Source organism: Bacillus cereus (assembly GCF_015071065.1).
Taxonomy (GTDB): Bacteria; Bacillota; Bacilli; order Bacillales; family Bacillaceae_G; genus Bacillus_A; species Bacillus_A cereus_BA.
In genome coordinates this window covers 1-395,306 of sequence record NZ_VOVA01000004.1, presented here as the reverse complement: position 1 = coordinate 395,306, position 395,306 = coordinate 1, and the positions used below count along the sequence as shown (strand labels likewise).

Genomic DNA, 395,306 nt, shown 5'->3' with positions numbered 1-395,306 from the left:
GTTTTTCGATGTCAACCAAGTTTTTCAATTTCTTTTTTGTCGTTTTCTGCGTTTCCGCATCAGCGACGGTTATTAATATATCATGTGAAAAAATGAAATGCAACACCTTTTGAAAACTTTTTTTAAACCAACTACATTTCTTTTTTTATATCATATACTTAAACGCAATACCTCTTTCATTTCTAAGTAAATCCTACATATATTCTATATAAAGTCACTCTGCCAAAAAGCGTTTCTTTCTATATAAACGTTTTATTCATATACCATATCATACAAGGAGGAATATACATGGACTACACCGACTTATTAATAAAATTAGGTCTCTCGGCTATTTTAGGATTCGCTATTGGTTTAGAGCGCGAATTAAAACGTAAACCACTCGGTTTAAAAACTTGTTTAGTTATTTCTATTATTAGTTGCCTCCTGACTATTGTTTCTATTAAAGCAGCTTATAACCTACCACATACCGATCATACGAATATGGATCCACTTCGACTTGCCGCTCAAATCGTATCAGGAATCGGCTTTTTAGGTGCCGGCGTAATTTTACGAAGAGGAAACGATAGTATTGCGGGACTAACGACTGCCGCTATGATTTGGGGTGCTTCTGGTATTGGCATTGCCGTTGGAGCCGGCTTCTATATCGAAGCGATTTTCGGGATGTGTTTCCTTATGATTAGTGTAGAACTTATCCCATTAACTATGAAATTCATCGGTCCTAGATCATTTCGTCAACGTGATATCGCAGTTAAACTCGTTGTACGAAATATGGACAATATCCCCATTGTAATTGAAGAAATAAAAGAAATGGATATAAAGGTTAAAAATATGAAGCTCAAAACATTAGAAAGCGGTGCTCACTACTTACATCTTAAATTGTCTATCGATCAAAAAAGACATACTGCCGATGTTTATTATGCACTTCAGCACCTTGAAAGTGTTCAACAAACTGAAGTGGAGAGTATGTAACATAAAGAAAAACGTAACTACTCAGCCATACATTTCATTTAGCATTTTGGTAAGGAGTATTATTCCAGCGAAAATACGTACCTTATTGCCTATATAATCTTTTCATTTTTCAGCACATAGATTACTGCCATGGAGATAAAAATGGACCTACACCTCGCTACCTTTCTTTGTTTTAAAACTTTGCGCGTGGCAGGAAAAGGCACTGACCGCTCCTATACATAGCCAGTCCCTCCCGACCATTTAAAAAAATGCTTTTCTGGCGTTTTTTCATAGGGGGGACTGAGTAGTTACAGAAAAACTCTCTTTTTAATTAGAGAGTTTTTCTTTTTTCTATAATGGTAACAATGAATGTAGTCCTGAAAAGTAAGGAGGAATAGGAAATTGAAATCACGTCCGAACTTAGTAGATACATTTCGTGATTCCATTATTTTTCGTTTAATTTGTTTTATTATTGTACTTACTGCCTTCTCCGGCTTTCTTATACATATATTAGAGCCAGCTCACTTCACCACATGGTTCGACGGGGTTTGGTGGTCAATCGTTACCATTTTCACCGTTGGATACGGCGATTTTGCTCCCCATACAACGATAGGAAAAATTATTGGTATAGGCATTATTTTATTAGGAACTGGATTTTGTTCTTATTATATGGTTCTATTCGCTACCGACATGATTAATAAACAATATATGAAAATTAAAGGAGAAGCAGCTGCTACCTCTAATGGTCATATGATTATCGTTGGCTGGAATGAACGTGCAAAACATGTTGTAAAACAAATGCACATATTACAACCGAACCTTGATATCGTTTTAATTGATGAAACACTTTCTTTACTTCCAAAGCCATTTCATCATTTAGAATTTATAAAAGGTTGTCCGCATCACGATCAAACTTTATTAAAAGCTAACATTACAACAGCTCACACTATATTAATAACAGCGGATAAAGAGAGGAACGAAAGCTTAGCAGATACACAGTCCATTTTAAATATTTTAACTGCAAAAGGACTTAATCCAAACATTCACTGCATCGCTGAACTTCTTACTTCTGAACAAATCCAAAATGCAACGAGAGCTGGCGTATCAGAAATTATAGAAGGAAATAAATTAACGAGCTATGTATTTACCGCTTCTCTTTTATTCCCTTCCATTTCAGGTGTACTATTCTCACTTTACGATGAAATCTCTGATAACAAATTACAACTGATGGAGATTTCCACGTCCTGCACTGGACAATCCTTTGCAAATTGTAGCTATACTCTTTTAAAACAAAACATTCTCTTACTAGGCGTAAAGCGTGACGATCAATACATGATTAATCCAGTTCATTCCTTCATTCTTATCGAAAGCGACATACTCATTGTTATTCACCATTAAAAAAATGACGCTCTAGTTCTTGCACTAGTACTTTACCAATATTGATATACTTATTTTTTACATCTCCATCTGCATCTTTCGGCTCAGCAAATTGATCAAATCCGCTCGTTCCAGCTGTTAACGCATTCACATTATCATCTAGTTCGTCTTGATATACATGCGAAAGAATATACGGCGTTTCAAGACGGACTATTACACCAGGCACATCTAATTCCCCATCCACTGCTGTAAATGGTACTCGTAAAAATTGATACCCATCTTCTTCGTCGATTTTATAGTCAAAGCACCCTTTATCGTAATCCCAATTGCCACCAACGCTATACCCAAGTGGTTTCATAACTTCTTCTAACTTATATAACGCATATGTATGTCCTTCTAACTTTGATTGGATCAGAATCAAGTCCATCCCTCCTAGACTTTTCCTTTAGCATGCCCAGTCCATTCTGAATATATATGAGCTTCAACATGAAATGCCGACTAGTCGGCAAAAAAACAATAAAAAAACTGTTGGGGCTCGTCCCCAACAGTTTTTTTATTTTAAGCGCTCTTCTAATTCTGCTTTTAATTCTTCAAATCCTGGTTTACCAAGTAAAGCAAACATGTTTTTCTTGTACGCTTCTACTCCTGGTTGGTCAAATGGATTTACGCCTAGTAGATAGCCGCTCATCGCACATGCTTTTTCGAAGAAGTATACAAGGTAACCGAATGTGTACTCATTTAATTCAGGGATGTTTACGATTAAGTTTGGTACTCCGCCATCGCTATGTGCAAGTAATGTACCTTCGTATGCTTTTGTGTTTACGAAGTCTACAGTTTCACCAGCAAGGTAGTTTAATCCATCTAAATCGTTGTCATCTAATTCGATTTTTAGTTCATGAGTAGATTTACCTACTTTAAGAACTGTTTCGAATAAGTCACGACGACCTTCTTGAATGTATTGACCTAATGAGTGTAAATCAGTTGAGAAGTTTGCTGAAGATGGGAAAATACCTTTTTGATCTTTTCCTTCACTTTCACCAAATAACTGTTTCCACCACTCTAAGAAGTATTGAAGTGCTGGCTCATAGTTAACAAGCATTTCAATTGTTTTCCCTTTATTGTATAGGGCATTACGAACTACTGCGTATTGGTAAGCTGGGTTTTCTTCAAGTTCTGATTTCGCGAAGTCATTATGACCAGCAGCTGCACCTTTCATCATCTCTTCAATGTTTAGGCCACTTACCGCAATTGGTAATAGACCAACTGGTGTTAATACAGAGAAACGACCGCCAACATCATCTGGAATTACGAATGTTTCGTAACCTTCGTTATCAGCTAATGTTTTTAATGCACCACGTGCTTTATCTGTAGTCGCATAAATACGTTTGCGTGCTTCTTCTTTTCCATACTTTTCTTCTAATAATTTACGGAAAATACGGAATGCGATTGCAGGCTCTGTTGTTGTACCTGATTTGGAAATAACGTTAATAGAAAAGTCTTTACCTTCTAGTACGTCCATTAAATCTTTCATGTAAGTGGAGCTAATGTTTTGTCCAACAAATAGCACTTGTGGAGTTTTACGTTGTTCTTTAGAAAGCGTGTTATAGAAAGAATGGTTTAACATTTCGATTGCTGCACGTGCTCCTAGGTAAGAACCACCAATACCTACAACAAGTAAAATGTCAGAGTCGTTTTTAATTTTTTCTGCGCATTTTTGAATGCGAGTGAATTCTTCTTTGTCATATTGAAGCGGAAGCTCTACCCATCCAAGGAAATCGTTCCCAGCTCCAGTTTTTTCGTGGATTGCATGATGTGTTACTTTCACTGCATCACGTAAATAAGTTAGTTCATTTTCACCGATGAAGGATAACGCTTTAGAATAGTCGAACGTTACATGTGTACTCATCTTTTTCCCTCCAATTATGTATATGTATTTCTGTATTCACTTTAGCGAAACTAAAGTTGTAAATCAAGCGATTCAACAATTGTAAACGTAACCATTATTTATTTTTTAGAAAAAGTTCATTTTTTGCATAAAAATTCGCATTTTTCGGTATAGATGTATATACATCGTTTTTTCGTACATTTTTCATGTATAAAAACAACAAAACTATACCATTCTATAAAGGAGTTAAATTTTCTTATTAACTCCTTGCTTGCTCACGCTTCACATTAAGGGGGACTTTTCATGAGTACTCTGCAACGTATCGCATTAGTCTTCACTGTAATCGGCGCTGTTAACTGGGGACTGATCGGGTTCTTCCAGTTTGACTTAGTAGCAGCTATTTTCGGTGGGCAAAACTCCGCTCTTGCACGTATTATTTACGGCATCGTTGGTATTTCTGGGCTTATCAATCTCGGCTTACTATTTAAACCATCCGAGAATCTTGGTACTCACCCAGAAACACATGAAATTCAATAGTCAGTATGTCTTTTTCGCCTCCGACATACGAATATGATTGCATGCAATCATATTTGCAAATATATATATCATAAGTCAAAGTAAAAGAGGAACGCTCATATGCGTTCCTCTTTTACTTTATTACCTCTGATTCTTCAATCCATTCTGCTAGCTTTTCTCGCAGCGTATTGAACCCTTTATCAGATGGATTCGGTATAAGAACCCTTCCTTGTTTTCTTTTCGCAGCTTTTAACGATAAACTCATTTTCCTGTGCTCTTCATCAATTGAAAGTACCTTTACTTCTACTGTATCTCCGACCTTTAAAAAGTCATGAATGTCTTTTACATACCCATTTGTGATTTCAGATATATGCACAAGTCCTTGTGTTTCTGCATCCAAAGCTACAAATGCACCGTAATCTTGAATTCCAGTTACTTTCCCTGTTACAACCACTCCCGTTGTATATTGTTCTGACATGTGAAACACTCCCATACGTTTACCATTTTCTCTACAATTGTAAATAGTAAAGCAGATGTATTTATTGTTAAATATCCGGTTAGTGAGTCAGTATCCTAAAACCCCGAGGATACTCCCACCTTATATTAGTAAATTATACCACTATGATAGGGCTCATTCAAAATTCGCGAAAAAATTTCCTGTAATACGTATAATTCTCCAATATTAGGATAGAATACTAACACATGGCTTTCTAGTATTCCCCCCCTTTTATGGACAAAACGTATTATGTTTTGTCCTTTTTTTATTCTCTATGAACCGTTCCATTCTCTTCATTGCTTCCATAAGTTGCTCAAGCGATGTTGCATATGAACAACGAATAAATCCCTCACCACTCCCGCCTGGCACATGACATGTTAAGCCCATTTCATTGAAAGATGTCGTCATAAAGTTACGCCGTTTTTTATAGCTATCTCTCATTCAAATTACTTCATCATTTCCCCCGCGTAATGCTTCAAGTACTGCAAATTGTTTTTTTAGATACTTTGCTATTTCTTGACGAAGCTCCAATAATCCTGCATTTGCTGTATAAGCTGTATATCCTTGCTCAAAAAAACGGATACATGCTTGCCGTACATTCCAAGGTGTAACAAAGTCCGGTTCCCCCACTCCAAGTGAAATAACACCTTTCATACTTGCCGCTAAATCAAAAAACTTTCGTATACCGGACGGTTATAAAGATTCTGCTACTCTAGATAGGTCAAATTAATACTCTTTCCAGTTTGAAAAGAAGATTTTTTTTGAGAATTATGTCAAAATAAAGTGAAACTTTAATCAGTGGAAAGATTCACCTCCACTGATTATTAGCCTTCACCAATCGGGCTTTTACGGGCAGTTAATCTCCCACCTAACCTCTTTGTTTCAGCCGTTTTTTGAGGTGGGCGTCTTACTGCCCGTTAATAGCGGGGTAAAGTGAAACTTTAATCAGCGGTAAGGTTCATACCCACTGATTATTAGCACACACCAATCCGGGTAAAGAGGAAAGGGGATGGAACCGTGAAACCAAAAGTATATATTGCAGAACCAGTTCCAACATTTGTAGAAAACTATTTATCAGAACACTGTGATTTTGAAAAATGGGATCAAAACGAGAAAGTACCTCGTGATGTTCTATTGGAAAAAATAAAAGATAAAGATGGGTTATTAAATTTCGGATCTACTATAAATGAAGAGTTATTGCAGGCTGCTCCTAATTTAAAAGTAGTAAGTAATATTTCTGTTGGCCATGATAACTTTGATTTAAAAGCGATGGAAAAACAAAATGTTATCGGAACAAATACTCCGTATGTGTTAGATGATACAGTAGCCGATCTCGTTTTCGCTCTTATGTTATCTGCTGGTCGCCGTGTTTGCGAACTCAATTCCTATGTAAAAAATGGCGAATGGACCGCTGAAATCGGAAAAGAACACTTCGGACTAGATGTACATCATAGTACGATCGGTATTATCGGAATGGGACGAATTGGAGAAGTTGTCGCAAAACGAGCGAAATTCGGCTTTGATATGAATGTCCTTTACTATAACCGTCGCCGTAAAGAAGAAGCTGAACAAAAATTTGATGCTACATATTGTGATTTACAAACTCTAATCAAACAATCTGATTTTATTATTCTTCTTACTCCATTAACAGATGAAACGTATCATCTTATCGGTGAAAAGGAATTTTCACTAATGAAAGAAACAGCAATTTTCATTAATGCTTCTCGCGGGAAAACAGTAGATGAAACTGCATTAATTCATGCGTTAACAGAAAAGAAAATATTTGCAGCCGGCATCGACACATTTACACAAGAGCCGATTCAAAAAGAGAATCCACTCTTATCATTACAAAACGTTGTAACTTTACCGCACATCGGATCTGCAACATTAAAAACTCGGCAGCAAATGGCAATGACAGCTGCTGAAAATTTAGTGGCAGGATTACAAGGAAAAACACCACCTAATATTGTGCGTGGGTAATTATAAAGTGAAAGGCAAGATGACATCGTCATCTTGCCTTTTTTTGTTAACATATTTTTTTTTTGCCTTGGAGATGCTATGAACAAAAATCAATGGAGTGACAAAAAATGAACCATGAATGCAAATGCCCTTACTTCACTTTTTCCACTCGCGGCACTACTATTCATTACGAATTGTATGAACATAATACTAAAAAAGAGCGACCTACTTTCGTACTCGTTCACGGCTTCCTCTCTTCCTCATTTAGCTATCGACGACTCATTCCTTTACTAACAAAGGAAGGTACAGTAATTGCCCTTGATTTACCACCATTCGGAAAAAGTGATAAATCTCATCTCTTTAAATATTCTTATCATAATTTAGCAGCTATTATTATCGATTTAATCGAACATTTATCTCTCTCGAATATTGTATTAGTTGGTCATTCTATGGGCGGACAAATTTCACTCTTTGTAAACCGTTTACGCCCTGAATTAATTTCAAAGACAATTTTACTATGTAGCTCTAGTTATTTAGCTCGCGCAAACTTACCTTTACTGTACTCCTCTTATTTACCATTCTTCCACTTATACGTGAAGAACTGGATTATTCGAAGAGGCATCGTTCATAACTTAATGAATGTCGTTCATGACCATTCATTAATTGACAATGAAATGATGGAAGGCTATGCTGCTCCTTTTTATGATGATCGTATATTCCCTGCTTTAACTCGAATGATAAGAGACCGTGAAGGTGACTTATCTTCAACTGAATTACAAAAAATCGAAACCCCAGTATTACTCATTTGGGGTGAAAAAGATCGCGTCGTTCCTGTACATGTAGGACACCGTCTCCATAAAGACCTACCTAATTCAACTTTCATTTCTTACGAAAATACAGGACACTTACTACCTGAAGAAAAGCCCGATCATGTTTATGAAGAAATTATTGCGTTTGCGACGCAATAAAGTGAAGCATTAATCAATCCGAACGAAAATAAACAAAAAGGCTGTCGTAAATTCCGACAGCCTATAATGAACAACTTCCGCCTTCTTTTAGTACGAGTAACTCTACTGCTAATTTTTCGCATTTTTCAAGTGCAGGTACTTCTTCAAAAGACATAAAGTATATATGTTGAATCTTCTTTGCGATGTATTTCGGATCATCAAACACACTTACGACGTTTACAACATCGCTCGCTTCTGTTTCATAAAACTCCGGTCCCATTTGAAACGGATCCCAATTTTTCACAACCTCAATCATTTTGTCATATGCACCCATCTGCTTCCCGCCTTTTCACTTTTTAATGCTTTTCTTTATCGTATCACATCAGCTATTCTATAAGAAGAGTGAGAATTTTCATAACTTAACAGTTTAACAGAAGAAAGGAGCAAACATATGCAACTATTTCATAAAACGGTAAATCGTCGCGGAACACATAGTACAAAATGGGATACATATAAAAATGAAGAACTCATCCACGCTTGGATTGCCGATATGGATTTTGAAGTACCAAAACCAATTCAAACTGCATTACAAAAACGCACAGAACATCCTATTTTCGGCTATACACTTCCTCCTGAAAATATTGGGGATATCATTTGTAATTGGACGAAAAGCCAATACAATTGGGAAATACAAAAAGAATGGATTGTATTTAGCTCAGGTATCGTTCCAGCTCTTAGTACGAGCATACAAGCTATAACGAAAGAAGGAGAAGCCGTACTCGTACAACCTCCTATTTATTCACCATTTTTTGAAATGGTCAAAACAAATAATAGACAATTATGTGAGAGCCCCTTGTTTAAACAAAATGGCATATATAAGATAGACTTCGAGCATCTAGAAACTCAATTTAAACAAGGTGTAAAACTAATGCTTCTTTGCAGCCCTCACAATCCTATCGGACGCGTTTGGACGAAAGAGGAGCTAACAAAACTCGGCACGTTATGTACGCAATATAATGTAACCGTTGTCGCGGATGAAATTCACGCCGATATTATTTATAGAGGCCATACTCATACACCGTTTGCTTCTTTATCTGAAGAATTAGCAGCACGCACTATTACTTGTATGGCTCCAAGCAAAACATTTAATATCGCTGGATTACAAGCATCGATCATTATTATTCCGAATGAAAATCTCCGTAATGTCTTTATGTCTATCCAATATAGACAAGGATTCCACGGATTAAATACATTTGCTTATACAGCAATGCAAAGTGCCTATACAGAATGTAATGATTGGCTAAATGAAATTCGATTGTACGTTGAAGATAACGCTCAATTTGCTTGTAAGTATATTCAAAATCACATACCAGCTCTTTCTGTAATTAAACCAGAAGGTAGTTTTTTACTGTGGATTGATTGTTCCCACTTGGACCTTTCTCAAGATGAACGAACAGCATTGCTTGAAGAGAAAGGTAAAATCATCGTTGAGCCTGGTGAGAAATACGGAACAGGTGGAGAAGCCCATATCCGAATTAACATTGGCTGTCCTAGATCTGTTTTAGAAGAAATTTTAAACAGACTACACTATACATTCTCATAACAAAAAAGGAGGCTGTCCCAAAATGATTTTGGGACAACCTCCTTTTTTTCGATAAATCGATATAATTCCACTTACTCCCATGCGGTTTTACAACAAAATCTACTATTCACGGTAGCTTCTATTTTTTCTTCATATCCGATGCTTTTTTTACGATAACACCGCAAGCAATTCGGCCACCAGATTTACCCGTTGGTTGTGTCATACCATCATCAGCGTTTTCTGTAATAATAATAGACGCTCCATCTTTTCTATGAATCGTCGTTTTTCCTTCTTCAAGCGTTATATGCGGAGCATCGATTTCTGCATTAATCTTTCCAGAAGCGTCTGCCACTACATTCGGTAAATCACCATTTTCCGCACCTTTCGGATTCAAGAGCCCATGTTCTTTATTATCTGGATTAAAATGATTCCCAGATGATTCGAAACGAGGCGCTTTACATTCTCCGATTTCATGCACATGTATCCCGTGCGTTCCTGGTGTAAAGCCTTCCGCTTTAATCTTAATTTTCACTCCACTTGTTTGCTGAACTACTTTTGCAGTCCCAACTTCATCACCTGAAGCATTATGTAATTTCACATCAATTTCTTTCGGCTTTCCTTGGTCACAACCCGCCATTAGAAATAATAAACAACAACTGAAAAAAAGCCGTCTTTTCATTCAATTCCCTCCAAAATACTTACTGCCCTTAGATTGTCCGAGCATAGAAGGAAACATGCAAAAATGAACTACTGTTTCTTTTCAGCTAAAAGCTTTTCTTCTACTTTCTGTAACCGCTCTGCTTCTCGTTTTGATACACGAATAAACATACGCCACGTAGCAACTGCACCGATGATAAATAGAACGCAAACAATACCTGGAATAATATATTCTGTTTTATCTTCCGGAAAATATAAAGGCATCATATAGAACACTCCTTATCAGGGAATTTATGAAAAGAATTAACATCAGAATTTTCTGTTATATCATTTTAAATTATAGTTGAAGCCTGTCATATTCTCAAGGACATTCAAAAATCAACTGATTTCTTTGACTCCTTTCCTCACTTTCCTTACTATTAACTTGAGGTGAAAAATATGAGAGAAACATTTGAAATTGGTGAAATCGTTACTGGTATTTATAAAACTGGAAAATACATCGGTGAAATTACAAATAGCCGTCCTGGCAGTTACGTCGTAAAAGTACTAGCTGTTTTAAAACATCCAGTGCAAGGTGATTTACATAATGTAAAACAAGCTGACGTACCATTCTTCCATGAAAGACGCGCTTTAGCTTTTCGTGAACAGACGAACATTCCAGAGCAAATGGTGAAGAAATATGAAGGAGAAATTCCGGATTATACAGAATCACTAAAATTAGCATTAGAAACTCAAATGAATTCATTTTCTGAAGATGATTCACCTTTTGCGGGGCGTAGTCTAGAAACACTTCAGCAATTGAAGCAAGATTACAAACTTTAAAAAACAAAACGACCAAATTACATGTTTTGCAATTTGGTCGTTACTGTGTACTCACGTTCTTTAACACTTTCGAAAAATCAACAAGTTCCCCTAATGTCGGAGGTGCTGGTTTAACTAAATACTCTTTATCTTTTTCTACTAACTTAAAAATATTATATGTCGTCATCGCATCATCAAGCGCACAATGATGCTTTCCTGTTCCTGCTTTTCCATACGCCTCAATCGCTTTCCATAGCCCTGTTTGATTTCTTTCTCCAAAAAACTTCTTATACTCAAGCGATAAATCACGACACTGTCCAAAGAATGGAAATTCTACTCCCGCCATTTCGCAGTTATGCTTTAAGACTTTCATATCCATATTTCCCCACGTTACAATTGTTGGTTTACATCTCTTTTCATATTCTGCAAGCTTCTCAACAAGTTCATGAAAAGAAACTCCTTTGTCCACTACTTCCTGTTTAATTCCTAAAAATTTTTTACATCGATCAGTTAAAGATGGAAATGTTTTCGGCCTGACATGTGATGAATACGTATCCTCTACCTTACAACCGACAACTGAAACGAGTCCGACTTCAATAATTTCTGGAAAAAAACCTTTTGGCTTTTTTCTATGTTGTGGCATCGTAAACTCAAAGTCTAAAAACAAAAATCGTTGTTCATCCATACGATCCCTTCCTTATCATTTTTGTCATTCCCTTCTATTTGACACTCCTACACGAACAAGCTCGAATGCTAATTTCATTTTAAATATTCAGATTGGATGTATCTTATATATATGTCAGATGCCCACAAATATTTTTAAAAATAAGAAAAAATGACTTATGCAGAAAATATGACAAAATACCCCCTTTCATTTACATCCGCTCTTTTTCTAATTTATAATGACGTTATGTGTGTTTCTTCTAGAACATTTTTGACACACTAAGAAAAGTGAACGAAAGGAGATGGGAGTTTTGCACGAAACAACGCAAGAGCTCGCAAATTGGCAGTATTATTTTGCTATCGCAGTCTTTTTAATTACATATGCCATTATTATTTCTGAAAAAATTAACCGCGCTGTCATCGCACTTCTTGGTGCTGCACTCATGGTAATTGTAGGGGTCGTTGACTTACACAACGCCTTTACGAAACATATTGAATGGGGAACGATTACGTTACTCATCGGTATGATGATCCTAGTAAACATTACAAGTAAGTCAGGGGTATTCCAATACGTTGCCATTAAGGCAGCTAAACAAGCACAAGGAAATCCAATTAAAATTTTAATTTCACTTTCCTTACTTACCGCACTTGGCTCCGCATTTTTAGATAACGTTACAACAGTACTTCTAGTTGTTCCAGTTACTTTATCTATTACGCGCATCTTGCAAGTAAATCCTGTTCCATATTTACTTTCTGAGATTATTTTTTCAAACATTGGAGGGACAGCAACATTAATTGGTGATCCGCCAAATATTATGATCGGTTCTGCAAATAAGCATTTAGATTTCAATGCTTTCTTATTCAACTTAGCACCTATCGTAATTATTATTATTGCTGTTACAGCAGTAATACTTTACTTCATGTACCGTAAACAATTAATTGCTGATCCTGTACAAATTAAAAAGTTAATGAGCTTGGATGAAAAACAATACATTAAAGACCCAGTATTAATGAAGAAATCTTTAACCGTACTTGGACTTACTATTTTAGGTTTCATGACTCATTCTATTTTCCATATTGATGCAGCTATCATTGCCTTAACTGGGGCTACTGTTCTTATGTTAATCGGTGTGAAAGAACATGAAATTGAAGAGGTATTCGCAAGTGTAGAGTGGGTAACAATCTTCTTCTTCGCGGGACTATTCGTACTCGTTGGAGGACTTATTGATATCGGTCTTATCAAAATGCTAGCTCAAAAAGTAATTGGAATAACAGGCGGAGATATTTCTCACGCATCTATCCTTATTCTATGGGTATCTGGTATCGCATCTGCAACAATTGATAACATTCCATTCGTTGCAACAATGATCCCACTTATTAACGATATGGCAGTCGGGCTAGGTTTATCACCTTCTGACGCACAAATCGACGTACTATGGTGGGCATTAGCATTAGGTGCTTGCTTAGGTGGAAACGGAACATTAATCGGGGCTTCTGCTAACGTAATCGTAGCTGGAATCGCAAGTCGTGAAGGACATAAATTCAGCTACATGGAATTCCTTAAAGTCGGCTTCCCAATTATGATCGTTTCATTAATCATTTCTCACATTTACATTTACTTACGTTACCTTATGTAATAGAAAAAAGGGCTGTCCCATGTGGCAGCCCTTTTTCTTTTTTCCTTGATAAATGAAATTATATTAACGATTTTTCAAATATATCTATCACAAATCACAATATATCAACGATTCTACACGAAATATCGATTTACCGACAAAGAGCAACAATAGTTGTAAAGAGCTGTTCCAAGACATCTTTGGAACAGCTCCCCACATATATCTACTCGTTATACCTCATCGGCTCATTCCGAATAATGAACAAATGAATCGGCAAGAAAACCGAAAACGTGATTGTATGAATAATCGTAAATAGTATTGCATTTGTTCCGTATCTATCCAAAATAGCGTAGATAAGATAAATAGACAGCACAATCGATACAGCCGCTGCTAGCAAACTTATAATTGGTACGTAATTAAAAATAAAGCATGCGACATATATTCCTAACACTTTCCACCCTGCTTCTTCTTTCAAGAAATCCGGTAATTTGTCTTTCGCTAAGTCACCCCATATCTTACTATTTATAAAAGGAATAAACGCAAGAAACCCATCCGTTGCACCATCATTTTTCGCCATCGTATAAAGTGCAAAAGCCGTTAACAAATACGAAATAATTGCCCAAATTATTATAACAAGAATAAACGCAAAACTAAGAGCAAAGAAACCTGCTAGTACGCCTTGATCTTCCATCTTATCCTCTCCTCTCTCTTCTCAACATATTTCATTACATTACAAGTTATGTTTTAAAATTCAACCAAACTCTTTGTATAATAAGAGAAGAAAGATAATAAGAGAGGAGCGCATACCTATGCATCCATTTGTAAAGGCACTACAAGAGCATTTTATAGCTCATCAAAATCCCGAAAAAGCAGAACCGATGGCACGTTATATGAAAAATCACTTCCCGTTTCTCGGTATTCAAACTCCCGAGAGAAGACAATTATTGAAAGACGTCATTCAAATACATACTCTCCCAGATAAAAAAGACTTCCAAATTATCATGCGTGAGCTTTGGGACTTACCAGAACGTGAATTTCAAGCTGCTGCACTCGATATCATGCAAAAATATAAAAAACACATAAACGAAACTCATATCCCATTTCTAGAAGAACTTATTGTCACAAAATCTTGGTGGGACTCTGTTGATAGCATCGTCCCTACATTTTTAGGTGACATCTTTTTAAAACATCCGGAATTAATTTCTGCATATCTTCCAAAATGGATTGCATCAGAAAACATATGGCTACAACGTGCCGCTATTTTATTCCAGCTGAAATATAAACAAAAAATGGATGAAGAACTCCTTTTCTGGATTATCGGACAACTACATTCCTCAAAAGAATTTTTCATTCAAAAAGCAATCGGCTGGGTCCTTCGCGAATATGCAAAAACAAAACCAGATGTAGTATGGGAATACGTTCAAAACAACGAACTCGCTCCATTAAGTAAACGCGAAGCAATTAAGCACATTAAACAAAATTACGGAATAAATAACGAAAAAATAGGCGAGACTCTATCATAGATAGGCACGTTCCTCTATTGTGATTTAAAAAAGAACGTGATAGAATATGTTCATTATTATTAATATAAGTAGCGATGACGGACTTATAAGTACTTGCACAAAAAGCGATTCAGGGATAGTGAAAGCCTGAAGCCGCAAGGAAACGGCAGTCTCGAGCAATACGTGATGAAAGTGGATGTGCGAAATGCGCATCAACTAGGGTGGAACCGCGGGTATATACAAGCTCGTCCCTAGGCATGATTGCCTAGAGACGAGCTTTTTTGTGCTTAAAAGCGGATGCGGCTCGCTCAGAATCGCAGGGCATTGGAGCTCTCGACCTTGAAGCGCTTTTTGCTTCGAGCGAGAGAGCGAAATGACCGGAGATTCTAGCCGCTGGAGCTGGATAATTTAAAAGCGGATGCGGCTCGCTCAGAATGTGAGGGGGATGGAGCTTCTGACATAGAGGCGCTTTTTGCCTCACAGGAAGGCGCGAAATGACCGACTGTTCTAGTCACCGGATCTGGACCGCTCGTTTCACAAGTACCCATCACGTCATCGCAAATACGTTAATTTTCAAAAGGAGGATTTTATTATGTATTCAATGGAACAAGTTGTAAACTTAGCAAAACATCGCGGTTTCGTTTTCCCTGGTTCTGAAATTTACGGTGGTCTTGCAAACACTTGGGATTACGGTCCACTTGGAATCGAATTAAAAAATAACGTTAAAAAAGCTTGGTGGAAAAAATTCATTCAAGAATCTCCATACAATGTTGGTTTAGATGCTGCTATCTTAATGAACCCAAAAACTTGGATCGCTTCTGGTCACGTTGGTAACTTTAATGACCCAATGATCGACTGTAAAAAATGTAAAGCTCGTCACCGTGCTGACAAATTAATTGAAGATGCATTAGATGCAAAAGGCATCGAAATGGTTGTTGACGGTCTTACTTTCGACCAAATGGCTGATTTAATGAAAGAACATGAAGTAAAATGCCCAGATTGCGGTAGCGAAGAATTTACGGAAATCCGTCAGTTCAACTTAATGTTCAAAACATTCCAAGGTGTTACAGAATCTAGCACAAACGAAATCTTCCTTCGTCCTGAAACAGCACAAGGTATTTTCGTAAACTTTAAAAACGTACAACGCTCTATGCGTAAAAAACTTCCATTTGGTATCGGCCAAGTTGGTAAAAGTTTCCGTAACGAAATCACACCTGGTAACTTCACATTCCGTACGCGTGAATTCGAACAAATGGAACTTGAATTCTTCTGTAAACCTGGTGAAGATTTAGAATGGTTCGCATTCTGGCGTGAAACTTGTAAGAACTGGTTACTTTCACTTGGTATGCACGAGGAAAGCATGCGTCTTCGTGACCACGGTGAAGATGAATTATCTCACTATAGTAATGCAACAACTGACATTGAGTTCAAATTCCCATTCGGTTGGGGCGAGCTTTGGGGCGTAGCATCTCGTACAGACTTCGATTTAAAACGTCACATGGAACATTCTAACGAAGACTTTAACTATATCGATCCACAAACGAATGAGCGTTACGTGCCATACTGCATCGAGCCATCTTTAGGTGCAGACCGTGTAACATTAGCATTCTTATGTGATGCATATGAAGAAGAGCAATTAGAAAACGATTCTCGTACAGTTCTTCGTTTCCACCCTGCTTTAGCACCATATAAAGCAGCTATCTTACCATTATCTAAAAAGCTATCTGAAGGTGCTACTGAAGTATTCGCAGAACTAGCTAAAGACTTCGTGGTAGACTTTGATGAAACTGGTTCTATCGGTAAACGTTACCGTCGTCAAGACGAAATCGGTACACCATTCTGTATCACATACGACTTCGACTCAGTTGAAGACAAAGCTGTTACAGTACGTGACCGTGACACAATGGAACAAGTTCGTATGCCAATTAGCGAGCTAAAAGGTTTCTTAGAGAAGAAAATCCAGTTCTAATTATAAGAAAAGAGGCTGCTCATCAGAGCTGCCTCTTTTTATTTTTCACGTTTTTCTTTAATTGCTACTGTACATCTTGATATGCATAGTAAATCATCATTTTCATCAATGATGCGAATATCCCAAACCATTGTCGATTGTCCTCTATGTATAGGTGTTCCGATTGCTGTTACAATTCCATCTTGCTTTGATCGAATATGATTTGCATTAATTTCTAATCCGAAACAAATACATTTCTCTTGATCAATTAAATTGTATGAACCAACACTTGCCACAGTTTCTGCTAATGCAACAGATGCACCGCCATGTAAAAATCCAAACGGCTGATGCGTACGTTCATCAACAGGCATTGTAGCAACTACTTTATCTTCTGTCATTTCTAACAACTCAATTCCAAGCGAATCCATTAAAGTTTTTGACATATCGTTTCCGCCCTCTCTCACTTTTAATTAAATGTATAATTTTACCTACTTATTTTCAAACTACCTATAACACTTATATAAGGAGGTTTCACCTAAATGAAACAGAAATTTTGTATACTACTGCTTATGTTCTCCTTGCTAACTATTGTACCAAATTGTGCAATAGCAGCCAAAGCATCTAACCTGACAATCGATGTTAAGACTGTAACGCAAAAAGGTAAGAAACCTTATATAGAATATCAAATTAATAGGCCTTCCTTTCACAACTTTTCTGATTCAAAATTTCAAAATAAGCTGAATTCCTATTACAAAAACTCTACTGCTAAATTTAAAAGTACATTAGAAAAAGAAGCGAAGAAATATTATAAAGAAACAGAAGGATCTAGCACACCTTTTCATCCATACGTTGCAAATGTTGACTATAAAGTACCTTTAAACAAACCACCTTTCCTAAGTCTATATGTGAATTACTATCAATATACAGGCGGAGCGCACGGACTTTATACGTGGAAGGCAAATACATTTGATTTAAACGAAAAAAAACTATTACACTTGGACGATTTATTTCAACAAGAGGATAAATATAAAGAAATAATTCGCACAGAGATTGTAAGACAAATTAAACAAAATGAAAGCATTTATTTTCCTGATGCAGTCGAAAAAGTAACGAGCACAAAAAAATTTTACTACTTTTTAGAACCGGATAATCTTGTAATTTATTTCCCTTTATATGAAATTGCCCCTTATTCAAGCGGAATCCCGCAATTTCGTATTCCATACACATTGCTTAGAGACTATTTAAAGCCTTCTTATCAAAATATTTTGATTGACAACAAGTAAATATTTTCGCTACGATATTGTTAACCAAAGTACAACAGGAGGTTAACAATATGAAAAAATTTCATGTTTTAGATTTAGCATTAGCTGCCATGTTCGTCGCTCTTATGGCTATTGGTGCAAATATTGTATCTTGGGCACCCTTCCTACAAATAGCGGGAGTTCCATTATCTATGCAACCATTTTTCGCAATTTTGGCAGGGCTTCTTCTTGGAAGTAGACTTGGGGCATTATCAATGACTGTTTACATGCTTGTTGGAGTAGCAGGTGCGCCAATCTTCGCTAACTTCAAGGCTGGGTTTGGAGCACTTTTAGATCCTACTGGTGGTTTTATTATCGCATTTATTATCGTTGCTTACGTATCAGGAAAACTAGTGGAACAAAAAGAACGACCAACATTCAGCACCTTTGCAATCGCTTCTTTCGCAGGAATCATTTTAACTTATATTATCGGTACTACTTATATGTACGGGGCAGTCAATATTTTCATGGGTGGTAATATGAGTTATAAAGCTGCCTGGATGATTATGATGTGGTTCGCAGTAAAAGATATTGCGTTTACAATTATCGGCGCTATTATCGCACCTCGCATATACTATGCTGTACGTCGTTCGGCTTATCAACATTCTCATTCGACGATTTCATAAGAAAAAAGAGTTATTTCAGTATACTGGAATAACTCTTTTTTTTATATTAAGACTCTTGATTCGTTTGTTCATCTAAAATTCTCTTCATCATTGTAACCATATCATCACGTAATTCTGGGTGTTGCAATGCCATTTCAATTGTTGTTTGAACAAATCCTAACTTTTCACCAACGTCATAACGCTTTCCTTCGAAATCATATGCAAATACACGTTGAATTTCATTTAAGTTTTGAATTGCATCCGTTAACTGAATTTCGCCACCCGCTCCAACTTGTTGCTGTTCTAAGAACATAAAGATTTCAGGCGTTAAAATGTAACGTCCCATAATCGCTAAGTTTGAAGGTGCTGTACCTTGCGCTGGTTTCTCAACGAAATTACGAACTTGATAACGACGTCCCTCTTGCTCTAACGGATCAATAATTCCGTAGCGGTGTGTTTCTGCTTCAGGAACAGTTTGTACACCAATAACAGAAGAAAGTGTTTTATCATATTCATCCATTAATTGACGTAAACATGGTTTTTCAGCTTGAACGATATCATCGCCTAATAATACTGCAAACGGCTCATCACCAATGAATTTACGCGCGCACCAAACAGCATGTCCTAATCCTTTTGGTTCTTTTTGACGAATGTAATGGATATCTACCATTTTAGAAGAAGCTTGTACTTTTTCAAGTAACTCATACTTTTTCTTCTCTAATAAGTTTTGCTCTAATTCAAATGCGTTATCAAAATGATCTTCGATAGAGCGCTTTCCTTTACCAGTAACAATAATAATATCTTCGATGCCTGATTTCACTGCTTCTTCTACGATGTATTGAATTGTTGGTTTATCTACAATTGGAAGCATTTCTTTTGGCATTGCTTTCGTTGCTGGTAAAAAACGCGTTCCTAATCCAGCTGCTGGAATTATCGCTTTTCTTACTTTTTTCATCACAAAATACCCTCTCTTCTATCAGAATCGATAACTACGATTTCCTTACATATAACAAAAGGGGAGGTTTCGCTCCCCTTTTGTTTCATACTACATGAAATTACTTTATATTATAAACGATTCATAATATCTTCTTTAATAGTAAGTAACTTTTGTTCACTATTTTGTAAAGAATTATCTTTTACACCAAAGTAGAATTTAATTTTCGGCTCTGTTCCAGATGGACGTAAGCAGAACCAAGAACCTTCTTCTAATTGATATTTTAACACATTTGATTTTGGTAAGTGAATCTCTTCTTTATGTCCATCTTGTAAAGATGTAACGATGCTTGCTTTATAATCTTCAACCGCAACTACCGTTAAGCCCGCTACTTCCTTCGGAGGATTTTCACGGAATGTTGCCATCATCTCTTGAATCTTTTCAGCACCATCTTTTCCTTTTAACGTTAACGATACAAGGTCTTCACGGAAGAAACCATGCTTCGCGAATACTTCTAATAAACCATCGTATAACGTTTTGCCTTGTGATTTGTAGTACGCAGCTACTTCACATGCAAATAGGACAGATTGTACCGCATCTTTATCACGGCAGAATGGACGGATTAAATAACCATAGCTTTCCTCATAACCGAATTGGAATTCATATTGTCCACTTTCTTCATACTGTTTAATTTTTTCACCGATAAATTTAAATCCAGTTAACGTATCAACTGTATCTAAACCGTATGCTTTTGCGATTGTACGGCCAATTTCAGACGTTACGATTGTTTTTAAAACAACACCGTTTTCTGGGAGAGTTCCGTTTTCCTTCTTTTGTGATAATAAGTAATCAAGCATTAACGCACCTGTTTGGTTACCAGTTAACACTTGGAACTCACCAGCTTGATTGCGAACTGCTACACCTAGACGGTCTGCATCAGGATCTGTTGCGATTAACACGTCTGCGCCTACTTTTTCACCGTCGCGAATTGCATACTCAAACGCTGCATGCTCTTCTGGATTTGGTGATTTTACTGTAGAGAAGTTTGGATCTGGTAACTCTTGCTCTTTTACAACTGTTACATCTGTAAATCCAACTTCTTCTAAACCACGGCGTACAGAAATATTTGATGTTCCGTGTAATGGTGTAAAGACGATTTTTAAATCTTTTCCTACTTCTTTCACCATCTCTTTATTAATAATGACATTGTTCAATTCTGCTGCATATGCATCATCTACTTCTTGTCCAATTATATGTAATAAACCGTCAGCTTTTAATTGCTCCACATCAGCAACTTCAACTGTTAATTCATCTTCTACTGCATTTACGTAGCTAATTAACTCATCAGCTTCTTTTGGAGGCAACTGGCCACCATCTTCACCATATACTTTATAACCGTTATATTCGGGCGGGTTATGGCTTGCCGTAAGAACGATTCCACTTGCTGTATGTAAATGACGAACTGCGAAAGAAAGCACTGGTGTTGGACGTAAGCTTTCAAATACATATGTTGTAATACCTTGTGCACCAAGAGTAGCAGCTACTTCCATTGCGAATTCAGGTGATTTATGACGAGAATCATACGCGACAACAACACCACGTTTTTTCGCTTCTTCACCCAATTTTTCAATAAACCTAGCTAATCCTTTTGTTGCTTTACGAACTGTATATACATTTAAACGGTTCGTACCAGCACCAAGTTCACCACGCATACCACCTGTGCCGAACTCTAGATTTTTATAAAAGCTATCCTCGATTTTCTTCTCATCTTGCTTCATGTTTTCTAGCTGTTCTTTTAATTCTGCGTCTAATTCTGCATATGAAAGCCAGCGACTAAATTCTTGTTTCCAATTCATACTTCCATCTCCTCTCGCCTGTCGTACCTTCATTATATGAAAAAAACAACCTGCATCTCAATATTTTTTAAAATCTAGCAGGATTTTACTATAAATATTTGTATACACTATGGTTAAATACTCCACCAAAGGGAATGAGGATTATGCAAGAATGGGGCTTGTCAGAAGAGCTCAAAATAAAAACAAAGCAGATGATTGAAATTGCTGAAAAAGAATTATCAAACATGAAGCATGCAATCGATAAAGAAGATGAGTGCATTTTATGCAAAATGGAAGATATTCATCATATGTTAACGAATGTACAGACGTTAGCAGCTACATATTATATTCAGGCATATTTATCACCTTATACGGAAAGTTCACATTTCATCACTACAGCTGTCCAGCATTTAAGCTCTCGAAAACACGGTGCTCTTATTATTGTGGAACGAAGTGACGCTCTCGATTCTTTCATTCAAACTGGAACGACATTAAACGCACACTTAACCGCGCCACTACTTGAATCGATTTTTTATCCAGGTAATCCTCTTCATGACGGAGCCGTTCTCATTAAAAATAATCATATTGTCTCAGCAGCTAATATTCTTCCATTAACAAAAAGTATAGAAATCAATCCTGAGCTAGGAACACGTCACAAGGCTGCAATTGGCTTATCAGAGAAAAGCGATTCACTTATATTAGTTGTCTCTGAGGAAACAGGGCGTACTTCATTCGCTTTAGGCGGGACGTTATATACGATTTCTTTATAGAAAATGAAGAGCACTATATGTACCTATAAAATAAAAAAACTGTTCCGCAAAGATCGATTATGTAATGACCTTTGCGGACAGCTTTTTTACATTCTTTATTCTTCTCCGAAACGCTCAACAAGTGTTGCAAGTGTACGCACCATTGCACCTGTTGCTCCAGATGGCCCTAAATCATGTGCACCTGTTGTTTCAGATGTTCCAGCGATGTCTAAGTGTACCCATGGTGTTTCTTCTGCAAATTCACCTATGAATGTCCCAGCCATAACCGCATGTCCTTCACGGCCTGGTGAGTTATTTAAATCAGCAAATTTACTGTTTTTGACACGTTCTTTATCACGTTCAAAAATCGGCAATTGCCAAATTGGCTCATCCGTTTCCATAGAAGCCTCTAACACTTGTTCAAACAATTCTTCATTATTTGTCATTGCACCTGTTGTATGATTTCCAAGTGCAACAATTACACCGCCTGTTAATGTTGCAACATCAACTAAGTAATTTGCACCAAGTTTCTTCGCATACGTAATACCGTCAGCTAACGCTAGGCGACCTTCTGCATCTGTATTTAATACTTCAATTGTTTTTCCGCTCATAGATGTAATAACATCATCTGGCTTAAATGCTGTACCACTTACAACGTTGTCAGTTGATGGAATAACAGCAATTACATTTTGCTCAGGGCGAAGTTCGCCGATGATCTCCATCGCGCCAAGAACAGCTGCAGCGCCGCCCATATCACCTTTCATACCAACCATGCCTTCACGTGGTTTTAAAGAATAGCCGCCTGTATCATATGTAATCCCTTTTCCAACAAATCCAATTACATCTTTCCACTCTTCTTTTCCTTTATAAATAAGAGCGATCATTTTTGGCGGTTCAGTAGAACCTTGGTTTACTGCAAGTAATGCACCCATACCAAGCTCTTCCATCTCTTCTTTCTCAAGAACTTTATAGTCCATATCATATTTTTCAGCTAATTCAACTGCGTACTCAGCAAGCTTTGTCGCTGTTAATACGTTTGGCGGCATATTTACAAGCGTACGAGCTGAATTCGTTGCACGTCCATGTACGTATCCTACCGTTAATGCTGCTACAATTTCTTGTGCATCTTCTGCTGTAATAGCAATCAGTTTTTCTAACTCTACTCTTTCTTTTTCATCCGTTTTATATGTTTGTAATCCGTATGTACCAAGGCAATATACTTCAGATGCAATATGAGCTACATCAATCGCGTCTAATTTCTCCGTTACGAAAGAATCAAGTAAGATCGCTGCATCTTGTATTTTTGCTGATTGTAACGTTTTAAATGCCTTACCAAGAGCCGCACGTAACGTTTCTGTTGTATATGACTCTTTCTTACCTAAACCAACGAAATAATACCGTTTAACATTTGTTTTTCCTAAGCTATGTACTTTTGAAATGGCTTTCTTCTTAGTAGAAAGTTCTTTTTCTTCTAATAAAACTTGTAACTGTCCTTCAAACGCTTTGTCCAATTCTTGTACAAAGCTACTCGTTTTATCTTCTTCAAATAAGGCAACAATTACCGCTTCATGACTTGCTAATTCTTTTTGTACTTGAAACATGTTCAGACCCCCTAAATTTCTCTATGTCCATTATAACTTTATTTTCGATAAAATGCGACAATTCTAAATTCTATTATTTCATATAAAGATACTATCTCCAATATCTTCTATGGTGAAATAAGACAAGAAAAAAGTCTAGCGTTATTGCCACTAGACTATCTTTGTTTTAAATATTGACCACGAAACACCTGCATCGTTTCATCTTGATTCAACATTGTTAACTCTTCTTCCGAAAACTTACCATTTCCTATTTTCACTACATACACATTTACTTTTTTCTTACCCCATTGGCTATAAACATCTTTCACCGTATCATAATATAAATCGAGACGATTTCCTTTTATGGCACCGCCCTTATCAGCTACAACACCATATCCGTAACCTGGCACGAATAGAATTGTCCCAAGCGGGAATACGCGCAAGTCAGCAGCGATTGTGGAATATAAATCCCTTTTTGCTTTAACACCTGAATATGTAATGCCATACTCTGGATGCCCCGGCCTCTTTCCAGTTGACTCTATACCTGATGTATAACCAGTTGCAGTCATTTCTATAACACGATATTTAGACCAGTCATTTGCCTGTTCTAAAGCATTTATCACTTCTTTACTCGGAGCAATTTTTTTCTCAATTTCTGCTGCATGTACTTCTTTTGCACTTGTTTCTTCGTATGATTTTATAATCTCTACTAAAGAAACTCCTGTGAAAGCCTTCCATGTTACGCATAATGCGAATGCAAGTAAACAAGTCATCATAATGCGAATACAATATCGTTTTAACATTTTTATATTCCACACTCCTTCATCGTTAATCATTCCCTATACGATGAAGGAATATGCAAAAAAATAATCTCCAAATTGATTGGAGATTAAAACATTTGATATCCACTTTTCCGAAGTTTCTTAATTATGATTCCTGCTAAAGCAGCACCTACTAATCCAGTAGATAGAATAAACACATCTGCTTGTCCTAAATGCGATACACTTGTCCCAAATGAAGAAAATGTTTCTTTTGGTTTTGAAAAATAGTCCCATACACTCGCTTTATTAATAATAAGCATACAAATAATCGGATACACAATAACCATTACCCACGTAGCTCGCAAAATCATGTTTAGTAAAAATCCAATTCCAAAAAATAAAATAAAGAACAACATCATTGAAATAAGTAGTACCGGTATACTCACTCTTTCTCCCTCTCCTTCGTATGCGCTGTAAATACATGATAGGCTGTATAACCAAATTGCTCTCCTGGATTTAATGTTTTGTCCATTTCAAGATGCAGTTCTGATCTTCCTTCTAACAAATATTTAATAAGCACAGACGTATTTGGATCGTCCGCAATCGTCTCTGGATGTAAGAACGCTACTTCAGACAATTCCTTCTCCTGTACAATAATGTCTTCCCCTTCAGGCTCCAAAAGGAAAATAATCATATTATCACTAATCTCATTACGAATAACGCCCGATCGAATACCAATAATCCCCTTCACATGAGCGACAATACCTGTCTCTTCTAACACTTCACGTTTCACAGCTTCATCAACCGTCTCACCTTCATTTACAAAACCCGCCGGTAAAGACCATTTCCCTTTTAATCCACTGTATTTTTTCTTAACAAATAGCCACCTGCCATCTTTTGTAGCCACTAAACCACTAACAGCTAACCATACTTTCCCTCGCTTTCCCATGATGCATCCTCCTCTACCTAAACGAACAGAATATTCTTTCTTTTTTATATATTATACTATATTTTCAATACGAAAAAAGCAGAAACAGCTCTTAGCCGTTTCTGCTTTTTCTACTATATATTAAAAGAACTTCAATTTACCTTTTTTAAGAACTAGTAAAGGTCCGCCTAGTAAGAATAAGTAACGGTTGTCGATTACTTTCTTCATGAAGGAAGCTTTCCAACCTGTTAACTTTTTACCCATAACAACGCCCATTGCATCGTCATGACCTAATGAACATACAGATCCTTTATTATCGAATGCGAATTTTTTCATTTCGCCTTTGCCACGAACTAATACAGTTAAGTTGTGTGCAATGTTGTAACCTTCTTGAATTGCAATCTGTGCTGTCGGTGGGTATGGACGATTAATTTCTTCATTGATGATTAACGCTGCGTCACCAACCATGAATACATCTTCATGACCTGGAGCGTGCATGTACTCATCCACTTTAATACGTCCGCGCATTGCTTCAAATCCAGACTCTTCCACAATACCGTTACCACGAACACCTGCAGCCCAAACTACAGTTTCAGATTTAAGAAGTTCTGCATCATCACCGTTTGCAACGATAATACCTTCTTCAGTTGCTTCCTTAATTGCTGTACCGATGCGGAATTCTACACCTTTTTTCTCAAGTTGTTTTACAGCGTACTCTACTAATGCTGGATCGAAACCAGGAAGTGCTGTTGGAGCAGCTTCTACACAGATAATACGTGCTTTTTCACGTGGAACATCGTACTCTTTGCAAAGTTCAGGAATACGATTTGCAAGCTCACCTACGTACTCGATACCAGTAAATCCAGCGCCACCAACAACGATTGTTACTAATTCATCACGTTTTTCAGTCGCATATTGAGCGAATTTTTCTTCCATATGCTCACGGATTTGACGAGTTGCATTAATGTTAGTGATTGAGAATGCATGCTCTTTTAATCCTTTAATTCCGAACGTTTCTGATTCGAAACCAAGGCCGATTACTAAGTAATCATACTCTAACTCACCATTTTTTAAGATAATACGTTTTTCAGCAGCTTTAATCTCTACTACTGTATCTTGTACAAAGTTCACTTTATTTGTATCGATAACGTCTTGAATATCTAGACAGATTTTATCATCTTGTAATGTACCAGCTGCACTCTCATGTAACCAAGTTGCTTGGTAGTGATAGCTGTTGTTGTTTACTAACGTAATTTCAGCTTCACTTACAGATAATGTTTTTTGCAGACGAACAGTCGTAATCATCCCGCCATAACCTGCACCTAAAACTACGATTTTTGGAGTCTTCACCAAATCACAACCCTTTTCTTTATATAATAGTAATAAAAAATAATACCAAGTACTAAAAACTCTATTTGTCAAGAATGTGGAATTTATCACATTCTATATCATAACAAAACGCAGTCAAAAAATCGTACGAAATTTGTCATAGAAATTTAACATAATACTTCCCTATCTTAGTCGGTTTTATTCCATAATTCAAGCACCTAGAGAATTATCGATATTTTAAAATAACATAGCGTTTTCAAGGGTTTTTTAGCCTTTTTTTCATGTATTTTCCTTCCGCTATATTTTATACGATTCTAAAACATCTATGCACAAACTTACTTATTATTCAGTCGTTTTCAGAAGTATTATTAATTGAAATATGCTATCATTTATTTGAAAGTGTCATCATTTGCAGGATTTTCGTGTACATATGAACAATATATGAAATCAATATTAAAATTCCATCTATAGGGGGAATGAAAGTGACAGAAAATCAAAAAGTTTACGACATAACAATTATTGGTGGTGGCCCAACAGGACTATTCACTGCATTTTATGGCGGAATGAGACAAGCAAGTGTAAAAATTATTGAAAGCTTACCTCAACTTGGAGGGCAATTATCCGCACTATATCCCGAAAAATATATTTATGATGTAGCTGGATTCCCAAAAGTGCGCGCACAAGAGTTAGTTGATAACTTAAAAGAACAAATGAAAAAGTTCGATCCAACCGTTTGCTTAGAAGAAGCTGTTGATACGCTTGAAAAACAAGCTGACGGTATATTTAAACTTGTTACAAATAAACAAACCCACTACTCTAAATCTGTCATTATTACTGCTGGTAATGGTGCTTTCCAACCACGCCGCTTAGAATTAGAAGGCGGGGTAAAATATGAAAAGAAAAACTTACATTATTTCGTTGATGATATGAATAAATTTGCTGGAAAACGCGTCGTTGTATTCGGCGGCGGTGACTCAGCAGTAGACTGGACAATGATGTTAGAACCGATTGCGGACAAAGTTACAATTGTTCATCGCCGTGATAAATTCCGTGCACATGAACATAGCGTAGAAAGCTTAATGAATTCCCGTGCAGAAGTAAGCACACCTTACGTTCCAGTTGAACTCATCGGTGATGACACTATTGAACAAGTTGTTCTTCAGCACGTAAAAACAGAAGAAAAAGTTATCATCGATGTTGATGACGTAATCGTAAACTACGGCTTCGTTTCTTCGCTTGGTCCAATTAAAAATTGGGGCTTAGATATTCAAAAGAACAGCATCCTCGTGAACTCAAAAATGGAAACAAATATTCCTGGCATTTACGCTGCTGGTGACATTTGTACATATGAAGGAAAAGTAAAACTCATTGCTTGCGGCTTTGGTGAAGCACCGACAGCAGTAAACAATGCAAAAGCTTACTTCGATCCAAGCGCAAAACTTCAACCAATGCATAGCTCAAGTATGTTTTAATATAGAAATGAAAAGAACTCCTTTTACATGAAAGGAGTTCTTTTCACACTCTCTCCTTTTCCTAACTAAAATAAATTGCAATTTGATAAAAAACACTACTTCCTCCTAAAATATGTTACAATAAAACAGAACGTACGTTTCATTTAATAAAGGGAGGTTTTATTAATGAAAGAACCTATTATCGTAAAAAAAGAAGCTTTCCAAGCAATCGGTGTCTCTATTACGACGACAAACGAAAAAGAAGCATCGACTGAAGGAAAGATCCCACAGCTTTGGAATCGCTACTTCCAAGAACAAATCATGCATCAAATTCCAAATCAACAAACAAAAGAAACATTCGCCTTCTATTCAAACTACGAATCAGATGAAACTGGTACATATCAATTTACGATCGGCATGTCCGTTTCTTCATTAGACGATGTTCCTGAAAATATGACAGCCTTAACAATACCTGCCGCAACGTATGCAGTATTTACAACGAGAAAAGGTCCTGTGTCTGAAGTCGTTTGTGAAACTTGGGAATATATTTGGCAATGGTCGAAAGAAAACAAACGTGCTTTTACAACAGATTTCGAACTGTATGATGAAAAAGCAACAGATCCAAATAACGTACAATTGAATATTTATATTGCATTAGCCTAAAATAAAAAAAGAAGATGCCCTTGGTATCTTCTTTTTTTGTCGTTAAATAGCCACTGTGCAAATTCATTATTATTGTCTACAATGAGAAAGTGCAGTATAGAAATATTAGAAACTGTATAAAGTGAAACTATAATCAGTGGGGGCTTTGTTCATCCCCCACTGATTATTAGCCTTCACCAATCGGGCGTTTACGGGCAGCCTGACTCCCACAAATAGCGGGATAAAACGATTGTTAATAGGTTTTTTAGTCTAAAAATGGTACATAGAAAGGAAGCAATATGGAGGAACTACAACAAAATAAATCTGCTTTAGAAGAAAACGCGAAACCGTTATTAAAAAATACGAATTTCCTTTTTCTTTGGGCAGCTACTCTCTTTTCAAGTTTTGCTTTAGCCTTTTTTACTTTTTCACAAACGTGGTACATAGCAAAAACATTAAACCTTGAGGCTTCACTCGGTATTGTTTTCGTGGCTCTTAGTGTTCCAAGGCTCATCTTTATGATTATCGGCGGAGCATTAGCTGATAAATTCCCGAAAAAAAATATTATGTTTTACTCTAATATTATTCGAGCTATTCTTGTCGCAACCATTCTCACCTGGTTCATCGTCGGTGATGTAACACTATATACATTTGCTTTGTTCGCTTTGTTCTTCGGACTTGCTGACGCTTTTTTCTGGTCAGCAGATGGATCTATTCTGCCTGAACTTGTAGAAAAAAGCCGTTTAACACAAGCAAATTCACTTACTCAAATGACAAACCAAGCATCTGTCATTTTAGGACCTGTACTTGGCGGTATTCTCATTAAATTTACGAACTATGAAACAATTTTTTCAATTACAATCCTGCTACTCATTATCGCTGCGATACTCGTTCAAAAAATACAATTTACAGTACCCGAAAAAAATGAAACAGATAAAGGCATGTTTACTTCTATTAAAGAGGGAATCTTATATGTAAAGGAATCACCATTCCTTTCAACTTTCCTTATTTGTAGCGCCTTTCTAAACTTATTTTTAATCGGTCCGATGCAAGTTGGTTTCCCGCTATTTGTCAAAAATGTTCTGCACGGTGATTCACTTCAATTTAGTTACTTAGAAGCATCTGTAGGCGGTGGGATGGCGATAGGCGCTATCATTGTCGGGCTAAAAAACATTAACCGCAGACGTGGTCTATTTTGTATTATCATGATGCTACTGTCTGGTGTATTCTTCCTAGCCATCAACTTTAGCACCGTACTTTGGCAAGCGTTATTAGCTGGAATGTTTTACGGTATTACAATTGCGATGGCTATCGTTCCACTTATGGCAATGATCCAATCAACGGTAAAAGAAGAGATGATGGGACGCGTTATGAGTTTACTCATGCTTTCATCGATGGGATTCATTCCGCTCTCTTACGCATTTACATCGCTTGCACTTGGGATCGGCATTCCAATTGTAACGGTTATGAAAAGCGGTGCAATCGCTGTTATCGTCTTTGTACTATTTGTAGCAATTCGTGTTCCAGTTGTAAGAAAGTTCGATTAGCTACTTAGAGTCATGTATTATACGCATGACTCTTTTTTAAATGGATCGAATAACGGTATTCCCTTACTTCTCCTTAGTGCCGCTCCCCACTCTAATCCAATTTCTAAAAATAAATCTCGCATCGTACTATACAACAGTGCTCCGACATCTTTACGAATTTCTCCGTACTTATACGCTCTCACAACACTTTTCACCCTCCAAATTAAATTTCCACGCACTTCTTCATCAGCTAATATTCCCTCTAATAAAGCACCTTGTTCTAGTAATCCGCTCTTTTTATAAGCAAGTTCCACCTTACTCCAAAATATATTAATCTTCTTCGGATTACTCGTCATCGGCACCAGTGCATATATAAAAGGCTTCGGTATATCGTGACGACAATACGTTTCATCAAGCTCGTACGTTACTTTTCTTTTCTCTTTTATTTGTGGAATGTTTTTAGAAAGAATTGTTTCCCCCTCATTTTTTTGCTCATTTCCACTACAGCCAGTTGCATGCCCCCCACTTTCACATGCGGACATTTTCATACGGTCATCCATGCGGTCAATCGCAGATGTAAGAAATACATATAAGTTTGCACTATACCCGCCGCGCTTATATCTTTCTTTTGTCGCAACACGCTTTATAATTCCAAGCTCCTCTAGCTTCGCAATCGAGCGACGTACCGTACGAATACTCTTTCCAATATTCGTCGCAATTGTCTCCATTAACGGACAAGCAACACCAACTGTTTCGTTCTTCTCATTAACCGCATACTTTCCTAAAAAATGAATGACGGCAGAATCCGTCTTATTTAGTTGAAACTGATAACATTTAAAAACTTGATTTTGATATGTATTAAACTCTTCTTTACTTCGAAATTCACTATATGGTTTCATTAAGTTATATAAGCTTCCCATTTTTATCACCTCATCTATAGGTAAGAAACAGGAAGAGAAATTGGCGTGATATTTAATATTTTTTTATTGGAGATGAAAATATGATTGTAATTAGCGCTTGTTTAGGTGGCATTGCTTGTCGTTATGACGGCAACGATAATCTCGTTTCAAAAATTGAAGAGTTAGTACAAAGGGAAGACACCATCCTCGTTTGTCCTGAAGTATTGGGCGGTTTACCTACACCTCGTCCTTCGGCTGAAATTATTGGTGGTAATGGTGATGACGTTTTAGATGGAAAAGCAAAAGTGATGACGAAAGAAGGCCAAGATGTCACGGAGGCTTTCGTGCGTGGTGCTTATAAAGCGTTAGAACAAATAAAAGATTTAAACCCAGAATATATTATTTTAAAAGAACGCAGTCCATCTTGTGGTAGTTCCACTATTTACACAGGGGAATTTAACGGCAATAAACAAACTGGTTACGGGGTAACAACAGCTTTATTCAAAAGACATGGATTTAAAGTCATTTCAGAAGAGGATTTTGAGAACGAAAAAAGGAATTGACCACGCTCGTCAATTCCTTTTCTATATGTCTTATTTCACACCTAATTTTTCTTTCACTTTCTCAGGAAGCTCGTCCTTTTTCACTTCTTCCCAAGCAGATACACCTTTTTTATCTGAGTGATACACACGTAGGAATGCTTCTTTTCGAAGATTTTTTTGCGCTGTGAATTCTAACTCTTTCTCTTTACCGTCTTTATCAAAACCAGTTAGTTTATATTGGTAATCTTTATATGGCTCACCATTATCAGATTTACCATTATACTCTTTTCCATCTACTGTAATTTGAACATAATACTCATCTTTACCCATACGGTTTAAATCACAACCAACTAATAGACTTGCAAATACGACTAAAATACTAAAAAGTGCAATGTATCTTTTCATTTCCTTCACCTCATATGTTTTTCTTATATTCTTATCTTAAAGCCCAGGTCTGAAAGAAGAAATTCAAAAACATGACATGAACATTACACTTTTGTAAGATAATAAACTAAAACTTTAATCAGTGTGTTTTTCATTAAAAACGTTATTAGCACTCATCTAGCCTAGTCATGACAATCTATTAACGCCAATATCGTCTTCCGCGCCAGTTTTTCCACTTGTCACGAATCTTATCACGTAATTTCCTTATACCGCCTATTATACCCTCTATTACGCACTCTATTATGATATCTATTACAAGGTAACTTACAAATCTAATTATAGGTTTAATCACATATCTCCCTACGAATTCAAAAATACCTTCAATCATGCGTCCCTCCTTCTTATACAAAGAAATTGCTACTTCCCATCCTTTTTACGCAATCTACGTTCTGTTACAACCGCTGCACCTACTGCAGTAGCTATCAACAAAAATAGTACGGCGATAGCGTCCACAATGAGGCTATTGAATTTGGACGAAACCCCAACAAATACTAACGCTATTGTTAATACTGCTAGCATAATTATCGTTATCTTATCTTCGTTCATCATTGTCCTCTCCGATTACTCACGGTTCTCTCTCCCAGACTTTATAAAGCCACCGACAACTTTACTGCAATTACTATCGTTGTAATCCATCTTCTACTACCTGCGTAACAGTCCCATTCGGTTCGAATATTACACGCAATGACCCTTCACCACCGTAACCTGTATAGATGTATACTGAATACGATTTATATTTCTCAATTATATAAGGTTGTCCAATCGTAGCCTTTACTTGATTCGCAGGTATACCTTTTTTGATTTTCAAATACTCATTGTAGCCTACTGTCGCCGCATCGTTATTTACATCTTTATACCACGGTGTGCGGTCGTTCTTTTCTTCATATTCCTTCGCAGGCTCTTCACTGCGTTTCGTAGATAACTGATTCTCTTTATCCGCATCCCTTATAGCAGTACGTTCAATATTCACAACATAGCCATACGTATTTAATTCAACCATAATTTCATATGTACCATCCGTATCCTTTTCAGTATAAAATACGCGTTTTTCATTGTTATTATAATGTTTTAGGTTCTCACCACCGTAGTCAATCTCGTTAATAATATCCGTATATGTCATGCCTTCCTCAATCTTTTTAGATTCGTCACTAGAAATATAACGCTTCTGTGACGATGTGGCGTTCTCATATTTAATGCTGTCACGCTTGCTCGTAGTCATAGGCGTTTCCTTCTGTCCTTTTAGTACTTCCGCTTCCGACTTCACTTGTTGCTTTGCTAACACGTCTGTATCGTTAGAACAAGCTCCAAATATTGATGCTGTAACCAACGTCATCCCTAATAACAGTACTTTCTTAAATGACTTCATTGTAATTCCTCCGGTAGTTTTTAATTTCTGGTTTAACGGCAAAGAAAAGACCTTCCTAACGATTTGATTTCATCGCTAAGAAGATCTTTATATGCAACCTACCCATTCAATTTCCGCTTAGAATAACGGAATGAAAAAACTTAGCAATCTTCCGGCTTACCAGCATTCGACGCTGTACGGAAAGATGATCCACATCCGCATGATGCAATCGCATTTGGATTGTCGATTGTGAATCCGCCGCCAAGCATAGATTGCTTATAGTCAACTTTCACTCCCTTTACAATCGGAGCACTTTCTTTATCGATAACAAATTCAACACCGAAAAACTCAAGAACTGTGTCATCTTCCTTTGGTTCTACTTCAAATCCTAAGCCGTAAGAAAGACCACTACATCCGCCGCCATGTACAGCAAGGCGCACGTACTTCTCTCCATCTTCAGCATCTTTTAACATATCTTTAATTTGAAAAGCTGCTTGTTCTGTTACTTCAATCATGAAATACACCATCCTTTCTGTTCTCATTTTATTATACATCTTTACGCTTCTATCTTGTACTCATACACTCCGCGGCAAATTATTTCCGCAGGTCCTTTCATTAATACATTTCCTTCTTCTGTCCATGCGATCATTAAGTCGCCGCCTGCTAAGTGAACTGTAATTTCTTTACCGTGTTCCATTTTCCCATTTAAAATTGCCGCAACGACAGCTGCGCATGCTCCTGTCCCGCAAGCTTGTGTTACACCAGATCCACGTTCCCAAACGCGGAAATTCATCTCTTCATCATTCAAAATCTCGATGAACTCAACATTCACTCGCTCTGGGAACATTTCATGCGTCTCAAGAACTGGTCCTAACGTTGTAAGAGGCGCTTTTTCTACATCATCAACAAAAATAACCGCATGTGGATTCCCCATTGAAACAGCTGTAAATGCATAACGGTGATTATTGTATAAGAAGTTTTCACGAATAAATGGTGTTTCTCCTTCACCAAGCATCGGTATCTCTTCACGTGTTAAACGAGGTGCTCCCATGTCGATTTTCGCTAATGTAACTTTGTCATCTTCTACCGTTACTTCTGCCGTAACAATACCAGCTAACGTTTCAATTGTGAAAACTTTACCTTCTACTAGTTTATGCTCATACGCATATTTCGCTACGCAGCGTAAACCATTTCCACAGCTCTTTCCTTCTGAACCATCGTTATTAAACATGCGCATTTTTACTGGTGCCACGTCAGAAGGACAAATTAAAATCATTCCATCTGCACCAATACCAGTATTAATATTTGAAACCTTTTCCGCTACAAGTGCTAAATCTTCTTCTCTAATTTGTTCCTCAAACATATTTACATATATATAACTATTGCCAAGACCATGCATTTTTGTAAAAGAAAATTGGCTCATTTTTATTCACTCCAAAATTAATTTATTATTTCAAGTATAAAATGCATGCTTTTAGAACACAATATGAATGTCCCCCGTTTCTCATATTTGACAACGTTTTGGCGATAAGTCATTCTTACACAAATCGTGTAAGAAAAAAGCCCTTCTAAAAGGGCCTTTTTTTTTCGAAGTAAACACTCCTAATAAAGTGAAACTTTAATCAGTGGGAGCTTTGTTCATCCCCCACTGATTATTAGCTCTCACCAATCGGGCTTTTACGGGCAATAAGGCTTCCACCTAACTTCTTTGCTTCAGCTGAATTTTGAGATGGGAGTCTTACTGCCCACAAATAGCGGAATAAATGAAAAAAGAAAAACGTTGCCTGTTTGCAACGCTTTAAAACATTGGATTTTCATCCATATAATCATATACATTATTTACAAGTTCTTCTACTGTTGCACCTTGTACAACTTCACCATTTACAAGTGCAAATGGACCTTCAAAACAGATACCACAATATCCTAAACAACCATATTCCATTACGTCTAAATTAGGATCTTTTTCTAATTTTTCTAAAGCCGCTTGCGAACCGCTTGCAAGGTTACCTACACAAAATTCGATTAATGGTTTAATCAAAACTCTCCCCCCTGTATCTCTAAACAATTTCATTTACTTTAGCAGGTATGAAGTGCATACCTAATTTGCGAAACGGATAAGTAACCCTCTCTACTTGTTACCATTCCACTTTATTTATAAGAAGAAAACTAAGCTGTTTCTTGTTGTTTTCGTTATATATTCTAAACCATTTAGTTACTTCACTATTTCACTTCACTATAGATAGTCTTCTTTATATAACATACTACTCATAATGAAATAGTAAATAGTAACTAGAAAATGAAAACAGTTTACTTTACTTTTCTTCTTATTGTACAACAGAGTATTCATTCATGCATTGTTATTTGTTCACAAATTCGATATAATTTGATTGAATAAAGTCGAAATATTTTATTAATATAAAATTGTATGATTAGGGGATATTTCAACAGAAAAGGGGTAATCCATCATGAAACACCTCGTAATACTGGGTGGCGGCTACGGTGGAATGAGAATTCTGCAGAGGCTACTTCCAAGCAACCAACTTCCAGATGATGTACAAGTGACATTAATCGACAAAGTACCATATCATTGCTTCAAAACTGAATATTATGCATTAGTGGCGGGTACAATTTCAGAAACACATATTCGCATACCGTTTCCTGAGCACCCACGTCTTAATATTCAATACGGCACAATCACAAATATTGATCTTGAAACGAAAGCCGTTCATCTCGATGGAGGTGAAACAATCCAATATGATGATTTAATTATCGGACTTGGCTGTGAAGATAAATATCATAACGTTCCTGGGGCGAAGGACTATACACATAGCCTACAATCGATTGAACAAACACGTAAGACATATGAACAATTAAATAGCCTAGAACCAAATGCAACAGTAGCTGTCGTTGGAGCTGGCTTAAGTGGCGTTGAAGTAGCAAGTGAACTTCGTGAGAGCCGTTCTGATTTAAAAATCTATTTATTTGATAGAAAAGATAGAATTTTATTCCCATATCCAGAGAAATTAAGTAGATATGTAGAAGAATGGTTTATAAAACATAACGTTACCATTATACGAAACTCTAACATTACCAAAGTGGAACCAAATATTGTGTACAACCATGATGAACCTCTTGAATGTGATGCAATCGTATGGACAGCTGGTATTCAAGCAAATGAAGTTGTGCGAAACCTTCCAGTTGAACAAGATGGTAGCGGACGGGTTGTTTTAACAAAATATCACAATATTCCAAATAACGAGCACGTTTATGTCGTAGGAGATTGTGCAGCACTTCCACACGCACCATCTGCTCAACTTGCTGAAGGCCAAGGAGAGCAAATTGTCCAAATATTATTAAAACGTTGGAATAATGAACCACTTCCCGATGAACTGCCTGTTATTAAATTAAAAGGGGTTCTCGGTTCTCTCGGCAAAAAACACGGATTTGGTTTACTAGCAAACCAACCATTAATGGGGCGTGTACCGAGATTATTAAAATCCGGTCTTCTTTGGATGTACAAATATCATAACGGTTAATACTTTAAAGGCTGCCTACATAGTAGACAGCCTTTTTCTATTCATTTTTTTAAAAAATAACTTTCTCAATATAGATTCACAAAATTTTTCCATTTTAATATTAAAAACTATCGATGAAAAGTGTATGCTATTTGTAAGTTGTTTTATTATTTCCTTTAGGACCGAATGCATTCGGTCTTATTTTTTATGTGATAAATACTTTTATAGGAGGCATTACATTTCACTTATGAACTTAATGAAACTAAAAGATCTAATAGAAGCAAAGAAGAAAGAATTGATCTATCTCGTTGAAAAGTATGGATTCACTCATGATAAAGTGATTTCTTTCAGTCAAGAATTAGATCGTTTACTTAATTTGTTAATAGAGCTCAAAACTAAGAAAAAACGTTGCTCATTATAACCTTATTTTTCTATTTTCCTCTCTTTTTTGATACGATATAACTAGAATCAGAAAGGAGCAATTTATGTTTATATTAAAAGACATCATATATAAAGATATTCTACACATTCCTTATTTACAGATTCAAAAAGAAAAAACAACTTGTATTATTGGTGAAAGTGGTAGCGGAAAAAGCACATTACTTCGTATGCTAAACGATTTACAATCGCCAACATCTGGCACAATTGAATATAACGGAAAATCTATTTTAGATTATCCTCCCATTCAATTACGCCGTGAAGTTGTCATGCTCGGACAAACTCCGCCTATTTTTGATGGAACAATTAAAGATAATTTATTAATGGGGCTTCGATTTTCTGAAAAGCCATTTCCAAATGACGATGTCCTGCGGGGCGCATTAACGACTGTTAGTCTAGATAAAAAATTAGAAGATAACGCCTCGTCATTATCAGGTGGCGAAAAACAAAGACTTGCTTTCGCTCGTATTATACTAATGGATCCGCCCGTCTATTTATTAGATGAACCAACTTCGGCACTAGATAGTGATACAGAACGCCGCGTTATGAAACAATTTACTCTACTAGCAAGAGAAAAGAAAAAAACAGTTATCTTTATCACACACTCACAACAACTTCCAGAAGAAATTGCAGATGATATTATTGAAATTAGTAAAACAAACGGTGCAACTAGAAAGGAAGTGCTATCAATTGAAGGGCGTTATTGAACTACAAATTTGGCAACTTGCAGCTGCATATATTTTCATCCTTATTTTAATCGGGCTTGTGAAATTAAAAGGAATACCGCGTGAGAAACAAATTACAATTGCTACATTACGTATGACGATTCAACTTGTACTAGTCGCATATGTTCTTACATACATATTTGAAAATAGTAATCCGTTTTATACAATAGCTCTCATTATTTCTATTACTACATTTGCGATTTTCAATATTTATAAACGAGTTAATATTCCGATGTCAAAAGAATTAAAACGAGTAGCCGCCCTCTCCATGATTGCTGGATCAATTGGCCCTCTTCTACTATTTATCTTTGTCATTATCGGACACGATCCTTGGTATGCTCCGCAGTATATCGTTCCTATTGCCGGCATGCTAATCGGTAACGCTATGACAGGTATTTGCCTCGGAGCAAATACCTTTTTAAACAGTATGAAATCACAAAGAGACCAGATTGAAGGTGCACTTATGCTCGGCGCAACGCCGAAACAAGCAACTGCACCGCTCATACGGGACGCTTTCGATTCTGCTATTTTACCAACAATTAATTCTATGGTCGGAATGGGAATTATCAGCCTCCCAGGCATGATGACTGGTCAAATTTTATCCGGTGTATCACCATTTACAGCCATCCAATATCAAATTGCGATTATACTTGGCATTTCTGGAAGTACAGCTTTCTCTGTTATTATCTTCTTACAGCTTGGGTATAAAACGTTCTTTAATAAGCGGTGTCAATTGGGAGAGGTTGAAAGACAATCATAAAAAAACTAGTCTAAAATAAGGTAACTGTATGTAGGAGGGACAAAATGAAAAATAGCGAAAATTTATACCATGAAGGAAACTATCGCTTTTGGCTTAACACAAAAACAGGTAGCTTACGAATGAAATTAAATGGTGATAAAGAATTATATACTATACCTAAAAACTCAAAATTGTACGATCGACTTATGAATGATTTTTTTAGTAATTCCGTAAAAATAGAAGAAAGCAAAGCTGACTGATCATAGCTAGCTTTGCTTTCTTCTATCTCCTCATAGTTCCTAGACATTCTACCAAAGACCAATTACACAGTTTACTATTATCCGTAAATTGCTTCAAGTTAACCTTCACAAAAATAAAAAAACATTCCATAAGTAACAAATCTACTTAAAGGAATGTCTTTTCTTTTACTAACCTTACGCCTTCTTAACGAACTGTGATTTTAACTTCATAGCTCCGAAACCGTCGATTTTGCAATCAATATCGTGATCTCCTTCAACTAGACGAATACTCTTTACTTTCGTACCAATCTTTACAACTGAAGAAGTTCCTTTTACTTTTAAATCTTTAATTACAGTAACAGCATCGCCATCTTGAAGAACGTTTCCGTTCGCATCTTTTACAACTTTTGCACCGTCATTACTTTCAGCTTCCGCTTCTTGGCCCCACTCATGGGCACATTCTGGACATACGAAAAGAGCGCCATCCTCATACGTATATTCTGAATTACATTTTGGACAATTTGGTAAAGTAGCCATAAATTCATTTCCTCCGTTCATTATTTATACGTAAAAATCAAATCTGATGTTTACATGTCGATAAATAAAATTTGTATAGCATTTCTTTATACTGCCATAGTCTCACGTTATTGACAAGCCTACCTCAAATTCTCATTTTTTATTGTATTTTACAAAATTTCAATTAGTATGCCGTTTATTTATGTTTTTCCCCATAAATAAAAGAGGAACCTTTACAAGATTCTTCTTTTCTAAATAAACGAGTTTCTCTCTAGAAATCCCAACTATTTTCTTCAATGTAAATTTGATACTCTTCTAACTCTTCTTCACTTAATTTCTTATTATTTTCATATATTTCTTGCCATTCAAAATAATCTTCACTGAAATAAACAGCAAATTTAATTTTCACGTTTTTCTTCTCTGTATAGTCATAACCAGTAAACTCTACTACGTCATAATCTTTTTCTTTCTTCACAAACTTCCAAGTTGGATTATCAGTCATAACCTCTAAAGTAAATCCTTCATCACTTGAACGAACAACATTTTTTATATTTGGTTCAGTTGGTAAAAGGGAGAGTCCAAACATAGCCCCGCCAAACACTATCCCAACTATAACTTGTAAACCAATCATACCAACAAAACTGGCGCCACCCTTTGATTGTAAGTAATACGCCTTCTCATGATCAGGCATATCTTCTGCCTTATGTAAAACACGAACAGCGTGTTTATAATATAAACGATTTCCTTGCCATCCAGTAAATATCATCATTCCTAATTGAAGAACTAAACTAATCGATAAATAAATCCCATCTGGAATGTCTATAAAAGGAGTTACAACTATACTAGGTACCGCCAATAATGTAAGTATAATAAATAACTTATACATTTTACGATGAGCTAACCAAAAAGATGGGAAGAAAAAAGCTACCCAATTCCACGTATTCCCTTGCGCTGGATTTTCTACTTTCCCCCACTTAAAGTCATAATAAGCTGTATTCTTTTGAACAACTTTATGTAATTCTTGCGGAGAAATTGTTTCTTGTAAAACCGTGTCCTTCACGTACATCATCCTTCTCTTATTTCGATATAACTTTATTGTATATATACAAAACGAAGGAATCTAACAAAAAATACACATATTTCATAAAAATGAACAAAAATCGAATATATTCCGACAATTACCCGCTTCTTATTTCATTTTACTTTTAAATATATTAAAATACTTATGAATGATACGTTTAATACACTAAGTTAATCATTTTACATATTCATCAAAAAAGGATGTCCCAAAATCATTTTGAAACACCCTACTAATTTTTTGCTATTTCAAATTATCTTTAACTTTTTCAATAACATCTTCTATACGTTCCGCTATACATTCCGCCTCCCAATCTCCCTCACCGTGCATAGCGGTATAAACTGGACAATTCTCATCATTACTATCTACAAAGATTGGGTCCCCAAGATACGAATCTATCCCAATTACAATCCATCCTTCTTGCCAATCTCCTTCTTCATTCCCAACTAAGCTTTGCCCTTCATTGTCAAAACTATAACCAAGTTGTCCTTCCTCTATCTCTTCACTATTAAATAATTCTATTGTCATTGGTTCAAATTCATACTCTAACTCAATTTCATTATCCTCAGCACAATCTACATATGCTAAAAGTTGTTTAATTTTATTATGGTTAATCATGATATCTTCCCTCTCTATTGCGCAACATTTTAATTAACTATAATATACAAAAAGCCAGTTTGGAGACGATTTCTATATAAACATAGGTGCTCATCCTATCGGTCTCCCACAGCTTATAACGAGCCATTTACAAATAAAGTGAAACTTTAATCAGTGGAGGGGTTGTTCATCCCCCACTGATTATTAGTTGAACCAATCGGGCGTTTACGGGCAGTTGATCTCCCACCTAGCTTCTTTGCTCCAGCTAAATTTTGAGGTGGGAGTTTTACTGCCGGTTAATGCGGGATAAGAGAAAACATTTCAATATTCGATTGCATTCTACAAACAAGAATAGAGCCTATATATATCAAACAGAACCAGTTATTGCATAATGTTTCACATGAAACTATCCATATTCCGTATTATCTTTCGACTTCTCATTCCTTGTAAAGTATTTTTTCATTATCTAAAAATAGTAAAAGCACCCTTCATACCAAGGATGCTTTTACTATTCACCTACCACTTTCGCCTACACTCCTCAATCACACTAAGCAAATACCTCTTCGTCATATCAGCCCTTCTCCAAATAGAGAGCTTTCGTTTTTCTTTTGGATTATGTCGTATTCGCTCTACTTCTTTTAATAAAGGCTCCCACCTATGAGGATAAAGTTCTAACATATATTGCAATCCTCTATCTTTTGAAACGATTGTTTTATGATCTAGCGTATATAAAATACGTCCCATTGTAACGACAGCTGATTCTACCCATTCTTCTATGAAAAATAAATAGGGACGCTTCGCTTTTTCAAGCCAGTAATGTTCTACATTATATTTCATTGTATTTACTACATCGTCCCATTTTATTTGAAAGGGAAGGGCTTCTGCTTCTTTCCCGGTAACTGTAATGCCTTGATTTTTCAATGTCCACCATGTGACCGCGTTAATATCCCAATGACCAATATCCGCCTTACCATCTGCACAATATACGTACTCGTTCATTTCATGATTATATTTCCCTAAGTCAGCGAGCGGAATATACATACCGTCCATTCTTTTACCTAACGTATTTTTACTAAGTTTTTTATGCAGTTCTATAATTTGTTGTTTTTCAGCTTCATTCACAGAATCACTTATTACCGCAACAAAATCAACATCGCTCGTTTCTATATGAAATGCTCCTAAAGCAATGGATCCATAAACGTATACGCCGACTAACTTTTCATCCGAAAAGATTTCTCTTAATTCTACTATGTACTGCTTCATTAACTGTTTTACTTCTTCCGGTAAAGCATGTTTTATTCCATTCTCCACATCTATCCCTCCATTAAAAAAAGCCTTCGCAAATTCGCAAAGGCTTCCTGTTTTATAAATATTTCTCGATTTCTTCGTAAACATCCTTCAAACGAGGATTTCCTTCTCCAACAATTTCTCCATTTACAAGAACGACTGGATAAAATAAATCTTCCTCCACTACTCGCTCTGCGAATGCTTTTTTATCCTCATCTTCTTGTTCTTGTTGAAAATCAATATACTCGAAATTAAATTTATTTTCTTGTCCTTCATATTTACGACCAATCGCCGCTTGTAACCACTCAAACGTTTCTGTTGAAGATGGCATTCCGACGCAACTCGCACAAATCACTTTCGTCCCATACACTTGCACATTAACCATTTCTTCTCCCCCACTTCTTGCTCTAACAGTATATTCAGATACCTTAGTACATAAGCACATCATTTTACAAACTTATTCCATACCCCTATACTGAAAAAACACGTTGTACACATGATAAAATATTTCGACAATAAAACAAGAACAGAAAAAATAGATTTTCCCCTCTATCTTGATTATAATAAAACTGATGAAAGGAGTCGATAAAAATGGAAAACCCAAATATGCAAGAACAAGTATTAGAAGTATTAGATAAATTACGTCCGTTCTTACTTCGTGATGGCGGTGACGTTGAATTAGTAGATATTGAAGAAGGTATCGTAAAACTACGCCTTATGGGTGCATGCGGAAGCTGCCCAAGTTCTACAATCACACTAAAAGCTGGTATCGAACGCGCACTACTTGAAGAAGTACCAGGCGTTATTGAAGTAGAACAAGTATTTTAATTAAAAGCGGAAGCGGCTCGTTCAGAATCGCTTGCTAAAAAGAGACCAAAATCGGTCTCTTTTTTTTATTCAAATAACACTTATCCTTTAACATCATAAAACAAAATTGGAAATCCTTCTCAAAAAATGAGATAATTGATACTATATAGTGAATCGTTCACACATATAAAGTGAAACTATAATCAGTGGGGATTTTGTTCATCCCCCACTGATTATTAGCCCACACCAATCGGGCGTTTACGGGCAGTCTTACTGCCCAAGTAAAAAACATAGGGGGACGACACATGCCAAAAATGGGGAACGCTTTTTCAACAATTCAAGAACTAGAAAAGAAAAAAGAGTATTTATTAGACCTTTCATCCGTTATACCAACATGGAATACAAGCTATCAATTTTTATTTAAAGAAATACAACAAGAATTATTAAAAAAGGTAAATGAAAAAATTGAAAGACACCACATTATTTTAACTATATGTACAGATCAAAAAGTAGGAGCATAGCTTCTTATTATATAAAGATAGACACGGGTATCTGTTGTGGTATAAAAAAGAGACCTCAATTGGCCTCCTTTTTATACTTTTAAGATAGCCAATCTAATTTCCTAATGCCTAACTTATCAACAGGTAAACGAAATGACTCGTAAAAATGATTCATAAATTGCTCAGTGCGCTTCACATCATGTAAAATGATTTCTAAACGCGCTCTATATATGCCTTTTTGTTCTTCGTTTCCTGTTTGATAATATCGTTCAACCGTTTCAAAGTAGTGAAGCGGGAACAGAAGCCTTGCGAATAATAAGCGCCAACCAAATGAAGAGAGCGAATAATTACGTTCATAATCTGTAATGAATTGAACTACCGTTTGCTCCCAATCTTTCTTTTTTGCTATCATCATATAGCGAATACATTCTGCTATATCTCTACTTGGGTGATCATATACCCAATCAAAAGGAAGTTTTAAACGCTTCGTTTGATGCCATAATAAAGGTGTAAATCGTTCTTGGCAAATTGTTGCTGCGTCAGTTATTTGCGGTGTATCATCCATTTCCGTATCGACAACATATTGAATTGCATTTTCTGCAACTCCTAAGTAATACGGGAAGGATTCAATAAACAATTGATCGAATACGTCTGAAGGATGGTTCATCACTTGTGATTGCCAAAATTTCTCTAATTGGTCGAGCCTTTTTTCCCATAATGCTTTCCATTCACCAATGCGGCTTAATTGCTCAACTTCTTCCGGAAAGAATGCACCACGTTTATGAAATATAGAAAGCTCACTTCCTAATGATGTAGCATGTCGCTCTAACATACGCATACCTTTTAATAAGCAATAATTTTTTTCGTCTATCTCACTTACATAGTAGCCGTGTATAGTCGGAACGAAAGTCGAAACAGTTATATCCCCTTGCTGGTTCATATAATCACTGAGCTTTTTCATCTCTACAAGTACTTCTTCCTCCATTTCTCCAATTGGAACAAGTACATAAATTTTATTGCGAATCCAAAAGCTTTTATAGGGGCCAAGGGGGATTAATTCTTTAACATGCATGTGATAATGCTCATAAATATGCTGAATCATCGCAGTCGCCACCTATGGTTTTTCTTTATATATATGAGCTTGTGCTCGCCTTTCATTCCTATGCACATGATAAAGCAACGAAACGTATACAAATACTAAAAAGAAAAAAAGGTGATAAATATGAAAGAATCAGATCAACTACAAGAAAGAGCATTACAACTATTACAAGAACGCGGTGTAACAATTGACGACATTGCTGAACTTGTTCATTTTCTTCAAAAGAAATACCATTCAAATTTAGAGATGTCAGAATGTCGCTATAACGTTGAGCGTGTACTATCAAAACGAGAAGTACAAAACGCACTTATTACAGGCATTGAACTTGATGTCCTTGCTGAAAAAGGAATGCTAAGTGAGCCGTTACAAGATATCGTAAAACGTGATGAAGGCTTATACGGAATTGATGAAGTTATCGCACTTTCTATCGTTAACGTGTACGGGTCAATTGGCTTCACGAACTTTGGATATATCGATAAATTAAAACCAGGTATTTTAGAATACTTAAATGATAAATCAACTGGAAAGGTGCACACATTCCTTGATGATATCGTTGGCGGAATCGCTGCCGCTGCTTCAAGTCGTTTAGCGCACCGAGCTGAGCATTCGGAATAAAGTATCTAGGCCGTCAGTTTCATACTGACGGCCTTTCATATTCCATCAGCATAAACTCTCTTCCGCGGCTCAAAAAAAGAGGTCCTACTTGAAATCCAATGTTTTTATATAGTGCAATAGCGCGTTCATTAAATGTTGCTACACTTAGTCGAAACATTTTCAAATTCAACTCCTCAGCAGCAAACTCTACCCCTGCTTGAAAAAACAATTTCCCCATCCCTTTCCCTGTTAAATCCGGCTTCATTCCAAGTCCGATATCTACTACATCTTCTCCCCTATATAAATTGGCATCTCTTCCGCCCGGAACTTGTGCATTTTCTCCAAAACAAAAATAGCCAATGAATTCTCCATTCTCGTCGGAGCAACCGTAATACGTTCCATCTAGCAACTCTTCTATTACTTCAGCATCTCCTGAAAAGCTATATAACATATACGGTTCTTCATACTTCCACGTATTTATTTCTTTCGCTTCTTCCTCTGTTAACTTATGTATATTCATTCATCTCGCTCCTTATCAAATACTCTAATAATCTATATGTATTTACTCATTCATTTCCCATGATTGATTCTCCTCTAATCGTAATATGCATAATTACATACACACACCCATTTAAAAAATGCTAAAATTTATTTGAATCGCTGTTGTTACACTTCTTGATTAAGAAAGACCGTTAACCGGAAAATTAACGTCTTATCAAACTCAAGCAATTGGTACATTTTTTCATCATGAAAGACACTCGAAAGAGTGTCTTTTTTTCTATACCTGAGCAGGACCTGCTCATTTACAAAATAAACGCATAAAGTAATATAACTCTTTAAACGCATTATTCCCTTTCTATACGTTGCGACGTTCGTTGCGACAGATTCGGATAATAAAAAGCACTCCAGCCAGAGTGCTTTTTACTTTCAAACAAGGAGGTTACATATATGGACAGTACTCTCGTATTTAACTTTGGTATCGGTATTGTTATCATTTTATTCGTCTTCTTTGTACTTTGTATGAGCGGGATATAAAAAGACGATTTTTATCGCCTTTTTATACATATCTATTATTTGACTCTCGTAACAAAAGTAACCATAATAGTTACACGAATACATTAAAAAACTATTCACATATCCACAAATAAGAATAAAAAAACAGGCAACCGCTCCCGGTTACCTGCATTTCATTACATCTTCTCAATCCACTCCGTCAAGTTATGCACAACTTGCGTCGGTTGTACTTCATATTCAGTTAACTTCTCCACAGTTGTTACTCCAGTGTGGACAATAAGGGTATGCATACCAGCATTTATCCCCGCTAAAATATCTGTATCGTAGTTATCCCCAACCATTAATGCTTCTTCTTTTCCTATGCCAAGTACTTTTAACGCTTGTTCCATAATGATTGATTCTGGTTTTCCGATAAAAATCGGATCCACGCCTGTTGATACTGCTACAACTGATGTTAATGAACCGTTCCCTGGTAATAACCCGCGCTCAGTTGGAATTGCAATATCCCCATTTGTTGAGATAAACGTTGCACCATTACGCACAGCAAGACATGCTTTTGCTAACTTTTCATATGTGATATCGCGATCTAAACCAACAACGACGAAATCAGGATTTTCATCCACAAGTTCAAATCCTTTTTCCACAAGAGCAGCATGTAAGCCCTCTTCACCAATCATATATACAGTTGCATCTTGTTTGCGCTCATAAATAAAGTTCGCTGTAGCCATACTCGTTGTGAATACTTGCTCCGCTTTCGCTGGAATATCGAAACGAACAAGTTTTTCTGCAACTTGTTCTGGTTTACGAGTTGAGTTATTTGTAACGAATAAATATGGAATATCGCGTTCTCCTAACGCCTTTACGAAGTCGCTTGCTTCTTCAATTTGTTCTTCTCCGCGATACATCGTACCGTCTAAGTCAATTAAATAACCTTTATACATCTATTTGTCTCTCCTTCTATGCTAACGTTCTCACCTATCATACCACTCTTATATTAACCCCTTTTTCAAAAGAAAAAAACGCTTTACCTTAAAGCGCCCCATAACGTTCATTTTTTCTCTTTTATTTGATACGAGCAATTACAATCGCCCACACACATGTTTGATAACGTCTTCACATTTGCACCTGTAAATAACCGCTTGTACATATCTTTTTCATCTTCACACACTTGCGGGAATTTCTCCGCTATTTCCTTTAACGGGCAGTTTTGCTTTTCAAGTATGAAAGAGCGTTCCCCATCTCTCTTTATTTGAACCATATAACCATTTTTCTCTTGCATAGCAGCTAGTTCCTGTACTTGATACGCTAAATTACTTTGATTACTTATCTTCTTTTGCAACTGCTCTTCCATTCGTTTCGTTCTCGCTTGCAAGACGTGACGAAGTATTTTTTCATCGCCCATTCGAGCTAAATCATCTAGTATTTCAATAGCAAACTGCTTATATTCTTTCGGGAATGTATCTTCTCCCTTTTGACTTAATCCATACAAATATGTTGGTCGTCCAACATGCTGCCTTAGCATCTTTGAATAAATTAGCTCATCTTTCTCAAGATTACTTAAATGCCTTCGGATTGCCATTTCCGTAATTTCTAAAGCTTCGGCTAATTCTGCTACAGTATGCTCGCCCTTTACCTTCAACAATTGTACAATCTCTTCTTTCGTCGTACGTGCTTGCCCCATAACTCGCCCTTCTCCCTTTCCTCATATACAATATAAGATCCCCAAAGGAATCTCCGGGGATCTTATAAGCACAATTATTCTGGTACAAATGCAGATACAGGCCCTAATTCCTTTTCTAAATAACTGTGAATATTCGCTGGGTATTTCTCTACCACGGCGATATGTTTTTGAATCGTCTTATATAATTCATCATGATTCATTTGAATATAATCTTGCGTAAGCATTTTTCGAAGAAGAATAATTTCTTTAATATGCGCTCCCTCTTCTCCACTTATAACTCTCTCGTCCATTAAAATATCAATAATATCTTCGTAACTTCCTGGATCGCGCATAATAAATCCATCAATCATCGCATTTCCTACATCTAATATACAATCGATAATAAGATGGGCTATGCGCTCTAATGCATAAAATTCAAAATCGGTTTCATATGTCTTTTTCTCTTGAAATGTATTTGTTGCTCGTTCTAAACATACTAGCATTTGTTCTATTTTCTTTCTGTCTACGAAGTACATGAATGTCACCTACCTGGAAATTAAAGCATTTACATTTTAATTGTAACGCTTTCTTCTGAAAAAATCGACAATTTTTCGAATTCACCTTTTCCTCGTTATTTGTTATAGTTATATTTGTATGATTTTTGAAATTGGAGGAATGCAACCTTGGAACGTGAACTCGCACTAGAAATTGTCCGTGTAACAGAAGCAGCAGCCTTAGCATCCGCACAGTGGATGGGCCGCGGAAAGAAAAACGAAGCAGATGATGCAGCAACTACAGCTATGCGTGATATGTTCGATTCAGTAAACATGGCAGGTACAGTTGTAATCGGTGAAGGAGAACTTGATGAAGCACCGATGTTGTATATTGGTGAAGAACTAGGAACAGGTAACGGTCCAGAAGTAGATATCGCTGTTGACCCATTAGAAGGTACAAACATCGTTGCGAAAGGCCTTGCAAATGCAATGGCAGTTATCGCAATCGCAGATAAAGGAAACCTTCTTCATGCTCCGGATATGTACATGGAAAAAATCGCGGTTGGTCCAAAAGCAGCTGGTAAAATTAGCTTAGATGATCCAATTGAAAAAACAATTGAAATTGTAGCAGAAGCAAATAATAAAAAAATTCGTGACCTAACGGTTATCGTGCAAGAACGTGAACGTCATCAAGAAATTATTGACCGTGTTCGTGCAAAAGGTGCACGCGTAAAACTATTTGGTGATGGAGATGTTGGTGCATCAATCGCTACAGCTTTACCTGGAACAGGTATCGACTTATTCGTAGGTGTAGGCGGAGCTCCAGAAGGCGTTATTTCTGCAGCAGCATTAAAATGCCTTGAAGGTGAAATGCAAGCGCGCTTAGTTCCAATGAACGAAGAAGAAGAAGCTCGTTGTCGTGAAATGGGATTAGAAGATCCTCGTCAACTTCTTATGTTAGACGACTTAGTATCTGGTGATGACGCAATCTTCTCAGCAACAGGTGTATCTGCTGGTGAATTATTAGACGGCGTGAAATTCCTTGGCGGAGATTTAGCTGAAACATATTCTATCGTTATGCGTTATAAAACAAGAACGGTACGATTTATTAAAACACACCACCATTTAGACCATAAACCACACTTAAACTTAGATATTTAAAAAGGAGCCATGTATATGGAAGAACGTTTCTTTCTGTACGACGATACAGTCGCTACAAAAACTCGTTTCGTTAGCTTTATGGGGGAAAATGAGCGTCATGATTTAGCGCTTCTATACTCCGATCGTCATTACGGTAAAACGATAGTCCTTGATATGCAGAGCAACAAATTTGCTATCATCGGTCCTGACGATTTAAACGAACCAGGCTACTTAGAGCATGCATTTTCTACGTCTGAAGAAATTGCAGAAGAATTACGCTCATTTTTATTTGAACTTATATAATTTATCTTATACACCAGCTATTTTAGCTGGTGTTTTTTTACAGTTTAAATTTTGAATTTTCAATCTTATATGTTATACTTATGAACAAATCTATTTGGATAGAAAGGACGTTATCTACGTATGCCAACAGTTACTTTGTAATGGACCAGCAATTGGATAGCATTACTCTCAAAAAAGCACCGTGCTTTTTCAAGGGAGTAGTCTGCCCATTCCCATTACAAAGGAACGTAACGCATCTGTAGTATGATGTTTACGGAGGTTCCTCTTAGGGGAATCTCTTTTTATTTTTGTCTACTTCTCATATCTTCATACTACAAGACATCCAAATAGCTGTATTACGTTCCCTTGCCACTAATATAAGAGGTGAAGGAAAATGCAGAAAGTACAACTTTCTTGGAGTTTATATGAAAACGAGTTATCCACAATCGAAAGATATTGTAAAAATTGTAGGCGCACTACCCTTTTTACTGATACGAATATTCGCAGGCATAACGCAAACGGAAAAAACATATACCGATTTGCAATTTATAAATGTCCGAAAGATCATACGTGGAACCAAAAGCTTCACATTTATAAATCATTTACTGATCACGTTGAAACTGTCGATATGACTCAGCAAGAACAAACTGAAACAAGTACTACCATTTCCATTACACAATACAAAGAAAGTGGTATAGCCGAAATAACGATCGTATTAGACATAGTTTTCGGTTCCCACCGGATTGATAAAGTGTTATCCACATATATTTCAGATTGGAGCCGCACTATCATTGTGGATAAAATTAAAAATGGGCATATCCAATTGAACGGGCAACAAATGAAACCAAATACAATACTTTCTGAAGGCGATCATATCTCGATTTGTTTGTAAGGGGGAGTCTCATGCTAAAAGTGAGAAAAGGTACGATTGATTTATTAGACGAATTAGATGGAATGTATATCGAATGTAAAACAACACTCTTACAAAATCAAATTTACCAATGGGACGATTCTTATCCGACGCGCGAACACATTTCCTATCATTTAGAACAGGACGAATTGTATTGTCTATTCCAAGACCAAGTACTTGTCGGCGCTGTTGTCTTAAACGAAGCAGAGTCTCCAGAATACAAATTAATTGACTGGTCAGAAACAGAAGGACGCTTTCTTATCGTCCACTCTTTTGTCATCCATCCGCTCGCGCAAGGCAAAGGATATAGTAAAGTACTTTTATCCTTTTGGGAAAGTGAAGCAAGACGAATGGGCTACACAGGAATACGCCTAGATTGCTTTACAGGTAATCCCGTTTCATTAAGCCTATACGAAAAAAACAATTATATTTGCCGAGGTGCTGTTTACTTTTCAAGTAAACAGCCTCCTCATAATTGGTATAATTGCTATGAAAAAATCCTCTTACAATCGTAAGAGGATCTTTTTATTTCTTCACTTTTCGTAATACGAAGTGTGCACAACCGAAGTTACAGTACTCGTATAAATACTCTGATAAAGTACTAATTTTCGTATCATATGTCGAACGTTGATTACTATCATCAAAGAATCCACGCAATCTAAGTTGCTCATAGCCCCAGTCTCCAACGATATAATCATATTTATTTAAAATTTCTGCATAGCGCTCTTTAAATGCTTCTTCACTAAAACCGTCACGAAAGTTTTTAATTACTTCGTACTGAACATTATTAACGCTCACCGTAGTATGAATCTCTTGCTTTTGCTCCATTATGAACTTCCTCTCTAAGCATTCTTCTTTTTATCGTATCACAAAGCATAACAACCAACAATTTCAAATACAAAAAATTGAAAATTAGTGCATGCTATGGAGAAGGAGGTGATACATCGTGAAAAAGCAAATTATACTCTCTCTTCTCACTCTTTCCTTATTTGCAGGCTGCCAATCAACTAATAAAGCCGAAATGGAGCGTGAAGAAGGAAGTCGTGTTCTTGTTTCCAACAAAAACGACATGTATCATACGGAAAACACAAATACACGATTAACGAGAGTCGGTTATTCTTCTAAACAGAAGCATGAAGTATCTAACAAACAAGTAGGCGCTATTAACCGTGAGAAAGTCGCCGAAATGATTACGAGCATGACAGTCAAACTTCCCGACGTCACCAATGCCGCTACACTCGTTACCGACGACGAAGTGTTCGTTGTATACCGCGCAAACACAACGGACCCGAAACTCGTAACAGATCAAGTATATAAAACAGCTTTGTCCATCGTCCCTCGCTATTATAAAGCATATGTATCAACAAACCAAAAGTTGATTTCTCAAATTCAAGGCCTTCAATCTGGTAGCTTAAACGATAAAGAATATGAACAAAGCCTTGATATGCTAAAACGCGAAATGAGCAACAACCCTCATTTGAGCAATACAGGGGATCAAACTTTAAATAATATGATAAAAAAATAAAAAGGTGGAGAAAACCTCCACCTTTTTACTATTTCTTACGATTTGCATAAACCTCCATCGCATCACACATAAACTGCGCTAAACCTTCACCAAACTTATCAATATTTTTCGTAAAGCGCTCATCAGCAACATACATTTGACCGAGTCCCTTAAAGGCCTCTAATGAATATTCACCGAAGTTTTGCAAGTAATCGTACCATACCCCGATTGCGTCTTGCGCCTCTTTAGAATCAGGTGCTCCATTTCGAAGTGTCGCTAGCTTTCTGTAAATATTATTAAACTCCTCCTGTTTCTCTGTAGACATACCCTTCGCTGTTTTATTCGCTTTATCTACAGCCTCATCCCCCCATCGTTCACGTGCTTCTTCTTCGTACGGGTTATGACTAAAATCGAACCCTTCAAATTTCTCTTTATTCGTCATTTTAATCTCTCCTTTTGTATGCTGAATTGTTTTATTAATCGTCGCTATCACTTTATCCAATCTAGCCCGCTTTTCAAGAAGCATTTTCTTATGAAGCTGTAATGCCTCTTCACGGTTGAATAAAGGACTCATGATAATTTCCTTAATCTTCTTTAAAGGGAAGCCAAGCTCTTTAAAAAATAAAATTTGCTGTAGTGCTTCTAAATTTTCATTGGAATACAGACGATATCCAGACTCTGTCGTCTCATCTGGGGTTAACAACCCAATTTCATCGTAATGATGCAGTGTGCGCACACTAATTCCAACTAAATTAGCTACTTCTTTTACCCTCATTGTCATGCGTATCTCCCCCTTAATACATACGATAAAGTATGACGCAACGTTAGAGTCAATAAAAATTTCATTTTATATTTGAAAGATTCATCTCTCCACATTCTCCTACATTTCATGCATAATATATATGTACATACATTAGAAAGCGGTGAAAGTATGGTTTCAAATACTGTAATTGCCAGCATCATAATTCAACTCGTTGTTTCGGTTCTGGTCCCAATTATTGTACTCGTTTATTTCCGTAAGAAATATAATATTAATTGGAAAATAGTTGGCGTTGGTGTCCTTATCTTTATCGGGTTTACCCAAATACTCGAAACACCCTTCCAATTATTCATGCGTGGTAATCCCACAACAGCTGAGTTTTTAAAGAACCCATTTATCTTTTCGATTTTCGGCGGACTAACTGCTGGTATTTTTGAAGAATTAGGGCGTTTCGTTGCCTTTTACTACTTACTGAAAAAATATCGAGATTATAAAGACGGCCTTGCGTACGGAATTGGTCACGGCGGTATTGAATCGATTTTAGTCGGCGGATTCGCTGGGCTTCAAACTCTTACCTTTGCAACATCTATTAACAATGGTAGCTTCGCTCAAATGGTTGAACAATACCCTCAGCTGATTCATGTGAAGGACTTGTTAATAGAGCAACCTGCCTATTTTTACTTACTCGGTAGCCTAGAAAGAATTATGGCACTCGTTCTACAAATTGCTTTCACAACGCTTGTCGTATATGCGGTAAAACAGAAGGAATATATTTTCCTCGTATATGCTATACTATTCCACGCACTTGTGGACTTTTTCGCAGCACTTTACCAAACAAAAATGATTAACATCTTTGTAGCAGAAGGAATTACTCTTCTCTTCGCGATTGGCGCTTTCGTTCTTATTCGCAAAATGAAAGAGAAATTAGTGAGTGTACCAGAGTAAAAAATAACCCACCAATTGGTGGGTTATTTTTTATCCCGCTATTTGCGGGCAGTAAGACTCTCACCTCAAAGTTCGGCGAATACAGGGAAGTTCCGTGAGAGATCAACTGCCCGTAACTGCCCGATTGGTTCAACTAATAATCAGTGGACAAATCCCCCACTGATTAAAGTTTCACTTTATACGGATTATCGTAATGGTGATAACTTTTTCCACTTACAAGCTCCCTCTTTGTTTCTGCATCTATAACGATGTACTTATGAAACTCTTCTACCTCATTTTGAGAAAAGGAAGCGAAAAAGTATACTTGGCGATCAGGGTGAATAAACAAATCTTGAAGCACCACTCTACTACGACAGCCGACAGCTGTTTTTTGCCTGAAAATAAATTCCTCATCGGCCACTTCTTTAAATAAGATCTTTTTACGAACACTATACGCTGCATTTTTGTATTCTTTATATACCTTCTTATCCAACTGTTCATAAAAAACATCCTCACTCACAAATGGCTTATTTCGATTACTTGGATAGTCTAATTTTTGATTTGATTCTGCATATGTTGTGGACAATTGCGCGAGAAAACAAATAATGAATACAATACATATCATTTTTTTCATAATGACACCTCAATTTTTTTTATCCACATTACTTTTCCACATACTTAGATCACTATGCCCTTTCCAATAAAAAGGAATTTTTTCCACATTTGTCGAAGTATATATCGTCAACTTGAAAGATGGGGATGAAATATGAAGAAAATTATTGTAATCAGGCATTGTTCAGCAACTGGACAAGAGCGTAATGCCGAATTAACAAGTGTAGGAAGAGATCAATCAAACATCGTTGCTAAATTCCTCATAGAAAATCATGTACAAATAGACTATATTATTTCAAGCCCATTTGTCCGAGCTATCGATTCCATTCGGCCCTATGCGCTCCAAACCAACTTATCTATCCAAGAAGATGAACGATTAGCTGAACGAATATTAAGCAACGTTCCAATGGATGATTGGATGCAAAAGCTAGAATACACTTTTACAAATATAGAGATTGCCTTTTCAGGCGGAGAGTCAACAAAACAAGCAACGGACCGTGCTATATCGCTTATCCAGGACGTTTTAAAATTAGAACATACTACAACACTACTCGTTACGCATGGCAACTTACTTACCCTTATTTTAAAGCACTTTGATCATACGATTGGTTTTAATGAATGGAAATGTTTAACGAATCCTGATATTTACGAAATTACAATCGATGAACAATGTATCATAAAACGATTATGTGAAGCACCGTCCAAGTAATATCCCTTTCCAAAACATTCAGTTGACGCCGCGAGAAGAGACTGTACTAACAATAGAAAGGGGTATCACTCCATATGTACGAAGACGTACTTTCTTTACTACATAAAACAAATGCTTCTTATGAAAAATTTGAACACGAACCAGTACTTGACTATGAGACTGATCGCATCGTTCGTGAAAGGCTCGGCTTACAAGGTACTCCAAGTAAAAGCTTGTTTTTAAAATCAAAACCTGGGGCTTATTACGTATTTTTTACGTTAGAAGGAACTCGGCTTAACCGAGGAGAGATGAAAGAAATAACAGGAGAGAGCTTATCTCTCTGTTCACCTGATGAACTAAGAGAAGAGACTGGTTGCACTCCAGGATGTGTAGCTCCTTTCGGTTATTCACAAGATGTAACGATTATTGTGGACAATTCCATTTATACTTACGATAAAATTTTAATTACACCTGGTGTACCTGAATTTACAATTGAATTATCCACAGAGGAATTAAAAAAGATTTTATCCACATGTCAAAATACAGTTTTAGCGTATAAGAAAAAAGAGAGCTAATGATTAGCTCTCTTTTTTTACTATTTCGCTTCTGCTGTTTTTTCTTTCGCAGAACGTACTTGCTCGTCCGCATGATAAGAAGAACGTACAAGTGGACCAGCTTCACAGTGGCTAAAGCCTTTGCTAAGTGCAATTTCTTTAAGCTCTGCAAATTCTGCTGGTGGGTAATATTTAAGAACTGGTAAATGCTTCTTAGATGGTTGTAGGTATTGTCCAAGAGTTAAAATATCCACATTGTTTGCACGTAAGTCATCCATTGCTTCAATTAAATCTTCTCTTGTTTCACCTAAGCCCACCATAATGCTCGATTTAGTTGGAATATCAGGCTGCATTTCTTTTGCTCGACGTAAAAACTCTAATGAACGGTCATATTTTGCTCTAGCGCGAACTCGGTTAGATAATCGACGTACTGTTTCAATGTTATGGTTCAAAATATCTGGTTTTGCATCCATTAACATTTTTAAGTTTTCTTCTACCCCACCCATATCAGATGGTAATACTTCGATAGACGTGAATGGATTTTTACGACGTACAGCGCGTACTGTTTCAGCGAAAACAGCTGCTCCGCCGTCCTTTAAATCATCACGTGCAACCGCTGTTATAACAACGTGCTTTAAGCCCATTTGTACTACAGAATCTGCTACGCGTTCTGGTTCTTGTAAATCAAGCTCAGTTGGTAAGCCTGTTTTAACCGCACAAAAACGACAAGCACGTGTACAAACCGCACCTAAGATCATAAATGTTGCTGTTTTCCTTACAGCCCAGCATTCATGAATATTCGGACATTTCGCCTCTTCACAAACTGTATGAAGATTCTTAGAACGCATCATTTTCTTTAAGCCTGTATAGTTTTCATTCGTGTTTAACTTAATTTTCAACCATTCGGGCTTGCGCTTATACTCTGTTTGTTTTGTCATGGTTATCAACTCCGCACAATATGAAATAGTTTACCGTGTTCGCTTCTTTCAATGTAACATATCTATTCTAACGTATGAAAGCGATTTGCTCAAATGAAGATTCTAAGATTTTTTCCAATCGTTCCCTATAATGAAATACTCCGTATATCCCACACTAAAAAGAGTGATGTTGTGAAAGGAGTCTATTTCATGCTTCGAAAAATTTCTCTTTTGCTTTCGATTTGCTTTCTTCTCCACCAAAACATCGCTTACGGTGAAGATAATCAGCAAAGCATATATGAAAAGCGCATGGCACTATATAAAGAAACTGAGCAATCTTCAAGTATTCCGTGGTATTACTTAGCTGCAATGGATCAATACGAAAGAAACATAAGGAGCGTAAGAAAGGATATTCCGAAAAAACCAGATGCCATCATTTCCCTTTATTTCAAACCTGAAATATGGGCTGGACCTGTTAATAGTAATGATACTCTCCCCCATACGATTTCTCTATTTGGCGGAATGGGTTTAGATGGTGACAAAGATGGATTTGCGAATGCAAATACCGATCGTGATCTTCTGCATACAGCAGCAACTATTTTAAAGAAACAAGGAACGTCAGAAGACCGTATTAACATTATGCTTTGGGAATATTATAGACGTGCAAAAACAGTTGAATTAATTACCGAATACGCCCGAATTTATAAACATTATGGACGCATTAATTTAGAAGGAAATGCTTTCCCTCTCCCGATTCGCAGTGACCATAGCTATCGTAGTACTTTTGGTGCTGGTAGAAGTTTTGGCGGCAGGAGAATTCATGAAGGAACCGATATTTTTGCTAGATATGGCGTACCAGTACGATCAACTTGCTATGGCGTTATTGAAACAAAAGGATGGAATCGTCTTGGTGGATGGCGCATTGGTATTCGTGACCTTCATAATAATTACCACTATTACGCTCATTTAGGTGGGTTCTCTAAAGAAATACAGCTCGGACAAATTGTCGAACCAGGAAAAGTAATCGGATTTGTCGGTAGTACCGGCTACGGTCCTCCTGGTACAGCCGGAAAATTCCCGCCCCACTTACATTTCGGCATGTATAAAGACAATGGCTATACAGAATGGGCTTTCGATCCATACATGCATTTAAGCATTTGGGAACGAAAAGAACGAGCAAATACAAAACGATAACCGTAGCGAATTGCTACGGTTATTTTTATAAATATAAATCCATAGAATACTACTGACTAATTATCCGTTTTCTTTTTATCTGGTACAACAACTCCGCCACTTCCATAATAAGTAGGCACTTCACCTTGAACGATGCGCGTCGCAATCGGAATGTTTTGCTTCACCTTAATTTCTTTTGTGCGTAACGGAATCATAACTTGTAACGTCACTTCCACTTCCATAATAATTTTGATCGCTGTATTATTAATTCCTTGTGGCTCAACTAACTGTTTAATATCCGTATTCACATGACCAATTGGCGTAAAATTAATCGGAATATCCGGCCCTATATTACCAAGAAGCGCATTATCAGTTATGCGCCCAAAAGGGACTGACATAGATACCCCATTCTCTTCAAAAATACCAAGTGCTTTCGTATCCCCTTTTTCTACTTGTTGTAAATATTTCTCTATGTATGCAGTAGTCGATGTTAATATTTCATTTACTTGTTTTGTATTTAAATCAATTGTAGATACTTTCCCGTTCCTATCCGTTTGTACTTTCATTAATGAATCTACATCAAACCCTTCATTAATTCTATCTTTTACTGCTTTCGTCATAACTGCTGTTGCCATTTTATGCGTCTCTGTTTCCCCATACTTAATTAACGTTGGCTGAATACTTTTATTTACAATCCATAAACCTTGAACTACCATTACGATAAAAATGATAAACGAAATAAGCAGTATATACCGAAAGGAAATCGGTCCCCTTCGAAACCGCGAATTTTTCGAACGAAATATGCTCATAAGAAAACCCTCCTTCTTATACTATTTCTATGCAAGAAAGAGGGTCGATATATGCTTATCTCATTTTTAATAGTGCATCTTTTCCGATTGTGCCTACCGGAATGCCTAAAGCTTCGGCTTCAATCGTTACCGATTCTAGCGGTGCTTCAAGAAGTTGTTCAATCGTTCTTACACCAACCACACGGCCAGCAATAATTCCTCGATCTCCTAACTTCTCATTTAGAAGACCTACATCTAAAGCACCGCACATAATATATCCTTTATCGCTCATTACAGCTAGCAAATTTGTCTTCGGAAGTTTTACGCTAACAGCAATGAACGTATAGTTATCAATTATAATTGGCTCTACATTAACCATAGTTCACACTCCTCTCTTTCTTATCTGTATGACAAGAGAAAAATGAGTGTTACAAGTTAACTAGCCTATAGTTTGACTGTAGATGTATAAGTTATCAACATGTCTGTTAACACATCTCTAAGTAATTCTGGCATATAATATTGTTTGTCAGAAAGTGTGGATAGCTCTGGGTATAAGTATCCGAATGTAAACATATCAATCGTTCCTACCGTATATATCCGGTCTAATTCCAGCGATTCGCCATTAATCAATACATCTTCTAGTAAAATTTTATTCCCTGGAATCGTATCTGGAATCACTTCCAAACCATCGTAAATCATTTTCCCCATTACTTTTCCACGAAATCCGAATCCTTTCACCTCAAGATTCTCCATATTCGGACGGCGCGCTTTCAAAATAACTTCTCTTAACGTTTTCCCTGGTACTTTTAATAGACATGGATTAATTGGATGTGGACAAATTCGATGAATATCTCCGCGCGTCACAACACCTTCATTTAATCCCTCAAGAAGTACACCAGCGTTCACCATCCCAACATCCGCATTACACCACTCTTTAAGTGCACTTGCTAACATATGAGAAAATGGCGTCTCCTTAAACCAATCAACCGGCAATGATTCTTTTAAATGAACGACAGGCTCAGCCATTATATGTTTACTTTCTTCCTTTAGCATTTCAATTGTGGATAACGGCTCGCTATAAGCACCTAAGCGTTCTGTCTTAATCGCTCTACCGTCTTTTTTCAACAACCTCTTCGTCTCTTTATCCACAGTAAGCTGAACGTGACCAACGTAATGTCCCCACTTTTCACAACAGCAAAGCAAGGTATCGTTTACAAGAACGCCACGCTCAAATAAATGATGCGTATGTGCCCCTAAAATAACATCTATATCATAATGCTCCGCCATATACTCATCCATACTTTTTCCAAGATGAGAAAGCACAACAGTAATATGAGCTGTATCCTTAACTTCTTCTAAAATAGACTCTAAATGGATGATTGGATCTTCAATATGCCAGTCTAACATATGATAAAACTCTGGATAAGCTACCGTTAATCCAATAAAGGCAATCGTAATCCCATCTGTCGTTGTATGTAATTTATAAGGCTGCGCCCATGCCGGACGTACACCTTCTTTTTCAAATAAATTCGCTACGAGCACCTCAAACCCAGCATCATCATATAGACGATTCAAATGCTCTTTCGCTAACGTAATTCCTTCATTATTTCCGATCGTTACATAATCATATAACGCCTCATTTAAAAGCTTTGTATTCCCAAGTCCATTTGTCGCTTCCGAAATACTATGAAAACGATCCACATGATCGCCAATATCCACAGTTAAAACAGTCTCTCCCGCTTCCTGTCTTCGCTTTTTCTCCCCTAGTACAAACCGAGAAATTTGCGGCCAATTTTCAAAATGACTATGTATATCGTTTGTATGATAAAGGTGGATGATTGTTTCTTTATTTATATTCAGAGAAAAAACCTCCTCTCAGTTCCTTACTGCCATTTACGCTACACGTACGCAATAATCCTGTAAATACTTTTCGTCTTTTCTTGCTATTCTACATTGTACTCGCATTGTGAGAAAAAGCAAAAGATTGTCCTTTATTGTTTAAACAAATAAGCAATGTAAAAATGGCATCCAAAATTTTTATTAAGTTTATTTTATTAATTGAATCGTTACAACTCCTTACTTTTACTGGTGTTTTCGATATTGATGACCTCATACTGAATATGCTAGGTGCTTTAATTGGTTATGGTTCTTTTGTTGGGATGAAGCATATTTGGGAGCGTGTTAAATCTGTGGATAAGATGGATGCGATTTAGGTTCGGGGTATTTACCCATCTCAGCTTATAGAACATAAAAAAGCGCCCTGCTATGCAGGGCGCTTCTCATATATTAACCAGTTCCAGCGGCTAGAATGTCCAGCTTCGCCTCCTAGACCCTCATGTCTAAGAACCTTCCGCACCAGAAGATAAAAAGCATCTTCTGTGCGGAAGAACCTTAGCCAACGGGTCTGAACAGTCGGCTCCGCATTTCTATTTAACCAATAGAACCTTCCATCTCAAACTTGATTAGGCGGTTCATTTCAACTGCGTATTCCATTGGAAGTTCGCGAGTGAATGGCTCGATGAAGCCCATTACGATCATTTCTGTAGCTTCTTGCTCAGAAATACCGCGGCTCATTAGGTAGAATAATTGTTCTTCTGATACTTTAGATACTTTCGCTTCATGCTCAAGTGAAACGTAATCGTTTTTGATTTCGTTGTAAGGAATTGTATCAGATGTAGATTGGTTATCCATGATTAACGTATCACACTCGATGTTAGAACGAGAGTTTTTCGCTTTTGGTCCGAATTGTACGATACCACGGTAAGTTACTTTACCACCATGCTTCGCAATCGATTTAGAAACGATTGTTGAAGATGTGTTTGGTGCTAAGTGAATCATTTTCGCACCAGCATCTTGGTGTTGGCCTTTACCAGCAATCGCGATAGATAATGTTAAACCACGAGCGCCTTCGCCTTTTAAGATAACTGCTGGGTATTTCATCGTTAATTTAGATCCGATGTTACCGTCAATCCATTCCATCGTTGCGTTTTCTTCACAAACCGCACGCTTTGTAACTAGGTTGTATACGTTGTTCGCCCAGTTTTGGATTGTTGTATAACGGCAATATGCATCTTTCTTAATGATGATCTCTACTACCGCACTATGAAGTGAGTTAGTCGTGTAAACAGGTGCTGTACAACCTTCTACGTAATGTACGTGTGCGCCTTCGTCTACGATGATAAGCGTACGCTCGAATTGTCCCATATTTTCAGAGTTAATACGGAAATACGCTTGAAGTGGTGTATCCACTTTAATACCTTTTGGAACGTAGATGAATGATCCACCAGACCAAACTGCAGAGTTTAATGCAGAGAATTTGTTGTCTGTTGGTGGGATTATTTTTCCGAAATGCTCACGGAAAATATCTTCATTCTCTTTTAATGCGCTATCTGTATCTTTGAAGACGACTCCTAGAGCTTCTAGGTCTTCTTTCATGTTGTGGTATACAACTTCAGATTCGTACTGTGCAGATACACCAGCTAAATATTTTTGCTCAGCTTCAGGAATACCTAATTTATCAAATGTCGCTTTAATTTCCTCAGGTACTTCATCCCAAGACTTCTCAGATTTCTCAGATGGTTTTACGTAGTACGTAATTTCATCGAAATCTAAGTCGTTTAAGTCGCCGCCCCATTGTGGCATTGGCATTTCATAGAACTTATCCAGTGATTTTAAACGGAAGTCTAACATCCACTGTGGTTCTTCTTTCATACGTGAAATCTCTTCAACGATCTCTTTTGTTAAACCGCGTCCAGCACGGAAAATCGAAACGTCTTTATCCTTGAAACCATATTTATAATCGCCGATATCTGGCAGTTGCTTCGCCATGTTGGTGTGTCCCTCCTTATATAACCTCGTTTTTAGGAACCTTTAACATTACTTATCTTCGTTTAAGCCCTTTTCTAACGCTTTCCACGCTAATGTTGCACATTTAATACGTGCTGGGAACTTGCATACGCCTTGTAATGCTTCAATATCTCCTAAATCAATGCTGTCATCATACTCTTTTCCTAGCATCATGTCAGAGAAAATTTTAGAAAGCTGAAGTGCTTCTTCAATTTTCTTTCCTTTTACTGCTTGTGTCATCATTGAAGCTGAAGACATTGAGATTGAACATCCTTCGCCTTCAAACTTCGCTTCTTGTACAATACCCTCTTCTACTTTCATCGTAAGTTGAATACGATCGCCGCAAGTTGGATTGTTCAAGTTAACGGTAACACTATCTTCTAACACGCCATGGTTACGAGGATTTTTGTAATGATCCATAATAACTTGACGATATAACGTATCTAAATTATTAAATGACATTTGTGAAATACTCCTTTGTCTTGATTAGCGATTCAACAAATGTATCAATTTCTTCTTTTGTATTATATAAATAGAAGCTTGCACGTGCTGTAGAAGAAGCTTTTAGCCACTTCATAAGCGGTTGTGCACAGTGATGTCCTGCGCGAACCGCAATGCCTTCTACATCTAATACAGTTGCTACATCGTGAGGATGTACGTCATCAATATTAAATGTAACTAGACCAGCGCGATGCTTCGGACCATAAATTGTAACGCCATCTACTTCTGATAGTCTTTCTAAAGCGTATTGCGCTAATTCATGTTCATGCTTTTCAATATTATGAAGACCGATTTCTTCTAGGAAATCAATTGCCGCACCAAGTCCGATTGCATTACCGATAATCGGTGTACCTGCTTCGAATTTCCACGGAAGCTCTTTCCAAGTAGACTCTTGTAAATCTACGAAATCAATCATTTCACCACCAAATTCAATTGGTTCCATATTGTTTAGCAATTCTTTCTTACCATATAATACGCCGACACCTGTTGGTCCGCACATCTTATGAGCAGATAATGCGTAGAAATCACAGTTTAAATCCTGTACATCCACTTTCATATGAGGTGCACTTTGTGCTCCATCAACGATCATGATTGCACCGTTTTCGTGTGCGATTGCTCCGATTTCTTTTACAGGGTTAATCGTTCCAAGTACGTTTGACACGTGCATAATAGAAACGATTTTTGTATTCGATGTAACTGTTTGACGAACATCTTCTAACGAAATTGTTCCGTCTAGTTGAAGCGGAAGGTATTTTAAAGTTGCGCCAGTTTTCTTCGCAACTTGTTGCCACGGGATGATGTTACTATGGTGCTCCATGTAAGAAATAACGATTTCATCGCCTTCCTTTACATTTTCAAGACCATAGCTTGCTGCTACTGTATTTAATGCAGTTGTCGTTCCGCGTGTGAAAATAATCTCTTCCATTGATTTCGCATTAATAAACTTGCGAACTTTCTCACGCGCACCTTCATACGCGTCGGTAGCTTTCGTACCGAGCGTATGAACACCGCGATGCACGTTAGAATTGTATTCTTTATAGTAACGTTCTAACGTTTCAATGACTTGAATTGGTTTTTGAGAAGTTGCTGCACTATCGAAATAAACAAGTTGTTTGCCGTTCACTTTTTGATCAAGAATTGGAAACTGTTTGCGTATTTCATGAATATTCATTAGCGAACTTTCCTTTCAATTACCTCAACAAGCTGTGCCTTTACTCCTTCAATTGGAAGCGCATTTACTACAGGTGCTAAAAATCCATGGATGACTAAACGTTCTGCTTCGCGTTTTGGAATACCACGGCTCATCAAGTAGTATAATTGGTATGGATCTACGCGGCCTACTGAAGCTGCGTGACCTGCCATTACATCATCTTCGTCGATTAAAAGAATTGGGTTCGCATCACCGCGAGCTTTCTCGTCTAACATAAGAACGCGAGAAGATTGTTGTGCATTTGATTTAGATGCACCGTGTTCAATCTTACCAATTCCGTTAAAGATAGATGTTGCACTATCTTTTTGTACACCGTGTTTTAAGATCCAACCTTCAGAGTGTTTACCGAAGTGAACAACTTTAGTTGTAAAGTTTTGCGTTTGGTTACCACGGCCAATTGTTACTGTTTTCGTATCAGCAAATGATCCGTCGCCCATTAAGTTCGTAACGTTCTCTGAGATTGTGTTTCCGTCATTCATAAGGCCTAGAGCCCAATCAATACGACCGTCGCGTCCAACAACGCCGCGGCGGTTAACGTAAGTTGTTACATCTTTCGCTAATAGATCAACCGCACCGAATTTCACTTGTGCGCCTTGTTCTACAATTACTTCTGCTACGATATTTGCAATACCTTTAGCATTTTCATTTGCAACGTAGTTTTCTACATAAGTTGCAGTACTGTTCGCATCAGCTACGAATAATACGTGGTTATATACGTTAGCTTCTTCGCCGTCTACTAAAAATACAGCTTGAAGTGGCGTTTCAAGAACAACGTTTTTCGGAACATATACGAATGCACCGCCGTTGATTAATGCAGCATGAAGTGCAGTTAGACGATGTTCGTCTACTTTCACGCCGTCTTTCATTAAGTACTTTTGTACTAGTTCAGCATGCTCTGTTGCAGCTGTTGCGATATCTGTAAAAATAACACCTTTTTCTTTCGCCTCTTCTGCTAAAGAAACGAACGCAGTTGTACCAGTACGTTGTACTAATACGCTGTTATTTTCATCGATTAAGTTTTTCACTGCTTCTGAAAGTTCAGTTAGAGAACTTACAGGCTCTTGCTTAGCAGCGTCGCCTTTTCCGATAAAGTCCCATTTGTCAATTTTCGTTTTATCAGGCGTTGGCATTGGAAGTTCAGTTGCTTGTGCAAGAGCTTGTAAGCGGAACTCAGTCAACCAAGCAGCTTCGTTTACTTCGCTTGCGCGCTGACGGATTGTTTCTTGATCGAAAGGTAATGTACCGATTGTCATGTTTATGCTCCTCTCTTACGCTTCTTGCTCTGCTGTTTCGTCTTCAATACCTAATTCTTTTTTAATCCAGTCGTAACCTTCAGCTTCTAGACGTTGTGCAAGCTCAGGGCCACCAGATTTAACGATACGACCGTTCATCATAACGTGAACGAAGTCTGGAGTGATGTAGTTTAATAAACGTTGGTAATGCGTAATCATTAGGCAACCGAACTCTTCGCCGCGCATTTGGTTAATACCTTTAGATACAACTTTTAATGCATCGATATCAAGACCTGAGTCGATTTCATCTAAGATTGCAATTTTCGGCTCAATCATCATTAATTGAAGAATCTCGTTACGTTTTTTCTCACCGCCAGAGAAACCTTCGTTTAAGTAACGTTGTGCCATTTCTGGATCCATTTCTAGGAATTCCATGTTTTTATCTAATGTACGGATAAATTTCATAAGAGAAATTTCATCGCCTTCTTCACGACGTGCGTTAATTGCAGAACGTAAGAAGTCAGCGTTTGTTACTCCGCTAATTTCACTTGGATATTGCATTGCTAGGAATAGACCTGCTTGTGCGCGCTCATCTACTTCCATTTCTAATACATCTTCACCGTCGATGATGATGCTACCTTCTGTTACTTCATACTTTGGGTGACCCATAATCGCAGAAGATAAAGTTGATTTACCTGTTCCGTTAGGTCCCATAATTGCGTGGATTTCTCCACCTTTTACTTCAAGGTTTACACCTTTTAAAATTTCTTTGCCGTCGATTGATACGTGTAAGTCTTTAACCGTTAATGTAGAACCAGCCATCTCAATACCTCCATTAATCCTATATATACATTTTAAAAATTACTAAAACGTTCATATTCTCATTTTATTCTCATTCTAATCTTATATCAAATAAAATGATATCGCAAACACTGAGAAAATGTAACAATTTTTTCACAAATGCATATAAGTATTTCCCTTGCATCCTTATATAATACACCTTTCTTCTTATTTATATAAAGAAAAAAGGACTGGTAATTCCCCAGTCCTTTCCTGCACTTATTCATTTACCGGAAGTACAGCACCTTTATATTCTTTGTTAATAAAATCTTGAATTTCTTTTGAATGTAGCACTTCTACTAACTCTTTAATTTCTTTTTTCTTCTCGTCACCTTTACGAACTGCGATAATATTTGCATAAGGAGAGTCCGCTCCTTCAATTGCAATTGCATCCTTTGTTGGATTTAATTTCGCATCAATTGCGTAGTTTGAATTAATAAATAAAGCATCGCCTTCATTATTTTCATACAGCTTCGGTGAGAGTCCAGGTTCTACATCTGTTTTAAACTTTAAATTTTTCGGGTTTTCTACAACATCTTTTACTGTCGCTCTAACAACATCTACACCGTCTTTTAATTTAATAACGCCGCCTTTTTGTAACAACGCTAACATACGGCCACGCTCAGCTACGTTATTACTCATAATAACCGTTCCTCCATCTGGAAGATCTTTTAAGCTTTTATATTTCTTAGAATAAATGCCCATTGGCTCTAAATGAATTTTCCCTGCGTTTACAATTTTATATCCTTTTTCTTGAATTTCTTTATCTAAATACGGAATGTGTTGGAAGTAGTTCGCATCAATTTCTTTATCCGCTAACGCTTTATTCGGCAGAACATAATCCTGGAATTTTTTAATCTCTAATTTAATACCTTTTTTCTCTAATATCGGTTGTGCTTTCTCTAAAATAACAGCGTGCGGCACGTTAGAAGCTCCAACAACAAGCTTATTCTCCTCTTTCCCTCCGCAGGCAGATAATGTAAATACAGACAGTGCTGTAACAACTGACAGTATAATCTTTTTCATATGATGTCCCCTTCTCCCCTATAGTTATGTAGTTATAAAGTGAAACTTTAATCAGTGGGGTTTGGTTCATCCCCACTGATTATTAGTTGAACCAATCGGGCATTTACGGGCAGTTGATCTCCCACCTAACTTTTTTGTTCCTGCCGAATTACGAGGTGGGAGTCTTACTGCCCGTTAATGCGGGAGAAAAAAGAGCCGGCATAGACCAGCCCTTCTTCAAACCCTTATTCTTTTACAGGAACAACTGCCCCTTTATATTCTTTATTAATAAAGTCTTCAATTTCTTTAGAATGCAGTACTTCTACAAGAGCTTTAATCTCTTTTTTATCTTTATCGCCTTTACGAACAACTAATATGTTTGTGTATGGAGAATCATCACCTTCAATTGCAATTGCATCTTTTTCTGGGTTTAATTTCGCATCAATTGCATAGTTCGAGTTAATTAGAACAGCGTCGCCTTCTTTATTGTTATACACTTGTGGTAATAAACCAGGCTCAATATCCGTTTTGAATTTTAAGTTTTTCGGATTATCCGCAATATCTTTTGGAGTTGCATTAACTGGATCTACTCCGTCTTTAATTTTTAAAATGCCTTCTTTTTGTAAAATTGCTAAACCACGTCCATGGTCAGTAACGGAATTACTCATAATAATTGTCGCCCCGTCTGGAAGCTCTTTTAAGCTCTTATATTTTTGAGAGTATACACCAATCGGTTCTAAATGAATTTTTCCTGCTATTTCAAAATCATATTTCTTATCTTTCATTTCTTTTTCTAAATACGGAATGTGCTGGAAGTAGTTTGCATCTAATTCCTTATCTGCTAACGATTTATTTGGTAATACGTAGTCTTGGAATTTTTTAATTTCTAGCTCAATTCCTTTTTTCTCAAGTAACGGCTTTGCCTTTTCTAAAATTTCAGCGTGCGGTACGTTAGAAGCACCAACAACAAGTTTCTTTTCATCTTTATCTTTCCCGCCACAAGCAGCTAACCCCAGAATTGAAGTTGAAATAAGTGCTGTAAGTAATAATTTTTTCATTTGAAATATCCCCCTGTTTTCATTATCTTTTATCTATTCGAGTCGTTACACTATCACCAATCCACTGAATGAAAAATACAACGAGTAATACACAAATTGTCGCAACGATTGTTACATCGTTATTTCCACGCTGGAATCCTTCTAAGTAAGCAAGTGTTCCAAGACCACCAGCACCAACAACACCTGCCATTGCTGTATAGCCTACTAAAGCAATAGTCGTAACCGTAATACCAGATACTAACGCTGGTAACGATTCTGGAATTAACACTTTCAAAATAATTGTGCTTGTTTTTGCTCCCATTGCTTTTGAAGCTTCAATTACACCTTTATCAATTTCACGAAGTGCGATTTCAACCATTCTCGCGTAAAACGGTGCTGCGCCAATAATTAAAGCTGGCAGTGCTGCACTCGCTCCAAGAATTGTTCCAAGAAGGATTTTTGTGAATGGGATTAATAAAATAATTAAAATGATGAACGGTATAGAACGGAAAATGTTTACGAATGCTCCAATCACCGTATTAATCGCTTTATTTTCCCATAAATTATCTTTCGCTGTCATAAAGAGTAATAGTCCTAAAATAAGTCCTAACACAAATGTGGCAAGCGCTGCGATTGCCGTCATATATAACGTTTCACCAGTTGCTTCTAACATTTGATTCCAATCAATATTTGCGATTAACTTATCCATGTGCAATCACCTCCAGCTCTACTTGATCTTGATGAATTCCTTCTATCGCTTGCTGGATCGCTGTTTCTTCACCATTTAAATGAACGACTAAACTTCCGTAAGAGCCATTATTCGTTTGTGCGATATTTCCTTGCAAAATGCTAACTTCTATATCACCGCGCTGCATTAACCTTTGAAGTACTGGTCTTTCTACCGCTTCACCGACAAACTGCAAACGAATTACTTTTCCATCTGGATACTTTTCTATTAAACTTTCAATCGTTTCATTCGTATCTTCAGAATCAGTTAACTGCTGTACAAATCGTTTTGTAATGTCTTGCTGTGGATTACGGAATACGTCAAGTACTGAACCCGTTTCTACGATCTTCCCTTTCTCCATTACAGCAACTCGATTACAAATTTTGCGAATAACGTGCATCTCATGCGTAATCAATACAATTGTTAATCCGAGACGCTTATTAATATCTAACAATAAATCTAAAATTTGATCTGTCGTTTCCGGATCAAGAGCTGACGTTGCTTCATCACATAAAAGTACTTGTGGATTATTTGCTAACGCTCTTGCAATCCCGACGCGTTGCTTTTGTCCACCACTTAGCTGAGATGGGTACGCGTCTCCTCTTCCCTCTAATCCAACAAGATGGATTAACTCATCGACGCGTTTTCTTCTCTCCGCCTTATCGACACCTGCAATTTCAAGTGGGAATGCAATATTTTCACGAACAGTTCGTGACCAAAGTAAATTGAAATGTTGAAAAATCATTCCAATTTCTTGTCTTGCCTTACGAAGCTCATTTCCAGTAATCGTTGAAATCACACGATTCGCAATTGTAATTTGGCCAGAAGTTGGTTTCTCTAACTGATTAAACAATCGGATTAAAGAACTTTTCCCAGCGCCACTATATCCGATAACACCAAATATTTCGCCTTTCTCTATTTGTAAGTTGGCGTTATCTACAGCAGTGACATCACCGCTTTTTGCCTTATATATTTTCTTTACATTCTCTAATAAAATCATGGTGTTCACCCCTATTTTGTTTAGATCTACTCCGCATTTTTTTATCTTTAATGCGTGTAATCTATCGCTACTGCTCACCTTGTTGTTTGAATGTCCTCCGCATTCAAACAACAAAAAAACCTTTCCGCTTCTAGAGAAGCAGAAAGGTTTATATGCGTATATAACAACATTATCCCTCTCTCTCATCTCTCAAAGCATTTGCTTTGCAGGAATTGGCACCATTTCAACATAAGTTGACGGTTGCCGGGCTTCACAGGGCACAGTCCCTCCACCTCTCTTAATAAGAGAAATCAGATTAAATTTTCGTCTGATTTAAAATTTATGAAATTGTCTATATTTTATGAATTGAATTGTATCAATATCCACACGCTGTGTCAACAGAATTTTTCGCAAAAAAAGAAACTTCAGAATTTTAAGCCCCGACTGACATCGGTTTACATATATGAAACATCGATTCAACTAATAACATCGTTCGATACGTTCCAGAATATTGTACCCGTCCATCACTCATTAACGTTTGCAACCTCATATTTCCAGTCACTAATTTTTGTACATCCTCTTCCTCTAAACAAACGATTTGTTCCGTTCCTCTCGCCTCTTTCAAAAGTTCTATATAATCTCTTGAAATTTGTAACGAACAGCATTCATCTCCAAAACGAAAATTAACAGTTCTTTCTCCTTGCCTTAAAAGCGGTTCTAAATGATATTGACCATTAGCGTAATTTACAAATGATTGAAGCAAAGAATATAATTTCATCCTAAATCACATCCCTCATATCACTTTCTATTACATACCATTCCCTCTTATTAAAGAGCAATCCTGTTACTTTCGCTCGACAAATACTGTATCTATCATGTATGTCGACATATTTCCCAAGAAATATGTCGAGGCGGCAAAAACCTTGCCGCCTACTTTAATTCCGTATATAAATATTCAACCGAATGAAATGCATATATTTTCTTCATCAGTGTCCCATTTTCAAAAATAAGTAAACACGGTACACTTTCTATCCCATACTCTTTCGCTAAATGCGGGGCATAATTTAAATCTAACATTCCAATTTTCAAATCTTCAATCGTCATCTCGACGACCGTTAACATCTTCTTTGCTAATTGGCATGTTCCACACATTGGTGTATACACATATAACACTGTTTTTTCTTCATTTCCTATTAGGGCTGTAGCTTCGGCACCTGTCCAATCAATCACTTCTATCATTCCTTACCGTAAATATTCTGTATAAACGTCAATGTCAGCTCCCCATAACACATTTGCTAAATGTGAAGAAGGTGCAGTCGCCACCTCGCGATACGAGCGATCAATATAAATATGCTCTGCTTGCGGAAATTCTTTTCGGAATTGTTTCCTTAACTTTTCTCCTGCATCATCAGCATCCACTAGCACATATACGTCCTTATCAAAAAATTGATCAATGAGCTCATCCATTTTCGACAAACCAATTGTACCATTTGTACAAACAATTTCCACTGGTTCACGAATAATAGATTCAATCTTTCTTCTATCCGATTTACCTTCTACAATAATGACTTTTTCCACATAAATCATATGTCATCACCCGATCACCATATACTATACAACCTTTAACTTAGTATATAGTATATTCGTTATTTTCATGTTGTTTCCTGTTTATTTTTGCAAAAGAAAAGTGCAAGCGGCTCGTTCAGATTGTGAGGGGGATGGAGCTTCTGACGTAGAGGCGCTTTTTGCCTCGCAGGAAGACGCGAAGCCACCGAACAATCTAGCCGCTGGAGCTGGATCATAAAGAAAAGCGGAACCGACTGTTTAGCCCTGTTGGCTAAGGTTCTTTCGCACAAAAAACACATGAAATCTTACCGAAGAGAAGTTATTCCCCTAATAGCTGATTCATTTATATGTGATTTAAAACTTATTATGTACACAAAATAAAAAAGGACAGCACAAAGGCTGTCCTTTTTCTTTGACTATAATTAGTCTTGGTTTGTCATTTCTGCATATTTTTCTGCAGTTAATAACTTCTCAACTTGGCTTGCATCAGAAAGTTCAACTTTAACCATCCATGCACCCTCGTATGGAGATTCGTTAACTAGTTCTGGTTGGTCACTTAATTCTTCGTTTACTGCTACAACTTTACCACTTACAGGTGCGTATAATTCAGAAACTGTTTTAACAGATTCTACGCTTCCGAATGGCTCGTCAGCTTGGATTGTTGCACCTACTTCAGGAAGTTCAACGAATACGATATCGCCTAACTCACCTTGCGCAAAATGAGTAATACCGATAACAACCGCATTACCTTCTGTTTTTACCCATTCGTGTTCTTCAGAGTAACGTAAATTATTTGGAATGCTCATGACTGTACCTCCAGTGAATGTATTAATTATGTAAAAATACCTTATTGGTACTTTTTCCACACACTTTCAAACTGCTCTTCGTTAAAACCAAGTGTTACACTCGTTCCATCTGTTACAATTGGACGTTTAATTAACATGCCATCAGATGCTAAAAGCTCGTACATTTCGTCTTCGCTTGCATCCTTTAACTTATCTTTTAAACCAAGTTCGCGGTAACGCATTCCACTTGTATTAAAGAATTTTTTTAATGGTAATTCACTTTTCTCATGTAAATTACGTAAATCTTCTTTTGACGGTGGATTTTCAACAATATGAATCATCTCATATGCTACATCGTTTGCCTCAAACCATTTCTTTGCTTTTTGACATGTGCCACACTTTGGATATGAATAAAATGTTACTGTCATAAATTCACCTACTTTTTTACTAACCTTTACCTTTATCATATAGAAAACATTTTATTATTTCAAACGATTATTCGCTAAACTTTTACTTATTTCGTGATAATTTTTAATAATCCTGCTAATTTTTCTTATTTTTCCGCCATTTATTAAGAAAAAATAAATATATAATTTTTTTAAAACTTTTTTCTCATCCCACGCCGAACATATACCTTAAACAAACGTTTGATTAATTTCATATTTTTCTACCTCAACCTTTGGAATACATGAATTCTTCCATACCGAACATACATCTTAAACAAACGTTTGATTAATTTCATATTTTTCTACCTCAACCTTTGGAATACATGAATTCTTCCATACCGAACATATATCTTAAACAAACGCTTGATTAATTTCATATTTTTCTATATCACCGTTGAAAAACATGATTTTCCATACCGAACATATATCTTAAACAAACGTTTATTTAAAAAATAAGAAGCCCCTTTTAAAGGCTCCTTCATCATCTACTTAAATAATCTGAAATTGTTTGAAATACTAATATATACATATTATGAATATTTCGATCCGAAACAGTATCATTATATAATCCCATACCCCAATATTGTCCTTCAGGGTTTCCCATGTTTACAAATCCTTGCGTATACATCATCGCTTCATCCCTTGGTGCATTATCATAATCTAAATCTTTTTTAGTAAAAATCAAATACGGTCTATCTTGTAAGCCAATAAAAAATACCGGCTTCTTTAACGATAAAAATAAGTCCGTATACTGCTCCTTTGATGCCTCTTTAAAATACTCTTTCGTAACGAAAAAACCATCAACTTTTGCTGATTTCTCCTGCATCTCTTCTAACTTCACTTTTTCAAACTTTATGTTCCTAAATGTATCTTTCGGCTTTTCTCCAACAACTCCAATTACGAGTGCTCTCCCGTTGTATTCTAATTTCTCTCCTTCGTTATCCTTTGCACACCCAGCACCGACTAGGCATAACAATATAAAAACTAAGAAATATGATAAACGCTTCATTTAGCACCCTCCCCTTCTTTTAAGTCAAGTGACAAAAATGTAAGGTGAATTCAAGAAAATGTAAGTGAAATCGATAGCCCAATTCGTGTTTCTATATTATAATCAATTGAATTTATTTACATTACTAAAAAACATAGGAGATTGTCATGAAGAAATTTAAACTTTCACCTTTTCTTCCGTTAAGTTATATACTTCTACTCGTACTCGTAAGTCCCCTTTATGATGTATTAAATAAATCTACTGTTCACGCAGTAGATGTCACAACTGTAGTAGATGATTGGATTCCATTTGTGAAAGCATTTATTATTCCTTACTTACTTTGGTTTCCATACTTATACGGCGCACTTATTTATTACTGTTTTGCTGATCGAAAGCAATATTATGTCACTTTAAGTAGTGTAATTCTTGGAAAACTTGCTTGTTTTTCGATTTATTTTTTTTGGCAGACAACTGTACCACGCCCAACTGTCGTTGGAACAGATGTATTTTCCGAACTAGTCCGCTATATTTATAGTATTGATCATCCAGTAAACTGCTTCCCAAGCATTCATGTCCTTACGACATTTGTAATTATGTTAGCTGCCTTTAAGCGTAGAGAACAGCATGCTTTTGAATATTACATTCTTACTTTCTTCGGTACGCTTATTATTTTATCGACGCTATTTACGAAGCAGCATGCATTTATAGATGCCGTTTCTGGAATGACGCTTGCAAGCATACTATACTTCGGTGTTCAGCTATTGTTAGCAAAAGAAACTGCTTCATTTCCAGTAAAACAAAATCATAAAATTTAACGTAACAAAAAAGCAGACTGTGGCTTCAGTCTGCTTTTATCTATTATTAAGGAGATTTTCAAATTAAGATTGCGGTACAGTCATATCACCAGAATGAATACGACCTGCTTTTTTAAGAGCGATGTAAAGTATATAAGAAACAGCTACTGGGATGATGATATAAGTGATTACCATCGCTGGGACAACTTCCCATCCTTGGCTGGAAATTAAATTAATTGGTGCGATAAGAGAGCTTAATCCAAGACCTGCAATTTCTTTTCCTGCTTCCAGTTGGAAAATTAATGCTGATACTGGGCCCACTATAGCACTGGCGACGACAGTTGGGACGAGAATCATTGGATTTTTAGTAATGTTCGGCAACTGCACTTTTGGAGTACAAAGTGCCTGAGCTAATATGCCACCTAAATTATTTTCTTTCGCTGAAATAACAGAGAATCCGATAAACTGAGCAACACACCCCGCAAGTGCTGCACCGCCTGCAACACCATCTAAGCTAAGTGCTATCGCTAACGCAGCTGATGAAGCTGGAGAGATAAGTAATAGTCCCCAAACTACAGCAATCACGATAGAAGCGATAAATGGGCTACCAGCTGAACTATCTTTAATGAATGCTCCAACTGTATTTAAAACTGGGCTAATATTTTGAGCTAACCAAATACCGACTAAACCAGAACCTAATATGGCTGCAAATGGAACGAGCATCATATCTAAAGCAGTTTTTCCACTTAATCGTTTACCAATATAAACTGCTAAAGTCGCTGTTAATAATGCACCAATTGGTTCGCCTGTTTTAATGATGAGACCAGCTTCAGTAATTGAAATTGAACCAGCTCCAATTGCTCCAGCTACCATCGCTGAAAAAATCACGAGTCCGTTTGCACCGAGCATAAAAGCAATCCCGGCTCCAATTGCTGGTGCCATAAGTGATTTTGCAACAACTCCGATTGTAATAAGTAATGGAATATCAACAATTCTTCCTATATTTTCGATCAGTAAACCAATTCCAAGGGATACGAAAATACCCTGTGCGATTCCGGCAGAAGCTTTAAACACACGAGACATTATATATTCCTTCATTTGTTTCACCTTCTCCTATAATTTAGTAACCAACTGTTTTCATATAATCGCGTAAAACATCGTTTGATTTTGCAAAGCGGCTTTCTTCATCTTCTGATAAGTTTAGTTCTACCACTTCTCTTATACCGTCTCTAGTAATAATTGCTGGTACTCCTGTACAAATATCGTATTCGCCATATTCACCATCTAAAATGGCTGAAACAGCGATAACACGGTGATCATCATTGAAAATTGAGCGCGCAATATAAGCTAAAGAATTTCCAATTCCGTAATAAGTAGTTCCTTTGCGCTTATAAATTTCCCATCCAGCTTTTGCAGTCTTCTCAACAATTTCATCTAAATCTATTTCACCTAAGCGTTCTTTTTGTTCCTCTAAAATTTGCAAGATTGGTTTTCCACCAACAGTTACATGAGACCAAGCAACCATTTGAGAATCACCATGTTCTCCTAATGAATACCCATGAATACTACGAGGGTCTACATGTAATATTTCAGATAAAATTGTTCTTAAGCGAGAAGAATCTAGTGATGTACCTGTACCAATCACACGATTTCTAGGTAATCCAGATAGCTTCCAAACTTGATATGTAATAATGTCAACTGGGTTCGATGCGAGTAAGAAAATGCCATTAAATCCACTTTCCATTACGCCGCCAACAACACTTTCCATAATCTTAGCGCTTGCTCCTAAAGTGTCTAAACGACTTTGTCCAGGCTTCGGCGCTGGTCCTGCTGTAATAATGACAATGTCCATATCTTTGCAGTCTTCATAGCTTCCTGCATATACTTTTGTTCTTGTATTTGTAAAGTTAATGCAGTGCGATAAATCCATCGCTTCTCCAACTGCACGTTCATGATTTATATCAATTAACAATAGCTCTTCGCAAATCCCTTGGTTTACAATGGAATACGCACAGCTTGATCCAACTAATCCAGTACCGATAATTGCAATTTTTCTTGTATTTCTATTCATAGCAATCTCTCCTAATTGATCATGTAGTCTATTTCTTTTGTTCTTTACATTCCTAATTATAGAGGTTCTCACGATAGAAACCATGGATACTTTGTGAAATGTTGAGCAAAGTTTTTGTCCTTTTTGTGAAATGTCATATTCTATTTTCGTCATATTTGTTACAACTGGAAAAATATTCATTATATATTTATTGACATATACAAAACAAAAAAACGAGCGACTTCATTCGCTCGTTTTTTTCATCCTATTATTCCGCACTCAATTGACTTTTCAATTGCTCTACAATCATTGGATTAGCAGGTGCTGCCGGTTTGTAATAACTTTTTTGCTTCGCGTATTCATACATATTACGTTGACGCATCTCATCTTGATTACGAATTTGAATTAACGTTTGATGTAACTGTTCGTTATCAGACTGAGAAATATAATTTGCATAACTTGTTAAACTTGCATTTAATCCTGCTAAATAATCATTTACCATATCTTTTTCATTCATATCCCGTCCACTCCTATCCTAGGAAAGTCATTAATTGTTGTTTCGTATTTCTCGCATCTTGTGCATCTTTTTGCAGCATCTGCTGTAACTGTGGATCCGTACATGCCTGTGCATATTGCTCCAATTTGTTAATAATCGTCGCATGTCCACCAATTAAATGACGTAAGTTTTCCACTTCAAGCTCTGTTAAATTTTGCATAGATCATACCTGCCTTTCTTTGTTCATTCGTCATTAGTATTTGGTTCTTTTTGGTTTGTATGCATTAACTTTTCCTACTTATAAACAAAATAAAAGATGAATAGCTAGGCCATTCATCTTTTACGCTAAATATTCGTTCAATTTTATAAAGAGACAATCATACTTATACTCACAAGTAAGTTCCATGCAATATGTAAAATGATACTAGGTACAATAGATTGTGTCTTCTTATATAACATAGCAAATACAATTCCCATAATTATTGCCGTAATCGGAAAACCACTATGAAGAATCCCAAAAATGAAGGAGGAAATAATGATACCAACTAAAAAATTATATTTCTTTTCTAAAAATCGATATAAAATACCTCGAAATAGAATTTCTTCTTTAACCGGTGTAATTATAGCAACACTTAACACATATATAATGCTTTGTATCACACTATTTTGGAGTGTCTCTCCCCCTAATTGATCTCGTTGCTGCTCTGCACTTTCAAAGCTAAACAACTCTAACATTACATACTGAGTTAATGCAATGACGATAAAACCTATTAATAAGTACAAGTAGGTTTTCCCATTTTTTAAAACAGATACATCCCAAATGTCCTTAATAAAATGAAGCACTGGTTTATACGCAAATAAAACAATAGTAACAACAGCTGCATCAAATAGGAGTAAATAATAACCCTCTAAATTAGCACGTAATACCTCTTCTCCAAAAATCCCAAGAGCTAAAGCAAGGAATAATCCCCCTAAGAGTGAGAAACCTAGAATGCTTGCTATCATTACAACTAGATTTTTATATGTTATGTTATCTACTTCTCTTTCCGCATTATACGCGTCTAATACTGTTTTACTCATACTATTCCTCCATTTGTTTTCATTTATCTCAACATAAATCTTTCAATACAAATATAAAGATAATATAGCAAGATTTTTAAAAAGAATAATATGCAATTTTACATATCATGAAAGCTTTACATTCTATAGTTTTAGAAATTAAATTACTATATAATGATTGTTAAATGAAAACTCTAAATTTTAAAACACCTCTTACTATTTGTCATTACACCACCTTACTTATTCATCATGATTCTCACTGCATATAAAATTTATGAATAAAAGGAGAGATACACATGAAAACACATGACTTCCTTACAGAAATCCAGAAGGGCTCTGAACCTAATCCATATCAAGATCCTATCGCATTTATTTTCCTTTGTTTTTCCTTAGCCATATACACATTTTTAAAACCAGCAAAATAATATCATCTAGCAAAAAGAGCCTCAAAATTATTTGAGGCTCTTTCTAGTTAAATTCCTTTCCGCTTCTTCAATTGCTCTCTGCATTTGCAATAATGGATCTTTAATCATCTTCCCATGCCCTGTTGCCAATATAGTCGGCTTATATTCCAGCAATTTCTGAGCGCTCGTTAATGAAACTTCTGCATCCCAAGTCCCAAACACCGGAAACGGAAAAAGCCACTTCAATTGCCCTGCTACCGCCACTCCACCTCTCGTTTGAAATGCATCTCCTACAATAAGAGCATCATTTCTCGTATCTAAAAACGCCATTGATCCTGGTGTATGACCTGAAGCTGCAATCGCTACAAGAGAACCAATTTGATCACCCTCTTGAAGAAGAATACCTGGAATCGTCTTTATCTTTTTTGACACCCCCACTTTTATCGGCGTGTTTCGTTCTCCCTTTTGCAGCGCCATATCTCCTTCAAGTAAACGAGCATCTCTATTAGAAATATAGACCGGAACATCCGGCAATTCTTTCTTTATCGCATCAAGTGCCCCTATATGGTCATCATGAGCATGAGTAATAATAATATTCGTAATCGGTTTATCAATTTTTCGAGCCGCTTCTAAAATCTTCTTTGCACAAAATGGTAAAGCTGCATCAATTAAAGTTAATCCTGTTTCTTCTTCGACAAAGTAACAGTTAATCGGAAATAGGCGCGGTAAAAATGCGATTTGATGAACTGTTCCTACTCTTATTAACTTCATCTCCTTTACCTCCATAAAAAAAGCCGTTTACACATGCATATGTAAAACAGCCCTTTTCCATTTAATATTTTCTTTTCAAAACTACGATAGTTAAAGCATAAGAACAAAGTACCCCTGCTAATAAAAATGAATTCGCTAATTTATATTGTTCGCCTGTCAATGAATATAGATTCCCAATTAAAAAGATAGCTAAATATAGAAATAAAAATACAAATAACGAAATTTTAGCTGCATTCCCCGTAATATGCTCGCCCCTTTCGTCTTCCCCCTCATTCTTCTGAAAACGTGTTGAATATAAAACACCTATTAGTCCTGCTACTGAGATTATTATCCCTATTACAATACTCATTTCGTTTCCCCCTCTATCTTATATTGAAAAACTTCATGAAATTCCTTCCCTAAAATACGTGCAATTTCAAAAGCTAAAATTAAAGATGGATTGTAACGATTCGCTTCAATTGAGGCGATTGTTTGTCTACTTACCCCAGCCTGGTTCGCTAAATCAGTTTGTGACCAGCGTTTTTCTGCCCTTAGTACAACGAGATTATTTTGTAACGTTCCACTCTGTTTCATAACCAATCCTCATTTTACATTATTTTCTATATTTTAATTGTAATTTATTTTTAACATCATGTAAACTATTTTTAACATCGGTAAAAATAAAAAAACCAGCAGCCCCAACAGGCTACTGGTTCTCTCTCATCTATTATACTGTGTAACGCTCATCTTCTAAAATTTTCGCAGCGATTTCACGTTTCTTCGGAATTACGTTAAGTGGTGTGTGACGAGTTAATTTGCGTAATGATGATAACATCATGCGCAGCATGTCGCCATTTTCAACTGCAATAAGTGTTTCTTTCGCATCTGCTTCGATTTCGTTGAATGCTTCTTGGCAGAATACTTCAGTGTATAACACTTTTTGTTTATTCTTTTCAAGACCAGTTGTTTTAATTGCTTTTTCTGTACGAAGAACAGCTGATTCCATTGCGTAAAGATTGCTTACGATGTCAGCAATATTCACAAGAATTTCTTGCTCTTTATCTAATGCTTTACCGTATTTTTGAGCAGCTAATCCAGCTACCATTAAACCGATTTTCTTCGCGTTCTTTACTAAATATTTTTGAAGTGCTAATGGCTCATCGCCTACTTCTTCTGGCATCATCATCATTAACTCTTCTTGTAATTTTTGTGCTTTTTGAAGAAGTGGTAATTCACCTTTCATCGCTTTACGTAAGAACGTACCTGGTACGATTAGGCGGTTAATTTCATTCGTTCCTTCGAAAATACGGTTAATACGAGAATCACGGTACATTCTTTCAATCTCGTACTCTGCCATAAATCCATAACCACCGTGAATTTGAACACCTTCATCTACTGTATAATCTAACACTTCAGAACCGAATACTTTATTTAAAGAGCACTCGATTGCATATTCAGCGATAGAAGCTGCTACTGCTTTACCGTCTTTTACTTCTTCTTCAGATAATGTGCTCATGCGGCTTTCGAATAAACCTACTGTACGATATACAGAGCTTTCAGCTGCATATGTTTTCGCTGCCATATTCGCAAGTTTCTCTTGAATTAATGGGAAACGAGCGATTGGTTGCTTGAACTGTTGACGTTGATTTGCATATTGTGCTGAAATTTCTACTGCACGTTTCGCAGATCCAACTGTACCAACACCTAATTTATAACGGCCGATATTTAAAATGTTGAACGCAATAATATGACCTTTACCAATTTCACCAAGTAGGTTTTCTTTCGGTACTAACGCATCTTCTAAAATTAACGTACGAGTTGAAGAACATTTAATACCCATTTTCTTTTCTTCAGGGCTTGTAGATACGCCAGCATATTCTTTCTCTACGATAAATGCTGAGAAGTGCTCGCCGTCTATTTTTGCGTATACGATAAATACGTCAGCGAATGCAGAGTTTGTAATCCATTGTTTTTCACCATTTAATACGTAATGCGTACCTTCTGCATTTAAACGTGCAGTTGTTTTTGCACCTAATGCATCAGATCCTGAACCTGGCTCAGTTAATGCATATGCAGCTAATTTTTCACCAGTTGCAAGTAGTGGTAAATATTTTTTCTTTTGCTCTTCGTTACCGAATAATACGATTGGTAAAGATCCGATACCAACGTGAGCACCGTGAGTGATTGCAAAACCACCAGCGCGAGAGAATTTCTCTGCGATTAACGCTGAGCTTACTTTATCAAGACCAATTCCGCCGTACTCTTCTGGTACGTCAGCACCTAATAAACCAAGTTCTCCCGCTTCTTTTAAAAGGCGAACAGAACGATCAAACTCATGTTGCTCTAAATATTCAAGCTCTGGAAGAACTTCATTTACGATAAAGTCCTCTGTCGTTTTTGCAATCATTTTATGCTCAGATGAAAAATCTTCTGGCGTAAATACTTGATCAATCGTAATCTCCTCTACTAAAAAGCTACCGCCTTTAACCGCATTTCCTACTGTTTTTTCCATGAAAATTTCCTCCTTCATATTTTCATAAGCCGCTTCTTTCATTTTGAAAGAGGCTGGCTCTCCTGTTTATTTTTATAAACCTTTGTTGCTTCCATTCTTTGCTTTAGCGTCCTCACATTCTGAGCGAGCCGCTTCCACTTTTTTTTATAATCCAGTTCCAGCGGCTAGAATGTTCGGTGGCTTCACTTCTTCCTACGAGGCCAAAAGCGCCTCTTCGTCTGAAGCTCCATCCCCCTCACATTCCGAGCGAGCCGCTTCCACTTTTTTTTCAATCTAGTTCCGGTGGCTAGAACAGTCGGTCGTTTCACCCCTTCCTGTGAGGCAAAAAGCGCCTCTTCGTCAGGGCTTCCAACGCCCTCCTGTTCTGAGCAAGCCACCTGCACTTTTTATAATAATTCAAATACTCCCGCTGCTCCCATTCCGCCGCCGATACACATTGTTACGATACCGAATTGTTGGTTGCGGCGTTTCATTTCGTGAATAAGGGATAGTGTTAGTTTTGCTCCTGTACAGCCAAGTGGATGTCCAAGTGCGATTGCACCGCCGTTTACGTTTACTTTTTCTTCATCTAAACCAAGCTCACGAATAACTTGGATAGATTGAGAAGCGAATGCTTCATTTAGTTCGAATAGGCCGATATCAGATAGCTCTAAACCAGCTAATTTTAACGCTTTCGGAATTGCAGCAATTGGGCCGATTCCCATTACTTCTGGTGGTACTCCAGCTACTGCGAATGAACGGAATTTTGCAAGTGGCTTCATGCCATCGCTCACTGCTTTTTCACGATCCATTAATAGTACAGATGCTGCACCGTCACTCATTTGTGAAGAGTTACCAGCTGTTACAGAACCGCGAACGTTAAATGCTGGACGTAATTTACCTAAAATGTCTAGCGTCGTCTCTGCTCTTACACCTTCGTCTTGTGCGAAAATGATTGTTTCTTCTTGCAGTTTGTTGTTTGCTCCAACAGTACGTAATGTTACATCTACAGATACTGTTTCATCAGCAAAGTTCCCTGCAGCTAATGCTTTTGCAGCACGTTGATGACTTCTTACCGCGAATGCATCTTGCTCTTCACGAGAAATTCCATATTTCACAGCAACTTGCTCGGCTGTATGTCCCATACCCATATAATATTCTGGAGCTGCTTCTACAAGGCGACTATTCGGACGAACAACGTGTCCCATCATCGGAACTAAACTCATTGATTCCGCTCCGCCTGATAATACAGCTTCAGAGTGACCAAGCATAATGCGTTCTGCTCCGTAAGCGATACTTTGTAAACCTGAAGAACAGTAACGGTTAATTGTAATAGCTGGAACATCGTAAGAAAGTCCTGCTAGCCCGCCGATATTACGCGCCATATTCAAACCTTGTTCTGCTTCTGGCATCGCACAACCGAAAATTAAATCATCAATTGGTCCTTCATAATTCGCACGCTTTAACGTTTCCTTTACTACTAACGCCCCTAGATCGTCAGGACGAACTGTTTTTAATGAACCCCTCTTTGCTTTTCCAATTGGTGTTCTTGCTCCCGCAACAATGACAGCTTCTCTCATGAACGATATCTCCCCTCGTTATTAGTTACGTAATGGCTTTCCTTTTACAAGCATGTGCTGCATTCTTGCTTGTGATTTCATCTCACTTACTAAGCTAATAAATGCTTCACGTTCTACATCTAATAAATACTGCTCATCAACTTCTGTTCCGTACGGCACTTTTCCGCCCGCAATGACATATGCAAGTTTCTTCGCAATGTGAAGATCATGCTCAGAAATGTAACCTGATAAATGCATTGCTTCCGCGCCAAGTACAAGAGCTGCATATCCTGTTTCACCAACAACCGGTATCTTTTTACGGATCGGCGCTTTATAACCAGCTTCATATAAAGTAAGTGCTTTTTGTTTCGCATCATATAGTAAGTGATCACCATTCACACTAATACCGTCTTTATCGCCTAAGAAGTTGTTCGATAAAGCTTCTTGTGCTGATGTAGAAACTTTCGCCATCGCTACAGATTCGAATACTTTATTCGCAACTTTTTGTAAGTCGAATTCTACGCCATTTGCCATTTTGTTTAAGTGTTTAATGTATAGCTCTTTGTTACCGCCTCCGCCAGGGATTAAGCCAACACCAACTTCTACTAAGCCCATATATGTTTCGCTAGAAGCTTGAATGCTCGCTGCTGGTAAACAAACTTCTGTACCGCCGCCAAGCGTCATACCATATGGCGCTGCTACAACTGGCTTAGAAGAGTACTTAATTTTCGTCATTGCATCTTGGAAATTTTTCACAACCCACTCAATTTCAAAGTAGTTGTCATCTTGTGCTTCCATTAAAATCATTGCAAGGTTCGCACCAACGCAGAAGTTCTTCGATTGGTTTCCGATAACAAGACCTTTATAATTTTTCTCTACTTCATCAACAGCGTAGTTAATCATTTGTGTAATATCCATACCGATTGCATTGCTCTTCGAATGGAATTCTAAGCAAAGGATGCCATCGCCTAAATCAATTAAGCTCGCTCCGCTATTTTTCTTTAACACACCGTTTTTCTCTTTTAACTGCTTAAGAGAAATTGCTTTTTTATTACGTTCGATTAGCTTATATTCACCATTGTCGTAATAGTAGCTATCGCCATTATCATGTTTATAGAAAGTAGTGAAACCTTTCTCTACCATTTCTTTCACCCAAGTAGGAACAACTGCGCCGTTTTCTTCCATCTTTTGAACGGACTTTTCAACGCCGATTGCATCCCAAATTTCGAATGGTCCTTGCTCCCAGCCGAAGCCCCATTTCATCGCTTGGTCAATTGCAACGATATCGTCAGCAATTTCTTTATGAAGTTTTGCAGAGTATAAAAGAGTTGGTGTGATAATATTCCATAACAACTCTCCTGCGCGATCTTTCGCGTATACAAGCGCTTTCAATTTATTCGCTAATCCTTTTTCTTGCTTACTTAACTCTACGGATGCAGCTTTTAATTTTTTACGCGCTTCATATTCCATCGTTTCTGGATTTAATTCTAAAATTTCTTTTCCTTGTTTTAAGAAGAAGCCTTGACCTGTTTTACTTCCAAGCCATTTTTTATCAAGCATGTCATGCATGAAAGCAGGTACTTTAAATACATCACGCTCTTCTTCTTGTACATTTTCATATACGTTATTTGCAACATGTACAAATGTATCTAAACCAACAACATCTAATGTGCGGAACGTTGCGCTCTTCGGACGACCAATTAATGGACCTGTTACAGAGTCAACTTCTCCAATACTATAGCCACGCTTAATCATTTCTTGAAGCGTTACAAGCAAGCCATACGTACCGATGCGGTTTCCAATAAAGTTTGGTGTATCTTTTGCGATAACAACGCCTTTTCCAAGAACGTCTTCGCCAAATAGTTTCATGAAGCTTAATACTTGTGGATCAGTTTCTTTCGTCGGTATTACCTCTAGAAGTTTTAAATATCGTGGTGGGTTAAAAAAGTGTGTTCCTAAGAAGTGTTTCTGGAAGTCGTCTGAACGACCTTCTGCCATTTTTTCAACGGAAATGCCTGATGTATTTGAGCTCACAATTGAGCCTGTTTTACGAACAGCATCTACTTTTTCAAATAGTGTCTTTTTAACATTTAAGTTTTCAACTACTACTTCAATAATCCAATCTACATCAGCAAGACGCTCAAGATCATCTTCTAAGTTACCTGCTTCAATCAGTGCTAGATTACCTTTCACTGTCAGAGGAGCTGGTTTTTGCTTTACAAGTTTTTGCACAGCCGTATTACTAAAACGATTTCTCACACTTTTATGTTCTAATGTAAGTCCCTTCGCTTCTTCTTCTTTCGTAAGCGCAGGTGGTACAATATCAAGCAATAATGTCGGAATACCAATATTAGCTAAGTGTGCCGCAATTCCTGAACCCATTACGCCTGAACCTAGAACAGCAGCCTTTTTAATTTGGAACATCCATTTCTCCCCCTATTCTTGAATGAATGCTCATTCAATTTTTCGACATAAGTCGCAATCAATGAGTGAGCCTCTACTAATAAATATATGATACAGTTTGAATTTTCGCAATATATTTATTGATAAAATTTTCTGAAATAAATATATTTCTTTCATTTGGCTATGCTATACATGTGTATTTTCTTCATTAAAATGCACTTTTCCTTTTTATAATCTGACGAAACTGGAGGAATATATATGGCAAAACTTAAGAAGAACCCTTCAAAAGCTGGAATTAGCGCAGCAAGCGTAACTGGAAATGCAGGTCCGCATAATCACGGTGTTGAAAAAGGGCGTCAAGGTAACAACCAACAATATAAGAAGCATAATATGGGCGAAAAATAACGCTATATTTTTGGGCAGAGAACGTGGCATAATGATTAATGGCTGCTTTTTCTGCCCAATTTATTTGTACATATGGAAAACAAAAGAGGGAACGACGATGAAACGAACAATAATTATGATTGTAATGATCGCCACACTATTTACAGGGATGATTTTCTTTTCTTACGCGCAAAGGCAAAATGATGTAAGAGTAGATCAGCCTAACATTACTGGGCAATATGGGATTACAATCGATGCAGACACAGGTGAAATTTTGTATGGAAAACGGGAAGATGAACGCTCTTATCCCGCTAGTATAGGGAAAATGATGACTACCTTACTCTTACTAGAGAATGTGAAAGAAGATGAAGAAATTACGGTTACAGAGAATGCGATTAAAACGGAAAGTCAAAGTAAGAAGATTAAGCTTCGCGCGGGTGAAAAGTTAAAACGTGATGAGGCATTAAAACTTATGCTTATTATTAGTGCAGACCCAATCGCTGAGTCAATCGCTGAACATATTGCGGGATCAAAAGAAGAGTTTGTGAAAATGATGAATGCTAGAGCGAAGGAACTTGGTACAAAGCATGCGACTTTCAAAAACGCAAGTGGTGCTGATGCACTTGGAAATAAAGTATCACCTTATGACATTGCTATTATTACGAAAGAAGCATTAAAGTATCCAATTGTTTTAGATTATATGAATTCAATACGTACTACTCTACATACTTCAGAGCGCTCTCCAAAAATTGCAAACTATGGACGAGAAGAACTATATGACGATCCATATGCGATTGGAAGTAAAAGCGGTTTATCAGCACTCGGAAAATACACAGTCGTAACAGTTGATGAAAAAGACGGTAAACGCGTCATTAACGTCGTGTTATCTTCTACTCGTACGCAGCTATACCCTGATACGAAGAAAATGGCGAACTACGCATTTGAGCAATTAAAATAACCAAGGAGTATTTTCTCCTTGGTTATTTTTTGATCATACCTTTTAATACGAACGCAACGTTTGCTGGACGCTCTGCTAGACGGCGCATGAAATAGCCATACCAGTCGTTTCCATAAGGCACGTAAACGCGCATTTTGTAACCTTCTTTTACTAGCTCAAGTTGACGCTCTGTACGAATACCAAATAACATTTGGAATTCAAATTGATCCCTTGGAATGTTATGTTCTTCCGCAAGTTTTTTCGTATATTCAATAATCGCTTCGTCATGTGAAGCAATTGCAGTGTAATTTCCATTTAATAAGTGCATTTTAATAATTTTTTTATAATTGTCATCTACATCTTTCTTTTCCGGGAACGCTACTTCTTCAGGTTCTTTATAGGCCCCTTTTACAAGACGTAAATTAGGATTATAAGCGTTTAAATCTTCAATATCTTTTTCTGTACGATATAAATAAGCTTGAATAACAGTACCAATATTATCGTATTCAGATTTTAATTGTTTAAAGATATCAATTGTTTTTCCGCAGCGCGTATAGTCTTCCATATCAATTGTAATAAACACACCGTTTTCTTTTGCAGCTTCTAAAATACGGCGCATATTGTTCATTACAATTTCGTCAGAGATATCTAATCCCATAGAAGTCATCTTTAAAGAAAGCTGTGAATTAAGACCTTCTCTTCCAATTGCACGAATCGCTTCAATCGATTCGCTAGCCATTTCATTTGCTTCCGCTTCGTTATCAACGAATTCACCTAAATAATCGATTGTTACACAAAGACCTTGCTTATTTAATGCTTTAATTGCAGCTGTCGCTAATTCAATCGTTTCCCCTGCGACGAAGCGACCTGCACCAAAGCGTAAACCGTACTTTTTAGCCAGTTTTGTTAGCGCTTTATTTTTAGACAAGAAAAGAAACGAATTTCGCATTAATTGTTCCATGTAATTCACCCCTACGACTATAATTTATCTGTTTTTTACCCCTCTTCGAAATTATATCATTGTTTAAAATTATTTGATACAAATAATTATTTAGATAATTTATAAAATACTATCAAAACATTTAAAACCCTATATTCTCGTTTGTAAATATGAAGAAAATATTTTTCGACATTCAAAAAAAACGAGTTTACTAAGGAAAAAATGAGCATGCCGAAAATATTCGACATGCTCACAAAACCATTTATATTTCATCTAAATTATATGAGGATATTAATAACAAAAACTTGAGGTAACATTATCTCAAGCCTTCTTACTTCTCATTTCGCTTCTCATCATTCAGCTTTTTAATGTTCGTAATTAACTGTACCATCTCTTCTTTTGCATCTGGATACGTCTCATTCCAATGTTTCACTAAAGCTGGCATCGTCTTAGCTATATAAGAATAAAGTGCCCATTTCTGTACCTGCTCTTTTCGCTCCTCATTACTTTCTCCTAGCAATAATTCTGTATATTTCTCTAATAATCCATCAAATTGCTCATTAAACTTTTCACTCATCTTATTTTCCTCCTATATGAAAAAAGCAGCGAAGATCGCTGCTTTTTCTTATAATTTTGATCGAACAGAGTTTAATTTTTTCTCCATTGTGCTTACTTTATCACGACGATCATCGATACGAATTGTTGTCGCAACGCGCTGTGCACCTTTCGTGTATGGAACTTCATGCATTTGTTGAATGACTTCTAAAATGACAGGAAGATCCCCTTCAATCACTGTATTCATCGGTGTTAATTGATACTTCACGCGATCAGCATTTTTCTCTAATACCTTTTGTACTTCTGCTACATATTCACTAACACTTGGATTACCTGTTCCTACTGGAATAATCGATACGTCAACAATTGCCATAGTAACTTGCCTCCTATAAATCGCTTCTTAATATATCCATTGTCTATTTTACCAAAATCTTTACCATTTTAATAATATGTTATTCCTCTACTTTAAACTGCTCAACCAATCTTTCTAAGTCCCGCATATGCTCTGTCAAACTTTCCATCGTATGAGCTACCTTTTCTAAATGATTAACCTGTGACTCAGTCGCTGCATTCACCTCTTCAGAAACAGCTGCACTTTCTTGACTTGTACCAGCAATTGTGTTCATTACCTCTGTAATTTCTCCTTGCTCGTGACCTATGTTATTTACCTCTTCTACAATTTTTTCAACTGAAGTACTAATAGTATTTACAACTGACATAATTGTACAGAATTCAGCCTCTGCCTCTGTCGTAACTTTATTTTGTATATCCGCAATATCTTTCAATTTGCTTACAACTTCTACAACTCGTTTTACTTCTAATTGTACATCTCCAATCATCGTTGCGATTTCTCCTGTTGCCATTTTTGATTGTTCAGCTAATTTTCGAACCTCTTCCGCAACAACAGCAAAGCCCTTACCTTGCTCACCTGCACGTGCTGCTTCAATTGACGCATTTAAAGCTAGTAAATTCGTTTGATCCGAAAGACCTTTTATAAGTTCTACCACATTTTGAATCGATCCAACCCTTTGCTCTAACTTACCAGACGCTTCTTCTGTATGAACAACGATAGAAGATGATTGTCCTCTTGTACGAACTAAATTCCGCATCGTATTGAGCCCCTGTTTAGATGCTTCCTCTGCTTTGCCCGTCACACCCTTTATTTCACCAACGGAACTATTCATTTGTTCCATCGACTGTGCCATATTTTCAAGTTGTGCTGAAACTTCATCTACACTATTAGCAAGAGTAGACGCGCCTCCGCTCACATCATCCATTGCACCTGAAACCTCTCTACTAGCTGCTACAGTTTCATTCGTTAAATAATGCAGATTGTGAGTCGATTGCTGTACTGTCGATACACTATTTTTAATTTTACTTACCATTTCATTCATTTGCTCAACCATATCATTAAAGTGAGTCGTAAGCATACCAACCTCATCTTTACTTGTCACTTTCATTTGCAACGTTAAATCGCCTTCTGCTACTTTTTGAACGTGATTTGTTAATAGTTGTAATGGTCTTGCTAATCTTCTTGAGAATACATATGAAGCTAATATTCCAATCAACAAACTTATACATGCCATTATAATAACTGTATTTCTCGTACTACTTAACAATCCATCAATCGTTTGTTTCGGATAAAAGATTCCTATCTTCCATTTCATCGCATCAAATGACTGACTATAAACAACTACATCTTCACCTTTTAATGTAGTGACAGCATATTTTGTTACCTCTTTATTTAAACTCTTCATAAGTGGCTCTTTAGAAACATCTTTCCCTACTTTTTCTGGATAAACAAGAGCCATATTTTTATCATTTATAATAAACATTTCTCCGTCATTATTGTATTGAATATTGTGAAGCAACTTCTGAATTGTTCCGAGCGATACATCCATCGCAACAACGCCTAATACAGATCCATCTTGAGCTGTAATTGCTTTAGAAACCCCTACACTTAACTTTCCTGTCGCAATTTCATAAGAAGGTTGTCCCCAATGAACCCTTTTCACATCAGCCTCTGAATCTTTATACCACGGTCTTGTCGTTGGATCATATCCTTCTGGCACTTGCCCACCTTCAGCAAGATTGGCACTTAATGTTTTTTTATCTTTCGTACCAATATATAAATCTAAAATACCGGGATGATTCTTTTTATACTCCGCAAACTCTTTCGTTAAAAACGCTTCCTCTTCTGGAGTAACCCCATCTTGAAGCATATTACGAATCATCTCACTGTTCGCGTAATACCCCATATCTTCATCAGTTCTTTGAACAAATGTCGTAAGTTGCTCTGTCACAAGGTCCATCGTATTTTGTGAATACTGGTCTAAGGAACGCACTTCCTTTTCTTTCTGTAATTGATACATAGCTGTACCTAATATTACAAACATCATAGAAATAAGCACCGAAAATACTACTGCAATTTTTAAACGTAAACTTCTCAACATCTTCCCTCAAGCATCCCCTTCTCGATGAATTTAATTGTATTAATCACTATATTAAGTATAATAGATAAATCTGAAAGCTCAATCCTATATAGTTTAAAAAATTGAAATTTATTCTCATTTCAATAAGCTTAGTTATCATCACAACACTTGTGTAAAAACAAATAGTTCATTATCCTTAACATATAATCTCATTCGTTCGGAGGGAACTATGCTACAAAAATTCGGTTTCTCACAATATGAAAGCCAGGCCTATGAAGTTGTCGTATCAAGTAATGAACCATTAGATGCAACAACTATCGTTAAACATTCGGGTGTTCCAAAAGCAAAAATATACGAAGTGTTAGCACGTCTAATCGACAAAGGAATGGTAATGGATTCTGTTTCAGAAAAGAAAAAATTATATACAGCATTACCACTCAAGCTAGCAATTGAAAAGTTAACGACAGAATTCCAATCTAATATTAAAGAACTTGAAAATAATATTTCTAAAAAGTCATTTACAGATGACCGTGTTTGGAGTTTAAAAATGCAGTCTTCTATTAAAGTACAAAGTAGGCAACTTGTAGAAGATGCGAAAGAATCCATACGCATCTCCGCATGGAATGATACCCTTTTAGAATATCTTCCTTTACTAGAACAAAAAGCAAAACAAGGCGTCCAAGTCGAGTCCCTCATAGTTGGAAAAGTGGAAACAGACTTAGAAAACATGCATTTTTTAATCCCAGCTCAAGAACCTAACGCATTAGAGCGTTATTTACTACTCATCGTTGACGATCGCGAAATTTTATTTGCTGGTGTGGAGCAAGAATCATGGCAAGCGATGAAAACAATGTCACAACCTTTCGTGAAGTTCTTTACGGAGTTCTTCTATCATGACGTTGCACTTGCGAAGATTACAGAGAAGCATCTTGATCTCTTTATGCAGGATGAAGAAATTAAGAGTTTGTTGATGAAGTTGAGGTATTAATTGACTACAAAAGAAAGGAGTCTAGTTTTTCACCTAGACTCCTTTTCGTTTTGTTCCTTTATCTCCATCAATAGCCCAATAATTTTCTCATTTTGCTCTACTTGCTTCTCAGAATTTTGATAGATGAAACGAATCCATCTAAAAACAAAAACAATCACAAATAACGGAAGTACTGTGAATATAAAACCAATAATTGAATAATCCATATACTATCACCTCGCTATATACTTCCTTCTCCATTTCTCTACTAACCCCTGCAATTTTTCACAAAAAAAAAGAACCTATCAAACGATAGATTCTTCTTTCGTAAGCTGATTCGAGCGTCCTCTCGTAATAGAGAAAATCGCACAAAGTAGCGCCAATATAATGAAAACGCCGCCTACCCAAGCGTTATATATAACAGATGATTTTTCAATAACAACTCCGCCCACTGTTGAACCGAGCGCAATTCCTAAATGAAGTGCAGAGTTATTTAAACCTTGCTGAATACCAGCTGATTCTGGTGCAATTTCAATTAAATAGTTTTGCTGCGCTGGCGAAATCGCCCAGCTAAGCATACTCCAAAGCCCCATCATAATAATGAAGAGCGGGAATGAGAATGTCATTAGTGGCAAAATGAAGATTGCACATGCAAATACGATAATGATGGAAATAATGCTTTTCTTCGATCCCCATTTATCAGCAAGCAAGCCCCCAAGGCCGCCTCCAAGTACCGCTGCGATTCCGAAAATGAAGTAAAACACACTGATCCAATTCGCTTCAACATGCATGACATCTTTTAAAAACGGCGTTAAATATGCATATAGCGTTAAATGACCCGTTAAAAATAAAAATGATGTTAACTGTGCACTTACAATTTTTTTATCTTTTAACGTAGCAATTTGCTCTCTTACTGATAATACCGATGTCGGTGGTACTTTCGTTAAGAATAATGAAATACAAGCGATTGCCATAACTGTTAATATCGAAATTAATACAAATGGCGCACGCCATCCGTATGCATTTCCGAGTACAAGACCGAGCGGTACTCCAAGTACGAGTGATCCACTAATACCCATGAAAATGATTCCAATTGCACGCGCACGAAAATGCGGTTCTACTACACTAGAAGCAAGTGTTACCGATAGTGCAATAATAAGCGATCCACTCGCTGCACAAATGACCCTCGAGAACATTAACATCTCGTAATTCACACTAAATGCCGAAATGATATTTCCAATTAAGAAAATTGATAATGCCACAACATACAATTTCTTTCTTTCAAACTTGCCTGTTAATGCTAATAAAACTGGACCTGACAAAGCAAATACTACTGAAAATATTGTTATTAGCTGACCAGCTGCACTAATTGATACACCTAAATCATTGGCAACTAAATCGAGCGTTCCCCCTATAATTAGCTCAACCGTTCCGACTACGAAAGCCGCAATAGCTAAAATATATACACGAAAATTCAAGTCTTTCCCCACGCTTTCTATTTTGGTTACTACTATTATAGTAACCAAAATAGAAACTGTAAGCAAGTACAATTTTTTTACAGTAAAAAGGGTAGGCGTATTATACACCTACCCTTCTATCATTCAGTTTCTTTCTTCTTATTTAAGTACCAATATACCGGAAGTCCTGTAAATACAATTCCAATCGATAAGAAGCAACTTACCGGATCGTTAATAATCGCACTTCCAAGTACAAACAACGATCCTAAAATCGCAACAATTGGTACAATCGGGAATAACGGTACACTATATGCACGCTCTTTATCCTTGTTACGCTTTCTTAAAATAAAGACACCAATAAACGTCATTACATAGAAAATATAAATAATGAATACGGAAATCTCAGATAGCTTATTCGGATCACTAATAAGCATTAAAATAATTCCTAATATGATTTCCACAGTAATCGCATTCGCTGGTGTTTTAAACTTTTCATGTGCCTTTGCGATAAACTTAGAAAACGGAAGGTGTCCACGCTCTGCCATCGACATCGGAATACGTGGAAACGTTAAAATCTTTCCATTTAAACAACCGAAAATAGAAATGATAATACCAATACTAATAATTTTTCCGCCATACTCTCCAAGTAACATGCCCGCAGCTGTCGCTGTTGCGTTTTCTCCAAGGTCTACGATTTTCGCCGCTGGTAATACATTTAATAACGCTAAATTAATTAATACGTAAGCAGCTGTTACAATTACAATCCCAACCGTCATCGCTTTCGGTAATAACTTTGTTGGATTCTTCATTTCTCCGCCAATAGAAGCGAGTAAAATCCAACCATCATAGGCAAATAAAGTTGCTAAAATTGCCATCCCGATACTTTGATTTTCTGATATCGGTACAACTACGTTGAAGATATCACTATTCCCTTTCCAAAACCCTAGCACAACAATTAATATAATCGGAATCATCTTCCCAACTGTCGTAACCGTTTGGACGATGCCCCCATATTTTGTTCCCATACTATTTACAACGCCTAGGAGCACAACTGTTCCAATTGCGATTGGTAAATTCCATACTTTATCTAAATAGAAAAAATTGATCATTAAAGAACTAAAATACAAACCTAACGTTCCAATAATAGCTGGTCCATAAACAATTGTTTGCATCCAGCCAGATAAATACCCCCAAAAACTTCCGTAAATCTCCTCTAAATACGTATACAACCCACCATTTTTCGGAATTTGCGCCCCAATTTCGGCTACTGTCAAACCGCTTGCTAACGTCAACAGACCACCAATTACCCAAGCAAGAATTGCCATATTAGAACTCCCCGAGTAATCTAATACGCTCCCTGGTTTCATAAACACACCAGACCCAATAATAGTTCCTACTACGATAGAAAGTGCAACTGTTAAACCAATTTTGTTTTTCTCATCATGATGCATGCTGCGTATCCTCCTTCCAATTCTAGTGTGATGCAAAAATGAAATAAAAAAACACTCCTCCCTAAAAAAGGGACGAGTGTTGTATTCGTGGTTCCACCCTTGTTTCAATTAGTAAAGTGACACACTTCACCAATTTCTCAAGTCTAAATAACGGTTTTTGCCGGCAAGCAATTACTAGATATCCGTTCACTGCTGCAGTTCAGAGGTGGTAATCGATTTTCCCGTATTAGGAAGCTCACAGCCAAAGACTTCCCTCTCTGAGAATCGTAAAAAATTGATCATATCCTCATCATCACTTCTTGATGTCGAATTTTGTAGTTATTTCCCATTATATTGAATTGTTAGAAAAAATCAATATATTTTTTTATATAACAAAAGAAATATTCCTCTTCTTATATTATAACAGATGCTATTATATTTCTCTAATTTCCAATCAAAAGGACCGATTTCCACATTAAGAAATCGGTCCTAAATATGTACCTTCCGGTTGCCCACACGAAAGATACGACATTGCTCAATTATTTCTCATCTTTTTTCATAAAAAATTTTTGGTGAGGAAGATCAACATTTAATTCCTCTAATTGTTTCTTTTCATTTTCTAAAATTGCTTTCGCTTTTTCTTTCGCCTGATCATCTAAGCCTGCAAAGATGTCTTCATGCTTCTCTTTCTCTGGAAGTTTCACACCTAGTTTTGTTAATTCCTCTTGTGCTTGTTCACGCGTTAACTTCCCTGACTTCTTTTGTTCTAAAATCGACTTCGCTTTTTCTTTTGTTGCCTCATCTAGATTCGCGAACATGTCACCACGCTTACCCTTCTCTGGCAATTTCACTCCTAGTTTTGTTAATTCCTCTTGTGCTTGTTCACGTGTTAATTTACCCGATTTCTCTTGCTCCAGAATCGACTTTGCTTTTTCTTTTGCCTGATCATCTAACCCTGCAAACATTTCAACATGCTTACCCTTCTCTGGCAATTTCACTCCTAGCTTTGTTAATTCCTCTTGTGCCTGCTCACGTGTTAATTTACCCGATTTCTCTTGCTCTAAAATCGACTTCGCTTTTTCTTTCGCTTGATCATCTAACCCTGCAAACATGTCAACATGTTTACCCTTCTCTGGCAATTTCACGCCTAACTTTGTTAATTCCTCTTGTGCTTGTTCGCGTGTTAATTTCCCAGACTTCTCCTGCTCTAGAATCGACTTCGCTTTTTCTTTTGTTGCCTCATCTAGATTCGCAAACATATCTTTACGTTTCTCTTTCTCTGGAAGTTTCACACCTAGTTGCTCTAACTGTTTCTTCGTATCATCCATAATCGTTTTTACTTTTTGTTTTGTAGCGGCATCTAAATCCTTTTTCGCCGTTTTTGTAGGCTGCTCAGCTGCTTGCGTATTCGTTGCCGCAAATGCTGGTATGCAGGCTCCTCCTATAATTCCAAATGATAAAGCACCTGCAATTGCTAAATACCCAACTGTTTTCTTCTTCATAGGAAATTTCCTCCTTCATATTTCTAAAGCATGTACACTTTCGTGTACAATGCCTATAGTAATGTTGGTTTCTTAAAATTTCCTTAACGATGCAAATAAAAAACACCGCTCATCACGAGCGGCGTTGTTCTAAGCTTTTTGTAATTGTAATTCTTCACGTTCCATTATTTTTCTTAATACAATTGTTTGTGTCATTGTAAATAAGTTACCTGTAATCCAGTACAACACAAGTCCTGACGGTGCCGCAAATCCCATAAATAAAATCATTGCTGGCATCATAATTTGCTGTATTTTCAGCATTTGCACTTGCTCTCCAGGCGTTATATTTGATTGGAACACCTTCATTTGGATAAATGTTGTTAACGCTGCAATAATCGGTAATATATGATATGGATCTGCATGTCCTAGGTTCACCCATAAAAATGAAGATGTACGAATCTCTTCAGTTCGGCTAATCGCATAATACAAAGCAGAGAAAATCGGCATTTGTATAAAAATTGGCCAGCAACCAGCTAACGGATTCCAACCACCTGATTTCATTAGTTCTGACATTTCTTTTTGATACTGCTTTTGTTTTTCAAGATCTTTACCCACATCACCGTGTTTCTTTTTCAGCTTCTGTAATTCAGGTTGCATTTTTTTCATTTTCATTTGACTACGGTATTGCGAAACAGCTAATGGAATCAGTGCTGAACGAACAACAAGCGTAATGACAATGATCGCAATCCCGAAGCTTCCACCAGATATATGATGAGCAACAAATTGAATCATATACGATATTGGATATACGAAATAATGGTTCCAAATTCCCGTACTATGTGAATCAATTGTGCCTGCATTACTGCAGCCAGATAAAACAAAAACAAGTAATAATGATAAACTAATGAGCCCAGCTCGGTATGATTTTAACATGTTCATTCCTCCAATGTTTCGTAATTAATTAGCGAAACATTGGTGTATACGGACCTACCTCGTCACTCTCTCCGCTCGATTCTTGTCTGCGGACAGAACGAATCATTCCATATTTATAAAAAATAGAAAATAGCGGTACATTTCTTGTACCCTCTTCACACGTATCAACTAGTTTAAAAGCTCTCTGTCTACCGCTCGATGCTTGCTGACGCACAAAGCGAGAAACGTTAGCAAGAAAAAAGACTTCTAATACACAAAGCGCTGTCGTTACAAACGATATATATAGAATTGCATCCTGCAATAAAAATTCCATCGCTTCACATCCTTAATAAAGTCATTTTAGCACATTCAACAAACATTCTCTATTTCCTTTTATTTTCAAAAAAGAATTTTGCATATTTTTTCAAAAAACTATGCTAGAAAACCAATGTATTCGCTTTCTTTAGTATATTCACACGTATCTTTGAATAGGTTTGATTTGTTAGAAATTTATAAAATTTTTGCATTATAATAAAACTATTGCCAGTTTTTGAAAAAAGCTTTATTCTCTTCTTGTAATCAAAAATGAATATGGAGATGAAACATACTATGGGTCAACTAGGAGACGCCGATTACGTTCCCGACACCGCCTTTTTATCCTTCCCAGCAGCTAAAACATTTCACTTAGAATTTATCATACAGTTAGTTGTTATTTTTATAGCTTCTATTTTGTATGCAATTTCTATGAATATGTTTTTTATCCCGCATAATATGATTAGCGGTGGGTTCGCTGGTGTAGGGATGATTATCGGTTATTTAATGCACTACAATATCGGAGCACTTATCTTTTTACTAAACATTCCGCTTCTTATTTTAAGTCACTTTTACTTAGGTAAGAAGACAACCTTTTTAACGGCATACTTTGTAGCTGTATCATCTTTAGCGATGAACATTATCCCGGTACACCAAGTTTCAGACGATATTTTATTATCTTGTGTATTCGGTGGTGTCATCTGCGGTGCAGCCTCAGGAATCATATTCCGATTTGCTTCTTCAACAGGTGGTTTTGATGTTGTTGGATTGATTGTAGCGAAACATCGCGATGTTTCAATTGGAGCAATCATCTTTGGATTCAACTTAATCTTACTTGTTGCAGCAGGATTTATTTTCGGATGGGATATTACGCTTTATACGTTAATTAGTCGGTTTGTAGTCAGCAAAGTAATTGATGCCGTGCATACAAAACATATTAAATTAACGATAATGACAATTACAGAAAAAGGTGAGGAAATAAAAAGCTCACTATTACATCACGGCATACGTGGCGTAACAATGGTAGATGCTGTCGGCGGCTATACAAACCATAAGAAGAAAATGATTTACACTGTCGTAACTCGCTACGAGTTAGGCGAAATGAAACGAATCATTCGCCAAGTAGACAATCGAGCATTTATGAATATTACTGAAACCGTTGAAATCGTTGGACGTTTCAAACGTATATAAAAAGGCGCAAGGAACTGCAATTCCTTGCGCTTTTTATTTTTTACACTTATTACAAAATCAGATAATTCTATAATTGTGGCACTAAATGTGTTATAATAAAAGTAGACTTACAAAAAAGAGTATATAGACTTGGAAGTTTCTCTTATTATTATAAGCAAAAAGAAACGAGAAGTCGGGTATATTTCAGACACCATACACGTAACGGTTTTTTTAAAAAAACCGATCATCTTAGTTATTCTTCACTGATCTTTTTATAAAAAGATACGTACAACTAAAATTCACTTCAATATACTATACCTACCTTTTTGACTTCCAAATCATCTTATTACATAAGGAGATGAACATATGAATCAATATGTACGATACACACTAGCTGTCCTATTTGCCATCGTCGGCGGTGCAATCTGTTTCTGGACAAACATTCAGCTTGGAGAGAATATCATTTTTAATGGAATCGAAACGCTTGTAAGCGCTTCAATTTTAGGTGGATACATTTTCTTCCTCTTTAATCCAGAAGAAAATGCTCAAAAAACAATGTTATTAACAATGATCGGAATCGTTGGCGGATGTATTTCCTACTCAATGACAAACTATACATTACCACTTCAATTAAGCTCAGCTTTCTTCCACGGTCTATGGACTTGGTTTATCGCATTCTGCCTAGCAGACGTATTCAACCTATTACAAGACCACGAAGAAGAAAATGGCCAACAAATTGAAAGTAACTCGTAAGCTGGAAGATACTCTTCCAGCTTTTTTAGATCATCTCATATACCCTACGTGGTACTCCCTGAAATATATCAACGATTTTTTCATTATATCGATGTTTCAACACAGGATATCGCTTTAACGACATCCCTAAACCCTATCCCCCAAGCAATTTACTGCCAAACTCTACGATTAAAAAGATAATTAATAGGATCGCGAGTATTTTTAATGCTACGTATGCTACTTTAAAAACAGCATAGATGAGTAAAACTAACAAAATAATCGTTAAAATCTCCATATTTACTTCCTCCAAGCTTTGCTCTTCTTACCTCATTTTACTCGCCCCAGGCTTTTTACGGAACGGCATAAGATTACATATAGAAAAGAGGATACCTCACCCATCGTAAGATACCCTCTCCTTCAATTGCTCAAACCATTCTCTCTCTAATTGTAAATATCCTATTTCACTCTTCTCAGCGCTCTTCAATTCTTTATCAGCTTTCCTCATATAAACGTGGCAAGCTTCCTTATCATTCTCTAGATATTTAAGAATGCCTTGTGTACGGTAATACCCATGTAAGTCCAATCTTGTAATTGCCTTTGCATGTTCTTTCGCTTCTTGCAGGGAAAGACTTTCCTCCTGATACAGTACTTTATATAAAAGATACCAACTATGAAAACTACTAACGAAAAATTTATTTTCTTTCGTTACAGGTAATTGTACAGTTCTTTCCAAATACAATATCCCTTTTTCCATTCCCTCTTGATCAGAGCGAGCAAAAAAGACAAGCATTAGTCCGCTCATTATATCTCTTATACCTTTGTTCTCTTTTAGCTTTTCTTCACTAATTTCTACTAATCTCTCATCCCAATCTTTCAGACTTTTTTCACTTAATAACTCGCTGGATACTTGAATGTTAAATAAATGTTGTTTAGCCTTTTCATCATCTTTAATTAAAATAAGAAATTGCATGCCATCGCTTAATAGCGTTCCCTTAATTGGAATTGCTGTGACGGCGAAAATTGCAAAATGTAAAACAGAAAAGTATAAAAGCATATGGTAATAACTCACCATATATATGTAACCTGATACAATACCGAATACTAAACTCGTGATTGGTCCACCTAAAGTCATCCAGGCCCATTTTTTTGAAAGGTTCGGTGTATGTATAGATGGTGGCACTAGCATTGCGACGCCTCCAACATACATCCATATTTTATTTTCTCGAATTCTTACTTTTTCCTTTTCTTTTTGGACAGTAATAGGCCCTACTGTCATAAACTTAAATTTCAAACCGCCAATCAAACCGAATATTACATGCCCTAATTCATGGATAACTAACACTAACAATGCAATTCCAAAGACTGCCCACATTTCTATAATTACCTGTACTTTTTCTATTCGAATGAACCCATATAAAGCGGAGCAAACGAAGGCAACGAACATTGAAAAAGCAGGTCTTCTTAAAATGTCCAACGCTTCTCTCCCCTTAATAAATCATCTTTTTATGCATTTCATACATATATGTTCCAACATGTAATACCCAAACGAACGAAATCATAATGACCATAAAGAAATCTTTTCCATCTAAAAGTGCATACGCAATCGCCGCAAACCATGCGCAAACAAGTGTCATATTTGTATATTGATATGCCTTATATCCTGCTTCATGGACAATCTGCTTTTGCCCTTCATCTGCATTCTTCGCCCACATTTCCATTGACTGAGAATACGTGACACTCTGTTCTGGATATAGAGTGTTATACCTTTTCCTCATTGCAAATCCTAACCAAGTTATAGCAATAAAGCATACTGCAGATGCCACTGTACTTACACTCACAAAGAATAAATTCCCTTCAACTGTATACGTTCGGTAAAAAGCAATAACTGAGCAAACAAACCATGATGGAATAGTAATCTCCATAACTCGAAGATAAATAAGTGCTATTCCTAATTTTCGTCCCTTAACATTCTCCTCTTCATCTTTCGTTTGTGCGAGCGATCTTGTACGCTTCCAAATATAATACATAGCCGCTATACCGAATACACTCATCATAATAATGCTAATAACAGGAGATATTTTACTAGTTCCCTCTGTTGCAATATCTCCTACTACATACCCTATAAACCCGCCGCATACTGCTCCTACTAACAGCTTCAATATAGCTAACATCTTCCCCTTCGCCTTACTCTTCATTTTCATTTTCGTCTTCCCCCTCCACTAACGTAAATATCTCCTCCACCGACGCTCCAAAAATTTGTGCAATTTTTAGCGATAACACAATAGACGGTGCATAATCCCCGCGCTCAATTAAACTAATGGTTTGCCGAGATGAACTAATCGCTTTACCTAACTCACCTTGTGATAAACGGTGCTTTGCTCGAAATTCTCTCACTCGATTTTGAAGCTTCATGTTTTACCTCTTTTTCTTTTATTTAATTAGAATTGTAAATAATATCCTGTCACTTGTCAATTATCATTGTCATTTTGACGTGAATATATGTCAAAATGACAATGATAATAAAATGAAACTTTAAGAATTACATACTAACAGTGTCATACGGACAAAAAATAGGAACGTATTATATACCAGTCACCAGTTACGAAATCGAGAGAAATATAAACTAAAAAGGCAGCGCTCAAAAGCACTGCCTTCCTTAAATCTGACATAGAATGGATTCCATATTAACTTGCGTTTTGTAAGAGTACTCGTTTTAACTGTTTGCGGAAACGAATGCCTAACGTAATTGCCACAATAACAACTACTCCGAAGATGATTTTACCGATATGATCTTCCAGTACTCCGAAAATATCCTGTAAGTTGCCACCTAACCAGTAACCACCGATTAAGAAGAACGATACCCAGAATAAAGCACCTAAATAAATTGTCATTGCAAAGCGCCTGAATGGTAAGTTAATGATACCTGCAAAGTACCCTGTAAAGTGGCGTACTCCTGGAATAAAGAAGCCAATAAAGATAAGGAAATATCCATACTTATCAAACCACATTCTCGTTAAATCAATTTTTCTTTGTGTTAAAAATACGTACTTCCCGTATTTTTGAACAAAAGGCATACCAAGCTTATTTCCTAAAAAGTATTGGATCGTCATTCCTACACTCGTTCCAATAAAGGATAGAATAATTAAGATTGGTAAACTTAAATCGCCCTTCTGTGCTAAAAACCCCGCATATGCTAATGTTGGCTCTCCCGGAAACGGAAGTGCAATATATTCTAACAGCAAGCCTACAAGTACTACATAATACCCGTATTGCTGAAATAATTCATGAACCCATTCCATGTCATCTCCCCTTTCATTCACGTACAACTTGTTACTATTATTGTATAAAAAAATTGTCGAAATAACTATCACAATAGCTTACATTTTTATTACATTTTTGTAAGGCTTATGCTAAGGTTTTCTGTTCTTTATTTAATTGTATAAATTATCGTTTTAAAACGGGATGACACCTATCTATTACAATGGCTAGAGACATTAATATACAAATTTTATCCAGTTTTCAGCACTCGGAAATCTCCTCATTTTGTTCTTTATAAAAAACCATAACAAACTCATACTAACTTCATATTAGCTTCATATATGTATTGTAAGATTATATCGGAATTTGTTGAAAAATTTAACTACTATATTACCTAAACATTAAATTGAATAAATATAAGTCGTTTTCTGAAATTGAAAAAAGGGAGAATAAGAATGGAAGCTTATAAAATGCATGATTTTATTAATACAAATGTTGAACCTCATCCAAATGAAACGATTTTTAATTTACACATATGTGAAACAAATGAATTTGACGTAAGTTTAACAAAATCCACAACGCTATCTTTTGTCGTTTCTAAAAAAAACATTAAAATTGTCACGAAAAAATGGACTAACTCTAATCATGAAAGCATGATTGGAAAAAGTTATATCATTCCAACTAAAGCGTTTCATTATTTCTTACCAATCATTTCTGAAACAGAAGATGAAATGAACATTCAAGTACAGAGCTTCGGACTACACGGCGAGCTTTTACTAAATGAAAGATTGCTCATTGATAAAAACAACAAACACAACACAAAAATTACTACCTTTTTTGAAACATTAAATGAAAACGTACATCAAGCATTACGAGGATTACAAATTCATTGTCTGTAATACTACTAAAATAGTAAAAGGAGAATATCAATGAAAAAATTACTAGTAACTATTATGTTATCGTTAGGTTTTTTAACTGTTCCATATATGTCTGTGGAAGCGGCTTCAACTAACGAACAGCTTATCATTGACACGAAATTAAATAAAATGGATTTCTATCAAAATGGAAAGTTTATAAAAAGCTTCACTGTCGCTACTGGCAAAACAGCAACACCTACACCTACAGGTACTTTTCAAGTGGTAAATAAAATTAAAAACCGTCCTTATTATAAAAGGCATATTAAAGGCGGCGATCCACGTAACCCACTTGGTGACCGTTGGCTCGGATTAAATATGGCAGGAACATACGGAACAACGTATGCGATTCATGGGACTAACAATAATCAAGCGATTGGCAAAGCTACAACACTTGGCTGTATTCGCATGTATAACAATGATATACATTGGTTATTTGAACGTATTCACGAACGTGCCACTGTCACTGTAAAATAACCTATGAACATGATTTACATGTAGCCAAGAATTTTATATCTTGGCTTATTTTATTTATTCATTTACAGTAGCTAAACAACTCTACTTGCATATATAATAAAAGTAGACTGCACTAAATAGCATAAAAACATTAATAAACATAGATATTAAAATTATACAGTTATAATATTTTATAAATTTCACATTGCATACTATAATAGAACTACTGTGATTCTGAAATATTCAGTCCAATAAACAATTCCCCTTGCTACTTTTATGATTATTTTATAGCGGGGGCTTATTATATGTATGTACAACCTGAGTCATCAAAAAAATGATGAATTCGAATATTGCAGTAAAAAGCGTTATTTAGGAGGTGTTACTATGACGCATATACTGGTGATTGAAGACAACCCAGATATACAAGAACTTATTCGTGAATTTTTAACTGCCCAAAATTTTACCGTTGATGTGGTTGGCGCTGGAACAGAGGGTATTCTTCTTTTCCAAAAAAATTCATACGACCTTGTCCTCCTTGATGTAATGTTACCGGATATAGATGGTTATAGTATTTGTAAAATTATGCGAGGACAGTCTGATGTACCAATCATTATGTTAACAGGCTTACATAATGAAGAGAGTGAAATTAAAGGGTTTGAGTTGGGCGTTGATGACTATATTACGAAACCGTTCCATTACACGGTATTTATTAAACGCGTAGAAGCTGTATTAAGAAGGACAACAACGAAGGAAGCTGAAACTGCAACTATACTACAATTCCATGAATTGATGTTAAATTCTACAGCATATGCAGCTTATGTTCATGGTAATCAAATTGAACTAACAACTAAAGAATTTGAGATTATATATACGTTGTTACAAAATCGAGGAAAAGTATTATCAAGAAGTGATTTGTTAAATAAGGTATGGGGCTATGAACATTATGGTGATGTAAGAGTAATAGATACACATATTAAAAATTTAAGAAAAAAATTAGGGATTCCTTATATTAAAACGGTGAAAGGCATTGGCTACAAAATCGAATCGTAGCAAGGATCACATCACCAAAAACCTCTTCATCAAAACCTTATTATTTTGCATTCTTTTATCGCTTTGTCTTTATCAAGTAATTTATTTTCTAGCCTTAAATTACGATGAAGGACGTTCTACGAAAGCTAACGAAGCGCAAACAGCGGTACAGGAAGCTGCAAACAAACAGAGTAAAAAAGATCAAAATAAGGCTTTGTCAGAGAGTAGTATCTCAAACTTTCTACCTTCTAGTTTAGATATAAAGGTACTCTCTACAGCCATCAACCATATTTTGCAGCCTAGCCAAACTGCAAAAGCAAAAGAAAAAGCAAAAGAAAATGCGGAAAATCTTTCAGGAAAAAGAAAAAAAACTGAATCACTCACTGAAGCGGAAAAAAAAGCCGCTAACAATGATGCCTTACATATACAAAATAAAGCGAATAAAACAAATGAATCACATGATAATCCCAGTTTAGCAGATGCCCTGCAGCAATTAGCTCCGCGTATTGGGGCAACAATGCTTGCATTATCTCTGCTCGGATCTTTAATTTATGCGAAACTAATTGCCAAACCTTTTCAATATATGAGCGATACTTTAAAGGATATTATGAATCTTAATTTTTCAGATAAAAAATCGCTAAACCAAAACACAGATCAAACAGATTTCAACTTGCAGGTAGCCGCTTCACAGATTCCAACTATTGTGAAGAATTTACATGAAACAAATCAAGATTTAAGAAGTGAGCTCAAGAAAGAACAACAATTAGAACAATCTCGCAAAGAATTTATGTCTATGGTATCCCATGAATTAAAAACACCTATCGCAGCCGTTATGGGCCAACTAGATGGCATGATTCACGGAATCGGTGCATACAAAGATAGAGACAAATACCTAAAACGATCCTACGAGATGATGCAAGATATTAACGTATTAACGGAAGAGATGTCAGAATTATCCAAAATGCAAAATCCTCAATTCAAACCGAATTTAGAAGTTATTTCACTATCTAACATCATTGAGGACGTTATGAAGAAAGTAGATTATTTTATATCTGTAAAGCAATTAAATGTGCAATCTAATATTAAACAAGATGTACAAATTTTAGCTGATCCTAAATTTATTCAAACTGCTATTTTTAATATTATTTCAAATGCAATTCACTATACAATCGATCATCAGCATGTATATATAAAGCTTTATGAAAAACCGAACGGTTACGCATTAGAGGTTTTAAATACAGGTTCACAAATTGATGAGGACAAACTCGCTCATTTATTTGAGCCTTTCTATCGCGCTAATCCTGGAAACAATGGTTTAGTACAAGGTAGCGGTCTTGGATTATATATTGTAAAACAAATACTAGATAAACATCAGTTCCCTTATGGAATACAAAACACACCTCAAGGTGTAAAATGCTCAATTGTCTTTCCAAAATCAATGTAAACTACTACTATAATTTCATACCCCAAACTCATACTTCGTATGAGTGGCGGAATTTTGTAGAGTCTCTGACTCTGTTTCGTTCGCCCGTTGTCCTTATTAGGATAACGGGCGTTTTTTATTTATCCCGCTATTTGCGGGCAGTAAAATTCCCACCTCAAAATTCGGCTGGAGCAAAGAAGTTAGGTGGGAGATCCACTGCCCGTAAACGCCCGATTGGTGAAGGCTAATAATCAGTGGGGGATGAACAAAACCCCCACTGATTAAAGCTTCACTTTATATAAGGAGGTTTTCACATGGAGAAATTTAAGTATTCATTACTAGTTTTATTCGGCGCTTGTAGCTACGGCGTACTTTCAACTATTTTTAAACTCGGATTCATCGACGGATTTTCAGCACACCAACTACTAGGAGGACAATATGTCTTCGGATGGATTGGACTCCTTTTACTCGTTCTTTTCTTTTCACGTCATAAAGTATCAAAAAAACAATTCTTTTCGTTACTAACAGTCGGCACAACAATGAGTATGACAGGTATTTTCTATGCTATTTCTGTAGAAGAACTGCCAGCCTCTATCGCTGTCGTTTTACTCTTTCAGTTCACTTGGATTGGTGTAGTCATCGAAGCGATTGCCAACCGAACATTCCCAAGCCGTGAGAAAGTTATATCTATTATTATTTTATTTACTGGTACATTATTTGCTGGTGGAGTATTTGAAGGTCTTGGACAAAACTTTTCTACGAAAGGTATTATTTTCGGACTATTAGCTGCCGTCTCTTTCTCATTCTATGTATTTGTAAGCGGGCGAGTTGCTACAGATGTTCCGCCTTATACGAAAAGCTTTCTTATGACAACAAGTGCTACTCTTATTGTATGCTTATTTTTCCCGCCTACCTTTTTAACAGATGGTGCCTTACAAGCAGGCTTATGGAAATATGCTTTCTTCCTTGGACTGTTCGGGGTGATTATACCTGTAATTTGTTTTTCAATTGGGGTACCAAAAGTCGGAACGGGACTTGGTACAATATTAGGTGCAGCTGAATTACCAACAGCAATTATCGCTTCTATTACACTTGTTCATGAAGTTGTATCGCTAATGCAGTGGATTGGGATTGTGGTTATATTACTCGGTATTTTCACACCACAACTACTTACTGCTAGGAAAGAAAAAAAACATAATCGTGTGCATAGTGCGTGAAAACATCAACTTGTATATAAATGTGAATAAATTTACGATATGTTAAACTTTAATACTACATTCAAAATAACATATGATATTGCAGCTATTATTCTCGTAATCCTTGCTGTGCTTCTCTTTTTGAAAGATAAAAAAGAGGGTTATACAGCATAACAAAAGACCTTTCATTTATCCAGCTATTTGCCGGGCATTAAGACCCCCACCTCAAAATTCAGAGAAAGCAAAGAATTTAGGTGGGGGATCAACTGCCCGTAAAAGCCCGATTGGTGAGGGCTAATAATCAGTGGGGGATGAACAAGACCCCCACTAATTAAAGTTTCACTTTATTTGAAAGGTCTTTTCCTCATATTTTACTTTACCGCTCCATATAACTTCTCTACCTCATGTTCAATTTGTTTTACATCGATTCGCTCAAATAATGGCTGCACATTATCAATTCGGTTTGGTAACGTATTTTGAGGTTCCCAATTTACTTTAACACTCGATAATGTATTTCTAACTCTTTCACTTGAAAACGGTAAAAATGGTTCAAGCAGTTGTGCAAAGTTTGCTATCAGGTAAACACAATTATAAATTGTTTCCTCACATGAAACTGGGTCGCCTTCTCTTTGTCTCCAAGGCTGCTTTTCATCAAAGTATTTATTTGCAAAGCGTACTGCATCAAATATCGTTTCTAGTGCCACCTTAAATTTAGTTTGTTCAATCGCCTCTCCTACACTTTTATATAATCCTTCTACCTTATCTCTCAGCTCTATATTAATATTTGCTTTTGGCACAACACCATCATAATACTTTTCAATGAACTTGAACGTCCGATTCACAAAGTTCCCGTATGCACCTAATAGTTCACTATTATGACTGTAAATGAATTCACGCCATGAAAAATCAGTATCACGATTTTCTGGTGCATTTACTGTTAAAAAGTAACGAATAGAATCTGGATTATAGCGTTCCAATATATCAGGTACCCATACTGCCCAATTTTTACTTGTCGATAACTTTCTTTTTTCTACTGTTAAATACTCATTCGAAACGATATGACGCGGGATCGCTTCTTCTCCGATTCCAAGTAATACCGCTGGCCAAATGATTGAATGAAACGGAATATTATCCTTACCATGTACATAATATGTTTTCGCATCTCTATCCCAAAACTCTTGATCAGCTTTCTCTGTTTCTTCAGCCCAGTGTTTACTCGCTGAATAATATCCTGTCACCGCTTCAATCCATACGTAAATTTTCTTATCTTCATACCCTTCCACCGGAATTGGTACCCCAATTGGTAAATCACGTGACACTGCCCTATCTTGTAATCCTTCCTTTAAATATCTCTCTGTTAATTGAATTGCATTGTCACGCCATGTTCCTTTCTGCTTTGCAATTTCAGCAGCCTCTTTAATTAGTTGTTGAAATTTATGCAATGCAAAATAGAAATGCTCTGTTTCCTTTACTGAAGGCGTACTACCACATAACTTACATTTCTTTTCTAACAAATCGAGTGGATCCAAAATAGCGGAACAAGCATCACATTGATCCCCTCTCGCCCCTTCATGACAATGTGGACAAATACCTTCTACATATCGATCAGGTAGAAATTGCGTACACGTTTCGCAATAAGCTTGTTCAACTACTTTTTTATAAATATAGTCTTCTTCTAATAAACGCAAAAAGACTTTTTGAACAGTTTCATGATGATGCTCGCTATCTGTACGTGTATAGCAATCATAAGTGAAACCAAGTTTTTGAAAACATCGACTAAATTCTTCATGATACTTATCAGCAATTTCTTTCACCGTCACACCTTCTTGTTTTGCTCTAATTGTAATCGGTGTTCCATTACAATCACTTCCCGAAACATACAACACATTCTCACCTTTAGCCCGGTAATAACGTGCTAAAATATCTCCAGGTAACAAACTAGCAATATGCCCAAGATGTAACGAGCCATTTGCATACGGCCAAGCGCCTCCAATAAAAATACTCATCTTATATTCCTCCTTTAAAATATAAAAAGCCCCACCCCTATCTTAAAAAAGATAAGGGCGGGGCTGTATAAACAGTCGCGATACCACCTTATTTCGTCAGTCATTCACATAACTAACCTTAACAAGTACGGAGCAATTCATGCTCTTATACTGTGGTTTTGATAACGAGAACCAACTCTCGTCGCCGCCTACTATTATCATTTGATAAGTTCAGGACGAAGCTCAAAGGCCATTGTTCAAATGAATATTCTTGCTTCTTCTCAGCTACCGAAGCTCTCTGGAAAGAATGATTCCATTCTACTTTTCCTTTTCAACGCTTTTATGTATAACACGTATTTTACGACTTAATAACAGAAAAATCAAACTTTTATTTCAAAAAAAACAGGAAATCCTACTCACTCACCGAATAACTATAAGTCCACAAAAGGAGTGATAAAATTGAATCAAAAGCAACTAAGTACAATTAATGAAAAAAGCTGGAATGCAGCTGCCTATGAAGCTTGGACGAATCGCCACGGGGTGCCAGAGAATTATGCAAAAAAGCTCATGGAAAATCCTATGCACGAGGTAGCTCATTATTTACCCTACATACAATCTCCAAAAGGAAAGCGTATTATTAATTTACTCGGATCAAAAGGAAACAAAGCAGTTGCTCTTACTCTTTTAGGAGCCGATGTAACAGTTGTAGATATTTCAGCAAGTAATGCAAAATATGCAAACGAACTCGCAGAAGCTGCTGGAGTCTCTATTCAATATATCGTTTCCGACGTACTAGATTTAAATCTATCCCAATCATTTGATATCGTATTACTGGAACTTGGCGTACTCCATTACTTCTTAGACTGAAAGCCACTCTTTCATATAATCTCTCACTTACTAAAACAAAATGGGACATTTATATTGCGTGACTATCATCCCGTTTATACAAAATTATTAGGAGTAGATCATCCATCATTTCGAGCAAATGGAAATTATTTCGATGAGGAGCTTATTGAAGATGACGTAGCTTATAGTACTCTCCTTACGGAATCACAGAAAGAAGCTTTACCGAGAACAAAAATTAGGCGCTGGACACTAGGAGAAATAATTACAGCAATGGCAGAAACAAATTTCAAGGTTGAAAAATTGATTGAAGAACACGGATCTCATCAAAAGTGGGTCTTCCCTTCTACTTCACCCGAAGGAATTGAAGAACGTATACCAGGTCTATATACATTAATTGCGACAACATGCAAAAAAGGATCCCTTCACGGATAGGATCCTTTTTATTGCATGCTTACGCATATAAGTTGAGGTTGGAGATTACCATAATTCTGTAGAATAGGACACAAGATATTTCAACATTCGTCTCTGACTTACGTCGTCAAAAAGGGGTATGACCAACATAACGAAGAGTAATGTTCAGTTGATAGTGATAATCGTTATCAACTAATTAGAAGTATACAGGATGTTATTTCGAATTACAATAGTATTTCTTATTTTTATTTAAGAATTTTTGATATATAAATATATCCATTTTAATAACATTCACTTCTACTTATCTGCCTCTTTCCATTATCCCCTATAATTTTCATTAAACAAACTTCATAATAAAGAAGGATGACTTTTCAGCCCTCTTTTTTCACTTTAAAATATATCTTTCTCTCTCCCACTCTGTCTGCTATAATTCCTAAAGGAAATAAGAAAGCTTTATTCCAGATGGAGTAAAGCTTTCTTTCAATTTTTAACATTAATTAATTCTAATACTAAGATTTCACAAAGGAGGCTTTTTATCATATGAATTTTGTAAGTATCAGAAAAAAACTTATGTTCATGATGGGAACGATTTGTGCTTTATTCGGGATTGCTTTAGCTTTTATTTTATTTTTTGCTATTGACCAATCTCGTAAAGCTGAAGCATTACAAAAAGAAATTTCTCCTCTTGCAACAGAATTGAAAGAGCGTGGAGATGCTTATCAAGTACAGCTCTCTGCTTTAAGAGGTTATTTACTACAACATGATCAAGTCGAATTAGACAAGTTTCATGAAATGAGTAAACGTCTTGAGGATTCAAAAAATGAACTTCTTTCTAACCCTAATGTTTCTCAACAAGTAAAAGATACAATGCAATTAGGCTCTACATGGAGACAATTTATTGATGATAAAGTTGTTACTCTTGCGAAAGAACAAAAATGGGAAGAAGCATTACAAGTTGCTTCTAAAGAAAATGGTACGGTTTATAAAGTTATTGGTGATTTCACAAACTATAGCAACGAACAAGCTAAGTTACGTGATCAATCCATTGAAAAAATTGACCAATCATCACTACTAATTGAATACGTTGTATTCTTATCACTTGTTATATGTATTGTCGTTGCAATTATTCTTGCATGGTGGTTCTCTGGTAAACTTGTAAAACCAATTCAACAAATTGATACGAAATTAAAAGAGTTATCTTCCCAAGAGGGTGACCTAACAGCTCGTCTACAAGTAAATAGCAATGACGAGATCGGGGCAATTGCAACATCATTTAATAAAATGCTAGAAAACCTACAACATATCATTAATCGTGTTCAAAAAACTTCTGTCGAAGTACAAAACGCTTCTGAAAATATGCTAGAAAAGACAAATACGTCACGTGATGCGACACTAAAGGTTCAAAGCTCAATGTCCAATTTAGATGCAAGCATTCAATCACAAACTTCTAGCATGGAAGAAAGCTCTACTGCAATGGATGATATGGCATTAAGTGTTCAGCGCATTGCAGAATCTGCTTCTTCTGTAGCCGAACTAGCTGTAGCCACGTCAGAACACGCTAACGACGGAAGTACTGTTATCCAAAAATCTATTACACAAATGACAACGATTCACGAAGCTGTAAATGCTACATCAGAAGTAGTCGAACGTCTAATCACTCATACAAAATATATTGATACAGCTGTACAATCTATTTCTAATATCGCTGAGCAAACAAACTTACTTGCTTTAAATGCTTCTATTGAAGCTGCTCGTGCTGGTGAGCAAGGAAAAGGCTTTGCTGTCGTAGCTGATGAAGTTCGAAAACTCGCTGAACAATCAAAAACAGCTGCAACAGATATTAATCAACTGCTACACCAAATTCAAAACGATACAGAAACCGCTAGCTCTATGATGTCACAAGGTCGATCTGAAGCATCCGAAGGTATTAACGTTATTCGTGAAGCAGGATCTTCTTTCACAACAATTGTAGAACAAGTAAATCAAGTTTCTACTCAAATGCAAGACATATCAGCAACTGCTGAAGAAATGGCTGCAAGTGCTGAAGAAATGAATGCTTCACTTAATAACATCGCTTCTATTTCTAATGAAGTTTCAAGCGAAACAGCCACAACAGCACAATCATCTGAACAGAAAGTTATCGTTATGAATGAGATGATGCTAACTGCAAAACAAATGAAACAAACGATTGACGAATTAGATCAACTCGTATCCCATTTTAAAACTGAATAATTTCCAAAAAAATATTCCTCTTTCAGGGAGGAATATTTTTTTGAGCTCATTTCCTGCACATTATACATATATCCGTTATAATGAGAATCGATATCATTAATATTTAGGGGGGTGCTACACATGTCACAACAAGCATTTGAAGAAAAGTTATATGCGAACTTAGAAGCTGTTATTGACCCTGAATTAGGTGTTGATATTATCAATCTTGGATTAGTTTATGACGTTACAGCAGATGAAAATAATAATGCTGTCATTACAATGACAATGACTTCTATCGGTTGTCCAATGGCTGGGCAAATCGTATCAGACGTTAAAAAAATATTATCAACGAATGTACCCGAAGTAAATGAAATAGAAGTAAACGTTGTATGGAATCCGCCATGGACAAAAGAACGTATGTCTCGTATGGCGAAAATCGCATTAGGTATTCGTGACTAAATAGGGAAAAGACCTGACAATCCAGTCAGGTCTTTTTCTCTTATTATTTTACTCCTACAGCGTCATAAGCTTTCGTTACAGCTTGTACCTCTTTAGAGTTTTTACCGAATAAATCTTCTGCTGATTGAAGTGCAGCTTGGCGCATCATTTTAAAGTCAGAGTTTGCAGTTAAATATTTAGTAAGAGCACGGTAGTAGATTTTTTCTGTCGCTTCACGGCCTACTCCTTTTACTTTCACGCCGTAATGCTCTCCGCCGTCAGATACTAAATACGCTGCCTTATTGTTAATACTACTGTTAATATGAACGCCGCCATTATCAGCTGTACCCGTATAGCGTTTATTGTAATGATCTGGGTAACCTTCACCAGGTTTTAATGGATTCGGAATAGATGCTGGATCTTTCAGAGATCGAAGTGCATCTCCAGGTTTACCAGGTGTATAAATATCAGCACCTAAATCCCAGCTCTTCTTCTCAACCATGACACCCATGATATCAGATAACGATTCATTTAACGCTCCTGATTCATTTTTATATACAAGGTTTGCTGTATGTTCAGTTACAGCATGCGTTAATTCGTGGCCAATAACATCTAGCCCTGCTGATAATGGAATAAATGTCTTACCATCTCCATCACCATACATCATTTGCACACCGTTCCACGCTGCGTTATTCCAAGATTCACCTACGTGAACAGCAGAAATAAGTTTCGCACCTTTATCATCGAAAGAGTTACGGTTAAATGTCTTTTTATAGTAATCATATACTTTTCCTGCATTCACATGCGCATCAACTGCCGCTTTATCTTCGAAGAACTTAGATTTACTTGCAATTTCTTCTCCTGTATATCCAAGAATTTGTGAGAATAAATTAAACCAGTCTTCGTTCATATTCTCTGCATCAAATGTATGGACACCTTGTCCTCGTGTACCATCAAATAAGTTGAACGCTCCTGTTTTCGTATCTTGAGCAATTTCAAATGATTGTCTAGCTCCTAATACTCCGTAACCAAATCCTGTAATGTTATCCACAGCGTTATATTTCTCAATAACATTTCCATTTGTCGCATCAACAAAATAATGCCAATATCCTGGAGCAGGTTTCGAAACCGACGCTTTTACAAGATATGCAAGATAGTATTGACCATCTTTTTCATACACAAATAAATCTTTTTTCACACCATCATAATTTTTTACTTTACCAATTTCTTTCTCAATATCTGCCTTTGCAATCGTTTCTGCTTGTTCTGCACTAATACTTGCAGATGCAGGAATATTTTTATCATCTAAATTCGGAATAACTTGTCCAAAAAATGCTTTTACATTATTCTCTTTATCAAGCGTAACCGTTTGATCTGAACCATACACAGGAATGTTATTATGCTTCTCAACTAACTTCACATGTGTTGTACCAGACTCAGCATCTTTTTCTTCACCAACGATATTGAAATGTTTTTCAATATTTCCTGCTAGTTTAAACATATCCTTTTTACTCTCTAAATATTGAAAGACCGTCTCTTTTTTATCTAGTCCTTCCGGCGCTTTCCATTCTTCACCTATGTAAGCTGGTGTTTTAAACTCTTGGTGATACTGGATTTTTTGCTCTTCTGCTTTCGTCGTAGTTGCTCCAAATGCCCCAAACCCACTTGCGATAACAGTTAACGCTAATGCTGATGAAATTACTTGCTTTTTCAATCTAACACTCCCCATTCCCCTAAGAATTTTTGACACACTTAATAGAATTCTAAATACTTATTCGTATACCTGTTTCCAAACATTGAGAAAGTTTTTTCTGATAATTCAACTCACCAAAAAGAGGACATCGTTTTTCGACGTCCTCTTTCCTATAACTTTTCATTCCGCTATTTATATGCTGGAAAACCACCAATGATTAAAGCTTCAATTTATTGCATTTTCATTTCAATTGCTAAATAATGAGAGTTTTCTTTCGCTTGAATTTGAATGTCTTCTTCTACAGCCTCCGCTGCATCACGCGTTACGAGTATTTCACCATTCACAACGCCACTACCTTCAATTTGTACAAGGTATAATTGACGTCCTTCTTGAACAGGAAAATGAATTTCTTTACCAGCCTCTAATGATAAAGAATATAAATTTGCATCTTGGTGAATATGAATTGGTGCACCTCCATCAGAAGGAGATACCATATGGAACCACTCATTTTCACGTTTACTCCAATCAAATTTAAACTCACCATAGTTCGGCTTATGACCATCGCGATCTGGTAAAATCCAAATTTGCAATAAACGTAATGTTTCATTTCCTAAATTATGCTCACTATGAAATACACCAGTACCTGCACTCATATATTGAACATGTCCACGCTCAATTGTCCCACGGTTCCCCATGCTATCTTCATGTGTTAACGCTCCATCTACAACGTAAGAAATAATCTCCATATCTCGGTGCGGATGCATATCAAACCCCGTTTGTGCCGCTACTAGGTCATCATTAATAACACGTAATGCCCCAAAATTCATGTTGTCTGGATTATAATAATTTGCAAAAGAAAAATGGAAGTGTGTATTTAACCAACCGTGATTTGCTCTTCCCATATTTTTATGATCAACTTTTCTAAACATATCCTTCACCTCATATTATCTCGAAATCGAGATAATTATTTTTAATTTTATCACTGCAACTTCTTCAGTAATTCTAATAATTGTTTTTGTTCTTTTCTATTTAACTTATCAAATTGCTCTGCTTGAAATGTTTCTTGCGGCGGGACTATTTCTTCATATAGAACCTTTCCCTTTTCTGTTAATGAAATATATTTCGTGGTACCTTCTTGTTCACGCTGAATCCAATCTAGTTGCTCCATCTTATTTAAAAGTTGAGTAACATTTCCTTTCGTAACAAACAACTTATTTCCAAGCTCTTGCTGCGTTAAACAATCGTGTCCTCCAATTTGAACTAATACATCAAACTGAGCGGCAGATACATTCCACTTTTTCAAATGCTGATTCGTCTCACGAATACTTCTATTATAAAAGCGTGATAAACGAAACCATAATAGTAATCCAAGTCTTTCCTCTGCTTTCATTCCATCACCTCGCTCATTTGATACTATTAGTTTAGAACTAAACTTAATAACGGTCAACTACTTATTTTTCATTAGTAACAAATAAAAGCACAGTGATTTTTCTCCACTATGCTTCAGATTAAATTTCTATTTTTATATTCATCTAGCTTCCTCTCCGCGAAATGCCTCGCATCTTTCTCAATCCATCTTTCTTCGTATAGTTCATTTCCAACATATAGTACATCGTCCTTATGCTGCATCGCATGCCTGAATTCATGCAATAGCGTTTTGAGCACTTGCTCATACTCTTCCCACATACAAACGAAAATTAATTGTTTTTCTTTATGATAAAAACCACCTACCAGGAATAAAAACTCCTCTTCTTCTTCACCTAATGATAAAAGTACATTATTCGCATCACACGTATCACAAAAAATAACTGGCGTTGCACTTACTTCAATAAGAGAAAACAAATCATTTCTTAACTTGTTGACATCCCAAGGAAGCTCCGAATCCAACACATACCAATTCTCAACTTGTTGATATACATTTTGAAACTGGAGTTCCATTTCTCTATAATCCCCTTTCCAAACTCCCTTTTCCTATATGTATGCCACAATATGGTAAATATTAAACATACTCTGTCATCCTTTGAAAAATTACAATAAAAAGAACCTATATCAGTATAGGTTCTTTTCCATAATTACTTTTTTTTCATCATTTTTTTTAGTACAAAATAACCAATTGCGCAAACAATAGCAGCAAGTGCAAAAGATTTCACATAAGGACCAGCTACTTTATTAATACTTTCCCACTCTGATCCTAATTTAAATCCTAAATATATAAACACAATTGACCATGGAATAACAGCTAATGTAGTTAGCGTAATAAACTTAGCATGTGACATTTTTGCAATACCCGCCGGTATCGAAATAGCATGACGCACAACAGGGATAAAACGCGCTGTAAAGATAACGCCAGTTCCGTAGCGATTAAACCATGTTTCCGCATAATCAATATGTTTCTTCTGAATCAAAATATATTTTCCATATCGTTCAAGAACAGGTCTTCCTCCGTATCGACCGATCCAATAAATAAATAGTTGTGCGATTACACCGCCAATCGTACCGAACGCAACAGCACCCCAAAATGTAATGCTTCCCGTTGATACTAAATAGCCTGCATAAGACAATACGATTTTACTCGGAATAACCTCTAACATCAATCCAAGCATAATTCCCCAATAACCAAGTCCTTCTAGAAAAACTAAAACTGAATGAATCAACTCTCCTAACATCCTTTACCTCTCTTTACTGTTTTCATTGCAAAAAATAAAAGTACAAGCGGTAAATATCTTGTACTTTTATTTTTAAAAATTTAGTTTGCCTTCGTATCCCACTTAAAGATTTTATTTAAAAATTTATATACATTCTTCGACTCTTTCGTAAGAAGAGGTCCTAAAATGGATAGTATAAGCACGTATAGCGCTGAGAATGGTTTCAATACTGACATTAAACCACCGGCGATACCGATATTGGCCATAATGATGGAGAACTCTCCCCTTGAAACGATTGTTAATCCAATATTTGTTGAAGCTTTATGAGATAATCCAGCTTGTCTTCCTGCAATCATCCCTGCTACAAAGTTTCCGATTATCGTCAGAAGAACAGCCCCTAACGTTAACCATATCGCTCCGCCTAATGAGAACGGATCGATACTTAATCCGAAACTGAAGAAGAAAATAGCTCCGAAAAAGTCTCTAAATGGAACAACAAGATGTTCAATTCGGTCACTATGCTCTGTCTCAGAGAAAACTAATCCTAAAAGAAGCGCTCCGATTGCTTCTGCAACGTGAATTGTCTCTGAAAAACCAGCAATGAAGAATAACGAAGCAAATACTACAATAATAAAGATTTCATCTGAACTAATATCGAGCAATTTATTTAATAACGGAGTAGCTTTTCTAGCCACAATAAAGAATAGAAGCATATATCCTAAAGCGATTCCAATTGAAGTAAGAGCACCTAAGAAGGAAGCGTGATCCCCAAGAACTAAGCCAGAAACGACTGATAAATATACAGCAAGGAATATATCTTCAAACATAATAATTCCTAAAATTAATTCGGTCTCATTATTACCAGTTCTTCTTAAGTCAACTAACACTTTTGCAACGATAGCACTAGAAGAAATCGTAATAATACCCGCAATAATTAAGATTTCTAGTAATGGGAATCCCATTATAAATCCGTATAGTAATCCAAGTGAAAAGTTAATTAAAATATAGATTGTTCCGCCAATCGCGATAGAACGTCCAGATTTAATTAGTTTTTTCATCGAAAACTCTAATCCTAGATAGAAAAGAAGGAATAGAACGCCAATCCTTCCAAGGAAGGATATCACACTTGCACTTTCAATAAATTTGAGATCGATAACACCTATTGTCGGCGCGTGTGGCCCTACTAACATTCCGAGAACAATTAGAAAAGGAATTACTGAGAATTTAAACTTTCCAGCAATTACCGCCGCAATTGCTACTAAAACTAAAGCTGTACCAACTTCAAAAATTAACGTATCCATCTAGTCAGTCCCCCTATTCGAAAGTAATTCATTGATAATCTTTTTAATTTCTTCTCTCTCACCGGAAACTACAAGCATATCTCCTTCTTCAATTACTGTTTTTGGTCCTGGATTAAATAGCTTTTTCATATTCTTTTTCATAACTGCAATTATCGTTACGCTATATGTTTTTCTTATTTCAAGATCACCAATTGTTTTTCCGATTGCTGGAGCTGCATTCTCCACTTTAAACCACTCAATCGCCAAACCTTCAAAGACCATCTCAACATTTTCTAATGCCCTAGGCTTATATACCATTCCGCCTAATATTGCTGCAATTTGTCTTGCCTCTGAGTCACGTAATGAAATACTAGAAATACTTTCTTCATGGTCTGAATCAAAATGATACATTTCTCTACGTCCGTCATCATGAATGACAATCACCATTTTTTCGTTACCTTTCGTAACGATTTGAAATTTATAACCAATACCTGGAAGTTCACTTTCTCTAATATTCATATTTAGCTCCTCCACAACGATTTTTATTTAAATTTTCTGTTTTTCTGTCTTTTATTCATCCAATCATTTTTAGAAATTCTAACCATTCGGGATATCTGTGATTTGGAAATCTTTTATTGTAATAATAAGTGGCTCCTAAAAAGATACTTAAAGATGTAATGATAAAAAATAAATTACTTCTCGTTTTCAAAATCTTAAGGCTTACTTTCAATAAAGATTCTTCTTTCAAATTATCCCCTCTCTCTCGCTTTAAATTTAGTTTTTTAAAATGTAAATAATTCTAAAAATATTACGATGTAACTTAATCATAACACAAACAAAGTTTAAGTAACATGTTTTTTTAGAAAATTTGATTCTGATATATTTTTTGCATATACTTTTCTTATTATGAAAAAAAGGAAGTGTATTATATGGTTGATATCTTTAGCAGATTCCTTGAAGTAACGAATAATATTCTGTGGTCATATATTCTTATTGCAATGTTAATCGGCTTCGGTCTTTATTTCTCTTTTAAATTGAAATTTGTCCAAATTACTCATTTCGGTGAGATGGTCGGTTTAATTAGTAAAGGGTTTAATCGAAAAGAAAAGAAGAAAGATAGCATCTCTCCGTTCCAAGCATTTTGCTTAAGTGCAGCAGCTCGTATTGGTATCGGGAACTTAGCTGGTGTAGCACTCGCAATTTCTATGGGTGGACCTGGTGCAATATTTTGGATGTGGTTTATCGCTATTATCGGTGCAGCTACTAGTTTTGTAGAATGTACTCTCGCACAAATTTATAAAGTAAAAGATGGACGTAGATTCCGTGGTGGCCCTGCTTACTATATGGAAAAAGGGTTAAACAAGCGCTGGATGGGCATTTGGTTTTCACTTCTCATCACAGTTGCATACGGATTAATTTTCAATTCAGTACAAGCAAATACAGTAACAATAGCATTTGAAAATGCTTTTGGACTAGAACGAACTATCGTAGGAGCTGTATTAGCTTTATTAGTTGCGGTAATTATTTTTGGCGGTATTAAGAGCATTTCACGTATTACAGAAATGATCGTTCCGCCAATGGCAATCATTTATATTGGTGTGGCTGTTTTTGTCGTTATTAACAACTTCAATATGTTACCAAGCATTTTCATGGAAATATTTAACGGTGCATTCGGTTTAGACCAAGCCATCGCTGGTGGTATTGGAGCTGCAATCAAATTCGGAATTCAGCGCGGTTTATTCGCGACAGAAGCAGGTATGGGGAGCTCTCCTAACGCAGCAGCAACATCAGATGTATCTCACCCTGTAAAACAAGGACTCGTTCAAGCATTAGGTGTTTTCGTAGATACATTCTTAGTATGTACATCAACTGCATTTATCGTATTATGTTCTGGACTTTATAAAGGATCGAACTTACAAGGAATTGAATTAACACAACAAGCATTAAGTTCACAAATTGGACCGTGGGCAAGCACTTTCTTAGCGATTATTATTTTCCTATTTGCTTTCAGTTCCTTATTAGGAAACTACTATTATGGTGAAACAAACATCGCATTCATTAAAGAAAGTAAAACATGGTTAATGATTTATCGCGTTGCAGTTGTCGGAATGGTTTTCTTCGGATCCATCGCTGCCCTTCAAACAGTTTGGAGTTTAGCTGATTTCTTTATGGGACTAATGGTATTCACAAACTTAATTGCCATCTCATTCCTTAGCAAATTTGCATACGCAGCATTAGTAGACTATATAAAGCAAAAGAAACAAGGAAAAGATCCTGTTTTCGTTGCAAGTTCTATCCCGGGCTTAAAGAATACTGAGTGCTGGGATGGACAGGATGTAGAAGAAAAGAAACAAGCTATATAGCAATAAAAATCCCTATTACTGTGAAGTAATAGGGATTTTTGTTTACAACAGTTCATAATTTGTTCAAATTAATTCCAGCAAAAGGGTTGATTTATACAAATTACTAGATTATAATAATTATAAATTAGTAATTCATACAACATAATAACTCAAGAGGAGATTGATCATAATGAATACACAAGTAATCGAAGTATTAAACAAACAAGTAGCAAACTGGAGCGTTTTATTTACAAAACTACACAACTTCCATTGGTACGTAAAAGGACCTCAATTCTTCACACTACATGAAAAATTCGAAGAGCTTTACACAGAATCAGCTACTCACATCGATGAAATTGCAGAACGTATTTTAGCAATTGGCGGCAAACCAGTAGCAACAATGAAAGAATACTTAGAACTATCTTCTATTCAAGAAGCAGCTTACGGAGAAACTGCAGAAGGAATGGTCGAAACAATCATGAAAGACTACGAAATGATGCTAGTCGAACTGAAAAAAGGCATGGAAATCGCTCAAGACTCTGACGACGAAATGACATCTGACCTACTACTAGGCATCTACACAGAACTAGAAAAACACGCTTGGATGCTACGTGCATTCTTGAATCAATAATAGACTTAAAAGCGGAAGCGGCTCGTTCAGAACAGGAGGGTGTTGGAACTCCTGATTACGAGGCGCTTTTTGCCTCGAATGAAGGAGTGAAACAACCGACTGTTCTAGCCGCTGGAGCTGGATATATTAAAAGCGGAAGCGGCTCGTTCAGAGTCGCTTTTTTTCTATTTAGTGGTCGCGCGTGGCGGTACATGAAATTATATTAGCGATTTTTCAATTATATCGATCATAACTCGCAATATATCGACGTTTCGACAAAGGATATCGACTTACCGACAAATCACGACAATAATAGCACTCCCCTCCACTACTTTTATCAATATATTACAATCTCTTTTATGTTAAAATATAGGAAACACCCCTTAGTAATTAGATCCAAAAAAGCTTTTCCAAGTTCATCATTTACGACTTAAATGACGGGAGTGGTTCAGTTGAAAGACTACTTAATTAGAGCATTTTTTGCGTTAATAACAGTTGGGATTCTCTTACTCATAGCTAATATTTTCAACATACGTGTCGAGGTTAAAGACTATGCGTTCCTCGTTGTTGTAGCAATTGGTGGCGGCTGGGGTGGCTGGTACCTGTATAAAAAACAAAGTAATCAAAGTGATAAAGGCATTCCAAAGTAATATGGAATGCCTTCTTTTTATTGCCGTCTATAATAAATAATGAAATTCAACCCACTGATACAACCAATCGCAACATTAACATATTTAACCAAATTAAAAACACATGTCTTTTCAAGATAAAATGACATGTGTTTCTGCAAATCCTTATACAATTGTATTATGATAATTGCTTCCACTTAGTCCCCAAAACAGGACGCTCGTAATTTTGGATTTCATGAATTAGTTTATCTGCTGTCTCAGCTGAAACGATTAACTCTTTATTCGATGGGTTCATAAAACCTTCTTCAGCTGCGCGTTCAACCATTTGCAGAATTGGTCCGTAAAAGTCTTTTATGTTCAATAAACCAACCGGCTTATTATGTATACCAATTTGTGACCAACATACTACTTCAAATAATTCCTCAAACGTTCCGTATCCGCCTGGTAATGCAATGAAAGCATCCGCAAGCTCTGCCATTTTCGCCTTACGCTCATGCATCGTTTCTACTTCAATTAATTCTGTTAGTCCTGTATGAACAATTTCACCACGGAATAAACCACGCGGCATAACACCTGTTACGCGTCCACCTAGACGAAGAACTTCATTTGCTACTTCTCCCATTAATCCAACGCATGAACCGCCGTATACAAGCTCATAATCATTCTCAACAAACATTCTCCCTAACTCTATTGCCTGCTCTTTAAATTCTGGTCTTTCCCCTAAATTTGAACCTGCAAACACACAAATCTTTCTCATCCCTACACCTCGAAACTATATATTGTTATGATACAATGGGTATTGTACAACATATTGAAGGGATGAGAAAGAAATGGATATCGTCGCATTTCAAAGATGGGTTGAGGAATTTTACGAAAAACGAAGCTGGTCACAGTATAATTCCTTTATTCGCTTAAATTTCTTAACTGAGGAAGTTGGGGAAGTTTCACGCGTGGTTCGCGCCATTGAAATCGGTCGTGATCGCCCTGATGAAGAAGCGAAAACACAAGAAGAGCTAAAACAAGAACTAAAAGAAGAACTTGGTGATGTACTTTCTAATCTTATTATTCTTTCACAAAAATATGATTTGGATTTACAAGACATTATGGAAACACACGTCACAAAGCTTTCAAAAAGGTTCGAAACATCTAAATGAGAATATTATCAATTGTGATATAATGTTCTTGTCAAAATAATAAGGGGGATTTTATGTTATCTAAAAAATTGCACGACTCACTAAACGATCAAATGAACTTTGAATTTTACTCTGCCCACGCTTATATGGCAATGGCTGCTTACTGTACAGCGGAGAGCTATGATGGATTCGCTAACTTTTTCCTTGTACAGGCTGAAGAAGAGCGTTTCCACGCAATGAAGCTTTACAACTATATTAATGACCGCGGAGAGCGCGCTATTATTACTGGATTTGATAACCCTAATAATGAATATGAGTCTGTATTGAATGCTTTTGAAGTCGCACTTGAACATGAGCGTGAAGTAACGAAGCGCATTTACAACTTGTCTGATATTGCATGGGATGAGCGTGAACACGCAACAATTACCTTCTTAAAATGGTTCGTTGACGAGCAAGTAGAAGAAGAAGCTTCATTCGATCGCATCATCCAAAAATTAAAACGTATTACAAGCGATTCAAACGCATTATTTATGCTAGATGCTGAATTAGAAAAACGTACATTTACGCCTCCAGCTGAGTAATATTGTAATCACCTTAATGAATGTATTAAGGTGATTTTTTATTTTCCCTCTAGCTTAAAATCACCTTAAACTTCCTCGTATTTGGCATAGCACCAGTGAAAAAATGGTATTATTTTGAATATAAAACAATATACGAGGAGAGAAAAAATGAATCAACGTGTAGAAGTTGTTGATGCCATTCGTGGTTTCGCTTTATTTGGTATTTTACTTGTCAATATGACATTAATTCAATTCGGATTCTTCGCCAGTGAAAAACCAACTTATATATTTGGAGAACTCGATAAAGGTGCTAATTGGTTTATTCAATTTTTCGGCACCCACAATTTTATGTCCCTATTCTCTTTTTTATTTGGTCTTAGCATTATTTTATTGCAAAAAAGTATTATTGCGAAAGGAAAAAAATTCTTCCCTACATACATAAGACGTATTATCATTCTTTTACTACTCGGCTACATTCACGGCACCTTTGTTTGGGAGGGGGATATTTTATTTGCATACGGGGTTATCGGGATTTTCTTAATGATGTTCATCAATCGAAAACCGAAAACGTTGCTCATTTGGGCATCTATTTTACTAGCACTCATTATGCTCGCATCTTACCAATCGGAATCGACATCGAACCCCTACGATGATGTCGCACCTTATACTGAAAAGGAACATAAGGTCCATGAGACTGGAAGCTATATGGATCATGTCAACTTTAGATTGACTGAAAATCCTTTTGATTATATGGGGATTAACGGTGTATTCGGATTAATTTTCATATCAGTTTTCGCAATAATTTTTATGTCTCCACTTTTCTTACTCGGAATGTATGTGGGGAAAAAGGGCTGGCTATTTGAGGTCGATCAACATATACCTGCTATCAAAAAAACATGGTTTGTCACTGGTCTCTTTTCATTTACAATCAAAATCTTAGCCATGTTCGTGAAACATCCGATTTTAATTATGTTACAAGATAGTCTTACACCAGTAACCATGACCTTCTTTTACGGAAGCACGATTATTTTATTATTCCATTACAAAAAAGCATCGCGCTTACTAACATACATGGCGAACATGGGAAAAATGTCAATTAGTAATTACTTAGCTCAGTCTATTATCGCAACAACTATTTTTTACGCATATGGGTTTGGCTTATACGGTAAAATCGGCTATTTCTTCGGTATTCTTTTCACCATTGGAATTTATACGATTCAATTATTCGTTAGTACCTATTGGCTACAGAAATACCGAATGGGGCCTGTAGAATATGTGTGGAGACTGGGAACTTATTTAGAGAGAACACGATTTAAAAAAGACTTGGATAAAGCAAGTTAAAAAGCAATGAACTCAGGTTCATTGCTTTTTTATCTCTTCTCTAAGCTCAATAATCTTGTACAAATCCTTCTTATAAAGACTTGAAACCTTTTCAACAAAGTCACTATTAGTAAAAGTCCCATCTCCTTCTTCTACTATGCTCAAGTATCCGTGTATCAATTTCAAAAACGCTCTAGCATCTTCTCCAGTTAAACGATCAATGTTCTCTATAACCTCATCAAGCTCCCTTAAAATATCCCGTTCTTTCACCTACTCCCCCCCTCACTGCGTTATTATGCCAAAACAAAAAAGTCGTTCATCCCCTGAGTAAGAGATAAACGACTTCTTTATTATTTATTAAAGCATAACCCCAACGATAATCGCTGATAATATACTTACTAACGTTGCACCGTATACAAGTTTTAATCCGAATGAAGATACAACGTTTGCTTGTTTTCCATCGATACTCTTCGTTGCACCTGCGATAATTCCGATAGATGAGAAGTTCGCAAATGATACAAGGAAGATTGATAAAATACCTACTGTACGAGCTGATAACTCACCAGCTACTTTTCCTAGATCAAGCATCGCAACAAATTCGTTTGTTACTAATTTCGTTGCCATAATTTGTCCTGCTGTTAGCATCTCTGATGTTGGAATACCCATTATGAATGCTAATGGTGAGAAGATGTATCCTAAAATGCTTTGGAATGTGATTCCGAAAATAGAATCGAACACACCGTTAATTGCTGTAATTAATGCTACGAAACCGATTAACATCGCCGCTACTGTTACAGCGATAGAGAAACCTAGCATAATATATTCGCCTAACATTTCAAAGAATGTTTGTTTCTTATCTTCTTGTAATTCTAAAATGTCATCTTCTTCGTTCACATCATACGGATTAATAATATGAATGATAATAAATCCACTAAATAAGTTTAGTACAAGTGCTGTTACTACATATTTTGGATCAATCATTTTCATATAAGAACCAACGATTGACATCGACACTGTTGACATTGAAGATGCACAAAGTGTGTATAAACGATTTTTTGGTAATTTGCTTAATTGATCTTTTACTGTAATAAATACTTCACCTTGACCGACAATTGCCGCCGCTACTGCGTTATATGATTCAAGTTTTCCTAAACCGTTAATTTTACTTAATACGAAACCGACTGCACGAATGATAATCGGTAAAACTTTAATATGTTGTAAGATCCCAATTAGTACTGCTAAGAAAATAATTGGCAATAATACTGTTAAGAAGAATGGTGCTTGTCCATCATTTGCTAGACCACCAAATACGAAATTAACCCCTGCTTCCGCAAATTTTAAAATAGCGCCAAATCCATCTGCAATCCCTTTTACTAATACAAATCCGACCTTTGTATTTAGTAAGAAATACGCAAGTACCAATTGAATTACAAGCATAACTGCAATTGGTTTATATTTAATTTTCTTACGATCTGAACTTATAAGGAACCCTAGTACAAATACTACAAGTAAACCGACTAGAAACATTACTAACTTCATATGTGAATCCTCCACTTCCATGAGTTATCAGTCGTATAACGAATGACGTCCGACCATTGATGTTAAAAAATATGAACCCCTAAAACATTTTGAACCGCCTTCTAAAATCAGTAAGCGTTTACATAAATTGCAATTTATAACAGGTAGTCTCTTCTTCTCTACCGTATTTAACGTCTGAAATGGATACCACCTACAAACCAAATTGTAAGCGTTATCTAATCGAAATGCAATATAAATTTTAAAAGATTTTTATATGTTAATATATTCCTAATTGATTGGTTTTTTTATGTAAATTCACCATGAAAAATAGCCCTAGCTATGAGCTAGGACCACCCTTTTTATCCCGCATTAACGGGCAGTAAAACTCCCACCTCAAAATTCAGGTGGAGCAAAGAAGTTAGGTGGGAGATAAACTGCCCGTAAACGCCCGATTGGTGAAAACTAATAATCAGTGGGGGATGAACAAAACCCCCACTGATTAAAGTTTCACTTTATAACATAACACCAACGATAATCGCTGATAAAAGACTTACTAATGTCGCACCGTATACAAGTCGTAATCCGAATGATGAAACAACGTTTGATTGGTTTTCATCGATCCCTTTCGTTGCACCTGCGATAATTCCGATAGATGAGAAGTTCGCAAATGATACAAGGAATACAGAAAGAATACCAACTGTACGAGCTGATAACTCACCAGCTACTTTTCCTAGATCAAGCATCGCAACAAATTCGTTCGATACTAATTTCGTTGCCATAATTTGTCCCGCCGTTACCATTTCTGATTGCGGGATGCCCATTACGAATGCTAATGGTGAGAAAATATATCCTAAAATAGCTTGGAATGTAATACCGAACACTGAATCAAACAAGCTATTGATTGCTGTAATTAATGCTACGAAACCAAGTAACATTGCTGCTACCGTAATCGCAATCGTGAAACCAAGCATAATATATTCGCTTAACATTTCAAAGAATGACTGTTTTTTCTTATTTTCTAACTTCAGTGTATCTTCTTCTTCCGTAATATCGTACGGATTAATAATATGAATAATAATGAAACCACTAAATAAATTTAATACAAGTGCTGTTACTACATATTTTGGCTCAATCATTTTCATATACGAACCAACGATCGACATCGATACTGTCGACATGGAAGATGCACATAGTGTATATAAACGATGTTTTGGGATTTTACTTAATTGATCTTTTACTGTAATAAATACTTCTGCTTGCCCAACAATTGCAGCCGCTACTGCATTATATGATTCTAATTTTCCTAAACCATTTACTTTACTTAACAAAGTACCAATAGCACGAATAAATATCGGTAAAATTTTAAAGTGTTGCAGAATTCCGATTAATACTGCAAAGAATACGATTGGTAATAAAGCTGTTAAGAAAAATGAAACCTCTCCTTTATTAACAAGACCACCAAATACGAAAACGATTCCAGATTCCGCATATCCAAGAAGTGCTCCAAATCCATCTGAAATTCCTTTTACTAAAATATAACCAATTGGCGTATTTAGTAAGAAATACGTTAACGCTAGCTGAATAACAAGCATAATCGCGATTGGTTTATACTTAATCTTCTTACGATCAGAACTTATAAGAAAACCGAGTACGAATACAACTAGTAATCCTACAAGAAACATAACAAACTTCATTAATAAAATCCTCCATTTAACTCTTCATTAACGTTGAACGTCTGACTACTCAAAACAAGAAATAATCCGAACTTTCCATTTCTCCTCCAAAACCTTCAATTGGATATGAAAAACCATAAAATCTCTTGTCTCAAAGCCATTTTCCATTCTAACACAAATTACAACTCACATCCGCATTTTTCTCAAAAAAAATACATTTTATTATGAAAACCTCATTAATGTTCGTCTTTTCCCTCTTCTCCTAGTTTATTACTACAAAAAAACGAGCATCAAATTTCTCTGATGCTCGTTCCTTTTTTATTATACAGCTTTTTCTTTATCTGCTACTGCCGGCTTATCCCAGCACTCTGTATTGTTCAATCCTGGAATAGACTCCGCATAAAAGACTGGATCTTTTCCTTGTTTCTTTTGCTTTACGTAATCTGATAATGCCGCGAAAGCATACTTAGATAGGAATACAATCGCAACTAAGTTTATAACAGCCATAATACCCATGAATAAATCTGCTAAGTCCCAAACAATTTGAATTGTTGCTACAGACCCTAACATAACCATACCAAGTACCGCAATTCGATAAACATTTAGTAAAACTTTACTTCCATTTAAAAACTCAATATTCGTTTCACCATAATAATAGTTTCCTACTAATGAGCTAAATGCAAATAAGAAAATTGCTACCGCTACAAATATAGATGCCCATGGACCAATATGCTGGCTTAATGCCTGCTGTGTTAATTGAATTCCATTTAAATCAGCCGCTCCAGGCACATCTGATAATAAAATAATAAATGCTGTACAACTACAAATTAATAATGTATCTGTAAATACCCCTAAAGTTTGAATGAAACCTTGTTTCACTGGATGCGTTACGTTAGCTGTTGCCGCAGCATTTGGCGCACTACCCATACCAGCCTCATTTGAGAATAATCCACGTTTTACCCCTAGTAAAATCGCAGCTCCTAATCCCCCGCCTACTACTTCTTTAATTCCGAAAGCATGTAGGAAAATTTCTTTAAATACATGCGGAATTTCCGTAATGTTTGTTATAACAACGAATAATGCAACTGCTACATATATAATTGCCATTACTGGAACAATCATTTCAACCGCACGTGCAATTCGCTTAACTCCGCCAAAAATAATGATTGCAAGTAAACCAGCCATAAACAGACCTACAAGTCTACTATCCATTTTAAATGCTCCATCAAAAGCTGCCGCTACTGTGTTTGACTGCACGGCATTGAAAATCAATCCGAAACTAACTGTTATTAGAACAGAGAAGACAACCCCTAGCCAGCGTTTCTTTAAACCCTTTTCCATATAATACGCTGGGCCACCGCGGAATGCATTCCCATCTTTCACCTTATAAATTTGCGCTAATGTGCTCTCTACAAATGCAGAAGCTCCTCCGATTACCGCGATTAACCACATCCAAAATACAGCTCCTGGTCCTCCAGCTGAAATTGCAATTGCCACACCAGCTAAGTTACCAGTTCCTACACGAGATGCTGTACTCATACAAAATGCTTGGAATGACGATACACCACTTTTTTCTTTTTGCGCTTTTCTTGTTTTTGAACTCGCTCCATCCCCAAGTAAGCGAATCATTTCTCCAAAGTAACGTATTTGAACAAACTTTACTCGGAAAGAAAAATAAAGCCCAAGTCCAATTAGCATTGCAATAATAATATATGACCAAAGAACATTATTTATATCCCCAATAACCCTAGTTAAAAAATCCATCATTGCGTTCCCCCTCTTCATAACAATAAGAAGATTATATTCTAAAAACTTTTAACAATCAAGAATTTTCGACAAGAAATGTAAGGTTTTATAACATGAAAATGTTAACAATTATAACATACTGTATTTTTTATAAAAATTATACTAATCATCTTTTAGCATTAATATCATTAATTACAACAAAAAAAAACGAGCATCGAATTCATCTCGATGCTCGTTTTTCCTTATACTGCTTTTTCTTTATCTGTTACCGTCGGCTTATCCCAACACTCTGTGTTCGTTAAACCAGGGATAGAATCTGCACTGAAGACTGGATCTTTTCCTTGTTTCTTTTGCCTTACATAGTCCGCTAATGCAGCATACGCAAATCGGCCAAGAAGTGTAATCGCAATTAAGTTTGTGATTACCATTAGACCCATAAATAAGTCTGCCATATTCCATACAACTTGAAGCGTCGCAACAGAACCGAATAGAATCATTCCAACTACTGCAATACGATAGATCGTTAACCAAGCTTTACTTTGTTTAATGAATTCAATATTCGTTTCACCATAATAATAGTTTCCTAGAAGTGAACTGAAAGCAAATAAGAAAATAATAACCGCTAAAAAGCTACTTGCCCATGGGCCAATTTGTGAACTTAACGCATTTTGTGTTAATTCAATTCCTTCTAAGTTTGTTGCCTTATATGCACCGGAACATAGTACGATAAACGCTGTTGACGTACATACTAAAAATGTATCTACTAAAACTCCAATTGTTTGAATAAACCCTTGTTTCGCTGGATGCGTTACATCTGCTGTTGCCGCCGCATTCGGCGCACTACCCATACCTGCTTCGTTCGCAAATAATCCGCGCTGAATACCAAACTTCATTGCAGCACCAATACCGCCACCTACAGCTGAATCTAAACCAAATGCACCTTTAAAGATTTCCGTGAAAACATCCGGTATTAAATAGAAGTTTTTAATAACAACGAAAACAGCTACTGCAATATAAATAATTGCCATTGGCGGAACAATCATTTCTGACATACGCGCAATACTTTTCACACCGCCAAAAATAATAACCGCAACTAATACTGCTAGTACAACCCCTACAATATAACGCTCAATGCCAAAAGCGTTTTTAAATGCTAACGTAACTGTATTTGCTTGTACTGAGTTAAAAATTAAACCGTAACTAATTGTGATCAGAATAGAGAACCAAATCCCCATCCAACGTTTATTTAAACCTTTTTCCATATAATAAGCAGGACCACCACGGAAGCCACTGCCATCTTTTATTTTATAAATTTGCGCAAGCGTACTTTCTACGAAACTTGAAGACGCCCCAATAATCGCAATAACCCACATCCAAAATACAGCTCCTGGTCCTCCCATAGAAATAGCTAGCGCTACCCCCGCTAAGTTCCCGATACCAATACGAGCTGCTGAACTCATACAGAAAGCTTGGAATGATGATACGCTTCCTTTTTTACGTGTCTTACCAGTTAACCCATCACTCATTAATCGAATCATTTCCCCTAAATGAGTAAGTTGTACAAATTTTAATTTAATAGAAAAATAAAGACCTAAACCAATTAACATTGCAATAAGAATATATGACCAAAGAATCGTATTCGTCGATGAAACGAACTGTTCTAAAATATCCATACAATTAACCCCTCCTTTTCCCCATAAATCGAATTATATTCAAAAAATATTCAAAAATCAACATTTTTCGACAATTTTAAATTTCCAAATTTTATAGGTTTATAACGTAACAATATTTTTTATGACTCCCCCTCCTCTAACTGCACATACTAAAACAAAAAATAATTTCATAAACAACATCATTGACAAAAACACCAACCTGTAACTATAATGATTACAACAAGTTGTAACAAACACAATTACAATAAATTCATTTTCAGATATACACTTTAACAAAACACTTTGGAGGGATTCATTATGAAAATCGGAATTATCGGAGCAAGCGGTAAAGCAGGAAGTCGTATTTTAAAAGAAGCATTAGATCGCGGACATGAAGTAACTGCAATCGTAAGAGATGCTGCAAAAATTACAGACCAAAACGTAAAAGTTTTAGAAAAAGATGTATTCTCTCTTACATCTAACAACCTACAAGCATTTGATGTAGTGGTAAATGCATTCAGTGCTCCAGCAGGACAAGAACATCTTCACGTAGATGCTGGAAACGTACTTATTGAAGCTATGAAAGGTGCACCAAATACAAAATTACTTGTAGTTGGTGGAGCTGGAAGCTTATTTGTAGACGAAGAAAAAACAACACGTGTATTTGATACACCAGGTTTCCCAAATGAATACCTTGCAACAGCTCAAAACCAAGGTAAAAACTTAGAAATCCTGCAACAAACAAACGATATTACTTGGACATTCATCAGCCCTTCTGCACTATTCGCATTAGGAAAACGAACTGGCTCTTATACAGCTGGTAAAGACAATCTTCTTGTTAACTCAAAAGGCGATAGCTACGTAAGTTACGAAGACTTCGCAGTAGCAGCACTTGATGAAATCGAGACTCCAAAACATGTAAACGAACGCTTCACAGTAGTTTCAGAAGCTGAGTAATAAAAAAGCTCGTAAACATAGTGTTTACGAGCTTTTTTCATCATCTGTTATATTGATTCGGTTTATGTGGTTCATTTGGTGTATAGGGTTTATTTGGTTTATTATCATGACCATTTGCTTTTTTCCAACTTACCGCTAACTCTGGACTTGTTTTTTCCTCACTACGCTCAAGTAATACAACCGCATTTTGAATCGTTGGCGTTCCTTTATGCGCAATTCCTTGTAATTTCGTTAAATTCCCTGATACTTTAAAGCTAAATCCACCCGATGGTGTTTGTTTCGGAATTAAAATGCGGAATTTTTCTCCTACATTAAATTCAGTTTTTGCTTCACCTTTTTCATTTACGAACTTCGCACCTTCTGGTGCACCTGTTGCTTGTACTTTATAAGTTCCGCTTTTAGCGTTTGTTTGCACTGTATATAAACCAGTTTCAAAAAACTCATCTTTTAATACTGCTTCTTGTTCTTCTGTAGGAGTTACACTCATCGTAATTTCTTGTAAATCTTCACTAGCATTTGCTTTTTCAACTATAGCTTTCGTGACTTTTTCTACATTTTTATTACGGAAATCTAAATCGTTAATATCAATTTGCTTTAATGCATTCCACACCGCAAGTTGCGTTGCATAATGAGCTTCTCTCCAATCAGAAACACCTAATTCTTGCGGGCTCTTCTGTGGATATCCGTTTAATAGTACGCGGTACACGTTAATATCCACTTTCCCCATTTCCGGTAAGTCTTGACCGCTCGGAGACTTCAAATCTACATTTAAGCAAAAGGCAATTTTTCCATCTGCCGTTTTAATAAGCTCTGTTCGAATTGGCTTCTTCTTTGACCTACTATAACTCCAATCCATTTCATACTTCGTATGATCCATAACCTCTGCGAATGCTTTTTGAAGTGGGAATAATAAGTTCGCAAATATAAATAAAACACTCAAAAACGCGGCCACTAGCTTGAACGATCTTTTTATATCCATGTCTACAACCCCTTATAAAATAACAAATTTACTACTGTTTATTATTTAGCTAGAAATCTTTTTTATGCATAAGCAAAACAAAAAAGAGTGCAAACTGTTTGCACTCTTTCCCTCTACTTGTTTAGAAATCAAAGTTATCCGGATCTGGACCAACGCGGTGATTTTCGTTTAACGCATCGATTCTTTCCATATCTTCTTTCGCTAATTCAAAATCAAATATACTTGCATTCGCAATAATACGCTGTTCTTTCGTTGATTTCGGAATCGTTACAACTTCATTTTGAAGATCCCAGCGTAAAATGATTTGCGCTGTTGTTTTACCATACTTATCAGCAATTTCTTGTAATGTTTCGTTATCCAATAGTTGCCCCTGCATAAGTGGTGACCATGCTTCCATTTGGATATTTTGTTCTTTACAAAAAGCTTGTAGTTCTTTCTGCGTTAAACGCGGGTGATACTCTACTTGGTTAATCATCGGCTTAATTTCCGCACCTTCCATTACATCCTTCAGATGATGGATTTGGAAGTTACTTACGCCAATTGCACGTACATGATCTTCTTTATAAAGTGTTTCTAACGCTCTCCACGAATCTTTATATTTCCCTTCAACAGGCCAATGAACAAGATATAAATCTAAATAATCTAGTTCTAATTTTTTTAAGCTCTCTTCATATGCAGCAAGTGTCGTTTCATATCCTTGATCTGCGTTCCACACTTTTGAAGTAATGAATAAATCTTCTCGAGAAATTCCTGCTTCTTTTATACCAGCGCGAATGCCTTCTCCAACTGCTTTTTCATTTCCATAAATCGCAGCTGTATCGATGCTACGGTATCCTTCTTTAATGGCTACTTTCACAGCCTCTACAAGTTCCGGTCCATCTTCTACTTTAAATACACCTAAACCGAACCAAGGCATTTCTACACCGTTATGCAATACTGTTTTACTTTGTAAATTTTTCATTATATTTTTCTCTCCCTTATTTCACTTGATCTCTTTTTTCTAATCTCATACTCCAAGCTGTTAAAATAACAGCGCCTACTACCATAATGCCACCTACCCAGGCTGTATGAATTAACCCTAACGAGTTCGTTACAATACCGCCTAAATAAGCACCGAGGGCAATTCCTGCGTTAAATGCTGCAATGTTCATTGCTGATGCAACATCGACAGCGCTCGGTACGAAACGCTCAGCCAAAATAACGACATATACTTGTAGTCCTGGAACATTCATAAACGCGAATAGCCCCATAAAAATAATTGTGATAAGCCCCGCTACTTGAAATGGCGCTGTAAATGTTAGTACGAATAATACAATTGCTTGAATAAAGAACATGTAAAATAGCGCTCGAATCGGATTATGATTCGATAATTTTCCGCCGACCATATTCCCAATCGCAATGGCGATTCCATACACTAATAAAATGATTGTAACGGTACTTGCTTCAAATCCTGTTACTTCTTGTAATAGCGGTGATAAATACGTAAATGTTACGAATGTCCCCCCATATCCTAATGCAGTAATGATGAAAACAAGTAATAGTCTTCCGTTCGTGATAAGTTTGAATTGATCACGAAATGATACTCGTGTACCTTTTTTTAAATTAGACGGAATTAGCATGCTGTTTGCGAATAAGGCAACGATTCCAATGACCACAATCACCATAAACGATGCTCTCCAGCCAAATTGTTGACCAATAAACGTTCCAATTGGTACACCTGTAATAGTCGCAACGGTTAAACCTGTAAACATAAAAGCAATTGCGCTAGCACGTTTATTTTCTGGTACGAGTGCAGCTGCAATTGTCGAACCAATCGACATAAAAACGCCATGTGCAAATGCAGAGACAACCCTCGCGATAAGTAAAACAGTAAAACTCGTTGCTACCGCCGCAATTCCATTACCAATAATGAAAACAATCATAATCCACATTAATAACGTCTTTCGCGACATACTAGCAGTTAGCGAAGTTAAAACAGGAGCACCAAATGCTACTCCTAAGGCATATAAAGAAACGGTTAAACCAGCTGTTGTAACCGAAACATTTAAGTCTTTCGAAATGGATGGTAATAAACCGACGCTAATAAACTCGGTTGTACCAATCCCAAACGCACTAATTGCTAGTGCTAATAAAGCAAACATATTTCTTCGATTCGTCTGAACTTCCGAAGATGATACTGTACATGAACTCAATTGAATTCCTCCTTAATACGAGAAATCCAATCATAATAGTGTGATAAAAAGGCCTTTTTATCTTCTACAAAAATAACTTTACTGCTGATAAATGCTATTATGAATGGCTTCACTCTTTTTTTGAAGAACGCACTTTAAAGTACGATAGGTACCAAAAAGTAACATAGGCACTTTTTAGTACCGTACTACTCATTTCCCTCTTACGTATGCTATTATGAAACATATTCAACACGATAAAAAGTACGTACTTTAAAGTGCTATAGGCACTAAAAAGTAACATTTGGGTTTATCCCGATTGATGAGGGCTAATAATCAGTTGAGGATGGAAAAAACACTGATTACAGTTACACTTTATTTAGCTTCTTTTGTTGAAGAACTGAAATCTAGATTCATCAAAGGAGATTTTAATATGAAGACATACAATATTCCTGTAGAAGCAACTTTAGAAGTAATCGGCGGAAAATGGAAGGTCGTTATTCTTTGCCACTTAACGAAAGGGACGAAAAGAACGAGTGAACTAAAACGTTTAATGCCTGGTATTACACAAAAGATGTTAACACAACAATTACGTGAATTAGAAGACGATGGAGTTATTCAAAGAAAGATATACAATCAAGTACCACCAAAAGTAGAATATTCCCTCACTGACTACGGTTGGTCCTTAGAATCGATTCTTGATTCGCTTTGTACTTGGGGCGAATGCCATCTTGAAAAAAGCGGTAACACCTCGATGCTAATCACAGAGGGTGAAGAATAATAAAAAGGAAAAAATGAACATATTTTTGTTCGTTTTTTCCTTTTTTTCTTCATATATATGTACATTTCTAACATAAACAAAATAATTTATGCGCTTTCATGCCTTGTCAGTACTAGGTTACAGGCTCAATATCAAATAATTAGGAATCATTTTTATGTTAACATACGTGTATATAGTATATAATATAGGATATATATTATATACACTTTCCGATAAAGGACCTTTCCATTATGCGGACAGGCCATGTATCGGACAGTTCATAGATAATAGGTAGGACATTATGGTTTTAGATTTATGATTTCAGCTTACTTGCTGTCATAAATTTAAAGGCATTTTATTGTGTTTTGTGAAACTTTGTATAAAGTTTCGCAAACTTTTGCTATCCTTACCTATATCGGGAATGTTTATTCCTACAAAATAAGAATATTGCTATCGTAAAGGAGAATTGGAGATGCCAGAAACTATGACTCAAACAAAGCCAGAACAAGAAACTGTACAAATTTCTGCTAGCCAAGGACAACTTGATGTACTTGATCAGTTGTTAAAACCTGAGGTACAAGAATCATTAACAACATTAGTAGAACAGCTTCCAAAATTAACTGAGCTTGTTAACATTTTAACTAAGTCTTATGACTTCGCTCAAACTGTTGCTACTGATGAAGTATTAAAAAACGACACTGTTAGTGCAATCCAAGAACTTGTAGAACCTGTAAAAGATACAGTGAAAAGCATGGCTGCAACTGCTATCGAAGCGAAAGATCGTGCTGACGAAAGCAACGAAGTTATCGGTCTTTTTGGCCTATTAAAGTTACTAAAAGATCCACAAGCACAAAAAATGTTCCGATTTGTGAACGCATACCTTCAAATTAGTGCAGAACGTAATAATAAATAATTTAATTTATAACAACAATTAGTAAAGACGGGGGATAACATACTATGTCAAAACAAATTGTCATCTTAGGCGCTGGTTATGGCGGTCTTCTTGCCGCTTTAAACGTACGTAAATACTACAGCAAATCAGAAGCACAAATTACAGTGATCAACCAATACCCAACACACCAAATCATCACTGAACTACACCGCCTTGCAGCTGGTAATGTTGCTGAGCAAGCAGTTGCAATGCCACTTACAAAGCTTTTCAAAGGTAAAGACATCGATCTTAAAATTGCAACAGTTGAGTCATTCTCAGTTGATAGCAAAGAAATCAAACTAGCTGGCGGCACTACTTTATCTTACGATGCACTTGTAGTTGCTTTAGGAAGTAAAACTGCTTACTTCGGTATTCCAGGACTAGAAGAAAACAGCATGGTATTAAAATCTGCTGCTGATGCAAACAAAATCTACAAACACGTTGAAGACCGTATTCGTGAATACGCTAAAACGAAAAACGAAGCGGATGCTACAATCGTAATCGGTGGTGGCGGATTAACTGGCGTTGAGCTAGTTGGTGAGCTTGCTGACATTATGCCTAAACTTGCAAAAAGCCACGGCGTAAATCCAAAAGAAGTTAAACTTCTTCTTGTTGAAGCAGGTCCAAAAATCCTTCCAGTATTACCAGACCACTTAATCGAACGTGCAACTACTAGCTTAGAAGCACGCGGTGTTACATTCTTAACAGGTCTTCCTGTAACAAACGTTGCTGGCAATGAAATCGACTTAAAAGACGGTCAAAAAATCGTTGCTAACACATTCGTTTGGACAGGCGGCGTACAAGGTAACCCATTAATTGGTGAATCAGGTCTTGAAGTAAACCGTGGACGTGCAACTGTTGATGCACACCTACAATCTACTTCTCACAAAGACGTATTCGTTGCTGGAGACAGCGCTGTTGTCTTCGGTCCAGAAGGTCGTCCATACCCACCAACTGCACAGATCGCTTGGCAAATGGGTGAGTTAATTGGATACAACTTATACGCAGCACTAGAAGGCAAAGCATTCGAAGAGTTCGCACCTATCAACTCTGGAACACTTGCTAGTCTAGGACGTAAAGATGCTGTTGCTACAATCGGAGCAAGCAATACTCCACTTAAAGGTTTACCAGCATCATTAATGAAAGAAGCAAGTAACGTTCGTTACTTATCACACATTAAAGGTCTATTCAGCTTAGCTTACTAAGCTGAATATAAGCCCGAATCATGCCCTGCATGGTTCGGGCTATTTTTATCCGTAATTTTCTCTAATTTATTTATTCGGCAGAAGAATAATATAATCCTCTATAATTATCAAAACATACTGACTCTTTTGCATCAAAATTGTGTATATGAAAAGAGCGGAAGTAGATATCTTCCCTACTTCCACTCTTTCACAAGAACTATTCTCCTAATTCCACTAAGCTGTAGTTCTTCTTCCCTTTACGAATAATGATGAATCGTCCATCAAATGAATTTTCTACAGTGACATCCGTACTGGCATCCGTTACTTTTGCACCATTCATAGAAATCGCCCCGTTATTAATATCCTCACGCGCTTGTCTTCTAGATGGTTCAATCCCTAAATCAACTAGCCACTCTACGATATTTTTCGTCTCTTTTGAAGATTGGAATGTCGGCATCTCTTTAAATCCTTGTTCAATTTCATCAGCTGTTAACGACTTAATATCTCCGCTAAATAACGCTGCTGTAATTTTCACAGCCTGTAAAAATGCTTCTTCTCCATGAACGAATTTCGTCATCTCTTCTGCTAATACTTTTTGCGCTTCACGTTTATGAGGCTCTGTTTCTACCTTCGCTGCCAATTCATCAATTCGCTCTTTCGTTAAGAACGTAAAGTATTTCAAGTATTTAATTACATCACGGTCATCTGTATTCACCCAAAACTGGTAAAATTCAAACGGCGTTGTCTTTTCCGAATCAAGCCAAATAGCACCACCTGCTGATTTACCAAACTTCGTACCATCCGATTTTAATAATAAAGGAATCGTTAATCCGAATACTTTCGCCTCATGACCTTCTAACTTACGAATTAAATCTAAACCACTCGTAATATTTCCCCATTGATCACTACCACCAATTTGCAATTGAACATCTTCTTCTTTGTATAAATGATGGAAGTCCATTGCTTGCAAGATTTGGTACGTGAATTCTGTGAAAGAAATCCCTGTATCTAAACGACTTGCGACAATATCTTTCGCTAACATGCTATTTATGCTAAAGTTTTTTCCGTAATCACGTAAAAACTCGATAATGTTTATTTTATGTGTCCAGTCATAGTTATTTACCATCTTCACTTCGCTATTCCCGCCGAAGTCAAATAGCTTTTTCATTTGCGCTGTTAACGCATCTACATTATGCTGCACCACTTCTAACGTTTGCAATTGGCGCTCTGATTGACGACCACTCGGATCACCAATTGTTCCTGTTGCCCCGCCGATTAAAATAACAGGATGATGGCCAGCTAATTGGAATCTCTTCATCATCATAAAAGGAATCAAATGTCCGATATGCATACTATCACCAGTCGGATCCACTCCGCAGTATAGTGAAATCTTTTTCTCTTCTACTAGCTTACGTAAACCTTCTTCATCCGTCTGTTGATTAACGGCGCCGCGCCATTCTAATTCATCAATAATATTCATCTTTTGTCATCCCCTTTATTTTTTTTCAAACAAAAAAGTCCCTATGTCTACGATAGACATAGGGACGATTATTCACCGTGTTACCACCCAGTTTGCATAAATAGCATAGCTATTCATACCACTCTTAGCAATAATATCGATTGCTACTCCGCTTAGCGTTACCTAAGATACTCCAGAGTGTAATTCACAAGTTTGTTTGTGCTAGGTTCCAGCAACCCCTAGCTCTCTTTGATAACAGTGACAAACTGCTACTAGGCTCTTTCAACGTATATTTTATTTGTTAAATTATTAGCCATTATATTGAATCGAAAACAAATTGTCAACAATATCCAACATTTTTCCCGAAATAATTCATGCTTTTATACGTTTTTCATTCAAAGGTTACTGTAGATCTTCTCCAATAATCCTTACTTCCCGCTCTAATTTCACACCGAATTTTTCTTCAACAGTTTTTTGTACGAAATGAATTAAATCAATATAATCTTGTGCAGTTCCGTTATCAACATTCACCATAAATCCAGCGTGTTTTAAAGAAACTTCCACTCCGCCAATTCGCTTACCTTGCAGTCCTGATTCTTGAATAAGCTTACCCGCAAAATTATTTGGTGGACGCTTAAATACACTACCACATGAAGGATACTCTAACGGTTGTTTTGATTCACGCTTAAACGTTAAATCATCCATTTTTCCCTTGATTTCTTCACGCACACCTTCTTCAAGTTCAAACTTCGCTTCAAGAATAATGTAGTGATTGTTCGCAAATACACTCTTACGATATCCAAATTCAAATTCATCTTTCGTTAAAGTGCATAGCTCTCCATCACCTGTCATTACAACTGCTTCTGTTAATACATAAGCTACTTCACCGCCATATGCACCAGCATTCATATATAACGCTCCGCCAACTGAACCTGGAATACCACAAGCAAACTCAAGTCCTGTTAAACAGTGATCCAATGCAATGCGTGACACATCAATAATCGCTGCACCACACCCCGCAACAATCGTTGTCCCTGTTACAGTAACACCTGTAATATGAATTAAACTTACTGTAATCCCGCGAAGACCACCGTCTTTAATAATAACATTAGAGCCGTTTCCTAAAAACGTAACTGGAATATTGTATTGATTCGCATACTTTATAACTTCTTGAATTTCATCATAATTCGTAGGAGAAACGAACACATCTGCTTTCCCGCCCACTTTAATATGCGTATGATTCTTTAACATTTCATCTTGCTTCACATGACCTTCAGGTAATACTGTACTTAAATATTTATAAACCTCTTGCATATTCATTTTACGATTCCTCTATTTCTATAATCTTTTTATCCCGCTATCCACGGGCCCATAATATCCCCACATAACAATGCGCTACAAATAAAAAGCACAAGTGGTGGATAAAGTGTACATAAAGCACACCTATAAACCTCTTAAATTATAAGAGGTTCCACTCATATTAAAATATATATCGCATAATAAAGCAACCCAAATGGGCTACTAAACTTGACATGTAACCATATAGACAACAATTTGTAAAATATATAGGTTTTTCAAAGCAATACCCTTCAGTATTTTACTATACCATACGAAAGAAAAGTGGTATTTTTTTGTAATTTTTACTTTGTTTTCATCAATAAAAAAAGAGCACATCCCACAGAATGTGCCCTTTCTATACTTTTTAAATTATTTTTCGTTCTCTTCTTTTTCCTTATCAAACCATAATAGCTCATCGTCATCAACTTCACCATTATAATTGATTAGAATCTCTTCGCCCGCTTTGATATCTTTGTAAGCAAAGAAGTTAAACGTATGATTATCAAAGACAATATCATACGTTGCATTCGGCTTATATGAATGATTAAATAACATGCCGTATCCTAAAAGGAATGCCGTATGATTTACCCCATACTCAAATGCGTAGTCAGCAAGTAACGTTTTCTCAATGTGTTCATGCTGTTCATTCGGATAAGAGATAACTGGTGCTGAGTGTAACAACTCACCCTTTTTAATATCACGAGTTGCAAATACACCTCTATTAAATTCTCCATCACTAAGTTCAGAAGTCTTAACTTCAATCATATGCGTCACCTATATATTTCTTTCTTCGAAGTATTTTTCTCCTTAAGCTTGGCAGAAAACGCGGAGAAAAGCAATTAAATTCCTACCAAGTATAAAAAGAGCACATTATTTGTGCTCTTTTTAGGTGATATTCTATGAAACCCCGCATATCAATTATTTCAGTTTAAATACCGCACTAACTGGGTTATGATCACTATTTTCAAATTTTAAATCTTTGCCTTGTACATTTACAATCTCGACATTCGGTGAAACGATAAAACCATCAATAATAGTGACGAAATTTTCACCTTCCACGTATTTCTTCACATCATCCCTTACTGTCATAATGGAAGGGTCTACAGCCCATTGAAATCCTCCGTCCGCAAAGTCCTTTGGTAACTCTACTAGCCATTCAGGACGCTCTTTTACAAACTTAGGATCGCTTAATTGGGCATTAGAAAGTAACTGGTTCCAATCTCCACCTAATATTACGTAATCACCATTTTGATAACACTTGTTCATATATTCTTTTAAATATTCCGCTTGTTGCTTTCTAATTTTTCCGCCCTCATCATAAGCAGATAGATGTACGTTTACGAGTCTAACATACTTCCCATTATTAACAGGGATTTTATGTTCAACAATCGCTCGATCTAAATCGAATAAACGCTTCGGCCAAGGCTCCATTCCTGGTAGTTGGAACCTCGTTGCTGTTTGAACTGTGTATTTAGAAAATGTACTTAATCCCCCTTCAGCATACCCCATCGGTTTCATGACTGGGACAGGAACCCACTTAGTATCGTAGTTCTTCCCAAATGACGAAGCATAATCAGGTAATCCTTTTTTCAAAAACTCATGTTCATTTACATCAAATGATCGGTGGGATTTTATATCAACTTCTTGCAATAACGCAAAATCGCTATTCTCATTTTGTAAAAATGAAAGCATATTTTTCAAATTAATCTCAGTTTGCTCCTTGCTACTCGAACCAGAACCCTTTCCTCCGTCCATAAAGAAGTCTTGGTCCTTATCTAATCCAGCGTATCCAATATTAAATGTTGTAACTTTAAATTCATTTCCTTGCTGCAATACACGCTCTTTGTTATTTTCAACCTTTACGTCTAAAACATTCGCTGGTTGCTCTTTTGTAAGTGTCATATAAGCTAGAAAGCCACCTAGAATACCAGCTATTATTAAAATAAATATTAATACTATTTTTAAAAATTTCTTCAAAACACATAACTCCTTTTTTGTAAAATAACATTTTATTTTCTGTATTTTCAGTTAAATAAAGATAGATTAAAGACACAAGAAATATTTTACCATAAAGAAAACTTCATATCATTATATTTTGCTAACAAATAATCGTTGTATCTCTCACTGCAATTATCTTGAAATTCAATCATAACATTTAAGAAGACAAGACTGTAAAGCAATTACAATCCACAACGGAGAAATTGCAACTTCAAAGAATATACAGGTCCTACTTTCCGCACTTTTCATTAACATATTTATTGGCAATCCAAAATAATATTTAGTACACTATAAATAGAACTTATAGGCGATGGAGTTCGCCGTAAACGCGAATTAGCTAATGACTCCTACCAGTATGACTACTGGTAGGAGTCTATTTTTTTTGAGTAAACTATTAGAGAGGTGAAGAAATTGATATATATTATTGTTGGTATAGCTGGTATATTAGGCGCTCTTTCTCGTTATTATTTAGGTTTTACTATCGATACGCTTTGGCATCATTCATTCCCATTTGCTACATTAACGATTAACTTAATTGGTTGTTTCTTACTTGCTTTGCTAACCACCTATATCGCTCGGTTAAACATCTTATCCTCCGAAGTTATTACCGGGATTGGAACCGGGTTTATCGGTTCATTTACGACATTTTCAACATTCAGCGTAGAAACTATACAGCTAATCAATCATTCACATTTTGGTATCGCATTTATATATATATCATGCAGTATGCTAGGCGGTCTAATTATGTCTGGGCTTGGCTATAAACTTGGAGATTTTTTACTACAAAAACACCTTGAGGAAGGTGAAATATCATGATTAACGCTTTATTAGTAGCAACAGGAGGATTCTTCGGTGCCATTACACGATTTGCAATTAGTAATTGGTTTAAAGAAAGAAATAAAAATTCATTTCCAATTGCTACATTCCTCATTAATATAACCGGAGCATTTTTACTCGGATATATAATTGGCAAAGGGATGACTACAAGTTGGCAATTATTATTAGGAACAGGATTTATGGGCGCCTTCACTACATTTTCAACGTTTAAATTAGAGTCTGTTCAGCTCTTCAACCGCAAAAACTTTGGCGTACTATTTCTATATTTAAGCGCGAATTATATGATTGGTATCCTCTTCGCATTCCTTGGGATGAAGTTAGGTGGAATATAAAAAAAGCGACTCTTTTACCGGTCGCTTTCTTTCATAAAAAGTATGTTGCACCATATGGAATTGAAAATAAACCAGCTGGATACACATCGTAATGTATACTTTGCACAGGAAGCTGCGAATACGACATATACTGACCCTGCATCATTTGCGCTGCTTGTGCTTGTTGTTGCATTTGAATAGCCTGATGCACTGCCTGAATTGTTATCTGTGCCCCGGCCAATGTAATAGCTGATCCTACTTGTCTTCCAGTGTAAAAATAATGGTTCATCATTATTCAGCTCACTTTTTATTTTTCTTCCATATCATATGTCTCTATTTCATAGTAAGTGTTTTATCCCGCTATTTGCGGGCAGTAAAACTCCCACCTCAAAATCCGGCTGGAGCAAAGAAGTTAGGTGGGGGATCAACTGCCCGTAAACGCCCGATTGGTGCGGGCTAATAATCAGTGGGGGATGAACCCCCACTGATTATAGTTTCACTTTATCGCTCTTGCCTTTTTCGAAACATCGAGAAAATAGCCACGAACAAAATCGCAATAATTCCAGTAAAAATAAATAAATAAGCTAATGGAATTAAGAAAAATGGTTCCACTAGTGTTCCATCTGGCTTCACTTCAGAACCAATTATATTAAACATAATTATGCATAACAATCCTAAAAATATCGGACTAGAGGCCAATAAATACTTTTTCTTCAACTTTGAAGTAATAAATCCAAATAGCGACACACCAATACCACTAAAGAACAATAGATAACTTACTGGTACTAGGAAAAAGAAAGGTTCTACAAGCAAACCATTTTCCTCTACTTTGCTAGTTGCACCTTGTATTAATAAACAAGTAACTCCTAACGATATCAGTACGATAGTTAGTAAATATTTATTTTTCATACTATGTTCTCCTTCAATTTCACAATTAATTTATTTGTATTCCTTTTCACTACCATCATAATAAGCCTGGATACATTATAAGTCAACAACTATTTATTGTTTTACGATAAACAATTGTTGTTTCAAACAACAAAAAGACTATAGACAATCATTGTCTATAGTCTCTTCACTCAATTATTTCACTCTAAAATATTCTTTTTGGAACATACACATTCTTATCGCATTATGGTAGTTACCATCAACGAAAAATTCGTCTTGTAACTCACCTTCCACCATAAATCCAACCTTTTTATAAACATGTACAGCCTTTTCATTCTCTTTATCAACAACTAAATAGAGTTTATGCATATTTAACACAGAAAAAGCGTAATCCATCGCTAAACGCGTTGCATCGGCAGCATAACCATGTCCTTGATAATTAGGATCAATAATAATTTGGAATTCAGTTCTACGGTGAATATAATCGATTTCTACTAATTCGACCAATCCAACCATCTCATTATCTTTCTCCAAGATAAAACGGCGTTCACTTTGATCATGTATATGTTTATCATATAAATCCTGTAGTTCTACAAAAGCTTCATACGGCTCTTCAAACCAATACGACATAATATGTGCGTTATTATTAAGTTCGTGCACGAACTTTAAATCTTCCCGCTCTAAAGGACGTAACTTTAATTCCTCACTCATTTCTATAACCTCCAAGTAAAATAACCTCTTCACTTAATTTCTCAATATTTTTCGATTTCAAACGTCCTATTTACATTGTAAACTTTCAAGTAACTTGAAGGTCAAGATGTAAAAAGGTAGTGCACACTTATGTATGCACTACTACTCTTTCTTCAAATCCCTCATATTGGATATGTATAAAGCAATTACTAAAACAAGAATGGATCCCGCATATAATAACGTCTCAAACGGTTCATCATGAGATACAATTATTAATCGAATTAAAGCCGTAATTCCGATATAAATAAAATAACGTAACGGAAAATGATAATTCGATTTAAAATACTTAATAATTAATGCAATGAACTCGAAATATAAGAAGTAGACAATGATGCTTTCAACTAATTTATAAGATGTATACTTCTTCGTCGAAAATATGTATTGAATAAAAGTAATCGTCTCATTAATTAAAAAGATAGATAAAACAATGGATAATATGATTAGAGCTATATTTAATATCCACTGCAAAACACTCGCGATAAAATGATCAATGTTAAATGATTTCATTTTCTGTTTAAACTTCCCTTCGTATAAGTACGTATTTATTATAGCAAAATTATGATTGAAACGAAGTTAAATCATATATTCGTCCTTTATTCCTCCCTGTGTGGGGGATGTTCGTTGTTTGGAGGAGTCTTTTGACCGTAGAGCTAGATTACATATTAAGAAATTCTCTCAATTGGCTATTAGTAGTTATCATGCCAAACAGAATTGTGTAATCTTGTAAAGCACGTAAATGAGCATGTTTAGACATACTATTACAGTTTGAGCAACGCCACCCTTTTTTTCTTTTAACATTGTCATTGTAAAACATTCCTCACACTGTACCCTCCTTTTTCAATTTTATATTGTGCAAGAATATTTTATCGCTGTGGAGAGTGCTCATTCATAATTTGATCTATACGTCCATTTATATTGCCAATCACTTTTTCTTTATATTGATTTTTAATCTGTTTTATTCTATTAGGTAAATTTGCACTGTGGATAACTTTATTAAGAAGTATTTTATCTGAAGCTTTAATAATTGTACGAGGTGAACTAATCACAATGAGGAATTGAATCGGAATATTATGTAAACCATGTAGACTCAGCCATTTTCTCAACTGCATCTCTTGCCGTTTCAGTTGTAAAAGCGGATCGGGGAAACCTTCTTCCGAAGTACCATCTGCTATTCGAATGAGCTGATTAAACTTTGCATCAAAGATTAATGTACCAATAATATTTTTTATTTCAAGAAAAAGAAGAAAACAGGATGAAACTATGAGGGTATCAATTTGGAAATAATGTTTCTGATCAAACAACCTGATATCATGTAAAATACGATATTCTGCTTCGGGTAGAAAACTCAGCGGATATTCAATTTGAGTCTTTTCATATATGGCTTATAGTAAAAAGCCACATATGACGAACTGCTACTATAATCGCGAACAGTACTACTTAAAATCATAAAATGAGGAGACGATAAAAAATGAACAAAAAAGAAAAAGTAATATCATCAATGCTGCTCGGATTCACATTAACAGGGTGTGCCGGTACTAAAGCCGAAGAAAATCATAGTAAACAAAAACAAGCTGCTGCCTATAAAATACAGACAGCAACTTCAACTAGAGTAGCTGTTATGATTTACGTAAGCTACAGTATATAATTTGGTTTTCTATTAGTTTTTTGGCATACTCATTTTTTGAGCTGCTTCTTTTTTTAATTTTGTACTAATAAACAGCGATTGGCCCATAAGGACCATTGATAATTTCTATTTTTGTTTCAAAAATATCCGTCAAAATTTTTGGGTCCATAACCTCTTCTACTGTTCCAAAAGCAGCAATTTGTCCATCTTTCATAGCACAAATTTTATCAGAATATTTGGCTGCAAAATTTATGTCATGCATAACAGTCAGAATTGTTCTTCCAAATTCATTAGCCGCACGTCTCAAATGCTCCATCATTTGAACAGAACGAGCAACATCAAGATTGTTCAGAGGCTCGTCCAAAAGTACATATTCAGTCTCTTGGCACAATACCATCGCTACATATGCCCTTTGTCTTTGACCACCAGAAAGCTCATCTAAATATCTATTCTCTAAACTAGTTAAATCTAAAAAATCGATATATTTAGAAATAATAACCTCATCTTCTTTAGTTAATCTTCCCTTTGAATAAGGAAAGCGCCCAAATCCAACTAGTTGTCTAATAGTAAGCCTAGTTACAAAATGATTTTCTTGTCGCAATATAGTCAAAATTTTTGCTAAGTCTTTTGATTTGGATTCAGAAACATCCATATTTGCTACCTGAATTTGACCTTCATCCATATCTAAGAGTCTTCCAATCATCAAAAGTGTCGTGGACTTTCCAGCGCCATTTGGCCCAATTAAAGAAGTAAAGCCTGCTTTTGGTATTTCAATATCCAAAGGTCCTATTTTCACCTTATCAGTATAGAACTTTTTAACATTATCAATTTTTATCATAAAGCCCTCTTCCTTAAAACTATAGTTAAGAATATTATTCCACCAAATAATTCAATAATAACTGAAACTACACCTTGAGCATGGAATACATGATACATTAAAAAGTATGCACTCGTCATTATCAAAAATCCTATAGCAAAAGCCATTGGAAAAATATATCTATGATCATAAGTTGAAGCCGCCTGATAACTCAAAGTTGCTACTAAAAAGCCGTAGAAAGTAAGTGGCCCAATTAGAGCTGTTGAGATGGACATCAAAATAGCAACTAATACAAGCGTATAAATTACACTAGGTTGATATTTAACTCCAAAAGAAGTAGAAACATCCTTTCCTAGTGATAATATATTCAAATTCTTAGCATGAGCAAAAATTAATACTGCTACAATTATGATCATAGGAATTACAATAGGAAAATATGCAGAATCTGCATGATTAACAGAACCAAATAATCTTGCTTGTAAAATATCAAACTCTGAAGGCGCAAGTAGTTTTCTCATGAAAGTTGACACAGAATTTAGCCCGGTACCAATAATAATTCCAACTAAAAGCATAAGTTGTAAATTACCGTATTTACCGGAAAGTAACCATCCATAAAGTATCAAACTCATGAAGACCATAACAACAACTTGAAATAAAAATGATCCAATTCCACTAAAATTTATTAATGCACTAGCACCAAAGAAGAATATTGTACTCGTTTGAATTGCTGAATAAAGTGATTCGAAACCTAAAAGCGAAGGAGTAATAATCTTATTGTTCGTAATAGATTGGAAAGCAACTGTCGACAAGCTATGGCAAACTGCAGCAATAATCATTGCAACAATAGCTACTATCCTTCTCTTAACAACTGGGATAAAAGAAGGTGAGTCTATCGGAACTGGATTGTTATAAACTAAAAGTCCATATGAAGAAAGGAGGCCTAAAGCAATCAATGTTATTAGTAAAATCCAATAACGTCTTTCTTCCTTCTTAGAACGAAAAGCACTAGCTGATCTACTTTCATTATGAAGGCTAGAATCGATTTCGACATTTTTTTTATTTCTATATTCTAATGTGATCATCGTAGCCTCCTTGGTTTTCTTTGTCTCAATAAAATAGTAATAAACACGACTGCTCCCACTGTTGCAAGTATTAAAGAAACAGGTACTTCAAAAGGCTTTATAATTGTTCGAGAAATGATGTCACAGGCAGTTATTGTCCCCATTCCGATCACACATACCCAAGGTAAATTACTCCTAAGATCATCACCTCTAAACATTGAAACAATGTTTGGAACAATTAATCCCAAGAAAGGTAAGTTTCCAATAACAGCTGCAACAACTCCAACTGCAACAGAAATAAGGCCAGTCCCAAAAAGAACAATTCTATTGTAATTCACTCCAAGGCTTGTTGCGACATCTTCTCCTAGTCCAGCTAGAGTCAATCTATTAGCATACATAAAAATAAGCAAAGTAACGATAACAATCAGCCATAAATATTCATATCTTCCCACCTGAACGGTAGCAAATGAACCTACAAACCAAGTTTCAATACTTTGCGTCATTTGAAAAAGGAGTCCTAGAAAAGTAGATACTGCAGAAATAACTGCTCCAAGCATCAATCCAATAATCGGGACAATTAAAGACGAACGAAGTTTAACTCTTCTTAAAAATAGAAAGAAAACCATAGTTCCTATAAAAGAAAAAATGATTGCACCAGTCATTCTTTGAACTAAAGTCGGGGCAGGAAATAATAAATATACAAAAAGCAAGCCTAAACCTGACCATTCAATAGTCCCCGTTGTAGTAGGTTCAACAAAACGATTCTGTGTAATTAGTTGCATTACGAGCCCTGCCATCGCCATTGCAGCTCCAGTAAGCATTAATGCAACTGTTCTCGGAACACGAGTTATGAAAAACATCTCCATTCCGTCCTCTTGTCCACGTATATCATAAACTCCAGTAAACAGTGATATAATCCCTAAAATTATAACAACTATAATCGCTATTATAAAAGGTTTTGTCCATAATTTATTGTGATTATAAAACTGGGGTTGAGAATTATTCTCAACCCTAGAAATTATATTTTTTGACACTGTTTCGTACTCCTTTACACTACTTAGCTAAAGTTTTTGCAATATTTCCAAACAACTCTATATAAGTCTCAATTGATTCATTTGTGTAAGTATCTGCTGGTGCATAAACAATTTGTTTTTTAGAAACAGCAGTTGTGTTTTGAAGAGCAGGTGATTTAGAAATAACATCCTGAGCAGGAGCTGAAGTAGCAGCATCAGATGTTGCAGCATCACGATCTAATACGAAAAGCCAATCAGGATTTGTTTGTGCAATAGCTTCAACAGAAACGTCATCACCTTTATGACCTGCAGTAGAATTAGACACTTCTAGTGCTGGAGTCCAACCGAAAATCTCATACATTGGTCCCCAAACGCGACCAGAGTGAGGAGCAGCAAAACCAATATTCCCACCAGTAACGATGACACTCATAACTTTATCTTTTCCATTATAAGCAGATTTTACATTTTCAATAGATTTATCAAAATCAGCTACTAATTTTTTAGCTTCTTTATCTTTATCAAAGATTTTTCCTAAAGAAATTGTAGAATCTTTAAGTCCTTTTACTAAGTTTTCTCCAGGCTTAGTAGCTTTCTCAGAAACATCAACATTAAGATCAATAACAGCTGCATTTGGCACTAATTTTTTGATCTCTTCGTAATGGCCAGCAAATCTTTGACCAACGATTACAAGTTCAGGGTTTGCCGCTGCAATAATTTCAAGATTTGGTTCGCGGTGATTTCCAATATTTTGAACTTTACTATCCTTTACATATGCTGAATCTGCAGGCATTACATCCTTTGGAGCAGCCGCTAATTTAATTCCCCAATCAGCTAAAGTTTCAAAAGTTCTATTATCCAAAGCAACTACATTTTTTGGATTTACAGGGACTTTAACAGTTCCATGTGCATCAGTGATTTCAACTGTTTTTGGCTTATCACTACTATCACCTTTATTAGCTTTCGAAGTTTCCTTACTTGAATCTGAGCAAGCTACTAACATTAAAGTGAAAATTGCTAGAATACTCACTAATTTTAAAAGCATAGATTTTTTCATACGTATACTCCTTATAATGTAATTTAGTTCGAAAATGATAAAGTCCATAGATTGAATTAGATAGTAACTTTTATTCACCCAAATCGCTATTGATAATCATTTTCATTTGAACATCCTGTTAATTAGTATAGTCATTAATTATGTGAAAATCTTGTGAATGGTGTGAGTTAATAGAATTAAGCATTGGATACGGCCTCAACTAATTCGTACTAGGGTCATCCCTCCACACTAACCAATAGATGAGCACCTTATAAATCATGATTTCTCCTACAAAACTCGCCCATTAATAGCTAATATTCTCATAATCCATTGCCTGATAGAAATATTCTTTTTATAGCTTCTGTCTCCTTAATATTTCTCAGAAACTATTTAATTATCAAATTTAATAAAAAAACGAGTAAAACTGAATGAAATAGTTTTACTCATTTTTTCTATTATGCCAAACTGCACTTTACCTATTATCTTATTTTTATCATTCAATCATTGAATAGCCCCTGCCATGTATCGTTTGAATATATCTGTCTTTCTTCTCGCACTTCAACTTTTTTCTGACATACCCAATATATAAGTCTACTACATTTGGATTTACTACTACGTTATATCCCCAAACCTGATTCAAAAGCATTTCACGGCTCAATATTGTGTTTTTATTCTTGATTAAAAATACAAGTAAATCGTACTCGCGCTTAGTAAGTGAGAGATTTTCACTACCTTTTTTCACAATATTGCTAGATGCATCAACAAAGAGATCTTTAAACTGGAAAAAGTTTGTCTCATTTTGCTGGATATAGTCACTTCTCCTTAAAATCGCTTGAACCCTTGCTACTAATTCTTCTTTCACAAATGGTTTTCTTATATAATCATCCGCTCCTGCTTGTAACCCTTCTATGCAATCCTTGCTAGAAATATTGTCGGTCACAATAATTATCGGTGTCGTTTTAACAAGTCGTATTTGTCTGCAAATTTCTGGTCCCGATATACTTAATGAATCCCAATCCAATACGATAATATCCCAATCTTGTTCATATATTATATTTAAACCTTGGTTTTCATTGTGAAGTTTTAAAATGAAATAGCCTTCTTGCGTTAGACCGCTTACGATTTTCTTTGCTAAAGACCGTTCATTCTTAATTACCAACACCCGCTTCACCGATGGTTCACCTCTACTTCAATATAACTTAGTTAGATAAAAAAATTATTCCAAAAAAATAATTTAAGATTTATAAATTTTAAGTTCCTAAAAAATCCATCATAACAGCTTATTAGGAGAACTCTATATAATCTTACAATAGATATGGATAAAAACACAAAATATATGAAGATTTAAATAAACATTATTTAATCATTAAGGGACATCTATAGAATCTACCTGCTTATCACCAATAACTATTTCTTCATTTTCTGTTTCAGGGGTTCCGCCCCATCCCCATCAACTTAAGCATTTTATAAAACCACAAAACAAAAAAACAGTATTCTTTCTATTAAAACTGCCTTTTATACACTGATTCATTTTTTAAGATGTTCTTAAGATTGGCTTTAATAGAGTTTAAGGTTACTCTCCTATAATGCAATTGTAGCAAGTTAACAAACAATGAAATAAAGGAGAGATACAACATGAAAAATGTATTGAAATGGGGTTGTCTAACATTATTGATATTAACGATTCTGGGAGGCATTGGTTTATTTTTACTCGGGAAAACACTTTGGGGAGCTGCAGATAAGATGGTTCAGGATCCTCCGAAAGAAGAATTAGTAATTGTAGATACACAACAATATTCTAACGACTATGTTCAAGATCCAACCGGTAGGAAATACGCTGGGAAAATCGTTGAGATAGCTGGTGTGGTGAAGCAAGTAAATAAAGATAACATTGAGCTAGAGGGTGAAAAGAACATCAGTATAGATTTTCAAAAAAACGTAAAAATTACTGATTTAACAGTTGGCGATACTGTTACTATACGTGGGTTTGATGCAGGATACGATAAGGATAAAGATGAGTTTTCAATTGTGAAAAGCATTGTTATAAAATAATAAGAAGAAAAGGCAGCCAAGATAAGCTGCCTTTTTTTCTTATTACATATTTTTAGGCAATGAAATTGTAAATATCGTGCCTCTATCCAATTTACTATCAACAGTAATATTCCCATTATGTAATTCGATAATACGCTTAGAAATAGCTAAACCTAAACCGCTGCCTCCATCACTACTTCGTGCTTTGTCACCTCGAACAAATTCATGAAATATTCGTTGTGTTACTTCTGGACTCATTCCAATGCCATTATCGGTTATTTGAATCTTAATATTCTCTGTTTCTTCTTTAAGGGAAATGAAGAGCGCTGTTTGATCTGGATTATATTTCAAAGCATTTGCAATGATATTTCCAATAGCCCGTTCCATCTGTCTTATATCTAAATGTAAATAGATTGGGTGTTCTGGAATATCTATATTTAACTCGAATTCTTTTTCTTCTATTTCACCATAATAAATAACAATTGTTTCCTTTATGAATTCTACAAAATCTTCTTTTTTTAATTGTAGTTCATATGATGGGCTGTCTAATTTGGTGAATTGAAATAAATCTTGAATCAGTTTATCTAGTTGTAATGATTTACGATAGATGTAACTTAAATACAATTTTTGTTTGTCTTGTTCTAGAGGTTGTTCTATTAATGTTTTAGAATAACCAATGATGGAAGTCATTGGTGTTTTAATATCGTGTGACATATCACGTAACATTCTCTTTTTACTCTCTTCCATTCGCATCTTTTCTTCATTGGCAATTTCTAATTCGTGAACCATATAGTTAAAAGCATTCTTAATTTCTTCGATCTCTTGATAGGTATGAAAGTCTAGTTGAACAGAACGATGCCCTTCAGTCATATCTCTAATCCCCTGTTTAATAGCTTCTAACGGTTTTGCAAGTTTACGAATGGACAGAAAGATCACACACCCATTTGCAATAAGAAAAAATACTACCGCAAGTAATAGTCCTTGCCAAGTATATGTACCTAGATTTGTAAATACGTTTGAGAAGAAACCTTTCGTGGGAAATTTTACAATGCAATAATATCGGTCACCATCTTCCCCTATAAATGGGGCAATATCAATACCATACTCTGAGGGAGTTGCTTCGTTTAAGTGCTGATGTAAAGTATCTAAGTTATACGTTGTGACATTATCTTTCTTTTCTCCGATTGTATAAACTATATGCTCATCTTTTACAATTTCCACCCAGCCACCTATTTTTAATGTAGCATCTGCTCTAATATTTTTATAATCGCTTCGTACAATATCATTTGCTGATGTAGTTGAAAAGCTTTCATTGTTAACATCAAAACCTGATGAAAGGCGTATAAGAATGTAACCAATAAAAATAAAAACAGAAATAATGGTAATTGTAATAATAGCAAGGTAATTGATTACAAAAATAGAGAGTAAACTTTTTTGACTTTTCATTTTTGCCCCTTAAAAATATAGCCTAAACCACGAATCGTTTGTAAATGCGTTGGTTTTTTACTGTTTTCTTCAATTTTATCCCTTAATTTACTAATGTGAACCATTATTGTATTATCGTCTCCATAATAATCCTCCTCCCAAACCTTTTCGAACAACTGTCTTTTTGTAAATACGTGATTTGGATTCGTCATAAATAACTCTAATATTTTATACTCAGTGGAAGTTAAAGAAATATCATTTCCTCTTCTTCTAACAAGACAGCTCTCTATATTTAAGCGTAAATCTCCAAGCTCAATTTCTTTTTGTTTTTTTGGTTGCTCATTAAATCGGTAATGTCTTCTTAATTGTGCTTGTACTCTTGCAACTAGCTCTAATGGATCAAAAGGTTTTGTAATATAGTCGTCTGCCCCTAAATCCAGTCCTAATATTTTATCGTATCCCTCACTTTTAGCTGAAATCATAATGATCGGAATCATTTTATCTTTGCGGATGTTCTTTACCAAACTATATCCATCTAGCTTTGGCATCATAATATCCGCAATAAGTAAGTCAACTGTTTCAGTTTGAAGTACACGTAATGCTTCTTCTCCATCAAATGCCTTTATAATGTGTAAGTTTTCTTTTGACAAATAAAGTTCAATAAGTTCCACAATTTCTATTTCATCGTCTACAATTAAAATTGTTTTTGTCATGGTATCTCCTTAGTTTTTAACGTATTCATAGGTATTATTTACAAGCATTACTTTTAATCGTAATCATTTTATACAAGTATACTATTAGAAAAACAGTGAATAAATCAATACATATAAAATATACAGTAGGAAAAAATCGATTCAGTTATATATTCTCTCTCTTATATTTATAACGTACGAATTTTCCATTTAAAAATTTTAAGTTACCTTTTACTTTCCCTTAAGATAGGCTTAAGATTCATTTTGTAAGATAAAATTAACAAAAACAGGAGGTCAAAAATAATGATGCTAATGGTTACTACAGATACAGTTGCAACAAAGGAAATTACCGAGGTAAAAGGATTGGTGACAGCAAGCGTTGTGCAATCACGGCACGTTGGAAAGGATATATTCGCAAGTCTAAAATCAATTGTTGGAGGGGAATTATCAGGATACACAGAGATGCTGGAAGACTCCAAAAAAATGGTCAGAGAACGTCTAGAGCAACAAGCAAAAGAAGTAGGAGCAAATGCCATTATAGGACTTCGTTTAGAAATGGCTGCTGGACAAGGTTCTTCCGAATTAATTGGTTATGGTACAGCTGTTATTGTAAAGTAAGAAAACATTATTACTACTGATAAAAATGTTTCTAGCAATAGTCTTTTCCTTCCAAGCATAAATTCCCTCAAATAAAAAACAGGCTATTCTTTCTGTATATTTCTACGAAAAGAATAGCGCTTTTTTTTGTAAATAAAAAAGTTATTTTAGCATCTTTTTTACAAACAAAACCAAAAATTAAAGATTGTCACAAAAAAACAGACATTTAGTGAAAGTTCAAAGGACAAATTGATTCAGTCGCTGAAAAGAAGAATAGCAGATTTAGATGAGGAAAATGCGCATTTACAACGATAAGCATTTTGATACAAGTCTTATGAGACATTATGAATGTCTAATTTAAAGGTGATTTGATTATGTACCAATAGACTTTACTCTATTGAGATTGTGAAGTTTCCTACTTAAACTAACGGGACAGGTCAGTTAAATAAGGTAATATTTGGATTGAGATAGATATAAGTAGAAAAACTAATAAAATAATAAGGTTTACTTCAGTAAAATAAGGTATATTATATTTGTTGAATAGATTCTCTTTAAAGACAAGAAAAGTAGGTGAACAAAGTGGGGAAATATCAATTGGATTACAAAAGTCAGGTAGCTGTGGCAAAGTTTCATGAAAAACAGACGCCTGCCAAATTTGATAAAAAGCAGCAACTTGAAAAATTGCGTGCGGAGTATTTGAAAAAGAAGCAAAAACAAACAGATAAATAATATGTTTTGAAACAACTTTTAAAAGCCCTATTACAATAAAATGTAGTAGGGCTTTTGTTTTTCTAAATTAAATTTAAACGACTTCATTATCTTTGTACATCAGAAACATTAAAATCACTGGAAGCATAAGTTTGCCATAAACAAAAAGAACCATAAGCTTGCCGTTTCGGCAAACTTATGGTTCATATCATACAAAAATAAAAAAACCACCAAATATGTATTGGTGGAGACGGTGGGAGTCGAACCCACGTCCAAAAATATCGGCACTTAAGCTTCTACGAGTGTAGTCGATATATTAGCATTTCGCGAACTCTTCGGCCTATCGACAGGCTTCCAAGTTGCTAGTCTGATTGTTCTCTTCCTTCGCCCTCAGACGGCGAACTCCGGCGTAGTCCACTTAGTTTGAGTCCCTTACCCTACCACATGGACGATGGAGGGAGGAACCTTTAGTGCAATTAAGCAGCTAAAGAAAGATTGTTTTGTTTGCCAATTATAGGCTTTGACGTTTTAACGAGGCCGATCCCCTCGACTCGCAACCTAAGCTCGAACTATCCCTGTCGAATCCGTAACGTCCCCATGATAAAAATGGAGCATACGAAGAAATATCGTGATAGCTACTAAGAGCTGTTTTTCAATGTGCAACAATCTTACATAAGTTATTATATCACACGCGCACCGTTTTACAAATGTAAATATCTGTATTACATCTTTTGACGATCACGGAACACGCGTGCAATTTCACGTTTTGCTTCTTTCTCTTTTAAATCGTTACGCTTATCGTATTGCTTCTTACCTTTCGCTAAACCAAGTGCCATTTTCGCAAATCCATTTTTTAAATAGATTCTAACTGGAACTAATGCATATCCTGTTTCTTTTGCATAACCTGCCAGCTTATCAATTTCTTTTTTATGAAGAAGTAACTTTCTTGTACGAAGTGGATCGTGATTGAAACGATTCCCTTGTTCATATGTACTAATATGCATATTATGAACCCATACTTCACCGTTATGTATACGTGCAAACGCATCTTTCAAGTTCACGCGTCCAGCGCGAATCGACTTAATTTCCGTTCCTTGAAGGACAAGCCCTGCTTCGTATGTTTCTTCGATGAAATAATCATGAAATGCTTTTTTATTTTGCGCAATAACCTTACCTGTACCTTTTGGCATATAACGTCCCTCCTCTATTTTTACTATTGTAACAAATGTAAACAAAAAGCGAAAGTGGCTCGCTCAGAATGTGAGGTGGATGGAGCTTCTGACCTTGAGGCGCCCTTTGCCTCTGGGGAAGAAGCGAAGCCGCCAAACATTCTAGCCACTGTAGCTAGATTCCATAAAAAGCGAAAGTGGCTCGCTCAGAATATAAGGCGAAGCCACTCTTTTCTTACTTACGCTTTTTCTTTTTCTTCTTGAATCCTGGTACATTTTCAAAGAATCCTTTTTTCTTCTTGCCATTACCATCTTTTTTGCCTGGCTGACTAGCGGATGTGGATGCTGATGCGGATGCTGATGCTGATCCTTTTCCTTTTCCTTGTCCACCACGATCAAACTTTCTTCCTGTGCCGCGCTCGCCACCGCGCTCATTACTACGCTCGCTACGTCCACCGCGTTTCTTTCTGCCTGTTCTTGGCTGTTCAATCACAACTGGACGATCTTTGAACTTACGACGAGGTGTGCCTTTCATGCCAACGATTTCAAAGTCGATTGCGCGCTCGTCTTTATTTACGTTAATAACACGAATTGTAATTTCGTCACCGATGCGGAATACGTTACCTGTACGTTCTCCAATCATCGCAAAATGTTTTTCGTCATAACGGTAGTAATCGTCCGTTAAGTAGCTAACGTGTACAAGACCTTCAATTGTATTTGGAAGCTCTACGAATAAACCGAAGTTTGTTACAGAGCTAATCATACCGTCATACTCTTCACCGATCTTATCAACCATATACTCTGCTTTTTTCATTTCGTCTGTTTCACGCTCAGCTTCAACAGCACGGCGTTCCATATTAGAAGAATGCTCTGCAATCTCCGGTAAGTTTTCACGCCATTTTGCTTGCGTTTCGTTGTCTACTTTACCATTAATGATGTATTCACGAATCAATCTATGAACAATCGTATCTGGGTAACGGCGAATTGGCGATGTGAAATGCGTGTAGAACTCTGTTGATAAACCGAAATGTCCTAAGCTATCCGAATCGTAACGTGCTTGCTTCATAGAACGAAGCATAACTGTTGAAATGACTACTTCTTCCGGCTGACCTTGAACCATTTCAAGAATTTGCTGCAGCGCACGAGGATGTATTTCATTCGCACGTCCTTTTACTGCATATCCGAAGTTTGTTACAAACTCGAAGAAACGCTCCAGCTTATCTTCTTTCGGATCTTCATGGACACGGTACATAAACGGTACGTTCATCCAGTGGAAGTGCTCTGCTACTGTTTCGTTCGCAACAAGCATAAATTCTTCAATTAGCTTCTCTGATACAGAACGATCACGCATAACAACATCTGTCGGTTTTCCTTCTTCATCCACTAATACTTTCGCTTCTTTAAAGTCAAAGTCAATCGCACCACGTCTCATACGCTTTTCACGTAAGATTTGTGCTAACTGCCCCATCTCTTTAAACATTGGTACTAACGGCTCGTAACGCTCGATTAACGCTTCGTCTTCATCTTCTAAAATGCTTCTTACGTCAGCATATGTCATACGCTCTGTCGTTTTAATTACACTTTGGAAAATCTCATGCTTAACAACATCACCTAGATTATTGATTTCCATTTCACAAGATAGTGTCAGACGGTCTACTTTCGGATTTAACGAACAAATACCGTTAGATAAACGATGCGGAATCATCGGGATTACACGGTCTACAAGATATACACTCGTTGCTCTCTCTGCTGCTTCAACATCAATTGGAGAACCTTCTTGAACGTAATGACTTACATCCGCAATATGAACGCCAAGCTTATAGTTACCGTTCTCAAGCTTCGTTACTGTAACAGCGTCATCTAAGTCTTTTGCATCTGCACCGTCAATTGTAACAATCATTTGATCACGTAAATCACGGCGATCTTTTATATCTTCTTCTGAAATTGTTTCTGGTACACTGTTTGCATGCTCCATCACTTCTTCAGGGAAAGCTAAAGGTAAATGATGTTTATGAATGACAGATAAAATATCTACCCCTGGGTCATTTTTATGACCCAGAATTTGAATAACTTCACCTTCTGCGCTTAAACGGTTCTCTGGATAGCTCGTAATTTTCACAACGACTTTATGGCCTTCTACAGCACCCATTGATGCGCTTTTCAAGATGAAAATATCACTTGTCCAGCGCTTATTATCAGGTACAACAAACCCAAAGTTTTTCGATTCTGTATATGTACCAACTAGTTCCTTCGTTCCACGCTCTAAAATACGAACAATCGCACCTTCTTGGCGTGATCCACTTGATTGCGCGCTAACACGTGCTAATACTATATCACCATGAAGTGCACCATTTAATTCTGTAGGCGGGATGAAAAGATCATCATCTCCCGTTTTCTTCTCTTCTGGAGCGACGAACGCAAAACCACGTGCGTGCCCAATTAATTTACCGCGCACTAAATTCATTTTTTCTGGAAGACCGTAGCGATTACTACGTGTGCGGATAACAAGCCCCTTCTCTTCCATCATTACAAGTGCCTTTACGAAATCTTTAAAGCCCTCAGAGCCTTCGATTCCAAATGCAGCTTCTAATTCTTGTATCGTTAACGGTTTATACGCTTCTTCTCTCATAAATAATAACAACTTATCAATATGTTCTTGTATGATTTCTTCCAAGCAGAAATACCTCCTTTAAACCCTTATATTATTTAGTGTATCCGAAAGATGGGGGATGTATAAAGCGAAACTTTAATCCTCCCCTGATGATTTTTACAGTTTTCACAAAAAATTCCTTATGAAAAAAAGAGGCAACTAGATCTTACCAATCTAGTTGCTCCAAGAAGTTATATACATCCTCATGTAGCACATCACGTTCTTTATCAAGTGTAATGACATGCGTAGAGTCTTCATACCATTTAATGTCTTTTAACGTAGATTCTACACCGTTATAAATAATGTTAGCACTATCTGTATTAATCATCTCATCATGGCGTGCTTGTACAACGAATGTTGGAGCATAAATCATATCAACATTATTGCGTACGTCACGAATCAACTCTTGTAATGCTTTTAATGTATTCATCGGTGTCTGTTTAAATTCAAACATTTCCTGCTCAATTCGTTCTGGTGATTTTTGCTCACGCTTTTTATATTCGCGGGCATATGCCAATATACCTTGGTACATAATTTCTTCACTTTTAATGTACATCGGTGCACACATTGGTACAACACCTAAAATCGGTAATGTATAAGCAAGTTTTAATGAGAATACTCCGCCTAATGATAATCCAACCGCAGCTATTTTCTCGTAACCTTGATCTTTTAAATGCTGATAGGCATTCATTACATCTTTCCACCAGTCTTCAGGACCTGTATGAACAAGTTCTTCTGGTGGTACGCCGTGTCCTTTATAAATTGGCGCATGACAAGTATAGCCTTTCTTCTCTAAGAAACGCCCTAGCATGCGTACATCAGCTGAGTTTCCTGTGAATCCATGTAATAATAAAACAGCACGGTCTCCACCTTCAAATGTAAATGGTTTTGGAGATGCTAATTTCATCATGTACTTCTCCTCTTTCTCTTCTGTAATCTAGTCGTATTCTTTCTATTCTTAGTGTACCATATTTCTAATTCTATAATCTAATTAGAAACTTTTTTCGAATAACAAATTAAAAAAAGAAGAACCATTAGCACAAATCAGCTAACGCTTCTTCTTTTTAATTCTATAAATTTAAGTACGTAACACCAATTGTTAGTACGAAGAATAATACAGCTAAGACAACTGTAATACGGTTTAATACCGCTTCAATTCCACGTGCTTTTTGCTTACCAAACAATTGCTCTGCACCACCTGAAATAGCGCCTGAAAGGCCTGAGCTATTACTAGACTGCATAAGTACCATAACAATCATTAAAATCGATACAACAATAAGTAAAACTGATAATAACGTATGCACTTGGCGTACCTCCTACAAAGATTCAGTTAGTTTAAATGTTAGCATAAATCCTATAGAAAAGCGAGAGCCTATAGAGTCACTCTCGCTTTTCTTCTATTACATGAACATCATTGCAAATAAAGGTCCGAGCAAACATGTCAAAATTGCTGTCAATGTCATTGTTACCGATCCAATAACACCTTCATGCTCGTTATTTTTCATCGCTCTCATAACACCCATAATATGAGAAGCACATCCAAATCCGATTCCTTTACCAACCGAGTTTGTAACGCGGCTCCATTTTAATAAAATTGGTCCCGTAATCGTTCCAGTAATACCTGCGATAACGACGAAGGCTGCTGTTAAGGACGGGACACCGCCAACTTGTTCAGATACACTCATCGCAACGGGCATTGTCACTGACTTTGGTAAAGAAGATAAAATTAAACTTTTATCTGTTCCCATAAGTGAGGCGATAGCCAAATCACTTGCAATAGCAACTGTTGTACCTACTAATACACCACCAGCAATTGGTACAACATATTTTTGCAGAACATGACGCTGTTTATAAAGCGGGATTGCAAAGGCAACAACACCTGGTCCAAGTAGCTTTGCAATCCAGCCACCACCACTTTCCATATAATTTTGATATGGTATATCAAGCACTATAAATAAGAAAGCCATTAATCCTGTTGCAACAAGCATTGGAATGGTAAATGGTGTTGGAAATAATTTATAGATTTTTTTAGATAATTGATATAATAGCACCGTGAAAAGAACCCAACCGATTCCGACTAATATTTGGCTCATCGCGACTCTCTTTCCTCTCTATTCGCAAGATATTGTCCTGTATGTCCTGCGACAATAATAATTAAAAACGTACTCGCTACAACTGTAATGAAAAGAGAAATTCCTTTAGTCATAAAAAAAGCACCGTAATTCATTAGGCCAAGCGTTGGCGGAATTAATAAAAACGGCATAATAGCAACGAGTGTTTCTGCTCCTAAATCAAACCATTTCACTGGAAGTACTTTTAGGCTAAGTAAAACAAGTAGGAGGAACATCCCAATCAAACTACCTGGAATCGGAATATTCAACATTTCTTGCACCCAATTTCCAACCATATAAAACACATAAAGAGCAGCAATTTGGACAAGAATCTTTGTAAGTTTCATGTTCATCATCCCTCATGTTTATACGATCTTCTGTTAATATCCTTATCATAGTATAAATTGTAAAAACCTGCAATTTATCAAATCGACAACGAAAATCCACTATATTATACGCTTACACCCTTGATATGACTGCGTTTCCGAACTGAAATTAAGTCAAAAACCTTGACCTAATATAAAAAGTTTATATTTTCTGAATTTATAAGGTTGTTATTGTAAGAAAATAATCTTTTTATTCTCCCTATCCTTAAGCTTACATATATATAAATAAGATAGGTGGTGAACATATGTCTAAAAAAGTTCTTATTTTTTGTGATCCTGGAATCGACGATACGATAGCCCTCCTCCTCGCATTCTTTATCGATGAAATTGAAATTGTTGGGATTGTCGCTGATTACGGCAATGTTCCAAAAGAAATGGCCGTACAAAATGCTCATTTTCTTAAACAAAAATCAAGAAATAGAGATATGAAAATATTTGGTGGTTCAGAACGTCCTCTCAATGGAGGTCCACCCGCTTTTTTTACCAATATTCACGGTAAAGAAGGGTTAGGGCCAATCATCCCAAATGAAAAGTTACAAAACGGAGAAATGGAGAATTTCTTTGAAGTTATCCCTCTTATCGAACAGTATAAAGACGAACTAATCATTGTAAGTTTAGGGCGACTCACTTCCCTAGCTGTTTTATTTATTTTATGTAAAAATTTAATGCAGCAAATTAAATCTTATTATGTAATGGGTGGTGCCTTTTTGCACCCAGGTAATGTAACTCCCGTATCAGAAGCGAATTTTTATGGTGATCCAATCGCGGCTAACATTGTATTACAATCCGCATCCAACATGTACATATACCCGTTAAATGTAACTCAGTATTCCATCGTTACACCTGACATGGCTGAATATATTGAGGCGAAAGGAAAGGCTTCTCTCGTCAAACCGCTATTCGATCATTACTACTATGGATATTACGAAAAAATTTTACCACAATTAAAAGGCTGCCCTTTTCATGACACGATACCGATATTAGCTTTACTTGATAATTCTATGTTTACCTACTACAAATCACCAATTACCGTCATGACTGAATCTTACGCTCAAGGAGCAAGCATCGGTGATTTCCGCTCTTTAGTAGGATCCAGCCCATTCATCAATCGGCCCTCGCAGCAAATTGCTATCGATTTTGATTATAATCTCTTCTTTAAATACTTCATGTCACTTATGACGGACGAACAATTTTAGCATAAAGTGAAACTTTAATAAGTGGGGGTTTTGTCCATCCCCCACTTATTATTAGTTGAACCAATCGGGCTTTTACGGGCAGTTGATCTCCCACCTAACTTCCTCACATTCGCGAAATTTTGAGGCGGGAGTCTTACTGCCCGTTAATAGCGGGATAAAAAAACAGACCGTGATTTCTCACGGTCTGTCGTTATTTTCTACAATTATCGTTTGATATTGTAGAAAGATTGTAAACCAGCGTAAACAGCGATTTCGCCTAGCTCGTCTTCGATACGTAATAATTGGTTGTACTTAGCAATACGGTCAGTACGGCTCATAGAACCAGTTTTGATTTGGCCAGCGTTAGTTGCAACTGCGATGTCAGCGATTGTAGCATCTTCAGTTTCACCAGAACGGTGAGATACAACTGCTGTGTAACCAGCACGTTTAGCCATTTCGATTGCTTCGAAAGTCTCAGTTAAAGTACCGATTTGGTTAACTTTAATTAAGATTGAGTTAGAGATACCTTTTTCGATACCTTCAGCAAGTTTTTGAGTGTTAGTTACGAATAAATCGTCACCAACTAATTGTACTTTATCACCGATACGCTCAGTTAATAATTTGTGACCATCCCAGTCGTTTTCGTCTAAACCATCTTCAATAGAGATGATTGGGAAGTCTTTGCAAAGCTCTTCGTAGAAATCAACCATTTCTGCAGAAGTTAAGCCAGTACGGCCTTCGCCTGCTAGGTCATATTTACCAGTTTCTTTGTTGTAGAACTCAGAAGAAGCAACGTCCATTCCTAAGAATACGTTCTCGCCAGCTTTGTAACCAGCTTTTTCGATAGCTTCGATGATTACTTCTAATGCTTCACGGTTAGAACCAAGGTTTGGAGCGAATCCACCTTCGTCACCTACTGCAGTGTTAAGACCTTTGTCATGTAATACAGCTTTAAGTGCATGGAATACTTCAGCACCCATACGGATTGATTCTTTGAATGTTGGAGCACCAACTGGTAAGATCATGAACTCTTGGAAGTCAACGTTGTTATCAGCGTGAGAACCACCGTTGATGATGTTCATCATTGGAGTTGGTAATTGTTTTGCATTGAATCCACCAAGGTAACGGTATAATGGAAGACCTACGAAGTCAGCTGCTGCGTGAGCTACTGCCATAGATACACCAAGGATAGCGTTAGCGCCTAGTTTACCTTTGTTTGGAGTGCCGTCTAATTCGATCATAGCACGGTCAATACCCGCTTGGTCAGTTACGTCGAAACCAACGATTTCTGGAGCGATTGCTTCGTTAACGTTGTTTACTGCGTTCATAACACCTTTACCAAGGTAACGAGATTTGTCACCGTCACGTAATTCTACTGCTTCGTGCTCACCAGTAGATGCACCACTTGGTACGATAGCGCGTCCGAATGCGCCGCTTTCTGTGTAAACTTCTACTTCTACAGTTGGGTTACCACGAGAGTCAAGGACTTCGCGAGCATAAACATCAATAATTGTTGACATAATAAATTCTCTCCTTTTTATATAAGCAAATTATTTAATAATTGTTTTACCTGTCATTTCTTTCGGTTGTTCCACATTTAAAAGTGTAAGCATTGTTGGGGCGATATCTCCTAAAATACCACCTTCACGAAGCTCTACATTATTTTTTGTCACGATGAAAGGAACCGGGTTAGTTGTATGAGCTGTCATTGGTCCACCATCAGCAGTTAACTCCTGATCAGCATTACCATGGTCAGCAGTAATAAGTGCTACACCATCTTTTGCAAGAATCGCTTCTACAACTTTTCCTAAACATTCGTCCGTTGCTTCTACTGCTTTAATTGTTGGTTCCATCATCCCAGAATGGCCAACCATATCACAGTTTGCAAAGTTAAGAATGATAACATCATGTTTATCATTTTCGATTTCATTTACTAAAGCGTCCGTTACTTCATAAATGCTCATTTCAGGTTTCAAGTCATACGTTGCAACCTTCGGTGAGTTAATTAAAATACGCTCTTCTCCTGGGAATTCAGCCTCACGACCACCGCTAAAGAAGAATGTAACGTGCGGATACTTTTCAGTTTCCGCGATGCGAAGTTGCTTTAATCCCGCTTGCGCAACAACTTCACCTAATGTGTTATCAAGGTTCATTGGCTTGAATGCCACGTAACCATCTACAGTTTCACTGAAATGTGTCATACAAACGAATTCAGGAATGTGAGGTACTTTTTCACCACGATCGAACTCACGGAAGTCTTCGTTTGTAAATACACGAGCAATTTGAATTGCACGGTCTGGACGGAAGTTATAGAAGATAACTGCATCATCATTATTGATTGTTGCAACTGGCGTGTCATCTTCGTTAACAATTACAGACGGCAATACGAATTCATCATATATACCATTTGCATAAGAGTCTTCTACACACTCTTCTGCTGATTTATAAGTAGGGCCTTCACCATTCACCATAGCACGGTAACATTTTTCTACGCGATCCCAACGCTTGTCACGGTCCATGGAGTAATAACGACCAGAGATAGTCGCGAATTGTCCTACTCCTATTTCTTTAATTACTTCATTTGTTGCATCGATATAACCTTTTGCTGTTTGTGGTCCAACATCGCGGCCATCTAAGAATGCATGGATATATACTTTCTCCACGCCTTCTTTTGCTGCTAAGCGAAGAAGAGCAAACATATGGTTCATGTGACTGTGCACACCACCATCAGAAAGTAAACCGAATAAATGAAGAGCAGTACCTTTTTCTTTCACGCTTTTAATTGCAGTTTGGAAAGTTTCGTTCTTATCGAACTCACCTTCACGAATTGCAACGTTTACGCGTGTTAAGCTTTGATATACTACGCGGCCAGCGCCGATATTTAAGTGACCAACCTCAGAGTTACCCATTTGACCTGCTGGAAGACCCACTTCCTCACCACAAGCTGTAAGCGTTGTATGAGGGAATTTGTTCCAGTAACCATCAAAATTAGGTTTCTTAGCTTGTGCTACAGCATTCCCGTAAGTTTCTTCACGTAGTCCGAAACCATCAAGAATGATTAAAGCTGTTGGCTTTCTCATTTTACCGCCCCCAGAAGACCTAAGAACGAAGCAGGCTCTAAGCTAGCACCGCCAACTAAAGCGCCGTCGATGTCAGATTGTGCCATATACTCTTTAATGTTTTCTGGTTTTACGCTACCGCCGTATTGAATACGAACAGCTTCTGCAGCTTCTGGAGAAACAGCTTCTGCAACAACTTTACGGATGTGCGCACATACTTCATTTGCATCTGCAGAAGAAGAAGATTTACCTGTACCGATAGCCCAGATTGGCTCATAAGCGATAACAGTTACTTTAACTTGCTCTTCTGTTAAACCTGCAAGTGCTTTTGTCACTTGACCTGCTACTAGATCAAATGTTTTTCCGCTTTCGCGCTCTTCTAAAGTCTCACCACAACAAACGATTGGTGTTAAACCATGTTCAAATGCTGCTAGAGTCTTTTTGTTTACTGATTCGTCTGTTTCAGCAAACATTTCACGACGCTCAGAGTGGCCAAGTACTACGTAGCCTACTTTTAAGTCGCTAAGTGCTACTGGGCTAATTTCGCCAGTGAATGCACCATTTTTTTCGAAGTGCATGTTTTGTGCACCTACTTGTAAGTCAGTTCCTTCAGTTGCCGCTACTAAGCGCTCTAAGAATAGAGCTGGAGAGCAAACTACTGCATCAACAGCTGAAGCTGCTGGGATTTGACCTTTAACTTCCTCTGCGAAGCTAACTGCTTCAGCTAGAGTTTTATTCATTTTCCAGTTACCTGCGATAATTGGTTTACGCATGCTTTGCACCGTCCTTTTTCTTTGGCTGCTACTTATTTGTCGTTAAGACAAACTACACCTGGAAGCTCTTTGCCTTCCATGAATTCTAATGACGCACCGCCGCCAGTAGAAATGTGGCTCATTTTATCAGCCATACCGAATTTTTCAACAGCTGCTGCAGAGTCACCACCGCCGATAACAGAGTATGTATCTTCTGCATCTGCTAATGCTTGCCCTACTGCTTTTGTACCTTCTGCGAATGGAGTCATTTCGAATACACCCATTGGTCCATTCCATACAACAAGCTTAGAGTTTTTAATTACATCTGCATAAATTTCACGTGTTTTAGGACCGATGTCCACGCCTTCCCATGTAGAAGGGATAGAGTCGATACCAACGATTTGAGTTGTTGCCGTTTCAGAGAATTCCTCTGTGATTACAACATCAACTGGCATATAGAAGTTTACGCCTTTTTCTTTTGCAAGTTGCATAAATTCTTTAGCTAGTTCAATTTTGTCGTTTTCACATAGAGATAGACCAATTTCATGACCTAAAGCTTTAACGAATGTGTAAGCAAGTCCGCCACCGATGATTAAGTTATCTACTTTGTCTAATAGATGACGAATTACACCGATTTTATCTTTTACTTTCGCACCACCGATGATAGCTGTGAATGGACGTTCTGGGTTAGAAAGTGCTTTACCTAATACATCTAACTCTTTTTCCATTAATAAACCAGATACTGCTGGTAGGTAGTCTGCGATTCCTGCTGTAGAAGCGTGAGCACGGTGAGCTGCACCGAATGCATCGTTTACGAAGATATCAGCAAGAGCTGCAAATTCTTTCGCAAGTTCTGCATCGTTCTTTTCTTCGCCCGCATAGAAACGTACGTTTTCAAGAACTAATACGTCGCCTTCGTTCATTGCTGCAACCATTTCTTGTGCAACTGGTCCGAATGCTTCGTCCGCTTTTTTAACATCTTTACCAAGAAGCTCGCCTAAACGTGCTGCTACTGGAGTAAGACGTAATTCTTCTACTGCTTGACCTTTTGGACGGCCTAAATGACTTGCTAAAATTACTTTCGCACCTTGCTCTATTAAATATTGAATTGTAGGAAGAGCTGCACGGATACGAGTTTCATCTGTAATTTTGCCTTCTTTCATAGGTACGTTGAAATCAACGCGGCAAAATACACGCTTACCTTTTAAATCTACGTCACGAATTGATTTTTTGTTCATTGGATTTCCCTCCGACTACTAGTTAGGATTGACAAAACCCATTCAAAAGCTTAACACATTTGCTTCTAAAACGAAAGAAGAGAGAGAGGGAACAAACCCTCTCCCTCGTTTTGTCATTGATTGCTTATATACTTAAGAATTAAAGACCTTTAGAAGTCATGTATGCAGCTAGGTCTACTACGCGGTTAGAGTAACCAGTTTCGTTATCGTACCAAGAAAGTACTTTAACCATGTTACCTTCCATTACCATTGTAGATAATGCATCGATTGTAGAAGAAGCTGTACATCCGTTATAGTCGATAGATACTAATGGCTCTTCGCTGTATCCAAGGATACCTTTTAATTCGCCTTCAGAAGCTGCTTTGAATGCTGCGTTTACATCTTCAACTGTTACTTCTTTGTCAAGTTCAACAACTAAGTCAACAAGAGAAACGTTAGCAGTTGGAACACGTACAGCGCCGCCGTTTAATTTACCTTTAAGTTCTGGTAATACTAATGCTACAGCTTTAGCAGCACCAGTAGATGTTGGGATCATGTTTTCAGCTGCTGCACGAGCACGACGTAAATCTTTGTGTGGTAAGTCTAAGATTTGTTGGTCGTTAGTGTAAGAGTGAATTGTTGTCATCATTCCGCGTTTTACGCCGAATTTTTCGTTTAATACTTTAGCAAATGGAGCTAGACAGTTTGTAGTACAAGAAGCATTAGATACTACGTTGTGGTTAGCTGCATCGTATTGTTCGTGGTTAACACCCATAACTACAGTGATATCTTCGTCAGAAGCTGGAGCTGAGATGATAACTTTCTTAACTGATCCACCTAAATGTTTCTCAGCGTCTGATTTTTTAGTGAAACGGCCAGTAGATTCTACTACTACTTCTACTCCGTAGTCGCTCCATGGTAATTGAGCTGGGTCACGCTCAGCGATAACTTTAATTTCTTTACCGTTAACAACGATGCTGTTTTCGTTAGCAGATACTTCTGCATTTAAAGTTCCGTGAACTGTATCATATTTTAAAAGGTGAGCTAATGTTTTAGCATCTGTTAAGTCGTTGATTGCTACTACTTCTACCTCAGAGTTGTTAAGAGCTGCGCGGAATACGTTACGTCCGATACGTCCAAATCCATTAATACCAATTTTAGTCATTTTAATTTCCTCCTTGGGGGATTATATTAAAGGGTAATACCCTTTGTTAATTGTTTTGCTGCACCTTCATCTGTAATTAGAATTGAAGTGTGCCCTTGCTTTATTACAGCCTGTATTGCTTTTGCTTTTGAAGAACCTCCAGCGACTGCGACAACGTGAGATACATGTTGTAAATCTTCAAGTTGCATACCAACTGTTCTTACTTTATGAACAACATTTCCTTGTTCATTAAAGTAGTAACCGAAAGCTTCGCCAACTGCTTCGCTTGCCTGAATCTTTAACCAATCTGCTTCTGAAGTATTTCTGCGACGTGCCATTGTTAACGCATCACCAATTCCATGAATGACGATATTGGAAGATCGAATCAACTCAAGAACTTCTTTCACGGAGGGCTCTATTACAATAGACGCATATGCTTCGCTACTAACGTGATCTGGAACATACAATAAGCGATAATTACTCATCGTATTTTGTGCCATTTTGGCGCAAATGGTATTGGCTTCTAACTCGACACCTTCTCCAATTCCACCACGTGCTGGGACAAATAGCATATGTAAATCTTTGCAATCAAGTTGCATCATGTCCGCAGCAGCAGCTAGCGTAGTTCCTCCAGCCACAGCAACGATATTATTCACTGTCAGACGGTCTTTTATACAAGTCACACAAGCACGGCCCATCTCCAGTTTGACCCAAGGTGATTCATCACTATCACCAGGGACAACGAAAACTTCATCCAAGTCTAATGTTTCCTTAAGTTGTTTTTCTAAAACCTTTAACCCGGAAATTTCTTTCATAAAGTCTTCCAAAGCAAGAACTAAAGCTGTTCCTTCTTCTGTCAAAGTCATTCCAGAAGAAGCGACGTGAACTAAGTTTTGTTCTTTCAAAACTTGAACTTCACTTCGCAATACTCGTTCTGTCATACCGAGACTTGCAGATAAGTTTCTTCTTCCAATCGGCTGCATAAGCCTAATGTACTGAAGCACTTGCATTCTCGTTTGCATAACAGGTAGCAGATCAGGTAATAATTTTTTTGTGTTCTGAATCCATGAGCGCATATCTTTTCTCCTCACTACATCGGTTCATTTTCCTTCGTGGTCACTTTATGTCCCGTAGTGACATTTTACGTCCCACTTAGGTTAAAAAAATAATCCCTGCTACGTGTATTATTGTAACAGGAGATAGAAACTTATTCAACTCTTAACTGCATTGTTTATATAGTTTATTATGGCACCTTTGTGAATGTTACCATATTCTACTTGTCTTCCGCCTATTTCTACAACAGGAATCATTAGATGGTATTTCTCTAAAAGTTCATTATCTTCATATATATCTATTTCCTCAATTTGAAGAGAATATTCATATTGTACTTCCTTTAAAACTTGTTTCGCCTTTTCGCAAAGACCACAATCTTTTTTTGTATATAGTACAACTCTCATCTTCTTCACCTATCCAATTGTTTTTCTTAGAGACGAAGCAGGAATATGCATTTGTTCTCTATATTTCGCAACCGTTCTGCGAGAAATAACGATTTCATGCTCTTCTTCTAATAATTTTGAAATCTTTTGATCCGAAAGTGGCTTTTTCTTATTTTCCGCTCCAACAAGCGTTTGAATGAATTGTTTCACACGCTTTGTAGAAACCACCTCATCTTCCGTCGTAGAAATAGAATTACTAAAGAACGATTTCATCTCAAATAAACCGTGCGGCGTTTGCACATATTTATTACGCGTTGCACGACTAATTGTAGACTCATGCACACCTAACTCTTCCGCCACCTCTTTTAAAGCAAGTGGTTTTAAATACTCTGGACCTTTCCAGAAGAAATCATGTTGTTTTTCCATAATAATATTCATCACTTGTAAGAGTGTTTGTTTTCTTTGTTTCAAACTGCGCATAATCCATTGCACATGCTGATACTTCTCCGATACGTAAGAAGCCACTTCACTTTCACTATTATTTAGTAACGCACTATACTCAGAGTGAATTTCAATTCTTGGCATATTTCTCTCATTCATCTGTAAAACGAGATGATCGCCATCTTTTTTTACCGCCATATCAGGCACGATATAAAGTGGTTTATCAGAAGAAAATGCAAGACCTGGTTTCGGCTGCAATGATGTAATACAGTTCACCGCATCTTGTAATTCTTCATTACTACACTTCAACACTTGAACGAGCTTTCGCCAATCTTTCTTCACGAAATAAGTAAATTGTTCATCTACAATCTCTTCTGCTAATCCGCACCTTCTTTGTAAGCGCTTCAATTGAATTGATAGACATTCCTGAATATTACGCGCACCTACCCCTGCCGGCTCTAACGATTGGACAAGCTCCACAGAACGGTCTACTACATCCATTGTTGCCGAAAGAAGTTCTGATAACTCTTCATTCGTTTCTTGTAAATAGCCATTTCCATCCATGTTCATAATAATGAAAGAAGCTGCTTTTCGCTCTTCTTCATCTATTTTATAATATTGTATTTGATTTAATAAATGTTGCTGAATCGTTGTAGAATCCACACTGTAGATTTCCATTTGATTCTCGACTTGTTTGCCGGTACTTTTACTTGTGTTAGAGCTCTTTTTCTTCGCCCTCTCAAAACCATCTAACTCAATAAGGGGATTCTCTAACGATTGCTCATATAAAAACTCCGATAATTCTTGTACATTATACTGGAGCATTGTAATCGCTTGCCTTAACTCTTGTGTCATTGCCAAACGTAAGCTTTGTTCTTGTAAAAGACTTGCCTTCAAACTAATCTCCCCCTTGTTTCTATTGTACAATAAGTTTGGTAAAAGGAGAATCCTCACGCAGACACCCATTCCAAAATATTATTAATTTATATGTATTAATGAGATTTACATCTTACAACCGAAATTTGAATAATATTGAAAGAAAATAATAGCGCATAAAAATTATTACCACATACTAATAGTAAATCTTATAACTAGATATAACAAGAGAGAAATAAAAAAGGTCCTAACTTACATTTGTAAGTTAGGACCTTTTGACGCGCCCAGAGGGATTCGAACCCCCGGCAGACGTGGTACCGGAAACCACCGCTCTATCCGACTGAGCTATGGGCGCATGATAAAATCTTATAAACCGTTTATTATCAAGGTTTTAAGCCTTCTTCTATTCCGCTTCTCCACATTTAATTGCTTGCGAAAAACCTCTAATAGAAGTGAAATATAACAAGTAAAGACCTGCTTATTTTCTTCTCATAATAATAGCAATAAAATCCATCTAAATCAATAAAAATATCCCCTTAATCCTTTATATACCTTAGCTAGAATCCTATAAAACATATCCATCCCCTAAATTTTCCAATCATAAATTCACCCCAATTCACAAATTATAACCTTTGAATTGACATTCCAAAGGGGGCTTCATTCAATGACTGTAATTACAAAACTAAAGCAAACTGTTTCTGGATTAAAAAGTGCTCAAGCTAGCTTAGAGGGATTCGCTCTTGATACGGATAACCAACAAGCTAAGCAACTTTTCCAAACAGCTGCGCAGCAAACACAAACGATTATTGATTCTTTAAACCCACGTGTTGAAGAAGTCCAGCAAGAAGAACCACAATACACACAGCAATAACCGAAAGTACCATTTCATCTAATGGTACACAATTTGAGAAAAAGGATGATATGCAATCATCCTTTTTCTATCAAATTACATAATGCAATAGAAATGGAATGATTATAATGCGAAAACTCGGAATCATAGCCGCGTTATTTGTGCTCCTATTCGGTTCACTTACCGGATGTGATAATAGCCCATTAGATAAAAAGGTAAAGAAAGAAGAAGCAAAACGAACGAAAGAAGAAAAGGGCCCAAAGTTAACAAAAATGAGTACAGAATCCTTTAATCAATCTATATCGCAAGAAGCTAAGAAAAAAGCTCTCGCTATGGAGGGAATTATAGAAGCTACCGCAGTTAATACAAATTTAGATCTTTACATAGCTGTCAAACCTGAACATCATGAAAGATTTGGTTTAAAACCGTTACGAAGTAAATTAAAAAAGAAGTTAAGTGATGAAAATCCTACTTTCGATATTCGTGTAAGTACAGATAAAAAGATTTTTATGCTCATAGAAGAACTTGAAAACAAAATCAAGAAAAAGAAAGTAAGCAAGGATGGCATTAAAAAACAATTGAAACTCATCCAATCAGAAATGGGATCTAATATTTAAGCTTTCTAAAAGAGAAGGAAGGATTCAAATGTCTAGTAAAGATAAAAATTTAACACCTGTACAACAAGAATATAAAAAGTTCGAACAACAGCGCGAACCGAAGAGACCCGTTTTAAAAAATTGTATAAAAGCTTTTTTCGTCGGAGGATTAATTTGTCTAATAGGCCAACTAATTTCCACCTTTTATATTACTTATTTTGATTTCACTGAAAGATCTGCCGGGAACCCTACCGTTGCAACTCTTATTTTTATCTCCATGCTACTGACGGGATTTGGCGTCTACGATCGCCTTGGGCAATTTGCTGGTGCTGGTACCGCAGTTCCCGTTACTGGATTTGGTAACTCTGTTATTGCCGCATGTATTGAACACCGTACAGAAGGATTCGTTCTCGGCGTTGGTGGTAACATGTTTAAACTAGCAGGATCAGTTATCTTATTTGGCGTATTTTCAGCTTTTGTCATCGCTCTTATCAAAACGATTCTCTTTCAATGGGGAGGGCTGTAAATGTTACAAGGACACCGAACATGGGTATTCGAAAACAAACCAGTTATCATCTCAACAGGTGTAGTCGGTGGCCCATTTGAGGCAAATGGGAAAATCCCTGAAGACTTCGATACCCTGCATGAGGATTTATGGCTCGGACAAGATTCCTATGAAAAAGCACATAAAATTTTATTTGAAGAAGCTTGCAGCCGTGCTACAGAGAAAGCAAAACTTCGAAAAGACGATATTCAATTCGTACTCGCCGGAGATTTAATTAATCAAATAACCCCAACGAGTTTTGCATGTCGTACACTCGGAACACCTTATCTTGGATTATTTGGAGCTTGTTCTACCTCTATGGAAGGCTTAGCACTCGGCGCAAGTATTGTAAATGCAAAAGGGGCAAAATATTTATTAACTGGTGCATCAAGCCATAACGCTGCCGTGGAAAAACAATTCCGTTATCCAACTGAATATGGTGGTCAAAAACCTCCTACTGCCCAGTGGACAGTGACCGGTGCAGGCGCAGCTATTTTAAGTGATACAGGACATGGTCCAAGAGTAACTTCCGCCACAATTGGGCGCATTGTTGATATGGGGTTAACAGATCCATTTAATATGGGGGGCGCGATGGCTCCTGCTGCTGTCGATACAATTGAAGCTCATTTAAGAGAAAGAAATCTCGATGCATCTCACTACGATTTAATCGTAACAGGCGACCTCGGACACGTTGGACGCGAAATTGCTTATGACTTACTACATAAACATGGAACAAAAGTAACAAGTGAACAATTTCAAGATTGCGGACTGCTCATTTATAGAGATGGTCAACCTGTAATAGCCGGCGGAAGTGGTCCAGGCTGTTCAGCAACAGTCGTATACGGTCACTTATTAAACCGAATGAAAAGAGGAGAATTCAAAAAAATACTTGTCGTTGCGACAGGCGCTTTACTATCTCCACTTACATTCCAACAAGAAGAAACGATTCCGTGTATCGCCCATGCCGTTTCGATTGAATTTGGAGGTGCAACGCAATGATTTTCTTCTGGGCTTTTGTAATCGGTGGACTTATATGTGTAATCGGACAACTTATGTTTGATGTCGGCAAGCTAACACCAGCTCATACAATGGCAACACTCGTTGTTGCTGGAGCTATATTAGACGGATTCAATTTGTATGAACCATTAATTGATTTCGCCGGAGCTGGGGCAACTGTACCTATTACAAGTTTCGGAAACGCCCTCGTTCACGGTGCGATGGAAGAAGCTGCAAAACATGGAATCGTCGGCGTAATTACTGGTATGTTTAAAGTAACGAGCGCAGGTGTATCAGCAGCGATTATTTTCGGCTTCATTGGAGCATTACTATTTAAACCAAAAGGATAAGAGGTGTTTGCATGACTGTTATCGCTAGCGTAAAAACTTGCCTTGCCAGTGTAAGAGGAGCTCAAGCAAGTTTAAGCTCCCTTTCATTAAATTCACAAGACGAGGAATCAAAACGCGTATTTCATGAATGTATGTTAGAAATGGACAGCGTCATCGCTGATTTAAAGGATAGAATTTCAGTATTAGAACGTGAAGAACCTCAATATAAAGGGTTTTAAGTAGACTGGAGGAAATGACTATGTCTCACCTGCCCGAATGGACACTCGTTATTCTTCGCTCTGTATTTATATTAATCATTTTATTCGCTATTACGAAATGGTTAGGGAAAAGACAAATCTCTCAGCTCTCCTTTTTTGAATACATAGCCGGAATGACAATCGGTGACATCGCTGCCCAAGTATCTACAGGGCTCGATTCAAAATTTTTCCACGGCGTCTTTGCGATACTCATTTTCGCTGTGGTACCTTTTTTCACAGGAATCCTCTCCTTAAAGAACAAAACAGCTCGGGACTTCTTTGAAGGGAAATCTACCGTATTAATAAAAGATGGAAAAATACTCGAAGATAACTTAAAGAAAGAAAAATATACAAGTGACGAATTACTTGAACTACTCCGAGGAAAAGATGCGTTCAGCGTAGCTGATGTTGAATTTGCAGTATTAGAACCGAGCGGAGAGTTAAATGTATTACTGAAGAAAGATCGCCAACCACTCACAGCAAAAGATATCAACTTAAAAGTGCCAAATGAAAAAGAACCACAAACTGTTATTATGGATGGAAATGTACTAGATGAACCGCTTTCAGCAAGTGGACATAACCGCGCTTGGTTACATTCTGAATTAGAAAAACTCGGCGTTGTCATTGAAAATGTCTTTCTCGGTCAAGTTGACTCATACGGACAACTTACTATCGACATTTATAATGACAAACTTCAAATGCCTTCTCCTCAAAACAAACCTTTACTATTGGCATCTTTAAAAAAATGCCATGCTGATCTTGAACTATTTTCTTTAGAAACAAAATCGAAATCAGCAAGTGAAATGTATAGTAAAAATGCGAAACAAGTCGAAACAATTTTAAATAAAGTAACCTATCTTTTAAAAGAATAAATACCGAAAGAACGCTTCAGTAAAAAGGCGTTCTTTTGCCTTTTCTACACCTTTAATCACGTTTAAATTTATGTAATTCGGTTATGATGTTGAAGATACATAAGCAGGGAATTTTAAAAACATAGCGAATAAATCATGATACAACTACATATTTTTTTGATTTAAAGTGGTTTCGTTTGACCTTTATTGACCATAATTGTATTATAAACTAAGAAAGCTTTCAAAGGAGGAAATAACAGATGAATTTAATTCCTACAGTAATTGAACAAACAAATCGTGGAGAACGCGCTTACGATATTTACTCTCGACTATTAAAGGACCGCATCATTATGCTTGGTAGCGCAATTGATGACAACGTAGCAAACTCAATCGTTTCTCAGCTTTTATTCTTGGAATCTCAAGATCCAGAAAAAGATATTCACATCTATATCAACAGCCCTGGTGGTTCTATCACAGCTGGTATGGCAATTTACGATACAATGCAGTTTATTAAACCACAAGTATCAACAATCTGTATCGGTATGGCTGCATCTATGGGTGCATTCTTACTTGCAGCAGGTGAAAAAGGAAAACGTTTCGCGCTTCCTAACAGTGAAGTAATGATTCACCAACCACTTGGCGGAGCACAAGGTCAAGCGACTGAAATCGAAATCGCTGCAAAACGTATCCTATTCTTACGTGAAAAATTAAATCAAATTCTTGCTGACCGCACAGGTCAACCACTTGAAGTTCTACAACGCGACACAGACCGCGACAACTTCATGACAGCAGAAAGAGCTCTAGAATACGGTTTAATCGATAAGATTTTTACAAGTCGTTAATTAATTAAAAGCGGAAGTGGCTCGTTCAGCTCTGACTGGCTAAGGTTCTTTCGCATAAAAGGCGCTTTTTGCCTTCTTATGCGGAAGGTTCTTAGACACGAAGAGCTAGCCGCTGGAGCTAGATAAATTAAAAGCGAAGGCGGCTCGTTTAGAATGTGAGGAGGATGGAGCTTCTGACAAAGAGGTGCTTTTTACCTCGGCGGAAGAAGCGAAGCCACCGAACATTCTAGCCGCTGGAGCTAGATACACTCAAAAGCGGAAGCGCCCTGTACACAGGGCGCTTTTTTATGATCATGTACCTCCGTTCACATACCCCCACCACTCAAACTCACCGCACCTCACAAACAACAGAATAAAAAAACTATCGCACGGCGCGATAGCTTTTTATTGTACATATGCAGCTAATGCTTCTAAAGCTTCTTCTGCATCTGAACCTTCTGTTGTAATTGTTATCATGCTACCAGTTCCGATTGCTAAGCTCATAATCCCCATTATACTCTTTGCATTGACTGTCTTTCCATCTTTCTCAATGAAAATATCAGCATGAAAACGATTTGCCTCTTGTACAAACAACGCAGCCGGACGTGCTTGTAAGCCGTTTTTTAATGCAACTTTAACTAATTTTTGAACCACAGCTCCATTTCCCCTTTAACCTCTTATTTTTTTGCTACTGTTTCCCCCGCGCGTAATTTCTCTGCAATTTCATCGATTTTACGCAAACGATGATTAATACCCGATTTACTAATTTTCCCCCCGGATACCATCTCACCTAACTCTTTCAATGTTACATCTTGATAATCTCTTCGTAACTGTGCAATTTCTCTTAATTTATCTGGCAAAATATCAAGCCCAACCGTCTCATCAATATAGCGGATGTTCTCAATTTGCCTTAGCGCTGCACCAATTGTTTTATTTAAATTAGCTGTTTCGCAGTTAACTAAACGATTTACTGAATTACGCATATCTCGAACAATTCGAATATCTTCAAATCTTAAAAGTGCATTATGAGCACCTATAATATTTAAAAACTCTGTAATTTTCTCAGCTTCTTTCAAATACGTAATGTACCCTTTTCTTCTTTCCAACGTCTTACTATTTAAATCAAATCCGTTCATCAGTTCACATATAGAATCATTATGTTCCTTATATAACGAAAAGATCTCTAAATGATAAGATGATGTTTCTGGGTTATTTACTGAACCACCTGCTAAAAATGCACCGCGTAAATACGATCGTTTACAACATTTCTTCTCGATTAATTCCTGCGATATATTTCGAATAAACGAAAAGTCATCTCGAACAATGTGAAGATCTGCTAATATTTCGCGAGACTTCTCAACAAGCCGCACGATATATACATTATTTTTCTTCAATCGCATTTTTTTACGAACAAGTAATTCTACCGTCACATCATATCCTTTTTTCAAAAGCGTATAAATCCTTCTTGCAATTGCTGCATTTTCCGTTTGAATATCGATAGATAGGCGGCGGTTTGAAAAAGAAAGCGATCCGTTCATTCGAAGCAACGCCGATAATTCTGCTTTTTCACAGCATTCCTTCACTTCAAGATTCGTCAATTCTTTCTTTGTTTCTGATGCAAATGACACAGTCAACACCTCCTTATACTATTACTTTGGAACAAAAATCTTGTCCTATATGAATGAGGAGCGTTACCTCAAACGAGGCAACGCACATTTATAACAACGAATATAAAATAGAAGCTAACTTTAATGTATCATGTCTTACAACACGATCATCATATTTCGCTAATCGATCTTGAATTACTTCGATATTATGTTCAGCAAAGCGGTCTTCATCCACTACAACTGGTCCCGACATTTCTTCCTCATATAACTTACGTAATTCACAAGGAATATCACGATTATTTACAATTGTAGTGTCGATAAATGATTTACCTAAATGATCATGCAGCGCCTGCACATGGTCAAACGCAGTATAGCCCATCGTTTCACCCGCTTGCGTCATAACATTACATACATACACCTTCTTCGCTTTTGCAGCAAGAACAGCGTCCCCAATTTGTTTAACAACTAAATTTGGTAATATACTCGTGTACAGACTTCCTGGACCGAAAACAAGCAAATCAGCTCGTTTAATTTCAGTCAACGTTTCACATAACGGTTCTACGTCTTCTGGAGTTAAAAAGACACGATTAATCTTCTTCCCAGAGTAAGGAATCTTTGATTCACCTGTTACAATTGTTCCATCTTCAAGTTTCGCATGAAGTACCGCACTTTGATTCGCTGCCGGTAATACACGCCCTCTAACATTTAATACTTTACTCGTTTCCGTAATCGCATGGAAAAAGTCTCCTGTAATCGAAGTCATACCTGCCAATAGTAAATTTCCTAACGCATGACCTTTCAGTCCGTCTCCAGTTGTAAAACGGTGCTGAAATAAAGCTTCCACTAGCGGTTCTACATCCGATAACGCAACAAGTACGTTCCGAATATCACCTGGGGGTGGAATTTCAAGTTCATCACGTAGTCTACCTGAACTGCCACCATCATCAGCGACTGTAACAACCGCTGTAATATCAACAGGATATTGCTTTAATCCCCTTAATAAAACAGATAGTCCAGTTCCCCCTCCCATGATGACAATTTTAGGTTTTCTCTCTTTTTTCATCCCTTAATGGCCCTTTCTCTTCTCCACATCACGATGAGATACATGAACGCTATACTCTGGTTTCAAATGTTTCCCAAGGTATTCTGTAAGCGTAACAGAACGGTGTTGCCCACCTGTACATCCAATCGCAATTACAAGTTGACTCTTACCTTCTCTTTTATAATGAGGCAGCATGAAAGTGATAAGATCCGTCAATTTCTCTAAAAACTTATGTGTTTCATTAAATTTCAACACATACGACGAAACTTCTTCATCCAGTCCTGTTAATGGCTTCATATGTGGAATGTAGTATGGATTTGGTAAAAAACGAACATCAAATACTAAATCAGCATCAATTGGAATACCGTACTTAAATCCAAATGACATGACATTTACACGGAATGCTTGCTCAGTTTCTGTTGAGAATAAGTGAACAATTTTTTCTCGTAATTCTTTCGGTTTCAAATCAGATGTATCAAGCACAATATTCGCTCGTGCCTTCATGTCAGTTAACAAACTACGCTCCGCTTCAATTCCCTTTAACGGCAAGCCAGTTTGCGCAAGTGGATGCGAACGTCTCGTTTCTTTATAGCGAGTTACAAGTGTGCTATCTTTCGCATCTAAAAATAAAATATGAGGAATAATCCACGTACGTTCTGATAAATCATCAAGCGCTCCCCATAAATGTTCAAAAAACTCTCGGCCACGTAAATCAATACCGAGTGCTACTTTATTCATTTTCCCTTGTGAATCTGCCATAAGTTCAATAAACTTCGGCAATAACATCGGCGGTAAATTATCTACACAAAAATATCCTAAATCTTCAAAACTTTGTAATGCTACCGTTTTTCCAGCTCCAGACATCCCTGTAATAATTACCATTTTTATATCATTATTCTCTGTCATCGTATCCTCTCCTTGCGGGTTTAACTCGGATCTAATCGATATGAAAGCAACTCAAAATCTGGGGTATATACAAATGTACCGTAGATTATACCATTCCCTTTAATTAAATAATCAATAATGTGATAATCTCCTGGTGCCATTGCTAAATCATCAATTTTATCAAATGTATGCCAACCAATGATGCCTTCTTCGCTCTCTAATTTGTTTTCTCCTGCAAAATCTGTTGCTAAAAAGGAGAACATCATCCATTCAGAAACAACTTTATCACCTTCTTGGATGACAAATGTGAAGACCCCTTTTAACGCTGGGTTCTTTAAATAAATACCTGTTTCCTCACGATACTCGCGAACAACGGAATCTCTTACTGTCTCACCACGCTCCATTTTCCCGCCCGGTGCAACCCACCAATTTCGGCGAGGTTTTTGGAGTAAGAGTACTTCATTATCTCTAATTAACACACAGTTTGTCACTCTTTGCATGTTTCTTCACCTCAGCTACTTGCAGCAAAATTTCTCACTGCATACTCATTTCATTATACTATCAAAAACAGTTTGCTACAACGAAGGTGCCAGTTCCCTTTCGATAAGCAATTGTAAAAATTCTTTCTATAACAAGCAATCAAAATGCCTTACTTCCTACTGAATAGCACATAAAAATCCCCTTAACGATTTTACCGTTAAGGGGACGAAAAGCTTTTATTTCTTACCAAAATAAGTAACAACCGCAAATCCTAACATAAAAGTAATAATTGAACTTACAATTGAAATTCCACCAGTCGGAATACCAGGGAACACAATGACAATCGACCCGATAACAAGCCCAATAATTGCCGCAAATGTCATACTTTTATAACGATCTAACAAATAACTAATTCCTTTACTACTTACAACAAATCCGGCCATCACGCCGGCACCGATAACCGCGATTAACGGTAAATTGAGTGTAGTTAAAGCGTTAATTGCTGTTGGGTACACACCAATAATTAATAAAATAAACGATCCACTAATTCCAGGAAGAAGCATAGCCATACTAGCCATCCATCCTGCGAAAAATAAACCAATTGCATTTAAAATTGTTAACGTCGTAATTGGATCCGCTGCTTTATCGGGTTTAAAGAATACTGTTATTGCAACAAGAATTGCTGCAATTATTAACAGGACAATATGACCACCTTTAAACGTTGCCTTTGCATCAGCTTCTCTCATTAACATCGGTAATATACTAATAATTAAACCGAGGAAGAAAAATTGAGTCGGTTCATAATGATTTGCTAATAAATATTTAATAACGTGACTTAACGTTAGAAAAGCTGCTGCTACACCAGCTGCAAGTGGTATTAAAAATGCTAAATGTTTTTTCCATTCACGACTAAAGAATCCGCTAATTGCTGCGAGTAATTGTTCATAAATCCCTAACACAACAGCGATTGTTCCGCCGCTCACACCAGGAATTAAATCACTAACGCCCATACAAAATCCACGATATATATTACGCCATTCCATACTGAATAAATTCCTCATTTCTTATAGTGATTTTTTCCGTAAATTCTAGTATAACAATAAGAAACATCATATTCTTAATTATTTTTGACAAAAGTTTGACATTTGAACAAAAAAGAAAGCTACCTACCGGTAGCTTTCTTCTCAAAAGGAAAAATACCCTTATTTTTCTGTTACAGTTTTTAATTCTTCTAATAACTCTTCTACATAGTGCTGTGCACTCTGCGCTGCAATACTACCATCGCCTGTTGCAGTTACAATTTGACGAAGCATTTTTTCACGAACATCACCAGCTGCGAAAATACCAGGAACTTTCGTTTCCATACGCTCGTTCGTTTCAAAATAACCATTTTCATTTGTAATACCTAGCTCAACAAACGGTTTTGATAGTGGTAACATACCGATGTATATGAAAACGCCGTCAGTTTTAACTTCTTGTTCTTCTCCACTGTTTACATCTACAAGTGTTACACTTCCTACTTTACCATTTGCATCGTTAATTTCTTTTATAGTGTGATTCCAAATGAAATCTACTTTCTCATTTTGGAAAGCACGATCTTGTAAAATTTTCTGTGCACGAAGAGTGTCACGACGGTGAACGATTGTTACTTTTGATGCGAAGCGTGTTAAGAACACACCCTCTTCAACAGCAGAATCTCCGCCGCCAATAACAACAAGTTCTTTTCCTTTAAAGAATGCACCATCACATACTGCACAATATGATACACCGCGGCCGCCAAGTTCTGTTTCACCTGGCACACCAATTTTTTTATACTCTGCACCGCTTGCAACGATAATTGCACGTGCTTTATATTCTTTTTTACCAGCAATAATTGTTTTGTACTCTTTACCATCGATGATTTCTTTCACATCACCGTATGCATATTCAGCACCAAATTTCTTCGCATGCTCAAACATTTTATTTGATAAGTCTGGTCCTAAAATAGACTCATAACCTGGATAGTTCTCTACATCTTCTGTATTGGCCATTTGTCCACCTGGAATACCACGCTCAAGCATCAGTGTGCTTAAATTCGCACGAGATGTATATACCGCAGCTGTCATACCAGCCGGTCCTGCACCAATAATAATGACATCATAAATTTTTTCTTCTGACACACTATTCACTCCCATTCATTCATACACATTAAGTTACCCTCATTATACTGTTAGCATCATTTTTTTCCCAATGATTTGCCTACCCTACGTGTGCGTGCGCTTAACAGCCTGCACATACTTTCGTACAGTCGCTACAGATACATTATATACATCGCCAAGCTCTGCCTGTGTCATCTTATTTCTTTGTTCGCCGCGCACAATGTATTCAATTGCCGCTGACCAACCGTACACATTTGTAAAAGTCGCTCCAGATGTATATAAACGTATGAACGTACAAAACCAAAAATTTAAACACTCTTCGATTAATTCATCGTCTTTTTTCGTATAATTGTATAATGCATCCGCGATTCGTACGCACTGTTCAAATTGCTGTAAATCAGCTGGGATGCTTTTATGACTATTAAGTAAAAAGAAATATTTTGCAAGTTGCGATACGATTGGAACACCATTTTTCGCTTGCGTTACATCAAAGAAGAATCCAACCTTCTCTGGTGTTGACAATTCATTCATTAAATATAAAGCTAGCATTTTCTCTTCTAGCGTCGTACTTTGCTGAAATGATTTTCGTAACTCTTCAAATAAAAGATTTTGTCCTTCATCTGCTAAATTCAGTGCATTCCACGGTTCTTTTCCTTTTTTATCAGGATGCAATTCTACAACATGTTGCCACATCTTTTCAGCTACTTGCTGTTCCTTCACCATATACGCTGAGTATGCAAACCAGTAATAAAAACTAACGTCTCCTTCGTACCCTTGACGCTTTAATACTTTGAACCATTTATATGCAGGTTCAAAATGACCAATTGTTGCAAGTGTTGTTCCAAGTTTCAAACGATGCTCAAATGAAATTGGATATACCGAAACTAACTGCCCTGCTAATGACTCTACTTGCTTATGTTCTCCAATTGAATATAGAAAAATAAGCGTATTACAAAGCGCATGCATATTACCAGGATTTTTCTCTAAAATCATTTCTGTTAACTTAAGCGCTTGATCTACATTACCTGATTGAAAATGTGCAATCGCTAAATTATTATGGCCCGACCAAAATTCTGGATATTCTTTCGTAACAACTTCTAGTGTAGCAATCGCCTCTTCTAATTGTCCGTTACGAATGTAGCGGTTCGCTTCTTCTTGCATAACAATTAGCTCATCTTCATCCTCAATCTCTTCCGCACCCATTGCTTCTTCTTCCATAATCTCAAGCAATTCTAATGTATCTTCTACGAATTCCTTCTCTTCCGCAACTTCTAAATATCGCTCTGCATACTTCTTCGCCTGTTGAAACAAGCCCATATATGCATAATTATTTGCAATAAAATAATAGCATTGCTCAAGTTCAGGATTGGATCTAACAAGCTTTAGAAATATCTGATTCGACTCTTGATATTCACCAGATTCAGATAATGCTATTGCTAGTTGGCATAAAATAAACGGCTCCTTCTCGCTTTGTGCTGCTCTTCGAAAATATTTAATTGCATCTTGCAATTTTTGCCCTTTATAAGCCCTCATCCCTTTTTTATAAAAGAAGTCCGCTAACTGATTAAAAGAGATAACTTGTCCGTTCTCCTTATATATTCTTTGATTTTTCCCCATATATCCTCCAGTTTTTTGTTTTCTTCGTTCACACATTCTTCTATCTATAAGTATAAACGATTCCGTAAAAAACAAAACAGTATATTATAATCAAATATTTCCTTTTTATTCATAAAAAGAGAAGGGAAATGTTACATTTTTAACATCAACCTTCTCTAGTGGCCATTTCCTCTTTCGTATAAATAATACGCATCGGATTCCCACCTACGAAAGCACCGCCTGGTATATCTTTATGGACAAGTGTGCCTGCAGAAACGATAGCACCATCTCCAATCGTCACACCTGGTAAAACTGTCGTATTCGCTCCAATCATAACTCCATTCCCTATGACGATTTCTCCGAGTCGATACTCACGAATTAAATATTCATGCGCTAAAAGCGTTGTATTATAGCCGATAATTGAATTGTCTCCCACAGTAATCTTTTCTGGAAACATAATATCTGGCGTTACCATAAGTGCAAACGACGTTTTCTTTCCTACTTCCATCCGTAAAAACGTGCGATATAACCAATTCTTCACGGATAAAAATGGCGTGTAACGTGCGATTTGGATGATAATAAAGTTTTTCATTACCTTCCAAAAAGAAACCGTTTTATACACATTCCACAATGAATTTTCTCCTGAAACAGGATAGCGCGTTGTCCGTCGCACTGAACTCTCTCCTCTACTTATATAAAGTGACACTTTAACCGGTAGGAACCCTTTTCCCCACTGATTACTAACTCTCCTCAATCAAGCATTTACAGGCAGGAGTCTTACTAACCATTAATACGGGACAAAATCGGTAGTAAATCACTCATTTTATCTAGCACATAATCTGGTTTATACGCTTCTAAATACGCTCTACCTTTCAATGTCCATGAAACCGCTACTGTTTTCGTACCTGCATTTTGTCCACCGACGATATCATGGTGATTATCACCAACCATCAATGTTTCTTCTGGCTTTGCATCTAATAATTCGAGCGCTTTTTGAAGTGGTTCCGGATGTGGTTTCACATGTTCCACATCATCAATTGTCACGACAACATCAAAAAACTGATCAAGTTTCGAAAGTTTTAATCCCATTTCAACCGTCTGTCTCGCTTTCGTTGTAACGATGCCGATTTTATAACCTTGCTTCTTCAATTCTTGAACCGTTTCATATACAGTTTCATATTCTTCCACTAATTCATCATGATGCTCATGATTAAATTGACGATAACATGTAATCATCTCTTCAACCTTACTTGCATCAATCTTACTAAAAGTGTCATGCAAAGATGGACCGATAAATGGCAATACATCTTCACGCTTATACTGATTAGAATAATAGTGATTTAACGTATGTAAAAAAGAAGAGATAATAAGTTCATTTGTATTAATTAACGTTCCATCTAAATCAAATAACACTGTATTTATTTTCATCGTCCTTAATCCTTTCATTACCTGAATATGAAAGAAGCAGCATCTTATATAAGATGCTACTTTTCTCTAATTTTCTAAATATCTTTTATCAGCTTGCCCCATTTTTCGTCTCACAATAATGAAAATGATAGAAATAACAACAATTCCAATAGACATTACTTGTGCAATACGAAGTGGTCCTAACATTAAACTATCTGTACGCAAACCTTCTACGAAGAAGCGTCCCACTGAATACCAAATTAAATATGTGAAGAATAATTCACCACGGCGTAAATTCGCTTTTCGTAACGCGAGTAGTAAAATAACACCTGCAAAGTTCCATAATGATTCATATAAAAACGTTGGGTGATAATACACACCATCAATGTACATTTGGTTAATAATGAAATCCGGTAAATGAAGACCTTCTAAAAACTGTCTCGTTACTTCATCACCATGCGCCTCTTGGTTCATAAAGTTTCCCCATCGGCCAATTGCTTGTCCTAATAAAATACTCGGCGCAGCAATATCCGCTAACTTCCAGAATGAAAGCCCGCGTCGTTTCGCAAAAAGGATTCCTGTAATAACAGCCCCGATTAAACCACCATGAATCGCCAAACCACCTTGACGAATATTAATAATTTGACTCGGATTTTGTGAATAATATTCCCATTCAAAAATGACATAATACATTCTCGCAAAAAGAATGGCAATTGGTACTGCGATTAATACAAGGTCGATAAATGTATCTTTGTGAATACCAAGCCTTTCTCCCTCGCGAGTTGCTAGCCAAAGACCTAATAGCACACCTGTACCGATAATAACCCCATACCAATAAACAGGGAACGGTCCAAGTTGGACTGCTATACGGTCAAGCTGTGGTACAGAACCTAACAGCATATGTATGACCTCCCTCTCCAGAGTCTACTCTTGATTTCCTAACTCAATCGCACTCATTAATCGTTCAGAGAACTGTTGTGCTGCATTGACTCCCATACGTTTTAATCTGAAGTTCATCGCTGCTACTTCAATAATAACAGCCAAGTTTCGACCAGGACGAACTGGAAGTGTAATCTTCGTAAGTTCTGTATCAATAATCTTCATCTTCTCTTCATCAAGACCTAAGCGATCATAATTTTTCTTTTGATCCCAAATTTCAAGATTAATAACAAGCGTAATACGTTTATAATTTCGTACTGCCCCTGCACCGAATAACGTCATTACGTTAATGATACCTAGACCACGAATTTCTAATAAGTGCTCAATTAAATCAGGTGAGCTTCCTACTAATGTGTCTTCATCTTCTTGACGAATTTCTACGCTATCATCCGCAACAAGGCGGTGACCACGCTTTACAAGTTCAAGCGCTGTCTCACTTTTCCCGACACCACTTTGACCTGTAATTAAAACACCAACGCCATAAATATCTACTAACACACCATGAACAGCTGTTGTTGGCGCTAACTTACCTTCTAAATAATTTGTTAAACGACTTGATAATCTCGTCGTCGTTTGAGCAGAACGTAATAAAGGCACACCTGATTCACGTGATGCTTGTAATAACTCATCCGGCACATCTTGATTACGAGTTACAATAATACAAGGTGTCTCTTCAGTACAAAGCGCTTTCATTCTCTCTTGCTTTTGCTCTGTCGTTAACGTATCAAAGAACGTAAGCTCCGTTTTTCCAAGAAGCTGCACGCGATCAGCTGGATAATATGTAAAAAATCCTGCCATTTCAATTCCAGGTCGTGATAAATCACTCGTATCAATCGGACGATGAATCCCTTCTTCACCACTTACTAACTCCAACTGAAATTGTTCAATTAAATCTTTTGTCCTTACTTTCGGCATATGTATAAACCTCCACTCCGCTGCGGGTTCAGTCTCATTTGATGTAAAATTCTATTCTATCGGATATTGTACCATTTTTTTCTGGAAACAAGAAACACGGTTTCTAATAAATAGAAAAAAACATTTCATATGAATCATGAAATGTTTTTCTTTTTGTCATTTTCTCTTTTTTTCATATAACGGTTCAACAATTGCCTTTTCAATTATCATATTAAAAATCGAAATACAAATTGCCGCAACAATCGCTACACCAAAACCTGTTATATTAAAAGCATCTCCTAATAATGAATCTGCTATTTTTAACGTAATCGCATTAATAACAATTAAGAAGAAACCGAAAGTTACAAGAGTAATTGGTAGCGTAATTAAAATTAAAAACGGCTTTACGAACACATTTAAAATCGCCAATATAATACTCGCAATAATTGCAGTTTGTATGTTTGCTACGTAAAATGCATCTGGTGCAATCCCTTTTAAAAGTCCTGATACAGCGATTAACACAACGCTATTTACAAGAAGTGATACAATCCATCTCATTTCGTTACACATCCTTTTGACATATATATTTCATCATACGCTAATAGATAATAAACGCAAGTATCATACAAATACTTATACCAACTTATTCTATTCTTCATGCTTGTATACCTACTAACAATCTTACCAGTTTTCCCTTGCAAAATACGGTCCGCACCATCTATGTTCATGAGTTTTCACAAAGGTCCAAGTAAAATCTTTATCTACAATATAAACATCACCTTTATACGCATCGTCTGTCTCCCGTAATATATCATCCATATATAATAAACTCGCATCCCTTATTAACAGTACTTCATCACAATGTTGATAGAATATATAACAATCCTTTTTCACTTCATTATGGAATGCATCCTCTGCTTCTGTCCCTACTGAACACTTCTTTTTCTCATAACTAAATATGTGCCAAAGATAACCACATGCATACTTATCTCCATAAAGAAAAATGTCTTCTTTTTCTTCATCGCTTAAATGATTTGCAAAACAATCTTCCCAGCGCTTCCGAAAATATACGCCCCACTTTTGAAACTCTCTAACCCTCATATTTTTCTTCCTTAATCCCTCTACAAACTCCATTTTCTCCCCCTATAAAACAAAAACCGAGCGTCATTTCCACTCGGTTTTCATTAACAACTTATTGTGATAACTCTACTTCTTTTATTTTCTCTTTCATTCTTGCTTTATCACGATCTAAAATCTCTTTTAAATACTTACCTGTATACGAGCATTCTTCTTTCACTACTTGTTCTGGCGTTCCGGAAGCAACGATTTGTCCGCCTTTGTCTCCGCCTTCTGGTCCAAGGTCAATGATATAATCAGCTGTTTTAATAACATCTAAATTATGCTCAATTACAAGTACTGTCTCACCACTCTCAACAAGACGTTGCAACACTTCTAGAAGACGTGCAATATCATGTGCATGTAAGCCAGTCGTTGGCTCATCTAAAATGTATAACGTACGCCCTGTAGAACGACGATGTAATTCAGAAGCTAATTTCACACGCTGCGCCTCACCACCTGATAACGTCGTAGCTGGTTGTCCTAATTTCATATAACCAAGTCCTACATCTACAAGTGTTTGAAGTTTACGCTTAATTTTTGGGATATTAGCAAAGAACTCTACCCCATCTTCAATTGTCATCCCTAACACTTCAGAAATATTCTTATCTTTATATTTCACTTCTAACGTTTCACGGTTGTAACGTTTACCGTGACAAACTTCACACGGAACATACACGTCTGGTAAGAAATGCATTTCAATTTTAATAATTCCATCACCACGACACGCTTCACAACGGCCGCCTTTTACGTTAAAGCTGAAACGTCCTTTTTGATATCCACGCACTTTCGCTTCATTCGTTTGCGCAAATACATCACGAATATCATCAAATACACCCGTATATGTTGCTGGGTTGGAACGTGGTGTACGCCCGATTGGTGATTGATCAATATCAATAACTTTATCTAACTGCTCAAGACCTTTAATTTCTTTATGAGACCCTGGCTTCGCTTTCGCTTTATATAACTTTTGAGCTAACGATTTGTATAGTACTTCATTAATTATCGTACTTTTTCCAGAGCCAGATACGCCTGTTACTGCTACAAATGTTCCTAGAGGGAATGACATTTTCGCGTTTTTCAAGTTATTTTCTTTCGCACCGACAATCTCCACTTTACGTCCGTCACCTTTACGTCGCTCAAGTGGTACCGGAATAAACTCTTTACCGCTTAAATATTTCCCTGTTAATGAATTCTCGTCTTGCATAACTTCAGCTGGTGTACCTGCTGATACAACTTGACCACCATGAATACCTGCACCGGGTCCAATATCAAGTAAATAATCAGCAGCCATCATCGTATCTTCATCATGCTCAACAACGATTAACGTATTTCCTAAATCACGCATTTCCTGCAAAGTACGAATAAGACGTTCATTATCACGCTGATGCAAACCGATAGAAGGCTCATCAAGAATGTAAAGTACACCCGTAAGACGAGAACCAATTTGCGTTGCTAAACGAATACGCTGCGCCTCACCACCCGATAAAGTTCCTGCGGGACGACTTAACGTTAAATAATCTAAACCGACGTTCACTAAGAACCCAACGCGCTCCTGAATTTCTCTTAAAATTAAATGGGCAATTTTCTGTTGTTTCTCCGTTAATTCAACAGTTGAGAAGAACTCCTGTACTTCTTGAACAGAATATTTCGTTACATCGGCAATCGTTTTATCACCAACGAAAACAGCTAAACTCTCAGGCTTTAAGCGTCCACCTTTACACTTCGGACAAGCTTGCTCAGCCATATATTTCTCCATTTGCTCACGCACATAATCAGAACTCGTCTCACGATAACGACGCTCGATATTCGGAATAACACCCTCAAATAAAATGTCATTTTCTTTCACTTGACCAAATTCATTCACATAGCGGAAATAAACCTTCTCTTCCCCGCTTCCGTACAACACTTTATCAAATAAATCTTTCGGTATATCTTTCACCGGCATATCCATATCGATGCCGTAATGATTACACACAGATTTTAATAATTGCGGGTAATATTGCGAACTTGTCGGTTCCCAAGGAGCAATCGCATGTTCATTTAATGATACATCCCAGTTCGGAATAACAAGTTCTAAATCTACCTCTAACTTCGAGCCAAGTCCATCACAAGAAGGACACGCGCCGAACGGACTATTGAACGAGAACATACGCGGCTCTAATTCTCCGATTGAAAAACCACAATGTGGACAAGCATGATGTTCACTAAATAGAAGTTCTTCCTCTCCCATTACATCGATTAAAACTCGGCCCCCGCCAAGCTTTAAAGCACTTTCGAGTGAATCTGCAAGTCGGCTTGCAATTCCTTCTTTCACAACAATACGGTCAATAACAACTTCAATTGAATGCTTCTTATTTTTTTCTAACGTAATCTCTTCAGATACATCCAGCATCTCTCCATCAACGCGCACACGAACATAACCTTGCTTCTTAATATCTTCTAATACTTTCACATGCGTACCTTTACGCCCTGACACGATAGGCGCTAGCACTTGCAACTTCGTACGTTCAGGATATTCAAGAACGCGGTCTACCATCTGTTCCACTGTTTGTGATGTAATTTCAATTCCATGATTCGGACAAATCGGCGTACCAATTCGCGCGAATAATAAACGTAAATAATCATAAATCTCTGTTACCGTTCCAACCGTTGAACGAGGATTACGACTCGTCGTTTTTTGATCAATTGAAATCGCTGGAGATAAACCTTCAATCGTATCAACATCCGGCTTATCCATTTGCCCTAAAAACTGGCGTGCATACGCGGATAAAGATTCCACGTATCTACGCTGTCCTTCTGCATAAATCGTATCGAATGCTAACGATGATTTTCCTGAACCAGACAATCCCGTCACAACAACAAGCTGATTTCTCGGAATGGTTACGTCAATATTTTTTAAATTATGCGCTCTAGCACCTTTTACAACAATAAAATCTTTACTCACTCTTTTCACCCTTCCGCTTTTAATTCCAATAGTAAATCTCTTAATTCAGCTGCACGCTCGAAATCTAACGCTTTTGCTGCTTCCTTCATCTCTGCTTCCATCTTCGCAATTGTATTTTCACGTTCTTTTTTCGTCATCTTCTTAGCTGGTGCTACTTCATATGTTTCCGTATCCTCAGCTGCTGTTGTCGCACGAATAGCGTCACGTACTCCTTTTTGAATCGTCTTCGGCGTAATACCATGCTCTTCATTGTAAGCTTCTTGTATACTACGACGACGCTGCGTTTCTTCAATCGCAATTCCCATTGATCTCGTTATGCGATCTGCGTACATAATAACGCGGCCGTTTGCATTACGCGCCGCACGACCAATTGTTTGAATTAATGAACGCTCTGAACGTAGGAATCCTTCCTTATCAGCATCTAAAATAGCTACAAGTGATACTTCTGGAATATCTAACCCTTCTCGTAATAAGTTAATACCGACAAGTACATCAAATTTACCAAGGCGAAGGTCCCGGATAATTTCAATACGTTCTAACGTTTTAATTTCAGAGTGAAGATAGTTCACCTTAATTCCTACATCTTTCAAGTAATCCGTTAAATCCTCTGACATTTTTTTCGTTAAAGTCGTAATTAATACACGTTCATTTTTCGCAATCCGGTCATGGATTTCTCCTAATAAATCATCTATTTGTCCTTCAATTGGTCGTATATCAATTGGTGGATCTAAAAGCCCTGTTGGACGAATAATTTGTTCTACTACTTCCGGTGACTGCTCTAACTCGTATGGTCCTGGCGTTGCCGAAACGTAAATAACTTGATTCGTTTTCTCTTCAAACTCATCAAACGTGAGCGGTCTATTATCTAAAGCTGATGGCAGACGGAATCCATGATCCACAAGCACTTGCTTACGCGCTTGGTCCCCGTTATACATCGCTCTTACTTGCGGCAACGATACGTGCGACTCATCCATAACAATTAAGAAATCCTCTGGAAAATAGTCCAAAAGTGTATATGGTGTTGAACCTGCTGGACGAAGTGTTAAATGACGGGAATAGTTTTCAATCCCTGAACAAAAACCCATCTCACGCATCATTTCTAAATCATAGCGTGTACGTTGTTCTATACGCTGCGCTTCTAACAACTTACCGTTATCATTTAATTCTTTTAAACGTTCTTCTAATTCTTTTTCAATATTTTCAATAGCGACCTTCAGCTTTTCTTCACGTGTAACGAAGTGAGATGCCGGGAAGATTGCTACATGATCACGTTCTGCTAATACTTCACCCGTTAATGCATTTACTTCTCGAATACGGTCTATTTCATCCCCGAAAAATTCAATTCGAATACAATGCTCGTCAAGTGATGCGGGGAAGATTTCAACTACATCTCCGCGCACACGGAATGTACCACGCTTGAAATCAATATCATTACGGCCATACTGTACATCAACAAGTTCACGAAGTAATTGATTGCGGTCCTTTTCCATACCAACTCGAAGTGAAACAACTAACTCGCGGTATTCTTCCGGAGAACCTAAACCGTATATGCACGACACACTCGCAACGATAATAACATCATCTCGTTCAAATAAGGAAGACGTTGCCGAGTGGCGTAATTTATCAATTTCATCGTTAATTTGCGCATCTTTTTCAATAAACGTATCCGTATGTGGTACGTACGCTTCCGGCTGATAATAATCGTAATAACTAACAAAATACTCAACAGAATTGTTAGGAAAGAAATCTTTCAGTTCACTATATAACTGTCCTGCTAACGTTTTATTATGAGCCATTACAAGTGTTGGCTTCTGCACTTCTTTAATGACATTTGAAATCGTAAATGTCTTACCCGTTCCTGTCGCTCCAAGCAACACTTGCTTTTTCTTTCCACTATTAATTCCCTCTACAAGCTTCTCTATCGCTCCCGGCTGATCACCTTGCGGGGAATACTCTGAGATAATTTCAAATTGATGTTCCAAGTGAAATCCGACCTCCTCATAAAAAATCTGTATTATTATTTTAACACGAATGCCTATAAAAAACCTAAAAAAACGAACAGATATTCGGTAAAGTTTTCGACAAGTTATACATAAAAAAAGGAAGGAGAACATACTTCCTTCCTCAGCAAACCTTATTTCAGGGTGACATATAAAACTTGCTCTTTTCCCTACTGTCATCCTCTCCTATACAAACTATTGATATACTAGAAAAAACTATACCAAATTTACAAGAAGCTACTTTCCTCTACGAAAGTAGCTTTTCTTTTTCTTTCTCCTTTTTCGGGAAAATCACATAAGAAAATGAAATTACTGTATCCACTAAAAATATAACCGCCCAAACTTGGCTCACGCGACTTGCAGCTTTATTTAAAACGATTCCCGACTCTAGCCAATTTCTCCATTGCTCAAATGGTACGAACCCATACATGAAGAAAAAGATTATGTGAACAACAACAAACAAAGCCAGATGCAATACCCAATTTTTCATTTCCTGCTTCGCATGTGCCCTACCTGTTACTTCAAGTGGTTCTTCGATAATAGGCGCCGGTTCATTCCGCCATTTCGCAATTAATTTTTGTACAAATATATCAAGCTTCTTCAAATCCTTTTTCCCGTAAAAGACAGCATACAATAAAATGATTACCGTAATGATTTGAAAATTAGAGAACTTCCCTGTTTGATAATAGTCCACTACCCCTAAAGTTAAAATAAACACTTCATTTACGAGTAACACAATCCCCATAATAAAGCTCGCCTTTTTCAAGCGAAATCCGTACCTTAGTAAAAAGAAACCAATAGCCGATAACCAAAATACAATCTCTGCCCCAATTAAAAAATACCAACGATATTCTGCGAGTATACTCATTTATCCCTCTCCCTTTCGTCATATATACGAAAAGCCTCATCCATATATACTAGAAGCTCTTCCTCAATTGGATACATACTCATTTTCTGTGAATCTTCTTTTGACTTTCTTACTTCCCACAATTTATCTAAAAATGCTTCATCACCATTTGCCATCTCTAAACACTTCAGCATTAATTTCTTCGTTGCCCCTTGTACCTCATCATTTGTTGCTTCCTTACCGTCTTTCATAAAGTTACGTAATTGCTTTAATAAATCTACCCACTCTAACACATTCGGATCTTCCTCACTCATATTTGGCAAATTATGAAGTAAATCTTGCTCTTCCTTTGAAAACAGTTCATTTTGGAATATTTCACGTATTCGAGGAGACTGTTTCGAAAGCTGAATGAGTTCAAACATAACTTTCCAATCCAGTTCTCCTTCCACATCTACCGAATAAACAACCGCCTGTAATACACGCTCCATTCGATTAAATTTCTTTTGTTCTTCCTGTACAAATCTAAGTTGCTTTTCAAGCGAGTCTTTTAAGTTAAGTTCACCTGTTACTAACATATTCGCAACCTCTTTTAATGAAAAACCCATTTCTTTTAAAAATAAAATTTGCTGCAAACGAACAACATTTCTCTCGCTATATAACCGATGTCCCCCATCAGTTTTTCCACTCGGCTTTAATAAATCGATTTGATCATAATAACGTAACGTCCTTACTGTAATTCCTGTTTCCCTCGTTAGTTCTTGAATTGAAATCAACTCCATCACCTCTTCTTTTTCATTATAAAAGATGACGTAACGTAACTTTCAAGCGATTTGTAAAAAAAATACAAAAAGCTGTTTATACCTTTTGTATAAACAGCTTTTATGGAAATAATATCTTATGTATAATACGCCCGCATGACAAAAAAATTACCCCAGCAACCACACCTGTCGCAGTTTTATGATAGTGCGCTGAAATTAATAAATAATATGATATCCCTACAACCCCAATAATAACAAATACACTTGGCACTGGATTGTGGGGGTAATTTTGTATCCCCCAAAACAACGCAAATATAACCGTCGCAACACATAATATCGGTAATCCCATTCCTCTTCCCCTTTATATATCTATTTACTGGTCTTTATTGCTAATACACTCGTCGATGCCATACTCATTATCAGCCTCTTTCTTATTTCTAAATTTCCACTTTGGCCAATAATTCACACCGTAATATACAAACTGTCCCGCAACAAATAGAACAAAAGGTGTTCCAGCACTTCCGTAAACAATTAAATTGTACAAACTCCATATTGCTAAACTTATCACGAAAAATAACCCTACATATTTAAACGCTTTATCCGATTGAAATCTCTCAAACTCATCTTGCATTTTCATTCCTCCTATCGCTATGCTCGTTTTCCCGCCATTACTCCTATGATGAGACTACCAGCAAATAAGAAACTACATACAATGAATATTTCTGGCGTAGGTATGACATCTCTGCCTACGACTTTGCTCGCACCAATGTAAACAATGAGAAGGACAAATGCGAATATAAGCGAGACATTTACATGCCTTTTTATATTTTCATTTACTCGCTCATCTATATCTGGAACTTCCTCTTTTTTGTACTTACGTTTTTTGTAATACGTATACACTGTTAAGAGTAGAATTGCTAAAATGTTACTAACTATTAGCGATAACATCGGTATGGATGGATCCATAATACGAACTAAAACGTCCCCTCCACATAATCCTAAGACAGTAGCGATATACAACTTTTTAGTATCGTTCATTTTCTCTCCCCTTACTCCAGTGTAAATATTTCCTCTACCTTCATTCCAAAATATTTGGCGATTTTTAGAGATAACTCTAGACTCGGATTATAGTGATGGTTCTCAATTGCCACGATTGTCTGCCGTGTCACTTGCATCGCCTTTGCCATTTCAATTTGCGTTATATGATGTTGCTTTCGTAATCCTTTAATTTTATTTTTCACACCCATAGGCTCCACCTTCGAAAGTAAAGATATCTTTACTTTAATTATAAATATTTTCCAAATACAAGTAAAGATATCTTTACAAAAAAAGGTAAAAAAAGAGACATCTACAAGATGCCTCTTTGCTACTACATAAATCCTAATGCCCATACAAGAATATATCCAAGAACCGATAGACAAACCGAGCCAATTAACCCTGCCACAAATGCCTTACTTCCTAATTTGCGGAACGTTTTAAACTCTACATTTAAACCGAGTCCTGCCATCGCCATTGCAATAAGCATGTACGCGATTACTACAATGTATCCGGCAACAACTTCTGGGATAATCCCAAGCGAATGCACCGCACTCATCGCTAAAAATCCGAAGATAAACCAAGGAATCGGAATGTCGCGCCACGATCTTTTTTCTTTGCTTCCCTCGCTCTTGCCAAACCATAACCCAATTAAAATCGCTACTGGCACAAGCATCGCTACACGCGTTAATTTCACGATAACTGCAATGTCTACAGCCGTGCTACCGCCTGGCGCCGCAGCCGCAATTACGTGAGCAATTTCATGCAGCGTCGCTCCTGAGAACACTCCGTATCCGTATGGAGATAAGCCAAGAACCGGATATAATAACGTATAAATAAGCGTAAATATCGTACCTAAAATAGCAATAATTGCGGCACCGACTGCCGTTTCATCATCCTTCGCTTTCACTTGCGGTGCAATTGCCACGACCGCGGCCGCGCCGCAAATTGCTGTCCCGCATGCTGTTAAAATCCCAAGTTTCTTTTCTACTTTAAATACTTTCGTTAGTCCATATACAACGAAAATGGTAAATGTAATAACAACCGCAGCGATGACCAATACTTTCGGTCCCGCCTTCGCAATATCAACAAGATTTAACCGCATTCCAAGTAAGATAATCCCAAAGCGAAGCAACTTCTTACTTGCAAAGTTCGTCCCCGCAATCGCTTCATGAGGGACCCCAATTGCTGCGCGCCAAACCATCCCAATTAGAATAGCAATCACTAATTGTCCCATAATATTTAAAAATGGCAGCTCCGCTAAATATTTCGCTGCAATTGCGATTAATAATGTAATCCCAATACCTTGCGAAAATCCAAAGCCCTTCTTCTTTTGTATAACAAGTGTTTGTTCCACTTTGTACCACCCCAATAATCGTATTGGAACATGCATGTTCTTTCTAGTTACATTATAAGAGAATTTTTATAATAAGTTTAATATCAATATTGAATCCCTATCATCAGAAATACTTATGATAAAATAAAAGCAAAAATAAAGGGAGCCTAACAAATGAACGTCGACATTTTAAAAATCTTTGTTACTGTCGTTGAACAAAAACATTTTTCGCGTGCTGCGGAACTATTAAACCTTTCACAACCCGGCGTAAGCATGCACATTCGCAACTTAGAAAATGAGTTTGGAACTACACTTATTCAGCGCTCCCCAAAGCACGTCCAAGTTACGGAAGCTGGAAACATATTATACATACACGCAAAGCAAATGCTTTCACTTTATGAAGATGCGAAACAAGAAATTAATGAATTGCACAACGTCGTAACGGGAACGCTGCGAATCGGCGCTAGCTTTACAATTGGCGAATACTTACTTCCGAAAATACTTGCGCGCTTTGCGAATGAAAATCCGCACGTCGAAGTTCATACATTTATCTCCAATACAGAAGAAGTTTTGCAAAGCCTTCGCTCTAATCAAATTGATATCGGCTTAGTGGAAGGCCAAGTCGTATACGCTGACGTAGATGTTGAAACATTTATGCAAGATGAAATGAAACTTGTCGTCCCGCCAAACCATCCCTTGCTCGATACCGAGAAAGTAAATGAAAATACTCTCCAAGATCAAGTCTGGGTATTAAGGGAGAGTGGTTCTGGCACACGTGCCTATAGCGATCGCTATATACACCAACATCATTTAAAAATGAAACGATTCTTTACATTCAGCAGTATACAAAGCGTGAAGGAAGCAGTCGCTGCCGGGCTTGGCATCGCTATACTTTCGGATTGGACCGTGCGGAAAGAATTATTAGCCAAAGAACTATTCCACGTCCCTGTGCCTAACGAAAAGCTAATCCGCCCGTTCTCCATCGTACGCGGCAAATATTTCATCCCTTCTAAAGCCATTCAAGTCTTTTTAAATCATGTAGATTCTTTTGCAAAAAAACAGAGTTGACCTTCACATTAGTGTGAAGGTTTACAATACATTTAAAAGGAGTGAAACACAGTGCGAATTGGGGAGTTATCAAAAGAAACTGGCGTTAGCGAAAGATCACTAAGACATTATGAAGAAAAGGGATTACTCCCTTCAAACCGCCTCACAAACGGCTATCGTGATTTCGATAAAAGTGCCATTGAAAAAGTAGAGCTTATTCAAATGTACTTACAAATTGGCTTAAATTTAGAAGAGACAGCAAGAATGCTGCGCTGCCTTGAAATCGAGCCGCACCTATACGAAAATCCATGCAGTAGTATTCTTGCACTTTACGAAGATAAACTATGTGAAGTTACGAAACAAATCGAATTGCTCTCTAGTATTCAAGTCAATTTGCAAAAACACGTTTCACTCCTAAAACAAGCAAAAGAAAAGGAATGATTACATGTTCGTCATACACGGCAGTTCAAGACAAAACGGGAACACTGAAACTCTAACACATATGATGGTTGATGGGACCGAAGCAGAGCACATTTATTTGCGAGACCATACCGTCCACCCTATTACAGATCAACGCCATGATGCAGAAGGATTTCAACCTGTAAATGATGACTACGAGCAGTTAATTGAGCACATGCTAGAGCACGACACAATTATCTTTGCTACACCGCTATACTGGTATGGAATGAGCGGCCATATGAAGAACTTCGTTGATCGCTGGTCACAAAGCTTACGTGATAAAACCCTTCATTTCAAAGAGAAAATGAAAGGCAAAAAAATGTACGTTGTCATCGTTGGCGGAGACAATCCGAAACTGAAGGCATTACCACTTATTGCCCAGTTCCAGTACATCTTTGATTTTGTCGGTTCTTCATTTGAAGGTTATATTATTGGGGATGCGAATGGACTGGATGAAATTAAAAACGATGTGGAAGCACTCACAAAGGTACAACTGTATAATAGCGAATTCAAAAATCAGAAACAGAAATAAGTTTGACAAACCCATTTGTATGCGCATACAATAAAAATAATATTATGAAAGGAAGGTACTTTGACCAATGAAGTTCTAATTCTCTTATTTATTTCATCCATCACAAATAGTGAACAAAAATGATGAAAACTAGCAGGGGATTAGTCTGTCCATTTGTCGATACTTTCTTTCGATACGATCATGTAAAAAATCGTTTATTTATGTACGATTTTTACATTGAAGGGCGACGTTTATCCTCTCTAGTGAAACTAGGGAGGTTTTTTTATGACTATTTTAATCGCACGTAATATCGAAAAGAGCTTTGGTGATCGCACCATATTTACGTTACCATCACTAGAAATTCAAGCAAACGATCGTATAGGAATTGTCGGAGTCAACGGAGCTGGAAAATCTACGTTATTACAAATATTAAGTAAAGAAATAGAAGCTGACAAAGGAACAGTAACTCATCATAGTTCTATCGCCATCATTCCTCAGCTTAGCGAAGAAATACCGGAAATCGCTTCTTCCCTCGCTAAAGGAAAATGGAATATTTCAAGCGTCGCAAATTCAATGAGCGGCGGTGAACGAATGCGCCTAAAGATCGCCCATGCCCTCGAACAAGATGCAGGCATTCTATTTGCTGATGAGCCAACAAGTCACTTAGATATGTTTGGTACAGAGCAATTAGAAAAGGCATTTTTATCTTATAACGGTGCACTTGTTTTAATATCGCATGATCGTGATTTTTTAGATGCCATATGTACAAAAATCATCGAAGTTGAAGACGGTACTATCCAAGAGTACAAAGGAAATTATTCAAACTATCGAAAGCAAAAAGAACGTGAGCGAATACAAAAGCAAGCAGAATATGATCAATATATACAAGAAAAAAATCGGTTAGAACAGTCAATTTCACAAAGAAAGCAACGTGCTTCTAGCATGACAAAAATCCCCACACGGTTCAGTTCATCTGAATCTAAACTTTATAAGTTAAGCGGGGCTCATGGGCAAGAAAATGTTAGCAAAGTAGCGAAAGCACTAGAAACACGCCTCGAAAAGTTAGAAAAGAAAGAAAAGCCGAAAGACTTTTCTCAAGCTCAGTTTGACGTACAATACCATACACCCATTCATAGTAAAGTCGTGGTGCAGTTTAATAAAGCAACAAAGAAAATAGGTGACCGCACACTATTTAAAAATATGAATGGAACTATTGCCCCTGGTGCAAAGCTTGCTATTTTAGGCGCAAACGGAAGCGGAAAAACAACTTTGTTCAACATGCTTCTCACAAACGAGCGTGGCATTCAGCTTTCGAAAAGTTGTAAAATTGGATACTTCGAACAAACACTATCAATTTTAAAAACAGATAAAACAATTTTAGAAAATGTTCTAGAAGAAACAAACTATACCGAAGCGTTCGTTCGAACAATACTTGCAAGACTCCTTTTCCGCCGTGAAGATGTCCATAAACCTGTGTACGTCTTAAGTGGTGGTGAACGAATGAAGGTTGCACTCGCAAAAGTATTTTTAGGAAACTATAATATGCTTCTGCTCGACGAACCGACAAACTATTTAGACTTGGCAACGCAAGAAGAATTAGAAAGCATGTTACAAGAGTATCCTGGCACTATACTTTTCATTAGCCATGACCGTGCCTTTATTCGTGCTGTTGCAGACCATATTATACAAGTAGATGAGAGCGAACCAAGAATCTTCCACGGCAATTACGAGCAATACACCAAAAGAACCACCCAAGCTTCTGTAAACGTTACTGAACAAGAATTATTACGATTACAAACAAAATTAACAGAAATCATCAGCCGGATTTCTATACCCAATCATCACGATGACATCACAATTCTCGAACAAGAATACGAACAATTATTAGTTCAAATTCGAAAGTGTCAAGAAGCTCTCTAATGTCTTCCCTATATATCGACGGAACCTTCCGCATTTCCCAAGAAATATCCAGGCTTCGACATAGAATATCAACCTACCGATAATGTAAGACACGATAACAGCATCACTAATAACAAAAAGCCGTGCACCAGCACGGCTTTTCACTTTATATACGGACAGCAGTCCCACTCACCGCAACCATTAGCATCCCTTCGCGAACTACTTCGTAGTCCACGTCGATACCAACAATCGCGTTCGCATTTTTTTGTCTTGCGAGAGTTTTCATCTCTTCCATTGCAATGTCGCGCGCTTCTTTTAATTTACTTTCGTAAGCGCCCGCACGGCCACCGACAACGTCGCGGACAGAAGCGAACAGGTCACGCACGATATTCGCCCCCATAATTGCTTCGCCATTGACGATATCAATATAATCAATAATCTCTTTTCCTTGAATTGTAGAAGTTGTTGTTACAATCATGCTTTATAGCCTCCCCTATAAGATTTTCACTTACTTATGGTGCACTAATTCAGCAGAAATTATATTTACGAGCTAAACTGTGCCTCATATAATCGGCTATACCCTCCGCCCCGCTCAATCAATTCATCATGTGAACCTTGTTCTGCAATACCGTCTTTATTTACAACGACGATGCGATCTGCATTTTTAATAGTTGCAAGCCTGTGAGCGATAACTAATGTTGTACGGCCGACTGATAGTTCAGCAAGTGATTTTTGAATAGCAAGTTCTGTCTCTGTATCTAGCGCAGAAGTTGCTTCATCTAAAATTAAAATTGGCGGGTTCTTCAAGAACATACGGGCAATTGCTAAGCGCTGCTTTTGTCCTCCTGAAAGTTTCACACCACGCTCACCAATAACTGTCTCTAAACCGTCTGGTTGCGAGTAAATTAAGTCCTCCAACTGGGCACGTTTTACCGCCTGCCAGATTTCAGCTTCTGAAGCTTGTAAGTTTCCGTAAGCGATATTTTCACGAATTGTTCCTGAGAATAAGAAAACATCTTGCTGCACAATTCCGATTTGCTTACGAAGTGACGATAGCGTCATCTCTTTCGTATCAATGCCATCAATTTGAATCGATCCAGATGAGTGTTCATAAAAACGTGGTAATAAACTACATAGTGTTGTTTTCCCTGCCCCTGATGGCCCAACGAAAGCAACTGTTTCACCTGCATGTATTTTCAAACTAATATCGTTTAAAATCGGCTCTTTATTTTCATATCCGAACGTAATGTTATGGTATTGAATATCGCCGTGTACATGTTTTACTTCGATTGCATCTTTAGAATCTACAATATCCGGCTCTGTTTCCAGAAGTTCTACATATCTTTTAAAACCAGCGATTCCTTTCGGATAACTTTCAATAACCGCATTAATTTTTTCAATTGGGCGGAAGAAAATATTCGTTAATAAAACGAATCCAATAAATCCACCGTACGTTAATTCACCTTGCAGAACAAACCATGTACCACATATTAATACAAAGAGTGTTACAAGACGCATCAGCATATAACTAATCGATGAATTTAACGCCATAATTTTATACGCCATTAATTTTGTTGTACGGAAACGAGCATTGTTTACAGCAAATTGCTCTTTCTCAAACTTTTCATTTCCGAATGCTTGTACAACGCGGATACCACCAACATTGTTCTCGATACATGCATTGAAATCAGCAACGTCTGAGAATAAACGTCTAAACGTACCTGTCATTTTTTTATTGAAGTACAGTGCCAACCATAATAAGAATGGAATTACGAAGAATGTTAGAAGCGCTAACTTCCAGTTAATCATCATCATAAATGAAAATGCTCCGACTAAAGTCATAATGGCAATGAATAAATCTTCTGGTCCATGGTGAGCAATTTCCCCAATTTCCATTAAATCGTTTGTAAGACGTGAAATTAAATGACCTGTTTTATTATTATCAAAAAATCTGAATGATAGCTTTTGAATGTGATCAAATAATTTCTGTCTCATATCGGTTTCAATGTTAATACCAAGCATATGTCCCCAATATGTAACAACGTATTGCAAACCTGCATTTAACACGTAAACTACGAATAAACCGAAACAAGCCCATAAAATAAGCGTCCAGTTTTGCCCTGGTAATAACTTATCAATAAATTGATTTACGATAAGCGGGAAACCAAGTTCGAGTAAGCCCGCGATAACTGCGCAAGAAAAATCGAGTATAAATAAACCTTTATACGGTTTATAGTAAGAAAAAAATTTACGTAACATATCTTTCCTCCCTTTTCAAAATTAAAAGACTCTCTAAATGATAACCATTATCAAATAATTATTCAAGTTATCCGTCTATGAAACTAAAAAAACCTTCATCTGTTTTTGATGAAGGTTTCCATTTTATTTTATATCACTTCTGAATTCCACTCGTGCTCTTGCTGAACAAACACAACACCTAATTCATGATGTCCCCCGGCGTATAATGCCGTTTGAGCGAGACGAAGCTCACCATTTGTATCTATTACTTCTAATTTACAAAACGCTCCTGTCGTCTTCGTTTGAAGCGCGTCATAAAACTCTTCGGTACTTCTTGGAATGACTCCATTTACTTTCGTAATAACTTCCCCAGGCTTTAAATTCATCTCTGCCCCAATTGTATTCGGAATTGTATCTAACACAACAAGTCCATCATTACGTGCGGCAAAGTATGCTGGCCTTGTCTCATCTACAATCTTCTCTTGCATCGAGATCGTGAAGCGCCCAAGCATTGCGACTCCCATCGCGATAATTGCAAGTACATGCCACCAGTAACTTGCGATACCTAAAACGAGTACGAGCCCTGCTAATCCATAGACACGTCTTCCTGTAAATAATAAAGCTTCCGTCGGCTCATAACTTCTAACCTTTCTCATAAATCCAATTAAAAATGGAACGAGGAATAAAGAGTATGTAGTCGAGCCTATTGAAACGACAGGCCACCAAGAAATAAATCCTGTCACCGCGTCGCCTGGTATCAGAATAAATACTGGTACAAGCCATAAACGATTTGATTCATGTAGTCCAATTCGTAGCCCACGCTTACCTTTGTTAATTTTTGGCGTAGAATAACGAACTGCATTTTTAGAGATTAATAACCCCTCTACAACGAGCATAACGCCTAATAAAATAGCAAGGGATACAATCGTACCCTCTTCACCTTCTCCAAGCTGTAAGAAGGAAACTGGCATCTTAGACGACAACAATACAAGTGCAATAGCGATTCCGAAAGTATAAGCTACAGATAAATATCGATACATAGCAGTTAATCCGAATAATAACGTCCAAAGTAAAATTACCCATAAACTCGCTTTTGAAACAACAAGCCCGAGCCCAATCGTAATAATAGATACGATTAATCCGTACCCAATACCTGCAAATAGAGTTGTTCGTAGTTCAAACCAAATATCATATACTTTAAAAGAAAAATCTTTTCGTTCTCGTAATATACGTAAGTATCCAACGAAGATACTACTAATTAAAAATACATAGACAGCAGGGTGTAAGAAAAAACGTCCAACTGCTCGTAGTATTTCAAAAAGCCATGCCTCCACGAATTCATTCACCACCATTTATATCATTTTTTCTTTTTATCTTATCATAACTAAAGAAATGTTTGTTTAACACATAAAAAAATACAGGCATCAAAGTGCCTGTATTCTTTCTTATTTCGCTATTAATTTCAATGCGGTTTGTAATTGTAAATCATTTTCTCCAGAACGGATTTTTTCAATGATTTTAGTTTGAATCACTTCAGCTGTCTTTTTATCGAGTTGTCCTGTTGCTTCCATCTCATTCGCATTTTGGAATGCTTTTAGTGCTGATTCTGTCTCTTTGCTAAAGTATCCATCTTCACGTCCTGGTACATATCCTAAGCTCTTAAGCATTTCTTGCGCGTGTTTTACTTGTACATCATTTGAATTGTATGAAAGTGTCTTTTCAATTTGAATTGGTGTCGCATGATAATAATCTGGTTGCTTCACTTCTATAGTTGGCGCGATTCCTTTTTTATGAATCCAATTGCCATCTGGTGTTAACCATTTAAACATTGTTAATTTAATGTTACTGCCATCTTTAAATGGAACAGCTTGTTGGACAGTACCTTTACCAAACGTTTTTTCACCAATTAAATCGTATCCTTCTCCCTCTTTCAGCGCACCCGCTAAAATCTCTGAAGCAGAAGCACTTCCATTATCAATTAATACTGAAATTGGATATGACTTTCTTTCTTTCAGTTCAGTAGAGAATTTCTTCTTCTCACCATTTCGCTGTTCTACTTGTAGCATTGGCTTTTTATCTGTCATGATGTCTCCTAGTATTTCTTCTACACTATTTAGATAGCCACCAGGATTACCACGTACGTCAATAACTAAGCCTGCTATATGTTTCTTCTCTAATTCTTTTAACTGATCCTTAAATTCTTTCGCAGTATTTTCAGCAAAAGAAGTAATTTGCATATAACCGATATCTTTTCCGCTCTCTTTCTTTACGGAACTAAATACAGTGAAAATCGGAATCTTTTCACGCTTAATTTTAAATTCTATCGGATCAGCCACTCCTGCGCGCTTAATTTCAATTGCAACAGTCGTTCCTTTTTTACCACGAATTTTTAATACTGCTTCTTCACGTGATAAATCTTTCACACTATTTCCATCTACAGATAAAATTTGGTCATTCGGTTTAATTCCTATCTTTTCTGCTGGTGAACCTTTAATTGGCGATACGATAATAAGCTTACCGTCCGTCTTGTTCACTTCAGCTCCAATCCCTTCAAGTTCAGGATCCAGTGACTGACTAAACTGTTTTGCCGTTTCTTTATCCATATACGTGGAATAAGGGTCCTTCAGCGTAGACAACATTCCTTGTATCGCACCTTCGACTAATTTGTCGTCTTTCACGTCTTCCACATAACGTGAATCAATTAGTGCATACGCCTCATTAATCTTTGCCAAATTCCCTTGCGCTGTGCCAGCATTGCCATTCGATACTGTTTGCGTTACATACGCTGGGTTTATCCCAAACCAGTACATACCACCAAACATCCCGCCAGCACCAATTAAAAATGCAACAACCATTCCAATAATTGCAACTCTACGTTTCAATGCGGAATTCCCCTTTCCAGAACACACAGGTGGTGTAGCAAAAGGCATCACACGATGTGTGATGCCTTTACCTATTTCTACTATATGATAAGCTTGTACGAATTATGTTTGCAACTTTTTATACTTTTAAGAAGCGACGAATTGACATTACACTTCCCCACATACCGATTAATGCACCGATTAACATTAATAAACCAGCTAATTGGAATACGAATGGGTTGTATGGTAGAAGCTCGAAAATTGTTCCGCCAAGTTTTTCATTAAACACACCTTGCAATGAATTATACATCACTAGAATTATGCCAATTGGAATAATTGATCCTAATACTCCTAGGAATAATCCCTCTAACAAGAATGGCCAACGAATAAACCAGTTTGTTGCACCAACAAGTTTCATAATTTCAATCTCAGTACTACGAGCATAAATCGTAATTTTAATTGTGTTAGAGATTAAGAACATCGCTGTGAATAGAAGACCAGCAATTAACGCAATCCCAATGTTACGACCAGTTTTTACCGTATCAAATAATTTTTCAACTTGACCTTTACCGTATTGAACATTACTTACAAACTGCATTTTCTCAATCTTCTTCGCAATTGTTGCCGTATCTGTTGGTTCTTTCGCCTTTACAACAAATACGTTTTTCAGTGGGTTATCTTGCTCAAATAACTCGAACGTTTTTCCACTATCGCCTAAGCTTTTAATTAAACGTTTCAACTCTTCTTCTTTAGAAGAATATTTAATAGAATCTACTTTCGCAATTTTACTCATATCTTCTTCTAATTTCTTTTGATCATCTTCTTTTGCTGCTGGATCAACATGCACACGAATTTCTACATCTTGCTCTACTTTCGTCGCAAAATGGTTCATATTCATAATCGCTGTCAAAAAGACACCTACAAGTAATAATGTAACTGTTACTGCACTTACAGAAGCAAATGTCATCCATCCGTTACGGGATAGATTTTTCACACCTTCTCGCAAATGTCGACTAAGGGTTTTAGCCTTCATATCCGTATCCTCCCTCAATCTCGTCTCGAACAATTCTTCCGCCTTCAATTGCAATTACACGATGACGAATTGTATTTACGATATCTGCGTTATGTGTCGCCATAACAATTGTTGTACCACGCTCATTAATACGTTTAAAAATCTTCATAATATCAAGCGCTGTTTCAATATCTAAGTTACCTGTTGGCTCATCGGCAATTACAACCTTTGGTCTATTTACAATCGCTCTTGCAATCGCCACACGTTGTTGCTCTCCGCCTGAAAGTTCACCTGGAAGTGCATCTGCACGATCATCTAGACCTACAAGACCTAACACTTCTGTAACACGCTCACGAATCGCTTCCTTCTCTTCTTCAATTACTTCTAAAGCAAACGCTACATTCTCATATACCGTTAATTTAGGTAGCAATTTAAAATCTTGGAAAATTACGCCTAATTGACGACGGAAATATGGAACATCTCTTTCTGCCAATGTTTCAATTACAAGTCCATTTACATTAATTGATCCTGTAGATGGCTTCTCTTCACGATACATCATTTTAATAAATGTAGATTTCCCGGCTCCACTCGGTCCAACTACGTATACGAATTCACCTTGTTTAATATTAACTGTGAGACCAGCAATGGCTTTCATACCATTTGGGTACTCCTTATAAACATTCGTCATTTTTATCATTATTTATCACCCAATACTTAATGATTTTTTTCGAAATACTTTTCTGTACATTTGAAAATAAAAGACAAACCTTTATTTTCGCTCGACCATTCTTGTTGAAGGTAGCTTCCATACATGCCTTTTATTAGCAACGCTACTCTATGTAATATATTTCATCAAAATTCTACAAACCCCATTGTAACATCAATCGGTTTCCAATTCGGATACAATTTTGTTACAGTTATGTTACATCCCAAGAAAAAGTAAACGAGCTCATGTGATTACTTAACTCGAAGCACTTTTCGGTCAAGTTATACAATCAGCTCGTTTATTAATTACGTTTCTTATTTATGCTCCGCTAACCATTCAGCTACTTTTTTCGCATCTTCACCTTGAATAAGTCCAGGCGACATTGAGCCGCGACCTTTTTTAATAATTTCTTCGATATCTGCAGCGTCATACTTACCGCCTACTTTTCTTAAATCAGGTCCAGTTGCTCCTGATAAATCTTTCGCGTGACAACCTGCACAACTTCTTTGGAAGATTTGTTCTGCACTATCTGTGCTTGCAGACTGATTCGAAGACTTACTCTCTTCTTTATTTCCACATGCTCCTAAAGCAAAAACGACTGATGTCCCTAACGCAATAGCCAACAATTTCTTTTTCACTTCTATCGCTCCCCATTGTTGATATTCTTTTTATTCATAACTAGGCTATAATCTTCATAACACATTCAATATTCATTATAAGCATTATCTTTATATAGAAAAACTAAGGTGTATTTCATATTTTTTACAAATATAGTGAGAACCTTAATAGAATAAAGCTTTCATAAATTGTTTCAATTCTGTGAACACATTAGAAAGTTCTATAAAGAACCTTTTTCTCCAAAATAAAGCAGAGAAATTCCATATAAAGTCCTACTCTATTATCACTCTGTTTTACTATTCTCTACTTTTTACAAAACAATATACGGCATTGTATTCTACATATAATCTCATCAAAAAGAGAAGTTGTAGCCTCCAACTTCTCTTCCTCTTTATTTCATCAATATAAATAAGATAAACCTCTTTATATCCTCTTTTACCTCAGCTTGCGCCAACAATTCTGTTGGCTTTTTCTCTTATTAAATGCGAGAACGTAAATACGCATCAATAAATGGATTAATTTCTCCATCCATAACTGCTTGTACGTTACCAATTTCTGTATTTGTACGATGATCTTTTACAAGAGAATACGGGTGGAATACGTAAGAACGGATTTGGCTGCCCCATCCAATTTCTTTTTGCTCTCCGCGAATCTCATCTAATTGCGCTTGTTGTTCTTCTAGTTTCTTTTGATATAATTTTGCTTTTAGCATTTTCATCGCATGCTCACGGTTTTTAATTTGAGAACGCTCTGACTGACATGTTACAACCGTATTTGTTGGTAGATGCGTTATACGAACTGCTGAATCTGTCGTATTAACGTGCTGTCCGCCTGCACCACTTGCACGATACGTATCTATTTTCAAATCTTCTGTACGCACTTCAATTTCAACTTCATCATTGAATTCAGGTACAACTTCACAAGATACGAACGATGTATGACGACGACCTGAAGAATCGAACGGTGAAATACGTACAAGACGATGTACACCTTTCTCCGCTTTCAAGTAACCGTAAGCGTTATGACCTTTAATTAATAATGTAACACTCTTAATACCAGCTTCATCGCCCGGTAAGTAGTCAACCGTTTCTACTTTAAACCCACGTTTTTCAGCCCAGCGTGTGTACATACGTAATAACATAGAACCCCAGTCTTGTGACTCTGTTCCACCTGCACCTGGATGTAATTCTAAAATAGCGTTATTTTTATCATAAGGATCGCTTAATAGTAACTGCAGCTCGTACTCATTCATTTCTTGAATTAAAGTTTTCACTTCAGATTCTAATTCCTCATGTAAATCTTCATCATACTCTTCTTTAAGTAGGTCATGCGTCATTTCTAAGTTTTCGAACGTCTCATCTAACTGACGGAACCTTCCAACCATATCTTTCAGCGCATTCGCTTCATTAATTACAGCTTGTGCGCCTTTTTGGTCATCCCAAAACCCTGCGACCATCATCGTTTCTTCTAATTCTGCAATTTGTTTTTCCTTAGTAGGGAGGTCAAAGAGACCCCCTAAAAGCCGCTAATCTCTTAGCCATTTTTTCTAATTCTTGCCTAATTTCTACTAATTCCATTTCCTTCACCTCTATGTAATTGCTGTTACTTTCATATGAAAACAAGGGAAACTCTCTCCGCTTATTACGGAGAGAGTTTCATCCTTTTTATCCCGCTATTTGCAGGCAGTAAAAGCCCGATTGGTGAGGGCTAATAATCAGTGGGGAATGAAAAAAACTCACTGATTAAAGTTTCACTTTATTATACATTTTTGATGTAAAAATTTGCAAAGCAGTCTAAACTACAGTTTCCTATTACTGCCCAATGCCACAACAGTTTTTATATTTCTTGCCACTACCGCATTTACATAAATCGTTGCGTCCCATTTGGTCACCTTTTACAACCGGTTTTTTCTTCGCATCTTCGCCATCGCTTGATGGATGAACAGCTTCACCTTGAACAACTTCTTGACGCTCTAAGTTTTGCTCGATTTCAGCTTTCATAATGTAACGAGAGATTTCCTCTTCAATAGAAGCAATCATCGACTCGAACATTGCGAACCCTTCCATTTGGTATTCACGAAGTGGATCGATTTGTCCATAAGCACGTAAATGAATACCTTCACGAAGGTGATCCATTGCATCGATATGATCTGTCCATTTCGTATCTACAACACGGAATACAACAACCTTTTCGAATTCACGCGTCTGCTCTTCAGGTAGAAGTTTCTCTCTTTCGTTATAACGCTCTAATAATTTCTCGATGATTGATTCGCTCATTTCTTCTGGAGCAAGGCGACGTAACTCTTCTTCTTTTACATCTCCTTCTTCAAGAAGGCTTGTATTTAAGTAATCGACAAGACCTTTAATGTTCCAATCTTCTTCGATTTCTTCTTGCGTATGAAGTGCAACAGCACGTTCTATCGTAGATTTCATCATACCTTCAATAATGCTGCGTAAGTTCTCTGAATCCATTACTTCTTGACGCTGTTTATAAATTACTTCACGTTGTTGACGAAGTACATCGTCGTATTGCAATAGCTGTTTACGTGCATCATAGTTATTTCCTTCTACACGTTTTTGTGCAGATTCTACCGCACGAGAAACCATTTTACTTTCGATTGGCTGTGAATCATCCATACCAAGACGATCCATCATCGCTTTCATATTGTCAGAACCGAAGCGGCGCATTAGTTCATCTTCCATTGATAAGTAGAACTGTGTTACACCAGGGTCCCCTTGACGACCAGAACGACCACGTAACTGATTATCAATACGACGGCTTTCGTGACGCTCTGTACCGATAACTGCTAGACCAACGTTTCTAATGTCCTCGCCTAACTTAATATCCGTACCACGACCAGCCATATTCGTCGCAATTGTTACAGCGCCTTTCATACCAGCTTCTGCAATGATATCTGCTTCACGCGCATGGTTTTTTGCGTTTAAGATATTATGACGTACACCTTTACGTGTTAACATTTTTGAAATAAGCTCTGACGTTTCAATTGCAACTGTACCAACAAGAATAGGTTGCCCTTGCTTATGACGATTTACAATATCCTCAACAACTGCATTGAATTTACCTTCCATTGATTTGAAAATTAAATCAGCACGGTCATCACGAATAATATCTTTATTCGTTGGAATTACGATAACATTCATATTGTAAATACTACGGAATTCTTCTTCTTCCGTTTTCGCTGTACCAGTCATACCAGATAATTTTTCGTACATACGGAAGTAGTTCTGGAACGTGATTGTTGCAAGCGTCATACTTTCATTTTGAATTTCTACGCCTTCTTTCGCTTCAATAGCTTGGTGTAAACCTTCGCTATAACGACGACCTTTCATAAGACGACCAGTGAATTGATCTACGATTACGATTTCGCCTTCTTGTACAACATAATCTGTATCACGGTGCATAACAACGTGTGCACGAAGCCCCTGATTAATATGGTGAAGAAGTGCTACATGTTTTAAATCAAATAAGTTTTCAATATGGAAAGCTTTCTCTGCTTTCGTAATACCATCTTCAGTTAACATTACATTTTTCGTTTTCACATCAAATGAATACTCTTTTTCATTTTCTAATGTACGAACGAATGCATTTGCAAACATGTATAGCTCTGCTGATTTTTGAGCTTGTCCAGAAATAATAAGCGGCGTACGTGCTTCATCGACTAAAATAGAATCGACTTCATCGATGATAGCAAAATTAAGTGGACGCTGAACGCACTGCTCTCTATATAACACCATGTTGTCACGTAAGTAATCGAATCCAAGCTCGTTATTTGTGCTATACGTAATATCAGCAGCATAAGCAGCTTGTTTTTCTTCACGTGACATGTTATTTAAGTTAATTCCTACTGTTAAGCCAAGGAACTCATGAAGTTGTCCCATTTCACTCGCATCACGTTGTGCTAAGTATTCATTGACTGTAACAATGTGAACACCTTTTTCTGTTAAGGCATTTAAATATACAGGTAAAGTCGATGTTAACGTTTTACCCTCACCCGTTTTCATCTCAGAGATATTTCCTTCATGTAAGGCGATACCACCCATTAGCTGTACGCCATATGGACGCATTCCAAGAACACGATTTGCTGCTTCACGAACAACCGCAAAAGCTTCAGGAAGTAGATCATCTACTGTCTCACCTTTTGTTAGACGTTCTTTAAATTCAATCGTCTTTCCTTTTAATTGTTCATCAGTTAGCGGCTTAATAGATGATTCTAATGCATCAATTTGCTCCACTGTCTTCTGCATACGTTTAATTTGGCGTTGGTTGACATCAAATACCTTTTTTAAAATACCGATCATAGGAAATACGCTCCTCTTTTATTAAAATAAAACTTCCGATTGCTTTCTTTTTCTCTTTACAATCAGTCGTTATAACAATCAAATTTATGTTATGCCAATTTTTCTCCTAATTTTAAAAAACTAAAATGTATATACCTAATGATAATTGTAACACTTGTCTTATAACTATGACAACAATCGTCCAAATGTGAGGTCTTATATTCAGAAAAAGTTTTTATTCCATTTGTTCCAACAAACTAATATTTCTTTTTTCTATCTCTCTATTTCAAGTTCACACTACACATTTTGTATTAAATCTAAATAATCTTCTTTCAAGTTCGCTTTTAAAGAAGAGCGCTGGAATCAATTCCTTAGTAAAATTTAAATCGCCAATTACAAAAAGCCGGAGATTTTGCCGGTGCAGCATCCATACATACTCACACCAAGCGCAAAACCTTCGACTTTTGATTCTATAAATAACAGATGTTGCTATGTTGCAAGATCTACTCAAGCACAGCACCCAAAAATAACCTTAAAATCTATCGGTATTAATAAAGAAAAAAACAATATACTTAATACATTTTATATAGAACTTTTTCTTTTTTTTACAATTACCTTCAAATTAATACTACTAATAAATGTTATTAATTTATTGGTATTTCTAATTCATGATGTTTCCCTTTCTTATCCTTCATAAAAGAAATGAATTTCACTTTAGTTGATTCATTAGAAAAATTTTTATAATTTTTACCAGGGTCATCTCCTATAAAATAATTTGTCCCTATATATCCTCGTACTGTTTTACCAGCAGGTATGAAAGGATCAAACTGATATTTTTTAGGTAATTCCATTGAATAAGGAATTAAATTATAAAACTCTCCTATTTTAGAATAAAATAATGTATTGGAAATAGACTTACTACTAAGCAAGTTAATATCATGATTTGTTGTATTTGTAATATTTAAAGGTAAAACATACGTCATTACTTCACGGTCTTCATAAGGATCATACGTTTTTATTGGTTCAAGAGGCTCAAGTGCATGAAACGTAACTCCTTGTCCATCTTCAAAAGTTCTATTAGATAAAAACTCATCTTTTACCACTTTATAAGATTTATTATTTTGATTTACTATTTTAAATCTAAAAAAACTAGAAAGTACAAATAGGAACAAAACACACGATCCAATTACTATTAATACATGTTTTCTTTTCACTATTAATCTACCAACTTTCCATTATTAACATGTACAATACGATCTACTATTTCATTATCTAGAACATGCACATCATGACTGGCTACAATAATAGTTGTTCCTTTGGATTTTTCTACTTTCAAAATACCCAAAATATCTTTTACCCCATCACTATCTAAAGCATTAGTAGGCTCGTCTAATAACAATAATTTTGGTCGTTCCATTAAGGCTTGCGCTATCCCTAAACGTTGCTTCATACCTAAAGAATATCTTTTATACTTTCTCGTATCTAATTTATCCAGTCCAACTCTTTGAATAATGTTATAAATTTCCTCATCGGAAATTTTATTGTTAATTGATGATAAAAATTTCAAGTTCTGAAAACCAGTATACCCTGGGATAAAACTTGGATATTCAATCAATATTCCCATAGAGTCAGGAAATTGCTTTTGTTTTCTAATCATTTTATTATCTATATAAACAAATCCGGAATTTAAACGCATTAACCCTGATATCGCTCGTAAAATCATCGTTTTACCAGAGCCATTATGCCCCTTCAAAACTAAAAATTCGCCTTTTTTTACCGATAAACTAATATTATCTAACACAATATTTCCTTTTAATTTTTTCATCATACATTCACATTTAATATAATTATCCATAAATTATTCACCTATCACATCTAGTTTTTTAAAACAAAAACTACCTAACAAAATCATTACAGCAACAATTACTACTCCTATTAAAAGCAAATCATTACATTGAATAGATTGATAATTACCTGAATTCAATTGAATTGAACTATGATCAACAAAATACCAACGATTTGGCATAACAAAAGAACCTAAAAAATAAGTACTATGAAAGAAAATAGACAAAAACAGATACATCAATAGCAATAAAAAAACAATAGTTACTGGCATATAAAACGTTAAAAATTCAAAAACTAAAGCTAATAAAAAGCTTATAATAATTTGAATTAGCATAGTACCTAGTACCTTATAAGAAAACTGACTATATAAATTCAAAAAAGAATGCTCTCCAAAAGTAAGCAAATAGTAAACCGTAAACCAAATAAAATACATAACAATCCAGATACAAATTATATAAAAGAGCAAAGATATTATTTTCGTTAACCAAAGAAAATGCTTCTTCTTAACACGAGGAAATAAATAAACACCATTATGTTGAATATCAGAAAAAGCAAAATTCCATACCAACAACAAAGGAACGATTTGAAAAAAAATCCAATAAAAAGGGATAGAAAATCGCCCCTCCTTATAAAAATGAGATAGATCAACAAAGTCTACTCCATGAAAAAATCGATAAAAGGTAACATCTACTAATAAAGCTTCTTTACCATTAATAGGAGACTGATTATATAAAAAAGCAAATACAATAACAGTGTAAATTAAGAATAAAAAAGTCATTATCTTGATGGAATCTCTAAACCTTACATGTAAATCTCTTTTTAACAAATAATATAAAATCATAATGTAAACTAGATCACCTCTGTTTCATCATTCATAGAAATATAACTTTTTTTAGATAAAATCCATACACTTATAAAAAAGATAGAAAAACATCCAAATAAACGTATAAATAAACCAGTAGCATCTTCAAAGACATTTATATAAAAAACATTTGTAAATAAAAATCCATGTAATATAAATCTATCTAGTAAAATAGTAGTGATCATACATATTATTACAAGTAAACTAGGTAAAAATAATTGCAACAAAGCACTTATCATACATATAAAAATATTCGCAAATAATTGAATACAAAATAATAATGGATAATTCACAGAAATACTATTTACAGCCATCATATTTGACATCAAAAATAACTGTAAAATCATACTCCCAGCAAAAAAGAAAACAAAAACTAATAATTTCAAATAATATATAGAAACTAATTTCAATGCATTATTCACTCTGTAAACAACATAAATACTAAAAAAATTCGACATAGAATATACAGAAAAAACGATTGTTAAAGGAATAAATATAGTCGACAAATTATAAAACGACATAACCTTATACAAAGTTTCCAATTCGTTCATTTTCTCTTTTACAATTCCAGGTTCAAAATAATTGAACAAGCAACCAATGATACTGACATTAAGTAAAAAGAGAATACTTAACCAAACATATTTCATCCTTATAGTTTCTTTCATTACATTATAAAAGAACATGCTTCCTACTCCCCCGTAAATAAAGAACTACAGAACAAAACCAAATACATAACAGGACACTAAGAAAAATTTGTAATTCAAAAAAGCCGAAATCTTTAATTAAATAATCTTTAGGATTGAGAATCCCTTTTCCAATACCAAGCCAAAAAATATGTAAGACAAGTGGAACTAAATAAATAAAATAAACTCGTTTTATAAAAAACGAAACTGATAAAGCCAAACTTGAAAAAACCGCACCGTATAAACCATTTAAAAATACATACATTAGAAAATATAAAGTAGGGTACTCATAATAAACCGTATTAAATTGAGCTGTTGGTGAAACAGTAGCAGCCATATAATTTAATATTGGATGCGGAGCAACTGTTGGATACGTCATTGCATATAAATAAAAATTAAATAGTAAAGGGAAACTTATAATAAAAAAAGATACAATGAAATTAATAAAATAAAGTAGCTTAAAATAATAACCTGTTCCCATTTTAGAAATAACAGGATAAATAAACCCATAATTTTTATCAATTCTATAAATTCCTGCTACAGCCATTGCAGAAAGCATAGGAAATATAAGTAGATAAAACTCACTATAAAATGATAATCTATTCAAATGTAAAATATTAGATAAATATGGGGATACCTTTATAATCCCAGCATCGTTAAATCCTTTAGTTGTTACAAACATAGCAATATATTGAGCAATAACAATTACTAACATAATAAATAAAGATAACCAGAACATCCTACCTTTTAAAATCCTTCCTAAAAAGTAACTCATCTACAGCTCCTCCATAAACCATTAATTAAATTTAAATCTTTTTAATATGAATAATTGATCCGCAACACTATAACATTCATTCTCTTTATTTATCCAAATGTAACGAAAAGAAACATGTGCTTTCTCCCCCTCAAACTTAGGAAACATAACTTCATACTGATAAACATCATTTGTATCTTTTCTTTTTACACTCTTAACTTCTTGTTTCCACTGAATTACTTTTCCATCAGTTTGTTCAATCCGTCCCAAAAGATACGTTGGTTTTTTCTTATTCGTAACACCCGTTAAAAAAACATAATAATTTTCCGGTATAACTCCTGACTTTAATTTTTTATTTGAAAGCTTACTCTCTATTAAACTATCATTTCTTTCTATTTGCCCTTGAAAGAAATCATCACCATTTTCACTTTCCAAAAACACTTGTTCAAAAATAGTATTTTTATTATTTTCTTGCAACTGAATACTTTTTAAATTTTCTTTTTCCGTTAAATTATCTTGAATATTTACAATAGGCTCATCCATTTCCTTTTGACAAGAAGCCAAGAAACAAATACTCAATATAAAAAAACATAATAAAATATATTTTGAAATAAGCTTCATTACAGCTCCTCCTATTTTTAAAAATTAAATAGCAGAAAAAGTCGTATAATCTAGATTAGGAACTATACGACTTTTTCTAGCGCTACAAAATAAATAAGTTCAATTTATAATTTCTAAATCAATATTCAGTGTAAGGTCCATTAGGTTTTCTACTATCAGGGCTCCAGGCAGTAGGATAAAAATTATTTTCTCTAGAGTAACCACCAAACCTAACTGGAACATTTTTCCCGTAACTTTCTACCGCATGATTCATGAAAAGATAAGTTTTATATGGTTTCACTTCTCCTTCATGATCACCTGAAACATTTCTCCAATCCCTATTATCTTTATTTCTATTTTTATCCGCCTCTGCCCAAACTTTGAAAGGGCCACCGCCATTGTCACTATCCTTCACACGCATATACATAGAAGAAGTATTCTCTTTAGCACGTGCATTAGTATAATCATATGCATTCCAAAGTCTAAAGGTAAAGTTCACGTGATCATCCTTTGTATCAGCTTTAGCTGGTTCAGTTAAAGCAAAAGTACTAGCTAAAATACCTAAAGATAAAACAGATCCAAACATAAAACGACTTTTTTTCTTAATGCTCAATATAAACACCTCCGATAATTTGTAGCATTATATTGATTTTATTTTTTCACTGAAGGAACAAATTGAATCTATATAACACGATATTATGATATCACTCCCTCGACACACCCTCAATACATTTCAGAAGATTTAATATTATGTTTATAATTATAAAAATTTCGTCAAATTAAACAAAACAATAATATACTCCTAGCAAAGAATTACTTGTAGCGATAACCACTTTTCTATGCCTGTTCCAAATAATAAAGCGCTGCTCTCTTTTGCAAGTTTTCAATTTGCTCACGCTACTTTGACGAAATACTGTCTAAAAATTGCTTCTTAATGGAATTGGCTACTTACAAAACTTTTTAATCTTTCGTTGCAAAATAAAGAGCAAAAACTAAAATATAAAAAAAGCGCAGCCATTTCGGCTACGCTTTTGAATGATTATTTTGTTTCGATTAAACCATATTTCCCGTCTTTACGGCCATATACAACATTAGTTTCATTTGTATCCGCATTTGTGAAGACGAAGAAATTATGTCCTAGCATATCCATTTGTAAGATCGCTTCTTCAACGTCCATCGGTTTTAAATCGAATCGTTTTGTACGTACAAGTTCTAATTCATCCTCTTCTACCTCATCCAGAACAGCTACTGCTTGTGGAAGGATAAAATTAGTTTTAACAGAACCCTTTTCACGTAATTTACGGTTTACTTTTGTTTTATGTTTACGAATTTGTCGCTCAATTTTATCAACTACTAAATCGATCGCAGCGTACATATCGCTATTTGTTTCTTCTGCACGAAGTAATAAATCAGTAAATGGAATTGTTACCTCGATACGTTGCTTGTCAGAGTATACTTTTAAATTAACTTTAATCTCTGGGAATGTATCAAAATAACGCTCTAACTTACTTAGTTTTTTCTCTACATATTCCTTTAATGCTGGAGTTACTTCAATATTTTCACCACGAATGTTGAATTTCATAGATGAATTCCTCCTTTCAAGCCTATGTACTATAATTTCGACATTGGCTTAAAAACTCCTTCTAATTTTTTTGAAAAATTAGTGGAATTGCGATTTTTTTATCGTTTTTTGTTGAAATGAAAAGATGCATCGTTTCTATCTTTATTTTATCCTATTAACATCGTGAGTAACGAATGTAACTGTGGACAATTGGTTACAGAAAAGAAACAACTTTTTGACAACTCACTCCGTAACAAAAACCCCTTGCGAAAAACAAGAGGTTCTACTACATATATATAACGTTGCCACAAACGCAGCTTTCTCTTCCCAAAAACAATATCCCTACAGTTTCACAACATTAGCCGCTTGTGGTCCACGTGCTCCATCAACAATATCAAACTCTACTTGTTGCCCTTCTTCTAACGACTTATACCCATCTTGTTGAATAGCAGAAAAATGAACAAACACATCGTCACCATCTTCACGCTCAATAAACCCAAATCCCTTTTCTGCATTGAACCATTTTACTCGTCCTTGCATGTTCATTCCATTCCCTTCACTCTTAAAATCAGGGCATTCGCCCCATATTCTGACTATAACGAATGACAAGACTGTTAGTCAAAGAAGATCTGTCGTCTTTTTATTATTCCTTTCGACATTCACATATTAACCTCTACAAAGCGTCAAACAAGAAACTTCTCTCGCTCCTCGATCATACAAAAGGCTTCCAATTTGCCTAACAGTAATTCCTGTCGTATACACATCATCCACGATTAAAACATGTTGCTCATGAAACATCTCTTCGCCCTGAAAATAAAAAGGATTAACTCCCGATATCCTTTCTTTACGCTTCTTCTTACTTTGTTTTTCTGTTTCGATTCTTCTTAATGATGTACAAAACATTTTGATAGGCAAACAAGAAGCTAGTAACTCAGCTTGATTAAAACCACGCTCGTATTCTCGCTCTTCACTAAGAGGGACCGGAATGACACCTGAAACATTCGCAAAACATTTTTGAAAAAGACTTCGAAAAGGCTGATGAAAAATATGCACTAATTCAGCATCTCCTCGAAATTTAAACTGTGCTAATATTTCTTTCATCCCTTCATCATACACATGCAACGAACGATTTATGAGAGACGGAAACCTCTGCTCGTTCGTCCACCTTATGCAGTCCATGCAAATATCCCCGTTTTTATATTCAGCTAGCACAAGTTCTAGCGGTCGACCACACTCCTTGCAAATATCTCCTATAATATAGGATAGTTTTTGTTCACATCTATCACATATATACTTTTTATGAGGCTTAACAAAAAAAGTGTACCAACTAATCGCATATGAAATATACTCATCACAAAGTAGACAATGCATCAATCTATCAATCCTTGTTCTTTAGCATTCTTATTCATACTTTGAATATGTTTTTTCGCACGCACCATCGCCTCTGTCTTTCCATAATGAAAATAGATGACATCTCCATGCGGTTCATCAGAGCTTCTGCCAGCACGCCCTGCAATTTGAACGAGAGCACTTTCTGAAAATATTTCTTCTTCCGTTCCTAAAACTGCTACTTGTAAATTCTTCACAGTTACCCCTCGTTCCAAAATCGTCGTTGTAACTAATAAAGGAATTTCTCCCTTTCGAAAAGCCGCTACCTTTTCTTTTCTCTTCGGATCTTCTGCATGCACACCGTCAATTTGACTGTTTATTGATTTTAATAACAAGCTGATTTCTTCTACGTATCGTATATGGGGAACAAATAGAAAAATTGGATATTGTTTATCTAAGTACATGTTTAGCCATTGTAATACGGCTCGAGGGATTTTGTTACGCATGAGGTCTTTTTTCCAATTTCCGCACCATCGAAATATTGGGACTGGCAATGGATGACGATGATAACGTCCTGAAATAATAACCCCTTTTTGCTTACCATTCCGCAATTTCCGCTTCCACTTTTCATCTGGAGTTGCAGTTAAATAAATACGTGCTGCTTTCTCTTTCATAGCTTGTTTTACTGCGTACTGTAACATCTTATCCGTATGATACGGAAAAGCATCTATCTCGTCTACGATCATGACATGGAACGCCCTATAATAACGTAACAATTGATGTGTAGTTGCAACGATTAACGCTGCATCTTTTTCTCGGTCCAAACTCCCTCCGTATAAAGCAGCTACATTTATATTTGGAAACACTTCTTGTAATCTTGGTACTAATTCAAGTACAACGTCCGTTCTCGGCGTTGCAATACAAACTCTCTCTCCCTTTTGTAGTGCCTCTGCAATTCCGCGAAACAACATTTCTGTTTTTCCAGCCCCGCACACCGCCCAAATAAAAAATGATTCTTTCTGCTTAACAGCGTCAACGACACTTTGCGCAGCTAACTCCTGACCAGCAGACAAAACGCCTTCCCACTGTAACGGATTCAAATAATTTTCTCTGCTTATTTCAGCAATCCCGCGAACAAGTACAGCACATTCACTTACCCTGCCCATCGTTATACATTTCCGGCAATACGTACATACTTTATTGCACCTTTTACATAGAAATGATGCAAATAGTCGCTGCTCTATATTTCCGCAGCGCTGGCACATATATTTTGAAGATTTCTTAATTACCCCTTGTACACAAACAATGTCTCGATTCTTTTTCAAATGATCCAATTTATCCTGCAAATCTGAAGAAAGTTCTTCTAACAGTAACTGTCTACCAGCTAACATCATCAATAGCCACCTCCAGCACTACTATAAATCCTTCTCTTTATCTCGTAAAAACTCAAAAAAGCCGATAACCTACTTATAAAATAGTAAGCTATCGACTTTATACACGTTTTTTATTCAATTATAAATCCTATAATCGACCGTAACCTAAGAAATGTTTTTGGTTGTAAGAGCTACTTACGCTACCGTAAGTAACACCTGTTGATTCATCAGCAGCATGAATCATTTGACCGCCACCAATGTAAATACCAACGTGAGATACGCCTTCTCTGTAAGTACCTTGTAAGAAGATAAGATCTCCTGGTTTCGCTTCAGATGCGCTAATCTTTTGTACAGAACTCCATAGGCTTCTAGTATCTTGACGACCTAAACCGTAAACGTAAGAGATTAACCCACTGCAGTCAAATCCACCGTTTGAAATTGACGCACTACCCCATACGTATTTTAGACCTACTAAACCTCTAGCTTTTTCAACAACATCCTGTCTGCCACCACCATCCGGAACTGGAACTGGAGTTGGAGCTGGAGCTGGAGCTGGCTTTTTCGCTTCTTCTTTTTTAGGCTCTTCTTTTTGAGCTTGTCCACCATTGTTTGCTGGGGCTGCTGGTTGAGCTTGTGTTTGCGCTGGTTGAGCAGCTGCCGGTTGTGCCGGTGCTTGCGCTTGTGCTTGCTCTGCTTGTTTTTGAGCAGCAGCTTCTTGTGCAGCTTTTTCTTGCGCTTCTTTTTCAGCGATTTGTTGTAATTTTAATGCCTGTTGTTCAAGCTCTTTCAATTGACCTTCCGTACTTGTCATTGAAGTTACAACTGTATCCATTTTGCCACTCATATCATTTACTGCTGTTTCTTTTTTCGCTTTTTCAGCGTCAAGTTCTTTCTTAGCAGTTTCAATTTGAACTTGTGCTTCTTTTAACTCTTTTTGTTTTTCTTTTACTGTTGCAACATCTTTTTTCACGTTCGTTTGATCTTCTTGTTGAGTTTTCATAATATCTTCGTCAGACTCAAGAATTTTAGAAACAGAATTAAAACGATCAACTAAATCTGCAATGTTTTTAGAGTTTACAAGAACTTCTGTTACAACGTTCGTGTTCGGTTGTTCTTGTAGTGCAACTAAACGTTTTCTTAATAAATCTTCACGTTTTGCAATCTTTGTTTGTAGTTCTGCAATATCTTTATTTTTATTTTCAATTAATTGCTCAGTATCAGAAACTTTTTTTGTTGTTTCATCAAGTTTTGAAGCGTTCTCTTGAACAGACTTATCCAAACCTTGGATTGTTTTGTTTAAGTCACTCATTTGTTTTTGTAATTCATCACGTTCTTGTTGTTGTTTATGTAAAGTATCATTTTGTGTGTTAATTTGTGATTTCACGTCAGAAATTTTATCTTCTGCAAATACATTTGGTGTTAGCCCTGAAAACATTAACCCTGCAACTAATGCGCAAGATGCCATTTTTAGCTTTTTCATTTTATTTTTTACACCGCTTTCTTTTTTCGTTTTCCGTATATAACCTATTAAAATTTATACCATAATTCGGGAGTTTTTTTGCTAATGTTACGGTTTTGTAAAATAAATGTAATATTACATTTATCTCTATAGCAAAGTATATCTAAATTTGTATATATATGTAGAATTTCAAGAGCCTTACGCCGTTTTTTATAGAATTGAAAAAAACGTAAGGGAATCCCTTACGTTTTGAAAATACTCCAATGTGAATGAGATAGGAACGTTACTTCATCCATTTCTCAGCCCAATTTTGGACCTCATCCATAACACTTTCTAACGCTTTCCCTTTATCAGTTACACCGTACTCGATTCTAACTGGTACTTCTGGGTAAACACTACGAGTTACAATGCCTTCACCTTCTAATTCCTTTAAACGTTCTGACAACATACGATCGCTCATATTCGGTATAATATCTGCGATTTCTCTAAAACGTTTCGGCTCTTCGAGCAAAGATTTAATAATTAAGCCAGTCCATTTCTTACTAAGCATTGTAAAAGCTGACTCAAACTTTGGACATAAACAAGAATTATGCTCCATATGTTTCACCTCTCTTCTATTATAAAATAGTTTCTTGTAAAAAGTAAGTAATAAAACTTTCCTCATTATTTAATTTTACGTACATTTTACCATTTCCAAATATTAACTTGTCAAATCACCGTAAAATATCCGTAAAAAAACCCTCTTCAGGTAAGAGAGCTTTTATATCTTTATCACTTCGTATACCAGCCTAAACCAAGCGCGCCTTCACCTAAATGCGTCCCAATTACAGCTCCGAAATAACTCGTGCGAATTGTAACATGAGGGTATATCTCTTCTAATTCTTGTTTCCATTCATTAGCTTCCTCTTCACGATTCGCATGAATAATAACAGCTTCCATAGGCACACCTTTATTTGCCTGCTCATCAAAGATTTCAACGATACGCTTTAACGCTTTTTTACGCGTACGAATTTTTTCGAATGGAATAATTACTTTATCTCTAAAGTATAATACTGGTTTTACTTGTAACAAACTACCGATGAAAGCTTGCGCGCTATTTAATCGACCGCCACGTTGTAAATGATGTAAATCATCCACTACAAAATAAGCATCCATCGTTTGCTTCATTTCATCAAAGCGAGCGATAATCTCTTCTGGTGCTTTTCCTTCACTTACTAATTTCGCACCTTCACGCACGTAAAATCCTTGTACTTCACAACTAATTTCAGAGTCGTACGTATATACATCAATACCATCTACCATCTGTCCAGCTGTCGTTGCTGTTTGGTATGTACCACTAATTCCGCTAGAAAGGTGAATGCTAATAACTGCATCATATTCTTTAGATAACCCTTCATATAGCTCTAAAAACTTTCCAATTGCTGGTTGCGAAGTTTTCGGAAGATCTTCTTGTTCACGTACTTTTACATAAAAATCATTTGCTAAAATTTCAGCCTCTTCTTGATAAGATTCCGTTCCAAACACAACGTTTAATGGAATCATATATATATTGAGTTCATCACGAATATGCTTCGGTATATATGCTGTACTATCAGTAACAATAGCTGTTTTCATTTTCGTACCTGCCTTATAAAAAATTTTTATCCCCTAATTTTACACGAAAACTAGAAAAGGTGCATCCATACATAAAAATGCCGGTTAGAAATTATAATCACCCTCTCGACAAATTTCAACAAAAAGATAAAGCACTCATCAAAAATTTCAACATATTTGCAAAAAATGTTTGAATATAAAAACGCCCGCTTTTAAAATGTAAAGTACTAGTTATTTTGAAAGATAGGGGCGTATACCATTGTTATTACAATATTTAACAATCAAAGGCTACGGTGAGCACGAAATTGTCATTCAAAAATCAAGATTTATTTGCTATGTGAGCCGAGCCACAACGGAAGCAGAAGCTCAAGCATTTATACAAAAAATAAAAAAACAGCATTGGAATGCAACACATAATTGTTCCGCATATTTAATCGGTGAACAAGATCAAATTCAAAAAGCGAACGATGACGGTGAACCGAGCGGCACAGCTGGTGTACCTATGTTAGAGGTATTAAAAAAACGAGGTCTAAAAGATACTGTCGTCGTCGTTACGCGCTATTTTGGCGGCATTAAACTTGGTGCTGGCGGATTAATTCGCGCATATGGAAAATGTACAAGTGAAGGTCTTAACCATGTAGGCGTTGTCCAGCGAAAACTAATGCGCGTTATGCAAACAGAAATTGATTACACTTTACTTGGCAAAGTTGAAAATGCATTACGCAATTCAGAATATGTCATTAAAGATATACATTACCTAGAAAATGTCACATTCGATACGTATGTGGAAGAGGACAAAAAACAACCATTCACAGATTGGATGATTGAATTAACAAACGGGAAGTGTACAATTAAAGAAGGAGATATGTTGTACTTAGAACAAGACGTTATCTAAGAATAGCTAACTTATCGCCTTTAAAGATTAATGTAGTGAATTAATTCCCTACAAATGAACTAAGGAGATTATATATGGAAGAACGTTATTATCATCTCCAAAATAGCAGAATAAAAAAGAAACGTAGAAGAAAGTTTTTCTTCTTTCTTATTTTCGCATTTTTATTTGGTAGCGTAGGACTTTATATGTTAAATTCCTACACTTCTCTCATGGGGATGTACAGTGGATTTACTCGTGAAAAATCTAAATTACGAGCAGAAGATGTGGAAATCACAAAAAAACCTTTCACAATACTAATTATGGGTATTGAGGATTACGCAACAGATGGTAAAAATGGCCGAACAGATTCACTCATGTTCGCGACAGTTAATCCAAACTCAAAAAAGGTTTCACTTATGAGCATCCCGCGCGATTCTCGTGTTAAGATTGTTGGCAAAAATAAAGAAGACAAAATTAACGCTGCTCATGCTTACGGTGGAGAAAAGATGACAATTGACACTGTCGAAGGGTTTTTAAAAGTTCCTGTTGATCATTATATTAAAATTGATTTCCAAGGCTTTAAAGGTATCGTTGATGCTGTTGACGGTATTACCGTTGATGTTCCCTTCGATTTTTGGGAACGTTCTGACGTGGATTACTATAAAAAAATCCAATTTAAACAAGGTAAACAAAACTTAAACGGTGAAGAAGCACTCGCTTACGTCCGCATGCGAAAGCAAGATCCTAACGGCGACTATGGTCGAGCGGCGAGACAAAGGCAAGTACTGGCGGCTGTTGCCCAAAAGCTAAATTCTGCTTCAACCGTATTTAAAATTAAAGATTTAACAGCGGTAGTTGGAAAATATATAAAAACCGACATTCCTATTTCAGACGGACTTGCTCTTTACAATAAAATCTCTGGATTCGACCCACAAACGATACAAACATTAAAACTTGAAGGAGAAGATAAAAAAATTGGTGGTATTTATTACTTCCTTCCAGATCCAATCAGTGTAGAGACAACTCGTAACGAGATATTAAAAGAAATAGGGGAAAAAGAACAAGCCCCAACAGAAACTACAAAAAATGAGAGTACAACTACAAATTCTGATTCTAACTCCAGCGCAAAAGCAAAGAAGGAACCGAGTGAGAACAAAACACCACCACCTCCTCCCCCTTCTACAAATGCTCATGCAGAGTGGATTATGAGGAATCATGAATAAAAAAAGAGCCAAATCGTATACGATTTGGCTCTTTTTATTTCCCGCAATTGTTGTGGGTCAATAATAAACGGAAGATGAAAACCCCATTTATTACAGTTTCACTCTACTTGTTGAAGTGTTGTAAAATCGCTTCTACAATACGCTCTGATGCACGACCATCGCCGTAAGGGTTAGATGCTTTCGTCATCTTATCATGAGCTTCTTTATCAGATAACAACTCATCAGCAAGACCAAAGATTGTCTCTTCATCTGTTCCAGCTAATTTCAGCGTACCTGCTTCGATACCTTCTGGGCGTTCCGTCGTATCACGAAGGACAAGAACTGGCACACCTAGTGATGGTGCTTCCTCTTGTACACCACCAGAATCAGTTAACATTAAGTATGAACGAGCTGCAACATTATGGAAATCGATTACATCTAGCGGCTCAATTAAATGAATGCGGCTATGCTCGCCTAAAATATCATTCGCTATTTCGCGAACAACAGGATTCATATGAACAGGGTATACAACTTGTACATCTTCGTGCTTATCAACAAGACGCTTAATTGCACGGAACATATTGCGCATTGGTTCCCCTAAATTTTCACGACGGTGTGCTGTCATAAGTACAAGACGATCATTTCCAAGTTTCTCTAACACCGAATGGCTATAAGTTTCTTTTACAGTTGTCTTCAGTGCATCGATCGCTGTATTTCCTGTTACGAAAATGCGTGACTCATCTTTATTTTCTTTTTGTAAGTTCGTTGCTGATTTTGTTGTAGGTGAGAAATGAAGATCCGCCATTACACCTGTTAGTTGGCGATTCATCTCTTCTGGATATGGAGAATACTTATCCCATGTACGAAGTCCTGCTTCAACATGTCCTACTGGAATTTGATTATAGAAAGCAGCTAAGCTTGCAATAAATGTCGTCGTTGTATCACCATGCACAAGTACGATATCAGGCTTTGCTTCTTTCATTACTTTATCTAAACCTTCTAAACCACGTGTTGTAATATCAATTAACGTTTGACGATCTTTCATGATATTCAAATCGAAATCTGGCGTAATTCCAAAGATATTTAATACTTGATCTAACATTTGACGGTGTTGTGCTGTTACAGTCACAATGGATTCAATCTTTTCTGGGTGCTTTTGCAACTCTAATACAAGAGGTGCCATTTTAATTGCTTCTGGTCGTGTCCCGAAAATTGTCATTACTTTTAAACGTTCAGTCATTTCATTGCCTCTTTTCTTTCACTAGTTAAAACTTCTATTATCGCATATAAAAATATGCATGTAGAAATACACTTTTTAACGCACCGGAGAACCATTACTATTACAGACGCCTTTTCGCCCAACTGAGTAATAATCTAATCCATGCTCCTCGGCATCCTCATTAGTATAACAATTTCTCCCATCAAATAGAATAGGTTCCCTCATAAGCTGTGCATACTTTTCTAGCGGATAATTTCGAATTGATTCCCATTCTGTTACGATAAAAACTGCATGCGCCTCTCTAATCGATTCATCTATACACTCAGCGTATCGTATCGTATTTCCAAATAAACCTCTTACATTTTGAATAGCTTGTGGGTCATATAAAACCACATCCGCACCTGCATTAATTAATTCTTCTATTATAATAAGAGATGGTGCTTCCCTAATATCGTCAGTATTTGGTTTGAATGCTGCACCAAGAACCGCAATTCGCTTCTTCTTCATATCTATAATTTTCTTCGCTTTTTCAACTAACAACAACTGTTGTTTATTATTCACTTCAATGACTGCTTTCAACAAGCGAAAATCATGAGAAACATTCCCTGCAATTTGCACAAGTGCTTTCGTATCTTTCGGAAAACAAGATCCTCCATATCCAATGCCTGCATTTAAAAAAGATGCACCAATTCTCTTATCCATCCCCATCCCTGTAGCTACATCTACTATATCTGCACCCACTTGCTCACATATAGTAGAAATTTCATTAATAAAACTAATCTTCGTGGCTAAAAAAGCATTAGATGCATATTTAATCATCTCAGCGCTTCGAATATCTGTAATATACGTTTGTACGCTTAATTTACTGTACAAATTCTCTACTTTCCTTGCCGCTTCTTCACTACATGCTCCAATTACGATACGATCACCCTGAAAAAAATCATAAATGCCAGAACCTTCCCTTAAAAATTCTGGATTCGATACAATATATAATTCATGTCTACCTTGTAGTTTCTCCTCAATCCATTCTCTCATTACATCATTTGTCCCTACAGGAACCGTACTTTTCGTTACAACAATAATATCGTTATTCACATATGTTCCAATATCATCACAGGCACTACGAATATACGTTAAATCTGCTGTTCCATCTAATAAAGATGGCGTTCCAACTGCAATAAATATAAACTCTACACCATTAAATGCCGCTGATTTACTTGCTGTAAAAGTTAAATGATTATTTTCGTATGCTTCATTTATTAATTCATTTAATCCACATTCATAAATAGGTAACTCGCCTTGTTTAATCCGTTCAATTTTCCCACTATTTATATCGAAACATGTGACTGAATGTCCTAATCTCGCCAATCCTACTCCTGTAATTAATCCAACATACCCGGTACCTATTATCGTAATTTTCATTTTCCTTTCGCACAGGAATATACATAAGAAAATATACGAATACGTAGAATTCCCCCTGTGCTTCCCCCTCTCACACTAAGAATGAGAAAACTCTTTCACTTCTTTATTATATGAATTATTTTTTTATTCTTTTTTAAGATTTTGTAAAGTTAAATGATGCAATATATACAAAATGTAAATTCCCATATTTTAACACGGAACTTACTCATTTTTACGTGCAACACTTATAATAAAATACTTGTTATAAATGAGGTAGATACACTGCCATATTCCAAGTCGTAATATGAACAACCTTCTCAAACGATCCAACATTCTATATACAATTGTCATATATTCTACGCACTTCCATTTACAGCTAAAAGAAAAAAAGATTGAATTCTAATCTTTTTGTGATACCATATGTTATGAGCCTGTAAATAAACATCATAATTTTCAGATAAATACAATTAGAAAAATTACGTTAAACTATAAAGGGTGGGGTATTAATGGACTCACAAGTGATTTATGCCATTTTGGCATCTTTCATCACTGTACTCGTCGTTACTCCTTTAGTTATTAAATTAGCTTTTAAAATAGGAGCAACAGACAAGCCAAATGCGCGTAAAGTACACCAAAAAATTATGCCTCGTCTTGGCGGGTTAGCAATTTTCATCGGTGTAGCCGTAGGATTTGTTGTCGGTGGATTGTACGAACAAAGAATGTTATCGATAACTTTAGGTGCTATCATCATTGTTATCATCGGGATTTTAGATGATATGTACGAACTATCTGCGAGGGTAAAATTCGGTGGACAACTATTAGTTGCCATCATGATTGTAAAAAGTGGATTATTAGTGCAAGTATTATATATTCCAATCCTTGGAGATACTGAACTCGGATGGCTTGCTTATCCAATTACGGTATTTTGGATTGTCGGTATTACAAATGCCATCAACTTAATTGATGGATTAGATGGATTATCCGCAGGGATTTCATCTATCGTACTTGCAACGCTAGCATATATGGCCTTCACTAGCCCATGGGGTACTGGAGCAGCTATTATATTACCTCTAGCACTGATTACATTAGCAAGTACAATTGGATTTTTATTCTACAACTTCCATCCAGCAAAAATTTTCATGGGAGATACAGGAGCACTATTTTTAGGATACTGTATTTCTGTTATATCGTTACTTGGATTATACAAAAGCGTAACGTTATTCAGTTTTATCGTTCCAATTATTATTTTAGGTGTACCTATATTTGATACGACATTTGCAATTATCCGCCGTATCGTAAATAAAAAACCTATTTCAGCACCTGATAAATCGCATTTACATCACCGCTTACTTGCAATGGGATTCTCTCATCGTAAAACGGTACTAATTATTTACGCATTGGGTATATTCTTTAGTATAAATGCAATTATTTTCAGTAGTGCAACATTATGGTTATCCATTATTCTTCTTTTCATTTTAATCTTCTTTACAGAAATCATTGCTGAAGTAATCGGTCTTGTACACGAACGTTACAAACCAATTATTTCCTTCTATAAAAAAGTGAAAAAACGCGAAGACTAATTGTAGTATAGCCTTTACTATTATGAAATATTCAAATAGCATCCTCTTTTCATAAGAGGATGCTATTTTTTATTTTTTAATCCTTATTCCCCATTTCCAAAATATAGATTGTTTGAGAGTGCCTCTATTGGAGAAAGATATACGTATAACGAAAAAAGCATCAAATTTTCATTTTTACATCTTGATTGTCAAACTGAGGGTGAATGTTATGATCCAGCGATTACTTCAATGTATAATTTTATTTTTAACTATTACTATGTACGCATCATCGAATACAAAAGCAACTACAGACATTCAAGCAGAAGATTACCAAAGCACTCAAACTACCTCTCCTACAAAAAAAATTGCGTACTTAACATTTGATGACGGACCAAATAAATACACACCACAAATTTTAAATATTTTAAAAGAGAAGAACGGAAAAGCAACTTTCTTCGTTATTGGCGGAAAAGTGCCGCATTATAAAAAAACGATGGAGCGATTGATTAAAGATGGACATTATATCGGTCTCCATAGTATGTCACATGATGTAAAACGTCTTTATACTGGCGATCCAACGATTTTAATTGCAGAAATGGAACAAACCCAAAACATTGTCCAGCAAGTTACACATTTAAATACACATCTCGTTCGTGTCCCATACGGCAGCATGCCTTACTTAAAAAAGAATTACCGTGATGCACTCGTATCTGCCCAGTATAAAATGTGGGATTGGACAATTGATACATATGACTGGAAAAGCTATGATAATCCTTCCGCAATACTAGAAAGAGTACGAAATCAAAGCGATGAACAAGTCGAAGTCATTTTAATGCATGATTCGAGTGTCACCGTACAAATACTTCCAAAAGTAATTGATTATTTACAGTCACAAGGATACCAACTTCTTCCCTATAATCCATCTTCCCATCTTGAAGTGAATTTTTGGAAAGACACAAGATTGTAACAGCTTTAGTGCCTATGTACTAAAGCTGTTTTATTTTTCTCTTCCCACACTTCTCATTTTTGTGTAAAATTTTAAATAGTGATGAAGTTTCGAGGTGAATAGAAATGAAACGAATAGATCTCATTTTTAACGCAATACAAAAAGGGAATTATACAGAAGGTGTAACAGCATCAGAACTCGCTACACTTCTACAGTTAGACCGTGCAAATGTTAGTAGCGATTTAAACAAGCTTGTGAAAGATAATCGTTTATTAAAAACGAGTACACGCCCTGTCCGTTTTTATATAGAAACGAACACTTCATTGGAAACGCATTCAACAAAGGGCACTTCATTAGATACATTTGCTATTGAAAATACAAGCCTAAAAATTGCAATCGAAAAAGCAAAAGCTTCTATTCTCTATCCTCCAAACGGTATGCATACTTTACTACTTGGAGAAACAGGTGTCGGAAAATCGATGTTCGCTTCTTTAATGCACGAATACGCAATTGAAGTGGAACAACTTCCAAAAGATGCACCTTTTATCGTCTTTAACTGTGCTGATTATGCAAACAATCCACAACTACTACTTGGACAGTTATTTGGGATAAAAAAAGGAGCTTACACAGGTGCCAGTGATCAAAAAGGGTTAATTGAAAAAGCACATGAAGGAATCCTTTTCTTAGATGAAGTACATCGCCTTCCTCCAGAAGGACAAGAGATGCTCTTCACATTTATTGATCGCGGAGTATACCGCCGCCTTGGAGAAACGGAAAATGAACGTAAGGCACGAGTGTTGATTATTACTGCAACAACCGAAGAACCAAATTCATTTTTATTAAAAACATTTACAAGACGTATTCCGATGACCGTTACGCTTCCACCACTTCGTGAGCGAACACATAAAGAACGGTTTGCTTTACTACAGCTATTTTTCACAAATGAAGCAATTCGTCTAAGGAAAGAGATTCATGTTAGTCCAAATACAATGCGTGCTTTCGTCTTTTACAATTGTCCAAATAACATCGGTCAATTGAAAACGGACGTACAAATTGCCTGTGCGAAAGCTTATTCTGATTTCGTAACAAAAAAACGTGATTCTGTCTGTGTTTCAAGTACAGATTTACCTTGGTATATGAAAGAGGGATTATTTATTGAAAGAAAGAGCCGTCATCTATATCAAATACCAAATGAAACATTTGTATTTACAGGTGATGAAGGTTGGAGTAAGCATACAATAGAGCCCGAAGGAAGCCGCTCTTCTATTTACGATTATATTGATTATAAATATGAAGAACTTCAAGCACGCGGCATTGAAGAGGAAGAATTAGAATTACTAATAGAAAATGATATTCAAAGCTTTTTCGTCCAATATTTTAACCAAATGTCTAAAAAGACAAGCCATGAAAATGTTTTTAAAATTGTGGATCGTAATATCGTTTCCGTATGTGAAAAAATTGCGGAGCTCGCTGAAAAACATTTATCTAAGACGTTTGATGAAAAAGTGTTTCTTGCTTTAAGCCTACATGTACAGACAACTCTACAACGTTTACAGGGCGGGAAACAAATTCACCACCCACAATTAAATCAAATTCGTACGAAATATAAAAAAGCTTTTTCCGTAGCTATGCAATGTATTCAGCTATTAGAAGAAGAATTACAAATAACAATGCCTATTGATGAAGCTGGCTTTTTAACAATGTTCTTCGTTGTTGATCCAATTCCTGCCTCCCAAACAGAAGTAAAAGTATTAATATTAGCACACGGTAATGGCATCGCAACAGAAATGGCAAACGTTGCAAACGAACTTCTCGGTATCGATGAAGTAACTGGTATTGATATGCCGTTACATGAATCACCGAAAGACTTTTTAGAGCGTGTGAAAGTGTATATGAAAACACTTCAAAATGTAAACGGGCTTCTCTTACTTGTTGATATGGGATCTCTCGCTTATATTGGTGATATATTAGAAACTGAATTCAAAATCCCTGTACGTGTTCTTTCAATGACGAGTACACCACACGCACTGGAAGCAGCTCGAAAAGCTCAGCTTGGCTACTCATTAGATGCACTATACGAAACAGTGAAGAACTTAACGCCGTTCTATTTAAACGTACAGGAAGAAAAGAAAAAGCCACTGTCGCCAATGAAATCTGTTATTTTAACAGCTTGTTTAACCGGCGAAGGAAGTGCTTTAGCAATTCAAAAAATGTTAGAGAACTATTTACGTTTTGATAAAGACTTAATTGAAATTATTCCGATTAGTATCGTTCATGAAAAAGATTTAACGAAAATGATCGAGAACATAAAAAAAGAGCGTAATATCATTTGTATCGTCACGAATTTCGATGTGCAAGTACCTTGCTTAACGTATCATTTCCAAGACATTGTAAACTACACAGCGATTCAGCCGATTCAAGAATTGATTACGTATGAAGAAACATATGCAAAAATGGCTGATATTCTTGAACAACAAATGCAGCGTAACGATGGGGCATTACTTATTAAAACAATTCGTTATGCATTAAATACAATTCAGGAATTGATTTCTTTACAGCTAACTCCCGACAGCTTAATGGGTGTGATTTTACATATGAGCTGCATGGTTGACCGTCTTCAAAAAGGCGAAAGTCTCCTCCCTCATCCTGATAAAGAGAAACGAAGACAAGATGAGTACTGGATGTATATGAAAGTAAAAAAAGCACTGCAACCTATCGAAAATACATTTGAAATACAAATACCCGATGACGAAGTATTTTATGTAATGGACTTCTTTATCAAAAATCAACCTGTAAAAAGTTAAACTAGGCAATAGTGTATAGCTTCTCTTTTTCGAGTAGTACTCTAGTACGTAGTAAGTGAAATTATATTAGCGATTTACCGACAATAATCAACAATAGTAGCACTCTATATAATTAGAAAAGGCTGTTCCAAAATGTTTTTTGGACAGCCTTTTCGTTTACTTCTTTACTTCCCTTATTCTCCCCCTTATTTCCCCCTTTTTATTAGATTTCGTATAAACATTTACATATACATTTGCTTGCATTATCTCTTGAAACAAGCTGTCAAATGCTCTCCCCTGCAAAGGCCCTTCAAAATCCTCCACTTTAGCTACACCAGTAACGACTCCTTCATTCACACTAATTCCTTGCTCTAACGGACCGAACAAACTTAAAACAACTGGCCCAATTTGATTCGCTTTTCCTAAATGAATTTGGCATGACGTGATTTTTTTTATGTTTTTTAATATGACCCGATATTGCAACTTCTTTAAATCTTCACTAAAAATGAGCTCTGTTACACCGTAAGCTTCTGTATTTACAGGAGCTACTTCCCTCTTCCCTGTTAACCTAGCAAAGAAATGTGTTGTCATACGGGCATTCTCCTCATATAAATTTCCCAGCACTACTTCTACTACTTTATGGTTTAGACATAATCATTTATGACTTTTTCAATTTTTAATTACAACTAAAAGATTCACAAAATCTTTACATAGAAATCATTTCATTCACTTTACTGCCTCTTGTATAATGCACTTAGGAAAACATTCTAGGAGGGTCTTTTGAAAAATAATAACTATTCTATTCAATCATTATTAGAGATTTTTCTCGTCTCATTTAAATTAGGACTTACTTCATTTGGAGGCCCTGTCGCCCATCTTGGTTATTTTCATCATGAATACGTGCAAAAAAGAAAATGGATGGATGAACGAAGTTACGGAGACTTAGTAGCACTATGTCAATTCCTTCCTGGCCCTGCTAGCAGCCAAGTCGGGATGGGAGTTGGCTTATTGCGCGGCGGATTATTAGGAGCCATTATTTCATGGATTGGATTCACTCTACCGTCTGTACTCGTTTTAGTTTTCTTCGCTTCATTCCTTAACCAGTTCGAACTAGGAAGTACAGGCTGGATTCATGGACTGAAACTTGTAGCGGTCGCAATTGTTGCTCATGCAATATGGGGAATGGCTCAAAAGTTAACACCGGACCGAAACCGTGCAACAATCGCAATTGCAACTGCCTCAATCGCCCTATTATGGCCAAGTAGTTGGACACAAGTCATTCTCATTATAGTATCTGGCTTTATCGGCTGGTTTTTATATCGTGACCAACCCGTTAACCAAGCAAATAAAATAAACGTACCTATTTCAAAAATGGTAGCAATTTCTTGTCTCACCTTATTCTTCGGACTATTAATACTACTACCAATGTTACGACCGTACTCTTATTTCATTTCTTTATTTGACAGCTTCTATCGCTCTGGTGCACTTGTATTCGGAGGGGGACACGTCGTACTTCCTCTTCTTGAAAGTGAATTTGTACAAAACGGGATGATGACAAAAGAACAATTTCTAGCTGGATACGGATTAACACAAGCAATGCCAGGACCACTATTTACATTCGCCTCTTATATTGGAGCAGTGTTAAATGGAACCGCCGGAGCAGTTGTTGCAACGATCGCTATCTTTCTTCCTGCCTTCCTGCTCGTTGTTGGCGTTTTACCATTTTGGGACAGTGTAAGGAGAGTATCTTTCATACAAGGTGCACTACTTGGAGTGAACGCAGCCGTTGTCGGTATTTTACTCGCAGCTTTTTATGATCCAATTTGGACGAGTACAATTATGAATTCTGTAGATTTCGTTTTTGCTTCCCTTCTATTTTGCTTACTCGCTTTTTGGAAAACACCACCTTGGGTTATCGTTATACTCGGAGCCTTCGGTGGATATGTTCTATCCATTTTGTAAGCACAAAAAACGACGGCCCCATTTAGCCGTCGTTTTTTTCTATTAAAACTTCACAAGCTCCATTCCCTCAGGCAACTCGCTCTCCGTTAAAATACGCAACTCTTTTACCCGATCCATTACGTAAGAAGAACGTTTCACAAGCTCTGGATCAATATAAGCTGGATGCACCATAATTTCTACCGTTTGTTCGTCCTGTACTCTTTCTTTTAGCTTCACAAAATAATCTTCCGTCACACCGTCAGCATAAAAATCACTGTAAAACACATCTGAAAATGGGCGCACCGCTCGCTCTTCTTCACAACGACGAATCGGAACGTTATATTTACTTGCCAATCTCTCAAGAACGTCGTGTAGAATCGGTAACCCATGCACGTGATGATGACTATCTAAATGAGTCGGTATTAATCCGTAAGATAAAAATTTCTCAATTTGAGCAGTCCATTCTCTTTCTACCTCTTCTGGACTTATATTTCCTTCCCATACGACGCCTTGTTTATGAAATGCCCCATCGCTGCTCACAAGTGATGGAACGTCTTTAAGAAGCGGTTCTCCTGCCGTTAATACGAGATGCACTCCTACTCCTAACGTTTTATACTCTTTCGCTAAACGTACGGCATGCTCTGTCCCTGGCATATTCATCATCATCGTCGTTGAATTTACAAGCCCGTTTTTATGTCCATCAATAATTCCGTAATTTGTACCTTCCGTAAGACCGAAATCATCTGCATTTACAATTAGCTTAATCATCGTAATACCTCCTACTAGAATTAAAAAAAGCGGGCTAAATAGCGCCGCTTTATTTCTCTATCTTCTTAAAGAATTGTGGAAGATGTTCTTTATGTGCTTCCAACATTTCATCTAAAATTTGTTTTGCAACTGTATCTGATGGTACAAGTGGGTTAATTGTCATAGCAAGCAGCGCCTTATGATAATCCCCTGTAACAGCAGCTTCAATTGTTGTGCGCTCAAATGATTTAATTTGTTGTACTAAACCGCGAACTGGTACTGGTAAGTCTCCAACCGCAATTGGTTTTGGACCTTCCTTCGTAATAATACAGTTCACCTCAACAGCAGAATCATGTGGTAAGCTTGCAATCGTTCCGTTGTTTCGTGTATTAACAGGCTGGATATCACCTTTATTATTGTAAATAGACGTAATTAAGCTACATGCTGCATCACTATAATACGCTCCGCCACGCTTTTCTAATTGTGGTGGTTTAATATCTAAATTCGGGTCTTTATATAACTCGAATAAATCATCTTCTAATTGTTTTACTACTTCTGCACGTGTACCTTTTTCGATTGAAGCTTCTTTCTCTTCTTCTAACATTTCACGTGTTTTGTAGTAGTAGCGATGGTATGGACATGGAATTGCACGAAGACCGCGAATAAAGTCTGGCTCCCAGTTAAGCGCAGCGATGTTTTCCATCGTAATTTGCTTTTCTGGATCTGTTACAAGTTCTAATACACGATCCATTACGCTTACGCCATCCAAGTATACATCTAATCCGTATACCATATGATTTAAACCAGCGAAATCAACGTGTACACGACTTGCATCTACTTCAAGTAATCTCGCAAGACCCATACGAATTCCGATTGGAACGTTACATAGACCAACTACTCTTTCAATGTTCGTATAGCGAAGTACAGCTTCAGTTACCATACCAGCCGGATTTGCGAAGTTAATAAGCCATGCGTTCGGACAAAGTTCCTCCATATCTTTACAAATATCTAAAATAACAGGAATCGTTCTCAGCGCTTTGAATAAACCACCAGGACCATTCGTTTCCTGACCAATTACATCATATTTTAATGGAATTGCTTCATCTTTTGCACGAGCTTCTAACAAACCAACGCGAAGCTGCGTTGTTACGAAGTCAGCACCCTTTAATGCCTCACGGCGATCAAGTGTTAAATGAATATCAATTGGTAAGCCTGATTTCTTTACCATACGTTTCGCTAAGTTACCAACGATTTCTAACTTCTCTTTTCCTGCCTCAATATCTACTAACCAAATTTCACGAACAGGAAGCTCATCATAACGTTTAATAAATCCTTCAATTAACTCTGGTGTATAACTAGATCCACCGCCGATTGTAACAATTTTAATTCCAGTCATGCTTTATTCCCCTTTCGCTTCAAGCTTTTTATAAAGATCGATAAACTCTGCTGCTAATTCTTTTACTGTAATAGAATTCATTAAATGATCTTGCGCATGAATTAAAAGAACACTAATTTCTGTTTTTTCTCCTCTTGCTTCTGATTGTATGAGCTCTGTTTGGAAATGATGCGCTTCATTAATCGCTTCTTTCGCCTTTACCATCGCTTCATCAGCTTCTGACATTTTCCCCTGTTTGGCAAATTGAAGTGCCTCCATTGCAAAGCTTCGTGCATTACCACTATTTAAAATCAATTGGAATGGAATTTGTTCTGCTGTAGTCATCATAATTTCCGCCCTCTCTATAAAGTTCAACCGATATAAGTACCTCTTCAGTTTGAACATGTCTATTAAATTATTATTTTATTAATCATATTTTGGTGTTCTTCTAGATGGATCTCATCTTTCTGAACATGATATAAAGGTAATTGTTCTCACAGATAATGTTATCAGTGAGAACAATCTCTATGTTACATAGGTACAGAGTTGTTATTTCCTTGCGCTGCTGCTTTTTCAGTACGAACAACTGAACGGTCACATAACACAACGAATGGATAATAGATTACCATTGCAATTACAAAGTTGAATAACTGTAGAATCGCACCAGAAATATGTCCACCTGTTACAAGATAACCACTAATAATTGGTGGTGTTGCCCATGGAATCATCACAACTGTTTTTGGTACCCAACCAATAGATATAGCTGTATAAGAAGTAATTACTAATACAATTGGTGTTAGGATAAACGGTAAGAATAAAATTGGATTTAAAATAATCGGTGTACCAAAGATTACTGGTTCGTTAATGTTGAATGCACCTGGACCAATTGATAGACGAGATACACCACGTAGTTGTGCACTTTTCGCTACAAGTAATACGACCACTAAGAACGCTAATGTTGCACCAGAACCACCAAGATATACGAAAGTATCAAAGAATGGTTTTGTAACAATGTTTGGAACATCAAATGCAGATGTGCCACCTTGGAATAACTTAATATTTTTCTCTAATGCCGGTAAGTATAATGGCTCAATAATACCACCAACGATATTTGGACCATGTAAACCGAAGAACCAAAGAAGATGAACAAGGAATACAATGACAATTGCACTTGGTAATGTCCCTGCTAAACTTTGCAATGGTAGTTGAATCGTATTAAAGATAAACTCATGAACACTTGTACCAGCTAAGTTCACCGCTAATTGAATACCTGCAACTGCTGTTAAGATAACAAATGCTGGCACTAAAGCTGCAAAAGATCTTAAAACTGCCGGTGGTACTCCATCTGGCATTTTAAAAGTAATTTCTCTTTGTACAAAGAAACGGAATACTTCAGTAACAAGAAGTGCCACGATAATTGCTACGAATAACCCTTGTGCACCTGTCCAAGCTAAGTTCAATCCGCCTTCTTTCGGTGTTGTTGGTGTAAGAATAATTAACGCACCAAATGAAATAATACCTGCTGACAAACCATCAACGCCGTAAGATTTTGCTAAGTTATAACTTGTTGTAAATGCTATGATGAGTGCTAGAATTGCGAAAGAACCAGTCCACATTCCACCGCCAACTTGTTTCCACGTTTCACCAAACAAACCTTTCATGAAATCTTGGAAAGCTTCAGATGGAAAACCATTAATTAGTGATGCAAGTGCACCAACTAAAATAAGTGGCATAACTGCAATAAATCCATCACGGATCGCAGCTAAGTGACGTTGCGATCCGATTTTACCAGCGACAGGAACAATATACTTCTCCATAAATGCAATAAATTTTTGCATTTCGCTTCCCCCCTAATTATTTTTTAAGTGTTAATGCGTGATCTAAAACTGCTTCTCCATTCATCATGCCGTAGTGCATTGGGTTAATAACGTCGACTCCAACGTTTTTCTCGTCAGCAAGCGTTTTCATTGTAGAGAGCATGTAACGAACTTGTGGTCCTAGTAATAATACATCTGCTTGATCGATATTGTTTTTTACTGCATCCCCAGATACAGCCCAAATCTTACCTTCTAGACCACGAGCCTTTGCAGCCGCTTCCATTTTTGTAACTAGTAAACTTGTAGACATCCCTGCTGAACAACATAATAAAATATTCATTTATAAATCCCCCTTGTGTGGTATAAAAAATTTATGTTTTTTATTTTTCTTTACGCTATTTATTAATGCAATTAGCGTGCCAACTTTTTAAAACGCCTAAAATCAGCGTTTTTTCGAGCGATCTTTTTGTGTGTTACCGCTTTCAATCAGTGTGTCACCAAAAAAACACACAGTGTGTTATAAAACAACACGCTTTTAACACATAACTGTATGAAAATAGATTAGTGTTTAGTTGTCTAGTTGTGTTTGAAACAAAAAAACACTGAAAAATTTTTTCAGTGAAAAGTATTTCTTTATTTTAACCGATTATTTATTGAGGGAATTTTTTTCTTCCAATATAATATGGTCTTCGCTTCGGCATAACAGTTTCTTTTAAAAACATAAAAAAACCTTGCATAAGCAAGGTTCATTCAGCTACTGACATCTTCCTATATAATTCTACAAACTCACTCGCCAATTCCTTCACTGTAATTGCGTTCATTAAATGATCTTGCGCATGTACCATCAGCAGGGTAACTTCTGTCTTTTCCCCGCCAGCCTCTTTCTGTATGAGCTCTGTTTGTAAACGGTGCGCCTCTTGCAATTCATTTAACGCTTCTTGTAGTTTAGCTTCCGCTTCCTTAAATTCACCGCGCTTAGCACAATCAATTGCCTCCATTGAGCAACTTCTCGCATTTCCCCCGTGTAAGATTAAATGAAAAGCTTTCGTCTCTATCATATCCATTTTAGTTCTTTACTCCCCCTTTTCTTCCGCCAATTTTTGTTTATCCCATATTTTTAAGAACGGTAAGTAAATAAAGAATGCTAGTGCAAAGTTAACAAGTTGCAAAATAACTCCTGAGAATTTACCACCCGATCCTAAATATCCACTAAATAGAATTGGTGTAGTCCATGTTACAGCAGCACCACTTGGGCGAGCTACCCATCCCCATTCCATTGCGAAATAAGAAACAACCGTTAACACAACTGGAACTAATATAAATGGAATAAGTAACAGTGGATTCATGACAATTGGCATACCGAACGTTACCATTTCATTAATATTAAAAATACCAGGTGCAATTGATAATCGACCTAAACTTTTTAACTGCTGACTTCGTGCAAATAATAACATTCCGACAACTAAAGCAAGAGTTGCCCCAGAACCGCCCATATAAATCCATAAATCAAAGAACTGTGCGGTAATCGTATTCGGTACGTCTTGCCCAGCCTGAAAAGCAATACGATTTTGATCCATTAACGATAACCAAATTGGACTCATTACACCGCCTACAATTGTAGCTCCATGAATTCCGCACGCCCAAAGGACATGGACAATAATAACTGCGATTACCGCGCCCCAAAGACTGGCACCAAGTGCACTAAGTGGTTCTTGCAACAGCTTCCCTACAACATTATGAATACTTCCGAAAGTTGTTTGTTCAAAAATTAATCTAATGATCCAAACAACTGTCACAACAATAAATCCTGGAATAAGTGCTGCAAATGAACGCGTTACTGCTGGTGGAACTGTCTCAGGCATCTTTATAATCATCTTTTTCTGCACAAGAAATCGGTATATTTCAGTAGATATAATTGCAATAATCATCGCTACAAATAAACCTTGGCTTCCCATTAATGCCGCTGGAATTACTCCATCTACGAGTATACTTTCTTTCGTACCCGGAACAATATATGCAACTTGAAATGGTGTTGCGAGTAAAAAGGTTACAAGCGATAATGCACCAGATGCTAAAGCATCCACTTTATAATACTCACCCAACCTGTAAGCGATTCCAAAAACAGCTATTAAAGCCATTATATTAAAAGTTGCACTAACTGGATACCCTAATGCTATGTTCCAGTTTTTCCCGAACAAACTCGCCATAAATTCATTATACCCTGGGATTGGTAATGTACTAATAATAAGAAAAATTGATCCGATAATTAAGAAAGGCATCGTCAAGACAAGTCCATCACGAATTGCTAGCAAATGCCTCTGCTCTGCAACCTTTCCTGCCACTGGCATCACATATTTCTCTAAAACCTTTATCATCTATCCCACTCTCCTTATGGTTTCATTGACAAAGCTGCTTGTAAGATAGCCTCTCCATTACAAAGTCCGTAATGGACGGATTGAATGACATCAACAGGAATTCCTTTCTCCTTACATAATTCTTTCATTTTCGGTAATAAATAACGTACTTGTGGTCCAAGTAAAAGTACATCTGCATCATCAATATGATCTCGCACTGCTGAACCTGATACAGCCCAAATCTTTACCTCTATCCCCCTTGCCTGTGCTGCTTTCTCCATTTTTGTAACTATCAAACTGGAAGACATTCCCGCTGCACAGCAAAGCAAAATATTCATCCTGTTTCCCTCCCTCTTTTTCTAAACCTCAGTTATGGTACAGCCCTTGCCACCACTAGGTTACAAATATATATGTCTAGATTTCTCACTGTATGCCGAGCTTAAAAACAAAAATTTCTCGGTTTTCACGCTATTCCATTTATCCGTATTTTCCTAGTAAAGAAGTCTCTAACTCGCTATAATGATTCAGTATGATTTTTTATAATCGATAGGAGGGTATATTTATGAAAGCATATCGCTTTCCGCTTATTTTATTATCTTCTATCCTAATTGGTGGTTTCATTGGTTATTTCATGGGTGCCGATGCAGTTGCTTTAAAGCCGCTTGGTGACATTTTCTTAAACTTAATGTTTACGATTGTTGTACCGTTAGTGTTCTTTAGCATCGCGTCATCTATTGCTAATATGGATGGATTAAAACGTTTCGGTAAAATTATGTCTAGTATGGCTGGAACTTTCTTATTTACAAGTATTTTAGCTGCTATTTTTATGATTATTATCGTGAAAGTATTCCCGCCAGCACAAGGTGTTGTATTAGAACTAACGCAGCCTGATAAAGCTGAAAAAGCAGTTAGCGTTGCTGATCAAATTGTCGGTATCATAACAGTATCAGACTTTTCAAAGTTACTATCTCGTGAGAACATGTTAGCCCTTATTTTCTTCTCTATCTTAATGGGGGTTGCAACTTCAGCAGTTGGTGAAAAAGGAAAACCATTCGCTACATTCCTACAAGCTGGTGCAGAAATTTCAATGAAAGTCGTATCTTTCATTATGTACTACGCTCCAATTGGACTTGCTGCTTACTTCGCAGCATTAGTTGGTGAATTCGGACCACAACTTCTTGGAACTTACTTCCGAGCAGCAATGGTATACTATCCAGCTTCTCTTATTTACTTCTTTGTATTCTTTACATTCTATGCGTACCTTGCGGGCCGCAAACAAGGTGTACAAATCTTTTGGAAGAACATGGTCTCTCCTACAGTTACATCACTTGCAACTTGTAGTAGTGCCGCAAGTATTCCAGCAAACTTAGAAGCAACGAAGAAAATGGGTATTTCTTCTGACGTCCGTGAAACAGTTGTCCTTCTTGGATCTACACTTCATAAAGACGGATCTGTTTTAGGCGGGGTATTAAAAATTGCTTTCTTATTCGGTATTTTCAACATGGAATTCGAAGGACCGAAAACATTAGCAATTGCACTTGTTGTTTCTCTATTAGTAGGAACAGTAATGGGCGCTATTCCGGGCGGGGGTATGATTGGTGAAATGTTAATCGTTTCTCTATACGGATTCCCGCCAGAAGCATTGCCAATTATCGCAGCAATTAGTACAATCATTGACCCTCCTGCAACAGTGTTAAACGTAACAGGAGATAACGCTTGTGCCGTAATGACAGCTCGTCTTGTAGAAGGTAAAAACTGGATCAAAAATAAATTTGCTTAATATATAGAAAGAGGATGCTCCAAAACGAGCATCCTCTTTTTGTCGTTATTTTTCAGTAAATCGATATATTGGAAGTTACGATAGATATATTAACAAAACCGTTAATATAATCCCATCCTGCCACGAATTTGTTATAATCTTCACAAATATTCCACAGCTTTCATCCTTTCTCCGTACTATAATCATGTATGGAAAAGGAGATGGACACAATGACACAAAGCGCACCAGAATTTAAAGTTTTGCAAAGCATTGCATTTCTTGCTGTCGTTTTGCAAAGTTCCTTATTATATACAATGAATCAAGGAAATGTCTTACTCGAGCAATCCCTCATTATGGGCATACTATTTAATCTTGCAAAATTTTCAGCGCCTGCATTCATATTTATCGTCGGCTTCCATTTAATTCGGCAATATACGAAGCAACTCGTTTATACAGAATATATTTATGAAAAAGCCGCACATTTACTTATCCCTTATTTCTTCTGGTCTATTCTTTATCTATTAACAACAAACGATATCATTACACTACAAGGCGGAATAAAAAGTTTATTACTCGGGACGGCTGCACCTCATCTTTGGTACGTTATTATGATGTTCCAAATTCACTTATTGTTCCCGTTACTATGCACACTATTTTATTGGTTTCAAAAACGAACAGAAAATAAAAAAGACATATATAAATATATGACCATTTTCGCTTGTCTATATTTCTTCTTAATGTGGTACTCTTCTCACTACATTTTTAATGGAGAGAAACTGACTAGTTCAACCATTTTACATTATACAGATCGTTCCTTCTTCTTCTACTCATTCTATTTCGTCATGGGAGGAATAGCTGCTGTAGCATTAAAAACTTGGCGTATATTTGTCATGAAACATATTCCGCTTATCACAATACTATTTTTCATCTTATTTTTATTCATCAATTATGAGTTATTTAGTTTTTACGGCGCCAATTCTATTCATTTAACGGTTTCTACTTATTTAAAACCGTCCATGTTTTTATATATTGTTTGTGAAATTATGATACTGTACGTGTTATCTATTACAATTGTACAGCGACGTGGTTTCTTATATAAAGCTTTACGGTTTATCGGGAATTACACGTATGGCGCTTATTTAGCTCATTTTTTCTTCTTGCAACTATGTACAAAATTTCTTTCCTTATTCGCACTGCAAGAAAACACAATATTATATAGCCTATTACTATTTATATTAACGACCACAATCTCTATTTCAGCAATGGTCATTTGCAGTACACTACCATTTCATACATGGGTTACAGGGCCTTCCCCTACGACAAATATGAAATGGGCAAAGATTGCCATTCGGAAAAATCATGAAAAAGTATTTAAACCATATATTTGATATAATAGTATTTCATATAAGAAAAGAAAGTAGGAGACACCTATGATTAATCAAATTGGACAAATTATGTTATATGTAAATAACCAAGATGAATCAGTACAATTTTGGACAGAAACAGTAGGATTCCAAATCGTTGCGGAAGAAAATAACGGCCAAGGATTTCGCTGGATTGAAATTGCGCCGGCGAAAGAAGCTGGAACAAGCATTGTCCTTCACGATAAGACGTTAATTGCGAAGATGCAACCTGAATTAAACTTAAATACCCCTTCACTTATGTTCTTCTCTAATAACTTAGATCAACTTTATAAAGAGCTTTCTGAGAAAAATGTTACAGTTGGACAAGTTGTAGATTTACCTACTGGTAGAGCATTCAACTTTGCTGATAATGAAAACAATTACTTTGCAGTTATGGAAAAGAAATAAGAAAAAAGTGCCACCCCTAGGGTGGCACTCTATTTTTTACTCTTCTCTAATTCCATTTCAGCTAAAAGCGGTAGTACGTTATCGAAAATATGTGTATTATTATTCTCACCTGTTACATATCCACCATAATATCTACTAAATACATTATCATTCCGGAATGTAGTCATTCGCTCATACAATTCCTTCGCAAACGTTGTATCACCTGTTTGTAGTACGTACAAAATTGTTAATCCGTATGATGCTGGTGATTCATAGTTCACAGCTTGTTTTCCCGTTTCTAAGTTATAACGTCCGTATAACTTTCCGTCCTCTTGGAATTTTTTCTTTATAAATTCCAAATAAGCATCTGATGAAAGACCGCCTAAACTGCGATGATAAGCAACGTATGATTGATCAATAAGATTCACTTCTTTATCGTACGTAAATGTACCATCTTCTTTATACTCTTTCGGAAATGCCCAACCTTCTCTCGGATAATTAGCTAAAAACTGAACAACTTCCTGATACTGCTGTGCAGAAATTTTTCCGTACTTTTTCATATAAGAGAATGCATGAGGATTTATGTAAGATGTTGTTGTAAACTTATTTTGTTTACCTGCATCTGCATCATAATAATCCACGTAATAATTATCTTTTTTATTGTAACGAAGTACAGCATTGCTCAATTGATCAGCAAGGTTTTTATAGCGCTCTTCCTTGTACATTTCATAAGCACGATATAATTGTTCAATAATACGAAGATCATCTATAAGTGCATTTGTGGCTGACTGCATTTCTCCCTTTTCAGAGATTTTCCATAACACGATGTGATCCTTATGTACAAAATTATTTTGAATGACCTTTACTTGTTCATCAAATAGCGACTGATCATCTTTATCAAGCGTATATTGTAACCAGAGTCCTGCCGATTCTGATAAAGCTTCACGGCCCTTCGCTTCACCCGTTCCTGCCTTTGTATCTGCTAAACGGTACGTTGCAAGTGTCCCATTTTCATTTACCATATGCCTTAAAATAAAATGCTCCGTACGGTTTCCTTGTAAAGCCGACCAAAATACAATTCCACCTAAAGCGATTAAGAGAATAACCCCAATCCCTATATATAAACGTTTTCGCAAGCTTTTCACCTCCTTTTAAGGCTAACCTTAATTTTACCAGAACATACGCAAATATAAAAAAGACAATCCTTTAGATTGTCTCTCCCACCTTATCCTTCGCAAGCCTCTTTAGAAGGTCTATATAGCGATTCCACAAGTCGATCATATTCACGACGCGTAATTTCTTTATTATATAACTTTAATAATAAATCTCTATGCTCTCTTGAAAATGCCATCTTTTTAATGACTTCAGGATACATAAAACACCCTCTCCATTTCACATAAACTTCTTCATTTTATAAATGCAGCACGCCAAAAAGAACTTATGTTCGCATAAAAGATTATAAAAGATTCCTCCCTAAAAAACAAACAAAATATTACCTAATAAACATTTCTTTCTTTTTAGAATATTCAAAAACAGCATTACCACATTCCCTTTTTTAAATTCATATATATTTTTGGCAGTTTTTTTGAATAAATTTTCCAATTCAATCAGAAAATAATGGCAAAAAAGAAGAGGAGTATACATATGGATACCGTAACATTAGCAAGGGCATTTTTTGGTTCTTCATTAGCATTCCACATTATCTTTGCAACGCTTGGAGTCGGGCTTTCTTTAATGATTTTTATAAGTGAAATACTCTATCACTGGAAGAAAGATTCCGACTATGCCATTATGGCAAAAAGATGGACAAAAGCTTTTGCTATCCTTCTCGGTGTAGCAATTCCAACTGGAACAATTGTTGGTGTACAAATTTCACTTCTTTGGCCTGGTTTCGCCAAAATTGTTGGTCAAGTTATTTCCGTTCCGTTTCAAATTGAGATTTTCGCCTTCTTTTTAGAGGCTTTATTCATGTCTATTTATGTATATGCAGCTGATAAACTACCTCCAGTTATGAGATTAATCTCGCTATTTTTCGTTATGATTGGTGCCACTGCATCCGCCGTGCTTATTACATCAGCAAATACATGGATGAATACACCTGCGGGCTTTTCAATGGGGCCAGATGGCTCAGTTTTTAACGTTGATCCGTGGAAAGCTTTCTTTAATCCTAGCTTTGGCACAAGTGCATTCCATGTCGTTATTACAGCCTATACAACTGGAGCAGCTGTTATCGCTTCTATCGCTGGATTTAAATTATTAAAGAAAAATTTAAGTGCACGTGAAGTTGCTTACCATAAAAAAGGATTGCTGCTAGGGCTTGTCGTTACATTTATCACAGGTGCTACGATGTGGCTTTCAGGACACGAATCTGCTATTGCCTTACATAAACATTCACCTGAAAAACTAGCATCTGCTGAAGCTTTGTTTGAAACAACATCACACGCTCCTTTATCGATTGGCGGGGTTGTGGATCCTAACACACTTGAACTAAACTATGCCCTTGAAATTCCGAACATGCTTAGCTTATTAGTAGGACTAGACCCTAACACCGTTGTAAAAGGGCTAAATGAATTCCCACAAGAAACATGGCCACCATTTTACACACATACACTGTTCAACTTAATGGTCGGCACCGCTGCCTTTACCTTTGCAGTTGCAGCTATTGCCCTCTTATATTGGTACTTTGTTTACCGAAAAAAAGGAGTAGAGTTACCGAAGTGGCTTCTTTGGGGAGCTGCCGCCTGTGGACCCATTATGTTGCTCGGTATTGAATTCGGATGGATTTTTAGTTGTAGTGGTCGTCAGCCATGGACAATTTATGGCATGCAACGCACGGTAGATGCTTCTACACGCGCTGACTTCGTCGGTCCTTTATTTGTTTTATTCATCATTTTATATATTGGACTCGGTATTTTAACAGTCTTTGTACTACGGACATTCTTTAAGAAACATCCGTTAAAGAATGATTTACATCACGAAGGAGGCGATTCTCGTGCATGAGGAAAGCATTGCAATCATCATCTTATGGGCTCTTATTTTCGTATATAGCATACTAGGGTCTATTGATTTTGGAGCTGGTTTTTGGGGCATGGTATACGCTAAACACCCGACGCTTGCTGCCAAGCTTGCTAATCGGTACTTATCACCAACGTGGGAAGTAACAAATACGTTTCTTGTCTTTGTCGTTGTCGCTTTTCTCGGTTTCTTTCCAAAAGCAGCCTTTACCCTGGCAACCGTTATGTTTGTACCAGTTATGTTAATTTTAGTACTCGTTGCGATTCGCAGTACATTTATGGTATTTGCTTACTCCCTGCCAAAGTACCAACACCTTCTTCGTATTATTTCAGGTATTACTGGGCTCTTAATTCCAGCTCTATTAATTACCGTTCTGCCCGTTACAGAAGGTGCCTATATTACGATGTCTGAAGGAAAAGAAGTGCTCCTTTACGGAAAACTTCTTTCTAGTCCCGTTATTTATTGTTATATGCTCTTCGGACTCACTTCGGAACTATTTCTATCATCTCTCTTTCTTGCTGATTTTGCTAGGGAACAAGGTTCTGAAGATACGTACCGAATTTATAGAAGAAATGCCATCATACTTGGTCCTGCAACGCTCGTGACTGCTATTATCGCTCTCGTTGTAATGGACCCTGAAACACACTGGCTTATGCAAGGACTAATAAAGCAATTTCCATGGTTTACAGTCTCTATCATTTTATTTGTTATCGGATATTCTTCCCTTTGGTGGACAAATAAGAAGTATGGCACACTAGGCTTTCCTCGCATTGCAGTTTTAGCTGTCGTCGCTCAATATGCATTTGCAAGCTATGCTTACGGCGTCGCCCATTTACCTTATATCATTTACCCGGACGTAACTGTATTTACAAGCTTTACGACGGTCGAAACATTCTATGCACTTCTTATTCTTTATGCAATCGGGATTGCAATTTTACTACCAGGATTCATTTTCTTCTGGAATTTATTCTTGAAGGATCGAACTTTTTTGAAGGAAAAATAATAAAGTGAAACTTTAATCAGTGGGGGGGTATTAGCCCTCACAAATAGCGGGATAAATGAGGGGCATTCGTATATAGAATGCCCCTCATTTATTAGACGTCTCTCCTAATAGTTATTACACTACCACCGATACTTGCCCTATAGCTCAAAAAACACATATTCACTCCATTCCATTATATGTCTAGTTCTTCTTATTTTCTGCTGAATATACTACCAATATAAACTTGTGACAAGCTAGATTTGTTCAAAGGAAAATAGAAAGGTAGGTTAAATATGAGCATTGAAATATGGATTACTATTATTGTATTCTTCTTAACGATGATTGTTATCTTTTGGCGCCCTCGTGGTTTAAATGAGGCGTGGCCAGCAGCAATTGGCGCTGGCATTATCCTCATTACTGGACTTGTATCAAAACCAGACGTCATGGACATTATAAGTAAAATTGGCGGTGCCTCCATAACAATATTAGCGACCATCGTTATGGCGGTTATATTAGAAAGCTTCGGCTTCTTCCACTGGTCCGCAGCGAAACTTGCAAATTTAGCAAAGGGCTCCGGTCGCCGTTTATACTGGTATATTCAATTACTTTGTTTTCTTATGACTCTTTTATTCAATAACGACGGTAGTATTTTAATTACAACTCCGATTTTAATTTTACTACTGAGAAACCTTCAATTAAAACCTCATCAACAAATCCCTTATTTATTAAGCGGTGCTTTAATCGCCACTGCATCTAGTGCACCAATTGGTGTAAGTAATATTGTAAACTTAATTGCCTTAAATATCGTCCATATGACTCTTTATATGCATACTGCTATGATGTTTGTACCTGCAACACTAGGATTATTGTTTATGTCATGGCTTATGTATACAGTTTTAAAGAAAAAGCTACCAGAAAGATTACCTGTTTCTTCATATGATATCGAAGAAATTTTCTTCACGAAAAACTTCCATCCATTAAAAGGAAAAAATCCTGTTGATACAAAACAAAAACGTACAAAATTCATGTTAAAAGTACTAGGCTTCGTCTTCCTTATGCGCTGTCTTCTATTCGTTGCATCCTTCTTATCGATTCCAATCGAAATTGTTGCTGTACTCGGTTCACTCGTTCTTCTCATCTGGAGATGGTACTACTTACGAACAAACCCAGTCGATATTTTGAAAAAGACACCGTGGCACATTTTAATTTTCGCTTTCTCTATGTATGTAATTATTTACGGGCTTCATAACGCAGGATTAACAGCGGCACTTGTAAGTTGGCTCGAACCAGTTGTAAGTCAGCATCTACTCTATGCTAGCTTTGCGATGGGCGGACTCGTTTCCCTCCTCTCTAACGTCTTCAATAACCACCCTGCACTTATGATTGGTACCATTACGTTAACAGAAATGTGACTAGATCCAGTCACATTAAAAACTATCTATCTCGCAAATATCATTGGTAGTGACATCGGTTCACTATTATTACCAATCGGTACGCTAGCTTCCCTCATCTGGATGTATATCCTAAGACAAAACAAAATTAGAATAAAATGGAAAGATTATTTAAGTGTATCTCTCATCGTAATCCCGCTCACAACAGTCGTCACATTATTCCTCTTATACTACTGGGTACAGCTATTCTTCGCCTTATAGAGAAAATAGAAGCCCCCTTCGCTACCGTCTTAGCAAAGGGGGCTTCTTCTATATTTAAGTTAGGTACTACAGTGTGATCAATCAAGTAAAGAGGTGTAACGTGTTATTGGTATAAGTGACTACCAGTTTCTTTGAATTCTACCGCTTTCTCTTTCATTCCTTTTTCAATTGCTTCTGTCGTTTCTAAATCATTTTCTTTCGCATATTCACGAATATCATGCGAAATTCTCATACTACAAAACTTCGGTCCACACATTGAACAGAAATGCGCTGTTTTCGCCCCTTCTGCCGGCAACGTTTCATCATGATACTCCATCGCACGTTCAGGATCTAAAGATAAATTAAATTGATCGCGCCAACGGAATTCAAATCGTGCTTTTGAAAGTGCATCATCACGCTGATGAGCCGTTTGATGTCCTTTCGCAAGATCGGCTGCATGCGCAGCGATTTTGTACGTAATAACCCCCGCGCGAACATCATCTTTATTTGGTAAACCTAAATGTTCTTTCGGCGTTACATAACAAAGCATCGCCGTTCCAAACCAGCCGATCATCGCAGCACCAATCGCTGATGTAATATGGTCATAACCTGGTGCAATATCTGTCGTTAACGGACCAAGTGTATAGAACGGCGCGCCCTGACAAATATCAAGTTCTTTCTCCATATTTTCTTTAATTAAATGCATCGGTACATGCCCAGGTCCTTCAATCATAACTTGCACATCATGTTTCCAAGCGATTTTTGTTAATTCACCAAGTGTTTCAAGCTCAGAAAACTGCGCTTCGTCATTTGCATCTGCAATAGAACCTGGACGTAATCCATCTCCAAGAGAGAACGAAACATCGTACTGCTTCATAATTTCACAAATCTCTTCAAAATGAGTATATAGGAAGTTTTCTTTATGATGGAATAAACACCACTGCGCCATAATCGAACCACCGCGCGAAACAATACCTGTCATACGCTTTGCAGTAATTGGAATGTAACGAAGTAATACACCAGCGTGAATCGTGAAATAATCAACGCCTTGCTCCGCCTGCTCAATTAACGTATCGCGATACACTTCCCACGTTAAATCCTCTGCAATTCCGTTTACTTTTTCAAGCGCTTGATAAATTGGCACAGTTCCAACTGGTACCGGAGCATTACGAATAATCCACTCACGTGTTGTATGAATATTTTTGCCTGTAGATAAATCCATAATCGTATCTGCACCCCAGCGAGTCGCCCACGTCATCTTCTCTACTTCTTCTGCAATAGAAGACGATACAGCAGAGTTTCCGATATTTGCATTTACCTTCACGTGGAAATTACGTCCAATTATCATCGGTTCCGCTTCAGGATGGTTAATGTTCGCTGGCAAAATCGCACGACCTTCTGCAATCTCCTTACGAACAAATTCAGGCTCTACCCCTTCACGAATCGCAACATATTCCATCTCAGACGTAATAATGCCATTACGCGCATAATGCATTTGTGTCACATTTGCACCTTGCTTCGCTCTAAGTGGCTTACGATCCATTTGCGGGAAAACAGGTGTATGTTTTGAAGCCACTTTCACACCGTCATCCTCTGGTTTCACTTCGCGCCCTTCGTATCCTTCTACATCACCACGCTCCAGGGTCCAAGAGTGGCGCGGCGTTGGAATCCCTTTTTCCAGCTCCACTTTATACGCTGGATCTGTATAAGGCCCACTCGTATCATACACACGGAGTGGCGGATTTTGAACACCGTTCGTATCGCTTTGTTCAATCTCGCGCATCGGCACTTTCATACCTTCACGTGGCCCATCCACATACACTTTCTTACTCCCTGGTAAACTCGATTTCAATTCAATTTGCTCAGCAGAAACAGACTGTTTCATAACCTTTATTGCCCCCTGTTCGTGACAAGGACGAGATATGGCCAGCGTATGCCAAAATAAAAAGAGCCAGGTCCATAAAAAAATAAGGACCTGGCTCATAAAGACATAATTATGTAAAGCCGTTAACTTCCCTACGCTGGTACGAGCCAGATCAGGTCCAAAGGGTTAAGAAGTTCACACGCTTCTCTCTCAGCCTACGCATACGTTAGGCACCCCTAGTTTATCACTGATTTAATTTTCGATACTTTCCCATCATACACTATATTCTGAAAAATGCAAAGGTTATTTCTTTTTTGTTTACGGAATCATCCAAGTTAAATAATAAGCCTGCACATACGTCATAATCCCAACAATAGTAACGAAGAATAAACTATGCTTCAATGTAAAGCGGAACAAATCTGACTCTTTCCCAGCAAGTCCAACTGCCGCACAAGCAATCGCAATCGATTGCGGAGAAATCATTTTACCTGTTACACCGCCCGTTGTATTTGCTGCAACGAGAAGCACTTCAGATACACCGACTTGTTGCGCTGTAATTGCTTGTAAATTTGAGAACAGTGCGTTCGCTGACGTATCTGATCCTGTTAAAAATACGCCAATCCAGCCTAAGAATGGTGAGAAGAACGGGAATAACCCGCCAGTTCCTGCAAGTGCTAACGCTAATGTAGAAGATAAACCAGAATAGTTTGCGATAAATGCGAATCCTAATACGAATCCGATAGATAGAATTGGCATTTTTAGTTCGTTTAACGTTTCTTTAAATGTTGCTACTGCATCTTTTGTACTCATTTTCAAAATAAAGATAGAAATGATACAAGCAATTAAAATTGCTGTTCCAGTCGCTGATAAAATATCTAATTTCAAGATTGCTTCATAAGGTGTTGGTTTATTTACAATTGGCTCTGCTTTCATTACTAAATTATGCAAGCCTGGAACTTCAAATTTAAATACGAGACTTTCTAAAGCACCACCTGGAGCGAATAATGCTTTAAAGAAACTTTGGCTCCAAATGACTACCATCACAGTTAAAATAATGAACGGAGACCATGCTTTTACTACTTTTCCTACCGTTAGTTTCGGCATAGATGTCGCCGTCGTTGCTGCTACTTCACTATTCGCTTCTTTAGATTGATAAATTTCTTTCGGCTGCCAAACTTTTAAGAATAGCGATAAACTTACTAAACTTACAAGTGCTGACGTAATATCAGGAAGTTCTGGCCCTAAAAACGTCGCTGTAATAAACTGTGTAATTGCAAATGAACTACCTGCTACAAATAAAGCAGGCCACGTTTGTCTTACTCCTTTCAAACCATCCATTAAAAATACGATAAAGAACGGAACAAATAAAGATAAGAACGGTAATTGATGCCCAGCCATTTGTCCAATTTTATGTGGATCAATGCCTGTTACTTGTCCAGCAACTGTAATTGGAATCCCCATCGCTCCGAACGCTACTGGTGCAGTATTTGCGATTAAACAAAGACCTGCTGCATATAAAGGATTTAGCCCAAGACCTGCAAGAAGCGCTGCTGTAATCGCTACTGGTGCACCAAATCCTGCTGCCCCTTCCAAAAATGCTCCAAATGAAAACCCGATTAAAATAACGAGTAAACGATGGTCATTCGTAATTGATAATACAGATGCACGAATCACATCAAATTGACCTGTTTTCACAGAAATTTTATATAAAAATACTGACATAATGATAATCCACGCAATTGGCCATAATCCGTATAAGAAACCGTATCCGGTCGCTGCCATTGCCATTGTGAATGGCATTTTATACGCAAATAATGCCACCAAAATCGTTAATACAACTGTAATAAATCCTGCCACATACCCCTTCATACGGAAAACTGCTAAAGCTAAGAAAAAAAAGATGATTGGAATAAGTGCGACTGCTGCCGAAATCCAAATGTTACCGAACGGATCGTAAACTTGTGTCCATGTGTTCATTGTTCTCTCCCCCTAAAGAATCCCCTTTTAAATAAATATAACCTTATCAATAGGCTATCAGGTCATCATACCTTTAAACCTAAAAATAAAAAACGCTCAGGAAAACGTTTCCATTGAATTTTATCACAACAATTTTCATTTAAAAAGATTTTTTTGAAAATTTTATCATTTAAATTAAAAATCTTACAAAAACGTCACGTTCTTGTAATGTTAATCGATAGGAAGCTTGCCAAATTTATCGCATACTAAAAGTATAACAACGGACATTACTTATGAGGTGATATATATGAACGGAAACAAAATATTAGCAGCTTTATCATACTTTAGTGTATTATTTGCGCCTATCTTATTCCCTATTATCGTATGGATTGTGGGCGATTCTGAAACGAAACCACATGCAAAACGTGCTCTATGGACACATATCATTCCAAGCATCGCTTCATTTATTGGATTAGTTATTTTAGGAATTATGGGCATCGGATCTGATCAACCAGACGTAACACTTGGAATTGGAGCAATTATCGTCTTATGCATTTGCGGAATCATTAGCTTATACTACTTCGTTTGGAATATCGTGAAAGGTATTAAAGTACTAAAATCTTAATCTTTCTCTTAAACAAACGTTTGATTAAAAAAGGACACTTGCAAATTGCAAGTGTCCTTTATCCCGCTATTTGTGGGCAGTAAGACTCCCACCTCAAAATCCGGCTGGAGCAAAGAAGTTAGGTGGAAGCCCTGCTGCCCGTAAACGCCCGATTGATGAGGGCTGATAATCGGCGGGGGATGAACACCCCACTGATTAAAGTTTCACTTTATCTTCTGCGTTTCTTCTTTTTTCTCATCATTTTCTTTCGGCGCGTATTCGCTTTATCCGCTATAATGTGGAGCGTACTTGCCACAACAATCCCCATTACAAACGTTGTAATTTCAACCTCGTGTTCCTTCGCAATTTCTATTAAATTCCCGCCTAATGCTATTACATTTAATAGGAATAAAAACGGAGAAAACACGATTAACATGTATACGATACGAATAATATCACCAATTATAATCGTATGTGTGAAGAAGGAACGATGGGGCATTACACTCCTATATGGATACCAAAAAATGCGGAGTAATCCCCATTTATTATACGCATTGCTATACGTATCTAAATCCGGTGTTAAAAAGAAAGTACCTACTAGAAATCCAATTGCAAAAGTTAATAAAAAATCAAAATTTGTTAATCCATACGAAAAGAGCATAAACAAAACAACCGGAAGGGATATTAAGTTTATTTTCGTATGCGTTCTTCCTGATGGCATAATGCACTTCCTCGCTTACGTTCGCCCTGCCATCCTATGACAGTTCTCACCTATTGATCTAATTTTTGATCGATAAATGCTGTGTCTATATCCGAACCAAACCATTCTGCCAACTTCACTCGTGCCTTATCTTTCACTTCTTCATTTACGTATATCGATGCTTGTAATAATGCAGCCGTTAACGCACCTAAATCATCCGTATAACCAACTCCAGCAATGAAATCTGGGATTGCATCAATCGGTGCAATGAAATAAGCAAGTGCTCCGATTACAATAATTTTCACTCGTTTTGGAACATCCGGTCTTTGCAAAACGTAAAACAGCAATAAACTCGCATAAATTACTGACTGCCCTGCCTGCTTCGCAACATGTTTTATTTTCTTCCAAAACGCTTCAACTGAAAATTTTTGTTTCATTCAAAAGCCTCCCTATTTTTCAAAAGAAATAAGCTACAATATGTTATGTTATCAGTAAAAGTTCATCAAAATTACACATAATCTATCAATGAAATTTCATTGTAACAAACAAAACCAAAAAGAACAAGTGTTCGTTTATTTTTTCGTATTTTCCTTCATATAATAGTTTTCTAGACAACCACTTAAAGATGTCTAATCCGTATTTCTCAACCAAAAAACTTTCAATTCCGCTTAACATTCTTTTCTATTTTTGTTATATTTTCTAGTTGACGAGCATATAAACGAATGTTAAAGTTTTCTCTGGTAGTGACAAACCACATACAAAAAATGTAAAATGTTATAGTGTTTCTCAGAAATGAATTTTGTTGTATAATACAGAAATGACGTTATGCTTATGAGCAGCACAAGAAACCAAAAAGGGTATGCATAGTTAAAGTCGTATATGGGTGAATATAGAAACTCTAATTATGGCCAAGAAAACTATGTATTTTTTATTTTAACATTTTTCGCTCCAAAATCGACCAAGCCTGATAGAGAAAGGGTGGAAATGAATGAAAGAAACCATGAAATCACAATTTCAAAATGTGCGTTTCACTTTATTCGTAGCTTTGGCCGTATGGCTAAAATCCTACATCATTACACGCACTAGCTTCGATTTAAAACTTGAATCTTTCATGCAAGAATTCATTTTATTCATTAGTCCATTAGCAGCATCATTACTGTTTGTGGGTCTTGCATTATTTGCAAAAGGGAAAAAACGTAACTATATAGCACTAGGAATTAACTTTATCTTAACGTTCATCCTTGTTGGTAACGTAATGTTCTACGGATTCTACAATGACTTCGTTACTTTACCAGTACTAGGACAAACATCTAATTTCGGAAGTTTAGGTTCTAGTGTGAAAGAATTATTTAACTTCAAAATCATCCTTGCATTTGCGGATATTATCGTATTCTTCGTTCTATTGAAGAAGAAGAAAGATTTTGCACCGACAGAACGTGTAGCACGTCCGATGCGTTCCCTATACTTCGTGTCAACAGTTGCTATTTTCTGCGTAAACCTAGGACTTGCAGAAGCTGAGCGTCCAGAGCTATTAACACGTTCATTCGACCGCGTTATGCTTGTTAAAAACCTAGGATTATATGTACACCAAGCATACGATCTTGGCTTACAAGCAAAATCAAGTTCACAAAAAGCGTTTGCTGATAGTAGTAAATTGCAAGAAGCAGAAAACTATGTAAAAACAACACAAAGTAAACCAGATCCAAATATGTATGGTACTGCAAAAGGGAAAAACGTAATTGTTGTCTCTCTTGAATCATTACAAACATTCTTAATTGGTGCGCAAGTTAACGGACAAGAAGTTACACCATTCTTAAACCAATTTGCGAAAGAAAGTTATTACTTCGATAACTTCTTCCATCAAACTGGGCAAGGTAAAACATCTGATGCTGAATTCTTAGTAGATACTTCACTATATCCACTAGACCGTGGTGCTGTATTCTTCACACACGGTAACAACGAATATACAGCAACTCCAGAAATTTTGCGTCAGCAAGGGTATCACACATCAGTATTCCACGCAAACAACGCAACATTCTGGAACCGTAACATTATGTATCCGGCACTTGGTTATGATCGTTACTACAACGAACTTGACTACAAGATTACGCCAGAAACAAAATTAAACTGGGGACTAAAAGATATCGAATACTTCGATCAGTCTATCGATATGTTAAAACAAGTGAAGCAACCGTTCTATACTCGCTTCCTTACTTTAACAAACCATTACCCATTCACTTATGATGACAGTACGAAATTAATCGACGAGTACAATTCTGGTGATGGAGTATTTGATCGTTACATGGTAACTGCTCGTTATTTAGACGAAGCAATGAAACACTTTATTGAGCGTCTAAAAGCAGAAGGTATTTACGACAACTCTGTTATCGTATTCTACGGTGACCATTATGGTATTTCTGAAAACCATAACCGTGCAATGGCACAGTTCTTAGGAAAAGAAGAAATTACTACATTTGACCATATGAACTTACAAAAAACACCGATGTTTATTCACGTTCCAGGTCAAACAGAAGGTAAAACAATTTCAAAACCAACTGGTGAAATTGACATTAAACCAACAATTCTAAACTTACTTGGTGTAGATTCTACGAATCAAATTCAATTCGGTCATGACGTATTCTCACCAGACAATAAAGGATTCGTTGTTCTTCGTGACGGTAGCTTCATTACAGATAAGTACATGTACACAAACAGTACATTCTACGACCGTAACACAGGTGAAGTTGTACAATTGCCGAAAGAAGAAGCTCAACCCCTTATTGATCGTGCACAAAATGAATTACACATGTCAGACAAAATCATTGAAGGCGACTTACTTCGCTTCTCTGAAAGCAATAAAATCAAAACTGGTGAAGTAAAAACAGCTATTAAAGAAGAAAAGAAGAGCGCTGAGTAATCTCAGCCTCTTTTTTTATTTTCCTCTCTACAAATTCTTCTATACATTAACTTTAAAATTACATAACCTTCATCTAATATTTACACCACATTAACGAAACATCTTTATAATAAAATATGTAAACAAGGTTCCACATATTTCTTATCTCTCAACTTTAATAAGATCCCTTAGAGAAATATGCGCATCATTTGTTTTCAATTTCTTATAATTGTCTTTCCAAGTGTTTTGTTTGCATAAATGAAACCTTTAAAGACGATGTCCCTATGAAAGATAGCTACCCTCCTTGTGCAACATTCCATACGAATGTTGCTTTTTTTTTTTCAAAAAGCAGGATTCTTATTTCTTATTTTCGAATTTGTATATACAAAATGCTATAAATTACCACTACTACTCTACATATACGTCATATGTAGAGAACCGCCAACATAAAAGTAACTATAGTGATTTTTATCCCGCTATTTGTATGCAGTAAGACTCCCGCCTCAAAATTCTGCCGTGAAGCAAAGAATTTAAGTGGGAGCCTTGTTGCCCGTAAAAGCCCGATTGATGTGGGCTAATAATCAGTGGAGGATAAACAAAAACCCCCACTAATTAAAGTTTCACTTTATTTATGTACTCACGAAAGGATGGGACGAAAATTGGCATACGAAAGATTTGTACTATGGAATGATGCAGTTATTGATACAACAAAACATCGCGCGTACATAGAACTTGAAGAAAGAGGTTTACAATTTGGCGATGGTGTCTATGAAGTTATTCGCCTTTATAACGGAAACTTTCACTTATTAGACCCACATTTAACAAGATTATATCGATCCATGGAAGAAATAGAATTATCACTTCCTTTCTCAAAAGCCGAACTCATCATCTTACTCTACAAATTAATTGAAAACAATAATTTCCACGAAGACGGAACAATTTACTTACAAGTATCTCGTGGTGTACAAGCTCGAGCACATGCATTCTCATATGACACATCTCCGACAATCTATGCTTATATTTCAAAAAAAGAAAGACCATCTTTATGGATTGAATACGGTGTACGTGCTATATCAGAACCTGATACACGCTGGCTCCGCTGTGATATTAAATCGCTAAATTTATTACCAAATGTATTAGCTTATACGAAAGCTGAGCGCAAAGGTTGTAAAGAAGCACTTCTCGTACGAAATGGTATTGTAACTGAAGGTAGCCACTCTAACTTCTTTCTCATAAAAAATGGAACACTGTATACGCATCCAGCCAATCACCTTATTTTAAACGGAATTATTCGTCAGTACGTCCTTTCTTTAGCTAACACTCTTCAACTTCCTGTAAAAGAAGAGCTTTTCAGCATTCGCGATGTTTATAACGCAGATGAATGCTTCTTCACAGGAACGACTATTGAGATTTTACCGATGACCCACCTTGATGGAACTGCGATTCAAGATGGGCAAGTTGGGCCTATCACCAAATTACTACAAAAGTCATTTTCTCAAAGCCTTTTAAAATCCAACATTTCATCTTCTTAAATACGAATAATCGCCTCTCTTTCTACAACAAATATATGTATTTAAATGGAAATCAAGGTGTGAATTTATGCCTTGATTTTTTTTTGTAATCTTTTTGTCATATTCAGATTCCCGCATAAGTCTTGACAGTAATCGACATGCTCTTTAGAATTTTTAACAGTTGGTAAATATTTCTTCACTACATTACAGACAGAAAGGAATCGACAAATTATGAAAAAATACCTTGCCGGTCTTGCGGCAGTGTCTGTAGCAGGAGGAGCAGCTCCTACACTTGATAGTGTTCAAGCTGCCCCTGAACAAAATACACAAAAAGCTGCTACACAAGCTGTCCAAGCTTCCGCATCAAACAGTTCATCGTATACGGTGAATACTAGCGTATTACATGTTCGTGCAGGATCAAGTACTTCTCACGACATCATCTCTCGCGTTTATAATGGTCAGTCATTAAACGTAATTGGAGAAGAAAATGGTTGGTTCAAAATTAACCAGAATGGTCAAACAGGCTATGTTAGTGGCGAATTTGTATCAAAAAATGGTGCAAAAACAAATAACAATGTAAGTACAGGTGGAAACAATAAAGTTACTGCTGATGTATTACGTGTACGTACAGCTCCTAACACTTCTAGTTCTGTTTCAGGACGTGTATATGAAGGACAAACTTTAAACGTAATTGGAGAAGAAAATGGTTGGGTGAAAATCAACCATAACGGACAAACTGGCTATGTTAGTAGCCAATTTGTATCAGGCGCTTCTTCAAATACTGGCTCTACAAGCAATAACAACAATAGTAACAATGAAGCAACTGTTCAACCAGCAAGCGGAAACTATACAGTAAATGTGTCTTCCCTTCGCGTTCGTACAGGTCCTAGCACTTCTCATCCAACTGTAGGTTCTGTTAAACAAGGACAAGTAGTACAAGTTGTAGGCGAAGTTCAAGATTGGTTCAAAATCAATTACGCAGGACAAACAGCTTACTTAAGCAAAGACTACGTAACAAAAGGCGGCTCTAACGAAAACGTTACTCAAGGTAACAACCAAGAGCAAAATAATAATGGAACTGTTCAAACTGGTGGTACTTACGTCGTTAACGCAACATCTCTACGTGTTCGTACAGGCCCTGCTGCTTACCATAGTGTAATTGGCGGCGTGTTAAATGGTACAACATTAAACGTAGTTGGATCTGAAAACGGCTGGTTTAAAGTAAACTACCAAGGAAAAACAGGCTATGTTAGTAGCGAATTTGTAAAATTCGTTAAAGGTGGCACTGCTACTCCTGAACAACCGAAACAACCTGAACAGCCTAACCAAGGTGCAATTGGTGACTACTACATTAATGCTTCTGCACTAAATGTACGTAGCGGCGAAGGTACAAATTATAGAATCATAGGCGCACTTCCACAAGGACAGAAGGTTCAAGTAATCTCTGAAAACTCTGGATGGAGCAAAATTAACTACAACGGTCAAACTGGTTACATCGGAACACGTTTCCTATCTAAAACACCAGTTGGTGGCGCAGTAGATAATAAGCCTAACGACAACCAAAATAACAATCAAAATAATAATAACAATAACAATAACACTAATAATAGCGGTGACAGTTCTTCTCTACTTGCATACGCGAAATCTATGCAAGGCGTACCATACGTTTGGGGCGGTACTTCTGCTAACGGCGTTGACTGCAGTGGTTACATCTACCACGTATTTAAGAAATTTGGTCATAACATTAGCCGTCAAAGTGTTGCTGGATATTGGAGCAGCTTACCACAAATTTCAAGTCCACAACCTGGAGACTTAATTTATTTCAAAGACACTTATAAAGCAGGTCCTTCTCACATGGGTATCTACCTTGGTGGCGGATCATTTATCCAATCTGGAGATAAAGGTGTAGCAATCGCTTCATTAAGCAACTCTTATTGGAAAAGTCATTTCTTAGGGTATACGAAAGCACCTTAAGTGATAGTTTCAGAGCCTTCTAGATTACTAGAAGGCTCTTTTTTTAAAGGTTTCAATAAATATCTCCTCTTATTCTCTTTCTATGAAAAAATTATGCGTTCATTCTCCTATTTCATACACTATATTCCACAAAAATTGTCCAAAACGTTATCATAATGAATATATTTCCACAAAAAACATAACCTATTTCATGTCTATTCATTTTATATGTGTTTTTTCAAAGAATTTTCTTTTTATTTAAACTTTTCGTTAGACGTTTGACCTCCGATGTCCATTATGATAAATTACTTAAGATGTTATATTCGCAAAAGTATAGACAACTGGTTTATACACTTTTTTACTATGAGGAAGGAGCATGCACTGCATGAATATTTTATGGGGAATTGGCGGCGTGATTGGAGTATTAGCAATTGCTTTCTTACTATCTTCCAACCGCAAAGCTATTAATTGGCGCACAATTTTAATCGCGCTAGCATTACAAATGACATTTTCATTTATCGTATTACGATGGGATGCTGGAAAAGCAGGCTTAAAAGTTGCTGCTGACGGCGTTCAAGGATTAATTAATTTTTCTTACGAGGGAATTAGATTCGTTGCTGGGGATTTAGTCAACGCAAAAGGACCTTGGGGATTTATCTTCGTTATTCAAGCACTACTTCCAATTGTATTTATTAGTTCATTAGTAGCAATCTTATATTACTTAGGTATTATGCAGAAATTTGTTAGTATCATTGGTGGTGCATTAAGCAAACTTCTTGGAACTTCTAAGGCAGAAAGCTTAAATGCAGTAACGACTGTATTTTTAGGACAAACAGAAGCACCAATTTTAATTAAACCATACTTAGCACGTTTAACTAACAGTGAGTTCTTCACTATTATGGTAAGTGGTATGACAGCTGTTGCCGGATCAGTTCTTGTCGGCTATGCAGCGATGGGCATTCCGTTAGAGCATTTATTAGCAGCAGCAATTATGGCAGCTCCATCAAGTTTATTAATTGCAAAACTAATTATGCCAGAAACAGAAAAAGTAGATAATAATGTTCAACTTTCAACAGAGCGTGAAGACGCAAACGTTATCGATGCAGCTGCACGCGGTGCATCTGAAGGTATACAACTTGTTATTAACGTAGCGGCAATGTTAATGGCTTTCATCGCATTAATCGCTTTATTAAATGGCCTATTAGGGTTGATTGGTTCTTTGTTCGATATTAAACTTAGCCTTGATTTAATCTTCGGTTACTTACTATCACCATTTGCAATCTTAATCGGGGTTTCTCCAAACGAAGCCATACAAGCAGCAAGTTTCATCGGTCAAAAACTTGCAATCAACGAATTCGTTGCATATGCAAACTTAGGACCACACATGGCAGAGTTCTCTGCAAAAACAAATATGATTTTAACATTCGCAATCTGTGGCTTTGCAAACTTCTCTTCTATCGCAATTCAATTAGGTGTAACAGGAACATTAGCTCCTACTCGCCGTAAACAAATTGCACAATTAGGGATTAAAGCAGTTATCGCTGGTACACTAGCGAACTTCTTAAACGCAGCAGTTGCAGGTATGATGTTCCTATAATTTTATATAAAACCTCCTCTTTTTAAAGAGGAGGTTTTTTTATATACTCTAAATATAATTTTTATATATATTAAACTCTTTACGTCTAGATGTATAGACAATACGTTACAATAATTAGTATGTCTGTTTATTTTTTCTTGTGAAAGAGGGATACTACTTGATGTATCTCGTCCAAAAAGACTTCCAGCTACATGGTCCATTTCTTAATAATTGTGCATACTACAAATATCCCACGCGAATTATCTTTAAGGAGGAAAGTTTCGTGAAAGACAAGTCCTATAAAGTCCTCTCTATGTGGATTTTACAAATTTTATTTTATTTTACTACTGTACATGTGACGAAATATGAGCACGCGCTCATTTTTACAATTATATATGTCATCATAAATGTACTATTCCTATTTTTAGCTGATAAAATAGCATTTATTTTCTTCATACTAGGAACAATCATTTCAGTATTCTATTTATTTTATCAAGCGTGGCTTCACTTATGGAGTACATTAGATCAATGGGAATATATTATTACCCACTTCCTGATGGCAGCTAACTTCTTCATTGTTTATATTTCAACCCATCTATTAAAAAAGGTTATCTTTAAAAATAAAGAGTTAACTGAACGGGTGAGAGTGCTTGAGCAATACATTGGAGAATCAAAATTATTAACAAGACAAGAATTCGAAAGACGACAAGCTTTATTAACAACTGCGATGAATCGTCGTAATGAAACAGGCATTATCATTTTCTTTGATTTCACTTCCTTTAGTAAATATACAAAGGAAAGTGTCATGGATCGTGTAGCTTCATTATTAGTTGATACAGTCAGAACTGACTTTGACCTTGCTGCTGAATATGACAGCAACACATTAGTCATTTTATTACAAAATACAAATGAAGCCGGTGCTGACATTGTAATGAACCGTCTACATCCAAAAATGGAGCAATGGCTTGCTGCTGAAGCAATTCAAGATATTAAAATAAAACGAGAACAAATCAACACAAAAGGACATATCACATTATGATGACACTCGTTATGCTTCTTTTATTTATTTTGTTTTGTGTACTTGTTTTCTGGATCAGCATCACATTTTCAATTAAATATGTATTGATTTTTACCGCCTTTCTATTCTCTGGTTTACTCGTTTATTACTCTTTCTTAACAATTGCGGGCCTAATTCATCGAAATAGTAAACGAAAAGATCGTACGCTAGAACATTATCCAAGTGTAGATATTTTAATACCTGCCCATAATGAAGGGGTTGTTATTAAAGATACATTAGAAGCAATGGCAAAGATTGAATACCCAGGCAAACTAAACGTTTATTTATTAAACGATAACTCTCAAGATGAAACACCTGAAATTGGCGATGACTTCGGCAAAGCTTATGCTCATATTCATCACATTCGTGTACCACCTGGCGAGCCGAAAGGAAAATCGCGTGTATTAAATTACGGCCTTAGCATTTCGGATGGTGAATATTTCTGTGTTTACGATGCAGATAATCAACCTGAACCACATGCACTGCGAATGCTCGTAGAACATGCTGAAACCACCCAAGATGCCGTTGGAGCAGTCGGACACGTTCGTACAGTAAATGAGAAAAGAAATTGGCTTACACGAATGATTTCATTAGAATTTCAGATTTTCCAGCTCCTTATGCAATCTGGACGCTGGCTATTATTCCAAACAGGTTCACTAACCGGAACAAACATGCTTCTTCGTCGTTCCGCATTAGAAGAACTTGGCGGCTATGATCCTTATGCAATTGCAGAGGATGCCGAATTAACATTAAGAATTACCCAAAAGGGCTATCTCTTACCAATCGTCCCGGAATCGATTACATGGGAACAAGAACCTGAACATTTAAAAATTCTTATTAAACAGCGGACACGTTGGCTTCAAGGAAACTTATACATTTTAGAAAAAATGTTTTCTTCATTAAGCTTTTTTAAAGGGAAACTTCTCGTTCATTCCTTACAACAAGTTTTAGTGTATGTCGTATTTTGGCTATTTCTAATCATTTCAAACGTTTGGTTTATAATTGGACTGCTCGGGATATTCCAAATTCAATATAGCATTCCATTACTATTTATGTGGTATGTCGCATATATTACATATGTTTCTCAATTATTTAGTGCCCAGAGCGTCGAACGAACCTTTACACCGACCAATATTTTCATAAGCGTCATTATGTACTTTACGTACGCACAGCTCTTTACGTATTTGTTTATTCGCAGTCTCATTCTTTACTTACGTGCAAAGAGCAAGAAACAAGTAATTGGTTGGGATAAAACAGTACGATTTAAAAAAGAAAAATAGATTTCATTAAAAAATAAGCACAGAGCGCCGTATGCTCTGTGCTTATTTTTTACCGTAATACTATATATCAGACAATACCCCTTAGCTGAAAGTTATTTCACGTCCATCCCCCAACGAACGATCGAACTTCATTTATATACGAAAAAGTGATTGCTATTTTTGTAGAACCAATTGCTTCTCTTGATGCTCTTTACGAGTTTCAGTCTTTGGTTCCGTGCTTTCTTGGACATTTCGATGTGCCACACGTTTCAAACAAATATGCTTCCACTTTCTTTCGTAACGTTTCATTATTCTAGATGTCCCCCTTGAATGCGCTTTAAAACTATTTGAAATCGCTTACAGGAAATAATATAGCACATATACATAAAAGTGACAACACATTTCCGACATATTTTTGTCAAAAATATGAATATAATGTGTAAAATATCGGATATTGTCGAACCATATCGATTTTTCTTTTTTAAACTACAGCTATCCACACTTTTCCTAATATTTACATCAAAAAAGGAGCTGACATAAAACCAGCCCCTTTCCTTCTATTATTTATCCCATATTAACGGGCAGTAAAACTCCCACTGATTATAGTTTCACTTTATCTTGTTTCATACGCCCTTCTTTTTGCAACTCTTTAAATAGTGCTGCAATCATAAAGAAAATAACAAATACAAATGGGAATGCCGCAATAATCGACGCAGTTTGCAGTGCCTCTAATCCACCGACATACAATAAGGTCGAAGCTATTACTGCTAAAACAATACCCCAAACCATTTTAATGCGATTTGGTGGGTTTAAACTACCATGTGTCGTTAACATCCCTAGGACAAACGTAGCAGAATCTGCCGATGTAATAAAGAATGTTGAAATAAGTAAAATAGCTAGGACAGATAAAGCCGGTCCCATGCCACCCATTTGGTCTAACATAGCAAACAATCCTACTTCTGTGCCCATTTCTTTAATTTGGCCATATATATTCGCTCCATCGAACAATTCCATGTGAATACCTGTTCCTCCGAAAACAGAGAACCAAAGCGCACCAATTACTGTTGGTACGAGTAACACACCAATAACGAATTCACGAATTGTACGCCCGCGTGACACACGAGCAATAAACGTACCTACAAATGGTGACCATGCAATCCACCATGCCCAGTAGAAAATTGTCCATGACTGAATCCACTGATTTCCACCTTCATTTAATGGACTTAAGCGGAAACTCATACTTGGCAATTCCTGAATATATGAACCGATTGTCGAAGTAAAGTAATTCATAATAAAATTCGTTGGACCTGCAAATAATACAATTATCATAAGTGCAAACGCTAAAATAATATTCGCATTACTTAAATATTTAATTCCTTTGTCGAGTCCCGTTTGTGCAGATAACATATAAAGAACTGTTACAATCGCGATAATAACTAACTGTGTCGTAAGCGTATTTGGAATAGATGTTAAATAACTAACACCACCTGCAATTTGCTTCGCCCCAAGTCCTAATGAAGTTGCCACGCCAAAAACAGTCGCAAATACAGCTAAAACATCAAACATACGGGCAATACGGCCATGTTCACCGCCCTTAAATAGCGGACCAACTGCCGCACTAATTGTACTTGCCCTTCCTTTTCTAAATGTAAAATACGCAATACATAATGCTACAAGTGCATATAATCCCCATGGATGTAAGCCCCAATGGAAAAATGAGAAACGAAGTGCAAGACGTGCACTCTCTTCAGTCGCACCCTCTCCAAACGGAGGTGTGTATAAATGGTTCAACGGTTCTGCAACGCCCCAGAAAACCAAACCGATTCCCATACCGGCACTAAATAACATAGCAAACCATGTCATATAACTATAATCAGGTTCATCATCATCTTTACCTAAACGAATCGAACCGTACTTAGAAACAATTAAGAAGATAGCAATTCCTAAGAAAATAGAAACGGAAATAATATAGAACCATCCAAACTTACTAACTAACGCAGCTTGAATTGCAGTCGTTACATTTCCTAAGCTACCTTTTCCAATAATAGATTCGGGAATAATCCCCCAAAGTGTAAATGCAATACATAATGTTAATGAGACAATAAATGTTTTCGTCAGTTTCCTCATCAAATCCCCCTTCGTATGTTTCATTTCTTGTAAATATCATGAATTCCGATGTGTTAAATCGGATAGAAAACCATAGTTTTGCGGTGATTTTCTTTCGGCTCTCTTAGTTTTGCCTTCACCAATTAGAGTTCTTATGGACAGCCTTACCTTTCCGTACAACCTTTTCACTCTGCAAGAGCTACAAGGTAGAAATACTGCTGTCAAATTGTGCGAGAAAAATGCGGATGGGAAGAGGTTTTCCCCAAAAAGGATGTGTTACAGTTTTAAAAAAGGGCAGATTTATTCTTTACAACCCTTTCTTCTTGTAACAATTATGCGGGTTTTTGCTAGTATATAGCGCATGTTTATAAATTCACAAACGAGATGTTTATGTTTATATAACTATTTTACCCATAAAACGGCAAAATACTCAAGGAATGTAGTCGTATGGTAATCATCATGTAACACCCTTGTAACATTTTTAGCTTCATTGAAAAAAACATGTTGTATTAAAAATTTTGACTATAACTATAAACCTACTAAAAATACGGAGTGAAAAACGCTTTCCTTCATTTCCTGCTATGTTACAAAGTGTTAACGACTTATTACGAATGGTTTGTAATTGTGTGTTTTCCCAAAATCCGAAAAAATCTGTTGCTATAATGAGGACACGAAAACAAACGCAATGGAGGCTATCATGAAAAAATTAATTGGAATAGCAACAGCAGCAGTTTTTGGTCTTGGGATTTTCACCGCATCTGCTAACGCAGAAACTGTTGTAAAAACAGACGTACTAAACGTACGAGAAAACCCTACTACTGAATCAAAAGTTGTCGGTAAATTACAGAATGGTCATAAATTAGATGTTCTAAATACAGAAAACGGATGGTCACAAATCAAATTAGATGGTAAAGACGCATTCGTAAGTGCAGAGTTTACAAAGAACTCTTACTATGTAACAGCTAACGTATTAAATGTACGTGCTGAAGCGAACACAAACTCAGAAATTCTTGGAACGCTTAAGAAAGACGATATGATCGAAACAACGAACCAAGTACAAAATGAGTGGTTACAATTTGAATATAACGGGAAAACGGCTTATGTTCATGTTCCTTTCTTAACAGGTACAGCACCTGTTATTGAGAAACAAGAAACGCCTGCTCCTATCTTAGCTGCAGCACCAGCTAAAACAGCACCTGTGGCATCAAAACCAGCTGCTAAGCCTGCTGTGAAAGCTGCTGAAACTAACGAACCATCTAGTGGTCGTGAGTTAACAGTTGTAGCTACAGCATATACAGCTCATCCGAGCGAAAATGGTGGCACATACGGCGGACGTGTATTAACTGCAATGGGTCATGACCTAACAGCGAACCCAAACATGAAAATGATCGCTGTTGACCCGAAAGTAATCCCATTAGGATCTAAAGTATGGGTAGAAGGTTATGGAGAAGCAATCGCTGGTGATACTGGCGGTGCAATTAAAGGTAACCGTATCGACATTCTACTTGGATCAGATAGCGCTGCTAACAAATGGGGACGCAAAACTGTTAAAGTGAAAATTTTAAAATAACCAATGACTGCTAAAGCCGGTTCTCTTTGTTGAGAGCTGGCTTTTATTTTTTTATAATAGCTATAAGGAGGTTATATGTCCATGAATGTACAAGCAAAAGTAGACTGGGTCGGTACACCAAAACCGTACATATATAAAGATGATGTAACATATGATGCAATCGCAATTGACTTCTCACTAACAAACGATGACAATCGCTATAAATTAATTGTGCTCAAGTCTGAAGAAAATACACATTACAAATTCGTACAATACGGAATAAAACCAGGATCTCAAAAGCCATTCCCTATTGATATTCCATTCGAGCAAGAAATGCTACCGCTCATAGAACAAATATTAAATGATCCATATGTACAAGCGATATTAAAGGAAGCGCGCTTCTAATCGAAAAAAGACTATCTCAATTACAAGAGATAGTCTTTTTTATGTTAACGAGTCGGACCAGATACTTCCTCTGATTTCAGCGTATTATTCGCTGCAAGAGAATGGTACAATATCTTTCCATTTCCATTAACAGTAACGATATGATCATTATTAAAGCTCTTGAATTTTACAGAGCCGTCACCGTAACGAATATGATATTCTTCATATGTCGTTACTTTATATTTCGTCGCACTTTGACGTTCTACATTACGGATATTCATTGTCAATAAATCTTCTGTAATTCCTTTTTTCTGTAGATATTGTAAGTAATCACGGTCTTCCTTATACGATTTCCCGCTCTTATCATAATCATTTTCAATTAAACTAAAATCGTTTAATGCAATTGCACGTACGTTATTATAAATATGATTTTGTACAAAATCCCCAACCGCTGAACTAGAAGCTTCTTTTGGGAAATTTAAGTAATATGTACTTTGATCTCCAACTTTAATACTTTCAGATTTCATCACACCAAATTCAGCGTTTTTCTCTAAATGTACTTCTACCGTTTCATCCGTCGGTACAGGACCAAGTTTATAACTTCCGTAAGTTAACTTTCCGCGTTTCTTGCCATTAACAAATACAGTTGCATCGTTTTCATCAGACGAAATGGTTACATAATTTCCTTCAAGTGATAAATTCACTTCTACTGTCCCATTCTTTTCATCTGCTAAATCTACTTCTTTTTCTGTCTCTAATTCAGCAAGCTCCGTCTTCGCCTTTGCCTTTACAACATAAGTACCCGGGAAGTATGGACCTAATTCTTTCGAAGTTTTATCACTAGAAAGCTCTGTTTCTTTTTTATCATTCACATATATTTCAGCATTCTTTGCAGTTGTGCTAACACTCATGTAGTACGATTTCATGCTGAACTTATACTTCGGATATAAGAACCACTCTTTTCCGTCTTCTACAATTTTCCCATCTTTAAAAGATGCTTTATCACTTGCTAACTTTTGATCTACTGTCTCTCTTTGCAAATATGATAACAGTTCTTTATTATAAGAAGGATTCTCTTTTAAATAACGGATATACGCCTTAATATCTTCTGTCTTAACCTTTAAGGTTGGATCGTCTACTTTCAAAATCTCATCGATTGCATTCACATCTTTATTTTGGAATGCTTCGATCATTGCATTTACTTGCTTTTCCTTCGAAAACTTGCTTGCACCGAATTTATATGCGCCAAACAAAATAGCAAAAACAATGACAAAACCTATAAGTAAAAACATGTTTTTCTTACTTTTCACTGGCTTTGTTTCTCTCCGCATTTCTGAATGAGAAGAAGCTGTTTGATCAGCAATTTCTTCTACTTTACTTCCGCAATCAGGACAAAAGTTCAAATGATCTGCAACTTGTTTATTGCATGTTCCACAAAACTTCAATATGCTCTCCCCCTACTTTTTCGCTAATTTCATTCCAACAAATGCCGCTACATATGTCACAATAAAACTAAACAAAGTTAAATATACAAATGAATTTTGCATAGATAATACAGTACCGCTCGCTCCGAATACATTCATTACATTTCCAGACACATCAATTTGGAACTTAGAAATTATGTTCATTACAATCATCATAATTGTGTAAGAACCGCTGCATACCGCTAGTGTAATGTACATATTAGTAGTCGGTAATCCTGCTAATTTCCTACCTGCTCTAAACATAAAGAATAACGGGATCACAAGTAATAATAAACCATAATGGAAGCTGCTATTTACTTCATCAACCTCAGCAATGTCTTCCTGTGTTCCTCCTTGTGCAATCACTATATCCTTCATCCCAAGCCCATTTACAGAAATGCCTGATACGAATGAAAAGGCCATTTTGTTATCCGATGATTTCTTACTAATTCCTTTCAATTCACGATCAAATGCTGGACTTGATACTTCTAACGGAGAAAAATGAGCCATACTCCATAATTGAGGTGTTAATTCTAGTGCTAATAATGCACCTTGCGTTTTTGAAGCTTTCATTTCTTTTAACGGTTCAATACTGTCTTCGTTACTTACTAACGCCATAGCTAAAATACACGTTACTACGGCTGTCACTAAAAGTCCTTTTATCATAGCTGAAATCCCATAATAAATAGATGCCCCATATGGCATTAACTCTTGAACCGCTGCTGCCATATTGTTTTTACTTGTATGAACAATAAATCCTACTAAAGTGAATAACGTTCCACATACAAAACCACTTAGGAAGCTCTTTATAGCTGGATAACCAACTGTTATCTTACCTGCATCTGAGAATGGAATTGCAAAAGATTGTGATGCTACAAAGCTTATAATAAGTAAAAATACTCCATATACAATACCGACTGTTGCTGCTACAAAGACTTGATCCTTAATCGTCTTCGCAACACGTTGTTTCCCTAACCATATTCCTGTACCAGCTAAAATAATGAATGGAACAATTAATAATAAAACAAATGGAGTATGCCAAGATAAAGATAACATCAATCCACTATCATCACCGGCTGTAAAACCAAGCAAATGATAATTTAATAATGTAGAAGTTGCACTTGCATAGAAGCTTGGTAGCATTTCCAGCTCTTTCGTAAGATTGCTAAACATCTCACTTAATATAGAAGCAAATAATAAACTTCCAATCCAACCAGCAACTAACATGAGAACACTTGCAATAGCCCCACCAATTAAACCTGTTTTTAAAGTTGCTTTATCTGCCGTAAATGCAACTTTAGGAGCACTATCCATCGTAGGTAATTTTACCAGTTGTTCTTTTTGCTTAACAACAAATAAAGAATGCCCACACTTTTGACAATATACATTTTGCTGAGCATTTTCATTACCGCAACCTCTACAATATTTAGCAGTATCTTGCTCTAACGTTACTGTATCTACTGCCCCCGCAATCTCCATACTTCCTTCATTAGGACAATAATTCACTTCTTCACCATGTTGTTTTCCACACGTGCGACAATACATCCTATTCACTCCCCACTTTGCTTAATTCCACAAACCGGGCAGTAAGTAGAGTTTTTATCAATATACTCATTACATGTATTACAATTTTCCTTCTCACTATTACTTTCTACCGCTAACATCGGGTTAGGATTTCCACATGAACCACAGAACTTATCATTTATTGATAAAGACCCACCACATTCACAAGTAGCTTTCTCGCCTTGTTGTTTTTGCAATTCAACTATTCGTTTTCTTGCTTGATAAATAGCAACATCAAACTCCTGAATTGGAGCAATCACTTCTTTTAAACTCGCTTCATTTACTCCGTTTCCTCTTAGTTGAACATATACCTGTTGTCCAAGCTCTAATAAAACTTCTGTTTTTTTCTGCATTTGCACTTGCATTCCTTTTTTCAACTGAGCAATTTCTTGTGCAATTTGCAACTTCTGCTTTCCTTGTTCTATTCCCTCTTGTAACTTATTCATTCCACTACCTAATTTCGTCTGTAAATCTGACAAATGCTTTCTCCCCCTATAAATATATAGTAATATGTAAAATTAACATTATATATATTACCATGATTTTCTAATTGTGTAATTAGAATTTCATTTTTTCTGTTTTGAGCATTTTTTGTTTATAATGGTAAAGGAAAGAAATCTGTGTACGGAGGAATATTATGCTGCAACATTCAATTACGAAAGATGAAATTATGATGATTGCGAATGAGTTCGTTCAAGGGCTTGACCCGCAGCAAGTAGCTGATCAGGAGCATGTCGCTACAGCTCGGCACCTATATCGTAGTGGTGTTGTCTATAACGTTGACTTTGATGGCTATACGCTATCCGGAACTGTAAATGCTGAAGGAAGTGTATATAGCGTTCACATCCCGATTCGTAATGTCACGGAAAGCTATTGCGATTGCTTCGCGCCAACGCAATGTGAGCATATGCTTGCTGTGTTACTATCTGCAGCTTCTAGTTTTGGGCAGGTAGGAGATGTATTAACTTTATTCAAAAATAATACAAAACCTTCTCTTCCTCCTATTCGAACTGCACGACAAGTATTGCAATCATCAGCTTTTGAAGAAATGGATTATAAAAGTTGGCAAACATACTTTGAAAATGAATATGAATCATTTAAAAAAGAACAAGCGCGGCTCACTTATAAACAAATGTATTTTCTTATGAGTCTTTTTACAGACTTCTATACAAAATTAGAACGGAAAGCTCCGCGCATCGTCGCTATTCATGAATTATTTAAGTTGCACGCGGCACTTTATTGCTTTCAAAAATTATTAGAAGAAATTCAAGAATTTGAAGCAAACAAACTATATTCTTATCACCAACCAGTTAACGTCGTTCGCCTATTCGTTGATAAAGTTGAATCTACCGTTAGGGACCTAAAAACAGAAGCGATTCCAGAAGAATCCAAACCGATTTTACAAGAAACAGCGCGGCTCATACATGAAGTGTTCTTCTCTACCGATGCCTATACACAAGAGCGATTCTTCATTTATCGTCACGTATGGGGTGAATTGTTAAGAACAGAAGAGCAGCTACAAGAAGAAGAAAAACGAATCGATACTAAAATCAATCCACTTTCCAAAGCATTAGCATCTTCTCATCTGCTCTTTTTAAATAATGAAGATTTATCGGCAATGGAATTACTCAAAAAACAGCCTGCTTCTGTTGTGAGCCTTTACTTCTATTGGTTAGAAGAATTATTAAGTGCGATGCAATGGGACCGTGCTAAAAGCTGGCTTTCCTTTACGTATAAACAAGTAAAGGAAACGATAATGGAACAAGAGAATACCGTCTTCATACAAGATATCGTTCGATTATTCGTGATGATGTATGAGACATCTGCAACGCATACGAATGAACAAGCGGGATTAGAAATGATTTTGCAAGAACTATTACCGTATAGTTTCACGAACTATGAGCAATACGTACTAGCGAAGAAACAATACCATGCATGGACGGAACTTCAGCTCTTATATGGATTCGAAGTAATCGAACTTTTGAAAGAACCATTGAAAGATATTGAAAAAGAAGCACCCGAAGCAGCACTTCCTCTTTATCACCATGCCGCAATGGAAGCAATTGAAGAGCGAAATCGCAAATCATATAAACGTGCCGTTCGTTACTTAAAGAAATTACGTATGCTTTATAAACGACTAAAGCGAACTGATGAATGGGATGCTTTCATTATTCATATCGCTAACTTATATTCACGTCTGCGTGCACTACAAGAAGAATTACGGAGAGGAAAATTAATCGATGATCATACAAACTGAAGTAACAATTAGGCTCCAGCACGTTAGTCAAGGTTGGTTCCTTTGGGGAGAAGATGATAGCGGTACGCTCTTACCCGTAGCAACTTGGAAAAAAAATGCATTCGCATGGCACTCTACTTCTTTCTACGGAACGTTTTTAAAAGAAGCAACATATGAGGGAAAACAAGGCGTTATGTTAACGAATGCCCAGGCATTTGAATACATCGCAAATAAACCAATGAATTCATTTGCAAATATGCAAATGAACGGTCCTATTACGGCGCTTACAAAGGACGCAAGTGAATTATGGGACGCTTTCGTCAGCGGCAGTTTCACACCTGACATGAAGTATTGGTCTCAGCAGCCATCTTGGAAAGTTCAGAATACCTCAATTGAAGATGACATGTTGGCATCTCTTTTCTCTGCCGCTGTGAACGAAAGTATTTTGCAAGATGCCCGCTCAAATGACGGATGGGAAGATGCAAAGAGACTATATGAACATTACGACTTTACGAAAAGGCAATTGGAAGCAGCACTACATGAAGAAGATTGGCTTCGAAAAATTGGTTACATTGAAGATGATCTTCCATTTACAGTCGGCTTAAGACTACAAGAACCGCAAGAAGAACTTGAAATGTGGAAGCTCGAAACAATCGTTACACCAAAACGTGGTGCACATCGCATATATGTATATGAAAGTATCGATTCCTTACCAAAACGATGGCACGATTACGAAGAACGTATTCTTGAAACACAAGAAGGATTCAGTAAGCTCGTACCGTGGCTAAAAGAGGACGACAAGTTCCGAGAAGAACTCTTTGAAACGGAAGCTTGGAACTTCTTAACCGAAGCAAGTAATGAATTACTCGCAGCAGGCATTACAATTTTACTACCATCATGGTGGCAAAATTTAAAAGCAACAAAACCGAGGTTACGCGTTCAGCTGAAGCAAAGTACAGCACAAACACAGTCTTTCTTCGGCATGAATACGCTCGTTAATTTCGACTGGCGCATTTCAACGGACGGAATTGATTTATCAGAAAGCGAATTTTTCGAACTCGTTGAGCAGAACAAACGTCTTTTCAATTTAAATGGTCAATGGATGAGACTTGATCCTGCCTTTATTGAAGAAGTAAAAAAACTAATGCACCGTGCCGATAAATATGGACTTGAAATGAAAGACGTGTTGCAGCAACATTTATCTAGCTCGGCAGAAACAGAAATTGTAGAAGATGATAGTCCGTTTAGCGATATTGAAATTGAACTAGATGGATATTATGAAGAGCTCTTCCAAAAACTTCTGCACATTGGAGATATTCCAAAAGTAGATGTACCATCTTCGCTACAAGCAACACTCCGCCCGTATCAACAACACGGTATTGAATGGTTGCTATACTTACGAAAGCTTGGATTTGGAGCATTATTAGCCGATGATATGGGACTCGGAAAAAGTATTCAAACGATAACTTACTTACTATACGCTAAAGAAAACAATCTCCAAACAGGTCCTGCATTAATTGTGGCACCAACATCAGTTCTTGGAAATTGGCAAAAAGAATTTGAGCGTTTCGCACCAAACTTACGTGTTCAATTACACTATGGAAGCAACCGTGCTAAAGAAGAATCATTTAAAGACTTTCTTCAATCAGCAGATGTCGTATTAACTTCTTATGCATTAGCTCAGCTTGATGAAGAAGAACTTAGTACGTTATGCTGGGACGCTGTTATTTTAGACGAAGCACAAAATATAAAAAATCCACATACGAAACAGTCGAAAGCAGTAAGAAACTTGCAAGCAAATCATAAAATTGCTTTGACCGGTACACCGATGGAAAACCGACTTGCTGAGCTTTGGTCTATTTTCGACTTTATCAATCATGGGTATCTTGGAAGCTTAGGACAATTCCAGCGCCGCTTCGTCACACCGATCGAAAAGGACCGCGATGAAGGAAAAATCCAGCAAGTTCAACGATTTATCTCGCCGTTTTTACTGCGTCGTACGAAGAAAGATCAAGCAGTCGCATTAAATTTACCAGATAAACAAGAACAGAAAGCTTACTGCCCACTAACTGGTGAACAGGCTTCCTTATACGAACAACTTGTTCAAGATACATTACAAAATGTAGAAGGATTAAGCGGAATTGAGCGCCGCGGCTTTATACTACTAATGCTGAACAAGCTAAAACAAATTTGTAACCATCCAGCACTTTATTTGAAAGAAGAAGAACCACAAAACATCGTCGAGCGTTCTATGAAAACAAAAACGGTAATGGAGCTCATCCAAAATATAAAAGACCAAAATGAAAGTTGCTTAATCTTCACTCAATACATTGGCATGGGGAACATGCTAAAAAGTATGTTAGAAGAAACATTCGGTCAGCGCGTCCTCTTCTTAAACGGAAGCGTGCCGAAGAAAGAACGTGACAAGATGATTGAGCAGTTCCAAAACGGAACGTATGACATCTTCATCTTATCATTAAAGGCCGGCGGAACAGGATTAAACTTAACTGCTGCCAACCATGTCATTCACTATGACCGTTGGTGGAATCCAGCTGTAGAAAACCAAGCAACAGACCGTGCTTATCGCATCGGTCAAAAACGCTTCGTTCACGTTCATAAGCTTATTACAACGGGAACACTTGAAGAGAAAATTGATGAAATGTTAGAACGAAAACAATCATTAAACAACGCCGTCATTACAAGCGATAGTTGGATGACCGAACTATCAACCGACGAACTAAAAGAATTACTTGGCGTGTAAATCAAAAAGGAGCAAATCTCTAAATGAGATTAGCTCCTTTTTCTATGCCAAAACCAATTGCTTATTATAATTCCTGTTAACCCGCCGCACGTATCAAGCAATGAATCTTGCCACATCGGTGTACGGTCTCCCGTAAACCATTGATGAATTTCATCAAATGTTGCATACCCCGCAACGAAAAGGAGGGCGTATGCAAAGCACCTTTTTCTCGAATAACCCGATCGATGAAAAGCATAATACGTCAATGAACCGAGCATAAAGAACACCATAAAATGAGCACCTTTACGAAGGAAAAACTCAACAAATCCACCTACACCTTTATTTGCGATACTAACAGGTGTACCTCCCCCATAATCAATCGATACCCATGAAAAATGCTCTTTCACAAACTCAACATTTATATATTGCTCAATATCCGAGCGCATATCCTGTTTTTTATATGGCTGTGCTGAGGAATAGAAAATAATCCCCATCCATAGTAATACAGGAATCCAAAATAACCATTTACGATTCATTCTCCCGAAAACTCCTCTCTTAGTCTTTTAAGAGTACCAAAAAAAAGAAAAAATTTCACGCCAAAACATGACATTCACCACCTATTTATAAAGTGAAAGGGGGTGATAAACATGGCAGTTGAAACAATCGTAATGGATTTAACTTTACGTCTCGTATTAAACGGAGGATTAGACAAAAACGGTAAAACAGTTTTTAAGAACAAGCAATTCAAACGTGTGAAAACAAACGCAGATTTAGGAAAAGTACATGAAGTAGCACGTGCTCTTGCTTCACTACAACAATCATCACTTCACGCCGTACAACTTGTAAGCACGTCAGATCTTTCTAATCTGTAAATAAAAAGGAGGGAATAAAGCATGCAAGTACTCGAATTGATTTTCGTGAAAGAAGATGGAAAAACAGTTTCCTTTTCTATCGATAATCCCATTACACCAGTAAATGAACTAGTCGTAAATCAAGTAATGGATACCATTCTTGCTTCATCTGTATTTTCATCAATTAGTGAAAATACTCGTAAAAAAGGGGCACGCCTCGTAGAAAAAACTGTATCTGAAGTTCAGATTACTCCATAAATCAAAAAGACGAATCTGCATTATTTTGCAGATTCGTCTTTTTTCTTCGGCATTTCAATTGGGATAAAGATGTTTGAAAAACCAACACAAACATACTTATAATTTTCCCCACCTAAATCAAATTCTGTCGTATATGTTGAGAAGAAAATATAATCATTTCGCTTTGTATAATGTTCGATTAATAATCCAACTTGTGGTTCCACATACTTATTTGCCAATTTCTTTCCCGCCGATGCTAAGTCGCCAAGTATACCCTCTTTATTTTCTTTCTCAACCTCTTCTAGCTTCTTACTCACATCATTACGCTTCATAAATTGTTTTGCTGCCCAATCCGTATATTCTCCCTTACCCGGATTACTGTTTGCTAAATAAACTAAGAGAACAACAGCTAGAGCCATAATAATATACTTTTTCTTCATGCTATATCACCGCCTACTCTTTTCTATTTTCATATATATGTACAAGCGATGCAAATTAGAAAGACTATCATCTATTGATTGTAAACGAACCGTAAAAATTTACAATACGAAACAAAAGATTAATAATAATTTTACATAATTCGTATATAATTATATTCAGAATAACAATTTTATAAGGGAGGATTTTAGAATCATGGATAATGAAAATGATATTTTTATTTCTAGTTCTACAATGATGCTCGAACCTTGTAAACACCCTTATTACCGGACAAAAATGATCGACAGTAGCGGCAACCCTCTGTACTCTTGCCAAACAGCTATCCAACTCATAAAGAAATCTTGTCTAACACATGTTCATTCTACTTATCAAGGTAGACGTCATGCAGTCCAAATAAACTTTAAGCTCAAACAAAATGTTCCAATCCCGATTAATCATAGAGAATATATTTGTGTTTTCCCAACAGAATCTCCTTCTTCTCCAAACTGTATTTGGTTGTTCTATAACCATATAGAGGAGATAGAATTTTTTAAGAACATTAAAAAATCTATCATTCATTTTTCAAATGGAACTACCGTAACACTACTAATAAGTCCTCATAAGTTACAGCAACAATTTTTGAAAGCTGGACATGTATTATCCCGAATGAACATGAAGGATTCACTACACTCAAAAAACCCCTTGTCACATTTACTGCCTTAAAATAAATAGAATGGAACGCAATATTTCCTTTGCCTTCCATTCTACTTATTATTCTTACCCCCTTACACTATCTCGCATTTTCTCAAGCGCTTGTCGATATACCCATCTCACTTGATAGTACGTCATCCCCATTTCAGAAGCTATCTCTCCCATCTTTTTACCTGCAAAAAACCGCTCTGAAATGATGTGCTTCTCCTTCTCATCTAACACACTCATAAAGTCCTTCGCTCTCGTTCCCGCATCTTCACACTCAAATCGTTCCTCATACTCACCGGTACATACATACCGCTCTTGCACTACGCATTCTTTCTTCAACCTCTCCAATATATAACCACGTACTGTTACGACAGCATAAGCAGGAAAACTCCCTTTCTCCTCCTCATACCTTTCATAAGCATGCCAAAGACCAATTAAACCACATTGATAATACTCTTCATAATCTTGGTAAATATTTAACCTCTTTATTTGATTTACAATCATACCTTCATACAAAACAACCGTATCTGTAAAAGTCGCTGGCTTCACACAGTACCCGTTTCTAAAAGGTATACCTCTTCAGTATTCCGCGGTACCTCTACAATATAAAATGAGAAAGGAAATTTCATTGTGGGTAATTTCAAATACTGCTGCTGGAATTTGAAATTACACTAGTCAGAATTTGAAATTCTGCTTGGGGTATTTGAAATAGGGGTAAAAATAAAAAAGGTTCCTCCTATACATTAGAAGGAACCTTTTGTTTATATATTGGCAAACTATATTACTCTTTAGCTATGCTTTTGAAAAATCTATCGATCGCATATAAACCAGTAGCTAAAATACAGCTTGTAACCCCAACAAATATATAAGGATTCTTATTCGGCATATATTCTACAGCTAACAATGTTACGACTAACATAAACAAAATATTTGCTGAAAATTTCTTAAGCATATTTATCCCTCCTTACAAAAAAAATGCAGCAATTATAAAAATAATTGCTGCATTTCTTTCTAGTGACATAAAACATCACTATTATTGGAACATTCCTTTTACCGCGCCAAATCCAATAGTTAAGATAAAGAAGACAACCATAAGAATTGTTGCTTTCTTTTTACTTAAACCAGCTGTAATTTGAAGACCTAACCATGTAATAACAAATCCCCAAATTGTGAACACTTCAATATTATTTGCAATACCTTTTGCAACACCACCACTTGAAGCGAAAATCGGACCTAAACCAGTGTACATTTCTTGCCCTGATCCACCTAAAACAAGTGCTAAAACTGTATTTATTAATAAACCAAGTAATGAAATAATGCTTGAGTACACACTAATCGTTAATAATTTCTTATAAGAAGTATCATTGCTCATTAACATCATTAACACTTTATACACCGCTGCACTAATAAAGAAACCTACCGCCATACCAATAGCACCGAATACTGCACCCGTACCAAACGCCATTACAGGCGTAACGCTAATACCCAAATCCTTATTAACCTTAATCGCCTCAGGAGTTAGGGAGTACACATAAGAAGCAAGTCCTCCTACAATCCCCGCTAATAAAACAAGTAACCAAAATGCACCCCAAACCGCATTACTAGTCTTCATTCTCTCAAACTGTACACCAGGAGATGTAATCATCCCAAATAAAGAGGGCTTCTCTCCGCCAACTTTTTGCGTATTCAAATTCGCTTCCATTATAACGCCTCCTTCTATTTATATAACCCGTTCTAACGGGCGGTTCACATCCTCACGCAAGAGGCTACGAACCGCCCACTAGAACGGTAACGTGTAGTAGAGAAGCTCCTCTCTACTACACTAATAGTCTACTCATAACGAAGTGCTTCAATTGGATCTAATTTCGCAGCCTTGTTCGCTGGAATTAATCCGAAGATAATACCTAGTGTCATAGAGAACAATACGCCTCCAACGACAACTTCCCATGAAACGAGCGGTGGCCACTTCGCAAATGTGGAAACGATATATGCCCCGCCATACCCAAGACCAATTCCGATTAAACCACCTAGAAGCGTTAACATAACTGCTTCAATTAAAAATTGTAATAAAATTTTACTACGTGTTGCCCCAAGCGCTTTACGCACCCCAATTTCACGTGTACGCTCCGTTACAGATACAAGCATGATGTTCATAACGCCAATACCACCAACGACTAGTGAAATACCAGCGATACCGCCGATAATCATCGTCATAATACCTGTCATTTTTGAAATACCTTCTTGAAGTTCTTTTAAATTCATAACTTCGTATTTACCAGTTGCATCACTCGGTTTACGACTGTTTAAGACATCTGCAGCTTTTTTACCTGCTTTTTCTAGATTATCTACATTTTTTGCTTGAACAGAAATATTTTGAATTTCATCTTTTCCATACAGTGTCGGCCATAATGAAATTGGAACTAGTGCTTCTGATGGTCCCATTCCCATAAACTCGTTATCTGATTTATAGACACCAATAATTTGCATCGGTTGACCTTTCATTTCAATAATTTTACCGACTGGATTGGCATCCTTAAACACCTTTTCTTCCATTTGTTTACTAATCATGACAACGTTATTACCTTGATCCACATCTGATTCTTGTAAAGAACGTCCCTTTAACAACTTTACTTTATTTACTGCAAAGTACTCACTGTCTAATCCAGTAATACTCACCATTTCTATTTTATCTTCAATATCAAGTGGTTCCATACTTGAATTTGTTGTTACAACATGTGCGATCTCTGGAATTTTTTTAATTTCAAAAATATCTTCTTCAGTTATCTTCGGTGCTTCTACCATCCCCATACCAAAAGGATCATTCATATCGGCACTATAATGAATCGGAACCGTTTGATTACCTGACCCAACAAATTGAGATTTCAGTGCAGCTTCCCCGCCTTGCCCAATCGCAACGACGGTAATGATAGAACCTACACCGATAATAATCCCAAGCATCGTCAGAGCTGAGCGTAGTTTATGAGCTAAAATAGAAGATAAGGCAATTTTCATACTATCTAGTAAGCTCATACCGCACACCTTCTATCTTCTGTAATTTTCCCATCTCGCAATACAATGCGACGAGAAGAATAAGCAGCTACTTCCTCTTCATGCGTAACCATAACAATCGTCGTACCTTCTGCATTGAGCTTCGTGAAAATATCCATAACTTGTGCACCAGACTTCGTATCAAGTGCACCTGTCGGCTCATCGGCCATAATAAACGTTGGATTATTTGCAATCGATCTCGCAATCGCTACACGTTGCTTCTGTCCACCTGATAACTCACTAGGTAAATGGTGTACTCTATCTGATAATCCAACTTTTCCAAGCGCTTCAAGAGCTCTCTGACGACGTTCTGCTTTCTTCACCCCACCATAGATGAGCGGAAGTTCAACGTTTTCCACTGCGGAAAGACGCGGCAGTAAATTAAAATGCTGGAACACAAAACCGATATATTCATTACGAATTAAAGCTAGTTTTGACTCGTCTGCTGTTAAGATATTCACATCATTCAGCATATATTCGCCCTCTGTTGGACGATCTAAACAACCGATAATATTCATAAGCGTTGATTTACCTGAACCAGATGGTCCCATAATCGAAATAAACTCACCGCTTTGAATCGTTAAACTAATACCATGTAAGATCGGCACTGCCAACTTCCCTTGATAATACGTTTTAGAAATATTATTTAACGTAATCATTTCTCTTTCACTTCCATTCCGTCATACACGTTGTCGGAAGGATTTTTAACCACCTTTTGCCCCACTGTTGCGCCTTCAACAATCTCTGTCCAGTCTCCATCAGTAGCACCTTTTTTCACATTTTGTTTACGAAGCTTTCCTTTTTCTTCGATATAAACAAATGCATCTTCGCCTTTTTCTACAATGCTCTTAGTTGGAACAGCAATCATCGTCTTATTCTCTAAATTTACTTGCAGCGAAACGTGATAACCTGGAGATAAACCATCTTGGCTATCAAGACTTGCTTTATATGTATACTGAGACATATTTTGAGTTCCCTCACCAGCAGCTTGAGCCATCTCTGCACTCGTTGGGAATTCACTTACTTCCGTAATCTTACCTGTCCACTTCTTCTTATTATTTGCTTTCGCAGTTACAGTGAACGTTTGATCTTTTTGAATTTGTGACTTTTGAAGCTCTGTTAAAGTCCCTTGAACTTGGAACGGGTCTTTAGAAGCTACTTGTAAGAATGCTTTCCCTTGACCACCTAACGCCTGAGATGAACTTTGCGCTGCATCTTTATCTAACTTCTGTACAACACCAGTAAAATTACTATAAATCGTAAGTTCGTTCTGTTTTTTACTTAACTCTTCTTTTTGTAACTTTCCTTTTTCTTTCTCAAGGTCAGTTGTTTTTTGCGCCATTTCTAACTCGCTTACTTGTTCTTCCATTGAGTCTGTTACTTCTTTCCCAGCCCCACTATCTTTTGCCTTCTTAATTTCTTTCTTCAACGAATCAATCTTCTTTTTCCCTTGATCATAACGCATATCAGCCATCTTCTGATCAAGCTCAGCTTGCTTCATTTGTAGATTAATTTCTTCATTATCATAAGAGAATAGCTTCGTTCCTTTTTCTACCTCTTGTCCTTCTTTCACCGCAATATCTTTCACTTTTCCTTTGGCCGGATCCGCATAGAAACTTTCAATATTCCCTGGCTTCACCTGACCAGAAATTAACTTCGTATTATTAAGCTTACGCTCTGTCACTTTCTCAAAACTTACAGCATCTGTCTTAGCCGTACCTTTCTTCTTACCTTGCATAACAAAAATATTAACTGCTGCAACAATAACAATTAGTGCAATAACCCCGATAATAATCCATTTCTTCTTCTTATTTGGAGTACGAACCGTATTTGGTAACATATTCTCTCTCCTTTTATATCTTATAGTTTAATAGATATTTAATTGTATAAAACTTTCCGAAAATGATAATTCCACTTACATTGTTACACTCATTTTACAAAGTTTTACACAATCATTTATATTGTAACAAAAATACCAATGATTAGAAATATGACATCCTATCTTTTAAGATAGTTTTAAGGAAAGATTATTGTATATAGAAAAAGCCATCCAAAATGATAATTGGATAGCTTTTCTATATAATATATTACGCCACTTTAGGACCTTTTCTCTCATGTCCACGTTGAACGATAAATAAGAATACTGTTGATAAAATACCGCCTGCTAATAGTAAGATGAAGCAGCCATCCCAGCCAGAACGATCAACAATAACACCAATTGCTGCGTTCGCTACAAGACTTCCTCCTACATAACCGAACAGACCACACATACCAACTGTTGTACCTACTGCAAATTTCGGTACTAATTCCATCGCACTTAAACCGATTAAGAATTGTGGTACGTAAATTAAACAACCGATAATAGAAACTGCAATACTTACAACAAGTACGCTAGATGCTTGCCAATATACAACCGTACCAACAACAACTCCGGCCATACTCATAATACATAACGGCATACGTTTTCCTTTAAATAACTTATCACTTAAAAGACCAACGATTAATGAACTTGGAATTGCCATACCTTCAAAAATCGCGTATGCAGCATGCGCTTCTGCTTTTGAAAAACCTTTAACTGTTGTTAAATAAAGCGGAACCCAGTTAATAACACCGAAACGAATTAAGTAAACAAATGCATTCGCAATACATAAATACCAAACGAACTTATTTGTCACTACATATTTCATTAAAATTTCTTTTGGTGACATCTTATTAGCATTATCTGCTTTTTCAAGATTTTCATAATCATTACGATACTCATCAATTGGAGGAAGACCTTCAGATTCTGGTGTATCCTTCGCATTAATCCAAACAAGAACTGCAATTACCATTGCGATAATCGCTGGGAAAATAAATACTCCACCTTGCCAATTATTTTCACCGAAAATACCGACACCAATTCCGACAAGGGGCGGCACTAGCATTCCACCAACGTTATGTGAAATATTCCAAATACCTGTTTTCGTACCACGTTCTTTCTTCGAGAACCATTTCGTCATAACAATACTACAAGGTGGTGCTCCCATACCTTGTACAATACCGTTCAAAACAAGTAATGTAACAATCATCCCAAATGAATTTGCAAACCCGAAGCAAATATTTACAAGCCCTGATAAGAATAATCCGACTGCGATAAAGCGCTGGGCAAAAGCTTTATCTGATAAATTCCCCATAAAGAACTTACTAAATCCATAAACAATCGCCATTACTGAACCTAGTAGTCCAATTTGAGCTGTACTAAAACCATATTCTTGTACTAAATACGTACTTGATAACGTAAAGTTACTGCGCACTAAATAATAAGCAGCATACCCAACTGAAATTCCAATTAGTACACGAATACGCAGTAATGTATATACTTTAGCGATCATATCCGCTGGTAATCTCTCAATTGCAGGTGCTGGCTTAAGCCATTTAAACATATTTTTCCGTCTCCTTTTCTCACTTTTGAGAGAGACGTTGTCTATTCCATATCTCGATTATTCCACTATTTGATATATTTTTGTTTGTTCTTCTAACTGGCTGACCTTCTATCTCTTTCTCATTCTTCGCAAACATCGTTGGTACGCCAAACGAAACTTTTTCTAAAATGTGCCCCGCTTCTTCTGATAAACAATAATCAATAAATAAGTCCGCAATAATACCACTCGGCGCACGCTTTAGTTTCGAAATCGCATTAACAGACAACCCTGTTTGCTCAGGTTCGTTACTTATAATAGGAAAGCCTTGTTTTTGAAGCATTCTCTGATCTCCCGCAAAATTAATGCCTATCATATATTCACCGCTCGCCACAAGTTCTACTGGCATATAACCATTCACCGTCACTTCACCAACTTGCCTCGCAAGATTCTTTACATACGCTTTTGCCTCTTCTTCACCTAAAGTATCAATGAGTGATTGAAACAACGTATATGCAGTACCTGAAACATTTGGATCTGGCATGACAATCTTTCCAGTGTAAGCAGGGTTTAATAAATCTTGCCACCTTGATGGATATGGAAGACCGAGCGGTGCTATTTCTTCATTCCACCGCTCTTTATTAATCGCAATTGCCAGTTTCTCCACTTCGTAACCGTACCAATAACCATCTTTATCTTTAACAGACTTTGAAATACGGTTCGCATGCTGGCTCGTAACAGGAATAGAAAGGTTCTTTTGCTTCATCATTTGATGTGCATCTACTGTACCACCAATAATAATATCCGCCTTCGGATTTCCAGCTTCCTCTTCCACTCTCCGAAGAAGTTCTTCTGTCGAAAGACGAATAAATTCATACGTACATCCGCGCTGTTTACAAAATGATGAAAGCAAAGCTTCACCAACTTCCTCGCGGGCTGCTACATATGCAACGAGATGACGATCATTCAAAATAGGGAGACCACTTTTATTATATTTAATAGAGGTTGTATCTCGAGAGCAACTAGACATCGCTCCTCCGATTATTAGCAAAAAGAAGAAAAAGGCTATCTTTCTCATCACACACTCTCCTTTACAAATAACTCTGCTAGGGAGCCCTTCATATACATGACATTCCCGTTATTATCACCGAGATATTGCACAACAAAGTACGTTGGATACACAGAAATAGTTAGAATATCCACCCGCTCATTCTTTACACGTTTGCCTGTTTTATAGGCAGTAACATAAGCAATAGGATCCTTCTGTGATTGTAATAACTTCTGAATTTCTCCGTAATCTATAATTTGTTTTGCGTACCGAATAGAATCGAGTATATGCGTAAGATCTATAGCACGTACTACATCACCTTGGCGTACTATGACATCTTTTGCTGACGCAAAAAAATCACTAATACGTTCCGGCGTGTAATACAGGCTTAACAAATACGTTTGAAATGCTGAGATCATCGGATCCGTACCATTCTTTCCGTATACATTAGCCTCATACTGGAACAAGTCACCTACTGCAAAAGTACGTTTATGTCCATTCAAGTACGTTACTTCTCCAGTAAATACTTGTTCTTGATTCTTCGCTTCTCTCGGTTCTATTCGAATTCGGTCAAAGAATGAAACGATCGTATGCAAACGAACTTCATCCGTTACAACAATTTCTCCCCACTTCTCATGCCTTACTTTCACCTGAGTAGGAAGGGATTCATTCACTCTTTGTAAAACGGCTTGTTTGTCATCCACAATTGTAATTCGGTTGTATATTTGCTTCTCAATAACATAAAACAAAATAAGAGAAGCAATCATACAAAAGACAAACATAAGAATTTGAAATGATAGCCTTTTCATTTCTGCCTACCTCCAAGATAAAAAAACGTTGTTTCGAAAATACCGCATAATTGTTTCATAAATGTATCATTTAACCGCTTTCAAGTTTTTTATGTCTTCCATCCGTCTCGGAAGTAAAAATGTAATACATATTGCAGTTCCCATCTCTTCGCTGCTCTCAATTCGCATACTTCCGCCCTGCTTATTCATAATCTCCTGACAAATATACAAACCATAGCCATTCCCGTAACTAGAAGGAAGTACTTTACCTTCTGGAGACTCATTCCACTCCGCAAGCACGCCTTCATCTATACCGATACCATCATCATGAACAAAAACCTTCGCCTCATGCTCATTTACAATTACATTCATACGAATTTGCGTAGCATCACTATATTTAATCGTATTATCAAGCACATTCAAGAAAATTTGCTTCGTCTTATCGAAATCCGCAACAATGTGTACTTCCGTTAACTCATTCATAACTTCAATTTCAAACTGCTGCAACCTGAGTTTCACAATTGAAACTGCTTCTTCTGCTAACTCTTTAATATTTACGACTGTAGGTGACACTTCAAACGTACTCGTCCCGTACTTTGAAGACTTAAGTAATTCCTCTACAAGTGATAATAACCGCTCACTCTCTACAGCTACATAACGGAGGCTCTCCTGCACATCCTCCTTCGATTGTAGCCTCGGAATTAAATCAACATAACCGATAATTGCCGTTAGCGGTGTTTTCAGCTCATGCGTAATGCGGTCCAAGAAATCCTTTTGTTTCTCTTTCTCTTCCTTGAGCTGCTTAATATGCAGTTCAATCCCATCAGCCATCGCATTAAAAGACGCTGAAAGCTGCGCAATCTCCACATACTCATTTAGCTCAATCTTACTTTCATAATCCCCATTCGCAAGCCGCTGCGCCATTTGTCTTAGCTGATCAATCGGCTTATGAAGAGACTTCGCTAAACGAATCGCAAAGAAAATACCAGCAGCTACTAAGCAAATCGACGTCATTAAAAACGTCCAGCTCACATTTGTTAAAACTTCCTTCTCACCCGTTAGCTCATTTATAAAACGAATGCTCCCAATGACATCGTTTCCATAATAAACCGGACTTGAAAACAAAAGAATGGGCGCCGGATCTCCTTCCTCGAAAACATAAGCTTTCTTTCCCTTCAAAGAACTCTCAATATCCATATTCCGATGAAGTAACGCTCCCTTTTGTGTATCTGCAACAACATCTCCATTCTTCCCAATCATCTGCACGCGGACATCCATTCGTTTCGCCAAATACGAAGCAATTAAAAGCGAATTCGGACTTAATGTCTCCACTTCTGCTTCCTTCTCTAAATAATTCATCGTATAAATTTGAGCTTCTACACTTAACTTTTCTAGTGAATCCGCTGCATTATGATACATATTCTTCTCTAGCGAAATATAAACAACCGCATACAAAAGAACAAGAATCGGGATCAACAATCCAACTATTCCAAACACCATATTTCGTTTTAAAGACATATCATCACCACTTAACAATCTAGCTTATAGCCAACGCCATAAATTGTCTTAATATACTCCCCGCTCTTCCCTAGTTTCTTCCGAAGCCTTTGCACCATAATATCAACCGCTCTCGTATTTCCGATATACTCAAACCCCCATACCTTCTCAAGCAACTCATCCCTCATAAACACACGCTGCGGATTCGAAACAAACAACTGACATAAATTAAACTCTCGGTAAGTTAACTGAATTTCTTGTCCGCTGACATGAAGCTTTCGTTCCTTTGGACAAATAAGTAAATCACCAGCCCGAATCACCTCATGATTTAAAGGAACCTCCTCCTTCTTCACACGCCTACTCATATTCTTCACACGAAGAATAAGCTCCGCATAATTAAAAGGCTTCGTCACATAATCATCCGCTCCAAGCTGAAGACCAAGTAACTTATCATTCATCTGACTCTTCGCTGTCAGCATAAGCACCGGAATATCTCTATCCTTCTCACGGAACAAACGTAATAACTCATACCCATCCGTATCAGGAAGCATCACATCTAAAATAAGTACATCCGGCTGCTCATTCCATCTCTCTAAAGCTTCTCTCCCATCAGCCGCCGTCAATACTTCATACCCTTCCATCTCTAACTGCATCCGAATCAAATTACGAATACTCGATTCATCATCAACTACAAGTACTTTCATCATTCTCCTCCTTCCATCCTGTATTATAGTACAGTTTAGTATAGCAAAAATCATACAAAAAAAGAGAGGGTATTGTCGAACATATTTTGTCGACGATACCCTCTCTTTCACTTATTATATTTTATTTAGCATATCCATTCGGTTGTTTCTGATGCCAATCCCACGCATGCTCATTATAGAAATATACTGATACTAAATATCCCTCACTATCTTTACAAATAGTGAGGGATATTTAAAATTACTATTTCAATTCAAGATGTGCTTTTAGCTTATTCGTTAAATCTTGTTTTGCTGCATCTGGAACATAGTAGTACCAAATACCGTCAGCGGCTTTGTGTCCATCACCCGGGATTTGAATATCCTCACTATTTTTCAAGCAGTCTTTATAGTTCTTTTGCATATCAAACATTTGATCTTGTGTTAAATTTGTTTTTACATTCTTTTGAATTGCTGTTAACACATCTCCATAACTTGCTAATGAAGAGAAGCTTGCACCTTTCTTAATAACAGCCTGCATCACTTGGCGCTGACGCATTTGACGGCCGAAGTCACCACGCGGATCTTCTTTACGCATACGTGTAAATGCTAAAGCTTGATCACCTGTTAAATGTATATTTCCTTTTGCAAAATGATGTCCATCCTGCGTAAATTCTAAATCATTACTTACATCTACCCCACCGACCGCATCAACGATATCTTTAAATCCTTCCATGTTCACTTCAATATAATAATTAATAGGAACATTCAAGAATTTTTCTACTGTCGCTACAGACATATCTACGCCGCCAAATGCATAGGCATGGTTGATTTTATCACTTTTACCTTTTCCAACGATTTCTGTATATGTATCACGAGGGATACTTACTGTTTTCATTGAATTATTTTTAGGGTTTAACGTGATAACCATTAAAGAATCCGAACGTCCCTTATCCTCACCGCGCTCATCTGCTCCTAATAATAAAATTGAAACCGGTTCAGCGTTACTAATTTTTTCGCCAACTTTATTGTTGTTTTGATCACGCTTTAGAGGTTTATGAACTTCCTCTAATGTCTTAGATACAGAAGAATATACATTATAAGCATAAACTCCTCCGCCTATAATTAGTACTCCAATAATACCGAGTACCCAAAATAAAATTTTCTTTTTCATATCTTTACCCTCTTTATCAAAATTTATAAATAGTATATCTATTTTTACACTCTTTACTATATTACATTAATCTTGATTAAAAATGAAAGAAAAATTAAGAAACGAACACCAGTATTTACCATTACAATAAAGGAATTCATCATCCACTGATACTAGTTAATTGACGGATTCCCTTTATCATTCTGTATATTCGGAATAAGAAAACTTCACCTGTAACATTATTCCTTACAGCACAAAATAGAGCCCATCTATCGCAATGGACTCTACTTTGTACCGTAAGGAATTTTATCATATAAAATAATAAGTTTTACTCTTTTTATTACTAATTATTTCTCAAAGCTTCCATCCTTTCGCACTAAGATGGATTTTTTCTATATTTATAAAACATCTTATTCCTTGTTCCATGCATACCCAATAATTATTAATAATTAACATAGAACACTCAGAGAATATATTAAAACGAATTCCTATACATACATTCGTATCTAACTAATATTTATAATTCCTTTAAAGATCTACTGCTTTTCCCTAATGTACCAAATATCTTTTGAAAAATCTTTACAATCAACTGCTACATGGTTATCGCTCCAAACAAAATTACCCGATTTAAACATTGCAATCATCTTTGGGTTATTTTGATATAAAAACATATCGCCATTTTCAAATTTTCCATTCTCATAATCATGTAAAACCTCGAATAGCTTCACATTTATCATCTCTTTTCTCTATTTTTATAAGCTCATTTTATATTTCTTTTACTGGAAAGTTGTGTTCTTCTTATGAACTCATCGTAAAATTTTATAGTTTCTTTCTATTTCTACTCCCTATCTCGCTTTTATTCTTTCATCCTATTTTTAATTACAATCTATAAAATATCCCCTAACTATTCCTCTTCTTTTCTAGACAAATAACATAGTAATAGGTGTAAATAAAATAGGTGGATGCTAAGCTACAAATTCAGCCCTACATCCACCTATCTCTATAAAAACGCTTTACCGTCTATTATTCCTTTTTATCCCCAAGTGCAAACGTAATTTCTGTCTCACAAGCGATTTCACCGTCTACAGTGGCAATTGCTTTCCCTTTTCCAATTGCTCCACGTACACGCGTCATTTCGACTTCTAAACGAAGCTGATCACCTGGACGTACTTGTCTTTTAAAACGACAATTATCGATACCAGCAAAAAATGCAAGACGACCACGATTCTCCTCTTTTTTCAGCATAGCAACAGCTCCAACTTGCGCTAAAGCTTCTACAATTAAAACACCCGGCATTACAGGGTAATCAGGAAAATGTCCATTGAAAAATTCTTCGTTAGCTGTAACATTCTTTATTCCGATAGCACGCTTTCCTTCTTCTACCTCTAAAACTTTATCAACAAGTAGAAATGGATAGCGGTGAGGAATAATTTCTTTAATTTGTTGAATATCTAGCATACACTTCTCTCCTTAAACAAAATTGGTCATACCACCAGAAGTTATACTATCATTATCCCATTTTAGCCCTTATTTGTCATTATAAAAAAACATCTTCAAAATTCTTCCTCCAAATAAAAAAATGTATACACTCTTTTCAATATAAATTATTACTGACACGGAGGTTGAAAAGAGTGTATACCCAAGTTAGGGAAAGGCAAATTATATCAAATATATTAAGCCTTAATGTCGTATTCATGGTTTATTATATATGACAAAAATCAGAAATAAAAACCTAATTTTCGACCTTTTTCGCATTAATTCCCTAATTTTACTTAGGATTTCTCTATTTTCCTTACATTCTCTTAAATGTGATATTTAGAAATATGAATTTTAATGAAAAGTAAAGGGTTTTTTGATTTTACATTTTAATTCCTCTGCAATTTGTACGATTTTGAATCTCTTTTTATAGAGCTGATGAATTTCTATGTATAACACTAATTCCCTTCCAAAATACTAACCCCTAGTAAACGAATACTTCTAGTTTACTTGAAAGTTGAATTTTTTTAGCGAGAGTGTAAAAAGCATCTTAGCGAAAAATATCAATTTTATTTTAGCGTTTACAATGAAGCACATATAAAACTTTGCGAGTCTTTTAATGAGTTAAAACAAGAGATTAAGAAATATATGACGTACTATAATCATTATAGATATCAATGGAATTAAAAAAAGATGACTCCTGTTGGATTGATATGATCCCCTTATAGTAGACAGTTGAAAGAAAGTTACTTTACTGTTTATTATGGAGGGGATTTTTTTATGGGGAAAATTAGAAGAACTTTTTCAATCGATTTTAAAATGAAAGCTATTGAATTGTACTTACATAGAGGAATTGGAAGTAAATTAATTGGAAAGGAATTAGGAGTTACATATTCAGTTATAGATAGATGGATTAAAAAATATAAAAATGAAGGGATTCTGGGCCTACAAGAAAAACGTGGAAGATCTAGACAAACAAATGAAATAAATCAAGATGCTAGAATACAACGATTAGAAGCGGAAAACGCATACTTAAAAAAGCTATTAGCTACGAAAAAGGGGATGAGATCAAAAAAATTAAATCAGTAGAATACGAGGTCATTCATACCTTAAAACAGAACTTTTCAATTGTATTGCTTTGTGAAATTGCAGGTGTTTCAAGAAGTGGATATTATAAGTGGGAAAAAAGAATCAACGATCCCTCTGAAAAGATGAAAGAGGACCAATTTATCATGTCTAAAATAGTAGAATGCGAACGAGATCCAGATATAAATGATAGCTATGGTTACCGAAGAATTTGTATATGGCTCACAAAGTATTATGGTTTACAGGTAAATCACAAAAGAGTATATCGTTTAATGAGAAAAATGGGGATACAAGCTAAGATTCGAAAGAAAAAGTGGAGGCATTTTGGTTTAAAAGAACAATGCGTCGTGTCGGAAAATCTGTTAAACAGAGAGTTTTCAACTACAAGACCAAATGAAAAATGGGTTACAGATATAACCTATCTTACCTTTAACAATAAGCGCATATATCTTTCCGTGATACTAGACCTTTACAATAACGAAGTTGTGGCCTACCAAATGAGCGAATACAACAATTTAAAATTAGTTACAGACACAGTTAATAAAGCCTTAAGAAAAAGAAAAGTCCACGAAACAGTATTACATAGCGACCGAGGTTATCAGTATACGTCAAAAAAATATAACCAATTACTTAAAAAGCACAAAATAACCGTGAGTATGTCTAGGAAGGGAAATTGTTACGATAATGCATGTATAGAGAGCTTTTTTAGTCATTTTAAGGCAGAATGCTTTTATAAACATACGTTTCATGAAAAAGCAGAAGTTTTTAAGGCTACTAAAAGATATATGAGCTATTACAATAACAAAAGATTTCAAAAAAGATTAAACAACCTTAGTCCTATTGAATTTGGAATTAAGGCTGCTTAATGAAAAGACACCTAATCTATTACTGTCTACTTGACTGGGGTAAGACCAGGATACAGAAATCATCTTCTTTATGTCGCCTAACTTTTTTTAAAAACGTCCTTTACAAAGAGTACAGATTAATATATATTTAACATTTTAAACCCTCTATTTTTTATCAACTGCTTAACTATTCAAAATAAGATTTGTCTTTTTAAGAAAGATAAACCTCCAACAAATCCTGCTACTATTGTTTTTTTACTATCGATATCGATTGAACTTCTTTATGTGTTTCATCTGAACGTGCTGCAATATAATAACTTGGGGTTTCATAGAAATAATGCTTTTCTATATCATTGTTCATAGCCTCAGTACCTAGTAATTCATGTAACTTTGCAAATGACATTGAAATATCTTGAAACACAACTTCAACAACCTTATCTTGTGAAATAACAAATTGAATATTTCCATCTTTAACAACCTTTTTCCCAGCTTGATCCGGCAATGTAATTAAAGACGTAGGATATTCTACTTTTAATTCATCAATTGCTTTCCCTAAATACCCTGGAGAAATTGCAATATTTGCACCATATACACGCTTTAACAAATTAGTTAAATCTGTTAACTTTGTGTCTTCAGCTATTTTATTTCCTAATTTAAACGGTTCTATATACTTGGTATTAATCCATCCATTTTCACCATTTAAGAGCTTAACTTCTAACCATTCTTCATTTTTTTCTATATTCTTATCCTTATTAACTACACTAAAAATCTCACCAAAATTTGCTATACCTATTTTATCACTATTCATCTTCGCTTCTTTACGGATACTAATCCCATTATTCATTACAACGTACTTCTGTACCTTTTCTTTTTCGCTTATCTTGTTTTCAGATACAGTCTTACTTGAAACAATTTTTTCTGCATTCGTATCTGCCTTATTAGCACCTAACAGTGTATCTTTATAATAAATTCCTGCAGTAATTCCTGCTACTATCATCGTTAAAACAATAGCAGGTATAACAAATTGTTTTTTCTTTGCTTTGCGGTAAGGCTTTCTTTTAATACTTGCAGAATTTACTTGTAATAATCCGTGTTGAAGATTCGATGCCTCTTCTTCTTTTTGCTTTTCTCGCTCTTCTGCAGTCATTTGATTATATTTCTTTAAAAATCCTTCGTAATGTCCAACTACTTCATGTACATCCCCATACTCTTTAAATTGACCATAATGTAGCCAAAGAGCTTTTGTACAGAAGTTTTTCACTTGAGAAAGTGAATGACTAATAAAAAAGATAGTTTTCCCTTGTTCCTTAAATTCATTCATTTTATCTAAACATTTTTTAGTAAACGTTTGATCTCCAACAGATAGAGCCTCATCAATTACCAAAATATCGGGGTTAATATGAACCGAAATCGCAAATCCAATTCTAGACTTCATCCCACTTGAATAAGTCTTCACTGGTTGATATATAAATTTTCCTATATCAGCAAACTCAATAACTTTTGGTGTAATCTCTTTAATTTGCTCTTTCGTAAGCCCCATCATTAAGCCTTTTAGCTCAATATTCTCAAGCCCTGTTAATTGTCCATTTAATCCTGAAGAAATTGCAATTAATGCTGCTGATCCTTTAATAGTGACTTTCCCTTTATTAGGAATTGTCACCCCAGCAATTAAATTAGATAGAGTACTTTTTCCCGAACCGTTTAACCCAACAATACCAACTATCTCCCCCTCTGGTACTTCAAAGGATACATTATTTAAAGCGTAATGGTACTCACCATCTTCACTTTTAAAAAATAGATCTTTTAATTTATCAGAGGGCTTTTTATACATTTTATACCTTTTTGTTACATGTTCGAATTTCACTTTATAATTCATTGAATCATTCACCTTTTATAAGTAGTCAACAAACTGCTTGCGGAACCTTATATGAAACATTGATCCAATCACAAACAAAATAATTGCGATTCCCCAGAAATATAATGTATATAATGACCATATGAAACTAATATCACCATGTAATAATGAAAGTCTATAACCTTCTACCACATAATAAAATGGATTTGCTTTCATTAAAAATGCAAAAGCACCATTCATATGTTCACTTGGTTTCCACAATACTGGTGTTAAATAAAATAACATTCTTGTAATTGATTGAATAAACAAATGTATATCTCTTGAAATGGTAGAGATTGTAGAAGTGATAAAAGCTAATGCAATTAAGAAACAAAAAGTAGAAAATATGCAATATATCAAGCCAATTATACTAAGAAAACTTAACCCTTTAATAAATACTATAATAATTAATAGCACACCCAGCAAAATCATATGTGTATATAATTGCGATAATATAACATACGTTGGAATAATACTCAATGGAAAATTCATTTTAGACACTGCATTAAGCTTGGCGTAAATAGAATTAGAGCCCTGAATAATTGAACTGTTAATAAAAAACCATGGAATAATACCACATATCATCCAAACAAAGAAAGGAACCCCTTCTACAGGTGCCCCGCCTCTTATGCCTAGACCAAATACTAACCAATAAACTAAAATTTGTGTTAATGGATTTAAAAATACCCATATAACTCCTAACGTACTCGCTGCATATTGTTGCTTGAGTTCATACGAAGAAAGTCTTCCCATCAAATAGATGCTATCTAATTGTTCACGAATAACACTTTTTATTGCTTTCATACAATAATCCCATCTTCCTGTAATACCTTATATATATTTCCAAAATTAATAATTTTCATATCAATCCCTGGATTTTCTACTATACAGTTACGGGTATCAAAAAGAAGTGGTTGTCTCATTTTAGCAGCTAATTTATTATAATCCATGCTACTAAACTCACTATGATCAGCTAATACAAGGAGTAAATCCGCTGCTTCCACAGCCTCTTCTGATGATAGTGTTTTAAAGAAATTTGCCTGAATGTATGGGTCATGAATTGCAACTTCGTATCCTTGTTCATGAAGTAAGTCTATAACTTCTAGCGCTGGACTCTCCCTCATATCATCTGTATTTCCCTTATAAGTCACGCCAAACACAGCAACTTTGGCTTTTTCAATTCCTTTAAGTAATTTTCCAACGTTTTCTACAACATATGAAGGCATAGAAACATTTGTATCTCGAGAAATTTGAATAATATTTGTAAGTTTTGGTGCCTTTGCTACAATAAAATATGGATCGACAGCTAAACAATGTCCTCCTACTCCAGGTCCTGGTTGATGTAAATTTACACGTGGATGCTTATTCGCCACTTCGATAACATCTAATACATTTATTTCTAAATTGTTACATATTTTGGCCAATTCATTTGACAATGCAATATTAACATCACGGAATGTATTTTCCATTAGCTTAGACATCTCTGCAGTTTTCGCATCTGTCTCTAATATTTCTCCTTGTACAAATATGCCATATACTTGTGCAGCTTTCTTAGCACAAGCTGGGGTTACTCCCCCTACAATTCTATTATTATAAACAATTTCATTCATAATTTTCCCTGGTAACACACGCTCTGGACAATGTACTAAAAAGATATCTTTACCTACCACAAATCCCGCCTCTTCAACCAAAGGTTTTACATAATCATCCATACTGCGAGGAGCAATTGTTGATTCTACAATTAATATATTCCCTTTTTTAATGTAGGGAATAATTTTTTTAACTGCCGTTAAAACTCCCGTCAAATCACATGATTTATGCTCATCTTTCTGATTAGGAGTCGGAACAGTAATAATAAAAACATCTGCTACTTCCGGTGTAAGTGAAGCACGCAACGTCTCTGCATTTACCGCTTCTTTTACAATTCCTCCGAGTTCTGGCTCTTCAATATGAATTTCTCCTCGGTTTAATTTATCTACAACATCTGATTTAATATCAATCCCCACTACTTCAACGCCATGTTTCGCAAACATGGCGGAAGTAGGGAGACCAATATATCCTAATCCTATTACGCAAATTTTCATATTGCCACACCTTTATCTATACTTCTAATTTCTTCAAAAATCATTGCACAGTGCGTTCCTCTTTTAGGTTTCATCACAAATCTCTTGGTCTTTTCTCTATATTTTGTTTCCATTTTCATTTTATTATCTACATAATATTGAATTTTTGAAATTAAGAGATCTTCATCTTTAATGACTTTTCCAAATAGATCTGTCTGATGATTTATAATCCCTTCTCTGTAATGCTTGCTAAAGAATAGATCATAATCAAATTGGTAAAAAATTACTGGTTTATACATATAGGCAAAATCAAAAGAAACTGTTGAGTAATCCGTAATCAACAAAGAACTAGACTTTAAAAGTTGCTGCACAGAAATACTATCCTTTTTAATCACTTTAATATTTTTACTTGTCGACTCAAATTGAATCCCTAAATTTTCCAGTAGTCTTTGTGCTTCATAATGAAGGTAAAAATTAATAACCAAATCATTTTCTTCTATCAATTTAATTAATTCTTCATTATGAATTAATGAATTAAGCCTTTGAAAATACTCTGACTTTAACAAGCTTTCTTCATTTTTAATCCACGCTCTCCACGTAGGCATAATTAAAATTTCATTTCCCTCACTTATCTTCCCTAAATTATCCCAGCGGGCTAACCCCGTTAATTTCACTTCACTTTCTGGATAACCATACTCTTTAACAATATGCCTTTTTTCTCCTTTTGAGGATACAATAAATAAATCATAATTAGTCTTATTTTTATGAAGAACATGATTCACTCTACTTACACCTATTACACCGTGTTGCAGAAAAATATTTTTACCATACTCTCTCCACTCCGGGTAAATTCCTATTATTTGTTTATATTCCTCTGTATGCATAAAAACTTTATCCGAATAACTATTAATAATTTTTGAAGCAACCAACAGTAAAAATGTATGCCTAATTGAATTAAAGTAAACAATATTTCCATAATCTTTAATTTTATCGAAATCTGGTGATTTTCTATCTATTACATAATAACATTTAATATCAGGATGCTTTTCCCTAATATATTTAAAAAGATGATATGAATTATCTTGTGCGGTATCACGTCTTTCCCCAATAAACCAAATATCTTGTTTCTTAAAATAGAAGCTTAGTAATCTGTATAACCAAATTATAAATAACGACTTATACATTCTTTTACGCAATAACTTCATCTCTTGCTTTAGATTCAGCTTATAAATAATAAGCTGATTTTTAAAATGCCGTAATCCACTAACTTTAGAAACTTTAATCGTCAAATAAGTTCGATTTAATAATGTATCTATTTGTTTCTCATTTATAAAGTTCCTCTTTGCATAATTTTTATCATTAATAATTTTACTTTGAATCCTGTGCTCTAAAGATAACTTTTCATCTTGATTTTTCTCTACAATAATTCTTATTTCCCAATGACCGTTTTCTAAATTAAGATTTCTCAAATCGATATCTTTCTGCTTAAATCCACAATAATCATATTTTTGAACACCGGAACCATTTAAGTTGGTAATATCTGTTCTTAATTCATTATCAAGATCTACACTAATTTCAGATTTTGTTTCTAAGTTACGAAATACAAGTCGTTTCTTATCGGCTTTTTCTGAAGCATAATTATAGTGGAATATATATCCACCTATTGTTAAAATACCATTTCTCACTTTAAAAACTTCTAATTTTAATACTGATTTTAATTTTTTAAAGTTAACATTTTTAACTCTGAGATAATCACTATATTCTGGGAAATATCCATATAAGAAACTATATACTTCCGCTTGCGCAGTTATAACATTTGACCTTCTGAACTTTTTAGGATTTTTAATAACATCCAATAATCGGAACATCTTTTTCTTTTCATTACTCTTTAAAAATTGATGTCCTAATAATTCATAGTGGTTGAATTCCCCTAATAATTCATCCATAGTAAAATCATTCAATAACGTTTTATAAAATCGAAAACCTATTTCAAAAACTTCTTCTAATTCTTGATGATTAAGGGTTTTTTGTCTAACAATAATAGAATCAATAAAAAATTTCCATTGTCTTTTTTCGGCGGTAATACTATACTTTTTTAAATTATGTGATACGTAAAACTCTTTAAGTTTTTGTATATTTTTATAAAGATGTTTGAAATAAATTACATCGCTCCGCTTAGTTAAAGAGGACTCCGATTGAATTACACGATAGTTCAACGAATTTATATTTAACACACACGTTCTATTGGATAAATATAAACATTGTTGTGTAAACAAAAAATCTTCTCCTATATTAATTTCTTCATCAAATTTAAGCTTGTACTTTAATATAAGATTTCTTTTAAAAAGTTTGTTACAAACTGAGGGGCTTAAATTTAGTTCTGGATTGTTTTTAATATGGCGGACTTCTGGTAAATCTTCTTCAAAAAGTTTTGCCATATAAGGGAGCCCCCAAGTTTTCTCTTCATTAAAACATTTAATATTACCAATAAAGGTATCTGATTTTGTATTACGAGATTTCAAATACATTACTCTATATGTATTTGGTAAAACATAGTCATCAGGATCTAAAAATGCAATGTATTCTCCTGTGGCTAGCTCTAGACCTCTATTACGCGCGCTCGCTACTCCACCATTTTCTTTATTAATTAATCGAAATTTATCACCGTATTTCTCTACATATTCCTCAGCAATTTCACGGCTTTTATCAGTAGATCCATCATTAATTAATAAAACCTCTATTTCCTTCAAACTTTGTTTAACTAATGAATCTAAACATTCTTCAAGGTGTTTTTCAGCATTATAAATTGGAACTATCACACTTAAGACTTTCAAAGTTCCTCCTCCTATCCTATCAATATATCTTGTTATTTCAAATATCCCCAAATTGTTTCACAATGTGTTTTGGAATACTTTCTCTGAATGTATTTATTCGCTTTTTCTAGTTCTGAAAAAAACATCTCTTCTTTATACTTGTTTAATAATCGATTAATTTCTATTCCCTGTTCTACCCTTTCTCCAAACAAATCTTGCTTATGATCAATCGGTCCCTCATTATAATGCCTAGAATAAAACTCATCATAATCAAACTGATAAAAAATAACTGGTTTATTCATATAAGCAAAATCAAATGAAACCGTAGAATAATCTGTAATCAGTAACCGATGTCGCTTCAGTAGACTTTGAACAGTTTCTTCGCCTTGTTTCATGACTTTTATTCGTTCATGAAACACAGGCATTTCTGCACCTAATTTTTGAGTCTGATAGTGTGGAAAGAATGTCAATGTTAAATCTTGCTCTTCTAGTATTTGATGAAACTCTTCACTTTGTAAAAATGACATGTATGTTTTCCAATAATTTGATTCTTCCAATTGCTCTTTTGTTTTAATCCAGCTTCTCCACGTCGGCATGAGTAAAATTTCATTCCCTTTACTCTCATCTTGTAGCGCATCCCAACGAGCAAGTCCTGTTACAATCACTTCATCTTCGGTATAACCAAACTCTTTTACAATATGATCTTTCTCAAATTGAGAAGATACGACAAACAATGAGTATCCCATACGATTTTTATTCAATACATGATTCACCCGACTTACACCTATGACACCATGTTGAATAAAAATCTTCTTGTTTTGCTGCCATTCTGGATAATACTTCAAAATATGTTTATAATCATCTGTATACATGTTTGCTGTTTCTGAATAACTGTTAATCGTCTTATCACAAATCAGCAAATAGAATGTATGTTTAAAACTCCCAAATTGGATGGTATTACCTAAATCTTCAATGTTTTTATATTCATTACTTTCCTTATCAATAATATAAAAAACTGGAACATCAGGATGTTCTTTTCGAATATATGTAAATAGGTGATAAGAATTATCTTGCGCTGTATCTTCTCTTTCACCAATTAACCATATCCTCTTTCTACGAAAATATGATCCAAATAATTTATAGGATATAATTGCAAGTAATGCTTTATAATTTTTCCGTTTAAATAAACCTACATCATAACGTATTGCTCGCTTAATTTCACTATATGCATTCATCATTCTCTTCATATAGTTAGACTTATGAATCTGAATTGTAGCTTCACTATTTTTATATAGCACTTTAATATCTAATGAATTTACATTTTGATACTTTGTATTATTGCGTAACTGTGCTAACAGAACCCTTAGCGGTTCTTCAACAACAGTGTTCCCTATGCTGAGGCGTATTGATATTTTCCATTCTCCCTCTTCTAACAAATCCCTTACATTGACTTCTATTGTTCCAAATCCCGCATCATTATAGTCAATTGTGTTGTTAGAAAATAAGTATGATATATCGGTACGTAAGGAGTTTTCTAGTTGGATTGTTTTAGTGGTTCCTTCTTTATAAAATACTAATTCTTTTTTTATTTTTTTGGTCGATAAATTTCCAACAAATGCATATCCACTAATTGTAAGAATCTCTTTACGAAGTTTTATTCCTTCAATTTTATGAACTACGGTTAAATTATTAACTTGCAATAACTCTTTATATCGAGGGAAAAATTGATAATAAAAATAATAATATTTTTCATTATCGTATACATGTTCTTTTGAAATCAATTCATCCTGAATGATATTTAATAATTTTTCTAAACTTATACAATCATTTTCTTTTATCATTTCAGTTATTAATTTATCACGCACATTAAAATTCTCTACATGCTTCAAACTAACTAGGCTTGATAGAAACTTATTTCCTAATTGAATGACTTCTAAAAGCTTTTCACTTGAAAAACCTTTTCCCTTTAAAACAATGGAATCCACAAAGAATTTCCACTGTCTTGCCTCTATAGTATGGATTAATGCCAGCCTTTTTTTCTCTTTATATATGGCCGTTAATTTCATTTGTAATATAACTAGTTGATTAAAAAATGTAATAGTTGTATTTTTAGATAGGTTATTATCGCCGTTATCTAATATCCTATAATAAAGTAACGGTATATCGCGTACGATTACTCTTTCTGTAACCAACAAACATTTTTGTGTAAATAGCAAGTCCTCCCCTACCCAAAGATCTTCATCAAAATGAATACCATTAAGGACACACATTTCTCTCTTAAATATCTTATTGCTCGTGGATGGAGTGAAATGTAATTCTAAGTTCGTTGCAACATTCCTAATTAACGGGAGTTCCTTATTAAATAATTTTTTCATATATGAAAGTGGCCAATTTTTATATTCATTAAAACAAATAATATTGGCAATAACCATATCTGCATTATTTTCGCTGGCAACCTCATACATTTCCTCGTACCCAGCTAAATGTACATAATCATCTGCATCTAAAAATGTAACATATTCCCCGTTTGCTTTTTGTAATCCTGTATTACGCGTAGCACTCACACCAGCATTCTGTTGCTTATAAACTTTCAAATTATTATGGTGCTTTTCATACTGCCTCAATACTGTCATGCTATTATCGGTTGAACCATCATCAACAACAATAATTTCAATCCCCTTTAATGTCTGCTCAACAACAGATTGTAAACACTGAGCTAAATATTGTTCTTTGTTATAATTTGTAATTACTACACTTAGCTTCGCTTTCTTCAAGAAACCCTCATTCCCATCTTTTAGTTCATATGGTAACGTAGAAATTGAATAACTTTTCCCCTATGTTATTCCAAGTTCTTATATATATTTATAAAGATTTCTTTTTCATTTTCCCAATTATAATTATTACGGGCAATGAAGCTATTTTCTCTCATTTTCTCTCTTTCTTCTGGATGTTCTAGTATGTAGTTTACTCCTTCAGCAATGGAGGCAGGATTGTGAGAATCTATACAAACCCCAACACATTCCTTTTCTACCACACGTTGTATCTCTGGAAAACTACAAGCAACAACTGGAACTCCGCTCATCATATATTCAAATAGTTTATTAGATGAAGCTGAATAATGATTAAAACAAACGTTATTTAAAACCTGAAAACCTAAATAAGCATTTTTCGTATAATGTAATAATTCATTTACAGGCACCTTCGGAAGGAATTTCACTTTATTTCCCAAACCTAACTCTAATACCATCTTCTGTAGCTCTGGCTTAATACGTCCATCACCAATAAATACGAGTGTGCCCTTTTTAAACATTGGAACTGCTTGTACTAGCTTTTCTAGACCTCTTCCCACTTGAATTCCGCCTTGATATAACAAGATAGGTTCTTCCTGTGGAATCTCTAACACTTCGTGCAAATTAATTGAATTACTGTCCTCTGGTTGTGTTACAAAAGGATAGTTATGAATGACCTTAGGATAAAAGCCATATAAATCTTCCGCATATTTTGCACGAGTATGATTTTCCATAATCATCACATCTGTATATTTCAGAAAGAATTTCTCCATAATCCCATAAATTTTACTATTGTATCCTGTACGGCTGGTCTGTACCTCATGTGAATCATAAACTAATTTCTTTTTTCTAAATATTTTCGCACAAAGCCATCCTTGTGGTAGTGTATTTAAATCATTAGAATGATAGAAATCATATTCTTTTTTCAAACCAACCTTGACCATTTGAACCAATATGTAAGAGCGTACAATTAATGTCCGTAGCTTTCCCGTGGAAAATAATGCACCAAATAATAATATCAAACATGTTATTATTGGAAATTTCCAGAAACACAGTGCCGCAATTACTCCAAATAAAAACATTGTAACTATATTTTTCGTTATTAACTGTTTTACTCGTTTTGCTGCACCCAAACCTTTTTGTAAAAGAGATAGGCGATTATTTACACGTGTTACTGTAAACCCTTCTTTCCGCATCTCCCACTTAGGTAAATCCTGTTGTTTCCAATCGTGAATACATATCAAGTCCACTTCATAACCCTCTTCAGCTAAAGCCGTACATTCCCTTAACACACGGGCATCATTTGTGAAGTGGTTCCATACGAACATACATACTTTCTGCTGTTGCATCTTTTTCCTCCATTAAACTCGTTAATACTTTGATGTTATTTTTCCATCTCAAATATTGGAAAGCGAACTCGTGTCCATTATTCCCCGTTTTTCTGCGTAATATCTCATTCTCAGCTAATCTTAAAATATGCTCTCCTAATTCTTTAACTGTTCGATCGTGTGAAATCAAACCACATTGAGCTTCATTAATCACCTTTTCTGCATATCCAGACACATCGCCAACAATAGGCTTTTTCATACACATATAGTCAATAATCTTTCCTGGCAAAACTGTTTGAAATACTTTTTCATCTACTAAACTAACATATGCAATATGCGCCTTTGCAACTTCCTTTAAAGTTTCATTGCGACTTTTTGCTTTAATAATTTCTACATTAGAGAGTTTTTTCTCTTTAATAACTTCAGCCACTTGATAGCTTTTAAATCCATAGCCAATTATTTTAAATTTAATATTTTCCTTTTCTTTTAGAAATTCTGCTACATCAATCAACTTTAGAACGTCTTGAGCTAATCCGATATTCCCTGTATAAATTACTTCCACTGTTTCAGTAGCCGAGGAAGTTATACTCCGCTTATTTTCTACCATATGTAATTCTTCCTCTGTTAAGGAATTTGGCATAAATGAAATTCTTTCGCGTTTAACACCCTTTAACTCAAGATATGGAATAAATCCTGCACTATTTACAATAATCTGATCAGCTGCATGATACAGCATCTTTTCTAAAGCATATGCTATTGATAAAACAAATCGATTCGCAAAAACTCCAACACCTAACAATGATTCCGGCCATAAATCTCGGACATCTAATAATAGTTCAGCCTTCAACTTTTTCTTAGCAAAAAGTCCTGCTATACCGATAAAAATAGGAGGAGTTGAAACGAATACATAATCATACTTTTTATCCATGCGTAATATAGCCATAATAAAAAGTATTGTGATTTCTAAATACAAAAATAATCTCCTTAACATATTATTTGTATATTTTTTCACCCTTGGTTTCACTCTTATAATGTCGTCACTATTTATCGATTCTTCGTCCCAAAATTCTTTTTTCTTATATAAATTTTCATTTGGATATCTTGGATCAGTAGTCAAAATTGTAACATCATATCCTTTTTCACTTAATTCCGAGTAAATATTCTTAATTCGATTCGCCGCACTTCCGATTTCTGGATAAAAATTTTGTGCTATCACTAACACCTTCTTCATTTTTCTATGTCCCTTCTTCCTCCCATATCAGATACTATCCCATTCTATTTTCCCTAATTATTCTCTATTTTTTAACAAAATTCGCTTTAAATTTACAAAGTTCACTTTAAATTTACAAATACAAGGATATCACTAAATCTGACAAAATTGAACCTTTCTGACTAACAATTTAGATTTTCACACCCGGAATTTTCAAATCGGAATATATTAATTAATAAATAAAAAGGCGTTTTCATCTAAATAATTACTATTAATTGACCAAATATAAATAAACCTTGAACAGTAAATAACAAAACCAACTGTTCAAGGTTTACAGTATTTCAAATAATATTAATTCTATATTTATCGCAAAGCGCGACGTGGTAATTTATCGATATTCTCTAACATAATACCTGTACCAATAGCAACACATTGCATTGGGTTTTCAGCAATTAATACTGGTACTTTTAGTTCTTCTGCTAGAAGCATGTCGATACCGTGTAATAAAGCTCCACCGCCTGTTAGAATAACACCGCGGTCGATAATGTCCGCAGATAGTTCTGGTGGTGTGCGCTCTAGTACGCCTTTTGCAGCTTGTACAATGATAGCCGCGTCTTCTTTTAGTGCTTCTGTAATTTCTTCAGAGCATACTGTAATTGTACGTGGTAAGCCTGTTACCATGTCACGTCCGCGAATTTCAAGCTCTTCACTACGTGCACCTGGGAATACTGTACCAACTTTAATTTTAATATTTTCTGAAGTACGTTCTCCAATTAATAGCTTATACTTACGTTTAACGTAGTTTAAGATTTCCATATCAAACTTATCGCCAGCCATTTTGATAGAGGAAGAGGTAACAATATCACCCATAGAAAGTACGGCAATATCTGTTGTACCTCCACCAATATCAACAACCATGTTTCCGCTTGGCTGGAAGATTTCCATACCAGCACCAACTGCGGCTACTTTTGGTTCTTCTTCTAAAAATACTGTTTTACCACCTGAACGTTCAGCAGCCTCACGAATTGCTTTTTGTTCTACAGATGTGATATTTGTTGGACAGCAAATTAAAATGCGAGGTTTTGAAAAGAAGCTCTTCACGTCCAATTTGTTAATGAAATACTTTAACATTGCTTCTGTAATTTCGAAATCTGCGATTACACCATCTTTAAGCGGACGAATTGCTACAATATTACCAGGTGTACGTCCCACCATACTTCTTGCTTCTTCACCTACTGCTAATACTTTTCCACTATTACGATCAATTGCCACAACAGATGGCTCATTTAATACAATACCCTTACCTTTAACATGAATTAATACGTTAGCCGTACCTAGGTCAATTCCGATATCTCGCGCAAACATTCCCGTCTTTTCCTCCTCGATATTCAAAATCAGGTTGTACCCGAATTCTTTTACACCTAATTTCTGATTTTATCATAAATTTAACAGAAACGTAATATTCGCAAAAAGAATTCTTCTGAAAAATATTACCGAATTCGCAAGGAATGTTTGCTATTTTGGATTTATTGGCGCACAGGATTTTCTGTATCTTCTTTACGATACTTTTGCTTTGTTGCTTCTCCTCCTCTTAAATGACGAATAGACTTATGATAATCAAGAATTTCTTTCACTTCATTTGCGAGCTCTGGATTAATTTCTGGCAAACGTTCTGTTAAATCTTTATGGACTGTACTCTTTGATACCCCAAACTCCTTTGCAATTACACGCACTGTCTTTCTTGTCTCCACGATATACTTGCCAATCTTGATAGTTCTCTCTTTGATGTAATCGTGCACACCACTCGCCTCCCTAAATTGGATGTGAGAAGTGTGAAATGAGACTCGCTGCATACGACTATGAAGTAAATGTGAGTGCTGTTTGTAAGCGTTAAACATTCTTGGATTTATAATGAAATGATTCACGATTTCTCACCTCAAACACTCTCTTTGCATTGGTTTATACCATTGTATTGCCCGCACTACTGATATATGCTACATGTTCACTATTTTTGCGGACTAAGTGCAAAAAACTTTAATTTCAGAAAAAAACATTGTCTAAACAAAAAAGCCTATTAGAATTTAAATACAATTCTAATAGGCTTGAACTTTACTTACTTGAAACCTCATATTTACCTGAGACTATTTTCTCAAAGGTATCCATTTTAGTATCCGCTGAAATAGGCCAACGTTCAATCTCGAGTGGTTTACTGTTCTCTGTAGCATACCCTGGTGAACTAGTAAAAGCTAATGCTACTCCCAATTCATTTAATGCTTCTACCGAAGCTTTATTATATTTTCCAAATGGATAAGAGAAATAGTTTGTTTGCAATAATTTATTACTTTGCAAAATATCTTTTTTAACATCATCTTTAGCTGTTTTAATTAATGCTGGTGTATTATCAATTACTTTATTAAGATCGTGTGTATGACTTCCAAATTCAAATACATCTTTCATTTTTTCTAACTCAACTTTACTCAATGTTTGAATATTCTTAGGATCAAACTTTTGAACTTGCTCAGTCAGTTTAGATGATACTGCAAATGAAACGGCATGCATATTATATTTTTTTAAAATTGGATACGCATATACATAATTTGACTTTGATGAATTATCAAATGTAATTAACACACTTTTCTTAGGAAGTTTCTTTTTATTTTTTATAAACTGATTAAATTCTTCTAACGTAAGAGTATGATACTGATTATCTGCTAAATATTTCATTTGTTTTTCAAACATTTCCACCGCTACAGCAGTTGCCTTGTCTTTTAATACTGGATTTTCATTTTTATCTTTATCTTTTGTTAAATAATAATATTTCAGAACTGGTACTTTCTCCTGATTACTTGCCGCATTCATTTTATTAAAAATGAAAAATCCAATCCCAGCGACTAGCGCCACTGCTACCGCTATTAAAATAAATAATTTTTTAGAACCCTTGCTTTCTCTAGCTTCCATTAAATTTCCCCCTCAACCACAACAAAAAATACAGTATTTTAGATTCATACTGTATTCAAATATTGTTTTCTTATGTAAAAAAATCACAATTAGTATTATACGTCCTAGCTCTAAAAATTCCAATAGGTGTAATAAAGAAAAGACACTCCCTTTTGGAGTGTCACTCTTCTCTTTCATACTCTTCTTCTAACAATTGATGGTGGGGAACTTCTTTCTTACTGGCAATGTAATAGTATAAAGCGAATAAAACAAACAATAAAATAATAGCAATCGACAGAACAGATAAAAATGACACAGTATCCCCTCCCTTTTGTAATATATATTCGAGAATCTCGTCATTTTTCCTTGTTATTGCAACTTTTTTATCGAAATTGATTATTTTTATATAAGAATAAAAAAATCAGCTCTCCTAGTGAGAACTGATTTTTTCGCTTTCTTATTCTTGTGAAGAAGAATCGCTAGATGATTCTGTAGAACCATTCGTTGATTTTTCTTCTTTTTTAGCTTTGTCTTCTTGTTTACCGCTCGTCTCTTTATCACTAGTCGAACCGCTTGTTGATTTCTCTTCTTTTTGAGATTTCTCATCTTGTTTGCCGTTCGTCTCTTTATCACTAGTCGAACCACTTGTTGATTTCTCTTCTTTTTGAGACTTATCTTCTGTTTTACTTTCTGGTTTCGTGCTTGTTGACTTTTCTTCTTTTTGAGATTTGTCATCAGCTTTTTTACCAGAAGCATTTGTCGCCTTTGCAGCGCCTGCATCAGCTTTAATTTCTGCTACTGATTTATTTAAGTAACGCTCAGGGTTCACAGCCACATTGTCTTTACGTACTTCAAAGTGAACGTAAGAACCTGCCTCTTTATTCATTGCATTTAGACCTGATTTTCCTAACAATTCACCTTGCGCAACTCTTGCACCTTTTTCTACTTTCACACTGCCTAAGCTTTGATAAGATGCTGCTAAACCATTTCCACTATCTACTGTTACAACATAACCAAGAAGTGAATCTTTTTCAGCTTTCGTTACTGTACCACTTAAAGCAGCTGTAACATCAAATTCTTTTCCATTTTTCGCAGCAATGTCGATTCCTTTATTCGGGGAATATGTGTTGTTATAAAAGACAAGTGCTTTTTCTTGTTCCGCCTCTGACACTGCATCTTCATAGAATTTCTTCTGTACCACTACTTCTGCATTTGCTGCAGCTGGCATTTTCACTACTTCTGAAGATTTTGTTACCGGTACTGCTGGATCTTCCGTTTGTGTATACGGTGTTGCTTGGTCGTGGTTCGGAGCTTTCTTTGGATTAGCTCCCTGGAACCATAGCGCAACCATTAAGATTACTGCTGCACAAGCAATGTATAGTGCCGGAAACACCCATCTTTTTTGAAATAAATGTACTACTTTTTGCGACTTTTTACTATTTCTTCCTCGCATTCCATCATCACCTCAGCAATCATTTTGAACAATATTCACTCATCCTATACAACCTATAACTAATTACTTTTCGACAAATTCTGTAAAAATATGTATAAGAATTGGAGAATTTCCGAGGAAATGATGAAAAAAGAAAAAACTGAGCGTTTGAGCTCAGTTTTTAGTCCATTTGTTTCTTTTTATATACGATCAAACATGCAATAAGCGAAAGAATGAACCAAACTGTAATGTTCAACACATGACCACCCATACTACTAAAACTAGCTCCATCTACTAAACTGCTCATCGCTTTTGTAATATGAGATGTTGGAAGATATTCAATCATCGTCTTAATTGTTTTATTTTCGACAAATGGCTCAAATTGTACAGCTAAATACATCGTCATTAAAATAGGCATTCCGATTAATGATGTTTGCGGTACAGAAGATGCAAGTAATCCAATCATTGTTCCAATCGCGATAAATAAAATAATTCCACATAAGAATATCAATCCTACCAATGGAAGATTTATATTTAATTGATCTAAAATGAATAAATTCGCAACACAAATGACCATCGTCAGGCCCGCTGTTAATAAACTCTTTCCAAGAAGAACTTCAACAGAAGATGCTGGGGATAACATTAACACACGTAGTGTATGTTTTTCTTTTTCTTCTGCAATTACCATAGATTGAACAAAACCTGCGACAAACAGGAGGGACATTATAGTAGTAGTACCCAACACTTGCTTGCCCACTCCAAATTTGCTATATATAACCGAAAATATAAGTGGTAAAGATGCCATTAACAACACTTGTGAATTTGTTTTAAAATCTTGTACTTCTTTCCTAAAAATAGCTGATACACGTCTCATCGAAAATGTCATTATAGTCCCCTCCCAGTAACTTCAATAAAGATATCGCCTAGCGTTGGTTCGTGTGAATGAATAGATAACAATTCGCCTTTTTTCATCCATTCTGAAATGCGTTTTGCACCTAATTCATCTTTTTGCACTACTTCTTTTTTCTTATCTTTTAACACAACTTGTATTTGGTCTTTCGCATATTGCAAGCGAAGGTTTTCCGGTGTATCAAGCGCTACTATTTCTCCGCCGCACAGAAAGGCAATGCGGTTACAAAGCGTTTCTGCTTCGTCCATATTGTGCGTTGTTAAGAAGATCGTTGTTCCTTCTTTATTTAGGTCTTTTAAGATTTTATGAATATTTTGTACGTTTACTGGATCAAGTGCGGATGTTGGTTCGTCTAAGAAGAGGATATCTGGTTTATGAAGAATTGCTCTTGCTAATGTTACGCGCTGCTTCATTCCTTTTGATAATTTTTTCACTTGTGTTTTTTTATCATCCAATAAGTTCACTTGTGCTAGCACTTCATCAATTCGTTCTTTTTTACAATCGTATAAGTCACAAAATAATAGTAAGTTATCATAAATGCTAAGTCTTTCATATAAGCCGCTATTGTCTGTTAAAATACCGATTCGTTTGTAATCGATGCTACTTGGTCCTGTAATGTCTTTACCTAACACCCTTACAGTTCCAACGCTATGAAGCAACTGAGAAGTTAAAATTTTCACTGTTGTTGTTTTCCCAGATCCACTCGGTCCGAGGAACCCGAAGATTTCTCCTTGCTTCACCTCAATATTTACACTTCGAAGTGCTGTTTTTTCGTTGAAGCTTTTCATTACATCTTTCATTTCAATTGCCAATGTCATTTCGTCAGCCCCTTTGTTTTTCTTATATAGATGAAATTCGCTTTCGCAAGTTTCGATTTGTTTGTTTCGCTTTTCTTGACTCAATCATATGAAAAACAAAGGGTTTACGCAGTAAAATACCGGTAAAAGGAGTATTTTTACCGGTGAATGAATCGTATTTTGAGCTTATTGGCGCATTTTCATAGCCCAATTACACCTTTTAATTCCTCCATTCGTCCTTTTGAAAGCGGAATTGAACTTTTTCTTTCGTCATCCAAAATTAAACTAAAGCTATTACGAGTCCACGTAATCACTTCTCGCACTCTTTGTAAGTTAACGAGGTACGAGCGATGACATCTAAAAAATCCGAATCCTGTTAATCTCGTTTCTAGTTCACTTAATGTTAATGCACATACGAAATCACCTTCACGAACGTGAATATGTGTCACTCCGTTTTGTGTTTCAATGAAATGAATCTCCATCGGATCAAGTAAAATAATTTTATCGTTCACTTTCGCTGGAATTCTTTCCAGTTTCATTTGCGGAATCATTTGAACTACTTTTTCTTCATCTACTTCTTCAACTTCTTCTTGCACGATTTCTACTTTTTTTACACCGTCTCGATTTAATATGTATACATCTTCTGTCAGCGAAAGAGCATCCGATAAGAAAGAAGACGTAATAAAGATCGCCTTTCCTTGTTCTTTCATTTTCATAATCGCTTTTCGAATAATAATCGTACTCTCTGTATCTACATTTTGCTCTGGCTCTTCCAAAATAACTAAATCCGGATTATGAATCATAACTCGCCCAATATGAAGGCGACGTTTCTCTGAAAATGATAACTTTTCTATTTTAACGTTTAGCTTATCTAGCAGCCCGACGTATTGTACTACTTCTTCCATGCTCACATTTGACTCATACAGCCCTAATAAGAACTTGAAGTATTCCTTTACCTTCAAACGGTCATATGCTTCATCTTTCAAAAAACAAAAGCCAATACGTGAATAAACTTTCTTTCCAATTTGTTCTCCTTCAAATAACACACTGCCCGAAGAAGCCTCTTCTTCTCCGATAATAATGCGATGCAACACTTTAGCTGTATGATTATTGCATTGCAAAACAACACATTGCCCTTTTTCAACCTCCAGTTCAACTGCCGGTAACTGGTTCGTCTTCCCTAATTGTTTCAACTCCAATAACGCCATTCCGTCTCCTCCAAATGGTTTTCTCTCATTATACCAAACAATTAATGGAAGATTATGATATTTTATACAACACTATTTAAAATACACCAACAAAGAAGGCTACCCATCAGGATAGCCTTCTTTGTTATTTCTGCTCCACCATATAAGTCTTGAGCTGATCTCGAAGTGCTCTTTTAAAAAACTTCCCTACAAATATTTTCGGAAATTCTGCTTCCAGTAAAGCATAGAATTCTTCTCTTTCAACTGCTTGTCCCTCTTTTAATATGACGCAAGCAATAATAGGACGTTCTTGGCATTTTTCATGCGGCACCGCCTCCACTTTTAATTAAATCTCTCGTACGATCAGGGACTTTAATAAATCATTCCGAATCAACCGTAATAATATCTCCTGTATGGAGCCAATCGCCTTTCATTGATTCTTCTGTACGCTCATCATTATAATAGCTACCAGCGATCAATGGGCCCCTTAGACAACGTTCTCCCATCTCTTCGCCATCACACTTAATTTCACCATCTTGTCCAATCACCTTCATTTATTTTCTACAAATAATGAAAAAAGGAGCTAATTAAAATTAGCTCCTTTTGCGTTCTACTTTTTCACCATCAATTTTCCTTCGTACTCGTTCATTGTCTTTATTTCAACGCCTTTGTAATAATGAGCGACGATATCTGTATATTTCTTACCTTCCCCTGCCATACCATTCGCACCGTACTGGCTCATACCAACGCCGTGGCCGAAACCTTTCGTCTTAACGATGATGTTATCTCCTTCTTGTTTCCACGTAAAGTCTGAAGAGCGTAAATCTAACTTTTCACGAACTTGCTTTCCCGTTAATGTTTTCCCTTGAAATGCTACATCCTTTACACGCTTTCCTTCCGTAAGGTCCTTAATGTTTCCAACCTTTCCGTCTGCCAGCACCTTCACACCGAGGCGTTTTTGAAAATCAGCTACTGTGAATGTTTGTTCACTCGTAAATTTCGGAGAGGCTTGATCCCACGGACTATCTACACTTTTCAAATACGGATAATCATTCCCCCAATAATCAGCTGCATTTTCTGTTCGTCCGTTACTCGTTGAGAAGAAGGATGCTGAAATTGGTTTTCCATCATACGTTAAAACTTGTCCTGCGGTTTTTGAAACGGCTTCCTCAATTTTCTTTAAATTATTTTCGTAGTTATTACCCCATTGTTTCTTCAATTCCTCTTTGCTTTTGTACACTTGATCTTTCACCGTATCTGTCACGTCCGCATTGTCTTTCTTACCTCCGCTTAGCATACGCTGCACTACAAATGTTCTTGCTGCTAATGCCTGCGCCTTTAGCGCCTCTATTTCAAAGCTGGCATTCATCTCAGAAGCTACTACACCGGCCACATATTCCTCCATAGGTAATGTTTCTACCTTCTTCTGTCGATCACGGTATACAGCAACTTGAACCGCTGTATCCACTTTCCCTGGAGCTGGTATACTTTCTATCGCTGGAGGAGTTTTAGACGCTGCTTCTTCCCCTACTTTTGCTTTCGCAAACGGAATAACAAGAGCAGCAGGTATAATGATAACGAGCGCTATTAAGAGCGCTACTGTAATGAAAAGTGGCTTTGAAAATTTCATCCTATTCCCCCAATATAAAGTTGGATTCTTTTCATTCTTATGGAACTATGGGATCTTTTAGAACATACTTGGGGGTATCAGTATAAAGTGAAACTATAATCAGTGGGGGTTTTACTGACCGTTAGTGCGGGATAAACTGAAACTTTAATGAGGTGGAGTTTTGCTGACCGCAAATAACGAAGTAAAACATAAATTTTCTAAATATTTTTACTGAGACGTGCATAAGTATAGAATTTATTGACTATAACAGTAATAACCCAAAAAAAATAGCCTCTACGTCAAAAGACATAGAGACTACTTCAATTAAGCGTGAAGATCAGAAACTTCCTGTTCTTTCACTTCTTCTACTTTTTCGTTTACACGTTCAATAGTTGCACCTAATGCAGCTAATTTCTTATGGAAGTCTACATAACCGCGGTCAAGATGTTTTAACTCTGTTACACGAGTATAACCTTCTGATACTAAACCAGCTAAGATTAATGCTGCTGCAGCACGTAAATCAGTTGCGCCTACCTCAGCACCTTGCAAGCTACTTGGACCGTTCATAATTACAGAACGACCTTCGATTTTAATATCAGCATTCATACGACGGAATTCTTCAACGTGCATAAAGCGGTTTTCGAATACCGTTTCTGTAATCATACTTGTTCCATCAGCATGTAGTAATAATGCCATCATTTGTGATTGCATGTCTGTTGGGAAACCTGGATGAGGCATAGTTTTAATATCAACCGCTTTTAACTTATCTGGGCCGATAACACGTACACCTTCATTTTCCTCAATAATTTTAACACCCATTTCTTCCATTTTCGCTGTAATTGAGCGTAAATGTTCAGGTACAGCATTTTCAATTAAGATGTCTCCACCTGTAATTGCCGCTGCAACCATGAATGTTCCTGCTTCAATACGGTCAGGAATAATAGGGTGGTTTGCACCATATAATTTCTCAACGCCTTCAATACGAATCGTTCCAGTTCCAGCTCCGCGTACTTTCGCTCCCATCGCATTTAAGAAGTTAGCTAAGTCAACGATTTCTGGCTCTTTCGCTGCGTTTTCAAGGATTGTTGTCCCTTTTGCTAATGTAGCTGCAGACATAATGTTTTCTGTCGCGCCTACGCTTGGGAAGTCTAAATAAATTTTAGCTCCTTTTAGTTCTCCCTCTACGTGTGCCTCAACAAATCCGTTACCAACTTTTACTTTCGCTCCCATTGCTTCGAAGCCTTTTAAATGTTGGTCAATTGGACGTGAACCAATTGCACATCCACCAGGAAGTGCAATACGAGCACGACCGTTACGTGCTAATAATGGTCCCATTACTTGAACAGATGCACGCATCTTACGTACATACTCAAATGGTGCTTCAATGTTTAATTCTTTAGAAGAATCGATTGTTACTTGGTTATTTTCAAATACGACTTCAGCATTTAAATGACGTAATACCTCGTTAATTGTGTATACATCAGATAATACTGGTACTTCAGATAGTACATTCTTTCCGTCACTCGCTAATAGGGCTGCAGCGATTATAGGTAATACAGCATTTTTTGCGCCCTCAACACGCACTGTGCCGTTCAACCGCTTTCCGCCACGGACGATGATCTTTTCCAAATTATTCCCCTCCGTGTCCTTTTTTCAGTATCTATTCACTCAATACTCAGAAGTTATGATCGGTGTGCCAACCACAATTGTATCTTTGTTGTTTGTAGAACGTATTGCTATTTGCACATTTATTTTCTCTCTATTTGTTGAAAGAGCGTCATTCCACTTTTTATTATATGCGGAGACTGATACAAATGCTCTTTCTTCTATCTGTTCGATCGCTCTTGCTGAAAGGTCTTTCAAAACCTGATTGGTTTTATTTTGCAAAACACCTTTAATCTTATCATTCAGTACACCTTGAACACAAGTGTAAATTATAGGTTTTTCACTAAAAATTTTATCTATGTTCTGAACGTACTTCGGGTCCCATTTCGCCCCGCTCACTTCAAAAATAATAAAAGTGTTTTCTTTAGTATTTTCCTTACTCCAAGTTACTACTATTCGTTCTTCATGTGAAGAAGATTTTTTATAGGATGTAGCCTTATATCCATCTGGAGATTGTTCTAATTCCCAACTTTCGATGTTTGCCTCTTCCTTCACATCGTTTAACAGTTTTTGAAACGTATGTATATTAGAAATTGTTTTCGTTTCTCGCGCTAACCATGACCACCGCTCTACTTTTGCATCGTTCTTCTCTAAAGCTGCAATCATGCTCTCCATTTTCTGTTCATCGCTTATAGGTTTCATCTCTTTATATCCAACCAAAAATAAAACAACACTTACGATAACAATAAGAATGGCTTTAAACTTCAATTTCATCCCCTCCTATCCCCATTGTTAACGGAGATATAAGGTTCTATACACTTACTTTACTAAATACGTTAAACTCTTTGAATAGCCTAAATAATCAAGGAAAAAGTTACTTACAGATGTCCCAATTGTAATTGTAATTAGGATGAGTAATACTCTCGTTTGCATCACTTTACCAGACTTCATTAAGCGCTCAATGTGAATGCCTTGTAAGGCCCACCACGTAATGGTAATAAATAATAAATGTGAAACAATGGCAATCAGTGCTTGTTGCCCTAAAAGATGTGCCAAAAAATCGACCCCTTTTTTTTGCTTGGCTACTACTTACGCAAAATGTAAAAAACGATACCATAAATAAGTAGGAGCCACACTTTTTCACACGCAAATAAGCATCTTACATTTTACATCGTAATTTTCTGTTAAAAAACATATACCTATAGGTGTTTTCATTTGCTGTTACTCCAAAATAAAAAGCGCAGAGTACGGACTCTACACCTTTTATTTTTACTATTGTACCACGTTCCCTAAGAAGAAGAAATCTTTCATTAATGGAAAATATTCATAGAAGAAATTGTAACCAATCATCGGCATAATCCCTAGTATTACAATCGAAATTGCGCAAAGACTCATGACAATCTTTATATTTAACGGTAATTGAATTTTCTCGTCTGTCTCTCCCGTACGGAAAAACATTTGCTGTAATATCCGGAAGTAATATACGAATGAAATAACTGTTGTCCCCATCATAATAGAAGCTAATACGTAATGAGCAGGTTCAACATGAAGTGCCCCTAAAAAGATGTTAATTTTCCCGATGAAACCCGCCGTCCCTGGTATCCCGGCCAAAGATAAAATAAAAACAGTCATCACTATAGCTGTAAATGGTGATCGCTTATATAACCCTGTGAAAATCGTCATATTTTCCTTATCGTTTTGTAAGATTAACCCGTGGATTATGGCAAATGCCCCTATATTCATAAGCATATATGCCAGCATATAAAACCACATACTATCCATCGTAAATTGTGATAGCGCCACAAGAGGCACGAGCAAATACCCAGCATGCGCGATACCTGAATAAGCGAATAGACGTTTTACGTTGTATTGCTTTAATGCTACTACGTTCCCAACAATCATCGTAATACTAGCTATTACAGCAATGTATATACTCATACGCCCGTACAAAGATTGTGCGTCTCCTTGGATTGCCATGCCTGCAAACACCATAAGAAACAAACGCGTAATGAGTAGAAAACCAGCAATTTTAGAAATCGTTCCGAGAAAAGCAGTGACAGGTGTAGCCGCTCCCTCATACACATCCGGTGCCCACATATGAAATGGCACTGTTGCAATTTTGAACGAGAGTCCAACGAGCAAAAGTAGAAATGCGAGAGCTAACAATAACTGAATGCCCCCGGCCAATCCTTGCGTAAATGCCTGTTGCATTTCCACTATGTTGGTCGACCCTGTAATACCGTATAAATAACTCATTCCAAAGAGTGTAATTGCCGTTCCAATTCCTCCGTTAATAACATATTTCATTGCAGCCTCATTCGATGCACGGTTTCTTTTTCTGATTCCTACTAAAATATAGGAAGAAAGCGAAAGCAACTCTAAACCTACAAATAGTGTGATGAAATCAACACTAGAAGCCATGAACATCGCTCCAAGAAGCGCCATTAACATTAAATAATAATATTCTCCCTTATCTTGAATAGGCTCCTTCTTGTCATCGCTCATTGCCATACATAAGATGAGAGCTGCTCCGATTAATAACAACGTTTTAAATCCTTTTGAAAATCCATCTAACACAAACGATCCATTTAAAATATCTCCTGCCGGTTCGCTGTATAGCGTAATTAATGACACTATCGCTAACAGGACAGCGGCAATTGCACCAAGCGCTACGTACCTATGGTTCAGCTTAAAAAACAAATCACATATGGAAAGAAGGATGGCAGCCCCGAGAATAATGAATTCTGGTACCATGAAATGCCATGATAAGCTAAGTAATGTGTTCATATCCATCCTACTTCACCCCCAATGTTTTCAATGTAGTTTGAAGTGGATCCCCTAGTAGTTCTGGCATTACCCCAATTGTAATAATACAAACGATAAGCACTATAACAGGAACGTACTCCCATCCGTGTATATCAGATTTCGCTTCCCATTCTTTCTTACCAAATGTCACTTGAAGTGTCGCTCTTAATACGTATACAGCGGTTAAAATAATTCCAAGTACACCCGCGGCGGCGATAACCGGTTTCCCTTGGAATAAACCGAGAAAGGCAAGGAATTCGCTAACAAATCCAGACATCCCTGGCATTCCAAGCGATGCCATACCGCCCGCTAGGAAGAAACCGCTAAGCACAGGAACACTTTTTGCAAGTCCACCAAGTGCTGTAATATCCGAAGTCCCGAAACGCTCTTCAATAATGCCAAGTAAGAAGAAGAGCAAGGCCGCAATTAAACCGTGAGACACAACTTGGAACAGTGCCCCTTGTGTACCTGGTGCATTTAACGCCGCAAGACCCATTAATACAATGCCCATATGCGAAATACTAGAGTACGCAAGCACCTTTCTAAAGTCCGTTTGGATGAGTGCTAGAAAGGCCCCGTACAATAAATTAATGACTCCTAAAATCGCAATTAGCGTTGCAAACTCACGAAAATATTCTGGGAATAGCCCTTTCCCGAAGCGAATCATACCGTACGCGCCAATCTTCAGCAAAACTCCCGCATGAAGCATAACTACAGCAGGATGCGCTTCTATGTGTACATTGACCATCCAGCGATGCAAAGGGAAAACGGGAAGTTTAATCGCAAAGGCAATCATTATGGCAAGAAACAAGCCGAACTGTAAGCTACTTGAGACAGCCATTCCTCCCCCAGCAGCTACACCCGTTAATATTTCTTTAAGCTCCGCAATATTTGTCGTACCTGTTTTCGCAAATAAAACCGAGAAAACGATAAGTAAAATAGCTGATCCAATACCGTTATATATTAAATAACTATATGCAGCCTTTTCACTCGACAATTTCCCCCACTTACCAATTAATAAAAACATTGGCGGCAACGTAATTTCAAAGAAGATGAAGAACAGCATTAAATTTTGAGCAGCGAAGACACCGAGCATACCTATTTCTAGCATGAGTAACAGCATGTAGAATGCTTTCAAATTTCTTTTAATAGAAAATGCCGCAATAGCTGCAAGCATCGCTAGAAGGGCTGTGAGCACCATCATTACAAGCGATAAACCATCAATACCAAGCTCGTAATAAATTGAAAACCACCTTTTATCCACTGCTGTGAAATCCCCAAATTTAATCCATTTCACTTTTTCATCAAATATCGATAAACTCTTTCCTGAAGCGTATGTACAAGCGAGAACGATAGCAATTCCAACTGGAAGCGCCGTTCCGAATAAACCAAGCGCCTGCACTGTACGCGATTCTCGTTTCGGCGTTAATAAAAGCAAGAGAATTCCTAACAGCGGGGAAAAAATGAAGAACGTTAATAGCAATCCATTCACCGTAAATCCCCTCCCGTATATAACAAAATAATTAGGAGCACTGCGAGCGAAACTGCTGTTACAGTTCCATACACTTGTACATTCCCGTTTTGAAGCCTTGATCCGATGCCGCTCATACCTTTAACCAATCCAATAATTAAAACTGCGATTCCTTCTACAACGTATACTTCAAATAAGCGAAGCACATGAGCGATTCCTTTCGTAATAGGAAGCACCGTCACATTGTATAGTTCATCCACATAATATTTTTCTTTCAAAAGGTTATAAAGAGGCGTCCCTTCTCCGCCGGCCCAATCTCTAGAGATAGATTTCTTGCCATATATGAAATATGCGAGGGCAATTCCCGCAAATGAAACGAGCGTTGCAACAACCATAATCCAAACAGGTCCATGCACTTCCTTCACCTGGAATCCTAGATCTTTCGTGAGCCAATCCCCAAGAAACGTTCCGAACCACGGTGTATTTATATAGCCTGCCACTACCGCAAGAACACCAAGGACAATCATCGGATACGTCATGGTGCGAGGCGATTCATGTACCTCTTCCTTCGTCTTCGTTTCCCCTGTAAAGACAAGAAAGTATAAACGGAACATATAAAATGCTGTTAGAAATGCCGCAATTACTGCTAAAACGAATAGAAAGTAATTGCCATTCATCCAAGCCGCCGCTAAAATTTCATCTTTACTAAAAAATCCGGAAAGAAGAGGAACACCACTAATTGCAAGTGTACCGATTAAAAACAGCGCAGCGGTTACTTTCATTTTTTTCTGTAAACCGCCCATTTTATTAATGTTTTGCGTATGGACTGCATGAATTACACTTCCTGCTGCCAGAAACAATAATGCTTTAAAAAAGGCGTGTGTCGTTAAGTGAAAGATACCAGCTACATAACCAGCAGAGCCTAGCGCAAGCATCATATACCCGAGCTGACTAACTGTAGAATAAGCAAGAACCCTCTTAATATCAGTTTGCACTAGACCAATAGAGGCCGCAAAGATTGCGGTGAAAGCCCCAACGATTGCCACAGTTTGCATAGCTACCGCACTTGCTGAAAATAGCGGGAACATCGTCGCTACTAAATATACGCCGGCTGCAACCATCGTTGCCGCGTGAATAAGCGCCGAAACAGGCGTCGGTCCTTCCATTGCATCTGGCAACCATGTATGAAGCGGGAACTGACCCGATTTCCCCATCGCACCGATAAAAATTAATATCGCCGTTATTGTAATCATAGAGGGAGAGAGGTCGCCCGTATGAATCGCTTTAAAAATCGCGTCATACTCAAAACTACCTGCGTGCCAAAAAATTAAAATCATCCCAATAAATAGCCCAACATCCCCAATGCGCGTCATAATAAAAGCCTTTTTCGCAGCAGCCTTCGCTTCTTCTTTAAAGAAATAAAAACCGATAAGTAAAAACGAACCAAGGCCGACTAACTCCCAAAATATATAAAGCTGTAATAAATTCGTCGATATAACTAGCCCAAGCATCGCAAATGTAAAGAGCCCTAAATATGCATAAAAGGTCGGTAATCTGGCGTCACCTTTCATATAACCTTTTGAGTACACATGTACAAGAAAACTCACAAGCGTAACGATAAACAACATTAAAGCTCCTAATGCGGTAACTTCAAAACCAAATGATATATCTATATCTCCTACCCTAAGCCATACCCACTTATGCTTCACTGACCCTGATGAAAATCGTTCTATTAGTACCACTACCGCGGATATAAAGGAGAGAAAGGTAAAGAAAATACCTAGTACACTACTTCCCTCTCTAATTTTCTTCCCGAACACAATAAGTAACACAAACGAAACAAGCGGGAAAAGCGGTATGAGCCATGCATAATCGATCATTGTTTCCTTCCCCCTTTTCGGTCACAATGCTATCCTTTGAGCGTATCCATCTCATCTACATGAACTGTCGGGCGATTACGGTACAAAGCAATCAAAATTGCAAGCCCTACCGCTGCCTCCGCTGCCGCTACAGACATCGTAAACAGCGAGAAAATTTGCCCTGTTAAATTCGGAAACAAGCCTAATTTACTAAATGCCACTAAATTTAAATTGGCCGAGTTTAGCATCAATTCGATACAAACTAATACAATTACTGTATTTCGCTTTGTTAAAGCTCCAAATAAGCCAATGCAAAACAAAATAATCGCAAGTGTTAAATACGCAGAAGCTGGAACGCTACTCATGGGAATCCTCCTCTTTCTCATCCTTCTTCGCAAGGATAATCGCTCCTACAAGTGCTACAAGTAAAATAACTGAGGTTAACTCAAATGGAATAATATATTTTGAATAGAGAAGTGTACCGATTTGAAGTGTGTTGTTTTCATGGAGAGGTAAACTTCCTTGTGTGCTTTGATTTGAAAAATCGATACTATTAACAGCGAAATACATAACTGCTCCAAATGCTACAACTGCAAAGAAGATAATCCATTTTCGAAGAGTAAGGCGCGATTCATTTTCCGCGTTATGTTTCGTTAACATAATGCCAAAAATCATAATAATAGTGATCGCACCAGAGTAAAGTAAAATTTGTGCAACTCCGATAAATTCGGCTGATAAGAGAAAGTACACACCCGCAATGCTAAGGAATGTAAGCACAAGGGCCAGCATCATATGCATTACTTTCGTTAAATTCAGCATAAGAACGCCGCCGATAATCGCAGACAAGGATAATATAAAGAAAGCTACAAACTCGCCATTCATGCTTTATTCTCCTTCCTGACGTTCTCGTCGTTCTCGTCAAGCCACTGCAAATTTTTAAATAAATCATCACGTGAATACGCTGCGAGTTCAAAGTTATTTGTCATTACAATCGCCTCTGTCGGGCAAACTTCTGTACATAAATCGCAAAGAATACAAATTTCAAAATTAATATCGTACGTGTCGATAATTTTCCCTTTTTTCGTAGGGTCAGGATGTTTTTTTCCTGTTAATTGAATGCAATCTGTCGGACAAATGTTGGAACACTGATTACACACAATACATTTCTCTGGATAAAACTTTTGAATACCCCGAAAGCGGTCTGGTAATGGCAACGGTTGATTCGGATAATCATACGTCACCTTTTTCTTACTCAAATTACTAAGCGTATATTTTAACCCTTTAAATAGTCCCTTCATCTCTTACTGGCACCCCCTTTATAGATTAGAAGAATAGCTCCTTAATCAATGCCGTTAAGAAAATATTTGCAAGTGCGATTGGTAATAATACTTTCCAGCCAAACTCCATTAACTGGTCACCTCTTATACGCGGGAACGTAACGCGGAACCAAATCAATAGAAAGACCACACTGCTGAATTTCAAAGCAAACCATACGGCCCCTGGAATAAATCCAAGGAACATAACTGGATTCCATCCGCCTAAAAAGAGTACTGTAATTAAAGATGCCATCCCAAAGAAATATACATACTCTGAAAGCATGAAAAACGCCCAGCGAAACCCTGAGTATTCCGTATGATATCCTGAAACAAGTTCTGACTCCGCTTCTGGTAAATCAAACGGTGTCCTATTTAACTCTGCAACTGCCGCGATTAAGAAAATGACGAAACCGATTGGCTGTGCGAAAATGTACCATACCTTCTCCTGCGCCGCTACAATTTCATTCAAGTTAAGACTACCAGCTAACAAAACAACGCCAATTACACTCATCACAAGTGGAATCTCATAAGAAATCATTTGTGCCGCCGCACGCATCCCTCCTAAAAGGGAATATTTATTATTTGATGCCCATCCCCCAGTTACGACGCCGATCGTCGTAATCCCAGAAATAGCAATGTAATACAGTAATCCTACGCCAATATCTGCGAACTGAAATTTATCGGTAAACGGTATAACCGCAAGTACCATAAATGCTGGTGCGAATGCAATAACAGGTGCTAATATAAACAACGGTTTATCAGCAGCTTTCGGAATGCTATCTTCTTTTAATAATAGTTTCAAAACATCAGCTACCGTTTGTAATAAACCGAACCGGCCCCCGACTTGGTTTGGTCCAATCCGCCCTTGCATAAATCCCATCACTTTCCGTTCTGCCAAAATACCGTATGTAACAAAGCCAAGGACTGCAAATAATAGAAGTACCGCTAATCCGAAAAAAATGAAGAAATTCGTCCAGCTTGAAGGTGATTGTAAGAGCGTCTCAATCATTAGCCGTCAACCTCCCCAAGTACAATATCAACCCCGCCTAAAATCGTAATTAAATTGGCGATGTTTTCACCTTTCAATAACTTCGGTAAGATTTGCAAATTATAAAAAGACGGTCTGCGAAATTTCAAACGGTACGGCTCTTTCTTTCCATCACTAGCGATATAACAGCCAATCTCTCCCCGCGGTGACTCTATACGGACGAACGCTTCTCCTTTAGGTGCTTTAATAATTTTCGGCACTTTCGCCAGCACGGCTCCATCGTTTGGGAACTGCTGGGCTGCTTGCTCAATAATTTTTAATGACTCCTCAATTTCCTGCATCCGGCAAACGTAGCGGTCCCAAGCGTCTCCCGTGCTCCCAACAGGGATATCAAAATCAAAACGATCATAAATAGAATACGGCTCATCTTTACGAAGATCCCAGTTTACTCCCGTGCACCGCAAATTTGCGCCGCTTAAAGAATATGAAATCGCCTCTTCCGCGCTATATATACCAACGCCTTTTACACGATTCAAGAAAATTTCATTTCCGCTAACAAGGTCGTGATATCCTTCCAACTGCTCTCTCATATACGGAACAAACTCTTTCACCTTTTCAATCCAACCGTCCGGCGCATCCCACTTCACACCGCCGACTCTCATATAGTTGAAAGTAAGCCTTGCACCGCACAATTCATTTAATAAATTAATAATCATTTCTCGTTCACGAAACGCATATAGAAATGGACTAACCGCTCCTATATCAAGAAGGTTCGTTCCCCACCAAACGAGATGGCTCGCAACCCTTCCAAGCTCCATCGCAAGCACCCGTAAGTATTCAGCACGCTCTGGAATCTCAAGCCCCATCATCGTCTCTACAGCATGGCAAAGGACGTAATTATTTGTCATTGCTGATAAATAGTCCATTCGATCTGTATACGGGATAATTTGCGTATACTGCAAGCTCTCAGCGATCTTTTCAGTCCCGCGATGCAAATATCCGATAACCGGTGTAGCCTCTTTAATAATTTCCCCGTCAATCTTAATTACAAGCCGAAACACACCATGTGTACTCGGATGCTGCGGCCCTACATTTAAGAGCATCTCTTCCGTACGGATCACAAGCTACACCTCCACATCATACGGTTCGTAATCTTTCCTAAGCGGATACCCTACCCAATCATCCGGCATTAAAATGCGAGATAAATTAGGATGACCTTCAAATACAATACCGAGCAAATCATACGCTTCACGCTCCGGCCAATCTGCGCCTTTCCAAAGCGGCGTCACCGATTTTACTTGCGGCGCTTCCCTATCCAGCTTTACCTTCACTGCTACTGACTGTTTCTTTCCATATGAAAATAAATGAACGTATACTTCCATATGTGTCACAAAATCTGTCGCATGTAGCTCTGACATATAATCAAAAGCAAGTCCCTCATGGAATCGTAGCAATTCCATCACTTCATAATATTTCGAAGGCTCCGCCACAAGCGTTGGAACATCTTTTGAGAGCTTATTAATATAGGAATCTACTAATGCATATTCTCCTACCCTCTCCTTAACAACCTCCACATAGCGATTTAAATATGGTTGGTTAACTGATGGTTCTTCCTGCTGCGGTTCATCTTCTATCTTATTTACAGCTCCCTTTGCCCTTGCCGCTGCTGCGGCTTTCGCTTTCGCGGCTGCAATTGCCTTTGCTTTCTCATCTCCAGAATCCCCATCACCTTGTGAGGCTTTTTGCTTCGCTAATGCAGCCGCTTTTGCTTTGGCAGCTGCTACGGCCTTCGCTTTAACTTTTTCTTCGTCCGTTACTTCTTCTGAACCTTCTCGCTTCTGCTTCGCTAATGCCGCTGCTTTTGCTTTGGCGGCTGCTGCAGCTTTCGCCTTCGCTTTGACTTTTTCCTCTTCCGTTACTTCTTCTGAACCTTCTCGCTTTTGCTTCGCTAGTGCCGCGGCTTTCGCTTTTGCAGCTGCTGCAGCCTTCGCCTTCGCTTTAACTTTTTCTTCTTCCGTTACTTCTTCTGAGCCTTCTCGCTTCTGCTTCGCTAACGCCGCTGCTTTTGCTTTGGCGGCTGCTGCTGCAAGACGTTTCGCTTCTTCTACATTAATCTTCTTATCTTTTGGTAGCGCTTTCCCTTTTTCTCGATGTTCTCCTTCAAGTTTAGACATTTCCGCCTCATGTTTCGCAGCAAGACGTTTTCGCGCTTCCTCTTTCGCATGACGGGCTGCTTCTCTTTTCATGCTTTCTAAGTCTTTATTTGGATCACTCATTTATTCGTCACCTGCTTCCCGGTCCTTGCCTCGTAACGAATTTTTTCTTTTAATTTATTAATTCCATAAATTAAAGCTGCAGGGTTCGGAGGACATCCCGGAATATACACATCAACTGGTACAATTTGATCTACACCCTTCACAACAGCATATGAATTCACATACGGACCACCGGCTGTTGCACAAGATCCCATCGCAATTACCCACTTTGGTTCAGGCATTTGATCATATAAGCGCCGAACAATAGGTGCCATTTTCTTCGTTACCGTTCCTGACACAATCATGACATCCGATTGTCTTGGTGAAGTCCGAAAAAATGACCCAAATCGATCTAAATCGTAATGTGATGAACCTACTCCCATCATTTCAATCGCACAGCATGCCAGTCCAAATGTCATCGGCCATAAAGAGTTGCTCCGCGCCCACCCCTTCAACTGTTCCAATGTAGAAAAAAAGATATTTCTTTCTAATTCTGCTCGCTCCTGTGGATGTAATTCCTCAAAATTTATAACCATTGTAACACCTTCTTTTTCCAAGCATACGCTAATCCAACTAGCAACATCACAACAAAAATGAGCATTTCAATCAGTGCAAATAAACCAAGCTTGTCATATGCAACAGCCCATGGGTATAAAAATAAAGTTTCTACATCAAAGATGACGAACAATAAAGCGAAAATATAATAACGAGCATGAAACCGAATATTTGCATCATGAAAAGGCTCAATTCCACTCTCATACGTCGTCGCTTTCGCTGCGCTCGGTTTATTTGGACGCAGCATTTTCCCTAATGTAAGAGCCACTACCGGCAACAATATACCTAATAGCAAGAAAATCAAAACGATCATATAACTATTTTCATATACACTTGCCATTGTGAAACCCTCCCCCCTGAATTAAGAACAAGTTCACATAGTAAACAATATGTCTTACTTGCATTATTTATTATTTTTAAATTTTTCTAAATAATGCAACTATTTAATTCATTATAGCAAACTTCAAATTCCTATGTCGATATATTGGGAACAGAAACAACAATTAATACTTACTGAGCAAATCTATTTTTACAACTCCTTATAAATGTGTAAAATAAATATAGAAATTCTATATGTTTTTCAAGCAATCCTAAAAAACATAAACTACAAAAAGGTGGTTCTTATGTATATACAGTGGGTGATATAAATGAAAAAACAAACACATGTAAGTATTCTTATAAGCATTTCATTGTTGTATATAGCTATTCATTACGTATCAATGCACTTTTTATATGAGTACGCACTCCCATTTCAAATATTAACTGGAATAAGTACCATATTAATTGATATTACAATTTGTAGTTATATATTTTATTTTTCAAATATAAAACAAGGGTTAGCACGTTTGTTTTGGATAACATTAACTATCGGATCCTTCTCTTATTTTATCGGTGATATAGTAGTTGCTTATCAACGCTTAATTCTGCATGACTACTATACATTCGTTGATCCATCAGACTTTTTTTACTTATTATTTTTGATTAGCTTTGCATTTGCCTTTCTATATGAAATTATTTATGGCCGAGACTTATTGGAACAGCTTTTTACGATATGTGATATTTGTATTATTGTTACAGCTCAATTTACTTTAGGCTACTATTTGCTTATTGAAAGAACCATTCACATTTTTACAACATCATATATCGACATGTTTGTTCAACTCACGTATCCAATGGCTGATTTACTCTTTCTTTTAATAGGAATCAATCTTTTATTCCGACCATTATTCTTACTACCAAAACAAGTTGGCGCTCTTCTTGGCAGTGCTTTAATTTTGTATGCTACTACGGATGCTATTTATGCTTATATAAAATACTTCCAGCCTGAGCACTCTATGTTCACAGTTGCTCCATTCTATCAAGTAACCTTAGTATTGGTAGCAATCGCTTGTATACTTCACACAAAAGAGCCTGAAAAACAAGAACAAGTATTACTAACGCCTCAATTTGGTGAATCAATCCGATTATCATTACCGTATATTTCTGTCGTGATGCTTATTGTTTTTATATTGGTCGAAAATGTTTTTGCACCTATTGTAGTAATTGGGCTTATGGTAACTTTCTCCTTCGTTCTCATACGCCATACGTTAGTTCGCAGACAAAATAAAATATTATTGCTAGCACAAATGCAATTCAGCTTAGAACTCGAGAAACAAATCGAACTACGTACAGAAGATTTAGTAGAACAAAAAAATGAGTTATATCATAACCAACAAATGTTTAAATCTTTATACGAGCATCACCCAGATCCAATTTTTACATTAGATTTGTACGGTAATTTTCTCAATGTGAACAATGCTGGAACTACTTTACTCGGTTATCAAACGAATGAATTATTAAACCAACCATACTATTCACTTATGTATGAAGAAGATTTGGAAGAAATCATTAATGCCTTTCATCACGTGAAAAAGGGGAAATCTATTTCTTTAGAAATACGGGCATATCATAAAAATAGAGATATTTACTACTTGCATGTTACGACCGTTCCCATCTTTTTAAAGGAGCATATTTCTGGAGCATATTTAATGATTAAAGATATTACGGAAAGCAAACAACAACAAGAACAAATTAATTTCCTAGCATATCACGATACCTTAACTGAACTTGCAAATCGCCGTTCATTTCATCAGCAGTTAGAACAAGCAATTGCACGAGCAAAAATATCAAAAAGACCTTTTGCTGTTATGTTTCTAGACCTAGATCGCTTTAAAGTTATTAACGATACTCTCGGTCACCGGGTAGGAGATCTTCTTTTAATTGCTGTAGCAAAAAGACTAGAACGAATATCGACGTCAAATATGAAACTTGCTCGGTTAGCTGGGGATGAGTTCACAATTCTTATAGAAGATTATAAAGAAGATAGAGATGTACAAAAAATCGCTGATATGATTGTACTATCTATGAACGAACCATTCGAAATCGAAAATCAACATTTACGAATCTCACCGAGTATCGGGATTGCCATATACCCTGAAGCAGGCGAAGACCCACTGTCTATTTTACAACATGCCGATATGGCCATGTACGAAGCAAAAAATAAAGGGAAAAATCGTAGCTCTCTTTACACGAAAGAACTATATAAGAAAATGGAACGAAAAGCTCGAATCGAAAAAGATTTGCCACTCGCTTTAGTAAACAACGAATTTTATCTCGTCTATCAACCACAAATTGATACGACAACAAATAAAATTATCGGTGCTGAAGCATTAATACGTTGGAAACATCCACTATTAGGTGATATTTCGCCATGTGAGTTCATTCCAATTGTGGAAGAGACTCCGCAGGTCATCCCACTTGGACATTGGGTGCTACGAGAATCTTGTCGTCAACTAAAAATATGGCAAAGTTTTGGATATACAAACTTAAAAATGAGTGTCAATTTATCAGCGAAAGAATTTCAACAAAATCAATTAATCGAAAATATTTCACGAATACTAAGGGACGTTAAGATTGACCCGAAAGATGTAACACTTGAACTAACAGAACGAATTGCGATGATTGATGAAAAAGAAACATTATCGAGACTAAAGCAATTAAAAGAATATGGTATTCAAACGTCCATTGATGACTTCGGTACCGGTTACTCTTCTCTTGCTTATTTATCAATTTTCCCTATCGATACATTAAAAGTACCAAAAGAATTTACACAACTAGCCGATCATCGGCCTGAAGAAAGAGCCATCGTTTCCACTATCCTTTCTCTTGCAAATACTTTAAATCTCTCTGTCGTTGCTGAAGGAATTGAAACAGAAAAACAGCTTAAGTTTTTGCAAAAAAACAACTGTAAATACATGCAAGGTTACTATTTCAGTAAACCTCTAACAAGTAAACAGTTTATAAAATTCCTACAAAAAACACCCAGTATGAACCAATAGTTCACACTGGGTGTTTTTTAAAGCGTCGGAATTCTTTTTTCGTAATATTCCTCTGCAATCTCTTTGTAAAAAGCTGCTGACGTAGTATAAAAATATGGAATCAACCATAAAAACCCAATCCCTAATGTAATACAACTTAATATAAACCAACCAATAAAACTTAAACATAAAATGAAATAATCCATTTTATGCCCATCCATCATACGACGGCTTTCTGTAATGGCTTGGTTTAATGAATACTCAGGATGATCGTTTATAATAAAATACGTCATCGCATAAGAAAACGATTTAATAATGCCTGGAATAATGAAAAGTAAAGTCCATAAAAAAAGATAAAGATTCACTAATAAATATACTAAAAATGATTTTAGAAATCTTTTCCCCTCTGTAAACCAAACAAATACATTACCGATACTAGCTTGTTTTTCACGAATGATATTTAAAGCCAGATAATATCCACCTAAAGTTAATGGCCCGGTAACAAAAAACATAAGAATATTTATTGAAAGTGAACCCCCTGTTTCTTGCCAACCAAAAATTGAAGAAAATCCCCACTCAACACTAAAACTAAAAGTCGTGATAAGAATTGAAATGAGTAGTGTAGCTCCGACAGCTAATCCCCATTTCCCTTCTAATGAATCTAATGCTTCTCCTTTTAAATCACTAATCATAATTGACCTCCTATACGTAACAATTCTATTAGTATAGCATGTTCCTACTGCAATTCACCTTTTGCAATATAGCGATAAAAATGTGCTGTCGTTGTACCTACATATGGACTAAGCCAAAGAAACCCTATTCCAAGAGTAAGAATCGCTAAAATAGCCCATCCTATAAAACTAAGCCATAAAAGAAATAAATCTAACTTATGTCCCTTCATAAGATTCTTACTTTCTTTCATCGCCTGTGACACACTATATTCTGGATTTTCAATCATCACATAATACGTCATCGCATAAGAAAAATACATCACAATCATTACAACAATCGAAATAGCTAATAGTACAAAGAAAGCAATTGTTAACGATACATTCCCTTCCTCACCAAAAAACGCGAATACAGCTAGTAACAACATCGGAATCCACGTACCTGTATATAATAAAATCGCAAGCATAGCCCACATTGTTTTCATCATTCTTTTAAAGCCACGAAATCCTTCAAATAAATAATCTACTCTAGCATCTTCTCGTTTACTAATTTGTAGCAACACATTCGTATAACCGTATGATGTAATACCATAAGATGCATTACTCAAAATAATCATTATGCAATAAAAAACTCCAAATGTAATACCTGCCCCGACTGATATTGTTTCCTCTTCAAGTGAGCCTGCTAAACCAACAAATAAGAAAAATATAATAATTCCTGGAATTAAAAGTATAAACATTGCAGCCATTGAAACAACATAACTTAAAATAATATGTAAAATCGTTGATCCAACACCTAGTCCCCATTTCCCCTTCAAAGAGTACAATGCTTCTTGTTTCATTTCACCGATCATTTATTCATCTCCTTTATGAAATATAAATCATTGTATATTCTCTACTTACACAAATAACAATACAATTATACCATTTTTGTTAGTTTATCCCATGCCTTAAATTCAGTTTCAATTTCGACATTTAAGTAAAGAACAGCTATGCATGGCTAGATGCTCTCTCCTACCTAAAGAGAGGCGTTTTTTTCCTCTTTTAATTTATATCCATAACAAAAAATCCGTAAAGGCAAGAGCCCTTACGGATTTTTTTACTTCATATCGGAAACGTTTAAACGGTTCACAGCACGCTGTAAGGCCATTTCTGCACGTCTAAAGTCAACATGTGCTTGTTTATCTTGCATACGTTGCTCAGCGCGACGTTTCGATTCATTTGCACGATGGATATCGATATGGTTTGCTTCTTCAGCAGATGATGATAATATAGTTACTTTATCTGGACGAACTTCGATAAAGCCACCGCTTACTGCTACATAATCAGTGTGCCCACCATTTTTCAGACGAACTGCACTAATTTTTAACGGTGCAACAGTTGGAATGTGACCTGGTAAGATCCCCATTTCCCCACTCTCTGCTTTTACGCTCACCATTTCTACTTCTTTTTCGTAAACCGGTCCATCAGGAGTTACAATACTGACTGGAAATGTCTTCATAATTCGTCCCTCCTAAGGCCTTACGCCATCATTTTCTTCGCGTTTTCAATAACGTCTTCAATGCTACCAACAAGACGGAATGCATCTTCTGGAAGGTCATCATATTTTCCTTCTAGAATTTCTTTGAAGCCACTAACTGTATTTTTTACAGGTACGTAAGAACCTTTTTGACCTGTAAACTGCTCAGCTACGTGGAAGTTTTGAGATAAGAAGAATTGAATACGACGAGCACGATGTACAACTAACTTATCTTCTTCAGATAACTCATCCATACCTAGGATAGCGATGATATCTTGAAGCTCTTTATAACGCTGTAAAGTTTGTTGTACTTTACGAGCTACTTCATAATGCTCTTCTCCTACGATTTCTGGAGAAAGTGCACGAGATGTAGATGCTAATGGATCTACGGCTGGGTAAATACCCATTTGTGTTAAACGACGCTCTAAGTTTGTTGTTGCATCTAAGTGAGCGAACGTTGTAGCTGGTGCTGGATCTGTATAGTCATCGGCTGGTACGTATACCGCTTGGATAGACGTGATAGATCCTTTATTTGTAGATGTAATACGCTCTTGTAATTGACCCATTTCTGTTGCAAGTGTTGGTTGGTAACCTACCGCAGATGGCATACGACCAAGAAGGGCAGATACTTCAGAACCTGCTTGCGTGAAACGGAAGATGTTATCGATGAACAATAGTACGTCTTGTCCTTGCTCATCACGGAAATGTTCAGCCATTGTTAGACCCGTTAATGCAACACGTTGACGTGCTCCAGGTGGCTCGTTCATTTGTCCGAATACCATCGCAGTTTTCTTAATTACGCCAGAATCGCTCATTTCGTGGTATAAGTCGTTACCTTCACGAGTACGCTCACCTACACCAGCGAATACAGAGATACCACCGTGCTCTTGTGCGATGTTGTTAATTAATTCCTGAATTAATACTGTTTTACCTACACCGGCACCACCGAATAGACCGATCTTACCACCCTTAATGTAAGGAGCAAGTAAGTCTACTACTTTAATACCAGTTTCAAGAATTTCTACTTTAGTAGATAACTCTTCGAATGCAGGCGCTTGACGGTGAATTGGATCACGACGTACATCCGCAGGAACTTCACCATCTAAGTCAATTGCATCACCTAATACGTTAAATACACGACCAAGTGTTACATCACCAACTGGTACAGAGATTGCTTTACCAGTATCTTCTACTTCTGTGCCACGAACAAGTCCATCTGTGGAAGACATTGCAACTGTACGAACTGTGTCATCACCTAAATGAAGTGCAACTTCAAATGTTAAGTTAATGCTTGCTCCGTTTTCGTTGCTTTGTTTTACCGTAAGGGCGTTGTAGATTTCTGGTAGCTTTCCGCCATCAAACTTAACGTCTACAACCGGACCCATGATTTGCGTAACGCGCCCTTTATTCATCGGGTTCCCTCCTAGCTTTCTTTTAATTAGCCAGCTTTCTAAGAGAAGTCGGCTTTTAATTTTTATTAGTTTAGCTTGCGCGGTTCTCCTAAAAGAACCGCCTCCACTTTTTATTGAATCTAGCTCCGGTGGCTAGAAGGGTCGGTCATTTCACCCCTTCCTATGAGGCAAAGAACGCCTCTTTGTCAGGAGTTCCAATGCCCTCCCCTTCTGGGCAAGCCACCTACGCTTTTTATTGAATCTAGTTCCAGCGGCTAGAACAGTCGGTCATTTCGCGCCTTCCTGCGAGGCCAAAAGCGCCTCTTCGTCAGGAGCTCCAATGCCCTCTTGTTCTGGACGAGCCGCTTCCACTTTTTATTACTATTCTAACGCTGCTACTCCACCAACGATTTCCGTAATTTCTTGCGTAATCGCTGCTTGACGCGCACGGTTGAATGAAAGTGTAAGTGAATCGATAACTTCCATTGCGTTGTCTGTAGCACTCTTCATTGCTGTCATACGCGCTGCGTGCTCACTTGCTTTACCGTCTAGTAATGCACCGTACACTAAGCTTTCTGCGTATTGTGGCAATAATACTTTTAAAATTTCTTCTTCAGAAGGTTCGAATTCATAAGCTGTCGTCGGTTTGTCAGACGCCACATCCGTAAGCGGTAAAATTTTATTCTCCGTTACTTCTTGTGAAATTTTACTTACATAATGGTTGTAGTAAATGTACAGCTCATCATAAGCACCATCTGCGAACATCGCAATTGCTCGAGAAGCAAGATCTTTAATATCAATAAATGATGGGTGGTCAGATAATCCAACTACTTCATCAATGATGTTAAAGCCGCGACGTTTTAAATAATCACGTCCTAGTCGTCCAAGCACAATAATTGAATATTGGTTTGAATCCATATTATGACGTTCACGAATTACGTTACTTACTGTACGTAATACGTTACTGTTATAACCACCTGCTAGTCCGCGATCAGACGTAATAACGATGTATCCTGTACGCTTTACAGGACGCGCATTTAGCATTGGATGATTAATCCCTTTACTTCCTTGCGCAATGCTCGCTACTACTTCTTGAATCTTTTCCATATACGGAACGAAAGATTTAGCATTTTGCTCTGCACGGTTTAACTTAGATGCAGATACCATCTCCATCGCTTTCGTAATTTGACTCGTTTTCTTTGTCGAGTTAATCTTCGCTTTTATATCGCGTAAAGATGCCACAGGTTTTCACCACCTTTTTTCCGGAAGTTGGCACGATTAGTAAGAATCCTCTTCCTAATCTACGTTGCAAGATATTCTTGCTCATGATTGAAGGAAAAGAATAGGTGCACCTACTCTTTTCCTTTACATAACCGTCAGCAATCTCAAAAGCTGAGATGCCTTTATATATATTATCTAGCTCCGTCTCCTAGCCCCTTTCGTCTAAGAACCTTCCCCACCAAAAGGTAGAAAGCACCTTTTGTGGGAAAGAACCTTAGCCGATGGGGCTGAACAGTCGACTTCACTTTTCATTATTATTCAGAAGCTACGAATACTTTTTTAAATCCGTTAATTGCTGCTGCAAATTTGTCGTCATCCGCAAGTTTCTTAGTTGTGCGAATTTCGCTTAATAGGTCAGCTGCATTTGAATCTAACCAAGCATGGAATTCTTCTTCGAAACGAGTGATATCTACTACTGAGATATCATCTAGGAATCCACGTGTTAAAGCGTAAAGAATGATAACTTGTTTCTCTACACGTAACGGTTTGTGTAATCCTTGTTTTAATACCTCAACTGTACGAGCACCACGGTTTAATTTCGCTTGTGTTGCTTTATCAAGGTCAGAACCGAACTGAGCGAACGCTTCTAACTCACGGTAAGATGCAAGGTCAAGACGAAGTGTACCTGATACTTTACTCATCGCTTTAATCTGAGCAGATCCACCTACACGAGATACAGAAGTACCCGCATCGATTGCTGGACGTACGCCAGAGAAGAATAGATCAGATTGTAAGAAGATTTGTCCATCCGTAATAGAGATTACGTTTGTTGGGATGTAAGCTGATACGTCCCCTGCTTGTGTTTCGATGAAAGGTAGTGCAGTTAAAGAACCGCCGCCTCTTGCATCACTTAATTTTGCTGCACGCTCTAATAAGCGAGAATGTAAGTAGAATACATCCCCTGGATATGCTTCACGACCTGGAGGACGACGTAATAGTAATGAAAGCTCACGGTAAGCCGCTGCTTGTTTTGATAAGTCATCATATACTACTAATACGTGTTTACCATTGTACATGAACTCTTCACCCATTGTTACACCAGCGTAAGGAGCTAGGTATAATAATGGAGCTGGTTGAGAAGCTGATGCAGTTACAACGATTGTGTAATCTAATGCACCGTGCTTACGTAGAGTTTCTACTACGTTACGTACTGTTGATTCTTTTTGTCCGATAGCTACATAGATACAAATCATATCTTCATCTTTTTGGTTAATGATCGTATCAAGTGCAACTGCTGTTTTACCTGTTTGGCGGTCACCGATGATTAACTCACGTTGACCACGACCAATTGGTACAAGAGCATCGATCGCTTTAATACCTGTTTGAAGTGGCTCATGAACAGATTTACGATCCATTACACCTGGTGCTGGACTTTCGATTGGACGAGTGTTTGTTGTATTGATTGGGCCTAAACCATCAACTGGTTGACCTAATGGGTTTACAACACGACCGATTAGTTCTTTTCCTACTGGTACTTGCATGATGCGACCAGTACGACGAACTTCGTCACCTTCACGGATTTCTGTGTAAGGTCCTAAAATAATGATACCTACGTTGTTTTCCTCTAAGTTTTGTGCTAGTCCCATAACGCCGTTAGAGAACTCTACAAGTTCACCAGCCATAACGTTATCAAGACCATGAGCACGCGCAATACCGTCACCAACTTGGATAACTGTACCAACATCACTAACTTCGATTTCAGACTGATAGTTCTCGATTTGTTGTTTTATCAGTGCGCTAATTTCTTCAGCTCTGATGCTCATGTGCTTCACCCCTATCTATTCTTCATTAATTCACGCTGAATACGTGCTAATTTTCCTTGTAAGCTTCCGTCGTAAATGCGATTTCCAATACGTACTTTAATGCCGCCTAGTAAATCTTCATCTACAACATTTTTCACGCGAATTGCATCTTTTCCTGTTTTTTTTGCAAATGCTTCTGCAATGTTAAGTTTTTCTTCTTCCGATAGAAGACGAATAGAATATACAGTTGCATCCGCTACGTTACGTTCTTCATTAGCAAGAACAACATATTCATTTGCAATTTCAGGTAGGATATCAATACGCTTGTTATCAATTAAAATATATAACGTATTTAAAATAGATTCAGAAACAGATGCGAATACGTTTGCAAGAAACGTTTTCTTCTGCTCTTTTGAAATGTTCGGTTGCGTTAAAAAGCTATGTAGTTCTCCGTTCTTTGTAAAAACGTTTTGTACAAGGCGTAATTCCTCTTCAAACATTTCTAATACGTGTTTTTCTTTTGCAATTTTAAAAAGAGCGACAGCATAACGTTTTGCTACAATCCCATTGCTCATCGCGCTTCTCCTACTTCTTTAATATAATCGCGAATTAACTTCACTTGATCTTCTTCTTTTAGTTCTTTTTCAATTACTTTAGAAGCAATATGAACAGATAAAGAAGCGACTTGTTCTTGTAAAGCAGCAATTGCTTGCTCTTTTTCGCGTTGAATTTCTTGTACAGCAGATGTTTTAATTGATTCTGCTTCTTCTTTCGCAGCAGCAACAATAACATCCTTTTGATCTACAGCTTGTTTCTTCGCTCTTTCGATTAACTCTTGTGCTTCAACACGCGATTGTTTTAACATTTCACGTTGTTCTTCTACTAATTTCTTCGCTTCAGCATTACTTCTTTCTGCAGCGTCGATTTCATTAGTAACATGCTCTTCACGTTCTTTCATAATTCCCATTAAAGGACCCCACGCAAATTTGCGTAGCATTACTAATAGAAGTAAGAAAATGAACAATGTATAAGCAATCGTTCCAAATGGAATGGAAGCCCCTAATAATAAAGTTGGCACAAGGATTCACTCCCTTCAAAATATCTAAATTGATCATATGAAAAAAAAAGACATACGTTTCGTTCATAAAGCAATGGCGAAGAAAGTTCAAAAAACACTCTTCGCCATCTATGTAAGGGGAGTCTCCCTTATTTGTTCATTACGATGAAAGCAATAACTACACCGATAATTGGAAGTGCCTCAACTAATGCAACCCCGATGAACATAATTGTTTGAAGTGCGCCTTTTAATTCTGGTTGACGAGCAACACCTTCGATTGTACGTGATACGATAAGACCGTTACCAATACCTGCACCTAATGCTGATAAACCAATTGCAATTGCAGCTGCGATTACACCTAAACTCATTTAATTTGTCCTCCTTTGTATTATAAAAAAATAAATTTTTTCTTACTTAAATTATATTAATGGTCATGGCTTACTTTATGAGCCATATAAACCATCGTTAACATTACGAAAATAAATGACTGGATTGATCCAACGAATACACTGAATCCCATCCATGCTAACATCGGTACAAGTGCACCTAATGCTCCAAGGAACGATGCCCCGCCTAACTTAGCAAGTAATCCCAATAAGATTTCACCTGCGTAAATGTTACCAAATAAACGAAGACCTAACGTTAATGTGTTAGCAAACTCCTCAATAACCTTTAATGGGAATAAGAATTTCATAGGTTGGAAATAACCTTTAGCATATTCTTTCGTACCCTTCATCTTAATTCCATAGTAATGGGTGAGGGTAACTACCATCACGGCTAATGTTAATGCAACTGCTGGGTCAGACGTTGGTGATCTCCACCATGCAATATGTTCGCCAGCCTCAACTGTTGAATACATGAATGGTAAACCAAGAAAGTTCGATACGATGATAAACATGATAAGCGTAACGCCAAGCGTTAAGAAACGTCCACCTGTTTTCCAGTCCATCGTACTATTGATAATCCCTTTCACGAAGTCAAACACCCATTCCATGAAGTTTTGCATCCCGGTTGGGCGAAGCGCTAAGCTGCGAGTTCCGATAACAGCGATTAAGAAAACAATAACTGCTGCTACAGTAACCATCATAACTGATGACAAATCGAACGTTAAACCTAGAAATTCAACTAATTTACCGTGTTCCACTAGTAATTCACCTCTCTTCCCTGCTCGTATACTCTAAATAAAGAAAATCTATGATCATGACAAGGTATCCTGTCAGCAATCCTACACCTAAGCCCCACATCGCAATTAATTCTTGATATTTGGCTGCAAATAAAATCAATAACCCAATCGTGGCGAATCTTGAATATGTACTTACCGCTGTTGCTTTAAACTTCACGTTTTCTCCATTTGTTACGCGATCTAATAGCTTGTCTGTTCTACGTGCAATGATGCGCAAACTAAGAAAACTGAAAATCGTTCCGATAATCAGTCCAAGAAATACATCCTTGTAAGAGGTAACTCCCCATCCTAGCACTAGAAGCGCAAGCAAGTAGTACATATATTTCTTTTGTCTTTGGACAAGTCCATGTACGTCTATCATCATTGCTCTCCCGAATAGTAATGTTGAATGAGTCGAATCATTGCGTATACCCCTGTTCCTAACCCGAGTAATAACCCTATAATAAGAAACAATGGAAACGTTCCAACCTTATTATCAATCCATTGCCCACCAAAGATTCCAATAAGAATAGAACCAACTAACTGAGCAAGAATTCCTGACATTAAAGCATACGCTTTTATATGGCTGCGATCGTTTTTTTGCAAGGATTGATCCCTCCAATATGTAACCCTCATTCACGATGTGTTAATAATAACTCATTTATCTGCATAAATTCTATACAAAACAAAAAGTTTACATTTTCGTCACGGAATAGATGTATTTTTGTCACTGAAAGCCCTACCATCTATCCCCGTTGTTAGCATACAATAGGGTATTAACAGTGTCAACGAGAAATCGTAAAAAATCAAAAAATTTGAGTATTAGGCATTTCCTCCCAAAAATGAAAACGTTCCCCTTCTAAATACTGGTTAGAGATATGCAATTTCTAACAGTTTTCTCTTTATAATAGAAGAAAATGTTCACAAGTTTGTCACTATTATATTTTTAAGATATAGCGCTTTCCTTCCATAATATAGTGTCCCCGAGACGTAAGACTTCTATATTATATGTGATGTGTATATAACTTATGTTGTATACAGCTTGTATATTTATCTCCCCCTCCCCCGCACGTCCAAAGCGAAAAAAAAAAAAAAAACGAGCGGGGAATCCCCCTCTCGTCTGTTGTCTTACTTCGTTCCGAATAAACGGTCACCAGCATCACCAAGACCTGGCACTACATAACCATGGTCATTTAACTTCTCATCTAATGCCGCTACATAAATATCAACATCAGGATGCTCTTCCTGCACTACCTTTACTCCTTCTGGAGCAGCTACGATACACATTAATTTAATTTGCTTTGCACCGCGCTTTTTCAGAGAATTAATTGCTTCAGCTGCAGAACCACCTGTTGCTAGCATCGGATCTAGTACGATAAAGTCACGCTCTTCTACATCCGTTGGAAGTTTCACATAGTATTCTACCGGTTGCAATGTTTCAGGGTCACGGTATAAACCAACGTGTCCTACTTTTGCTGCTGGAATTAATTTCAGAATTCCATCAACCATTCCTAAACCTGCACGTAAAATCGGAATTAAGCCAAGTTTTTTACCAGCGATCACTTTTGTTGTCGCTTTGCTTACAGGTGTTTCAATTTCAATGTCTTGAAGTGGAAGGTCGCGAGTAATTTCGAAAGCCATTAAGCTTGCTACTTCGTCCACTAATTCACGAAAATCTTTCGTACCTGTATTCTTATCGCGAATATATGTAATCTTATGTTGAATTAACGGGTGATCAAATACATACAGTTTTCCCATGTGAATCTCTCCTTTAGATGATATTCATGCGTTTACACGCTTTTTACACTATTTACGATTGTAAAGAAAACGCTACTAATATTCAAGGGCAAATTTGGTAAAATTGTGATTTTGCGATGAATCTATCTAGTATCTTTACCAATTATGGGAGCCGTATCCTTCATTATATCGCCAAAATTTATTCATCATTTGTATACATACTTTAAAAACAATATATGTCCACAAAAAAAGACTACTAAAACAATTACGTTTCAGCAGTCTTTTTCAATCTATTATAGATTTGTATACATTGGGAATTTGCTCGTTAACGCTTCTACACGTTTGCGCGCTTCTTCTAGTTCAGCTTCATTCTCATGATTTTTTAATGTATGAGCAATAATTGCTGCAATTTCATCCATTTCTTCTAAACCGAAACCACGAGATGTTACCGCCGCTGTACCGATACGTACGCCGCTTGTTACAAATGGGCTTGCTGTTTCAAATGGAATCGTATTTTTATTCACTGTAATACCAACTTCATCTAATACGTGCTCTGCTACTTTACCTGTAATTTCTAAGTTACGAACATCAATTAAGATTAAATGATTGTCTGTTCCACCAGAAACAAGTGTAAGTCCTTCCTTTTGAAGGCCTTCAGCTAAACGATTCGCATTATTAATGATATGTTGTGCATATGTTTTAAACTCATCTTGTAGTGTCTCACCAAATGCAACAGCTTTTGCAGCAATTACATGCATAAGCGGTCCACCTTGAATACCAGGGAAGATTGATTTATCAATTTGTTTTGCAAATTGTTCTTCACATAAAATCATACCACCGCGTGGGCCGCGTAATGTTTTATGTGTTGTTGTTGTAACGAAATGTGCATGTGGTACTGGATTTGGATGTAAACCAGCTGCTACTAAACCAGCGATATGTGCCATATCAACCATTAAGTATGCGCCCACTTCATCTGCAATCTCACGGAATCGTTTGAAATCGATAACACGAGGATATGCACTTGCACCTGCAACGATTAATTTTGGTTTATGTTCTTTCGCTTTTGCTAATACATCATCGTAATTAATACGGTGAGATTCAGCATCCACGCCATATTCTACGAAATTATATTGTACTCCACTGAAGTTAACAGGGCTTCCGTGTGTTAAGTGACCACCATGAGATAAATTCATACCAAGTACTGTATCGCCTTGCTCTAAAATCGTGAAGTATACTGCCATGTTCGCTTGTGCACCAGAATGTGGTTGAACATTTACATGCTCTGCGCCAAAAATTTCTTTCGCGCGATCACGTGCGATATCTTCTACTACGTCTACGTGTTCACAACCACCATAGTAACGTTTTCCAGGATATCCTTCAGCATACTTATTCGTTAAAACAGAACCTTGCGCCTCCATTACTGCTTCACTTACGAAATTTTCCGAAGCAATTAACTCAATCTTTGAACGCTGTCTTCCTAGTTCTGCCTCAATTGCAGCAAATACCTTTTCATCTTGACGTTTTAAATGATTCACCAAAATCCCCCTTTTCTGAACGAATTACATCAATTCCCAATAGTTTTTTCTCATTTATTCAGAAAAAACGAAAATTCAGGTTGTAATTCTTTCGAACCTTCATGTTTTCAACTACATTCTAACATGACTTTCTATATCATAAAAGAAAAAAAAAGACCAAAATTGGTCTTTTCTTTCTTCTATTATAAAGTCAGACTACATACCTTTTACCTTTCGATATAAAGCTGTTATACGACTTTATAATTTTTCATGTTTAACGACAAGGAATAGCTTCTTCATTTGCCGCATAAACAGCACGTGCTCCACCTATTAGTTTCCCACGTGTTTTCGCCATCGTTACATGCGCACTTCCTATTTCCTTCACACTTGTACGAACCGGTACAGCTACATGCTTTAAATGCATACCGATAAATGTATCGCCAATATCCATTCCTGCATCTGCTTTAATAAACTCAATTACCACCGGATCTTTAAAATTGTGATACGCATACGTCGCTAATGCACCACCTGCTGATCTAACAGGCGTAACTGTTACAATTTCAAATTGATATTTCATCGCTACATCTCTCTCAACCACTAAAGCACGATTTAAATGCTCACAACATTGAAACGCCAATTCAATACCTGTTCGTTCTTGAAATTGTTTTAATTCAGAAAAAATCGCCTCTGCCACTTCCATCGTTCCTGATGTTCCAATTCTTTCACCTAGCACTTCGCTCGTGCTACACCCCACTACAAAAATTTGGCCACTTTGCAGTGAAGCTTGTTCTTGGAAATCAGAAAGCGACATTTGTAGCTGTTCTCTTACCTTTACGATTTCTGTCATTACGCCTCTTCCTTTCACAGGTTGGTTCACCAAATTATATTTCATACTACTTATAGTTAGAATCTATTACTTTGTTTCGTACGTTTTAATTTTTCCTACACGGTTTTCGTGACGGCCACCTTCATAGTCAGTTGTTAGCCAAATTTTTGCGATATCACGTGCTAGACCAGCTCCAATTACACGCTCGCCCATTGCTAACATGTTAGTGTCATTATGCTCTCTCGTCGCTTTCGCACTGAAAGTATCATGAACTAATGCACAACGAATACCATTTACTTTGTTTGCTGCGATTGACATGCCAATGCCTGTCCCGCAAACTAAAATGCCACGATCCACTTCACCATTCGCGACCATTTCTGCTGCTGGAAACGCAAAATCAGGGTAATCAACAGAACCAGCTTCACATTCACAACCTAAATCAATATATTCAATATTTAACTCTTCTAATAAACTTACAAGTTCTTTACGGATATTCATACCGCCGTGATCAGATGCTACTACTACTTTCATTTTTACCCCTCCAAAGTTTCAATCAATTATCTTCATTTCACACTCGCTACCTTAATGGAACAAAGTGATCTCCAATATCGTATTATACACGAAACATCAACCTTCTGAATGTTTTTTCAGTAAAGTTTGTACAAGTTTTTCCATCTCTTCTAACGTTTCTTTATAAATAGAAAGCGATCCGCCAAATGGATCTGAAATATCCTTACTTACACCCTCAGTTAATCCATATAATGTATCCAATTTCTTTTCCACGCTCGGATAATGCCCAAGTACAATTTGCTTATGGTTTTCCGTCATTGTTACTACAATATCCGCCCAATCAACCAAAGTATCGTTTACCTGCTGTGAAGCATGATCGATTACAATTCCTTTTTCAGCTAAAGCTTCCTTTGCATGTACCGACGCATCGCTTCCAGGATAGGCGAAAACACCAGCAGATTGCACTTCAAATTTACCTTCTCCATAATGACGAAGCAAAGCTTCAGCCATCGGACTACGGCATGTATTTCCAGTGCAAACAAATAACACCCGTTTCATCTAAACCCACCCCTTTTTTTCTGTTTCCTACCATTTATCATAGCGTACATTAGAATAGAACAAAAGAAATGTGAATATACGAAAGGCGCATTTCTCTTATATTTTTTCTAAGAAAAATGCGCCTTATCCACATATATGTGAAACCCTATTTCCAAGTACCCAAAGTATTTTACCATACATAATGAACACACTACGAAACAAAATAAGGAATCCATTTCATACGAAACAGATTCCTTTCACACAATAATTATTTCATTGTAACTTTCATTACTTCTGTTGAACCTTTTGTAGCTGTTACACCTACAGTTGTCTTAATAGACTCAGCTGCATCTGTGTTTGTAATAACGATTGGAGTAATTGTGCTTTTCGCTTTTTCACGAATTAATTCTAAGTCGAATGAGATTAATTTATCTCCAGCTTTTACAGCTTGTCCTTCAGAAACGTGAGCTTCGAAACCTTCACCTTCCATTTTTACAGTTTCTAATCCAACGTGGATTAAAATTTCTGTACCGTTTTTCGCTTTAATTCCAATAGCATGTTTCGTGTGGAATAATTGTACGATTTCACCATCAACTGGAGATACAACTACACCTTCAGTAGGCTCGATTGCAACACCGTCACCCATCATACGACCAGCGAATACTGGATCTGGTACTTCTTCAATATTTTTCACTGCTCCAGTTAATGGAGCTACGATTGTTTCTTCATTTGTTTTTGAACCAAAACCGAATAATTTTTTAAACATAGGATAGTCCTCCTTATAATTTACCTAAAAGTTTATAGGGCAATCTCTATTCAAGATCGAAATAAACGTAAGACTTCATACTTCGAATGTTATACTGTAAAAACGCTTTCGAAATAAATCATGTCATTACTACCAGACTCTTATTGTAGCGCCTGACAAAATCCCAGTCAATTCTGATTGTCTGAATAACAATGAGAAGTTAACTTCTACTTATATTTTCTCTTTTTTTCACTCGCTTGTCTAGAAGTCTTTACTACATTTTATTTTTTGTTGTTAATTTGTAAAATTTCTTTCAAATTTCTGTCGAATTCCACTTGACTAAAGTAAGTAACTATTTTATTATTACTTACATAAGATAAGTAAATAACTTTTAGGAGGTTTTTAAAATGATGGATATCGGTCTTCTTATTATTCGTCTTATTATAGGAATTACATTCATGGGTCACGGTGCTCAAAAATTATTCGGTTGGTTTGGTGGCTACGGTCTGAAAGGAACAGGTGGCTTTATGGAATCAATCGGTTTACGCCCTGGTGTATTTATGGCATTTATGGCTGGCGCAACTGAACTATTAGGTGGATTCTTATTCGCATCAGGTATTTTCACTGTAGTCGGTTCATTATTTATCGTAGGAACAATGTTAGTAGCAATCTTCACAGTTCACGGAAAAAATGGTTACTGGGTAACACAAAACGGATTTGAATATAATTTAATGTTAATCGCTGTCGCTATCGGTGTAGCTTTAATCGGACCTGGCGCTTACGTTTTACTTTAATAAATATCTCTATTTCGAGATATTTACAAAAAAAGAGATTACTTCAAATTGAGGTAATCTCTTTTTCACATCATCAAAAAAATATTATTTTCAGCAGGAGATTCCCATTGATATCTTGTAAACAAACAATAAGTATTCATATTTAGAAAGGGGATTACAACATGTTATCCATTAATCCAAACGAACAAACCGAAAAAGACAATTACAAATTACTAACAGGAAGTATCATTCCACGTCCTGTTGCATTCGTTACTTCTGTAACTAAAGATGGTGTATTGAACGGTGCGCCATATAGTTATTTCAATATCGTCGCTGCCAATCCACCACTTATCTCAGTTTCAGTACAACGAAAAGAAGGAAAGCCGAAAGACACTTCCCGAAACGCAATCGAAAAAGGGGAATTTGTCGTACATATTTCTGATGAATCTTACGTAGAAGCGATCAATGAAACAGCAGCGAACCTACCTCCTAATGAAAGTGAAATCGAATTAGCAAAACTAACACCGATCGACAGTGATGTCATTTCAGTACCAGGGGTGAAAGAAGCAAACATTCGAATGGAATGCGTATTAGAACGCGCTATCCCGCTCGGCGGAACCGAGGGCTCACCAGCTTGTGATCTACTAATTGGCCGCGTCGTTCGCTTCCACGTCGCAGAACACTTATACGAAAACGGCCGAATTCACGCCGAAGAACTAAAACCAATAAGCCGCCTAGCAGGACACAACTACGCAAAACTAGGAGAACAATTTGAATTAGTAAGGCCAATTTAAAAGCGGAAGCGGCTCGCTCAGAATGGGAGGGGGATGGAGCTTCTGACGTAGAGGCGCTTTTTGCCTCGCAGGAAGACGCGAAGCCACCGACCATTCTAGCCGTTGGAGCTGGATACAACTAAAAGCGCAAGCGGCTCGCCCAGAATCGCAGGACATTGGAGCTCTCGACCAAGAAGCGCTTTTTTGCTTCGACCGAGAGAGCGAAATGGCCGGAGATTCTAGCCGCTGGAGCTGGATACATCTAAAAGCGGAACCGACTGCCAAGGCCCGGTGGCTAAGGTTCTTCCTCACAGAAGATGCCTTTTATCTTCTCGTGGGGAAGGTTCTTAGACTCAGAGGCCTAGGAGGTGGAGCTGGATAACATCTAAAAGCAGAAACGGCTCGTCCAGCTTCATCACTCAAACATAAAATCCCCCGCTTAAAGCGGGGGATTTTTTCACTGTAATTCTTCGTTCTGCTCCTCTATTGCAGGTAATTTCTCTTTTTTAGATTTACCAAGCTTTATAACAAAGAAATATAAAGAAAGTAATGTGATAAGGAAAACAATTAAGAATGGGTACGGTGAATAAAACGCACGTGCCGCCTCCGATTTTCCTGCAACAAATTTTAATGATTCGATATCTAAAAACTCAGCAAACATTTGTACACCGAGCATACTAAACCAAAAAACAAAAAAACTAATAATAATACCAAAAACTTGCTTTAATCTCGTCATTCATCTCATCCTTTCTATATGATGATTTTTTTATTTAAATAAATATAGTGCAAACAAAACTATGTACAGAAAGGAAATATCTCACCATTCACGAATCAATTTAATCCAACCTAGAACCGCAATTTGCAAAATAATGCCCTAAATGATAAGCCTGCGTAACCATCTTGGAAAAAAGGTTATAAATACGACATACCATTTCAGCAGCCTATTCATATTTTCCATCCTCATATAAAATTATATAGGAAAAAGTAGATATAATCCAAATCCAACAAGAATAATACCACCTACTATTTCACCGTATGTACCAAGTATATTTTTGGCATGACTACCGAGCAATAAACCCATCCACGCTAGTAACATACTTATTAGTCCGAATAGTAATATCGTAATAATTGTCTCTGCTCCATAAATCCCAAGACTAAGACCTACTGAAAAACTATCTATACTAACACCAAATGCAAATACAAATAAACTAATTCCAATTGGAGCAGTTCTAGTCTCTTCACCTTCTAAAATAGACGAATATACGATATAGAATCCTAGCCCAATTAATAAAATAGCTCCTGCAAAATTCGCGACATCCCCATACCTCTCTGATAGGAAACGTCCTAGTACCATTCCGATAAAAGGCATAATAATATGAAATATCCCAATCGTTATACCGATATAAAGGATTTGTCTTAACTTTAATGTTACCATCCCCATACCGAGACTCACTGAAAATGCATCCATCCCCAGGGCAAATGCCATAATTATTAAAGGTACTAATTGTTCAAGTGTCATTCATATCCCCCCTCGGACGTGCTACTTCACAATATGCTTATCCGAGGAAAAATATTCTGTTTGCTAAAGGTATATTATCATTCAGTGATAATATGATGTCCCGCAGCTTTTGTTAAACGATTCATAATTGCATTTCCTATTCCTTCATTCGGGAATGATTCACTAAAAATAACATCTACTTCACTTGCATCAAACGTTCTAAGCACATCATATAACTTAGTCGCAACGCTGGCTAAATCGCTTCGCACACCACAAGATAATACAACATCAGCACTATACACATGCTGATACTCTTCTGTCGTTAATACACCTACTTTAAACCCTTCTTTCTTTTTCTCATCCACAATACGCTGAATAAACTCACGGGACCCTTCAACAATACTAAGTGGCGCTTTCGGTGCATAATGTGTATATTTCATTCCAGGTGATTTCGGTTTTTCTTTCTCATCCTTTAAAGCTGGATCTAAAGAAACATTCCCTATCACGGCTTCTAATTGCTCCTTCGTAATCCCACCTGGACGTAAAATCGTCGGAACCTCGCTCGTACAATCAATTACAGTTGATTCAACGCCTACTCCTGTTGCCCCGCCATCAACAATACCAGCAATTTTTCCATTTAAATCTTCATACACATGAGAAGCTAACGTTGGACTTGGGCGTCCTGAACGATTCGCACTCGGTGCCGCAACAGGCACGTTTGCCTCTTCAATAAGGGCGAGCGCTACTGGATGATCCGGCATCCTCACTCCGACTGTATTAAGTCCTGCCGTAACCCTCTCTGAAATCCCTTTTTTTCTCGGTAAAATGATTGTTAATGGTCCTGGCCAAAAATGCTCCATTAACTTTTCTGCAACCGGCGGAATTTCTCTTACAATACCATCTAACTGAGATTTTGTTCCTATGTGGACAATCAGTGGATTATCGCTCGGTCTCCCTTTCGCTTCAAAAATTTTCGCTATCGCTTCATCATCCATTGCGTTTGCTCCTAACCCATATACCGTTTCCGTCGGGAAGGCCACCGCTTCATTTTCTCTTAATAATCTCGCTGCTTCTTTTAATTGTGGATAATATTTTTTTCTTTCCACAACATTATCCACAATCCACATATTTGTATGCATTTTTTCCCACGTCCTTTTCTACCATGAAATACTTGTCTATTTTTAGTTTACTATGAGATTTATCCAAAAGACAAACAAGGTTTATCCACAAAATGTGGATAAACCTTGTTAATCCGTGGATAACTTTGTGAATAGCTGACAATTTAGTATTATTGCATTTAGCTCTTTTATATTTTTACAAAAGTGTTCTAACTGTCGAATTTCCTCTGGCACTTCCTCTTTCTCTATAATGACAAAGTTAAAAAACTGAAAGATTGTCACAGATTGTGGATGATTTGTGAGTAAGTACAATTGTCGAATATCTTTTTCTTTCATATACTGCAAAAACATCTCAAAAAAATATAAGAAAGTCTGTTTATCCACATTAGGTGTGAATAAACAAGAACGGATAAGTGCATTTTCCTCACTTTGTTCATATCCAATTACCGCTCGTATTTCTCCCGCCTCTTCCAAGATCATAAATTGTGCGTACAACTCATTTATTTTATCATCTTTTTTATTAGCTTGTCCGAAAAAAGAATGCAATCTTTCTACATCTGCTTTCGTAGCAAAATACACGTTCTTCATAGTAAATCCCTCCTCATTGATATATATGAGGAAGGATTTATTAATAGTACTATTTAGAGAATAAAGATGTAAAAGCTTCGACGATAAATAATTTAACCTCTGGTTTTTCTTCCTCTTCTACTGTTACATACTCATTTTCCTTTTCTTGTTTTTGCTCCACAGGTTTCTCCACTTTTTCCACAGTTTTTGTTTCTACTTTTTTTACAGGCTGTTCTTCTACTTGCGTTTCATGTTTTACTACTTTCTTTTCCTGTTCTGTTACTTTTTCAACTTTTTCCGGCTTTACTACTTTCTTTTCTTTCACCTTATCCTCTTTCTTCTCCGGTACATCCACTACTTCCTCATCTAGTTGTTTCACCTGCTCCTCTTCAGGAGATTCAGCTTTCACAACATGTTCTTCTTTCCTTACAGCTGTACCACTTGAAAAATCTAAGAAACACATCGGTGGAAATAATACACACCACCAGTTTGCACCTTCACCTTTTCCAATTGTAATAAGTACCGCTTCATATTCTCCTGCCGGATAAATAAAATTCCCATATACCTTTGTAGGAAACTTCACATTCTTACCGAATTTCACTTGAAACTCCTCTTTACTTCCTTCTCTTTTCAGCGTATTCGCCACTGTCTTTTCAATTTCAGGAATATGATTTTGAATTACTTTTCGAGCTTCTTCAAATGACGTTAAATCCGCTACCCATCCATCAATTTGTGCTTTCACTTCATCACGTACTTTACGTTTTAATGCCTGATCTTTATCAGAATCACTATTAGCTAAAATACGTAATCGAACGGCCTCTTTCGGAATAACAGCAGGCCCTTTTGCATCAGCTTTCATATATCCAAACTGCACAAGTAACTGTGCACCAATTAATAATAAAAGAAAGTAAGCAATAACTTGTTTTTTCATTTCCTCCACCGTCCCCTCTAGAAACAGTGTGGACAGAGTTACTTCTTTCTAAACTATTAAATTCAAAATCTATATAAATTTTTGTAACTATTCCGCCACTCTATGAAAAGCCGACAGAAAAACATTTTTTCAAATGGACGAGAGGGGCTGGCTACGTACAGGAGCGGTCAGGGCCTTTTCCTGCCACGAGCAAAGTTTTAAAACAAAGAAAGCTAGCAAAGTGTATGTCCATTTTTATCTTCATGGCAGCAATCTATATGCTGAAAAATGAAAATAACTTTCTATAGGTAATAAGAGGTGTATTTTCTCTGGAATAATACTCCTTACCAAACTTCTAAATGAAACGTATGGCTGAGTAGTTACGAATTTTTCATACAAAAATAGAGTAAGGCTTATGCCTTACTCCATCTCTGCAAATACCATGCGATCTTTTCCATTAATATCAAATACAACTTCAACTTGAGCGCGCGGGAAAGTTTGCTGTAATAATGCTTTCACATCTTCACCTTGCCCTACACCAATTTCAAACGCCACAATCGCCTTGTTCTGTAATACATTCGGCAATTCCTCCATAAAACGACGATAGAAATCTAGTCCATCTTCCCCACCAACAAGCGCACGCTTCGGCTCATGCTCCTTCACAACAGTAGAAAGACCACGCCAATCCTCCTCTGGTATGTACGGAGGATTGGAAACAACAACATCTAACTTCTGACCTGTTTCATAAAACGGAGACAGTAAATCGCCGTGATAGAAAGTTACATCCGCCCCTAAAGTTTTTGCATTTTCTTTTGCAACTTCAATCGACTCCTGTGCGATATCTACTGTATACACATGAAGATTTTTATTTTCTAAAGCGAGCGTAATAGAAATCGCTCCACTACCTGTTCCAATATCTGCGATGTGAAGCTCCTCATTACCGAAATGGCGCTCAATTCTCTCTAGCACTCCAACTATAAGTTCCTCTGTTTCCGGTCTTGGTATCAATACCTCTTCATTTACAAAGAATGATCGGCCATAAAACATTTCATAACCGAGCATATATTGGATTGGAATACCTTCTACGTGCTTGTGGATAAATTCTGCAAAACTTTTCTCTTGTTCCGCAGTTATTTCTTCACGCATATTCATGAGCATTCCTGTTCTGTTCGTCTTTAATACATGACAAAGGACAATTTCTCCCGCATTTTCATCTCGTCCATTTTCCTGTAAAAAAGAAGAAGCCCATTTCAGGGCTTCATAGACACGCATTACTCAGCTGCCTCCATCTTTTGCGCCTGATCTTCCATCACTAAGGCATTGATGAAATCATCTAACTTACCTTGTAGGATTTGATCTAGCTTTTGAATCGTTAAACCGATTCGATGGTCTGTAACACGGTTTTGCGGGAAGTTATACGTACGAATACGCTCTGAACGATCTCCCGTACCAACAGCTTGTTTACGGTTTTGATCATACTCAGCTTGCGCTTCTTGTCTAAACTTATCATAAACACGTGCGCGTAATACTTTCATCGCTTTTTCTTTATTCTTAATTTGTGATTTCTCATCCTGACAAGATACAACTACACCAGTCGGTAAATGTGTTAAACGTACCGCTGACATCGTTGTATTAACGCTTTGTCCACCAGGACCACTAGAAGCAAACGTATCAACACGAACATCTTTTTCATGAATATTAATTTCTACTTCTTCTGCCTCTGGTAATACAGCTACAGTTGCTGTAGATGTATGAATACGTCCACCAGATTCCGTTTCAGGAACACGTTGTACACGGTGAGCACCATTCTCGAATTTCAGCTTAGCGAAAGCACCTTTACCATTAATCATAAAGATAATCTCTTTATATCCACCTAACTCTGTATAGCTCGCTTCGATAATTTCAGTTTTCCAACCTTGCACCTCAGCATAACGGCTATACATACGATATAAATCACCAGCAAATAAAGCTGCCTCGTCACCACCAGCAGCACCACGAACCTCAACGATAACGTTTTTATCATCATTAGGGTCTTTTGGAACAAGTAAAATTTTCAGACGTTCTGATAATGTTTTCTCTTGTCCTTCTAATTCAGAAACCTCTTCTTTTACCATGTCACGCATATCAGCGTCTAACTTATCTTCTAACATTGCTTTTGCATCTCGTAATTGCTCACGAACATCTTTATACTCACGGTACACCTCTACCGTGTCCTGAATATCAGATTGCTCTTTTGAATACTCACGAAGCTTATTTGTATCGCTAATAACCTCTGGGTCACTTAACAACTCATTCAACTTCTCATAACGATTTTCTACAGCTTGCAAACGATCTAACACACCATTCACCTCTACATCCTAGTATCTAATACAAATAGTATATGGTACTTAATCAAAAAAACGCAAATTATATTTAAAAGCGGAGGCGGCTCGTTCAGAACAGAAGGGCATTGGAGCTCCTGACGTAGAGGCGCTCTTTGCCTCACAGGAAGGCGCGAAATGACCGACTGTTCTAGCCGCTGGAGCTAGATAATATTTAAAAGCGCAAGCGGCTAGCTCAGCTCTGACCCGCTAAGGTTCTCTCGCACAAAAAGTACTTTTCACCTTGAGTAGCGGCGGTTCTTAGACACGAAGAGCTTGCCACCAATCTTCATCTATTTTCGAAAAAAACCCGCTCTACATAGCGAGTTTCATTTATCTTTGTTTTGTAGGTACTGCATGACAATGACGACAACGTGGTTCATACGATTCTGAAGCCCCAACTAAAATAATGGGATCATCAAATGCCGCTGGTTCTCCATCGATTAAACGTTGCGTACGACTTGCAGGAGATCCACATGCAGAACAAACTGCCTGCAATTTAGTTACATGTTCAGCAATCGCCATCAGCTGAGGAACTTGTCCAAATGGTAGACCACGGAAATCTTGGTCTAATCCAGCTACAATGACACGATAGCCACGATTTGCCAATACTTGCACCACTTCCACAATGTCCCCATCAAAAAATTGTACCTCATCGATTGCAATAACATCCATTTCTTCTGTTACATGGTTAAATATATCTTTTGAAGCTGAAACAGGAACTGCTTTAACCTTTAATCCATTATGTGATACAACATCTTCTTCACTATAACGATTATCAATACATGGTTTAAATACAATCGCATGTTGTTTCGCAAATTGTGTACGGCGTATACGGCGGATGAGCTCTTCTGATTTTCCAGAAAACATACTCCCGCAAATCACTTCAATCCAACCATTTTGATTCATTAAGTACATTGAGCTCTCCTTTCATCTACTTTCCTAATTCAAAGTAGGGTAAAGGTTTAATATTTTCGCAAAAAAAACAGACAAGCGAATACATACACTTGCCTGTTTTATGTTCTTTATTACTTAATACCGTATTTCTTATTGAAGCGGTCAACACGTCCGTCTGCAGTAGCAAACTTCTGACGTCCAGTGTAGAATGGGTGAGAATCAGAACTGATCTCAATTTTTAGTAATGGATAAGTGTTACCATCTTCCCACTCAACAGTCTCGCTAGAGCCTTTTGTAGACCCGCTTAAGAATTTGAAGCCAGTGTTCGTGTCCATAAATACAACTTTATTGTAATTTGGATGGATTCCTGCTTTCATTCTTTTCATCTCCTTCCGCCCTGAATCATTTCGAAACAGAGTTTTTCATCTTCAGCTGCTTACACAACTATATTGATGAAACACATATGATGAATTATAACAAGGCTAACTCCATTTTGCAACTACCTGTTTTTGTCTTTTTAAATTTAAAAGCGCAAGCGGCTCGCCCAGAATGAGAGGGGGATGGAGCTTCTGACGTAGAGGCGCTTTTTGCCTCGCAGGAAGACGCGAAGCCACCGACCATTCTAGCCGCTGGAGCTGGATAACACCTTAAAGTGGAGGCGGCTCGCTCAGCTCTGACTGGCTAAGGTTCTCTCGCACAAAAGGTGCTTTTCACCTTGAGTAGCGGAGGTTCTTAGACACGAAGAGCTAGCTGCCGGAACTGGATACCATCTTAAAGCGCAAGCGGCTCGCTCAGAATCGTAGGGTACTTCAAGCTCTCGATCCAAATATGATTTTCATCTCAAAAAACAAAACTATTTCCATATATTACTCTCTCTAATATTCCCTTAAAAACATAAAAAACTCGCTTACTATGAAATAAGCGAGTCCCAATCTTTTCCCTTTACTTAGTTGTTACATACCTTTTTGAGTCTGCAACAATGTTTTGTAAAAATTCTTCATTTGTCTTTGTTTGACGAAGTTTACGTAAGAAGCCTTCAACAAAGTCTGGTGTATCACGCATTGTTTTACGAATACCCCACAGCTTGTCTAAATGTTCTTTCGGAATTAATAGGTCTTCTTTACGCGTACCAGAGCGACGAATATCAATCGCTGGGAAGATACGACGCTCAGCTAATGAGCGATCTAAGTGAAGTTCCATATTTCCAGTTCCTTTAAATTCTTCGTAAATTACATCATCCATACGAGAACCTGTATCAACAAGCGCTGTTGCTAAAATTGTTAAGCTACCGCCCTCTTCGATATTACGTGCAGCACCGAAGAAGCGCTTCGGTCTATGAAAAGCAGCTGGATCAATACCACCTGACAGTGTTCTACCACTTGGCGGAATAACAAGGTTGTAAGCACGCGCTAAACGGGTAATACTATCCATTAAAATGACAACGTCTTTTTTATGCTCTACAAGACGCATTGCACGTTCTAATACAAGCTCAGCTACTTTAATATGATTTTCTGGTACTTCATCAAAAGTAGAGCTTACAACATCACCTTTAACAGAACGTTCAATATCTGTTACTTCCTCTGGACGCTCATCAATTAAAAGTACAATTAATTCTGCTTCCGGATGGTTTGTTGTGACACTGTGTGCAATTTCTTTTAACAGACTTGTTTTACCAGCCTTTGGAGGCGCAACAATTAAACCACGTTGTCCAAATCCAACTGGCGCGATTAAATCCATGATGCGTGTCGGTAACTTTTTCGTTTCCGTTTCCAATTTCATTTGGCGATCTGGGTATAACGGTGTTAATGCAGGGAAATGCACACGCTCTTTTGCTGAATCTGGATCATCTCCGTTTACAGCTTCAACTTGTAATAATCCAAAATAGCGTTCATTTTCTTTCGGAGGTCGTACTTTACCAGAAACCTTATCTCCATTACGTAAATCGAAACGACGAATTTGCGAAGCCGAGATATAAATATCTTCTGAGCTTGGAGAATAGTTGATAGGACGTAAAAATCCAAATCCTTCTGATTGAATAATTTCTAATACGCCTTCCATGAAAAAGAATCCTTCTTTTTCTGCTCGAGCTTTTAGGATGGCGAAGATTAGCTCTTTTTTCGTTAACTTGCTGTAATACGAAATCTTAAATTCTTTCGCAAGCTCGTATAACTCTTTTAATTTCATGTTTTCTAATGCTGCAATTGACAAATTCATTCAGACACCACACTTTAACGTTATTCTCTTTTCACATGGGTAAAGGGAAAAAATACGGAAGGCAAATAAATAATAATGAAAGGCAATAAGTTCAAGTAGGATAATATTCACTATTGTAACCCTTTTGTCTAGTTTTAATCAATACGTTGAAACACAAATACAAGAAGCGAAGACAAGAAAATTTGTCTTCGCCTTTTATATTTCTTACTTTTTTCTACTCACCTTATTGTAAGGCAGAATAGATAGGCCATTTCCGCTTTTTATTTAATCCAGTTCCAGCGCTAGAATCTCCGGTCATTTCGCTCTCTCGCTCGAAGCAAAAAGCGCTTCAAAGTCGAGAGTTTGAAGTGTCCTGCGATTCTGAACGAGCTGCTTACGCTTTTTATTTAATCCAGCTCCGGTGGCTAGAAGGGTCAGCCATTTCACCCCTTCCTGCGAGGCAAAAAACGCCTCTTCGTCAGGAGCTCCAATGCCTTCCCCTTCTAAACAAGCCACCTCCGCTTTTTATTTAATAACCAAATTCGGTTTTTTGTTTAAGCTATGGCGGCCATCTACGAAGCGTACTGTGCCTGATTTCGCACGCATAACAAGGGATTGTGTTGTTCCTACGCTACCTTTAAATTGAACGCCTCGTAATAGTTCTCCGTCTGTTACACCTGTCGCTGCAAAGATTGCATCGTCACCCTTTACTAAGTCTTCCATACGAAGGATACGATTTATATCTTCAATACCCATTTTTTTACAACGAGCTAATTCTGCTTCATTTTGAGGAAGAAGCTTCCCTTGGATTTCTCCACCTAAACATTTTAATGCAACAGCCGCTAATACTCCTTCAGGCGCCCCACCAGAACCGAATAAAATATCTACACCTGTACGGTCGAATGCTGTATTGATTGCTCCAGCTACATCTCCATCGTTAATTAATTTAATACGAGCACCAGCTTTACGAATTTCTTCGATAATCGCTTGATGACGTGGACGATTTAAAACTGTCGCTACAACATCTTCAATATTTTTATTTTTCGCTTTCGCAACTGCACGTAAGTTATCGATAATAGGTGCGTCGATATCAATTGCTCCAACCGCTTCTGGGCCAACCGCGATTTTATCCATGTACATGTCAGGAGCATGTAACAAATTGCCGTGATCTGCAATTGCAATAACAGCAAGTGCATTCCAGCCGCCAGCTGCTACGATGTTTGTCCCTTCTAAAGGATCAACTGCAACGTCTACGCGTGGTCCATATCCTGTACCTAATTTCTCTCCGATATATAGCATTGGTGCTTCATCCATTTCACCTTCACCAATTACAACTGTACCTTTCATCGGAATTGTATCAAATACATCACGCATAGCTGATGTTGCTGCACCGTCTGCCTCATCTTTTTTCCCGAGTCCCATCCAACGCGCTGATGATAATGCTGCAGCCTCCGTTACACGTACTAACTCCATAGATAAACTTCTTTCCACGATAATCCCTCTCCTTTAAGTCTTTATATTTCTGCCATATTTTGTGAACCTTATTTTTCTATAAAGTGTACTTCCGTTAGTAGTAATTCTTCGCTCCCCATTAACGGAAGTATCACCACCTTATCCCGATTGGTGAGGGCTAATAATCGGCGCGGGATACCCCATACTGATTAAAGTTTCACTTTATGCATTCTTCATTTCTTCAATTTCTTGCTTTGTCATTTGTTCTCGCCAAATGTTTGCACCAAGCCCTTTAAGCTTGTCTACTATATTTTCATAACCTCGATCAATATGATCAAGTCCCGTTACTTCGGTAATGCCATCTGCCATTAAACCCGCAATAACAAGGGACGCACCAGCTCGTAAGTCACTCGCTTTCACCTTCGCACCTTGCAATAAAACAGGTCCAGTCACAATTGCTGAACGGCCTTCTACTTTAATTTGCGCGTTCATACGGCGCAATTCATCAATATGTTTGAAACGTGCACTGTAAATTGTATCAGTTACGACTCCTGTTCCATGCGCTTTTGTTAAAAGCGTTGTAAACGGCTGTTGTAAATCTGTTGGAAACCCTGGATATACAAGCGTTTTTACATCAACTACTTTTAACCTTCTATTGCCATTCACTGTAATTTGGTCATCGTTCGTTTCAACTTGAACACCAGCTTCTCTTAGCTTCGCAGTAACGGATTCTAAATGCTGAGGAATAACATTATCAACTGTTACTTCTCCTCCTGACGCTGCTCCTAAAATCATATACGTACCAGCTTCAATACGGTCTGGAATGATAGTATGGTGACACCCGTGTAAAGAATCCACACCATCAATTCGGATTACGTCTGTACCAGCACCTTTAATACGTGCTCCCATACTCGTTAACAATGTAGCTACATCAATAATCTCTGGTTCTTTCGCTGCATTTTCAATAACAGTTCTACCTGTCGCTCGTACAGCCGCTAGCATAATATTAATCGTAGCTCCTACACTAACAACATCTAAATAAATACGCGCTCCACGTAGTTCATCTGCTCTTAAATAAATGGCACCTTGTTCATTTGTAACATGTGCCCCTAACGCTTCAAACCCTTTAATATGCTGATCAATCGGTCGTGGCCCTAAATGACATCCACCTGGAAGCCCAATAACAGCTTTTTTAAAACGGCCAAGCATTGCACCCATTAAATAATAAGAGGCGCGCAATTTTTTCACTTTTCCATTTGGTAAAGGCATCGCAACCATGTTAGAAGGATCGACTACCATCTCTTCTTCCTGCCCATAAGTTACTTTCCCTCCAATTTCCTCTAGTAAGTCTCCTAACATTTTCACGTCCGAAATATTAGGAACGCCACCGATAGTTACTGGAGTATCTGCTAAAATTGTCGCTGGAATTAGTGCAACAGCACTGTTCTTTGCACCACTCACGCGAATTATTCCATTTAAAGCTCTTCCGCCTTCAATTAGCAACTTTTCCATATTGAGCTCCCTTCTTGTGAATGTATTTATCTTCTACTTCTTTATAAGAAGAAGTAGAAGGCTCCCCCTTAAGAATCTCAATCACTCTTTCCATCCTGAAACTCAATAAGTAGAAAACCATCACCTGTAGCTCCCCTGCTGTACAAATAGATGAAGATTAACTATTCATCGAATCAAATCCCTCAATTCAGATACTTACCACATTTATTAATAGGACTATGCACATTATTTTCTATGTTTGCAAACTAAAAATTCACTTTATAAAATCTTTAGACTTGTTCACGCTTTCATTATACAACGAAAGGAAACCGTCTAAAAGACTAGACGGTTTCCAAAACGGAATTTTATTCTTACGCTTTACCGTTAGAACCGAACTCACGCATTTTACCAGCAACAGTTGCTTTGATAGCGTCGCGGCCAGGTCCAATATATTTACGAGGATCGTAAACTTCTTGGTCTTTGTTTAATGCTTCACGAACAGCTTTTGTAAACTCAATTTGGTTCTCAGTGTTTACGTTAATTTTTGAAGTACCTAAAGAAATAGCTTTTACGATATCAGCAGTTGGGATACCAGTACCACCGTGTAATACTAAAGGTACGCCAGTGAAGTCACGAACTTGTTCCATTTCAGCGAATCCTAAGTTAGGCTCACCTTTGTAAGGACCGTGTACAGAACCTAAAGCTGGAGCTAGGCAATCGATACCTGTTGCTTCAACAAGGTGCTTACACTCTGCAGGATCAGCGTAAATTACGCCTTCAGCGATGATGTCGTCTTCTTGTCCGCCAACTGTTCCAAGCTCAGCTTCAACAGATACGTTACGAGCGTGTGCGTATTCTACCACTTTTTTAGTAGTTTCAACATTTTCATCGAATGGGTGGTGAGAAGCGTCGATCATTACAGATGTGAAACCTGCATCAATTGCTTCTTTACACTTTTCGAAGCTTGAACCATGGTCAAGGTGAATCGCTACAGGAACAGAAATGTTCATTTCTTCGATTAAAGCTTTAACCATAGCTACAACTGTTTTGAAACCAGTCATATGACGAGCTGCACCCTCAGATACACCTAAGATTACAGGAGATTTTTCTTCTTCCGCAGCAGCTAAGATAGCTTGAGTCCACTCTAAGTTGTTCATGTTGAATTGACCAACTGCGTATTTTCCTTCTAGTGCTGTGTTTAGCATTTCTTTCATAGAAACTAAAGGCATGGTGAATCCTCCTAAAAAACGTTTTTTGTATCCGATAAATTCTTATCGCTGGTAGTATGACCAGAATAAGGTAAAATATGTATATTTACATACCGGACTTCTTCTACACTCAATAGGATAACAACTTGTACTCAAAAACTCAACCGTATTCACCTGCTCAATAGTCCATGTAAACGCTTTTTTCCATATTTTTTATAAAAAATTCATTTTTTACGCCTCTACAGCAAGCTGATCTCTCACTGCTTGACGAATCTCATCAATATCAAACGGTTTAGCAAAGTGCATTAAAGCTCCTAAATCTTTCGCTTCTTGAATCATATCCAATTCTCCATAAGCAGTCATTAAAATCACTTTAATACTCTCATCAATTTCTTTTACATGTTTTAAAATCTCTATACCATCCATACCTGGGATTTTCATATCTAACACTACTAAATCCGGATTATCTTTTTTCACGATATCTAAAGCTTGAAATCCATTCGCTGCTTAGAACGTCTGATAACCTTCTTTTTGGAACACTTCATGCAATAAAACACGAATGCCATATTGATCATCAACGATTAAAATTTTCCCTTCCATAACTCCCAACCTTTCTGTGTAAGTACAAGATTTAAAGCTTCTTATATCTTATCGGTTTATTTTCGCTACTCTTTGCCAAATCCCTTCCTATTCTTTCTTATTTTACCGTTTACTATTTCGTTATGCCACCCTACTATTTCCCCTTTCCAAAAAAAATGAGCTATAATGGGAACCGGCTAGCACGAAAGAAAGGAGCAACAACATGTTAAAAATTTTCTCGACTCAATTAAGTGGATATTTCTCCAGAATTTCTCAAAAAGAGGAAATGAATATAGAAGATAGCGCTCGTCTACTTGCCCAGGCGTTAGTGGGCGACGGCTTCATTTACTTGCACGGTACAAACGAAATGGAGGGTATTGTTTCAGAAGCATTATTTGGCGCCGAACCAATGAAACAAGCAAAACGTTTAATAGAAAACGGTGAACTGGCGACAGTGACTTCTGCGGACCGCGTACTTCTTATCAGTCGTTTTTCGACAGATGAAGAAATTATAAAAACCACGAAAAAACTTCATGAAGAAGGCCAATCTATCGTTGGAATCTCAGCTATTCAAGAAGGTGCTGAATCACTGGAACAATATACAGATGTACATATTGATACAAAGCTGTTAAAAGGTCTTATTCCAGATGATGAAGGTAACCGTTATGGTTTCCCAAGTTTAATTGTAGCTTTATTTGCTTATCACGGATTGAAATTTACAATTGATGAAATAATTGGGGACTATGAATAATTTATGTTAACAGGGCCTAAAACTTAGGTCCTGTTATACATTTCTATTTAATCTTCTTTGCTAATACCTTGCAGCATCCTAAGCCATTATTATAATTACATAGAAAACTTATAAAAAAACAGCCGTCACTTTAAAGTGACGGCTGTTTTTTTATTACTTGCTCTCTTTATTCGTAATAGAAGCACTTACGAAATCATGGAACAATGGTTGTGGACGGTTTGGACGAGATACAAGTTCTGGATGGAACTGTGCTGCCACGAACCAAGGATGATCTTGTAATTCAATAATTTCCACTAGACGACCGTCTGGGCTTGTACCAGAGAATACAAATCCCGCTTTTTCCATATCTGGACGGAATTGATTGTTGAACTCATAACGATGACGATGACGCTCATATACAACCGGCTCATTGTAAGCATTGTAAGCATTTGTTTCTTCAGCAAGCTTACATGGGTATAGACCAAGGCGAAGTGTACCACCTAAATCTTCTACATCTTTTTGTTCTGGTAATAAATCGATAATTGCATAAGGTGTGTCAGGATTAATTTCAGAAGAGTTAGCCCCTTCTAATCCTAATACGTTACGTGCAAATTCGATTGATGCAAGTTGCATACCTAGGCAAATTCCTAAGAATGGAACCTTGTTTTCACGAGCATATTGAATTGCAACGATTTTACCTTCTACACCACGATCGCCGAAGCCACCTGGTACAAGGATACCATCTGTGTCGCCAACTAATTCTTTTACGTTCTCTGCTGTTACGTGCTCAGCGTTTACCCATTTCACTTCTACATCTGTGTCGAATGAATAACCTGCATGACGAAGTGCTTCTACAACAGAAATGTATGCATCTTGAAGCTCTACGTATTTACCAACAAGAGCGATTTTTGCTTTCTTAGAAAGGTTACGTACTTTATTAACTAGCGCAGTCCACTCTGTCATATCTGCAGCTGGATTGTCTAATTTTAAGTGATCGCAAACGATTTGGTCCATGTTTTGTTCTTGAAGAGATAATGGAACCGCATATAAAGTATCTGCATCGCGTGCTTCGATAACTGCTTTTGTATCGATGTCACAGAATAATGCAAGCTTGTCTTTCATGTCCTGAGAAACAGGTAGTTCTGTACGAACAACGATAATATTTGGTTGAATACCTAAGCTGCGAAGCTCTTTAACGCTATGTTGCGTTGGTTTTGTTTTCATTTCACCCGCTGCTTTTAAGTACGGGATTAACGTACAGTGAATGTACATTACATTGTCACGACCGATGTCGCTCTTAATTTGACGAATTGCTTCTAAGAATGGCAGAGACTCAATATCACCAACAGTTCCACCGATTTCTGTAATAACAACGTCGGCGTTTGTTTCGCGACCAGAACGATATACACGTTCTTTAATTTCGTTAGTAATGTGAGGAATAACTTGAACTGTTCCTCCTAAATATTCACCACGACGCTCTTTTTGAAGAACTGAAGAGTAAATTTTACCTGTTGTTACGTTGCTGTATTTGTTTAAGTTGATGTCGATAAAACGCTCATAGTGACCTAGGTCTAAGTCCGTTTCTGCACCATCATCTGTTACGAATACCTCACCGTGTTGGTATGGGCTCATAGTCCCTGGGTCTACGTTAATGTATGGATCAAACTTTTGAATAGTTACGTTTAAACCACGATTTTTTAAAAGTCTTCCAAGAGATGCTGCTGTAATACCTTTACCTAAAGACGATACTACACCGCCTGTTACAAAAATATACTTAGTCATAAAAATACTCCCTTCTACTTCGTTATTATATAATCACCGTTGCAAAGCGCAACGTATGTAGATAACACTGTATCTATCTTATTGTTAGACTCTTTTTATTTTCTAAACAAAAAACAAAAAAGAAAATTGCTCCCCTCATCACATAAAGTAATAAGTAGGGAGCAATTTTCTTTTATATTTACACTTTAAAAGTATTATCGTCTTTTTTTAAAGAGCCCAAAAATGATTCTACATGGACGATAATGAAAAGTCAAGAACTACCGCTCTTCCTCTTCTTCTTCTTCAGTTTCATCGTACTCAAGTTCTTCTTCTGCGAAGTCTTCATTATCTTCTTCTAAATCATCAAGATCATCATCATCATCTGCGTCTTCGTCTTCAAGAACTTTGTCCAAATCTGCTACTTCTTCTACTTCTTCTTCTTCTACTTCTTCTACATCATCTTCTTCAATGTAGTCGTCAAAACCGTCTTCTTCAACTTTGCGTTTCTTCTTCGGTTTTGGCTGAGGCAGAATTTCTTCATCAATTTGCTCATATGGGTACCAGCTACGTAGCCCCCAACGATTTTCTCCTAAATTAATGAAACGTCCATCAATGTTTAAATCTGTATAAAATTGTGCGAGTTTCGTATTAACTTGCCCTTGAGATAGTCCCAGCACTTGAGCGATTTCTTGAACCAACTCGTTGAATGTCGTTGCTTGTCTTTTATTCCCTAAAACACTATGTACAACTTCAATCATTGAACATTCTTTTAGCTCTTCTGGTGAATATTGCTTAAAACCCACTTATGCGGCACTTCCTTTCTTCAAATATAAACTTATATATAACGGTCTGTTTAAAAAAATCCATACTATTCATTATAAACAAAAGTCGCACAAATATGCTACAAAAAAAACGGGAAACTTTTATCCCGCTATTTGCGGGCAGTAAACGCCCGATTGGTGAAGGCTAATAATCAGTGGGGGATGAACAAAACCCCCACTGATTAAAGTTTCACTTTATATGGCGATAAAATTATAATTTGTCCTTTACTTATTTCGGAAGCATATGCGCCCCTTGCAACACATACCTAATTTGCATTTCTGTATATTCTTCGAGAGTATACAATTTTTGCAGGGCCCAGCGTCTAAATCCCCACATCTGTCCTTGTATGAAAATATTATGTGCAAGTAACTGTATTTCTTTTTTATCTAATGTAAATGTTCCATTTTCCGTACACTGTTCTAAAATATTCTCGAACATTCCTACCATTTGAAACTCTTTTTCTAATACATACGGAAGTGATTCTTTCGATAAAAAACGTACTTCTTGATACATGATTAATACTTCTTCCTGCAATTCGTCCATCACTTTAAAGTAATTCGTTATCGCTATCTTTAAGCTTTCTATACTTCCCTTCTCTGTACACACTACTTCCTCTAACCGCTCTTTTACATGTTCATAAATACTATCACAAACTAAATATAATACATCATCTTTTGTACGAATATATTCATAAAGTGTTCCGATACTAAATCCAGCCGCTTTCGCAATTTCTCTCGTTGTTGTACGCGGGAATCCTTTTTGCTTAAACAGCTGCACCGCACCTTTAATCATTTGTTCACGCCTTAACGCAACTAATTTTTCATCTTTCACTGACGCATGTACATTATGTTTAACCATCCCTTCACCTCTCTCTATTATTTTTGGAAGTAAAAAGCGTAGGAAAATACCTACGCTTTCGTTCCTACTTCGTTAACATACGAGAAATCACAAGCCTTTGAATCTCTTGTGTTCCCTCATATATTTGTGTAATCTTTGCATCGCGCATATAACGCTCTACTGGATAATCTTTCGTATAACCATAACCACCAAATACTTGTACTGCTTCAGTCGTTACCTTCATCGCTGTATCACCTGCAAATACTTTTGACATCGCTGATTCTTTCCCGTACGGAAGCCCTTCAGATTCAAGCCACGCCGCTTGATATGTTAAAAGACGCGCTGCCTCTACATCCGTTGCCATATCTGCAAGTTTAAAACCAATTCCTTGTTGCGCCGCAATCGGCTTCCCAAACTGATGACGTTCTCTTGCATATTCTACAGAAGCATCTAAAGCGGATTGTGCAATCCCGACCGCTTGCGCCGCAATACCATTACGGCCGCCATCTAACGTTTGCATCGCAACTTTAAATCCTTGGCCCTCTTCCCCTAGCAGATTCTCTACAGGAATACGGCAGTCTTCAAACATAATTTCAGTCGTTGGCGAAGAGCGAATTCCTAACTTACTTTCCTTCTTCCCAACTGAAAATCCTAGCGTATCACTCTCCACAATAAATGCACTCGTGCCGCGCTGCTTCGACTCAGGATCTGTTAATGCAAAAACAACATAAATATCAGCAATGCCGCCATTTGTAATAAAGATTTTCGAACCATTTAAAATGTAATGGTCTCCATCTCGCTTTGCAGTCGTCCTCATTCCACCAGCATCTGATCCAGAGCTTGGTTCTGTTAAGCCATATGCACCAATTTTCTTCCCTTCAGCCATTGGGCGCAAAAACTTTTGTTTTTGCTCTTCCGTTCCAAATTTAAAAATTGGCCATCCAGCAAGTGAAGTATGTGCAGACAACGTTACACCTGTAGAAGCACAGACACGAGATAATTCTTCAACGGCAATTACATACGCCAAGTAATCGCTTCCAATTCCGCCGTATTCTTCAGGCCACGGAATACCGGTTAAACCAAGCTCTGCCATTTGATCGAATAAAGCGCGATCAAATCGCTCTTCCTCATCACGCTCTGCTGCTGTCGGTGCTACTTCATTCCTTGCAAAATCCCGAACCATTTTTCTTATCATTTCATGTTCTTCTGATAATTTAAAATGCATTCCCGTCTCCCCCTCTGCCTTTTTATAAAGCTCGACTAATTACAAGCTTTTGTATTTCGCTCGTTCCTTCATATATTTGTGTGATCTTCGCATCACGGAAAAATCTTTCTACTGGATAATCTTTCGTATAACCATAACCACCAAATACTTGCACCGCTTCAATCGCAACTTCAACAGCTGTCTTAGAAGCAAATAATTTCGCAATAGAAGCTTCTTTACCGCACGGTAATCCTTGTGCTCTTAGCGATGCTGCTCTGTATACAAGTAATCGCGCTGCTTCTACGCTAGTCGCCATATCTGCAAGTTTGAATCCGAGTCCTTGCTGCGCCGCAATTGGCTTTCCGAATTGCTCACGCTCTTTCGCATAATCAATCGCACATGCAAGCGCCGCTTCCGCGATTCCTAATGCCTGCGCTCCGATTCCAATTCGCCCAACATCTAAATTCGCCATTGCCACCTTAAATCCTTGTCCTTCTTCACCAAGTAAATTCTCGGCCGGCACTTTCATATCTTCAAACGTAAGTTGCACTGTACGAGAACCAAGAAGACCCATCTTATGCTCATCTTTTCCGATGATTAAGCCTGGTGTATCTTTCTCTACTATAAATGCTGAAATCCCGCTTTTCCCCGCATCTGGATTGGTAGACGCGAAGACGATATATGTACTTGCTTCACCACCATTTGTAATAAAGACTTTCGACCCATTAATGATGTAGTGATCGCCCTTTTTTACAGCTCTTGATTTCAAACTGCCTGCATCTGATCCTGCATTCGGTTCTGTTAGAGCAAATGCGCCTAAATATTCACCAGTCGCCAGTTTAGAAACATATTTCTGCTTCTGTTCTTCTGTTCCAAAATACAAAATCGGATTCATTCCAACTGACGTATGTACAGCTAAAATTACACCAACCGTTGCGCTTACCTTTGAAATTTCTTCAATCGCTAGAATGTAAGAAATAAAATCCATTTCTGCCCCGCCATATTTTGCAGGTGCTGGAATACCCATTAGTCCAAGCTCACCCATCTTTTGCAAAATCTCTTTTGGGAACACCCCTTGTTCCATACTAGGAACAAAGGGAGCTATTTCCTTCTGCGCAAAATCTCGAACCATTTTCCTCATCATTTGTTGCTCTTCAGTAAAGTGAAAATTCATGTACTTCGCCTCCGTTTGCTATATATCTTTTTAACAATTTGGTCAGACCACTACTTTAATAAAGGGAGGAATTTATTCGTAAACGTAGAAACCACGACCCGTTTTACGTCCTAACCATCCTGCATTCACATACTTACGTAATAATGGACATGGGCGATATTTACTATCTCCTAATCCTTCATGCAACACTTCCATAATGTATAAACACGTATCTAAACCGATAAAATCAGCTAACGTAAGTGGTCCCATTGGATGATTCATACCAAGTTTCATTACTTCATCAATCGCTTCTTTCGTCGCTACACCTTCATATAACGTATAGATCGCTTCGTTAATCATCGGTAATAAAATACGGTTCGATACAAATCCTGGGAAATCATTCACTTCAACTGGAACTTTCCCAATCCTTTTCGTAATATCCTCAATCGTTTCATACACCGCATCATCTGTAGCTAAACCACGAATAATTTCAACGAGTTTCATAACTGGAACTGGATTCATAAAGTGCATGCCGATTACTTTTTCCGGACGTTTCGTTACCGCTGCAATTTCCGTAATTGGTAGAGATGATGTATTCGTCGCTAAAATTGCGTGTTCTGGAGCAATTTCATCTAGATTCGCAAAAATTTTCTTTTTAATGTCCATTTTTTCAACAGCTGCTTCAATAACAAGATCCGCTTCTTTTACACTATTTAAATCGAGCGTCCATGTAAGACGATTTAAAGTCGCTTCTTTCTCTTCTTCCTTCATACGGCCTTTTTCTACTTGACGGGCTAAATTTTTCGAAATAACAGCTAGCCCTCTCTCTAATTGCTCTTGCTTTAAATCTTGCACTTTCACATCATAGCCTGCCATTGCACATACTTGCGCGATACCTGAACCCATTTGCCCTGCACCAATTACAACTATTTTTTGTACACCCATTCTTTCTTCCCCCTTAATGTAAGTTGTTAATAAACCCAAAATTTCCTGAACGTAAATTAATGAACCTCAATCATCACTGCATCACCTTGACCGCCACCGCTACAAATAGAAGCAATTCCAATTCCGCCGCCGCGCTGCTTTAGTGCATGGATAAGTGTAACGATAATACGTGCTCCGCTCGCTCCAATTGGATGCCCCATTGCTACAGCACCGCCATTTACATTCAATTTTTCCGGATCAATCCCTGCGATTTCTGTACTTGCAATTGCTACTGCCGCAAATGCCTCATTGATTTCAAATAGATCAATTTCTTCAATTGTCTTACCTGTCTTTTTCAGCAATTCATTAATTGCATAACCTGGCGTTCTTGGGAAATCCTTCGATTCTACTGCAATCGCCGTATGCGCCAAAATTGTCGCCAATGGCTTTCTTCCTTCTTGCTTCGCTCTGTCCTCGCTCATTAATACAAGCGCAGCACCTCCATCATTTAGTCCAGGAGCATTACCAGCTGTTACTGCCGACGTCTTATCAAAAACAGGCTTTAATTTCGCTAATTTTTCAACCGTTGTATCCGCGCGTGGCGCCTCATCCTTAGCCACGACGATAGGATCGCCTTTTCTTTGCTGAATTGTTACTGGTACAATCTCCTCTTCAAAACGACCTTCCTTATGTGCCGAAACCGCACGTTGATGGCTACGATATGCCCATTCATCTTGCGCTTCACGAGAGATCCCATCTTCTTTCGCAACTTCTCCACCATAAACACCCATGTGTATACCTGAAAATGCGCATGTTAAACCGTCTGCAACATTTAAATCGATAACTTCGTTGTTACCCATTCTGTATCCCCATCTTGCCCCTCGTAAAATGTAAGGGCTATTACTCATCGATTCCATTCCACCAGCTACAATCAGTGATTGATCACCAGTACGAATAATTTGATCCGCTAAAGTAACTGCGCGAAGTCCTGATGCACAAACTTTATTTACTGTTTCTGTCTGCACTTCCCAAGGAATGCCCGCCGCTCTTGCTGCTTGGCGTGATGGAATTTGTCCTTGCCCTCCTTGTATAACCGTTCCGAATATAACTTCTTCAACATCACTAGCGGAAACATTCGCCCTTTCAAGCGCTGCCTTAATTGCGATTCCTCCAAGTTCTGTTGCTTTCACATCTTTTAAAGTTCCCCCAAATTTTCCAACCGGTGTTCTTGCAGCACTTAAAATAACTGTTTTATTCATATTTCTTTCCCCCATTTCTTTTTTTAGCACCGAGCGCTCGCTCGGTATCCTTGCGTTGAGAAGAGGTGCAATTATTGCACCTCTTTCTAAAGTTAGATGCATTCCCACAAACTACATTGCTTCTTTCTTCTGTCCGATAACTGAGCGTTCTAAAATCTCTGTTACGTCCAGAGTTTGAACTGTTTCTTCAACTTCTTTCGCTTTCGTACCGTCACTAATCATCGTTAAGCAATACGGGCATCCTGTACCGATAATTGACGGCTGTACAGCTAGCGCTTGTTCTGTACGAGCAACGTTAATACGAGAACCTGTCGTTTCTTCCATCCACATTAAGCCGCCACCTGCACCACAGCACATTCCCGTTTCACGGTTACGCGCCATTTCTACAAGGTTTACACCTGGAATTGCTTTTAGAATATCGCGCGGTGCCTCATATACTTCGTTGTATCTTCCTAAGTAACAGGAATCATGGTACGTAACTGTTTCTTCAATAGAATGGACAGGTTTTAACCGTCCTTCCTTCACCCACTGGGCTAGTAATTCTGTATGATGATAGACTTCTGCTTGTAAGCCAAAGTCCGGGTACTCATTTTTAAAAGTGTTATAAGCATGAGGGTCAATCGTAACGATTTTCTTCACTCCTGCTTTTTCAAATTCTTCAATATTTTTTGTTGCCATCTCTTGGAATACAAATTCATTTCCAAGGCGGCGCGGTGTATCACCAGAGTTCTTTTCCTTATTACCAAGAATTGCGAATGAAATGCCTGCTTCGTTCATTAGCTTCGCAAATGATATCGCAATCTTCTGACTGCGGTTGTCATACGATCCCATTGAACCAACCCAGAATAAATATTCGAACTCCTCACCAGCTTTTGATTTCTCTTTTACAGTTGGAACGGTTACTTCATCATCACCTTGGCGCCATGTTTCGCGCTCTTTACGGTTCAGACCCCACGGGTTTCCTTGACGCTCAATATTTGTCATTGCGCGCTGTGCTTCCGCGTTCATTTTTCCTTCTGTTAAAACGAGATAGCGGCGTAAATCAATAATTTTATCAACATGCTCATTCATAACTGGACACTGATCCTCGCAGTTACGGCACGTTGTACACGCCCAAATCTCTTCTTCTGTAATAACATCTCCGATTAAGCTCGGATCGTAAGCTAACGCTGTAGCCGCTGATTCTTGTTGTCCTTTTCCAGCTGCCATCATCGCTAATTGATTTCCTTGTGTATTATTAAAAGCAACAACTGGAACCCACGGTGCTTTTGATGTTACCGCTGCTCCTTTATCAGTTAAATGATCACGAAGTTTTAAAATCAAATCCATTGGTGATAACATTTTTCCTGTTCCTGTTGCCGGACACATATTTGTACAACGACCACATTCGACGCAAGAATATAAGTCGATAAGTTGATTTTGTCTAAAGTCTTCAATTTTACCAACGCCGAATGTTTCTTGCGTTTCATCTTCAAAATCGATTTTTTCAAGTTTTCCTGGATTTGAAAGACGACCAAAAAATACGTTAACTGGTCCAGCAATTAAATGCGCATGTTTTGATTGTGGTACATAAACTAAAAACGTTAACAAGATTAATAGATGCACCCACCAAGAGAAATAGAACACTGAAATGGCTACGGTTTCATTTACCCCTGAGAAAACGTAAGCGATTGCAGAAGCGATTGGTTCACTCCACGAAAGCTCTTCGCCATGCCATATAATTCCCATCCCATTACCAAGTAGCACAGAAATCATTAAGCCACCGATAAAGATAAGGACAAGACCTGATTTAAAATTACGTTTTAAACGAACAAGCTTTTCAACATAGCGTCTATGAAAAGCCCAAAAGACTGCAATTAAAATAACAAGTGTGACAATTTCCTGGAAGAATGTAAATGCAGGGTATAGTGGTCCAAGTGGAAGATGTGATCCCGGTGCGAGCCCTTTCCAAACGAAGTCAATTGCTCCAAATTGGACAAGAATAAATCCGTAAAAGAACATAACGTGAATGATGCCGCTCTTTTTATCTTTCAGCAGCTTTTTTTGACCGAAAACATTGACCTTAAGGAGATCCCAACGCTCTTTAAAACGACGGTCAAATTCAATCTTCTTTCCTAATTGTATGTAGGCCATCCTCGTTCGTATAAGATATACAAACAAATATCCCGCATAAGCAATAACAGCAATGGCAGCCAGCCAATTAATGATTAGTAAGCTATTCATTTTATGCTACCCCTCTCTTTGTAAGCCCTCTTTCTTTTTTAGAATCTTCGAAAATATATAATTTTCTGAATTATATCCCCTATTCCCATTATATAATGAGTGAGCATTCAGTCAACAGTTTTTTGTTATACAACAACACATTTTTTAATAAAGCTGTTTATTTCGGTGAAACTATAAAGTGAAACTTTAATCGGCGGAGCTGTTCATGCCCAATAATTATTAGCCCTCACTAATCGGACTTTTACGGGCAGCCCGAATCCCACCCAACTTCTTGGTTTCACCCTAATTTTGAGGTGGGAGTCTTACTGCCTGTAAATAGCGGGATAAAGTGAAATTTTGATTTGTAAAAAATTGATGGTGAAAAGACCGTGAAGGAGGGAATTTACTTATGTTTTTCTTATCTCTCTTGTTATTAGGCAGCGCTCTCTGGATTATAATCGACCTTTCATATGGGAGAATTGTTCATTTAAAGCGTGTACGTTCTCGTTCTTTCCCTTTACGTCAAAGTGATTTTCGCCTTTATACATACGGAAATGATCTGTACGATGCTCTCTTTACTGATATAAAACAAGCTAGACACCATGTGCATGTTTTATTTTTTATTGTAAAAAACGATGACATAAGTCGTAAGTTTTTAAAGTTACTTATCGATAAAGCACAAGAGGGAATTGAAGTAAGACTTTTACTCGATCGGTTTGGAAGTCATTATTTATCAAAAGAAGCAATTTACTCCCTACAAAAGCATGGTGTTTCTTTTTCATTTTGTCACAAAGTGAAATTTCCTTTTCCTTTCTTTTCTGCAAATCAAAGAAACCATAGAAAAATTACAGTTATTGACGGGAAAATTGGTTATATTGGTGGATTTAATATTGGCGAGGAATATTTAGGGCATAATCAACAGTTAGGGTTATGGAGAGATTATCATTTGCGTCTTACAGGAGAAGGGATACAAGACTTACAAAAACAATTTTTACATGATTGGCTTGACGATACAGACCAAAATTTATTAGATTCATCTCTTTATTTTCCTACGCAACAGCCAGGGACCGTTCTACATCGTTTCATCCCTACTGATGGTGCCTATTTACAAAATACATTTTTACATTTAATCGAAAGCTCGAAAAAAGAACTCTTTATCGGTACACCATATTTTATTCCTGGAAAAAAAATTATGAACGCATTATTAAAAGCACGAAAACGTGGGGTTCAAATAACTATTCTCGTTCCACAAAAGGCTGATCACGCCCTCGTTCGAGAAGCAAAATTCCCATATTGCCGAAAGTTAATACAAGCAGGTTGTAATATTTACGCTTTTCAGCAAGGATTTTTCCACGCAAAAATTATTATAGTAGACGATCATATTTGTGATATCGGAACTGCTAATTTTGATATGAGAAGTTTATATATTAACCATGAAATCAACTGCCTTTTATACGATAAACATTTCATACAAGAAGTAAAAAGCAAATTCGAGGAAGATTTGGGACGCTCCTCATTACTTTCCTTTGAAGATGTCAGCCCTCTCTCCATTATTGATAGAGGAAAGGAATGGATAGGAACGATACTCGCGTTCTTTTTATAGGGACATTTCAAAAGCTAAAGAGGTGCATCACATATGATAATGCGATTTGGATACGTCTCACATGCTATGGCATTATGGGACTGTTCGCCTGCCAAAACAATGACATTTACAAGCTGGAAAAAACTAAAAAAACAAGAGCGTGAAGATAAATTATATAATGTCACACTGCAAAATTTAGAACACACAATACGCATCCTTCATTACAATATTGCACACGAAATTCCATTATATCGTTTATCATCTTCTATCGTCCCGCTTGCAACACATCCTGAAGTTGAATTTGATTACATTCAACTATTTGCTCCACTATGGCGTAAAATAGGAGCATTAATTCAAGAACACAATTTACGCGTAAGTTTTCACCCCAATCAATTTACGCTATTTACAAGCGACAAACCACATATTACAACTAATGCAATTACAGATATGACCTATCATTATAACGTGTTAAATGCTATGGGAATTGCAGATTCTTCCTACATTAATATTCATGTAGGTGGCGCATATGGAAATAAGGAGAAGGCAATCGAACGTTTTCATGAAAACATACAAAAACTTCCTTACCATATAAAAAGACAAATGACTCTTGAAAATGACGATAAAACATATACAACTTCTGAAACTTTGGCTATTTGTCAAAAAGAAAAAATCCCTTTCGTGTTCGATTATCATCATCACATAGCGAACCTTTGTAATGAACCGCTAGAAGAATTACTTCCTATGATATTTAAAACTTGGTCACATACAAATGTCCTTCCTAAAGTTCATATTTCTTCTCCTAAATCAGAAAAGGAATTTAGGGCTCACGCAAATTATATTGATTTAGAGTTTATTAAACCTTTTTTACACATTACAAAAAAAATTGATCATGATTTCGATATTATGATTGAAAGTAAACAAAAGGATTTAGCACTTCTTCAGTTAATAGATGAAATCTCCTCTATAAGAGGAATAAAAAGAAAAAATGGCGCAACGTTACAATGGTAATTTGTAACATTGCGCTATTTTTTCAAAAAAAAGTAATTTTTACAGTAAAAAATATCTCCATTTGTATGCTATTATTTAAATTAGCATTTTCCCCCTGTGATTCAACTTTATTGAAACGGAGCCATTATATGATCAATCAAAAAAAATATGTACAATTTGTCATGATGTATATTATTATATTTTCTCTTTGGATATTCCTTATCCCTAAGGACTTGAATATAAAAGAAATTGGAATTCTCTTCTTATTTTGTTTTGCTGCACTCTTTTCTTGCTATTGCTTATATAAAGCAATTAAGAAGATGAAAAGCGGTGACAAACTATTTTGGGTTTTACTACTATGTACTTGCCTATGTGGACTAATTATGGAAATAACTTTATTTCTTCATTCACTTTCTATTTATGATCAAGTTATATTCTCATATAAAGCACTACCTTTTTTCATCATACAATATATTTTGCTTTTTTCTGGCTTTGCTATAAAGTTTATAAAACATTACTCCATTAGGGGTCTTGCTCAATTTTCATTCGATAGCATCTTTATTGTTATTATGAATATTTATTTTACCTTAACCTTTATTTTAGATATTTCAAGCTTTCGTATGTTAACGAAGGACACGTGGCTTTTGATTGGGTATTTTATCGCACAATCATTAGTAATTTACGCCGTTATTAGCCTATATAGAAGAGAACAATATTCTTCTAGTAGAATTTCATTGATTACCGGCTTTACTATCATACTTGTGTACGGATATATACATCTATTCCAATTAAACACGGGGATGGAAACTTCTTCTGAAGTCTCTTATTTAATACATACTGCTTCGATTTTACTAATCGGTTTATCGTCCATACTGTACATTTTAGATAAACCAATGCAACATGAAACGAAAACGAAATATTATCGATTCGATTATGTGCGCTTTATATTACCTTATTTTAGTATAATCATTACTTTTTCCTTTATTGTTATTCAGCCCTGGGATGATAAGTTCATGCTAATCGGTCTAGTATTATCACTAATCTTATTATTCCTACGACAACTTTACATGTGGAAGGATAATCAAGTATTAATCGATACGTACGAACAGTTGACTACACAACTAGAAGGCAAAGTCGAAGAAGGTGTATCTGCCCTATCAAAAAGTGAACAACGTTATAAATCTTTATTCGAAGATCATCCTGATGCTGTTTTTTCTTTAAATATGAACGGGATTTTTCAACAATCTAATAAGGCTTGCGAAAGTTTATTTACAGCCTATTATTGTGAAGTAACAAGCTATTCTCTTCTACACTTCATTGATCCACAAGATCATGAATTATTGAAGAAATCTTTACAAATTACAAAAAAAGGTAATCCACAAACTCTAGAAATTCGTACAAAAAAAACAGAAGGCTATTATTATTACCTTCACATTACATTAATCCCTATTTTTATAAATAAGGAAGTTGTTGGAATGTTTGGTATCGCACGTGATATTACAACTTTATATGAAAAACAAAAGCAAGTAGAGCATATGGCTTTCCATGATGCACTTACAGGACTACCAAATCGTCGTAAATTCGAAAAAGATTTAAAAACGATTTTAAATACAGCTCAAAAGAACACTAATGACGTTGCGGTCATGTTCCTCGACTTAGATCGATTTAAAAAAATTAACGATCGACTCGGCCATGATGTCGGGGATTTATTATTAATTGAAGTAGCAAAAAGATTACGTGGATGTTTGCGTTCAAAAGATATCGTTGCCCGCCAAGGCGGAGATGAATTTACGATTCTATTACCAGATATGTACTCTGAAAAAAGTGCTTCTTTTATAGCTGAACAAATTTTAACTATCTTAAATAAGCCTTACTTTATTAAAGATGAAGAACTTTCTGTTACACCGAGTATCGGAATTGCAATGTACCCTGACTACGGAACCGATGTAACCGAATTAATGAAAAATGCAGATATGGCTATGTATCGAGCAAAAGCTAATGGAAAAAACAAGTTTATTTTCTTCTCAAAAGAAATGAGTATTGCGCAAAATGAAATACACTTCCTAGAAGGTGAACTTTCAAAAGCTCTGCAACAAAATGAATTTTTCCTTGAATATCAACCGCAAGTAAATACAAAAACAAAACAAATTATCGGTTTTGAGGCATTAATTCGCTGGAAACATCCAAAACTCGGAATTGTATCGCCTGCCCAATTCATTCCTCTAGCGGAGGAAACAGGATTTATTATTGAACTTGGTAATTGGATTTTACGTACCGCCTGCTTAGAGGCAAAAAAGTGGCATAACCAAGGATTTTCTCACTTAAAGGTTGGTGTAAATTTATCTGTTGTTCAATTTAATCACGCAGATTTAATATCAACTATTTCAAAAGTCTTGGAAGAAACAGAACTAAAGCCGGAAGCGCTAGATATTGAGATTACAGAAAGTATCGCAATTAATCAAAATCATTCTGTAATTGCTAAACTAGAAGAACTTCAAAATCTCGGTATCCAAATTTCAATTGATGACTTTGGAACTGGTTATAGTTCTTTAGCTTATTTAACGAAATATCCAATCAATACATTAAAAATTGCCCGAGAATTTATTTGTGGAATTACAAATAGCCCTTTAGAAGAAGCGATTATCGCTTCCATTATTAAGCTATCAAAAGAATTAAAGTTAGAGGTTATTGCGGAAGGTGTAGAAACAGAAGCACAATGGAAGTTTTTATACGAACAAAACTGTGACCACATTCAAGGATTCCTCTTTAGCAAACCTGTTTCTAGTAAAGATGTTTGGATGTTACTCCACGAAAAAACAACCGTCTAAGTAAGACGGTTGTTTTTTAATACTCAAAAGGTATATCTGAAGCTAATTGTACCTCTTGATCATTATGAGAAATTACTTGACTTTTATCTAAATCTGTATCTCCTAATGAAATACCCCATGCCATTCCTAACGTTAATAGACTACCAATAAGTAGTTTTTTCATATTCCATCACCCGCATTTTTTCTTTAAATATATCATGAAAATTTATCCACATCTTATGCAATTATGCATATTTGTTTTTTAGGTCTTTTTTATTTCTTCATTTTTTTTATAAGTGATTCTTTATACGCATGGATTCCTAATATATCGAAAAAGAAGCAAGCTTTTTCATAAGCATCTTCAATCTCTGTCCTATCATACTCTAGCTTCTCTAGGCATTCACCTTTTTGATAGTATAACTGTCCAATCAATGCCATACTATTAATTCGACACGATAGTTCAATGGCTTTATTTGCGTGACATAGCGCTTCTTCGTATTGATTATCTAAGTATAATGCTTTTGCATGATTATGTCTCACCTTCACATCAAACTCTTTATTATCATGTAATGCCTCTAATTGTTTTAATATATCTTCAAATAACTCAATACTCTTCTTAAAATAGCCATTTTCAGCATAAATGTTTGCAATTGCGTTTTCAATATAAAGATTCTGATATACATCTATTCCTGCCAATTGTTGATTGAGCAATTTCTTTAATTCTAAAATACAATATTCGTAATCAATTTTTTTCAATATGTAAGCAGCTACATGATATTGCCATTGAAGAAATTGCTGAAGCTCGGGATGATATTCTTCCTTTTTCAGTTCATTCCATGCTTTATTATAAATTTCTTTATATTTCTTTTGCTTACAAAGCATAATGATTTGATCTTTTAACTGCTTTTTCCTCTCGATATCGGAATAAATGAGTACCTCATAAAAATGAATAATGGGAACCTGTAACTTCGCTGCGATACCTTGCAGTATATCCATACTTGGGTATACCGCGCCCGATTCAATTCTGCTCACTTCCGATTGATGACATACATTATCGGAGAGTTGTTTCTGTGTTAATCCTCTCATTACCCTAATTTTCTTTATTTCGCTTCCTAGTTTTTCTGCGTGCATACTTGCTCACCATCCCATTATAACAATCTAATTTTTTAAGTTGTCATACCACTACAATAATGTGCATTCGACAATTTTTGATATGAAATAATGCATAATATATATAAAATTCGGCAAATTCCTCATACAATTCATCTCACATACACAATACAAGATTAGGAGTGTTATAGATGAATTATAGAAAACTTGCTAGTGCTTTCGTTACATTCGGTCTTCTTTGTCCTTTATCAACAGAAGCTATTCACGCTCAAGAATTAGATAAAAATGAAGTAAAAGTTGAAATTGCTCAGCCTGGTTTAATAATCGGAAAATTAACACAACCTCAAAACGATACAAAAGAGAATATTGCTAAAAAGTATTTGAAAGGTGAGGTAAATGGGGCTAAAGCTCAACAAGAGCAAGTTACTACTGAAAAAAATGTCGATTTTCAACCTACAAATAAAGAAACAAAAGAAAATCAAACCGAATTACGCCTTGCACAAACATACAAAAACTATAAAGTATATGGTCAAGATCTCATTGTAAAAGTAGATAAAAATGGAGTAATTACAACTGTTAGTGGTAAAGTTGCCCAAAATTTAGACCAACAACTTAATCTTACTATAACAAATTTTTTGTCGAAAAATGAAGTAAAATCTAAATTACGCAATATGCTTCAAATTCCAAGTGATGCGACAGAAACAGAATTTTCTAGCGAAACGGTAGTTTATAAGAAAAAAGATGGCTACTATACATACGCAACGGTCCTTACATTTACTTATGAAAACAATGAACAAGTTATAAACGGAAATACAATCATGGACTTACAAACTGGTGAAGTACTTTTCCAAGAAAAGTTTATTAAAAATAAAGAGAATAAAACTATTGATCAAGTAACAGCACCTAAACTATCACCAGCGAAAGAACAAGGAACTGGGAAAAATGCGCTACAAGAAAATGTATTATTTAATATCGCAAAAGGTACTGACGGAAAATTTTATTTAGCTGATTTATCCCGTGGAAATGGTATTTATATTTATAACGCAAACTATGCTGATTCTCTTGGTGGCGATAGCCAAGCCGGTTATCCAGGGACACTTATTTCAAGCAACACTTCGAGCTTTGCAGATAAAGAAGCAGCTGGTGTTATGAAAAATATGAGTGATATTTACGACTATTTTAAGAAAGAACATAATCTAAAAAGTTATGATAATAAAGATTCGAAAGTTGTTGCTAGCGTCCACGGATTCGATTCTACCGAAGTTAGTGATGGTGTAAAAGAAAATTATGTAAATGCATTTTGGCATCCAGCTTGGAATCAAATGGTCTTTGGTGATGGTCTAAACGGGAAATTAACCTCCGCTCTTGATGTAACAGCCCATGAATTTGGACATGCTGTATTTAGTGGTACGACGAAAAATAAAATTGTGCGCTATCCAAGTGCTGAAACATCTGCACTAAATGAAGGTTTAGCAGACTTCTGGGGTACACAAATAGAATATTACGTAAAGAAAGATAAAGGAAATTGGATTATGGGCGATACGTTAGGCGGCCTAACAATTCGTGACATCCCAAGGGAAATTGGTGACGGCGGCAACAAACTATATACAAACTTACAAGATTTCTATAATGACGGAAATAATCAAGAGTCGCACGTAAATTCTGGTATCATTAGTCACGTATTATATCAATTAGCTGAGGGTAAGACATACAACGGGATTGCTGTTCAAAAACAAGGCAATGAAAAAGTAAGTAAAGTCGTTATGCGCGCATTACAAAACTACGCAACTTCAGCAGAAGATTTTGAATCACTTCAGTCCCACATCGTACAGGCTGCAAAAGATTTATACGGAAATGCCGTATCAAATGAATTTGCAAAAGCATTTGAAGCACATGGTTATAAACCATTACAAAAAGTAAATAGAGTAATAGAAGTACAATAATAAAAAAGAAGTTTACCGTTTGTAGGTAAACTTCCTTTCATATCCATCCCTTTTCTTCCGCAATTGTAATTGCCTCAATTCTATTTTTCGCGTCGAGCTTCGTTAACACTTCGGAAATATAATTACGTACTGTACCCGGTGAAAGATAAAGTGTTTTCGCAATTTCATTTGCCGTCTTTCCTTCTTTAGCAAGTAACAATACTTCTTTTTCACGATCTGATAACGGATTTTGCTCCTGCCATAAACCAAACATTAAATCTTGAGAAACCTCTCGTTTTCCCTTCATTACATTACGAATTGCTGCGGCTAAATCTTCACTCGGGCTATCTTTTAACAAGTATCCGTGCACACCAGCTTTCATCGCCCTTTCAAAATACCCTGGCCTTGCAAATGTTGTTAAAATCATTACTTTGCATAATGATTTTTCTTTCTTTAAAGTTTCAGCAACATCCAATCCACTTTGAATTGGCATTTCAATATCCATAATGCTTATATCAGGTTTTAGCGATTCAATTAATTTTAACGCCTCCTCCCCGTTCGCAGCTTGCCCAATCACTTCCATATCATCTTCTAAATCAAGTAGGGCTCCTAATGCACCACGAAGCATCCGTTGATCTTCCGCAATAATAATTCGAATCATGCCCTCACCTCATCTTTTCCTGCTCTAATGACAACTGGTACTTTTACTGTTAATAGCGTCCCTGGATGTATTGTATTTAGTTCAACAAATCCATCAATAAGAGCAATTCGCTCTTTCATACCGCGGATACCGTTTCCATCATGATTTTGATCCTCTAAACCGATACCATTGTCTTCTACTGTTAAAATTAATTCACCCTGTGATTCCAATACAGAAACTGTACACCGCGATGCCTTACTATGCTTTACAACGTTCGTAACAGCCTCACGTAAACACATCCCGACAATATTTTGTTCAATTGGTGATAACGAACTTGAACTTGCTTCCTGCTTTATTTCCAATTCAATGTTAGCTGCTTGTAAGATTGCTTTTATTTGCTCAAGCTCTTCTTCTACTGTAATCATGCGCATATCAGAAATTAATTCTCTCAGCTGTTTTAAAGCTGTACGCGATGTTTGTGTAATCTCCTTCGCCTCTATACTTGCGCGTTCTGGATTCTTCACAATCAATTTCTCCACGAGCTGGCTTTTTAAAGTAATAAGAGATAATGTGTGTCCTAACGTATCATGAAGATCTCTTGCGATTCGCTGGCGTTCTTCACGTTTTACTAAATCTTTAATTTGCTCGTTCGCTTCATTTAATTGATTCTTTAACATCTTTTTCTGATTAAAATTACGCATTCCAAATGGCGTAAGAAGCATTAAAATAAACATCGGAACGATATTCACTAAACTCGGGATTGTTAGTTGATTAACATTTATAAATATAAAAGCTCCAAGCATTACAACTAATAAACATAACAACACACGAAATGCCTTCTTACTTGGCGCAAATCCCATCGCACTCGCCGTAAAAAAGCCAAAGAATATCATGAAAGGATTATAAAATACGGCAAATAGACAGGTTAGTATCATTTGAATACACGCCCACAACACGAACGTCCTCTGAACAAAATAAAGTTGACGGTATGTGATAATGAAAACTATCAACATACCGATCCCTATTACAAGCTTCCATCCCGATACTTGTGTTAAATTATAAATTGGAAATAATAAATACACTAACCACATATATGGGAAGAAACCCATATGTTTCGGAAAAAACTCAAACCTCTTCTTCTCTATCATTTATACCGCTTCCTGTCTTTTTCTTATATATATTGATACTACAACAAATATAAGGAAATAACCTCCTAGTACCGCGACATTTTCCCAGCCGATTGATTTTCCAGCTACAATATCCCATGCCCCGCTTCCGAAGTGGTATGTTGGTGTCCATTCACCGATAGATCTTAATACTTTTGGGAATACTTCAATTGGCATCCATAACCCGCCAATTACTGCTAGACTCATATTTAAAATATTCGCTAATCCAGTAGCTGCATCTGCCTTCTTAATTGAACCTATTACTGTTCCGAGTGCTAAAAATGGTGTCACGCCTAATAATAACCATAATCCGGCACCAATCCATTGACCTATCGTTAACTCAACATTATTAATTAATATTCCTGCCATAAAAATAACTAAGATTGAAAAAGCATTCACTACTGTTTGAGCAATAATTTTAGCTGCCAAATATGCCCCCTCTGGAAGCGGTGTAATTTTTAACAAATGTGTCCATCCTTGCCCTTTTTCCTGAGAAAGTCTCACACCGAAACTAAAAAGGGCAGTCCCTACAATACTGAAAGTCGCCATTGAAATTAAATAATGAGCTTTCCAAGCATCTCCGTTTTGCGGGACTTGAACAACATTTGTAAAGATGTAATAAAACATAACTGGCATTAATAATGAGAAAAAGATAAATAATTTATTACGGAACGTACGTAAAACCTCTATTTTACATTGCATCCATAATGCTCTCATGCGATTTCCCCCTTCTGATTTGCGACAAACTGTTCAAATGCTTCGTCTAAACTTCCGCGTTCAACTGAAATATCTGTTACAGGTAAGTTCTTTTGATAAATTGCTTGCAATGTGGCGTCTGTATCCTCTGTTGTTAATATAAATCGCCCGTCATTTGACTGTACTCCTATTACATGTGGTAATTCCTCTAACAAGCCCATAGGAATATTTTCTTTCGAATAAAATGAAATCGTTTTTCGAGAAATCGTTGCTTTCATTTCATCTGGCGTACCATCTGCAATGATTTTTCCATTTGCAAATAATAAAATTCGATCTGCTAATGCATCCGCTTCTTCTAAATAGTGTGTCGTTAAAATAATCGTTTTCCCTTCACTTGCTAATTTTCTAATCGTTTCCCAAAATGTTTTTCGTGACGTAATATCCATTCCAACTGTTGGTTCATCTAAAAATAATAAATCTGGATTCCCTGCAAGTGCGAGTGCAAAATTTAACCTTCTCTTTTGACCACCTGATAACTTTTCACATCTTTGCTTTCGCTCTGATTCTAAATTTGATAACTGAAGTAATGTTTCTTTCGCTACCGGATTCGTATAATAACTACGGAATAACTCGATTGCCTCTTCTACCGTGATACTATCAATCACGCTTACTTCTTGCAGCATCGCACCGAGGCTATTACGAACATCTCTATGCTTCGGGCTCTTTCCAAATATAGAGATATTCCCTTCTGTCGGATCTTTTAACCCGAGCATCATCGAAATCGTCGTTGTTTTCCCCGCACCATTTGGACCGAGTAGTGCTACTATTTGCCCTTTATTTACATGAAATGAAACGTTATTTACTGCTTTTTTATGTTTAAATGTTTTAGAAACACCATTTACTTCAATAATCTTTTCCATCTCTCCACCCCCGCCGTTTCTTATATTTACATTGTATGATATGGAAAAGTTAGGAAACAGTATGATGCGTCATGACATCCATATGACAATTGTCATGTATTCTTTATGAGAGGAATCAACCCGTATACCGCACGCGAGTAGCAGTACAAAAATAAACATGATACAATCGGATAAGACATATATTCGAGGAAGGACAGTGGTTTTCATGATTATTCGTAATGAACAAGATTTAGAAGGTTTACGAAAAATCGGCCGCATCGTTGCACTTGCACGCGAAGAAATGAAAAAACAAGCGAAGCCAGGTATGACAACGAAAGAGCTTGATTTAATTGGTAAAAAAGTATTAGACGAGCACGGTGCTATTTCAGCGCCTGAAAAAGAATATAAATTCCCAGGTGTAACTTGCATTAGTGTAAACGAAGAAGTTGCTCACGGCATTCCAAGCGATCGCGTATTAAAAGAAGGCGATTTAGTAAACGTAGACGTATCGGCAGCACTTGACGGCTATTATGCAGATACAGGTATCTCATTTGTTCTTGGAGAAGATGAAGAAAAAGAAAAGCTTTGCCAAGCAGCAGTAGACTCATTTTGGGAAGCAATGAAAAAGGTGAAAGCTGGATCAAAACAAAATCAAATTGGTCGTGCTGTTTCTAACTTTGCACATAAAAGTGGATATAATGTAATCCAAAACTTAACTGGTCACGGTATTGGACTAAGCTTACACGAAGCACCTAATCACATTTTGAGCTACTATGATCCAATGGATAACGCACTTCTAAAAGACGGCCTTGTTATCGCTGTAGAACCATTCATCTCTATGAAAGCTGATCATATTATTGAGCGCGGTGATGATGGTTGGACATTCGTTACACCAGATAAGAGCCTTGTTGCACAATGTGAACATACAGTTGTTGTCACTCGTGGCGAGCCAATTATTTTAACTCAACTATAATAAAAAACAGCCGTTTTGTAGATTCCTTCTACTAAATCGGCTGTTTTTTATTATTTTTAAGTATGTAACATCCCTATAAACAGAAAGCTTATACAAATAAAAAGGTGATACATCAAAGTATCACCTTTTTAACGGGGTGAGGCTGTCCAAAAGTACGGAAAACTCTTGAACAGCCTCGTATTTTCATATGGATGCCTTACATATATCACTGATGATAATTATGAAATGCGGAAACATAGTTACCATCACATGATTCAAACAAAAGAAAAGAAACCCTATAACGGATCTCTTTTCCCTACATAATCTAAAGTTTGGGTACACTAGATTCATGCAATGTAGGAGCCTTCTAAGCAGAAAGCAATCCTTCATTTAAAATGATAGCATACATATATCCGCTGAAAATATGTAAATGTGCATATAGCGTTTTTTATTTCTCAACATACAATTATTGAAAATTCAGATATATAAAGGTAAAATAAAGTGAAACTTTAATCAGTGAGGATTTTGTCCATCCCTCACTGATTATTAGCCTTCACCAATCGGGCTTTTACGGGCAGTTGATCTCCCATCTAACTTCTTTGCTTTACAGTTGAATTTTGAGATGGGGGTCTTACCGCCCGTTAATGCGGGATAAAGTCGTTATCCGTCTTCTTTTGTCAGTCAGAGAGAATAGAAGAATGGGAGAGGAAAAAATGAGAAAATCACTGAAACAAAAAATAGTAAGCTCCTTGCTTGCTGTATCAATCGCCGTTAGCTTAGCTCCAATCGGACAAGCAAAAGCTGATTCCACGTCAGAAATTACACAGACTCCACCTATTACAAAACAAGTTGATGCAAACCGCGCCATCGAGCATATCCGTTTCTTATCCGAAACAATCGGTCCCCGTCCAGGTGGTACAAAATCAGAAGAATGGGCTTCTCGCTATGTTGGCATGCAGCTTAAGTCAATGGGATATGAAGTAGAGTATCAGCCCTTTCAAGTGCCGGATCAATACGTTGGATTTATCGAATCACCATTAGGAACAAAGCGTAATTGGCAAGCTGGTGCTGCTCCCAATTCACTAATTTCTACAGAAGCTGTTACAGCTCCGCTTATCTTTGTTCAAGGTGGTACAAAATTGGACGATATTCCAAATGAGGTAAACGGAAAAATTGTTTTATTCGAAAGAGGTGCAACAGTAGCAGATTATAATAAACAAGTTGAAAATGCTGTTAGCAAAGGGGCAAAGGGTGTTCTTTTATACAGTTTAATTGGAGGTCGCGGAAACTACGGACAAACCTTCAATCCTCGCTTAACTAAAAAGCAGTCTATCCCTGTCTTCGGTCTTGCTTATGCTCAAGGAAATGCGTTTAAAGAAGAAATTGCTAAAAAAGAGACAACAATTCTTTCCCTAAAAGCGAGACATGAGTCTAATTTAACATCCCTAAATGTCATCGCAAAAAAGAAACCAAAAAATAGTACAGGTAATGAAAAGGCCGTCGTTGTAAGTTCACACTATGATAGTGTCGTTGGAGCACCTGGGGCAAATGATAATGCTTCTGGTACAGGATTAGTATTAGAATTAGCTCGTGCTCTTCAAAATATAGAAACTGATAAAGAAATTCGTTTTATTGCTTTTGGTTCTGAGGAAACTGGCTTACTTGGCTCTGATTATTATGTTAATAGTCTGTCCCAAAAGGAACGTGATCGAATTTTAGGTGTCTTTAACGCAGACATGGTTGCAACAAATTATGATAAAGCAAAGAATTTATATGCAATGACTCCTGATGGCTCAACAAACCTTGTAACAGATGCTGCCTTACAAGCAGGTAAACAATTAAGTAATGATCTCGTTCTCCAAGGGAAATTTGGCTCTAGTGATCACGTACCATTTGCTGAAGTCGGTATTCCTTCTGCACTATTTATTTGGATGGGCGTCGATAGCTGGGATCCATTAATCTATCACATTGAAAAGGTATATCACACACCTCAAGATAACGTATTAGAAAATATTTCGCTAGAACGTATGAAAATGGCATTAGAGGTCATTGGTACAGGCGTCTATAATAGCCTTCAATCTACCGTGAAAACTGAACAAAAAGCCGCTTAATGCTATTTCAAGCCACCGATTAATCGGTGGCTGTTTATTGAAAAAAAATAAATATGCATAAAAGCATATTTATTACATGGTATTATCGTGTATAATTAAAATCGTAATATATAAATAAAAACACATTTATTACATGGCATTGACCTTAAATTACATGAGATACCACGCTCTAAGCTTATGGTCCAATGGATAATAGGCTTCTTAAAAACGGTTTTATTATCGCTTTAGAGCCGCTTATCTCTATGAAAGCAAATTATATTATTGGGCCACCGATTGAGTCCAACTTGAAACTGTTCTCTTTTTTCTATAAAAAAACCCTTCAGGTTGCATTCTTCCCTTCACTTTATCGTGAAGTTTTTTGAATACTTTCCTAAAGGGCGTAATATCAATAGTAATTCTTTAATTTGTCTGCTACTCAGATTACAGTGTAATCAATAATCTAAAGCTTTTTTATTATTTTATTCGTTGACGAGCGAATAGGATTCCACCTAGAAGGAACAATACCATACCTCCAAGAATTGAAATCATTTCTGCTGATTTCCCTCCTGTGTTAGGAAGTAATGTTGGCTTATCATTTTCTGTAGTAGGTGGAACTTTTGAATCGCTATTCTTGTCTATATTTGTGTTCGGATCTGCGCTTGGATCTTTCGGATCTGTGCTTGGATCTTTTGGATCTGTGCTTGGATCTTTTGGATCT

General features: G+C 36.7%; 403 protein-coding genes, 1 tRNA gene, 1 other RNA gene, 13 pseudogenes, 3 riboswitches and 3 other annotated features. Of the genes and pseudogenes, 120 read left to right on the top strand and 298 right to left on the bottom strand.

The features are described 5' to 3' along the window. The first annotated feature begins 288 nt into the window (after positions 1-288). Both FT637_RS15375 and FT637_RS15370 read left to right on the top strand, forming a co-directional pair. Positions 289-969, top strand: a complete 681-nt coding sequence (locus tag FT637_RS15375) for an MgtC/SapB family protein (RefSeq protein WP_193647021.1) — start codon at positions 289-291, stop codon at positions 967-969. Positions 970-1,350: 381 nt separating this feature from the next. After that, complete coding sequence (locus FT637_RS15370; RefSeq protein ID WP_193647020.1) at positions 1,351-2,346, top strand: ion channel; 996 nt, start codon at positions 1,351-1,353, stop codon at positions 2,344-2,346. Here the strand turns inward: FT637_RS15370 and FT637_RS15365 are convergent. Together FT637_RS15365 and FT637_RS15360 are read right to left on the bottom strand one after the other, a co-directional pair. Beyond that, positions 2,333-2,746 carry a YugN-like family protein gene (locus FT637_RS15365; RefSeq protein WP_193647019.1) on the bottom strand — a complete coding sequence of 138 codons (414 nt, stop codon included), beginning with the start codon at positions 2,744-2,746 and terminating at the stop codon, positions 2,333-2,335. The genes FT637_RS15370 and FT637_RS15365 overlap by 14 nt on opposite strands. Before the next feature lie 132 nt (positions 2,747-2,878). Continuing rightward, complete coding sequence (locus tag FT637_RS15360; RefSeq protein WP_193647018.1) at positions 2,879-4,231, bottom strand: glucose-6-phosphate isomerase; 1,353 nt, start codon at positions 4,229-4,231, stop codon at positions 2,879-2,881. Between the two features lie 282 nt (positions 4,232-4,513). Here FT637_RS15360 and FT637_RS15355 point away from each other — a divergent pair, with 282 nt between their 5' ends. Continuing rightward, positions 4,514-4,747 carry a DUF378 domain-containing protein gene (locus FT637_RS15355; RefSeq protein WP_002034535.1) on the top strand — a complete coding sequence of 78 codons (234 nt, stop codon included), beginning with the start codon at positions 4,514-4,516 and terminating at the stop codon, positions 4,745-4,747. A 112-nt stretch (positions 4,748-4,859) separates the two neighbouring features. On the opposite strand, the gene yugI is transcribed toward FT637_RS15355, so the two are convergent. The 3 genes and pseudogenes from yugI to FT637_RS30615 all read right to left on the bottom strand — a co-directional run. Continuing rightward, positions 4,860-5,204 (bottom strand): S1 domain-containing post-transcriptional regulator GSP13, encoded by a 345-nt coding sequence (yugI, locus tag FT637_RS15350; RefSeq protein WP_144508395.1) that lies wholly within the window; start codon positions 5,202-5,204, stop codon positions 4,860-4,862. A 249-nt stretch (positions 5,205-5,453) separates the two neighbouring features. Beyond that, positions 5,454-5,663, bottom strand: a complete 210-nt coding sequence (locus FT637_RS30620) for a hypothetical protein (protein ID WP_413773232.1) — start codon at positions 5,661-5,663, stop codon at positions 5,454-5,456. A gap of 45 nt (positions 5,664-5,708) precedes the next feature. After that, a pseudogene (locus tag FT637_RS30615) lies at positions 5,709-5,906 on the bottom strand (aminotransferase class I/II-fold pyridoxal phosphate-dependent enzyme); the annotation flags it as partial. A 303-nt stretch (positions 5,907-6,209) separates the two neighbouring features. On the opposite strand from FT637_RS30615, the gene FT637_RS15340 reads away from it, so the two are divergent. Both FT637_RS15340 and FT637_RS15335 read left to right on the top strand, forming a co-directional pair. Continuing rightward, positions 6,210-7,202 carry a 2-hydroxyacid dehydrogenase gene (locus FT637_RS15340; RefSeq protein WP_193647034.1) on the top strand — a complete coding sequence of 331 codons (993 nt, stop codon included), beginning with the start codon at positions 6,210-6,212 and terminating at the stop codon, positions 7,200-7,202. 107 nt (positions 7,203-7,309) lie between these two features. Then, positions 7,310-8,149: an alpha/beta fold hydrolase gene (locus tag FT637_RS15335; protein ID WP_193647017.1), complete on the top strand. Its 840-nt coding sequence runs from the start codon at positions 7,310-7,312 to the stop codon at positions 8,147-8,149. Positions 8,150-8,210: 61 nt separating this feature from the next. Here the strand turns inward: FT637_RS15335 and FT637_RS15330 are convergent, their stop codons facing one another. After that, positions 8,211-8,462, bottom strand: a complete 252-nt coding sequence (locus FT637_RS15330; protein ID WP_002015854.1) for a YugE family protein — start codon at positions 8,460-8,462, stop codon at positions 8,211-8,213. Positions 8,463-8,579: 117 nt separating this feature from the next. Here FT637_RS15330 and FT637_RS15325 point away from each other — a divergent pair, with 117 nt between their 5' ends. Beyond that, the gene (locus tag FT637_RS15325) at positions 8,580-9,731 is read left to right on the top strand and encodes a MalY/PatB family protein (protein ID WP_193647016.1); all 1,152 of its coding nucleotides are present in this window, start codon (positions 8,580-8,582) and stop codon (positions 9,729-9,731) included. Positions 9,732-9,849: 118 nt separating this feature from the next. Here the strand turns inward: FT637_RS15325 and FT637_RS15320 are convergent, their stop codons facing one another. Then, the gene (locus FT637_RS15320; RefSeq protein ID WP_193647015.1) at positions 9,850-10,389 is read right to left on the bottom strand and encodes a superoxide dismutase family protein; all 540 of its coding nucleotides are present in this window, start codon (positions 10,387-10,389) and stop codon (positions 9,850-9,852) included. 68 nt (positions 10,390-10,457) lie between these two features. Next, positions 10,458-10,634, bottom strand: coding sequence for a hypothetical protein (locus FT637_RS15315; protein ID WP_000982763.1), 177 nt, complete (start codon positions 10,632-10,634; stop codon positions 10,458-10,460). Between the two features lie 171 nt (positions 10,635-10,805). Here FT637_RS15315 and FT637_RS15310 point away from each other — a divergent pair, with 171 nt between their 5' ends. Beyond that, positions 10,806-11,189: a kinase-associated lipoprotein B gene (locus tag FT637_RS15310; protein ID WP_001209324.1), complete on the top strand. Its 384-nt coding sequence runs from the start codon at positions 10,806-10,808 to the stop codon at positions 11,187-11,189. A gap of 40 nt (positions 11,190-11,229) precedes the next feature. Here the strand turns inward: FT637_RS15310 and kapD are convergent, their stop codons facing one another. Beyond that, positions 11,230-11,853 carry a 3'-5' exonuclease KapD gene (gene kapD, locus FT637_RS15305; RefSeq protein WP_193647014.1) on the bottom strand — a complete coding sequence of 208 codons (624 nt, stop codon included), beginning with the start codon at positions 11,851-11,853 and terminating at the stop codon, positions 11,230-11,232. Between the two features lie 274 nt (positions 11,854-12,127). On the opposite strand from kapD, the pseudogene FT637_RS15300 reads away from it, so the two are divergent. Then, positions 12,128-13,468: pseudogene (locus tag FT637_RS15300) on the top strand (ArsB/NhaD family transporter); the annotation flags it as partial. 202 nt (positions 13,469-13,670) lie between these two features. On the opposite strand, the gene FT637_RS15295 reads toward FT637_RS15300, so the two are convergent. After that, positions 13,671-14,138, bottom strand: coding sequence for a hypothetical protein (locus FT637_RS15295; RefSeq protein WP_193647012.1), 468 nt, complete (start codon positions 14,136-14,138; stop codon positions 13,671-13,673). A 118-nt stretch (positions 14,139-14,256) separates the two neighbouring features. Here FT637_RS15295 and FT637_RS15290 point away from each other — a divergent pair, with 118 nt between their 5' ends. After that, positions 14,257-14,970: a DNA alkylation repair protein gene (locus FT637_RS15290; protein ID WP_193647011.1), complete on the top strand. Its 714-nt coding sequence runs from the start codon at positions 14,257-14,259 to the stop codon at positions 14,968-14,970. Between the two features lie 571 nt (positions 14,971-15,541). After that, complete coding sequence (locus FT637_RS15285) at positions 15,542-16,918, top strand: glycine--tRNA ligase (protein ID WP_193647010.1); 1,377 nt, start codon at positions 15,542-15,544, stop codon at positions 16,916-16,918. A 38-nt stretch (positions 16,919-16,956) separates the two neighbouring features. Here the strand turns inward: FT637_RS15285 and FT637_RS15280 are convergent, their stop codons facing one another. Continuing rightward, positions 16,957-17,340, bottom strand: coding sequence for a hotdog fold thioesterase (locus tag FT637_RS15280; RefSeq protein ID WP_002145111.1), 384 nt, complete (start codon positions 17,338-17,340; stop codon positions 16,957-16,959). Positions 17,341-17,436: 96 nt separating this feature from the next. Here FT637_RS15280 and FT637_RS15275 point away from each other — a divergent pair, with 96 nt between their 5' ends. Next, on the top strand, positions 17,437-18,180 hold the full coding sequence (locus FT637_RS15275) for a DUF3298 and DUF4163 domain-containing protein (protein ID WP_193647009.1): 744 nt from the start codon (positions 17,437-17,439) through the stop codon (positions 18,178-18,180). Between the two features lie 50 nt (positions 18,181-18,230). Continuing rightward, entirely contained in the window at positions 18,231-18,824 is a 594-nt protein-coding gene (locus FT637_RS15270; RefSeq protein WP_193647008.1) for a biotin transporter BioY, read from the top strand. A gap of 46 nt (positions 18,825-18,870) precedes the next feature. Here FT637_RS15270 and galU read toward each other — a convergent pair whose 3' ends face one another. Together galU and FT637_RS15260 are read right to left on the bottom strand one after the other, a co-directional pair. Then, complete coding sequence (gene galU / locus FT637_RS15265) at positions 18,871-19,758, bottom strand: UTP--glucose-1-phosphate uridylyltransferase GalU (protein WP_193647007.1); 888 nt, start codon at positions 19,756-19,758, stop codon at positions 18,871-18,873. 110 nt (positions 19,759-19,868) lie between these two features. Then, positions 19,869-21,593 carry a phospho-sugar mutase gene (locus FT637_RS15260; protein ID WP_193647006.1) on the bottom strand — a complete coding sequence of 575 codons (1,725 nt, stop codon included), beginning with the start codon at positions 21,591-21,593 and terminating at the stop codon, positions 19,869-19,871. Positions 21,594-21,736: 143 nt separating this feature from the next. Between FT637_RS15260 and cdaS the strand changes: the two genes are divergently transcribed. Beyond that, a complete protein-coding gene (gene cdaS, locus FT637_RS15255) occupies positions 21,737-22,342 on the top strand; it encodes a sporulation-specific diadenylate cyclase CdaS (RefSeq protein ID WP_193647033.1) in 606 nt (201 codons plus the stop codon). 95 nt (positions 22,343-22,437) lie between these two features. Here cdaS and pepA read toward each other — a convergent pair whose 3' ends face one another. The 5 genes from pepA to FT637_RS15230 all read right to left on the bottom strand — a co-directional run bounded on the left by pepA (position 22,438) and on the right by FT637_RS15230 (position 26,940). Beyond that, the gene (gene pepA / locus FT637_RS15250) at positions 22,438-23,922 is read right to left on the bottom strand and encodes a cytosol aminopeptidase (RefSeq protein ID WP_193647005.1); all 1,485 of its coding nucleotides are present in this window, start codon (positions 23,920-23,922) and stop codon (positions 22,438-22,440) included. Between the two features lie 155 nt (positions 23,923-24,077). Then, the gene (locus tag FT637_RS15245) at positions 24,078-24,704 is read right to left on the bottom strand and encodes a 3D domain-containing protein (RefSeq protein WP_193647004.1); all 627 of its coding nucleotides are present in this window, start codon (positions 24,702-24,704) and stop codon (positions 24,078-24,080) included. Between the two features lie 86 nt (positions 24,705-24,790). Further along, positions 24,791-25,108 (bottom strand): YuiB family protein, encoded by a 318-nt coding sequence (locus tag FT637_RS15240; RefSeq protein ID WP_193647003.1) that lies wholly within the window; start codon positions 25,106-25,108, stop codon positions 24,791-24,793. Further along, positions 25,105-25,611, bottom strand: a complete 507-nt coding sequence (locus tag FT637_RS15235) for an NUDIX hydrolase (RefSeq protein ID WP_193647002.1) — start codon at positions 25,609-25,611, stop codon at positions 25,105-25,107. The genes FT637_RS15240 and FT637_RS15235 overlap by 4 nt, the downstream gene beginning before the upstream one ends. 120 nt (positions 25,612-25,731) lie before the next feature. Beyond that, complete coding sequence (locus FT637_RS15230) at positions 25,732-26,940, bottom strand: NAD(P)/FAD-dependent oxidoreductase (RefSeq protein WP_002112603.1); 1,209 nt, start codon at positions 26,938-26,940, stop codon at positions 25,732-25,734. 461 nt (positions 26,941-27,401) lie between these two features. Between FT637_RS15230 and FT637_RS15225 the strand changes: the two genes are divergently transcribed. The 3 genes from FT637_RS15225 to FT637_RS15215 all read left to right on the top strand — a co-directional run bounded on the left by FT637_RS15225 (position 27,402) and on the right by FT637_RS15215 (position 30,559). After that, positions 27,402-28,391, top strand: coding sequence for an NAD(P)/FAD-dependent oxidoreductase (locus FT637_RS15225; protein ID WP_193647001.1), 990 nt, complete (start codon positions 27,402-27,404; stop codon positions 28,389-28,391). A 165-nt stretch (positions 28,392-28,556) separates the two neighbouring features. Further along, on the top strand, positions 28,557-29,033 hold the full coding sequence (locus tag FT637_RS15220) for a GyrI-like domain-containing protein (RefSeq protein WP_193647000.1): 477 nt from the start codon (positions 28,557-28,559) through the stop codon (positions 29,031-29,033). Between the two features lie 278 nt (positions 29,034-29,311). Beyond that, on the top strand, positions 29,312-30,559 hold the full coding sequence (locus FT637_RS15215) for an MFS transporter (RefSeq protein ID WP_193646999.1): 1,248 nt from the start codon (positions 29,312-29,314) through the stop codon (positions 30,557-30,559). A gap of 17 nt (positions 30,560-30,576) precedes the next feature. On the opposite strand, the gene FT637_RS15210 is transcribed toward FT637_RS15215, so the two are convergent. Then, complete coding sequence (locus tag FT637_RS15210) at positions 30,577-31,458, bottom strand: helix-turn-helix domain-containing protein (RefSeq protein ID WP_193646998.1); 882 nt, start codon at positions 31,456-31,458, stop codon at positions 30,577-30,579. Between the two features lie 80 nt (positions 31,459-31,538). Between FT637_RS15210 and FT637_RS15205 the strand changes: the two genes are divergently transcribed. Beyond that, a complete protein-coding gene (locus tag FT637_RS15205) occupies positions 31,539-32,000 on the top strand; it encodes a DUF523 domain-containing protein (RefSeq protein WP_193646997.1) in 462 nt (153 codons plus the stop codon). 30 nt (positions 32,001-32,030) lie between these two features. Here FT637_RS15205 and FT637_RS15200 read toward each other — a convergent pair whose 3' ends face one another. The 7 genes from FT637_RS15200 to FT637_RS15170 form a co-directional block, all read right to left on the bottom strand. After that, positions 32,031-32,384 (bottom strand): YxeA family protein, encoded by a 354-nt coding sequence (locus FT637_RS15200; protein WP_193646996.1) that lies wholly within the window; start codon positions 32,382-32,384, stop codon positions 32,031-32,033. A 178-nt stretch (positions 32,385-32,562) separates the two neighbouring features. Next, a complete protein-coding gene (locus FT637_RS15195) occupies positions 32,563-32,751 on the bottom strand; it encodes a hypothetical protein (protein WP_193646995.1) in 189 nt (62 codons plus the stop codon). Between the two features lie 29 nt (positions 32,752-32,780). Continuing rightward, positions 32,781-32,972, bottom strand: coding sequence for a hypothetical protein (locus tag FT637_RS15190; protein ID WP_193646994.1), 192 nt, complete (start codon positions 32,970-32,972; stop codon positions 32,781-32,783). Positions 32,973-33,042: 70 nt separating this feature from the next. Next, positions 33,043-33,789 (bottom strand): hypothetical protein, encoded by a 747-nt coding sequence (locus FT637_RS15185; protein WP_193646993.1) that lies wholly within the window; start codon positions 33,787-33,789, stop codon positions 33,043-33,045. A gap of 140 nt (positions 33,790-33,929) precedes the next feature. After that, positions 33,930-34,283 (bottom strand): HesB/IscA family protein, encoded by a 354-nt coding sequence (locus FT637_RS15180; protein WP_002034566.1) that lies wholly within the window; start codon positions 34,281-34,283, stop codon positions 33,930-33,932. 41 nt (positions 34,284-34,324) lie between these two features. Next, on the bottom strand, positions 34,325-35,191 hold the full coding sequence (gene dapF / locus FT637_RS15175) for a diaminopimelate epimerase (protein WP_070145330.1): 867 nt from the start codon (positions 35,189-35,191) through the stop codon (positions 34,325-34,327). Between the two features lie 375 nt (positions 35,192-35,566). Beyond that, positions 35,567-35,806, bottom strand: a complete 240-nt coding sequence (locus tag FT637_RS15170) for a YuzB family protein (RefSeq protein ID WP_002015892.1) — start codon at positions 35,804-35,806, stop codon at positions 35,567-35,569. 427 nt (positions 35,807-36,233) lie between these two features. On the opposite strand from FT637_RS15170, the gene FT637_RS15165 reads away from it, so the two are divergent. The 5 genes from FT637_RS15165 to FT637_RS15145 all read left to right on the top strand — a co-directional run bounded on the left by FT637_RS15165 (position 36,234) and on the right by FT637_RS15145 (position 39,445). After that, positions 36,234-37,304, top strand: a complete 1,071-nt coding sequence (locus FT637_RS15165; protein WP_193646992.1) for an NAD(P)/FAD-dependent oxidoreductase — start codon at positions 36,234-36,236, stop codon at positions 37,302-37,304. A gap of 226 nt (positions 37,305-37,530) precedes the next feature. Then, positions 37,531-37,704 (top strand): Spo0E family sporulation regulatory protein-aspartic acid phosphatase, encoded by a 174-nt coding sequence (locus FT637_RS15160; protein WP_193646991.1) that lies wholly within the window; start codon positions 37,531-37,533, stop codon positions 37,702-37,704. Between the two features lie 64 nt (positions 37,705-37,768). Further along, on the top strand, positions 37,769-38,428 hold the full coding sequence (locus FT637_RS15155) for an ATP-binding cassette domain-containing protein (RefSeq protein WP_193646990.1): 660 nt from the start codon (positions 37,769-37,771) through the stop codon (positions 38,426-38,428). Beyond that, entirely contained in the window at positions 38,412-39,206 is a 795-nt protein-coding gene (locus tag FT637_RS15150) for an ABC transporter permease (protein ID WP_193647032.1), read from the top strand. The genes FT637_RS15155 and FT637_RS15150 overlap by 17 nt, the downstream gene beginning before the upstream one ends. A 44-nt stretch (positions 39,207-39,250) precedes the next feature. Next, on the top strand, positions 39,251-39,445 hold the full coding sequence (locus tag FT637_RS15145; RefSeq protein ID WP_193646989.1) for a hypothetical protein: 195 nt from the start codon (positions 39,251-39,253) through the stop codon (positions 39,443-39,445). Between the two features lie 174 nt (positions 39,446-39,619). Here the strand turns inward: FT637_RS15145 and phnA are convergent, their stop codons facing one another. The 5 genes from phnA to FT637_RS15115 all read right to left on the bottom strand — a co-directional run bounded on the left by phnA (position 39,620) and on the right by FT637_RS15115 (position 43,287). Beyond that, complete coding sequence (gene phnA / locus FT637_RS15140; RefSeq protein WP_002089332.1) at positions 39,620-39,961, bottom strand: alkylphosphonate utilization operon protein PhnA; 342 nt, start codon at positions 39,959-39,961, stop codon at positions 39,620-39,622. 250 nt (positions 39,962-40,211) lie between these two features. Next, the gene (locus FT637_RS15135) at positions 40,212-41,006 is read right to left on the bottom strand and encodes a DUF2628 domain-containing protein (RefSeq protein WP_193646988.1); all 795 of its coding nucleotides are present in this window, start codon (positions 41,004-41,006) and stop codon (positions 40,212-40,214) included. A gap of 255 nt (positions 41,007-41,261) precedes the next feature. Then, positions 41,262-41,636, bottom strand: coding sequence for a hypothetical protein (locus FT637_RS15130; protein ID WP_193646987.1), 375 nt, complete (start codon positions 41,634-41,636; stop codon positions 41,262-41,264). 495 nt (positions 41,637-42,131) lie between these two features. Next, positions 42,132-42,926, bottom strand: coding sequence for a nucleotidyltransferase domain-containing protein (locus FT637_RS15120; RefSeq protein ID WP_193646986.1), 795 nt, complete (start codon positions 42,924-42,926; stop codon positions 42,132-42,134). Between the two features lie 52 nt (positions 42,927-42,978). After that, positions 42,979-43,287 (bottom strand): YuzD family protein, encoded by a 309-nt coding sequence (locus FT637_RS15115; protein ID WP_000248598.1) that lies wholly within the window; start codon positions 43,285-43,287, stop codon positions 42,979-42,981. 206 nt (positions 43,288-43,493) lie between these two features. Here FT637_RS15115 and FT637_RS15110 point away from each other — a divergent pair, with 206 nt between their 5' ends. Both FT637_RS15110 and FT637_RS15105 read left to right on the top strand, forming a co-directional pair. After that, positions 43,494-43,730 carry a NifU family protein gene (locus tag FT637_RS15110; protein WP_000431179.1) on the top strand — a complete coding sequence of 79 codons (237 nt, stop codon included), beginning with the start codon at positions 43,494-43,496 and terminating at the stop codon, positions 43,728-43,730. 284 nt (positions 43,731-44,014) lie between these two features. Continuing rightward, the gene (locus FT637_RS15105; RefSeq protein WP_193646985.1) at positions 44,015-44,230 is read left to right on the top strand and encodes a carbonic anhydrase; all 216 of its coding nucleotides are present in this window, start codon (positions 44,015-44,017) and stop codon (positions 44,228-44,230) included. A 79-nt stretch (positions 44,231-44,309) separates the two neighbouring features. Here FT637_RS15105 and yutH read toward each other — a convergent pair whose 3' ends face one another. Then, positions 44,310-45,311 carry a spore coat putative kinase YutH gene (yutH, locus tag FT637_RS15100; RefSeq protein ID WP_193646984.1) on the bottom strand — a complete coding sequence of 334 codons (1,002 nt, stop codon included), beginning with the start codon at positions 45,309-45,311 and terminating at the stop codon, positions 44,310-44,312. A 120-nt stretch (positions 45,312-45,431) separates the two neighbouring features. Between yutH and FT637_RS15095 the strand changes: the two genes are divergently transcribed. Then, positions 45,432-45,923, top strand: coding sequence for a phosphatidylglycerophosphatase A (locus FT637_RS15095; RefSeq protein WP_193646983.1), 492 nt, complete (start codon positions 45,432-45,434; stop codon positions 45,921-45,923). Positions 45,924-45,942: 19 nt separating this feature from the next. Here the strand turns inward: FT637_RS15095 and FT637_RS15090 are convergent, their stop codons facing one another. From FT637_RS15090 to FT637_RS15075, 4 genes are all read right to left on the bottom strand, one after another. Beyond that, positions 45,943-46,422: a GNAT family N-acetyltransferase gene (locus FT637_RS15090; RefSeq protein WP_193646982.1), complete on the bottom strand. Its 480-nt coding sequence runs from the start codon at positions 46,420-46,422 to the stop codon at positions 45,943-45,945. A 670-nt stretch (positions 46,423-47,092) separates the two neighbouring features. Next, positions 47,093-47,857 carry a TIGR01457 family HAD-type hydrolase gene (locus FT637_RS15085; RefSeq protein WP_193646981.1) on the bottom strand — a complete coding sequence of 255 codons (765 nt, stop codon included), beginning with the start codon at positions 47,855-47,857 and terminating at the stop codon, positions 47,093-47,095. 107 nt (positions 47,858-47,964) lie between these two features. Continuing rightward, entirely contained in the window at positions 47,965-48,597 is a 633-nt protein-coding gene (locus FT637_RS15080; protein ID WP_193646980.1) for a helix-turn-helix transcriptional regulator, read from the bottom strand. A 74-nt stretch (positions 48,598-48,671) separates the two neighbouring features. Next, the gene (locus FT637_RS15075; protein WP_193646979.1) at positions 48,672-49,112 is read right to left on the bottom strand and encodes a DUF86 domain-containing protein; all 441 of its coding nucleotides are present in this window, start codon (positions 49,110-49,112) and stop codon (positions 48,672-48,674) included. Positions 49,113-49,259: 147 nt separating this feature from the next. Here FT637_RS15075 and glpX (FT637_RS15070) point away from each other — a divergent pair, with 147 nt between their 5' ends. The 4 genes from glpX (FT637_RS15070) (at position 49,260) to FT637_RS15055 (ending at position 51,917) form a co-directional block, all read left to right on the top strand. Beyond that, positions 49,260-50,231 (top strand): class II fructose-bisphosphatase, encoded by a 972-nt coding sequence (gene glpX / locus FT637_RS15070; RefSeq protein WP_002174048.1) that lies wholly within the window; start codon positions 49,260-49,262, stop codon positions 50,229-50,231. 15 nt (positions 50,232-50,246) lie between these two features. After that, a complete protein-coding gene (locus tag FT637_RS15065; protein WP_193646978.1) occupies positions 50,247-50,513 on the top strand; it encodes a DUF3055 domain-containing protein in 267 nt (88 codons plus the stop codon). Between the two features lie 373 nt (positions 50,514-50,886). After that, complete coding sequence (locus FT637_RS15060) at positions 50,887-51,384, top strand: S4 domain-containing protein (protein ID WP_193646977.1); 498 nt, start codon at positions 50,887-50,889, stop codon at positions 51,382-51,384. Between the two features lie 11 nt (positions 51,385-51,395). After that, positions 51,396-51,917 (top strand): GNAT family N-acetyltransferase, encoded by a 522-nt coding sequence (locus FT637_RS15055; protein ID WP_193646976.1) that lies wholly within the window; start codon positions 51,396-51,398, stop codon positions 51,915-51,917. 10 nt (positions 51,918-51,927) lie between these two features. Here the strand turns inward: FT637_RS15055 and FT637_RS15050 are convergent, their stop codons facing one another. Further along, positions 51,928-52,230: a YutD family protein gene (locus tag FT637_RS15050; RefSeq protein WP_000435944.1), complete on the bottom strand. Its 303-nt coding sequence runs from the start codon at positions 52,228-52,230 to the stop codon at positions 51,928-51,930. A gap of 118 nt (positions 52,231-52,348) precedes the next feature. Here FT637_RS15050 and FT637_RS15045 point away from each other — a divergent pair, with 118 nt between their 5' ends. After that, positions 52,349-52,927, top strand: a complete 579-nt coding sequence (locus FT637_RS15045; protein WP_193646975.1) for a YhcN/YlaJ family sporulation lipoprotein — start codon at positions 52,349-52,351, stop codon at positions 52,925-52,927. Between the two features lie 28 nt (positions 52,928-52,955). On the opposite strand, the gene FT637_RS15040 is transcribed toward FT637_RS15045, so the two are convergent. Next, the gene (locus FT637_RS15040; protein ID WP_193646974.1) at positions 52,956-53,687 is read right to left on the bottom strand and encodes a MerR family transcriptional regulator; all 732 of its coding nucleotides are present in this window, start codon (positions 53,685-53,687) and stop codon (positions 52,956-52,958) included. A gap of 108 nt (positions 53,688-53,795) precedes the next feature. Here FT637_RS15040 and FT637_RS15035 point away from each other — a divergent pair, with 108 nt between their 5' ends. After that, entirely contained in the window at positions 53,796-54,611 is an 816-nt protein-coding gene (locus FT637_RS15035; RefSeq protein WP_193646973.1) for a YhfC family intramembrane metalloprotease, read from the top strand. 163 nt (positions 54,612-54,774) lie between these two features. Here the strand turns inward: FT637_RS15035 and FT637_RS15030 are convergent, their stop codons facing one another. Next, complete coding sequence (locus FT637_RS15030; protein ID WP_193646972.1) at positions 54,775-55,224, bottom strand: hypothetical protein; 450 nt, start codon at positions 55,222-55,224, stop codon at positions 54,775-54,777. 132 nt (positions 55,225-55,356) lie between these two features. Between FT637_RS15030 and FT637_RS15025 the strand changes: the two genes are divergently transcribed. Together FT637_RS15025 and FT637_RS15020 are read left to right on the top strand one after the other, a co-directional pair. Continuing rightward, positions 55,357-55,911 carry a histidine phosphatase family protein gene (locus FT637_RS15025; RefSeq protein ID WP_193646971.1) on the top strand — a complete coding sequence of 185 codons (555 nt, stop codon included), beginning with the start codon at positions 55,357-55,359 and terminating at the stop codon, positions 55,909-55,911. A 74-nt stretch (positions 55,912-55,985) separates the two neighbouring features. Beyond that, entirely contained in the window at positions 55,986-56,465 is a 480-nt protein-coding gene (locus FT637_RS15020) for a YbaK/EbsC family protein (protein WP_193646970.1), read from the top strand. 20 nt (positions 56,466-56,485) lie between these two features. Here the strand turns inward: FT637_RS15020 and lipA are convergent, their stop codons facing one another. Continuing rightward, complete coding sequence (gene lipA / locus FT637_RS15015) at positions 56,486-57,382, bottom strand: lipoyl synthase (RefSeq protein WP_000166375.1); 897 nt, start codon at positions 57,380-57,382, stop codon at positions 56,486-56,488. Between the two features lie 189 nt (positions 57,383-57,571). Between lipA and FT637_RS15010 the strand changes: the two genes are divergently transcribed. Then, complete coding sequence (locus tag FT637_RS15010) at positions 57,572-58,555, top strand: M23 family metallopeptidase (protein WP_193646969.1); 984 nt, start codon at positions 57,572-57,574, stop codon at positions 58,553-58,555. A 56-nt stretch (positions 58,556-58,611) separates the two neighbouring features. On the opposite strand, the gene yunB is transcribed toward FT637_RS15010, so the two are convergent. The 3 genes from yunB to FT637_RS14995 all read right to left on the bottom strand — a co-directional run bounded on the left by yunB (position 58,612) and on the right by FT637_RS14995 (position 61,158). Beyond that, positions 58,612-59,343 (bottom strand): sporulation protein YunB, encoded by a 732-nt coding sequence (gene yunB / locus FT637_RS15005; RefSeq protein WP_016096601.1) that lies wholly within the window; start codon positions 59,341-59,343, stop codon positions 58,612-58,614. Positions 59,344-59,398: 55 nt separating this feature from the next. Further along, positions 59,399-59,701, bottom strand: a complete 303-nt coding sequence (locus FT637_RS15000) for a YunC family protein (protein WP_193646968.1) — start codon at positions 59,699-59,701, stop codon at positions 59,399-59,401. A gap of 65 nt (positions 59,702-59,766) precedes the next feature. Beyond that, positions 59,767-61,158: a bifunctional metallophosphatase/5'-nucleotidase gene (locus tag FT637_RS14995; RefSeq protein ID WP_193647031.1), complete on the bottom strand. Its 1,392-nt coding sequence runs from the start codon at positions 61,156-61,158 to the stop codon at positions 59,767-59,769. 152 nt (positions 61,159-61,310) lie between these two features. Here FT637_RS14995 and FT637_RS14990 point away from each other — a divergent pair. Further along, positions 61,311-61,535, top strand: a pseudogene (locus FT637_RS14990) (VanZ family protein); the annotation flags it as partial. Positions 61,536-61,752: 217 nt separating this feature from the next. Here FT637_RS14990 and sufB read toward each other — a convergent pair. The 15 genes from sufB to FT637_RS14915 all read right to left on the bottom strand — a co-directional run bounded on the left by sufB (position 61,753) and on the right by FT637_RS14915 (position 74,505). Then, positions 61,753-63,150 (bottom strand): Fe-S cluster assembly protein SufB, encoded by a 1,398-nt coding sequence (gene sufB, locus FT637_RS14985; protein ID WP_193646967.1) that lies wholly within the window; start codon positions 63,148-63,150, stop codon positions 61,753-61,755. Positions 63,151-63,198: 48 nt separating this feature from the next. Further along, entirely contained in the window at positions 63,199-63,630 is a 432-nt protein-coding gene (sufU, locus tag FT637_RS14980; RefSeq protein ID WP_000009523.1) for a Fe-S cluster assembly sulfur transfer protein SufU, read from the bottom strand. Then, entirely contained in the window at positions 63,620-64,840 is a 1,221-nt protein-coding gene (sufS, locus tag FT637_RS14975) for a cysteine desulfurase SufS (RefSeq protein WP_193646966.1), read from the bottom strand. Before sufS ends, sufU begins: the two co-directional genes overlap by 11 nt. Further along, positions 64,840-66,132 carry a Fe-S cluster assembly protein SufD gene (gene sufD / locus FT637_RS14970; protein ID WP_193646965.1) on the bottom strand — a complete coding sequence of 431 codons (1,293 nt, stop codon included), beginning with the start codon at positions 66,130-66,132 and terminating at the stop codon, positions 64,840-64,842. The genes sufS and sufD overlap by 1 nt, the downstream gene beginning before the upstream one ends. Before the next feature lie 15 nt (positions 66,133-66,147). After that, positions 66,148-66,933, bottom strand: coding sequence for a Fe-S cluster assembly ATPase SufC (gene sufC, locus FT637_RS14965; protein WP_000929162.1), 786 nt, complete (start codon positions 66,931-66,933; stop codon positions 66,148-66,150). Positions 66,934-67,170: 237 nt separating this feature from the next. Next, on the bottom strand, positions 67,171-67,977 hold the full coding sequence (gene metQ, locus FT637_RS14960) for a methionine ABC transporter substrate-binding lipoprotein MetQ (RefSeq protein WP_193646964.1): 807 nt from the start codon (positions 67,975-67,977) through the stop codon (positions 67,171-67,173). 224 nt (positions 67,978-68,201) lie between these two features. Next, entirely contained in the window at positions 68,202-69,014 is an 813-nt protein-coding gene (metQ, locus tag FT637_RS14955) for a methionine ABC transporter substrate-binding lipoprotein MetQ (protein WP_193646963.1), read from the bottom strand. Between the two features lie 22 nt (positions 69,015-69,036). Next, the gene (locus FT637_RS14950; protein WP_193646962.1) at positions 69,037-69,702 is read right to left on the bottom strand and encodes a methionine ABC transporter permease; all 666 of its coding nucleotides are present in this window, start codon (positions 69,700-69,702) and stop codon (positions 69,037-69,039) included. Continuing rightward, positions 69,695-70,720 carry a methionine ABC transporter ATP-binding protein gene (locus FT637_RS14945; protein ID WP_193646961.1) on the bottom strand — a complete coding sequence of 342 codons (1,026 nt, stop codon included), beginning with the start codon at positions 70,718-70,720 and terminating at the stop codon, positions 69,695-69,697. The genes FT637_RS14950 and FT637_RS14945 overlap by 8 nt, the downstream gene beginning before the upstream one ends. A gap of 179 nt (positions 70,721-70,899) precedes the next feature. Further along, positions 70,900-71,007, bottom strand: a riboswitch (SAM riboswitch). Positions 71,008-71,132: 125 nt separating this feature from the next. Next, positions 71,133-71,477, bottom strand: coding sequence for a hypothetical protein (locus FT637_RS14940; RefSeq protein WP_002068015.1), 345 nt, complete (start codon positions 71,475-71,477; stop codon positions 71,133-71,135). A gap of 152 nt (positions 71,478-71,629) precedes the next feature. Beyond that, positions 71,630-71,938 carry a thioredoxin family protein gene (locus FT637_RS14935; RefSeq protein ID WP_002015940.1) on the bottom strand — a complete coding sequence of 103 codons (309 nt, stop codon included), beginning with the start codon at positions 71,936-71,938 and terminating at the stop codon, positions 71,630-71,632. A gap of 3 nt (positions 71,939-71,941) precedes the next feature. Beyond that, positions 71,942-72,286, bottom strand: a complete 345-nt coding sequence (locus FT637_RS14930) for a toprim domain-containing protein (protein WP_000640865.1) — start codon at positions 72,284-72,286, stop codon at positions 71,942-71,944. 401 nt (positions 72,287-72,687) lie between these two features. Continuing rightward, a complete protein-coding gene (gene gcvH, locus FT637_RS14925) occupies positions 72,688-73,071 on the bottom strand; it encodes a glycine cleavage system protein GcvH (RefSeq protein WP_000026895.1) in 384 nt (127 codons plus the stop codon). A 41-nt stretch (positions 73,072-73,112) separates the two neighbouring features. Then, the gene (locus FT637_RS14920; RefSeq protein ID WP_002129756.1) at positions 73,113-73,478 is read right to left on the bottom strand and encodes an arsenate reductase family protein; all 366 of its coding nucleotides are present in this window, start codon (positions 73,476-73,478) and stop codon (positions 73,113-73,115) included. Positions 73,479-73,977: 499 nt separating this feature from the next. After that, entirely contained in the window at positions 73,978-74,505 is a 528-nt protein-coding gene (locus FT637_RS14915) for a hypothetical protein (RefSeq protein ID WP_193646960.1), read from the bottom strand. Positions 74,506-74,651: 146 nt separating this feature from the next. Between FT637_RS14915 and FT637_RS14910 the strand changes: the two genes are divergently transcribed. Further along, complete coding sequence (locus FT637_RS14910) at positions 74,652-75,299, top strand: phosphatase PAP2 family protein (RefSeq protein ID WP_193646959.1); 648 nt, start codon at positions 74,652-74,654, stop codon at positions 75,297-75,299. Between the two features lie 63 nt (positions 75,300-75,362). On the opposite strand, the gene FT637_RS14905 is transcribed toward FT637_RS14910, so the two are convergent. From FT637_RS14905 to FT637_RS14885, 5 genes are all read right to left on the bottom strand, one after another. Continuing rightward, positions 75,363-76,376 carry a PTS transporter subunit IIC gene (locus FT637_RS14905; RefSeq protein ID WP_002089394.1) on the bottom strand — a complete coding sequence of 338 codons (1,014 nt, stop codon included), beginning with the start codon at positions 76,374-76,376 and terminating at the stop codon, positions 75,363-75,365. 22 nt (positions 76,377-76,398) lie between these two features. Next, positions 76,399-77,349, bottom strand: a complete 951-nt coding sequence (locus FT637_RS14900) for an L-lactate dehydrogenase (RefSeq protein WP_413773231.1) — start codon at positions 77,347-77,349, stop codon at positions 76,399-76,401. Between the two features lie 247 nt (positions 77,350-77,596). Continuing rightward, positions 77,597-77,845: a spore coat protein gene (locus FT637_RS14895; protein ID WP_193646957.1), complete on the bottom strand. Its 249-nt coding sequence runs from the start codon at positions 77,843-77,845 to the stop codon at positions 77,597-77,599. A 13-nt stretch (positions 77,846-77,858) separates the two neighbouring features. Then, positions 77,859-78,044, bottom strand: a complete 186-nt coding sequence (locus tag FT637_RS14890; protein ID WP_193646956.1) for a hypothetical protein — start codon at positions 78,042-78,044, stop codon at positions 77,859-77,861. Positions 78,045-78,187: 143 nt separating this feature from the next. Next, entirely contained in the window at positions 78,188-78,904 is a 717-nt protein-coding gene (locus FT637_RS14885) for a CPBP family intramembrane glutamic endopeptidase (protein ID WP_193646955.1), read from the bottom strand. A 275-nt stretch (positions 78,905-79,179) separates the two neighbouring features. Between FT637_RS14885 and FT637_RS30325 the strand changes: the two genes are divergently transcribed. Then, positions 79,180-79,308 (top strand): hypothetical protein, encoded by a 129-nt coding sequence (locus FT637_RS30325; protein ID WP_002112689.1) that lies wholly within the window; start codon positions 79,180-79,182, stop codon positions 79,306-79,308. A 27-nt stretch (positions 79,309-79,335) separates the two neighbouring features. Here FT637_RS30325 and FT637_RS14880 read toward each other — a convergent pair whose 3' ends face one another. The 6 genes from FT637_RS14880 to FT637_RS14855 form a co-directional block, all read right to left on the bottom strand. After that, positions 79,336-80,058 carry an MBL fold metallo-hydrolase gene (locus FT637_RS14880; RefSeq protein WP_193646954.1) on the bottom strand — a complete coding sequence of 241 codons (723 nt, stop codon included), beginning with the start codon at positions 80,056-80,058 and terminating at the stop codon, positions 79,336-79,338. Between the two features lie 61 nt (positions 80,059-80,119). Beyond that, entirely contained in the window at positions 80,120-80,407 is a 288-nt protein-coding gene (locus FT637_RS14875; RefSeq protein ID WP_193646953.1) for a DUF2178 domain-containing protein, read from the bottom strand. Further along, entirely contained in the window at positions 80,404-80,631 is a 228-nt protein-coding gene (locus FT637_RS14870) for a helix-turn-helix transcriptional regulator (RefSeq protein ID WP_193646952.1), read from the bottom strand. The genes FT637_RS14875 and FT637_RS14870 overlap by 4 nt, the downstream gene beginning before the upstream one ends. Before the next feature lie 133 nt (positions 80,632-80,764). After that, on the bottom strand, positions 80,765-82,567 hold the full coding sequence (locus tag FT637_RS14865; RefSeq protein ID WP_319805950.1) for an acyl-CoA dehydrogenase family protein: 1,803 nt from the start codon (positions 82,565-82,567) through the stop codon (positions 80,765-80,767). 368 nt (positions 82,568-82,935) lie between these two features. After that, positions 82,936-84,108 carry an acetyl-CoA C-acetyltransferase gene (locus FT637_RS14860; RefSeq protein ID WP_001206334.1) on the bottom strand — a complete coding sequence of 391 codons (1,173 nt, stop codon included), beginning with the start codon at positions 84,106-84,108 and terminating at the stop codon, positions 82,936-82,938. 21 nt (positions 84,109-84,129) lie between these two features. Continuing rightward, positions 84,130-86,511: a 3-hydroxyacyl-CoA dehydrogenase/enoyl-CoA hydratase family protein gene (locus tag FT637_RS14855; RefSeq protein WP_193646950.1), complete on the bottom strand. Its 2,382-nt coding sequence runs from the start codon at positions 86,509-86,511 to the stop codon at positions 84,130-84,132. A gap of 237 nt (positions 86,512-86,748) precedes the next feature. Here FT637_RS14855 and FT637_RS14850 point away from each other — a divergent pair, with 237 nt between their 5' ends. Next, positions 86,749-86,895 carry a YuzL family protein gene (locus tag FT637_RS14850; protein ID WP_001096344.1) on the top strand — a complete coding sequence of 49 codons (147 nt, stop codon included), beginning with the start codon at positions 86,749-86,751 and terminating at the stop codon, positions 86,893-86,895. A gap of 97 nt (positions 86,896-86,992) precedes the next feature. Beyond that, entirely contained in the window at positions 86,993-87,832 is an 840-nt protein-coding gene (locus FT637_RS14845; RefSeq protein ID WP_193646949.1) for a D-alanyl-D-alanine carboxypeptidase family protein, read from the top strand. Between the two features lie 22 nt (positions 87,833-87,854). On the opposite strand, the gene FT637_RS14840 is transcribed toward FT637_RS14845, so the two are convergent. From FT637_RS14840 to FT637_RS14825, 4 genes are all read right to left on the bottom strand, one after another. Next, positions 87,855-88,772 carry a proline dehydrogenase family protein gene (locus FT637_RS14840; RefSeq protein WP_002015957.1) on the bottom strand — a complete coding sequence of 306 codons (918 nt, stop codon included), beginning with the start codon at positions 88,770-88,772 and terminating at the stop codon, positions 87,855-87,857. A 310-nt stretch (positions 88,773-89,082) separates the two neighbouring features. After that, positions 89,083-89,328 (bottom strand): YusU family protein, encoded by a 246-nt coding sequence (locus FT637_RS14835; RefSeq protein WP_002145027.1) that lies wholly within the window; start codon positions 89,326-89,328, stop codon positions 89,083-89,085. Positions 89,329-89,376: 48 nt separating this feature from the next. After that, on the bottom strand, positions 89,377-89,679 hold the full coding sequence (locus FT637_RS14830) for an MTH1187 family thiamine-binding protein (RefSeq protein WP_001018862.1): 303 nt from the start codon (positions 89,677-89,679) through the stop codon (positions 89,377-89,379). A gap of 79 nt (positions 89,680-89,758) precedes the next feature. Beyond that, the gene (locus FT637_RS14825; RefSeq protein ID WP_193646948.1) at positions 89,759-91,759 is read right to left on the bottom strand and encodes a methyl-accepting chemotaxis protein; all 2,001 of its coding nucleotides are present in this window, start codon (positions 91,757-91,759) and stop codon (positions 89,759-89,761) included. Positions 91,760-91,967: 208 nt separating this feature from the next. Here FT637_RS14825 and FT637_RS14820 point away from each other — a divergent pair, with 208 nt between their 5' ends. Continuing rightward, entirely contained in the window at positions 91,968-92,726 is a 759-nt protein-coding gene (locus FT637_RS14820; protein ID WP_193646947.1) for a TrmB family transcriptional regulator, read from the top strand. 29 nt (positions 92,727-92,755) lie between these two features. On the opposite strand, the gene FT637_RS14815 is transcribed toward FT637_RS14820, so the two are convergent. The 6 genes from FT637_RS14815 to FT637_RS14790 form a co-directional block, all read right to left on the bottom strand. Next, the gene (locus FT637_RS14815; protein ID WP_193646946.1) at positions 92,756-92,932 is read right to left on the bottom strand and encodes a hypothetical protein; all 177 of its coding nucleotides are present in this window, start codon (positions 92,930-92,932) and stop codon (positions 92,756-92,758) included. A 78-nt stretch (positions 92,933-93,010) separates the two neighbouring features. After that, complete coding sequence (locus FT637_RS14810; protein WP_193646945.1) at positions 93,011-94,291, bottom strand: MFS transporter; 1,281 nt, start codon at positions 94,289-94,291, stop codon at positions 93,011-93,013. 11 nt (positions 94,292-94,302) lie between these two features. Beyond that, positions 94,303-95,613 carry an APC family permease gene (locus FT637_RS14805; RefSeq protein ID WP_193646944.1) on the bottom strand — a complete coding sequence of 437 codons (1,311 nt, stop codon included), beginning with the start codon at positions 95,611-95,613 and terminating at the stop codon, positions 94,303-94,305. A 65-nt stretch (positions 95,614-95,678) separates the two neighbouring features. Beyond that, positions 95,679-95,915 (bottom strand) — a binding site (T-box leader). A gap of 216 nt (positions 95,916-96,131) precedes the next feature. Further along, the gene (locus FT637_RS14800; protein ID WP_193646943.1) at positions 96,132-97,094 is read right to left on the bottom strand and encodes a hypothetical protein; all 963 of its coding nucleotides are present in this window, start codon (positions 97,092-97,094) and stop codon (positions 96,132-96,134) included. A 129-nt stretch (positions 97,095-97,223) separates the two neighbouring features. Next, a complete protein-coding gene (locus FT637_RS14795; RefSeq protein WP_193646942.1) occupies positions 97,224-98,006 on the bottom strand; it encodes a membrane protein insertase YidC in 783 nt (260 codons plus the stop codon). A gap of 28 nt (positions 98,007-98,034) precedes the next feature. Continuing rightward, positions 98,035-98,319, bottom strand: a complete 285-nt coding sequence (locus FT637_RS14790) for a hypothetical protein (protein WP_002015967.1) — start codon at positions 98,317-98,319, stop codon at positions 98,035-98,037. Positions 98,320-98,594: 275 nt separating this feature from the next. Between FT637_RS14790 and FT637_RS14785 the strand changes: the two genes are divergently transcribed. Together FT637_RS14785 and FT637_RS14780 are read left to right on the top strand one after the other, a co-directional pair. After that, positions 98,595-99,488 carry a YitT family protein gene (locus FT637_RS14785; protein ID WP_193646941.1) on the top strand — a complete coding sequence of 298 codons (894 nt, stop codon included), beginning with the start codon at positions 98,595-98,597 and terminating at the stop codon, positions 99,486-99,488. A gap of 345 nt (positions 99,489-99,833) precedes the next feature. Further along, positions 99,834-100,220: a DUF3938 domain-containing protein gene (locus FT637_RS14780; RefSeq protein WP_193646940.1), complete on the top strand. Its 387-nt coding sequence runs from the start codon at positions 99,834-99,836 to the stop codon at positions 100,218-100,220. A 133-nt stretch (positions 100,221-100,353) separates the two neighbouring features. Here the strand turns inward: FT637_RS14780 and FT637_RS14775 are convergent, their stop codons facing one another. The 5 genes from FT637_RS14775 to FT637_RS14755 form a co-directional block, all read right to left on the bottom strand. Further along, positions 100,354-100,494 carry a DUF3985 family protein gene (locus FT637_RS14775; protein ID WP_193646939.1) on the bottom strand — a complete coding sequence of 47 codons (141 nt, stop codon included), beginning with the start codon at positions 100,492-100,494 and terminating at the stop codon, positions 100,354-100,356. 96 nt (positions 100,495-100,590) lie between these two features. Beyond that, the gene (locus FT637_RS14770; protein WP_193646938.1) at positions 100,591-101,673 is read right to left on the bottom strand and encodes a M50 family metallopeptidase; all 1,083 of its coding nucleotides are present in this window, start codon (positions 101,671-101,673) and stop codon (positions 100,591-100,593) included. A 13-nt stretch (positions 101,674-101,686) separates the two neighbouring features. Continuing rightward, positions 101,687-102,400, bottom strand: coding sequence for a DUF3169 family protein (locus FT637_RS14765; protein WP_193646937.1), 714 nt, complete (start codon positions 102,398-102,400; stop codon positions 101,687-101,689). After that, a complete protein-coding gene (locus FT637_RS14760; RefSeq protein WP_193646936.1) occupies positions 102,384-102,611 on the bottom strand; it encodes a helix-turn-helix transcriptional regulator in 228 nt (75 codons plus the stop codon). The genes FT637_RS14765 and FT637_RS14760 overlap by 17 nt, the downstream gene beginning before the upstream one ends. Positions 102,612-102,883: 272 nt before the next feature. Continuing rightward, positions 102,884-103,498, bottom strand: a complete 615-nt coding sequence (locus FT637_RS14755) for a DedA family protein (protein ID WP_193646935.1) — start codon at positions 103,496-103,498, stop codon at positions 102,884-102,886. 414 nt (positions 103,499-103,912) lie between these two features. On the opposite strand from FT637_RS14755, the gene FT637_RS14750 reads away from it, so the two are divergent. From FT637_RS14750 to FT637_RS14730, 5 genes are all read left to right on the top strand, one after another. Continuing rightward, positions 103,913-104,356 (top strand): DUF3978 family protein, encoded by a 444-nt coding sequence (locus tag FT637_RS14750; RefSeq protein ID WP_193646934.1) that lies wholly within the window; start codon positions 103,913-103,915, stop codon positions 104,354-104,356. Between the two features lie 30 nt (positions 104,357-104,386). Then, complete coding sequence (locus tag FT637_RS14745; RefSeq protein WP_193646933.1) at positions 104,387-104,848, top strand: L,D-transpeptidase; 462 nt, start codon at positions 104,387-104,389, stop codon at positions 104,846-104,848. Positions 104,849-105,211: 363 nt separating this feature from the next. Beyond that, positions 105,212-105,877, top strand: a complete 666-nt coding sequence (locus FT637_RS14740; RefSeq protein WP_193646932.1) for a response regulator transcription factor — start codon at positions 105,212-105,214, stop codon at positions 105,875-105,877. After that, entirely contained in the window at positions 105,855-107,300 is a 1,446-nt protein-coding gene (locus FT637_RS14735) for a sensor histidine kinase (protein ID WP_193646931.1), read from the top strand. Before FT637_RS14740 ends, FT637_RS14735 begins: the two co-directional genes overlap by 23 nt. Before the next feature lie 293 nt (positions 107,301-107,593). Beyond that, entirely contained in the window at positions 107,594-108,496 is a 903-nt protein-coding gene (locus FT637_RS14730; protein ID WP_193646930.1) for an EamA family transporter, read from the top strand. Between the two features lie 350 nt (positions 108,497-108,846). Here FT637_RS14730 and metG read toward each other — a convergent pair whose 3' ends face one another. Beyond that, positions 108,847-110,481 (bottom strand): methionine--tRNA ligase, encoded by a 1,635-nt coding sequence (metG, locus tag FT637_RS14725; RefSeq protein WP_193646929.1) that lies wholly within the window; start codon positions 110,479-110,481, stop codon positions 108,847-108,849. Between the two features lie 50 nt (positions 110,482-110,531). Continuing rightward, positions 110,532-110,804 (bottom strand) — a binding site (T-box leader). A gap of 115 nt (positions 110,805-110,919) precedes the next feature. On the opposite strand from metG, the pseudogene FT637_RS14720 reads away from it, so the two are divergent. From FT637_RS14720 to FT637_RS14710, 3 genes and pseudogenes are all read left to right on the top strand, one after another. After that, positions 110,920-111,738 (top strand): annotated as a pseudogene (locus FT637_RS14720) (class I SAM-dependent methyltransferase). 519 nt (positions 111,739-112,257) lie between these two features. After that, positions 112,258-113,949 carry a methyl-accepting chemotaxis protein gene (locus tag FT637_RS14715; protein WP_193646928.1) on the top strand — a complete coding sequence of 564 codons (1,692 nt, stop codon included), beginning with the start codon at positions 112,258-112,260 and terminating at the stop codon, positions 113,947-113,949. A gap of 120 nt (positions 113,950-114,069) precedes the next feature. Beyond that, complete coding sequence (locus tag FT637_RS14710) at positions 114,070-114,387, top strand: metal-sulfur cluster assembly factor (RefSeq protein ID WP_002124161.1); 318 nt, start codon at positions 114,070-114,072, stop codon at positions 114,385-114,387. Positions 114,388-114,430: 43 nt separating this feature from the next. On the opposite strand, the gene FT637_RS14705 is transcribed toward FT637_RS14710, so the two are convergent. The 7 genes from FT637_RS14705 to FT637_RS14675 all read right to left on the bottom strand — a co-directional run bounded on the left by FT637_RS14705 (position 114,431) and on the right by FT637_RS14675 (position 120,503). Further along, positions 114,431-116,080, bottom strand: a complete 1,650-nt coding sequence (locus FT637_RS14705; RefSeq protein ID WP_193646927.1) for a M4 family metallopeptidase — start codon at positions 116,078-116,080, stop codon at positions 114,431-114,433. A 209-nt stretch (positions 116,081-116,289) separates the two neighbouring features. Continuing rightward, positions 116,290-116,988 (bottom strand): pirin family protein, encoded by a 699-nt coding sequence (locus FT637_RS14700; protein ID WP_193646926.1) that lies wholly within the window; start codon positions 116,986-116,988, stop codon positions 116,290-116,292. 50 nt (positions 116,989-117,038) lie between these two features. Further along, the gene (locus FT637_RS14695) at positions 117,039-117,449 is read right to left on the bottom strand and encodes a MarR family winged helix-turn-helix transcriptional regulator (RefSeq protein ID WP_193646925.1); all 411 of its coding nucleotides are present in this window, start codon (positions 117,447-117,449) and stop codon (positions 117,039-117,041) included. A gap of 113 nt (positions 117,450-117,562) precedes the next feature. Continuing rightward, on the bottom strand, positions 117,563-117,997 hold the full coding sequence (locus FT637_RS14690) for a DUF3920 family protein (protein WP_193646924.1): 435 nt from the start codon (positions 117,995-117,997) through the stop codon (positions 117,563-117,565). Between the two features lie 134 nt (positions 117,998-118,131). Then, positions 118,132-118,725: a DedA family protein gene (locus FT637_RS14685; protein WP_193646923.1), complete on the bottom strand. Its 594-nt coding sequence runs from the start codon at positions 118,723-118,725 to the stop codon at positions 118,132-118,134. Between the two features lie 80 nt (positions 118,726-118,805). After that, complete coding sequence (locus FT637_RS14680; RefSeq protein ID WP_193646922.1) at positions 118,806-120,005, bottom strand: cation:proton antiporter; 1,200 nt, start codon at positions 120,003-120,005, stop codon at positions 118,806-118,808. Further along, a complete protein-coding gene (locus tag FT637_RS14675; protein WP_193646921.1) occupies positions 120,006-120,503 on the bottom strand; it encodes a cation:proton antiporter regulatory subunit in 498 nt (165 codons plus the stop codon). Between the two features lie 410 nt (positions 120,504-120,913). On the opposite strand from FT637_RS14675, the gene FT637_RS14670 reads away from it, so the two are divergent. The 4 genes from FT637_RS14670 to FT637_RS14655 all read left to right on the top strand — a co-directional run bounded on the left by FT637_RS14670 (position 120,914) and on the right by FT637_RS14655 (position 123,586). Further along, positions 120,914-122,347, top strand: coding sequence for an alanine/glycine:cation symporter family protein (locus FT637_RS14670; protein WP_193646920.1), 1,434 nt, complete (start codon positions 120,914-120,916; stop codon positions 122,345-122,347). A 169-nt stretch (positions 122,348-122,516) separates the two neighbouring features. After that, positions 122,517-122,957 carry a Dps family protein gene (locus FT637_RS14665; RefSeq protein ID WP_193646919.1) on the top strand — a complete coding sequence of 147 codons (441 nt, stop codon included), beginning with the start codon at positions 122,517-122,519 and terminating at the stop codon, positions 122,955-122,957. Then, positions 122,927-123,163 carry a hypothetical protein gene (locus FT637_RS14660; protein WP_193646918.1) on the top strand — a complete coding sequence of 79 codons (237 nt, stop codon included), beginning with the start codon at positions 122,927-122,929 and terminating at the stop codon, positions 123,161-123,163. Before FT637_RS14665 ends, FT637_RS14660 begins: the two co-directional genes overlap by 31 nt. A 225-nt stretch (positions 123,164-123,388) precedes the next feature. Continuing rightward, positions 123,389-123,586: a hypothetical protein gene (locus tag FT637_RS14655; protein WP_000656314.1), complete on the top strand. Its 198-nt coding sequence runs from the start codon at positions 123,389-123,391 to the stop codon at positions 123,584-123,586. 157 nt (positions 123,587-123,743) lie between these two features. On the opposite strand, the gene FT637_RS14650 is transcribed toward FT637_RS14655, so the two are convergent. Further along, positions 123,744-124,307, bottom strand: a complete 564-nt coding sequence (locus tag FT637_RS14650) for a TIGR00730 family Rossman fold protein (protein ID WP_193647030.1) — start codon at positions 124,305-124,307, stop codon at positions 123,744-123,746. 88 nt (positions 124,308-124,395) lie between these two features. Here FT637_RS14650 and FT637_RS14645 point away from each other — a divergent pair, with 88 nt between their 5' ends. The 3 genes from FT637_RS14645 to FT637_RS14635 all read left to right on the top strand — a co-directional run bounded on the left by FT637_RS14645 (position 124,396) and on the right by FT637_RS14635 (position 126,599). Next, entirely contained in the window at positions 124,396-124,719 is a 324-nt protein-coding gene (locus tag FT637_RS14645) for a MazG nucleotide pyrophosphohydrolase domain-containing protein (RefSeq protein ID WP_193646917.1), read from the top strand. 53 nt (positions 124,720-124,772) lie between these two features. Further along, on the top strand, positions 124,773-125,279 hold the full coding sequence (locus tag FT637_RS14640; RefSeq protein ID WP_193646916.1) for a ferritin: 507 nt from the start codon (positions 124,773-124,775) through the stop codon (positions 125,277-125,279). 147 nt (positions 125,280-125,426) lie between these two features. Next, on the top strand, positions 125,427-126,599 hold the full coding sequence (locus FT637_RS14635; RefSeq protein ID WP_193646915.1) for a DUF418 domain-containing protein: 1,173 nt from the start codon (positions 125,427-125,429) through the stop codon (positions 126,597-126,599). 18 nt (positions 126,600-126,617) lie between these two features. On the opposite strand, the gene FT637_RS14630 is transcribed toward FT637_RS14635, so the two are convergent. The 5 genes from FT637_RS14630 to FT637_RS14610 all read right to left on the bottom strand — a co-directional run bounded on the left by FT637_RS14630 (position 126,618) and on the right by FT637_RS14610 (position 133,188). Beyond that, positions 126,618-126,848: a hypothetical protein gene (locus FT637_RS14630; RefSeq protein WP_193646914.1), complete on the bottom strand. Its 231-nt coding sequence runs from the start codon at positions 126,846-126,848 to the stop codon at positions 126,618-126,620. An 87-nt stretch (positions 126,849-126,935) separates the two neighbouring features. Continuing rightward, positions 126,936-128,117, bottom strand: a complete 1,182-nt coding sequence (locus FT637_RS14625) for a NupC/NupG family nucleoside CNT transporter (RefSeq protein ID WP_193646913.1) — start codon at positions 128,115-128,117, stop codon at positions 126,936-126,938. A gap of 491 nt (positions 128,118-128,608) precedes the next feature. Next, positions 128,609-129,790: a NupC/NupG family nucleoside CNT transporter gene (locus FT637_RS14620; RefSeq protein WP_193646912.1), complete on the bottom strand. Its 1,182-nt coding sequence runs from the start codon at positions 129,788-129,790 to the stop codon at positions 128,609-128,611. A gap of 300 nt (positions 129,791-130,090) precedes the next feature. Beyond that, on the bottom strand, positions 130,091-131,533 hold the full coding sequence (locus tag FT637_RS14615) for an alanine/glycine:cation symporter family protein (RefSeq protein ID WP_193647029.1): 1,443 nt from the start codon (positions 131,531-131,533) through the stop codon (positions 130,091-130,093). Positions 131,534-131,757: 224 nt separating this feature from the next. Then, positions 131,758-133,188: an alanine/glycine:cation symporter family protein gene (locus FT637_RS14610; RefSeq protein WP_193646911.1), complete on the bottom strand. Its 1,431-nt coding sequence runs from the start codon at positions 133,186-133,188 to the stop codon at positions 131,758-131,760. Between the two features lie 297 nt (positions 133,189-133,485). On the opposite strand from FT637_RS14610, the gene FT637_RS14605 reads away from it, so the two are divergent. Then, a complete protein-coding gene (locus tag FT637_RS14605) occupies positions 133,486-134,124 on the top strand; it encodes an NAD(P)-dependent oxidoreductase (protein WP_193646910.1) in 639 nt (212 codons plus the stop codon). A 40-nt stretch (positions 134,125-134,164) separates the two neighbouring features. Here FT637_RS14605 and FT637_RS14600 read toward each other — a convergent pair whose 3' ends face one another. The 3 genes from FT637_RS14600 to FT637_RS14590 form a co-directional block, all read right to left on the bottom strand. Continuing rightward, a complete protein-coding gene (locus FT637_RS14600) occupies positions 134,165-135,103 on the bottom strand; it encodes a thioester domain-containing protein (RefSeq protein WP_193646909.1) in 939 nt (312 codons plus the stop codon). Between the two features lie 121 nt (positions 135,104-135,224). Further along, a complete protein-coding gene (locus tag FT637_RS14595) occupies positions 135,225-136,064 on the bottom strand; it encodes an aldo/keto reductase (protein ID WP_227493803.1) in 840 nt (279 codons plus the stop codon). 16 nt (positions 136,065-136,080) lie between these two features. Continuing rightward, positions 136,081-137,244 carry an MFS transporter gene (locus tag FT637_RS14590; protein ID WP_193647027.1) on the bottom strand — a complete coding sequence of 388 codons (1,164 nt, stop codon included), beginning with the start codon at positions 137,242-137,244 and terminating at the stop codon, positions 136,081-136,083. A 460-nt stretch (positions 137,245-137,704) separates the two neighbouring features. Here FT637_RS14590 and FT637_RS14585 point away from each other — a divergent pair, with 460 nt between their 5' ends. The 3 genes from FT637_RS14585 to FT637_RS14575 all read left to right on the top strand — a co-directional run bounded on the left by FT637_RS14585 (position 137,705) and on the right by FT637_RS14575 (position 140,167). Then, complete coding sequence (locus tag FT637_RS14585; protein ID WP_193646908.1) at positions 137,705-138,052, top strand: winged helix-turn-helix transcriptional regulator; 348 nt, start codon at positions 137,705-137,707, stop codon at positions 138,050-138,052. Between the two features lie 451 nt (positions 138,053-138,503). Next, positions 138,504-138,944 carry a DUF1641 domain-containing protein gene (locus tag FT637_RS14580; protein ID WP_070145413.1) on the top strand — a complete coding sequence of 147 codons (441 nt, stop codon included), beginning with the start codon at positions 138,504-138,506 and terminating at the stop codon, positions 138,942-138,944. A 44-nt stretch (positions 138,945-138,988) separates the two neighbouring features. After that, the gene (locus tag FT637_RS14575; RefSeq protein ID WP_193646907.1) at positions 138,989-140,167 is read left to right on the top strand and encodes an NAD(P)/FAD-dependent oxidoreductase; all 1,179 of its coding nucleotides are present in this window, start codon (positions 138,989-138,991) and stop codon (positions 140,165-140,167) included. Positions 140,168-140,363: 196 nt separating this feature from the next. Here the strand turns inward: FT637_RS14575 and tyrS are convergent, their stop codons facing one another. From tyrS to FT637_RS14555, 4 genes are all read right to left on the bottom strand, one after another. Further along, the gene (tyrS, locus tag FT637_RS14570) at positions 140,364-141,626 is read right to left on the bottom strand and encodes a tyrosine--tRNA ligase (protein ID WP_193646906.1); all 1,263 of its coding nucleotides are present in this window, start codon (positions 141,624-141,626) and stop codon (positions 140,364-140,366) included. Positions 141,627-141,683: 57 nt separating this feature from the next. Further along, positions 141,684-141,900 (bottom strand) — a binding site (T-box leader). Positions 141,901-142,007: 107 nt separating this feature from the next. Beyond that, complete coding sequence (gene murB / locus FT637_RS14565) at positions 142,008-142,925, bottom strand: UDP-N-acetylmuramate dehydrogenase (RefSeq protein ID WP_193646905.1); 918 nt, start codon at positions 142,923-142,925, stop codon at positions 142,008-142,010. Positions 142,926-143,312: 387 nt separating this feature from the next. Beyond that, the gene (locus FT637_RS14560) at positions 143,313-143,708 is read right to left on the bottom strand and encodes an SET domain-containing protein (RefSeq protein WP_193646904.1); all 396 of its coding nucleotides are present in this window, start codon (positions 143,706-143,708) and stop codon (positions 143,313-143,315) included. Positions 143,709-143,861: 153 nt separating this feature from the next. Then, positions 143,862-144,920, bottom strand: a complete 1,059-nt coding sequence (locus FT637_RS14555; RefSeq protein WP_193646903.1) for an endonuclease/exonuclease/phosphatase family protein — start codon at positions 144,918-144,920, stop codon at positions 143,862-143,864. Positions 144,921-145,238: 318 nt separating this feature from the next. Further along, positions 145,239-145,298: riboswitch (Fluoride riboswitch) on the top strand. A gap of 54 nt (positions 145,299-145,352) precedes the next feature. Here FT637_RS14555 and crcB (FT637_RS14550) point away from each other — a divergent pair. Further along, entirely contained in the window at positions 145,353-145,757 is a 405-nt protein-coding gene (gene crcB, locus FT637_RS14550; protein WP_193646902.1) for a fluoride efflux transporter CrcB, read from the top strand. Beyond that, on the top strand, positions 145,754-146,110 hold the full coding sequence (gene crcB / locus FT637_RS14545; protein ID WP_193646901.1) for a fluoride efflux transporter CrcB: 357 nt from the start codon (positions 145,754-145,756) through the stop codon (positions 146,108-146,110). The genes crcB (FT637_RS14550) and crcB (FT637_RS14545) overlap by 4 nt, the downstream gene beginning before the upstream one ends. Positions 146,111-146,141: 31 nt before the next feature. Here the strand turns inward: crcB (FT637_RS14545) and FT637_RS14540 are convergent, their stop codons facing one another. The 6 genes and pseudogenes from FT637_RS14540 to FT637_RS14515 form a co-directional block, all read right to left on the bottom strand. After that, positions 146,142-146,381 (bottom strand): DUF3947 family protein, encoded by a 240-nt coding sequence (locus tag FT637_RS14540; protein WP_193646900.1) that lies wholly within the window; start codon positions 146,379-146,381, stop codon positions 146,142-146,144. A 209-nt stretch (positions 146,382-146,590) separates the two neighbouring features. After that, positions 146,591-146,806 (bottom strand): DUF3955 domain-containing protein, encoded by a 216-nt coding sequence (locus tag FT637_RS14535; RefSeq protein WP_193647026.1) that lies wholly within the window; start codon positions 146,804-146,806, stop codon positions 146,591-146,593. Then, a pseudogene (locus FT637_RS14530) lies at positions 146,795-146,998 on the bottom strand (DUF3955 domain-containing protein); the annotation flags it as partial. The pseudogene FT637_RS14530 and the gene FT637_RS14535, both read right to left, overlap by 12 nt. A gap of 174 nt (positions 146,999-147,172) precedes the next feature. Then, positions 147,173-147,688, bottom strand: coding sequence for a spermidine N1-acetyltransferase (gene speG / locus FT637_RS14525; RefSeq protein WP_193646899.1), 516 nt, complete (start codon positions 147,686-147,688; stop codon positions 147,173-147,175). Positions 147,689-147,829: 141 nt separating this feature from the next. Continuing rightward, positions 147,830-148,234 carry a phosphate-starvation-inducible protein PsiE gene (gene psiE, locus FT637_RS14520; RefSeq protein WP_193646898.1) on the bottom strand — a complete coding sequence of 135 codons (405 nt, stop codon included), beginning with the start codon at positions 148,232-148,234 and terminating at the stop codon, positions 147,830-147,832. Between the two features lie 49 nt (positions 148,235-148,283). Continuing rightward, a pseudogene (locus FT637_RS14515) lies at positions 148,284-149,088 on the bottom strand (nuclease-related domain-containing protein); the annotation flags it as partial. A 107-nt stretch (positions 149,089-149,195) separates the two neighbouring features. Here FT637_RS14515 and FT637_RS14510 point away from each other — a divergent pair. Then, positions 149,196-149,312 (top strand): annotated as a pseudogene (locus tag FT637_RS14510) (DUF4822 domain-containing protein); the annotation flags it as partial. Positions 149,313-149,436: 124 nt separating this feature from the next. On the opposite strand, the gene FT637_RS14505 reads toward FT637_RS14510, so the two are convergent. From FT637_RS14505 to FT637_RS14485, 5 genes are all read right to left on the bottom strand, one after another. Next, a complete protein-coding gene (locus FT637_RS14505; RefSeq protein WP_193646897.1) occupies positions 149,437-150,189 on the bottom strand; it encodes an ABC transporter ATP-binding protein in 753 nt (250 codons plus the stop codon). Next, complete coding sequence (locus tag FT637_RS14500; RefSeq protein ID WP_193646896.1) at positions 150,186-151,250, bottom strand: iron chelate uptake ABC transporter family permease subunit; 1,065 nt, start codon at positions 151,248-151,250, stop codon at positions 150,186-150,188. Before FT637_RS14500 ends, FT637_RS14505 begins: the two co-directional genes overlap by 4 nt. Continuing rightward, positions 151,247-152,263, bottom strand: coding sequence for an ABC transporter permease (locus FT637_RS14495; RefSeq protein WP_193646895.1), 1,017 nt, complete (start codon positions 152,261-152,263; stop codon positions 151,247-151,249). The genes FT637_RS14500 and FT637_RS14495 overlap by 4 nt, the downstream gene beginning before the upstream one ends. A gap of 19 nt (positions 152,264-152,282) precedes the next feature. After that, positions 152,283-153,296 carry a siderophore ABC transporter substrate-binding protein gene (locus FT637_RS14490; RefSeq protein ID WP_193646894.1) on the bottom strand — a complete coding sequence of 338 codons (1,014 nt, stop codon included), beginning with the start codon at positions 153,294-153,296 and terminating at the stop codon, positions 152,283-152,285. A gap of 472 nt (positions 153,297-153,768) precedes the next feature. Continuing rightward, positions 153,769-154,446, bottom strand: coding sequence for a response regulator transcription factor (locus FT637_RS14485; protein ID WP_193646893.1), 678 nt, complete (start codon positions 154,444-154,446; stop codon positions 153,769-153,771). A 464-nt stretch (positions 154,447-154,910) separates the two neighbouring features. On the opposite strand from FT637_RS14485, the gene FT637_RS14480 reads away from it, so the two are divergent. Then, on the top strand, positions 154,911-155,327 hold the full coding sequence (locus FT637_RS14480; protein ID WP_193646892.1) for an OB-fold protein: 417 nt from the start codon (positions 154,911-154,913) through the stop codon (positions 155,325-155,327). 42 nt (positions 155,328-155,369) lie between these two features. Here the strand turns inward: FT637_RS14480 and FT637_RS14475 are convergent, their stop codons facing one another. Further along, positions 155,370-156,752, bottom strand: coding sequence for an ATP-binding protein (locus FT637_RS14475; RefSeq protein WP_193646891.1), 1,383 nt, complete (start codon positions 156,750-156,752; stop codon positions 155,370-155,372). Beyond that, positions 156,749-157,444 (bottom strand): response regulator transcription factor, encoded by a 696-nt coding sequence (locus FT637_RS14470; protein WP_193646890.1) that lies wholly within the window; start codon positions 157,442-157,444, stop codon positions 156,749-156,751. Before FT637_RS14470 ends, FT637_RS14475 begins: the two co-directional genes overlap by 4 nt. Positions 157,445-157,729: 285 nt before the next feature. On the opposite strand from FT637_RS14470, the gene FT637_RS14465 reads away from it, so the two are divergent. After that, the gene (locus FT637_RS14465) at positions 157,730-158,041 is read left to right on the top strand and encodes a YbjQ family protein (protein WP_193647025.1); all 312 of its coding nucleotides are present in this window, start codon (positions 157,730-157,732) and stop codon (positions 158,039-158,041) included. Positions 158,042-158,599: 558 nt separating this feature from the next. Then, positions 158,600-158,749, top strand: a complete 150-nt coding sequence (locus FT637_RS14460; RefSeq protein WP_000521653.1) for a hypothetical protein — start codon at positions 158,600-158,602, stop codon at positions 158,747-158,749. A gap of 221 nt (positions 158,750-158,970) precedes the next feature. Here FT637_RS14460 and ssrA read toward each other — a convergent pair. The 7 genes from ssrA to FT637_RS14425 form a co-directional block, all read right to left on the bottom strand. Beyond that, positions 158,971-159,325, bottom strand: a transfer-messenger RNA (tmRNA) gene (gene ssrA, locus FT637_RS14455). A 125-nt stretch (positions 159,326-159,450) separates the two neighbouring features. Then, positions 159,451-159,918, bottom strand: coding sequence for an SsrA-binding protein (gene smpB, locus FT637_RS14450; protein ID WP_193646889.1), 468 nt, complete (start codon positions 159,916-159,918; stop codon positions 159,451-159,453). A 214-nt stretch (positions 159,919-160,132) separates the two neighbouring features. Continuing rightward, positions 160,133-162,571 (bottom strand): ribonuclease R, encoded by a 2,439-nt coding sequence (gene rnr / locus FT637_RS14445; RefSeq protein ID WP_193646888.1) that lies wholly within the window; start codon positions 162,569-162,571, stop codon positions 160,133-160,135. Positions 162,572-162,713: 142 nt separating this feature from the next. Continuing rightward, a complete protein-coding gene (locus FT637_RS14440; protein WP_162836430.1) occupies positions 162,714-163,454 on the bottom strand; it encodes an alpha/beta hydrolase in 741 nt (246 codons plus the stop codon). Positions 163,455-163,617: 163 nt separating this feature from the next. Next, complete coding sequence (gene secG / locus FT637_RS14435) at positions 163,618-163,851, bottom strand: preprotein translocase subunit SecG (RefSeq protein WP_002089535.1); 234 nt, start codon at positions 163,849-163,851, stop codon at positions 163,618-163,620. A gap of 96 nt (positions 163,852-163,947) precedes the next feature. Next, positions 163,948-164,640: an LrgB family protein gene (locus tag FT637_RS14430; protein ID WP_193646887.1), complete on the bottom strand. Its 693-nt coding sequence runs from the start codon at positions 164,638-164,640 to the stop codon at positions 163,948-163,950. Next, positions 164,637-165,005, bottom strand: coding sequence for a CidA/LrgA family holin-like protein (locus tag FT637_RS14425; RefSeq protein WP_193646886.1), 369 nt, complete (start codon positions 165,003-165,005; stop codon positions 164,637-164,639). The genes FT637_RS14430 and FT637_RS14425 overlap by 4 nt, the downstream gene beginning before the upstream one ends. Positions 165,006-165,289: 284 nt before the next feature. On the opposite strand from FT637_RS14425, the gene FT637_RS14420 reads away from it, so the two are divergent. Next, a complete protein-coding gene (locus FT637_RS14420; protein ID WP_193646885.1) occupies positions 165,290-166,240 on the top strand; it encodes a nucleoside hydrolase in 951 nt (316 codons plus the stop codon). A 203-nt stretch (positions 166,241-166,443) separates the two neighbouring features. Here the strand turns inward: FT637_RS14420 and eno are convergent, their stop codons facing one another. From eno to FT637_RS14375, 9 genes are all read right to left on the bottom strand, one after another. Continuing rightward, complete coding sequence (eno, locus tag FT637_RS14415) at positions 166,444-167,739, bottom strand: phosphopyruvate hydratase (RefSeq protein WP_002112796.1); 1,296 nt, start codon at positions 167,737-167,739, stop codon at positions 166,444-166,446. A 30-nt stretch (positions 167,740-167,769) separates the two neighbouring features. Further along, positions 167,770-169,299 carry a 2,3-bisphosphoglycerate-independent phosphoglycerate mutase gene (gpmI, locus tag FT637_RS14410; protein WP_193646884.1) on the bottom strand — a complete coding sequence of 510 codons (1,530 nt, stop codon included), beginning with the start codon at positions 169,297-169,299 and terminating at the stop codon, positions 167,770-167,772. Beyond that, positions 169,296-170,051: a triose-phosphate isomerase gene (gene tpiA / locus FT637_RS14405; RefSeq protein ID WP_193646883.1), complete on the bottom strand. Its 756-nt coding sequence runs from the start codon at positions 170,049-170,051 to the stop codon at positions 169,296-169,298. The genes gpmI and tpiA overlap by 4 nt, the downstream gene beginning before the upstream one ends. A gap of 32 nt (positions 170,052-170,083) precedes the next feature. Continuing rightward, on the bottom strand, positions 170,084-171,268 hold the full coding sequence (locus FT637_RS14400; RefSeq protein WP_002016070.1) for a phosphoglycerate kinase: 1,185 nt from the start codon (positions 171,266-171,268) through the stop codon (positions 170,084-170,086). Positions 171,269-171,407: 139 nt separating this feature from the next. Then, the gene (gap, locus tag FT637_RS14395) at positions 171,408-172,412 is read right to left on the bottom strand and encodes a type I glyceraldehyde-3-phosphate dehydrogenase (RefSeq protein WP_002016071.1); all 1,005 of its coding nucleotides are present in this window, start codon (positions 172,410-172,412) and stop codon (positions 171,408-171,410) included. A gap of 26 nt (positions 172,413-172,438) precedes the next feature. Beyond that, complete coding sequence (cggR, locus tag FT637_RS14390; protein ID WP_002144912.1) at positions 172,439-173,467, bottom strand: gapA transcriptional regulator CggR; 1,029 nt, start codon at positions 173,465-173,467, stop codon at positions 172,439-172,441. 135 nt (positions 173,468-173,602) lie between these two features. Further along, entirely contained in the window at positions 173,603-173,848 is a 246-nt protein-coding gene (locus FT637_RS14385; RefSeq protein ID WP_193646882.1) for a glutaredoxin family protein, read from the bottom strand. Positions 173,849-173,857: 9 nt separating this feature from the next. Then, the gene (gene rpoN / locus FT637_RS14380; RefSeq protein ID WP_193646881.1) at positions 173,858-175,165 is read right to left on the bottom strand and encodes an RNA polymerase factor sigma-54; all 1,308 of its coding nucleotides are present in this window, start codon (positions 175,163-175,165) and stop codon (positions 173,858-173,860) included. A 258-nt stretch (positions 175,166-175,423) separates the two neighbouring features. Further along, positions 175,424-175,499, bottom strand: a tRNA-Arg gene (locus FT637_RS14375). Between the two features lie 309 nt (positions 175,500-175,808). Here FT637_RS14375 and FT637_RS14370 point away from each other — a divergent pair. The 8 genes from FT637_RS14370 to clpP all read left to right on the top strand — a co-directional run bounded on the left by FT637_RS14370 (position 175,809) and on the right by clpP (position 180,409). Continuing rightward, a complete protein-coding gene (locus FT637_RS14370) occupies positions 175,809-176,015 on the top strand; it encodes a DUF1657 domain-containing protein (RefSeq protein ID WP_000216167.1) in 207 nt (68 codons plus the stop codon). Between the two features lie 107 nt (positions 176,016-176,122). Next, positions 176,123-176,611 (top strand): YhcN/YlaJ family sporulation lipoprotein, encoded by a 489-nt coding sequence (locus FT637_RS14365; RefSeq protein ID WP_193646880.1) that lies wholly within the window; start codon positions 176,123-176,125, stop codon positions 176,609-176,611. A gap of 28 nt (positions 176,612-176,639) precedes the next feature. Next, complete coding sequence (spoVAC, locus tag FT637_RS14360) at positions 176,640-177,116, top strand: stage V sporulation protein AC (RefSeq protein WP_002034730.1); 477 nt, start codon at positions 176,640-176,642, stop codon at positions 177,114-177,116. After that, on the top strand, positions 177,117-178,133 hold the full coding sequence (gene spoVAD / locus FT637_RS14355) for a stage V sporulation protein AD (protein ID WP_193646879.1): 1,017 nt from the start codon (positions 177,117-177,119) through the stop codon (positions 178,131-178,133). Next, entirely contained in the window at positions 178,130-178,480 is a 351-nt protein-coding gene (gene spoVAE / locus FT637_RS14350) for a stage V sporulation protein AE (protein WP_000575919.1), read from the top strand. Before spoVAD ends, spoVAE begins: the two co-directional genes overlap by 4 nt. Positions 178,481-178,491: 11 nt before the next feature. Further along, the gene (locus FT637_RS14345; protein ID WP_000215909.1) at positions 178,492-178,698 is read left to right on the top strand and encodes a DUF1657 domain-containing protein; all 207 of its coding nucleotides are present in this window, start codon (positions 178,492-178,494) and stop codon (positions 178,696-178,698) included. 20 nt (positions 178,699-178,718) lie between these two features. Beyond that, a complete protein-coding gene (locus FT637_RS14340; protein ID WP_193646878.1) occupies positions 178,719-179,588 on the top strand; it encodes a DUF421 domain-containing protein in 870 nt (289 codons plus the stop codon). Positions 179,589-179,827: 239 nt separating this feature from the next. Then, entirely contained in the window at positions 179,828-180,409 is a 582-nt protein-coding gene (gene clpP, locus FT637_RS14335; RefSeq protein ID WP_002159906.1) for an ATP-dependent Clp endopeptidase proteolytic subunit ClpP, read from the top strand. A gap of 384 nt (positions 180,410-180,793) precedes the next feature. Here clpP and FT637_RS14330 read toward each other — a convergent pair whose 3' ends face one another. The 23 genes from FT637_RS14330 to FT637_RS14220 form a co-directional block, all read right to left on the bottom strand. Continuing rightward, positions 180,794-181,042, bottom strand: a complete 249-nt coding sequence (locus FT637_RS14330; RefSeq protein WP_002068337.1) for an HPr family phosphocarrier protein — start codon at positions 181,040-181,042, stop codon at positions 180,794-180,796. A 23-nt stretch (positions 181,043-181,065) separates the two neighbouring features. After that, entirely contained in the window at positions 181,066-182,016 is a 951-nt protein-coding gene (gene whiA / locus FT637_RS14325) for a DNA-binding protein WhiA (protein ID WP_193646877.1), read from the bottom strand. Between the two features lie 88 nt (positions 182,017-182,104). Further along, on the bottom strand, positions 182,105-183,058 hold the full coding sequence (locus FT637_RS14320) for a gluconeogenesis factor YvcK family protein (protein ID WP_193646876.1): 954 nt from the start codon (positions 183,056-183,058) through the stop codon (positions 182,105-182,107). Positions 183,059-183,061: 3 nt separating this feature from the next. Beyond that, on the bottom strand, positions 183,062-183,943 hold the full coding sequence (rapZ, locus tag FT637_RS14315; protein ID WP_193646875.1) for an RNase adapter RapZ: 882 nt from the start codon (positions 183,941-183,943) through the stop codon (positions 183,062-183,064). Positions 183,944-183,963: 20 nt separating this feature from the next. Next, positions 183,964-184,422 (bottom strand): NUDIX hydrolase, encoded by a 459-nt coding sequence (locus FT637_RS14310; protein WP_001190080.1) that lies wholly within the window; start codon positions 184,420-184,422, stop codon positions 183,964-183,966. Between the two features lie 216 nt (positions 184,423-184,638). Continuing rightward, positions 184,639-185,445, bottom strand: a complete 807-nt coding sequence (locus tag FT637_RS14305) for a DUF368 domain-containing protein (RefSeq protein WP_193646874.1) — start codon at positions 185,443-185,445, stop codon at positions 184,639-184,641. Positions 185,446-185,604: 159 nt separating this feature from the next. Further along, complete coding sequence (gene trxB, locus FT637_RS14300; protein WP_193646873.1) at positions 185,605-186,561, bottom strand: thioredoxin-disulfide reductase; 957 nt, start codon at positions 186,559-186,561, stop codon at positions 185,605-185,607. Between the two features lie 84 nt (positions 186,562-186,645). After that, on the bottom strand, positions 186,646-188,157 hold the full coding sequence (locus FT637_RS14295; protein ID WP_193646872.1) for a tetratricopeptide repeat protein: 1,512 nt from the start codon (positions 188,155-188,157) through the stop codon (positions 186,646-186,648). A gap of 145 nt (positions 188,158-188,302) precedes the next feature. Next, positions 188,303-188,809, bottom strand: coding sequence for an acyltransferase (locus tag FT637_RS14290; RefSeq protein ID WP_193646871.1), 507 nt, complete (start codon positions 188,807-188,809; stop codon positions 188,303-188,305). Positions 188,810-188,916: 107 nt separating this feature from the next. Next, a complete protein-coding gene (gene ppaX, locus FT637_RS14285) occupies positions 188,917-189,564 on the bottom strand; it encodes a pyrophosphatase PpaX (RefSeq protein ID WP_002112826.1) in 648 nt (215 codons plus the stop codon). Positions 189,565-189,630: 66 nt separating this feature from the next. Continuing rightward, on the bottom strand, positions 189,631-190,443 hold the full coding sequence (gene lgt, locus FT637_RS14280) for a prolipoprotein diacylglyceryl transferase (RefSeq protein ID WP_000924228.1): 813 nt from the start codon (positions 190,441-190,443) through the stop codon (positions 189,631-189,633). Between the two features lie 24 nt (positions 190,444-190,467). Further along, positions 190,468-191,397: an HPr(Ser) kinase/phosphatase gene (gene hprK / locus FT637_RS14275; RefSeq protein ID WP_002016091.1), complete on the bottom strand. Its 930-nt coding sequence runs from the start codon at positions 191,395-191,397 to the stop codon at positions 190,468-190,470. 156 nt (positions 191,398-191,553) lie between these two features. Further along, on the bottom strand, positions 191,554-191,934 hold the full coding sequence (locus FT637_RS14270; RefSeq protein WP_193646870.1) for a phage holin family protein: 381 nt from the start codon (positions 191,932-191,934) through the stop codon (positions 191,554-191,556). A 123-nt stretch (positions 191,935-192,057) separates the two neighbouring features. Further along, on the bottom strand, positions 192,058-192,510 hold the full coding sequence (locus tag FT637_RS14265; protein ID WP_193646869.1) for a DUF4275 family protein: 453 nt from the start codon (positions 192,508-192,510) through the stop codon (positions 192,058-192,060). Between the two features lie 58 nt (positions 192,511-192,568). Next, entirely contained in the window at positions 192,569-195,439 is a 2,871-nt protein-coding gene (uvrA, locus tag FT637_RS14260) for an excinuclease ABC subunit UvrA (RefSeq protein WP_193646868.1), read from the bottom strand. Between the two features lie 5 nt (positions 195,440-195,444). Beyond that, on the bottom strand, positions 195,445-197,421 hold the full coding sequence (gene uvrB, locus FT637_RS14255; protein WP_193646867.1) for an excinuclease ABC subunit B: 1,977 nt from the start codon (positions 197,419-197,421) through the stop codon (positions 195,445-195,447). A 265-nt stretch (positions 197,422-197,686) separates the two neighbouring features. Further along, positions 197,687-198,307: a hypothetical protein gene (locus FT637_RS14250; RefSeq protein WP_193646866.1), complete on the bottom strand. Its 621-nt coding sequence runs from the start codon at positions 198,305-198,307 to the stop codon at positions 197,687-197,689. Continuing rightward, a complete protein-coding gene (locus FT637_RS14245; RefSeq protein WP_193646865.1) occupies positions 198,304-199,065 on the bottom strand; it encodes a MerR family transcriptional regulator in 762 nt (253 codons plus the stop codon). Before FT637_RS14245 ends, FT637_RS14250 begins: the two co-directional genes overlap by 4 nt. 100 nt (positions 199,066-199,165) lie before the next feature. Next, on the bottom strand, positions 199,166-199,393 hold the full coding sequence (locus FT637_RS14240) for a hypothetical protein (protein ID WP_193646864.1): 228 nt from the start codon (positions 199,391-199,393) through the stop codon (positions 199,166-199,168). 24 nt (positions 199,394-199,417) lie between these two features. Beyond that, the gene (locus tag FT637_RS14235) at positions 199,418-199,675 is read right to left on the bottom strand and encodes a hypothetical protein (protein WP_193646863.1); all 258 of its coding nucleotides are present in this window, start codon (positions 199,673-199,675) and stop codon (positions 199,418-199,420) included. Between the two features lie 17 nt (positions 199,676-199,692). Then, positions 199,693-200,082, bottom strand: a complete 390-nt coding sequence (locus tag FT637_RS14230; protein ID WP_193646862.1) for a hypothetical protein — start codon at positions 200,080-200,082, stop codon at positions 199,693-199,695. 11 nt (positions 200,083-200,093) lie between these two features. Beyond that, complete coding sequence (locus FT637_RS14225) at positions 200,094-200,291, bottom strand: helix-turn-helix transcriptional regulator (protein ID WP_193646861.1); 198 nt, start codon at positions 200,289-200,291, stop codon at positions 200,094-200,096. 122 nt (positions 200,292-200,413) lie between these two features. Then, complete coding sequence (locus tag FT637_RS14220) at positions 200,414-201,436, bottom strand: YeiH family protein (RefSeq protein ID WP_193646860.1); 1,023 nt, start codon at positions 201,434-201,436, stop codon at positions 200,414-200,416. Positions 201,437-201,589: 153 nt separating this feature from the next. Here FT637_RS14220 and FT637_RS14215 point away from each other — a divergent pair, with 153 nt between their 5' ends. The 4 genes from FT637_RS14215 to abc-f all read left to right on the top strand — a co-directional run bounded on the left by FT637_RS14215 (position 201,590) and on the right by abc-f (position 205,352). Next, positions 201,590-202,483 carry a LysR family transcriptional regulator gene (locus FT637_RS14215; RefSeq protein WP_193646859.1) on the top strand — a complete coding sequence of 298 codons (894 nt, stop codon included), beginning with the start codon at positions 201,590-201,592 and terminating at the stop codon, positions 202,481-202,483. A gap of 51 nt (positions 202,484-202,534) precedes the next feature. Next, positions 202,535-202,903: a MerR family transcriptional regulator gene (locus FT637_RS14210; protein WP_193646858.1), complete on the top strand. Its 369-nt coding sequence runs from the start codon at positions 202,535-202,537 to the stop codon at positions 202,901-202,903. A gap of 4 nt (positions 202,904-202,907) precedes the next feature. After that, complete coding sequence (locus tag FT637_RS14205) at positions 202,908-203,453, top strand: flavodoxin family protein (protein WP_193646857.1); 546 nt, start codon at positions 202,908-202,910, stop codon at positions 203,451-203,453. Between the two features lie 264 nt (positions 203,454-203,717). Next, on the top strand, positions 203,718-205,352 hold the full coding sequence (gene abc-f, locus FT637_RS14200) for a ribosomal protection-like ABC-F family protein (RefSeq protein WP_193646856.1): 1,635 nt from the start codon (positions 203,718-203,720) through the stop codon (positions 205,350-205,352). A 145-nt stretch (positions 205,353-205,497) separates the two neighbouring features. On the opposite strand, the gene FT637_RS14195 is transcribed toward abc-f, so the two are convergent. The 9 genes from FT637_RS14195 to secA form a co-directional block, all read right to left on the bottom strand. Continuing rightward, positions 205,498-205,809, bottom strand: a complete 312-nt coding sequence (locus FT637_RS14195) for a heavy metal-binding domain-containing protein (RefSeq protein ID WP_002112849.1) — start codon at positions 205,807-205,809, stop codon at positions 205,498-205,500. A gap of 65 nt (positions 205,810-205,874) precedes the next feature. Continuing rightward, complete coding sequence (locus FT637_RS14190) at positions 205,875-207,590, bottom strand: ABC transporter ATP-binding protein (protein WP_193646855.1); 1,716 nt, start codon at positions 207,588-207,590, stop codon at positions 205,875-205,877. Between the two features lie 128 nt (positions 207,591-207,718). Then, on the bottom strand, positions 207,719-208,903 hold the full coding sequence (locus tag FT637_RS14185; RefSeq protein WP_193646854.1) for a PDZ domain-containing protein: 1,185 nt from the start codon (positions 208,901-208,903) through the stop codon (positions 207,719-207,721). A gap of 111 nt (positions 208,904-209,014) precedes the next feature. Further along, complete coding sequence (locus FT637_RS14180; RefSeq protein WP_193646853.1) at positions 209,015-210,499, bottom strand: S41 family peptidase; 1,485 nt, start codon at positions 210,497-210,499, stop codon at positions 209,015-209,017. A gap of 70 nt (positions 210,500-210,569) precedes the next feature. After that, positions 210,570-211,463 carry a permease-like cell division protein FtsX gene (ftsX, locus tag FT637_RS14175; RefSeq protein ID WP_193646852.1) on the bottom strand — a complete coding sequence of 298 codons (894 nt, stop codon included), beginning with the start codon at positions 211,461-211,463 and terminating at the stop codon, positions 210,570-210,572. Further along, positions 211,453-212,139 (bottom strand): cell division ATP-binding protein FtsE, encoded by a 687-nt coding sequence (ftsE, locus tag FT637_RS14170; protein ID WP_193646851.1) that lies wholly within the window; start codon positions 212,137-212,139, stop codon positions 211,453-211,455. The genes ftsX and ftsE overlap by 11 nt, the downstream gene beginning before the upstream one ends. A 323-nt stretch (positions 212,140-212,462) precedes the next feature. Then, the gene (cccB, locus tag FT637_RS14165) at positions 212,463-212,786 is read right to left on the bottom strand and encodes a cytochrome c551 (RefSeq protein WP_193646850.1); all 324 of its coding nucleotides are present in this window, start codon (positions 212,784-212,786) and stop codon (positions 212,463-212,465) included. A 458-nt stretch (positions 212,787-213,244) separates the two neighbouring features. Further along, positions 213,245-214,343, bottom strand: a protein-coding gene (prfB, locus tag FT637_RS14160) for a peptide chain release factor 2 (RefSeq protein WP_193646849.1) whose coding sequence is annotated in 2 segments (ribosomal slippage) — positions 213,245-214,270 and positions 214,272-214,343 — 1,098 coding nt in all. Because the reading frame shifts where the segments join, the coding sequence is not laid out codon by codon here. A 234-nt stretch (positions 214,344-214,577) separates the two neighbouring features. Further along, on the bottom strand, positions 214,578-217,085 hold the full coding sequence (gene secA / locus FT637_RS14155; RefSeq protein ID WP_193646848.1) for a preprotein translocase subunit SecA: 2,508 nt from the start codon (positions 217,083-217,085) through the stop codon (positions 214,578-214,580). 366 nt (positions 217,086-217,451) lie between these two features. Between secA and FT637_RS29910 the strand changes: the two are divergent. Then, positions 217,452-217,653: pseudogene (locus FT637_RS29910) on the top strand (integrase); the annotation flags it as partial. 55 nt (positions 217,654-217,708) lie between these two features. Here the strand turns inward: FT637_RS29910 and FT637_RS14150 are convergent. The 14 genes and pseudogenes from FT637_RS14150 to FT637_RS14085 form a co-directional block, all read right to left on the bottom strand. Continuing rightward, a complete protein-coding gene (locus tag FT637_RS14150) occupies positions 217,709-218,167 on the bottom strand; it encodes a hypothetical protein (protein WP_319805949.1) in 459 nt (152 codons plus the stop codon). A gap of 113 nt (positions 218,168-218,280) precedes the next feature. Further along, positions 218,281-218,919: an ABC transporter ATP-binding protein gene (locus FT637_RS14145; protein ID WP_193646847.1), complete on the bottom strand. Its 639-nt coding sequence runs from the start codon at positions 218,917-218,919 to the stop codon at positions 218,281-218,283. A 3-nt stretch (positions 218,920-218,922) separates the two neighbouring features. Beyond that, complete coding sequence (locus tag FT637_RS14140) at positions 218,923-219,687, bottom strand: hypothetical protein (protein ID WP_193647023.1); 765 nt, start codon at positions 219,685-219,687, stop codon at positions 218,923-218,925. A 71-nt stretch (positions 219,688-219,758) separates the two neighbouring features. Beyond that, on the bottom strand, positions 219,759-220,454 hold the full coding sequence (locus FT637_RS14135; protein WP_193646846.1) for a hypothetical protein: 696 nt from the start codon (positions 220,452-220,454) through the stop codon (positions 219,759-219,761). Further along, positions 220,441-221,229 carry a hypothetical protein gene (locus FT637_RS14130; RefSeq protein WP_193646845.1) on the bottom strand — a complete coding sequence of 263 codons (789 nt, stop codon included), beginning with the start codon at positions 221,227-221,229 and terminating at the stop codon, positions 220,441-220,443. Before FT637_RS14130 ends, FT637_RS14135 begins: the two co-directional genes overlap by 14 nt. A 21-nt stretch (positions 221,230-221,250) precedes the next feature. Then, positions 221,251-221,829, bottom strand: coding sequence for a hypothetical protein (locus FT637_RS14125; RefSeq protein ID WP_193646844.1), 579 nt, complete (start codon positions 221,827-221,829; stop codon positions 221,251-221,253). Between the two features lie 118 nt (positions 221,830-221,947). Then, positions 221,948-222,421, bottom strand: a complete 474-nt coding sequence (locus FT637_RS14120; protein ID WP_193646843.1) for a hypothetical protein — start codon at positions 222,419-222,421, stop codon at positions 221,948-221,950. Positions 222,422-222,847: 426 nt separating this feature from the next. Continuing rightward, positions 222,848-223,390, bottom strand: coding sequence for a ribosome hibernation-promoting factor, HPF/YfiA family (gene hpf, locus FT637_RS14115; RefSeq protein WP_193646842.1), 543 nt, complete (start codon positions 223,388-223,390; stop codon positions 222,848-222,850). 321 nt (positions 223,391-223,711) lie between these two features. After that, positions 223,712-223,909: a cold shock protein CspC gene (gene cspC / locus FT637_RS14110; RefSeq protein WP_001990088.1), complete on the bottom strand. Its 198-nt coding sequence runs from the start codon at positions 223,907-223,909 to the stop codon at positions 223,712-223,714. Between the two features lie 126 nt (positions 223,910-224,035). Next, on the bottom strand, positions 224,036-224,740 hold the full coding sequence (locus FT637_RS14105; protein WP_193646841.1) for a ComF family protein: 705 nt from the start codon (positions 224,738-224,740) through the stop codon (positions 224,036-224,038). Continuing rightward, on the bottom strand, positions 224,740-226,089 hold the full coding sequence (gene comFA, locus FT637_RS14100) for an ATP-dependent helicase ComFA (protein ID WP_193646840.1): 1,350 nt from the start codon (positions 226,087-226,089) through the stop codon (positions 224,740-224,742). Before comFA ends, FT637_RS14105 begins: the two co-directional genes overlap by 1 nt. A 130-nt stretch (positions 226,090-226,219) precedes the next feature. Further along, a pseudogene (locus FT637_RS14095) lies at positions 226,220-227,675 on the bottom strand (NlpC/P60 family protein). 138 nt (positions 227,676-227,813) lie between these two features. After that, entirely contained in the window at positions 227,814-228,128 is a 315-nt protein-coding gene (locus FT637_RS14090; protein ID WP_193646839.1) for a winged helix-turn-helix transcriptional regulator, read from the bottom strand. Between the two features lie 173 nt (positions 228,129-228,301). Next, entirely contained in the window at positions 228,302-229,144 is an 843-nt protein-coding gene (locus FT637_RS14085) for a DegV family protein (protein ID WP_193646838.1), read from the bottom strand. Between the two features lie 238 nt (positions 229,145-229,382). Here FT637_RS14085 and FT637_RS14080 point away from each other — a divergent pair, with 238 nt between their 5' ends. Both FT637_RS14080 and FT637_RS14075 read left to right on the top strand, forming a co-directional pair. Then, the gene (locus tag FT637_RS14080; protein ID WP_193646837.1) at positions 229,383-230,018 is read left to right on the top strand and encodes a YigZ family protein; all 636 of its coding nucleotides are present in this window, start codon (positions 229,383-229,385) and stop codon (positions 230,016-230,018) included. A gap of 74 nt (positions 230,019-230,092) precedes the next feature. After that, positions 230,093-231,220 (top strand): LCP family protein, encoded by a 1,128-nt coding sequence (locus tag FT637_RS14075; protein WP_193646836.1) that lies wholly within the window; start codon positions 230,093-230,095, stop codon positions 231,218-231,220. 103 nt (positions 231,221-231,323) lie between these two features. Here FT637_RS14075 and wecB read toward each other — a convergent pair whose 3' ends face one another. Both wecB and FT637_RS14065 read right to left on the bottom strand, forming a co-directional pair. After that, a complete protein-coding gene (gene wecB, locus FT637_RS14070) occupies positions 231,324-232,439 on the bottom strand; it encodes a non-hydrolyzing UDP-N-acetylglucosamine 2-epimerase (RefSeq protein ID WP_002112886.1) in 1,116 nt (371 codons plus the stop codon). A 75-nt stretch (positions 232,440-232,514) separates the two neighbouring features. After that, positions 232,515-233,840 carry a UDP-glucose dehydrogenase family protein gene (locus FT637_RS14065; RefSeq protein ID WP_193646835.1) on the bottom strand — a complete coding sequence of 442 codons (1,326 nt, stop codon included), beginning with the start codon at positions 233,838-233,840 and terminating at the stop codon, positions 232,515-232,517. Between the two features lie 485 nt (positions 233,841-234,325). Between FT637_RS14065 and FT637_RS14060 the strand changes: the two genes are divergently transcribed. From FT637_RS14060 to FT637_RS14050, 3 genes are all read left to right on the top strand, one after another. After that, a complete protein-coding gene (locus tag FT637_RS14060) occupies positions 234,326-235,399 on the top strand; it encodes a glycosyltransferase family 4 protein (protein ID WP_193646834.1) in 1,074 nt (357 codons plus the stop codon). 208 nt (positions 235,400-235,607) lie between these two features. Then, the gene (locus FT637_RS14055) at positions 235,608-236,345 is read left to right on the top strand and encodes a polysaccharide deacetylase family protein (protein ID WP_193646833.1); all 738 of its coding nucleotides are present in this window, start codon (positions 235,608-235,610) and stop codon (positions 236,343-236,345) included. 104 nt (positions 236,346-236,449) lie between these two features. Then, a complete protein-coding gene (locus FT637_RS14050; RefSeq protein ID WP_193646832.1) occupies positions 236,450-239,128 on the top strand; it encodes a PRD domain-containing protein in 2,679 nt (892 codons plus the stop codon). Positions 239,129-239,284: 156 nt separating this feature from the next. On the opposite strand, the gene exsM is transcribed toward FT637_RS14050, so the two are convergent. Continuing rightward, on the bottom strand, positions 239,285-239,698 hold the full coding sequence (gene exsM / locus FT637_RS14045) for an exosporium regulatory protein ExsM (RefSeq protein WP_193646831.1): 414 nt from the start codon (positions 239,696-239,698) through the stop codon (positions 239,285-239,287). Between the two features lie 189 nt (positions 239,699-239,887). On the opposite strand from exsM, the gene FT637_RS14040 reads away from it, so the two are divergent. Continuing rightward, on the top strand, positions 239,888-241,069 hold the full coding sequence (locus tag FT637_RS14040; RefSeq protein ID WP_193646830.1) for a chromate transporter: 1,182 nt from the start codon (positions 239,888-239,890) through the stop codon (positions 241,067-241,069). Positions 241,070-241,111: 42 nt separating this feature from the next. Here the strand turns inward: FT637_RS14040 and chbG are convergent, their stop codons facing one another. The 8 genes from chbG to FT637_RS14000 all read right to left on the bottom strand — a co-directional run bounded on the left by chbG (position 241,112) and on the right by FT637_RS14000 (position 247,679). Beyond that, the gene (gene chbG, locus FT637_RS14035; protein WP_193646829.1) at positions 241,112-241,816 is read right to left on the bottom strand and encodes a chitin disaccharide deacetylase; all 705 of its coding nucleotides are present in this window, start codon (positions 241,814-241,816) and stop codon (positions 241,112-241,114) included. Positions 241,817-241,865: 49 nt separating this feature from the next. Then, positions 241,866-243,191, bottom strand: a complete 1,326-nt coding sequence (gene celF, locus FT637_RS14030) for a 6-phospho-beta-glucosidase (protein WP_193646828.1) — start codon at positions 243,189-243,191, stop codon at positions 241,866-241,868. 3 nt (positions 243,192-243,194) lie between these two features. Then, entirely contained in the window at positions 243,195-243,518 is a 324-nt protein-coding gene (locus FT637_RS14025) for a PTS lactose/cellobiose transporter subunit IIA (RefSeq protein WP_193646827.1), read from the bottom strand. A gap of 182 nt (positions 243,519-243,700) precedes the next feature. After that, entirely contained in the window at positions 243,701-245,008 is a 1,308-nt protein-coding gene (celB, locus tag FT637_RS14020) for a PTS cellobiose transporter subunit IIC (protein WP_193646826.1), read from the bottom strand. A gap of 16 nt (positions 245,009-245,024) precedes the next feature. Beyond that, a complete protein-coding gene (locus tag FT637_RS14015; protein ID WP_001023565.1) occupies positions 245,025-245,327 on the bottom strand; it encodes a PTS sugar transporter subunit IIB in 303 nt (100 codons plus the stop codon). A gap of 406 nt (positions 245,328-245,733) precedes the next feature. After that, the gene (locus FT637_RS14010; protein WP_193646825.1) at positions 245,734-246,051 is read right to left on the bottom strand and encodes a PTS lactose/cellobiose transporter subunit IIA; all 318 of its coding nucleotides are present in this window, start codon (positions 246,049-246,051) and stop codon (positions 245,734-245,736) included. A gap of 9 nt (positions 246,052-246,060) precedes the next feature. Beyond that, on the bottom strand, positions 246,061-247,362 hold the full coding sequence (gene celB, locus FT637_RS14005; protein WP_193646824.1) for a PTS cellobiose transporter subunit IIC: 1,302 nt from the start codon (positions 247,360-247,362) through the stop codon (positions 246,061-246,063). Positions 247,363-247,376: 14 nt separating this feature from the next. Then, positions 247,377-247,679 carry a PTS sugar transporter subunit IIB gene (locus tag FT637_RS14000; RefSeq protein ID WP_193646823.1) on the bottom strand — a complete coding sequence of 101 codons (303 nt, stop codon included), beginning with the start codon at positions 247,677-247,679 and terminating at the stop codon, positions 247,377-247,379. Positions 247,680-247,903: 224 nt separating this feature from the next. Between FT637_RS14000 and FT637_RS13995 the strand changes: the two genes are divergently transcribed. From FT637_RS13995 to FT637_RS13985, 3 genes are all read left to right on the top strand, one after another. Then, on the top strand, positions 247,904-249,121 hold the full coding sequence (locus FT637_RS13995) for a dicarboxylate/amino acid:cation symporter (RefSeq protein WP_002144835.1): 1,218 nt from the start codon (positions 247,904-247,906) through the stop codon (positions 249,119-249,121). Positions 249,122-249,330: 209 nt separating this feature from the next. Further along, positions 249,331-250,488 carry an acyltransferase gene (locus tag FT637_RS13990; RefSeq protein ID WP_193646822.1) on the top strand — a complete coding sequence of 386 codons (1,158 nt, stop codon included), beginning with the start codon at positions 249,331-249,333 and terminating at the stop codon, positions 250,486-250,488. A gap of 42 nt (positions 250,489-250,530) precedes the next feature. After that, positions 250,531-250,911 (top strand): VOC family protein, encoded by a 381-nt coding sequence (locus tag FT637_RS13985; protein ID WP_193646821.1) that lies wholly within the window; start codon positions 250,531-250,533, stop codon positions 250,909-250,911. A 29-nt stretch (positions 250,912-250,940) separates the two neighbouring features. Here the strand turns inward: FT637_RS13985 and FT637_RS13980 are convergent, their stop codons facing one another. Both FT637_RS13980 and FT637_RS13975 read right to left on the bottom strand, forming a co-directional pair. Then, the gene (locus FT637_RS13980) at positions 250,941-252,026 is read right to left on the bottom strand and encodes a transcriptional regulator (RefSeq protein ID WP_193646820.1); all 1,086 of its coding nucleotides are present in this window, start codon (positions 252,024-252,026) and stop codon (positions 250,941-250,943) included. Between the two features lie 89 nt (positions 252,027-252,115). Then, entirely contained in the window at positions 252,116-252,265 is a 150-nt protein-coding gene (locus FT637_RS13975) for a hypothetical protein (protein WP_002016173.1), read from the bottom strand. A 269-nt stretch (positions 252,266-252,534) separates the two neighbouring features. On the opposite strand from FT637_RS13975, the gene cydA reads away from it, so the two are divergent. The 3 genes and pseudogenes from cydA to FT637_RS13960 all read left to right on the top strand — a co-directional run bounded on the left by cydA (position 252,535) and on the right by FT637_RS13960 (position 256,539). Beyond that, positions 252,535-253,890 carry a cytochrome ubiquinol oxidase subunit I gene (gene cydA / locus FT637_RS13970; protein ID WP_193646819.1) on the top strand — a complete coding sequence of 452 codons (1,356 nt, stop codon included), beginning with the start codon at positions 252,535-252,537 and terminating at the stop codon, positions 253,888-253,890. Further along, positions 253,883-254,908, top strand: a complete 1,026-nt coding sequence (locus tag FT637_RS13965; RefSeq protein ID WP_002089640.1) for a cytochrome d ubiquinol oxidase subunit II — start codon at positions 253,883-253,885, stop codon at positions 254,906-254,908. Before cydA ends, FT637_RS13965 begins: the two co-directional genes overlap by 8 nt. Positions 254,909-255,180: 272 nt before the next feature. Beyond that, a pseudogene (locus FT637_RS13960) lies at positions 255,181-256,539 on the top strand (arsenic transporter). Positions 256,540-256,642: 103 nt separating this feature from the next. Here the strand turns inward: FT637_RS13960 and thiC are convergent. Both thiC and lldP read right to left on the bottom strand, forming a co-directional pair. Beyond that, on the bottom strand, positions 256,643-258,403 hold the full coding sequence (gene thiC / locus FT637_RS13955; RefSeq protein WP_193646818.1) for a phosphomethylpyrimidine synthase ThiC: 1,761 nt from the start codon (positions 258,401-258,403) through the stop codon (positions 256,643-256,645). A 111-nt stretch (positions 258,404-258,514) separates the two neighbouring features. Then, a riboswitch (TPP riboswitch) is annotated at positions 258,515-258,630 on the bottom strand. A 70-nt stretch (positions 258,631-258,700) separates the two neighbouring features. Then, on the bottom strand, positions 258,701-260,359 hold the full coding sequence (lldP, locus tag FT637_RS13950; RefSeq protein ID WP_193646817.1) for an L-lactate permease: 1,659 nt from the start codon (positions 260,357-260,359) through the stop codon (positions 258,701-258,703). 286 nt (positions 260,360-260,645) lie between these two features. Here lldP and FT637_RS13945 point away from each other — a divergent pair, with 286 nt between their 5' ends. Further along, complete coding sequence (locus FT637_RS13945; protein WP_193646816.1) at positions 260,646-260,963, top strand: DUF4870 domain-containing protein; 318 nt, start codon at positions 260,646-260,648, stop codon at positions 260,961-260,963. Positions 260,964-261,171: 208 nt separating this feature from the next. Here the strand turns inward: FT637_RS13945 and FT637_RS13940 are convergent, their stop codons facing one another. Next, a complete protein-coding gene (locus FT637_RS13940; protein WP_193646815.1) occupies positions 261,172-261,663 on the bottom strand; it encodes a metal-binding protein in 492 nt (163 codons plus the stop codon). 50 nt (positions 261,664-261,713) lie between these two features. Then, positions 261,714-262,079, bottom strand: coding sequence for a YkvA family protein (locus FT637_RS13935; protein ID WP_193646814.1), 366 nt, complete (start codon positions 262,077-262,079; stop codon positions 261,714-261,716). 551 nt (positions 262,080-262,630) lie between these two features. Here FT637_RS13935 and FT637_RS13930 point away from each other — a divergent pair. From FT637_RS13930 to FT637_RS13905, 6 genes are all read left to right on the top strand, one after another. After that, positions 262,631-264,559, top strand: a complete 1,929-nt coding sequence (locus FT637_RS13930; RefSeq protein ID WP_193646813.1) for an LTA synthase family protein — start codon at positions 262,631-262,633, stop codon at positions 264,557-264,559. Positions 264,560-265,185: 626 nt separating this feature from the next. Beyond that, positions 265,186-266,070, top strand: a complete 885-nt coding sequence (locus FT637_RS13925) for a D-amino-acid transaminase (RefSeq protein ID WP_193646812.1) — start codon at positions 265,186-265,188, stop codon at positions 266,068-266,070. A 210-nt stretch (positions 266,071-266,280) separates the two neighbouring features. Continuing rightward, positions 266,281-268,023 (top strand): SH3 domain-containing protein, encoded by a 1,743-nt coding sequence (locus FT637_RS13920; RefSeq protein ID WP_193646811.1) that lies wholly within the window; start codon positions 266,281-266,283, stop codon positions 268,021-268,023. A gap of 364 nt (positions 268,024-268,387) precedes the next feature. Then, positions 268,388-269,599 carry a NupC/NupG family nucleoside CNT transporter gene (locus FT637_RS13915; protein ID WP_193646810.1) on the top strand — a complete coding sequence of 404 codons (1,212 nt, stop codon included), beginning with the start codon at positions 268,388-268,390 and terminating at the stop codon, positions 269,597-269,599. 262 nt (positions 269,600-269,861) lie between these two features. Beyond that, positions 269,862-270,617 (top strand): diguanylate cyclase domain-containing protein, encoded by a 756-nt coding sequence (locus FT637_RS13910; RefSeq protein ID WP_193646809.1) that lies wholly within the window; start codon positions 269,862-269,864, stop codon positions 270,615-270,617. Continuing rightward, positions 270,614-271,915, top strand: a complete 1,302-nt coding sequence (locus FT637_RS13905) for a glycosyltransferase family 2 protein (protein ID WP_193646808.1) — start codon at positions 270,614-270,616, stop codon at positions 271,913-271,915. The genes FT637_RS13910 and FT637_RS13905 overlap by 4 nt, the downstream gene beginning before the upstream one ends. Before the next feature lie 153 nt (positions 271,916-272,068). Here FT637_RS13905 and FT637_RS30320 read toward each other — a convergent pair whose 3' ends face one another. Further along, a complete protein-coding gene (locus tag FT637_RS30320; RefSeq protein ID WP_002123916.1) occupies positions 272,069-272,203 on the bottom strand; it encodes a hypothetical protein in 135 nt (44 codons plus the stop codon). A 291-nt stretch (positions 272,204-272,494) separates the two neighbouring features. Then, the gene (locus FT637_RS13900; protein ID WP_193646807.1) at positions 272,495-274,021 is read right to left on the bottom strand and encodes a glycine betaine transporter OpuD; all 1,527 of its coding nucleotides are present in this window, start codon (positions 274,019-274,021) and stop codon (positions 272,495-272,497) included. 676 nt (positions 274,022-274,697) lie between these two features. On the opposite strand from FT637_RS13900, the gene FT637_RS13895 reads away from it, so the two are divergent. Further along, complete coding sequence (locus FT637_RS13895) at positions 274,698-275,570, top strand: cell wall-binding protein EntA (protein ID WP_264675737.1); 873 nt, start codon at positions 274,698-274,700, stop codon at positions 275,568-275,570. Between the two features lie 81 nt (positions 275,571-275,651). After that, positions 275,652-275,954: a DUF3910 family protein gene (locus tag FT637_RS13890; RefSeq protein WP_193646805.1), complete on the top strand. Its 303-nt coding sequence runs from the start codon at positions 275,652-275,654 to the stop codon at positions 275,952-275,954. Positions 275,955-275,998: 44 nt separating this feature from the next. Here the strand turns inward: FT637_RS13890 and FT637_RS13885 are convergent, their stop codons facing one another. From FT637_RS13885 to FT637_RS13875, 3 genes are read right to left on the bottom strand one after another with little or no spacing between them, the layout of a single operon-like run. Continuing rightward, on the bottom strand, positions 275,999-277,378 hold the full coding sequence (locus tag FT637_RS13885; protein WP_193646804.1) for a zinc ribbon domain-containing protein: 1,380 nt from the start codon (positions 277,376-277,378) through the stop codon (positions 275,999-276,001). A gap of 12 nt (positions 277,379-277,390) precedes the next feature. Next, complete coding sequence (locus FT637_RS13880; RefSeq protein ID WP_193646803.1) at positions 277,391-278,941, bottom strand: zinc ribbon domain-containing protein; 1,551 nt, start codon at positions 278,939-278,941, stop codon at positions 277,391-277,393. A 5-nt stretch (positions 278,942-278,946) separates the two neighbouring features. Beyond that, positions 278,947-279,438 (bottom strand): zinc ribbon domain-containing protein, encoded by a 492-nt coding sequence (locus FT637_RS13875; protein WP_193646802.1) that lies wholly within the window; start codon positions 279,436-279,438, stop codon positions 278,947-278,949. Between the two features lie 158 nt (positions 279,439-279,596). Here FT637_RS13875 and FT637_RS13870 point away from each other — a divergent pair, with 158 nt between their 5' ends. Both FT637_RS13870 and FT637_RS13865 read left to right on the top strand, forming a co-directional pair. Continuing rightward, a complete protein-coding gene (locus tag FT637_RS13870; protein WP_193646801.1) occupies positions 279,597-281,216 on the top strand; it encodes an SWIM zinc finger family protein in 1,620 nt (539 codons plus the stop codon). After that, positions 281,200-283,956, top strand: a complete 2,757-nt coding sequence (locus FT637_RS13865) for a DEAD/DEAH box helicase (protein WP_193646800.1) — start codon at positions 281,200-281,202, stop codon at positions 283,954-283,956. Before FT637_RS13870 ends, FT637_RS13865 begins: the two co-directional genes overlap by 17 nt. Before the next feature lie 29 nt (positions 283,957-283,985). Here FT637_RS13865 and FT637_RS13860 read toward each other — a convergent pair whose 3' ends face one another. Next, a complete protein-coding gene (locus FT637_RS13860) occupies positions 283,986-284,471 on the bottom strand; it encodes a VanZ family protein (protein ID WP_002068432.1) in 486 nt (161 codons plus the stop codon). Positions 284,472-284,582: 111 nt separating this feature from the next. Between FT637_RS13860 and FT637_RS13855 the strand changes: the two genes are divergently transcribed. Both FT637_RS13855 and FT637_RS13850 read left to right on the top strand, forming a co-directional pair. Further along, the gene (locus FT637_RS13855; protein WP_002016256.1) at positions 284,583-284,807 is read left to right on the top strand and encodes a DUF1659 domain-containing protein; all 225 of its coding nucleotides are present in this window, start codon (positions 284,583-284,585) and stop codon (positions 284,805-284,807) included. Between the two features lie 21 nt (positions 284,808-284,828). Continuing rightward, positions 284,829-285,044 (top strand): DUF2922 domain-containing protein, encoded by a 216-nt coding sequence (locus tag FT637_RS13850; RefSeq protein ID WP_193646799.1) that lies wholly within the window; start codon positions 284,829-284,831, stop codon positions 285,042-285,044. Between the two features lie 20 nt (positions 285,045-285,064). On the opposite strand, the gene FT637_RS13845 is transcribed toward FT637_RS13850, so the two are convergent. Beyond that, entirely contained in the window at positions 285,065-285,463 is a 399-nt protein-coding gene (locus FT637_RS13845) for a DUF4359 domain-containing protein (protein WP_002034805.1), read from the bottom strand. Positions 285,464-285,656: 193 nt separating this feature from the next. On the opposite strand from FT637_RS13845, the gene FT637_RS13840 reads away from it, so the two are divergent. Then, entirely contained in the window at positions 285,657-286,163 is a 507-nt protein-coding gene (locus tag FT637_RS13840; protein ID WP_193646798.1) for a competence protein ComK, read from the top strand. Positions 286,164-286,217: 54 nt separating this feature from the next. Here the strand turns inward: FT637_RS13840 and FT637_RS13835 are convergent, their stop codons facing one another. From FT637_RS13835 to fabZ, 14 genes are all read right to left on the bottom strand, one after another. After that, positions 286,218-286,688, bottom strand: a complete 471-nt coding sequence (locus FT637_RS13835; protein WP_193646797.1) for a sigma-70 family RNA polymerase sigma factor — start codon at positions 286,686-286,688, stop codon at positions 286,218-286,220. Between the two features lie 232 nt (positions 286,689-286,920). After that, entirely contained in the window at positions 286,921-287,091 is a 171-nt protein-coding gene (locus FT637_RS13830; RefSeq protein WP_193646796.1) for a hypothetical protein, read from the bottom strand. An 81-nt stretch (positions 287,092-287,172) separates the two neighbouring features. Next, positions 287,173-287,841 (bottom strand): Yip1 family protein, encoded by a 669-nt coding sequence (locus FT637_RS13825; protein WP_193646795.1) that lies wholly within the window; start codon positions 287,839-287,841, stop codon positions 287,173-287,175. A gap of 128 nt (positions 287,842-287,969) precedes the next feature. Then, entirely contained in the window at positions 287,970-289,169 is a 1,200-nt protein-coding gene (locus FT637_RS13820; RefSeq protein WP_070170705.1) for an ABC transporter permease, read from the bottom strand. Then, complete coding sequence (locus FT637_RS13815; RefSeq protein WP_002144795.1) at positions 289,166-289,846, bottom strand: ABC transporter ATP-binding protein; 681 nt, start codon at positions 289,844-289,846, stop codon at positions 289,166-289,168. The genes FT637_RS13820 and FT637_RS13815 overlap by 4 nt, the downstream gene beginning before the upstream one ends. Next, positions 289,843-291,027 carry an efflux RND transporter periplasmic adaptor subunit gene (locus FT637_RS13810; RefSeq protein ID WP_193646794.1) on the bottom strand — a complete coding sequence of 395 codons (1,185 nt, stop codon included), beginning with the start codon at positions 291,025-291,027 and terminating at the stop codon, positions 289,843-289,845. The genes FT637_RS13815 and FT637_RS13810 overlap by 4 nt, the downstream gene beginning before the upstream one ends. A 247-nt stretch (positions 291,028-291,274) precedes the next feature. Further along, positions 291,275-292,609, bottom strand: a complete 1,335-nt coding sequence (locus FT637_RS13805) for an MFS transporter (RefSeq protein WP_193646793.1) — start codon at positions 292,607-292,609, stop codon at positions 291,275-291,277. A gap of 19 nt (positions 292,610-292,628) precedes the next feature. Further along, entirely contained in the window at positions 292,629-293,663 is a 1,035-nt protein-coding gene (locus tag FT637_RS13800) for an ABC transporter substrate-binding protein (RefSeq protein ID WP_193646792.1), read from the bottom strand. Next, positions 293,663-294,442, bottom strand: a complete 780-nt coding sequence (locus FT637_RS13795; protein ID WP_193646791.1) for a DUF3919 family protein — start codon at positions 294,440-294,442, stop codon at positions 293,663-293,665. The genes FT637_RS13800 and FT637_RS13795 overlap by 1 nt, the downstream gene beginning before the upstream one ends. A gap of 66 nt (positions 294,443-294,508) precedes the next feature. Then, positions 294,509-295,939 carry an ATP-binding protein gene (locus FT637_RS13790; protein ID WP_193646790.1) on the bottom strand — a complete coding sequence of 477 codons (1,431 nt, stop codon included), beginning with the start codon at positions 295,937-295,939 and terminating at the stop codon, positions 294,509-294,511. Between the two features lie 11 nt (positions 295,940-295,950). Then, positions 295,951-296,622: a response regulator transcription factor gene (locus FT637_RS13785; protein ID WP_193646789.1), complete on the bottom strand. Its 672-nt coding sequence runs from the start codon at positions 296,620-296,622 to the stop codon at positions 295,951-295,953. Between the two features lie 241 nt (positions 296,623-296,863). Beyond that, the gene (locus FT637_RS13780) at positions 296,864-297,772 is read right to left on the bottom strand and encodes a LytR family transcriptional regulator (protein WP_193646788.1); all 909 of its coding nucleotides are present in this window, start codon (positions 297,770-297,772) and stop codon (positions 296,864-296,866) included. Between the two features lie 515 nt (positions 297,773-298,287). Further along, positions 298,288-298,488, bottom strand: coding sequence for a hypothetical protein (locus FT637_RS13775; protein WP_193646787.1), 201 nt, complete (start codon positions 298,486-298,488; stop codon positions 298,288-298,290). Positions 298,489-298,774: 286 nt separating this feature from the next. Continuing rightward, positions 298,775-299,209, bottom strand: coding sequence for a 3-hydroxyacyl-ACP dehydratase FabZ (gene fabZ / locus FT637_RS13770; RefSeq protein WP_000884318.1), 435 nt, complete (start codon positions 299,207-299,209; stop codon positions 298,775-298,777). A 603-nt stretch (positions 299,210-299,812) separates the two neighbouring features. On the opposite strand from fabZ, the pseudogene FT637_RS30610 reads away from it, so the two are divergent. The 3 genes and pseudogenes from FT637_RS30610 to FT637_RS13760 form a co-directional block, all read left to right on the top strand. Beyond that, positions 299,813-299,914, top strand: a pseudogene (locus FT637_RS30610) (IS3 family transposase); the annotation flags it as partial. Between the two features lie 93 nt (positions 299,915-300,007). After that, positions 300,008-300,316 (top strand): helix-turn-helix domain-containing protein, encoded by a 309-nt coding sequence (locus FT637_RS13765; protein ID WP_193646786.1) that lies wholly within the window; start codon positions 300,008-300,010, stop codon positions 300,314-300,316. Beyond that, positions 300,238-301,179 carry an IS3 family transposase gene (locus FT637_RS13760; protein WP_193647022.1) on the top strand — a complete coding sequence of 314 codons (942 nt, stop codon included), beginning with the start codon at positions 300,238-300,240 and terminating at the stop codon, positions 301,177-301,179. The genes FT637_RS13765 and FT637_RS13760 overlap by 79 nt, the downstream gene beginning before the upstream one ends. Before the next feature lie 223 nt (positions 301,180-301,402). Here the strand turns inward: FT637_RS13760 and tagH are convergent, their stop codons facing one another. The 31 genes and pseudogenes from tagH to nuoA form a co-directional block, all read right to left on the bottom strand. Then, positions 301,403-303,034: a teichoic acids export ABC transporter ATP-binding subunit TagH gene (gene tagH / locus FT637_RS13755; RefSeq protein WP_193646785.1), complete on the bottom strand. Its 1,632-nt coding sequence runs from the start codon at positions 303,032-303,034 to the stop codon at positions 301,403-301,405. Between the two features lie 15 nt (positions 303,035-303,049). Next, positions 303,050-303,856, bottom strand: coding sequence for an ABC transporter permease (locus FT637_RS13750; RefSeq protein WP_193646784.1), 807 nt, complete (start codon positions 303,854-303,856; stop codon positions 303,050-303,052). Beyond that, the gene (locus FT637_RS13745) at positions 303,853-305,136 is read right to left on the bottom strand and encodes a nucleotide sugar dehydrogenase (RefSeq protein WP_193646783.1); all 1,284 of its coding nucleotides are present in this window, start codon (positions 305,134-305,136) and stop codon (positions 303,853-303,855) included. The genes FT637_RS13750 and FT637_RS13745 overlap by 4 nt, the downstream gene beginning before the upstream one ends. Beyond that, on the bottom strand, positions 305,133-307,949 hold the full coding sequence (locus tag FT637_RS13740; RefSeq protein ID WP_193646782.1) for a CDP-glycerol glycerophosphotransferase family protein: 2,817 nt from the start codon (positions 307,947-307,949) through the stop codon (positions 305,133-305,135). Before FT637_RS13740 ends, FT637_RS13745 begins: the two co-directional genes overlap by 4 nt. A 32-nt stretch (positions 307,950-307,981) precedes the next feature. Next, positions 307,982-310,702, bottom strand: a complete 2,721-nt coding sequence (locus tag FT637_RS13735) for a glycosyltransferase (protein ID WP_193646781.1) — start codon at positions 310,700-310,702, stop codon at positions 307,982-307,984. Between the two features lie 65 nt (positions 310,703-310,767). Beyond that, the gene (locus FT637_RS13730; protein WP_193646780.1) at positions 310,768-312,066 is read right to left on the bottom strand and encodes a glycosyltransferase; all 1,299 of its coding nucleotides are present in this window, start codon (positions 312,064-312,066) and stop codon (positions 310,768-310,770) included. Continuing rightward, a complete protein-coding gene (locus FT637_RS13725) occupies positions 312,017-313,276 on the bottom strand; it encodes a glycosyltransferase family 4 protein (protein WP_193646779.1) in 1,260 nt (419 codons plus the stop codon). Before FT637_RS13725 ends, FT637_RS13730 begins: the two co-directional genes overlap by 50 nt. A 342-nt stretch (positions 313,277-313,618) precedes the next feature. Further along, positions 313,619-314,620 (bottom strand): rod shape-determining protein, encoded by a 1,002-nt coding sequence (locus FT637_RS13720; RefSeq protein ID WP_002089713.1) that lies wholly within the window; start codon positions 314,618-314,620, stop codon positions 313,619-313,621. A 161-nt stretch (positions 314,621-314,781) separates the two neighbouring features. Continuing rightward, positions 314,782-315,054 carry a sporulation transcriptional regulator SpoIIID gene (gene spoIIID, locus FT637_RS13715; protein WP_002089714.1) on the bottom strand — a complete coding sequence of 91 codons (273 nt, stop codon included), beginning with the start codon at positions 315,052-315,054 and terminating at the stop codon, positions 314,782-314,784. 310 nt (positions 315,055-315,364) lie between these two features. After that, the gene (locus FT637_RS13710; protein ID WP_193646778.1) at positions 315,365-316,213 is read right to left on the bottom strand and encodes a polysaccharide deacetylase family protein; all 849 of its coding nucleotides are present in this window, start codon (positions 316,211-316,213) and stop codon (positions 315,365-315,367) included. Between the two features lie 160 nt (positions 316,214-316,373). Beyond that, positions 316,374-316,508, bottom strand: coding sequence for an ABC transporter ATP-binding protein (locus FT637_RS13705; protein ID WP_193646777.1), 135 nt, complete (start codon positions 316,506-316,508; stop codon positions 316,374-316,376). A 141-nt stretch (positions 316,509-316,649) separates the two neighbouring features. Then, complete coding sequence (locus FT637_RS13700) at positions 316,650-317,645, bottom strand: peptidoglycan DD-metalloendopeptidase family protein (RefSeq protein ID WP_193646776.1); 996 nt, start codon at positions 317,643-317,645, stop codon at positions 316,650-316,652. Positions 317,646-317,805: 160 nt separating this feature from the next. Continuing rightward, positions 317,806-318,510, bottom strand: a complete 705-nt coding sequence (locus FT637_RS13695) for an ABC transporter permease (RefSeq protein ID WP_113770407.1) — start codon at positions 318,508-318,510, stop codon at positions 317,806-317,808. Continuing rightward, complete coding sequence (locus tag FT637_RS13690) at positions 318,510-319,352, bottom strand: ATP-binding cassette domain-containing protein (RefSeq protein WP_193646775.1); 843 nt, start codon at positions 319,350-319,352, stop codon at positions 318,510-318,512. Before FT637_RS13690 ends, FT637_RS13695 begins: the two co-directional genes overlap by 1 nt. 179 nt (positions 319,353-319,531) lie before the next feature. Further along, on the bottom strand, positions 319,532-320,539 hold the full coding sequence (locus tag FT637_RS13685; protein ID WP_193646774.1) for a LytTR family transcriptional regulator DNA-binding domain-containing protein: 1,008 nt from the start codon (positions 320,537-320,539) through the stop codon (positions 319,532-319,534). A gap of 124 nt (positions 320,540-320,663) precedes the next feature. Continuing rightward, positions 320,664-321,072, bottom strand: a pseudogene (locus FT637_RS13680) (fatty-acid--CoA ligase); the annotation flags it as partial. A gap of 56 nt (positions 321,073-321,128) precedes the next feature. Then, entirely contained in the window at positions 321,129-322,148 is a 1,020-nt protein-coding gene (gene spoIID / locus FT637_RS13675; protein ID WP_193646773.1) for a stage II sporulation protein D, read from the bottom strand. 303 nt (positions 322,149-322,451) lie between these two features. Continuing rightward, positions 322,452-323,756, bottom strand: coding sequence for a UDP-N-acetylglucosamine 1-carboxyvinyltransferase (gene murA, locus FT637_RS13670; protein ID WP_193646772.1), 1,305 nt, complete (start codon positions 323,754-323,756; stop codon positions 322,452-322,454). A gap of 39 nt (positions 323,757-323,795) precedes the next feature. Beyond that, positions 323,796-324,500, bottom strand: coding sequence for a YwmB family TATA-box binding protein (locus FT637_RS13665; RefSeq protein WP_193646771.1), 705 nt, complete (start codon positions 324,498-324,500; stop codon positions 323,796-323,798). Positions 324,501-324,551: 51 nt separating this feature from the next. Further along, positions 324,552-324,788: a DUF1146 family protein gene (locus tag FT637_RS13660; protein ID WP_002113021.1), complete on the bottom strand. Its 237-nt coding sequence runs from the start codon at positions 324,786-324,788 to the stop codon at positions 324,552-324,554. A gap of 216 nt (positions 324,789-325,004) precedes the next feature. After that, positions 325,005-326,519 carry an NADH-quinone oxidoreductase subunit NuoN gene (gene nuoN / locus FT637_RS13655; RefSeq protein ID WP_413773233.1) on the bottom strand — a complete coding sequence of 505 codons (1,515 nt, stop codon included), beginning with the start codon at positions 326,517-326,519 and terminating at the stop codon, positions 325,005-325,007. A gap of 7 nt (positions 326,520-326,526) precedes the next feature. Next, complete coding sequence (locus FT637_RS13650) at positions 326,527-328,029, bottom strand: NADH-quinone oxidoreductase subunit M (RefSeq protein WP_193646769.1); 1,503 nt, start codon at positions 328,027-328,029, stop codon at positions 326,527-326,529. Further along, the gene (gene nuoL, locus FT637_RS13645) at positions 328,026-329,888 is read right to left on the bottom strand and encodes an NADH-quinone oxidoreductase subunit L (protein WP_193646768.1); all 1,863 of its coding nucleotides are present in this window, start codon (positions 329,886-329,888) and stop codon (positions 328,026-328,028) included. Before nuoL ends, FT637_RS13650 begins: the two co-directional genes overlap by 4 nt. 29 nt (positions 329,889-329,917) lie before the next feature. Continuing rightward, on the bottom strand, positions 329,918-330,232 hold the full coding sequence (gene nuoK / locus FT637_RS13640; RefSeq protein ID WP_193646767.1) for an NADH-quinone oxidoreductase subunit NuoK: 315 nt from the start codon (positions 330,230-330,232) through the stop codon (positions 329,918-329,920). Then, positions 330,225-330,749: an NADH-quinone oxidoreductase subunit J gene (locus tag FT637_RS13635; protein ID WP_193646766.1), complete on the bottom strand. Its 525-nt coding sequence runs from the start codon at positions 330,747-330,749 to the stop codon at positions 330,225-330,227. The genes nuoK and FT637_RS13635 overlap by 8 nt, the downstream gene beginning before the upstream one ends. Continuing rightward, entirely contained in the window at positions 330,746-331,165 is a 420-nt protein-coding gene (gene nuoI, locus FT637_RS13630; protein WP_000677189.1) for an NADH-quinone oxidoreductase subunit NuoI, read from the bottom strand. The genes FT637_RS13635 and nuoI overlap by 4 nt, the downstream gene beginning before the upstream one ends. A 25-nt stretch (positions 331,166-331,190) precedes the next feature. Further along, a complete protein-coding gene (nuoH, locus tag FT637_RS13625; protein ID WP_193646765.1) occupies positions 331,191-332,192 on the bottom strand; it encodes an NADH-quinone oxidoreductase subunit NuoH in 1,002 nt (333 codons plus the stop codon). Then, positions 332,192-333,292 (bottom strand): NADH-quinone oxidoreductase subunit NuoD, encoded by a 1,101-nt coding sequence (gene nuoD / locus FT637_RS13620; RefSeq protein ID WP_193646764.1) that lies wholly within the window; start codon positions 333,290-333,292, stop codon positions 332,192-332,194. Before nuoD ends, nuoH begins: the two co-directional genes overlap by 1 nt. 3 nt (positions 333,293-333,295) lie before the next feature. Continuing rightward, positions 333,296-334,447 (bottom strand): NADH-quinone oxidoreductase subunit C, encoded by a 1,152-nt coding sequence (locus FT637_RS13615; protein ID WP_193646763.1) that lies wholly within the window; start codon positions 334,445-334,447, stop codon positions 333,296-333,298. Continuing rightward, a complete protein-coding gene (gene nuoB / locus FT637_RS13610; RefSeq protein WP_002089729.1) occupies positions 334,444-334,962 on the bottom strand; it encodes an NADH-quinone oxidoreductase subunit NuoB in 519 nt (172 codons plus the stop codon). Before nuoB ends, FT637_RS13615 begins: the two co-directional genes overlap by 4 nt. Next, complete coding sequence (gene nuoA / locus FT637_RS13605) at positions 334,953-335,321, bottom strand: NADH-quinone oxidoreductase subunit NuoA (protein WP_000179270.1); 369 nt, start codon at positions 335,319-335,321, stop codon at positions 334,953-334,955. Before nuoA ends, nuoB begins: the two co-directional genes overlap by 10 nt. Positions 335,322-335,628: 307 nt before the next feature. On the opposite strand from nuoA, the gene FT637_RS13600 reads away from it, so the two are divergent. Next, on the top strand, positions 335,629-338,358 hold the full coding sequence (locus FT637_RS13600; protein ID WP_193646762.1) for a putative bifunctional diguanylate cyclase/phosphodiesterase: 2,730 nt from the start codon (positions 335,629-335,631) through the stop codon (positions 338,356-338,358). A gap of 17 nt (positions 338,359-338,375) precedes the next feature. On the opposite strand, the gene FT637_RS13595 is transcribed toward FT637_RS13600, so the two are convergent. The 19 genes from FT637_RS13595 to FT637_RS13505 all read right to left on the bottom strand — a co-directional run bounded on the left by FT637_RS13595 (position 338,376) and on the right by FT637_RS13505 (position 353,047). Next, positions 338,376-339,029 (bottom strand): DUF975 family protein, encoded by a 654-nt coding sequence (locus FT637_RS13595; protein WP_193646761.1) that lies wholly within the window; start codon positions 339,027-339,029, stop codon positions 338,376-338,378. A 44-nt stretch (positions 339,030-339,073) separates the two neighbouring features. Beyond that, positions 339,074-339,859, bottom strand: a complete 786-nt coding sequence (locus tag FT637_RS13590) for a DUF975 family protein (protein ID WP_193646760.1) — start codon at positions 339,857-339,859, stop codon at positions 339,074-339,076. A 245-nt stretch (positions 339,860-340,104) separates the two neighbouring features. Further along, complete coding sequence (gene atpC, locus FT637_RS13585; protein ID WP_002123795.1) at positions 340,105-340,506, bottom strand: F0F1 ATP synthase subunit epsilon; 402 nt, start codon at positions 340,504-340,506, stop codon at positions 340,105-340,107. Positions 340,507-340,526: 20 nt separating this feature from the next. Then, positions 340,527-341,936, bottom strand: a complete 1,410-nt coding sequence (gene atpD / locus FT637_RS13580; RefSeq protein WP_193646759.1) for a F0F1 ATP synthase subunit beta — start codon at positions 341,934-341,936, stop codon at positions 340,527-340,529. Between the two features lie 360 nt (positions 341,937-342,296). Continuing rightward, entirely contained in the window at positions 342,297-343,157 is an 861-nt protein-coding gene (gene atpG / locus FT637_RS13575; RefSeq protein ID WP_193646758.1) for a F0F1 ATP synthase subunit gamma, read from the bottom strand. A 293-nt stretch (positions 343,158-343,450) separates the two neighbouring features. Further along, positions 343,451-344,959: a F0F1 ATP synthase subunit alpha gene (atpA, locus tag FT637_RS13570; protein ID WP_193646757.1), complete on the bottom strand. Its 1,509-nt coding sequence runs from the start codon at positions 344,957-344,959 to the stop codon at positions 343,451-343,453. 11 nt (positions 344,960-344,970) lie between these two features. Further along, positions 344,971-345,513, bottom strand: a complete 543-nt coding sequence (gene atpH, locus FT637_RS13565) for a F0F1 ATP synthase subunit delta (protein WP_002130060.1) — start codon at positions 345,511-345,513, stop codon at positions 344,971-344,973. Beyond that, positions 345,510-346,016: a F0F1 ATP synthase subunit B gene (atpF, locus tag FT637_RS13560; RefSeq protein WP_002016287.1), complete on the bottom strand. Its 507-nt coding sequence runs from the start codon at positions 346,014-346,016 to the stop codon at positions 345,510-345,512. The genes atpH and atpF overlap by 4 nt, the downstream gene beginning before the upstream one ends. A 128-nt stretch (positions 346,017-346,144) precedes the next feature. Beyond that, positions 346,145-346,363, bottom strand: coding sequence for a F0F1 ATP synthase subunit C (atpE, locus tag FT637_RS13555; RefSeq protein WP_000052064.1), 219 nt, complete (start codon positions 346,361-346,363; stop codon positions 346,145-346,147). Between the two features lie 56 nt (positions 346,364-346,419). Next, complete coding sequence (atpB, locus tag FT637_RS13550; protein ID WP_002089740.1) at positions 346,420-347,139, bottom strand: F0F1 ATP synthase subunit A; 720 nt, start codon at positions 347,137-347,139, stop codon at positions 346,420-346,422. A gap of 7 nt (positions 347,140-347,146) precedes the next feature. Further along, a complete protein-coding gene (locus FT637_RS13545) occupies positions 347,147-347,539 on the bottom strand; it encodes an ATP synthase subunit I (RefSeq protein WP_002089741.1) in 393 nt (130 codons plus the stop codon). Next, entirely contained in the window at positions 347,539-347,763 is a 225-nt protein-coding gene (locus FT637_RS13540; protein ID WP_002089742.1) for an AtpZ/AtpI family protein, read from the bottom strand. The genes FT637_RS13545 and FT637_RS13540 overlap by 1 nt, the downstream gene beginning before the upstream one ends. Before the next feature lie 26 nt (positions 347,764-347,789). Further along, the gene (locus FT637_RS13535; protein WP_193646756.1) at positions 347,790-347,903 is read right to left on the bottom strand and encodes a DUF4024 domain-containing protein; all 114 of its coding nucleotides are present in this window, start codon (positions 347,901-347,903) and stop codon (positions 347,790-347,792) included. Positions 347,904-348,285: 382 nt separating this feature from the next. Continuing rightward, positions 348,286-348,915: a uracil phosphoribosyltransferase gene (gene upp / locus FT637_RS13530; protein ID WP_098775787.1), complete on the bottom strand. Its 630-nt coding sequence runs from the start codon at positions 348,913-348,915 to the stop codon at positions 348,286-348,288. A 272-nt stretch (positions 348,916-349,187) separates the two neighbouring features. Beyond that, positions 349,188-350,429, bottom strand: a complete 1,242-nt coding sequence (gene glyA, locus FT637_RS13525; protein WP_193646755.1) for a serine hydroxymethyltransferase — start codon at positions 350,427-350,429, stop codon at positions 349,188-349,190. A gap of 253 nt (positions 350,430-350,682) precedes the next feature. Continuing rightward, positions 350,683-351,255, bottom strand: coding sequence for a TIGR01440 family protein (locus FT637_RS13520; RefSeq protein ID WP_193646754.1), 573 nt, complete (start codon positions 351,253-351,255; stop codon positions 350,683-350,685). A gap of 66 nt (positions 351,256-351,321) precedes the next feature. Further along, the gene (rpiB, locus tag FT637_RS13515) at positions 351,322-351,765 is read right to left on the bottom strand and encodes a ribose 5-phosphate isomerase B (RefSeq protein WP_000869917.1); all 444 of its coding nucleotides are present in this window, start codon (positions 351,763-351,765) and stop codon (positions 351,322-351,324) included. 96 nt (positions 351,766-351,861) lie between these two features. Continuing rightward, the gene (locus tag FT637_RS13510; protein ID WP_105586061.1) at positions 351,862-352,302 is read right to left on the bottom strand and encodes a low molecular weight protein arginine phosphatase; all 441 of its coding nucleotides are present in this window, start codon (positions 352,300-352,302) and stop codon (positions 351,862-351,864) included. A 247-nt stretch (positions 352,303-352,549) separates the two neighbouring features. Then, on the bottom strand, positions 352,550-353,047 hold the full coding sequence (locus tag FT637_RS13505; protein ID WP_193646753.1) for a PTS glucose transporter subunit IIA: 498 nt from the start codon (positions 353,045-353,047) through the stop codon (positions 352,550-352,552). 386 nt (positions 353,048-353,433) lie between these two features. On the opposite strand from FT637_RS13505, the gene FT637_RS13500 reads away from it, so the two are divergent. Continuing rightward, complete coding sequence (locus FT637_RS13500; RefSeq protein ID WP_105586063.1) at positions 353,434-353,820, top strand: DoxX family protein; 387 nt, start codon at positions 353,434-353,436, stop codon at positions 353,818-353,820. A 161-nt stretch (positions 353,821-353,981) separates the two neighbouring features. Next, positions 353,982-354,593, top strand: a complete 612-nt coding sequence (locus FT637_RS13495; RefSeq protein ID WP_193646752.1) for a flavin reductase family protein — start codon at positions 353,982-353,984, stop codon at positions 354,591-354,593. Positions 354,594-355,029: 436 nt separating this feature from the next. Here FT637_RS13495 and FT637_RS13490 read toward each other — a convergent pair whose 3' ends face one another. From FT637_RS13490 to spo0F, 15 genes and pseudogenes are all read right to left on the bottom strand, one after another. Beyond that, entirely contained in the window at positions 355,030-355,308 is a 279-nt protein-coding gene (locus FT637_RS13490; RefSeq protein ID WP_193646751.1) for a DUF3935 domain-containing protein, read from the bottom strand. A gap of 234 nt (positions 355,309-355,542) precedes the next feature. Then, on the bottom strand, positions 355,543-356,091 hold the full coding sequence (locus FT637_RS13485) for a manganese efflux pump MntP family protein (RefSeq protein ID WP_193646750.1): 549 nt from the start codon (positions 356,089-356,091) through the stop codon (positions 355,543-355,545). Between the two features lie 77 nt (positions 356,092-356,168). Continuing rightward, entirely contained in the window at positions 356,169-357,209 is a 1,041-nt protein-coding gene (locus tag FT637_RS13480) for an L-threonylcarbamoyladenylate synthase (RefSeq protein ID WP_193646749.1), read from the bottom strand. A gap of 108 nt (positions 357,210-357,317) precedes the next feature. Then, positions 357,318-357,776 (bottom strand): mechanosensitive ion channel protein, encoded by a 459-nt coding sequence (locus FT637_RS13475; protein WP_193646748.1) that lies wholly within the window; start codon positions 357,774-357,776, stop codon positions 357,318-357,320. 49 nt (positions 357,777-357,825) lie between these two features. Next, entirely contained in the window at positions 357,826-358,686 is an 861-nt protein-coding gene (spoIIR, locus tag FT637_RS13470; protein WP_193646747.1) for a stage II sporulation protein R, read from the bottom strand. A 399-nt stretch (positions 358,687-359,085) separates the two neighbouring features. Beyond that, a complete protein-coding gene (gene prmC, locus FT637_RS13465; RefSeq protein WP_002139010.1) occupies positions 359,086-359,937 on the bottom strand; it encodes a peptide chain release factor N(5)-glutamine methyltransferase in 852 nt (283 codons plus the stop codon). After that, on the bottom strand, positions 359,937-361,004 hold the full coding sequence (gene prfA, locus FT637_RS13460) for a peptide chain release factor 1 (protein WP_002139009.1): 1,068 nt from the start codon (positions 361,002-361,004) through the stop codon (positions 359,937-359,939). Before prfA ends, prmC begins: the two co-directional genes overlap by 1 nt. A 354-nt stretch (positions 361,005-361,358) precedes the next feature. Then, entirely contained in the window at positions 361,359-361,943 is a 585-nt protein-coding gene (locus FT637_RS13455) for a thymidine kinase (RefSeq protein ID WP_000281086.1), read from the bottom strand. Positions 361,944-362,053: 110 nt separating this feature from the next. After that, the gene (locus tag FT637_RS13450) at positions 362,054-362,299 is read right to left on the bottom strand and encodes a type B 50S ribosomal protein L31 (protein ID WP_000643447.1); all 246 of its coding nucleotides are present in this window, start codon (positions 362,297-362,299) and stop codon (positions 362,054-362,056) included. A gap of 565 nt (positions 362,300-362,864) precedes the next feature. Continuing rightward, the gene (gene rho, locus FT637_RS13445) at positions 362,865-364,136 is read right to left on the bottom strand and encodes a transcription termination factor Rho (protein ID WP_002123767.1); all 1,272 of its coding nucleotides are present in this window, start codon (positions 364,134-364,136) and stop codon (positions 362,865-362,867) included. Between the two features lie 294 nt (positions 364,137-364,430). Then, positions 364,431-364,631, bottom strand: a complete 201-nt coding sequence (locus FT637_RS13440) for a hypothetical protein (protein WP_193646746.1) — start codon at positions 364,629-364,631, stop codon at positions 364,431-364,433. A 9-nt stretch (positions 364,632-364,640) separates the two neighbouring features. Then, positions 364,641-365,606, bottom strand: a complete 966-nt coding sequence (gene glpX, locus FT637_RS13435; protein WP_193646745.1) for a class II fructose-bisphosphatase — start codon at positions 365,604-365,606, stop codon at positions 364,641-364,643. Positions 365,607-365,789: 183 nt separating this feature from the next. Beyond that, positions 365,790-367,079: a UDP-N-acetylglucosamine 1-carboxyvinyltransferase gene (murA, locus tag FT637_RS13430; protein WP_193646744.1), complete on the bottom strand. Its 1,290-nt coding sequence runs from the start codon at positions 367,077-367,079 to the stop codon at positions 365,790-365,792. A gap of 350 nt (positions 367,080-367,429) precedes the next feature. After that, positions 367,430-368,287 carry a class II fructose-bisphosphate aldolase gene (locus FT637_RS13425; protein ID WP_002016312.1) on the bottom strand — a complete coding sequence of 286 codons (858 nt, stop codon included), beginning with the start codon at positions 368,285-368,287 and terminating at the stop codon, positions 367,430-367,432. 210 nt (positions 368,288-368,497) lie between these two features. Continuing rightward, positions 368,498-368,866 (bottom strand): annotated as a pseudogene (gene spo0F, locus FT637_RS13420) (sporulation initiation phosphotransferase Spo0F). A gap of 202 nt (positions 368,867-369,068) precedes the next feature. Between spo0F and FT637_RS13415 the strand changes: the two are divergent. Then, complete coding sequence (locus tag FT637_RS13415) at positions 369,069-369,596, top strand: DUF2529 domain-containing protein (RefSeq protein ID WP_193646743.1); 528 nt, start codon at positions 369,069-369,071, stop codon at positions 369,594-369,596. A 153-nt stretch (positions 369,597-369,749) separates the two neighbouring features. Here FT637_RS13415 and pyrG read toward each other — a convergent pair whose 3' ends face one another. The 8 genes from pyrG to FT637_RS13375 all read right to left on the bottom strand — a co-directional run bounded on the left by pyrG (position 369,750) and on the right by FT637_RS13375 (position 379,758). Next, the gene (pyrG, locus tag FT637_RS13410) at positions 369,750-371,357 is read right to left on the bottom strand and encodes a CTP synthase (RefSeq protein WP_193646742.1); all 1,608 of its coding nucleotides are present in this window, start codon (positions 371,355-371,357) and stop codon (positions 369,750-369,752) included. Positions 371,358-371,614: 257 nt separating this feature from the next. Beyond that, positions 371,615-372,139: a DNA-directed RNA polymerase subunit delta gene (rpoE, locus tag FT637_RS13405; protein WP_193646741.1), complete on the bottom strand. Its 525-nt coding sequence runs from the start codon at positions 372,137-372,139 to the stop codon at positions 371,615-371,617. 247 nt (positions 372,140-372,386) lie between these two features. Beyond that, on the bottom strand, positions 372,387-373,016 hold the full coding sequence (locus tag FT637_RS13400; protein WP_193646740.1) for a TetR/AcrR family transcriptional regulator: 630 nt from the start codon (positions 373,014-373,016) through the stop codon (positions 372,387-372,389). A 64-nt stretch (positions 373,017-373,080) separates the two neighbouring features. Then, the gene (gene acdA, locus FT637_RS13395; protein WP_193646739.1) at positions 373,081-374,220 is read right to left on the bottom strand and encodes an acyl-CoA dehydrogenase AcdA; all 1,140 of its coding nucleotides are present in this window, start codon (positions 374,218-374,220) and stop codon (positions 373,081-373,083) included. A 22-nt stretch (positions 374,221-374,242) separates the two neighbouring features. After that, positions 374,243-375,373, bottom strand: coding sequence for an acyl-CoA dehydrogenase (locus FT637_RS13390; RefSeq protein WP_193646738.1), 1,131 nt, complete (start codon positions 375,371-375,373; stop codon positions 374,243-374,245). A 72-nt stretch (positions 375,374-375,445) separates the two neighbouring features. Continuing rightward, the gene (locus tag FT637_RS13385) at positions 375,446-376,297 is read right to left on the bottom strand and encodes a 3-hydroxybutyryl-CoA dehydrogenase (protein ID WP_193646737.1); all 852 of its coding nucleotides are present in this window, start codon (positions 376,295-376,297) and stop codon (positions 375,446-375,448) included. A gap of 56 nt (positions 376,298-376,353) precedes the next feature. After that, positions 376,354-377,637: an acetyl-CoA C-acetyltransferase gene (locus FT637_RS13380; protein WP_193646736.1), complete on the bottom strand. Its 1,284-nt coding sequence runs from the start codon at positions 377,635-377,637 to the stop codon at positions 376,354-376,356. A gap of 9 nt (positions 377,638-377,646) precedes the next feature. After that, positions 377,647-379,758: a heterodisulfide reductase-related iron-sulfur binding cluster gene (locus FT637_RS13375; protein WP_193646735.1), complete on the bottom strand. Its 2,112-nt coding sequence runs from the start codon at positions 379,756-379,758 to the stop codon at positions 377,647-377,649. A 388-nt stretch (positions 379,759-380,146) separates the two neighbouring features. Here FT637_RS13375 and cls point away from each other — a divergent pair, with 388 nt between their 5' ends. From cls to FT637_RS13360, 3 genes are all read left to right on the top strand, one after another. Continuing rightward, positions 380,147-381,340, top strand: a complete 1,194-nt coding sequence (cls, locus tag FT637_RS13370; RefSeq protein ID WP_193646734.1) for a cardiolipin synthase — start codon at positions 380,147-380,149, stop codon at positions 381,338-381,340. 33 nt (positions 381,341-381,373) lie between these two features. Further along, positions 381,374-382,327 (top strand): UV DNA damage repair endonuclease UvsE, encoded by a 954-nt coding sequence (gene uvsE / locus FT637_RS13365; RefSeq protein WP_193646733.1) that lies wholly within the window; start codon positions 381,374-381,376, stop codon positions 382,325-382,327. A gap of 128 nt (positions 382,328-382,455) precedes the next feature. Next, on the top strand, positions 382,456-385,134 hold the full coding sequence (locus FT637_RS13360; RefSeq protein ID WP_193646732.1) for a DUF4084 domain-containing protein: 2,679 nt from the start codon (positions 382,456-382,458) through the stop codon (positions 385,132-385,134). 16 nt (positions 385,135-385,150) lie between these two features. Here FT637_RS13360 and FT637_RS13355 read toward each other — a convergent pair whose 3' ends face one another. Together FT637_RS13355 and FT637_RS13350 are read right to left on the bottom strand one after the other, a co-directional pair. Next, a complete protein-coding gene (locus FT637_RS13355; protein ID WP_193646731.1) occupies positions 385,151-385,297 on the bottom strand; it encodes a quorum-sensing peptide PapR in 147 nt (48 codons plus the stop codon). A gap of 89 nt (positions 385,298-385,386) precedes the next feature. Next, entirely contained in the window at positions 385,387-386,244 is an 858-nt protein-coding gene (locus FT637_RS13350) for a helix-turn-helix domain-containing protein (protein ID WP_193646730.1), read from the bottom strand. Positions 386,245-386,414: 170 nt separating this feature from the next. On the opposite strand from FT637_RS13350, the gene FT637_RS13345 reads away from it, so the two are divergent. After that, positions 386,415-388,166, top strand: a complete 1,752-nt coding sequence (locus FT637_RS13345; RefSeq protein ID WP_193646729.1) for a M4 family metallopeptidase — start codon at positions 386,415-386,417, stop codon at positions 388,164-388,166. Positions 388,167-388,203: 37 nt separating this feature from the next. Here FT637_RS13345 and FT637_RS13340 read toward each other — a convergent pair whose 3' ends face one another. The 4 genes from FT637_RS13340 to FT637_RS13325 are packed head-to-tail and all read right to left on the bottom strand — an operon-like array spanning position 388,204 to position 391,567. Continuing rightward, positions 388,204-388,806, bottom strand: a complete 603-nt coding sequence (locus FT637_RS13340; RefSeq protein ID WP_131232876.1) for a response regulator transcription factor — start codon at positions 388,804-388,806, stop codon at positions 388,204-388,206. Continuing rightward, entirely contained in the window at positions 388,803-389,933 is a 1,131-nt protein-coding gene (locus FT637_RS13335) for a sensor histidine kinase (protein ID WP_193646728.1), read from the bottom strand. Before FT637_RS13335 ends, FT637_RS13340 begins: the two co-directional genes overlap by 4 nt. Beyond that, complete coding sequence (locus FT637_RS13330; RefSeq protein ID WP_193646727.1) at positions 389,934-390,668, bottom strand: ABC transporter permease; 735 nt, start codon at positions 390,666-390,668, stop codon at positions 389,934-389,936. Next, complete coding sequence (locus FT637_RS13325) at positions 390,665-391,567, bottom strand: ABC transporter ATP-binding protein (protein ID WP_193646726.1); 903 nt, start codon at positions 391,565-391,567, stop codon at positions 390,665-390,667. Before FT637_RS13325 ends, FT637_RS13330 begins: the two co-directional genes overlap by 4 nt. Before the next feature lie 157 nt (positions 391,568-391,724). Between FT637_RS13325 and map the strand changes: the two genes are divergently transcribed. Beyond that, on the top strand, positions 391,725-392,519 hold the full coding sequence (gene map / locus FT637_RS13320) for a type I methionyl aminopeptidase (protein ID WP_193646725.1): 795 nt from the start codon (positions 391,725-391,727) through the stop codon (positions 392,517-392,519). A 692-nt stretch (positions 392,520-393,211) separates the two neighbouring features. Further along, a complete protein-coding gene (locus FT637_RS13315; protein WP_193646724.1) occupies positions 393,212-394,609 on the top strand; it encodes a M28 family metallopeptidase in 1,398 nt (465 codons plus the stop codon). A 453-nt stretch (positions 394,610-395,062) separates the two neighbouring features. On the opposite strand, the gene FT637_RS13310 is transcribed toward FT637_RS13315, so the two are convergent. Then, positions 395,063-395,306: LPXTG cell wall anchor domain-containing protein (locus FT637_RS13310; RefSeq protein ID WP_193646723.1), on the bottom strand; the 244-nt coding region annotated here is incomplete at its 5' end.

Excerpts from the sequence above, each read along its gene's own strand:
- FT637_RS15375 (WP_193647021.1), top strand. The coding sequence starts at position 289 with ATGGACTACACCGACTTATTAATAAAATTAGGTCTCTCGGCTATTTTA.
- FT637_RS15360 (WP_193647018.1), bottom strand. The coding sequence starts at position 4,231 with ATGAGTACACATGTAACGTTCGACTATTCTAAAGCGTTATCCTTCATC.
- FT637_RS15355 (WP_002034535.1), top strand. The coding sequence starts at position 4,514 with ATGAGTACTCTGCAACGTATCGCATTAGTCTTCACTGTAATCGGCGCT.
- yugI (WP_144508395.1), bottom strand. The coding sequence starts at position 5,204 with ATGTCAGAACAATATACAACGGGAGTGGTTGTAACAGGGAAAGTAACT.
- FT637_RS30620 (WP_413773232.1), bottom strand. The coding sequence starts at position 5,663 with ATGAGAGATAGCTATAAAAAACGGCGTAACTTTATGACGACATCTTTC.
- FT637_RS15335 (WP_193647017.1), top strand. The coding sequence starts at position 7,310 with ATGAACCATGAATGCAAATGCCCTTACTTCACTTTTTCCACTCGCGGC.
- FT637_RS15330 (WP_002015854.1), bottom strand. The coding sequence starts at position 8,462 with ATGGGTGCATATGACAAAATGATTGAGGTTGTGAAAAATTGGGATCCG.
- FT637_RS15325 (WP_193647016.1), top strand. The coding sequence starts at position 8,580 with ATGCAACTATTTCATAAAACGGTAAATCGTCGCGGAACACATAGTACA.
- FT637_RS15320 (WP_193647015.1), bottom strand. The coding sequence starts at position 10,389 with ATGAAAAGACGGCTTTTTTTCAGTTGTTGTTTATTATTTCTAATGGCG.
- FT637_RS15315 (WP_000982763.1), bottom strand. The coding sequence starts at position 10,634 with ATGATGCCTTTATATTTTCCGGAAGATAAAACAGAATATATTATTCCA.
- FT637_RS15310 (WP_001209324.1), top strand. The coding sequence starts at position 10,806 with ATGAGAGAAACATTTGAAATTGGTGAAATCGTTACTGGTATTTATAAA.
- kapD (WP_193647014.1), bottom strand. The coding sequence starts at position 11,853 with ATGGATGAACAACGATTTTTGTTTTTAGACTTTGAGTTTACGATGCCA.
- FT637_RS15295 (WP_193647012.1), bottom strand. The coding sequence starts at position 14,138 with ATGGAAGATCAAGGCGTACTAGCAGGTTTCTTTGCTCTTAGTTTTGCG.
- FT637_RS15290 (WP_193647011.1), top strand. The coding sequence starts at position 14,257 with ATGCATCCATTTGTAAAGGCACTACAAGAGCATTTTATAGCTCATCAA.
- FT637_RS15285 (WP_193647010.1), top strand. The coding sequence starts at position 15,542 with ATGTATTCAATGGAACAAGTTGTAAACTTAGCAAAACATCGCGGTTTC.
- FT637_RS15280 (WP_002145111.1), bottom strand. The coding sequence starts at position 17,340 with ATGTCAAAAACTTTAATGGATTCGCTTGGAATTGAGTTGTTAGAAATG.
- FT637_RS15275 (WP_193647009.1), top strand. The coding sequence starts at position 17,437 with ATGAAACAGAAATTTTGTATACTACTGCTTATGTTCTCCTTGCTAACT.
- FT637_RS15270 (WP_193647008.1), top strand. The coding sequence starts at position 18,231 with ATGAAAAAATTTCATGTTTTAGATTTAGCATTAGCTGCCATGTTCGTC.
- galU (WP_193647007.1), bottom strand. The coding sequence starts at position 19,758 with ATGAAAAAAGTAAGAAAAGCGATAATTCCAGCAGCTGGATTAGGAACG.
- FT637_RS15260 (WP_193647006.1), bottom strand. The coding sequence starts at position 21,593 with ATGAATTGGAAACAAGAATTTAGTCGCTGGCTTTCATATGCAGAATTA.
- cdaS (WP_193647033.1), top strand. The coding sequence starts at position 21,737 with ATGCAAGAATGGGGCTTGTCAGAAGAGCTCAAAATAAAAACAAAGCAG.
- pepA (WP_193647005.1), bottom strand. The coding sequence starts at position 23,922 with ATGTTTCAAGTACAAAAAGAATTAGCAAGTCATGAAGCGGTAATTGTT.
- FT637_RS15245 (WP_193647004.1), bottom strand. The coding sequence starts at position 24,704 with ATGTTAAAACGATATTGTATTCGCATTATGATGACTTGTTTACTTGCA.
- FT637_RS15235 (WP_193647002.1), bottom strand. The coding sequence starts at position 25,611 with ATGGGAAAGCGAGGGAAAGTATGGTTAGCTGTTAGTGGTTTAGTGGCT.
- FT637_RS15220 (WP_193647000.1), top strand. The coding sequence starts at position 28,557 with ATGAAAGAACCTATTATCGTAAAAAAAGAAGCTTTCCAAGCAATCGGT.
- FT637_RS15215 (WP_193646999.1), top strand. The coding sequence starts at position 29,312 with ATGGAGGAACTACAACAAAATAAATCTGCTTTAGAAGAAAACGCGAAA.
- FT637_RS15210 (WP_193646998.1), bottom strand. The coding sequence starts at position 31,458 with ATGGGAAGCTTATATAACTTAATGAAACCATATAGTGAATTTCGAAGT.
- FT637_RS15205 (WP_193646997.1), top strand. The coding sequence starts at position 31,539 with ATGATTGTAATTAGCGCTTGTTTAGGTGGCATTGCTTGTCGTTATGAC.
- FT637_RS15200 (WP_193646996.1), bottom strand. The coding sequence starts at position 32,384 with ATGAAAAGATACATTGCACTTTTTAGTATTTTAGTCGTATTTGCAAGT.
- FT637_RS15195 (WP_193646995.1), bottom strand. The coding sequence starts at position 32,751 with ATGATTGAAGGTATTTTTGAATTCGTAGGGAGATATGTGATTAAACCT.
- FT637_RS15190 (WP_193646994.1), bottom strand. The coding sequence starts at position 32,972 with ATGATGAACGAAGATAAGATAACGATAATTATGCTAGCAGTATTAACA.
- FT637_RS15185 (WP_193646993.1), bottom strand. The coding sequence starts at position 33,789 with ATGAAGTCATTTAAGAAAGTACTGTTATTAGGGATGACGTTGGTTACA.
- FT637_RS15180 (WP_002034566.1), bottom strand. The coding sequence starts at position 34,283 with ATGATTGAAGTAACAGAACAAGCAGCTTTTCAAATTAAAGATATGTTA.
- dapF (WP_070145330.1), bottom strand. The coding sequence starts at position 35,191 with ATGAGCCAATTTTCTTTTACAAAAATGCATGGTCTTGGCAATAGTTAT.
- FT637_RS15165 (WP_193646992.1), top strand. The coding sequence starts at position 36,234 with ATGAAACACCTCGTAATACTGGGTGGCGGCTACGGTGGAATGAGAATT.
- FT637_RS15160 (WP_193646991.1), top strand. The coding sequence starts at position 37,531 with ATGAACTTAATGAAACTAAAAGATCTAATAGAAGCAAAGAAGAAAGAA.
- FT637_RS15155 (WP_193646990.1), top strand. The coding sequence starts at position 37,769 with ATGTTTATATTAAAAGACATCATATATAAAGATATTCTACACATTCCT.
- FT637_RS15145 (WP_193646989.1), top strand. The coding sequence starts at position 39,251 with ATGAAAAATAGCGAAAATTTATACCATGAAGGAAACTATCGCTTTTGG.
- phnA (WP_002089332.1), bottom strand. The coding sequence starts at position 39,961 with ATGGCTACTTTACCAAATTGTCCAAAATGTAATTCAGAATATACGTAT.
- FT637_RS15135 (WP_193646988.1), bottom strand. The coding sequence starts at position 41,006 with ATGTACGTGAAGGACACGGTTTTACAAGAAACAATTTCTCCGCAAGAA.
- FT637_RS15130 (WP_193646987.1), bottom strand. The coding sequence starts at position 41,636 with ATGATTAACCATAATAAAATTAAACAACTTTTAGCATATGTAGATTGT.
- FT637_RS15115 (WP_000248598.1), bottom strand. The coding sequence starts at position 43,287 with ATGGTTAATGTGCAAGTGTATGGGACGAAAGTGATTTGTGCGAGTTGC.
- FT637_RS15110 (WP_000431179.1), top strand. The coding sequence starts at position 43,494 with ATGGAAAACCCAAATATGCAAGAACAAGTATTAGAAGTATTAGATAAA.
- FT637_RS15105 (WP_193646985.1), top strand. The coding sequence starts at position 44,015 with ATGCCAAAAATGGGGAACGCTTTTTCAACAATTCAAGAACTAGAAAAG.
- yutH (WP_193646984.1), bottom strand. The coding sequence starts at position 45,311 with ATGATTCAGCATATTTATGAGCATTATCACATGCATGTTAAAGAATTA.
- FT637_RS15095 (WP_193646983.1), top strand. The coding sequence starts at position 45,432 with ATGAAAGAATCAGATCAACTACAAGAAAGAGCATTACAACTATTACAA.
- FT637_RS15090 (WP_193646982.1), bottom strand. The coding sequence starts at position 46,422 with ATGAATATACATAAGTTAACAGAGGAAGAAGCGAAAGAAATAAATACG.
- FT637_RS15085 (WP_193646981.1), bottom strand. The coding sequence starts at position 47,857 with ATGTATAAAGGTTATTTAATTGACTTAGACGGTACGATGTATCGCGGA.
- FT637_RS15080 (WP_193646980.1), bottom strand. The coding sequence starts at position 48,597 with ATGGGGCAAGCACGTACGACGAAAGAAGAGATTGTACAATTGTTGAAG.
- FT637_RS15075 (WP_193646979.1), bottom strand. The coding sequence starts at position 49,112 with ATGTACTTCGTAGACAGAAAGAAAATAGAACAAATGCTAGTATGTTTA.
- FT637_RS15065 (WP_193646978.1), top strand. The coding sequence starts at position 50,247 with ATGGAAGAACGTTTCTTTCTGTACGACGATACAGTCGCTACAAAAACT.
- FT637_RS15060 (WP_193646977.1), top strand. The coding sequence starts at position 50,887 with ATGCAGAAAGTACAACTTTCTTGGAGTTTATATGAAAACGAGTTATCC.
- FT637_RS15055 (WP_193646976.1), top strand. The coding sequence starts at position 51,396 with ATGCTAAAAGTGAGAAAAGGTACGATTGATTTATTAGACGAATTAGAT.
- FT637_RS15050 (WP_000435944.1), bottom strand. The coding sequence starts at position 52,230 with ATGGAGCAAAAGCAAGAGATTCATACTACGGTGAGCGTTAATAATGTT.
- FT637_RS15040 (WP_193646974.1), bottom strand. The coding sequence starts at position 53,687 with ATGACAATGAGGGTAAAAGAAGTAGCTAATTTAGTTGGAATTAGTGTG.
- FT637_RS15035 (WP_193646973.1), top strand. The coding sequence starts at position 53,796 with ATGCATAATATATATGTACATACATTAGAAAGCGGTGAAAGTATGGTT.
- FT637_RS15030 (WP_193646972.1), bottom strand. The coding sequence starts at position 55,224 with ATGAAAAAAATGATATGTATTGTATTCATTATTTGTTTTCTCGCGCAA.
- FT637_RS15025 (WP_193646971.1), top strand. The coding sequence starts at position 55,357 with ATGAAGAAAATTATTGTAATCAGGCATTGTTCAGCAACTGGACAAGAG.
- FT637_RS15020 (WP_193646970.1), top strand. The coding sequence starts at position 55,986 with ATGTACGAAGACGTACTTTCTTTACTACATAAAACAAATGCTTCTTAT.
- lipA (WP_000166375.1), bottom strand. The coding sequence starts at position 57,382 with ATGACAAAACAAACAGAGTATAAGCGCAAGCCCGAATGGTTGAAAATT.
- FT637_RS15010 (WP_193646969.1), top strand. The coding sequence starts at position 57,572 with ATGCTTCGAAAAATTTCTCTTTTGCTTTCGATTTGCTTTCTTCTCCAC.
- yunB (WP_016096601.1), bottom strand. The coding sequence starts at position 59,343 with ATGAGCATATTTCGTTCGAAAAATTCGCGGTTTCGAAGGGGACCGATT.
- FT637_RS15000 (WP_193646968.1), bottom strand. The coding sequence starts at position 59,701 with ATGGTTAATGTAGAGCCAATTATAATTGATAACTATACGTTCATTGCT.
- sufB (WP_193646967.1), bottom strand. The coding sequence starts at position 63,150 with ATGGCGAAGCAACTGCCAGATATCGGCGATTATAAATATGGTTTCAAG.
- sufU (WP_000009523.1), bottom strand. The coding sequence starts at position 63,630 with ATGTCATTTAATAATTTAGATACGTTATATCGTCAAGTTATTATGGAT.
- sufS (WP_193646966.1), bottom strand. The coding sequence starts at position 64,840 with ATGAATATTCATGAAATACGCAAACAGTTTCCAATTCTTGATCAAAAA.
- sufD (WP_193646965.1), bottom strand. The coding sequence starts at position 66,132 with ATGACAATCGGTACATTACCTTTCGATCAAGAAACAATCCGTCAGCGC.
- sufC (WP_000929162.1), bottom strand. The coding sequence starts at position 66,933 with ATGGCTGGTTCTACATTAACGGTTAAAGACTTACACGTATCAATCGAC.
- metQ (WP_193646964.1), bottom strand. The coding sequence starts at position 67,977 with ATGAAAAAGATTATACTGTCAGTTGTTACAGCACTGTCTGTATTTACA.
- metQ (WP_193646963.1), bottom strand. The coding sequence starts at position 69,014 with ATGAAAAAATTATTACTTACAGCACTTATTTCAACTTCAATTCTGGGG.
- FT637_RS14950 (WP_193646962.1), bottom strand. The coding sequence starts at position 69,702 with ATGGATAAGTTAATCGCAAATATTGATTGGAATCAAATGTTAGAAGCA.
- FT637_RS14945 (WP_193646961.1), bottom strand. The coding sequence starts at position 70,720 with ATGATTTTATTAGAGAATGTAAAGAAAATATATAAGGCAAAAAGCGGT.
- FT637_RS14940 (WP_002068015.1), bottom strand. The coding sequence starts at position 71,477 with ATGAAATTATATTCTTTGCTTCAATCATTTGTAAATTACGCTAATGGT.
- FT637_RS14935 (WP_002015940.1), bottom strand. The coding sequence starts at position 71,938 with ATGATAGAAGTGATTGATTGGACAGGTGCCGAAGCTACAGCCCTAATA.
- FT637_RS14930 (WP_000640865.1), bottom strand. The coding sequence starts at position 72,286 with ATGATTTATGTGGAAAAAGTCATTATTGTAGAAGGTAAATCGGATAGA.
- gcvH (WP_000026895.1), bottom strand. The coding sequence starts at position 73,071 with ATGAGCATTCCAAATAATTTACGTTACTCTGAAGAACACGAATGGGTA.
- FT637_RS14920 (WP_002129756.1), bottom strand. The coding sequence starts at position 73,478 with ATGACAGTAACATTTTATTCATATCCAAAGTGTGGCACATGTCAAAAA.
- FT637_RS14915 (WP_193646960.1), bottom strand. The coding sequence starts at position 74,505 with ATGAAGCGTTTATCATATTTCTTAGTTTTTATATTGTTATGCCTAGTC.
- FT637_RS14910 (WP_193646959.1), top strand. The coding sequence starts at position 74,652 with ATGAAGAAATTTAAACTTTCACCTTTTCTTCCGTTAAGTTATATACTT.
- FT637_RS14905 (WP_002089394.1), bottom strand. The coding sequence starts at position 76,376 with ATGAAGGAATATATAATGTCTCGTGTGTTTAAAGCTTCTGCCGGAATC.
- FT637_RS14900 (WP_413773231.1), bottom strand. The coding sequence starts at position 77,349 with ATGAATAGAAATACAAGAAAAATTGCAATTATCGGTACTGGATTAGTT.
- FT637_RS14895 (WP_193646957.1), bottom strand. The coding sequence starts at position 77,845 with ATGAATGAAAAAGATATGGTAAATGATTATTTAGCAGGATTAAATGCA.
- FT637_RS14890 (WP_193646956.1), bottom strand. The coding sequence starts at position 78,044 with ATGCAAAATTTAACAGAGCTTGAAGTGGAAAACTTACGTCATTTAATT.
- FT637_RS14885 (WP_193646955.1), bottom strand. The coding sequence starts at position 78,904 with ATGAGTAAAACAGTATTAGACGCGTATAATGCGGAAAGAGAAGTAGAT.
- FT637_RS30325 (WP_002112689.1), top strand. The coding sequence starts at position 79,180 with ATGAAAACACATGACTTCCTTACAGAAATCCAGAAGGGCTCTGAACCT.
- FT637_RS14880 (WP_193646954.1), bottom strand. The coding sequence starts at position 80,058 with ATGAAGTTAATAAGAGTAGGAACAGTTCATCAAATCGCATTTTTACCG.
- FT637_RS14875 (WP_193646953.1), bottom strand. The coding sequence starts at position 80,407 with ATGAGTATTGTAATAGGGATAATAATCTCAGTAGCAGGACTAATAGGT.
- FT637_RS14870 (WP_193646952.1), bottom strand. The coding sequence starts at position 80,631 with ATGAAACAGAGTGGAACGTTACAAAATAATCTCGTTGTACTAAGGGCA.
- FT637_RS14865 (WP_319805950.1), bottom strand. The coding sequence starts at position 82,567 with ATGAAGGAGGAAATTTTCATGGAAAAAACAGTAGGAAATGCGGTTAAA.
- FT637_RS14860 (WP_001206334.1), bottom strand. The coding sequence starts at position 84,108 with ATGAGAGAAGCTGTCATTGTTGCGGGAGCAAGAACACCAATTGGAAAA.
- FT637_RS14855 (WP_193646950.1), bottom strand. The coding sequence starts at position 86,511 with ATGTTCCAAATTAAAAAGGCTGCTGTTCTAGGTTCAGGCGTAATGGGT.
- FT637_RS14850 (WP_001096344.1), top strand. The coding sequence starts at position 86,749 with ATGGCAAAACTTAAGAAGAACCCTTCAAAAGCTGGAATTAGCGCAGCA.
- FT637_RS14845 (WP_193646949.1), top strand. The coding sequence starts at position 86,993 with ATGAAACGAACAATAATTATGATTGTAATGATCGCCACACTATTTACA.
- FT637_RS14840 (WP_002015957.1), bottom strand. The coding sequence starts at position 88,772 with ATGGAACAATTAATGCGAAATTCGTTTCTTTTCTTGTCTAAAAATAAA.
- FT637_RS14835 (WP_002145027.1), bottom strand. The coding sequence starts at position 89,328 with ATGAGTGAAAAGTTTAATGAGCAATTTGATGGATTATTAGAGAAATAT.
- FT637_RS14830 (WP_001018862.1), bottom strand. The coding sequence starts at position 89,679 with ATGGCAATTGTTGACGTATCGATTATTCCAGTAGGAACAGGTAATCCA.
- FT637_RS14825 (WP_193646948.1), bottom strand. The coding sequence starts at position 91,759 with ATGTTGAGAAGTTTACGTTTAAAAATTGCAGTAGTATTTTCGGTGCTT.
- FT637_RS14820 (WP_193646947.1), top strand. The coding sequence starts at position 91,968 with ATGCTACAAAAATTCGGTTTCTCACAATATGAAAGCCAGGCCTATGAA.
- FT637_RS14815 (WP_193646946.1), bottom strand. The coding sequence starts at position 92,932 with ATGGATTATTCAATTATTGGTTTTATATTCACAGTACTTCCGTTATTT.
- FT637_RS14805 (WP_193646944.1), bottom strand. The coding sequence starts at position 95,613 with ATGCATCATGATGAGAAAAACAAAATTGGTTTAACAGTTGCACTTTCT.
- FT637_RS14800 (WP_193646943.1), bottom strand. The coding sequence starts at position 97,094 with ATGAAGAAGAAAACAGTTGGGTATTTAGCAATTGCAGGTGCTTTATCA.
- FT637_RS14795 (WP_193646942.1), bottom strand. The coding sequence starts at position 98,006 with ATGTTAAAATCATACCGAGCTGGGCTCATTAGTTTATCATTATTACTT.
- FT637_RS14790 (WP_002015967.1), bottom strand. The coding sequence starts at position 98,319 with ATGGAATTTTTATTGCAGGATGCAATTCTATATATATCGTTTGTAACG.
- FT637_RS14785 (WP_193646941.1), top strand. The coding sequence starts at position 98,595 with ATGGGTCAACTAGGAGACGCCGATTACGTTCCCGACACCGCCTTTTTA.
- FT637_RS14780 (WP_193646940.1), top strand. The coding sequence starts at position 99,834 with ATGAATCAATATGTACGATACACACTAGCTGTCCTATTTGCCATCGTC.
- FT637_RS14775 (WP_193646939.1), bottom strand. The coding sequence starts at position 100,494 with ATGGAGATTTTAACGATTATTTTGTTAGTTTTACTCATCTATGCTGTT.
- FT637_RS14765 (WP_193646937.1), bottom strand. The coding sequence starts at position 102,400 with ATGAAAATGAAGAGTAAGGCGAAGGGGAAGATGTTAGCTATATTGAAG.
- FT637_RS14760 (WP_193646936.1), bottom strand. The coding sequence starts at position 102,611 with ATGAAGCTTCAAAATCGAGTGAGAGAATTTCGAGCAAAGCACCGTTTA.
- FT637_RS14755 (WP_193646935.1), bottom strand. The coding sequence starts at position 103,498 with ATGGAATGGGTTCATGAATTATTTCAGCAATACGGGTATTATGTAGTA.
- FT637_RS14750 (WP_193646934.1), top strand. The coding sequence starts at position 103,913 with ATGGAAGCTTATAAAATGCATGATTTTATTAATACAAATGTTGAACCT.
- FT637_RS14745 (WP_193646933.1), top strand. The coding sequence starts at position 104,387 with ATGAAAAAATTACTAGTAACTATTATGTTATCGTTAGGTTTTTTAACT.
- FT637_RS14740 (WP_193646932.1), top strand. The coding sequence starts at position 105,212 with ATGACGCATATACTGGTGATTGAAGACAACCCAGATATACAAGAACTT.
- FT637_RS14730 (WP_193646930.1), top strand. The coding sequence starts at position 107,594 with ATGGAGAAATTTAAGTATTCATTACTAGTTTTATTCGGCGCTTGTAGC.
- metG (WP_193646929.1), bottom strand. The coding sequence starts at position 110,481 with ATGAGTATTTTTATTGGAGGCGCTTGGCCGTATGCAAATGGCTCGTTA.
- FT637_RS14715 (WP_193646928.1), top strand. The coding sequence starts at position 112,258 with ATGAATTTTGTAAGTATCAGAAAAAAACTTATGTTCATGATGGGAACG.
- FT637_RS14710 (WP_002124161.1), top strand. The coding sequence starts at position 114,070 with ATGTCACAACAAGCATTTGAAGAAAAGTTATATGCGAACTTAGAAGCT.
- FT637_RS14700 (WP_193646926.1), bottom strand. The coding sequence starts at position 116,988 with ATGTTTAGAAAAGTTGATCATAAAAATATGGGAAGAGCAAATCACGGT.
- FT637_RS14695 (WP_193646925.1), bottom strand. The coding sequence starts at position 117,449 with ATGAAAGCAGAGGAAAGACTTGGATTACTATTATGGTTTCGTTTATCA.
- FT637_RS14690 (WP_193646924.1), bottom strand. The coding sequence starts at position 117,997 with ATGGAACTCCAGTTTCAAAATGTATATCAACAAGTTGAGAATTGGTAT.
- FT637_RS14685 (WP_193646923.1), bottom strand. The coding sequence starts at position 118,725 with ATGTTAGGAGAGTTGATTCATTCAGTTTTAGTTTTTCTAGAAGGACTT.
- FT637_RS14680 (WP_193646922.1), bottom strand. The coding sequence starts at position 120,005 with ATGGATACGTTAATTTTTGAAGTTGGTACAGCTTTAGTTTTAGTAGCA.
- FT637_RS14675 (WP_193646921.1), bottom strand. The coding sequence starts at position 120,503 with ATGAATATTAGAGAAAGTGAACTTCCAGGTATTGGTTATAAATTTCAA.
- FT637_RS14670 (WP_193646920.1), top strand. The coding sequence starts at position 120,914 with ATGGTTGATATCTTTAGCAGATTCCTTGAAGTAACGAATAATATTCTG.
- FT637_RS14665 (WP_193646919.1), top strand. The coding sequence starts at position 122,517 with ATGAATACACAAGTAATCGAAGTATTAAACAAACAAGTAGCAAACTGG.
- FT637_RS14645 (WP_193646917.1), top strand. The coding sequence starts at position 124,396 with ATGGATATCGTCGCATTTCAAAGATGGGTTGAGGAATTTTACGAAAAA.
- FT637_RS14640 (WP_193646916.1), top strand. The coding sequence starts at position 124,773 with ATGTTATCTAAAAAATTGCACGACTCACTAAACGATCAAATGAACTTT.
- FT637_RS14635 (WP_193646915.1), top strand. The coding sequence starts at position 125,427 with ATGAATCAACGTGTAGAAGTTGTTGATGCCATTCGTGGTTTCGCTTTA.
- FT637_RS14625 (WP_193646913.1), bottom strand. The coding sequence starts at position 128,117 with ATGAAGTTAGTAATGTTTCTAGTCGGTTTACTTGTAGTATTTGTACTA.
- FT637_RS14620 (WP_193646912.1), bottom strand. The coding sequence starts at position 129,790 with ATGAAGTTTGTTATGTTTCTTGTAGGATTACTAGTTGTATTCGTACTC.
- FT637_RS14615 (WP_193647029.1), bottom strand. The coding sequence starts at position 131,533 with ATGGATTTTTTAACTAGGGTTATTGGGGATATAAATAATGTTCTTTGG.
- FT637_RS14610 (WP_193646911.1), bottom strand. The coding sequence starts at position 133,188 with ATGGATATTTTAGAACAGTTCGTTTCATCGACGAATACGATTCTTTGG.
- FT637_RS14605 (WP_193646910.1), top strand. The coding sequence starts at position 133,486 with ATGAAAATCGGAATTATCGGAGCAAGCGGTAAAGCAGGAAGTCGTATT.
- FT637_RS14600 (WP_193646909.1), bottom strand. The coding sequence starts at position 135,103 with ATGGATATAAAAAGATCGTTCAAGCTAGTGGCCGCGTTTTTGAGTGTT.
- FT637_RS14595 (WP_227493803.1), bottom strand. The coding sequence starts at position 136,064 with ATGAAAAATTTACAAAGTAAAACAGTATTGCATAACGGTGTAGAAATG.
- FT637_RS14590 (WP_193647027.1), bottom strand. The coding sequence starts at position 137,244 with ATGTTTGCTTTATTAGCACTAGCAATTAGTGCGTTTGGGATTGGTACA.
- FT637_RS14585 (WP_193646908.1), top strand. The coding sequence starts at position 137,705 with ATGAAGACATACAATATTCCTGTAGAAGCAACTTTAGAAGTAATCGGC.
- FT637_RS14580 (WP_070145413.1), top strand. The coding sequence starts at position 138,504 with ATGCCAGAAACTATGACTCAAACAAAGCCAGAACAAGAAACTGTACAA.
- FT637_RS14575 (WP_193646907.1), top strand. The coding sequence starts at position 138,989 with ATGTCAAAACAAATTGTCATCTTAGGCGCTGGTTATGGCGGTCTTCTT.
- tyrS (WP_193646906.1), bottom strand. The coding sequence starts at position 141,626 with ATGAATATTATTGATGAATTAGAATGGCGCGGCGCCGTTAATCAACAG.
- murB (WP_193646905.1), bottom strand. The coding sequence starts at position 142,925 with ATGAATATGCAAGAGGTTTATAAATATTTAAGTACAGTATTACCTGAA.
- FT637_RS14560 (WP_193646904.1), bottom strand. The coding sequence starts at position 143,708 with ATGATTGAAGTTAAGACTTCTGAACTTAGTGATGGAGAATTTAATAGA.
- crcB (WP_193646901.1), top strand. The coding sequence starts at position 145,754 with ATGATTAACGCTTTATTAGTAGCAACAGGAGGATTCTTCGGTGCCATT.
- FT637_RS14540 (WP_193646900.1), bottom strand. The coding sequence starts at position 146,381 with ATGATGAACCATTATTTTTACACTGGAAGACAAGTAGGATCAGCTATT.
- speG (WP_193646899.1), bottom strand. The coding sequence starts at position 147,688 with ATGAGTGAGGAATTAAAGTTACGTCCTTTAGAGCGGGAAGATTTAAAG.
- psiE (WP_193646898.1), bottom strand. The coding sequence starts at position 148,234 with ATGAAATCATTTAACATTGATCATTTTATCGCGAGTGTTTTGCAGTGG.
- FT637_RS14505 (WP_193646897.1), bottom strand. The coding sequence starts at position 150,189 with ATGATAAAAATTGATAATGTTAAAAAGTTCTATACTGATAAGGTGAAA.
- FT637_RS14500 (WP_193646896.1), bottom strand. The coding sequence starts at position 151,250 with ATGATCACATTAGAATATAGAAATAAAAAAAATGTCGAAATCGATTCT.
- FT637_RS14490 (WP_193646894.1), bottom strand. The coding sequence starts at position 153,296 with ATGAAAAAATCTATGCTTTTAAAATTAGTGAGTATTCTAGCAATTTTC.
- FT637_RS14480 (WP_193646892.1), top strand. The coding sequence starts at position 154,911 with ATGAAAAATGTATTGAAATGGGGTTGTCTAACATTATTGATATTAACG.
- FT637_RS14475 (WP_193646891.1), bottom strand. The coding sequence starts at position 156,752 with ATGAAAAGTCAAAAAAGTTTACTCTCTATTTTTGTAATCAATTACCTT.
- FT637_RS14470 (WP_193646890.1), bottom strand. The coding sequence starts at position 157,444 with ATGACAAAAACAATTTTAATTGTAGACGATGAAATAGAAATTGTGGAA.
- FT637_RS14465 (WP_193647025.1), top strand. The coding sequence starts at position 157,730 with ATGCTAATGGTTACTACAGATACAGTTGCAACAAAGGAAATTACCGAG.
- smpB (WP_193646889.1), bottom strand. The coding sequence starts at position 159,918 with ATGCCAAAAGGTACAGGTAAGGTTATTGCGCAAAATAAAAAAGCATTT.
- FT637_RS14440 (WP_162836430.1), bottom strand. The coding sequence starts at position 163,454 with ATGAAATTAGCATCTCCAAAACCATTTACATTTGAAGGTGGAGACCGT.
- FT637_RS14430 (WP_193646887.1), bottom strand. The coding sequence starts at position 164,640 with ATGAGCCAAATATTAGTCGGAATCGGTTGGGTTCTTTTCACGGTGCTA.
- FT637_RS14425 (WP_193646886.1), bottom strand. The coding sequence starts at position 165,005 with ATGAAACTTACAAAGATTCTTGTCCAAATTGCTGCTCTTTATGTGTTT.
- FT637_RS14420 (WP_193646885.1), top strand. The coding sequence starts at position 165,290 with ATGTCTAAAAAAGTTCTTATTTTTTGTGATCCTGGAATCGACGATACG.
- eno (WP_002112796.1), bottom strand. The coding sequence starts at position 167,739 with ATGTCAACAATTATTGATGTTTATGCTCGCGAAGTCCTTGACTCTCGT.
- gpmI (WP_193646884.1), bottom strand. The coding sequence starts at position 169,299 with ATGAGAAAGCCAACAGCTTTAATCATTCTTGATGGTTTCGGACTACGT.
- tpiA (WP_193646883.1), bottom strand. The coding sequence starts at position 170,051 with ATGCGTAAACCAATTATCGCAGGTAACTGGAAAATGAATAAAACTCTA.
- FT637_RS14400 (WP_002016070.1), bottom strand. The coding sequence starts at position 171,268 with ATGAACAAAAAATCAATTCGTGACGTAGATTTAAAAGGTAAGCGTGTA.
- gap (WP_002016071.1), bottom strand. The coding sequence starts at position 172,412 with ATGACTAAAATTGGTATTAATGGATTTGGACGTATCGGACGTAACGTA.
- cggR (WP_002144912.1), bottom strand. The coding sequence starts at position 173,467 with ATGCGCTCATGGATTCAGAACACAAAAAAATTATTACCTGATCTGCTA.
- FT637_RS14385 (WP_193646882.1), bottom strand. The coding sequence starts at position 173,848 with ATGAGAGTTGTACTATATACAAAAAAAGATTGTGGTCTTTGCGAAAAG.
- FT637_RS14370 (WP_000216167.1), top strand. The coding sequence starts at position 175,809 with ATGACTGTAATTACAAAACTAAAGCAAACTGTTTCTGGATTAAAAAGT.
- FT637_RS14365 (WP_193646880.1), top strand. The coding sequence starts at position 176,123 with ATGCGAAAACTCGGAATCATAGCCGCGTTATTTGTGCTCCTATTCGGT.
- spoVAC (WP_002034730.1), top strand. The coding sequence starts at position 176,640 with ATGTCTAGTAAAGATAAAAATTTAACACCTGTACAACAAGAATATAAA.
- spoVAD (WP_193646879.1), top strand. The coding sequence starts at position 177,117 with ATGTTACAAGGACACCGAACATGGGTATTCGAAAACAAACCAGTTATC.
- spoVAE (WP_000575919.1), top strand. The coding sequence starts at position 178,130 with ATGATTTTCTTCTGGGCTTTTGTAATCGGTGGACTTATATGTGTAATC.
- FT637_RS14345 (WP_000215909.1), top strand. The coding sequence starts at position 178,492 with ATGACTGTTATCGCTAGCGTAAAAACTTGCCTTGCCAGTGTAAGAGGA.
- FT637_RS14340 (WP_193646878.1), top strand. The coding sequence starts at position 178,719 with ATGTCTCACCTGCCCGAATGGACACTCGTTATTCTTCGCTCTGTATTT.
- clpP (WP_002159906.1), top strand. The coding sequence starts at position 179,828 with ATGAATTTAATTCCTACAGTAATTGAACAAACAAATCGTGGAGAACGC.
- FT637_RS14320 (WP_193646876.1), bottom strand. The coding sequence starts at position 183,058 with ATGAAAAAAGAGAGAAAACCTAAAATTGTCATCATGGGAGGGGGAACT.
- rapZ (WP_193646875.1), bottom strand. The coding sequence starts at position 183,943 with ATGACAGAGAATAATGATATAAAAATGGTAATTATTACAGGGATGTCT.
- FT637_RS14310 (WP_001190080.1), bottom strand. The coding sequence starts at position 184,422 with ATGCAAAGAGTGACAAACTGTGTGTTAATTAGAGATAATGAAGTACTC.
- FT637_RS14305 (WP_193646874.1), bottom strand. The coding sequence starts at position 185,445 with ATGGAATGGCGTAATATATATCGTGGATTTTGTATGGGCGTTAGTGAT.
- FT637_RS14295 (WP_193646872.1), bottom strand. The coding sequence starts at position 188,157 with ATGGGGAAAAATCAAAGAATATATAAGGAGAACGGACAAGTTATCTCT.
- ppaX (WP_002112826.1), bottom strand. The coding sequence starts at position 189,564 with ATGAAAATAAATACAGTGTTATTTGATTTAGATGGAACGTTAATTAAT.
- lgt (WP_000924228.1), bottom strand. The coding sequence starts at position 190,443 with ATGCTGTTAGGTTCTGTACCACAGCTTGACCGTATAGCAGTCCAACTT.
- hprK (WP_002016091.1), bottom strand. The coding sequence starts at position 191,397 with ATGCCGAAAGTAAGGACAAAAGATTTAATTGAACAATTTCAGTTGGAG.
- FT637_RS14270 (WP_193646870.1), bottom strand. The coding sequence starts at position 191,934 with ATGAGATGGATTGTATCACTTCTTGTAAATAGCGTTGTGTTAATCGCT.
- FT637_RS14265 (WP_193646869.1), bottom strand. The coding sequence starts at position 192,510 with ATGGAGTTTGTAGAGGGATTAAGGAAGAAAAATATGAGGGTTAGAGAG.
- FT637_RS14250 (WP_193646866.1), bottom strand. The coding sequence starts at position 198,307 with ATGAGTATACTCGCAGAATATCGTTGGTATTTTTTAATTGGGGCAGAG.
- FT637_RS14245 (WP_193646865.1), bottom strand. The coding sequence starts at position 199,065 with ATGGAGTTGATTTCAATTCAAGAACTAACGAGGGAAACAGGAATTACA.
- FT637_RS14240 (WP_193646864.1), bottom strand. The coding sequence starts at position 199,393 with ATGGGATTACCGATATTATGTGTTGCGACGGTTATATTTGCGTTGTTT.
- FT637_RS14235 (WP_193646863.1), bottom strand. The coding sequence starts at position 199,675 with ATGCAAGATGAGTTTGAGAGATTTCAATCGGATAAAGCGTTTAAATAT.
- FT637_RS14230 (WP_193646862.1), bottom strand. The coding sequence starts at position 200,082 with ATGAACGATACTAAAAAGTTGTATATCGCTACTGTCTTAGGATTATGT.
- FT637_RS14225 (WP_193646861.1), bottom strand. The coding sequence starts at position 200,291 with ATGGGTGTGAAAAATAAAATTAAAGGATTACGAAAGCAACATCATATA.
- FT637_RS14215 (WP_193646859.1), top strand. The coding sequence starts at position 201,590 with ATGAACGTCGACATTTTAAAAATCTTTGTTACTGTCGTTGAACAAAAA.
- FT637_RS14205 (WP_193646857.1), top strand. The coding sequence starts at position 202,908 with ATGTTCGTCATACACGGCAGTTCAAGACAAAACGGGAACACTGAAACT.
- abc-f (WP_193646856.1), top strand. The coding sequence starts at position 203,718 with ATGACTATTTTAATCGCACGTAATATCGAAAAGAGCTTTGGTGATCGC.
- FT637_RS14195 (WP_002112849.1), bottom strand. The coding sequence starts at position 205,809 with ATGATTGTAACAACAACTTCTACAATTCAAGGAAAAGAGATTATTGAT.
- FT637_RS14190 (WP_193646855.1), bottom strand. The coding sequence starts at position 207,590 with ATGTTACGTAAATTTTTTTCTTACTATAAACCGTATAAAGGTTTATTT.
- FT637_RS14180 (WP_193646853.1), bottom strand. The coding sequence starts at position 210,499 with ATGCCTTTTGCTACACCACCTGTGTGTTCTGGAAAGGGGAATTCCGCA.
- ftsX (WP_193646852.1), bottom strand. The coding sequence starts at position 211,463 with ATGAAGGCTAAAACCCTTAGTCGACATTTGCGAGAAGGTGTGAAAAAT.
- ftsE (WP_193646851.1), bottom strand. The coding sequence starts at position 212,139 with ATGATAAAAATGACGAATGTTTATAAGGAGTACCCAAATGGTATGAAA.
- secA (WP_193646848.1), bottom strand. The coding sequence starts at position 217,085 with ATGATCGGTATTTTAAAAAAGGTATTTGATGTCAACCAACGCCAAATT.
- FT637_RS14145 (WP_193646847.1), bottom strand. The coding sequence starts at position 218,919 with ATGGATAATTATATTAAATGTGAATGTATGATGAAAAAATTAAAAGGA.
- FT637_RS14140 (WP_193647023.1), bottom strand. The coding sequence starts at position 219,687 with ATGACTTTTTTATTCTTAATTTACACTGTTATTGTATTTGCTTTTTTA.
- FT637_RS14135 (WP_193646846.1), bottom strand. The coding sequence starts at position 220,454 with ATGTTCTTTTATAATGTAATGAAAGAAACTATAAGGATGAAATATGTT.
- FT637_RS14130 (WP_193646845.1), bottom strand. The coding sequence starts at position 221,229 with ATGAGTTACTTTTTAGGAAGGATTTTAAAAGGTAGGATGTTCTGGTTA.
- FT637_RS14125 (WP_193646844.1), bottom strand. The coding sequence starts at position 221,829 with ATGAAGCTTATTTCAAAATATATTTTATTATGTTTTTTTATATTGAGT.
- hpf (WP_193646842.1), bottom strand. The coding sequence starts at position 223,390 with ATGAAATTCAACATTCGTGGTGAAAATATTGAAGTAACTCCAGCATTA.
- cspC (WP_001990088.1), bottom strand. The coding sequence starts at position 223,909 with ATGCAAGGACGAGTAAAATGGTTCAATGCAGAAAAGGGATTTGGGTTT.
- FT637_RS14105 (WP_193646841.1), bottom strand. The coding sequence starts at position 224,740 with ATGCATTGTCTACTTTGTGATGAGTATATTTCATATGCGATTAGTTGG.
- comFA (WP_193646840.1), bottom strand. The coding sequence starts at position 226,089 with ATGTTAGCTGGTAGACAGTTACTGTTAGAAGAACTTTCTTCAGATTTG.
- FT637_RS14090 (WP_193646839.1), bottom strand. The coding sequence starts at position 228,128 with ATGGAGCATAATTCTTGTTTATGTCCAAAGTTTGAGTCAGCTTTTACA.
- FT637_RS14085 (WP_193646838.1), bottom strand. The coding sequence starts at position 229,144 with ATGAAAACAGCTATTGTTACTGATAGTACAGCATATATACCGAAGCAT.
- FT637_RS14075 (WP_193646836.1), top strand. The coding sequence starts at position 230,093 with ATGGAAGAACGTTATTATCATCTCCAAAATAGCAGAATAAAAAAGAAA.
- wecB (WP_002112886.1), bottom strand. The coding sequence starts at position 232,439 with ATGACTGAACGTTTAAAAGTAATGACAATTTTCGGGACACGACCAGAA.
- FT637_RS14065 (WP_193646835.1), bottom strand. The coding sequence starts at position 233,840 with ATGAAAATTACGATAATAGGTACCGGGTATGTTGGATTAATTACAGGA.
- FT637_RS14060 (WP_193646834.1), top strand. The coding sequence starts at position 234,326 with ATGGACTCACAAGTGATTTATGCCATTTTGGCATCTTTCATCACTGTA.
- FT637_RS14055 (WP_193646833.1), top strand. The coding sequence starts at position 235,608 with ATGATCCAGCGATTACTTCAATGTATAATTTTATTTTTAACTATTACT.
- FT637_RS14050 (WP_193646832.1), top strand. The coding sequence starts at position 236,450 with ATGAAACGAATAGATCTCATTTTTAACGCAATACAAAAAGGGAATTAT.
- exsM (WP_193646831.1), bottom strand. The coding sequence starts at position 239,698 with ATGACAACACATTTCTTTGCTAGGTTAACAGGGAAGAGGGAAGTAGCT.
- chbG (WP_193646829.1), bottom strand. The coding sequence starts at position 241,816 with ATGATTAAGCTAATTGTAAATGCAGATGATTTCGGTCTTACGGAAGGT.
- celF (WP_193646828.1), bottom strand. The coding sequence starts at position 243,191 with ATGACTGGAATTAAAATTGTTACAATCGGCGGTGGATCTAGTTATACA.
- FT637_RS14025 (WP_193646827.1), bottom strand. The coding sequence starts at position 243,518 with ATGATGACTACAGCAGAACAAATTCCATTCCAATTGATTTTAAATAGT.
- celB (WP_193646826.1), bottom strand. The coding sequence starts at position 245,008 with ATGCAAAAATTTATTGCATTTATGGAGAAGTATATTGTTCCTGTCGCT.
- FT637_RS14015 (WP_001023565.1), bottom strand. The coding sequence starts at position 245,327 with ATGAATATTTTATTATGTTGTTCAGCAGGGATGTCTACAAGTTTACTA.
- FT637_RS14010 (WP_193646825.1), bottom strand. The coding sequence starts at position 246,051 with ATGGATATGATAGAGACGAAAGCTTTTCATTTAATCTTACACGGGGGA.
- celB (WP_193646824.1), bottom strand. The coding sequence starts at position 247,362 with ATGATAAAGGTTTTAGAGAAATATGTGATGCCAGTGGCAGGAAAGGTT.
- FT637_RS14000 (WP_193646823.1), bottom strand. The coding sequence starts at position 247,679 with ATGAATATTTTGCTTTGCTGTGCAGCGGGAATGTCTTCCAGTTTGATA.
- FT637_RS13995 (WP_002144835.1), top strand. The coding sequence starts at position 247,904 with ATGAAAGCATATCGCTTTCCGCTTATTTTATTATCTTCTATCCTAATT.
- FT637_RS13990 (WP_193646822.1), top strand. The coding sequence starts at position 249,331 with ATGACACAAAGCGCACCAGAATTTAAAGTTTTGCAAAGCATTGCATTT.
- FT637_RS13985 (WP_193646821.1), top strand. The coding sequence starts at position 250,531 with ATGATTAATCAAATTGGACAAATTATGTTATATGTAAATAACCAAGAT.
- FT637_RS13975 (WP_002016173.1), bottom strand. The coding sequence starts at position 252,265 with ATGTATCCTGAAGTCATTAAAAAGATGGCATTTTCAAGAGAGCATAGA.
- cydA (WP_193646819.1), top strand. The coding sequence starts at position 252,535 with ATGGATACCGTAACATTAGCAAGGGCATTTTTTGGTTCTTCATTAGCA.
- thiC (WP_193646818.1), bottom strand. The coding sequence starts at position 258,403 with ATGAAACAGTCTGTTTCTGCTGAGCAAATTGAATTGAAATCGAGTTTA.
- lldP (WP_193646817.1), bottom strand. The coding sequence starts at position 260,359 with ATGAACACATGGACACAAGTTTACGATCCGTTCGGTAACATTTGGATT.
- FT637_RS13945 (WP_193646816.1), top strand. The coding sequence starts at position 260,646 with ATGAACGGAAACAAAATATTAGCAGCTTTATCATACTTTAGTGTATTA.
- FT637_RS13940 (WP_193646815.1), bottom strand. The coding sequence starts at position 261,663 with ATGCCATCAGGAAGAACGCATACGAAAATAAACTTAATATCCCTTCCG.
- FT637_RS13935 (WP_193646814.1), bottom strand. The coding sequence starts at position 262,079 with ATGAAACAAAAATTTTCAGTTGAAGCGTTTTGGAAGAAAATAAAACAT.
- FT637_RS13930 (WP_193646813.1), top strand. The coding sequence starts at position 262,631 with ATGAAAGAAACCATGAAATCACAATTTCAAAATGTGCGTTTCACTTTA.
- FT637_RS13925 (WP_193646812.1), top strand. The coding sequence starts at position 265,186 with ATGGGACGAAAATTGGCATACGAAAGATTTGTACTATGGAATGATGCA.
- FT637_RS13920 (WP_193646811.1), top strand. The coding sequence starts at position 266,281 with ATGAAAAAATACCTTGCCGGTCTTGCGGCAGTGTCTGTAGCAGGAGGA.
- FT637_RS13915 (WP_193646810.1), top strand. The coding sequence starts at position 268,388 with ATGAATATTTTATGGGGAATTGGCGGCGTGATTGGAGTATTAGCAATT.
- FT637_RS13905 (WP_193646808.1), top strand. The coding sequence starts at position 270,614 with ATGATGACACTCGTTATGCTTCTTTTATTTATTTTGTTTTGTGTACTT.
- FT637_RS30320 (WP_002123916.1), bottom strand. The coding sequence starts at position 272,203 with ATGAAACGTTACGAAAGAAAGTGGAAGCATATTTGTTTGAAACGTGTG.
- FT637_RS13900 (WP_193646807.1), bottom strand. The coding sequence starts at position 274,021 with ATGAGGAAACTGACGAAAACATTTATTGTCTCATTAACATTATGTATT.
- FT637_RS13895 (WP_264675737.1), top strand. The coding sequence starts at position 274,698 with ATGAAAAAATTAATTGGAATAGCAACAGCAGCAGTTTTTGGTCTTGGG.
- FT637_RS13890 (WP_193646805.1), top strand. The coding sequence starts at position 275,652 with ATGAATGTACAAGCAAAAGTAGACTGGGTCGGTACACCAAAACCGTAC.
- FT637_RS13880 (WP_193646803.1), bottom strand. The coding sequence starts at position 278,941 with ATGTATTGTCGCACGTGTGGAAAACAACATGGTGAAGAAGTGAATTAT.
- FT637_RS13870 (WP_193646801.1), top strand. The coding sequence starts at position 279,597 with ATGCTGCAACATTCAATTACGAAAGATGAAATTATGATGATTGCGAAT.
- FT637_RS13865 (WP_193646800.1), top strand. The coding sequence starts at position 281,200 with ATGATCATACAAACTGAAGTAACAATTAGGCTCCAGCACGTTAGTCAA.
- FT637_RS13860 (WP_002068432.1), bottom strand. The coding sequence starts at position 284,471 with ATGAATCGTAAATGGTTATTTTGGATTCCTGTATTACTATGGATGGGG.
- FT637_RS13855 (WP_002016256.1), top strand. The coding sequence starts at position 284,583 with ATGGCAGTTGAAACAATCGTAATGGATTTAACTTTACGTCTCGTATTA.
- FT637_RS13850 (WP_193646799.1), top strand. The coding sequence starts at position 284,829 with ATGCAAGTACTCGAATTGATTTTCGTGAAAGAAGATGGAAAAACAGTT.
- FT637_RS13845 (WP_002034805.1), bottom strand. The coding sequence starts at position 285,463 with ATGAAGAAAAAGTATATTATTATGGCTCTAGCTGTTGTTCTCTTAGTT.
- FT637_RS13840 (WP_193646798.1), top strand. The coding sequence starts at position 285,657 with ATGGATAATGAAAATGATATTTTTATTTCTAGTTCTACAATGATGCTC.
- FT637_RS13830 (WP_193646796.1), bottom strand. The coding sequence starts at position 287,091 with ATGCTTAAGAAATTTTCAGCAAATATTTTGTTTATGTTAGTCGTAACA.
- FT637_RS13825 (WP_193646795.1), bottom strand. The coding sequence starts at position 287,841 with ATGGAAGCGAATTTGAATACGCAAAAAGTTGGCGGAGAGAAGCCCTCT.
- FT637_RS13820 (WP_070170705.1), bottom strand. The coding sequence starts at position 289,169 with ATGAGCTTACTAGATAGTATGAAAATTGCCTTATCTTCTATTTTAGCT.
- FT637_RS13815 (WP_002144795.1), bottom strand. The coding sequence starts at position 289,846 with ATGATTACGTTAAATAATATTTCTAAAACGTATTATCAAGGGAAGTTG.
- FT637_RS13810 (WP_193646794.1), bottom strand. The coding sequence starts at position 291,027 with ATGTTACCAAATACGGTTCGTACTCCAAATAAGAAGAAGAAATGGATT.
- FT637_RS13805 (WP_193646793.1), bottom strand. The coding sequence starts at position 292,609 with ATGTTTAAATGGCTTAAGCCAGCACCTGCAATTGAGAGATTACCAGCG.
- FT637_RS13800 (WP_193646792.1), bottom strand. The coding sequence starts at position 293,663 with ATGAGAAAGATAGCCTTTTTCTTCTTTTTGCTAATAATCGGAGGAGCG.
- FT637_RS13795 (WP_193646791.1), bottom strand. The coding sequence starts at position 294,442 with ATGAAAAGGCTATCATTTCAAATTCTTATGTTTGTCTTTTGTATGATT.
- FT637_RS13790 (WP_193646790.1), bottom strand. The coding sequence starts at position 295,939 with ATGTCTTTAAAACGAAATATGGTGTTTGGAATAGTTGGATTGTTGATC.
- FT637_RS13785 (WP_193646789.1), bottom strand. The coding sequence starts at position 296,622 with ATGAAAGTACTTGTAGTTGATGATGAATCGAGTATTCGTAATTTGATT.
- FT637_RS13780 (WP_193646788.1), bottom strand. The coding sequence starts at position 297,772 with ATGAAAAAGAAAATTTTATTTTGGGTACTCGGTATTATTGGAGTACTA.
- FT637_RS13775 (WP_193646787.1), bottom strand. The coding sequence starts at position 298,488 with ATGATAAATGTGAAGCTATTCGAGGTTTTACATGATTATGAGAATGGA.
- fabZ (WP_000884318.1), bottom strand. The coding sequence starts at position 299,209 with ATGCTAGATATTCAACAAATTAAAGAAATTATTCCTCACCGCTATCCA.
- FT637_RS13765 (WP_193646786.1), top strand. The coding sequence starts at position 300,008 with ATGGGGAAAATTAGAAGAACTTTTTCAATCGATTTTAAAATGAAAGCT.
- tagH (WP_193646785.1), bottom strand. The coding sequence starts at position 303,034 with ATGAATTATAAAGTGAAATTCGAACATGTAACAAAAAGGTATAAAATG.
- FT637_RS13750 (WP_193646784.1), bottom strand. The coding sequence starts at position 303,856 with ATGAAAGCAATAAAAAGTGTTATTCGTGAACAATTAGATAGCATCTAT.
- FT637_RS13745 (WP_193646783.1), bottom strand. The coding sequence starts at position 305,136 with ATGAAAATTTGCGTAATAGGATTAGGATATATTGGTCTCCCTACTTCC.
- FT637_RS13730 (WP_193646780.1), bottom strand. The coding sequence starts at position 312,066 with ATGCAACAGCAGAAAGTATGTATGTTCGTATGGAACCACTTCACAAAT.
- FT637_RS13725 (WP_193646779.1), bottom strand. The coding sequence starts at position 313,276 with ATGAAGAAGGTGTTAGTGATAGCACAAAATTTTTATCCAGAAATCGGA.
- FT637_RS13720 (WP_002089713.1), bottom strand. The coding sequence starts at position 314,620 with ATGTTTGCGCGAGATATCGGAATTGACCTAGGTACGGCTAACGTATTA.
- FT637_RS13710 (WP_193646778.1), bottom strand. The coding sequence starts at position 316,213 with ATGGAAGCTAGAGAAAGCAAGGGTTCTAAAAAATTATTTATTTTAATA.
- FT637_RS13700 (WP_193646776.1), bottom strand. The coding sequence starts at position 317,645 with ATGCGAGGAAGAAATAGTAAAAAGTCGCAAAAAGTAGTACATTTATTT.
- FT637_RS13695 (WP_113770407.1), bottom strand. The coding sequence starts at position 318,510 with ATGACATTTTCGATGAGACGTGTATCAGCTATTTTTAGGAAAGAAGTA.
- FT637_RS13690 (WP_193646775.1), bottom strand. The coding sequence starts at position 319,352 with ATGACATTGGCAATTGAAATGAAAGATGTAATGAAAAGCTTCAACGAA.
- FT637_RS13685 (WP_193646774.1), bottom strand. The coding sequence starts at position 320,539 with ATGGCGTTATTGGAGTTGAAACAATTAGGGAAGACGAACCAGTTACCG.
- spoIID (WP_193646773.1), bottom strand. The coding sequence starts at position 322,148 with ATGAAATTTTCAAAGCCACTTTTCATTACAGTAGCGCTCTTAATAGCG.
- nuoN (WP_413773233.1), bottom strand. The coding sequence starts at position 326,519 with ATGAACACATTACTTAGCTTATCATGGCATTTCATGGTACCAGAATTC.
- nuoL (WP_193646768.1), bottom strand. The coding sequence starts at position 329,888 with ATGATCGATTATGCATGGCTCATACCGCTTTTCCCGCTTGTTTCGTTT.
- nuoK (WP_193646767.1), bottom strand. The coding sequence starts at position 330,232 with ATGAGTAGCGTTCCAGCTTCTGCGTATTTAACACTTGCGATTATTTTG.
- FT637_RS13635 (WP_193646766.1), bottom strand. The coding sequence starts at position 330,749 with ATGAATGGCGAGTTTGTAGCTTTCTTTATATTATCCTTGTCTGCGATT.
- nuoI (WP_000677189.1), bottom strand. The coding sequence starts at position 331,165 with ATGAAGGGACTATTTAAAGGGTTAAAATATACGCTTAGTAATTTGAGT.
- nuoH (WP_193646765.1), bottom strand. The coding sequence starts at position 332,192 with ATGATTGAGACGCTCTTACAATCACCTTCAAGCTGGACGAATTTCTTC.
- FT637_RS13615 (WP_193646763.1), bottom strand. The coding sequence starts at position 334,447 with ATGAGTGATCCAAATAAAGACTTAGAAAGCATGAAAAGAGAAGCAGCC.
- nuoB (WP_002089729.1), bottom strand. The coding sequence starts at position 334,962 with ATGGTTATAAATTTTGAGGAATTACATCCACAGGAGCGAGCAGAATTA.
- nuoA (WP_000179270.1), bottom strand. The coding sequence starts at position 335,321 with ATGGCAAGTGTATATGAAAATAGTTATATGATCGTTTTGATTTTCTTG.
- FT637_RS13600 (WP_193646762.1), top strand. The coding sequence starts at position 335,629 with ATGAAAAAACAAACACATGTAAGTATTCTTATAAGCATTTCATTGTTG.
- FT637_RS13595 (WP_193646761.1), bottom strand. The coding sequence starts at position 339,029 with ATGATTAGTGATTTAAAAGGAGAAGCATTAGATTCATTAGAAGGGAAA.
- FT637_RS13590 (WP_193646760.1), bottom strand. The coding sequence starts at position 339,859 with ATGATCGGTGAAATGAAACAAGAAGCATTGTACTCTTTGAAGGGGAAA.
- atpC (WP_002123795.1), bottom strand. The coding sequence starts at position 340,506 with ATGAAGACATTTCCAGTCAGTATTGTAACTCCTGATGGACCGGTTTAC.
- atpD (WP_193646759.1), bottom strand. The coding sequence starts at position 341,936 with ATGAATAAAGGGCGCGTTACGCAAATCATGGGTCCGGTTGTAGACGTT.
- atpA (WP_193646757.1), bottom strand. The coding sequence starts at position 344,959 with ATGAGCATCAGAGCTGAAGAAATTAGCGCACTGATAAAACAACAAATC.
- atpH (WP_002130060.1), bottom strand. The coding sequence starts at position 345,513 with ATGAGCAATGGGATTGTAGCAAAACGTTATGCTGTCGCTCTTTTTAAA.
- atpE (WP_000052064.1), bottom strand. The coding sequence starts at position 346,363 with ATGAGTTTAGGTGTAATCGCAGCTGCAATTGCAATTGGTTTATCAGCA.
- FT637_RS13545 (WP_002089741.1), bottom strand. The coding sequence starts at position 347,539 with ATGATAGACGTACATGGACTTGTCCAAAGACAAAAGAAATATATGTAC.
- FT637_RS13535 (WP_193646756.1), bottom strand. The coding sequence starts at position 347,903 with ATGGTAGGGCTTTCAGTGACAAAAATACATCTATTCCGTGACGAAAAT.
- upp (WP_098775787.1), bottom strand. The coding sequence starts at position 348,915 with ATGGGAAAACTGTATGTATTTGATCACCCGTTAATTCAACATAAGATT.
- FT637_RS13520 (WP_193646754.1), bottom strand. The coding sequence starts at position 351,255 with ATGACAGAAATCGTAAAGGTAAGAGAACAGCTACAAATGTCGCTTTCT.
- rpiB (WP_000869917.1), bottom strand. The coding sequence starts at position 351,765 with ATGAAAGTAGTAGTAGCATCTGATCACGGCGGTATGAATATCCGTAAA.
- FT637_RS13510 (WP_105586061.1), bottom strand. The coding sequence starts at position 352,302 with ATGAAACGGGTGTTATTTGTTTGCACTGGAAATACATGCCGTAGTCCG.
- FT637_RS13505 (WP_193646753.1), bottom strand. The coding sequence starts at position 353,047 with ATGTTTAAAAAATTATTCGGTTTTGGTTCAAAAACAAATGAAGAAACA.
- FT637_RS13500 (WP_105586063.1), top strand. The coding sequence starts at position 353,434 with ATGATGGATATCGGTCTTCTTATTATTCGTCTTATTATAGGAATTACA.
- FT637_RS13495 (WP_193646752.1), top strand. The coding sequence starts at position 353,982 with ATGTTATCCATTAATCCAAACGAACAAACCGAAAAAGACAATTACAAA.
- FT637_RS13490 (WP_193646751.1), bottom strand. The coding sequence starts at position 355,308 with ATGACGAGATTAAAGCAAGTTTTTGGTATTATTATTAGTTTTTTTGTT.
- FT637_RS13485 (WP_193646750.1), bottom strand. The coding sequence starts at position 356,091 with ATGACACTTGAACAATTAGTACCTTTAATAATTATGGCATTTGCCCTG.
- FT637_RS13480 (WP_193646749.1), bottom strand. The coding sequence starts at position 357,209 with ATGCATACAAATATGTGGATTGTGGATAATGTTGTGGAAAGAAAAAAA.
- FT637_RS13475 (WP_193646748.1), bottom strand. The coding sequence starts at position 357,776 with ATGAAGAACGTGTATTTTGCTACGAAAGCAGATGTAGAAAGATTGCAT.
- spoIIR (WP_193646747.1), bottom strand. The coding sequence starts at position 358,686 with ATGAAAAAACAAGTTATTGCTTACTTTCTTTTATTATTAATTGGTGCA.
- prmC (WP_002139010.1), bottom strand. The coding sequence starts at position 359,937 with ATGCGTGTCTATGAAGCCCTGAAATGGGCTTCTTCTTTTTTACAGGAA.
- FT637_RS13455 (WP_000281086.1), bottom strand. The coding sequence starts at position 361,943 with ATGTACTTAATGAATCAAAATGGTTGGATTGAAGTGATTTGCGGGAGT.
- FT637_RS13450 (WP_000643447.1), bottom strand. The coding sequence starts at position 362,299 with ATGAAAGCAGGAATCCATCCAAATTACAATAAAGTTGTATTTATGGAC.
- rho (WP_002123767.1), bottom strand. The coding sequence starts at position 364,136 with ATGAATTTGTCAATTGCAGCATTAGAAAACATGAAATTAAAAGAGTTA.
- murA (WP_193646744.1), bottom strand. The coding sequence starts at position 367,079 with ATGGAAAAGTTGCTAATTGAAGGCGGAAGAGCTTTAAATGGAATAATT.
- FT637_RS13425 (WP_002016312.1), bottom strand. The coding sequence starts at position 368,287 with ATGCCTTTAGTTTCTATGAAAGAAATGCTAAACACAGCACTAGAAGGA.
- FT637_RS13415 (WP_193646743.1), top strand. The coding sequence starts at position 369,069 with ATGTTAAAAATTTTCTCGACTCAATTAAGTGGATATTTCTCCAGAATT.
- pyrG (WP_193646742.1), bottom strand. The coding sequence starts at position 371,357 with ATGACTAAGTATATTTTTGTAACAGGCGGTGTAGTATCGTCTTTAGGT.
- FT637_RS13400 (WP_193646740.1), bottom strand. The coding sequence starts at position 373,016 with ATGGTTAAACATAATGTACATGCGTCAGTGAAAGATGAAAAATTAGTT.
- acdA (WP_193646739.1), bottom strand. The coding sequence starts at position 374,220 with ATGCATTTTAAATTATCAGAAGAACATGAAATGATAAGAAAAATGGTT.
- FT637_RS13390 (WP_193646738.1), bottom strand. The coding sequence starts at position 375,373 with ATGAATTTTCACTTTACTGAAGAGCAACAAATGATGAGGAAAATGGTT.
- FT637_RS13385 (WP_193646737.1), bottom strand. The coding sequence starts at position 376,297 with ATGGGTGTACAAAAAATAGTTGTAATTGGTGCAGGGCAAATGGGTTCA.
- FT637_RS13380 (WP_193646736.1), bottom strand. The coding sequence starts at position 377,637 with ATGCATCTAACTTTAGAAAGAGGTGCAATAATTGCACCTCTTCTCAAC.
- FT637_RS13375 (WP_193646735.1), bottom strand. The coding sequence starts at position 379,758 with ATGAATAGCTTACTAATCATTAATTGGCTGGCTGCCATTGCTGTTATT.
- cls (WP_193646734.1), top strand. The coding sequence starts at position 380,147 with ATGTTTTTCTTATCTCTCTTGTTATTAGGCAGCGCTCTCTGGATTATA.
- uvsE (WP_193646733.1), top strand. The coding sequence starts at position 381,374 with ATGATAATGCGATTTGGATACGTCTCACATGCTATGGCATTATGGGAC.
- FT637_RS13360 (WP_193646732.1), top strand. The coding sequence starts at position 382,456 with ATGATCAATCAAAAAAAATATGTACAATTTGTCATGATGTATATTATT.
- FT637_RS13355 (WP_193646731.1), bottom strand. The coding sequence starts at position 385,297 with ATGAAAAAACTACTTATTGGTAGTCTATTAACGTTAGGAATGGCATGG.
- FT637_RS13350 (WP_193646730.1), bottom strand. The coding sequence starts at position 386,244 with ATGCACGCAGAAAAACTAGGAAGCGAAATAAAGAAAATTAGGGTAATG.
- FT637_RS13345 (WP_193646729.1), top strand. The coding sequence starts at position 386,415 with ATGAATTATAGAAAACTTGCTAGTGCTTTCGTTACATTCGGTCTTCTT.
- FT637_RS13340 (WP_131232876.1), bottom strand. The coding sequence starts at position 388,806 with ATGATTCGAATTATTATTGCGGAAGATCAACGGATGCTTCGTGGTGCA.
- FT637_RS13335 (WP_193646728.1), bottom strand. The coding sequence starts at position 389,933 with ATGATAGAGAAGAAGAGGTTTGAGTTTTTTCCGAAACATATGGGTTTC.
- FT637_RS13330 (WP_193646727.1), bottom strand. The coding sequence starts at position 390,668 with ATGAGAGCATTATGGATGCAATGTAAAATAGAGGTTTTACGTACGTTC.
- FT637_RS13325 (WP_193646726.1), bottom strand. The coding sequence starts at position 391,567 with ATGGAAAAGATTATTGAAGTAAATGGTGTTTCTAAAACATTTAAACAT.
- map (WP_193646725.1), top strand. The coding sequence starts at position 391,725 with ATGATACAATCGGATAAGACATATATTCGAGGAAGGACAGTGGTTTTC.
- FT637_RS13315 (WP_193646724.1), top strand. The coding sequence starts at position 393,212 with ATGAGAAAATCACTGAAACAAAAAATAGTAAGCTCCTTGCTTGCTGTA.